Annotated in this window: 433 protein-coding genes, 3 tRNA genes and 2 pseudogenes (1 of these 438 cut by a window edge); 275 read left to right on the plus strand and 163 right to left on the minus strand. The window is 71.2% G+C overall.

The genetic code is table 11. The features are described 5' to 3' along the window. The 4 genes in view from H4696_RS47470 to H4696_RS47485 are tightly spaced (at most 10 nt apart) and all read right to left on the minus strand, a layout consistent with a single transcriptional unit that may run on beyond the window. Positions 1–429, minus strand: partial view of a TIGR03842 family LLM class F420-dependent oxidoreductase gene (locus H4696_RS47470; RefSeq protein ID WP_086863954.1) — the beginning only. The gene continues 570 nt to the left of window position 1, outside the view; only the first 429 of its 999 coding nucleotides appear in the window; its start codon is at positions 427–429; its stop codon lies off the left edge, out of view. Positions 430–436: 7 nt separating this feature from the next. After that, on the minus strand, positions 437–1,819 hold the full coding sequence (hydA, locus tag H4696_RS47475; protein ID WP_086863953.1) for a dihydropyrimidinase: 1,383 nt from the start codon (positions 1,817–1,819) through the stop codon (positions 437–439). Next, positions 1,819–2,601: a nitrilase-related carbon-nitrogen hydrolase gene (locus tag H4696_RS47480; protein WP_249027179.1), complete on the minus strand. Its 783-nt coding sequence runs from the start codon at positions 2,599–2,601 to the stop codon at positions 1,819–1,821. Before H4696_RS47480 ends, hydA begins: the two co-directional genes overlap by 1 nt. A gap of 10 nt (positions 2,602–2,611) precedes the next feature. Continuing rightward, positions 2,612–4,168: an NCS1 family nucleobase:cation symporter-1 gene (locus H4696_RS47485; RefSeq protein ID WP_086863951.1), complete on the minus strand. Its 1,557-nt coding sequence runs from the start codon at positions 4,166–4,168 to the stop codon at positions 2,612–2,614. A gap of 241 nt (positions 4,169–4,409) precedes the next feature. On the opposite strand from H4696_RS47485, the gene H4696_RS47490 reads away from it, so the two are divergent. The 3 genes from H4696_RS47490 to H4696_RS47500 all read left to right on the plus strand — a co-directional run bounded on the left by H4696_RS47490 (position 4,410) and on the right by H4696_RS47500 (position 7,867). Beyond that, positions 4,410–5,081, plus strand: coding sequence for a response regulator (locus H4696_RS47490; RefSeq protein ID WP_338064952.1), 672 nt, complete (start codon positions 4,410–4,412; stop codon positions 5,079–5,081). Continuing rightward, positions 5,078–6,058 (plus strand): ATP-binding protein, encoded by a 981-nt coding sequence (locus H4696_RS47495; RefSeq protein ID WP_192782932.1) that lies wholly within the window; start codon positions 5,078–5,080, stop codon positions 6,056–6,058. Before H4696_RS47490 ends, H4696_RS47495 begins: the two co-directional genes overlap by 4 nt. 462 nt (positions 6,059–6,520) lie before the next feature. After that, positions 6,521–7,867 carry a DUF4153 domain-containing protein gene (locus H4696_RS47500; protein ID WP_338078731.1) on the plus strand — a complete coding sequence of 449 codons (1,347 nt, stop codon included), beginning with the start codon at positions 6,521–6,523 and terminating at the stop codon, positions 7,865–7,867. Positions 7,868–7,959: 92 nt separating this feature from the next. Here H4696_RS47500 and H4696_RS47505 read toward each other — a convergent pair whose 3' ends face one another. Both H4696_RS47505 and H4696_RS47510 read right to left on the minus strand, forming a co-directional pair. Further along, complete coding sequence (locus tag H4696_RS47505) at positions 7,960–8,292, minus strand: SSI family serine proteinase inhibitor (protein ID WP_169735235.1); 333 nt, start codon at positions 8,290–8,292, stop codon at positions 7,960–7,962. Between the two features lie 58 nt (positions 8,293–8,350). After that, positions 8,351–9,985 (minus strand): PucR family transcriptional regulator, encoded by a 1,635-nt coding sequence (locus tag H4696_RS47510; RefSeq protein WP_192782934.1) that lies wholly within the window; start codon positions 9,983–9,985, stop codon positions 8,351–8,353. A 237-nt stretch (positions 9,986–10,222) separates the two neighbouring features. On the opposite strand from H4696_RS47510, the gene H4696_RS47515 reads away from it, so the two are divergent. Further along, entirely contained in the window at positions 10,223–11,713 is a 1,491-nt protein-coding gene (locus tag H4696_RS47515; protein WP_192782935.1) for a CoA-acylating methylmalonate-semialdehyde dehydrogenase, read from the plus strand. A gap of 1 nt (position 11,714) precedes the next feature. Here the strand turns inward: H4696_RS47515 and H4696_RS47520 are convergent, their stop codons facing one another. Next, positions 11,715–12,533, minus strand: coding sequence for a helix-turn-helix transcriptional regulator (locus tag H4696_RS47520; RefSeq protein WP_086864525.1), 819 nt, complete (start codon positions 12,531–12,533; stop codon positions 11,715–11,717). Between the two features lie 117 nt (positions 12,534–12,650). Between H4696_RS47520 and H4696_RS47525 the strand changes: the two genes are divergently transcribed. Then, on the plus strand, positions 12,651–13,709 hold the full coding sequence (locus H4696_RS47525) for an aldo/keto reductase (protein WP_086864526.1): 1,059 nt from the start codon (positions 12,651–12,653) through the stop codon (positions 13,707–13,709). On the opposite strand, the gene H4696_RS47530 is transcribed toward H4696_RS47525, so the two are convergent. The 4 genes from H4696_RS47530 to H4696_RS50590 are packed head-to-tail and all read right to left on the minus strand — an operon-like array spanning position 13,690 to position 16,437. Continuing rightward, positions 13,690–14,220, minus strand: coding sequence for a hypothetical protein (locus H4696_RS47530; RefSeq protein WP_086864527.1), 531 nt, complete (start codon positions 14,218–14,220; stop codon positions 13,690–13,692). The genes H4696_RS47525 and H4696_RS47530 overlap by 20 nt on opposite strands. Further along, positions 14,217–15,425: a hypothetical protein gene (locus H4696_RS47535; RefSeq protein ID WP_086864528.1), complete on the minus strand. Its 1,209-nt coding sequence runs from the start codon at positions 15,423–15,425 to the stop codon at positions 14,217–14,219. Before H4696_RS47535 ends, H4696_RS47530 begins: the two co-directional genes overlap by 4 nt. Further along, positions 15,422–15,739 carry a type VII secretion target gene (locus tag H4696_RS47540; protein ID WP_086864529.1) on the minus strand — a complete coding sequence of 106 codons (318 nt, stop codon included), beginning with the start codon at positions 15,737–15,739 and terminating at the stop codon, positions 15,422–15,424. The genes H4696_RS47535 and H4696_RS47540 overlap by 4 nt, the downstream gene beginning before the upstream one ends. Beyond that, positions 15,739–16,437, minus strand: coding sequence for a YbaB/EbfC family nucleoid-associated protein (locus H4696_RS50590; protein WP_225956017.1), 699 nt, complete (start codon positions 16,435–16,437; stop codon positions 15,739–15,741). The genes H4696_RS47540 and H4696_RS50590 overlap by 1 nt, the downstream gene beginning before the upstream one ends. 163 nt (positions 16,438–16,600) lie before the next feature. Between H4696_RS50590 and hrcA the strand changes: the two genes are divergently transcribed. The 22 genes from hrcA (at position 16,601) to H4696_RS47655 (ending at position 34,132) form a co-directional block, all read left to right on the plus strand. After that, positions 16,601–17,623 (plus strand): heat-inducible transcriptional repressor HrcA, encoded by a 1,023-nt coding sequence (hrcA, locus tag H4696_RS47550; protein WP_086865523.1) that lies wholly within the window; start codon positions 16,601–16,603, stop codon positions 17,621–17,623. Between the two features lie 31 nt (positions 17,624–17,654). After that, positions 17,655–18,821: a molecular chaperone DnaJ gene (gene dnaJ / locus H4696_RS47555; protein WP_086865524.1), complete on the plus strand. Its 1,167-nt coding sequence runs from the start codon at positions 17,655–17,657 to the stop codon at positions 18,819–18,821. A gap of 2 nt (positions 18,822–18,823) precedes the next feature. Beyond that, positions 18,824–19,576, plus strand: a complete 753-nt coding sequence (locus H4696_RS47560; protein WP_086865525.1) for a 16S rRNA (uracil(1498)-N(3))-methyltransferase — start codon at positions 18,824–18,826, stop codon at positions 19,574–19,576. A 234-nt stretch (positions 19,577–19,810) separates the two neighbouring features. Beyond that, positions 19,811–20,167 (plus strand): histidine triad nucleotide-binding protein, encoded by a 357-nt coding sequence (locus tag H4696_RS47565; RefSeq protein ID WP_086865526.1) that lies wholly within the window; start codon positions 19,811–19,813, stop codon positions 20,165–20,167. Between the two features lie 83 nt (positions 20,168–20,250). Beyond that, entirely contained in the window at positions 20,251–21,324 is a 1,074-nt protein-coding gene (locus H4696_RS47570; protein WP_125314690.1) for a PhoH family protein, read from the plus strand. Next, positions 21,321–21,878 (plus strand): rRNA maturation RNase YbeY, encoded by a 558-nt coding sequence (gene ybeY / locus H4696_RS47575; protein WP_086858931.1) that lies wholly within the window; start codon positions 21,321–21,323, stop codon positions 21,876–21,878. The genes H4696_RS47570 and ybeY overlap by 4 nt, the downstream gene beginning before the upstream one ends. Before the next feature lie 62 nt (positions 21,879–21,940). Then, entirely contained in the window at positions 21,941–23,287 is a 1,347-nt protein-coding gene (locus tag H4696_RS47580) for a hemolysin family protein (RefSeq protein ID WP_086858932.1), read from the plus strand. Continuing rightward, a complete protein-coding gene (locus tag H4696_RS47585; protein ID WP_086858933.1) occupies positions 23,280–23,618 on the plus strand; it encodes a cytidine deaminase in 339 nt (112 codons plus the stop codon). The genes H4696_RS47580 and H4696_RS47585 overlap by 8 nt, the downstream gene beginning before the upstream one ends. Beyond that, positions 23,615–24,511, plus strand: coding sequence for a GTPase Era (era, locus tag H4696_RS47590; protein ID WP_086858934.1), 897 nt, complete (start codon positions 23,615–23,617; stop codon positions 24,509–24,511). The genes H4696_RS47585 and era overlap by 4 nt, the downstream gene beginning before the upstream one ends. A gap of 153 nt (positions 24,512–24,664) precedes the next feature. Continuing rightward, positions 24,665–25,024: a CD225/dispanin family protein gene (locus H4696_RS47595; RefSeq protein ID WP_086858935.1), complete on the plus strand. Its 360-nt coding sequence runs from the start codon at positions 24,665–24,667 to the stop codon at positions 25,022–25,024. 26 nt (positions 25,025–25,050) lie between these two features. Next, a complete protein-coding gene (locus H4696_RS47600) occupies positions 25,051–25,407 on the plus strand; it encodes a CD225/dispanin family protein (RefSeq protein WP_086858936.1) in 357 nt (118 codons plus the stop codon). Then, positions 25,404–25,859, plus strand: coding sequence for a DUF2752 domain-containing protein (locus H4696_RS47605; RefSeq protein ID WP_086858937.1), 456 nt, complete (start codon positions 25,404–25,406; stop codon positions 25,857–25,859). The genes H4696_RS47600 and H4696_RS47605 overlap by 4 nt, the downstream gene beginning before the upstream one ends. Before the next feature lie 181 nt (positions 25,860–26,040). Continuing rightward, positions 26,041–27,222 (plus strand): RDD family protein, encoded by a 1,182-nt coding sequence (locus H4696_RS47610; RefSeq protein ID WP_086858938.1) that lies wholly within the window; start codon positions 26,041–26,043, stop codon positions 27,220–27,222. Between the two features lie 63 nt (positions 27,223–27,285). Next, a complete protein-coding gene (locus tag H4696_RS47615; protein ID WP_086858939.1) occupies positions 27,286–27,753 on the plus strand; it encodes a CD225/dispanin family protein in 468 nt (155 codons plus the stop codon). A 52-nt stretch (positions 27,754–27,805) separates the two neighbouring features. Next, positions 27,806–28,603 (plus strand): DNA repair protein RecO, encoded by a 798-nt coding sequence (gene recO, locus H4696_RS47620; RefSeq protein ID WP_086858940.1) that lies wholly within the window; start codon positions 27,806–27,808, stop codon positions 28,601–28,603. A 41-nt stretch (positions 28,604–28,644) separates the two neighbouring features. Further along, positions 28,645–29,460, plus strand: coding sequence for an isoprenyl transferase (locus H4696_RS47625; RefSeq protein ID WP_086858941.1), 816 nt, complete (start codon positions 28,645–28,647; stop codon positions 29,458–29,460). Continuing rightward, on the plus strand, positions 29,457–29,873 hold the full coding sequence (locus tag H4696_RS47630; RefSeq protein WP_086858942.1) for a YbjN domain-containing protein: 417 nt from the start codon (positions 29,457–29,459) through the stop codon (positions 29,871–29,873). The genes H4696_RS47625 and H4696_RS47630 overlap by 4 nt, the downstream gene beginning before the upstream one ends. Positions 29,874–30,021: 148 nt before the next feature. Then, the gene (locus H4696_RS47635) at positions 30,022–31,029 is read left to right on the plus strand and encodes a permease (protein WP_169734948.1); all 1,008 of its coding nucleotides are present in this window, start codon (positions 30,022–30,024) and stop codon (positions 31,027–31,029) included. After that, positions 31,026–31,787, plus strand: coding sequence for a TIGR03943 family putative permease subunit (locus H4696_RS47640; protein WP_086858944.1), 762 nt, complete (start codon positions 31,026–31,028; stop codon positions 31,785–31,787). The genes H4696_RS47635 and H4696_RS47640 overlap by 4 nt, the downstream gene beginning before the upstream one ends. Before the next feature lie 45 nt (positions 31,788–31,832). Continuing rightward, positions 31,833–32,633, plus strand: coding sequence for an alpha/beta fold hydrolase (locus H4696_RS47645; protein ID WP_225956018.1), 801 nt, complete (start codon positions 31,833–31,835; stop codon positions 32,631–32,633). 107 nt (positions 32,634–32,740) lie between these two features. After that, positions 32,741–33,262: a hypothetical protein gene (locus H4696_RS47650; protein ID WP_249026966.1), complete on the plus strand. Its 522-nt coding sequence runs from the start codon at positions 32,741–32,743 to the stop codon at positions 33,260–33,262. Positions 33,263–33,298: 36 nt separating this feature from the next. Further along, positions 33,299–34,132, plus strand: coding sequence for a helix-turn-helix domain-containing protein (locus H4696_RS47655; protein WP_249026967.1), 834 nt, complete (start codon positions 33,299–33,301; stop codon positions 34,130–34,132). 10 nt (positions 34,133–34,142) lie between these two features. Here H4696_RS47655 and H4696_RS47660 read toward each other — a convergent pair whose 3' ends face one another. Beyond that, positions 34,143–34,556 (minus strand): Fur family transcriptional regulator, encoded by a 414-nt coding sequence (locus tag H4696_RS47660; protein WP_086858947.1) that lies wholly within the window; start codon positions 34,554–34,556, stop codon positions 34,143–34,145. Continuing rightward, positions 34,556–34,921: an ArsR/SmtB family transcription factor gene (locus H4696_RS47665; protein ID WP_086858953.1), complete on the minus strand. Its 366-nt coding sequence runs from the start codon at positions 34,919–34,921 to the stop codon at positions 34,556–34,558. The genes H4696_RS47660 and H4696_RS47665 overlap by 1 nt, the downstream gene beginning before the upstream one ends. Positions 34,922–35,188: 267 nt before the next feature. Here H4696_RS47665 and H4696_RS47670 point away from each other — a divergent pair, with 267 nt between their 5' ends. The 13 genes from H4696_RS47670 (at position 35,189) to H4696_RS47730 (ending at position 48,446) form a co-directional block, all read left to right on the plus strand. Next, positions 35,189–36,277 carry a hypothetical protein gene (locus tag H4696_RS47670; protein WP_086858948.1) on the plus strand — a complete coding sequence of 363 codons (1,089 nt, stop codon included), beginning with the start codon at positions 35,189–35,191 and terminating at the stop codon, positions 36,275–36,277. Beyond that, entirely contained in the window at positions 36,278–36,916 is a 639-nt protein-coding gene (locus H4696_RS47675) for a class F sortase (protein ID WP_086858949.1), read from the plus strand. It begins immediately after the preceding gene. Positions 36,917–37,150: 234 nt separating this feature from the next. Then, complete coding sequence (locus H4696_RS47680) at positions 37,151–37,789, plus strand: class F sortase (RefSeq protein ID WP_086858950.1); 639 nt, start codon at positions 37,151–37,153, stop codon at positions 37,787–37,789. 83 nt (positions 37,790–37,872) lie between these two features. Continuing rightward, positions 37,873–39,261: a glycine--tRNA ligase gene (locus H4696_RS47685; protein ID WP_086858951.1), complete on the plus strand. Its 1,389-nt coding sequence runs from the start codon at positions 37,873–37,875 to the stop codon at positions 39,259–39,261. 94 nt (positions 39,262–39,355) lie between these two features. After that, complete coding sequence (locus H4696_RS47690) at positions 39,356–40,288, plus strand: ABC transporter ATP-binding protein (protein ID WP_192782936.1); 933 nt, start codon at positions 39,356–39,358, stop codon at positions 40,286–40,288. Further along, complete coding sequence (locus H4696_RS47695) at positions 40,285–41,025, plus strand: ABC transporter permease (RefSeq protein ID WP_086864639.1); 741 nt, start codon at positions 40,285–40,287, stop codon at positions 41,023–41,025. The genes H4696_RS47690 and H4696_RS47695 overlap by 4 nt, the downstream gene beginning before the upstream one ends. Positions 41,026–41,049: 24 nt before the next feature. Next, complete coding sequence (locus tag H4696_RS47700) at positions 41,050–42,246, plus strand: sensor histidine kinase (protein ID WP_086864638.1); 1,197 nt, start codon at positions 41,050–41,052, stop codon at positions 42,244–42,246. After that, entirely contained in the window at positions 42,243–42,848 is a 606-nt protein-coding gene (locus tag H4696_RS47705) for a response regulator transcription factor (RefSeq protein WP_086864637.1), read from the plus strand. The genes H4696_RS47700 and H4696_RS47705 overlap by 4 nt, the downstream gene beginning before the upstream one ends. A 32-nt stretch (positions 42,849–42,880) precedes the next feature. Next, positions 42,881–43,534: a YdcF family protein gene (locus H4696_RS47710; protein ID WP_086864636.1), complete on the plus strand. Its 654-nt coding sequence runs from the start codon at positions 42,881–42,883 to the stop codon at positions 43,532–43,534. 34 nt (positions 43,535–43,568) lie between these two features. After that, complete coding sequence (locus H4696_RS47715) at positions 43,569–44,843, plus strand: deoxyguanosinetriphosphate triphosphohydrolase (protein WP_086864635.1); 1,275 nt, start codon at positions 43,569–43,571, stop codon at positions 44,841–44,843. 174 nt (positions 44,844–45,017) lie between these two features. Beyond that, positions 45,018–46,097, plus strand: coding sequence for a serpin family protein (locus H4696_RS47720; RefSeq protein ID WP_192782937.1), 1,080 nt, complete (start codon positions 45,018–45,020; stop codon positions 46,095–46,097). Further along, positions 46,094–47,905, plus strand: coding sequence for a glycosyl transferase (locus H4696_RS47725; protein ID WP_338078732.1), 1,812 nt, complete (start codon positions 46,094–46,096; stop codon positions 47,903–47,905). The genes H4696_RS47720 and H4696_RS47725 overlap by 4 nt, the downstream gene beginning before the upstream one ends. A gap of 10 nt (positions 47,906–47,915) precedes the next feature. Then, on the plus strand, positions 47,916–48,446 hold the full coding sequence (locus H4696_RS47730; RefSeq protein ID WP_249027136.1) for a DinB family protein: 531 nt from the start codon (positions 47,916–47,918) through the stop codon (positions 48,444–48,446). 107 nt (positions 48,447–48,553) lie between these two features. On the opposite strand, the gene H4696_RS47735 is transcribed toward H4696_RS47730, so the two are convergent. Beyond that, positions 48,554–49,003 (minus strand): MarR family winged helix-turn-helix transcriptional regulator, encoded by a 450-nt coding sequence (locus tag H4696_RS47735; RefSeq protein WP_086863171.1) that lies wholly within the window; start codon positions 49,001–49,003, stop codon positions 48,554–48,556. Positions 49,004–49,027: 24 nt separating this feature from the next. On the opposite strand from H4696_RS47735, the gene H4696_RS47740 reads away from it, so the two are divergent. The 3 genes from H4696_RS47740 (at position 49,028) to H4696_RS47750 (ending at position 51,809) form a co-directional block, all read left to right on the plus strand. Next, positions 49,028–50,386, plus strand: a complete 1,359-nt coding sequence (locus H4696_RS47740) for an MFS transporter (RefSeq protein WP_086863172.1) — start codon at positions 49,028–49,030, stop codon at positions 50,384–50,386. Positions 50,387–50,408: 22 nt separating this feature from the next. Then, a complete protein-coding gene (locus tag H4696_RS47745; RefSeq protein ID WP_086863173.1) occupies positions 50,409–50,975 on the plus strand; it encodes a carboxymuconolactone decarboxylase family protein in 567 nt (188 codons plus the stop codon). 63 nt (positions 50,976–51,038) lie between these two features. Then, entirely contained in the window at positions 51,039–51,809 is a 771-nt protein-coding gene (locus H4696_RS47750) for a hypothetical protein (RefSeq protein WP_086863174.1), read from the plus strand. Here H4696_RS47750 and H4696_RS47755 read toward each other — a convergent pair. Beyond that, complete coding sequence (locus H4696_RS47755) at positions 51,781–52,734, minus strand: sigma-70 family RNA polymerase sigma factor (RefSeq protein WP_086863175.1); 954 nt, start codon at positions 52,732–52,734, stop codon at positions 51,781–51,783. The two genes, H4696_RS47750 and H4696_RS47755, sit on opposite strands and share 29 nt — an antisense overlap. A gap of 32 nt (positions 52,735–52,766) precedes the next feature. On the opposite strand from H4696_RS47755, the gene dnaG reads away from it, so the two are divergent. The 3 genes from dnaG to H4696_RS47770 are packed head-to-tail and all read left to right on the plus strand — an operon-like array spanning position 52,767 to position 56,033. Continuing rightward, a complete protein-coding gene (gene dnaG / locus H4696_RS47760; protein ID WP_086863176.1) occupies positions 52,767–54,683 on the plus strand; it encodes a DNA primase in 1,917 nt (638 codons plus the stop codon). A 1-nt stretch (position 54,684) separates the two neighbouring features. Beyond that, complete coding sequence (locus H4696_RS47765) at positions 54,685–55,206, plus strand: hypothetical protein (protein ID WP_169735096.1); 522 nt, start codon at positions 54,685–54,687, stop codon at positions 55,204–55,206. Between the two features lie 47 nt (positions 55,207–55,253). Beyond that, positions 55,254–56,033 carry a trans-aconitate 2-methyltransferase gene (locus tag H4696_RS47770; RefSeq protein ID WP_086863178.1) on the plus strand — a complete coding sequence of 260 codons (780 nt, stop codon included), beginning with the start codon at positions 55,254–55,256 and terminating at the stop codon, positions 56,031–56,033. Here the strand turns inward: H4696_RS47770 and H4696_RS47775 are convergent. Beyond that, positions 56,011–56,181 (minus strand): hypothetical protein, encoded by a 171-nt coding sequence (locus H4696_RS47775; RefSeq protein WP_166641722.1) that lies wholly within the window; start codon positions 56,179–56,181, stop codon positions 56,011–56,013. The genes H4696_RS47770 and H4696_RS47775 overlap by 23 nt on opposite strands. Positions 56,182–56,349: 168 nt before the next feature. On the opposite strand from H4696_RS47775, the gene H4696_RS47780 reads away from it, so the two are divergent. Next, a tRNA-Asn gene (locus H4696_RS47780) sits at positions 56,350–56,422 on the plus strand. Between the two features lie 143 nt (positions 56,423–56,565). On the opposite strand, the gene H4696_RS47785 is transcribed toward H4696_RS47780, so the two are convergent. Then, entirely contained in the window at positions 56,566–57,516 is a 951-nt protein-coding gene (locus H4696_RS47785; protein WP_086863179.1) for a GlxA family transcriptional regulator, read from the minus strand. A 71-nt stretch (positions 57,517–57,587) separates the two neighbouring features. Between H4696_RS47785 and H4696_RS47790 the strand changes: the two genes are divergently transcribed. Further along, positions 57,588–58,175 carry an HD domain-containing protein gene (locus H4696_RS47790; protein ID WP_086863180.1) on the plus strand — a complete coding sequence of 196 codons (588 nt, stop codon included), beginning with the start codon at positions 57,588–57,590 and terminating at the stop codon, positions 58,173–58,175. A 151-nt stretch (positions 58,176–58,326) separates the two neighbouring features. Here H4696_RS47790 and H4696_RS47795 read toward each other — a convergent pair whose 3' ends face one another. Continuing rightward, positions 58,327–58,797, minus strand: a complete 471-nt coding sequence (locus H4696_RS47795; RefSeq protein ID WP_086863182.1) for a MarR family winged helix-turn-helix transcriptional regulator — start codon at positions 58,795–58,797, stop codon at positions 58,327–58,329. Positions 58,798–58,876: 79 nt separating this feature from the next. On the opposite strand from H4696_RS47795, the gene H4696_RS47800 reads away from it, so the two are divergent. Both H4696_RS47800 and H4696_RS47805 read left to right on the plus strand, forming a co-directional pair. Further along, on the plus strand, positions 58,877–59,428 hold the full coding sequence (locus H4696_RS47800) for an NADPH-dependent FMN reductase (protein ID WP_086863181.1): 552 nt from the start codon (positions 58,877–58,879) through the stop codon (positions 59,426–59,428). Continuing rightward, a complete protein-coding gene (locus tag H4696_RS47805; RefSeq protein WP_192782938.1) occupies positions 59,425–60,405 on the plus strand; it encodes an amidohydrolase family protein in 981 nt (326 codons plus the stop codon). The genes H4696_RS47800 and H4696_RS47805 overlap by 4 nt, the downstream gene beginning before the upstream one ends. Positions 60,406–60,415: 10 nt before the next feature. Here the strand turns inward: H4696_RS47805 and H4696_RS47810 are convergent, their stop codons facing one another. Next, complete coding sequence (locus H4696_RS47810) at positions 60,416–61,303, minus strand: hypothetical protein (protein ID WP_143265520.1); 888 nt, start codon at positions 61,301–61,303, stop codon at positions 60,416–60,418. Between the two features lie 726 nt (positions 61,304–62,029). Between H4696_RS47810 and H4696_RS47815 the strand changes: the two genes are divergently transcribed. Next, a complete protein-coding gene (locus tag H4696_RS47815) occupies positions 62,030–64,864 on the plus strand; it encodes a type 1 periplasmic-binding domain-containing protein (protein ID WP_192782939.1) in 2,835 nt (944 codons plus the stop codon). 81 nt (positions 64,865–64,945) lie between these two features. Here H4696_RS47815 and H4696_RS47820 read toward each other — a convergent pair whose 3' ends face one another. Further along, positions 64,946–65,623, minus strand: a complete 678-nt coding sequence (locus H4696_RS47820) for a TetR/AcrR family transcriptional regulator (protein ID WP_086865324.1) — start codon at positions 65,621–65,623, stop codon at positions 64,946–64,948. 113 nt (positions 65,624–65,736) lie between these two features. On the opposite strand from H4696_RS47820, the gene H4696_RS47825 reads away from it, so the two are divergent. From H4696_RS47825 to H4696_RS47855, 7 genes are all read left to right on the plus strand, one after another. Further along, complete coding sequence (locus H4696_RS47825; RefSeq protein ID WP_086865323.1) at positions 65,737–66,867, plus strand: FAD-dependent oxidoreductase; 1,131 nt, start codon at positions 65,737–65,739, stop codon at positions 66,865–66,867. Between the two features lie 28 nt (positions 66,868–66,895). Beyond that, positions 66,896–67,432, plus strand: coding sequence for an alpha/beta hydrolase family protein (locus tag H4696_RS51590; RefSeq protein ID WP_143265479.1), 537 nt, complete (start codon positions 66,896–66,898; stop codon positions 67,430–67,432). Further along, a complete protein-coding gene (locus H4696_RS47835; RefSeq protein WP_086865322.1) occupies positions 67,338–67,793 on the plus strand; it encodes an alpha/beta hydrolase family protein in 456 nt (151 codons plus the stop codon). The genes H4696_RS51590 and H4696_RS47835 overlap by 95 nt, the downstream gene beginning before the upstream one ends. 194 nt (positions 67,794–67,987) lie before the next feature. After that, a complete protein-coding gene (locus H4696_RS47840) occupies positions 67,988–69,574 on the plus strand; it encodes a molybdopterin-dependent oxidoreductase (protein WP_225956021.1) in 1,587 nt (528 codons plus the stop codon). A 112-nt stretch (positions 69,575–69,686) separates the two neighbouring features. Then, complete coding sequence (locus H4696_RS47845; RefSeq protein WP_086861828.1) at positions 69,687–70,358, plus strand: fasciclin domain-containing protein; 672 nt, start codon at positions 69,687–69,689, stop codon at positions 70,356–70,358. A gap of 362 nt (positions 70,359–70,720) precedes the next feature. Beyond that, complete coding sequence (locus H4696_RS47850) at positions 70,721–71,089, plus strand: DoxX family protein (protein WP_086861823.1); 369 nt, start codon at positions 70,721–70,723, stop codon at positions 71,087–71,089. Between the two features lie 25 nt (positions 71,090–71,114). Next, positions 71,115–71,993 (plus strand): RNA polymerase sigma-70 factor, encoded by an 879-nt coding sequence (locus H4696_RS47855; protein ID WP_086861824.1) that lies wholly within the window; start codon positions 71,115–71,117, stop codon positions 71,991–71,993. Here H4696_RS47855 and H4696_RS47860 read toward each other — a convergent pair. Then, the gene (locus tag H4696_RS47860; RefSeq protein WP_143265156.1) at positions 71,990–72,961 is read right to left on the minus strand and encodes a tetratricopeptide repeat protein; all 972 of its coding nucleotides are present in this window, start codon (positions 72,959–72,961) and stop codon (positions 71,990–71,992) included. The two genes, H4696_RS47855 and H4696_RS47860, sit on opposite strands and share 4 nt — an antisense overlap. Positions 72,962–73,171: 210 nt before the next feature. On the opposite strand from H4696_RS47860, the gene H4696_RS47865 reads away from it, so the two are divergent. The 3 genes from H4696_RS47865 to H4696_RS47875 all read left to right on the plus strand — a co-directional run bounded on the left by H4696_RS47865 (position 73,172) and on the right by H4696_RS47875 (position 77,913). After that, a complete protein-coding gene (locus H4696_RS47865) occupies positions 73,172–73,633 on the plus strand; it encodes a hypothetical protein (RefSeq protein WP_225440284.1) in 462 nt (153 codons plus the stop codon). A gap of 142 nt (positions 73,634–73,775) precedes the next feature. Then, positions 73,776–76,058: an ATP-binding protein gene (locus tag H4696_RS47870; RefSeq protein ID WP_211299727.1), complete on the plus strand. Its 2,283-nt coding sequence runs from the start codon at positions 73,776–73,778 to the stop codon at positions 76,056–76,058. Positions 76,059–76,230: 172 nt separating this feature from the next. Then, complete coding sequence (locus H4696_RS47875) at positions 76,231–77,913, plus strand: post-COAP-1 domain-containing protein (RefSeq protein WP_158104343.1); 1,683 nt, start codon at positions 76,231–76,233, stop codon at positions 77,911–77,913. Positions 77,914–77,964: 51 nt separating this feature from the next. On the opposite strand, the gene H4696_RS47880 is transcribed toward H4696_RS47875, so the two are convergent. The 7 genes from H4696_RS47880 to H4696_RS47910 all read right to left on the minus strand — a co-directional run bounded on the left by H4696_RS47880 (position 77,965) and on the right by H4696_RS47910 (position 84,535). After that, positions 77,965–78,780, minus strand: a complete 816-nt coding sequence (locus H4696_RS47880) for a hypothetical protein (RefSeq protein ID WP_192782940.1) — start codon at positions 78,778–78,780, stop codon at positions 77,965–77,967. Further along, positions 78,777–79,406 carry a hypothetical protein gene (locus H4696_RS47885; RefSeq protein ID WP_086861076.1) on the minus strand — a complete coding sequence of 210 codons (630 nt, stop codon included), beginning with the start codon at positions 79,404–79,406 and terminating at the stop codon, positions 78,777–78,779. The genes H4696_RS47880 and H4696_RS47885 overlap by 4 nt, the downstream gene beginning before the upstream one ends. Positions 79,407–79,454: 48 nt before the next feature. Next, entirely contained in the window at positions 79,455–80,417 is a 963-nt protein-coding gene (locus tag H4696_RS47890; RefSeq protein WP_249027024.1) for a hypothetical protein, read from the minus strand. A gap of 285 nt (positions 80,418–80,702) precedes the next feature. Then, positions 80,703–81,293: a GTP-binding protein gene (locus H4696_RS47895; protein WP_192782941.1), complete on the minus strand. Its 591-nt coding sequence runs from the start codon at positions 81,291–81,293 to the stop codon at positions 80,703–80,705. After that, complete coding sequence (locus H4696_RS47900) at positions 81,274–81,645, minus strand: DUF742 domain-containing protein (protein ID WP_086861078.1); 372 nt, start codon at positions 81,643–81,645, stop codon at positions 81,274–81,276. Before H4696_RS47900 ends, H4696_RS47895 begins: the two co-directional genes overlap by 20 nt. Beyond that, on the minus strand, positions 81,642–82,067 hold the full coding sequence (locus H4696_RS47905; RefSeq protein WP_086861080.1) for a roadblock/LC7 domain-containing protein: 426 nt from the start codon (positions 82,065–82,067) through the stop codon (positions 81,642–81,644). Before H4696_RS47905 ends, H4696_RS47900 begins: the two co-directional genes overlap by 4 nt. Before the next feature lie 53 nt (positions 82,068–82,120). Next, positions 82,121–84,535, minus strand: coding sequence for a sensor histidine kinase (locus H4696_RS47910; protein WP_086861082.1), 2,415 nt, complete (start codon positions 84,533–84,535; stop codon positions 82,121–82,123). Positions 84,536–85,209: 674 nt separating this feature from the next. Here H4696_RS47910 and H4696_RS47915 point away from each other — a divergent pair. The 4 genes from H4696_RS47915 to H4696_RS47930 are packed head-to-tail and all read left to right on the plus strand — an operon-like array spanning position 85,210 to position 88,577. Next, complete coding sequence (locus tag H4696_RS47915; protein WP_086861083.1) at positions 85,210–86,613, plus strand: fatty acid desaturase; 1,404 nt, start codon at positions 85,210–85,212, stop codon at positions 86,611–86,613. After that, positions 86,613–86,801, plus strand: coding sequence for a ferredoxin (locus tag H4696_RS47920; protein ID WP_086861085.1), 189 nt, complete (start codon positions 86,613–86,615; stop codon positions 86,799–86,801). Before H4696_RS47915 ends, H4696_RS47920 begins: the two co-directional genes overlap by 1 nt. Beyond that, complete coding sequence (locus H4696_RS47925) at positions 86,798–87,949, plus strand: NAD(P)/FAD-dependent oxidoreductase (protein WP_086861087.1); 1,152 nt, start codon at positions 86,798–86,800, stop codon at positions 87,947–87,949. The genes H4696_RS47920 and H4696_RS47925 overlap by 4 nt, the downstream gene beginning before the upstream one ends. 1 nt (position 87,950) lies before the next feature. After that, a complete protein-coding gene (locus tag H4696_RS47930) occupies positions 87,951–88,577 on the plus strand; it encodes a TetR/AcrR family transcriptional regulator (RefSeq protein WP_086861090.1) in 627 nt (208 codons plus the stop codon). 4 nt (positions 88,578–88,581) lie between these two features. Here H4696_RS47930 and H4696_RS47935 read toward each other — a convergent pair whose 3' ends face one another. The 4 genes from H4696_RS47935 to H4696_RS47950 all read right to left on the minus strand — a co-directional run bounded on the left by H4696_RS47935 (position 88,582) and on the right by H4696_RS47950 (position 91,672). Then, positions 88,582–89,418: a haloalkane dehalogenase gene (locus tag H4696_RS47935; protein WP_086861092.1), complete on the minus strand. Its 837-nt coding sequence runs from the start codon at positions 89,416–89,418 to the stop codon at positions 88,582–88,584. A gap of 1 nt (position 89,419) precedes the next feature. Next, the gene (locus tag H4696_RS47940) at positions 89,420–89,857 is read right to left on the minus strand and encodes a MarR family winged helix-turn-helix transcriptional regulator (RefSeq protein WP_086861093.1); all 438 of its coding nucleotides are present in this window, start codon (positions 89,855–89,857) and stop codon (positions 89,420–89,422) included. A 241-nt stretch (positions 89,858–90,098) separates the two neighbouring features. Further along, complete coding sequence (locus H4696_RS47945) at positions 90,099–91,304, minus strand: kynureninase (protein WP_086861110.1); 1,206 nt, start codon at positions 91,302–91,304, stop codon at positions 90,099–90,101. Then, positions 91,301–91,672 carry a DUF5997 family protein gene (locus tag H4696_RS47950; protein ID WP_086861094.1) on the minus strand — a complete coding sequence of 124 codons (372 nt, stop codon included), beginning with the start codon at positions 91,670–91,672 and terminating at the stop codon, positions 91,301–91,303. The genes H4696_RS47945 and H4696_RS47950 overlap by 4 nt, the downstream gene beginning before the upstream one ends. 42 nt (positions 91,673–91,714) lie before the next feature. On the opposite strand from H4696_RS47950, the gene H4696_RS47955 reads away from it, so the two are divergent. After that, positions 91,715–92,410: a LysR substrate-binding domain-containing protein gene (locus H4696_RS47955; RefSeq protein ID WP_086861096.1), complete on the plus strand. Its 696-nt coding sequence runs from the start codon at positions 91,715–91,717 to the stop codon at positions 92,408–92,410. An 18-nt stretch (positions 92,411–92,428) separates the two neighbouring features. On the opposite strand, the gene H4696_RS47960 is transcribed toward H4696_RS47955, so the two are convergent. Beyond that, a complete protein-coding gene (locus H4696_RS47960) occupies positions 92,429–92,710 on the minus strand; it encodes an early set domain-containing protein (RefSeq protein ID WP_086861098.1) in 282 nt (93 codons plus the stop codon). A 207-nt stretch (positions 92,711–92,917) separates the two neighbouring features. On the opposite strand from H4696_RS47960, the gene H4696_RS47965 reads away from it, so the two are divergent. Together H4696_RS47965 and H4696_RS47970 are read left to right on the plus strand one after the other, a co-directional pair. Beyond that, positions 92,918–93,433 carry a hypothetical protein gene (locus H4696_RS47965; RefSeq protein WP_086861100.1) on the plus strand — a complete coding sequence of 172 codons (516 nt, stop codon included), beginning with the start codon at positions 92,918–92,920 and terminating at the stop codon, positions 93,431–93,433. 66 nt (positions 93,434–93,499) lie between these two features. Further along, positions 93,500–93,700 (plus strand): hypothetical protein, encoded by a 201-nt coding sequence (locus tag H4696_RS47970; protein WP_086861102.1) that lies wholly within the window; start codon positions 93,500–93,502, stop codon positions 93,698–93,700. Between the two features lie 234 nt (positions 93,701–93,934). Here H4696_RS47970 and H4696_RS47975 read toward each other — a convergent pair whose 3' ends face one another. Continuing rightward, positions 93,935–94,897, minus strand: coding sequence for a hypothetical protein (locus H4696_RS47975; protein ID WP_086861104.1), 963 nt, complete (start codon positions 94,895–94,897; stop codon positions 93,935–93,937). A 177-nt stretch (positions 94,898–95,074) separates the two neighbouring features. On the opposite strand from H4696_RS47975, the gene H4696_RS47980 reads away from it, so the two are divergent. From H4696_RS47980 to H4696_RS47990, 3 genes are read left to right on the plus strand one after another with little or no spacing between them, the layout of a single operon-like run. Continuing rightward, positions 95,075–96,034 (plus strand): hypothetical protein, encoded by a 960-nt coding sequence (locus H4696_RS47980; protein WP_192782942.1) that lies wholly within the window; start codon positions 95,075–95,077, stop codon positions 96,032–96,034. 46 nt (positions 96,035–96,080) lie between these two features. Beyond that, entirely contained in the window at positions 96,081–96,869 is a 789-nt protein-coding gene (locus H4696_RS47985) for a metalloregulator ArsR/SmtB family transcription factor (RefSeq protein WP_086865652.1), read from the plus strand. A gap of 4 nt (positions 96,870–96,873) precedes the next feature. Further along, entirely contained in the window at positions 96,874–97,464 is a 591-nt protein-coding gene (locus tag H4696_RS47990; protein WP_192782943.1) for a dihydrofolate reductase family protein, read from the plus strand. 60 nt (positions 97,465–97,524) lie between these two features. On the opposite strand, the gene H4696_RS47995 is transcribed toward H4696_RS47990, so the two are convergent. Further along, positions 97,525–97,598 (minus strand) — tRNA-Ile (locus H4696_RS47995). Positions 97,599–97,772: 174 nt separating this feature from the next. On the opposite strand from H4696_RS47995, the gene H4696_RS48000 reads away from it, so the two are divergent. Continuing rightward, positions 97,773–98,042, plus strand: coding sequence for a hypothetical protein (locus tag H4696_RS48000; RefSeq protein ID WP_192782944.1), 270 nt, complete (start codon positions 97,773–97,775; stop codon positions 98,040–98,042). Positions 98,043–98,083: 41 nt separating this feature from the next. Here H4696_RS48000 and H4696_RS48005 read toward each other — a convergent pair whose 3' ends face one another. From H4696_RS48005 to H4696_RS48015, 3 genes are all read right to left on the minus strand, one after another. Then, positions 98,084–98,554, minus strand: coding sequence for a hypothetical protein (locus tag H4696_RS48005; RefSeq protein WP_192782945.1), 471 nt, complete (start codon positions 98,552–98,554; stop codon positions 98,084–98,086). 82 nt (positions 98,555–98,636) lie between these two features. Then, positions 98,637–99,164, minus strand: coding sequence for a dihydrofolate reductase family protein (locus H4696_RS48010; RefSeq protein WP_086865021.1), 528 nt, complete (start codon positions 99,162–99,164; stop codon positions 98,637–98,639). A 63-nt stretch (positions 99,165–99,227) separates the two neighbouring features. Further along, complete coding sequence (locus H4696_RS48015) at positions 99,228–100,205, minus strand: bile acid:sodium symporter family protein (protein ID WP_086865022.1); 978 nt, start codon at positions 100,203–100,205, stop codon at positions 99,228–99,230. A gap of 96 nt (positions 100,206–100,301) precedes the next feature. On the opposite strand from H4696_RS48015, the gene H4696_RS48020 reads away from it, so the two are divergent. Next, the gene (locus tag H4696_RS48020; protein ID WP_086865023.1) at positions 100,302–101,135 is read left to right on the plus strand and encodes a LysR family transcriptional regulator; all 834 of its coding nucleotides are present in this window, start codon (positions 100,302–100,304) and stop codon (positions 101,133–101,135) included. Position 101,136: 1 nt separating this feature from the next. On the opposite strand, the gene shbA is transcribed toward H4696_RS48020, so the two are convergent. Both shbA and H4696_RS48030 read right to left on the minus strand, forming a co-directional pair. Further along, on the minus strand, positions 101,137–101,730 hold the full coding sequence (gene shbA, locus H4696_RS48025) for an RNA polymerase sigma factor ShbA (protein WP_169735202.1): 594 nt from the start codon (positions 101,728–101,730) through the stop codon (positions 101,137–101,139). Positions 101,731–101,876: 146 nt separating this feature from the next. Further along, positions 101,877–102,365 (minus strand): RNA polymerase sigma factor, encoded by a 489-nt coding sequence (locus tag H4696_RS48030; RefSeq protein ID WP_086865025.1) that lies wholly within the window; start codon positions 102,363–102,365, stop codon positions 101,877–101,879. 638 nt (positions 102,366–103,003) lie between these two features. Here H4696_RS48030 and H4696_RS48035 point away from each other — a divergent pair. Beyond that, positions 103,004–103,267, plus strand: coding sequence for a WhiB family transcriptional regulator (locus H4696_RS48035; RefSeq protein ID WP_086865026.1), 264 nt, complete (start codon positions 103,004–103,006; stop codon positions 103,265–103,267). A gap of 171 nt (positions 103,268–103,438) precedes the next feature. Here the strand turns inward: H4696_RS48035 and H4696_RS48040 are convergent, their stop codons facing one another. Beyond that, positions 103,439–104,437, minus strand: a complete 999-nt coding sequence (locus H4696_RS48040) for an RNA polymerase subunit sigma-70 (RefSeq protein WP_086865027.1) — start codon at positions 104,435–104,437, stop codon at positions 103,439–103,441. A gap of 39 nt (positions 104,438–104,476) precedes the next feature. Here H4696_RS48040 and H4696_RS48045 point away from each other — a divergent pair, with 39 nt between their 5' ends. Both H4696_RS48045 and H4696_RS48050 read left to right on the plus strand, forming a co-directional pair. Next, the gene (locus H4696_RS48045; RefSeq protein WP_086865028.1) at positions 104,477–105,220 is read left to right on the plus strand and encodes a decaprenylphospho-beta-D-erythro-pentofuranosid-2-ulose 2-reductase; all 744 of its coding nucleotides are present in this window, start codon (positions 104,477–104,479) and stop codon (positions 105,218–105,220) included. Between the two features lie 345 nt (positions 105,221–105,565). Then, positions 105,566–106,762, plus strand: a complete 1,197-nt coding sequence (locus tag H4696_RS48050) for an LCP family protein (protein ID WP_086865029.1) — start codon at positions 105,566–105,568, stop codon at positions 106,760–106,762. A gap of 4 nt (positions 106,763–106,766) precedes the next feature. On the opposite strand, the gene H4696_RS48055 is transcribed toward H4696_RS48050, so the two are convergent. The 7 genes from H4696_RS48055 to H4696_RS48085 all read right to left on the minus strand — a co-directional run bounded on the left by H4696_RS48055 (position 106,767) and on the right by H4696_RS48085 (position 113,156). After that, positions 106,767–107,957 carry an acyl-CoA dehydrogenase family protein gene (locus H4696_RS48055; RefSeq protein ID WP_086865030.1) on the minus strand — a complete coding sequence of 397 codons (1,191 nt, stop codon included), beginning with the start codon at positions 107,955–107,957 and terminating at the stop codon, positions 106,767–106,769. Position 107,958: 1 nt separating this feature from the next. Beyond that, the gene (locus H4696_RS48060; protein WP_086865031.1) at positions 107,959–108,864 is read right to left on the minus strand and encodes a 3-hydroxyacyl-CoA dehydrogenase NAD-binding domain-containing protein; all 906 of its coding nucleotides are present in this window, start codon (positions 108,862–108,864) and stop codon (positions 107,959–107,961) included. Further along, positions 108,861–109,607 (minus strand): acetoacetate decarboxylase, encoded by a 747-nt coding sequence (locus tag H4696_RS48065; RefSeq protein WP_086865032.1) that lies wholly within the window; start codon positions 109,605–109,607, stop codon positions 108,861–108,863. Before H4696_RS48065 ends, H4696_RS48060 begins: the two co-directional genes overlap by 4 nt. Before the next feature lie 2 nt (positions 109,608–109,609). Further along, a complete protein-coding gene (locus tag H4696_RS48070; RefSeq protein WP_192782946.1) occupies positions 109,610–110,353 on the minus strand; it encodes a crotonase/enoyl-CoA hydratase family protein in 744 nt (247 codons plus the stop codon). Positions 110,354–110,401: 48 nt separating this feature from the next. Beyond that, entirely contained in the window at positions 110,402–111,544 is a 1,143-nt protein-coding gene (locus tag H4696_RS48075) for a CaiB/BaiF CoA transferase family protein (protein WP_086865436.1), read from the minus strand. A 117-nt stretch (positions 111,545–111,661) separates the two neighbouring features. Then, positions 111,662–112,567, minus strand: a complete 906-nt coding sequence (locus H4696_RS48080) for a LysR family transcriptional regulator (RefSeq protein ID WP_192782947.1) — start codon at positions 112,565–112,567, stop codon at positions 111,662–111,664. A gap of 46 nt (positions 112,568–112,613) precedes the next feature. Next, complete coding sequence (locus H4696_RS48085) at positions 112,614–113,156, minus strand: TetR/AcrR family transcriptional regulator (protein ID WP_086856599.1); 543 nt, start codon at positions 113,154–113,156, stop codon at positions 112,614–112,616. A gap of 80 nt (positions 113,157–113,236) precedes the next feature. On the opposite strand from H4696_RS48085, the gene H4696_RS48090 reads away from it, so the two are divergent. Continuing rightward, positions 113,237–113,650 (plus strand): ester cyclase, encoded by a 414-nt coding sequence (locus H4696_RS48090; RefSeq protein ID WP_086856598.1) that lies wholly within the window; start codon positions 113,237–113,239, stop codon positions 113,648–113,650. On the opposite strand, the gene H4696_RS48095 is transcribed toward H4696_RS48090, so the two are convergent. The 6 genes from H4696_RS48095 to H4696_RS48120 all read right to left on the minus strand — a co-directional run bounded on the left by H4696_RS48095 (position 113,604) and on the right by H4696_RS48120 (position 118,593). Continuing rightward, entirely contained in the window at positions 113,604–114,977 is a 1,374-nt protein-coding gene (locus H4696_RS48095; RefSeq protein WP_086856597.1) for a HAMP domain-containing sensor histidine kinase, read from the minus strand. The two genes, H4696_RS48090 and H4696_RS48095, sit on opposite strands and share 47 nt — an antisense overlap. Next, positions 114,974–115,660, minus strand: coding sequence for a response regulator transcription factor (locus H4696_RS48100; RefSeq protein WP_086856596.1), 687 nt, complete (start codon positions 115,658–115,660; stop codon positions 114,974–114,976). The genes H4696_RS48095 and H4696_RS48100 overlap by 4 nt, the downstream gene beginning before the upstream one ends. Positions 115,661–115,705: 45 nt before the next feature. Beyond that, entirely contained in the window at positions 115,706–115,894 is a 189-nt protein-coding gene (locus H4696_RS48105; RefSeq protein WP_086856595.1) for a hypothetical protein, read from the minus strand. Beyond that, the gene (locus H4696_RS48110; RefSeq protein ID WP_086856594.1) at positions 115,891–116,295 is read right to left on the minus strand and encodes a hypothetical protein; all 405 of its coding nucleotides are present in this window, start codon (positions 116,293–116,295) and stop codon (positions 115,891–115,893) included. The genes H4696_RS48105 and H4696_RS48110 overlap by 4 nt, the downstream gene beginning before the upstream one ends. A gap of 62 nt (positions 116,296–116,357) precedes the next feature. Then, positions 116,358–118,049 carry a CocE/NonD family hydrolase gene (locus tag H4696_RS48115; protein ID WP_192782948.1) on the minus strand — a complete coding sequence of 564 codons (1,692 nt, stop codon included), beginning with the start codon at positions 118,047–118,049 and terminating at the stop codon, positions 116,358–116,360. A 10-nt stretch (positions 118,050–118,059) separates the two neighbouring features. After that, on the minus strand, positions 118,060–118,593 hold the full coding sequence (locus H4696_RS48120) for a TetR/AcrR family transcriptional regulator (protein WP_086862945.1): 534 nt from the start codon (positions 118,591–118,593) through the stop codon (positions 118,060–118,062). 23 nt (positions 118,594–118,616) lie between these two features. Between H4696_RS48120 and H4696_RS48125 the strand changes: the two genes are divergently transcribed. From H4696_RS48125 to H4696_RS48145, 5 genes are all read left to right on the plus strand, one after another. After that, positions 118,617–119,051, plus strand: coding sequence for an SRPBCC family protein (locus H4696_RS48125; RefSeq protein ID WP_086862946.1), 435 nt, complete (start codon positions 118,617–118,619; stop codon positions 119,049–119,051). A 66-nt stretch (positions 119,052–119,117) separates the two neighbouring features. Then, on the plus strand, positions 119,118–119,693 hold the full coding sequence (locus H4696_RS48130; RefSeq protein ID WP_086862947.1) for a TetR family transcriptional regulator: 576 nt from the start codon (positions 119,118–119,120) through the stop codon (positions 119,691–119,693). A 40-nt stretch (positions 119,694–119,733) separates the two neighbouring features. Further along, positions 119,734–120,108, plus strand: coding sequence for a winged helix-turn-helix transcriptional regulator (locus tag H4696_RS48135; RefSeq protein WP_086862948.1), 375 nt, complete (start codon positions 119,734–119,736; stop codon positions 120,106–120,108). Positions 120,109–120,203: 95 nt separating this feature from the next. Further along, complete coding sequence (locus H4696_RS48140; protein ID WP_225956024.1) at positions 120,204–120,920, plus strand: M50 family metallopeptidase; 717 nt, start codon at positions 120,204–120,206, stop codon at positions 120,918–120,920. Positions 120,921–120,990: 70 nt separating this feature from the next. Next, complete coding sequence (locus tag H4696_RS48145) at positions 120,991–122,190, plus strand: HNH endonuclease signature motif containing protein (protein ID WP_086862949.1); 1,200 nt, start codon at positions 120,991–120,993, stop codon at positions 122,188–122,190. Here the strand turns inward: H4696_RS48145 and H4696_RS51595 are convergent. The 4 genes from H4696_RS51595 to H4696_RS48160 are packed head-to-tail and all read right to left on the minus strand — an operon-like array spanning position 122,166 to position 125,074. Continuing rightward, complete coding sequence (locus H4696_RS51595) at positions 122,166–122,729, minus strand: transposase (RefSeq protein WP_420831549.1); 564 nt, start codon at positions 122,727–122,729, stop codon at positions 122,166–122,168. The genes H4696_RS48145 and H4696_RS51595 overlap by 25 nt on opposite strands. Before the next feature lie 40 nt (positions 122,730–122,769). Beyond that, positions 122,770–123,177 (minus strand): transposase, encoded by a 408-nt coding sequence (locus H4696_RS50595; RefSeq protein ID WP_211299760.1) that lies wholly within the window; start codon positions 123,175–123,177, stop codon positions 122,770–122,772. Between the two features lie 33 nt (positions 123,178–123,210). Beyond that, complete coding sequence (locus tag H4696_RS48155) at positions 123,211–123,861, minus strand: response regulator (protein ID WP_086862950.1); 651 nt, start codon at positions 123,859–123,861, stop codon at positions 123,211–123,213. Beyond that, positions 123,836–125,074: a sensor histidine kinase gene (locus tag H4696_RS48160; RefSeq protein ID WP_086862951.1), complete on the minus strand. Its 1,239-nt coding sequence runs from the start codon at positions 125,072–125,074 to the stop codon at positions 123,836–123,838. Before H4696_RS48160 ends, H4696_RS48155 begins: the two co-directional genes overlap by 26 nt. A gap of 167 nt (positions 125,075–125,241) precedes the next feature. On the opposite strand from H4696_RS48160, the gene H4696_RS48165 reads away from it, so the two are divergent. Next, positions 125,242–126,684: an ArnT family glycosyltransferase gene (locus tag H4696_RS48165; RefSeq protein ID WP_086862952.1), complete on the plus strand. Its 1,443-nt coding sequence runs from the start codon at positions 125,242–125,244 to the stop codon at positions 126,682–126,684. Positions 126,685–126,695: 11 nt separating this feature from the next. Continuing rightward, positions 126,696–127,349 carry a GOLPH3/VPS74 family protein gene (locus H4696_RS48170; protein WP_086862953.1) on the plus strand — a complete coding sequence of 218 codons (654 nt, stop codon included), beginning with the start codon at positions 126,696–126,698 and terminating at the stop codon, positions 127,347–127,349. 139 nt (positions 127,350–127,488) lie between these two features. On the opposite strand, the gene H4696_RS48175 is transcribed toward H4696_RS48170, so the two are convergent. Then, complete coding sequence (locus tag H4696_RS48175) at positions 127,489–128,085, minus strand: TetR/AcrR family transcriptional regulator (RefSeq protein WP_249027123.1); 597 nt, start codon at positions 128,083–128,085, stop codon at positions 127,489–127,491. A gap of 91 nt (positions 128,086–128,176) precedes the next feature. Here H4696_RS48175 and H4696_RS48180 point away from each other — a divergent pair, with 91 nt between their 5' ends. The 5 genes from H4696_RS48180 to H4696_RS48200 all read left to right on the plus strand — a co-directional run bounded on the left by H4696_RS48180 (position 128,177) and on the right by H4696_RS48200 (position 132,647). Further along, on the plus strand, positions 128,177–128,674 hold the full coding sequence (locus H4696_RS48180) for a PH domain-containing protein (protein ID WP_086862955.1): 498 nt from the start codon (positions 128,177–128,179) through the stop codon (positions 128,672–128,674). Further along, positions 128,671–130,119: a PH domain-containing protein gene (locus tag H4696_RS48185; RefSeq protein WP_086862956.1), complete on the plus strand. Its 1,449-nt coding sequence runs from the start codon at positions 128,671–128,673 to the stop codon at positions 130,117–130,119. Before H4696_RS48180 ends, H4696_RS48185 begins: the two co-directional genes overlap by 4 nt. A gap of 9 nt (positions 130,120–130,128) precedes the next feature. Next, a complete protein-coding gene (locus H4696_RS48190; RefSeq protein ID WP_086862957.1) occupies positions 130,129–130,893 on the plus strand; it encodes an isocitrate lyase/PEP mutase family protein in 765 nt (254 codons plus the stop codon). Between the two features lie 31 nt (positions 130,894–130,924). Next, entirely contained in the window at positions 130,925–131,938 is a 1,014-nt protein-coding gene (locus H4696_RS48195) for an aminotransferase class V-fold PLP-dependent enzyme (protein ID WP_086862958.1), read from the plus strand. Positions 131,939–132,026: 88 nt separating this feature from the next. Then, entirely contained in the window at positions 132,027–132,647 is a 621-nt protein-coding gene (locus H4696_RS48200) for a hypothetical protein (protein ID WP_086862959.1), read from the plus strand. A gap of 62 nt (positions 132,648–132,709) precedes the next feature. On the opposite strand, the gene H4696_RS48205 is transcribed toward H4696_RS48200, so the two are convergent. Continuing rightward, a complete protein-coding gene (locus H4696_RS48205; RefSeq protein WP_086862960.1) occupies positions 132,710–133,639 on the minus strand; it encodes a ferritin-like domain-containing protein in 930 nt (309 codons plus the stop codon). Positions 133,640–133,748: 109 nt separating this feature from the next. Between H4696_RS48205 and rimP the strand changes: the two genes are divergently transcribed. From rimP to H4696_RS48240, 7 genes are all read left to right on the plus strand, one after another. After that, entirely contained in the window at positions 133,749–134,282 is a 534-nt protein-coding gene (rimP, locus tag H4696_RS48210) for a ribosome maturation factor RimP (protein ID WP_086865676.1), read from the plus strand. Beyond that, the gene (nusA, locus tag H4696_RS48215; RefSeq protein ID WP_086865675.1) at positions 134,279–135,325 is read left to right on the plus strand and encodes a transcription termination factor NusA; all 1,047 of its coding nucleotides are present in this window, start codon (positions 134,279–134,281) and stop codon (positions 135,323–135,325) included. The genes rimP and nusA overlap by 4 nt, the downstream gene beginning before the upstream one ends. A 77-nt stretch (positions 135,326–135,402) precedes the next feature. Further along, entirely contained in the window at positions 135,403–135,720 is a 318-nt protein-coding gene (locus tag H4696_RS48220; RefSeq protein WP_125314588.1) for a YlxR family protein, read from the plus strand. A 78-nt stretch (positions 135,721–135,798) separates the two neighbouring features. Beyond that, complete coding sequence (infB, locus tag H4696_RS48225; RefSeq protein ID WP_192782949.1) at positions 135,799–138,792, plus strand: translation initiation factor IF-2; 2,994 nt, start codon at positions 135,799–135,801, stop codon at positions 138,790–138,792. Between the two features lie 75 nt (positions 138,793–138,867). After that, positions 138,868–139,161: a DUF503 domain-containing protein gene (locus tag H4696_RS48230; RefSeq protein WP_086865713.1), complete on the plus strand. Its 294-nt coding sequence runs from the start codon at positions 138,868–138,870 to the stop codon at positions 139,159–139,161. A gap of 20 nt (positions 139,162–139,181) precedes the next feature. After that, positions 139,182–139,661: a 30S ribosome-binding factor RbfA gene (gene rbfA, locus H4696_RS48235; protein WP_086865712.1), complete on the plus strand. Its 480-nt coding sequence runs from the start codon at positions 139,182–139,184 to the stop codon at positions 139,659–139,661. A 3-nt stretch (positions 139,662–139,664) separates the two neighbouring features. Then, positions 139,665–140,480: an alpha/beta hydrolase-fold protein gene (locus H4696_RS48240; RefSeq protein WP_192782950.1), complete on the plus strand. Its 816-nt coding sequence runs from the start codon at positions 139,665–139,667 to the stop codon at positions 140,478–140,480. Here H4696_RS48240 and H4696_RS48245 read toward each other — a convergent pair. Both H4696_RS48245 and H4696_RS48250 read right to left on the minus strand, forming a co-directional pair. Further along, entirely contained in the window at positions 140,477–141,094 is a 618-nt protein-coding gene (locus H4696_RS48245; RefSeq protein WP_086864175.1) for a class I SAM-dependent DNA methyltransferase, read from the minus strand. The genes H4696_RS48240 and H4696_RS48245 overlap by 4 nt on opposite strands. Then, on the minus strand, positions 141,091–141,633 hold the full coding sequence (locus H4696_RS48250; RefSeq protein WP_086864174.1) for a TetR/AcrR family transcriptional regulator: 543 nt from the start codon (positions 141,631–141,633) through the stop codon (positions 141,091–141,093). Before H4696_RS48250 ends, H4696_RS48245 begins: the two co-directional genes overlap by 4 nt. A 134-nt stretch (positions 141,634–141,767) precedes the next feature. Here H4696_RS48250 and H4696_RS48255 point away from each other — a divergent pair, with 134 nt between their 5' ends. Together H4696_RS48255 and H4696_RS48260 are read left to right on the plus strand one after the other, a co-directional pair. After that, complete coding sequence (locus tag H4696_RS48255) at positions 141,768–141,995, plus strand: hypothetical protein (RefSeq protein ID WP_086864173.1); 228 nt, start codon at positions 141,768–141,770, stop codon at positions 141,993–141,995. A gap of 19 nt (positions 141,996–142,014) precedes the next feature. Further along, complete coding sequence (locus H4696_RS48260) at positions 142,015–143,157, plus strand: SPFH domain-containing protein (RefSeq protein ID WP_086864172.1); 1,143 nt, start codon at positions 142,015–142,017, stop codon at positions 143,155–143,157. Positions 143,158–143,169: 12 nt separating this feature from the next. On the opposite strand, the gene H4696_RS48265 is transcribed toward H4696_RS48260, so the two are convergent. Continuing rightward, the gene (locus H4696_RS48265; RefSeq protein ID WP_192782951.1) at positions 143,170–144,201 is read right to left on the minus strand and encodes a TRM11 family SAM-dependent methyltransferase; all 1,032 of its coding nucleotides are present in this window, start codon (positions 144,199–144,201) and stop codon (positions 143,170–143,172) included. A 25-nt stretch (positions 144,202–144,226) separates the two neighbouring features. Between H4696_RS48265 and H4696_RS48270 the strand changes: the two genes are divergently transcribed. From H4696_RS48270 to H4696_RS48325, 12 genes are all read left to right on the plus strand, one after another. Further along, on the plus strand, positions 144,227–145,216 hold the full coding sequence (locus H4696_RS48270; RefSeq protein WP_086865260.1) for a DHH family phosphoesterase: 990 nt from the start codon (positions 144,227–144,229) through the stop codon (positions 145,214–145,216). Positions 145,217–145,300: 84 nt separating this feature from the next. Next, the gene (locus H4696_RS48275; protein ID WP_192783144.1) at positions 145,301–146,620 is read left to right on the plus strand and encodes an MATE family efflux transporter; all 1,320 of its coding nucleotides are present in this window, start codon (positions 145,301–145,303) and stop codon (positions 146,618–146,620) included. Between the two features lie 141 nt (positions 146,621–146,761). Further along, entirely contained in the window at positions 146,762–148,087 is a 1,326-nt protein-coding gene (locus H4696_RS48280) for an MFS transporter (protein ID WP_192782952.1), read from the plus strand. A 44-nt stretch (positions 148,088–148,131) separates the two neighbouring features. Next, positions 148,132–149,037 (plus strand): tRNA pseudouridine(55) synthase TruB, encoded by a 906-nt coding sequence (truB, locus tag H4696_RS48285; protein WP_192782953.1) that lies wholly within the window; start codon positions 148,132–148,134, stop codon positions 149,035–149,037. 29 nt (positions 149,038–149,066) lie between these two features. Then, on the plus strand, positions 149,067–150,050 hold the full coding sequence (locus H4696_RS48290) for a bifunctional riboflavin kinase/FAD synthetase (protein WP_192782954.1): 984 nt from the start codon (positions 149,067–149,069) through the stop codon (positions 150,048–150,050). 97 nt (positions 150,051–150,147) lie between these two features. After that, the gene (locus H4696_RS48295) at positions 150,148–150,621 is read left to right on the plus strand and encodes a helix-turn-helix domain-containing protein (protein WP_086861159.1); all 474 of its coding nucleotides are present in this window, start codon (positions 150,148–150,150) and stop codon (positions 150,619–150,621) included. Beyond that, positions 150,621–151,124 (plus strand): RNA 2',3'-cyclic phosphodiesterase, encoded by a 504-nt coding sequence (gene thpR / locus H4696_RS48300; protein ID WP_086861161.1) that lies wholly within the window; start codon positions 150,621–150,623, stop codon positions 151,122–151,124. Before H4696_RS48295 ends, thpR begins: the two co-directional genes overlap by 1 nt. A gap of 130 nt (positions 151,125–151,254) precedes the next feature. Next, a complete protein-coding gene (rpsO, locus tag H4696_RS48305; protein WP_003084034.1) occupies positions 151,255–151,524 on the plus strand; it encodes a 30S ribosomal protein S15 in 270 nt (89 codons plus the stop codon). Positions 151,525–151,753: 229 nt separating this feature from the next. Then, positions 151,754–153,985, plus strand: a complete 2,232-nt coding sequence (locus tag H4696_RS48310; protein ID WP_086861163.1) for a polyribonucleotide nucleotidyltransferase — start codon at positions 151,754–151,756, stop codon at positions 153,983–153,985. An 84-nt stretch (positions 153,986–154,069) separates the two neighbouring features. Then, on the plus strand, positions 154,070–155,434 hold the full coding sequence (locus tag H4696_RS48315; protein WP_086861165.1) for a M16 family metallopeptidase: 1,365 nt from the start codon (positions 154,070–154,072) through the stop codon (positions 155,432–155,434). Beyond that, complete coding sequence (dapB, locus tag H4696_RS48320; RefSeq protein ID WP_086861167.1) at positions 155,431–156,171, plus strand: 4-hydroxy-tetrahydrodipicolinate reductase; 741 nt, start codon at positions 155,431–155,433, stop codon at positions 156,169–156,171. Before H4696_RS48315 ends, dapB begins: the two co-directional genes overlap by 4 nt. After that, positions 156,168–156,626, plus strand: a complete 459-nt coding sequence (locus tag H4696_RS48325; RefSeq protein WP_169735008.1) for a hypothetical protein — start codon at positions 156,168–156,170, stop codon at positions 156,624–156,626. Before dapB ends, H4696_RS48325 begins: the two co-directional genes overlap by 4 nt. Here the strand turns inward: H4696_RS48325 and H4696_RS48330 are convergent. Further along, positions 156,612–157,577 carry a substrate-binding domain-containing protein gene (locus H4696_RS48330; protein WP_225956028.1) on the minus strand — a complete coding sequence of 322 codons (966 nt, stop codon included), beginning with the start codon at positions 157,575–157,577 and terminating at the stop codon, positions 156,612–156,614. The two genes, H4696_RS48325 and H4696_RS48330, sit on opposite strands and share 15 nt — an antisense overlap. Positions 157,578–157,647: 70 nt before the next feature. Between H4696_RS48330 and H4696_RS48335 the strand changes: the two genes are divergently transcribed. Continuing rightward, positions 157,648–158,508, plus strand: coding sequence for a LysR family transcriptional regulator (locus tag H4696_RS48335; RefSeq protein ID WP_086861173.1), 861 nt, complete (start codon positions 157,648–157,650; stop codon positions 158,506–158,508). Then, the gene (locus tag H4696_RS48340) at positions 158,505–159,317 is read left to right on the plus strand and encodes a hypothetical protein (RefSeq protein WP_225956029.1); all 813 of its coding nucleotides are present in this window, start codon (positions 158,505–158,507) and stop codon (positions 159,315–159,317) included. The genes H4696_RS48335 and H4696_RS48340 overlap by 4 nt, the downstream gene beginning before the upstream one ends. 66 nt (positions 159,318–159,383) lie before the next feature. On the opposite strand, the gene H4696_RS48345 is transcribed toward H4696_RS48340, so the two are convergent. Next, positions 159,384–159,902: a YqaA family protein gene (locus H4696_RS48345; RefSeq protein WP_086861174.1), complete on the minus strand. Its 519-nt coding sequence runs from the start codon at positions 159,900–159,902 to the stop codon at positions 159,384–159,386. A 152-nt stretch (positions 159,903–160,054) separates the two neighbouring features. Between H4696_RS48345 and H4696_RS51430 the strand changes: the two are divergent. Continuing rightward, positions 160,055–160,450, plus strand: a pseudogene (locus H4696_RS51430) (GtrA family protein); the annotation flags it as partial. Between the two features lie 66 nt (positions 160,451–160,516). On the opposite strand, the gene H4696_RS48355 reads toward H4696_RS51430, so the two are convergent. Then, positions 160,517–161,074 (minus strand): GNAT family N-acetyltransferase, encoded by a 558-nt coding sequence (locus H4696_RS48355; RefSeq protein WP_086861176.1) that lies wholly within the window; start codon positions 161,072–161,074, stop codon positions 160,517–160,519. Positions 161,075–161,133: 59 nt separating this feature from the next. On the opposite strand from H4696_RS48355, the gene H4696_RS48360 reads away from it, so the two are divergent. Continuing rightward, complete coding sequence (locus tag H4696_RS48360; protein WP_086861178.1) at positions 161,134–162,348, plus strand: winged helix-turn-helix domain-containing protein; 1,215 nt, start codon at positions 161,134–161,136, stop codon at positions 162,346–162,348. Between the two features lie 20 nt (positions 162,349–162,368). Then, positions 162,369–163,667 (plus strand): hypothetical protein, encoded by a 1,299-nt coding sequence (locus H4696_RS48365; protein WP_086861180.1) that lies wholly within the window; start codon positions 162,369–162,371, stop codon positions 163,665–163,667. On the opposite strand, the gene H4696_RS48370 is transcribed toward H4696_RS48365, so the two are convergent. Continuing rightward, entirely contained in the window at positions 163,656–164,330 is a 675-nt protein-coding gene (locus tag H4696_RS48370; protein WP_086861182.1) for a TetR/AcrR family transcriptional regulator, read from the minus strand. The two genes, H4696_RS48365 and H4696_RS48370, sit on opposite strands and share 12 nt — an antisense overlap. Before the next feature lie 67 nt (positions 164,331–164,397). On the opposite strand from H4696_RS48370, the gene H4696_RS48375 reads away from it, so the two are divergent. Further along, complete coding sequence (locus H4696_RS48375) at positions 164,398–165,516, plus strand: FAD-dependent oxidoreductase (protein ID WP_086861184.1); 1,119 nt, start codon at positions 164,398–164,400, stop codon at positions 165,514–165,516. A gap of 294 nt (positions 165,517–165,810) precedes the next feature. On the opposite strand, the gene H4696_RS48380 is transcribed toward H4696_RS48375, so the two are convergent. Continuing rightward, positions 165,811–166,722, minus strand: coding sequence for a DUF4097 family beta strand repeat-containing protein (locus tag H4696_RS48380; RefSeq protein WP_086861185.1), 912 nt, complete (start codon positions 166,720–166,722; stop codon positions 165,811–165,813). A gap of 11 nt (positions 166,723–166,733) precedes the next feature. Continuing rightward, positions 166,734–167,237: a toxin-antitoxin system HicB family antitoxin gene (locus H4696_RS48385; RefSeq protein WP_086861187.1), complete on the minus strand. Its 504-nt coding sequence runs from the start codon at positions 167,235–167,237 to the stop codon at positions 166,734–166,736. Between the two features lie 81 nt (positions 167,238–167,318). On the opposite strand from H4696_RS48385, the gene thyX reads away from it, so the two are divergent. The 9 genes from thyX (at position 167,319) to H4696_RS48430 (ending at position 177,424) form a co-directional block, all read left to right on the plus strand. Further along, positions 167,319–168,071, plus strand: coding sequence for an FAD-dependent thymidylate synthase (gene thyX, locus H4696_RS48390; protein ID WP_086861189.1), 753 nt, complete (start codon positions 167,319–167,321; stop codon positions 168,069–168,071). After that, complete coding sequence (locus H4696_RS48395; RefSeq protein WP_086861191.1) at positions 168,071–168,466, plus strand: ACT domain-containing protein; 396 nt, start codon at positions 168,071–168,073, stop codon at positions 168,464–168,466. Before thyX ends, H4696_RS48395 begins: the two co-directional genes overlap by 1 nt. 130 nt (positions 168,467–168,596) lie before the next feature. Beyond that, positions 168,597–169,838, plus strand: coding sequence for an Nramp family divalent metal transporter (locus H4696_RS48400; RefSeq protein WP_169735009.1), 1,242 nt, complete (start codon positions 168,597–168,599; stop codon positions 169,836–169,838). Between the two features lie 2 nt (positions 169,839–169,840). Continuing rightward, positions 169,841–170,290 (plus strand): hypothetical protein, encoded by a 450-nt coding sequence (locus H4696_RS48405; RefSeq protein ID WP_086861195.1) that lies wholly within the window; start codon positions 169,841–169,843, stop codon positions 170,288–170,290. 31 nt (positions 170,291–170,321) lie between these two features. Next, positions 170,322–171,812, plus strand: a complete 1,491-nt coding sequence (locus tag H4696_RS48410) for a serine/threonine-protein kinase (protein WP_086861197.1) — start codon at positions 170,322–170,324, stop codon at positions 171,810–171,812. Between the two features lie 101 nt (positions 171,813–171,913). Then, positions 171,914–172,927, plus strand: coding sequence for a 4-hydroxy-tetrahydrodipicolinate synthase (dapA, locus tag H4696_RS48415; RefSeq protein WP_086861199.1), 1,014 nt, complete (start codon positions 171,914–171,916; stop codon positions 172,925–172,927). After that, positions 172,924–174,621 (plus strand): ribonuclease J, encoded by a 1,698-nt coding sequence (locus H4696_RS48420; RefSeq protein WP_169735010.1) that lies wholly within the window; start codon positions 172,924–172,926, stop codon positions 174,619–174,621. Before dapA ends, H4696_RS48420 begins: the two co-directional genes overlap by 4 nt. 144 nt (positions 174,622–174,765) lie before the next feature. Further along, positions 174,766–175,509, plus strand: a complete 744-nt coding sequence (locus H4696_RS48425; protein ID WP_086861202.1) for a hypothetical protein — start codon at positions 174,766–174,768, stop codon at positions 175,507–175,509. A 271-nt stretch (positions 175,510–175,780) separates the two neighbouring features. After that, positions 175,781–177,424 (plus strand): substrate-binding domain-containing protein, encoded by a 1,644-nt coding sequence (locus H4696_RS48430; protein ID WP_086861204.1) that lies wholly within the window; start codon positions 175,781–175,783, stop codon positions 177,422–177,424. Here the strand turns inward: H4696_RS48430 and H4696_RS48435 are convergent. From H4696_RS48435 to H4696_RS48450, 4 genes are read right to left on the minus strand one after another with little or no spacing between them, the layout of a single operon-like run. Then, positions 177,378–178,751 carry an amino acid permease gene (locus tag H4696_RS48435; RefSeq protein WP_086861206.1) on the minus strand — a complete coding sequence of 458 codons (1,374 nt, stop codon included), beginning with the start codon at positions 178,749–178,751 and terminating at the stop codon, positions 177,378–177,380. The two genes, H4696_RS48430 and H4696_RS48435, sit on opposite strands and share 47 nt — an antisense overlap. A 51-nt stretch (positions 178,752–178,802) precedes the next feature. Continuing rightward, entirely contained in the window at positions 178,803–179,750 is a 948-nt protein-coding gene (locus tag H4696_RS48440) for an EamA family transporter (RefSeq protein WP_086861208.1), read from the minus strand. A gap of 49 nt (positions 179,751–179,799) precedes the next feature. Further along, complete coding sequence (wrbA, locus tag H4696_RS48445; protein ID WP_086861210.1) at positions 179,800–180,414, minus strand: NAD(P)H:quinone oxidoreductase; 615 nt, start codon at positions 180,412–180,414, stop codon at positions 179,800–179,802. A 34-nt stretch (positions 180,415–180,448) separates the two neighbouring features. Continuing rightward, positions 180,449–181,276: a lysophospholipid acyltransferase family protein gene (locus tag H4696_RS48450; RefSeq protein WP_086861212.1), complete on the minus strand. Its 828-nt coding sequence runs from the start codon at positions 181,274–181,276 to the stop codon at positions 180,449–180,451. A gap of 128 nt (positions 181,277–181,404) precedes the next feature. Here H4696_RS48450 and H4696_RS48455 point away from each other — a divergent pair, with 128 nt between their 5' ends. The 4 genes from H4696_RS48455 (at position 181,405) to H4696_RS48470 (ending at position 186,240) form a co-directional block, all read left to right on the plus strand. Continuing rightward, complete coding sequence (locus H4696_RS48455; protein WP_086861214.1) at positions 181,405–183,897, plus strand: DNA translocase FtsK; 2,493 nt, start codon at positions 181,405–181,407, stop codon at positions 183,895–183,897. An 83-nt stretch (positions 183,898–183,980) separates the two neighbouring features. Continuing rightward, positions 183,981–185,204 carry an AAA family ATPase gene (locus H4696_RS48460; protein ID WP_192782955.1) on the plus strand — a complete coding sequence of 408 codons (1,224 nt, stop codon included), beginning with the start codon at positions 183,981–183,983 and terminating at the stop codon, positions 185,202–185,204. Further along, positions 185,201–185,764, plus strand: coding sequence for an RloB family protein (locus tag H4696_RS48465; protein WP_249026975.1), 564 nt, complete (start codon positions 185,201–185,203; stop codon positions 185,762–185,764). Before H4696_RS48460 ends, H4696_RS48465 begins: the two co-directional genes overlap by 4 nt. 41 nt (positions 185,765–185,805) lie before the next feature. Further along, positions 185,806–186,240, plus strand: coding sequence for a hypothetical protein (locus H4696_RS48470; protein ID WP_249026976.1), 435 nt, complete (start codon positions 185,806–185,808; stop codon positions 186,238–186,240). On the opposite strand, the gene H4696_RS48475 is transcribed toward H4696_RS48470, so the two are convergent. The 3 genes from H4696_RS48475 to H4696_RS48485 all read right to left on the minus strand — a co-directional run bounded on the left by H4696_RS48475 (position 186,233) and on the right by H4696_RS48485 (position 188,214). Continuing rightward, positions 186,233–186,841 carry a nitroreductase family protein gene (locus H4696_RS48475; protein WP_086859284.1) on the minus strand — a complete coding sequence of 203 codons (609 nt, stop codon included), beginning with the start codon at positions 186,839–186,841 and terminating at the stop codon, positions 186,233–186,235. The genes H4696_RS48470 and H4696_RS48475 overlap by 8 nt on opposite strands. A 52-nt stretch (positions 186,842–186,893) precedes the next feature. Further along, entirely contained in the window at positions 186,894–187,328 is a 435-nt protein-coding gene (locus H4696_RS48480; RefSeq protein WP_086859286.1) for a phospholipase, read from the minus strand. A gap of 367 nt (positions 187,329–187,695) precedes the next feature. Continuing rightward, positions 187,696–188,214: an amino-acid N-acetyltransferase gene (locus H4696_RS48485; protein WP_225956030.1), complete on the minus strand. Its 519-nt coding sequence runs from the start codon at positions 188,212–188,214 to the stop codon at positions 187,696–187,698. 87 nt (positions 188,215–188,301) lie between these two features. Between H4696_RS48485 and rimO the strand changes: the two genes are divergently transcribed. From rimO to H4696_RS48520, 7 genes are all read left to right on the plus strand, one after another. Continuing rightward, positions 188,302–189,738 (plus strand): 30S ribosomal protein S12 methylthiotransferase RimO, encoded by a 1,437-nt coding sequence (gene rimO / locus H4696_RS48490; RefSeq protein WP_192782956.1) that lies wholly within the window; start codon positions 188,302–188,304, stop codon positions 189,736–189,738. Beyond that, positions 189,735–190,376, plus strand: coding sequence for a CDP-diacylglycerol--glycerol-3-phosphate 3-phosphatidyltransferase (gene pgsA, locus H4696_RS48495; RefSeq protein WP_086859288.1), 642 nt, complete (start codon positions 189,735–189,737; stop codon positions 190,374–190,376). Before rimO ends, pgsA begins: the two co-directional genes overlap by 4 nt. A gap of 4 nt (positions 190,377–190,380) precedes the next feature. Beyond that, the gene (locus tag H4696_RS48500) at positions 190,381–190,842 is read left to right on the plus strand and encodes a CinA family protein (RefSeq protein ID WP_086859290.1); all 462 of its coding nucleotides are present in this window, start codon (positions 190,381–190,383) and stop codon (positions 190,840–190,842) included. A 99-nt stretch (positions 190,843–190,941) separates the two neighbouring features. Continuing rightward, positions 190,942–191,400 (plus strand): helix-turn-helix domain-containing protein, encoded by a 459-nt coding sequence (locus H4696_RS48505; protein ID WP_043785204.1) that lies wholly within the window; start codon positions 190,942–190,944, stop codon positions 191,398–191,400. 332 nt (positions 191,401–191,732) lie between these two features. Further along, the gene (locus tag H4696_RS48510; protein WP_086859291.1) at positions 191,733–192,575 is read left to right on the plus strand and encodes a PspA/IM30 family protein; all 843 of its coding nucleotides are present in this window, start codon (positions 191,733–191,735) and stop codon (positions 192,573–192,575) included. Positions 192,576–192,602: 27 nt separating this feature from the next. Further along, the gene (gene pspM, locus H4696_RS48515; protein WP_086859293.1) at positions 192,603–193,583 is read left to right on the plus strand and encodes a phage shock envelope stress response protein PspM; all 981 of its coding nucleotides are present in this window, start codon (positions 192,603–192,605) and stop codon (positions 193,581–193,583) included. 364 nt (positions 193,584–193,947) lie between these two features. After that, complete coding sequence (locus tag H4696_RS48520; RefSeq protein ID WP_086859295.1) at positions 193,948–195,354, plus strand: allophanate hydrolase-related protein; 1,407 nt, start codon at positions 193,948–193,950, stop codon at positions 195,352–195,354. Here the strand turns inward: H4696_RS48520 and H4696_RS48525 are convergent. The 5 genes from H4696_RS48525 to H4696_RS48545 form a co-directional block, all read right to left on the minus strand. Next, the gene (locus tag H4696_RS48525; protein WP_086859297.1) at positions 195,326–196,363 is read right to left on the minus strand and encodes a quinone-dependent dihydroorotate dehydrogenase; all 1,038 of its coding nucleotides are present in this window, start codon (positions 196,361–196,363) and stop codon (positions 195,326–195,328) included. The two genes, H4696_RS48520 and H4696_RS48525, sit on opposite strands and share 29 nt — an antisense overlap. Positions 196,364–196,428: 65 nt before the next feature. Further along, complete coding sequence (locus tag H4696_RS48530) at positions 196,429–197,001, minus strand: GNAT family N-acetyltransferase (RefSeq protein WP_086859299.1); 573 nt, start codon at positions 196,999–197,001, stop codon at positions 196,429–196,431. Positions 197,002–197,368: 367 nt separating this feature from the next. Next, positions 197,369–198,415: an adenosine deaminase gene (gene add / locus H4696_RS48535; protein ID WP_086859301.1), complete on the minus strand. Its 1,047-nt coding sequence runs from the start codon at positions 198,413–198,415 to the stop codon at positions 197,369–197,371. 123 nt (positions 198,416–198,538) lie between these two features. Next, a complete protein-coding gene (locus tag H4696_RS48540; RefSeq protein ID WP_086859303.1) occupies positions 198,539–199,348 on the minus strand; it encodes a DNA-formamidopyrimidine glycosylase family protein in 810 nt (269 codons plus the stop codon). Positions 199,349–199,351: 3 nt separating this feature from the next. Further along, on the minus strand, positions 199,352–200,245 hold the full coding sequence (locus tag H4696_RS48545) for a ParA family protein (RefSeq protein ID WP_086859305.1): 894 nt from the start codon (positions 200,243–200,245) through the stop codon (positions 199,352–199,354). Positions 200,246–200,351: 106 nt separating this feature from the next. Here H4696_RS48545 and H4696_RS48550 point away from each other — a divergent pair, with 106 nt between their 5' ends. The 3 genes from H4696_RS48550 to H4696_RS48560 all read left to right on the plus strand — a co-directional run bounded on the left by H4696_RS48550 (position 200,352) and on the right by H4696_RS48560 (position 203,292). Beyond that, on the plus strand, positions 200,352–201,080 hold the full coding sequence (locus tag H4696_RS48550) for a methyltransferase domain-containing protein (protein WP_086859307.1): 729 nt from the start codon (positions 200,352–200,354) through the stop codon (positions 201,078–201,080). A 78-nt stretch (positions 201,081–201,158) separates the two neighbouring features. After that, positions 201,159–202,373 carry a DNA polymerase IV gene (gene dinB / locus H4696_RS48555; protein WP_192783145.1) on the plus strand — a complete coding sequence of 405 codons (1,215 nt, stop codon included), beginning with the start codon at positions 201,159–201,161 and terminating at the stop codon, positions 202,371–202,373. A 514-nt stretch (positions 202,374–202,887) separates the two neighbouring features. Continuing rightward, positions 202,888–203,292: a DUF3040 domain-containing protein gene (locus tag H4696_RS48560; protein ID WP_086863787.1), complete on the plus strand. Its 405-nt coding sequence runs from the start codon at positions 202,888–202,890 to the stop codon at positions 203,290–203,292. 323 nt (positions 203,293–203,615) lie between these two features. Here H4696_RS48560 and H4696_RS48565 read toward each other — a convergent pair whose 3' ends face one another. The 3 genes from H4696_RS48565 to H4696_RS48575 all read right to left on the minus strand — a co-directional run bounded on the left by H4696_RS48565 (position 203,616) and on the right by H4696_RS48575 (position 208,424). Then, a complete protein-coding gene (locus H4696_RS48565; protein WP_086863788.1) occupies positions 203,616–206,111 on the minus strand; it encodes a transglutaminase TgpA family protein in 2,496 nt (831 codons plus the stop codon). After that, positions 206,108–207,382: a DUF58 domain-containing protein gene (locus tag H4696_RS48570; protein ID WP_086863789.1), complete on the minus strand. Its 1,275-nt coding sequence runs from the start codon at positions 207,380–207,382 to the stop codon at positions 206,108–206,110. Before H4696_RS48570 ends, H4696_RS48565 begins: the two co-directional genes overlap by 4 nt. A gap of 88 nt (positions 207,383–207,470) precedes the next feature. Then, positions 207,471–208,424 (minus strand): AAA family ATPase, encoded by a 954-nt coding sequence (locus tag H4696_RS48575; RefSeq protein ID WP_086863790.1) that lies wholly within the window; start codon positions 208,422–208,424, stop codon positions 207,471–207,473. Between the two features lie 418 nt (positions 208,425–208,842). On the opposite strand from H4696_RS48575, the gene H4696_RS48580 reads away from it, so the two are divergent. The 4 genes from H4696_RS48580 (at position 208,843) to H4696_RS48595 (ending at position 211,063) form a co-directional block, all read left to right on the plus strand. Further along, the gene (locus tag H4696_RS48580) at positions 208,843–209,193 is read left to right on the plus strand and encodes a hypothetical protein (RefSeq protein WP_086863791.1); all 351 of its coding nucleotides are present in this window, start codon (positions 208,843–208,845) and stop codon (positions 209,191–209,193) included. Continuing rightward, a complete protein-coding gene (locus tag H4696_RS48585) occupies positions 209,186–209,731 on the plus strand; it encodes a DUF3558 family protein (protein WP_192782958.1) in 546 nt (181 codons plus the stop codon). Before H4696_RS48580 ends, H4696_RS48585 begins: the two co-directional genes overlap by 8 nt. 76 nt (positions 209,732–209,807) lie before the next feature. Beyond that, a complete protein-coding gene (locus H4696_RS48590) occupies positions 209,808–210,311 on the plus strand; it encodes a PPE domain-containing protein (RefSeq protein ID WP_086863912.1) in 504 nt (167 codons plus the stop codon). Then, complete coding sequence (locus H4696_RS48595) at positions 210,308–211,063, plus strand: ESX secretion-associated protein EspG (RefSeq protein WP_192782959.1); 756 nt, start codon at positions 210,308–210,310, stop codon at positions 211,061–211,063. The genes H4696_RS48590 and H4696_RS48595 overlap by 4 nt, the downstream gene beginning before the upstream one ends. 51 nt (positions 211,064–211,114) lie before the next feature. Here the strand turns inward: H4696_RS48595 and H4696_RS48600 are convergent, their stop codons facing one another. Then, complete coding sequence (locus H4696_RS48600; RefSeq protein WP_086865691.1) at positions 211,115–212,071, minus strand: hypothetical protein; 957 nt, start codon at positions 212,069–212,071, stop codon at positions 211,115–211,117. Between the two features lie 564 nt (positions 212,072–212,635). Here H4696_RS48600 and mraZ point away from each other — a divergent pair. From mraZ to H4696_RS48660, 12 genes are all read left to right on the plus strand, one after another. Further along, positions 212,636–213,067 (plus strand): division/cell wall cluster transcriptional repressor MraZ, encoded by a 432-nt coding sequence (mraZ, locus tag H4696_RS48605; RefSeq protein WP_125314530.1) that lies wholly within the window; start codon positions 212,636–212,638, stop codon positions 213,065–213,067. Between the two features lie 217 nt (positions 213,068–213,284). Beyond that, the gene (gene rsmH, locus H4696_RS48610) at positions 213,285–214,238 is read left to right on the plus strand and encodes a 16S rRNA (cytosine(1402)-N(4))-methyltransferase RsmH (RefSeq protein WP_192782960.1); all 954 of its coding nucleotides are present in this window, start codon (positions 213,285–213,287) and stop codon (positions 214,236–214,238) included. Beyond that, a complete protein-coding gene (ftsL, locus tag H4696_RS48615) occupies positions 214,235–214,957 on the plus strand; it encodes a cell division protein FtsL (RefSeq protein WP_086863916.1) in 723 nt (240 codons plus the stop codon). The genes rsmH and ftsL overlap by 4 nt, the downstream gene beginning before the upstream one ends. Further along, positions 214,957–216,879, plus strand: a complete 1,923-nt coding sequence (locus H4696_RS48620; protein WP_169735136.1) for a peptidoglycan D,D-transpeptidase FtsI family protein — start codon at positions 214,957–214,959, stop codon at positions 216,877–216,879. Before ftsL ends, H4696_RS48620 begins: the two co-directional genes overlap by 1 nt. A 286-nt stretch (positions 216,880–217,165) precedes the next feature. Then, entirely contained in the window at positions 217,166–218,710 is a 1,545-nt protein-coding gene (locus H4696_RS48625; RefSeq protein ID WP_086863914.1) for a UDP-N-acetylmuramoyl-L-alanyl-D-glutamate--2,6-diaminopimelate ligase, read from the plus strand. Continuing rightward, positions 218,707–220,209, plus strand: a complete 1,503-nt coding sequence (locus H4696_RS48630) for a UDP-N-acetylmuramoyl-tripeptide--D-alanyl-D-alanine ligase (protein WP_192782961.1) — start codon at positions 218,707–218,709, stop codon at positions 220,207–220,209. The genes H4696_RS48625 and H4696_RS48630 overlap by 4 nt, the downstream gene beginning before the upstream one ends. After that, positions 220,206–221,288, plus strand: coding sequence for a phospho-N-acetylmuramoyl-pentapeptide-transferase (gene mraY, locus H4696_RS48635; protein WP_086864219.1), 1,083 nt, complete (start codon positions 220,206–220,208; stop codon positions 221,286–221,288). Before H4696_RS48630 ends, mraY begins: the two co-directional genes overlap by 4 nt. 2 nt (positions 221,289–221,290) lie before the next feature. Then, on the plus strand, positions 221,291–222,697 hold the full coding sequence (gene murD, locus H4696_RS48640; RefSeq protein WP_225956031.1) for a UDP-N-acetylmuramoyl-L-alanine--D-glutamate ligase: 1,407 nt from the start codon (positions 221,291–221,293) through the stop codon (positions 222,695–222,697). Continuing rightward, on the plus strand, positions 222,651–224,204 hold the full coding sequence (gene ftsW, locus H4696_RS48645) for a putative lipid II flippase FtsW (protein WP_086864218.1): 1,554 nt from the start codon (positions 222,651–222,653) through the stop codon (positions 224,202–224,204). The genes murD and ftsW overlap by 47 nt, the downstream gene beginning before the upstream one ends. Further along, complete coding sequence (gene murG, locus H4696_RS48650; RefSeq protein ID WP_086864217.1) at positions 224,201–225,325, plus strand: undecaprenyldiphospho-muramoylpentapeptide beta-N-acetylglucosaminyltransferase; 1,125 nt, start codon at positions 224,201–224,203, stop codon at positions 225,323–225,325. Before ftsW ends, murG begins: the two co-directional genes overlap by 4 nt. Beyond that, positions 225,318–226,715 carry a UDP-N-acetylmuramate--L-alanine ligase gene (murC, locus tag H4696_RS48655; RefSeq protein WP_086864216.1) on the plus strand — a complete coding sequence of 466 codons (1,398 nt, stop codon included), beginning with the start codon at positions 225,318–225,320 and terminating at the stop codon, positions 226,713–226,715. The genes murG and murC overlap by 8 nt, the downstream gene beginning before the upstream one ends. Positions 226,716–226,719: 4 nt before the next feature. Beyond that, a complete protein-coding gene (locus H4696_RS48660) occupies positions 226,720–227,553 on the plus strand; it encodes a cell division protein FtsQ/DivIB (protein ID WP_086864215.1) in 834 nt (277 codons plus the stop codon). On the opposite strand, the gene H4696_RS48665 is transcribed toward H4696_RS48660, so the two are convergent. Further along, on the minus strand, positions 227,543–228,007 hold the full coding sequence (locus tag H4696_RS48665) for a M15 family metallopeptidase (RefSeq protein ID WP_086864214.1): 465 nt from the start codon (positions 228,005–228,007) through the stop codon (positions 227,543–227,545). The genes H4696_RS48660 and H4696_RS48665 overlap by 11 nt on opposite strands. A gap of 87 nt (positions 228,008–228,094) precedes the next feature. Between H4696_RS48665 and H4696_RS48670 the strand changes: the two genes are divergently transcribed. Both H4696_RS48670 and H4696_RS48675 read left to right on the plus strand, forming a co-directional pair. Further along, a complete protein-coding gene (locus H4696_RS48670) occupies positions 228,095–228,763 on the plus strand; it encodes a response regulator (RefSeq protein ID WP_192782962.1) in 669 nt (222 codons plus the stop codon). Then, positions 228,756–229,871 carry an ATP-binding protein gene (locus H4696_RS48675; protein ID WP_192782963.1) on the plus strand — a complete coding sequence of 372 codons (1,116 nt, stop codon included), beginning with the start codon at positions 228,756–228,758 and terminating at the stop codon, positions 229,869–229,871. Before H4696_RS48670 ends, H4696_RS48675 begins: the two co-directional genes overlap by 8 nt. Here H4696_RS48675 and vanX read toward each other — a convergent pair. The 4 genes from vanX to H4696_RS48695 form a co-directional block, all read right to left on the minus strand. Then, entirely contained in the window at positions 229,835–230,443 is a 609-nt protein-coding gene (vanX, locus tag H4696_RS48680; protein WP_086864830.1) for a D-Ala-D-Ala dipeptidase VanX, read from the minus strand. The genes H4696_RS48675 and vanX overlap by 37 nt on opposite strands. Further along, positions 230,440–231,444: a D-alanine--D-alanine ligase family protein gene (locus H4696_RS48685; protein ID WP_086864829.1), complete on the minus strand. Its 1,005-nt coding sequence runs from the start codon at positions 231,442–231,444 to the stop codon at positions 230,440–230,442. Before H4696_RS48685 ends, vanX begins: the two co-directional genes overlap by 4 nt. Further along, a complete protein-coding gene (locus H4696_RS48690; RefSeq protein ID WP_086864828.1) occupies positions 231,437–232,444 on the minus strand; it encodes a D-isomer specific 2-hydroxyacid dehydrogenase family protein in 1,008 nt (335 codons plus the stop codon). The genes H4696_RS48685 and H4696_RS48690 overlap by 8 nt, the downstream gene beginning before the upstream one ends. 137 nt (positions 232,445–232,581) lie before the next feature. Further along, positions 232,582–233,475, minus strand: a complete 894-nt coding sequence (locus H4696_RS48695) for an SDR family oxidoreductase (RefSeq protein WP_086864827.1) — start codon at positions 233,473–233,475, stop codon at positions 232,582–232,584. A gap of 104 nt (positions 233,476–233,579) precedes the next feature. Here H4696_RS48695 and H4696_RS48700 point away from each other — a divergent pair, with 104 nt between their 5' ends. Next, positions 233,580–234,158: a TetR/AcrR family transcriptional regulator gene (locus H4696_RS48700; protein ID WP_086864826.1), complete on the plus strand. Its 579-nt coding sequence runs from the start codon at positions 233,580–233,582 to the stop codon at positions 234,156–234,158. A gap of 43 nt (positions 234,159–234,201) precedes the next feature. On the opposite strand, the gene H4696_RS48705 is transcribed toward H4696_RS48700, so the two are convergent. After that, positions 234,202–234,861: a DUF4190 domain-containing protein gene (locus tag H4696_RS48705; RefSeq protein ID WP_158104428.1), complete on the minus strand. Its 660-nt coding sequence runs from the start codon at positions 234,859–234,861 to the stop codon at positions 234,202–234,204. A 124-nt stretch (positions 234,862–234,985) separates the two neighbouring features. Between H4696_RS48705 and H4696_RS48710 the strand changes: the two genes are divergently transcribed. The 5 genes from H4696_RS48710 to H4696_RS48730 are packed head-to-tail and all read left to right on the plus strand — an operon-like array spanning position 234,986 to position 242,455. Further along, a complete protein-coding gene (locus H4696_RS48710; RefSeq protein ID WP_143265420.1) occupies positions 234,986–236,899 on the plus strand; it encodes a hypothetical protein in 1,914 nt (637 codons plus the stop codon). 8 nt (positions 236,900–236,907) lie between these two features. Further along, positions 236,908–239,742 (plus strand): ATP-binding protein, encoded by a 2,835-nt coding sequence (locus H4696_RS48715; RefSeq protein ID WP_086864823.1) that lies wholly within the window; start codon positions 236,908–236,910, stop codon positions 239,740–239,742. Continuing rightward, entirely contained in the window at positions 239,739–240,470 is a 732-nt protein-coding gene (locus H4696_RS48720; protein WP_192782964.1) for a toxin glutamine deamidase domain-containing protein, read from the plus strand. The genes H4696_RS48715 and H4696_RS48720 overlap by 4 nt, the downstream gene beginning before the upstream one ends. Continuing rightward, positions 240,470–240,697, plus strand: coding sequence for a hypothetical protein (locus H4696_RS48725; protein ID WP_086865738.1), 228 nt, complete (start codon positions 240,470–240,472; stop codon positions 240,695–240,697). Before H4696_RS48720 ends, H4696_RS48725 begins: the two co-directional genes overlap by 1 nt. A 3-nt stretch (positions 240,698–240,700) precedes the next feature. Then, on the plus strand, positions 240,701–242,455 hold the full coding sequence (locus H4696_RS48730; protein WP_192782965.1) for a putative sodium/potassium/calcium exchanger: 1,755 nt from the start codon (positions 240,701–240,703) through the stop codon (positions 242,453–242,455). Between the two features lie 21 nt (positions 242,456–242,476). On the opposite strand, the gene H4696_RS51435 is transcribed toward H4696_RS48730, so the two are convergent. Both H4696_RS51435 and H4696_RS48740 read right to left on the minus strand, forming a co-directional pair. After that, on the minus strand, positions 242,477–243,073 hold the full coding sequence (locus H4696_RS51435; RefSeq protein WP_249026812.1) for an HAD family hydrolase: 597 nt from the start codon (positions 243,071–243,073) through the stop codon (positions 242,477–242,479). 23 nt (positions 243,074–243,096) lie between these two features. After that, on the minus strand, positions 243,097–243,456 hold the full coding sequence (locus tag H4696_RS48740) for a hypothetical protein (protein ID WP_086855972.1): 360 nt from the start codon (positions 243,454–243,456) through the stop codon (positions 243,097–243,099). Positions 243,457–243,660: 204 nt separating this feature from the next. Between H4696_RS48740 and H4696_RS51025 the strand changes: the two genes are divergently transcribed. The 4 genes from H4696_RS51025 to H4696_RS48755 all read left to right on the plus strand — a co-directional run bounded on the left by H4696_RS51025 (position 243,661) and on the right by H4696_RS48755 (position 246,946). Next, positions 243,661–243,786: a hypothetical protein gene (locus H4696_RS51025; RefSeq protein ID WP_264086343.1), complete on the plus strand. Its 126-nt coding sequence runs from the start codon at positions 243,661–243,663 to the stop codon at positions 243,784–243,786. An 84-nt stretch (positions 243,787–243,870) separates the two neighbouring features. After that, a complete protein-coding gene (locus H4696_RS48745; protein WP_211299587.1) occupies positions 243,871–244,692 on the plus strand; it encodes a helix-turn-helix domain-containing protein in 822 nt (273 codons plus the stop codon). Between the two features lie 65 nt (positions 244,693–244,757). Further along, positions 244,758–245,339, plus strand: a complete 582-nt coding sequence (locus H4696_RS48750) for a dihydrofolate reductase family protein (protein WP_086855974.1) — start codon at positions 244,758–244,760, stop codon at positions 245,337–245,339. 569 nt (positions 245,340–245,908) lie between these two features. After that, a complete protein-coding gene (locus tag H4696_RS48755) occupies positions 245,909–246,946 on the plus strand; it encodes a hypothetical protein (RefSeq protein WP_143264904.1) in 1,038 nt (345 codons plus the stop codon). Positions 246,947–246,960: 14 nt separating this feature from the next. Here H4696_RS48755 and H4696_RS48760 read toward each other — a convergent pair whose 3' ends face one another. From H4696_RS48760 to H4696_RS48770, 3 genes are all read right to left on the minus strand, one after another. After that, positions 246,961–247,407, minus strand: a complete 447-nt coding sequence (locus H4696_RS48760; RefSeq protein WP_086855976.1) for a hypothetical protein — start codon at positions 247,405–247,407, stop codon at positions 246,961–246,963. Between the two features lie 197 nt (positions 247,408–247,604). Next, a complete protein-coding gene (locus H4696_RS48765) occupies positions 247,605–248,213 on the minus strand; it encodes a hypothetical protein (RefSeq protein ID WP_086855977.1) in 609 nt (202 codons plus the stop codon). Next, positions 248,210–248,476: a hypothetical protein gene (locus H4696_RS48770; RefSeq protein ID WP_086855978.1), complete on the minus strand. Its 267-nt coding sequence runs from the start codon at positions 248,474–248,476 to the stop codon at positions 248,210–248,212. The genes H4696_RS48765 and H4696_RS48770 overlap by 4 nt, the downstream gene beginning before the upstream one ends. Before the next feature lie 538 nt (positions 248,477–249,014). On the opposite strand from H4696_RS48770, the gene H4696_RS48775 reads away from it, so the two are divergent. After that, positions 249,015–249,323, plus strand: coding sequence for a cytochrome P450 family protein (locus H4696_RS48775; RefSeq protein ID WP_192782966.1), 309 nt, complete (start codon positions 249,015–249,017; stop codon positions 249,321–249,323). Between the two features lie 136 nt (positions 249,324–249,459). On the opposite strand, the gene H4696_RS48780 is transcribed toward H4696_RS48775, so the two are convergent. After that, positions 249,460–249,990 carry a hypothetical protein gene (locus tag H4696_RS48780; protein WP_158104257.1) on the minus strand — a complete coding sequence of 177 codons (531 nt, stop codon included), beginning with the start codon at positions 249,988–249,990 and terminating at the stop codon, positions 249,460–249,462. Between H4696_RS48780 and H4696_RS48785 the strand changes: the two genes are divergently transcribed. Next, on the plus strand, positions 249,962–250,681 hold the full coding sequence (locus H4696_RS48785; protein WP_086855980.1) for a pentapeptide repeat-containing protein: 720 nt from the start codon (positions 249,962–249,964) through the stop codon (positions 250,679–250,681). The two genes, H4696_RS48780 and H4696_RS48785, sit on opposite strands and share 29 nt — an antisense overlap. Here H4696_RS48785 and H4696_RS48790 read toward each other — a convergent pair. After that, the gene (locus H4696_RS48790; RefSeq protein WP_249026813.1) at positions 250,662–251,180 is read right to left on the minus strand and encodes a MarR family winged helix-turn-helix transcriptional regulator; all 519 of its coding nucleotides are present in this window, start codon (positions 251,178–251,180) and stop codon (positions 250,662–250,664) included. The two genes, H4696_RS48785 and H4696_RS48790, sit on opposite strands and share 20 nt — an antisense overlap. Before the next feature lie 46 nt (positions 251,181–251,226). Between H4696_RS48790 and H4696_RS48795 the strand changes: the two genes are divergently transcribed. The 3 genes from H4696_RS48795 (at position 251,227) to H4696_RS48800 (ending at position 252,727) form a co-directional block, all read left to right on the plus strand. Then, positions 251,227–251,646 carry a DUF6069 family protein gene (locus H4696_RS48795; protein WP_086855981.1) on the plus strand — a complete coding sequence of 140 codons (420 nt, stop codon included), beginning with the start codon at positions 251,227–251,229 and terminating at the stop codon, positions 251,644–251,646. Positions 251,647–252,168: 522 nt separating this feature from the next. Beyond that, positions 252,169–252,297 carry a hypothetical protein gene (locus H4696_RS51030; protein WP_264086344.1) on the plus strand — a complete coding sequence of 43 codons (129 nt, stop codon included), beginning with the start codon at positions 252,169–252,171 and terminating at the stop codon, positions 252,295–252,297. Positions 252,298–252,352: 55 nt separating this feature from the next. After that, positions 252,353–252,727, plus strand: coding sequence for an integrase (locus tag H4696_RS48800; RefSeq protein WP_086855982.1), 375 nt, complete (start codon positions 252,353–252,355; stop codon positions 252,725–252,727). Positions 252,728–253,168: 441 nt separating this feature from the next. Here the strand turns inward: H4696_RS48800 and H4696_RS48805 are convergent, their stop codons facing one another. Beyond that, the gene (locus tag H4696_RS48805; RefSeq protein ID WP_192782967.1) at positions 253,169–255,235 is read right to left on the minus strand and encodes a sel1 repeat family protein; all 2,067 of its coding nucleotides are present in this window, start codon (positions 255,233–255,235) and stop codon (positions 253,169–253,171) included. Between the two features lie 632 nt (positions 255,236–255,867). On the opposite strand from H4696_RS48805, the gene H4696_RS48810 reads away from it, so the two are divergent. The 3 genes from H4696_RS48810 (at position 255,868) to H4696_RS48820 (ending at position 259,557) form a co-directional block, all read left to right on the plus strand. Next, on the plus strand, positions 255,868–257,277 hold the full coding sequence (locus H4696_RS48810) for an AAA family ATPase (RefSeq protein WP_086855984.1): 1,410 nt from the start codon (positions 255,868–255,870) through the stop codon (positions 257,275–257,277). A 704-nt stretch (positions 257,278–257,981) separates the two neighbouring features. After that, positions 257,982–258,611: a GNAT family N-acetyltransferase gene (locus H4696_RS48815; protein ID WP_249026814.1), complete on the plus strand. Its 630-nt coding sequence runs from the start codon at positions 257,982–257,984 to the stop codon at positions 258,609–258,611. Positions 258,612–258,666: 55 nt separating this feature from the next. Then, a complete protein-coding gene (locus H4696_RS48820) occupies positions 258,667–259,557 on the plus strand; it encodes an aminoglycoside phosphotransferase family protein (RefSeq protein WP_249026815.1) in 891 nt (296 codons plus the stop codon). On the opposite strand, the gene H4696_RS48825 is transcribed toward H4696_RS48820, so the two are convergent. Beyond that, complete coding sequence (locus H4696_RS48825; protein ID WP_249026816.1) at positions 259,517–260,932, minus strand: NsdA family TPR-like regulatory protein; 1,416 nt, start codon at positions 260,930–260,932, stop codon at positions 259,517–259,519. The two genes, H4696_RS48820 and H4696_RS48825, sit on opposite strands and share 41 nt — an antisense overlap. A 137-nt stretch (positions 260,933–261,069) precedes the next feature. On the opposite strand from H4696_RS48825, the gene H4696_RS48830 reads away from it, so the two are divergent. Further along, entirely contained in the window at positions 261,070–261,264 is a 195-nt protein-coding gene (locus H4696_RS48830; RefSeq protein ID WP_086855985.1) for a hypothetical protein, read from the plus strand. Here the strand turns inward: H4696_RS48830 and H4696_RS48835 are convergent. Next, complete coding sequence (locus tag H4696_RS48835; RefSeq protein ID WP_086855986.1) at positions 261,261–261,587, minus strand: GntR family transcriptional regulator; 327 nt, start codon at positions 261,585–261,587, stop codon at positions 261,261–261,263. The genes H4696_RS48830 and H4696_RS48835 overlap by 4 nt on opposite strands. Before the next feature lie 114 nt (positions 261,588–261,701). Between H4696_RS48835 and H4696_RS48840 the strand changes: the two genes are divergently transcribed. The 22 genes from H4696_RS48840 to H4696_RS48945 all read left to right on the plus strand — a co-directional run bounded on the left by H4696_RS48840 (position 261,702) and on the right by H4696_RS48945 (position 273,393). After that, positions 261,702–261,965 carry a hypothetical protein gene (locus tag H4696_RS48840; RefSeq protein ID WP_086855987.1) on the plus strand — a complete coding sequence of 88 codons (264 nt, stop codon included), beginning with the start codon at positions 261,702–261,704 and terminating at the stop codon, positions 261,963–261,965. A gap of 1 nt (position 261,966) precedes the next feature. Next, positions 261,967–262,464 (plus strand): hypothetical protein, encoded by a 498-nt coding sequence (locus H4696_RS48845; RefSeq protein ID WP_086855988.1) that lies wholly within the window; start codon positions 261,967–261,969, stop codon positions 262,462–262,464. Beyond that, positions 262,461–262,697: a hypothetical protein gene (locus H4696_RS48850; RefSeq protein WP_086855989.1), complete on the plus strand. Its 237-nt coding sequence runs from the start codon at positions 262,461–262,463 to the stop codon at positions 262,695–262,697. Before H4696_RS48845 ends, H4696_RS48850 begins: the two co-directional genes overlap by 4 nt. 118 nt (positions 262,698–262,815) lie before the next feature. Then, complete coding sequence (locus H4696_RS48855) at positions 262,816–263,502, plus strand: hypothetical protein (protein ID WP_086855990.1); 687 nt, start codon at positions 262,816–262,818, stop codon at positions 263,500–263,502. 57 nt (positions 263,503–263,559) lie between these two features. Further along, positions 263,560–263,715, plus strand: a complete 156-nt coding sequence (locus H4696_RS48860; protein ID WP_158104258.1) for a hypothetical protein — start codon at positions 263,560–263,562, stop codon at positions 263,713–263,715. A 40-nt stretch (positions 263,716–263,755) separates the two neighbouring features. Beyond that, complete coding sequence (locus tag H4696_RS48865) at positions 263,756–264,265, plus strand: NUDIX domain-containing protein (protein ID WP_086855991.1); 510 nt, start codon at positions 263,756–263,758, stop codon at positions 264,263–264,265. A gap of 51 nt (positions 264,266–264,316) precedes the next feature. Further along, the gene (locus H4696_RS48870) at positions 264,317–264,526 is read left to right on the plus strand and encodes a hypothetical protein (RefSeq protein ID WP_086855992.1); all 210 of its coding nucleotides are present in this window, start codon (positions 264,317–264,319) and stop codon (positions 264,524–264,526) included. Between the two features lie 113 nt (positions 264,527–264,639). Next, on the plus strand, positions 264,640–264,852 hold the full coding sequence (locus tag H4696_RS48875; RefSeq protein WP_086855993.1) for a hypothetical protein: 213 nt from the start codon (positions 264,640–264,642) through the stop codon (positions 264,850–264,852). A 119-nt stretch (positions 264,853–264,971) separates the two neighbouring features. Further along, complete coding sequence (locus H4696_RS48880) at positions 264,972–265,376, plus strand: SsgA family sporulation/cell division regulator (RefSeq protein WP_086855994.1); 405 nt, start codon at positions 264,972–264,974, stop codon at positions 265,374–265,376. Continuing rightward, positions 265,373–265,573, plus strand: coding sequence for a hypothetical protein (locus H4696_RS48885; RefSeq protein ID WP_086855995.1), 201 nt, complete (start codon positions 265,373–265,375; stop codon positions 265,571–265,573). Before H4696_RS48880 ends, H4696_RS48885 begins: the two co-directional genes overlap by 4 nt. A 31-nt stretch (positions 265,574–265,604) precedes the next feature. Next, positions 265,605–265,826: a hypothetical protein gene (locus H4696_RS48890; RefSeq protein WP_225958357.1), complete on the plus strand. Its 222-nt coding sequence runs from the start codon at positions 265,605–265,607 to the stop codon at positions 265,824–265,826. Positions 265,827–265,828: 2 nt separating this feature from the next. Continuing rightward, a complete protein-coding gene (locus tag H4696_RS48895) occupies positions 265,829–266,059 on the plus strand; it encodes a hypothetical protein (RefSeq protein ID WP_169734788.1) in 231 nt (76 codons plus the stop codon). Then, entirely contained in the window at positions 266,059–266,373 is a 315-nt protein-coding gene (locus H4696_RS48900) for a hypothetical protein (RefSeq protein ID WP_086855996.1), read from the plus strand. The genes H4696_RS48895 and H4696_RS48900 overlap by 1 nt, the downstream gene beginning before the upstream one ends. Further along, positions 266,366–266,686, plus strand: coding sequence for a hypothetical protein (locus tag H4696_RS48905; RefSeq protein ID WP_192782968.1), 321 nt, complete (start codon positions 266,366–266,368; stop codon positions 266,684–266,686). The genes H4696_RS48900 and H4696_RS48905 overlap by 8 nt, the downstream gene beginning before the upstream one ends. Next, a complete protein-coding gene (locus H4696_RS48910; RefSeq protein WP_192782969.1) occupies positions 266,683–266,994 on the plus strand; it encodes a conjugal transfer protein TraH in 312 nt (103 codons plus the stop codon). Before H4696_RS48905 ends, H4696_RS48910 begins: the two co-directional genes overlap by 4 nt. Next, complete coding sequence (locus H4696_RS48915) at positions 266,991–268,286, plus strand: sulfite exporter TauE/SafE family protein (protein ID WP_086865258.1); 1,296 nt, start codon at positions 266,991–266,993, stop codon at positions 268,284–268,286. Before H4696_RS48910 ends, H4696_RS48915 begins: the two co-directional genes overlap by 4 nt. Before the next feature lie 109 nt (positions 268,287–268,395). Beyond that, positions 268,396–270,639: an FtsK/SpoIIIE domain-containing protein gene (locus H4696_RS48920; RefSeq protein WP_086865257.1), complete on the plus strand. Its 2,244-nt coding sequence runs from the start codon at positions 268,396–268,398 to the stop codon at positions 270,637–270,639. Between the two features lie 343 nt (positions 270,640–270,982). After that, a complete protein-coding gene (locus tag H4696_RS48925; protein ID WP_086865256.1) occupies positions 270,983–271,183 on the plus strand; it encodes a hypothetical protein in 201 nt (66 codons plus the stop codon). 71 nt (positions 271,184–271,254) lie between these two features. Continuing rightward, the gene (locus H4696_RS48930) at positions 271,255–271,485 is read left to right on the plus strand and encodes a hypothetical protein (RefSeq protein ID WP_086865255.1); all 231 of its coding nucleotides are present in this window, start codon (positions 271,255–271,257) and stop codon (positions 271,483–271,485) included. 117 nt (positions 271,486–271,602) lie between these two features. Continuing rightward, on the plus strand, positions 271,603–272,028 hold the full coding sequence (locus H4696_RS48935) for a hypothetical protein (protein WP_086865254.1): 426 nt from the start codon (positions 271,603–271,605) through the stop codon (positions 272,026–272,028). A gap of 180 nt (positions 272,029–272,208) precedes the next feature. Then, a complete protein-coding gene (locus H4696_RS48940) occupies positions 272,209–272,595 on the plus strand; it encodes a hypothetical protein (protein WP_192782970.1) in 387 nt (128 codons plus the stop codon). Between the two features lie 144 nt (positions 272,596–272,739). Continuing rightward, the gene (locus H4696_RS48945) at positions 272,740–273,393 is read left to right on the plus strand and encodes an HNH endonuclease family protein (protein WP_192782971.1); all 654 of its coding nucleotides are present in this window, start codon (positions 272,740–272,742) and stop codon (positions 273,391–273,393) included. A gap of 168 nt (positions 273,394–273,561) precedes the next feature. On the opposite strand, the gene fxsT is transcribed toward H4696_RS48945, so the two are convergent. Both fxsT and H4696_RS48955 read right to left on the minus strand, forming a co-directional pair. Further along, the gene (gene fxsT / locus H4696_RS48950; protein WP_192782972.1) at positions 273,562–276,408 is read right to left on the minus strand and encodes an FxSxx-COOH system tetratricopeptide repeat protein; all 2,847 of its coding nucleotides are present in this window, start codon (positions 276,406–276,408) and stop codon (positions 273,562–273,564) included. A 403-nt stretch (positions 276,409–276,811) separates the two neighbouring features. Further along, positions 276,812–276,985: a hypothetical protein gene (locus H4696_RS48955; RefSeq protein ID WP_158104422.1), complete on the minus strand. Its 174-nt coding sequence runs from the start codon at positions 276,983–276,985 to the stop codon at positions 276,812–276,814. 123 nt (positions 276,986–277,108) lie between these two features. On the opposite strand from H4696_RS48955, the gene H4696_RS48960 reads away from it, so the two are divergent. From H4696_RS48960 to H4696_RS48995, 9 genes and pseudogenes are all read left to right on the plus strand, one after another. Continuing rightward, a complete protein-coding gene (locus H4696_RS48960; RefSeq protein WP_086864770.1) occupies positions 277,109–277,510 on the plus strand; it encodes a hypothetical protein in 402 nt (133 codons plus the stop codon). 44 nt (positions 277,511–277,554) lie between these two features. After that, on the plus strand, positions 277,555–278,175 hold the full coding sequence (locus H4696_RS48965) for a hypothetical protein (RefSeq protein WP_143265406.1): 621 nt from the start codon (positions 277,555–277,557) through the stop codon (positions 278,173–278,175). Between the two features lie 19 nt (positions 278,176–278,194). Further along, complete coding sequence (locus H4696_RS48970; RefSeq protein ID WP_086864772.1) at positions 278,195–278,494, plus strand: hypothetical protein; 300 nt, start codon at positions 278,195–278,197, stop codon at positions 278,492–278,494. Beyond that, positions 278,491–279,411: a bifunctional DNA primase/polymerase gene (locus tag H4696_RS48975; RefSeq protein WP_086864773.1), complete on the plus strand. Its 921-nt coding sequence runs from the start codon at positions 278,491–278,493 to the stop codon at positions 279,409–279,411. Before H4696_RS48970 ends, H4696_RS48975 begins: the two co-directional genes overlap by 4 nt. Beyond that, the gene (locus H4696_RS48980; RefSeq protein WP_158104423.1) at positions 279,408–279,941 is read left to right on the plus strand and encodes an AAA family ATPase; all 534 of its coding nucleotides are present in this window, start codon (positions 279,408–279,410) and stop codon (positions 279,939–279,941) included. The genes H4696_RS48975 and H4696_RS48980 overlap by 4 nt, the downstream gene beginning before the upstream one ends. Continuing rightward, positions 279,941–280,234 carry a hypothetical protein gene (locus H4696_RS48985; RefSeq protein WP_086864775.1) on the plus strand — a complete coding sequence of 98 codons (294 nt, stop codon included), beginning with the start codon at positions 279,941–279,943 and terminating at the stop codon, positions 280,232–280,234. The genes H4696_RS48980 and H4696_RS48985 overlap by 1 nt, the downstream gene beginning before the upstream one ends. Before the next feature lie 217 nt (positions 280,235–280,451). Then, positions 280,452–280,841, plus strand: a complete 390-nt coding sequence (locus H4696_RS48990; RefSeq protein WP_086864776.1) for a hypothetical protein — start codon at positions 280,452–280,454, stop codon at positions 280,839–280,841. Then, a pseudogene (locus tag H4696_RS50605) lies at positions 280,841–281,176 on the plus strand (DNA cytosine methyltransferase); the annotation flags it as partial. The gene H4696_RS48990 and the pseudogene H4696_RS50605, both read left to right, overlap by 1 nt. 106 nt (positions 281,177–281,282) lie before the next feature. Then, a complete protein-coding gene (locus H4696_RS48995; RefSeq protein WP_225958358.1) occupies positions 281,283–282,500 on the plus strand; it encodes a DNA cytosine methyltransferase in 1,218 nt (405 codons plus the stop codon). Between the two features lie 10 nt (positions 282,501–282,510). Here the strand turns inward: H4696_RS48995 and H4696_RS49000 are convergent, their stop codons facing one another. Continuing rightward, the gene (locus H4696_RS49000) at positions 282,511–283,176 is read right to left on the minus strand and encodes a hypothetical protein (protein WP_143265408.1); all 666 of its coding nucleotides are present in this window, start codon (positions 283,174–283,176) and stop codon (positions 282,511–282,513) included. 126 nt (positions 283,177–283,302) lie between these two features. Here H4696_RS49000 and H4696_RS49005 point away from each other — a divergent pair, with 126 nt between their 5' ends. From H4696_RS49005 to H4696_RS49020, 4 genes are all read left to right on the plus strand, one after another. Beyond that, positions 283,303–283,521, plus strand: a complete 219-nt coding sequence (locus H4696_RS49005; protein ID WP_086864777.1) for a hypothetical protein — start codon at positions 283,303–283,305, stop codon at positions 283,519–283,521. A 43-nt stretch (positions 283,522–283,564) separates the two neighbouring features. Then, positions 283,565–285,154, plus strand: a complete 1,590-nt coding sequence (locus H4696_RS49010; RefSeq protein ID WP_086864778.1) for a hypothetical protein — start codon at positions 283,565–283,567, stop codon at positions 285,152–285,154. Positions 285,155–285,536: 382 nt separating this feature from the next. Beyond that, positions 285,537–285,722, plus strand: a complete 186-nt coding sequence (locus H4696_RS49015) for a helix-turn-helix transcriptional regulator (RefSeq protein WP_086864779.1) — start codon at positions 285,537–285,539, stop codon at positions 285,720–285,722. Beyond that, the gene (locus tag H4696_RS49020; RefSeq protein ID WP_086864780.1) at positions 285,719–287,119 is read left to right on the plus strand and encodes a tyrosine-type recombinase/integrase; all 1,401 of its coding nucleotides are present in this window, start codon (positions 285,719–285,721) and stop codon (positions 287,117–287,119) included. Before H4696_RS49015 ends, H4696_RS49020 begins: the two co-directional genes overlap by 4 nt. A 158-nt stretch (positions 287,120–287,277) precedes the next feature. Here the strand turns inward: H4696_RS49020 and H4696_RS49025 are convergent. Next, positions 287,278–287,351, minus strand: a tRNA-Leu gene (locus H4696_RS49025). Between the two features lie 176 nt (positions 287,352–287,527). Between H4696_RS49025 and H4696_RS49030 the strand changes: the two genes are divergently transcribed. From H4696_RS49030 to H4696_RS49060, 7 genes are all read left to right on the plus strand, one after another. After that, complete coding sequence (locus tag H4696_RS49030; RefSeq protein WP_020646628.1) at positions 287,528–288,142, plus strand: ANTAR domain-containing response regulator; 615 nt, start codon at positions 287,528–287,530, stop codon at positions 288,140–288,142. Positions 288,143–288,568: 426 nt separating this feature from the next. Beyond that, positions 288,569–289,750 carry an ABC transporter substrate-binding protein gene (locus H4696_RS49035; protein ID WP_192783146.1) on the plus strand — a complete coding sequence of 394 codons (1,182 nt, stop codon included), beginning with the start codon at positions 288,569–288,571 and terminating at the stop codon, positions 289,748–289,750. Positions 289,751–289,856: 106 nt separating this feature from the next. Next, on the plus strand, positions 289,857–290,855 hold the full coding sequence (locus tag H4696_RS49040) for a branched-chain amino acid ABC transporter permease (RefSeq protein WP_211299661.1): 999 nt from the start codon (positions 289,857–289,859) through the stop codon (positions 290,853–290,855). Then, positions 290,852–291,997, plus strand: coding sequence for a branched-chain amino acid ABC transporter permease (locus H4696_RS49045; protein ID WP_086858837.1), 1,146 nt, complete (start codon positions 290,852–290,854; stop codon positions 291,995–291,997). Before H4696_RS49040 ends, H4696_RS49045 begins: the two co-directional genes overlap by 4 nt. Then, a complete protein-coding gene (locus H4696_RS49050; RefSeq protein ID WP_086858836.1) occupies positions 291,994–292,920 on the plus strand; it encodes an ABC transporter ATP-binding protein in 927 nt (308 codons plus the stop codon). The genes H4696_RS49045 and H4696_RS49050 overlap by 4 nt, the downstream gene beginning before the upstream one ends. Continuing rightward, positions 292,907–293,620 carry an ABC transporter ATP-binding protein gene (locus H4696_RS49055; RefSeq protein ID WP_086858835.1) on the plus strand — a complete coding sequence of 238 codons (714 nt, stop codon included), beginning with the start codon at positions 292,907–292,909 and terminating at the stop codon, positions 293,618–293,620. The genes H4696_RS49050 and H4696_RS49055 overlap by 14 nt, the downstream gene beginning before the upstream one ends. A 170-nt stretch (positions 293,621–293,790) precedes the next feature. Further along, positions 293,791–294,552 carry an alpha/beta hydrolase family protein gene (locus H4696_RS49060; protein ID WP_086858834.1) on the plus strand — a complete coding sequence of 254 codons (762 nt, stop codon included), beginning with the start codon at positions 293,791–293,793 and terminating at the stop codon, positions 294,550–294,552. Here H4696_RS49060 and H4696_RS49065 read toward each other — a convergent pair. Next, entirely contained in the window at positions 294,518–295,489 is a 972-nt protein-coding gene (locus H4696_RS49065; protein ID WP_086858833.1) for a LysR family transcriptional regulator, read from the minus strand. The two genes, H4696_RS49060 and H4696_RS49065, sit on opposite strands and share 35 nt — an antisense overlap. Positions 295,490–295,494: 5 nt before the next feature. Beyond that, complete coding sequence (locus H4696_RS49070; RefSeq protein WP_086858832.1) at positions 295,495–295,935, minus strand: PaaI family thioesterase; 441 nt, start codon at positions 295,933–295,935, stop codon at positions 295,495–295,497. A 62-nt stretch (positions 295,936–295,997) separates the two neighbouring features. Between H4696_RS49070 and polA the strand changes: the two genes are divergently transcribed. The 3 genes from polA to H4696_RS49085 all read left to right on the plus strand — a co-directional run bounded on the left by polA (position 295,998) and on the right by H4696_RS49085 (position 301,133). Then, positions 295,998–298,739 carry a DNA polymerase I gene (polA, locus tag H4696_RS49075; protein WP_086858831.1) on the plus strand — a complete coding sequence of 914 codons (2,742 nt, stop codon included), beginning with the start codon at positions 295,998–296,000 and terminating at the stop codon, positions 298,737–298,739. 97 nt (positions 298,740–298,836) lie between these two features. Continuing rightward, the gene (locus H4696_RS49080) at positions 298,837–299,310 is read left to right on the plus strand and encodes an EF-hand domain-containing protein (protein ID WP_169734938.1); all 474 of its coding nucleotides are present in this window, start codon (positions 298,837–298,839) and stop codon (positions 299,308–299,310) included. A gap of 221 nt (positions 299,311–299,531) precedes the next feature. Next, positions 299,532–301,133: a trypsin-like peptidase domain-containing protein gene (locus H4696_RS49085; RefSeq protein WP_086858830.1), complete on the plus strand. Its 1,602-nt coding sequence runs from the start codon at positions 299,532–299,534 to the stop codon at positions 301,131–301,133. 73 nt (positions 301,134–301,206) lie between these two features. On the opposite strand, the gene H4696_RS49090 is transcribed toward H4696_RS49085, so the two are convergent. The 6 genes from H4696_RS49090 to H4696_RS49115 form a co-directional block, all read right to left on the minus strand. Continuing rightward, on the minus strand, positions 301,207–301,779 hold the full coding sequence (locus tag H4696_RS49090; RefSeq protein WP_086858829.1) for a TetR/AcrR family transcriptional regulator: 573 nt from the start codon (positions 301,777–301,779) through the stop codon (positions 301,207–301,209). Beyond that, positions 301,776–303,671, minus strand: a complete 1,896-nt coding sequence (locus H4696_RS49095; RefSeq protein ID WP_086858828.1) for a YhgE/Pip domain-containing protein — start codon at positions 303,669–303,671, stop codon at positions 301,776–301,778. Before H4696_RS49095 ends, H4696_RS49090 begins: the two co-directional genes overlap by 4 nt. Then, a complete protein-coding gene (locus H4696_RS49100) occupies positions 303,668–304,351 on the minus strand; it encodes an ABC transporter ATP-binding protein (RefSeq protein ID WP_086858827.1) in 684 nt (227 codons plus the stop codon). Before H4696_RS49100 ends, H4696_RS49095 begins: the two co-directional genes overlap by 4 nt. A 108-nt stretch (positions 304,352–304,459) precedes the next feature. Further along, positions 304,460–305,380 (minus strand): GNAT family N-acetyltransferase, encoded by a 921-nt coding sequence (locus H4696_RS49105; RefSeq protein ID WP_086858826.1) that lies wholly within the window; start codon positions 305,378–305,380, stop codon positions 304,460–304,462. An 11-nt stretch (positions 305,381–305,391) separates the two neighbouring features. Beyond that, complete coding sequence (locus H4696_RS49110; protein ID WP_086858825.1) at positions 305,392–306,303, minus strand: GNAT family N-acetyltransferase; 912 nt, start codon at positions 306,301–306,303, stop codon at positions 305,392–305,394. Then, positions 306,300–307,151: a class I SAM-dependent methyltransferase gene (locus H4696_RS49115; protein WP_192782973.1), complete on the minus strand. Its 852-nt coding sequence runs from the start codon at positions 307,149–307,151 to the stop codon at positions 306,300–306,302. Before H4696_RS49115 ends, H4696_RS49110 begins: the two co-directional genes overlap by 4 nt. Before the next feature lie 282 nt (positions 307,152–307,433). Here H4696_RS49115 and rpsA point away from each other — a divergent pair, with 282 nt between their 5' ends. Then, positions 307,434–308,933 (plus strand): 30S ribosomal protein S1, encoded by a 1,500-nt coding sequence (rpsA, locus tag H4696_RS49120; RefSeq protein WP_086860859.1) that lies wholly within the window; start codon positions 307,434–307,436, stop codon positions 308,931–308,933. A gap of 79 nt (positions 308,934–309,012) precedes the next feature. Here the strand turns inward: rpsA and H4696_RS49125 are convergent, their stop codons facing one another. Then, positions 309,013–309,642, minus strand: coding sequence for a TetR/AcrR family transcriptional regulator (locus H4696_RS49125; protein WP_225956036.1), 630 nt, complete (start codon positions 309,640–309,642; stop codon positions 309,013–309,015). A 159-nt stretch (positions 309,643–309,801) separates the two neighbouring features. On the opposite strand from H4696_RS49125, the gene H4696_RS49130 reads away from it, so the two are divergent. After that, entirely contained in the window at positions 309,802–310,248 is a 447-nt protein-coding gene (locus tag H4696_RS49130) for an OsmC family protein (protein ID WP_086860857.1), read from the plus strand. Positions 310,249–310,487: 239 nt separating this feature from the next. On the opposite strand, the gene H4696_RS49135 is transcribed toward H4696_RS49130, so the two are convergent. Next, a complete protein-coding gene (locus tag H4696_RS49135; protein WP_086860855.1) occupies positions 310,488–310,736 on the minus strand; it encodes a hypothetical protein in 249 nt (82 codons plus the stop codon). Positions 310,737–310,931: 195 nt separating this feature from the next. Between H4696_RS49135 and coaE the strand changes: the two genes are divergently transcribed. Continuing rightward, the gene (gene coaE, locus H4696_RS49140) at positions 310,932–312,116 is read left to right on the plus strand and encodes a dephospho-CoA kinase (RefSeq protein ID WP_086860865.1); all 1,185 of its coding nucleotides are present in this window, start codon (positions 310,932–310,934) and stop codon (positions 312,114–312,116) included. On the opposite strand, the gene H4696_RS49145 is transcribed toward coaE, so the two are convergent. The 7 genes from H4696_RS49145 to H4696_RS49175 all read right to left on the minus strand — a co-directional run bounded on the left by H4696_RS49145 (position 312,113) and on the right by H4696_RS49175 (position 319,344). Next, entirely contained in the window at positions 312,113–312,736 is a 624-nt protein-coding gene (locus H4696_RS49145; protein ID WP_086860854.1) for a response regulator, read from the minus strand. The genes coaE and H4696_RS49145 overlap by 4 nt on opposite strands. Further along, on the minus strand, positions 312,733–314,004 hold the full coding sequence (locus H4696_RS49150; RefSeq protein WP_249027013.1) for a sensor histidine kinase: 1,272 nt from the start codon (positions 314,002–314,004) through the stop codon (positions 312,733–312,735). The genes H4696_RS49145 and H4696_RS49150 overlap by 4 nt, the downstream gene beginning before the upstream one ends. Next, a complete protein-coding gene (locus H4696_RS49155) occupies positions 314,001–315,509 on the minus strand; it encodes an ArnT family glycosyltransferase (protein WP_086860852.1) in 1,509 nt (502 codons plus the stop codon). Before H4696_RS49155 ends, H4696_RS49150 begins: the two co-directional genes overlap by 4 nt. 51 nt (positions 315,510–315,560) lie before the next feature. Further along, positions 315,561–317,057, minus strand: coding sequence for a glycosyltransferase family 39 protein (locus H4696_RS49160; protein ID WP_192782974.1), 1,497 nt, complete (start codon positions 317,055–317,057; stop codon positions 315,561–315,563). Beyond that, positions 317,048–317,791: an ABC transporter permease gene (locus tag H4696_RS49165; RefSeq protein WP_086861683.1), complete on the minus strand. Its 744-nt coding sequence runs from the start codon at positions 317,789–317,791 to the stop codon at positions 317,048–317,050. Before H4696_RS49165 ends, H4696_RS49160 begins: the two co-directional genes overlap by 10 nt. 11 nt (positions 317,792–317,802) lie before the next feature. Then, complete coding sequence (locus tag H4696_RS49170; RefSeq protein WP_086861684.1) at positions 317,803–318,708, minus strand: ABC transporter ATP-binding protein; 906 nt, start codon at positions 318,706–318,708, stop codon at positions 317,803–317,805. 117 nt (positions 318,709–318,825) lie between these two features. Beyond that, entirely contained in the window at positions 318,826–319,344 is a 519-nt protein-coding gene (locus tag H4696_RS49175; RefSeq protein WP_086861685.1) for a ribonuclease FAU-1 family protein, read from the minus strand. 100 nt (positions 319,345–319,444) lie between these two features. Here H4696_RS49175 and H4696_RS49180 point away from each other — a divergent pair, with 100 nt between their 5' ends. From H4696_RS49180 to H4696_RS49205, 6 genes are read left to right on the plus strand one after another with little or no spacing between them, the layout of a single operon-like run. Continuing rightward, positions 319,445–320,872: a DUF5685 family protein gene (locus H4696_RS49180; RefSeq protein WP_086861686.1), complete on the plus strand. Its 1,428-nt coding sequence runs from the start codon at positions 319,445–319,447 to the stop codon at positions 320,870–320,872. Positions 320,873–320,884: 12 nt separating this feature from the next. Further along, positions 320,885–321,490, plus strand: coding sequence for a carboxymuconolactone decarboxylase family protein (locus tag H4696_RS49185; RefSeq protein ID WP_086861687.1), 606 nt, complete (start codon positions 320,885–320,887; stop codon positions 321,488–321,490). Positions 321,491–321,536: 46 nt separating this feature from the next. Beyond that, positions 321,537–323,693, plus strand: coding sequence for an excinuclease ABC subunit UvrB (gene uvrB / locus H4696_RS49190; RefSeq protein ID WP_169735029.1), 2,157 nt, complete (start codon positions 321,537–321,539; stop codon positions 323,691–323,693). Positions 323,694–323,753: 60 nt separating this feature from the next. Continuing rightward, positions 323,754–324,026: a type II toxin-antitoxin system VapB family antitoxin gene (locus H4696_RS49195; RefSeq protein WP_086861689.1), complete on the plus strand. Its 273-nt coding sequence runs from the start codon at positions 323,754–323,756 to the stop codon at positions 324,024–324,026. Then, complete coding sequence (locus H4696_RS49200) at positions 324,023–324,421, plus strand: type II toxin-antitoxin system VapC family toxin (RefSeq protein ID WP_086861690.1); 399 nt, start codon at positions 324,023–324,025, stop codon at positions 324,419–324,421. Before H4696_RS49195 ends, H4696_RS49200 begins: the two co-directional genes overlap by 4 nt. Next, positions 324,418–324,765 (plus strand): MmcQ/YjbR family DNA-binding protein, encoded by a 348-nt coding sequence (locus tag H4696_RS49205; protein ID WP_086861691.1) that lies wholly within the window; start codon positions 324,418–324,420, stop codon positions 324,763–324,765. Before H4696_RS49200 ends, H4696_RS49205 begins: the two co-directional genes overlap by 4 nt. On the opposite strand, the gene H4696_RS49210 is transcribed toward H4696_RS49205, so the two are convergent. Together H4696_RS49210 and H4696_RS49215 are read right to left on the minus strand one after the other, a co-directional pair. Further along, positions 324,762–325,148, minus strand: a complete 387-nt coding sequence (locus tag H4696_RS49210) for a VOC family protein (RefSeq protein ID WP_086861692.1) — start codon at positions 325,146–325,148, stop codon at positions 324,762–324,764. The genes H4696_RS49205 and H4696_RS49210 overlap by 4 nt on opposite strands. A gap of 58 nt (positions 325,149–325,206) precedes the next feature. After that, the gene (locus H4696_RS49215) at positions 325,207–326,598 is read right to left on the minus strand and encodes a S28 family serine protease (protein ID WP_086861693.1); all 1,392 of its coding nucleotides are present in this window, start codon (positions 326,596–326,598) and stop codon (positions 325,207–325,209) included. A 236-nt stretch (positions 326,599–326,834) separates the two neighbouring features. On the opposite strand from H4696_RS49215, the gene H4696_RS49220 reads away from it, so the two are divergent. Further along, entirely contained in the window at positions 326,835–327,335 is a 501-nt protein-coding gene (locus H4696_RS49220; protein ID WP_086861694.1) for an SRPBCC family protein, read from the plus strand. Here H4696_RS49220 and H4696_RS49225 read toward each other — a convergent pair. The 3 genes from H4696_RS49225 to H4696_RS49235 are packed head-to-tail and all read right to left on the minus strand — an operon-like array spanning position 327,332 to position 331,873. After that, entirely contained in the window at positions 327,332–328,072 is a 741-nt protein-coding gene (locus tag H4696_RS49225) for an enoyl-CoA hydratase/isomerase family protein (RefSeq protein WP_086861695.1), read from the minus strand. The two genes, H4696_RS49220 and H4696_RS49225, sit on opposite strands and share 4 nt — an antisense overlap. 19 nt (positions 328,073–328,091) lie before the next feature. Further along, positions 328,092–329,015 (minus strand): ABC transporter permease, encoded by a 924-nt coding sequence (locus tag H4696_RS49230; RefSeq protein WP_169735030.1) that lies wholly within the window; start codon positions 329,013–329,015, stop codon positions 328,092–328,094. Continuing rightward, positions 329,012–331,873: an alpha/beta fold hydrolase gene (locus H4696_RS49235; protein WP_086861696.1), complete on the minus strand. Its 2,862-nt coding sequence runs from the start codon at positions 331,871–331,873 to the stop codon at positions 329,012–329,014. The genes H4696_RS49230 and H4696_RS49235 overlap by 4 nt, the downstream gene beginning before the upstream one ends. Positions 331,874–332,178: 305 nt before the next feature. Here H4696_RS49235 and H4696_RS49240 point away from each other — a divergent pair, with 305 nt between their 5' ends. Continuing rightward, positions 332,179–333,141, plus strand: a complete 963-nt coding sequence (locus tag H4696_RS49240; RefSeq protein WP_086861697.1) for a TerC family protein — start codon at positions 332,179–332,181, stop codon at positions 333,139–333,141. A 40-nt stretch (positions 333,142–333,181) separates the two neighbouring features. Next, a complete protein-coding gene (locus H4696_RS49245) occupies positions 333,182–335,122 on the plus strand; it encodes a S9 family peptidase (RefSeq protein WP_086861698.1) in 1,941 nt (646 codons plus the stop codon). Positions 335,123–335,125: 3 nt separating this feature from the next. Here H4696_RS49245 and H4696_RS49250 read toward each other — a convergent pair whose 3' ends face one another. The 4 genes from H4696_RS49250 to H4696_RS49265 form a co-directional block, all read right to left on the minus strand. Then, complete coding sequence (locus tag H4696_RS49250) at positions 335,126–335,680, minus strand: ATP/GTP-binding protein (RefSeq protein WP_158104333.1); 555 nt, start codon at positions 335,678–335,680, stop codon at positions 335,126–335,128. Positions 335,681–335,684: 4 nt separating this feature from the next. After that, positions 335,685–336,332 (minus strand): class I SAM-dependent methyltransferase, encoded by a 648-nt coding sequence (locus H4696_RS49255; protein ID WP_158104334.1) that lies wholly within the window; start codon positions 336,330–336,332, stop codon positions 335,685–335,687. A gap of 187 nt (positions 336,333–336,519) precedes the next feature. Beyond that, positions 336,520–337,164, minus strand: a complete 645-nt coding sequence (locus H4696_RS49260; RefSeq protein WP_086861701.1) for a thymidylate synthase — start codon at positions 337,162–337,164, stop codon at positions 336,520–336,522. Positions 337,165–337,179: 15 nt separating this feature from the next. Further along, positions 337,180–338,907 (minus strand): hypothetical protein, encoded by a 1,728-nt coding sequence (locus H4696_RS49265; RefSeq protein WP_143265140.1) that lies wholly within the window; start codon positions 338,905–338,907, stop codon positions 337,180–337,182. Positions 338,908–339,705: 798 nt separating this feature from the next. On the opposite strand from H4696_RS49265, the gene H4696_RS49270 reads away from it, so the two are divergent. Then, positions 339,706–339,972: a hypothetical protein gene (locus H4696_RS49270; protein WP_143265141.1), complete on the plus strand. Its 267-nt coding sequence runs from the start codon at positions 339,706–339,708 to the stop codon at positions 339,970–339,972. Here the strand turns inward: H4696_RS49270 and H4696_RS49275 are convergent. From H4696_RS49275 to H4696_RS49290, 4 genes are all read right to left on the minus strand, one after another. Beyond that, positions 339,969–340,625 (minus strand): RES family NAD+ phosphorylase, encoded by a 657-nt coding sequence (locus H4696_RS49275; RefSeq protein ID WP_086861703.1) that lies wholly within the window; start codon positions 340,623–340,625, stop codon positions 339,969–339,971. The genes H4696_RS49270 and H4696_RS49275 overlap by 4 nt on opposite strands. 51 nt (positions 340,626–340,676) lie before the next feature. Continuing rightward, positions 340,677–341,258: a MerR family transcriptional regulator gene (locus tag H4696_RS49280; RefSeq protein WP_192782975.1), complete on the minus strand. Its 582-nt coding sequence runs from the start codon at positions 341,256–341,258 to the stop codon at positions 340,677–340,679. Positions 341,259–341,596: 338 nt separating this feature from the next. Continuing rightward, entirely contained in the window at positions 341,597–342,574 is a 978-nt protein-coding gene (locus tag H4696_RS49285; protein WP_192782976.1) for a substrate-binding domain-containing protein, read from the minus strand. A gap of 106 nt (positions 342,575–342,680) precedes the next feature. Beyond that, entirely contained in the window at positions 342,681–343,544 is an 864-nt protein-coding gene (locus H4696_RS49290) for a helix-turn-helix domain-containing protein (RefSeq protein ID WP_249026996.1), read from the minus strand. A gap of 157 nt (positions 343,545–343,701) precedes the next feature. Between H4696_RS49290 and H4696_RS49295 the strand changes: the two genes are divergently transcribed. Further along, positions 343,702–344,160 carry an MmpS family transport accessory protein gene (locus H4696_RS49295; protein ID WP_086860232.1) on the plus strand — a complete coding sequence of 153 codons (459 nt, stop codon included), beginning with the start codon at positions 343,702–343,704 and terminating at the stop codon, positions 344,158–344,160. 17 nt (positions 344,161–344,177) lie between these two features. Beyond that, complete coding sequence (locus tag H4696_RS49300; RefSeq protein ID WP_086860230.1) at positions 344,178–344,924, plus strand: ABC transporter permease; 747 nt, start codon at positions 344,178–344,180, stop codon at positions 344,922–344,924. Here the strand turns inward: H4696_RS49300 and H4696_RS49305 are convergent. The 3 genes from H4696_RS49305 to H4696_RS49315 are packed head-to-tail and all read right to left on the minus strand — an operon-like array spanning position 344,908 to position 347,929. After that, positions 344,908–345,594, minus strand: a complete 687-nt coding sequence (locus H4696_RS49305) for a histidine phosphatase family protein (RefSeq protein WP_086860229.1) — start codon at positions 345,592–345,594, stop codon at positions 344,908–344,910. The two genes, H4696_RS49300 and H4696_RS49305, sit on opposite strands and share 17 nt — an antisense overlap. Positions 345,595–345,604: 10 nt before the next feature. Next, positions 345,605–347,488, minus strand: a complete 1,884-nt coding sequence (locus H4696_RS49310; RefSeq protein ID WP_249026995.1) for a Na+/H+ antiporter — start codon at positions 347,486–347,488, stop codon at positions 345,605–345,607. Between the two features lie 33 nt (positions 347,489–347,521). Further along, a complete protein-coding gene (locus H4696_RS49315) occupies positions 347,522–347,929 on the minus strand; it encodes a nuclear transport factor 2 family protein (protein WP_086860225.1) in 408 nt (135 codons plus the stop codon). A 56-nt stretch (positions 347,930–347,985) separates the two neighbouring features. Between H4696_RS49315 and H4696_RS49320 the strand changes: the two genes are divergently transcribed. Further along, positions 347,986–349,374 carry a carboxylesterase/lipase family protein gene (locus H4696_RS49320; protein WP_086860223.1) on the plus strand — a complete coding sequence of 463 codons (1,389 nt, stop codon included), beginning with the start codon at positions 347,986–347,988 and terminating at the stop codon, positions 349,372–349,374. A 45-nt stretch (positions 349,375–349,419) separates the two neighbouring features. On the opposite strand, the gene H4696_RS49325 is transcribed toward H4696_RS49320, so the two are convergent. From H4696_RS49325 to rnhA, 5 genes are all read right to left on the minus strand, one after another. Beyond that, positions 349,420–352,494, minus strand: coding sequence for a glycosyl hydrolase 2 galactose-binding domain-containing protein (locus H4696_RS49325; protein ID WP_169734984.1), 3,075 nt, complete (start codon positions 352,492–352,494; stop codon positions 349,420–349,422). Between the two features lie 115 nt (positions 352,495–352,609). Continuing rightward, positions 352,610–353,842: a hypothetical protein gene (locus H4696_RS49330; RefSeq protein WP_086860219.1), complete on the minus strand. Its 1,233-nt coding sequence runs from the start codon at positions 353,840–353,842 to the stop codon at positions 352,610–352,612. A 44-nt stretch (positions 353,843–353,886) separates the two neighbouring features. Next, complete coding sequence (locus tag H4696_RS49335; protein ID WP_086860217.1) at positions 353,887–354,267, minus strand: YchJ family protein; 381 nt, start codon at positions 354,265–354,267, stop codon at positions 353,887–353,889. A 130-nt stretch (positions 354,268–354,397) separates the two neighbouring features. Then, positions 354,398–354,772, minus strand: coding sequence for a hypothetical protein (locus H4696_RS49340; protein WP_086860215.1), 375 nt, complete (start codon positions 354,770–354,772; stop codon positions 354,398–354,400). A 107-nt stretch (positions 354,773–354,879) separates the two neighbouring features. Next, positions 354,880–355,341: a ribonuclease HI gene (gene rnhA, locus H4696_RS49345; protein WP_086860213.1), complete on the minus strand. Its 462-nt coding sequence runs from the start codon at positions 355,339–355,341 to the stop codon at positions 354,880–354,882. A gap of 87 nt (positions 355,342–355,428) precedes the next feature. Between rnhA and H4696_RS49350 the strand changes: the two genes are divergently transcribed. The 5 genes from H4696_RS49350 to H4696_RS49370 all read left to right on the plus strand — a co-directional run bounded on the left by H4696_RS49350 (position 355,429) and on the right by H4696_RS49370 (position 359,102). Next, positions 355,429–356,136 carry a Crp/Fnr family transcriptional regulator gene (locus H4696_RS49350; RefSeq protein WP_086860211.1) on the plus strand — a complete coding sequence of 236 codons (708 nt, stop codon included), beginning with the start codon at positions 355,429–355,431 and terminating at the stop codon, positions 356,134–356,136. A gap of 197 nt (positions 356,137–356,333) precedes the next feature. Further along, a complete protein-coding gene (locus H4696_RS49355) occupies positions 356,334–356,510 on the plus strand; it encodes a hypothetical protein (RefSeq protein WP_158104306.1) in 177 nt (58 codons plus the stop codon). 210 nt (positions 356,511–356,720) lie between these two features. Then, entirely contained in the window at positions 356,721–357,686 is a 966-nt protein-coding gene (locus H4696_RS49360; RefSeq protein ID WP_225956037.1) for a hypothetical protein, read from the plus strand. 7 nt (positions 357,687–357,693) lie between these two features. After that, a complete protein-coding gene (locus H4696_RS49365; RefSeq protein WP_192782977.1) occupies positions 357,694–358,299 on the plus strand; it encodes a hypothetical protein in 606 nt (201 codons plus the stop codon). Between the two features lie 20 nt (positions 358,300–358,319). Further along, positions 358,320–359,102: a DUF1684 domain-containing protein gene (locus tag H4696_RS49370; protein ID WP_086863885.1), complete on the plus strand. Its 783-nt coding sequence runs from the start codon at positions 358,320–358,322 to the stop codon at positions 359,100–359,102. Here the strand turns inward: H4696_RS49370 and H4696_RS49375 are convergent. The 4 genes from H4696_RS49375 to H4696_RS49390 all read right to left on the minus strand — a co-directional run bounded on the left by H4696_RS49375 (position 359,099) and on the right by H4696_RS49390 (position 362,147). Continuing rightward, positions 359,099–359,587 (minus strand): AMIN-like domain-containing (lipo)protein, encoded by a 489-nt coding sequence (locus tag H4696_RS49375; protein WP_086863884.1) that lies wholly within the window; start codon positions 359,585–359,587, stop codon positions 359,099–359,101. The genes H4696_RS49370 and H4696_RS49375 overlap by 4 nt on opposite strands. A gap of 118 nt (positions 359,588–359,705) precedes the next feature. After that, on the minus strand, positions 359,706–360,626 hold the full coding sequence (locus H4696_RS49380; RefSeq protein ID WP_086863883.1) for a hypothetical protein: 921 nt from the start codon (positions 360,624–360,626) through the stop codon (positions 359,706–359,708). Next, positions 360,623–361,465 (minus strand): restriction endonuclease, encoded by an 843-nt coding sequence (locus H4696_RS49385; RefSeq protein ID WP_086863882.1) that lies wholly within the window; start codon positions 361,463–361,465, stop codon positions 360,623–360,625. Before H4696_RS49385 ends, H4696_RS49380 begins: the two co-directional genes overlap by 4 nt. A gap of 4 nt (positions 361,466–361,469) precedes the next feature. Then, the gene (locus H4696_RS49390) at positions 361,470–362,147 is read right to left on the minus strand and encodes an MBL fold metallo-hydrolase (protein WP_086863886.1); all 678 of its coding nucleotides are present in this window, start codon (positions 362,145–362,147) and stop codon (positions 361,470–361,472) included. A gap of 110 nt (positions 362,148–362,257) precedes the next feature. Here H4696_RS49390 and H4696_RS49395 point away from each other — a divergent pair, with 110 nt between their 5' ends. Together H4696_RS49395 and uvrA are read left to right on the plus strand one after the other, a co-directional pair. Then, positions 362,258–363,463, plus strand: a complete 1,206-nt coding sequence (locus H4696_RS49395) for an acyltransferase family protein (protein ID WP_086863881.1) — start codon at positions 362,258–362,260, stop codon at positions 363,461–363,463. Positions 363,464–363,539: 76 nt separating this feature from the next. Next, positions 363,540–366,401 carry an excinuclease ABC subunit UvrA gene (gene uvrA, locus H4696_RS49400; protein ID WP_086863880.1) on the plus strand — a complete coding sequence of 954 codons (2,862 nt, stop codon included), beginning with the start codon at positions 363,540–363,542 and terminating at the stop codon, positions 366,399–366,401. Between the two features lie 4 nt (positions 366,402–366,405). Here uvrA and H4696_RS49405 read toward each other — a convergent pair whose 3' ends face one another. Next, complete coding sequence (locus tag H4696_RS49405; protein WP_086863879.1) at positions 366,406–366,942, minus strand: fibronectin type III domain-containing protein; 537 nt, start codon at positions 366,940–366,942, stop codon at positions 366,406–366,408. A gap of 219 nt (positions 366,943–367,161) precedes the next feature. Here H4696_RS49405 and H4696_RS49410 point away from each other — a divergent pair, with 219 nt between their 5' ends. The 4 genes from H4696_RS49410 (at position 367,162) to H4696_RS49425 (ending at position 369,519) form a co-directional block, all read left to right on the plus strand. Next, positions 367,162–367,665, plus strand: coding sequence for a COG4315 family predicted lipoprotein (locus H4696_RS49410; RefSeq protein ID WP_192782978.1), 504 nt, complete (start codon positions 367,162–367,164; stop codon positions 367,663–367,665). 146 nt (positions 367,666–367,811) lie between these two features. Beyond that, positions 367,812–368,363, plus strand: coding sequence for a sigma-70 family RNA polymerase sigma factor (locus H4696_RS49415; RefSeq protein WP_026469270.1), 552 nt, complete (start codon positions 367,812–367,814; stop codon positions 368,361–368,363). Next, the gene (locus tag H4696_RS49420; protein ID WP_086860923.1) at positions 368,360–369,070 is read left to right on the plus strand and encodes an anti-sigma factor family protein; all 711 of its coding nucleotides are present in this window, start codon (positions 368,360–368,362) and stop codon (positions 369,068–369,070) included. The genes H4696_RS49415 and H4696_RS49420 overlap by 4 nt, the downstream gene beginning before the upstream one ends. 5 nt (positions 369,071–369,075) lie before the next feature. Further along, on the plus strand, positions 369,076–369,519 hold the full coding sequence (locus tag H4696_RS49425) for an SRPBCC family protein (protein ID WP_086860935.1): 444 nt from the start codon (positions 369,076–369,078) through the stop codon (positions 369,517–369,519). A 109-nt stretch (positions 369,520–369,628) separates the two neighbouring features. Here the strand turns inward: H4696_RS49425 and H4696_RS49430 are convergent, their stop codons facing one another. Continuing rightward, a complete protein-coding gene (locus tag H4696_RS49430) occupies positions 369,629–371,053 on the minus strand; it encodes an MFS transporter (protein ID WP_086860925.1) in 1,425 nt (474 codons plus the stop codon). Positions 371,054–371,156: 103 nt separating this feature from the next. On the opposite strand from H4696_RS49430, the gene H4696_RS49435 reads away from it, so the two are divergent. After that, positions 371,157–371,549: a winged helix-turn-helix transcriptional regulator gene (locus tag H4696_RS49435; RefSeq protein WP_086860927.1), complete on the plus strand. Its 393-nt coding sequence runs from the start codon at positions 371,157–371,159 to the stop codon at positions 371,547–371,549. Between the two features lie 96 nt (positions 371,550–371,645). Here the strand turns inward: H4696_RS49435 and H4696_RS49440 are convergent, their stop codons facing one another. Next, positions 371,646–372,986: a cation:dicarboxylate symporter family transporter gene (locus tag H4696_RS49440; RefSeq protein ID WP_086860929.1), complete on the minus strand. Its 1,341-nt coding sequence runs from the start codon at positions 372,984–372,986 to the stop codon at positions 371,646–371,648. A gap of 150 nt (positions 372,987–373,136) precedes the next feature. Between H4696_RS49440 and H4696_RS49445 the strand changes: the two genes are divergently transcribed. The 3 genes from H4696_RS49445 to H4696_RS49455 all read left to right on the plus strand — a co-directional run bounded on the left by H4696_RS49445 (position 373,137) and on the right by H4696_RS49455 (position 377,217). After that, entirely contained in the window at positions 373,137–374,711 is a 1,575-nt protein-coding gene (locus H4696_RS49445; protein ID WP_086860931.1) for a sensor histidine kinase, read from the plus strand. After that, positions 374,708–375,376, plus strand: a complete 669-nt coding sequence (locus H4696_RS49450; RefSeq protein ID WP_086860933.1) for a response regulator — start codon at positions 374,708–374,710, stop codon at positions 375,374–375,376. Before H4696_RS49445 ends, H4696_RS49450 begins: the two co-directional genes overlap by 4 nt. Positions 375,377–375,468: 92 nt before the next feature. After that, positions 375,469–377,217, plus strand: a complete 1,749-nt coding sequence (locus tag H4696_RS49455; protein ID WP_086860936.1) for a M64 family metallopeptidase — start codon at positions 375,469–375,471, stop codon at positions 377,215–377,217. Positions 377,218–377,420: 203 nt separating this feature from the next. On the opposite strand, the gene H4696_RS49460 is transcribed toward H4696_RS49455, so the two are convergent. Genes H4696_RS49460 through H4696_RS49495 form a run of 8 tightly spaced genes read right to left on the minus strand, consistent with a single transcriptional unit; the run spans position 377,421 to position 387,351 of the window. Then, positions 377,421–378,794 carry a beta-N-acetylhexosaminidase gene (locus H4696_RS49460; RefSeq protein WP_086863684.1) on the minus strand — a complete coding sequence of 458 codons (1,374 nt, stop codon included), beginning with the start codon at positions 378,792–378,794 and terminating at the stop codon, positions 377,421–377,423. 1 nt (position 378,795) lies between these two features. Next, a complete protein-coding gene (locus H4696_RS49465) occupies positions 378,796–379,650 on the minus strand; it encodes a carbohydrate ABC transporter permease (RefSeq protein ID WP_086863683.1) in 855 nt (284 codons plus the stop codon). Continuing rightward, positions 379,641–380,588, minus strand: a complete 948-nt coding sequence (locus H4696_RS49470; RefSeq protein ID WP_086863682.1) for a carbohydrate ABC transporter permease — start codon at positions 380,586–380,588, stop codon at positions 379,641–379,643. Before H4696_RS49470 ends, H4696_RS49465 begins: the two co-directional genes overlap by 10 nt. Continuing rightward, complete coding sequence (locus H4696_RS49475) at positions 380,588–381,871, minus strand: extracellular solute-binding protein (RefSeq protein ID WP_086863681.1); 1,284 nt, start codon at positions 381,869–381,871, stop codon at positions 380,588–380,590. The genes H4696_RS49470 and H4696_RS49475 overlap by 1 nt, the downstream gene beginning before the upstream one ends. 25 nt (positions 381,872–381,896) lie before the next feature. Continuing rightward, positions 381,897–383,024, minus strand: a complete 1,128-nt coding sequence (locus H4696_RS49480) for a lactonase family protein (RefSeq protein ID WP_086863680.1) — start codon at positions 383,022–383,024, stop codon at positions 381,897–381,899. A gap of 48 nt (positions 383,025–383,072) precedes the next feature. Then, positions 383,073–384,461: a GntP family permease gene (locus tag H4696_RS49485; protein WP_086863679.1), complete on the minus strand. Its 1,389-nt coding sequence runs from the start codon at positions 384,459–384,461 to the stop codon at positions 383,073–383,075. Further along, complete coding sequence (locus tag H4696_RS49490) at positions 384,458–386,053, minus strand: N-acyl-D-amino-acid deacylase family protein (RefSeq protein ID WP_086863678.1); 1,596 nt, start codon at positions 386,051–386,053, stop codon at positions 384,458–384,460. The genes H4696_RS49485 and H4696_RS49490 overlap by 4 nt, the downstream gene beginning before the upstream one ends. Then, the gene (locus H4696_RS49495) at positions 386,053–387,351 is read right to left on the minus strand and encodes an amino acid deaminase (protein ID WP_086863677.1); all 1,299 of its coding nucleotides are present in this window, start codon (positions 387,349–387,351) and stop codon (positions 386,053–386,055) included. Before H4696_RS49495 ends, H4696_RS49490 begins: the two co-directional genes overlap by 1 nt. 151 nt (positions 387,352–387,502) lie before the next feature. Between H4696_RS49495 and H4696_RS49500 the strand changes: the two genes are divergently transcribed. Genes H4696_RS49500 through H4696_RS49510 form a run of 3 tightly spaced genes read left to right on the plus strand, consistent with a single transcriptional unit; the run spans position 387,503 to position 389,576 of the window. Then, the gene (locus H4696_RS49500) at positions 387,503–388,438 is read left to right on the plus strand and encodes a sugar kinase (protein ID WP_420831580.1); all 936 of its coding nucleotides are present in this window, start codon (positions 387,503–387,505) and stop codon (positions 388,436–388,438) included. After that, positions 388,435–389,193 (plus strand): IclR family transcriptional regulator, encoded by a 759-nt coding sequence (locus tag H4696_RS49505; protein WP_086864196.1) that lies wholly within the window; start codon positions 388,435–388,437, stop codon positions 389,191–389,193. Before H4696_RS49500 ends, H4696_RS49505 begins: the two co-directional genes overlap by 4 nt. Continuing rightward, positions 389,193–389,576, plus strand: coding sequence for a RidA family protein (locus tag H4696_RS49510; protein WP_086864195.1), 384 nt, complete (start codon positions 389,193–389,195; stop codon positions 389,574–389,576). Before H4696_RS49505 ends, H4696_RS49510 begins: the two co-directional genes overlap by 1 nt. A gap of 40 nt (positions 389,577–389,616) precedes the next feature. Here H4696_RS49510 and H4696_RS49515 read toward each other — a convergent pair whose 3' ends face one another. From H4696_RS49515 to H4696_RS49525, 3 genes are all read right to left on the minus strand, one after another. Next, positions 389,617–390,615 (minus strand): 1-aminocyclopropane-1-carboxylate deaminase, encoded by a 999-nt coding sequence (locus H4696_RS49515; protein ID WP_086864194.1) that lies wholly within the window; start codon positions 390,613–390,615, stop codon positions 389,617–389,619. Next, complete coding sequence (locus H4696_RS49520; protein WP_086864197.1) at positions 390,612–391,217, minus strand: GntR family transcriptional regulator; 606 nt, start codon at positions 391,215–391,217, stop codon at positions 390,612–390,614. Before H4696_RS49520 ends, H4696_RS49515 begins: the two co-directional genes overlap by 4 nt. 87 nt (positions 391,218–391,304) lie before the next feature. After that, positions 391,305–391,568, minus strand: a complete 264-nt coding sequence (locus tag H4696_RS49525; protein WP_439386147.1) for a DUF1844 domain-containing protein — start codon at positions 391,566–391,568, stop codon at positions 391,305–391,307. A 288-nt stretch (positions 391,569–391,856) separates the two neighbouring features. Between H4696_RS49525 and infC the strand changes: the two genes are divergently transcribed. From infC to pheT, 7 genes are all read left to right on the plus strand, one after another. After that, complete coding sequence (infC, locus tag H4696_RS49530; protein WP_086856944.1) at positions 391,857–392,477, plus strand: translation initiation factor IF-3; 621 nt, start codon at positions 391,857–391,859, stop codon at positions 392,475–392,477. A gap of 68 nt (positions 392,478–392,545) precedes the next feature. Continuing rightward, positions 392,546–392,740, plus strand: coding sequence for a 50S ribosomal protein L35 (rpmI, locus tag H4696_RS49535; RefSeq protein ID WP_086672342.1), 195 nt, complete (start codon positions 392,546–392,548; stop codon positions 392,738–392,740). Between the two features lie 68 nt (positions 392,741–392,808). Further along, positions 392,809–393,183 (plus strand): 50S ribosomal protein L20, encoded by a 375-nt coding sequence (gene rplT / locus H4696_RS49540; RefSeq protein WP_086672344.1) that lies wholly within the window; start codon positions 392,809–392,811, stop codon positions 393,181–393,183. Then, positions 393,180–393,995 carry a TrmH family RNA methyltransferase gene (locus tag H4696_RS49545; protein WP_264086447.1) on the plus strand — a complete coding sequence of 272 codons (816 nt, stop codon included), beginning with the start codon at positions 393,180–393,182 and terminating at the stop codon, positions 393,993–393,995. The genes rplT and H4696_RS49545 overlap by 4 nt, the downstream gene beginning before the upstream one ends. Positions 393,996–394,028: 33 nt before the next feature. Next, positions 394,029–394,862, plus strand: a complete 834-nt coding sequence (locus tag H4696_RS49550; protein ID WP_086856943.1) for a DUF6159 family protein — start codon at positions 394,029–394,031, stop codon at positions 394,860–394,862. A 135-nt stretch (positions 394,863–394,997) separates the two neighbouring features. Further along, positions 394,998–396,059, plus strand: a complete 1,062-nt coding sequence (pheS, locus tag H4696_RS49555; RefSeq protein ID WP_086856942.1) for a phenylalanine--tRNA ligase subunit alpha — start codon at positions 394,998–395,000, stop codon at positions 396,057–396,059. After that, positions 396,059–398,620 (plus strand): phenylalanine--tRNA ligase subunit beta, encoded by a 2,562-nt coding sequence (gene pheT, locus H4696_RS49560; RefSeq protein WP_086856941.1) that lies wholly within the window; start codon positions 396,059–396,061, stop codon positions 398,618–398,620. Before pheS ends, pheT begins: the two co-directional genes overlap by 1 nt. A gap of 62 nt (positions 398,621–398,682) precedes the next feature. Here the strand turns inward: pheT and H4696_RS49565 are convergent, their stop codons facing one another. Then, positions 398,683–399,372 (minus strand): DNA alkylation repair protein, encoded by a 690-nt coding sequence (locus tag H4696_RS49565; RefSeq protein ID WP_086856940.1) that lies wholly within the window; start codon positions 399,370–399,372, stop codon positions 398,683–398,685. 193 nt (positions 399,373–399,565) lie between these two features. On the opposite strand from H4696_RS49565, the gene H4696_RS49570 reads away from it, so the two are divergent. From H4696_RS49570 to H4696_RS49580, 3 genes are all read left to right on the plus strand, one after another. Continuing rightward, the gene (locus H4696_RS49570) at positions 399,566–401,149 is read left to right on the plus strand and encodes an alpha/beta hydrolase (RefSeq protein ID WP_086856939.1); all 1,584 of its coding nucleotides are present in this window, start codon (positions 399,566–399,568) and stop codon (positions 401,147–401,149) included. 200 nt (positions 401,150–401,349) lie between these two features. Continuing rightward, positions 401,350–401,847: a helix-turn-helix domain containing protein gene (locus H4696_RS49575; protein WP_086856938.1), complete on the plus strand. Its 498-nt coding sequence runs from the start codon at positions 401,350–401,352 to the stop codon at positions 401,845–401,847. A 24-nt stretch (positions 401,848–401,871) separates the two neighbouring features. Further along, positions 401,872–402,618, plus strand: coding sequence for a hypothetical protein (locus H4696_RS49580; RefSeq protein ID WP_086856937.1), 747 nt, complete (start codon positions 401,872–401,874; stop codon positions 402,616–402,618). A 43-nt stretch (positions 402,619–402,661) separates the two neighbouring features. Here the strand turns inward: H4696_RS49580 and H4696_RS49585 are convergent, their stop codons facing one another. Beyond that, the gene (locus H4696_RS49585; protein ID WP_086856936.1) at positions 402,662–403,627 is read right to left on the minus strand and encodes a helix-turn-helix transcriptional regulator; all 966 of its coding nucleotides are present in this window, start codon (positions 403,625–403,627) and stop codon (positions 402,662–402,664) included. Positions 403,628–403,710: 83 nt separating this feature from the next. Here H4696_RS49585 and argC point away from each other — a divergent pair, with 83 nt between their 5' ends. From argC to tyrS, 10 genes are read left to right on the plus strand one after another with little or no spacing between them, the layout of a single operon-like run. Then, positions 403,711–404,739, plus strand: coding sequence for an N-acetyl-gamma-glutamyl-phosphate reductase (gene argC / locus H4696_RS49590; RefSeq protein WP_086856935.1), 1,029 nt, complete (start codon positions 403,711–403,713; stop codon positions 404,737–404,739). Then, positions 404,736–405,896 (plus strand): bifunctional glutamate N-acetyltransferase/amino-acid acetyltransferase ArgJ, encoded by a 1,161-nt coding sequence (gene argJ / locus H4696_RS49595; RefSeq protein WP_086856934.1) that lies wholly within the window; start codon positions 404,736–404,738, stop codon positions 405,894–405,896. Before argC ends, argJ begins: the two co-directional genes overlap by 4 nt. Further along, positions 405,893–406,810 carry an acetylglutamate kinase gene (argB, locus tag H4696_RS49600; protein ID WP_086856933.1) on the plus strand — a complete coding sequence of 306 codons (918 nt, stop codon included), beginning with the start codon at positions 405,893–405,895 and terminating at the stop codon, positions 406,808–406,810. Before argJ ends, argB begins: the two co-directional genes overlap by 4 nt. Then, on the plus strand, positions 406,807–408,009 hold the full coding sequence (locus tag H4696_RS49605) for an acetylornithine transaminase (protein ID WP_086856932.1): 1,203 nt from the start codon (positions 406,807–406,809) through the stop codon (positions 408,007–408,009). The genes argB and H4696_RS49605 overlap by 4 nt, the downstream gene beginning before the upstream one ends. After that, positions 408,009–408,935: an ornithine carbamoyltransferase gene (gene argF / locus H4696_RS49610; protein ID WP_086856931.1), complete on the plus strand. Its 927-nt coding sequence runs from the start codon at positions 408,009–408,011 to the stop codon at positions 408,933–408,935. The genes H4696_RS49605 and argF overlap by 1 nt, the downstream gene beginning before the upstream one ends. Further along, positions 408,932–409,444: an arginine repressor gene (locus tag H4696_RS49615; RefSeq protein WP_086856930.1), complete on the plus strand. Its 513-nt coding sequence runs from the start codon at positions 408,932–408,934 to the stop codon at positions 409,442–409,444. The genes argF and H4696_RS49615 overlap by 4 nt, the downstream gene beginning before the upstream one ends. Continuing rightward, on the plus strand, positions 409,441–409,704 hold the full coding sequence (locus tag H4696_RS49620; protein WP_225956039.1) for an argininosuccinate synthase: 264 nt from the start codon (positions 409,441–409,443) through the stop codon (positions 409,702–409,704). Before H4696_RS49615 ends, H4696_RS49620 begins: the two co-directional genes overlap by 4 nt. 30 nt (positions 409,705–409,734) lie before the next feature. After that, on the plus strand, positions 409,735–411,150 hold the full coding sequence (gene argH / locus H4696_RS49625; protein WP_086856929.1) for an argininosuccinate lyase: 1,416 nt from the start codon (positions 409,735–409,737) through the stop codon (positions 411,148–411,150). A 46-nt stretch (positions 411,151–411,196) separates the two neighbouring features. Then, entirely contained in the window at positions 411,197–411,826 is a 630-nt protein-coding gene (locus tag H4696_RS49630) for a DNA-3-methyladenine glycosylase (RefSeq protein ID WP_169734841.1), read from the plus strand. A 32-nt stretch (positions 411,827–411,858) separates the two neighbouring features. Beyond that, positions 411,859–413,133, plus strand: coding sequence for a tyrosine--tRNA ligase (gene tyrS / locus H4696_RS49635; protein ID WP_086856927.1), 1,275 nt, complete (start codon positions 411,859–411,861; stop codon positions 413,131–413,133). Positions 413,134–413,216 lie beyond the last annotated feature (83 nt).

The raw sequence follows: 413,216 nt of genomic DNA on the forward strand, positions 1-413,216 counted from the left end.
GTTGCGGATCCACGGGATCTGCACGGTCTTCTCGTTCATTTCCACCGCGCGGCCTTCGGCGAGGTCCTTGACCACGCGCATGCAGTCGCGCACGGTGGCCAAAGTGGACGGTGGCTTCCCGACGACCCGGTGCGCGGAGTCGCCGCGGCCGATGCCACAGACCGTCCGGTTGCCGTACATGTCGTTGAGGGTCGCGAACGTCGACGCCATCACCGACCAGTCGCGCGTGCCGGGGCTGGTCACCATCGGCCCGACGACCAGCGACGACGTCGCCGCGAGGATCGCCGAGTAGATGACGAACGGCTCCTGCCACAGCACGCAGGAGTCGAACGTCCAGCCGTAGCGGAACCCGGCGTCCTCGGCGTCCTTCATCAGCCGCACGACGTCCCGCGCGGGCGGGTCCGTCTGCAGCACGATTCCGAAGTCCATCGCTACCTCAGTTCAGGTACTGGTTCAGCGAACGGGACAGGAACTTCCCGTGTGACGTCGACCCGGTGAACCCGTCCGGCGACACGACAACGCGCCCGCGGGAGAGCACGGTGTGCACGCGACCGGTGATCTCGAACCCTTCGTACGCCGAGTAGTCCACGTTCATGTGGTGCGTCTCCGCGGACAACGTCTGCGTGGCGGCGGGGTCGTAGATCACGATGTCCGCGTCCGAACCCGCCGCGATGACGCCCTTGCGCGGGTACAGGCCGAACATCCGCGCCGGCGTCGCCGAGCACGTCTCGACCCAGCGCCCGAGTGTCAGCTCACCGGCGACGACGCCCTGGTGCAGCAGGTCCATCCGGTGTTCGACACCCGGCATCCCGTTCGGGATCGCGCGGAAGTCGCCGCGGCCCAGCTCCTTCTGGTCCTTGAAACAGAAGGGGCAGTGGTCGGTGGACACCACGGACAGGTCGTTCGTCCGCAGGCCCCGCCACAGGTCGGCCTGGTGCGACTTCTCCCGCAGCGGCGGGGAAGCGACGTACTTCGCGCCCTCGAAGTCCGGCTTCGCCAGGTCCTCAATGGACAAGTACAGGTACTGCGGGCACGTCTCCGCGAACACGTTCTGGCCGTCGTTGCGCGCTTCCGCGACCGCCGCCAGCGCTTGCGACGCCGACAAGTGCACGATGTACAGCGGCGAGCCGGTCACCTTCGCCAGCTGGATCGCGCGCGAGGTCGCCTCGCCCTCCAGCTCCGGCGGCCGCGTCAAGCCGTGCTGGACGGGGTCGATCTTCCCGGCCTCGAACGCCTGCGCCGCCAGCTGGTCGATCGCGATGCCGTTCTCCGCGTGCATCATGATCGTGGCGCCGATCTCGCGCGCCTTCTGCATGGCCAGCAGGATTTCGCCGTCGGTGGAGTAGAACACCCCGGGGTAGGCCATGAACATCTTGAAGCTGCCGACCCCGGCGTCGACGCAGGCTTCCATCTCCTTCAGCGACTGGTCGTTGACGTCGCTGACGATCATGTGGAAGCCGTAGTCGATCGCGCAGTTGCCGTCGGCCTTCGCGTGCCACTTGTCCAGTGTGGACAGCAGCGACGTGCCCTTGGCCTGCACGGCGAAGTCGATGATCGTCGTCGTGCCGCCCCAGGCCGCCGCCGTGGTCCCGGTCGAGAAGCTGTCGACGGAGTGGGTGCCGCCGAACGGCATCTCCATGTGCGTGTGCGCGTCGATGCCGCCGGGCAGCACGTACTTGCCGGTGGCGTCGATCGTCTCGTCGCCGGTCAGCGTCCCGGGCGCCCCGACGGCGGCGATGGTCTCGCCGTCGACGAGGACGTCCGCGAGCAGCGCGCCGGACGGCGAAACGACCTGGCCACCACTGATGAGCGTGGTCATCAGGCCTCCGTGAGGGGGCCGTAGGTGTCCGGGCGGCGGTCGCGGTAGAACGCCCACAGGTCCCGGACCTCGTCGAGCTGCGCCATGTCGAGGTCGCGCACGACGACCTCGTCTTCGGTGTCCGACGCGGCGTCGCCGATCAGCTGCCCGCGCGGGTCGGCGAAGTACGTCTGGCCGTAGAAGTCGTTGTCGCCCAGCGGTTCCTTGCCGACGCGGTTGATCGCGCCGACGAAGTACTCGTTCGCCACCGCGGCCGCCGGCTGCTCGAGCCGCCACAGGTACTGCGACAGCCCGCGGCTGGTCGCCGACGGGTTGAACACGATCTTCGCCCCGGCCAGGCCCAGCGCGCGCCAGCCCTCCGGGAAGTGCCGCTCGTAGCAGATGTAGACGCCGATGCGGCCCACGGCGGTGTCGAACACCGGGTAGCCCAGGTTCCCGGGCCGGAAGTAGAACTTCTCCCAGAAGCCCTTGACCTGCGGGATGTGGTTCTTGCGGTGCTTGCCGAGGTACGTGCCGTCGGCGTCGATCACCGCGGCGGTGTTGTAGTACACGCCCGGCTGCTCGACCTCGTACATCGGCACGACCAGCACCACGCCGTGGCGCTCGGCCACCTCCTGCATGAGCTTGGTCGTCGGGCCGTCCGGGATGCCCTCGGTGTAGGAGTAGTAGTCGGTGTCCTGCACCTGGCAGAAGTACGGCCCGTAGAACAGTTCCTGGAGGCAGACGACCTGGGCGCCCTGCGAGGCGGCGGTGGCGATGTGGTCGACCGCCGCCTTGATCATGGACTCCTTGTCACCCGTCCACCGCTGCTGGATCAATCCGGCTCGGACGACGCTCACTTGCTTCCTCCTCGTTGTTGGCGGACTTGGACAGGGCGGCGAAGACGACGAACGCGCCGACGAAGCCGACCACCCAGTTGTAGTCGTAAAGGGGCTTGAGGAACGGGATCAGGCCGGCGTCGGGGAACGGCCCGCCGTACGCGCCGCCGACCGCCAAGACGGCTCCGACCAGCGTGGCGACCAGTGCGCGCCAGTTCCAGCCGCCGCTGAACCAATACACCCCATCGGGTGTGTAGAGGTCCTTCAGCTTGAGCTTGGTGCGGGCGATCACCCAGTAGCCCGCGACGAGCACCCCGGCCACCGCGCCGAGCAGGCCGCCGTAGAAGCCGAGCCAGGCGAAGATGTAGATGTTCGGGTCGGAGTAGAGCCGCCACGGCTGGATCAGGATGCCGATGACGCCGGTGATGCCGCCGCCGACGGCGAACGTGATCTTCTTCGGGAAGGCGTTCGAGAAGTCGTAGGACGGGCTGACGACGTTGGCCGCCAGGTTCGCCGAGATCGTGGCGAGCACCAGCGCGACCAGCGCGACGACCACCACGACCGGGCTGGAGAACTTGTCGGCCAGCTGCGCCGGGTCCCAGATGTCCTCGCCGTAGAGGACGTGGCCGCCCGACGTCGTCAGGATGGCCACGATCGCGATGAACGTCATCGTGGTGGGCAGGCCGAGGATCTGGCCGCGGACCTGCTTGCGCTGGCTGCCGCCGAAGCGGGTGAAGTCCGGCATGTTGAGCGACAGCGTCGACCAGAACGCGATCATCGCCATCAGCGACGGCGCGAACACCTTCCAGAAGTCCGGGCCCCAGCCGAGCTTGCCGCCGTCGGACAGGATCGGGCCGAGCCCGCCCGCCTTGACCAGCACGTACCCGAGCATGATCAGGAAGCCGACGGACACCAGCGGCGCCGTCCAGTTCTCGAACCGGCGGACCGCCTCCATGCCGCGCCAGATGATGAGCATCTGGCCGATCCAGAAGACCACGAAGGACAGCCACAGCGTCCAGTGCTGGCCGGCGATCACCGAGGAGTCTCGCCACCACGAGCCGAGCAGGCGCCCGAGGATGACGTAGATGGCCTCGCCGCCGACCCAGGTCTGGATGCCGAACCAGCCGCACGCGATGAACGCGCGCAGCAGCGCGGCCAGGTTGGCGCCGCGCAGGCCGTAGAACGCGCGGGCGAACACCGGGAACGGGATGCCGTACTTCGTGCCGGCGTGGCTGTTGAGCAGCATCGGCACGAGCACGATCAGGTTGCCGATGGTGATCGTGATCAGCGCCTGCACCCAGTTCATGCCCAGGGCGATGAGTGAGGCGGCCAATGCGTAGCTGGGGATGTTGTGCGCCATCCCCATCCAGAGCGCGAAGTAGTTGTAGGTGGTCCAGGTCCGTTTGTCGACGGGGACGGGGGCCAGCTCTTCGTTGAAGAACCGGCTGCCTTCGAGAGACCCGACGTCGGCGGGGTCGAGCTCGACCCGTCCGTCGTCGTGCACGCGCTGGTCTGCGGGTGTCGGCGCCATTGCGGCATCCTGCGCGCCTGGTCATCGCCGGGGCAACGGCAGAGTGTTCACTCTTCCACGGCCTGGAGTGCAGTCTGTCGATTGCGCGAACCGGCGTCGGGGTGCATGACCTGCGTCACACATCCGGCCGTTACGAACCGGCAAAGCGGGTGAAACGTCTCCACAGGATCTCCACACTTCACGCGGACCGTCTCCACCGGGGGTGCATAGGGTCGTGGCCATGGAACTGGGTGGACGGCGGGTGCTCGTCGTCGAGGACGACGCCACGATCGCCGCGTCGATCGCGGCCCGGCTGCGGGCCGAGGGGTTCACCGTGGACGTCGCCCACGACGGGCCGGCGGCGGTCGAGGCGGACGCGGCTTCGGAGCCGGACCTCGTGGTGCTGGACGTGATGCTGCCGGGGTTCGACGGCCTGGAGGTCTGCCGCCGGATCCAGGGCCGCCGTCCGGTGCCGGTCCTCATGCTGACCGCGCGCGCCGACGAGACGGACCTGCTGGTCGGGCTGGGGGTCGGCGCCGATGACTACCTCACGAAGCCGTTCTCGATGCGGGTGCTGACCGCGCGCGTGCACGCGCTGCTGCGGCGGGTCGACCGTTCGGCGTCCGCCACGGGCACGCGGATCGTGCTGGGCGACCTCGAGATCGACGTGGACCAGCGGCGGGTGGCGCGGGCGGGGGTGGCGGCGCAGCTGACGCCGATCGAGTTCGACCTGCTGGTGCACTTCGCGCGGCGGCCGCGGGCGGTGCAGCCGCGGGAACGGCTGCTGTCGGAGGTGTGGGACTGGGACGTCCACGGCACGTCCGCGGGCACCCGCGCGGTCGACAGCCACATCAAGGCGCTGCGGCGGAAGCTCGGGGCGGACCTGATCCGCACGGTGCACGGCGTCGGCTACGCGTTGGAGGCGGGATCGTGAACCTCGTGCCGCGGCCGCTGGACCGCATCCGGTCGATCAAGCTGAAGCTGGCGATCCTGATGGTCGCGTCCGGCGGCGTCGCGTTCGCGTTCTTCAACTGGCAGATCGGCTGGCTGCCGCCCAAGACGACGATCACCGCGATGGTGCTGGCGCTGGTGCTGTCGCAGCTGCTGGCCCACGGGATGACGCGGCCGTTGCGGGAGATGACGGCGGCGGCCCGTGCGATGGCGAAGGGCGACTACACGCGGCGGATCCGCGCGACCACGCGGGACGAGGTGGGCTCGCTCGCGTCGGCGTTCAACCAGATGGCGGGAGACTTGGGCGACGCGGACCGGCAGCGCCGCGAGCTGATCGCGAACGTGTCCCACGAGCTGCGGACGCCGATCACGGCGTTGAACGGCGTGCTGGAGAACCTGGTCGACGGCGTCGAAGACCCGGACCCGGCCACGTTGAAGACGGCGTTGCAGCAGACCGAGCGGCTGGCGACACTGGTGGACGAGCTCCTCGACCTGTCGCGGCTGGACGCGGGGGCGATCCCGCTGCACAAGACTTCGTTCTCGCTCTCTTCGCTGCTTTCGGAGGCGGTCTCCGAGGCGGCGCTGGTGCGCGGGGTGAGTTTTTCGGTGTCGGCTCCGGACGTACTGGTGACCGCGGACCGCGGGCGGCTGTTTCAAGTGGTGGCGAACCTGCTGGAGAACGCGGTCCGCCACGGCCCGGCGGGAGGTTCGGTGCGGGTGCTGGCCGAGGTCCGGCCGGGCGAGGTGCGCATCGACGTGTGCGACGAAGGGCCGGGGATCGCGCCCGCCGATCGGGTGCGGGTGTTCGAGCGGTTCACCCGGGGCGAGCGGCCGTCCGGCGGCGGGACGGGGCTGGGGCTGGCGATCGCCCGGTGGGCGGTGGAGCTGCACGGGGGGACCATCGGGGTGGTCGATTCTTCGCCGGGCTCCCGGATCCGGGTGACTTTGCCGACCGGCTGACTTTCGCGGTGTCTTGAATGAGTCATTCAGGACGCTGGGGGTCCTGAATGACTCATTCAAGACACCGGAGTGGCGGCCGGGTGTGGGTATTTGCGAATGTGAACGTTAGGAGTGGGTGGGATGCCGAAGAGCAGTGTGGGTGGGGCCGGGAAGTCCGGTGAGGGGAAGGGGGTGCCGCGGGGCAAGCGCCAGGTGATCGCGAGCGGCGAGAAGGCGATGGGTGCGGCAGGTGCGGGTCCGGACGAGGCCGCAGGTCGAGCTGGTGCTGCGGGAGCCCGTGCGACCGCGGGAACTGCCGGTGCGTGGACGCGACCCGGCGGAAACGCCTGGGCGACCGGGATGCCAGGAGCCCCAGCACCGGGCGGCGTAGCCATAGCCGCCCCACCCGTTCTCCTCCGCGAGCTCCCGCCACCCAAGTCCGCAACCGTCCCCCTGCCCCCGGCCGTCCTCCCCGCCGCCGCCGTGGCCGGGATCGCCGGGGCCCTCGTCCTCCCCGTAGACCGCCCCGGAATCGGCTGGCTCCTCGCCGCCCTCGCCATCACGACCGCCGTGGCCGTCGCCAACCGAGGTCGCTTCACCTGGGCAAGCGCGAGCTGGGCCCTCCTGGCCCTCGCCCTCCTGAGTGTCGGCACCTTCCGCGCCTCCGGCTGGCTCTTCGCCCTCTGCGTACCCGCCGCCATCGTCGCCGGCTCCCTGGCCGTCGTCGGTCCCCGGACCGTCCACAGTGTCCTCTACGACATGCTCGCGCTCCCCCTGGAAGCCCTCCGCGCCATCCCGTGGGCCGGTCGCGGGCTCGGGCGCTTCGCCGCCCGCCGGGACGGGGTCGCGCGGCGGATCGCGCTCGCCGTGCTCGGGGCCGCCGTGCTCGTCGCCGTCTTCGTTCCGCTGCTCGCCAGTGCCGATGCCGCCTTCGCCGCCGTCGTCGCCGCCGTGATTCCCGATCTCAGTCCCGCCGTGCTCGTGCGGTGGGGCGTGGTCTTCGCCGTCGTCGCGCTGCTCGTGGCCGGGGCGTGCTACTTCCTGGCCGCACCGGCCGAAAAAGCCGAAACAGAGAGTCCGAAAAGGACAAAATACGGTCTGGAATGGACGGTCCCGCTCGTCGTCCTCATCCTGCTGTTCAGCGTCTTCGTCGCCGTCCGGCTGGTCGTGCTCTTCGGCGGCACCGAATACGTCCTGCGCACCAGCGGCCTGACGTCGGCCGAGTATGCCCGCAGCGGCTTCTGGCAGCTCTGCGCCGTCACCGTGCTCACGCTCGCCATCGTCGCCGCGGCCCTGCGCTGGGCGCCGAACGCCACGAAAGCCGACCGGCTCCGGCAGCGCGTCCTGCTCGGCGCGCTGAGCGCGTTGAGCCTCGTGCTCGTCGGCTCGGCGCTCAGCCGCATGGGGACCTACCAGGAGGCGTACGGCTTCACCGTGCTGCGGCTGCTGGTCGAGGTCTGCGAGCTGTGGTTCGGCGCCGTGTTCGTCCTCGTCCTGCTGTCGCTGGTCCGGTTGCGCCCGGCGTGGCTGCCGCGCGCCGCGATCGGGACGGCTGCCGTCGCGCTGCTCGGGCTCGCCCTGCTCGATCCGGAACGGCTCATCGCCGAGGCCAACCTCGATCGGGCGGCCGCCGGGAAGCCGCTGGATCACCGGTACCTGGCCGGGTTCTCCGCCGACGTCGTGCCGGTCGTCGAGGCGCGGCTGCCGGAGCCGCTGCGCACCTGCGTGCTGCGGCAGGTGCTGGCCGCCGGCGACACCGCGGACGGCTGGCCCGCCTGGAACCTCGCCCGCGCTTCGGCACGTGACGTACCTCTCGGGCGCTGCGGCTGAACCGGACCGGCCGGTCAGGCGTGGTTAACCACATGCGCGGAAGCCACCGGGCCGTCGTGGGGGCGGTCCGGCGGCTTCCGCGCGTCCGGGGTTCAGAAGGCGAAGACGTCGTCCGAGTCGCGGTCGGCGGCGCAGCGGTTCGGGTACGTCGCGTGGAACGACACCGGCTTGCCGCGCCAGGTGCCCACCGCCGTGACGTCCACCGGGGCGTAGATCAGCGTGCAGGCCTGGTGCCGGGCGTTGATCTTCGAGAAGTCGCCGTTCGCGCCGGCGAGCACCGCGCACGCCTTGTCGCGCTTCGGGTGCGTGCCGCCGTTGGGTTCGCACGTGAGCACGACCGAGCCGATCCGGTTCGCGGTGTCGTGGGTGGTCAGCTGCAGCGTCGACGCCGGTGGCTGCGCGGGGGCGAGGCAGCTCAGGCTCATCAAGCAGGCAGCGAAGGGGAGTAGGGCCATATCGGTGTCATCGGCAGCCCCGGGTCGATCACTGTGCTCCACGTCCGGGTGAGTCTTCTTCACTCGGCCGGGTGAGGTCCGACGCCAGCAGGGCGACGTAGAGCGAGAGCATCGACTCCGGGTCCTCCAGCCGGACGCCGAGGACCTGCTCGATCCGGGCGAGCTGCTGGTAGTACGCCGTCCGGGAGGTGTGCGCGGCCGCGGCCGCCGCCGACTTGTTGCCGCCCTGCTCGCAGTAGTGCCGCAACGCCTGGACGAGCCGGCTGCCCGTGGCGGCGTCCCGCTGCAGCAGCGGGCCCAGTTCCCGGTGCGCGAACGCCGTCACCCGCTCGTCGCCCGCCAGCAGGTGCAGCAGGCCGCGCAGGCGGACGTCGGACAGGCGGTGCAGCACGCGCTCGTCGCCCGCCCCGAGCGCGGCCGCCGCGACGTGCGCCGCCTCCTTCAACGTCCGGTGCGCTTCGGCGGGCGACGACACCGTGGTGCCGACCGCGAGCACGCCGGGCGCGCTGCCCCTGGCCTCGTGGACGTCGGTGGCGAGCCGGTGCAGCACGGCGTCGGCGTTCGCCTCCCGCGACAGCGCGAGCAGCGCCCGCACCCCGAGGTCGTCGGTGGCGACCAGCGCCGACACCTTCGCGCGGCGGGCCGCCAGCACCGTCGCCTCGGCCAGCTCGCGCAGCACCGGCGGCGTGGACAGCGCCGGGCGGGTGCCGGTCAGCCGCGGCCGGACCGCCAGCCCGACCAGCTGCCGCCCGGCCAGCGGCACGGCGAGCGCCGAGGCCCGCGCCAGCAGCTCCGAAGACGGCGCCGGCGAGGCGAGCAGCTCGGTGAGCACCGCGCGGTGGGCCTGCCGTTCGAGGCCGTCGGAGTCCTTGGCGACCAGCCGGTGCACGGCCAGCGCGGACGCCGCCCGCTCGGCGACCACCCGGTGCCGGTGCGGCGGCTGGTCGGCGCAGACGAGGACCAGCCGGCCCCAGTCGTGCCCGCGCGCGCCGACCACGGTGACCAGCCAGCCCGACCCGGGGTGGTAACCGGTCCGCTCGCCGACCTGGACCACCCGCGAGCGCGACGGCCAGCCGGTCAGCAGCTCGGCCGGGTCGGTGCCGGCCGCGTCGTAGGCGAGCAACTCGTGCGACAGCGTCTCGAGCACCACCGGCAGCTCGGTGAGCCGCGCGACTTCGCCCAGCACGACGCCGGGTTCGGCGCCCGCGACGGTCAGCGCGGTGAACGTCTCGTGCACGCGCTCGGCGGCGCGCAGCTCGGCGACCTGGGCGTCGACGATCTGGCCGTTCACCGCTTCGGTGACGCTCACGAACCGCGTCTCGCGTGAGAGCGTGACCAGCGGCAGGCCGTGCTCCTCGGCCGCCTCGACCAGCGCGGCGGGCAGCTTGTCGCTCCAGTGCCGGACCAGCTCGATCACGACGCCGGCGGCGCCGACCCCGGCCAGGTCGGCGACGTAGCGGGCCAGCGCCGGGCCGTCGTCGGGCAGGGCGACCCCGGTGGTCAGCACCAGCTCGCCGCCGCGCAGCAGGTGCGCGATGTCGGCGACCTCGGCGACGTGCGCCCAGCGCACCGGCGCGTCCAGCCCGGCCGCGCCGGCGACGACGTGCGGGCGGCCCTGGCGCAGCACCGGCAGGGCGAGCGCCTCGGCGACGGTCGGGTACATGGCTCCTCGGTGTTACCAATCTGGCCAAAAGTAGGCCGCCCGCCCCGAGCAGCACGTAACCCGAGGTACGACGTCATGCGGCCGTGACTGTGGTCGGATTGGTAACCAGAGACACAGCATCGGCAGGGACAGACTGTACGGCCGGGAGGCAACTGGCGTACACGTTGCCGATGGCGTCCGCGTGGCGCGCGCCCGGAGACTCGGGTGGACGTCCCCCGAGCGAAGGAGCGCACCGCCGTGAGCGACCGCATCAGCCACTGGATCGACGGCAAGCCGTTCACCGGGACGCCCGCGCGCAGCGGCGACGTGTTCGACCCGGCCACCGGCGAGGTCCGCGCGCAGGTCGACTTCGCCGGCGACGCCGAGATCGAAGCCGCCGTCGCCGCGGCCAAGGCGGCGCTGCCGGGCTGGCGCGGGACGTCGCTGGCGGGGCGGACGCGGGTGCTGTTCGCCTTCCGCGAGCTGCTCTCGGCCCGCAAGCACGAGCTGGCGAAGATCATCACGAGCGAGCACGGCAAGGTCGAGTCGGACGCGGCGGGGGAGATCGCCCGCGCGATCGAGAACGTCGAGTACGCCTGCGGCGCCGCCCAGCTGCTCAAGGGCGGTTTCAGCGAGAACGCCTCCACCGGCGTCGACGTCTACTCGATCGCCCAGCCGCTCGGCGTGGTCGGCGTGATCTCGCCGTTCAACTTCCCGGCCATGGTGCCGCTGTGGTTCGTCCCGAACGCGCTGGCCTGTGGGAACACCGTGGTGCTCAAGCCGAGCGAGAAGGACCCGTCGGCGGCGGTGTTCATCGCCGAGCTGTTCGCCGAAGCCGGGCTGCCCGCGGGCGCGCTCAACGTGCTGCACGGCGACAAGGCCGCGGTCGACGGCCTGCTGGAACACGCCGACGTCAAGGCGATCTCGTTCGTCGGCTCGACGCCGATCGCGCGCTACGTCTACGAAACCGGCACCCGGCACGGCAAGCGCGTCCAGGCGCTCGGCGGGGCCAAGAACCACATGGTCGTGCTGCCGGACGCCGACCTCGACCTCGCCGCGGACGCCGCGGTGTCGGCCGGGTTCGGCTCCGCGGGGGAGCGCTGCATGGCGGTGTCGGTGGTCGTCGCCGTCGACCCGGTCGGCGACGAGCTGGTCGCGAAGATCTCCGAGCGGATGGCGCGGCTGCGCGTCGGCGACGGCCGCGACCCCGAGTCCGAGATGGGCCCGCTGGTCACCAAGGCGCACCACGAGCGCGTGGCGTCCTATGTGGACGCCGGCGTCGAGTCGGGCGCGGCACTGGTCGTGGACGGCCGGGGCATCGAGGTGCCCGGCGACGGCTTCTGGCTCGGCCCGACGCTGTTCGACCACGTCCGCCCGGAGATGTCGATCTACACCGACGAGATCTTCGGCCCGGTGCTTTCGGTGGCGCGCGCGGCGTCCTACGACGACGCGCTGGCCCTGATCAACGCGAACCCGTACGGCAACGGCACGGCCATCTTCACCGGCGACGGCGCGGCCGCGCGGAAGTTCCAGAACGAGGTCGAGGTCGGCATGGTCGGCGTCAACGTGCCGATCCCGGTCCCGGTCGGCTACTACTCCTTCGGCGGCTGGAAGGACTCGCTGTTCGGCGACAGCCACGCGTACGGGCCGGAAGGCTTCCACTTCTTCACCCGGACGAAGGTCGTGACGTCGCGGTGGCCGGACCGCTCGCACGCCGGGGTGAACCTGGGCTTCCCGCGCAACTCCTGAGCTACGCGCCGCCGCGGACGGCGAGGGCCGAACGGCTTTCGTCGTCCGCGGGACGGCCGATCATCAGCCGCTGGTCGGTGTCCTGCAAGGGCAGCAGGACCTCGAAGTCCACGGCGATCACCCCGGCGCCGGGGTGGCGCAGCACCTTGCTCCCGCGGCCGTTGACCTGCACGTCCCGCTCGGCCCACAGCCGCGCGAACTCCTCGTTGCCCTCGGTGCATTCGGCGATCAGGCCGGTCAGCACCTCGTCCTCGGGGTGCGCGGCCCACGCGGTGCGCAGGTGGGCGATCCCCTCGCGCACGACGCGTTCGCGGTCGACGTAGTACTCGCGGATCTCCGGGTGCAGCAGGCACAGCCACATCGCGTTGCGCCGCGACGGCGGCAGGGTGCCGAAGTCCAGCAGCAGCCGTGCCATCCCGTCGTTCCAGGCCAGGATGTCGAAGCGGTGGTTCATCAGCATGGCCGGCAGCGGCGAGAGGTCCTCGACCAGCCGCGCGAGCGACGGCACCGCGGTGGTGGCGGGTTCCCCGGTGGCGCGGGGGCGCTGCCGGGCCAGGTCGAAGAAGTAGGCGCGCTCGGCTGCGGTCAGGCGCAACGCCCCGGACAGCGCTTCCACCACGGCCGCCGACGGCCGCAACCCGCGTGCCTGCTCCAGCCGCACGACGTAGTCGACGCTGACCCCGGCCAGCTCGGCGACCTCTTCGCGGCGCAGTCCCGGCGTCCGCCGCGACCGGCGCACGGGCAGGTCGAAGTCACGCGGGTCCAGGCGTTCCCGCCGGGTCCGCAGGAACGCGGCCAGCTCCACGGTGGCGGTGCTCATGCCGGGTCCAACCGGCAGGGTGGGAGCGCTGTTCCCAGGAAGGTCCTTCCCTTACCTCCGGCGCGTCGCGGGCAGAGGCTGGTGCCCGAAGACGATCACCGACACAGGAGGACCCCGATGGCGCTCACCCTCGACACCTACCGGCTGCTGGGCCGGTCCGGGCTGCGGGTTTCCCCGCTGGCGCTGGGCACGGCCACCTTCGGCACCGAGTGGGGCTGGGGCGCGGAGGCGGCCGAGGCACGCAAGCTGTTCGACACCTACGTCGAGCGCGGCGGCAATTTCCTCGACACGGCGCCGACGTACACCGACGGCAGCTCCGAGCGGTTGCTCGGCGAATTCGCCCGCGAGCACCGCGAAAGCCTGGTGCTGGCGACCAAGTACACGACGCTGCTGCGGCCCGGCGACCCGAACTCCGGCGGCCCGCACCGCAAGAGCCTGTTCGCGTCGGTGGAGGCCAGCCTCCGGCAGCTGGGCACGGACTACCTCGACCTGCTGCACCTGCACGTCTGGGACTTCACGACGCCGGTCGAGGAGATCCTGCGCGGCCTCGACGACCTGGTCCGCCAGGGCAAGGTCCGGTACCTGGCGATGTCCAACGTCCCGGCCTGGGAGGTCTCGCGGATGCAGGCGATCGCGGACCTGCGGGGCTGGACGCCGCTGATCGCGCTGCAGGTCGAGTACAGCCTGATCCGGCGGGACGCCGAACGCGACCTGATCCCGATGGCGCGGGAGCTGGGCCTCGGCGTGACGCCGTACTCGCCGCTGGGCGGCGGCGTGCTGTCGGGCAAGTACCGCGGTGCCGGTACCGAGAAGAGCACCCGCCGGAGCTTCAACGCCGGGCTGGGCATGGTCACCGACCGCACGCTCGCCATCGCCGACGTCGTGACCGAGGTCGCGGCCGAAGCGGGGCACACGCCCGCCCAGGTCGCGCTGGCCTGGACCCTGCGGAACCCGGCCGTGACGGCGCCGGTCGTCGGCGCCCGCACGCTCGCCCAGCTGGAGGGCAACCTGGGCGCCCTCGGCGTCGAGTTCACGCCGGAGCAGCTGGCCCGGCTCGACGAGGTGAGCGCGATCGACCTCGGCTACCCGCACGACCTGCTCGGCAGCGACCACATCCGCGCGGTCACCCGCGGCGACCTGGCGATCGAGCCGCGGCTTACGCCGGCAGGACGGTGATCAGCACCCGGGCCCGCGGGGTCAGCAGGACGGTGTTGTTCCGGTCCGGCTGGATCCGCAGGTCCGTCGTGCGGTAGAGCTGGAACTCCTTCCCGCCCGCCGTGAGGTAGTGGTGCTCGTTCATGCCCTTGCTGAGCCGCGTGGAGAGCACGATCGGGTACTCGCGGTCGGGCCGCTGCCTGCCGAAGTCGTGGGTCCAGCCGGTGATCGCGACCAGCCGCCCGTCCCGGACGTCGGCCAGCCGGCGCCCGCAGACGAACGCGAGCCACGCGGCCAGCGCGAGGAGGGGGAGCGCCGTGCCGAGGGCCGCGGCCACCGTGGCCCCGGCGAGCCGGGCGCCGAACCGGGTGTCGATCGTGGAGAGCGGGATGACCACGGCGACGACGAGCGCCGCGATCCCGACGATCGCGGCCAGCCAGAACGAGCCGTCGAGCACCTTCCCCCGCTGCGAGGGGTGGAGCCGGCCCTGCCGGTTGGCCAGCTCCACCTCCGCCTGCCCGGCCGCGGTCACTCGCCTTCACCCTCCGGGTGTTCCTTCTCGTAGGCCTCTTGGCCTTCGTGGTAGCGGTCGATCTGCTCGTTCTCCTGGCGGCGCCCTTCGGTGGCGACGCCGACGCCGTCGGCGAGGTTGAACCCCGGGACCTTGCCGCCGCCCTCGCGCCACTCCTTCTGGCTGAGGAAGCTGCGGCCGTCGTCGGAGAGCTTGTCGCCGAGCCCCTCGACCTTCTCACGGCCGGGGACGTGCTCCTTGGCGGCGTCGCTCCACCCTTTGGCCGTCTCCTCGGCGGACTTCGCCTCCTTGCCCGCCTGCTTCAGCTCGTTGGCCCGCCGCTCGATGTTCGCGGCGGTGTCGACGCTCTTGTCCACGATCTTGTCGACGCCCTTGCCGACCTTCTTGAGGGCGTTCGCCGCGCCTTCGAGCGCCGCCTTCGACTTGCCGGCACCCTTGGCCAGTCCCTCGAGCTTCTCGACGATCTTCGCGATCCGCGTGCTGATCTTCTCGGCGAGGACCCCGCCTTCGACGACCGTGTCGGCGATGAACGCCGCGATCGTGCCACCGAAGGTGCACCACGACGCCGCCAGCGCGGCCAGCGCCTTGACGATCAGCTCGCCCACGAACGACGAAATCATGTCGCGGATCAGCCCGCGCTCGGTGCCGACCAGCGCGGCGCCGACGTTCATCGCCGTCGACGCGCTGTCGGCGTGCGAAGCCGCTCCGCGCAGGACGCCGACGTAGCTCTCCGCCGTCTTCTGGTACGCCTCGGCGGACCCGCAGTCGCTGAAGGACTGCTGGACCTTCTTCGCCTGCTGCTCGTACTGCTCGGCCGTTTCGGTGAGCTGCTTCGAGATGTTCGACCAGGTCACGGCCTTGGCGGTGACGGCTTCGGGCTTGCCGGCGAGCTTGTCGAGGCCGTCCTTGAGGAAGCTGATGTGCTCGATCAGCCAGCCGACGCCGGCGCTCGCGAGCGAGCCGAGCGGGTCCATCGCCGCGCCGAGCAGGTCGAGGGCGTCGGTGCCGACGTCCATCGCGAGGTTGCCCCAGTCGCCGTTGCGGGCGTCGGTCAGCGTCGAGGCGGCGTCGCTGAAGATGCCCGCGCCGCCGGTCTGGGCGTTGACGTTGTCGAGCTCGCCTTTGGACGAGTCGCCCATGCCGCTCCAGAAGCCGCTGCTCGGCTCGCTGGTCGCGACCAGGGGGTTCTCCTGCGTCTCGGTCATGCCGGCAGCTCCTTGCCGATGCCTTCGATCAGGCACTTCGTCGTCTGTTCGTGCTCGGTGAAGGCGCCGTGGGCGGTCTTCACCCGGTCGGCGACCTCGTGCCCGGCGTCGACGGCCGAGCGGAGGAAGTCCTCGGCCTGGCTCGTCCAGATCTGGATCGGCACCGCGAACACCTGCCCGATCAGCCCGAACGCGTCGAAGTCGAGCGCTTGCGCGCTGCCGGCGGCGTCGAGGGCCTGCTGGACCTTGTCGGCGATCTCGCGGATCTCGTCCTCGTGCCCGCCGAGGACGTCGAAGTCGACCTTCAGCGCCATCAGAGCCCCCGGCGCAGGATCGGGCCGCCGAAGTCCTCGTCGTCGTCCGGCCGCGGCCGGACCGGACGCACGGGCGGTGGCGGCGGCGGTGTCGCGGGCTCGGCGGCGGTGAATTCCCAGCGCGGTGGTTTTTCCGCTTCTTCGGGCAATTCGGGCGCGGGGATCTGCTCCTGGAGGAAATGCATCGCGTCGCTGTCGGGCCCGATCACCGGCGCCATGATCGCGGTCAGCTGCTGCGCGGCGTCGACCTGAGCGCGCTTGGCGGCCGCGAGGACGGCCTGGGCGAGCCGGGCCCGCGGCAGCTCGTCGGCGCGCGGGCCGAAGGTGAGTTCCTGCAGCGCACCGCTGGTGTTGACGGTGACCGTGACGGCCCCGTCGGGACTCGAGGCGGTCGCCGAGACGTGTTCGAGCCGGGCCTTCGCCTCGGCCGCGCGCCGGGCGATTTCGGGCATTCCGGCCGAAGCCGGTTCAATTCGGTTCACGGCGACCTCGGAAGTCGGGAAGGGCATGCGGATCAGAGGCAGCAAACCGCTTTTCGGTTCCCCCATCAACCCGGGAATTCGATTCGAGAACAGCACATGGGAATTGATTTGGACACCCTTTACCCGACCGGCGCTGCCCGGGCCGAGCACGATCCGCGCGGCGGGCGTCTTGAATGACTCATTCAGGACCTCCGAAGACCTGAATGAGTCATTCAAGACCTTCGGGCGAGCCCGGCGGCGGGTGCGGCTCGATCGGCGAGACCTCCGCTCGTGCGCGACCCTGCCTCCACCACCCCGCGACGACGACCGGGGTTGAGCACGATCGGCTCAGGCTTCCGTAAACTCGGGGTCGGCAGCGAAACGAGGTAGGTGAGGACCGGTGGCCAACGCGGAGGAGCGCCGCTTCGACGTGCTGCGTGCGATCGTCGCCGACTACGTCTCCAACCAGGAGCCGGTCGGGTCGAAGGCGATCGTCGAGCGGCACAACCTGGGCGTGTCGAGCGCCACCGTGCGCAACGACATGGCCACCCTCGAAGAAGAGGGCTACATCACCCAGCCGCACACGAGCGCCGGGCGCGTGCCCACCGACAAGGGGTACCGGCTCTTCGTCGACCGGCTCTCCGAGGTCAAGCCGCTGAGCGCCGCCGAGCGCCGGGCGATCACCACCTTCCTCGACAGCGGCACCGACCTCGACGACGTCCTCCGCCGCTCGGTGCGGCTGCTCGCGCAGCTGACCCGGCAGGTCGCCGTCGTCCAGTACCCGATGCTGACCAACGCCAAGGTGCGGCACCTCGAAGTCGTGCCGCTCACCCCGGCGCGCCTGATGCTGGTGCTGATCACCGACAACGGGCGCGTCGACCAGCGGACGGTCGACCTCGGCGACGTCGTCACCGAAGACGACGTCAGCCGGCTCCGGACCGTCCTCAACGCGGCGATGGCCGGGCGGCGGCTGAACGACGCCGCGGCGCGGGTCGCCGAGCTGCCCGACAAGTCGCCCGGCGAGCTGCGCGACGCGCTCATCCGCGTCACGACGGTCCTGGTCGAATCGCTGGCCGAGCACCCCGAAGAACGCCTGGTCCTCGGCGGTACCGCCAACCTCACCCGCAACGTCGCCGACTTCCCGGGTTCGCTGCGCCAGGTCCTCGAAGCCCTCGAGGAACAGGTCGTCGTGCTCAAGCTGCTGGCCGCCGCGCGCAACCCCGGTGCGATCACGGTGCGCATCGGTGAGGAAAATGAAGACGAGCAGATGCGCAGCACCTCGGTCGTGTCGATCGGCTACGGCCAGGACATGGTGCTCGGCGGCATGGGGGTGGTCGGCCCGACCCGGATGGACTACCCCGGCACGATCGCCGCGGTGCGCGCGGTCGCCAACTACGTGGGGCAGATCCTGCACGGCCGCTGAGCCGGGCAGAGCAGAAGGAGAAGCGAAGACGGTGGCGAGGGACTACTACGGCATCCTCGGGGTGGCGAAGAACGCGAGCGATCAGGAGATCAAGCGCGCGTACCGGAAGCTGGCCAGGGAGCTGCACCCCGACGTCAACCCGTCGGAAGACGCCCAGCACAAGTTCGGCGAGGTCACCACGGCCTACGAGGTGCTGTCGGACCCGCAGAAGCGCAAGATCGTCGACCTCGGCGGCGACCCGATGGACGGCGGCGCGCGCGGCGGGGGCGGCGGCGACCCGTTCGCCGGCTTCGGCGGCCTCGGCGACATCATGGACGCCTTCTTCGGCGCGGCGGGCGGCGGTGGTGGCGGCCGCGGCCGTGGCCCGCGCAGCCGCGTCCAGCCCGGCTCCGACGCCCTCATCCGGCTCGGCCTCACCCTCGAGGAGTGCGCGACCGGCGTCGACAAGGAAATCGCCGTCGACACGGCCATCGTCTGCGACCTCTGCCGCGGCGCGGGCACGTCCGAGGGCACCTCGGTCAAGACCTGCGACACCTGCGGCGGCGCCGGCGAAGTCCAGTCCGTCCAGCGGTCCTTCCTCGGCCAGGTCGTCACGGCCCGCCCCTGCCCGGTCTGCCGCGGCTTCGGCGAGGTCATCCCCGACCCCTGCCGCCAGTGCGGCGGCGACGGCCGCGTCCGCGCCCGCCGCAACGTCACCGCCAAGATCCCGCCGGGCGTCGGCGACGGCATGCGCATCCGCCTCTCCGGCCAGGGCGAGGTCGGCCCCGGCGGCGGCCCGGCGGGCGACCTCTACGTCGAGATCGACGAGACCCCGCACGAGGTCTTCGTCCGCCAGGGCCACGACCTGCACTGCAACTTCCGCATCCCGATGACGACCGCCGCGCTCGGCGCCACCGTGCCCATCGCGACCCTCGTCGACGGCGACTACGAACTCGACATCGAACCCGGCACCCAGCCCAACGCCGAGCTCGTCCTCACCGGCAAGGGCATGCCCCGGCTGCGCTCCTCCGGCCGCGTCGACGGCCGCGGCGACCTGCACGTCCACATCGACGTCCAGGTCCCGACCAAGCTCGACGACGCCCAGCGCGAGCTGCTCGTCGAGCTGGCCCAGCAGCGCGGCGAGGAAGCCCCGACGCTGTCGTCGAACGGCAAGCACGGCGGCCTGTTCTCCAAGCTGCGCGCCAAGAACCACCGCTGACCGTGCCCGACACCACCCTGCCGGTCTTCCTCGCCGAGACCGTCCCCGCCTCCGGGCGGACGGTGCTCGACGGCGAGGAAGCCCGGCACGCGGCCACCGTCCGCCGCCTGCGCGCGGGGGAGCGGCTGGTGCTCTCCGACGGCGCCGGCGCCATGGCGCGTTGCATCGTCGAAGCCGTCCAGCCCGGGCGGGACGCGGCCCTGACCCTCACCGTCGAGGAAAGCTGGACCGAGGAACCGCCCGCCCTGCGCGTCGTCCTCGCCCAAGCCCTCGCCAAGGGCGACCGCGGCGAACTCGCCGTCGAACTCGCCACCGAAGCCGGCGTCGACGCCGTCGTACCCTGGCGCGCCGCCCGCAGCGTCGCCAAGTGGGACGACGGCGGCCGCGGCGACAAAGCCCTCGCCCGCTGGCGCGCCACCGCCCGCGCCGCCGCCAAGCAAGCCCGCCGCGCCCACGTCCCCGCCGTCACCGAGCCCGTCACCACCCGCGAGCTCGCCGACCTCATCGCCACCACCTCCCTGGCCGTCGTGCTCGAATCCGACGTCCCCGACCGCCTCACCGACTTGACCCTCCCCGACACCGGCGACCTCCTCCTCGTCGTCGGCCCCGAAGGCGGCATCACCGACGACGAGCTCACCACCCTGCGCGAAGCCGGCGCCCGAGCCGTCCGCCTCGGCACGACCGTCCTGCGCACCTCCACCGCCGCGGCGGTCGCCCTCGGCGCGCTAGGGGCCCTGACCACCCGCTGGCACTGAAAAGATCAACCCCGAAAAAACCCGCGAATTTGCGCCCAGTTATGGCGCGATCACACTCCGACCCGTTACTCTCGTTTACTAACGCGCCACCGAACGTTTCGGCGCGCCACTGGGAAGACACGAGCTCCGCCGGGCACCTCCCCCCTCGGTCCGGCGGCAGCCGCGGCGGCGGTAGATCGACCCCCAGGGTCTACCGCGCCGCGGCATCTTCCACCGCCTCGGTAGGGTGCTTGCATGAGCGAGGACGAGACTCTCTTCGAGCGGATCATTGCCGGTGAGATCCCTGCTGATGTCGTCTATGAGGATGAGACGACCTTTGCTTTTCGGGATATTCGGCCTCAGGCTCGGGTTCATGTGCTCGTGGTGCCCAAGAAGCGGTATCGGAACTTGGGGGAGCTGGCTGCCGCCGATCCGCAGTTGCTTGCCGACGTCGCGCTGACCGCACGGCGGGTTGCCGAGCTCGAGGGCGTCCTGGAGACCGGGTATCGGGTGGTCTTCAACACTGACTCTGATGCCGGGCAGACCGTCTTTCACGTGCATGCCCATGTCTTGGGTGGGGAGCCGCTCGGGTTGTTCGGGGTCGGTGCGTAAACCGGCCTGCGTCTTGTCGGGGGGTGCCAGTAGCATCGGTGGGGTCCAGTCGTCACTCACCGAGAAAGCAGGCCTGAGGCCACGTGGCCGGAACCGTACCGGGTGGTGCCGCCCGACCCGACGTCCCCGGGGACGTCGCCAAGACCGAGGATGGCGCTGTTCAGGCTGCGCAGTCGCGGTTTCCCATTCCTGATGCTGCCGCTCTGAGCCTGCTGGGGTCTCGCGATGAGAACCTTCGGGTTGCCGAAGAGCTGCTTGCCGCCGATGTGCACGTTCGGGGTAACGAGGTCACCTTGACCGGTTCGCCGGCCGATGTGGCGTTCGCGGAGCGTGTGTTTGCCGAGCTGGTGCAGCTCGCCGGCGGGGGGCAGCAGGTGGGCCCTGACACCGTGCGGCGCACCATCGGCATGTTGTCGACCGGGGACGCGTCGCCGGTCGAGGTGCTCAGTCTCAACATCGTTTCGCGGCGCGGGAAGACCATCCGGCCCAAGACGCTGAACCAGAAGCGGTACGTCGATGCCATCGACAAGCACACCGTCGTGTTCGGGATCGGGCCCGCCGGTACCGGCAAGACCTACCTGGCGATGGCGAAGGCCGTGCAGGCGCTGCAGGCCAAGCAGGTCACGCGGATCGTGCTGACCAGGCCCGCCGTCGAGGCCGGTGAGCGGCTCGGGTACCTGCCCGGCACGCTCAACGAGAAGATCGACCCCTACCTGCGGCCGCTCTACGACGCGCTGCACGACATGGTCGAGCCCGAGTCCATCCCGCGGCTCATGCAGGCCGGCACCATCGAGATCGCGCCGCTCGCCTACATGCGCGGCCGCACCCTCAACGACGCCTTCATCATCCTCGACGAAGCGCAGAACACCACGCCCGAGCAGATGAAGATGTTCCTCACCCGGCTCGGCTTCGGCTCCAAGATCGTCGTCACCGGTGACATCACGCAGGTCGACCTGCCCAGCGGGCAGCGCAGCGGCCTCCGGGTGGTCCGCGACATCCTCACCGGCGTCGACGACCTGCACTTCGCCGAGCTGACCAGCCAGGACGTCGTCCGGCACAAGCTCGTCGGCGACATCGTCGACGCCTACGAGAAGTGGCAGGCCGTGCAGGACGCGCAGGGACAGCAGGGCAACGGCTGGAAGGGCAACCGGCGTTGAGCATCGAGATCGCCAACGAGTCCGGCGTCAACGTCGACGAGACGTCCATCGTCTCCGCCGCCCGCTACGCCCTCGACAAGATGGAGGTCAGCCCGCTCGCCGAGCTGTCCATCCTCCTCGTCACCCTCGACGTCATGGAAGACCTCCACGAACGCTGGATGGACCTGCCCGGTCCCACCGACGTGATGGCCTTCCCGATGGACGAGCTCGACTCCTCCCGCCGCCCCGACGCGCCCGACGCGTCACCGGCGCTGCTCGGGGACATCGTGCTCTGCCCGGCGTTCGCCAAGGACCAGGCCAAGACCGCGGGCCACGCCCTGATCGACGAGCTGCACCTGCTCACCGTGCACGGCTGCCTGCACCTGCTCGGGTACGACCACGCCGAGCCCGCCGAGGAACGCGAGATGTTCGCCCTCCAGAAGCGGATCCTCGGCGAGTACCAGGAGGCGGTCGCCGCGCTGGACAAGCAGGACGCCCAGCGCAGCACCGACGACCGCGTCCTCGGCATCGCCGGGCTCGACGCGGCCGAGAAGCCGGCCGGGGAAACGCCGTAGTGTCCCGCCCCGCAGGTCAGCTCGGCCGCCGGACCACCGACGCGAGACCCTAGCCGCCGGTCATGGTCCAGCTCCTCTTCGCGATCGCGCTCGTCCTCCTGGCGGGCGTCTTCGCGGCGGCCGACGCCGCGATCAGCACCGTCTCGCAAGCCCGGGCCGACGGCCTCGCCCGGCTCGGGCTGCCCGGCGCCCGCCACCTCTCCGCGGTCGTCGCCGAACGACGGCGCCACATCAACCTGCTGCTCCTGCTCCGCCTCGGCTGCGAGCTCACCGCGACCGTGCTGGTCACGGTGTTCGCAGGCACCCGGCTGGCGCCGCTCGGCCTGGCCGTGTTCGTCGCCGCCGTCGTCATGGTCGTGGTCAGCTACGTCCTCATCGGCGTCGGCCCCCGCACCCTCGGCCGCCAGCACCCCTACCGCATCGGCCGCTACATCGCCGGGCCCGTCCGCGTCCTCGGCTCCGTCCTCGGCCCGCTGTCCCGGCTGCTGATCCTCATCGGTAACGCCATCACGCCCGGCCAGGGCTTCCGCGAAGGCCCGTTCACCTCCGAAGTCGAGCTGCGCGAACTCGTCGACCTCGCCCAGGAACGCGGCGTCGTCGAGGACTCCGAGCGCGAAATGATCCACTCGGTCTTCGAACTCGGCGACACCGTCGCCCGCGAAGTCATGGTGCCGCGCACCGAGATCGTCTGGATCGAGCGCACCAAGACCGTCCGGCAAGCGCTGGCGCTCGCGCTGCGCACCGGCTTCACCCGGCTCCCGGTGATCGACGAATCGGTCGACGACATCGTCGGCGTCGTCAACATCAAGGACCTGATGGCCGCGTACATGGATCCGGACGGCGCGAGCACGATCGTCAGCACGCTGATGAACGAAGCGTCCTTCGTCCCCGACTCGAAGCGCCTCGACGAGCTGCTGAAGGAAATGCAGCGCACGCACAACCACATGGCGATCGCCGTCGACGAGTACGGCGGCACCGCCGGCCTGCTCACCATCGAAGACGTCCTCGAAGAGATCGTCGGCGAGATCACCGACGAGTCCGACGCCGACGAGCGCCCCGAAGTCGAGGAGCTCGACGGCGGCGCCGTCCGCGTGTCGTCCCGGATGAGCGTCGACGACCTGGGCGAACTGTTCGGCATCGACCTCGAAGACCACGACGTCGAGACCGTGGGCGGGCTGCTCGCGGAACGACTCGGTAGGGTCCCGCTGCCGGGGGCCGAAGCCGAGGTCGCCGGCCTTCGGCTGTTCGCCGAAGGGGGCAAGGACCGGCGCGGCCGCATGCGGATCACCTCCGTCGTGGTGCACCCGGCCGACGCCGACGCGATGACGGACCCGGCCGACCGGACCACCCGCCGCCGCACCCGTGTACCCCACCCCGACGAACGCGACAGGAGCGTCGAACATGCCTGACCTCGAGGCGGATGACCAGAAGCTGGTCGTGCTGGCCCGGTCCTCGCGCGCCCGCATCCAGGCCCCCGAGGGCGCCGCGGTCCGCGACACCGACGGCCGCACCTACGCCGCGGGCACGGTCGACCAGCCGTCCTTCAAGCTCACCGCGCTCCAGGCCGCGGTCGCCGCCGCGCTGTCCAGCGGCGCCGAGGGTATCGAAGCCGCCGCCGTCGTCAGCGAAGAAGGCCTGCTCAAGGGTGCGTCCGTGCACGCGGTCCGCGACATCGCGAAGCACGCGCCGATCATCCTGGCCGCCCCGGACGGCACGGTGCTCGAGGTGCTCGAGCGATGACGGAACACCGCTCCGGCTTCGCCTGCTTCGTCGGCCGCCCCAACGCGGGGAAGTCGACGCTGACCAACGCCCTCGTCGGCACCAAGGTCGCGATCACCTCCAGCAAGCCCCAGACCACCCGGCACGCCATCCGCGGCATCGTCCACCGCGAGGACGCCCAGCTCGTCCTCATCGACACGCCCGGCCTGCACCGCCCCCGCACCCTGCTCGGCGAGCGGCTCAACGACATCGTGCACACGACGTGGTCCGAAGTGGACGTCGTCGGGTTCTGCGTGCCGGCGAACGAGAAGATCGGCCCCGGCGACAAGTTCATCGCCGCGGAGCTGACGAAGATCGCCAAGCGAACGCCGGTGATCGGCATCGTCACCAAGACCGACCTCGTCCAGCCGCAGCAGGTCGCCGAACAGTTGCTTGCCCTGCAGCAAGTGATGGAGTTCGCCGAGCTGGTCCCGGTGTCCGCAGTGGACGGCTTCCAGGTCGACACGCTGGCGAAGCTGCTCGTCGAACGGCTTCCCGAAGGCCCGCAGCTCTACCCGGGCGGCGAGCTCACCGACGAGCCCGAGCAGACCCTGGTCGCCGAGCTGATCCGCGAGGCGGCGCTGGAAGGCGTCCGCGACGAGCTGCCGCACTCGATCGCCGTCACCGTCGAGGAGATGCTGCCCCGCGAAGGCCGCGACGACCTCATCGACGTGCACGCGTTCCTGTACGTGGAGCGGCCCAGCCAGAAGGGCATCATCCTGGGGCACAAGGGCGAGCGGCTGCGCGAGGTCGGCGCCACCGCGCGCAAGCACATCGAACGGCTCCTCGGCTCCAAGGTCTACCTGGACCTGCACATCAAGGTGGCCAAGGACTGGCAGCGCGACCCCCGTCAGCTGCGGCGCCTCGGCTTCTGAATTCCTGGTCTCATTTCGGTCGCGACGGGAGCAATCCCCGCACGCGGGCGGATCGGTACCCCTACAGTTCGCACCTCGACCACACCGCGGCCGATCGGGGCGGCGGCGAACCGGTGGTCGTCCATGGAGCACGACGAAGGGGAACGACCGAAAATGACCGACAGCCAGGGCATGCCCAACTACCCCGGCGACCAGCCCGGCGGGCAGCCGAACTACCCCGGCGGCCAGCCGGGCGGGTACCAGCCGGGCCCGCCCCCGAGCAACAACCTGGTGTGGGCCATCCTCACCACCATCCTCTGCTGCCTCCCGTTCGGCGTCGTGTCGATCGTGCAGGCCGCGAAGGTGAACGGGCTCTGGGCGCAGGGCCAGACCGCCGCCGCGCAGGAAGCCGCCGACTCCGCCAAGAAGTGGGCGATCATCTCGGCGGTCGTCGGTGTCGCGTGGCTCGTGCTGTGGATCATCCTGATGATCGCGGGTGTCTTCACGTTCGGCACGGGCACGACGTCATACTGACGTAGCCGAACAGCAGGAGGATCCCGGTGACCGACCAGTACCCGCCGCCGTACCCGCCCCCGGGCGGGCCGCCACCCGGCTACGGCTACGGCTATCCGCCGCCGAACTACGGGCCGCCGCCGGACAACAACATGGTGTGGGCGATCCTGAGCACGGTGCTCTGCTGCCTGCCGCTGGGCATCGTCTCGATCGTGAAGTCCAGCCAGGTCAGTTCGCTGTGGTTCCAGGGACTCCACGCCGAAGCCCGGAAGGCCGCCGACGACGCTCGCAAGTGGGCGATGTGGTCGGCGATCACGACCGGGATCCTCCTGGTGCTCTACGTCATCTTCATCGTGGTGATGATCGTGGTCGTCGGCGCCAACGCGGACCGGTTCGCGCCGTGACCGCGACGACCGTCTACACGGGAATCCCGGCGCGGGGCACGAAGGCCAAGCTGCGCGCGCTCGCGCCGCCGCTGGCCCTCGTGGCCGGGCTCGGCGTGTGCTGCGCGGTCGTCTGGGTCGGCGATCCGACCACCCCGGGCGGGTTCCTGCCCGTCTGCCCGACGAAGGCGCTGTTCGGCATCGACTGCCCCGGCTGCGGCGGCATGCGGATGGCGTACAGCCTGATGCACGGCGACATCCCGGCGGCCCTGCACTACAACGCCGTGTCGTTCGTGGTCGTGCTGCTGTTCGTGTGGAGCACGGCCACGTGGACCCTCGGGCGCCTGCGCGGCCGCGCGATGGACAGCTGGCTGCACTGGCGCTGGACACCGCTGACGTTTTCCATCGTGTTCGTCGTCTGGTTCGTCATCCGCAACCTGCCGTTCGCGCCGTTCACGGCGTTGCGCGTCTGAACCGGCACGCGGCGGAACCGGGCGCGGACCGGGCCCGTCGAACCGGCGAGCGGGGTCACCCGGGCAGCCGACGCCTGGGAGGCGCGGTCGTGACCCGACCGAGTACGCTCCCGCGGACCGGACCGATGAGGGCGGATCCGTTTCCGCGCGTCGGGGAAGTGACCAGCGAGGGGAAGACCCAATGACCGATCCCTACGGTCAGCAGCCGTTCGGGCAGCAGCCCGGCGGCCAGCAGCCGTTCGGACAGCCGCAGCCGGGCCAGGCGCCACCGCCGTACGGCCAGCCGGCGCCGTTCGGGCAGGCGGCCCCCTTCGGCCAGCAAGGCACTCCGTTCGGCGCCCCGCGGAACTACGCGCAATGGGGGCAGCGCGCCCTCGGCTGGCTCGTCGACTTCGGACCCGTCGTCCTGCTGTACCTGATCGTCATCCCCGCGTCGTTCGCCGGCGGGGACGCCGGTTCGCTCCTGGCCGTGATCGGCGGGCTCGCCTGGCTCGGCTGGACCGTCTACAACCGGTGGATCCAGCAGGGCGGCACCGGGCAGTCGCTGGGCAAGCGGGTCGCGAAGATCAAGCTGGTCCGCGAGGACACCGGGCAGCCGGTCGGCGCGGGCTTGGCCTTCGTGCGCGACCTGGCCCACTTCGTCGACAACGTCATCTGCTACGTCGGCTGGCTGTGGCCGCTGTGGGACGACAAGTCCCAGACACTGGCCGACAAGATCATGGGAACCGTGGTCGTCCAGGCCGACGCCGCCCCGGGCGCGCCCTTCGGTGCGCCGCAGCAGGCCGCCGGCGGCTACCCGCCGGCCGGCCAGTTCGGCCAGCCCGCGCCGGGCGGTTACCCGCAGCAGTCCGCTTCCGGTGGCTTCGAGCAGCAGTCCGCCCCGGGTGGTTTCGGCCAGCCGCAGCCGGGCGGTTTCGGCCAGCAGCCGGCTTCCGGTGGTTTCGAGCAGCAGTCGGCGCCGGGTGGTTTTCCGCAGCAGCCGGCTTCCGGTGGCTTCGAGCAGCAGTCCGCGCCGGGTGGTTTCGGCCAGCCGCAGCCGGGCGGCTTCGGCCAGCAGCCGCAGCCCGGCGGGTTCGACCAGCCGCAGTCCGGCGGGTTCCCGCCGCAGCCCGCGCCGGGCGGGTTCGGCCAGCCGCAGCCGCCCTCCGGCGGTTTCCCGCAGCCGGGTCAGCCGCTCGCCCCGCCGCCGGGCGGGTCCGCGTTCGACGAGCAGGCCGAGCGCACGCAGATGCTGCGCCCGGGCGCCGGCGGCGCGTCCGCCTTCGACGAGCAGGCCGAACGCACCCAGATGCTGCGTCCCGAAAACCAGGACGAGGCCGAGCAGACCCGCAAGATCGACCCGGGCCAGTTCGGCCAGCACTAGCACTTCCTGCAGCACCGCCGGGGTGACCCGGCGGGAAATCACGAGTAGTTGGGGTAGAAGTTCATGACCAATCCCTACGGCCAGCAGCAGCCCTACGGCCAGCAGCCGCAGCAGCCGGGCTACGGCCCGCCGTCCGGCGGCACGCCCGCGCCCTACGGCCAGCCGGCGCCGTACGGCCAGCCCGCTCCGTACGGCCAGCCGCCCACCGGTGGGTTCGGCGCCCCCGGCTACGGCATGCCCGGTGGTGGTGGCGACATCAACCAGATCAAGGACTACAAGGGCTGGGCGATCGGCTGCATCTTCCTCTTCTGGATCCTCGCGATCTTCGCGATCATGAAGTCCAACGAGGTCCAGACGTACAAGATGCAGGGCAACTACGCGATGGCGGAGCAGGCGTCGAAGACGACCAAGACGCTCTGCCTGATCGCGACCATCATCGGTGGCCTCAGCTGCGTGACCGTGATCATCGTCTGGATCGTGGCGCTCGCCGCGGCCTCCAGTGTGAGCTACTGCTCGGGCTACTACTGCTGATTCCCGCGGGGCGCACCACCCCGGCATCACCCACGAGTGGGACGATGTCGGGGTGGTGAACCTCTACCGCGACACCGGGGTGGTGTTGCGCACGCACAAGCTGGGTGAAGCCGACCGGATCGTCACCCTGCTGACCCGGCGGCACGGCAAGGTGCGGGCCGTCGCGAAGGGCGTGCGGCGGACGTCGTCCCGCTTCGGGGCCCGGCTGGAGCCGTTCGGCCACGTCGACGTGCAGTTCTACACCGGGCGCACGCTCGACGTCATCACCCAGGTCGAGACCGTCGACGCGTTCCAGCTGCCGCTGGTCGCCGACTACCAGCGCTACACCGCGGCCAGCGCGATCGCCGAAACCGCGGACCGGCTCTCGGCCGAAGAGGGCGAACCGGTGCTCAAGCTCTACCTCCTCGTCTGCGGCGCCTTGCGGTCCCTCGCCGCCGGGGAGCGCGACGCGTCCCTCGTGCTCGACGCGTTCTTCCTCCGCGCGATGTCCTACGCCGGCTGGGCGCCCGCGCTCACCGAGTGCGCCCGCTGCGGCCTGCCGGGCCCGCACGTCGCGTTCAGCGTCGCCGCGGGCGGATCGATGTGCCAGGACTGCCGGGTTCCCGGCTGCGTGCACCCCGCGCCCGAGGTCCTCGACCTGCTCACCGCACTCCTGCACGGCGAATGGCCGATGGCCGAGTCGACCCTGCCCGGCACCCGCCGCGACGCGAGCGGCCTGGTCGCGGCGCACCTGCAGTGGCATCTGGAGCGCCAGCTCCGGTCGCTGCCCCTGGTCGAGCGACGTGCCCGGGAGGCCGCGGTGCCATCGGGGCTTCGGACCCCCGAAGGACAGGCGGTACCCGGGCAGTAGGGTCGGGCTGATCGGTTTCACCCCATCCAGGGAGGCTCGCAGTGCTGCGCAGGGGACGCGAGAACAAGGCGTCGCGGTATGAGCTGCGGGCCCCGGATCCGCACCCGTCGGGCGCGAAGCCGCCGGAAATCCCCCGTGAGCTGGTGCCGAAGCACGTCGCGCTGGTCATGGACGGCAACGGCCGCTGGGCCAACCAGCGCGGCCTGCCGCGGATCGAGGGCCACAAGCGCGGCGAAGCGGTGATGATCGACGTCGCCGCCGGCGCGGTCGAAATCGGCGTCAAGTGGCTCTCGGTGTACGCGTTCTCGACGGAGAACTGGAAGCGCAGCCCCGAAGAGGTGCGGTTCCTGATGGGCTTCAACCGCGACACCATCCGCCGCCAGGTCGACTACCTCGGCTCGATCGGCGTGCGCATCCGGTGGGCGGGCCGCCGTCCCAAGCTGTGGGCGTCGGTGATCAAGGAACTGCAGGCGGCCGAGGAGAAGACCAAGCACAACACGGCGCTGAACATGACGATGTGCGTCAACTACGGCGGCCGCGCCGAGCTGGGCGACGCGATGCAGCGGATCGCCCGCGACGTCGCCGACGGGAAGCTGGACCCGGGCAAGGTCACCGAGAAGACCATCGGCAAGTACCTGTACCAGCCGGAGATGCCCGACGTGGACCTGTTCCTGCGGCCGTCGGGGGAGCAGCGGACGTCGAACTTCCTGCTGTGGCAGTCCGCTTACGCCGAGATGGTCTACCAGGACACGCTGTTCCCGGACTTCGACCGGACGCACCTGTGGCGGGCGTGCCTGGAGTTCGCGAAGCGGGATCGCCGCTTCGGCGGCGCGGTCGACCAGGCGGCTTCCTCGTGAGCGCGACCGAAGCGGCCGAGACCGCGGAACTGCTGACGCAGGCGAAGGAAGCGCTCGAGCGCTACCTCGAGGTGCGCGTCGACGACGACGGCGCGCTGACGTTCTCCCACGGCGACGTCCCGTGCGTCATCCAGGCGACCCGGCTCGGCGAGGGGCTCACCGTGCTCTCGCTGACCTGCGTGGTCGCCTGGGACCTGGCGGACGGGCCGGAGCTGTCGGTCGCGGTCGCCGAGCGGGCGGGGCAGGGGCTGTTCGGGACGCTCGGCGTCGGGCACACCGAGTCCGGGCTCGACGTCACGCTGCGGTACGCGTTCCCGGCCGCCGGCCTGGACCCGTCGGCTTTGGGGACGTTGCTGATGCTGGTCGTGTCGACGGCCTCGCAGCTGCGGACCGACCTGCCCGGGATCGCCTGACCGGTTCGCGGCTTCTGTGTAACCCACCCGGGGTGGAGATTCCGCCGCGAACGGCGGATTCCGGTCGGAAACGGACCGTATCCGACCGTTCGCGACCCGTGCGGGTCACTTCCTGTCGGTGGGCACTGGCATCATCGTCGTCGTGAACATCGTTTCCACTTCCGACACCGAGCCCGGCCGGCGCACCCGCCGCTTCCGGATCAGCTCGGTCGAGGTGCTGTGCGCGATCCTGCTGATCGCGATCCTCGGCCAGGGCTGGCTGCAGCAGCTGTTCGACGTGCCGGCGCTGCGCACGGGGTCGACCGTGTTCGTCGCCGTCTGCGTCCAGGCGCTGCCGTTCCTGGTGCTGGGCGTGCTGATCAGCGGGGCCATCGCGGCGTTCGTGCCCGCCCGGGTGCTGGAGAAGGTGCTGCCGCGCCGGTCCGGTCCGGCGGTCGGCGTGGCCGGGCTGGCCGGGGTCGCGCTGCCGGGCTGCGAGTGCGCGTCGGTGCCCGTGGCGCGCCGGCTGATGGGGCAGGGCGTGGCGCCGGCCGCGGCGCTGACGTTCCTGCTGGCGGCGCCGGCGGTGAACCCGGTGGTGCTGGTGGCCACCGCGGTCGCGTTCCCGGGCAAGCCGGAGATGGTGCTGGCCCGCTTCGCCGGCTCGCTGGCGACGGCGATGGCGATGGGCTGGCTGTGGGCCCGCTGGGGCAAGCTCGAGTGGATCACTTCGCGCGCCCTGCGCCGGCTTCCGGAGGTGGCGCCCGGGCAGCGGTGGCGGGTGTTCGCCGAGACGGCCCGCACGGACCTGGTGGAGGCCGGCGGCTTCCTGGTGCTGGGCGCGCTGATCTCCTCGGCGCTGAACGTGCTGGTGCCGGCGAAGTGGTTCGGCGTGCTGGGCGACCAGCTGGTGCTCGGCGTGCTGGTGATGGCGGTGCTCGCGGTGGTGCTGGCGCTCTGCAGCGAGGCGGACGCGTTCGTGGCGGCGTCGCTGACGGCGTTGCCGCTGCTGCCGAAGCTGGTGTTCCTGGTCGTCGGCCCGGCGGTCGACGTCAAGCTGTTCGCGTTGCAGGCAGGCACGTTCGGCCGCTCGTTCGCGGTCCGCTTCGCCCCGGCGACGTTCGTGGTGGCCGTGGCCTGCGCGGTCGTGGCCGGGCTTCTGGTGGGGGTGGCGTGAAACGCGAGACGCAGAACATCCTGCTGCTCCTGCTGGGCGGCGCGTTGATCAAGATCGCGGTGAACGGCGACTACCTGAGGTACGTGAAGCCGGCCCAGCAACCCTGGATCATCATCGGCGGCGCGGTGATGGTGGCGCTGGGGGCGCTGGCGATCGTCCGCGACCTGCTGGCGGCCCGCGCCGACGGCCACGCGCACCCGGCTGCCGGCGGTGCGGATTCCGCGGTGGCCGCCGATGACGGTCACGGCCACGCCCACTCGGCCCGCCCCGCGTGGCTGCTGCTGGTCCCGGTCCTCGCGGTGTTCCTGGTGGCACCCCCGGCCCTGGGCGCCGACTCGGTGATCCGCACCGAGGCGCGGGTCCCGGCGAGCGCGGCCGCGGCCAACGCCGCCTCGTTCCCGCCGCTGCCGGCCGGCGACCCGGTCCCACTGGCGGTGAACGAGTTCGTCAGCCGGGCGGGCTGGGACGCGGCGGGCACCTTGAACGGCCGCACGGTCTCCCTGACCGGGTTCGTGGTCCACACCGAGGGCAGCACCCTGCTGGCCCGCCTGGTGATCAGCTGCTGCGCGGCCGACGCCTTCCCGGTGACGGTCCGCCTCCGCGGCGGCGAAGCGGACCACCTCGCGAGCGACGCCTGGATCCGGGTGACGGGCCAGGTGGTCCCCGGTACGGCGACGCGAGCGAACAGTTACACACCGGACTTCACCCCGACCTCGCTGGCGACGGTCCCGACCCCGAAGGATCCTTACGAGTACTGACATTCGTCCAAGACGGACGATCCGGCGCGGCCTACCGTCCGGCACATGGTTGTTCACGGGATGCACGTCGTCCACGACGGTCCGGGGCAGGCGCCACCCCTGCTGCTGATCCACGGATCGGGCGCTTCGGGCGCCTCCTGGGGTCCGGTGGCCGGGATCCTCGCCACCCGCCACCACGTCATCCGGGTCGACCTGCCGGGGTGCGGCCAGTCGCCGCCCGCGCCGTCGTACGCGGTGCCCGGGCAGGCCGCCCGCGTGGCCGCGCTGCTCGACGGCCTCGGGCTGCGGCAGGTCACGGTTGCCGGGCACTCCAGCGGCGGCTACGTCGCTGCGTCGCTGGCGGAACAGCGTCCCGACCTGGTGCGGTCGCTGGCGCTGATCAGCACCGGTCCGAGCCTCGATGCGCTGCTGCCACAGCCGTGGATCGTCCGGGCGCTGCTGGCTCCGCCGTTCGGCCCGCTCCTGTGGCCGCGGCGCTCGGATGCGTTGATCCGCAAGGGAATCCGCGCGACGACCGCCCGTCCGGTGGAAATCCCGGACGACGCCGTCGCCGACCTGAAGACCATCACCTACCGCACGTTCCGGAGAATCCTGCGCGGCAACTCCGCGTACATCGCCGAGCGGAGCGTCCCCGAACGCCTCGCCGGACTGGGAAAGCCCGTGCTGGTGGTGTTCGGCGCGGCCGATCCCCGCTGGGACCCGCGCTCGGCGCACCGGTACGACGCGGTGCCGGGTGCGCGCGTCGAACTGCTCCCCGGCATCGGGCACATCCCCCTGCTCGAAGCGCCCGAGCCGACGAGCGAACTGCTGCTGCACTTCGCGACGGCGGACGCTTCACCGGCTTGATACCGCAACGGCAGTCAGGCGGCGACGGCGGCGCACTGCCGACAGCGTCTTCGGCTACCCTCCGAGTCGTGCCCGAACAGACTTGGTCACCCAATCCTGGGACGCCCGTGATCGAGTACCGGGCCGGTCGGTGGATGTTCATCGGCGGCCTGGCCATGTTCGTTTTCTTCGGGTTGGTCGCCCTCTTCCCGGACGTCGGGAACCCGTCGGCATCGTCGAGAGCAGCCCATCTTCCTCCGGCCGCCGCGTCGTTCCTCTTCGGCGCGCTCGCGCTGGGCGGCCTGCTGGTCATGGTCGGCTTCGTCCCCCGCACGCATCGCTTCGTCGTCGATGAACGCGGACTGTGGTGGCGAGCCGGCCGCAAATCCGACCTGATCGCCTGGGAGGAGTTGCGTGCCGTGCGCGGCCGGGAATCGCGCCCACCGGTCAAGGGCGACCCGAACTCGAAGGCCACGCGGTCGGCCCTGGTGTTCACTCCCGTGGACCAGCGCTTCGCCACCCGCCACGCGGCGCTGGTGAAAGGCCCGCCCAACGCCGGTCCGGAAGTGGAACTGAAACTGCCGAACAGCGCCACGGTCCGGAAGCTGGCCGAGGAGATAGCCAGAGTCCGGCCGGGCCTGCTCGACTAGCGTCGTGCGCCCGCATTGCGGTACTAAGCTGCGTACGTGCTGCCGACCGGTTGGAAGTGGGCGGACGTGGAGGTCGCCGTCCCGCGCCCGGCCACGCGGCTCCCGGGCGTCACGATGGCCGGGTTCCGCCAGCGGATCCCCGGGGACGTCGGGATCGCGATGATCGCGCACCCGTCGGTCACGCTGTTCCTCGACCTGAGCGAGACGGGCGGCATCGTCCGCGAAACCGGCGGGACACGCCGTCGCGGCAGCTTCGTCGCCGGGCTCCTCCCCGGCCACCTCCGGACCGGCGGCCGCGAGGGCACGTGCCTCCAGATCCGGTTGTCCCCGGTGGTCGCGGCCGCGCTGCTGGACGTCTCGACCGAGCTGACCGGCACCGTGGCCACCCTCGAAGAGGTCTGGGGGCGCAACGCCGCCCGCCTCGAGGAGAGGCTGCGCGCCGCCTCGACCTGGGACGAACGGTTCGCCCTCGCGACGGACGTCCTCACCCGCCGGATGGCCGCCCGCTCCCGCGTCGAACCCGAGGTCGTCCGGGTCTGGCGCCGGATGCTCGCCGTCCAGGGCCGGGTCCGGGTCGACGGCCTGGCCGAGGAAGTCGGCTGGAGCCGCCAGCGCTTGTGGTCCCGGTTCGGATCCCAGCTCGGGCTGACCCCCAAGAGAGCGGCCCAGCTGGTGCGCTTCGACCACGCGGCCCACCTGCTGGCCGCCGGCCACGCGGTGGCGACGGCGGCCGCGCGAAGCGGCTACGCGGACCAATCCCACCTGCACCGCGAGGCCAAGGCGATCGCGGGGCTCACTCCCACCGAGCTGGCCGCGGCCCCTTGGCTCGCCATCGACGACGTGGCCTGGCCCACCGCTCCGCGAACGTGAACCGGCTCGCTCAGTGCTCCGCGCAGGTGCCGGTGATCTCGACCGTGTGCGAGATTTCCGAAAACCCGTGCTCCGCCGCGATCTTCTCGGCCCAGCGCTCGACCGCCGGTCCTTCGACCTCCACCGTCCGGCCGCACAGGCGGCACACGAGGTGATGGTGGTGGTGCGCGGAACACCGCCGGTAGATCGCTTCGCCGGAGTCGGTGCGCAGGACGTCGATCTCGCCGGCCTCCGACAAGGACTGCAGGGTGCGGTACACCGTCGTCAGGCCGATGCCGTCGCCGCGTTTGCGCAGCTCGTCATGCAGTTCCTGGGCGGAGCGGAAGTCGTCGACGGTGCTCAGCAGCTCGACGACCGCGGCTCGCTGCCGGGTCGATCGGCGCCCGGGCACCGGGGCCTGGCTGCGCGGCGCGGCGGGGTTCATCACTTTCCTTCCTGCACGTGGGCTACGGCGTCGACCACGATGTGCGCCAGGTGGTCGTCGGCGAGCCGGTAGACGACCTCGCGGCCGCGGCGTTCGCCCTGCACCACCCCGGCGGTCTTCAGCACCCGCAGGTGCTGGCTGATCAGCGGCTGCGCGACGTCGAGGGCGTCCACCAGCTCGTGCACGCACCGGTCGGCGGCCCGCAGCTGCAGCACGATCGCGATCCGGACCGGCGCGGCCAGCGCGCGCAGCAGGTCGCCCGCGTCCGTCAGTACCGACGGTGACGGGTGGACCGGCGCCGAGGCCGAGGCCGGCGCGCACTCCGCGAGACCCGGCTGGGCGCCACTCCCGGTCACCATCGCCATGCCCGCCTCCACCCGGCCCGTCCGGACCATGAATTCCGTAGTCATTGCCGATAACGGCCCCGCCCATCCTAGTGTTCCCCCGGACGGGAGCCCCGCCCCGGCGCCGAGCTGCGGGGTACGGCAGGTTGTATTACCCCGTTCGGGTGAGTTCGTGGGATATTGGCTCTTCGGCTTCGCATGTCGTGGCCGACGGTGCAAGGTTGTCGCGGAGCGTTTCGTCGCTTCTCGCACGCCGGCGCCGCGCCCGAGCAAAACCAGTGGGGAGACATGACCCGTTTCGCACCGAAAGCAGCCGCGCTGACGACTGTCGTGTTCTCGCTGGTCGGAGTGGGTGTGGCCGGGGCGCAGACGCAGGCCGTCGACGAAAAGACCGGACCGGTGTCGTTCGCGAACATCGCGTCGGTCCGGATCGGCGGGGACGGTCAGCGCGGCGGCGCCCTCATCACCGAAACGCAGCGCTCGCCGCTGCTGCCGGGGCAGTCGAAGCTCGGCACGGACCGCGTCACCGTCCCCAAGGACGACGGCGAGCGCGCGACCTTCGGCGGGCACTACCAGATCGACCTCGGCCGCTACAGCCCGTCGCAGAACCCGTACCCGCCGGGCGTCGCGAGCCGCGACCACAACGTCGTCGCCGCGTTGCAGGCGACGACCGTGCCCACCGCGGTGGCGGAGACGAACTACGCGCTCCGCGACGTCTGGCAGGGGGCGGCGAAGCCGGTCGACAACACCGTGCTCGTGCTCGAAGGCGCGAAGTCGGCGGTGGACTGCACCGGTCCCGCCAAGCTCACCGCGGCCACTTCGGTGGCCCGGCTGTGGGTGCGCCAGGCCGACGGGACGCTCGGCATCGTCCCGGTGCCCGGCGGCACCGCCGGCCTCCAGCTGACCAACCTGCGGCTCGGCCCGCCCGGCGACATCACGAACGCCGACAAGGCCACCACGGTCTCCGACCTCAAGCTGATCCGCGTCGGCACGTTCGACCAGCTGATCCGGCAGGACGGCTGGCGCGGCGGCGACTTCACCGCGGTCGCCGGCTGGCGCGTCGAGATCACCACCCACGTCAAGGACGCGCAGGGCGCCGCGCTGCAGGACGTGCGGACCAACATCGTGCTCGGCGGGGTCAGCTGCTCGGTCCCGAAGGGGTTCGTGGCGAAGGCGGGCAACCAGGCGGGCGGCACGAACGCGTCGCAGCCGGCGGTCCCGACGCAGGTCCCGGCCGGCTACCTCGGTGCGGCGGCCCCCGCGACCGACGGCGACGGCTCCCGCGTCCCGCTCGGCGTCGGCCTGCTCTTCGGCGGCGTGTTCTTCGCGGCGGTCGCGTTGCTGCTCGGCCGGCGGCGCAAGACCGGGACGGACTAGGTGCTCCGCACCGCGCTGGCCGCCGTCGCGGCGGCGCTGGCGGTCGCCGCTTTCGCGGCCGGGATCGTCGTGCTGACCTGGTTGCCCCCGACGTCGGCCCCGATCGCGGCGCCACCACCGGGCACGCTGCCGGGCGAGAACGCGGCCCCGGCGGTGCTGCCCGCGGACAGCGAATCGGCGGCCCAGCAGCGCCCGGGCACGGTCCGCCTCCCCGACGGCTCGACCGCGCGGCTGGTCCGCACGGAACTGACCGACACGGGCGTCCTCCCGATCCCCCGCGGCCTGGCGGACGCGGCCTGGTGGGGCGCGAAGCTGGGCGCGGACCGCGGCGCGGCGCTGCTGTCGGGCCACGTGAACTGGGAAGGGCAGCGCGGCCCGTTCGACGAGCTGTGGCGCACCCGCCCGGGCGACGAGGTGAGCATCGTCGACGCCCGCGGCGGCCGCTGGGTCTACCGCGTCGAAGAGGTGGTGACGCTGCCGAAGGAGGCCCTCCCGCAACAGGCCCGGCGCTGGTTCGGCCAGGACGGCCCCCACCGCCTGGTCCTGGTCACCTGCGGCGGCGACTACGTGGGCGGCACCGAGGGCTACGACGAGAACCGCCTGGTCACGGCGAAGCTGGTGACCCGCCCGACCGGCTGAGCACGCCCTCGGCCCCGGCCCGCTGTGGACCTCGCCCGAGCTGAGTCGCCGGCGCACGCAGCTGCTCCCCAAAGGTCTTGAATGACTCATTCAGGGCATCCGGCGACCTGAATGAGTCATTCAAGACGCCGACCAGCCGGAGGCCGCCCGAGCCGCGCGATCCCGGTGCAACCTCCTGCACCCGCCGCCGCATGTGTTCCTTCGCCGAGTCACCGAGCGAAGGAGCCCGACCCCATGCAGGAGCAGAACCCGGCGGAGCGGAAGAACGGCTCCGGCCGCTGGTGGATCGTCGGCGTCGCCGGCGCGTTCGTCGTCGCCGCGCTCGTCGCCACCCTGCTCATCTTCACCGGAAAGGATGAACCCGCGGTCGCGAACGCGCCCGCGGCGAACCAGACCACCAGTCAACCCACTGAGCAGAAAACCGCCCGCGACCCCGCGAACCTGAGCCTCCCCGGCGGCGGCACCGCGAAGCTCGTCCAGGAAGACCTCGACGCCGACGGCGCCCTCAAGATCCCCGAAGGCCTCGACGAAGCCGCCTGGTGGGGCGCCAAGCTCGGCGCTGACCACGGCGTCGCCCTGCTCTCCGGGCACGTGAACTGGAAGGGCAAGAAGGGCCCCTTCATGGAACTCTGGCAGGTCAAGCCGGGCCAGGAGGTCAAGCTGACCGACGCCGCGGGCGGCGCCTGGGTCTACCGCGTCGACGCCGCCGAGACCGTCCACAAGACCGACCTCGCCGGCCGCTCCGAGCAGCTGTTCGACCCCGATGGCCCGCACAAGCTGCTGCTGGTCACCTGCGGGGGCGAATACGTCGGCGGGACCGAGGGCTACGAGGACAACCGCGTCGTGACGGCGTCGCTGGTGTCGCGGCCGTAGCCTGCGCGATAACCGCTGGGCCCCGGCGGATACCCTGGACGTTCTAGTCCGATAACCGTCCCCGCATGCTTCCGGAGCGTGGAGTGCCCACGAACACCATCGATACCGTAGTCAGCCTGTGCAAGCGCCGTGGTTTCGTCTTCCCCAGCGGGGAGATCTACGGCGGTACCCGCTCGGCGTGGGACTACGGACCGCTCGGGGTCGAGCTCAAGGACAACATCAAGCGCCAATGGTGGAAGACCGTCGTCCAGGGCCGGGACGACGTCGTCGGCCTCGACTCCTCGGTGATCCTGCCGCGGCAGGTGTGGGTGGCCTCCGGGCACGTCAACGTCTTCACCGACCCGCTGATCGAGTGCCTCTCGTGCCACAAGCGGTTCCGCGCCGACCAGCTCGCCGAGGAGTACACCGCGCGCAGCGGCAAGGAGACCACCGAGGACGACCTGTCCGACGTGCCCTGCCCGAACTGCGGCACGCGCGGCAAGTACACCGAGCCGCGTGACTTCAACATGATGCTGAAGACCTACCTCGGCCCGGTCGAGTCCGAAGAGGGCCTGCACTACCTCCGCCCGGAGACCGCGCAGGGCATCTTCGTGAACTTCTCCAACGTCCAGACGACGTCGCGGAAGAAGCCGCCGTTCGGCATCGGCCAGATCGGCAAGTCCTTCCGCAACGAGATCACGCCGGGCAACTTCATCTTCCGGACCCGCGAGTTCGAGCAGATGGAGATGGAGTTCTTCGTCGAGCCGGGCGAGGACGAGCGCTGGCACCAGTACTGGATCGACGAGCGCACGAACTGGTACAAGGACCTCGGCATCAAGGCCGAGAACCTGCGCCACTTCGAGCACCCGAAGGAAAAGCTTTCGCACTACGCGAAGCGCACCGTCGACATCGAGTACCGCTTCGCGTTCAACGCGGGCCAGGAATGGGGCGAGCTCGAGGGCATCGCCAACCGCACCGACTTCGACCTGACCACGCACTCGAACCACTCGGGTCAGGACCTGTCGTTCTTCGACCAGGCGTCGGGGCAGCGCTACCGGCCGTTCGTCATCGAGCCGGCGGCGGGTGTCGGCCGGTCGATGATGGCGTTCCTGGTCGATGCCTACCACGAGGAAGAGGTGCCCAACGCCAAGGGCGGCACCGACACCCGCGTGGTGCTCAAGCTCGACCCGCGGCTTTCGCCGTTCAAGGTCGCGGTGCTGCCGCTGTCGCGCAACGCCGACCTGACCCCGAAGGCGAAGGAGGTCGCCGCGACCCTGCGCAAGCACTGGAACGTCGACTTCGACGACGCGCAGGCGATCGGCCGCCGCTACCGGCGCCAGGACGAGATCGGCACGCCGTACTGCGTCACGGTCGACTTCGACTCGCTCGAGGACCAGGCCGTGACCGTGCGCGAGCGCGACTCGATGTCGCAGGAGCGCATCGCGATCGACAAGCTCGAGGCCTACCTGGCGGCTCGCCTCATCGGCTGCTGACCCCGTCCGGGCCCGGACACCCCTGACACCTGTCACGGCCAGGTCGTGACGCACGGTCTGGGGTCCCGGGCCCGCCGGGCGGCAGCCTGGGGGCATGCGAGAAACAGACATCCAGGCGGTGGCGGCGGGGGCCGCGATCCACCTCACCGGCCTGCGGAAGCACTACGGCGACGTCCACGCGGTCGACGGCCTCGACCTGACGATCGCCCCGGGCGAGGTGGTCGCCCTGCTCGGCCCGAACGGCGCCGGCAAGTCCACCACCGTCGACATGATCCTCGGCCTGACCAGCCCCGGCGCCGGTGAAGTGCGCGTGTTCGGGCGCAAGCCGATCGACGCCGTCCGCGCCGGGCTGATCGGCGCGATGCTCCAGGGCGGCGCCCTGATGGACGACCTCACCGTCGCCGAGACCGTCGGCATGGTCGCGGCGCTGCACCGCCGGCCGATGCCGGTGGCCGAAGCCCTGCGCGCCGCCGGAGTCGAAGAGCTGGCCGGTCGCCGCGCGAACAAGCTGTCCGGCGGGCAGAAGCAGCGCGTGCGCTTCGCCATCGCCCTGGTCAGCAACCCCGACCTGCTGATCCTCGACGAGCCGACGGCGGCGATGGACGTCGGGACGCGGCGCGAGTTCTGGCAGTCGATGTACGCGTTCACCGAGTCCGGCCGCACGGTCGTGTTCGCCACGCACTACCTCGAAGAAGCCGAAGAGTTCGCCGACCGGGTGGTGCTGATGCGCCGCGGCCGGATCGTCGCCGACGGGAGCGTCGCCGAGGTCCGCGCGCTGGCCGGCGGCCGCACCCTGCGCGCCGCCGTCCCGGGCGCCACCGAGGCGCTGATCGCCGCGCTGCCCGGCGTCAAGGAGTTCGAGCTGCGCGGCGACCGCGTCGCGATCTCCAGTGCCGACTCCGACGAGACGCTCTGGGCGCTCAAGGCCGCCGTCCCGGCCGTGCACGACGTCGAAATCAGCGCCGTCGGCCTCGAAGGCGCCTTCCTTTCCCTGACCGCCGACGAGACCGCGGAGCCCGTCCGATGAACGCCACCTACCTGGTCACCGAGATCCGCCGCAACTTCCGGGCGCCGCGGTTCCTGATCTTCGTCGTCGCCTTCCCGGTGCTGATGTTCCTGTTGCAGGCCAACGTCTTCACGAAGGCGGACGCGCCGGACCACGCCGCGATCGCCGCCGTGATCATGATCAACATGATGACGTTCGGGACGTTCGCCGCCGCGACGAACAGCGGAGCCCGGCTCGCGCTCGAACGCGCCGTCGGCTGGCAGCGCCAGCTGCGCCTGACCCCGCTGACCGGCACCGGTTACCTGGCGGGCAAGGGCATCTCCGGGATGCTCGTGGGGCTGCCCGCGCTGATCCTGGTGCCGCTGCTGGCCGTGACGGCCGAGGGCGTGCACCTCGACGCCGCGGGCTGGGTCCGGATCTTCGCCGGCGTCTGGCTCGGCACGATCCCGCTGGTGTTGCTCGGGCTGCTGCTCGGCCAGTTCGGCACGCCCGATTCGATGCAGCCGGTCAACATGATCGTCACCCTCGGCATGGGTTTCCTCGGCGGCCTCTGGATCCCGATCGAGTCGATGCCGGGCTGGATGCACGACGTCGCCCAGATCATGCCGACGTACTGGGTGCTGCAGGTGGCGCGGCCCGCCGTCACCACCGACATGGTGGTGTCGCTGCCGACCGCGGCCGGCGTGCTGGGAGCGTGGACGGTCGTGCTCGGAGCGCTCGTGATCAGGCGTTACCGTAAGGACAGCGCCCGCGTCTGAGGGCCGGAAGAACGAGGAACGGCGATGGCGAAGCGCAGGTTCGGGCTGAACAGCAAGGAATCGTGGTGGGAGGACCCGCTGCCCGATGCCGGGCGCCGCGGCGGCCCGAAGGGCCTGCGGTGGTCGGTCATGTCGGTGGTGTTCCTGCTGCCGTTCCTCGTGCCGGTCACGCGGTCGCTGCTGGCCGAGCCCGGCGTCTCGGTCCAAGCCGTGCTCACCGGGCTGCTGATCTACTCGTACGCGCTGTGCTACGCGGTTCTCCCGTTCTTCTTCCAGCGGGAGCGGCCGGTGAAGCTGGCCTTCGGGATCACGATGAACGTCCTGGGGGTCGCGACGCTGGCGACGACCAGCGCGAGCGCTTTCGTCCTGCTCTACGGCACGGCGGTGCTGGTGTTCCTGCTCCCGGCCGCCTGGTCGGTGCTCCTGGACGTCGGCGCGCTGGCCGCCGGCGCCGTCGTGCTCCTGCTCGAGAGCCGGTTCCTGGCCGACTACGGCGACCTCATCACGGTCGGCTCGGTGACGCTGGCGATGTTCTTCATGGCCAACCTCGTCCGCGCGGTGCGGCGGCTGGAGCGGGCCAACGAGGAGATCGCCACGCTCGCGGTGGCGAACGAGCGCCAGCGCGTCGCCCGCGACCTGCACGACCTGCTCGGGCACAGCCTCACCACGATCACCGTCAAGGCGGGGCTGGCCCGGCGGGTGCTGGAGAGCTCCGGGGACATCCCGCGCACGGTCGAAGAGATCCGCGAGATCGAAAGCCTGACCCGCAGTGCGCTCTCCGACGTCCGCGCGACGGTTTCGGAATACCGCGAAGTGTCGCTCTCGGCGGAGCTCGTCGGCGCGCGGGCGGCGCTGCGGGCCGCGGAGATCGACGCCGACCTGCCGCACGCCGTCGACAACGTCCGGCCGGAGCTGCAGAACACCTTCGGGTACGTGCTGCGCGAAGCCGTCACGAACGTGCTGCGGCATTCCGGTGCCAAGCACGTGAAGGTGCGGCTGGGCGACACCTGGCTGGAGATCGAGGACGACGGGCGGGCCACTGACGTCGTCGCGGGCAACGGCCTGCGCGGGCTTTCCGAACGGCTCGCCGCCGTGGGGGGCGCGTTGCGGACGTCCGTCCGGCCCGGGGGAGGATTGCTGGTGCGGGCGGAAGTCCCGCAGCCCGAACCGCGCGCGGCCGCCCCGGCCGTGCGCGCCGAACCCGCGGGAGGACTCGCTTGATCCGGGTGCTGCTGGCCGACGACCAGGCCATGGTGCGCGGGGCGCTGGCCACCGTGCTCGGGCTCGAAAGCGACATCGAGGTGGTCGGGCAGGTCGGCTCGGGCGACGAGGTCGTCGCCGCCGCGCGCGAAGCGAAGCCCGACGTCGCACTGCTGGATGTCCAGATGCCGGGCAAGGACGGCCTCGAAGCGGCGGCCGACCTGCGGGCCGCGCTGCCGTCGTGCCGGGTGATCATCTGCACGACGTTCGGCAGGCCCGGCTACCTGGCCCGGGCGATGGCGGCCGGCGCGGCCGGCTTCGTCGTCAAGGACGCCCCGCCCGAGCAGCTCGTCGAAGCCGTCCGTCGAGTCCACAGTGGACTCCGGGTGGTGGACCCGGCGCTGGCCGCGGAATCCCTCGCCACCGGCGCCAGCCCGCTCACCGGGCGGGAGCTGGACGTGCTGCGGGAGGCCAAGGACGGCGCCACGGTGGCCGACGTGGCGCGCGCCCTGCACCTGTCGGAGGGCACCGTGCGCAACCACCTGTCCGCCGCGATCGGCAAGACCGGCGCCCGGACCCGGGCCGAGGCCGTCCGCGTCGCCGAGGAGCGCGGCTGGCTCTGAGCGGGCCGCGGCGTTCTGACAAGATGGGGCGGGTGGGTACCGCTGAACGCACCAAACCGTCGCTCGCGAACTGGGCGCGCCGGATCGCGCTGGGCGTGGTCCTCGTGGTGGTGGCGCTCGTCGGCGGTACGGCGTTCCGGGTGTGGCAGGTCGCCCGCCAAAACGACCGGACGCCCGCCGACGTCATCGTGGTGCTGGGCGCGGCGCAGTACAACGGCAGGCCGTCGGACATCTACGCGGCCCGGCTGGTCAAGGCCAAGCAGCTCTACGACGCGGGCGTCGCGAAGACGATCGTCACCGCGGGCGGCAAGAAGGCCGAGGACAACTTCACCGAGGCGCGGGCCGGCCAGCTGTGGCTGACCCGGCACGGCGTCCCGGCGTCGGCGACCCTGGCCGTCGGCGAGGGCAGTGACACGCTGCGGAGCCTGCGCGCGGTCGCCCAGCAGGTCGAAGCCCGCGACTGGCACACGGCGGTGCTCGTCAGCGACCCGTGGCACTCCTTCCGCGCCCGGACGATGGCCGGCGACCTGGGCCTGGACGCCTGGACCGCGCCGACGCACAGCGGGCCGATCGTGCAGGAGCGCGTCACCCAGGTGCGCTACATCGTCCGCGAAACCGGTGCGCTGCTGTACTACCGGCTGACCAAGACCCCGGCCGACGACCTGTTCGCCACCTTCCTGGGCTGAGCTTTTTGTCGGTGCTCCCGCCTAAGCTGACCGGGTGGGTTACACCGAACACGACACCGCGCGCCTGCTCCCGGAGCCGGCGAAGGCCGCGGCGCTGCCCGGCGCACGGGCGGACGGGCGCAGCGCGTTCTCCCGCGACCGGGCGCGAGTGCTGCATTCGGCCGCGCTGCGGCGGCTCGCCGGCAAGACCCAGGTGGTCGGGCCGGGGGAGGGCGCCGAGGTCACCGGCGTCCCGCGCACGCGGCTGACGCACTCCCTGGAAGTCGCGCAGATCGGCCGCGGCATCGCCGAGGAGCTGGGCGCGGACCCGGACCTGGTGGACACCGCGGGGCTGGCGCACGACATCGGCCACCCGCCGTTCGGCCACAACGGCGAGCGCGCGCTCGACCAGGTCGCGGCGGCGTGCGGCGGCTTCGAGGGCAACGCGCAGACGATCCGCATCCTCACCCGCCTGGAGCCCAAGCTCCTCGGCCCCGACGGCGCCCCGGCGGGCCTCAACCTGACCCGCGCGTGCCTGGACGCGACGACGAAGTACCCGTGGCCCCGCAAGCCCGGCACGGCGAAGTACGGCGTGTACCCGGACGACACCGCGGTGTTCGCGTGGTTCCGCGAGGGCGCGCCCGAGGAGCGCACCTGCCTGGAGGCCCAGATCATGGACTGGGCGGACGACGTGGCGTACTCGGTCCACGACGTCGAGGACGGCGTGCTGGCCGGCCGCATCAAGCTGCGCGTGCTGGCCCACCCGGACGAGCGCGCGGCGGTCGCCGAGGCCGCCGCCAAGCACTTCTCGTCGCAGTCGGTGTCCACATTGGAGAACGCGGCGACGGAGCTGCTGGCGTTGCCCGCGGTGGCCGCGCTGGCCGAGGCGGAACCGGACGGCTCGCCGGGCGCCCAGGTCGCGCTGAAGCGCCTGACGAGCGAACTGGTCGGCCGCTTCACGACAGCGGCGGTCACGGGCACCCGCGCGGCGTTCGGCACGAGCCCCCTGAGCCGCTACCGCGCCCGCCTGGCGGTCCCGGAACAGGTGGCGGCGGAGGTGGCGCTGCTGAAGGCACTGGCCCTGCGCTACGTGATGAGCGACCGCCGCCGGCTGGCGATGCAGGAGGGCCAGCGCGAGCTGCTGGCGGAGCTGGTGCACGCGCTGGCCCGCCGGGCACCGGAGTCGCTGGACCCGCTGTTCGTCCCTGCTTGGAACGCGGCGAAGGACGACGCCGGGTTGCTGAGGGTGGTGATCGACCAGGTCGCTTCGCTGACGGACGCGCAGGCTCACGTGTGGTACTCGTGGCACGTGACCCGCTTGCACCGGTGATCGAGGGTCGCCGGGCGCTCAGGCGGTTCCGCCTGTCGCACCACCAGCGGCCGGGCATTCGGGCGAGCGGCACTAGCACCCGTCTCCGCGTCGGCCGGTGGGGGATTTGTCACCCGTGGGCGGAGTTCCGCGTGGCCGCCCGGGGGGGTGAGACGTTCCGGTAGTCTCGCCCGCATGGCCACGGACAGCCACCTCCGGTTCGCCCTCGCCGCTCACGAGGCCCTCGGTGCCGAGGGCGGGAACAGCTGTTTCTCGCCGTATTCGGTGGCCAGTGCGCTGACCCTCGCCGCGCTCGCCGCGCGCGGGCGGACCCGGGATGAGCTGGTCGCCCTGCTGGGGGACCAGACCGCCCTCCTCAAGGAAGCCGCTCAGCTCGTCGAGGAGCGGGGTGAGCAGCCCGAACTGGCCGTCGCCAACACCCTGTGGGCCGACGACCGGCTCCCGCTCGAGGACTCCTTCAAGAGCGAGCTCGCCGGGTGGCCCGGGGCGGCCGTCGCCAGTGCGCCCTTCGAGAAGGAACCCGAAGCCGCGCGGGCGCTGATCAACGACGATGTCGGGCGCACCACGCGGGGGCTGATCCCGCAGCTGCTGCCGCCCGGGTCGATCGACCGGGACGTCGCCGCCGTGCTGGTCAACGCGCTGTACCTGAAGGCCGCCTGGAAGCTGCCGTTCCGCGAGGCCAACACCTCCGACGCGCCCTTCCACGCGCCGTCGGGCACCCGGGACGTGCCGACCATGTGGCTCAGCGAGAGCGTCGGCTACGCGCACGCGGACGGCTGGCAGGCCGTGCAGCTGGCGGCGGGCGGCGGGCTGCAGGCCGTCGTGCTGCTGCCCGACGGCGACCTCGCCGACGCCGAAGCCGCGCTCGACCAGGCGAAGCTGGCGGGCCTGCTCGGCGAGATCCGCTTCAAGCCGGTGGAGCTCGCGCTCCCGAAAGTTTCACTCGACGTGCCCAGCTCGCTGACCGCCGTGCTGCGCGGCCTGGGCGTGCGCACCATGTTCGGCGACGAAGCCGACCTCTCCGGGCTTTCTCCGGACCCGCGGCTGACCGTCTCCGAAGTGCTTCACCAAGCCGTGCTGCGCGTCGACGAACAAGGGTTCGAGGGGGCCGCGGCGACCGCGCTGACGATGCGGCTCACCTCGATGATCATCGACGAACCGGTCGCCGTGGCGGTGGACCGGCCGTTCCTGCTGCTGGTCCGGCACGCCGCCACGGGTGCCCTCTACTTCTTCGCCAGGGTGGTCGAACCGTGAGCTTGAAGTCCGAAGCCGTCCCCGAGCTCGTCCCGCCCGCCCCCGAAGCACCCACCGGCCCGAAACGCTGGGCGTGGCAGGACACCGCCATCGGCGGCGGCTACCTGCTCTTCACGATCCTGCTCTACAACGGGCTCTGGTTCGACCTCAAGCGCGGCTACCTCTGGAACGGCGCGTCCGACCAGAGCCAGTGGGAGTGGTACTCCACGGTCGTCGCGAAGTCCGTGCTGCACTTCCAGAACCCGTTCACCACGGACCTGCAGAACTACCCGGACGGCGTGAACATGGCGGCGAACGCCGCGATGTTCGGCCTGAACATCCCGCTCGCGCCGATCACGCTGACCTTCGGCGCGACGCTCACCTGGGCCATCGTGCTGACCGCGGGCCTCGCCGGCACCGCGTTCGGCTGGTACTGGGTGTTTTCGCGCCACCTGGTGCCGAACCGGACCGCGGCCGCGATCGGCGGTGCCTTCTGCGGCTTCGCCCCGCCGATGATCTCGCACGGCAACGCGCACCCGAACTTCGTCGTGCTGTTCGTGCTGCCGTTCATCGCCCTCAAGACCATCCAGATCGCGCACGGCGAACGCCCGGTGCGCAACGGGATCGTGCTCGGCGTCCTCGTCGCGTGGCAGATCCTGCTCGGTGAGGAACCGCTGGCGATCTTCGCGCTCACCTTCCTCGTCTTCGTGGTCTCCTACCTCATCCCGCGCCGCGCGGAAATCCGCGGCATGCTGGCGCCGCTGGGCAAGGGCGTCGGCATCGGCGCGGTGGTCGCGCTGCTGATCGCCGGATTCCCGTTGTACTGGCAGTTCTTCGGCCCGTACAGCTTCCACTCCCTCCTGCACGGTTCGGCGGGCAACGACACCGCGGCCCTCACGCGCTTCGCGACGCAGTCGATCGCCGGCAGCCCGGAAGCCGCCGCGGACGTCTCGATGAACCGCACCGAGGAGAACGCGTTCTTCGGCTGGCCGCTGATCGTGCTCATGGTCGTGCTCACGATCTGGCTGTGGCGCGACGTCGTCGCGCGAGCGCTCGCGATCACGATGTACGTGATGGCCTTCCTGTCGCTGGGGGTCGAAATCACGGTGGCGCACGAGGACACCGGCGTCCCCGGGCTGTGGAAGTGGCTGGGCCAGCTGCCGCTGCTGGACTCGCTGATCGAGTCGCGGCTCGCGATGGGCTGCATCCCCGTGGTCGGTGGGCTCCTGGCGATCGCGACGCACCGCGTCTGGACGGCGGCGGCCGAGCTGCCGCAACCGCTCGACGATAAACCGCGCTTCCCGCTGAAGATGCTCTGGGTCGGCGCCGTCGTCGCCGTGCTGCTGCCGATCGCGCCGACGGAGCTGGTGACGCACCAGCGCCCGCTTTCGCCGCCGTTCTTCGCCGACGGTATCTGGCGCCAGTACATCGCTCCCGGTGGCTCGCTGGTGCCCGTCCCGCTGCCGAGCACCGGCGAGGCCGAGCCGCTGCACTGGCAGGTCGACGCCGGTCTCGGCTACCCGATGCCGGAGGGCTACTTCGTCGGCCCGACGTCGGCGGACGACCGCCGCGGCCGGTACGGCGCCGTCCCGCGGCCGACGTCGGACCTGTTCGCGGAGGTCGAGCGCACCGGCCAGGCCGCGAACATCACCGAAGCGGACCGCACCCTGGCACTGGCCGACCTGCGGTACTGGAAGGCCGACGTCCTCGTGGTCGGGCCGCGGCAGAACCAGGAAGCCCTCAAGTCCACAGTGGAACTGCTGCTGCGCAAGCCCGCGGAGTTCGTCGGCGGGGTGTGGATCTGGGACGTCCGCGCGCTGACGCCGTAAGCTGATCTCCGTGGACGAACAGGGGCGGCCCGAACCGCCGTTCGACGGCGGCGAAGCCGAGACCCTCCTCGGTTTCCTCGACTTCCACCGCGCGACCCTGGCCTGGAAGTGCGCCGGCCTGGACGCGGCGGGCCTGCGCGCGACGGTGCCGCCGGCCACGATGACCCTCGGGGGACTGCTCAAGCACCTGGCCTACGTGGAGGACAACTGGTTCTCCTTCGTGTGGTCCGGTCACGACCGGATGCCGCCGTTCGACGCGGTCGACTGGGCCGCGACCCCGGACTGGGACTGGGAGTCCGCCGCGGACGACACCGCGGAGCAGCTTCACAACCTATGGCAGAGCGCGGTGGACCGGTCGCGAGCCGCGGTGCGGGAAGCCCTGGCGGACGGCGACCTGACGCGGCGGGCCCGGCGTTCGCTGCGGGACGGCAACACGCCGACCCTGCGCTGGATCCTCGTCCACCTGGTCGAGGAGTACTCGCGCCACAACGGCCACGCCGACTTCATCCGCGAGTCGATCGACGGCAGCACCGGGGAGTAGTCACTCTCGGCGCCCAGCGCCCCAATGTGGCCTTCGGTGCGTCCCACGCACCGAAGGCCACATTGGGTGCGTCTGACGCAACCAAGGCCACATTGGGGCGCTTGGAGCTAACCGAGGACTTCGCCCGCGAGCCGGCTCAGGTAGCCCGCGAACCGTTCGCGGTCTTCGGCGGGCCAGTGCCCCACCAGGGCGTCGAACGCCTGGCGCTGGTGGGCCTGCGAAGCCGCGAGGAACTCCCTGGCCTGGTCGGTGAGTGTCAGCACGGCCCGGCGCGCGTCGCGGGTCGACGTCGAGCGCGTCACGAAGCCGTCGCGGGCCGCTTCGGTCGTCATCCGGCTGGCCACCGAGCGGTCGATGCCCAGCTGGCGGGCCACGTCCGCGACGGTGACCTCGTCGGCCGCGGCGCCGTCGATCGCCTGGATGACGAAGAGGTTCGGCACCGTCCACGTCGGCGGCGCGTCGGCGGCGAAGCGCTCGACGACGTCCGGGGCCCACTGGCGGGCCCAGTGGCGGACCAGGCGGAAGAGGGCGGGGCCGCCGTCGCTTGATGTGTGCACAACGCACGGTATAACGTGTGCTTTATGCACGCATCTCGGAACCTCGCGTTCGCCGGGCTTTTGCTCGGCATGGCGATGGCCCAGCTCGACGGCCTGATCGTCACCGCGGCCCTGCCCTCGATCGGCGCCGACCTGCACGCCCGCACCGGCCTGGTCGCAGTGACCGCCGCCGGGCTGCTGACCCTGACCGTCGCGACCCCGCTGCACGGCAGGCTCGGCGACCTCCACGGCCGGCGCGCGTCCTTCGCCGCGTCGGTCCTCGTGTTCGCCGCCGCCTCCGCGTGGTGCGCCGCCGCGCCCGACGTCGGGTCGCTGATCGCCGCCCGCGCACTGCAGGGGCTGGGCGGGAGCGGCCTGGTCGTCACGGCGATGAGTGGGCTCGGCGAGTTGTTCGAGCGCGACGAATTGCTGCGCCGCCAGGGCTGGCAGACCGCCGTCTTCGCGGCCGCGACCCTCGGCGGCCCGCCGCTGGGCGGGCTGCTCGCGGCCGGTCCCGGCTGGCGGTGGATCTTCCTGGTCAACCTGCCGCTGTGCGTGCCCGCCCTCGTGCTCGGGTGGTGCGGGCTGCCCGCGAAACCCCGCGGCACCAAGGAGAAGCTCGACGTGCCGGGCGGCGCGCTGCTGGCCGTCGCGGGCGCCGCGGTGGTCGCGCTGGGCACCTTCGAGCGGCTCGCCCGGAGTCCACTGTGGACGCCGCTGCTGGTCGCGACCGCCGTCGTGACCGGGTTCCTGTTCGTCCGAAGGCAGCGCCGCACGGCGAGCCCGCTGATCTCGCCGAAGGTCTTCGCGGACGCCGTCCTCAAGCGCGCGGTGGTGGTCAACGGCCTCGCGGGCGCCGCGCTCTACGGCACCTTCACCTACGTCGCGCTGGTCGCCGCGCTCGGCTCCGGCGCCGCGGGCACCGGGCTGCTGCTCGTCGCGATGACCGCCGGGCAGCTCGCGCTTTCCGCGTCCTTCGCCGCGCTGGCCCGACGGCACCCGGATATGACGGCGTGGGGCCGCGCCGGCTGCCTGCTCGGCACGGCGGGGCTCGCCGCGATCGCCGCCGCGGCCGCGCTGGACGGCGCACCGTGGCTGCTCGCCCCGGGGCTGTTCGCGATCGGCGCCGCGTTCGCCGTCTGCACGTCCGCCTACACCGTGCTGGGCCAGACGCGGGCGGACCGCGCGCTGCTGGGCGTCACGCTGGGGTCGTTGACCTTCGCCAGGCAGGCGGGCGGGCTTGCGGGGGCCGCGGTGTTCGGCTGGCTGGCGCTGGCCGCGACCGGCGGGCTGGCCGCGCCGGGCCTGACCGTCGTGTTCGCGGGCGCGGCCGCGGTCCTGCTGGCGGCCTGGCTCACTGCGCCCGCTGTCACGTCTCCGGAGGCCGTCTCGTCCTCCTCGTGACCGAGACGAAGGAGAACGGACAATGCCGCGCATCCCCGCGAAGAAGAGCACCGAAGCCGGACCGATCCTCAAGCTGTGCTACCGGATCGCTGGCCGCCGCTACGGCGCCGTGCCCGAGCCGATGGCCGTCGTCGCGCACCACCCCGGCCTGCTGCGCGCGAACCTCGCGCACGAACTGCTGGTGGAGCGCGCCTCCAAGCGGCTGCCGGTCAGCGTCCGGGAGCTCGCCGTCTACCGGGTCGCGACCCGCATCGGCTGCTCGTGGTGCGTCGACTTCGGCACCATGCTGCAGAAGCACGACGGCCTGGACATCGACCGGCTGAAGCAGATCGACGACTACGCGACCTCGCCCGCGTTCAGCCGCCAGGAACGGCTCGCGATCGCCTACGCCGACGCGATTTCCGGCGAGCGGGTCACGGTCACCGACGAGCAGGTCGCCGAGCTCGAGCGCGAGTTCGGCCGCGAAGGCGTCGTCGAGCTGACCTACCAGATCGCGCTCGAGAACTCCCGCGCCCGGATGAACAGCGCGCTCGGCATCGTCGACCAGGGCTTCACCTCGGGCGACGCCTGCCGCGTCCCGCTCCCGTAGGACACCGGGGATCGGACCCCGGGTGGACGCGCCACCGGGGTCCGCCGCGGGACCGTTCTCCGCATGCACCTCGTCGCCAGTGAACGGATCAAGCTCTTCAGCATCGCCACGCCCTGGGTGTGCGGTCTTTTCGCGCTCGTCGCGCTGGCCTTCCCGGCCGCGCTCACGGCGCTCACCGCCACCGAGTCCCGGCTGCCGCCCACCGTCGCGAGCACCCAGTTCGGCTACCAGCTCGCGCTGGTCGCGGTGCTGCTGCTGGGAGCGCTCGCGGTGACGAGCGAGTACCACTCCGGCACGATCCACGGCACCTTCCAAGCCGTGCCGAGCCGGACGCCGGTGCTGCTGGCCAAGGCCGCGCTCGTCGCCGGCTACGCGTTCGGGATCGGTGAGGTGGCGGCGTTCGCGGCCTGGCTGGTCGCGCGGGTGCTCGCCCCGGACGCCGACCTGGCCCTGGACAGCGCCGCGGACTGGACGATCGTCGCCGGCACCGGCCCGGTGTTCGCGCTGGCCGCCGTCTGCGGGGTCGGCGTCGGCCTGGTCGTGCGCCACACCGCCGGGGCGGTCGCGGTGCTGGTCGCCTACCCGCTGATGGCGGAGAACGTCGTCCAGCTGATCCCGCGGGCCGGGCACGCGATCCACCGGTGGCTGCCGCTGAACGCCGTCACGAAGTTCCTCAGCGGCACCGGTGAGGCGAACGCGGGCCGCGACGGCGGCAACGCGACGGTGCTGTCCGACTCGCCGCTGCCGCCGGGCTGGGCGCTGGCCTACTTCGGTGCCTTCGCCGCGCTGCTGCTGGCGGGCGGGATCACGCAGGCGCGTCGCCGGGACGCGTGATCCGGGCCAGCTTGTCCGGGTTGACGACGTCGTAGATCGCCACGATCTTCCCGTCGCGGATGGTGACCGACTGCACGTGCTCGTCGAGCGGGAGGAAGCCGTCGCGGCCCGGCTGCGGGGCGAGGTACATGCCCAGGTCGCCGTTGACGAGCACCGGCGCGCCGTCGAGCAGCGTCCCTGGCGCGTACTTGCGGGTGAGGCCGACGAAGAACCGGGCGATCTTGTCCGGGCCCAGGATGAGCTGGCGGGCGGTGCGGCCCTTGCCGTTCGAGTCGCCGATGAGCACGACGTCCGGGGCCAGCAGCTCCGTCATCGCCTGGATGTCGCCGGCCTGCAGCGCGATGACGAACTTCTCGAGGATCTTCGCCTGGTCGTCCAGCGGCACCCGCGGCGCCGGGTCGGCGTCGGCGAGGGCCTTGCGGCCGCGGGACGCGTGCTGGCGCGCGGCCTCGACCGACACGCCGAGCGCGTCCGCGATCTCCGAGAACGGCACCGAGAAGGCGTCGTGCAGCACGAACGCGACGCGCTGCTCCGGGGTCAGCTTGTCGAGCACGACCAGTGCGGCCATCCGCAGCCCGTCGTCACGCACGGCGACTTCCAGGGGGTCTTCGCTCACCGGGCGCCCGAACGGGGTGACGACCGGCTCGGGCAGCCAGTTGCCGACGTACTTCTCGCGCTGGGCCGCGGCCGACTTCAGCCGGTCGAGGCAGATCCGGCCGACGACCGTGGTGAGCCAGCCCCGCAGGTCGCGGATGGCCGCGCGGCCGGCGTCGTCGAGCCCGGCCAGCCGCAGCCAGGACTCCTGGACCGCGTCCTCGGCGTCGGCGCGGGTGCCGGTCAGCCGGTAGGCGACCCCGATCAGGTGAGACCGGTGGGCGGCGAACTCCTCGGCGAGGGTGTCCTGGGCGGTGGGCGTGGTGGCCATGCCCCGAGTGTGCCGCAAACGGCGAGACTAGAGTGGGTGGCGTGGCAGGACGGATTCGGGAGAGCGACATCGCGGAGGTGCGCGAGCGGAACCGGATCGACGAGGTCGTCGGGGAGTACGTGGCACTGCGCCGCGCCGGTGGGGGCAGCCTGAAGGGCCTCTGCCCGTTCCACAACGAGAAGACCCCGTCGTTCAACGTCCGCCCGACGCACGGCACTTTCCACTGCTTCGGCTGTGGCGAGGGCGGTGACGTGATCAAGTTCATCCAGAAGATCGACCTGATCTCGTTCGTGGAGGCCGTCGAGCGGCTGGCCGACCGGGTCGGCATCCGGCTCACCTACGAGGGCGGCGGCGCGACGATCCAGCGCGACCGCGGCAGCCGCACCCGGCTGGTCGAGGCGCACCGCGTCGCGCAGGAGTTCTACGCCGAGCAGCTGAACACCGACGAAGCGCGCGCGGCGCGGGACTTCCTGTCCGAGCGCGGCTTCGACGCCGCCGCGGCGAAGACCTTCGGCTGCGGCTACGCGCCCGGCGGGTGGGACAAGCTGACGAAGTACCTGCTGACCCGCGGCTTCGAGGTCAAGGAGCTGCTCACCGCGGGGCTGTCCAAGGAGGGCCAGCGCGGCCCGATGGACCGCTTCCACCGGCGGCTGGTCTGGCCGATCCGGGACGTCGGCAACGACGTCGTCGGCTTCGGCGCGCGGCGGCTGTTCGACGACGACCGGATCTCGGCGAAGTACCTCAACACCGCCGAGTCGCCGATCTACAAGAAGTCGCAGGTCATGTTCGGCCTCGACCTGGCCAAGCGCGAGATCGCGAAGCGGCACCAGGTCGTCGTGGTCGAGGGCTACACCGACGTGATGGCGATGCACGCGGCGGGGGTGCCGACGGCGGTCGCGTCGTCCGGCACGGCGTTCGGCGAGGACCACATGAAGGTGCTGCGCCGGCTAATGATGGACGACGACGCCTTCCGCGGCGAAGTCATCTTCACCTTCGACGGTGACGAAGCGGGGCAGAAGGCCGCGCTCAAGGCGTTCGAGGGCGACCAGACGTTCGCCGGCCAGACGTACATCGCGGTCGCGCCGGACGGCATGGACCCCTGCGAGCTGCGCCTGGCCAAGGGCGACAGCGCGGTGAAGGACCTGGTCGCGCGGCGCACCCCGCTGTTCGAGTTCGTCATCCGCAGCACGCTCAAGAACTACGACCTCGACTCGGTCGACGGCCAGGTCGCGGCGCTGCAGAAGACCGTGCCGATGGTGGCGTCGATCAAGGACCGCGCGGCCCGCGACGGCTACGCGTCGAAGCTCGCCTGGTGGGTGGGCTGGCAGGACGTCGCGCAGGTGGTCAACCGGGTCCGCGGCAGCGCGGGCGCGACCGACAAGCGCGGCGGGGCGCCGTTGCGCCAGCCCGCGCGCGGCCAGCAGGCCGCCCCGGCGGCGCCGACCCAGGACGTGGCCCGGCCGGCCCCGAAGGACCCGCGGTTCGCGGTGCAGCGCGAGGCGCTGAAGGCCGCGCTGCAGCAGCCCGCGATCGCTGGGCCGGAGTACGACGCGCTGCCGCTGGAGGCGTTCACGCATCCGGTGTACGTGGCGGTCCACGAGGCGGTGCTGAAGGCGGGCGGCGCGGGTTCGGGCCTGACCGGCCCGGCGCTGCTGGACGCGGCGGCCCCGCACTGTCCGGAAGGGACGGTCCGGCGGGTGCTGTCGGAACTGGCCGTGGAACCGTTGCAGGCCAAGGACGAAGTCGACTCGCGGTACATCTCGTCGATCCTCGCGCGGCTGCAGGAGAGCCTCGTCGGGCGGCAGATCGCGGAGATCAAGGGCAAGCTGCAGCGGCTGTCGCCGGTCGAAGCGCCGGACGACTACCGCGCGCTGTTCGGCGACCTCGTCGCGCTGGAGCAGTACAAGAAGTCGCTGGGCGAGCAGGCGGCCGCCGGCGCGTGGGGCTGAGATGAGTTTTTTGCGCCGGTTGCTGGGCGACCGCACACCCGAGGACTTCGCGGGTGCGCTGGACCCGGGCGAGGACGTCGTCGTCAGCGCCCCGGTCGAAGGCGGTGGCCACCTGGTCGTGACGGCCCTGGGCCTGTGGGTCCCGGACGGCGAGGGCGCGCGGCGCGTCGGCTGGCACCTGATCGGCAAGGCGGCGTGGTCCGACGGCGTGTTCACGCTGACCGAGTCGGCCGAGGTCGGCACCGCGGGCGCGGCCGTCGTACTGGCCGACCGGCCGCCGGTCCGCTTCCGGCTGCCGGCGCCGGGCAAGGTGCCGCGCGAGACCTACCAGCGTGTCGAGGGCTCGATCCGCTCGCGGCACCGGCAGGAGATCGGGTCCGGGGGAGCGTGGTTCGTCCAGCGCAAGGTCCCCGGCCGCGACGGCACGGTCCTGCAGGTCCGCCCGGACCCCGGCACCGACGCCGACCTGGTCGCGGCCATCGCCGAGCAGGCCGCCGCGAAGCTGGTCAAGCCCGCCGAGTAGCAGTACGCTCGTACTCAGTACAGGCGTACTGTTTACTGGAGGCGACCGTGTGGGATCCCGGGAAGTACCTCGACTACGCCGACCTGCGGGCCCGGCCGTTCCACGACCTGGTCTCGCGCATCGGGGCAGTCGAGCCCCGGCGCGTGGTGGACCTCGGCTGCGGCCCCGGCAACCTGACGGTGTCTCTCCGGGAGCGCTGGCCCTCGGCGGTCCTGGAGTGCGGCGATAGTTCACCCGAAATGGTGACCGCGGCTCGCTCCCGCGGCCTCGACGCCCAGGTGCTCGACGTCCGCGACTGGACCCCGGCGCCGGACACCGACGTCGTGGTGTCGAATGCCGTCCTGCAGTGGGTCCCGGACCACGCGTCGCTGCTTCGCCGATGGTCGGCTTCGCTGCCTTCGGGCGCTTACCTGGCGATCCAGGTGCCCGGCAACTTCGCCGCGCCCTCGCACGCGCTGACGCGGGAACTGGCGGCGTCCCCGGCCTGGTCGTCCCGCCTGGCGGAGGTCGTCCTGCGCGAAGACGACGCGGTGTCCAGTCCCCTCGAGTACGCGAACCTCCTGACCGACGCGGGCTGCGTCGTCGACGCCTGGGAGACGACGTACGCGCAGCCGCTGCAGGGGGAGAACCCGGTGCTGGAGTGGATCACCGGAACGGCGTTGCGCCCGATCCGCGCCGCACTGGCCGACGCCGAGTGGGACCGGTTCCGCGCGGAACTGGCCCCGCTCCTGGCATCGGCGTACCCCACCAGGGCCGGCGGCATCACGTGGTTCGAGTTCCGCCGGGTGTTCTTCGTGGCCCAGGTCAGCGCCGCACCTTCTCGCTGATCTTGGCCCGAGCCACCCCGGCGGCCCCTTGCACCATGGGGTGGTCGACGACCCGGCGGTAGGTGCGCACGAGCTGCTCGTACCGCCCCCGGCCTGCCTTGGCGCCCAGTACGTACCCCAGGCCTGCCCCCAGCAGGAACTTCTTCATCCGCGTCCACGCCTTCCTGTCGCTAGGTCGTCCGACTGTCCATTGTCCAGGAAAACCGGGACTCCGGTGGCGGTTGCGCCAAGTGGGGGGTGGTGTGAGGCGGGTTCGGGGCATGGGCTAAGGTTTCTCTTGTCGGTCGGAGAGACCGGCACCGGAAGTGAGCGACATTCCCCTGTAGCTCAACTGGCAGAGCATTCGGCTGTTAACCGGAGGGTTCTTGGTTCGAGTCCAAGCGGGGGAGCAAAGCCCAGGTCAACGACCTGGGCTTTTTTGCTGCCCTGAGTAGGGGCGACTTAGTGTCTATCTTGACGCGTGACGTGAGCGGACGCTGGAGTTCGCGGCCTGAGCGGTGTCAGCCGGGTCGGTCACCGGATGCAGGTGCCGTCACGGGTTCGTGATCGTGGTGCTGTGGCGGAAAAGCGCCCGGTACTCCTGGGGTGAGGTGCCGATGTGCCGGTGGAACGCCGCTCGCACCGAGGAGGGCGCGCCGAGTCCGGTGAGGCGGCCGATTCGTTCCACGGGCATGGTGGTCGTCTCCAGCAGTTCGCGTGCGCGGTCGATGCGGGCGTCGGCCAGCCAGGCCATCGGCGAGGTGCCGGCCTCCTCCCGGAACCGGCGGATGAGGGTCCGCCGGGACATGTGGGCGCGTTTCGCGAGGGCGTCGATGGTCAGTTCGTCGGCGAGGTGGTCGAGCATCCAGTCCCTCAGCGGGGCGAGCTGGTCGCCGGTCGCGTCGGGGCGGAGCCGTTCGATGTACCGCGCCTGGCCGCCGGTGCGCCGCGGCGGGGCGACGAGGGCGCGTGCCCGGGTGTTGGCCGCGGCGGGGCCCTGGTCGCGGCGGACCAGGTGCAGGCAGAGGTCGAGCCCCGCGGTCACGCCGGCGGAGCTGAGGATGTCGCCGTCGTCGACGTACATCCGGTCCAGCACGACCTCGATCTTCGGGTACTGCCGGCGGAGTTGACTGACGTACTGCCAATGCGTGGTCGCGGGGCGCCCGTCGAGCAGGCCGGCCGCGGCGAGGGCGAACGCGCCGACGCAGATGGAGACCAGCCGGGCGCCGCCGTCGTGGGCCGCGCGCAGCGCGTCCAGGACCTCGGACGGCGGCGGCGTGGCGATGTCCTGGTAGCCGGGCACGAGCACGGTGCCGGCACCGGCCAGCGTGTCGAGGCCGGCCGTGGCGGTGACGGTGAACCCGGCGCCGGGCACCGGTCCGGGGCGCCCGGCCGTGCAGACGACCATCTCGTAGTACGGATCGGCCGCGAAGATCTGTGTCGCGATCCCGAATTCCAGCGCCGGCACGCCGGGCAGGACGAGGACCGCGATCCGGTGCGTCATGGCCCGATGATAGCGGTGAATGGCACTCGGGCCACTGTTCGGTCCGCCGGCCGGCTCCTACGGTTCGGTGCATGACCAACGCACTTGCGCTGCCCGGCGGCCCACTGGCCGATGCGAGCCTCGCCCTGGCGCGGCAGACGGAGAGCCTGCCGATCGTCGAGCACAGCATCCGCAGCTTCCTGTTCGCCCGCTTGGTGGCCGAGCAGGAAGGCTCCGTGCACGACGCCGCCTACGACGAGGATCTGCTGTTCGCTGCCTGCGTCCTGCACGACCTGGGCCTGGGCACCCTCGCGGCGGGCGAGGCCCGGTTCGAGGTGGAGGGCGCGGACCTGGCCGCCTCCGTGCTGACCGAGCACGGCGTCCCGGCCGCGGACGTCGACCGGGTGTGGGAGGCGATCGCGTTGCACTCCTGCCTGGGCGTGGCCGACCGGCGGGGCGTCCTGACCTACCTGACGCACAAGGGTGTGTTCATCGACGCCGGTCGCTTCGGCGATATCGACGCCGCCGGGCTGCGGCCGGTCTACGCCGCTTATCCGCGGCCTGCCGATCACCGCTTCCTGGAGGACGCGATCGTCGAGCACGCTGCCCGCTCGGAGGCGGCGGCGCCCCCTTACTCGATCGCCGCCGAGTTGCTTCGCCGACGCCGAGCCGAGGTATGACGTCGTTGGGCGCGATCTGGCGATTGCCCCAGCTTTCCCGGCCGTCGAAGTACTGCCGGTTGCGTTCGATGAACTGAGCGGCTCCACGCCGGTCAGTGCGCCGACGATGTCGTTGGTACCGGCGAAGATCGCGAGGTGCCGCCGGCTTCCGTTATCCGGCGTGGTCGTCGATGCGGGCCAGCACCTTGTCCGCGATCCGCCGCAGCGTACGCAGCTCCGCCGGGGTCAGGGCGTCGGCGAACAGGTCCCGCACCCGCTCGACGTGTCCGGGCGCGACCGACTCCAGGTGCGCGAAGCCCGCGTTCGTCAGGATCGCCTGCGTGTACCGGCCGTTGTCCGGGTCCGTTTCCCGGCAGGCGAAGCCGCGTTTCTCCAGGCGGCTGATCAGGTGGGACAGCCGCGACAGCTCCGTGTTCGCCAAAGCCGCCAGGTCGCTCATCCGCGCCCGGCGCCCGGGCTGCTCCGACAGGTGCGCGAGCACGTAGTACTCGAGGAAACTCAGCTGCGCGTCCCGCTGGAGCTGCGCCTCCAGGGACGCCGGCAAGCGCTGGGTCAGCCGCATGAACGCGCGCCACGCCGACAGCTCGTCGGTCGTCAGCCAGCGCTGCCGGGATTCCGTCATCACCACAGTCTAGCTGACTTGAAAATTCACGTCAGCGTGCTAGTGTCTAACTTGAAAATTCAAGTGAGAGGAAGCCTCTGTGAAGATCGCGATCATCCTCGGCAGCACCCGTCCCGGCCGGAAGGGCGAAGCCGTGGCGAGGTGGGTGCTGGCCAAGGCCAAGGAACGCCCGGGCGCCGACTACGAGCTGATCGACCTGCTCGACCACCCGCTGCCACACCTCGACGAAGCGGTGTCCGCCAGCCGCGGCGTCTACGCCAACGACCACACGAAGGCCTGGTCCGCCAAGATCGCCGAGTTCGACGGGTTCGTCTTAGTCACCCCGGAGTACAACCATTCCACCTCGGGTGTCCTGAAGAACGCCATCGACTACCTCTACGCCGAGTGGAACAACAAGGCCGCCGCCTTCGTCTCCTACGGCGCGCTCGGCGGCGCCCGCGCCATCGAGCACCTGCGGGCGATCTGCAGTGAGCTGCAGCTGGCCCACGTGCGCCAGCAGCTGTCGTTCTCGCTCTTCACCGACTTCGAGAACTTCGCCGAGTTCACCCCGGCCCCGATGCACGACGACGCCGCGTCGGTGCTGTTCGACCAGCTCGAATCCTGGGCCGGCGCGCTCAAGACCGTCCGGTGAGGCTCTACGGTCTCGAAGAGCACTTCGCCACGGCCGACGTGGTCGCGGCGTGGCGGCGGCACGACCCCGCGCTCGCCGCGCCGATGATGAGCCGGGCCGTCGCCAGTGCCGCGTTGCTCGACCTCGGCGAAGGCCGTGTCGCCGCGATGGACGACGCCGGGATCGACACCGCCGTGCTGTCGCTCACGACGCCCGGCTTGCAGGACCTCGACCCCGCCGAAGCCGTCGCCCTGCAGCGTCCCACCAACGACGTCCTCGCCGACGCCATCGGCCGGTTTCCCGGGCGGTTCCGGGGGTTCGCGGCCCTCGCGACGTCCACGTCCTCGGCGGCGGCCGACGAGCTGCGGCGGGCCGTCGCGGACCTCGGGTTCGACGGGGCGTTGCTGAACGCGAACTCCCGCGGCCAGGCCCTCGACGAGTCCCGCTTCTGGGACATCTTCGAGGCCGCCGACGACCTGCGCGCCCCGGTGTACCTGCACCCGAGCGTGCCGGTCCCGGCGGTCACCGAGGCCTACTACCGGCGCTTCGGCGGCCCGGTGGACGAGCTGCTGGCCACCGGGACCTTCGGCTGGCACTACGAGGCCGGGCTGACCGCGCTCCGCCTGATCGTCGCCGGGGTCTTCGACCGGTTCCCGGGACTGCGGCTGATCCTGGGGCACTGGGGCGAGGTCGTGCTGTTCTACCTCGACCGCGTGGCGGCATTGGACGCGGTGATCAAGCTGGAGCGCCCGATCGCGGAGTACTTCCGCACGAACGTCTTCATCACCCCGGGCGGCATCGCCAGCCATCGGTATCTCCGGTGGAGCCTGGAGACCGTGGGTGCGGACCGGATCATGTACGCCTCGGATTACCCGTTCAACCGCGAGCACGGCGGTTCCGCCCGCCGGTTCATGGCGACTGCGCCGGTCAGCGACGCCGACCGGGCGCGGATCGCCTATGAGAACTGGGAAAACCTGCTCGCGGGCATTCGACGCTGAACGGCATTGCTCACCGTGCGATCGCGTCAATCCGCACATCGCTGCTGATCGGGATCACGTACACGGCGTCGCGTCCGTGTCTCCATTGCTGCGAGATCAGCAAATACTTGTCCGAAGTGTGGATCAACGAGACGAGACCGGTGTAGCAGAACTTGTACTTCGAGTCTTTTTGGCTGATCTCGACGGTCGAGATGCCGGGGCCGGACACGGCGAGTCGTCCAACACTGTAGAGCGCGATCGCCGGGCGTGAATTCAAGTGGCCGGCGATGTCACGGGCCGACTGCTCTCCATTGGTGCGTGCATACGAGGAGGCGGACCACAGTGCGCCGATCACGGCCAAAGCGGCGAGTACGGACGGCCGGACCGATGATTTCTCGCGCGGGTGGCGGCTGGTCATTCGAATCTGCAGGGATCGCAGATGGTCCAGGTAGGCGATCAGGCCGGTGGCCGTCAGCAACATGAAGGAGAGAGCGATGGTGGGGGCCCAGTTTACACTCGCCGGTATCAGGAAGCCGATCCCGATCGTCGCAAGCGTCAGGCCGGCCGCGGCGTAGCAGGCGATGATCGCCCGGTCGGCAAGCTTTCGCCGCGAGGTCGACCGTGCTGCGGTGGCCGCCGGGAGAAGCACTGTTCGGTGAAGCGCCACCAAGAACAAAGCCAGGATGCCGCAGCCGATCAAGGGAAGAATGGTCGAGTTGATGCTCCTCAAGGCGTAATCCGGCGTCGAGAACCCCAACAGGCTGGTGTCTATCCCGAAGTACTCCCATACGGCCTGGGTGCGAACCCAGCCGAAGTAGTACAAGAGGGCTGACAGGAGGACTGTTTGCGACAGCAACGTCGAGATTCGGGCCCACGGACCGCTTTGATCAGCTTGCGTTTTCCTCGTCGGGTTCGTCACGGTGCCGACGCGGTAGCGGCGGTGGACGGCTCGACGGCGGACGGAGACGGCGAGACGCTGGTCGCCGGTGGTTGCGTGATCGTGAGTCCGGTGGCTTCGGGCCTGTCCTCGGAAGGTGAAGGCCCTGCCAAAGGGCTTGTGGTCACGGAATCACCACCGATATCGGGTGTACCGCCGGGAGCGGCCGGCGTTCCGGTGCTCTGCTGGACCGAGGTGTCCGGGTGGGATTCGGTGTTGTCTTCGCAGCTTTCCGCGGTCAACCAGGGAAGGACGATCACGGCCACGAGAGCACTGGCGGCTCGACGGTGGATCGGTGTCATGTTCGCCTCTGTCTCGTTGTCCGAGAGATTTCGCCAATCGTGACTCGCTGTGATCATGGAAAATGTGACGCCGGAGGATCGGTGTTCCACCGAATGGACCAGCGGCTTTGCATCCGGCCCGGCGAGTTCCGCCGGCGGGCGCGTTCGGGGCGCGGGAGCGCGGCGGGGATCTCGAAGTCGGAGGCCGACCGGCCGGCTTCTCGTTGCGTCTGCCACCTTGTGGATGACGATCCGCACAGTGCGGTTGACGCTGTGTATGCGGTTCTCTGGTGAACAGCGGAATCTGTCCGCTCGGCTGTTTTCCGCACCACTCGTTCGGCCCAATGGCGCAAGCTACCCGAGTGATTGCCTGGCGGGACGGCAAAAATGCGGCACTCCTCCCTCGGCCCCCGTGTGACCATGGGTCATGGCACAGACCACCACCGCCACCCAAGAGCACCAGCGGGATCCGCTCGCCTTCCCCGGGAGCGAGAAGCTGGTGAAGCTCATCGGCGCGCTCTACCAGCGGCCGCGGATCGGGGATCTGCCTCGGTCGCTGCACCAGGCGAACGTCGAGTGGGAGCCCGGGTACCAGGATCGGCAGGAACGCGCCGGGCGTCGCGGGCTGCCGATGGTCTGTCTCGTTCGGTCGGACTACTGCGAGGGCGTCCTCGAAGAATTCAGCTCACGGCTTCGCGGCGCCCGGCCCAGTGGCAGTGTGCGTTACGCCTACCTCCCGCTCGGCGAGCGCGAAGCGACCGACACCGAGGGAGTCGCGACCGTCGCCAGCGTCAAGGCCGTCCGGGACATCCTCTGGAAGGCGCGCACCGAACTGCTCCGCAGCCCGCGCTCCCGCGGTACCGGCCTGCGCTTCGGGCTGTTCACCCTTGCCGTGCAGCTGATGGGGGAGCAGTTGTCCGGGCACGACTCCGCGCCGGAGCGGACGTTGATGCGGCGGTTGCAGGAGAACGGCCTGATGGTGCGGTTCCGCTCGGCGATCGAGAACGTCGGTCAGGAGCTGGTGCCGCAGAACGTCGCGTGGCGGATCCCGTTGCTGCTGCTGCGGCTGCTGACCATGGTCACGTTCCGGATCGCCGTCACCGGGCGCGTGCCGGGGCTGTCCGGCCGGTACCGCTGGTTTCTGCGCCAGCCGCACCTCGCGCCGGAGATGTCGGGCAGCTTCGTGCGGTTCGCGCTGCGCCTGACCGACGGTGAGTGGCAGCGGGAGTCGCCGGAGTTCGTCGCGCGGCTGCTGGTGAACGCGTTCCTCGAAGACCTCCGCCGCGGGTACCGGCTGCGCCCGGCCGGGTTCTGGCGCCGACGGCGGATGACCTACCCCGTGCTCCTGCTGGACCACGTGAGCACCGTCAACGGCGGATACCGGCTGCTGAAGCTGATCAACGACGTGCGGAACCAGACCGGCCTGTTCGACCCGTTGCTCGTGGTCAGCACGAGCGACGCGCCGCCGCCGGACGCGACGGTGAGTGAAGAGCGGCCCAACCACACCGCGACCGAAGCCGGTGGCGCCTACCGTGCCTGGCAGCACGAGCTGCTCAAGGACCGGCGCGCCCGCGACGCCGCCGCGTGGTACCTGCCGATCCGGCTGTCCGCCGACGGTTCCCCCGACCAGCGGCGCGGGACGCGCAAGGAGCTGCGGTCCCTCGGCGATACCTACGTGTTGCGCCGCCGCCAGTCCAGCCCGCCGTGGTGGGCCACGCGATGGATGCGGATGGGTGTTCCCCTGGTGGTCCTGGGCCTTGTCGCGAGCGTCGTCCTCCTGCGGTACGAGGACTTCCGTGCGAGCCACTGCGGCACCTCCAGCGAGCTGCTCACCTGGACCGGCAGCGAGTGCGTCGGGATCTCCGACGGCTCGTTCACGCTGTTCGACCCGGCCGACGGCACCATCCGCCAGGTCGAACAGGTGATCGCCGACCAGAACCGGCGCGCCGAAAAGCTGCACGAAGAGCACGGCGAACGGCCTTACATCACGCTGGTCGACTTCGAGGCGCTGACCTCGTCCAACGACACCGCCGAGGGGCTGACCGCCGAGCGGGAGTCGCTGGAGGGGTTCGCCGTCGCGCAGCTGCGGCAGCTCAACGCGACTGCGACGTCCGAGCCGATCGTGCGGATGCTGATCGCGAACGGCGGCCGTGGGATGCGCGAGGGCGTGCGCGTCGCCGGGCAGCTGAAGCAGCTGGCGGAGCTGGACAAGAGCGTCGTCGGTGTGGTCGGGCTCGACATGAGCAGCCAGCCGACGCGGGAGACCATCCGCGCGCTGGGCAACGCCGGCATCCCGGTGGTCGCCTCCACGCTGTCCGCCGACGACCTCGCCGACCAGAACCCCATCTACTTCCAGGTGGCGCCGCAGAACCGGCGCGAGGCGGCCGTCGCCGCGGCGTTCGCGCACCAGCAGCCGGGCCCGCGCACGTTGCGCGTCTACTACTCCGACGACGACGCGGACAGTTACAGCACCAACCTGCGCGATGACGTGGTGAAGTCGTTCAAGGACCAGGGTTTCTCGGTCGAAGCTCGCGCGTTCGCGCCGGACGGCGGGCAGGTCGCGCCGCAGTCGCACGAGCGCTACGGCGACCGGTTGGTGGGCAACGCCGCGTCGGCGGGCCGGGACACCTGCTCGTACGACGGCTTCGTCTTCTTCGCCGGCCGCGGGGTCCCGGACTTCGGTGACTTCGCCGGCGGCGCCGCGCAGTGCGGCAGCAGGGCGACGGTCATCGGCGACGACGACGTCAGCCGCTACGTCGCCGACCAAGTCGCGCGGGAGCAGAACCGGGCGCTGCCGTACTACTACCTGTCGTTCGCGAACGAGCCGGCGACCGACCCGCAGGGCTTGGCGCGGGACTTCTACACCACGCTGAACAAGACGTTGTTCCCGTTCGAGCAGACCGAGCGCGGCCGTTCCTTCGACGGCCACGCCGGGCTGTCCTACGACGCCGCGCTGGTGATGATCACAGCCACCGCGTACCTGCGCGAGACGTCGGCGAACATCCCAGTGACGCCGGGCGCGGTCTGGCGCGAGATCACCGCCATCCACACGTCGCGCCCGGACGCGCAACAGACGAACAAGTACATCGAGGGCGTCACCGGGACCATCGACTACGGCGGGGACATCGGCCGGAACGTGCCGGAGGACAAGCCGGTCGCCGTCCTGCGCGTCGAGGGCGGCGAGGTGAGCCGGACACCGAAGGCCTTCTGCGGGCTTGCGGTCGGCCACAGCTCGGACCCGTGGTGCCCGACGGATCGCTGAGCCTGGCGGATTTCGTCCGTGAGGTCCTTGGCTCGAGTCCGAGTGGGGGAGCAGCGGCCCAGGTCGTCCTGATCGGCCGGCTCAGGGACGCGCGCGCGAGAGGATGCCGCGGATGAGGACGTCGATCGACCACGCGAACCTCTCCTCGCCGGTGCCGGACATGATCTCGTTCCGTGCCGCGTGGACGCGGGGGTATTCGTTCGCCGGAGCGCGGTTGATCGCCTGGGCGACGGGGCCGTCCGGGGCTCCCGGGTGCGAGCCGTTCGCGTGTTCGGCCGCTACCGCGGTGGCGAACATGGTGAGCATGTCGATGGCCCAGGCGGCGTTCGCCTGGTCGACATCGGCTTCGGCGAGGAGTCCGAGGAGGGCTTCGGCGATGCGCAGCGCGTTGGGTCCCACCGCCGTGGTCCGGACGGCCATCAGGGCGACCGCCGGGCTGCTCATCAGGACTTCGGTGTAGGAACGGAGAAGTTCCTCGAGCCGGCGGCGCCACGGGCCTTCTGTCCCGTCGACCTTGACCGCTTCCAGCGCGCGGTCGAGGACGAGCGCCTGGAGTTCGCTCATGTCGTCGACGTGGGCGTAGAGCGAGGCCGGGCCCGTGTCGAGCGCCTTCGCGATCTTGCGGAGGCTCATGACCCCGTCGTCCGACGTGATCTGGCGCAACGCCTCTTCGATGATCGCGTCGCGGCTCAGCAGTGGTTTCGCCGCTCTGCGACGGCTTTCGACCTCGGCGGCGCCGAAGGGATCACGCTGGGACACCCCCGGACCGTAGCCCTCGCGAACTGTGTTCGTCAAGTTGACGAACACAGTTCGTTAAGCCTACCGTGGCGGCGAACACCACTCCTTTTCCCCTTCAGAAAGGGCGAACCAGCATGCCTGCTCGCAAGATCGCCATCGTGGGCGCCGGCCTGAGCGGCCTCGTCTGCGCGCGGATCCTCCAGCGGAACGGAATGCCCGTCACCGTCTACGAAGCGGACGCCACACCGGACGCCCGTCAGCAGGGTGGCTCGCTCGACATCCACGAGGACACCGGGCAGATCGCCCTCAAGGAAGCCGGCCTTTACGACGAGTTCAGCGCTCGCACGCACGTCGGCGGCGAGGACTTGCGCCTGCTCGACAAGACCGGGCGGGTGCACGTCGACCGGCGCGAACCCGACGGCGGCGACGGCCGGCCGGAAATCGACCGGACGGAACTGCGGCAGCTGCTCGTCGAGTCGCTGGAACCGGGCACGATCGTTTGGGGGCGCAAGGTCCTTGGCGCGCGGCCCGTCACGGCGGGACACGAACTGCAGCTCGCGGACGGCTCCGTGGTCCGTGCCGATCTCGTCGTCGGCGCGGACGGCGCGTGGTCGCGGATCCGCCCGCTGCTGACCCCGGCGAAGCCCCGTTACACCGGGATCACCGTGGTCGAGCTGCGCCTGACCGACGCGGTGGCCAAGCACCCGGAGGCGCTCGCGCTCACCGGGCGAGGGAGCTTTTTCGCGCTGTCGGACGACAAGTACATCGGCGGGCACGGCGGGAACACCATCGCGTACGGCTGTGGCTTGCGTGTCCCCGAGAACTGGGTCACCGACAGCGGAATCGATTGGCACGAACCGGAATCCGCTCGTGCGGGACTGCTGCGCGAGTACCCCGGCTGGGCCCCGTCCCTGACCGGCCTGATCCGCGAGTGCGACGACGACGCCATCTGGCCGCGCCCGATCCACGCGCTGCCGATCGGCCTGCGCTGGGAGCGCGTTCCCGGGGTGACCCTGGCCGGCGACGCCGCGCACGTGATGTCGCCGTTCGCGGGTGAAGGCGCCAACATCGCGCTGATCGACGGCGCCGACCTGGCGCGGGAGATCCTCGGTGGCGCCGACGTCGAAACCGCGCTCACGCGCTACGAGAACACGATGTTCCCGCGCGCCGCCGAAGCCGCGGCGGCATCGCAGCAAGGCCTCGACATGATGTTCGTCGACGGCCCCCCGACGGAGATGATCGCGTTCTTCACGGACGAGAAATGACAGAGCATCGCATCCGGATACTGGGTTGATGGTGAGCGATGAACGCGTCCACGATGTGATTTTCCGCAGCGCCGATGTGGAGCTGGCGGGAACGCTTGCGGTTCCCGATCGCCGTGACCCGGCTCCCCGGGTGGTCATGGTCGGCGGGTCCGGACCGTCGGACCGGACCAACGACAATTTCTTTCCGCCGATCGTCCGGCACCTGGTGGAATCCGGAATCGCTGTGCTGTCCTACGACAAGCGCGGTGTCGGCGCGTCCTCCGGCGACTGGCTCTCGGGAACGATCGACGACTTCGCAGCCGACGCCGTCGCGGCGCTGAACTTCCTCCGCTCCCAACCCCGGTGTCCAGGCCGAGGACACCGGCCTGTTCGGGCACAGCGAGGGCGGCTGGGTCGTCCTGCGCGCCGCGGCCACCGCTCTCCAGTCGATCGCCGGTATCACGCCCCACGACGCCGAGACCGCGCTGGCCGTGTACGACCGTCTCGTCGAAGCCGGTCGGCGTGGAGCCGACTTCGCCGAAGCGACGCGATTGGTCCGGTCTTTCGCGATCCCCGCCTCCGTTGAGGAGTTGTTCGGCGAATACTGGTCCGAAATGAACGAGAGCCTCTGGGAGTTCACCAAGCGCAAGCAAGACCACGATCCGATCCCGGACGTACTGCGTTTGCGGTGTCCGCACCTGGCGACCTTCGGCGGCGCCGACGAACTGGTTCCGGTCGCGGACAGCATCGGCCTGTTCGCCGGAGCTGCCTGCCATGCGGAACGTCATCCGCGAGCAACCCTGACCGTCGAGGTGTTTCCCCACGCTGGCCACCGTGTTCACATACCCGGTGGGACCGCTCTGGTGCCCGGCTACGCCGAAACCTTGGTCCGGTGGATCGCCGGGCGGCACGACACCGGTTCGCGGAGCTCCGTTCGACGTCGGTGACCGCGTCCAAGGCGTACGCGCCGGTGAGGGTGTGGACGTCGGCGCGGCGCCCGTGGGCGAGCTGTCGTCGATGATTCGTCGGCCGGAGCGGGCCGGATTGGTCCGGGTGGCCGGCCGTCACCTGTTCGGGCGGTCCGCGGGGGCGAGGTGAGGACCGGACCCATACGCGGCGGCCACAGGACCGAACGCCGGGTATGGCCGCAACCGAAGTGAAGCTCCCGACCGACCGCCCCGACCCGCCGCGGCGAACCCGGCTGCGGTTCTTCGCTGCCGCGTTCACCGGTGTCCTCGCGCTCGCCGCCGCGCTGGCGGCCGGTCACCTCGTGGCCGGCTTCATCAGCATCAACGCCTCGCCGTACCTGGCGGTCGGCAACGGTGCCATCGACCTCACCCCGGTGGAACTGAAGGACTTCGCCGTCCGCACGTTCGGCACCTACGACAAGCTGGTGCTGCTGGGCAGCATGGCCGTGGTCATGGTGGGCGTCGCCGCCCTCGCGGGTGTCCTTTCGCGACGGTCCCCGGTCCCCGGGGTGGTGATCGTGGCGCTGTTCGGCCTGGTCGGCGCGTTCGCGGTCTTCGAGCGACCCGACCTGAGCGCGGTGGCGCTGCTGGCGCCGCTCGCCAGCCTGGTCGTGGGCATCGCGGTCTTCCTCCTGCTGCACCGGGCCGCGCCGCGCGTCTGGCGGGAACCGGACTCGGACGAGAAGACCGGCACGTCGCGGCGGGCGTTCCTGCTCGGCGGCGCCGGCGTGGTCGTCGGGGCCGGTGCGGCCGGCCTCGGCGGGCAGCTGATCAGCTCGTCGCGCGATGCCACGGCGTCCCGGGAAGCGGTCGGCAAGCTGGTACCGGCGCGGACCGCGCCGACGATCCCGGCCGACGCGGATTTCGCGAAGCTGGGCACCCCGCCCTTCCTGACGCCGAACGACAAGTTCTACCGGGTGGACACCGCGTTGTCGGTGCCGCAGCTGCGGGCCGAGGACTGGAGCCTGCGGCTGCACGGCATGGTCGACCGCGAGATCCGGTTCGGCTACAACGACATCCGCAACCGGCCGCTGGTCGAGCGCACCGTGACGATGACGTGTGTGTCCAATGAGGTCGGTGGCGATTATGTGTCCACATCGAACTTCATCGGCGTCGACCTGGCCGACCTGCTCGCCGAAGCCGGGGTGCGATCCGGTGCCGAGCAGCTGTTCTGCACCAGTGTCGACGGCTGGACCTCCGGCACGCCGGTCGCGGCGGCGCAGGACCGGGCCCGGGGGGCGATGCTGGCGATCGGGATGAACGGCGAGCCGTTGCCCCTGGAGCACGGGTTCCCGGCCCGGCTGGTCACCCCCGGGCTGTACGGGTACGTGTCGGCGACGAAGTGGGTGGTGGACATCGAAGTCACCACCTGGGCCGCGCGGCAAGCCTACTGGCTCAAACGCAGCTGGGCCCGGGAGGCGCCGATCAAGACCGAGTCGCGGATCGATTCCCACCGCGGGTTCGCGAACGTCCAAAAGGGAAAGGTGCGGGTCGCGGGCGTGGCGTGGGCGCAGCACACCGGCATCGGCAAGGTCGAGGTCCGCGTCGACCAGGGGCCGTGGCAGGAAGCCACGCTGTCGCAAGAGGTCAACCTGAACACGTGGCGGATGTGGTGGACCGAGGTCGACATCCCGTCCGGGGTGCACCAGGTGTTCTGCCGTGCCACCGACAAGTCCGGCTACACCCAGACCGACCAGCGCGCCGGCACGGTCCCCGACGGCGCGACCGGCTGGCACAACGTCACCTTCACCGCCGCCTGAGAAGTTTTTCCCGATCCACCAATCCGTTCCGGGACAGGCCCCGAATCACCAGTAGTCAGAGAGTTTCCCGCAAGGAATCAGCCGCTTTCATTCACCTCATGGAGTGATTTTCGTGCGTAACCTTCGTATTGCCGGTATCGGTCTGACCGCGGCCGCCGCGCTGACCCTGACCGCGTGTGGCAGCAGTGACACCGCCTCGTCGGGCAGCTCCAGCGCCCCGGCCCCGTCGTCGTCGATGGCCGCGCCGTCCTCCAGCATGGCCTCCGGTTCGGGTGACGGTGTGACGACCAACGCGGACGTGTTCGGTCCGGCGTGTTCCCAGCTGCCGCAGGGTTCCGCGCCCGGTTCGCTGGACTCGATGGGCCCGCAGCCGGTCGCGTCGGCCGCGTCGACGAACCCGTTGCTGACCAAGCTGGTGGCGGCGGTCAAGGCCACCAACCTGGTCGACACGCTCAACAGTGCTCCGGCGATCACGGTGTTCGCGCCGGCCGACCCGGCGTTCGCCGCGCTGGGTGACGCGAAGTTCAACGAGCTGGCGGGCAAGCCGGCCGAGCTGTCGCCGATCCTGCAGTACCACGTCGTGGGCAAGCGTTACGACGCCAAGGGTCTTGCGTCCGCGGGTTCGCTGGATTCGCTCAACGCCGCCGGCGGCCCGCTGAAGATCGAGGGCTCGGGCGAGAACATGACCGTCAACGGCGCGAAGATCCTGTGCGGCAACATCCCCACGAAGAACGCCACGGTCTTCGTGATCGACAAGGTGCTGACCCCGGGCACCAACAAGTAACACCGGTTTTCCGGGCCGCCGACAAATGGCCCCGCATCGGACGGCCGCTCCGGCTCCAACCTACCTCCTGGAGCCGGAGCGGCCGTTCTCTGTTGCTCGCACGGGAAGTGGGCGACGTCCCGGTCTGCCGGCGGGTCACCTGAGGTCCGCCGGCGGGGGACGCCACAAGCGGCGGCGTCCCGCCGGTCGCCGCCACGGCTTGGGTCACTCCAGGGCCGTGGCGGCGTCCGGACCCCGCGCGGATGAACCACCCGCGCTGACTCCCCGCGAACGCGGACTGACGAGTGATCCACGTCATGCGATGTCACAGCCGTCCACCCTGCGGTGTCTTGAGGCCGAACCAGCCGAGAGAAGGGACCGCCGTGAACGTCGCACTGTGGATCGCCGCCGGAACGCTCGCCCTCGTCGCGCTCGCCGGGGGTGTCAGCAAGGCCTTCCTGCCCCAGGCGAAGCTGGCCGCCGCGCGGGGCGGGGAGTGGACCGCCGAGGCGGCGCCCGGGTTCGTCAAGGGGCTCGGGGTGCTCGAACTGCTCGCCGCCGCCGGGCTGGTGCTGCCCCCGCTGACCGGGGTCGCGCCCGTGCTCGTGCCGGTGACCGCCGTCTGCTGGGTGCTGCTCATGATCGGTGCGATGATCACCCACGTCCGGCACGGCAGCGCGCGGCTCGCCTTCCTGAACCTCGCCTACCTCGCCGTGGCCGTGTTCGTCGCTTGGGGGCGGTTCGCGGTCTGACCGCGACCGGGAAAAGGAGCCGACCATGAACGCCACCGACACCTTCGTCGCCCACCGGAACCTGCTGTTCACCGTCGCCTACGAGATGCTCGGGTCCGCGGCCGACGCCGAGGACGTGCTGCAGGAAACCTGGCTGCGGTGGGCGGACGTCGACCCGGCCGAGGTGCGCGACGAGCGCGCCTACCTGGTCCGGATCACGACGCGCCTGGCGCTCAACCGGCTGCGCACCATGAAGCGCCGCAAGGAGGCCTACGTCGGCCCCTGGCTCCCGGAACCGCTGCTCACCACCCCGGACGTCGCCGAGAACGTCGAGCTCGCCGAGAGCGTGTCCATGGCGCTCATGCTCGTCCTCGAAACGCTCGCGCCGACCGAACGCGCCGTCTTCGTGCTGCGCGAGGTCTTCGAGTTCGGGTACGACGAAATCGCGGCCGCCGTCGGCAAGACCCCCGCGGCCGTCCGGCAGATCGCGCACCGCGCGCGGCGGCACGTCGACGCGCGGCGCCCGCGCGAGACCGTCTCCGCGCGCGAGACCCGGGCGGTGCTGGAGTCGTTCCAGCGCGCCCTGGAGAGCCGGGACCTGCAGGGACTCCTCGACGTCCTCGCCCCGGACGTCGTCCTGATGAGCGACGGCGGCGGCGTCAAGCAGGCCGTGCCGCGGCCGGTCACCGGGGCCGACCGGCTCGCGCGCCTGGTGCTCGGCGGCATCGCCAAGAACGACGCCGCGCTCACCACCGAAGCCAGCGTCGTCAACGGGAACCCGGCCCTCACCCTGCGCCTCGACGGCGAGCTCGACGGCGTCATGGCCGTGCGGGTCGAGGACGGGCGCATCACCGGCCTCTACTACGTGCGCAACCCGGAGAAGCTCACCCGCGTCGAGTCCGAAACGCCGCTGACCCTGCGCTAGACGTGCGTCGAGCTCACCGCGAACGCCGTGATGTGCTCGGCCAGCGCGCGGACGTCGGTGTGGTCGCGGTGCTTCTCCGCCTCCAGCTTGAGCGGCCGCAGGCGGTCCTTGGTGCGGACGGACTTGAGCGTCTCGGCCGTGTCGACCGCCTCGGTGCCGATCTCCGCGCCGCGCTCCAGCTCACCCTCGATCAGGTGGCCGGTGGCCAGCATGGCCAGGCAGAAGGAGCGGCTGCGGGCCATGTCCTGGCCGTAGCGCGCGACCGCGGCGGTCAGCGCGGCGATCGCGGCCCGGGCGCGGCGGGGGCGGATGCGCACGGCGAGCTCGGTGTGCACCGTGCCGACCATCGCGGAGACGTCGGTCTCGGTGAAGAACCGCGCCCAGTCCGGCGGTTCGCCGGGGCCCGCCGCCTCGAACTCCTCGCCGGCCCGGCCGAGCAGGCCGAGCGCGAGCTGCTCGTCGCCCTTTTCGGCGTACGCCCAGGCCTGGTTCGCGCTGAGGATGCTTGCCGCCAGCGCCGAGCCGGATCGGCGCGCCGCCAGCCTGCCGTGCTGGAACTGGGCCAGCGCCTCGTCGGCGGCGCCGTGGTGCAGGTGGATCCGGCCGCGCCGGTAGCGGATGTTGGCGGCCAGGTCGTCCTGCCCGCAGTGCTCGGCCAGGCTCAGCGCCAGGTCGAGGTGGTGGTGCGCGGCGCCGACGTGCCCGCTGTCGAAGCTCGCCCACGCGGCCAGGTTGTGCAGGTCGGCCACCGCCGCGTACAGCCGCGTCCGCAGCGGCTCCGCCACGGACGCGCGGAGCAGCTCGTGCCCGAGGTGGATCCGGACGAGCACCGCGTCGCGGCACATGCCGCCGCCGCTGCGGTAGTCGACCGCCCGCAACGCTCTGGTCTGCGCTTCCAGCTGCTCGATGTCCCGCGGACCGGGCCGGTCGGGGATCGCCCGGCGAAAGTCGAACTCGGAGTTGGTCATGACGTCGGCTCCCGGCACCACCACTGAGTGGGCTCCAAAGCCTACTCGCCGCGCGCCGCGGTGGCGACCGCCGCGACTGCGGGAAGTAGCCCGGCGGGTGCGTTCGGTGATCCGGACAGGTATGGAGTCGGGTACTTGTACGGGTGTGGTGCGTGGTGCGTCCGGAGCAGTCTCGACGTGCCGCAGAAGTCCGCAGGAGGTTCGGAACCCATGGTGCACGGCCGGCCGCGTCCCCTCCTCCGGGTCGTCACCCCCTCGGACGTCCCGGAGGCGCGGCCGGCCCCCTCTCCCGGCCGCGGCCGGGACCGCTACGCCGACCTCCCCGACCGGCGGCTGGCCGCGATCCTGGCCGCCGAGGACACCGCCGAGGAGCACGGCCTCAGCCCGCACACCCGCAGCACCTGCTACGTGCACCGGTGCTGGACCCACCAGTGCGTCGGCGACCCGCTGCACGTCCTGATCGCCACCGGGCACCGGTGGTGCCGCCGCTGCGAATGCCCGGTCGACGTGGCCGTCGACGAAACCCCGCCCGGCGCGGTGCACCTGTTCTGCCCGCGCTGCGGTCAGGCAGGCTCGGCGGCGAACCGCGACGTCCGCCAGGCCTGCCGGACGAGCCTGGCCGCGATGCACGGCGGCGACGCGCCGACGTTGTACGGAATCCCCGACGCCTGACGCCCGTGCCGCGTTGCAACCTCCGAGGGACGCCCGCGTGTTCGCATTGACCGGTGCGTGGCGTCCTCCTTACGGTTCACGGGTGGGCAAGGCCGGCACGGGGTGCGAGAGGGGCAACCTGCCTGCGGACACCACGAGTTTCGTGGGACGCAAGGCCGACGTCGCCGAGGTCAAGCAGCTGCTGACGCGGGCGCGGCTGGTCACGCTGACCGGCGTGGGCGGGGTCGGCAAGACCCGGCTCGCCGTGCAGACCGCCGCCGGGCTGTCCCGCGCGTTCCCCGACGGCGTCTGGCTGGTCGAACTCGCCGGGCTGCAGGACCCGGCCCTCGTGGCGCACACCGTGCTCGAGGCGCTGGGCGTGCACGACGAAACCGGCCGGAACCCGGCGAACGTGCTCGCCGAGCACCTGCGGGAGCGCCGGACGCTGGTGGTGCTGGACAACTGCGAGCACCTCCTCGACGCCTGCGCCGTGCTGGCCCACGACCTGCTGCGGGCCGCGCCCGGGCTCCGGCTGCTCGCGACCAGCCGGGAACGGCTCGCGCTGGTGGGGGAGCACCTGTGGCCGGTCTCGCCGCTGCCGGTGCCGGAACCGGGCCGCCCGCTGGCCGGCGGGGCGTGGCTGCGCTACCCGGCGCTGACGCTGTTCGCCGAACGCGCGGCCGCGGTCGACCCGGCGTTCGCGGTCACGGCGGAGAACCAGGACCGCGTCGGCTCGATCTGCCGCCTGCTCGCCGGGATCCCGCTGGCGATCGAGCTGGCCGCGGTCCGGCTGCGGGTGCTGACGCTGGCGGAGCTGGAAGCCGGGCTGGACGACTGCTTCGGGCTGCCGCGCACGGTGAAGCGCGGCGGTGAGCCGCGGCACCAGACGCTGCGCGCCGCCGTCGAATGGAGCTTCGCGCTGTGCTCCCCGGCCGAACGGCACCTGTGGGCGCGGGCGTCGGTGTTCCCAGGCGGCTTCGACCTGGCGGCCGCCGAGCGCGTCTGCGCCGGCGACGGGCTGCCCGCCGCCGAACTGCGGCACCGGCTCGCCGGGCTCGTGGAGAAGTCGGTGCTCATCCGCGAGGCCGACGGCGACCGGCAGCGGTTCCGGCTGCTGGAACCGCTGCGGCAGTTCGGCCGCGAAAAGCTGACCGGGTCCGGCGAGACGGCGCCGGTGCTGCGCCGGATGCGGGACTACTACCTCGACGTCGCCGAGCGGAGCGAACGGGCGTGGTTCGGTCCGGAGCAGGCGGACATCTTCCGGCGGACCCGCCTCGAGCACGCGAACCTGCGGGCCGCACTGGACTACAGCCTGACGGAGCCGGGCGAACTCCGGACCGGTCTCCGGCTGGCCTCGACGCTCTGGTTCTACTGGGCGGGCTGCGGGGTGTTCGGCGAAGGCCGCCACTGGCTCGACCGCGCGCTCACCCTCGCCGCCGAGCCGGACGAGGAACGGGCGAAGGCGTTGTGCGTCAACGGGTACATCGCGACGCTGCAGGGTGACAACGCCGCCGCGGTCGCGATGCTGGAGGAGTGCCGCGCCTACGCGAGGCGGACCGGCGACGAGGTCGCGCTGGCTTACGCGACGCACCGGCTCGGCTGCAACCTGCTGGTCGGCGACGACGTCGGCGACGCGAAGACGCTGTTCGAAGAGGCGCAGGCCCGCTACCGGCAGCTCGGCGAGCTCAACAGCAACGTGATGCTGGCCGGCATCGAGCTGGCGATCGCCTCGGTGTTCCTGGGCGACCTCGACCGCGCGGGCCGGCTGTGCGAAGAGGCGTGCGCGACCGGCGCCGAGCACGGCGAGCAGTGGGCGCACGCGTACGCGATCTACGCGCAGGCCCTGGTCGCGCTGGGCCGCGGCGACTTCGACCGGGCGGCCGAACACGGGCGGGACTGCCTGCGCGTGAAGAGCACGTTCCACGACCTGCTCGGGATCGTGCTGGCGATCGAGGCGCTGGCGTGGACCGAGGCCGCCCGCGAACGCTGGGAGCCGGCCGCGGTCATGCTGGGGTCGGCGCAGCCGATCTGGCAGACGGTCGGCTTCCCGATGTTCGGCTCGCGGTATTTCGGTGCCCCGCACGGCGAATGCGAAACGCGCACCAGGCGCGCGCTGGGCGACGGACCGTTCGAAGCGGCGGTGCGGCGCGGCCGCGAGTTCGGCCTGCGAGAGGCGATCGCCTACGCACTCGGGGACACGGGCCCGTCCCGCTCCGAGACGACGGACCCGGCGCGGCCGACGCCGTTGACGGACCGGGAAGGCGAAGTCGCGTTCCTGATCGCGGACGGCCGTTCGAACCAGGAGATCGCGGACCGGCTCGTCATTTCGCGGCGTACGGCGGAAGGCCACGTGAACCGGATCCTGCGGAAGCTGGGTTTCGATTCGCGAGCGCAGGTGGCCGCTTGGGCGGCCCGGAATCCGCAGGTGCCGACGCCGCAGTCGTGAGGGGGAAAGAATCCCGGTTCCCGTAACAAGGAACCGAGTGCGCGCGACCCTGCCTTGGCGCCGCGAAAACGCGGTGACGATCGGCAGCGCGACGGCTCGTCCCCGGCCTTCGACAGATCGGAAATCCTGGCGTGCCAGGGGAAGGGCTGTCATGGTACGGAAATTATCCGCGATGATCCGCGGTCCGGTGGTGGTTTTCTGCGTCGCCGCAGTGGCCGTTTTCGGGCTCGCGCCGGTGGCGTCGGCGACGGTGCTCTGGCCCGACGAACAAGCGATGATCACCACGAGCACCTACCGATCCACCTACGTCTACGACGTCGGTGCCGGCAATTCGATTTCCCACGAGCAATTCGCGCAGCCCGCGGTCACCGAGTTCTACGGCGCGCAGGCGGGCTTCGACCGGAACTTCATGCTCTGGGCGCCGATCGTCGCGATCGACCGGCCGCACGAAAACTGGAAGGCGTGCACCGGGAACACCGGGGGTCTCTGCCCAGCCGTCCGCGACGGCAACCAGCAGATCTACGACGAGATCGGCGCCGGCCAGATCCACGTCAAGTACTGGAACGGCGCGTTCATCGGGGTCGCCTGCGGCAACTGGAACCACGGCGGTGCCGGTCCGGTCCCGGTGCTCAGCGGGACGAAGTACGAGGACGTCAACGGCGACGGCGTCCGGCAAGCGGGCGAACCCGGGCTCGCCGGCTGGACGATCGACCTCTCCTACCACGGGGCGGTGGTCGCCACGACCGTCACGGAGGCCGGCGGCGCGTACTCCTTCTCCTTGGACGCCCAACGGTTCCCGATCGGTGCCGGGACCTACACCGTGGCCGAACGGTCGCAGCCCGGGTGGGTGCAGTCGCACGCGCCGGATCCCGTCACCGTCGGCTACGGGGTCGGGGAAGCGCACTTCGGCGGCAACGACTTCGGGAACTACCGGCCGGCGGCGATCGAAGGGCGGAAGTTCGACGACCACGGTGCCGACGGCAGCGGTGCCGGTGATCCCGGGCTGGCGAACTGGACCTTCGACCTCGACGGCGGGCCGAGCGCGGTGAGCGGGAGCGACGGGAAGTTCGGCTTCGCCGGGTTGCGGCCGGGTACCTACACCGTCCGCGAGCGGCAGCAGCCGGGGTGGCGGCGGACGACGCCGTCCTCGGGGAGCACGACCGTGACCGTGACCAGCGGGCAGGTCGCCGGCGGGGTCGACTTCGGCAACGTCTGCCTCGGTGCCATCGCGGTCACCGCGCCGGACGGGGTCGCGATCCGCGTCGACGAAGTGGACGTTCCGGGTGTGCTCGCGAACGATCCGCCGGCCCCGCGGACCGCGTCGGGGACCGCGACCGTGCCCGGGCTACTGCCCGGCACCTACCGGGTCACGCTGACCTTGCCCGACGGCGTCTTCACCACCGACCCGGACCTCACCTCGCTCGACGGGAAGTTCGCGGTCGTCAAGACGATCACGGTCGCCGAGTGCGGGACGAGCGCCGTAGCCCCGGCCTTCGTCACCTCGCAGCCGGGTAAGATCACCGGTGGTGTCCGGATCGCGGTGCCCGGTGGGTTCGCGACCGCCGGGTTCGAGTTCATGCAGCGCAAGGAAGGGCCGCGCGGGACGCTCGAGTTCAACGACCACGATCGCGGGATCGACATCCACACCTCGGACATCACCGGCATTTCGGTGTCCGGTCCGGACGCGTACGTGTTCGGCCACGCCGTCGTCGCCGGTGTGCCGTACGGGTTCCGGCTGCACCTCGTCGACGCGGGCGAACCGGGCACCGGTGACCGCTTCGAGCTGCTCCTGGCCAACGGCTACTCGGCCGGGACCGGCGGGACGATCGACGGCGGGAACGTCCAGATCCACTGACCGGCACCGGTGCCGTGCTGTCCGGTGTGGACGGCACGGCACCGGCTGTCGTCAGGCCAGGCGGTCGCCCCAGTTTTCGAACGCCGTCACCAGTTCGGCGGGCGCGCCGGTGTCGCGCAGGCGCTTCGTCTCCGCCTCGATGTAGTGGCGGTACAACGGAACCAGGCCCGCTAGCAGCTCCGGGCGGGCCTCCTCCGCTTCCAGCGGGTGGCCGGCCCGGACCCGCTCCGCCAGCTTCACCAGCGACGCCGACGGAGTGTCCGGCTGGGACAGGAACCACTCGATCGCTTCGTCGTTGTTCGCCGCGCGGCCGGTCGGAAGTGTTGCCGAATAAAGGAACCTGACCGGGAACAGCACCGCCTTCGTGAACCACACCTTGTCGGCCAGCAGGCGGCGGGGCTCGCGGAACTCGGCCGCCACCTCGTCGGTCGCCAGTACCGCGATCGCGAAAGCCGCGCTCTCCGACAACATCTCCGAAGCGGCCGGCCGGGCTACTTCGGCGAGGACGTCTTCGCCGACCAGGAGCACGCCGTGGTCGGCGAGCTGCAAGCGGTCCAGTGCCGGGAAGCGGCCGTCGTCGCGGCCTTCGCGCAGAGCCGGGAGGGAAGCCCAGAACACCGACAGCTTGCGGTGCACCGGGCTCCGCTCCTGCAGCTCGGCCGTCACCGGTGCGACCTGGTCGCCCTCGGAGACGTCGGTGAGGACGAGGGCCAGGTCGATGTCGCTGGCCGCCGCGGAATAGCCGCCGTAGGACAGGCTGCCGAGCAGGTACGCGCCGATCAGGCGCTCTCCCAACGCTTCCCGGTAGGCCTCGGCGGCTTCGGCGGCGATCGCGCGGGCCGCGTCGGCGGGATCAGGTGTGGTCATGCCGCCACCGTATCGCGGCGGGCGCATTCGGCGATGCGGTCGGAAACCACGCCGATCACCTGCCACGCCCGGTCGAGGACCGCGATCACCGCGTCGTCCGTCCAGTCCCCGCGCCGCCGCAGGAGTTCGTACCCCATCTCGAGGTGCTCGACGTCGGCTTCGTCGTGCAGCTCGAAGTATTCGTCCTCGGGGAACGCTTTCGTGCCCGCCTGGCTGAACACCAGGCTGCCGGCCTCGAGCGCCAGGTGCGCCAGTACCGCGCGCTGCACGCCGGGCAGGATCGCGAACTGGTCGACGAACCACGAGGCGCCCATTTCGATGACCGGGTCCCAGACCTGCTGCCGGTCCTCCGCGCGGCTGCGGGCGAGGATCTTGTCGTGCCCGACCTCTTCCTGCTGGTGCTCCAAGGCGAGCGCCCGCAGTTCCGGGTCGCTCTCGAAGCTGACCCGAGCGCTGATCATCCGCTGGAAGGCGTTCGACCACGGCTGCAGGTACGTGAGCACCGCTTTCCGGGTTTCCGGCGGCGTCGTCTCGTCGGACAGCAGGCGGATCAGGTCCGAGGACTCGTATTCCCGTTGCCGCTGCTCGTTGTGCCGGGCGACGCGCTCGACGTCCTGCTGGGTCACGATCGGCTCCTTACCTCGGTGCTGCGGGAGATCATCCTTCCGGGACCGCTAACCAAGATCAACAGGCGCGAGCGCCCGATCGTAGACGGGGAACCGGAAGTACGTGGTCACGTCGCCGCGGCGGCCCGCTGTGCGGTAGCTCACCAGCTCCAGCACGCGCGTACCGGGCAGCGGTCCCGGTGCCAGTGCGGCGGTGAGGAGGCGGAAGCGACCGGGGTCGACGCCTTCGCGGTGCAGCAGTTCCGCCGTGCGCTCAACGGCTTCTTCGTCACTGGACGTGAGATCGGGCAGCCGCAGGTACGTCGTCGCTTCCGCGGCCCGGTCCACCCCGGACCGGAACGCGAGGCAGCTCAGGGCGGCTTCACCGGCGTCGGGCCGGTCGCCGGCCAGCGTGCGGTACGCGGCCGCCGCGGCGGTGGCGTCGTGGCTCAGCGCCACCGAAGCGACGTCGTTGACCTCGGCGAGACCGGCGCCGTGGTTGCGGTAGTAGACCTTGACCCTGGCTTCGGCTTCGTCGGCCAGGTCGACCGCGAAGAACTCGATTTCCCTTTCCCCGCCGACGGTTTCGACGCGGCGGCGGGTGTCGTCCCAGGCCACGCCCATGCCGAGCCGGTCCATTGCCTCCGCGACAGCGGCTTCGCGGTGCGCGTGCGGCCACTCGTAGAGCCCGAAGTAGGTCTTGTGGACGATCCTCGACGGCGGGCGCCAGGCGATCGAATGCCACACCGGCGCGGGAGCCGGGCGGCCCGCCCGCGGGGTGAACGTCTCGTGGACGCGGTCCAGCCGGCGGGTGACGAGCCCGCCGTCCCCCGGCCAGACGACGTCGTGGCCGAGGCTGTCGAACAGAATGCGCAGTTCGGGGTCGCCGCCGGACCAGTTCACCGACATCTCGGCCGGGAACCCGTCGTCCGCTACATAGGACGGGTGCGCGGGCACGAGCCCGATCCGATCGTGCGCCCAGCGGGGGAGCGCGGCGCGCAGCGCCCTGGTCGTCCGGACGGACTGTTCCACCGGCACCCCGAGCGCTTCACCGGCGGTAGCCCAGAGCCCGCACAGAAAGTCACCGAAGAGACGGCCCCGTGCTGGATAGTTTTCCCTTATATATTCAGGAAAGTCCGGCACTCGACTGATCACGAACGGATGCTATCAGTTGGATGCTTGCTCAACTAAAAAGCTGCACCCGGGTGGTGCAACCAATTGCGCCATGTGGGTACGCCGGTGTCCGCCGCGGACACGGAGGGACACATCGGACACCGGCGAGTCCGCACTGGACACCGAACGGACAACGCGCAGGTCTCAGACCCGCGCGGGCACAACGGTCATCGCGTGCTTCACCAACCGGATCAACGCGAGCTTGCTGGAATCCCTGTCACGCGCATCACACATGACGATCGGCACGCGGTCCGGGACCACGAGGGCCTCGCGGACCTCGTCGGCGGTGTAGCGCGGCGCGTTGTCGAAGCAGTTCACCGCGACGACGAACGGGATCTTCCGGCGCTCGAAGAAGTCGATGGCGGCGAAGCTGGTCTCCAGCCGCCGGGTGTCGACCAGCACGACCGTCCCGATCGCCCCGCGCGCCAGGTCGTCCCACATGAACCAGAAGCGCGCCTGCCCCGGCGTCCCGAACAGGTACAGCACGTGCCGCGGCGAGATCGTGATCCGGCCGAAGTCGAGCGCGACCGTCGTGGTGGTCTTGCGTTCCACACCGGACAGGTCGTCGATCCCGGCGCTCGCCTCGGTGAGCACCTCTTCGGTCGTCAGCGGCGGGATCTCGCTGACCGAACCGACCATCGTGGTCTTCCCGGCGCCGAACCCGCCGGCGACGATGATCTTGACCGGCGTCGGGACCAGGTCGGCCCCGGTGCCGTCAGTACTTGATGAGGCCATCGAGAACCGCCTGGAGTGTTTCGAGGTCCGGCGACTGCGCCGGGTGGTGGGTGGGGGAGCGCGTGATCACGAGACCGCGTTCGATCAGGTCGCCGACGAGCACGCGCACGACCCCCAGCGGGATCTTCACGTACACCGCGATCTCGGCGACCGAAACCGGGTGGCGGCACAGCTGCACGATCGCCACGTGCTCCGGGCCCAGCCCGACCGGCTCCTGCTCCGAGCGCAGCGTCATCACCTGCGTCGACAGGTCCAGCCGCGCGGAGTCGGCCGGCGTCCGGCCGCTCGTGATCGTGTACGGCCGGACCAGCGGCCCGGCGGCCTCGTCGTACCAGCCGTCGTCCGAGCTCACGTGGCCTCCCGCAGGACGTGCGCCGCTTCGCGCGGCGCGGACGCCATGTAGTCGCCGACCCGTTTCACCAGGCGGCTCATCTCGTACGCGATCATCTCGACGTCGACGTTGTCCGCGGCCAGCACGGCGAGGCAGGCACCCTGGCCCGCCGCCGAGACGAACAGGTAGCCGCGCTCCATCTCGATCATGTTCTGCAGCACCGGGCCGCGGTTGAACTGCTTGCTCACCCCCTTGGCGAGGCTCTGCAAGCTGGAGGCGATGGCCGAGAGCTGGTCCGAGTCGTCCTTGCTCATGCCCGCCGACTTGCCGATGAGCAGCCCGTCGGCGGACAGCACGATCGCGTTCTGCGCGCCGACCACGCGGCTCACCACGTCGTCGAGCAGCCAGTTGAGATCGGGTTTGGGGTTCCCGTACTCGTTCATTCGACGTCAGACCCTGACTTTCCTGTGTGGACTTTCCGTTGTGTGGTCGGGAACTACGCTTCGTCCGGCCCGCGGCCGCGGCGAGTGCCCTTGTGGAACGCCGCCAGCGTGCGCGCGGTGCCTTCGCCGGGCGCCACGACGTCGTCGTCGCTGTCGTCCGGTTCGGCCTCGAGCTGGGCGACGAGGTTCTGCTGGGGCTCACGCCGGGGCAGCCGGGGCCGGTCGTCGGCCGGGCGCGGCGCGGCGGCGGCGGTCTCAGCGGCGGGCGCCGGCTGCGGCTCCGGCTCCGGCACCGCGGCCGGCACCGAGGGCAGGGCTTCGGGCGGGGTGAGCGCCCGCGCCGGGTACGGCCTCGGCTTGGTCTCTCGCTTCATCGGGATCTGGCCGGTGAACGAGCTGGGTGAGTCCATGGAACCGAGCGAGCTTTCTGCGGCCCGCCCGGCGGGGGCGCCCACCGGGGCGAGGACCGCGGTCGTTTCCGCCGGGGAGCTGCCGGGCTCGCCGGTCCCGGCGGTGTCCTCACCCGCCAGGTGCTGGCCCGGGATGAGCACGGTGGCGCGGAGGCCGCCGTAGCGGGACGGGTCGAAGGTGACGGTGATGCCGAGCCGGGCCGCCAGCCGCGCGACCACGAACAGGCCCAGGCTGGAGTCGGCCCGCAGCGCCATCGCGTCGAACTCGGGCGCCTCCGCCATCATCGAGTTCGCCCACTCGCGGACGCCGTCCTTCATCCCGAGGCCCTGGTCCGACACGTCGACGACGACGCCGCGCGCGACCATGCGGCTGGTCACCTCGACCGGCGAGCCGGGCGGCGAGAACGACGTCGCGTTGTCGACCAGCTCGGCGATCAGGTGGATGGTGTCGGCCACCGCGGCGCCGACGATGGCGACGTCGGCGACCTGCTCCACCTGGACCCGCGCGTACTGCTCGGTCTCCGAGACGGCCGCGCGCAGGACCTCCATCAGCGCGACCGGCTTGCGCCAGCGGCGGCCGGGCTGCTTGCCGCCCAGGATGATCAGGTTCTCGGTGGTCCGGCGGGCGCGGGCGGCGAGGTGGTCGAGCTGGAACAGCGACGCCAGCTGCGTCGAGTCGTCTTCCCGCGCTTCCATCTCGTCGAGGATCTGCAGCTGCTGGTGCACCAGGACCTGGTTCCGGTGCGCGATGCCGAGGAACACGTTGTGCACGCCGCTGCGGGCCTTCGCCTCGCTCGCCGCGGCGTTGACGGCGGTCAGCTGGGCGGTGTTGAACGCCTCCGCCACCTGCCCGATCTCGTCGCGGCCGTGGTCGAGCTGCGGCAGCTCTTCTTTGAGGTCGACGGACTCGCCGTTCTTCAGCCGCTCCACGATGTTCGGCAGCCGGTTGCGGGCGAGGTCGAGCGAGTCGTTGCGCAGCCGCGCGAGGCGCGTCATCAGCGCGCGGTCGACGAGCGAGCGCGACACCCGCACGGCGACGATGATCGCCGCCAGCGACGCGAGCAGGGCCAGGATGCTGCCGATGATGACGTTGCGCAGCTGGGCGTCACCGGAGTCGATCGCGGCCGCGGAAACCTTGTCCGCCTGGGTGATGGCCAGGTCGTTGAGGCCCTGGGCGACCTGGGTGGTCGCGTTCAGCCAGTCCGTTTCGGACACCGGCACCGTGTTCTGCTCGCTGGGCGACCACGGTCCGTGCTTGACGATCGCCTGCTCGGCGGTGGCCAGCTGCTGCCAGGCGGTGCTCTTGGCCAGCGCCCGGTACCGGTCGCGGACGGTGTCGTCGAGGAACGGCTCGATCTGCGCCAGCCGCGCGCGGTAGGTCCCGGACAGCTGCGCGAACTGGACGAAGTCGTCGGGGGCGAAGGTGCCGGCCGAGAAGGCCGTCGACACGAGCGACGTCTCGCGCGACATCGCGTCACCGGCGCGGAAGACCGAGGTCGCGGTGATGCCGCCGGTCGCGGCTTCGGCGTCCGGCACGATGCGGGCCTGGGTGTCGAACAGGTTCGACGCCGTGTCCATCACGCCGTTGTAGTAGTTGTTGACCTGCGCGCGGTCGATGCTGCGGAAGCTGATCTGCGAGCGCAGCACGGGCAGCTGGTCGAACTGGGACTTCAGCGCGTTGACCTTGGACGCGATCTCGTCCGGCGCGGTGGAGATCGTCGCGGCGAACGCGTTCTGCAGGGTGCCGAGCTTCTCGTCGGTGACCTTCTGCTGCGCCTGCAGCCGGCCGGGGCCCAGCGCGGGGTCGTCGAGGTACTGCAGCGCGCTCTGGCGTTCCTTCTGGAACTCGGCCAGCGCGGTGGCCGCGGGGATGGACACCTCACGGACCGAAGCGGCGACCAGCCGGACGTAAACGCCGTTGAAGAGGAAGTACGAAGAGACCGCGATCCACAGCACCAGCAGTGTGACGCTGGGAATGAGAACGGTCCTGGTCAGCCTTTTGCGGATCGACTTGTCGTACGGCTTGTCCGACTCGTCGTTGGCGTCTTTGTTCAGCACGGCGGTTCACGAACTCCTGAGTGACGGTCGGCGAGGAAAGGGGACCCGGACGAGGAAGCGGACACGACGATGGGACACAGGGGCCGCCGTCACCCGTCTTCGCCTCACCCTCCGTGTTGCCGCGGAATCGATCAGGGTCCGTTTTTTACCACGAACCAGGGAAGCTCGGTGGTGCTGACCCGGCTGGCGGACGGTTGTCCGGCGGGGCGCGAACGGTGTTTACCGAGTGCGTCGGCGCGGTTACCCGCGTTTCCTCTGGTAACGGCTTCGCGGCGGTATTCGCCGTCTTGCACACTGGGCCGAACGGGTGAATGTGGATTCGGCCGATCCGGCGGACGGGTTGTTCGTGTTGCCGGAAAGAAGGGGCAGCGGTATTGCCTCCGCGCACCCCGGTGCGGCCGCGGTCCGGGCTTGATGATCTTGGCCACAGGAGGCCGTCACGGCGTGTCGCGAGCGCCGGGTCAGGGGTCGCCGGGTTCCGCGCGGAGTTCGGGAAGCGGCCGCCAGGGTCCCGCCGCCGGCCACCCGCACGGTCGCCGTGCCCCACTGGTCCAGCCGGGTCCTTGCGGCGTCAAGTCCGCGTCGTGGCCCGCCAGCTTGCTTGACAAACAAGCCGCTCTTGTCAAACCAGCTTTACATCACCTATGGTTTCGTAAATCACTCGAGGAGGCGTGATGAGCGAAGTGACCGGAACCGTCCCCGCCGGGTCGACCGAACTGTGGCGTGACCGCAAGCGGTACCTGTGGCTGATCGGCCTCGTCGTGCCGTCCCTGGCGTTCCTCGCCATCGGGCTGCACGCGGCCACCGGCTGGGGCGGCTGGTTCTGGATCGGCCCGGTCGTGATCCTGGTGATCGTGCCGCTGATCGACCTGGCCGCCGGGCTGGACCGGAGCAACCCGCCCGACGACGTCATCGAGCGGCTGGAGAACGACCGGTACTACCGCTGGATCACCTTCGCCTTCCTGCCCGTCCAGTACCTCGGCTTCGCCGCCGCGTTCTGGCTCATCGCCCGCGGGGACCTCACCGTCGCGGACAAGATCGGCCTGGCCGTCTCCATCGGCTGCATCGGCGGGATCGGCATCAACACCGCGCACGAGCTGGGGCACAAGAAGGAGAGCCACGAGCGCTGGCTGTCGAAGATCGCGCTGGCGCAAAGCTTCTACGGGCACTTCTACATCGAGCACAACCGCGGCCACCACGTCCGCGTGGCGACGCCGGAGGACCCGGCGAGCAGCCGCCTCGGCGAGAGCTTCTACCGCTTCTGGCCGCGCACGGTCTTCGGTTCGCTGAAGTCGGCGTGGCGCCTGGAGCGCAAGCGCTACGCCCGCCGGGACAAGCACCCGTTCCGCCTCGGCAACGACGTCCTCAACGCGTGGCTGATGTCCGCGGTGCTGTGGGCGGCGATGATCGCGTGGCTGGGCGTGGAAATCCTGCCGTACCTGGTGATACAGGCCGTCATCGGCTTTTCACTGCTGGAGGTCGTCAACTACATGGAGCACTACGGGATGCTGCGGCAGCGGGTCGGCACGGCCGGGAAGCGGCGCTACGAGCGCGTGGATCCCAGTCACAGCTGGAACTCCAACAACATCGCCACCAACGTCCTGCTCTACCACCTGCAGCGGCACAGCGACCACCACGCGAACCCGACGCGGCGCTACCAGACCCTGCGCGACTTCGCGGAATCGCCGGTGCTGCCCACCGGGTACGCCGGGATGATCGTGCTGGCGCTCGTGCCGCCGGTGTGGCGGCGGGTGATGGACCCGCGGGTGCTCGCCCACTTCGACGGCGACGTCTCCCGCGCCAACATCCAGCCGTCGAAGCGCGAGAAGATCCTTGCCCGGTACGGAACCCGCGTCACGGCGGCCGGTCCCGCACCGGCGGCGGACACCTACGGCGACGCGACCGAGGGCGGGATGTGCCCGGGCTGCGGGTACGTCTACGACGAGAAGCTCGGCGACCCGCGTGAGGGCTTCCCGGCCGGCACGCCGTGGTCGGCGATCCCGGACTCCTGGTGCTGCCCCGACTGCGGCGTCCGCGAGAAGGTCGACTTCGTCGCGCCGGGCCGGGTGGGTGCGTGATGCGGATCGAAGCGGATCGTGGCAAGTGCGACGGCCTCGGCATGTGCGAAGCGATGGCGCCCGACTTCTTCGAGGTCGGCGAGGACGGCACCGTCGTCGTGCTCGACGAACGGCCCGGCGAGGAGCACCGGCAGGACCTCGCCGCCGCCGTGGACGCCTGCCCCGTGTCGGCGTTGAGGCTGACATGACGCTCGTCGTCGTGGGCGCGTCGCTCGCCGGGCTGCGGGCCGTGGAAGCCGCCCGCCGCACCGGGTACCGCGGCCGGATCGTGCTGATCGGGGCCGAGGAGCACCTGCCCTACGACCGGCCGCCGCTGTCCAAGGCGTTCCTCGCCGACGGCGGTCCGCGGACGGTCGAGCCGTTCCACACCGAGGAGGTGCTGCGCGAAGTCCTCGGCGTCGAACTGCTGCTGGGCGCGCCGGCCGACGGGCTCGACATCGGTTCGCGCGAAGTGACCGTCGCGGGCACGGCCGTGCGCTACGACGCGCTGGTGATCGCCACCGGCGCGACCGCCCGGACCCTGCCCGGCGCCCGCGCGCTGCGCACCGCCGAAGACGCGGTCGCCGTGCGCGACGCGCTCGACCGGGGTGCGCGGACCGTCGTGATCGGCGCCGGGTTCATCGGCTCGGAGGTCGCGTCCGCGGCCCGCGCCCGCGGCCTGCCGGTGACGATCGTGGAAGCCGCCGTCGTCCCGCTCGCCCGCGCGGTCGGGGAGACCGCCGGGGCGGCGCTGGCCGGGCTGCACCACGAAGCCGGCACCGAGCTGCGGCTCGGCACCGAGGTCACCGGCGTCACCGCCGACGGCGTGCACCTGGCCGGGGGCGAAGTCCTGCCCGCGGACCTCGTGGTCGCCGGCATCGGCGCCGTCCCGGCCACCGGCTGGCTCGAAGGCAGCGGGCTGGTCCTGCACGAACGGGACCGCGGCGTGGTCTGCGACGCGACGCTGTCCTCCGGGGCGCCGGGCGTCTACGCGGCGGGCGACGTCGCGCACGTGGCGAGCTCGCTGTTCGGCGGCCTCCTGCGGCTCGAGCACTGGACGAACGCGGCCGAGCAGGGTGCGGCCGCCGCTCGCCACGCGCTCGACCCGGCGGCCGCGCGCCCGCTGGAAACCGTGCCGTACTTCTGGTCCGACTGGTACGGCCACCGGATCCAGTTCGTCGGCACACCGGACGCCGACGAAGTCGTCACCGCTGGCGACACCACGCTCTACCGCCGCGGCGACCGGCTCGTCGGCGCGCTCACCGTCGACCGCCCGCGCGAGATCATGAAGCACCGCAGGCGGATCGCCGACCGAGCGCACTGGGCGGATGCGCTGGCCTTCGCGGGGACCACCTAGGATGACGGTCATGAGCGGGGCACTTCCGGCGCCGCCCGGAGGTGGTCAGCACCGGCGGCCGATCATCGCGGCGGCGATCGAGCTGACCGCGCGGTCGGGCTGGCCGTCGGTCACCATGGCCCGGCTGGCCGAGCTGGTCGGCGTCAGCCGCCAGACCGTGTACAACGAGATCGGCTCCAAGTCCGCGCTGGCCGAGGCGATGGTCGCGCACGAACTGGACCGGTTCCTCACGGTCGTCGACGCCGCCTTCGAACACCACCCGGACGACCTCATCGAGGCGTTCTACGAGGCCGTCCGCTCGGTGCTCGAACTCGCCGAGGACAACGTCCTGCTGCGGGCGATCGTCTCGGCGTCGCACGGTGCCGCCCCCGAGCTCCTCCCGCTGCTGACCACCGACGCGGGCGCGCTGCTCGCCCGCGCGAAGGTCGTGCTCGCCGAGCGCGTGCGGCCCTACCGGCTGCCGCTCGCCGATGACCAGGTCGACGTGGTGATCGACCTGGTGGTGCGCGCGGTCCTCAGCCACGTCATGCAGCCGTCGGACACCCCGGCCCGCACGGCGGATTCCCTGGCGTGGGTGGCGACCCGCATCCTCGGCTTGGCGGCCGTGCCGCCGCTGCGGCACACCTGACGCGTCAGCGGAGCTGGTGCCGGTCCAGCCACGCCGACAGCTCGGCGGCGATCTCCTTGGGCCGGTCTTCCTGGGCGTGGTGCCCGGCTTCCCCGCACGCGACGACGTCCAGCGCGGCGATGTTTTCGGTGCACCACTTCGTCATTTCCTCGCGGATGAGCAGGGTGGGGGAGCCCTCGAACGTCAGGAGCAGCTTCGGCGTGCCGTCGCTGCCGGCCAGCCACCGGTCATAGGCCTCGACGCGCTCGACGAGCTCGGCCGGCTCCCCGCCGAGCGGCAGCTGGCGGGCCCAGGCGAGGACCGGGCGGCGGCTCTCCGGCGTCGGGAACGGGGCGAGGTAGGCGGCCAGGTCGTCGTCGGCGACCGGCGTGCGGACGCCGCCGGTGAACGCCTGGCGGATGAACAGGTCCTGCGTCAGCACCATTTCCTCGCCGACGCCCGGCGTGCGGATCTTGCGGGAGCGCTCGGCCGCCTGCGGGGACAGGTCGTCCCAGGCCATCGGCTTCACGATGGTTTCGAAGAACGCGATGCCGCGGACCCGGCCGGGGTGACGGGTGGCGTGGTCGAAGGCGAGGGCGCCACCCCAGTCGTGGCCGACGAGGACGACGTCGTCGAGACCGAGCTCGTCGAACCAGGCGTCGAGGTAGCGGGCGTGGTCGGCGAAGGTGTAGGCGATGGCGGGTTTGGGTGAGCGGCCCATGCCGATGAGGTCGGGCGCCAGCAGCCGTCCGGCGCCGACGTGGGGGAGGACGTGGCGCCAGCCGTGCGACGAGCCGGGGTTGCCGTGCAGGAACACGATCGGGGTGCCGCTGCCGGTTTCTTCGTGGTGGAGGACGGGCATTTCAGGCTCCTTCGAGCGGGGTGTCGAGCAGCAGGGTGAGCTCCCGGGTCAGTGCCTCGGTGCGGTCATCGCGGCGGCCACCGAGCGGCGCCAGCAACTGGTCGAGCAACGCGCCGACGGTGGCGATCGCGGGCTCGACGACCTCGCGCCCGCGGTCGGTGAGCGCCAGCCGGATGGTCCGGGTGTCGGCGGGGTCGCGGGTGCGCTCGATCAGGCCATCGGCGTCGAGGGTGCGGGCGAGCTTGGAGACGTAGAGGGCCTCGAGACCGGTGTGGTCGGCGAGTTCCCGCTGGCTCGGTGGCTTTTCACGCTGGAGGTCGAGCAAGGAGGCGAGGAAGACGTACTGGGCGTGGGTCAGGCCGGCCGGGGCCAGGGCGCGGTCGACGGCCACGCGCCACTTCATGGAGAGGCGCCAAACGAGGTGCCCGGGAGTGCTCATGGCAGATAATGTACATGGCTACTGTAGCCATGGCTACTATTTGGCAGGCCTCCGGCAAAGTCGGATCGGTGCGGTCCGCAGCGGTGCGCCGGCGTCTTGAATGAGTCATTCAGGACGTCCGAAGACCTGAATGAGTCATTCAGGACGTGGGCGAGCGGGTCGCCGGCGGCGGAGTGGCCTGGCCGCGCGACTTTTGCCGGAGCCCCTGAAGTCGTCGGATGACATGAACGAGTCGTTCACGTCACCCGGCGAGCTCCCGGATCCGCTCCATCGCCGCCCGGACCTCGGTGAAGCTCGTGGTCAGCGGGCTCAGTCCCACGCGGATGCCGTCGGGACGGCGGAAGTCGATCAGCACGCCGTGGTCGATCAGCACGCGCGAAAGCCGCTCGGCGTCGGGGTGGCGGAGGGTGACGTGGCCGCCGCGGCGGTCGTCGTCGCGGGGTGAGGCGACCTCGAACCCGAGCGGGACCAGCCACTCGTCGGCGAGGGCGAGCACCCACCGGCCCAGCGCCACGGCCTTGGCGCGCACGCGGTCGATCCCCGCTTCGGCCAGCAGCGCGACGCCTTCCTGGACGCCCACCATGCCGAGCACCGGCGGCGTGCCGGACAGCGCCCGCCGGATCCCGGGCGCGGGGACGTACTCGGCCGCCATGCCGAAGGTGTCGGCCGCGCCCATCCAGCCGGTGATCGGCTGGCCGAACGCCGCGTGGTGGCGGGCGTTGACGTAGAGGAAGGCGGGCGCGCCGGGGCCGGCGTTGAGGAACTTGTACGTGCAGCCGACCGCGAAGTCGGCGCCCGCCGCGTCGAGCGCGACCGGGATCGAGCCGACGCTGTGGCAGAGGTCCCAGACGGTGAGGCCGCCGCGTTCGTGCACCAGCCGCGTGATGGCGGCCAGGTCGGCGATCGCGGCCGAGCGGTAGTCCACATGGGACAGCACGACCGCCGCGGTGCGCGGCCCGGTCACCGCCTCGACGTCTTCGGGGCGGGCGTCGGCGGCCTCGATCCACCGGACCGTGAGCCCGAGTTCGGCGGCGACGCTTTCGACGAGGAACCGGTCGGTGGGGAAGTTCGCGGTGTCCGTGACGATCTCGTCGCGCCCCGGCCGCAGCGCGACGGCCGCGCGAAGCGTCTTGTAGAGGCACACGGACGTCGAGTCGGCGACGATCGTCTGGCCGGGCGCGGCGCCGAGCGCGACGCGGCCGAGCTCGTCCCCGATCGCTTCGGGCAGCGCGAGCCAGCGTTCTTCCCACGACCGGATCAGCCGGCCGCCCCACTCTTCGGCGACGAGCTGCTGCAGCCGTTCCGCGGTGGCGCGCAACGGGCGGCCGAGCGAATTGCCGTCCAGGTAGGCGACGACACCGGGATCGCCGATCGGGACGAACCGCTCGCGGAAGGGAGCCAGCTCGTCCTCCGCGTCGAGGCGCCCGGCCTCCGCCAGGGTGGTCAGCGGTTCTTCTCCTTCACGCGCACGGTTTCCTTGCGCACCTCGGCCTGCGTGGCGCGCTCGCGCACCAGCCAGTCGGGGCTTTCCGCCTTCAGCGCGTCGATCTGCTCGGTGGTCAGCGCCTCGGTGATGCCGCCGCGCGTGAGGCCGCCGATGGAGACGCCCAGCTTCGCCGCGACGACCGGCCGCGGGTGCGGACCGTTCCGGCGCAGCTCCTGCAGCCACTCGGGCGGGTCGGCCTGCAGCGCGTTCAGTTCGTCGCGGGAGACGACACCCTCCTGGAACTCCGCGGGGGTGGCTTCGAGGTACACGCCCAGTTTCTTCGCCGCCGTCGCGGGCTTCATGGTCTGGGCGGTCTTGTGCGACGTCATGCCGTCCAGGGTAGCCAGCCGGGTGCCCGGTAACCTGACCCGGTGACCTCGTTCCGCCTCGCCTATGTTCCCGGAGCGACCCCCGCCAAGTGGGTGCGGACCTGGGGCGAGCGGGTGCCGGAGGTGCCGCTGACCCTGGTCCCGGTGGCCGCGGCGGACGCGGCGGGCCTGCTGCGCGCGAAAGAAGCGGACGCGGCGCTGCTGCGCTCGCCGATCGACCGCGACGGCCTGCACGCGATCCCGCTCTACACCGAGACGACCGTGGTCGTGGTGGCCAAGGACCACCTGATCGCGGCGGCCGACGAAGTGTCCACGGTGGACCTGGCGGACGAAGTCGTGCTGCACCCGCTGGACGACACCCTGGAGTGGCCGTCCCGGCCGGGCCGCCCGGCGGTTTCGCGCCCGGAGACGACGGCGGACGCGATCGAGCTCGTGGCGGCCGGCGTCGGGGTGCTCGTCGTCCCACAGTCGCTGGCCCGCCTGCACCACCGCCGCGACCTGACCTACCGGCCGATCGAGGACGCACCGCAGTCGAGCGTCGCGCTGTCGTGGCTGGAGGACGAGACGACGGACCTGATGGAGCAGTTCATCGGCATCGTCCGCGGCCGCACGGTCAACAGCACGCGCGGTCGCCAGCAGGCCCCGGCCGAGCGCAAGCGTCCCGTGCGGAAGCCGGTGCCGCCGAAGCCGGCCCGGCGCACCGGCGGCGGCGCGGGAAAGCGGCGCCGCCGGTCCTGAGCCGGTGGCCGCCCGGGGTCAGTCGGTCGTGCAGACGCAGTTGCCGTCGGCGCGGTCGGCCAGGTCGGGATCGTCGAACCAGTGGCCGTTCTCCCCGAGGTAGCGGAAGTGCAGCACCGTGCCGGGTGCGACGTCGACCGACGCCGAACGCCGGCCGTTGGAGCGCGGGGTGAGGTGGTGGCGGCCGGGCGTCCAGTCGTTGAACGAACCCACGACGCTCACCCGTCCGGGCGGTGCGGCGAGCGGCAGGCTGAAGGTGACGCGCTGGGTGCCGGCCCGGCTCTTGCTGATCTTGATCACTCGGTGGCGGCCTTTCGCGGAGGACGGTCGGGAGGACGTGCTCGGCACTGAGCGCCGACATGGTCGCACAGGCGTGACCGAACGGTCACCAGGAGTGCCCGAAGGAGGGACGGCGCCGCTCAACGGTTCGCCACCGACCGGGTGGTCCTCGGGTGAACCATGATCATCTCGGGTTCACCGCGGTGTTCCGGTGGGAAACTGGCTGCCGTGACCGTCGTCGTCGATCGTCAAGTCAAGGACCCTTGTGCCTGGCTCAGCGCCGTCACCCACGAGCTCGCCGTCACGCCTCCGGCGGACCGGCGATCGGTGCTCCTGACGGTGTGGGACGGGCTGGCCGCCGCCCGGCTGGCCGGCCTGCACGCGGCCGCGGCTTCGCCCCGCTGGCGAACCCGGCAGCGGCACGCCGAATCCGTGGAATTCGACCTGGCCCTGCTGCTGGCGCGCGAATGCACCATCGCCACCGGCCTCGCCATCCCGGCCCGGCTGCCCCGAGCCGCCGTCGCCTGGCCCGAGGAGAGAGCCGGCGCGGCGGTCGCGTCGATCGTGTCGTTCTGCGGCACGGCCGAAGCGGTCCTGCGCCGGGCGGGGGAGCTGACGCCGGTGTGGGAGGACAGCCTGCTCGGGCCGGTCGCGCTGACGAGCTGGCTCGCGGACTGCTGGACGGGCCGCCACTCGGGCTGCCCGCTGCGCCTCCCGACCCCGCCGCCGCCGTGGTGGCGCTGACGTTGTCCGTCAGGTGAAGTCTGGGCCACGCCGGCGGTGTGCCGGTGCGGTGGAGAGGAGGCCGGGGTGACCGAAGCGGCCCCGCTCAGAAGAATCCCGGACGCGGCACGCGCGGCGATCCGGGCGGTGCTCCTGGCCGAGCTGACTGCCGCCCGCCGGCGCCGGCAGGCGGCGGGCTGCCCGCCGGACGTGCTGGCGCGGGTGTTCGAGGCGCGCCGGAGCTGGCTGTCCGAAGACGGCCGGACGGCCCCGCCCAAGTCGGCGTAGGTGGTGCCCGCGCGGCCTGGTCCCGGTGTCTTGAATGAGTCATTCAGGACGGTGGGGGACTTGAATGAGTCATTCAGGACGTTTGCCGCCCGGTCGAGCGGGCCGGAGCCGCCCCGCCCAAGTCGGCGTAGGTGGTGCCCGCGCGGCCTGGTCTTGGTGTCTTGAATGAGTCATTCAAGACGTTTGCCGCGCGGGGGCCGTCGAGCCCGCCATCCACCCAGCCGCGTCGAGTGCTCAGCGGCCCAGGATGGTCAGCACCGTCGCCACGATCCCGTCGAGCCGCTCCCGGTCGGCGAGTGCGGCCGCCAGCCACTCATCGCGGGCGGAGTCGCCGGATCCCGCCGCGCCGAACAGCGCCCGGATCACGATCGCGACCACCTCCTCCGGCGGATCGCCGCGCGCCACCCGGATCTCGATCGCCGCCAGTGCCTCCTCGGCCAGCTCCACCAGCTGCGCGTCCTCGATCTCGTCGCGCCCGACCAGCTCCAGGGCCGGCGGTTCGGCCGCGTTGTCCGCCGGCATCGGGGCCACCGGCGCCCGCTTGTGGCCCAGCGGCCGCTCGACGTGCTCGCCGTACCACTTCGGGCGGGACCGCATCGCCGTCAGCACCTTCCGCACCTCGCGGTCGATCGTGTCGCGGTCGGCCACCGGCTCGCCGGTCAGCTCGGCGCGCCGCGCGGCCCAGGCGTCGAGGGGCCACAGCTCGGCGCCCGCCGTCGTCGGGACGCCGGCCCAGGTCAGGATCTGCACCGCGAGGTCGCACAACCAGGCGTCGCCGAAGAGGGCGTCGCCGAGCCAGGACGGGAGGCGAGGCCGTTGCAGGGCCCCGATTTCGCCGCGACGGCGCCGGTGGGCGTCGACCGTCGCCGGGCTCAGGCGGGTGGTCAGCCAGCCCTCGAGGTTGTCGATCGGGTCGGTCGCGCGGCGCAGCGCGTGCTCGACCACCGCCTCGACGTCGTCGTGGAAGCGGTCGAGGCAGTCGGGGCGCAGCCACTCGAGGCCGCGGGCGCAGTCGGGGTGGCGTCGCCGTCGTTCCAGCGGCTTGGTGATCCGCGTGAACACCAGCGGCCACGCCACGCTGTAGACCGCACCACGCAGCCGGGCGCGGACGCCGGGCGTCGCCGCCGCGGCCGAGCCGGCGAGCAGGCCGTCGCGGGCCAACCGGCGGACCCCCGCGACGTCGGTGCTGTCGAGCAACCCGTCCTCCCGATGTCGTCGACGGGAAAATGGTGGGACAGCCGGAGATCCGGAAATGGCCGCCGCCGGGCCGAATCACGGCGGAAATGGCCAGACACTGGCCAACCGGGAATCACCTGATCGGCGCACCGGCTACGCCCGATCGCCCGGAAGTCCGCGTGTCACAATCGAATTCCCATGGCACACGAGGACGGTCTGCTCCGGGAACTCACCACATTGCGGCGCGGCTGGGGATTGGAAGCCGAGCGGCTGCGGAGCCGGGTCGGGCCGCTCGTCTCGGGCTGGTGCGAAATGCACCGGACGACGAGCGACCGCGACGCGCGGCGAGTTCTGCGTGCCGCCATTTCGGCCGCGATCGCGGATTTCCCGGCCGACGACCGGCTGGCGGTGAACGTCGCGTTCGGCATCGCCGCCGGCACGCAGCACGCCCGGCTCCGCGACCGGATCGGGATCCTCGCCGACCGCCTCCAGGTCTCCGAACGCACGGCGCGGCGCCGCGTCGACCGGGCGTTCGCCCGGCTCGCCGCGGAGATCCAGGCCGGTTCGCAGCCGGGCGAAGGCGAGCCGGACCCGGACCGCGGCTGGTTCGTCAAGCGGCTCAAGGCGCTCGTGCGGCTGGACACCGCCGAACCGGAGCTGATCGAGGAACGCGTGATCGTGGCGACCCAGGACGGCCTCCGCCGGATCTCCGCGCAGTTCACCGTTCCCCGCACGGAAGACGGCCTGGACGGCGAGCGCCAGGTGGCCGCCGACGCCCAGCACGGCGTCCGGATCACCGACCGGACCCGGGAGGGCCAGCGGCACTTCCGCTGGCTGCTCGACCTGCCGCGGCCCCTGTCCCGCGGCGACAGCCACACGTTCTCGCTGGTCCTGCGGGTCCGCGACGGGCAGCCGATCCGGCCGTCGTACACGTTCGTGCCGCTGGTGACGTGCGAGTCGTTCACGGTGCGGGTCCGCTTCGACCCGGACCGGCCGCCGCGGTCGGTGTGGCGCCTGGACCGGGTGGCGCCGTCGGTGCTCACCGATCCGCCGCAGCCGGGCGCGCCGCTGGACCTCGACGGCGCCGGCGAGGTGGCGCAGAACTTCACCGCACCGCAGCTCGGGTACGCCTACGGGCTGCGCTGGCTGCCCGGGTAAAAATATTCCTTGACACGAATATTCTGCTGTGTGAATACTTAGCGCCATGGACGGGATCGCAGCAGCACTCGGGGACGCGGCACGGTGGCGCATCGTCGAACTCCTGGCCGAGCGACCCCGCTCGGTCGGCGAGCTCGCCGAGCTGACCGGGCTGCGGCAACCGCAGACCACCAAGCACCTGCAGACCCTCGCCCGGGTCGGCCTCGTCGCCGTTTTCCCCCTGGGGCAGCGCCGTGTCTACGCCCTCGAGGCGGAGCCGCTCGCCGCCTTCGCGAGCCGGCTGCGGGAGCTGGCCGAGGCCACGACGGGCCACGCGGGCGACCGGGACGTCGTCGCGCGCTACCGGGCGGCGATCGAGGCGGATTCCGCGGTCGCGGACCGGGACCGGTGGGCGGACGGGCGCGAGTTCGCGTTCGACCGGCTGCTGGCCGTGCCGCGCGAGACCGTCTGGCGGCACTGGACCGACCCGGACCTGCTGGGGTCCTGGTGGGTCCCGCCGTCGCTGACGATCACCGACTGCGTCCTCGAGCCGCGGCCGGGCGGGCGGGCCGTGGTCGCCTACCGCGACGCGGAGGGCGAATACCGCTCCGAAGGGCACGTCCACGCCGCCGAGGAACCCGGGCACCTCGTGTTCGACCTCGCGGTGGCCGGCCCGGCCTCGTTCACCGGCCACTACGACCTGGCGCTCACCGAAGAGCCCGGGGGCACCCGGCTCCGGCTCGGGCTGCGCATCACCGCGACGACCCCCGAGGCTGTCCCCGCCATCGCCGGCATCGAAACCGGCTGGGGCCAGGTCCTCGACAACCTCACCGCTGTACTCACGAAGAAGGGCTGAACCCATGACCGACCGCAAGGTGACCGCGAACCTGAGCCTGACCCTCGACGGCCGCTACCACGGCCCCGCCGGCCCCGCCGACATGGGCGCGATCGTCACGTACGCGATGACCGACGTCGCGCGCCGCCACCTGACCCGTATCTGGGAAGGGGCGACGACGGCGGTGCTCGGCCGCCGCAACGCCGAGGGCTTCCTCGGGTTCTGGCCGACGGTGGCCGCGGACGAGAACGCCGACCCGCGCGACCGCGGCTACGCGAAGTGGCTGGTGGACGTGGAGAAGGTGGTCTTCTCGACCACGCTGACCGAGTCCCCGTGGGAGCGCACCCGCCTGGTGAACGCCCCGGCGGCGGACGTTGTGGCCGAGCTCAAGGCGACGGGCTCGGGCGAGATCCTGGTCAACAGCAGCGCGAGCGTCATCAAGGCACTGCTGGCGGCGGACGCGCTCGACCGCCTGTACCTGATGATCTGCCCCGAAATCGCGGGCGGCGGGCCCCGCCTGTTCGACGACGGCCTCCCCGCGTCGAAGTGGCGCCTGATCCACCACGAGACGGGCGAGCTGGGGGAGACGGCGGTGGTCTACGACCGGGTGCGCTGACAGTCCTGAGTGGACGGTCGGAAAGCGCAGTTCGGGAGCGTGGCGCGAGTGGGAAGTGGGTGGGGCGGGCGGGGCTCGAACCCGCGGCCAAGGGATTATGAGTCCCCTGCTCTAACCAACTGAGCTACCGCCCCCTGACCCCGGCACGCGGATTTGCATCCGCACAGAAGTCTCAGTTCTTTTCAAGCTATCACAGGGGCCATCCGGGGAGATCCGGTAGGCCAAACAGGTTCAAGTGACTGCCGACCGGGGCGGGCTCGTCTAAGTTGCAAGGGCGTCACCGCTGAACGGACCGGCGGGAGGGACCGATGGCCGGCGCCACCCCGCCCTGCCGCCAGGCGCTGCGGCTGGCGCTGCTGGACGTGTTCACGGCGGGGGCGGGCCTGGGCTTCCTCGCCCACCAGTACCGGGAGGAGCTCGTGGCGAACCCCGCGGTCATCGGCCTCGCGCTGCTCTTCTTGTTCGCACTCGGCTTTCTGATCCGCGCCGCCGCGCGAGCCCTCTTCCGGGCGGGCTCGCGCGTCGACGCGATCTTGGCGGAGGAACTGCGGGACAAGCCTTCGCCCCACCCGCGGTGACGGAAGTCGTTGCGGAGCAAGGCGAAGACCGCGGATTCCGCTCAGCCGCCGGCGGGGGTCGTCGTGGTCGGCGGTGTTGTGGAGGTGGGGGTGGCCGGCGTCGTCGTGGCCGGCGGGGACGTGACCGTGGTGGTCGGCGGAGCCGTCGCCGCGCCGTAAGCCGCGTACGTGAACCAGATCTGGCCGAACGTCTTCGGCGCGGTCTGCGTGAACATCGCCCGCACCTGGAACGTGGTCGCCGTGTACGAGCCCTGCACCGTGTTGAGCATGAACGCGTTGAACGGCCCGGGCGTGTTCGCCGACACCACGACCGCCTCCGGCACCTTGCCGAGGCCGTGGGTGACGGTGCAGAACCCGTTGCCGTCGGTCACGCAGGTGGCTTGCGCCGCCTGGACGAGCGGAGCCGGTGACGGGCCGACGGCGGCGGACGCGCCCGCGAAGGCCACCGCCCCCGCGGTGACCACGAGGGCGCCGCCCAACGCGGCGAGCGTGGTCCGAACCTGAAGTGCCATGGTGGATCCTCCCCTGGATGACGACGCCACCGAGATCGTTCCGCCGCGCGCCGCCGTTACGCCCGACCATCCACAGTGGACTTCACGCCACCCGGTACCGGAGGTTGCCGAGCCCTCCCGCCGTGCCCAGCTCCACCGGCTCCAGCCGGACCAGCGTGCCGCCGGGGTGGTCGAAGAGCCGGACGCCGTCGCCGAGCAGGACCGGGGCCACGTGCACCAGGACCTCGTCGAGCAGGCCCGCTTCCAGGCAGCGGCGGGCCGTCGCCGGGCCCAGCACCGCGACGCAACCGTCGCCCGCTGCCGCCGACGCCGAAGCGACCGCCTTGCGGAGGTCCGCCTCGAAGGTGAAGCCCGGCTCGGCCGACGCCGGGTCGTCGCGGGTGACCACGAAGATCGGGACCCGGACGCGGCCGCCGTAGACCTCGCCCTCCGCCGCGGTCGCCGGGGCGTACGTCCGGTGGCCCATCAGCACCGCGCCGATCTCGCCCAGCAGCCGCTCGACGACCGGGTTCGGGCCGGTGGCCAAGCCGCGCAACCAGGTCATGTCGTCGGCGGGGCCGGCGACGAAGCCGTCGAGGGACATCGTGATGTGGTAGAGGATCTTGGCCATGGAGCCGCCTTTCGGTACGGGTGACACCGGTACCGACTGGCCGGGCCGCGGAAACTCATCGCCTCAGGCGGGTACGAGTTCCCGGTCCTCCGAAGCGGCGGCGTAGCGCCGGGCGAGCGTCGCGCAGACGATCAGCTGGATCTGGTGGAACAGCATCAGCGGCAGCACGATCAGCCCCACCTGCGCGTGCCCGAACAGCACCGTCGCCATCGGCAGGCCGCTGGCCAGGCTCTTCTTCGACCCGCAGAACACGATGGTGATCCGGTCGGCGCGGGCGAAGCCGAGCAGGCGGGCGCCCCAGCCGGTCGCGGCCAGCACGACCGCCAGCAGCACGCAGCACACCGCCACGAGCACCAGCAGGTGACCGAGGTCGAGCCGGTGCCAGATGCCTTCGGTCATGCCCGCGCTGAACGCCGTGTAGACGACCAGCAGGATCGAACCGCGGTCGACCAGCTTCAACGGCGCCGCGTGCGCGGAGATCCAGCCGCCGATCCAGCGCCGCGCCAGCTGGCCCGCCACGAACGGTGCGAGCAGCTGCAGCACGATCCCCAGCACGGCCGAACCGTCGACGCCGGCGCCGTCGCCCGCGAGCAGCAGCGCCACCAGCAGCGGGGTCAGGACGATCCCGGCCAGGTTGGACAGCGACGCGCTGCAGATCGCCGCCGCGACGTTGCCGCGCGCGATCGAGGTGAACGCGATCGACGACTGCACGGTCGAGGGCAGCACGGCGAGGAACAGCACCCCGGCGGCCAGCTGGGCCGGCAGCACCGACGACGGCAGCGCGAAGAGGGCCAGGCCGAGCAGCGGGAAGAGCACGAACGTCGCGGCGAGCACGACCGCGTGGAGCCGCCAGTGCCGCAGCCCGTCGAGGGCCTCCTGCGTCGACAGCCGGGCGCCGTACAGGAAGAACAGCAGGCCGACGGCGATCGTGGTGGCGGTGCCGAAGCCGACGGCCACCGCGCCCGAAGCGGGCAGCAGGGTGGCGACGCCGACGGTGGCGAGGATGGCGAGGACGAACGGGTCGAGACGCAACCGGGACATGGATCTCCTTCCACAGCCATTGTCGGCGCCGCCGCGTTCATTGTGAACCCCGATGACCGGACTGACTGTCATCGTGAATCGCGATAAAGTGCTCCCGTGCTGGACCCCCGCCTGTGCCGTTCCTTCCTCGCCGTCGCCGAGACGCGCAGCTTCACCGCGGCCGCGCGACGCCTCGGCGTCGGCCAGCCGACCGTCAGCCAGCACGTGCGGCGGCTCGAACGCGACTCGGGCGGGCTGCTGTTCGCCCGCGACACCCACACCGTCGAGCTCACCGCGCGCGGGCAGGCGATGCTGGGGTTCGCGCAGACAGTCGTCGACACTGAAGAACGCGCGGAGCGGCACTTCCGCGGCGCCGAGCTGCGCGGCCGCGTCCGGTTCGGCGTGTCCGAGGACTTCGCGCTCGGCGAGCTGCCGGAGATCCTGCACCGGCTGCGCCGCAGTCACCCGCTGGTGGACGTCGAGCTGACCGTCGAGCTCTCGGACGTCCTGGCGCAGCGGCTGCGGGCCGGGCAGCTGGACCTGGTGCTGGGCAAGCGCCGCCCGGGCGCGCACCACGGGCGGCTGCTCTGGCGGGAGCCCCTGGTCTGGATCGGCTCGGCGGCCACCGTGCTGGAGCCCGGCGAGCCGGTGCCGCTGGTGCAGTACCCGATGCCGTCGATCACGCGGCAGCTGGCGGTTGAGTGCCTCGAGCGCGCCGGCCTCGAGTGGCGCGCGGCGTGCCAGACGTCGAGCCTGACCGGCCTGCGCGCCGCGGCGGCGGCCGGTCTCGGCGTCACGCTGCACGCGCGCAGCCTGGTCCCGGCCGACCTGATCGAGCTCGACGGCCTGCCCGAACCCGGCGACATCGAGTTCATGCTGCTGGCGAGGGAGTCGATGGCGGGCCCGGCGGCGGCGCTGGCGGAGTTCGTCCTCGAGCGGGTGCGGCGCTGAGTCAGTCCTCGTCGCCCAGGAGTCTTCGGAGGCGCCCGAGCGCGCGGTGCTGGGCCACGCGCACGGCGCCGGGGGTGGAGCCGACCGCGGCGGCCGTCTCCTCCGCCGACAGCCCGACCACGATGCGCAGCACGACGATTTCGCGCTGCTTCGCCGGGAGCACGTCCAGCAGCCGGGCCAGCCGCTCGTTCAGCTCGAACCGCAGCGCGTGCTGCTCGGGGCCGGCGGCTTCGCTGACGCCGTCCGGGATCTCGGGCACCGGGTCGGTGCGGTTGCGCGCCGCGGCGCGGTGGGCGTCCGCCACCTTGTGCTGGGCGATGCCGTAGACGAACGCGAGGAACGGCCGGCCCTGGTCGCGGTAGGACGGCAGCGCGGTGAGCACGGCGAGGCAGACCTCCTGCGCGACGTCGTCGGCCGAGGCGAACGAGCGCTCGTGGCGGCCGACGCGGGCCCGGCAGTAGCGCACCACCAGCGGGCGGATGGTGGCGAGCAGCCGGGCGGTCGCGGCGTCGTCGCCGGCGATGGCGTCCGCGACCGGCTCGTCGTGCCGGCGCCAGTGCGCGGGGAACGCGTCGGCGGGCTGCGCCGCGGCGATCTCCCGGACCAGCACCCGGCTGCGCACCCGCAGCAGGGTTCCCTCCACGTCGAGGCCGGCCCGCAGCGAGTCGTGCAGCGCGGTGTTGGACTCCCGCAGCAGCTCGGTGATCGCGCGGTCCCCGTATTCGGTTGCCGGCATGGTGCTCACCTTTCCCTGTCCCGCTGGTCACCGGGCCGAACGGCCCGGAGTCGCCGGAGGCGTTCCCGCACGTGGCGGAGGGTGGAGCGGACGGTCGCGGGCGCGATGCGCAGCGCGTCCGCGATCTGCGCCGGGGTGAACCCGTCGAGGGACCACGCCAGGACCATCCGTTGCCGGCCGGGCAGGGACGCGAGCAGGTCGATGAGCCCGGCGTGCTGGTCGACCAGCGCCGCGAGCTCGTCGTCGTCCCGCGGATCACCCGCCAGCGTCCAGTCCGCGCGCGCGTCGCCCGCGCCGTCGAGCAGCCGCCCGGCGACCCGGCGGACCCATGCCCGCGGGTCGTCGAGGGCCGGCCACGCCTCCAGCGCGTGGACCATCGCCTCGGCGGCCGCGTCCCGCGCGGTCTCGACCTCGAACCCGGCCTTGCAGAGGAACGCCACCAGCGGTGCGAAGTCGGCGCGGAAGAACGCGTCGAAATCGTCGTGACCGCCCACCGACCCCTCACCACCCCTCGCCTCCACAAGGACAGGTGCGGCGAGGTGACCGCTACGTGTAACGATTCGATCAAGACTGCCCGGTAGGAGTAATGCGGCGCTTCTCCTTGGTGACGCGACGTGACGAATGACCGCGGACATGTCGGGTACCCGGGCTCGATGATCACTGGGACACGGCCCGGCGACGGGCAGACGCGGGAGCGGAGCCGCGAACGGCGGATTCCGGACGCCGGCGGGGTGCCGCGGCCCGGACCCCGGCGGCGGACACGGCCGCCGCGAAGATCGGGCTGGGCGCCCGGGGTTTCGGCCGCGTCCGGCCGGGAAAGCCTTGCCGGACAGGGAAAGGCTCGTCGGCGCCGCCAGGGCCGAGCCGGCCGGCGGAGCACGCTCGGGCGCCGGTCGCAAGGGACGCGCCGGAGGGTGTCGTCGCCGATCGGGTGACGTGATCGACATCGAGATCCCGGGAAGAAGGGCGTACTCTCACGTGTTGCAGTCTTGGTTGCCCGGAGGGTGAGCCGGGGACCGAAGCCAAAACCCCTTGACTAACGCGGATACGCTCGCGCGCGCCCGCCCCGGTCAAGTCGGTTGACGCGCGCTGACAATGGGAAACAGAAGAACAAGGGAGGTGAACGAAGGAAATGGAAGCCACGATGACGGGCTGGGCGGAACTCGCGGCCTGCAAGGACGAGGACCCGGAACTGTTCTTCCCGATCTCCGCCGTAGGCCCCGGTGCCCGGCAGACAGCGCAGGCCAAGGCCGTGTGCGCCCGCTGCCCGGTGCGCGCCGAATGCCTCGGCTACGCGCTCGACAACGGGCTCGACCACGGTGTTTTCGGCGGGACCACCGCCGAGGACCGACGCCGGCTGGCGCGTCCCGCGCCGCAGCGGCACCGAGTGGCCTGACCGCCGCCCGGTGACCTCTTCCCGGCGGCCTCGAGCTAATGACACCGAATCCGGAAGATAATCGGATCGGGGAGTACGCGTGCCCGGGCGGGTGATTTTTTGCGAATCACCCGCCCGGGCATTTTCACGCGCACGGACGGCGTGCAATTTACTTGGCGCCGGGGATTGCGGTCAGCGCAACCCGTGCTCATCGTGCTCACCTGGCCACGCTTCGGGCAGTCCCCAGGCGGCGGCCGGCACCGACTCGAACGCGGCCATCGCCGTGATCAGCCCGGCTTCGACCGTCAGCACGGTCACCCCGAACCACCGGAACCCGGCTTCGCCCGGCCGTCGCAGGTAAGTGGCCACGGCGGGCCGGCCGTTGGCGCGGACCGGCCGCATCCGGAACCGCCCGACGCAGTGCGGTGACGCCGGGTCCATCGACAGCGACAGCGCCCGGATGATCGAGGCGCGACTGGCGAACCACAGGGTGTACGGCGGCATGACCGCCTGGGCGTCCTCGCGCAGCAGCCGCGCGACCGCGGCGGGGTCACCGTTCTCGTACGCGGCGATGAACCGCTTGAGCAGCGCCGCTTCCTCGGCCGTCGGGTCGCCGGCCGTCCACTCGGCACGGCGCGGGGGCAGTCGCTCACGCAGCGTCGTCCGTGCCCGCTGGAGCGCGCTGTTCGCCGACGCCACACTCGTCTCCAGCGCCGCCGCGGTCTCTTTCGCCGGCCAGCCGAGCACGTCGCGCAGGACGAGCGCGGCCCGCTGCCGGGGCGGCAGGTGCTGGAGTGCGGCGAGGTAGGCGAGCTCGATGGTCTCCCGGTCGACCACGGCGTCGGCCGGCCCGGCCCCGTCGAGCAGCCGGTCCGGGTACGGCTCGAGCCACGGCAGGTCGGCCGCCGCGATCGGCCCGTCCGGCTCCCCGGCGGGGCCGAGCTGGTCGGGCAGCACCCGCCGGGGACGGCGGGCGAGGACGTCGAGGCACGCGTTCGTCGCGATCCGGTAGAGCCAGGTGCGCGCGCTCGCCCGGCCTTCGAAGCCGTCGCGGGCCTTCCACGCCCGCAGGAACGTCTCCTGCGCCAGGTCTTCGGCCTCGCTCAGCGAGCCCAGCATCCGGTAGCAGTGCACCTGGATCTCCCGGCGGTGCCGTTCGACGAGCGTCTCGAAGTCCGGAGTGCGACCCACCCGGGCACGCTAGCGCACCCGGGCTGGAAGACTGCGGCGATGAGCGGAACGGTGCTGGTGCTCGGCGGACGCAGTGAGATCGGACTGGCCCTGGCGAAACGCCTGGTCAGCGGCGACACCCGGCGGTTCGTGCTGGCCGCGCGCCCGGGCGCGGACCTGACCGCGGAGGTCGCCGCGCTGCGGGCGGCGGGCGCGGAAAGCGTCGAGACCGCGGACTTCGACGCCGACGACCTCGCCGCGCACGGCCCGTTCCTGGAGAAGGTGGCCGCGGAGCACGGCCCCTTGGAGACGGTGGTGCTCGCCTTCGGCATCCTCGGCGACCAAGCGCGCGCGGAGACGGACGCGGCCCACGCCGCGGCGGTCGTGCACACCGACTACGTCGCCCAGGTCGGCGTGCTGACCCACGCCGCGAACCTGCTGCGCACCCAGGGCCACGGCACCCTGGTGGTGTTTTCGTCGGTGGCCGGGATCCGCGTACGCCGCGCGAACTACGTCTACGGCTCGGCGAAGGCCGGTCTCGACGGCTTCGCGAGCGGCCTCGCCGACGCGCTGCACGGCTCGGGTGTCCGCCTGCTGCTGGTCCGCCCCGGCTTCGTGATCGGGCGGATGACCGAAGGCATGACGCCGGCGCCGTTCTCGAGCACCCCGGACCAGGTGGCGGAGGCGACGGCGGCCGCGTTGCGCCGGGGCCGTGGGGTTGTTTGGGTGCCTGGGGTGCTTCGCCCGGTGTTCTTCGCGATGCGCCTGCTGCCGCGCGCGATCTGGCGCCGGATGCCCCGCTGACACGATCGCCGCTGTGCCCGCCGGAAGGTCTTGAATGAGTCATTCAGGACCTCCGAAGACCTGAATGACTCATTCAAGACCTCTCGCGTGGTCGTCGAACCGGCGCGCACCCGCGGGCCGCGCGAGGCCGGGCCGGGCGCGGCGGCAGCCGCTGTGGCCAGTGCCACAGCACTTTCCCGTGCCCGCTCCGGCACGGTCCGTCGCGAAAATCGGCCGATCGGCTCGAACCGGCTCGGCCGATCGGGCAGCGTCACGACCTTCCTACAATTTTCTCAGCTGATTCCCAGCTAACCCGGTGATCCTCAGAGGAGGGGTTCAAACCAGAGGGAAGCAAGGGGAAGTGCCGTGCTGTTGTCGTCCCGGGGGCGCCGCGTCGGTGGGCGCGTGGCCATCGGCGTCGTGTCGACGCTGGTGCTCGCCGTCACCGGGTACGCGTGGACGCAGCTGAGCAAACTGGACGCCGGCATCGTCACCGCGGACGTCATCCCGCCCTCGGCGCAGATCGACGGCGAAGACGCGATTCCCGGCGAACCGCTCAAAGTGGCCCAGAACATCCTGCTCGTCGGGATCGACGCCCGCACCGACACCTACGGCAACCCGTTGCCGCAGAACGTGCTCGACGCCTTGCACGCCGGGAGCGGGGACGACGGCGGGGACACCACCGACACGATGATCGTCGTGCACATCCCGGCGGGCGGCGCCGCGGCCACCGCGATCTCCATCCCGCGCGATTCCTATGTGGATATCGCGGGCGGGTACGGCAAGCACAAGATCAACTCGGCCTACAGCCGCGGCAAGAACGCTTCGATGGCCGGGTTGCGCGCCCAGGGGCTGAGCGGCCCGCAGCTGGAGGTCGCGGCGAACGCGGCGGGCGCGAAGACGGCGATCCAGACCGTCGAGAAGTTCACCGGGCTGACGATCAACCACTACGCGGCCATCAACCTCGCCGGCTTCGACGCGCTGTCGCAGGCGGTCGGCGGCGTCGAGGTCTGCCTCAAGGAGCCGGTGCACGACAGCTACTCTGGCGCGGACTTCGCGGCCGGGCCGCAGACGCTGTCCGGCGCGCAGGCCCTGGCCTTCGTCCGGCAGCGCCACGGCCTCCAGAACGGCGACCTCGACCGGATCGCGCGGCAGCAGGCGTTCCTGTCCGGGATGGCCAAGAAAGTACTGAACACGGGCACGTTCACCGACGTCTCGAAGCTGAACTCGCTGGTCAGCGCGGTGCAAGGAGCCGTGGTCCTGGACAAGGGCTGGGACGTCCTGAGCTTCGCGCAGCAGCTGCGGGGGATGACGTCGGGCGCGATCGCGTTCGCCACCATCCCGGTGCAGAGCCTGTCGCTGCAGACGCCGTCCGACGGCGACGCGGTGAAGGTCGACCCGGCGCAGGTCCAGCAGTTCGTGCGCACGGCGATCAGCACGCCCGCGGTGCAGGCCTCGGGCGACGACACGACCGGCGGCGTCAAGCCGGTCGCGGCGACCACCACCCGGACGCCGGACAGCAAGCAGCCGGCGACCAGTACGGCCGCCGGCTGCGTGAACTAGCCCGTCACACGAACGCGGACTGTCCCGTGATCGCCTTGCCGACGATCAGGGTGTTCATCTCGCGCGTGCCCTCGAACGAGTAGATCGCTTCGGCGTCGGCGAAGAACCGCGCGACGTCGTATTCGAGCACGATCCCGTTGCCGCCGAAGATCTCCCGGCTCCAGGCGACGACCTCACGCATCCGCGAGGTGACGAACGCCTTGGCCAGCGACGACTGCTCGTCCTTGAAGATCCCGGCGTCCTGCAGGCGGGCCAGCTGCACGAGCATGCCCCACGACGCGGTGATGTTGCCGAGGCTCTTCACGAGCAGGTCCTGCACCAGCTGGAAGCGCGCGATCGGGCGGCCGAACTGCTTGCGCTCCTGCGAGTAGGCCAGCGCGGCCTCGTAGGCGCCGATCATCACGCCGAGGGCCTGCCAGGCGACGCCGCCGCGGGTGGCGCGCAGGATCTCGGCGACGTCGCGGAAGCCGTTGATGCCCTGCAGCCGGTTGGCCTCCGGCACGCGGACGTCGGTCAGGGTGATCTCGGCGTTCTCGACGATCCGGAACGCGGTCTTGCCCTGGATCTTCTCCGGCACGAAGCCCGGCGTGCCCTTCTCCACGACGAACCCCTTGACGTGGTTGTCGTCCAGGTCGCGGGCCCACACGACGACGTAGTCGGCGAAGGTCGCGTTGCCGATCCACTTCTTGGCGCCGTTGAGGATCCAGGTGTCACCCTGTCGCTGGGCGGTGGTGCGCATGCCACCGGCCACATCGGACCCGCCGAGCGGCTCGGTCATCGCGAACGCGCCGATCTTGTCCATCGCGGCCATCTCCGGCAGCCAGCGGTCGCGCTGCTCCTGGCTCCCGCCACTGTAGATGGAGTACATCGCGAGTCCGTTGTGGACACCGAAGAACGTCGCCACGGACGCGTCGGTGCGGCTCATCTCCATCGCCATCATGCCGGTGAGCAGGTGGCTGACCGCGGGCTTGTGCTCGCCATAGCCCTCGTAGGGCAGGCCGGCGAGACCGCTCTCGCGGAACATCCCGATCAGTTCCTTCGGGAAGGTGCCGGCTTCCCAGTTTTCGTTCACCAGCGGCTTGACGTCGTTCGTCATGAACTCGCGCGCCTTGACGAGCAGCTTGCGCTCGTCGTCGGGGAGCAGCGCCTCGAAGTCGTAGAAGTCGGCGGTCAGCTTGTCCTTGAGCGGTTCCATGTCAGTTCTCCTCCACTGCGTGCAGAACGGCGAGCTGCTTGCGGTCGCGCGTCTCGGCCAGGTCCGAGTACGTGGAGGAGCCGTAAGCGGTTTCGACGGCTTCGATCAGCCGCTCCTGCTCTTCGGGGCTCTGGCTGGGATTGCCCAGCCCGGCCCACATCTTCTTCATCGACTTGCCGATGTGCTCGGCCATGTGCCGGTAGCCACCGGGGCCACCGCCGAGGTGCGAGCCGAGGAACGGCCCGACCGTGGCCCAGCGGATGCCGAGCGAGTTCGTGATGACCTTGTCGAGTTCTTCCGGCGTCACGACACCCTGTTCGACGAGGTAGATCGCCTCGCGGCTGAGCGCGTTCTGCAGCCGGTTGCCGACGAAGCCGGGCATTTCCTTGCGCTCCACGACCGGCGTCCGGCCGAGGGAGGTGTAGAACGCGACGGCCCGCTCGACCGACTCGTCGCTGGTGCGCTCGCCGGGGACGACCTCGACCAGCGGGATCAGGTGCGGCGGGTTGAACGGGTGTCCGATGAGGACCCGGCTGCCGTCGATCTCGCCGGTGAACGCCGTCGAGGGGATGGCGCTCGACGAGCTCAGCAGCAGCGCGTGTTCCGGAGCTTCTTCGACGAGCTGCTTGAACAGGCCCTTCTTGAACTCGACGTTCTCCGGCCCGTTCTCCTGCACGACGTCCGCCGCTTTCACTGATTCAGTGACGCTTTCGGCGATGCTCACCCGGCTCGCCAGTTCGGCGGCGGTGGTACCCAGGTGCGGCGCGAACGTCTTCAGCGCTTCGGCGACGGCGTCGGCGAGATCCGGGCGGGGGTCGGTGACCCGGACGGTCAGGCCGTGGTGGGCGAACAGAGCCGTCCAGGACAGGCCGATGGTGCCGGCGCCGATGACTGCGGCGTTCTTCATGACTGCGCTCCCTTCAGGTAGTCGAAGACCGGCTTGACCGGGGCGAGCGTCAGGTCGGTGCGGATGTGGCTCGCGGAGACGACCTCCAGCACCGGCAGGTCTGCCAGCGGGGCCAGGACGTGCTGGAACAGCTGCAGCCGCGCGGGGCCGGTGTAGGCCTCCTTGACCACGACGTCGGTGATCTCGGTGCGGACCAGTTCCTGCACCCGCGGCGCGCCGTCGTAGCCCGGGATCGTCTTGAGCATGAACGTCGGGACGGTGATCTGCCGTTCGGCTTCGCGGGCGTCCAGTTCGTGGTGCTTGTAGCCCATGGTCGCGGTGGCCACCCGGAGCGTCCCGTAGTCCAAAGTGCCCACCAGGACACCGTTGTCGACATAGAGGTTCGGGCTGCCGACCGTCTTCGGGTACGCGCTGACCTCGCGCCCGGACGCCGTCGCGGGGAAGTTGTCGAGGTACATCGCGTGCAGGTACTCGCCGCGCTCGCCGTCGAGGCTGACCTCGATCGCCTGGCCGGACTCGGTGTACGGGCCGTAGCCGGAGACGTCGCCCATCTTCATGACTTCGAAGCGCACCAACGGTTCTTCGACCTTCAGCGGCTCCGGGACGACCGCGCGCAGGGCGTCGGCGTCGGTCCGGTAGACGATGTTCAGGTACTCGCGGTCGGTGAACCTCGGGACCACGGGCGCGAACGCCGGGGCGGTCAGGGGAGTGGTCACGTGCCTGCGGACTTCGTCGATCTTCATGGTTATTCGCCTGTCCACTTCGGAGCGCGGCGCTCGGCGAAGGCGGTCATGCCCTCGCGGACGTCGGCGGACTGCATCAGCTTCTTGATTTCCTCGCGCTGCACGGCTCGGGGATCCGCGGCCCGCACGATCTTCTTGACGGCGGCGAGCGCGAGCGGCGCGTTCTCCGCGAGCTTCTCGGCCAGCTGCAGCGCGACGGCGGCGGCGTCACCGCTCGGCGTCACGCGGTTGACCAGGCCCAGCTCCCCGGCGCGGCGGCCGGTGACCGGCTCGCCGGTGAGGAGGAACTCCATCGCGAGGTGGTGCGGGATCCGCTTCGGCAGCCGGAGCACGCCGCCGCCCGCGGCGATCAGGCCGCGCTTGACCTCGGGGAGGCCGAACTTCGCATCTTCGGCGGCGACGATCAGGTCGCAGCCCAGCGCCAGTTCGAACCCGCCGCCCATCGCGAACCCTTCGACGGCGGCGATCAGGGGCTTGCTCAGCTCGGCTTCGGTCAGGCCTCCGAACCCGCGTCCCGGGATCTCCGGGGACTCGCCCTTGAGCGCGGCCTTGAGGTCCATGCCGGCGCTGAAGGTGTTCTCGGCGCCGGTCAGGACACCGGCCCGCAGCGCGGGGTCGGCTTCCAGTTCGTCGAGGGCCGCGGCCAGCCCGGCCGCGACGGCGGCGTTCACCGCGTTGCGGGCCTGGGGCCGGTCGATCGTGATCAGCAGGGTGCCGCCGATCCGTTCGGTGCGTACTTCACTCATGACTTCACACTTCCTTGACGCCACTTTCGTCGGGAAAGATGCGTTGGTCTAGACCAGCTCGGCGAGGACTTCGGCGGTGTCCTGGCCGGCCAGCGGGGCCAGGCGGCGGATCGAGCCGGGCGTCGCGGAGAACTTCACCGGGATGCCGACCGTGCGGATGGTGCCCTCGCTCGGGTGCTCGACGGTGTCGAGCAGGTGGCCGTCGCGGACGTAGGGGTCCTCGTGCGCGCGGTCCAGTTCGAGCACCGGCGCCATCGGGATGCTGTGCTTCGCGCAGACTTCGGCCCACTCCGCGGTGGTCAGCGCCGGTGCGCAGGCGGCGATCTGCTCGGTCAGCCACTCGTTGTCGGCGCGGTCGATGGCTTCGCCGTTGACGCGCGGGTCTTCGGCGAGGTCGGGGCGTCCGGCGGCGGCGAAGAAGTCGCGGAAGTTCTTCGGGTTGTAGGGGATGACGCAGGCGAGGCCGTCCTTCGTGTGGACCGCGGCGTGCCCCTTCGTCATCGACAGCCCGAACCCGGTGGGGCCCTCGGCCGGCTCGTAGGTGTGCCCGGCGAGGTGCTCGACCAGGTTGAACGCGAGCAGCGTGTCGGTCATCGGGATCTCGATCTGCTGGCCCTCGCCGGTCTTGTCGCGGTGGACCAGCGCGGCGAGCACGCTGTAGGCGATGGTCAGCGACGAGACCTTGTCGCCGATGATCGTCGGCAGGTAGACGGGCTGGCCCAGCGCGCGGTTGGCCACGTCGACCAGGCCGGAGGAGGCCTGCACGGTCTCGTCGTAGGCGGCGTTGCCGGCCTGCGGGGAGTCGCCGCGGAAGCCCTGCGCGTGGGCGTAGACCAGCCGCGGGTTGCGCTCGGCGACGTCGGCGTAGTTCAGGCCGAGGCGGCTCAGCGCGCCGGGGCGCATGTTGGTGATCAGCACGTCGGCGGTGTCGATCAGCTTGAGGGCCTGCTCGCGTTCGGCGTCGTCCTTGAGGTTGAGGGCCACGCTGCGCTTGTTGCGGTTCACGTTCAGGTTCAGCGCGGTCATGCCCGGCGTGGTGCGGTACTGCCCGACGCGGACGGTGTCCGCGGGGGACTCGATCTTGATCACGTCGGCGCCCAGGTCGCCCAGGATCTGGGCCGCGTACGGGCCCATCACCACGGTCGAGAGGTCGATCACGCGCACGCCGTCCAGGGGGCCGGTGCTGTTCATCGTTCGTCCTTTCGCGCCTTGCTGTTTCGCTCTACTTACGAAGCTAATAGCGTGGGCGGCGAAAGGGAATGATCATGATGCGAACAATGGTATGACTCTGGCGGTCATACCATTGTTCTAGCTGGTGAGGGGTTCGGCGAAGATCTCTTTCGCGGCGTCGACGAGCTTCCGCAGGTCGCCGTCGGTGCGATCGCGCCGCCAGAGCAGGCCGGTGTCCAGCTGGGGGCGGAAGTCGCTGAAGGGCAGCACGATGACGTTGTCGAGCCGGTAGCCGTGCATGGGCGACTTCTCGTCGAGCATGGAAATGGAAAACGCCTCACCACTGGAAATGATTTCGGACGTCCCGCCGTACCCGGTGTTGGTCAACCGGATGCGTTTCTTGACGCCGAGCTCGCTCAATTGGTGGTCCAGCTGGTCGAAATAGGCCGGGACGATTTCCTCCGGCGAGGCGACGTACGGGAAGTCGGCCAGCTCGGCCAGGCTGACGGAGTCCCGCCCGGCGAACAGCTCGGCGGGCACGACGGCCCCGAGCCGTTCGGTCATGACGGGCAGCTGCTCCAGCGCCGGATCGGTGACCGGCAGCCGTGCCAGCGCGAGGGCGAGCTTGCCCTCGTGCACGCCCTGCACGAGATCGGCGGTGGTCCCGGGCCAGCGTTTGAGCTCGTATTCGTCCCGGACCCGCTCGGCGAGCGCCTTGACGCGTTCCCGCAGATCGGGGTGCACCCCGGCCGGCATCCCGAGGAAAACGGTCCGCCGCTGCGGCTTGGTCGCCTCGGCGAGCTTCCACGGGATGGCACCGACCTGTTCGAGCACGTCTCGCGCGAGGGGCAGCAGCGCGGTCCCGGCGTCGGTGAGGGTGACGTGGTGGGTGCTGCGGTCGAACAGCCGCTGCCCGAGCTCGTGCTCGAGGTCCTTGATCCGCTGCGACAGCGGCGACGCGGCCATGTGCAGCTTCCGCGCGGCGGCGGAGAAGTTCAGCTCCTCGGCGACCGCGACGAAGTAGCGCAGGTGCAGCATCTCCATGCCCCGACCCTACGGCCCGCCCGCGTCGTCCACCCGGGACGCGTGATCAACTGGCCGACACGCCTCGGCGGACCAGGTCCAGGAGGTGGCCGGCGCGGTCCGAAGCGCCGGAGAGCGCGATGCCGGTGGCGAGCAGGACGAGGTCGAGGGCCTGGGTGTCGGCAGTGACGGCTCCGGCCGCCTTCGCGCGGTCCACCAGGGCCGCGGCCGTCTCGTTCACCGTCGCGTGCCACTGGGCGAACAGCGTTTCGTGGTCGCCGGCCGGCGTGGTCAGCGACAGGGCGAGATCGCGCTTGTCCCGGACGTGCTCGACGAACGCCGCCAGCCACGCGAACAGCTCCGCGCCGGGGTCGGCCGAGTCGAGACGCGCGTTCCCCGTCAGCGCGGCGACTTCGCTCGCGTACACGGCGATGACCAGCTCGCGACGGCTGGGGAAGTGCCGGTACATCGTCGCGTTGCCGATGCCCGCGCGCCGGGCGACGCGGTCGAGCGGCGCGTCCGGGCCGTCCTCGGCGAACACCTCCTTCGCCGCGGCCAGGAGTAGCGCGTGGTTGTCGCGGGCGTCGGATCGACGGGCTCGTGGGGGCATCGCGCTCCTTGCCAACCGGGGAGTTCCCCGGTTAGCGTAGTCGCACTCTAACCGGGGAACTCCCCACTTAAGGAGCGAGCATGGATGCCGCCGAAGTCCACCGCCGGCTGGTCGCGCTGACGCCGTTCACGGCCGAGAGCGTCGCGGAAGGCCTGCGCTACATCGACCCGGACGTCGTCGACCACCGCGGCGGCGCCGGTGGCGACCACCACGGCATCGACGCCTGGCGGGCGAAGTGGGAAGCCATGCTGGACGGCGGGATCTTCGCCGGTTTCCGCGACATCGGCGTGCGGGTCGAGCAGAACGTCGCCGACGGCGAGTTCTCGGTGAACCGCTACACGAGCACGAGAACGGAGATCGCGAGCGGCCGCCGCTACGCCGTGACCAGCATGGACATGATCCGCATCCGCGACGGCCGGGTGGTCGAGCACTGGGCCCTGATGGACGTCACCGCCCGGGCGGCCCAGCTGGCACCAGGGGGAACGTCATCGTGAACGCCGCGCCGCCCTCCGGGGCCGGACCCGCGGTCAACGTCCCGCCCATCCGGGTCACCAAGCCGTGGACCAGTGCCAGCCCGATTCCCGACCCCACCGGCCGCCGGTCGCGGTAGCGCGCGTTCAGCACTCCCCGCTCGAACGCCACCGGGTAGTCCTCCGGAGCCAGCCCCGGCCCGCCGTCGCGCACCGAAAGGGAAGCGCCGGAGGCGGACACCGAGAGCGCGAACACCATCGGCGCCCCCGCCGGCGTCACCCGCAGCGCGTTCTCCGCCAGCCCGTCGACCACCTGACGCAGGCGCCGCGCGTCCGCCACCACCAGCACCGGAGGAGCCGGCGCCGAAATCGACAGCCGCACGTCTTCCCGGGCGCACCGCAGCTGCCACACCTCCGCACAATCACGAACCAGCGCGGCGAGGTCCACCGAAGCCAGGTCCAGCCGGAACTCGTCCGCGCCCAGCCGGGCCAGTTCCAGCAGGTCCGTCACCAGCCGCTCGAGGCGGGCGGCCTCACGCTGGATCGTCTGGCCCGCGCGCACCGCGTCGTCACCGGCGGCGACGCCGTCCGCGATCGCCTCCGCGAAGCCCGTCACCGCCGTCAGCGGGGTGCGCAGCTCGTGGGACACCGACAGCAGGAACTCCCGCTGCCGCGCCTCGCTCACCGCCAGCGCGTCGGCCAGCGAATTCAACGAGCCCGCCACTTCCGCCACCTCGCGCGGTCCCTGCACCGGCACCCGCACGTCCCGCCGGCCCGCCCGCAGCGAACCCGCGGCGAGCGCGGCCCGCCGCAGGGGACGGCCCAGCAGCCGCCCCGACGCGAACCCGGCGACGGCCGCCACCAGCAGGCCGATCCCGAGTGCCAAAGCGATGTTGCGCACCAGCGCGCGTTGCGTCGCGTCGGCGTTGCGGGCGGGCAAGACCAGCGCGAACGCCGCCCCGCGCGTGCCGACCACCCGCGTCTCGACCAGGTACTGCGCGCCGCCGGCCGTGACGCGCCCCGAGTGGTTCGCGCCGAGGCCGAGCTTGGTCGCGGCCTGCACCGCGGTCGCTTCGCCGAGCGCCTGCGCGCCGCCCGCGCGGCGGACCACCACCGAGATGCCCTGGCCGCGCACGACGTCGGCCACCTTGCCGACGCCCAGCCGGTTGCCGATGCCGGTCTCGTCGAGCTGCGTGGCGACGACGTCGGCCTGCGCGGACAGCGACGACTGCAGCACGTTGTCCGCCGTCGTCCGGATCAGCCGCGCCGCGACCAGCCCGGCGACGATCACCGCGATCCCCGCTACCGCCAGGCACACCAGGGTGATCCGGCCGGCCAGCGTGCCCCTCACGCCGGGTCCGCCGCGTAGCCGATGCCGCGCACCGTCCGGATCGGACTCGACGCGCCGAGTTTCGCCCGCAGCTGCGCCACGTGGACGTCGACCGTGCGGGTTCCCGCCGCCGCGGCGTACCCCCAGACCGCGCTCAGCAGCTGGTCGCGCGAAAGCACCTGCCCCGGGTGCCGGAGCAGGTGCGTGAGCAGGTCGAACTCGGTCGACGTCAGGGAGATTTCGACGTCGCCCGCCCAAGCCCGCCGGGAAAGGACGTCGACCCGGGCGCCGCCGACGCTGAACGTCTCCGCGGCCGGCGTCGCCCCCGACGCGCGCCGCAGCACCGTGCGGACCCGGGCGGCCAGCTCGCGCGGGCTGAACGGCTTGGTCAGGTAGTCGTCCGCGCCGATCTCCAGGCCCAGCAGCCGGTCGAGCTCGTCGTCGCGGGCGGTGACGAACAGTACCGGCGTCCAGTCCCCGGCCGCGCGCAGCGCCTTGCAGATCTCGATACCGTCCATTCCGGACAGTCCGATGTCGAGCACGATCGCCACCGGCTTCAGCCGCCGCACGGCGTCGAGCGCCCGCCCGCCGTCGGTCTCGACGTGCACTCCGAAGCCGTCGCGCTTGAGGTACAGCGCCGCCAGCTCGGCGATCGCGGCCTCGTCCTCGACCACGAGGACGAGGCCGCGCCCCGGTGACCCCATGCCTACTCCCGTCTCCACCGCCGTGTGCGGGGAGACGCTAGCCGGTCAGGGCGTGCCATCGCTGTTCATGTCGGATTCGATGCCGTTCAGCGTCGACTCGACGCCGCTCAGCTCGGACGACGCGGGCGCGCTGCCGGAGTCCGGCGAGCCCATCAGGTTGTCGCGGCAGCCGGTGCAGCCGAGCGCGATGAGCGCGGCGGCCCCGACCGCTGCCGCGATCCTCGCGCCCCTCACTTGGCCGGCTTGCAGTGCGCGGACGCGAAGGCGTCCAGCTTCTGCTTGGCCGCGTCCAGCTCGCCGATCCGGCCCTGGCGCTTGGTCGCGCGCTGGTCGAGCTGGTCGGCGCGCTGGGTGTGGCCCTTGGCGCGCTGGTCGGCGGCCCGCGCCTTGAGGTTGGCGACCGAGCCGCTGATCTCGGCGCCGCCGGTGATCCGCTGCTTCAGGTTGTCGGCCTTCTTCTGCAGCTTCGGCACCCAGTCCGAACAGACCTGCTGCGACTCTTCGGGGCTGAGCGTGATCGGCGCGACCGGCGCCGGCGACGTCGTCTGGGCCGAGGCCAGCGGCGCCGCCACCAGCAGGCAGGCCGCGCTCCCGCAGCCCGCCAGTGCCAGCCGCGTCCAGGTGGTTCCTCGCATCGTTTCTCCTCGTCTCGGGTACGAGGAGAACTTTCGCGCGGCGGTGTTCGGGCGGCGTCCGCCTAGTGTTCGGGCTTTGTAAGGCCGAGGGTGACCGACGTCCGGGCGAGGTCGAACGTCAGCGTGTCGCCGAGCACCGGCAGGGCCGGGTCGAACAGCTGCCCGTCGGTGCCGCCGAGGAGCAGGCCGAGCCGGTGCCCGGCCGGGACCACGTGGTCGAGCGCGCTGAGGGTGAACGTCATCGAGTACGCCCGGCCGGGGACGAGCGGCTCGCCATGCCGCAGCGACGCGTGGTGCCCGAGGTCCGCCCAGCCCGCGGCGACGATCCGGTGGTCGACGCCCACCACGTCCGCGGCAGTGTCGAGGAAGCAGGCCGAATCGCCGGGCCGGCTCTCGCCCCAGCACGACGTCGTCGTCAGGTTCTTGGTCCCGCTGCCGTAGTTCGCGGTGTTGCGCACGTCGGCCGGGCCGTAGTCGACGAGCGCGACACCGAGCCGCGCGGCGGGCTTGTCGGACGACACGGTGACCGTCACCGAAGGCGACCCGGCGATCCGCACTGCGGCGGGCAGGGGAGCGCCGGTGAACCGCGCGGCCGACACCCCGGCCGCCCAGTCCTCGCGGCCCGCGGCGGGGTCGTCGACGACCGTGGCCGTGCCCGAGCCGCGGAGCGTCACCGGCGCGGTCGCGGGCGGCCAGCTCCGGACGTCGGTCCAGCGGTCGGGCGCGGTCTCGAGGTGAACGGCGGGCTCGTCTTCGACGCCGTTGCGGACGCCCTTCAGCCAGCGGTCGAACCAGCGGCCCAGCGTCGCCACCCATTCGGAACGCTGCAGGTCGAACGGGTCGACGTGCCCGGCCTGGCTCAGCCACGCCTTGCGCGGCGTGCCGGTCCGGCCGAGCGCGGCCCAGTAGGCGGCGAACTGGTTCGGCGCCACGACGCTGTCCCCGAACCCCTGCGCGATGAGCACGCTCGCCCGCACCGGCTTCGGCACGTAGTTCACGCTGCGCCAGTAGGCGTTGTAGTCGCCGTTCGTGCCCATGCGTTCCTTGAGGTCCGCTTCGAACGGCTGACACAGCCCGGCCGCGCGCTCGTTGTAGGTGAACGCCGAGCCGGTGTGCTCCGGCGTGGCCAGCGGCGCGCCGTTGGCGACGAGCTGGGCGTAGTTGTCGGCGACCCCTTCGATCGGCACGATCGTCTTCAGCCCGCGGATCCCGGACACGGCCATGCCGATCGCGGTGGCGCCGTCCTGGGACTTGCCGATCGCGCCGACGTCCCCGGTGGCCCATTCCGCCCGCACCGGACGGCCGCCCTCGGGTGCGTCGAAGGCCTTCGCCCGGCCGTTGAGCCAGTCCACGACGGCGTTGCCGCTTCCGACGTCGTCGAAGCAGCCCGACGAGCGGTTCGTCCCGCCGACGTCGGCGAGCACCACCGCGTACCCGCGCGGCACGAAGTAGTTGTCGTAGAAGAGCGGGAACTGCCGCGGGGTGCCGTCCGGGTCGTAGGTCTTCTTCTGCGCCTCGTTGCCCCGGCCGCAGCAGGCGTAGTACGGGCTGACGTCGAGGATCACCGGGACCCGCCCGCCGGTCGCCGGCCGGGCGATGTCCGCGGCGACGCGGTCGATCTTCCCGTCGTGGTCGTGGTCGGTGCCGGTTTCGACCCACGCCGTTTCGCGGACGGGCGGGCTTTCGGCCGCCGCCGCGGGCGTGAGCCCGGTCGTCACGAGCAGTGCGGCCGACATCCCCAGTAGCAGGCGCATCGCGCCAGTATCACGCGAGCTGTTCGTACCTCGCCAGGAATTGCGCCATCGCCGCGTCGACGGCTTCGCGGTCGCCGGTCGTGACGAGGTCGAGCAGCAGCCCGCGCGCGACGGCGAGGCCGAGCCGGGCGTGGGCGGCGCGGTCGGCTTCGGGGACGCCGTACTGCGCGAGCAGCGCCTCGATCGGGCCCAGCCAGTCGTCGATGACGCCGTCGAGCAGGCCGGTCGTGCCGGGCGTGCCGCCGAGGGCCTGGCCGTAGAGCTGGAAGAAGAGCCGTTCGTTGGCGCGCAGGTCGTCGTCGGTGAGCCGCCGCCAGAACTCCGCCGGGTCGAGGCCGGCGAGCGCCGCGCGCTGCCGGGCTTCGACCTCGCGCGCCACCGCTGTGAGCAGGCCTTCCTTCGAGCCGAAGTGGTAGATCAGCATGCGGTGGCTGGTGCCGAGGTCCGCCGCGAGCGCCCGCAGGCTCTTCTCCGTCCCGCCGTGGTGGGCGATGTGGTCGATCGCCGCGGCCAGGAGCCGGTCGCGCGGGCTTGTCTCGATCATGTACCAGATGGTACACGTACCAAATGGTACAAAGCATTTCCGTGCGCGGCCGGACGTCCGCGCCGCCCGACGCCGTGTACGCGCTCCTCCGCGACGGCGCGAGCTGGCCGGGGTGGTCGCCGCTGGGCTCGTTCGAGCTGGTCCGCGAAGGCGAGGGGGAGCCGGAAGGCCTCGGCGCGGTCCGGCTGTTCCGGACCGGCGGCGTCAAGTCGTACGAGAAGATCGTCGCGCTGGAGCCGGGCCGCCGGTTCGGCTACGCGCTGGACCACGGCCTGCCGCTGCGGGACTACGTCGCCTACGTGGATCTTTCGCCGCGCGACGGCGGCACCGAGATCCACTGGCACTCGACGTTCACGGCCAAGATCCCGGGCACGGGCTGGTTCTACCGCCGGTTCCTCGAGCGCTTCATCGGGCGGGTCGTGGCGGGGCTGGTCGAGGCGGCGCCGGTGGCCCCATAAGGTGGGCGCATGTCAGCGCCACGACGGGGATCGACCGGCCGCACGCAGGAAGAGCGCAGCGCGGCGATGCGCGTCCGGCTGCTCGACGCGACGATCGACTGCCTCGTCGAGTACGGCTACGCGGGCACGACGACCACCCGCGTGGCCGACCGCGCCGGCGTCACCCGCGGCGCGCAGGTGCACCACTTCCCGACCAAGGCCGACCTGGTGACGTCGGCGATCCGGCACCTGGCGGCCAAGCGCACCGAGGTCGCGATGGCCGAGCTCGACCGGCTCCGCGCGTCCAGCGACCCGGTCGGCGACGCGCTGCAGCTGATGTGGGAGATGCACCAGGGCCCGGTGTTCTCGGCGACGGTGGAGCTGTGGGTGGCCTCGCGCACGGACCCCGAGCTGCGCGGCCAGATGGCCGTGGTCGAGCCGATCGCGACGTCCAGCCTTGTCGAGTTCGGCAAGGCTCTGCTGCCGGAGCACGCCGAGCACCACGAGTTCCTGCACGCGGTGTACACGGCGATGGACGTCGTGCGCGGCATCCTCATCGCCAGCTGGGCCACGAAGGACCAGGAAGAGCTGGAGGCCCGCTGGGTCCGCGCGCGCCACCACCTGCGCATCCTGTTCACTGCGCTGATGGCCCCCACCGGCTGAAACGCGTGTTACTCTCTCCGGGAGAGTGAGGAGACGCGCCGTGTGGCAGCCCGACCCGTACGACCGCAACTGCCCGACCCGCCAGCTGCTCGACCGCATCGGCGACCAGTGGACCGTGCTCATCGTGGGCGCGCTGAAGGACGGCCCGCTCCGGTTCACCGAGATCGGCCGCCGCGTGGACGGGATCTCGCAGAAGGTCCTCACCCAGACGCTGCGCAGCCTGGTCCGCGACGGCATCCTCACCCGCACGGCGTACGCGACGATCCCGCCGAAGGTGGAGTACGAGCTGACTGCGCTGGGGCGCAACCTGTCGGAGCCGCTGGAGATGCTGGACCGGTGGGCGCGGGTGCACATGTCTTCGGTGCAGGACGCACGTGACGCGTACGACGCGGAGCACACGCCCGCGTCGGCGTAGGGAACCGGACAGCTCCTGGACAATCGCCGGAGGCCCTCCCCTCCGGCCCCGGATTCGGCGAAACTGGGCGGAAAACGGCTCCGGGGAGGGATTCCATGGCGTCCGCCTTCGCCGTGCTCAACGAGACCGTGCCCGCGCCCGGCTGGGCACTCGTGGGCACGACCGCGGTGTTCGCCGGCGCGGTGTCGGCGACGTCGTTCGCGCTCATGACCACCGGAACGCGGCTGCTCTTGAACCGCGTGAACGTGCTCGGCACCCTCTTCCACGAGGGCGGCCACGCGCTCGTGAGCATCCTGACCGGCGGCGGGGTCTTCCGCATCGAAATCACCGGCGCGGAGTCAGGCATCACCCGGCACTGGAACCCGTCGCCGTTCGCGGGTGTCCTCGCCACCGCCGCTGGCTACGCGATGCCGCCACTGGCCGGCCTCGGCGCGGCGGCGTTGCTGCACTGCGGCCTCGTACCGGCGGTGCTGGCCCTGACCGCGGTCGCGATGCTGTTCATCCTGCTGTTCACCCGCGACGTGATCACCGGCGTGGCGGTCGTCGCGGTGGGCGCGATCGTGTTCTGCGCGCTGCGCTGGGCACCGGACTGGTTGAAGAACGGCATCGCGTACGCGGAAGCGTGGCTGCTGCTGACCAGCGAGCTCGGCGGGTTGGGAGCACTGGTCGCGAACCGGTTTCACGGTGTGGCGGGTGACGACGCTTCCTCGCTCGCTGAACGGACCGGGATTCCCGGCTTCGTCTGGATCATCGCCTGGTTCGCCCTCATCGGCTGGGCGGTCTGGCACGCCGTCCCGATGCTGTGGCCTTAAAGGGTCCACCTGATCGTGTGATGAACACATGTTCGTATGCCGGTAATCTTGTTGTGTGGACAGAGAAGCGATGTGGCAAGCGGACGCGGAGGCCTTGGCCGACCGCATCGTTTCGCTGCTCACCGCGGTGCGGTCCGCCGAAGCGGAAATCGGTGCTCTGCTGGTGGAAATCGAATCCCGAGGTGTCCAGGAGTTATTCGGATACCGATCTGCCGCGCGTCTTTACGAACACCTCGCCGACGTCCCGCACGCCGCTGCTACGCGCACCGTTGCACGCGCTCAGGCTCTGCACCCCAGCCACGCTCTCGACGCCGTCCCGGCCGTCGCTCCGGCCACCGGTGTCGTCGCGCTGTCCGGTCGGTTGAGTACCTCGATGATCGACACCATCATCGAGGCCGTCTCCCGCATCCCCGTCGAGCACCGCGACTCGGCCGAGGCGGACCTGCTGGCCTTCGCCGCCGGCGGCGACCACAAACAAGTCGCCGCGCTCGGCGCCCGGATCCTGGCCCACCTCGACCCCGACGGCGCCGAACCCGAGGACACCGAACCCGCCGCTCCTGTCCGGGAACTCTCGTTGCGCCGGAAGCGCACGGGTATTTGGGAGTTGTCGGGCCGCTTCGACGACGAAACCGGTACCCGCGCCAGCGCCCTGCTCGACGCGTTCGCCGAACGCCGCGGCGCCGACGACCTTCGCTCTCCACAAGAACGTTACGGCGACGCCTTCTCCGACGCAGTCGACCTCGCGTTGAACTCGCCAGAGCTACCGACGCAGGCCGGTGAACGCGCCCACGTCCTGGTCGCGGTCTCGCTGGCGGACCTGCGATCCGGTCTCGGCCACGCAACTCTCGGCGACACCGGGCTGATCTCGGCCGCCGAGGCCCGCGTCCACGCGTGCGACTGCAAGCTGATCCCTGCTGTCCTCGGCTCCGCCAGTGAACCCCTCGACTTGGGCCGAGCCCGCCGCCTGATCTCGCCGGGCCTGCGCCGCGCCCTGTTCCTGCGCGACCGCGGCTGCGCGTTCCCCGGCTGCCACCGCCCACCCCGCCACTGCCAGGGCCACCACATCCACCACTGGTCCGAGGGCGGCCTCACCGACCTGGCCAACCTGGTCCTGCTCTGCGGCCACCACCACCGACTCCTGCACCGCTCCGGCTGGCAAGTCCGCATCGCCACCGACGGCCACCCGGAGTTCCTACCGCCACGGTTCCTGGACAAACGCCGAAAACCCAGGCGCAACAACCTGCATCAGCCGCTGCCATTCGCAGCCTGAACACGGGATAGGCCCGCAGCCACTGGCTCCGGGCCTATACCCACGTACTCACCTGCGTGGGCAACCAAAGCCGCCGTCCCAGGGCGTGTCTGACAATGCTTTAGTCCAGGTGACCACGGCATGCAGGACGACCGCCGACCTGTAGACGATGGCGAGCTTGTCGTTGCGAGTTGCCAGGCCGCGCCATTGTTTGCGCAGGTTGAACCGGTGTTCGACGACGTTGCGCCCACGTGGTCCACCGCGTCGAAGGCAGGTGGGCGACCGCCGCGGGAACCGCGGCGTTTGCGATGCCCCGCCTGATCGGCTGGCTCGGGGATCACCGCAGCGATGCCGCGCGTCCGCAAAAGTCGGCGGATCGCCCTCGAAGAATAGGCCTTGTCGCCGCGGACGCGGACGGGCCGGGTGCGGGCCCGACCGCGCCCCGTTCGGCGGATCCGCAAGTGCCGCATCAAGTGAGGAATTATCGGTGCGTCCCCGGCCTGGCCGGGCCCGACCAGAGTGACCAGTGGCCGGCCGTTGCCGTCGACGAGATGGTGCACCTTGATGCCCCAGTCGCCGCGGGAGCGGCCGATCGCGTGATCAGGTGGCTCGGTCAGCAGATCCGTGTAGTTCGACCCAGCCCCCCTGTGGGACGAGTGATGTCGTGGCGTACTGATGCGCCCGGGCGATCGTGGAATCAACCGACACCGACCAGTCCACCAGGCCTGCGGCGTCTGCTTCAGTGAGCAGGCGTTGCAGCACGGTGTCCCAGGTGCCGTCGCCGGCTATGCGGCGATGCCAGGTCCAGATCGTCTGCCACGGACCGAACACCGAGGGCACGTCCCGCCACGCGATCCCGCACCGATACCGGTAGATGGTCCCCTCGACCATCGCGCGTGCATTCGAGAAGGGCCTGACTCGCTTACCGGTGCGGATCGGCAGCAGGTCCTCGATCGATGCCCATTGATCGTCTGAGAGCAGCTCAAACCGCGACACGACCAGCAGCATCCCAGCGACCAACCGGAACTTTGGACATCACACCTAGCGGGCCACCAGCCCCGCCTCGTGGGCCAGCAACCCCGCCTGTGTCCGGTTCGCGCACTCCAGCTTCACGAGCATCCGCGACACATAGCTCTTCACCGTCGCCTCGGCCAGGTGCAGCCGGCCCGCGATGTCCGCATTGGATAGTCCTTCACCCAAGCACGCCAAGACATCCCGCTCCCGCTCGGTGAGCCCCGCGGTCCGGCGCCGCGCGTCCTCCCCGCGTTCGCGACCATCCGAAGACAGCGCCACCAACCGCCGTGCCGCGGACGGCGAGAGCACCGTGTGGCCGTCGGCCGCCACGCGGACCAAGCCGATCAGGTCCTCCGGCGGGGTCGACTTGACCAGGAAGCCCGCCGCTCCGGCGCGCAGGGCGCGGATGACGTAGGTGTCCGCGTCGAACGTCGTCAGCGCGACCACCGCCGGCGGGTCCGGCATGGCCGTGATCCGGGCGATCGCCGTCAGGCCGTCCACGCCCGGCATGCGCAGGTCCATCAGGACCACGCGCGGGCGGTGCCGGACCACGGCCTCGACCGCTTCGGCGCCGTCGGCCGCCTGGGCGACGACGTCGATGTCGCCCGCCGAGCCCAGGATCGTGCGCAGGTGTGCGCACACCATCGGCTCGTCATCGACCACGAGCACCGGGATCACAGTGCGTGCCTTCCGCCGTCGGTACGTAAGCGGGCAGTATCGCACCGACCCGGAACCCGCCGCCGGGTGCCGGACCCGCGTCGAAGCGGCCGCCGACCAGCTCGACGCGCTGGCGCAGGCCCGCCAGCCCGGCGCCGGAGCCGCTGCCGGCCAGCGCCGGGTCGGGCGGGCCCGCCGCGGCCGTGTTGCCGACCGAGACGTCCAGCCCGTCGTCGCGGTAGCGCAGGGAAACCGTCGCCGACGCGCCCGGCGCGTGCTTGCGCACGTTCGTCAGCGCCTCCTGGACCAGCCGGTACGCCGTGCGCGCGACGGTCGGGGACACCCGCGCCGGGTCGCCGTCCACCACCAGCTCCGTCGCCACCCCGACCGACCGGGACTCCTCGACCAGCCGCGCCGGGTCGCCGGGCTCGGTCGGGCTGAGCGTCCGCGCGGCCCCGACCTCGGTGCCGTTGCGCAGCACGCCGACCAGGTCGCGCAGCTCGTCGAGCGCTTGGGCGCCCTCACGGCGGATGTCCTCGGCCGCCGTCCGCACGGCAGGCTCGGCCGACGTCACGCCGAGCGCGCCGGCGTGCAGCACCATCAGGCTGAGCCGGTGCGTGACGACGTCGTGCATCTCGCCCGCGAGCCGCCGCCGTTCCTCCGCGCGGGCCTGCTCGGCGAGCAGGTGCTGTTCCCGCTCGGCCCGTTCCGCGCGGTCGCGCAACGACTGCAGCAGCTGGCGCCGCGCCTCGAAGTACAGCGAAACCAGCGCGGGCAGCGCCGTGCTGAGCAGCCCGAACGGCGTGACCGCCCAGCTCGGCGTCCACGGCCGTGCGGCCACGACGGCCAGGATCCCGGTGACCCACAGCACGGTCCGCCGGTCCAGCACGCGCGCCGCCTGCGAAAGGATCACCGGCGTGATCGTCGGGACGGTCAGCAGCGCGAGCGGCTGGAGCGGCACGAGCAGGCCGGGCGCGAAGACGTCGGACGCGAGCATCGCGAACGCGGCCGCGGTGACGAAGGCGCACACCTGGACCGGGAACCGGAACAGCAGCACCAGGGTGAAGTCGCAGACCACCTGCAGCACCAGGCCGGCCGCCGGGCCGAGCGAGCCCGTCGTCCGGTCACCAAGCGTGAAGAAGAGCGCGTTCATGCCGGCGAACGCGAACGCGGCGACGAACAGCCAGCAGGCGTCGGAGCGGCTCGGCCACAGCGGCCGCCGGGCGGTGGTCACGCGGTCACGGTAATCGGCGGGCGTGCTCGCCGCGCCCGGATCGCAACCAAAGTTGCACCCCACGCCGGGTGCCCGCAACGTTCGTCGCCGCGATCACCACCCTCGTCCGGTTTCGCCGGGGCCCGCCGAACCGGTGGACTGGGCTCACCGAAGCGAGGGGGAGAAAGGTGACTGTCCTGACACGACCGAAGACGGCGTTCGCCACCGGCCCGGTGCTCGCCGTCGCCGGCCTGGCCGGGCTCGCGCTGCTGCTGACCAGCGGGCGCTACGCCGGCGGGTTCGACGAGCTGTACTTCCTGGTGGCCGGTCGAGATCACCTGGACTGGGGGTATTTCGACCAGCCACCGCTCATCCCGGCGCTGGCGGCGGCGATCGACTGGCTCGCGCCGGGGTCGCTCGTCGCGCTGCGGGTGCCGATGACGTTGGCCGCGGCCGCCGGGGTGGTCGTCACGGCGCTGATCGCGCGGGAGTTCGGCGGCGGCCGCGGCGCCCAGGTGCTGGCGGCGGGCTGTTACGCGACCTCCGGCATCGTCGTCGCGAGCCACTGGCTGGCCACGTACGTGCTCGACCCGTTCCTCTGGACGGTCGTCACCTGGCTGCTGGTCCGCTGGACCCGCACGCGCCGCGACGGCCTGCTCGTGTGGGCCGGGGTCGTGACGGCGGTGTCGCTGGAGACGAAGTTCCTGATCCCCGCGTTGTGGGCGGCGGTGCTGCTCGCCGCGCTGTGGCTGGGACCGCGGGAGCTGCTCACCCGGCCGAAGCTGTGGCTGGGGGCGGCGATCGCCGTCGTGGCCACGCTGCCGACGCTGGTCTGGCAGGCCGCGCACGGCTGGCCGTACACCCACATGAGTGACGTCGTCGCGGCGGAATTCCCCGGCTACGGCGGCTTCGCGCGAGACGCGCTCCTCGGCGCGGGGGTCGGCGTGGGCGTGCTCGCGCTGCTGTACGGGATGTGGCGGCTGCTGCGGTCGCCGGAGCTGCGGCCGTACCGGTACCTCGGTGTCGCGGCGCTCGTGGTGGCGGCGGCCGTGCTGGTGCTGCACGGGCGGGCGAACTACGTCATGGGGCTGTACGCGGTGCCGTTCGCGGCCGCGGCGACCGAGCTGACCCGGCGGAACCTGGTCCGCTGGTGGAAAGCCGTGGTGTGGCCGGTGTTCGTGCTGTCGGCCGTCGTCACGCTCGCCGCGCTGCCGGTGTGGCCGGCGACGGCGCGGACGTCGTACGGGCCGTTCCTGCTCGGCAGCACGTTCGCGCAGGGGGAGCTGCCGCAGCAGGAGCTGGCGAAGGCGATCGGGCAGGCGTACGCGGCGCTGCCGGCCGACGTCCGGGCGCGGACGGCGGTGTACTCCGAGATCTACCCGTTCGCGGCGGTGACGGAGTTCTACGGGCCGCCGTACGGCATCCGGCGTGTCTACAGTGGACACCGCGGGTACTGGTACTTCGGCCCGCCGCCGGAGTCGGCGGACGCGGTGCTGTTCGCGGGCTTCGACCCCGGGCTGCTGCGGCCGTACTTCGCGCACGAAACGACGGTGGTCGACGGGCTGCTGTGGCACTACGACGGCCGGACGGCGCCGTGGCGGGACATCTGGCCCGCGCTGAAGCGGCAGTGAGGAGAACGACGATGCTTTCCCTGCCCGCACGGGCGTACCTGCTCGCCTGCGACACCCGGCGCGACCGGCTGCCGGACCGCGAGCGCGTGGCGCTGCTGGTCCGCGCGGCGGCGCTGACCGACCTGGTGCTGCGCGGCCTGGTCACCGACGCCGACGGCCGCCCGGTCGTCACCGGCGCCGGCGGCACCGGGCACCTGGTGCTCGACGACCTGCTGGCCGAGCTGGCGGCGGACCCGCACCGCAAGTGGCGCGCGAGGGTCCGCCGCGGCGCCCGCGGCACGCTCGAATCGCTGGAAGCCCAGCTCGGCGCGGCGGGCACGATCTCGCTGCGGACGACTCGTGTGCTGGGGCTGTTCCCGCGCCGCCGCCCGGTGGTCCGCGACCGCGCCGAGGCGGCCGCGCTCCACGACGAGGTGGCGTCGGCGCTGCGGAGTACCGACCGGGTACCGCCGGGCATCGCGGCGCTGACGGCCCTGGCCGCGGCGGCGGAGCTGGGTGCGGTCCTCCCGCGCGCGGACCGGCGGCGGTACAAGGCCCGGATCACGCAGCTGGAGGACCAGGCGGGCGCGGCGGTTCCGGCGCTGCGCAAGGTGATCCGGGAGGTGAACGCGGCCCGCACGGCCGCGATCTCGGCAGCGTCAGGCGGCGGTGGGGGTGGTGGCTGAGAGGGGTGCCGCGGCGGTTTCGGTGCTGTGCATGGTTGTCCGCCGTGCCGCCACACCAAAGACGGCGGAGCGGGCGTCCTCCACGGCGCTTCCGCTCCGCGGTCCCGGTGAGCCGGGGAGCCGAGGGGGCTCGCCGGTCTCAGCCGGTGAACAGCCGGCCGAGGTAGTAGTCCACTGTGGCCACTGCCTCGGCCGGTGTCCGGTGCCCCATCAGGATTTCCGAGCCCTGCGAATCCGCGAGCGCCCACAGGATCGCCGCCTCGGCCGCCGGGTCGGCCGAGGCCGGGACGGTGCCCGCTTCCTGGGCCTGGCGGATCTGGTCGGCGAAGAACGCCAGCAGTTCCGGCATGCCCTCGCCGAACACCTTCGCCATCGCGGGGTCGGCGACGGCCCGGATGAAGTACGCGACGCCGATCAGGAAGTCGCCTTCGCTGTCGGGGTCGCGCGGCAGGATCTCGACCAGGCACGCGCGCAGGATCGACCGCGGGGTCGGCGGTCCCTCGGCGAGCACCTTCGCCGTGATCCGCTCGCTGCGCAGCTTGTGCCGGTGCTCCAGGGCGAACCGCAGCATTTCGTCCTTGGTCTTGAAGTAGTGCTGCACCGACCCCATGGACATGCCCGCTTCGGCGGCGACGTGCCGCAGGCTGACGCCTTCCAGCCCGGCTCTCGTGGTCAGCCGCTGCAGTGCTTCGGCGATCTGCACCCGGCGCTGCTCGTGGTCCACCTGCTTCGGCACGTCCGCTCCCGTTGTCATGCGATCGCATTGCGAAGACCCCGCCTTCGCCGTTACGATGCGATCGCATTGTAAAACAACTTCGGGGGGAACCATGCCAGACGGTGTCGTGCGGCTGAGGCCGCCGCGCAACGCGCTCGATCGCCGGGCGATCGCCTGGTGGCGCACGCAGGGGGCACTCGTGTTCGGCCCGGCCGTGCTCGTCCTCGCGGCGCTCGCCGCACTGATCCCGCCGGCCGCGTTCTGGCTGCTGGTCCCGGCCGCCGTGGTCGCGGTGCTCGGCGTGGCCTGGTGCGCCGTCCTGCCGGTGTGGTGGTTCGGCCTGCACCGCTGGGAGGTCACCGGCACCGCGGTCTACGTGCGCTCGGGCTTTCTCTGGCAGGAGTGGCGGGTGGCGCCGCTCTCGCGCGTCCAGACCGTCGACACGCTGCGCGGGCCGTTGCAACAACGCTTCGGGCTCGCCACGGTCACCGTCACGACGGCGTCGGCGCGCGGCGCGGTCAAGCTCCGCGGCCTCGACGCCGGAGTCGCGGCGGACGTCGCCGAGCGGCTGACCGAGCGCACCGAGGCCACGCCCGGGGACGCGACGTGACCGGCTGGCACCGGCTCGACCGGCGCACCCTCGTCGTCACCGCGCTCGTCGCGGCCGGGATCGCGGTCTCGGCGGGAGTTCCGATCGCGATCGGGACGCGATCACTGTGGCTCGTCCCGGCGGCGGTCCTGTTCGTCGGCGCCGGCGTGCTCGCCGACTTCGTCCGCTGGCGGGCCACCCGGTACCGCCTCACGGCCGAGCGCCTGGAGCTCGAGTTCCGGTTCCTCGCCCACACGCGCAAGTCCTTGCCGCGCGAGCGGATCCGCACCGTCGACCTGACGGCCAACCCGCTGCACCGCGCGTTCGGCGTCGCGGTGCTGACCATCGGCACCGGGCAGCAGGAGGAAATCGCGCTCGCCCCGCTGGCCCGGGCGGACGCCGAAGCCCTGCGCACCGAACTGCTGCACCGCGTCCCGCCCGCCGAGCGCACCGACGGTCCGCTCGCGAGCCTCGACAAGCGCTGGATCCGGTACGCGCCGGTGTCGTTCGTCGCGCCCGCGCTCGGCCTGTCCGCGTTCGGCGGGCTGTACAAGGTCGCGGACTGGTTCGGTGCCGGTGGCGGACTGCTGAAGTGGCTGCTCGACCGCTTCGGCGACGTCCCGCTGGTCGCGAGCATCCTGCTTCTGCTGGTCCTCGCGATCGTGCTCGGCGTGGCCGGGGCCGCCGGCCTGTTCGTCGAAATGTGGTGGCACTACCGGCTGGACCGCGAACCCGGCGGCACCCTGCGCGTCCGCCGCGGCCTGCTGACGACCCGGTCGATCACGATCGAGGAGCGGCGCCTGCGCGGGGTCGAGCTCGTCGAGCCGCTCGGGGCCCGGCTCGCCGGCGCCGCCCGCGTCGACGCCATCGCCACCGGCATGAAGCGCGACGACGGCAAGACCGAAGCCAAGACGCTGCTGCCCGCGGCGCCGCGCGTGGTGGCCGTGGACGTGGCCGCGCAGGTGGTGGGGGAGCCCGTCGCGGACGTCGAACTGGTGCCGCACCCGCCGGCCGCCCGGGGACGGCGGCTGCGCTGGGCCCTGCTGACCGCGCTGGCGCCGGTCGTGGTCCTGCTGGTGCTCGGCGTGCTGCTCACCGACGTCCTGCTCGTGCTGGGCGCGGCCCTCGCCGTCGTCGCGCTGCCGGTGGCGGTCCTGCTGGCCCGGGACGCCTACCGCGGCCTCGGGCACGGCGTGCGCGGCCGCTACCTGGTCGTGCGCGCGGGCACGGTCCGGCGCGGCACGGCCGTCCTGGCGCGGGACGGGGTGATCGGCTGGACGGTGAAGCAGTCGGTGTTCCAGCGCCGCCGCGGGCTCGCGACCTTCACCGCGACCACGGCGGCGGGCACCGGCGCCTACTCGATCCTGGACGCCGACGCCGTCGAAGGGCTCGAGTTCGCTTCGGCGGCCGTGCCCGGCATCCTGGCGCCGTTCGCTTCGGCGCCCGCCGAAGCGTCGCGGACCTAGGTTCGGGGCATGGACGAATTCCGTGCCCTGCACGTCCCCGGGGCCCCGCTGCTGCTGCCGAACGCGTGGGAGTTCGGCGTCGGCGCCTTCCTCGCCGCGCAGGGCTTCCGCGCGCTCGGCACGACGAGCCTCGGCGTGTCCGCGGCGGTGGGGGAGCCGGACGGCGCGCCGTCGTCGCGGGCCGCGACCGTCGCGCTGGCCGCCCGCCTCACCCGGCTGGACGCGCTGGTCAGCGTCGACATCGCCGACGGGTTCAGCGCGGACCCGGCCGCGGTCGCCGACCTCGTCGAGGAACTGGCCGGATCCGGCGTCGCCGGCGTCAACCTCGAAGACGGCCGCGCCGACGGCTCGCTGGCCGCGGTCGACGTCCAGTGCGCGCTGGTCACGGCCGTCAAGGAGCGGGTGCCGGGGCTGTTCGTCAACGCGCGGACCGACACGCACTGGGCCGGCGACCGCTCGATCGCCGAAGCCGAACGGCGGGTGCGGGCGTACGCGGCGGCGGGCGCGGACGGCGTATTCGTGCCCGGCCTCGCCGAGCCCGCGGACGTCGAGCGGATCGTCGCCGCGGGCCTCCCGCTCAACCTGCTCTTCCTGCCGGGGAAGGTCACCGTGGCAGGTCTGGCGGAGCTGGGCGTGGCGCGGATCAGCCTCGGCTCGCTGCCGTATCGGATGGCCCTCGCGGCCGCCGCCGAAACCGCGCTGGCCGTGCGCGACGGCCGTGACCTGCCGCTGAGCCCGCCCTCCTACGCCGACGTCGTCGCCTTCCTGCCCTAAACGGCTTGCCCCGGTCTGCTTGAGTCGGGGTATGCGCGCCTTCGGAACCGACTTCGCCGTCCCCGCCGGATACCTGAACACGCCCAGCGTGGGCATTCCGCCCGCGCCGGTGGCCGAAGCCGTGGCGGAGTCGGTCGAACGGTGGCGGACCGGCGCGACCCGGCCGGGCGAGTTCGACCCGTACGTCGCCCGCTCGCGGGCCGGGTTCGCGCGGCTGCTCGGCGTCGACCCCGGGCGGGTCGCGATCGGCGCGTCGGCCTCGCAGCTCGTCGCCAACGTCGCCGCGGCGCTGCCCGCGGGTACCCGCGTCCTGGCCGCCGAGGGCGACTTCACCAGCGTCACGTTCCCCTTCGCGGCGAACCCGGGCGTCACGGTGACGGAAGTGCCGCTGGAGCTGCTCCCGGAGCGCGTCGAAGGGCACGACGTCGTCGCGGTGAGCGTCGTCCAGTCCGCCGACGGCCGGATCGTGGACCTGCCGGCCCTGCGCGCGGCCGCCGAAGCCGCCGGTGCGGCGGTGCTGCTGGACGCCACCCAGGCGGCGGGCTGGCTGCCGCTGGACATCGCCTGGGCCGGCTGGGTGGTCGCGGCGGGCTACAAGTGGCTGCTCTCGCCGCGCGGCTGCGCGTGGCTGTACGTCCACCCGGACGTGCACGAGCGCACCCGGCCGGTCGCGGCGAACTGGTACGCGGGGGAGGACCCGTGGGCGACCGTCTACGGCCTCCCGCTGCGCGTGGCCGGTGACGCGCGGGCGTTCGACCTCTCGCCGGTGTGGCTCGCCCACGTCGGCGCCGCGGCGGCGCTGGAGTACCTCGATCGGGTGGACTTGGCCCAGGTGCGCGCGCACAACACCGGGCTGGCCGACGCGCTGCTGGAGAAGCTGGGGCTGCCCCCGCGCGGCACCGCGATCGTGGCGCTCGACGCCGATCCCCAGCGAGTGGCGGCGGCCGGCATCGCGTCGAGCGTCCGCGGCGGCCGGGTGCGGGTCGGCTTCCACCTCTACAACACCGCTGACGACGTCGAACGCGTTTTACGCGCATTCGAGTGAACGCCGCCACGGCGGTGAACTACCGTATGTCCCCGTGGTTGGTGCTCGTTTCACCCCAGGCCCGTCCGACACGGCCCCGCTGGGCGCGGTGCCCCCGCAGCCCCGCCCGCCCGCGCCGGGCCCACCGGCGCGCGACACCCGGTCCCTGCTGCTCAAGGGCGCCGGGCTGGTCGCGATCGCCGTCGTCGCCGGGCTGCTGTGGTTCCTGATCCGGCACGACTCGACCCCGGACCAGCCGGTCGCGCAGCCGCCGTCGCAGAGTTCGGGGGCCTACCAGTTCACCAAGGTCGCCGGCCCGGCGCGCGCGGACGACTGCCCGGCGAACTCCTACGGCAAGACCAAGGAGTTCTTCGCGGACAACCCGTGCCAGTCACTGGTCCGCGCGCTGTACACGACCGAGACCGGCGGGCAGAAGGCCTTGGTGTCGGTGGTCGTGGTGGGGATGCCGGACTCGTCGAAGGCGAAGGCGCTCAAGGCGCTCACCGACCAGGACAACACCGGCAACGTGACGGACCTGGTCCGCGACAAGACGTTCGCCGGTACCGGCACCCCGAGCCTGACCGGCAAGAACTCCGCGTACGCCTCGAAGGTCGACGGCACGGACACGACGATCGTGCTCGCCGACTTCTACGAGAAGCACACGGACAAGGCCCTGATCGAGAAGATCGCCGACGACGCCCTGCGCCTGTCGGCGGACCTCCACTCCTGACCGAAGTCCGTGAAGGCCTCCTTAACGGGCACAAACGCCGGTAAGGAGGCCTTCACGGCGTTTCAGCCGGCCTGGCCCGGCATCGCGATCGCCGTCGGCTTCTCGCCCGCCTCGGCGCGCCAGGGGGTGCCGCGGCGGGACGCGGCGACCAGCGCGTGCAGCGCCGTCGTCCGCAGGCCCGCGTCGTCGGTGTGGTTCACCACCGCCAGCCACGCCGACGCGCAGTCGGCCTCGGCCGTCGCGACGACCAGGGAAGCCGACTTCGCGTCCGTCACCGGGTTCTTCGGCACGTACGCGGCTTCGGGCGCGACGGGCGTCGCCCCCGACGCCGCCAGCGTCGTCTGCAGGAAGTCCCGGCGCAGGGCGTGTTCCGCGGCGCCGCTCTTCTCGCCTTCGCCGAAGTCGGCCGGCAGGAACGCGCCGACCAGCCCGTACACCCAGACGGCGGCGTGCTCGGCGGCCAGCGCGGTCTGCAGCGGGTCCACCGCCTCCGCGGGCACGGCGCCCCCGGGTGCGGCGCCCACCTTCGGCGCGTCCTCGCCCGGGCCCAGCGCGGGGTCGATGCGCTGCAGCGCGGCGCAGCCCGCCGCCACCGCCGCGACCAGCCCGGCGCGGTAGCGCGGCAGCCCGCCGACGAGGTCTTCGGCCTGCTTGCGCGCGGCCGCCAGCCGGTCCTTGAGATCGCCCAGCGCCGCCGGGGCCGGCGGGGCGGGCGACGACGAAGGTTTCGGCCGGTTCAAGCGGTCCACTTCGGACTTGAGCGCGGCCGCGTGCGCCGCGCGGGCGGCCGCGAGCTGACTCGCGGCGTCCTCGCCCTTGGCGAGCGCCCGCGCGGCGGAGGCGTCCGCGTCGGCGGCGGCCAGCAGCGGCTGCAGCGGGTCGGGGCTTTCGTCGTAGCCGGGCCCGCAGGCGGCGAGCGGGACGGCCAGCGCGGCCAGCGCCCCCGCGCGGAGGGCGGCACGACGGGTCAGGTCGGTCGGTCTTCCGGTCACGTCGGCCCATCCTGCCAGGCCCCCGGCCGCCCCCGCCGCTCGCGCGGCCCGAGCGGGCGACCGGATAAGCTGGTCCACCACCGACCCGCGTAACCAAGGAGAGCCCCACGTGCCAGGAGAACTCGCCAGCCGGCTCCAGCCGATAGTGGCCGAAGCCGTCACCGCCGCGGGTTTCGACCTCGACTCGTTCGAGGTGCAACAGGCCGGCCGGCGGCAGCTGGTCAAGGTCGTCGTCGACGCCGACGACGGGGTCGGGCTGGACGAGGTGGCCGAGGTCAGCCGCAAGGTCTCGGCGGCGCTCGACGAGAACGACCACGTGCTCGCGAGTGCCTACACGCTGGAGGTCACCTCGCCGGGTCTCGACCGTCCACTCACCCAGGCCCGCCACTGGCGGCGCGCGCGGTACCGGCTGGTGAAGGTCACCCCGGCCGACGGCACGGCCTTCATCGGCCGGGTCGGTCACGCGGGCGAGGACGCCGCCCGCGTCCTCGAAGGCGGCAAGCTCCGCGACGTCCGCTACGCCGACGTGGCGAAGGCGGTCGTGGAGATCGAGTTCAAGCAGCCGCCCGCCGAGGACCTGAAACTGCTCGAAGACGACGCGTCCGGCATCATCGCGGCCGAGACGGAGAAGGGGTCGAAGTGAACGTCGACATCGCCGCGCTGCGGGCGATCGAACGGGACAAGGACATCCCCTTCGAAACGGTGATCGAGGCCATCGAGACGGCCTTGCTCACCGCGTACAAGCACACCGAGGGCCACCAGCCGCACGCCCGCATCGACATCGACCGCAAGACGGGACTGGTGCGCGTGCTCGCGCACACGCTGACCCACGACGGCCAGGTCGACGAAGAGTGGGACGACACCCCCGAGGGCTTCGGCCGGATCGCCGCCACCACCGCGCGCCAGGTCATCCTGCAGCGGCTGCGCGACGCCGAGCACGAGAAGACGTTCGGCGAGTTCTCCACCAAGGAGGGCGAGATCATCGCCGGGGTGATCCAGCGCGACGCCCGCGCCAACGCCCGCGGCATGGTCGTGGTCCAGGTGGGTGACACCGAGGGCGTGCTGCCCTCCGGCGAGCAGGTCGCCGGGGAGTCCTACGAGCACGGCAGCCGGATCAAGGCGTACGTGCTCACCGTGTCGCGCAGCAACCGCGGCCCGCAGATCACGCTCTCGCGTTCGCACCCCAACCTGGTGCGCAAGCTGTTCGCGCTCGAGGTGCCGGAGATCGCCGACGGGACCGTCGAGATCGCCGCCGTCGCGCGCGAACCGGGGCACCGCACCAAGATCGCGGTCAAGTCCACCGTGCCGGGCGTCAACGCCAAGGGCGCCTGCATCGGCCCGGTCGGCGCGCGCGTGCGCAACGTGATGAGCGAGCTGGCCGGCGAGAAGATCGACATCATCGACTTCTCCGACGACCCGGCCCGCTTCGTCGGGAATGCGCTGTCGCCGGCCAAGGTTGTTTCGGTACGAGTCGTGGACGAGCGGGCGAAGACCGCCCGCGTCGTGGTGCCGGACTTCCAGCTGTCGCTGGCGATCGGCAAGGAGGGCCAGAACGCCCGCCTCGCCGCCCGCCTGACCGGCTGGCGGATCGACATCCGCAGCGACGCCGCACCGGCCGACGACGAGGGTGATCAAGACCACGCCGGTCCGACGCGGCCCGCCGCGACAACCGGTTCGGCTGAGTGAAGGTCGAAGCGCTAGACTCAGGAGTGGTTCAAAGCCCGCGGCGGGTAGCCGAGCACCAGCCCCACCGGAATTTCCCGGTGCGGACTTGTGTCGGCTGCAAGCGGCGGGCATTGATCGGTGAGCTGCTGCGCGTGGTCGCGGTGGCCGGGCGGGTGGTCGTCGACGGACGTCGGCGGCTGCCGGGCCGGGGGGCTTGGCTGCACCCCGACCCGGACTGCCTGGCCAAGGCCGAACGGCGGCGGGCCTTCCCCAGAGCCCTGCGGGCGACGGGGGCGCTCGACGCCCGCGAGGTCCGCGAGCACGTCGGGCTCACCACGACGCACCACGAACCCGGGACGTCCCCGGGGTCGCGAGGAACCAAGGAAGCAGGTCGACCCGTCATGAGTCAGCCGTGAAGCTGAAGCCATGAGCGTCAGACAATAAGGACGAGGTCAGCGGGTTTTCCGCCTGGCCTCCCCTAGATGAGGAGAGTTGTGCCAGGCAAGGCCCGCGTACACGAGCTCGCGAAAGAGCTCGGCATCACCAGCAAGGACGTTCTCGCGAAGTTGAAGGAACAGGGCGAGTTCGTCAAGTCCGCGTCATCCACGGTCGAGGCGCCCGTCGCCCGCCGTCTCCGCGACGCGTACGCCCCCAAGGGCGCCAAGAAGCCCACCCCCGGCCCGTCGGCTCGCCCCGGCCCGCCGGCCGCCAAGCCCGGTGCGCCCGCCGCCCCGAAGCCCCCCGCGCCTGCCCAGCAGGCTCCGGCGGCCAAGGCGGCACCCGCTCCGGCCGCGCCGGCTCCGGCCGCGCCCCAGCAGCAGGCGCCCGCCGCCTCGAAGCCGGCCACCCCGGGGCAGCGCCCCGGCCCGCGGCCCGGCCCCCGGCCGGCGACGCCCGCACCCCAGCAGCAGGTCCCGGCCGCGAAAGCCGAAGCTCCTGCCGCGCCCAAGCAGGACACCCCGGCCGCGCCCGCACAGGGCGGCACCGGCTCGGTCGTCCCGCCGAAGCCGCAGGGCCCCAAGCCCGGCGGTCCCAAGCCCGGCCCGCGCACCCCGCGCGTCGGCAACAACCCGTTCGGCGTCGGTTCCGGCGCCCCGGCTCCGCGTCCGCAGGCCCCGCGCCCCGGTGGCGGGCAGGGTGGCGACAACCGCCCGCCGCGTCCCGGTGGCGGCCAGGGCGGCGGTGACCGTCCGGCCCCGCGGCCCGGCGGCGGCGCCGGTGGCAACCGGCCGAGCCCGGGCAACATGCCCCCGCGGCCGAACCCCGGCATGATGCCGGGCCGCACGCAGCGTCCCGCCGGTCCCGGTGGCGGCGCCCGCGGTGGCCCCGGCGGCGGTGCCCGTGGCGGCCCCGGTGGCGGCGGCGGTCGTCCCGGTGGCGGCGGCGGCGGTTTCCGCGGTGGTCCCGGTGGCGGTGGCGGTGGCGGTGGCTTCCGCGGTGGTCCCGGTGGCGGCGGCGGTGGCGGCGGTTTCCGTCCCGGCGGCGGCACGGGTGCCCCGGCCGGCGGTGGCGGTGGCTTCCGCGGTGGCGGCGGCGGTCGTGGCGGCCCCGGTGGCCGTGGCGGTACCGCGGGTGCCTTCGGGCGTCCCGGTGGTCCCTCGCGCAAGGGCCGCAAGTCGAAGCGGCAGAAGCGCCAGGAGTACATGGACAACATGCAGGCGCCCAGCGTCGGCGGCGTCCGCCTGCCCAAGGGGCAGGGCGAGACGATCCGGCTGCCGCGGGGTGCTTCGCTGACCGACTTCGCCGAGAAGATCGACGCCAACCCGGCTTCGCTGGTGCAGGTGCTCTTCCACCTCGGCGAGATGGTCACCGCGACGCAGTCCGTGTCGGACGACATCCTCGAGCTGCTCGGCGGCGAAATGAACTACACGGTTCAGGTCGTCAGCCCCGAGGAAGAAGACCGCGAGCTGCTGGAGACCTTCGACATCACCTACGGCGACGACGCCGGTGGCGAAGAGGATCTGCAGGTCAGGCCGCCGGTCGTGACCATCATGGGTCACGTCGACCACGGTAAGACCCGCCTGCTCGACACGATCCGGAAGACGAAGGTCCGCGAGAGCGAGGCCGGCGGCATCACGCAGCACATCGGTGCGTACCAGATCGAGACCGAGCTCGAGGGCAACCCGCGTCTGATCACCTTCATCGACACCCCGGGTCACGAGGCGTTCACCGCCATGCGTGCCCGTGGTGCCAACTCGACCGACATCGCGGTGATCGTGGTGGCGGCCGACGACGGTGTGATGCCGCAGACGGTCGAGGCGATCAACCACGCGCAGGCCGCCAAGGCCCCGATCGTGGTCGCGATCAACAAGATCGACAAGGAAGGCGCGAACCCGGACAAGATCCGGCAGCAGCTGACCGAGTACGGCCTGGTCGCCGAGGAGTACGGCGGCGACACGATGTTCGTCGAGATCTCCGCGCGGCAGAACATCAACATCGACGGCCTGCTCGAGGCGATCCTGCTGACCGCCGACGCCGCTCTGGACCTCCGGGCCAACCCGGACATGGAGGCCCAGGGTGTCGCGATCGAGGCGCACCTCGACCGCGGCCGCGGCCCGGTGGCCACCGTCCTGGTCCAGCGCGGCACGCTGCGCGTCGGTGACTCGGTCGTGGCGGGTGACGCCTACGGCCGCGTCCGCCGGATGGTCGACGAGCACAACGTCGACGTCACCGAGGCGCTGCCGTCGCGGCCCGTCCAGGTCATCGGGTTCACCTCGGTGCCGGGTGCGGGTGACACCTTCCTGGTGGTCGACGAGGACCGCGTCGCCCGGCAGATCGCCGAGCGCCGTGCCGCCCGTACGCGCAACGCGCTCAACGCGTCGCGCCGCAAGCGGGTCAGCCTCGAGGACCTCGACTCCGCCTTGAAGGAGACGAACAGCCTCAACCTGATCATCAAGGGTGACAACTCGGGTACCGTCGAGGCCCTCGAAGCCTCGCTGCTCCAGCTGGACGTCGGCGACGAGGTCGAGCTGAATGTGGTCCACCGCGGTGTCGGTGGCGTGACCGAGTCGGACATCGACCTGGCGACCGCGTCCGACGCGATCGTCCTCGGGTTCAACGTCCGCGCCCAGGGCAAGGCGACCGAGCGGGCCACCCGCGAGGGCGTCGACGTCCGGTACTACACGGTCATCTACCAGGCGATCGACGAGATCGAGCAGGCCCTCAAGGGCATGCTCAAGCCGGAGTACGAAGAGGTCGAGCTGGGCCGCGCGGAGGTTCGCGAGGTCTTCAAGTCCTCCAAGATCGGCACGATCGCGGGTTGCCTGGTCATGTCCGGCGAGATCCGGCGCAACGCCCGGGCCCGTCTGCTCCGCGACGGCACCGTCGTGGCGGAGAACCTGCCGATCAGCTCGCTGCGGCGGTTCAAGGACGACGTGGTCGAGGTCCGCGAGGGCTACGAGTGCGGTCTGACCCTCGGTTCGTACGGCGACCTCAAGGTCGGCGACCAGATCGAGACCTACGAGCAGCGCGAGAAGCCGCGGGCGTAATCGCTCGGGGGCCGGGTGCGTGCGGGAAGTCCCGCACGCACCCGGCCCGTCCCTACTACACCACCAAAACTGCCTATGTTCGTCGGAGCTCTTGAGCTCGACATCCTGCTCGGCGACGTCCATTCGCTGAAGCAGAAGCGGTCTGTGGTCCGTCCGGTGCTGGCCGAGGTGCGCAAGCGCTTCGCCGTGTCGGTGGCCGAGGCCGGACACAGCGATCTGCACCGCCGGACCCTCATCGGGGTGGCCGTGGTCGCCGAAGGTGGCGAGCACGTCCGGGACGTGCTCGACTCGTGTGAGCGGTACGTGGCGAGCAGGCCGGAGTTCGAACTCCTGTCCGCGCGCCGCCGGCTGCTCGGTCCAGACGATTGAACCTTTTCTAGGAGAACGACATGGCTGATCCGGCTCGAGCTCGCAAGCTCGCGAAGCGGATCTCGCAGATCGTGGCGTCCGCGATCGAGCACGAGGTCAAGGACCCCCGGCTGGACTACGTGACCATCACGGACACGAAGGTCACCGGCGACCTGCACGACGCCACGGTGTACTACACGGTGCTGGGCGAGAAGCTGGACTCCGTCCCGGACTTCGCCGGTGCGGCGGCCGCGCTCGAATCCGCGCGCGGCGTGCTGCGCACGAAGGTCGGCCAGGGCACCGGGGTCCGCTACACGCCGACACTGACGTTCGTCGCGGACACCATCCCCGAGGAGTCGAAGCGGATCGAGGACCTCCTCGCGAAGGCCCGCGAGGCCGACGCGGAGGTCGCGCGCCGCGCGACCGGCGCCCAGCACGCGGGCGACGTCGACCCGTACAAGGCACCGCGCGAAGACAACGAAGACGACGACGAGTTCGCGGAGGAGGAGAGCCGGGGCTGACCCGTGCTCTCCCGCCGCGCCCTGCTCGCCGGCAGCGCCCTCACGCTGCTGGCGGGCTGCTCGCCGTCCGAACCCCCGCCCGGCCCGCCCGCGGTGCCGGCGCCGACACGGCCTTCGGTGCCGCCCGACCCGGTGACGGTCCAGCGCATGCGGTCCGAAGCCCGCGGCACCGACGTCGACCTGGTCCTGATCACCCCGGCCGGAGTCCCGGCGGCGGGGCTGCCGGTGTGCCTGGCCCTGCACGGCCGTGGCGCGCGGGCGCGGACGTTCCTCGAGCTGGGTGTCCCTTCGGCGTTGACGCAGGCCGTGCACGCGGGTGTCCCGCCGTTCGCGGTCGCGGCGATCGACGGCGACAACTACTGGGTCGACGTCGGTTCCGGCGACGATCCGCAGCGGATGCTCACCGAGGAGGTCCCGGCCTGGCTGGCGGACCGCGGCCTGCGCCCGCCATCGGCCGTGTTCGGCATTTCGATGGGCGGCTTCGGCGCGCTGCGGTACGCCCGCGCCCACCCGGACCTCAAGGCGGTGGCGACGGTGAGCGCGGCCTTGTTCGCGGACTGGCCCGACGCCCGCAGCCGCAAGGTGTTCTCCGGCGAGGAAAACTGGCGCGCGGAAGAACCGTTGCTGCACACGGGAGAACTGCGCCCGGCCGCCCTCGGCGTCTGGTGCGGCGAGTCGGATCCGTTCCTGGGCGCGGATCGCAAGCTGGTGAAGGCGGTTTCGCCCGCGGTGTCGCGGTTTTCCCCGGGTGGGCACAAGGACCAGTACTGGCGCGGGATCCTGCCGGACGTCCTGAAGTTCGTGGGGGAGCGGATCTAGCTCTTCGCGAACAGGAACCCTTGCGGCACTTCGGCTTCGGGGTCGAGCAACCACTCGGCCTCGACGGTGAACCCGGCCTTCCGCACCCGCTCGGCCAGCCACCACGGCTGCCGCAGGTGGACGCGCACCCGCATCGGGTGCCCGCCGTACCCCTCGGTCTTCAGCCGGCTGCCGGCACCGACGTGGTAGCCGATCACGAGCAGGCCACCGGGCCGCAGCACCCGCCGGAAGTGCGCCAGCGCCACGGGAACTTCGTCGTCCGGGACGTGGATGAGCGACCAGAACGAGAGCACCCCGGCCACCGACGCGTCGGGCAGGTCCAGGTCGGTCATCGAGCCGACGTCGAACCGCAGCCCGGGGTGGCTCCGCCGTGCGAGCTCGACCATGTTCGGCGAAAGGTCGATCCCGGCGGCGTCGACGCCCAGCGTGTGCAGGTGCGCGGTGACGTGCCCGGGCCCGCACCCCACGTCCACCAGTGGCCCGTCGACCCGCGCGGCCACCACGTCGAGCGCGGCCCGCACGTACGGCCGCGTGGCGACGGCGTCCCGCATGAATTCGGCGTAGCTCTCGGCGACGGTGTCGTAGGAGTCGCGGGTGTCCGCGAGCCAGGTCATCGCGCCCGCAGCCCGTCGAGGACCATGCCGAGCGCGCGCCGCCAGTCCGGGGTCGCGGTCGCCGCGGCGAACACGATCGCCAGGTCCTGCGCGCGGAAGTCCTTCCGCAATGCACCGGCCTCCTGGGCGCGCGAGATGATCCGGTTCATCCGGGACCCGTTGGCCTGCTTGGCTTTCTCCAGTCCCGACGCGGGGTCGAACGCCCGCGAGCACACTTCGGTGAAACCCCGGTCGCTGACCTGCATCAGCACCGACCGTTCGAGGAAGAGCACGAAACCGTCCCAGGGGTCGTCGCACGCGAGGGCTTCTTCGGTGACGGCCCGCGCTTCTTCCAGCGTCGGCAGGAACGCGGCCTCGACCAGGTCGGCCCGGGTCGGGAACCGGTTGTAGAGCGTCCCGATCGCGACTTCGGCGCGGCGCGCGATCTCGTCGAGCGGGGCGTCGACCCCCTTGGCGCCGAACACCTCCCGCGCGGCCGCCACCAGCGCTTCCCGGTTGCGCCGGGCGTCCGCGCGCAGGGGGCGTTGCTCGACGGTCACGCTCCGCAGTATAGCCGCGCGGGTTGCCTCCTGATCGGAACCTCACAGTGCCCACGGGCCGCGCCCGCCGGGAGCACAATGGGGTCAGCGGGGGCCATCCCCGCGTCGAGGCGGCCACCGAGGGAGGTCGGCACGTGCACTCCGATCTCTCCCCGGCCGGGCGCACCGGAGTCCTCCTGGTCGGCACCCGCGGGCAGCGGGGCCCCGGGGAGGTGCTGATCAGGATCAGGGGCGGCCTGGAAACCTTCCTTGCCTGGTCCGACACGGAGCTGCCGAAGGGCACGACCGTCCTGGTCGTGGAAACCCGGGGCCGGCGCACGGTCGACGTCGTGGCGTGGGACGCCTCGGCACCCACTTCCTAGTGTGCGAAGAAGGACAGCCATGTTCGGGTACCGCGTTCCCGCGCCCAACGAGGCGATGCTGATCTCCGGGGGCAAGCACAGCCAGGGCGACTCGCCGTTCCGGGTCGTCACCGGTCACGGCGCGTTCGTCATGCCGGTCTTCCGGAAGGTCCGGTTCCTCACGCTTTCCATGTGCGAGGCCGAAGTGACCGAAGTGTGCGTCACGAAACAGGCCATCGCCCTGACCGTGCGGGCGGTGATCGCGTTCAAGGTCGGCAACGACACCGAGAGCATCGTCAACGCCGGCCAGCGGTTCCTCTCCGACCAGGACCAGATGTCCGTGCTGACCGGGCGGATCTTCGCCGGCCACCTGCGCTCGATCATCGGGTCCATGACGGTCGAGGAGATCATCACCGAGCGGCAGAAGCTCGCCACCGAGGTGCTGGACGGCTCGGCGGTGGAGATGGCGAAGATCGGGCTCACCGTCGACGCGCTGCAGATCCAGTCGATCGACGACATGAAGCTCGGCTACATCGCGGCGATGGCCGCGCCGCACAACGCCGCCATCCAGCGGGACGCCCAGATCGCCCAGGCGGTGGCGAACCAGACGGCGGCGGAAGCCGAGCAGAAGTCCCAGCGGACGCAGGCGGAGTACGCCCGGCAGACGTCGATCGTGCAGGCGCAGTACCGCGCCGAGGTCGAGGCGGCGCAGGCCGAAGCCGCTCAGGCCGGGCCGCTCGCGCAGGCCAAGGCCCAGCAGGAGGTCATCGACGCGCGCACCGAGCTGGCGCAGCGCGAGGCCGAACTGCGGCAGCAGCAACTGGTCGCCGAGGTGATCAAGCCGGCCGACGCGGAGGCCGAGCGGATCCGCATCCTGGCGCTGGCCGACGCGGAGAAGATGCGCGTGCAGGCCGAGGCGGCCGCGTCGAACAACCGGGTCGCCCTCGACCGGATGCTCATCGACCAGCTGCCGCAGATCGTCAAAGAGGCGGGGCGCGGCCTGTCCGGCGCGAACGTCAACATCCTCAACGGCGCGGACGGCCTCGGTGAGATGGCCGCCGGGCTCGTCGGCCAGGGACTGTCCATCTTGGACTCGGTGAAGCGCGGCCTGAGCACCCCGCCGGCCCCCGCCGCGGCGCCGGAGGAGAACGGGCAGGTGACCAAGCCCGAGCTCACGCAGTAGCGCTTTGTCGACTCAAGACGTGGGCTTCACCGCGACGACCAGGTCACGCAGGATGGCCTGGTCGACCCGGTGCGCGAACTCCTCCCACGGCCCGCCTTCGCGGACGTCGAGCTCGGCCTTGCGCAGCACCGCGACGAGTTCTTCGCGCGGGAGCACGGTGGTGTTCCACGAGATCCCCAACGCCCCACCGGGACGCAGCACGCGCGTCCACACCGGCACCGCTGCCGCCAGGAGATCACGCGGGCTCCGCTGCAACCCCGCCTCGCGGTGGCTCCCGTGCTGGACGCCGTACGGCGCGTCGGTCACGATCACGTCGCACGAGTTCGCCCGCAGCACCTCGTCCGTGGTCAGCGTGTCGGCCTGGAAGTAGGTGAGCTTGCGGGTGTCGCCCGCTTTGTACGCTTCCTTGTCCAGCGCGTACTCGATGTCGAGGCGCCGCCCGAGGCGGACCTTGTTGCGCCGCAGCTGGCCCGAGTCGGCGGTGTGCTTGACGCGCTTGTTCCGCAGCCAGGTCTTGATGAACGCCTCGTAGGCTTCGAAGTCCTTGCCGTCGACGTCCAGGCCGGTGGCGTGCAGGCCGTACATCATCGCCTGGTTCAGCGTGGTGCCGCGGCCGCACAGCGGGTCGAGCAGGTACTTCGGCCGGTCGGAGAACGGGTCCGCGGTCGCCAGCAGCGTGACGTTCAGCAGCAGCTTCGTGAACGACTCGTTCGTCTTGCCCGGGTACTTCTGGATGGTCAGCAGGTCCGAGTCGGCCTTCGCCAGCGGCGTCACGGTGACCGGGCGCAGGACGCCGTCACCCAGCTCGAACAGCGCGTACAGCGACGAAAGGTTCGACAGCAGCGCGAGGTCGCGCTCGCCGAGGGGCACCGAGCTGGTGAAGCGCACGTACCCCACGCCGCCGAGCTCGACCTCCTCGATCCCGGACAGCTCGGCCGGCAGCACCGCGCCGAACACCGCCAGCTCGGCGCGCAGCAGCGCGGGGGAGGAGGCGGCGTAGACCCGGTTGGCGGACGGGTGGACCAGGATCACGTACTCAGGCATCCCGCAGAGCGTAGCGTGACGCACCGTGACCCCTACTTCGGCGCAGGACATCCGGGACGCGGCCGCGCTGCTCGCCTCGGCCACCGACGTGACGATCCTCGGCCACATCCGCCCGGACGCGGACGCGCTGGGCAGCGCGCTCGCCCTCGGCCGGGCCCTCCTCCAGCGTGGGGCGAAGGTGCGCGTCTCCTTCGGCGAACCCGACGAGGCGCCCGAGACGCTGCGGTGGCTCGACGAGGACGGGCTGCTCACCCACCCGGACGACCTTCCCGCCAGCGAGCCCCTGCTGATCTGCGTCGACACGCCGACGCCGAAGCGGCTGGGCCGGCTCGCCGGGCGCGTCGAGGCCGCCGGCGCCGTGCTGGTCGTCGACCACCACGCCACCAACACCTTCTACGGCACCTGCCACGTCGTCGACGAGACGGCCGAGGCCAGCGCGATCCTGGTGTTCCGGCTCCTGGACGCACTGGGCGCCGAACTGGACGAGCCGATCGCGCGCGGGATCTACGCCGGGATCGTCACCGACACCAGCGGGTTCCGGCGGGCGAGCCCCGAGACGCACCGGATGGCGGCGCGGCTCATCGAAGCCGGCGTCGACGCCGAAGCGGTCGTGCGGCGGATCACCGACGAGCGCCCCTTCGCCTGGCTGCCGATGCTGTCGTCGGTGCTGAGCGGAGCCCGGCTGGAACCGGAAGCCGCGCAGGGCAAGGGTTTCGTGCACGCCGTGGTCCGCGTCGACGCGGCCGAGACGGTGCGCGCCGAGGAGGTCGAGTCGGTCGTCGACGTCGTCCGCTCGGTGCGCGAGGCCGCCGTCGCCGCGGTGCTCAAACAGGACCTCGCGAACCCGGCGCAGTGGCAGATCTCGTTGCGCTCCATCGGGCTCGACGTCTCGGCCGTGGCCACCGAATTCGGCGGCGGCGGGCACCGGCAGGCCGCGGGCTGCACGATCCCGGGCACCGCCGAGGAGGTCCTGGCGGGACTGCGCGCGGCGCTGGAACGGGCACCGCTGCTGTAGCCGGCGTCGGCCGGCGGGTCCGGAAAGTTCCCGGCTTCCCGCCGGTCAGAACTGTCGGTGGGGCCGGTTAGAGTCCGGATCGTGGTGAACGTGGAGGAGACCGAGCGGGTTCCGGCGAAGCGCGTGCTCGGCCTGGCCGTGCCCGCGCTCGGGGTGCTGGCCGCCGAGCCGCTGTACGTGCTGGTCGACACCGCCGTGGTCGGGCACCTCGACGCGCTGTCGCTGGCCGGGCTCGCGCTCGGCGGGGTCGTGCTGGCGCAGGTGTCGAGCCAGCTGACGTTCCTGTCCTACGGCACGACGTCGCGCACCGCGCGTCTGCACGGCGCCGGCCGCCGGGCGGACGCGGTCCGCGAAGGCGTGCAGGCGACGTGGCTGGCGCTGTTCGTCGGGTTCTTCGTGCTCGGCGCCGGGCAGCTGCTGGCCTGGCCGATCGCCCGCGCGCTCTCGGGCAGCGACGAGATCGCGTCCGCGGCCGTGTCGTGGCTGCGGATCGCGCTGTTCGGGGCGCCGCTGATCCTCGTCACCATGGCGGGCAACGGCTGGATGCGCGGGGTCCAGGACGCCGCGAAACCGCTGCGGTACGTGCTGGCGGGCAACGGGATCTCGGCCGTGCTGTGCCCGGTGCTCGTCTACGGGGCCGGGCTCGGCCTGGAGGGCTCGGCGATCGCGAACGTCGTCGCGCAGGTGATCTCGGCGGCGCTGTTCTTCGCCGCGCTGGTGAAGGAGAAGGCCGGGCTGCGCCCGGACTTCAAGGTGATGCGCGCCCAGCTCGGCCTCGGCCGCGACCTGGTCCTGCGCAGCCTGGCGTTCCAGGCGTGCTTCGTCTCGGCGGCGGCCGTCGCGGCCCGGACGTCGACCGAGGCGGTGGGCGCGCACCAGGTGGTGCTGCAGCTGTGGACGTTCCTCGCGCTGGTGCTGGACTCGGTGGCGATCGCGGCGCAGTCGCTGGTCGGCGCGGCGCTGGGGGCGAATTCGGCCCGGCAGGCGCGCGGGGTGGCCAACCAGATCACCGGGTACGGGCTGCTGCTGGGATGCTTCCTGTGCGTGCTGTTCGCGGCGCTGTCGTGGGTGCTGCCGCACGCGTTCACGTCCGACCCGGGCGTGCTGGCGGAGATCCCGCACGCGTGGTGGTTCTTCGTGGCCCTGCAGCCGATCGCCGGGGTGGTGTTCGCCTTGGACGGCGTCCTGCTGGGCGCGGGCGACGCGGCCTTCCTCCGCAACGCGACGCTCGGCAGCGCGGCGTTGGGCTTCCTGCCGCTGATCTGGGCCTCGCTCGGCTTCGGCTGGGGCTTGACGGGGATCTGGACCGGGCTGTCGCTGTTCATGGTGATCCGGCTGGCGTTCGTGGTGGCGCGCTGGCGGTCCGGCCACTGGGCGGTGACGGGCGCGATCCGACCGGCCTGACCACGTGTGATGCCCCCGACCCTGTGGCGAAAACCACCCGGATAACGGCTATGTTTCGCCGTTGCTTAGGCGATACAAGTAGTAGGGACGGCAGCGTGGGCGTTCCACGCCCCGAACACCGCCGACTCCCTGGAGGTCCTTGTGCCGCCCGCCACCGGCCGCGCCACCGCCCGGTCCTGGCTCATCTGGCTCGCCGCCGTCACCGTCTACCTCCTCGCGGTCTTCCACCGCACCTCCTTCGGCGTCGCCGGGCTGCAGGCGGCCGAACGCTTCGGTGTCGGCGCCGCCGCGCTCGGCACCTTCACCGTCCTGCAGGTCGGCGTCTACGCCGCCATGCAGATCCCGACCGGCGTCCTGGTCGACCGCTACGGTCCCCGCCGCGTCCTCGTCGTCGCCGTGCTGATCCTCGGCACCGGGCAGCTCCTGCTCGGCATCGCGCACTCCTACGGCCTCGGCCTGCTCGCCCGCGGCGTGCTCGGGCTCGGCGACGCGCTCACCTTCGTCAGCGTGCTGCGCCTGGTCGCGGCCCACTTCCCGGGCCGCCAGTACGCGCTGCTGACGTCGTTCACCGCCGCCGTCGGCTACATCGGCAACCTCGCCGCGACCGTCCCGCTGGCGCTGCTGCTCGACGTTTCCGGCTGGACCCCCACCTTCCTCGCCGTCGGCGCCCTCACCGTGCTCTACACGCTGGTCGTGGCGCTGCGGGTCCGGGACGTCCCGGACGGCGAAGCGCAGCCCGTCCGCGAACAGGTCCGCCCGCGCCAGCTCGCCCATCAGGTCGCCGAAGCCTGGCGGACGCCGGGGACGCGCCTGGGCTTCTGGGTCCACTTCAGCACGATGTTCGCCCCCAACGCCCTGACGCTGCTGTGGGGCGTCCCGTGGCTGGTACAGGGCCAGGGGCAGTCGAAGGCCGCCGCGAGCGCGCTGCTCACCGTGTTCGTCTTCGGGTCGATGGCCGGCGGGCCGCTGCTCGGCGGCGTGATCGGCAGGCGCCCGTCGCTGCGGATGCCGCTGGTCGGCGGGTACATCGGCGGCGCCGCGCTGCTCTGGGCGGTGCTGCTGAGCTGGCCCGGCACCGTGCCGGTGGCCGTCCTGGTGCCCGCGTTCGCCTTCCTCGCCCTCGGCGGCCCGGCGTCGATGATCGGCTTCGCGCTCGCCCGCGACTACAACCCGCTGTCCCGCGTGGGCACGGCCACCGGCGTGGTCAACGTCGGCGGGTTCGTCGCGACGACGATCGCCGCGCTCGCCGTCGGCGTGCTCCTGCAGTGGACCGGCGGGAACTTCCGGCTGTCGCTGCTGGCGATCGTCGCGATCCTCGCGCTCGGCACGGTCCGGCTGCTCGTGTGGTGGCGCCGCACCCGCGCCCACCTGTTCCTGGCCGAGGCCCGCGGCGAGGAACTGCCGGTGCGGATCACCCGCCGCCGCTGGGACGCCGCACTACCGGAGACGCCGATCGTCGCCGCCTGAACGGCCTGATCGGCCCACGACAAGCGGCAGCTAGGGTTTCCCGCGTGTCGAGCCCCAAACCGCCCCGCCGCCCCGCCCCGCCGCCCGGTCTCCTGATCGTCGACAAGCCCGCCGGCATGACGTCCCACGACGTCGTCGCCCGCGCCCGCCGCATCATGGGCACCCGCAAGGTCGGGCACGCCGGCACGCTCGACCCGATGGCGACCGGCGTGCTGGTGCTCGGCATCGAGCGCGCCACCAAGCTGCTCGGCCACCTGGCGCTGGACCGCAAGACCTACCTGGCCACCCTGAGCCTCGGCAGCAGCACCACGACCGACGACGCCGAGGGCGAAGTCCTCACCGAGGGCGCGACGGACCACGTCACCGACGAAGACATCGCGAACGGCGTCGAGAAGCTGACCGGCGACATCCAGCAGGTCCCGAGCGCGGTCAGCGCCGTCAAGATCGACGGCAAGCGCGCCTACGCCCGCGTCCGCGCCGGCGAGGACGTCGTGATCCCCGCGCGCCCGGTCACCGTCTACCGCTTCGACGTCCTGGCCGTCCGGCACGAAGCGGACCACGTCGAGGTCGACGCCGTCGTCGAGTGCTCGTCCGGCACCTACGTCCGCGCGCTGGCCCGCGACCTCGGCGCGGATCTCGGCTGCGGCGGGCACCTGAAGGCGTTGCGGCGCACCACGGTCGGCCCCTTCACACTGGCCCGGGCGCGCACCCTCGACCAGCTCGAGGAGAAGCCAGAGCTGAGCCTGGACCTCGACGCCGCCGTCGCCGCCGCCTTCCCGAGGCGCGACCTCGACGCGGCCACGGCGAAGGCGGTCCGGCACGGGCAGCGCATCCCGGCGGCCGGGCTCGAAGGCACCTACGGGCTCTTCGGGCCCGACGGCCGGGTGCTCGCGCTGGCCGCCGACGAACAAGGCGTGTCCCGCGCGGTGGTGGTGTTGCTGCCCGCCTAGGGTGGGCCTTACAGAGACGGGAGTGCGACGTGCTGCGGTGGCGTGGGCTGGGGGACCTCCCCGGCGGCTGGGGCCGGTGCGTGGTCACCATCGGCGTGTTCGACGGGGTGCATCGCGGGCACCAGGAGCTGATCAGCCGGACCGTGGCCGCGGCGGCCGAACGGGGGCTGCCGAGCGTCATGCTGACGTTCGACCCGCACCCGTCGGAGGTGCTGCGCCCGGGCAGCCACCCGGCGCAGCTGACCACGTTGCGGCGCAAGGCGGAAATCGTCGAGAGCCTCGGCGTCGACGTCTTCTGCGTGCTGCCGTTCACCTTGGAGCTGTCCCGGCTGGCGCCGGAGGAGTTCGTGCACGAGGTGCTCGTCGACCGCCTGCACGCGGCCGCGGTGATCGTCGGCGACAACTTCACCTTCGGCGCCAAGGCCGCCGGTGACGTCGCGATGCTGCGCACCCTCGGCCGCCGGTTCGGGTTCGCCGCCTACGGCGCGGAACTGCAGGGCAAGGAACTGTCCGAAGAGGACCAATCGGCGATCACCTTCTCCAGCACGTACGTCCGGTCGTGCATCGACGCGGGTGACGTCGTGGCGGCGGCCGAGGCGCTCGGCCGCCCGCACCGCCTGGAGGGCATCGTCGTCCGCGGCGACGGCCGCGGCCACGAGCTCGGCTACCCGACGGCGAACCTGTCGACGCCGCGCTTCGCCGCCGTCCCGGCCGACGGCGTGTACAGCGCCTGGTTCACCCGCTCGGCGGACCCGTCGCGCCGGCTGCGCGCCGCGGTCTCGGTGGGCACGAACCCGACGTTTTCCGGGCGCGAGCGCACCGTCGAGGCGTTCGTCCTCGACGTCGACGAGGACTTCTACGGCCAGCACGTCGCGATCGACTTCGTGACACGGCTGCGCGACCAAGTGCGCTTCGCCGACTCGGCCGGGCTCGTCACGCAGATCGACGACGACGTGATCGAGACGAGAAAGGCACTGGAGCTGCCCCCGGACGCCCCGACCGGGGGCGAATAGGGGATTTCGCGTTCACGCACGTCGGGGCGATGGCAAGATGCTCACGGACGGTGCGCGCAGGGCATCCGGGCGAAGCGGGTTTAGGGGAGCGGAACTGGTGGAGGACCACAAGATCGTCCAGCGGAACATCGCGTTGCAGCGCGAGTGGTACGGGGAGCCGCTCGGCGACCGCGTCCGCCGGCTCGTCGTCGCGTTCGACGTTTCGCAGGCGTTCTTGGCCGAAGTCCTCGGGATCAGCGCCCCCATGCTCAGCCAGGTGATGAGCGGACGGCGGGCGAAGATCGGCAACCCGGTCGTGCTGGCCAGGATGATCATGCTCGAGCGCAAGATCCTCGTACCCGAGGTCGCCGCCGGCAACCGCGACGCGATGCTGGCCGCGATGGAGGACGTCCGCGACTCGCGCCCCACCGTCGGCCGCGACAACATCCCGGTGGTCAACGAAGACGCGAAGGTCCTCGCCTACCTGCGCGACCTGGCCGAGGACGAAGACCTGGGCGAGGCCGCCAAGCGCCTCGACGACGAGTTCCCGGCCATCGCCGACCTGCTCCGCCGGGCGGGCAACGGCTCCTGATGCCGGTCCTGTTCAGCGCGCTGCTCCCGCCGGACGACGTCGTCGAGCAGGTCGCCGCGGCCCTCGGCGACCCCGACGACGGCCTGCGCTGGGAGCCGCCGGAGCGCTGGCACGTCACGCTCGCCTACTACGGGCCGGACGACGTCGGGACGCGGGCGGCCTGGCTGGGGGAGCGCCTGGCCGGGCGGGCGCCCGTCGACGTCCGGCTGGAAAAGGCCGCGACGTTCCCCGGCGTGCTGTGGTTGACTGTCGCCGGAACGGAGCTGACGCCGCTCGCGCACGCCGCGGGCGCCGACGCCGAGGCGAGGCCGTACCGGGCCCACCTGACGCTCGCGCGGTTCCCCCGGGAAGAACCGGGGCTCGCCGCGCGTTGGACAGGGAAGCTCGCCGGCTTCACGAGCCGGCGCTGGCAGGCCACCGAGGTGGCGCTGATGACCAGCGAGCGCGAGCCGGGCGGCCCCCGCTACCGGGTGGCGCGCGTCTTCGAGCTGGACGGCGCCTGAAGACGCTGTTCAGCGGGCTGGTAACCTCACGAGCGGGTCCGGCTGCAGTCCGTGGCGGCCGTGACCGTCTTCCCGGCGTGCATTCACGCCCGGGGCCGCACGGCACTGATTATTTCGAGGAGCAACACAAGTGGCGCTGTCCACCGAAGAGAAGAAGTCGATCCTTGCCGAGTACGGCGTGCACGACTCGGACACCGGATCCCCCGAGGCCCAGGTCGCGCTGCTGACCAAGCGCATCGTCGGCCTCACCGAGCACCTCAAGGCTCACAAGCACGACCACCACTCGCGTCGCGGGCTCCTGCTGCTGGTCGGCCGTCGCCGCCGGCTGCTGAACTACGTGATGAAGGTGGACATCGAGCGTTACCGTGCGCTGATCCAGCGCCTCGGCCTGCGCCGATAGCTTCAACCCGAGGGGGAGTGGCCGCCGGCCGCTCCCCCTCGGTGCAGAAAGACAGGAACGGCGCGAGCGCGCACGAGGGTCCGTCCGCCGGTCCTCGGTAGTGGTTCCCGGGAAGAGTCCCGGGGGCTTCGATCGAAGACCGGCCTCATTCCTCGAGCGTCCTCAGGCGAAACGGGTCCCAGGGTGGGAGACTCGCGCCGTACAGAGGAACCAAAGAGGAGAACAATCTATGACCGACTCCACCGGAGTCACCGTGCACGAGACCGAAGCCGTCATCGACAACGGCAAGTTCGGCACTCGCACCGTCCGCTTCGAGACGGGCCGCCTGGCCAAGCAGGCCGCCGGCGCCGTCGTCGCGTACCTCGACGAAGAGACCATGCTGCTCTCGGCGACGACCGCGTCGAAGCACCCGAAGGAGCACTTCGACTTCTTCCCGCTGACCGTGGACGTCGAAGAGCGCATGTACGCCGCTGGCCGCATCCCCGGCGCGTTCTTCCGCCGCGAGGGCCGCCCGTCGACCGACGCGATCCTGACCTGCCGCCTGATCGACCGGCCGCTGCGCCCGTCGTTCGCCGACGGTCTCCGCAACGAGATCCAGGTCGTCATCACCGTCCAGAGCCTCAACCCGGACGACCCGTACGACGTGCTGGCCATCAACGCCGCTTCGGCGTCGACCCAGATCGCCGGCCTCCCGTTCTCCGGCCCGGTCGGCGGCGTGCGCGTCGCGCTGATCGAAGGCCAGTGGGTCGCGTTCCCGACCTGGTCGCAGCTGGAGAAGGCGACCTTCAACATGGTCGTCGCGGGCCGCATCGTCGGTGACGACGTCGCGATCATGATGGTCGAGGCCGAGGGCACCGAGCACACGCTCGAACTGATCGCCGACGGCGGCAAGGCGCCGGACGAGGTCGCGGTCGCCGAGGGCCTCGAGGCCGCGAAGCCGTTCATCAAGGTCCTCTGCGAGGCGCAGCAGCGCCTCGCCGACGCCGCCGCGAAGCCGACCGGCGAGTTCCCGGTCTACCCGGCCTACCAGCAGGACGTCTACGAGGCCGTCGCCGCGATCGCGACCGACGACCTGGCGAACGCCCTCCAGATCGCCGGCAAGCAGGACCGCGACGCCGCGACCGACCAGGTCAAGGCCGCCGTGCTGGAGAAGGTCGGCCTCGGCGAGGGCGAAGCCTTCGAGGGCCGCGACAAGGAGATCGGCGGGGCGTTCAAGGCCCTGACGAAGAAGATCATGCGCCAGCGCGTCCTGACGGAGAAGATCCGCATGGACGGCCGTGGCCTCACCGACATCCGGTCGCTCGCGGCCGAGGTCGCCGTGATCCCGCGGGCGCACGGCTCGGCGCTGTTCGAGCGCGGCGAAACCCAGATCCTGGGCGTCACCACGCTGAACATGCTTCGCCTGGAGCAGCAGATCGACTCGCTGTCCCCGGAGACGCACAAGCGCTACATGCACCACTACAACTTCCCGCCCTTCTCCACCGGTGAGACCGGCCGTGTCGGTTCGCCGAAGCGCCGCGAAATCGGCCACGGCATGCTCGCCGAGCGCGCCCTGGTGCCGGTGCTGCCGAAGCGGGACGAGTTCCCGTACGCGATCCGCCAGGTCTCCGAGGCGCTGGGCTCCAACGGCTCGACCTCGATGGGCTCGGTCTGCGCGTCCACGATGAGCCTGTACAACGCCGGCGTGCCGCTGAAGGCGCCGGTCGCGGGCATCGCGATGGGCCTGGTCTCCGACGAGGTCGACGGCGAGACCCGCTACGTGGCGCTCACCGACATCCTCGGTGCGGAGGACGCCCTGGGCGACATGGACTTCAAGGTCGCCGGCACCAAGGACATCATCACCGCGCTGCAGCTGGACACGAAGCTCGACGGCATCCCGTCGGAGGTCCTCGCGGCCGCGCTGAAGCAGGCGAAGGACGCGCGCATCACCATCCTGGAGGTCATCGCCGAGGCGATCGACAGCCCGGACGAGATGAGCCCGTACTCGCCGCGCGTCACCAGCGTGAAGATCCCGGTGGACAAGATCGGCGAGGTCATCGGCCCGAAGGGCAAGATGATCAACTCGATCACCGAGCAGACCGGTGCCGACATTTCCATCGAGGACGACGGCACGATCTACGTCGGCGCTTCGGACGGCCCGTCGGCGGAGGCGGCGATCGACCTGATCAACGCCATCGCCAACCCGCAGCTGCCCAAGGTCGGCGAGCGCTTCCTCGGCACCGTGGTGAAGACGGCCGCGTTCGGCGCGTTCGTCTCGCTGCTGCCGGGCAAGGACGGCCTGGTGCACATCTCCAAGCTGGGCAACGGCAAGCGGATCGCCAAGGTCGAGGACGTCGTCAACGTGGGCGACAAGCTCCGCGTCGAGATCGCCGACATCGACAACCGCGGCAAGATCAGCCTGATCGTGGTCAAGGAGGACGAGGCGCCCGCCGCCGACGCCGAGAAGGCCGACGCCAAGTAAGACACTCGTTTGGTCCGTGAAGGCCTCCTTACCGGCGTTTGTGACCGGTAAGGAGGCCTTCACGGCATGTGAGGTAAGGAACCCATGGCACGGCAGGTTTCCGGGCACGAACAGCCCGTCGGCACCACCCGCACGCTCGAGTCCACCCCGGACGGTGCGGTCGTCAAGCGCAGCGTGCTGCCCGGCGGCCTGCGGGTGATCACCGAGTACGTCCCGGCGTCCCGCTCGGCCACGGTCGGGCTGTGGGTCGGCATCGGCTCCCGCGACGAGCCGGTGGCCGTCGCCGGCGCCGCGCACTACCTCGAGCACCTGCTGTTCAAGGGCACGAAGAACCGCGACGCCACGCAGATCGCCGAGGAGATCGACGCGGTCGGCGGCGAGTTCAACGCCTTCACGGCGAAGGAGCACACCTGCTACTACGCGCAGGTGCTCGACGCCGACCTCCCGCTGGCCGTGGACCTGGTCACCGACGTCGTGTTCGAGGCGCTGTGCACCGACCGCGACATGGACATGGAGCGCAGTGTCGTCCTCGAAGAGATTTCGATGCGCGACGACGACCCCGAAGACCTGCTGCACGAGACGTTCGTCAGCGCGATCCTCGGCGACCACGCGCTCGGCCGCCCGGTGCTCGGCACCGAGAAGTCGATCATCGGGATGTCGCCGTCCGCGCTGCGGAACTTCTACAAGCGCCGGTACACGCTGCCGCGGATGGTGCTGGCCGTGGCCGGGAACGTCGACCACAACCAGGTGCTGCGCCTGGTGCGCAAGGCGCTGAAGGACCGGCTGAACGGGACCGCGACGCCGGTCCCGCCGCGCGAAGGCCGGGCCCGGATCAAGACCCCGCCGAAGCTGGCGCTGCACACCGACGACACCGAGCAGGCGCACGTCATGCTGGGCCTGCGGTCGCTGTCGCGCCACGACGACCGGCGCTTCGCCCTGTCGGTGCTCAACGCGGCGCTCGGCGGCGGCATGAGCTCGCGGCTGTTCCAGGAGATCCGGGAGCAGCGCGGGCTGGCCTACCAGGTGTACTCGTCGGTGGCGAGCTACGCCGACACCGGGCACATGGCCGTGTACGCGGGCTGCCAGCCGGAAAAGCTCGGCGACGTCGCCGGTGTCATCCGCGAACTGCTCGACAAGGTCGGCGTCGACGGCCTGACCGACGCCGAGGTGGCCCGCGCCAAGGGCCAGCTGCGCGGCGGGCTGGTGCTGGGGCTGGAGGACACGTCGTCGCGGATGTCGCGGATCGGCAAGACCGAGCTCAACTACGGCCGCTACCTGGGCGTCGACGCCACGATCGCGCGCATCGACGCGGTGACCACCGAGGACGTGTGTGCGCTCGCTCGCAGTTTGTTCGCGCGCCCGGGCGGGGTCTCGGCGGCGGCGGTCGTCGGGCCGTACGCTCACGCCGACGACCTTCCTGACGACCTGCACGAGGTGATCGCTTCATGACCATCAACGTCGGTGTGCTCGGTGCCCGGGGCCGCATGGGTGCGACGGTGGTGAAGGCGGTCGAAAGCGCGGGCGACATGAAGGTCGTCGCGGCGCTGGACGCCGGTGACGACTTCTCGGCGCTCGCCGACGCGCAGGTGGTCGTGGACTTCACCCACCCCGACACCGTCATGGGCAACCTGGAGTACCTGGTCGAGCACGACATCCACGCGGTCGTCGGCACCACGGGCTTCAGCGAGGAGCGGCTGGCTTCGCTGCGTTCCCTCCTGGAGCCGAAGCCCTCGCTCGGCGTGCTGATCGCGCCGAACTTCGCGCTCGGCGCGGTCCTGGCGATGCGGTTCGCGGCCCAGGCGGCCAAGTTCTACGCGTCGGCGGAGATCATCGAGCTGCACCACAACCGCAAGGCCGACGCGCCTTCGGGCACCGCCGCGCACACCGCCCGGATGATCGCCGCCGCGCGGGCCGAGGCGGGCGTGACGCCGGGCCCGGACGCGACGACGTCCGAACTGGACGGTGCCCGCGGCGCTTCGGTCGAGGAGGTCCGCGTCCACTCGGTCCGTCTGCCGGGGCTGGTCGCGCACGAGGAGATCCTGTTCGGCGGCGAGGGCGAGACCTTGACCATCCGCCACGACTCCCTCGACCGGACGTCGTTCATGCCGGGTGTGCTGCTCGGCGTCCGCACGGTGCTGACGCGCCCCGGCCTGACGGTCGGCCTGGAAAACGTCCTCGACCTGTGAGGGCCCGCAATGTGGCGCTGCTGCTGACGGCGGCGCTGGTCGTCTACCTGTTCCTGCTGGCGGATCGCGCGTTCGCGCTGTTCGCCTCGGGTACGGGCCTGGGCATCGCGCTCGGGATCGGCGTCCTGCTCCTGCCGGTCCTCGGCGTCTGGGTCGTCGTCGTGACCTGGCGCAACGGCCTGCAGATCCAGCGCCTTTCGCGCCGCCTGGACGCCGAGGGCGCGCTCCCGGACGTCTCCGACCTGCCGCGGCGGCCTTCGGGCCGGGTGGACCGCGACGCGGCCGACGCGTGGTTCGCCGAGCGCCGCGCCGAGGTCGAGGCGGACCAGGAGAACTGGCGGGCCTGGTACAAGCTCGCGTACGCCTACGACATCGCCGGTGACCGGCGCCGGGCGCGGGAGACGATGAAGACGGCCGTGGAGCTGGAAGCCGCCGAGCGCTCAGGTACCGAGTAGTTCCGGCGCGAAGATCTCTTCGATCCGCCAGAGCCGGGACGACAGACCCTGTTCGTGGTGGTACCTGAGATAGGTTTCCAGCGTCGCGCGGTTGGCGGAAATCCCGTAGGGCCACCAGTCTTCGCCGAATTCGGCGAGGGTTTCGTCGACCAGCGCGTTCGCCCAGAGGACCATGGTCTGCACCTGGTAGAGCCGCCGGTTCCGGCGGTAGCGCGCCGCGGCGGCGTCTTTCGCGGCTTCGAACTCGCCGTAGACGCGGCGGGCCAGGCCGGGGTCGTCCCGCAGGAGCTCCCGCCGGACGACGACGGTGTGCATGATCGGGAAGATCCCGGTGCGGCGGTGGTAGTCGCGTTCCCGCGCCGCGAAGTCCGGGAACAGGCGGGCGACGTGGGGGGAGCCGTCGAGCACGCACTGCGGGACGTTGGCGGAGAACAGCGCGTCGATCTCACCGGCGTCGAGCATGGTGCTCAGCGTTTTCCCTTCCCCCGCCGTGGCTATTTCGAGCGCGGGTGGGTGCGGGTGCGGGATGAAGCCGAAGGGCGCCGACGGGCGTTCGAGCCCGCCGATCACCCAGCGGTTCGCCTCGGGCTCGAAGCCGTATTCGTCCATCAGGATGCCTTTGGCCCAGACGCCCGAGTCCTGGCCGTAGGTCCCGAATTCGCCGATGGTCCGCCCGGTGAGCCCGTCCGGCCCGGTGATGCCCGCGTGGGTGTTGACGAAGACGCAGGAGTGCCGGAACACCCGGTTGGGGAAGATCGGCAGCGCCACGAAGGGCGTGTCTTCTTCGAGCAGGCGCAGGTAGAACGTGAGGCCGAGCTCGGCGACGTCGAATTCGTTCCCGCGGATGAGCCGCTCGAAGATCTCCGGCAGCGTATCGGCGGTTTCGACGGTGGTGGTTTCGAACAGCTGCGCGGTGGTGTCGTAGCGGAAGCACCCGATCCTGAGGTCCATGCCCTCGATCATCGGTTCGCGCGGCGGCGGGTGTCCAAGACCGGCTGCGTCCACTCGATACCCTGGGAGTATGGACCTGCGCGTGCTCCGGTACTTCGTCGCGGTGGCCGACGAGCGGCACATCGGCCGCGCGGCGGGGCGGCTGCACATGGCGCAGCCGCCGCTGAGCCGTGCGGTGCGCGGGCTGGAGGACGAGCTGGGCGCGACGCTGTTCGAGCGCACGCCGAAGGGCGTCACGCTCACCGCGGCGGGCACGGTGCTGTACGACGAGGCGGTCGCGCTGCTGGCGCGGGCGGGCCGAATCCCCGACCGCGTCACGGCAGCGGCGGGCACGGCGACCCTGACGGTCGGCACCCTGGCGGACACCGCCGAGCATGCCGGCGCCCGCCTGGTCCCGCTCTTCCGCGAACGCCACCCGCACGTCGACGTCCGGGTCCACGAGACGGATCTCGCCGACCCGACGGCGGGGCTGCGCACGGGCCTGGTCGACGTGGCACTGACCCGGACTCCCTTCGAGGCCAAGGGAATCAGCGTCCACGCGCTGCGCCCGGTCCGCACCGGCGTGGTCCTGCGCGCTGACGACCCCCTGTCCGCCCGGCCGTCGGTGACCACGGCGGACCTGGCCGGCCGCCGCTGGATCCGCCTCCCGGACGGCACCGACCCGACGTGGGCGGCGTACTGGACGAGCGGCGCGGCGGACGGTCCGGTGGTGCGGACGATCCAGGAGTGCCTGCAGGCGGTGCTGTGGAACGGGATTTCGGCGTTCGCCCCGCTCGGCCAGCCGTTGCCGGAGGGGCTGAGCGTCGTCCCGGTGGCGGACCGCCCGCCGAGTGAGCTGGTGGTGGCGTGGCCGAAGACCGGGGGAGGCCCGCTCGTCCGGGGGTTCGTGCGGGTGGCGGCTTCGCTGGGTCCGGCAGACTGGACCCAGTGACGCTGGTTTTTGAAGCTCGTCTTGGCCCCGTTGCTGGTGGTGGGTTCGTCCTTGGCCGGGCGCCGGTGGGGGCCGGGGGTGACCGGGCTGCTGGTGGCCATGCCGGTGGTGGCGGGACCGATTTTGCTGATCACGTACGTCGACCACGGGCCGCTTCGGCGTCGTTGCTGGGCCTGGTGTCGCTGGCGGCGTTCGCGGTGGTGTTCGCGCGGGTCGCGCGGGCTCGTGGGTGGCTGGGGACGGTGGTGGTCGGGTGGCTGGTGTGTCTTGCGCTGGATCTGGCGCTGTCGTTCGCCCCGGTGCCGGTGTGGCTCGCGCTGGGTGCGGCCCTCGTGGCGGCTTGGGCGGGCACACGGCTTGTGCGGGCCGCCCCGGTGAGGCTGTTCGCGTCGGCCGAGGCAGGGTCGCTGGGCTTGCCCGGCCAAGGCGAAACGGCGCCGTCAAGCCGGGGTACGTCCGGCTCGCTGAACCTGCCCTGGTGGGACCTCCCCGCCCGAGCGCTGGCGACAGCCGGACTCGTCCTGGCACTCACCGCGACCGCAGGCCGCCTCGGCCCGGACCTGACGGGCGTGCTGGCCCCGTTCCCGACGGGAACGAGCGTGGTGGCGGCCTTCGCCCTGGCGCAAGGCGGCCCGGCAGCGGCGGTAGCGACCATGCGAGGCGTACTACGCGGCCTCCGCGGCTTCGCAGCGTTCTGCTTCCTGGCAGCGGTACTGGCCGAACCGATCGGCGGCTGGGCGTTCGCCATCGCGGTCGCGGTCGCCGTCGCAGTGGCGGTGCAATGGGCCAGCCGCAGCACACAAAGCTAAAGCGACAAAGAACTCGAACCGACTCAAAACCTGAAGCGACTCAACTTACGCAACCACAAAACTTCCTCAGTGATGCAACCACCCAGCGAACACCGCAGGTGAAGCCGCTATCAAACTGAACCGAATCCACCTTCCGGCCAGCCCGGTGGTCAAGAACGTCGCCAACCGCATCCGCACCAACCCGGCCAGCACACTGGTCGCCATGAACGGCGGCAACCCCACGAGCGAACTGACCCCGTACGTCCCAGCCATCCAGTGCGGATGCCGATGGCACCGCTCCCGCAACCCCTCGACCCACCCCCGCAGCCGCTTCGTCCGCAACTGCCACCGCACCCGCCGCGGAGTCATCGGCCGCTCCCGGTGCAACCGGTCGTGCAGCGGCTTCGGCAGCTTGATCGTCCCCCGCGCGGCGAGGTAGTACAGCGTCTTCCCGGCGATCTGCCCGACCGCGACCGCCGCCCCGAGCCACAGCCAGTGCAGGCCCGGCTGGCTCGCGCACAGCCCGATCAAGAACACTTCGGCGTTGATCAGCGGCACGATGGCCGAACCGAACGCCACGCCCAGCGTCAGCAGGATCCAGCTCATCGTGTCACCTCCCGAAAATCGCTCGCGTTCTTCACGTTATCAGTTCGAAACCTGAAAACACGGGGGTTAGCCCCCGTCTTCGCCCGGTGGCCCGCACCAGAAGATCACCTGCCGGACGGCTCCCGGTCACCTCCCGCTGGAACGCTGACGGGGTGGCCGCCGAGCAACCCCGTACGCCCGCTGACCGCTTCGGCGCCCTCTGCCGGGCCATCGTCCGGATACTCCCGCTGGGTCTGTCGCGGATCGTCGCCCCGACGTTTCTCGGCTTCTGCCTCATCAACGGTCTGACGTTCGGCGTCGACCTCGGGTTGCTGACCGTTTTCCGAAGCTTGCTCGGCTGGCCCGTGTGGCTGGCGATCACGGTCGCGTACGGCTGCGCGTTCGGGCTCAGCTTCGTGCTGAACCGGACGTTCAACTTCCATTCCCACGCGGCCGTCGGAATCCAGCTCGTCTTGTACGTCGTCGCGATCGTCGTCAATTACGCCGCGTTTTTGCTGGGTGTCGGCGCCGGCCTGACGGCGCTGGGCGTCGAATACCACGTCTCGCGGCTGCTCGCGGGCGCCTGCGAAGGCGTGTTCATGTACGCCGTGATGCGCTGGGTGATCTTCCGCGACTCAGGTGAGCGACAGCTCGAGCGTGCCGGTGAGCCGGACCTCGCGGAGCAGGCGCTCGCCGGTGTCGAGGGTGCGGACCGTGCCGTCGGGGTTCCAGCCGGCCCGGCGGTAGAAGCCCAGGCTGGCGTGGTCGCCCTGGGCGACCCAGGCGATGCCGCGGCCGGCGCCGTCGGCCCGCAGGCCGGCGGCGGCCGTCGCGAGTAGCCGGCCGGCGTGGCCGCGCCGTCCCCACCGCGGCTCGACGAGCAGGGTGGCGATCAAGCCGGTGGAGCCCGCGTCTTCGGGCAGGCTGCCGTCGGCGCCGGCGATCTCGCCCTCGGGCGCGCGGCCGGCGACGCAGAACCCGACGGTGTACTCGCCTTCGGTGGCGACGTAGACCAGGCTCCCGGGGTACTCGATGGTCTCGGTCCAGGTACCGGCGAGGTCGGCGGCGTCCAGTTCGGCGAGCGCCTGCTTGCCCAGCAGGTCTTCGTAGGCGGCGTGCCAGGTTTCGCGCTGGATGCGGGCGATCTCCGCGGCGTCGGACAGGTCGGCGGGGCGGACGGCGGCGTCGCTCATGGGCCGAATCTATCGGGTCGCCGAAAACTGTCGGTGGTGGCTGGCACCATGACCTCACCATGCAAACGATCAGCGTCTCGACGGCCCGGAAGACCTTCCTGGCCGCACAGGGCTTCACCGACCCGCGTCCCTCCGGCGAGCCGTCCCGGCGGCACCTGAAACGCGTGCTTTCGCGCGTCCAGCTGCTGCAGCTGGACTCCGTGAACGTCGCGGTCCGGGCGCACTACATGCCGGTGTTTTCCCGCCTGGGCGCGTACGAGCCCGCGCTGCTGGACGCGGCGGCGTGGGCGCACTCGGCGCGCCAGCCGCGCCTCCTGGTGGAGACGTGGGCGCACGAGGCGAGCCTGCTGCCGATCGAGGACTGGCCGCTGATCCGCTCGGGCGCGAAGCGGGACGGCTGGTGGAAGCACTACGGCCCGTTGATCGAGAAGTCGCCGGGGCTGGTCGACGAGATCCTTTCGGTGGTCAAGGAACTCGGCCCGATCGGTGCGGGCGGCATCGAGCGCGAGGTCGAGGCGGACGCGCAACGCCGCGGCCCCGGCTCGTGGTGGGAGCGTTCGGAAGTCAAGCGCGTCTGCGAGTACCTGTTCGGCATCGGCCAGCTGACTACAGGCACGCGCCGGTCGTTCGAGCGGCTGTACGACCTGACCGAACGGGTGGTGCCGCCGGACATCCTGGCGCGCACTGTCTCGGCGGAGGAGGGCGCGCGCGGGCTGATCGAGCGCTCGGCGCGCGCACTGGGCGTCGCGACGGAGACGGACCTGCGCGACTACTACCGCCTCGGCCCGGCGCCGGCCCGCCAGGCGGTGGCGGAGCTGGTCGAATCCGGTGTCCTGGAGCCGGTTTCGGTCCGCGGCTGGAAGCCGGTGGCGTACCGGCACGCCGAGGCCCGCACGCCGCGTTCGGTCACCGGGCGGGCGCTGCTGTGCCCGTTCGACCCGCTGATCTGGGAACGCGCCCGCACCGAGCGGCTCTTCGGGTTCCATTACCGGATCGAGATCTACGTCCCGGAGCCGAAGCGCGTCTACGGCTACTACGTGTTCCCGTTCCTGCTGGACGGCGAACTGGTCGCGCGGGTGGACCTGAAGTCCGATCGCGCGGTGGGCGTCCTACGGGTGCACGGCGCCTTCGCGGAAGAAGGCGCGGACGTGGCACGCGTGCTCCCGGAACTGGCGGGGGAGCTGGGGCACATGGCGGAATGGCTCGGCCTGTCCGGCGTGGCGGTGGGCACCCGCGGCGACCTGGCCAAACCCCTGGCGAAACTGGTGCGCTGACGATGCCCGGGGGGTGGTGAATGGAGCCGTTGACGGCGATCTCGGTGATCGCGGCGAAGTACGGCGTGTCGCAGCTGGTCGGTGCCCTTTCCGGGGACGACGACCTCGGCGGGCTGGCCGCGGAGCTGCTCGGCGCGGTGACGGCGAGCGAAGACCGGCTGAGCACCCAGCTGGCCGGGCTCGGCCGGCAGCTGGACGAGCTGCTGGACCAGCGGTACACGACCGCGCTCGCCGCCGGTCAGCGCACCCTGCGCGACCTCGTGTCGGCGCCGTCCGAGGCACGCCAAGCGGAATGGACGCGGGCGCGGGACCTCTTCCGCGAAGCCTCGGCGACGGCCCGGTCACCGCTGCAGGAGGCGGTGGCCGAGCGGTATGTCGCCCTGTGCTTCGTGGCTCTCGGCTGGCCGGACGCGGCCCGCACGGCGTGGGGAGAGGTGAACCGCGCCGCGTTCGAGGCGCTGATGGACGCCTTGCCGCTCGTCGGCCCCGCGGCGTACGACCGTGCCCGCGAGCAGGCCGGGCTCTCGAGCCGGGGCCGCCGCTCGGCGCGTCGCGAACGCGAGGTCGACGAGAAGAGCCGCGAGATCATCGCCGCGGCGGGCGAGGCGGTGCCGCTCGCCCTCAGCCTGCTCGCCGAACCGGCAGCGCTCTCGGACGACGCGGGGCCCCACGTCGAGCTGATCCGGCCCGAGGGGTTCGGCACGGAGCAGCGGTTGACGCGTCCCGCGCAGGTCTGGATCACCCCCGGCGGGCCCGACCAGGGCCAGTTCCGCGTGCGGCCCGAGGACCGGCTTTCGCCCCTCGGGCTGCGACAGGTCTTCGGCCCGCTTTCGGTGGAGTGGACGCTCGAGGGACATTCCGACGACTTGCCCCGCGCGGGTGCGATGGCCAAAGACCTCGACGAGGTGCGGGCCGTCGTGAAGCAGGTCGCTCCCGCGGCCGTGGCCGAGCTGGGCGAGAAGCTGCTGGGCACCCTGTGGCTCCACATGTCGTCGATCGCGAAGCCGGACAACGACTTCGCCGTGGTGGTTCGTGCGGATCCGGGACTGCGCCGGCCACTGGACCTGTTCCTGGCCAACCGCGTGGAAGTGCCCTACCTGCCGACCCTCTTCTGGGGCTGGCCACGGACGCGCGTCTTGGAGCCGGGGGAGGCGGAGATCCGGCTGCGCGAGGCCGCCTACGGGGGCGACTTCAAGGGCTTCGACGGCAGCCTCTTCCTGAACGGTGTCCTGGCGTTCCACAACACCGACCGCACGATCGTCCGCGAACCGCGGTGGGAGGAGATCCGCTGGGACAACCGGCACCGGCTAGGGCAATGAGTGCACCGCGCCGATCCCGGTCAGGATGAGGTCGACACCTGCCAGGAACTGCTCGCGGTCGTCGTGGTCGCGCACTTCGGCGGCGACCTCTCGCATGAACGGGTATTCCTCGGCGTCGAGTCCCGCCCAAGCGGTCGACACAGCGTCGAGGAACTCGCTGCGATCCTTGCCGTTCGTCACGACGCGCGCGTTCGCGGCGTTCTGGCCGGCGGCGCCGAGGACGTAGTGCACCAGCGCCGAGGTCGCCGTGAACCAGCTGCCCTTCGGCACGCCCAGGTCGCGGACGTGCCGTCCGATGCTCTCGAAGATCTTCGGCGTTATCAGGCCCGAGGGGCCGCGCGACAGCTGCGCCGAAAGCTGCGGCGCGAGCCACGGGTGGCCCTCGATCGCGTCGAAGAGGCCGAGCGCGACGGCGCGGACCTCGTCCCGGGGTGATCCCGCGGCACGCTCGGCGGCCAGGGCGCCCGCGACCACCGCGTAGGTCGCGGCGTCGAGCAGTTCGCCCTTGTTCGCCACGTGCCAGTAGATCGCCCCGGGTCCGGTGGCGAGGCGCTCGGTCAGCGCCCGGAACGTCAAACCGCTCTCGCCGTCGGCGTCGAGGAGCTCGACCGCCGTCTCGATGATGCGCGCCCGCGAGAGGGCTACCGCGCGCCGTTGTGCCATGCCTCATCTTGACACGTCTGGAATGACGTTCCAAGATTGGAACAACATTCCAAAGAGAGGAGTCGCCATGTCCGACCCCGTAGTGATCGTCGGCGCCGGGCTCGGCGGGCTCACGCTCGCGCGCGTCCTGCACGTCCACGGCGTCCCGGCCACGGTCTACGAAGCGGAGAGCTCGCCTTCGGCGCGTACGCAGGGCGGGATGCTCGACATCCACGAGCGCAACGGCCAGGCGGCGCTCGAGGCCGCGGGCCTGACCGACGGCTTCCGCGCCCTGATCCTCGAAGGCCGTGAAGCGACGCGCGTGCTGGACCGGACGGGCAAGGTCCTGCTCGACGAGCCGGACGACGGCACCGGCACCCGCCCCGAGGTCCAGCGCGGCGAGCTGCGCCGGCTCCTCCTGGACTCGCTGCCCGCGGACACGGTCCGCTGGGGCCGCAAGGTCACCGGCGCCCGCGCCCTCGGCGACGGCCGCCACGAGCTGACGTTCGCCGACGGCACGACAACGGTCACCGGCCTGCTGGTCGGCGCGGACGGCGCGTGGTCCCGCGTCCGCCCGCTGGTGTCGGCCGCGGTCCCGGAGTACGTCGGCACGTCGTTCATCGAGACGTTCCTGTTTGACGCCGACGCCCGCCACCCGGCGACCGCGAAGGCGGCCGGCGGAGGAGCGCTGCTGGTGCCGGAGCCGGGCAAGGGCATCCAAGCGCACCGCGAAGCCGGCGACACGCTCCACACGTACGTGATGCTGTCCAAGCCGCAGGACTGGTTCCCCGACTTCACCGACGAGGCGGCGGCCAGGGCGCAGGTCGCGGCCGAGTTCGAGGGCTGGGCCCCGGAACTGACGGCCTTGATCACCGACGGCGAGACCCCACCGGTGCTGCGCCCGATCCACACCCTGCCGCCCGGCCACCGCTGGCCCCGCACCCCGGGAGTGACCCTCCTGGGCGACGCGGCCCACCTGTCGGTCCCGAACGGCGAAGGAGCCAACCTCGCCATGCAGGACGGCGCCGAACTGGGCCGCGCGATCGCCGCCCACCCGGACGATGTGGAGGCCGCGCTGGCGGAGTACGAGGAGGCGCTGTTCCCGCGCAGTGCGGAGGAGGCGGCGGAGGCCACTCGGGACTTCGAGTTGTGCTTCGGCGCGGAGACGCCGCACAGCCTCATCGCCTTGCTGACCGGGCAGGGTTGAGGTTCTGCGGCTGTCCACAGTGGACTCGATGGCGGTGGTGGCGTCGGGACGTTTTTCCTGGGTGCGCAGGACTGCCGGGGCGGGGATCGCGCATCGTTCGCCGCCGCCGCCGCTGGCGCGGCAACCCCAAGCGCAGCCGAGGCCGCTCCGCAACCGCCGCAACCGCAGTCGTTGCCAGCGGCCGCCGCACCATCGCAGCCGCAGCCGCGGCAAAGCTGCAGCCGCCGCGACCCCCGCGCACAAAGACGGGCCGCTCCCGGCACCCCCACCGGGAACGGCCCGTCTCCCCCTTACTCAGCCGGCCGCGCGCGTCACCACGGCGTTGCCGGAGCCCGTCCGGGCTCGCACCCGCAACTTCACTTCCCCCTCGGGCGCCGCCTCCAGCACGTCCAGCTCACTCGAAACCCGGCCCCCGCTGGAAGTCAGGTCGATCTCTGCCGCGGTCCCGCCGCGGATGCCGATCCGCACCTCGCCCGACCCCGTGATCAAGTCCAGCGATCCCGAAGCCGCGTCCGCCACCGACAGGTCGCCGCTGCCGGTGCGGGCCATCACCTCGCCCGACACCGCGCCCAGCCAGACGTTGCCCGTTCCCGTCGCGAGCGTCGCCGAGCCCGCCAGTGACGATGCCTCGACGCTGCCGCTGCCGCTGCGGAGCTGGAGCCCCGCCAAGGTCGGGCCGAGGGTGATGCCGCCGCTGCCGGTGCGGATCGTGGCCGAGCCGTCCGCGCGGTCGAGCTTGACCTCGCCCGAGCCCGTCAGCAGGTCGACGCGGCCGGCCGAACCGGTCACCGTCACGTCCGCCGCGCCCGCGCGCACCTCCACGTGCGAGCCGGCCGGGGCGTGGACCTTCACCGCCAGTGCGACGTTCCGCAGCTGCCACGCCTTCGGCGCCTGGACGACCAGGCGGTTGCCGAGCTTCTCGATCCGGCTCTGCCGCACCGCTTCGGCGGGGGAGGCCGCCGGGTCGACGCCCAGCTGGTCGCCGAAGCGCTCGCCGACCCACGACAGCAGGTTGTTCACCCCCGCCACCCACGGCTGCTGCTCGCCCTGGTCGTGCCGCAGCTCCACCCGCGCGCCGGAATCCCCGTCGAGGACGATCTCGACGCGGCCGATCGTCACGCTGACGTCGAGCTCCAGCGGGACCTCGGTCTCGAAGTCGTCGATCCGCACCAGCTCGTCGGCCGGCGTCGTCTGCTCTTCACTCATTTTCGGCCCCCTCAGCCTTGGACCCAGCCGTGCAGGCGCGACCCGGAGCGGTCGTCCTTGCCGTGGTGCTGCTTGTGGGCGCCGCCGAGCGCGCCCTGCACCGCCTGGGACACGAACGTGTTCAGTGAGACGCCCTGCGCCGCCGCCGCGCGCTCGGCCTGGCCCTTGATCTGCTCGACCAGGCGCAGCGTGATGCGGGTGATGTCGCCGCCGTCGATCGGTGGTGGTGGCGGCGTGGTGTCACGTGGTGTCGCGCGTGACGCCGGCTCTTCGGCGGCGCCGGAGACGACCACGCGGACGTCGCGCCCGTCGAGCCGCACGTCCACGACCTGGCCCGGCAGAGCGGCCGTGACCTCGGCGGCGAGGTCGGCGAGGGCGTTCATCAGCGTCAGTCGGACGGCGGGTTCGAGCGCGGAGGACAGCAGCGCGGCCGCTCGCCGGGTCTGCTCGTCCCCGGCGGCAGCCGTGTTCGCGAGGTCCTCGCGAAGGTTGGCGATGTACGGCGTCAGGTCCATGACACCACTATGACGTCATCGGTGGTGTCAGTCAAGGAAGCGGATAGGCTGCCGGGGGAGTCGTGGAGAAGGAGTGCTGACGTGACCGAAACCGTGTCACCCCGGGTGCAGCTGATCGCGAAAACGGAGTTCTTCCCACCCGAGGACGTCCCGTGGTCGACCGACGCCGACGGCGGCGAGGCGCTGGCCGAGTTCGCCGGCCGGGCCTGCTACCAGTCGTGGAAGAAGCCGAACCCCGCCACCGCGACCAACGCCGGCTACCTCGAGCACATCATCGACGTCGGGCACCTTTCGGTGCTGGAGCACGGCACGGTCACCTTCTATATCACCGGCATCTCGCGGTCGCTGACGCACGAGCTGATCCGCCACCGCCACTTCTCCTACTCCCAGCTCTCGCAGCGCTACGTCCCGGAGCGCACCGCCGCCGTCGTCGAACCGGACGTGATCGCGAACGACCCGGTCCTGCACGAGAAGTTCCTCGCCGCGACGCAGGCGAGCGTCGACGCCTACAACGAGCTCCTCGCCGGCCTGGAGGAGAAGTTCGCCGACGTCCCGAGCGCGACGCTGCGCCGCAAGCAGGCCCGCCAGGCCGCGCGGGCCGTGCTGCCGAACGCGACCGAGACGCGGATCGTCGTCACCGGCAACTACCGGGCCTGGCGCCACTTCGTCGCGATGCGCGCGACCGAGCACGCCGACGTCGAGATCCGGGAACTCGCCGTCGAATGCCTGCGCCAGCTGCAGAAAGCCGCCGCGAACGTGTTCGCGGACTTCACGATCTCGACGCTGCCCGACGGCACCGAGATCGCCACTAGCCCGAAGGTGTTCGAAGGCTGATGAAACGACTCGCGATCGACGTCCGGCCCGGTGAGTACGCCGTCGTCCGGCTGCCCGCGGACGCCCCGGTGCCCGCCGAGCTCTTCGAGCCGGGCGAGGCCTTCGTCTCGGTCACGCGCACCCCCGAGGAGCTGTCGGTGATCTGCCCGGCCGGCCGCGAGCCGGGCGGCAGCACGGCGGCGGAGGACGGCTGGCGGCTCCTGTCGGTCCGCGGCCCGCTGGAGTTCACCCTGACCGGCATCATCGCCGCGCTGGCTTCGGAGCTGGCCGCGGCCGGCGTCGCGCTGTTCTCGATGTCGACGTTCGACACCGACCACATCCTGGTCCGCGGCGCCGACCTCGAGCACGCGGTGAAGGCGCTGCGCGAGTCCGGCCACGAGGTCGCGCTGCCCTGACGCCCGTTCGGAGGGGCGGTCACCGGGTACTCCGGGCGGGACGGTGGGAACCGTCACCCTTGTGATCGAAAGTTCGGCACGCCTAAACTTCGATTTGGGGTCCCCGACATCCGGTTGAGAGGCAGGCGCCATGGCAGTGACCGAGGCCGTGCGGCCGAGACTGACGTCCCGCCTGCGCACGGGATCGGCCCTGCTCGGGCCGGCGTTCGTCGCCGCGATCGCCTACGTCGACCCCGGGAACGTCGCCTCCAACATCAGCGCCGGCGCGCGCTACGGCTACCTGCTGGTCTGGGTGATCGTCGCGGCGAACCTGATGGCCGTGCTGGTGCAGTACCTGTCGGCGAAGCTGGGGCTGGTCAGCGGGATGTCGCTGCCGGAGGCCCTGCGCGCCCGGCTGCCCCGGTCGGCGCGGCTGGCGTACTGGGCGCAGGCCGAGGTCGTCGCCATCGCCACCGACCTGGCCGAAGTGGTGGGCGGCGCGATCGCCCTCAACCTGCTGTTCGACCTGCCGCTCGTCGTCGGCGGCCTGATCACCGGCGCGGTTTCGCTGACCCTGCTGGCGGTCCAGGACCGCGGCGGCCAGCGGACGTTCGAACGGGTCGTCACCGGCCTGCTGCTGGTCATCGCCGTCGGCTTCCTGGCGAGCCTGTTCGTCGAACCACCGTCGGCCGCGGAAACCCTCGGTGGCCTGGTCCCGAAGTTCGACGGCGCGGGCAGCGTCCTGATCGCGGCGGCGATGCTCGGCGCCACGGTCATGCCGCACGCGGTCTACCTGCACTCCGGCCTGGTCCGCGACCGCCACGGCCGCCCGGACGGCGTCCGGCGCCGCCGGCTGCTGCGCGCGACCCGCGCCGACGTCGGCCTGGCGATGCTCCTGGCCGGCGCGGTGAACCTCGGCATGCTCCTGCTGGCCGCGACGAACCTGCAGGGCCAGGTGGGTGTGGACAGCATCGAGGGCGCGCACACCGCGGTCGCCGGCGCGCTCGGCCCCGGCGTCGCGCTGCTGTTCGCGATCGGCCTGCTGGCCTCCGGCCTGGCCTCGACGTCGGTCGGCGCGTACGCGGGCGCGATGATCATGCAAGGCTTGCTGCACAAGCGGATCCCGCTGGTCCTGCGCCGCCTGGTCACGCTGACCCCGGCGATCGTGGTGCTGGCGCTGGGCGCCGATCCGAGCGCCGCGCTGGTCGTGTCCCAGGTGGTGCTGTCGTTCGGGATCCCGTTCGCCCTGGTGCCGCTGATCCGCCTGACGGCCGACCGCACGCTCATGGGCGAGGACGCGAACCACCGCTTGACGACGGTGGCCGCGTGCGCGATCGCGGCGATCATCATCGCGCTGAACCTGGTCCTGATCTACCTCACCTTCGCGGGCTGATCGTGGCCGGCGAATACGGCTTGAACGCCGAATGCGGAGAACGCGAGAACCACGCCAGGGACCTCGCCCGGCACTTCGACGCCTGGCCCACGAGGGTCTTCTCCGACGGCGCCGGCTGGTGGTGCGGGGTGGCCCCCGAAGCGGTGCCCGCCGACCCGGTGGCCATGACCGCGGCCGGGCGCCGGCTCTACTGGCTGCTGCGGACCGCGCCGCAGGTCTACCGCTACGCCCTCGTCGGCGTCGGCACCGGCGGGTTCCGCACCTACACCCAGCTGATGGCCGAGCGCGACATCACGGTGTTCCCCGGGCTCGTGGTCAGCGAGGACATCTGGGCCGCCACCGGACGGCGCGCCGAGTTCAGCGGCTTCGCGCCCGGCTACCGCTGGCTGCCCTATCCGGGCGAGCCGCGTGAATTGCCCGGAACCCCGCACGCTCCGAAGCGGTCGGACTAGCATCTGCGCGACCGCCGCCAAAAGGAGCACCGTGACCGACGAACAGACCCGGCCGTACCCACCCCAGGCGCCCGTCACGCCTGGTCAGCGGGTCGTCGCCGGCCGCTACCTCCTCCTCGGCGAGCTCGGCCGCGGCGGCATGGGTGTCGTGTGGCGGGCCCAGGACCAGGTCATCGGGCGGCCGGTCGCCGTCAAGGAGCTGCGGCTGCCCGACGCCGAGTCCGCCGCCGTGTTCTCCGAGCGCGCGCTGCGCGAGGTGCGCACCGGCGGGCGGCTCAACGACCCGGCGGTCGTCACGGTCTACGACGTCGTCACCGACGGCGGCACCACCTTCATCGTGATGGAGCTCGTCGAAGCGCCGAGCCTGGCCGACCTGGTGCGGCAGCGGGGCCCGATGCCCGCCGCGCAGGCCGCGCAGGTGGGGGAGCGGGTGCTCGCCGCGTTGCAGGCCGCGCACGCCGCCGGCATCGTGCACCGCGACGTGAAGCCGGCCAACATCCTGGTCGCGCCGGACGGCCGCGTGAAGCTGACCGACTTCGGCATCGCCCACGCCATCGACGACCCGCGGCTGACCACCAGCGGCATGATCGTCGGCTCGCCCGCGTTCATGGCGCCCGAGCGCGTCGAAGGCCGCGAAGCGCTGCCCGCGTCCGACCTGTGGTCCCTCGGCGCGACGCTGTTCTTCGCCGTCGAAGGCTCGATCCCGTTCGAGCGCGCGACCACCGCCGCGACGCTGCACGCGATCATGACCGAGATCCCGTACCTGACCCGCGGCCGGGGCCCGATCGCGGCGGCCATCCTCGGCCTGCTCGTCGCCAACCCCGACGCGCGGCTCTCCGCCGCCCAGGCGCAGAACCTCCTGACCACGGCGCAGGGCGTGCGCCCGACCCCGCCGAACGGCACCGCGATGCTGGGTGCCCCGGCGACCCGGACGGCCCCGCAGCCGCCGAAGAAGAACCTCCGCGCGCTGTGGCTCTCGCTCGCCGCGGTGGCCGTCATCGGCGCGCTGATCGGCGGGTTCTTCGCGGGCAAGGCCTACCAGACGCCCGCGGCCGACCAGCAGAAGCAGCCGACGATGACCTTCGGCCTCGGCGGGCAGCTCCGCACGGCCATCGGCGGCTACTACCGGTGCTTCAACACCCCGGTGCAGGACGGCTCGATCATCAGCGACGACGACAACAAGACCGACTGCGACAAGAGCCACACGCTGGAGGTCTACGAGATCGGCGGCCTGCTGTCGGTCGAGAACTGGAACTCCGACGACGCCCAGGTGGCCGCCTACCCGGGGCAGGCCGCGGTGACCGCGAGCGCCGAGGCGGCGTGCGCGACCGCGTTCCGGTCGTCGATCGTGCCCGAGACCAAGCGGCAGGACCTCACCTACCGCGCGCTCGTGCCGACCCAGGCGCAGTGGCAGAGCGCGCCGTCGAAGAGCGGCGAGGAACCCACCCGCGAGTTCTACTGCCTGCTCACCCGGTCCGACGGCGGGCCGATCACCGCGCCGATCGTGACCAAGGTCAAGTAGAAGTTCCGCGACGAGCGGCCACCCCCGGGAAATCCTCCGCACTTCGCCCGGGAGGCCAGGTCGGCGCGGTTTTCGCCGGGGGGACGGGGTACCGTCTGGGCATGTCCAACCCACCTACCGCAGCGCCCGGACGGCCGTTCGGGCGCGTGCTCACCGCGATGGCCACGCCCTTCGACGCCGACGGGGCGCTGGACCTGAAGCGGGCGCAGGAGCTGGCCGAGCACCTCGTGGAGCTGGGGAACGACGGCCTCGTCGTCAACGGCACGACCGGCGAGAGCCCGACCACGACCGACGACGAGAAGCAGCAGCTGATCCGCGCCGTGATCGAGGCCGTCGGCGACCGCGCGACCGTCGTGGCCGGCGCGGGCACCAACAACACGGCGCACAGCATCGAGCAGGCGAAGCAGGCCGAGGCGGCCGGCGCGCACGGCCTCCTCGTCGTCACGCCGTACTACTCGCGGCCGAGCCAGGCCGGGCTGTACGCGCACTTCACCACGGTCGCCGACAGCACTGGGCTGCCGGTGATGCTCTACGACATCCCGCCGCGCTCGGTCGTCCCGATCGAGGTCGACACGCTGCTGCGGCTGGCCGAGCACCCGCGGATCGTCGCGGTCAAGGACGCCAAGGGCGACCTCATCGCCGGCTCCGAGGTCATCGCGAACACCCACCTCGCCTACTACTCCGGCGACGACGGCCTGAACCTGCCGTGGATCTCCGTCGGCGGCACCGGCGTGGTGAGTGTGATCGGTCACGTCGTCGCGGGCCGGATCCGCGCCATGATCGACGCCTACGAGAACGGCGACACCTCCACCGCGCGCACGAACCACCGCGGGATGCTGCCGGTGCTGCGCGCGATGTCGCGGGTCGGCGGGGTCGCGTTCAGCAAGGCGGCGCTGCGGCTGCGCGGCTTCGACATCGGCCACCCGCGGCTCCCGATCGCCCCCGCCACCGAGGAGCAGGTGGCCGCGATCGCCGCCGATCTGGCCCAGGGCGGCGTGCCGCTGGGCGACACGGCGGCCCAGGACTGGCATGGTGAGCGGGTGGCACAAGCAGACTCGAGGGCCGCCTACGTGGCGCCGACCTCGCACACCAGCGTTGGGACCCTGCCTCGGTGAGCTCACTTCCCCAAGGTCCAGGCCCCACCAACGCCCCGCCCGCACTCCCCGAGGGAGCCCTGCGCGTCGTCGCGCTGGGCGGCATCGGCGAGGTCGGGCGCAACATGACCGTCTTCGAATTCGGCGGGCGGCTGCTCATCGTCGACTGCGGGGTGCTCTTCCCCGAGGACGACCAGCCCGGCGTCGACTTGATCCTGCCCGACTTCCGCGCGATCGAGGACCGCCTCGACGACATCGACGGCCTGGTGCTCACCCACGGGCACGAGGACCACATCGGTGCCGTCCCGTTCCTCCTGCGCCTGCGGCCGGACCTGCCGATCTACGGCTCGAAGTTCACGAACGCCCTGCTCGCGGCGAAGGCCAAGGAGCACCGGCAGCGGCCGAACCTGATCCAGGTCCGCGAGGGCGAGCGCCGCGACGTCGGCGTGTTCAACCTCGAGTTCTTCGCGGTGAACCACTCCATCCCGGACGCGCTGGCCGTGGCCATCCGCACCCCGGCGGGCGTGGTGCTGCACACCGGCGACATCAAGCTCGACCAGCTCCCGCTGGACGGGCGCCTCACCGACCTGGCCGGGTTCTCCCGGCTCGGCGACGAGGGCGTCGACCTGTTCTGCGTCGACTCGACCAACGCCGAGGTGCCCGGGTTCGTCATGCCCGAGCGCGACATCGGCCCGGTGCTCGACGACGTCATCCGCCGCGTGGACCAGCGCGTGATCGTGGCCTGCTTCGCCAGCCACGTGCACCGCGTCCAGCAGGTCCTGGACGCCGCGCACCGGCACGGCCGGCGGATCGCGTTCGTCGGCCGCTCGATGGTCCGGAACATGGGGATCGCCGCCGACCTCGGCCTGCTCAACGTCCCCGAGGGCCTGCTGGTCGACCTCGACCAGGCGAGCACCCTGCCGGAGAGCAAGGTCCTGTTCGTCTCGACGGGTTCGCAGGGCGAGCCGCTCTCGGCGCTGTCGCGGATGGCGCGCGGGGAGCACCGCCAGATCTCGATCCGCGCGGGCGACACGGTCGTGCTGGCCAGCTCGATGATCCCGGGCAACGAGACCGCGGTGTTCGGCGTGGTCAACGGCCTGACGCGGCTCGGCGCGAACGTCGTGCACCAGGGCAACGCGAAGGTGCACGTCTCCGGCCACGCGTCGGCGGGCGAGCTGCTCTACCTGTACAACGCGGTGCGCCCGAGCAACGTGATGCCGGTCCACGGCGAGTGGAAGCACCTGCGCGCGAACGGCGAGCTGGCCATCCGCACCGGCGTGGCCGCGGAGAACGTGGTCATCGCCGAGGACGGCGTGGTCGTCGACCTGGTCGACGGCAAGGCGACCCGCACCGGCCGCGTCGAGGTGGGCCACGTGTACGTGGACGGCCTGTCGGTCGGCGACGTCGGCGAGTCGACCCTGTCGGATCGGCTGGTCCTCGGCGAGGGCGGGTTCATCGCGATCAACGTCGCGGTCGACTCGAACACGGGCCGCGCGGTCAGCAGCCCGACGGTCGCCGGCCGCGGGTTCTCCGACGACCCGAAGGCGCTCGACGCCGTCGTGCCGCTGGTGGAGATGGAGCTGGCGCGCACCGAGGCCGAAGGCATCACCGACACCCACCGGATCGCGCAGGCGGTCCGGCGCGTGGTGGGCCGCTGGGTGGCGGACACCTACCGCCGCCGCCCGATGATCGTCCCGACGGTCATCCCGGTCTGAGTTCGTTCACACGGGACGCCTTCGCCTCCAGCCGGAGTGCGGAGGCGTTCCGCGTTTCGGCACGCCGGTTCCGCTTGGGTAACGGTGGTGAAGATTGCTTCCTGCTCCACCTACCCTTGAAGACTCGCCTGGACGGGGGTCGGTGTGTTTTCGAGGATCTGGGACTCGATTCGGCGAGGCCGCCATGTCGAGCTGTACCTCGTCCTTGTCGTCAGCACCGTGGCCGTGGTTCTCGCGATTCTGGACGTCGGATCCCAGCGGCTTGTTTCGACGCTCACGGTCACGGCACTGGGGTTGACCGGGTTCGCCCTCATCGAGCAGCGGATCGCTGTTGAAGCCAGCTTGGACAGGCTGGCTGATATCGGCGCGAGAGCGAAGTTCCAGGCCGAGCCCCTTCTGGATCTTCCGTCGGCGTTGAAGAACTCGAGCCTGGTGATGCTTGCCGGAGTGGACCTTTCGCGGACATTCGGCCGCTATGAGGCGGAACTGAAAGACTACGTGCAGGCGGGCAAGCGACTTCGAGTCATGCTGTACGACCCCGAGGGAACGGCTCTCGACCACGCAGTCGTGCGATCGAGGCGGCACTTTTCACGTGACCGCGAAGTCGCGTTGATCGAGAACTCCTGTTATGACTTCTTGACGCTGCGTGCTCTGTCGTCAGCCGATGGCGTTGACGTGAGGCTCTCGCAGTTTCCATTTCCGTACGGTGTCATCGCTGCCGATTACCACTCCGAAAATGGATCCATCTGCCTCAAGCACTACACGTTCAAGGGTGAGTCGTACGACAAACCGTGGATCTGCCTCGCTTTCGCAGACGGACGCTGGTACGCACAGTTCGCCGGTGAGATCGACTCCTACTGGGATGAGGCGCGGCCGGCTGTTGCTTAGCGTCCCAGCTTGATGACCAGCAGCGCGAGGGCCACGACGACGCTCTGGCGGAGGAGCGCGCGGCGAGCCCGGCGCTGTTCGGCACGTGTCGGCTTCATGAGCACCAGTGTTTCGGCTGCCACGGGCGGGGACATCCCGCTGCGGGACGGGCCGGGTCCGACTCAGGGATGAGGCTGCCCCTAGGGGCTGTTACGCCGTCTGGACCACGAGATGCCGCTTTGCCGCGGGATAACCTTGATCCCCACTCGCCTCGCGCAGAGAGGCCGCGCCGATGGGACGTCACTCGCCGGATGGCCGACGCCGGTTGCTCGTTCCCGTGCTCGCGACCGGGCTCGTGCTCGTCCTCGGCGCCGCCGCCTGGGTGACCGTCACGGCCGTGCGCTCGCGGTCGTCGTGCGAGCAGCCCGTGAACGTCCTCGTGACGGCGTCCGCGGACATCGCGCCCGCGTTGACGATCGTCGCGCGGGGGCTCGACCTCCCGTGCGGGGGCGTCCAGGTCCAGACCAGGGAGGCGACGCAGGCCGCCGAGCGGCTCGCGATGTCCGACGGCAGTCCGCGCCCGCAGGTGTGGGTGCCCGATTCCACGCTCGCCCTGCGCCGCGCGCACCAGCTCGGTGCCGCCGACGTGCCCGAAAGCGGGGCGTCGGTCGCCAGCTCGCCCGTGGTGCTCGGCGTCGCCGCGGACGTCGCCAAGGGCCTCGGCTGGCCCGAGCGCACGCCCACGTGGGCGGACGTCCTGGCCGCGCCCGGCGTCGTCCCGGGGATGCCCGACCCGGCGCGCGACCCGGTCGGCGCGCTGGCGCTGCTCGGCCTGCGCGACAGCGTCAAGGCGGCGCCCGAGGCTTCGGCCGCGTACGTCGCGCTGCTGAGGCGGCTCTCGGTCAACACGCTCGGCGCCGAGTCGGACCTGATCGCGCGGCTGCCGGGCTCGAGCGACGGCAGCGGCACGGCCGCGGTCACAGCGTTCCCCACCTCCGAGAACTCCTTGCTGCGCCACAACATCGAGGACACGTCGTCGCCGCTCGTCGCCGTCTACTCGACCGCGGTGCCCACTTTGGACTACCCGTTCGCCGAGCTGAGCGGCGTCACCCCGCAGCAGCGCCCGATCGTCGACGCGCTGCGGGAGGCCCTGCTCGGCGGCCCCGGCTCCGACGCGATCGCGAAGACTGGCCTGCGTGCCGCCGGCGGCCAGGCACTGCGCGACCACACCGACGACCCGCGCGTGTCGCCGACGGGCATCCAAGTCGTGAACCTGCCGCAGGCCGGCGTCGTCGACGAACTGCTCAACCAGTGGGCGGGCGTCAACCTGAGCGCGCGCGTGCAGGTGCTGATCGACGTGTCGGGCTCGATGAACGCGCAAGTGCCGGGCACGGCGCTGAACCGGATGCAGCTGACGGTCGAGGCGACGCAGAAGGCGTTGCACCTGTTCAAACCGGCGACGCAGCTGCGCATGCTGGCGTTCTCCACCAAGCTCGACGGCGACAAGGACTACCGCGAGATCCTGCCGATGGCCCCGGTCGCCCAGCACCTGGCCAGTGGCGCGCTGGACCGGCTCGGGCAGCTCAAGGCGACCGCCGACGGTGGAACCGGGCTCTACGACAGCGTGCTGGACACCTACCGCACCGCCCGCCGCGAGTGGGAGCCCGGCCGGCTCAACCTGGTGATCGTGATGACGGACGGCCGCAACGAGGACCCGCACAGCATCAGCCGCCCGGACCTGCTGGCCGAGCTGGCGAAACTCCAGGACCCGCGGCGCCCCATCCCGCTGATCGGCGTGGGCGTCGGCCCGGACGCGGACAAACCGGAACTCGACCAGATCACCGCGGCGACCGGCGGCCAGGCGTTCCTGGCCCCGGACCCGGCGAAGATCACGGACGTGTTTTTCGGGGCGCTGAGCCGGATCGCCGGCGGATGAGGGCGTAGACGCCCAGGATCACCGCCAGGCTGATGAGGCTCAGGTACAGCTGCGAGCGCGCGTCCGCGTCCACGAACAGCATCGACGCCACCACCGCCAGCGTCAGTGCCAACGTCACCCAGCTCAGCCACGGGTAGCCCCACATCCGCAGCTTCAGCTTCTCCGGTGACGACGCCTCGAGGGCCCGCCGCATCCGCAGCTGCGAGCCGCAGATGATCGCGTACACGAACAGCGCCACCGCGCCCGCCGAATTGATGATGAAGTAGAAGATCTTGTCCGGGGACACGTAGCTCATCACCACGGCCACGTAACCGACCGAAGTGGACACCAGGATCGCCTTCCACGGCACCCCGCGCGCGTTCGTGTCCGAGATCCACGACGGGGCCCAGCCGTGGCGCCGCAGCGCGAACAGCATCCGGGAGGCCGTGTACAGCCCCGAATTCAGCACCGACAGGGCCGCCGTCAGGACGACCGCGCTCACGATCGTCGACGCCGCCGGGACACCGAAGCGGCCGAACGCCGCCGCGAACGGGCTTGTCTCGCTGGGGATTTCGCGCCACGGCGTGATCATCACCAGCAGGGTCACCGAACCCACGTAGAACACGATCACGCGCCAGACGATCGTCGACGTCGCCTTGCGGACCGCCGTCTCCGGCTGGTCGGACTCCGCGGCCGCGATCGTCACGATTTCCGCGCCGAAGTACGAAAAAATCACGATCACGACGCCGTGGACGACCGAAAAACCGCCGTGGGGCACGAAACCGTCCAGGCCGATGTTGCCGACCGACAAGTGGGCGCCCGGCCAGAGCCCGAGCACGAACAGCAGGCCCAGCACCAGGAACACCACGATGGTCGCGACCTTGATCGACGCCAGCCAGAACTCCGTCTCGCCGAACGACCGCGCCGACGCCAGGTTCGTCGCCGTCAGCAGCAGCATCAGCGCCAGCGAGAACACCCACTGCGGCACGCCGGGGATCCAGCCCTGCAGGATCTTCGCGCCGGCGACCGCCTCGAACGCGACCACGCCGACCCAGAAGTACCAGTACAGCCAGCCGATCGTGAAGCCCGCCCAGCCGCCGAGCGAGTCGCGCGCGTACTCCATGAACGAGCCCAGCGACGGTGCCGCCGTCGCCATTTCGCCGAGCATCCGCATCACGAGCACGACGAGCAGGCCGCCCAGCGCGTACGAGAGCACGGCCGCCGGGCCGACGGTGTGGATCACCGCACCGCTGCCGATGAACAGGCTGGCTCCGATGATGCCGCCGAGGGCGATCATCCGGACGTGCCGCTGGCGCAGATCGGGCCGCAGCCCGGGCTTCGTCGTCACGGTGCGGGATTCTCGCACCCGGATGTTACGCCGTGAAGAATTTGCGCAAGCTCAGCTCGTGAGGACCTCGGACTTCCGCTGCACCAGGTACGCCCCGCCGAGCAGGATCGCCGAGCCGAGCAGCTGGAGCCAGGTGAGCTCCTCGCCGAGCAGCGCCCACGCCGTGACCGTGACGATCACCGGCTCGACCAAGCCCAGCACGCTCGCCACCGACGCCGGCAGGTGCCGCAGCGACGAGATGCCGAAGACGTAGGCCAGCACGGTCGCCACCAGCACCAGCAGGGTGAGCAGCAGCCACACCGGCGGGTGCCACGCGCCGAACCCGACGTCGGTGCCGAGCAGCCCGACCGGCCACGTCCACGGCGGCGCGGCGAAGCTGATCGCGACCGCGCCGATCGCCATGCCCCAGGTGACCAGGCCGAGCGGGTCGATGTCGGCCACCGCGCGCTCGCCGAGCAGGAAGTACCCGGCCGAGCACAGCGCGGCGCCGAAGCCGGCGAGCAGGCCGACGCCGTCGAGCGTCACGCCCTGCCAGACCTGCGCGACGAGCGACAGCCCGACCATCGCCAGCGCGATGCCGCCCCACACCGACCGCGGCAGCCGGTGCCGCCGGACGAACCGGACCCACAGCGCGATGAGCACGGGGGAGACGAACTCCAGCAGGATCGCGATACCGACCGGGATCCGGCCCGCGGCGACGAAGTAGAGCAGCTGCACGCCGGCGACGCCGAGCAGGCCGTAGCCGGCCAGCACCGGGAGCTCGGCCCGGCGCACCCGCAGCTTGCGCGGCGCCACCAGTGCCACGCCCGCCAGCAGCACCAGCCCCGCCAGCGCGATGCGCATCGCGGCCACCTGCTCCGGGCTGATCCCGGCGGCCATCGCGGACTTGCCCAGCGTGCCCGACGTGCTGAAGAACAGCGCGGCGAGCAGGACGAGGGTGGTACCGCGGCCGCGGTGGGCGACCCGGGGCGGGGCGAGGACGGGCAGCTCGGTGGTCACCGACGCGACTCTAAGCGCGGCCGCGTGACTGCCAAAAGGGTTTTTCCGGTTACTCGGCCCGCTTGAGGCCGGTCGCGACGTGCGTCGTGATGGTGGCCAGCCGCCGCCCCTGGACGCGCAGCGCGCCGAGGGCGAGTTCGTCGGGCGCCGCCGACTTGCGGGACACGAACGAGCCGCCGTACGGGTTGCCGGACTCCATCAGGTGCGGGTCGGTGTAGCCGAGCGGGACGACGATCGCGCCCCAGTGGTAGAAGACGTTGTTGATCGCCAGCAGCGTCGATTCCAGGCCGCCGTGCGCGGTGGACGCCGTCGTGAACGACGTCGCGACCTTGTCCGCGAGCTTCCCCTTCGCCCACAGCCCGCCCGTGCTGTCCAGGAAGGACTTGAGCTGCGCGGCCGGGCCGCCGAACCGGGTCGGGCTGCCCACCGCGAGGCCGTCGGCCCATTCGAGGTCCGCCAGCTCGGCCAGCGCGTGGTGCGGGCCGGCGTCGATCCACGCCTGCCAGCGCGGGTTCTGCGCGACGGCCTGCTCGGGCGCGGTCTCCCGCACGGTCCGCACCCGCACGTCGGCGCCGGTTTCGCGGGCCCCGGCGGCGAGGGACTCGGCGAGGGCCGCCGTGTTGCCGGTCGAGCTGTAGTAGACGACGAGGATCCGTGTGCTCACGTCCGCCGACTCTAGGCGGGCCGGGCCGGGTGTCTCAGGATCCGGACTTCGGCTTCCACGGGCTGACGGTGTCGGTCGGCCGCGTCGGGTCGTGGAAGCGCGGGCGGTCCAGCTCGCCGCGGCGCAGCGGGACCAGGCCGTCGGTGATGGCCTGCATGATCTTCGCGTGCGCGCGCACCCCGGCGCCCGGCCGCTCGGGCTCGACGTCGGACAGGTCGACGGGGTCCCCGAAGTGCACCTGGAACCGCGGCCGGCGCAGCGGCGCGCTGAGCCCGGAGCGGGCGAGCGGGACGAGGTCGGCCGGGCCGTTGACGGTCTCGGTGCCCCAGTAGACGGCCTCGTGCGCGCCCCACTGGCTGATCGGGATCACCGGCACGCCCGAGGCGAGCGCCAGGCGCGCCGCGCCGGTCTTGCCGCGCTCCGGCCACAGGCCAGGGTCGTGGCTGATCCGGCCCTCCGGGTAGACGATGATCGGCTCGCGCGTGGTCTTCATCGCCTCGACGGCCTCGGCGAACTGCCCGACCGCGGTTCCGGCGTGCTTGCGGTCGACCCGCAGGTGCCCGCTGACCCGCAGCGCGGGCCCGATCACGGGCGCGTCCAGGATGCCGCCCGCGAGCATGAACCGCGGGTTGATGCCGATCCGCTTGCACGCCGCCATCAGCACGAACGCGTCGAACACGCCGATGTGGTTCGCGGTCATGAGCAGCGGCTTGCCCCGCAGCTGCGCGGGGATCCGGCCGGTGACGGTGAGCCGCCCGACCAGGTTCACCAGACCGCGGTCGATGTTCAGCATGGTCCGCCAGATGGCGGGGGCACGGCGGGGCGGTTCGGCGGTGCGCAGCGCGAGCATGGGGCAGAGCATGGCAGACGCCGGTTTCACCCGAATGCGCACGGGCGGTGTGCACCCGGATGGCCGCTGTGAGGCAGAAGTTCACCCTGAGCCGAGAGTGGCGCACGGGACGATCGGCCACGGGCGGTTACCGTTGACGCATGGCTGGGTCGGCGACGAGGAAGAGAAGCACGGGAAGCGGCGCGAAGGGAGCGGCGGCGCGGAAGCCGCGTACACCCGCGAAGCCACGTCCACGTTCGTCGCCCGCCCGCAAGCCTGCCCCGCGCCGCAAGACGCCCGGGATCTTCGGCAAGGGCGTCCGCGGCACCTGGAACCTGCTGGCCAAGGGCACCGGCACGCTGGCCCGCACGGTCGGCCGCACCCGTGAGCTCGAGCCCGAGCACCGCCGTGACGGCCTCGCGCTGGGCCTGATCGCGCTGGCCATCATCGCCGCCGTCGGGGTCTGGTGGCGGGCCGCCGGGCCGATCGGCGCCGGCGTCGAGATCGCCACCCGGACCGTGCTCGGTGCCGGGGCGGTGACGCTTCCGCTGGTGCTGGTCGTGGTCGCCGTCGCGCTGATGCGGTCCGAGCCGCACCCCGAGACCCGGCCGCGGATGGTCATCGGCACGATCATGGTCGTCCTGTCGGTGCTCGGGATGCTGCACATCTTCACCGCGCTCCCGGCCACCAACGACGGCCGGATGTACGCCGGCGGCATCATCGGCGCCTTCTCCGGCGGCCTGCTGACCATGGGCGTCACCACCTGGGTCGCCGTGCCGCTGCTGATCCTCGCGCTCGTCTTCGGCATCCTCGTCTTCACCGGCACGCCGGTCCGCGAGATCCCGCAGCGGCTGCGCAACTGGGGCCTCGACGAGGAGGAGATCGCCGAGGCCGAGGCGCTGCGCTCCGGGTTCGCCACCGACGAGGACGCCGTCACCGAGGCCGACCCGAAGTCCGCGCGGCTGCGCAAGCCGTCCCGCCGCCGTCAGGCCAGCGACGCCGAACCCGAGCAGCTCGACATCGACGCGATGCTGGCCGAGCCGCCGACGCCGATCAAGCCGCCCAAGGCCGTGCCCAAGCCGGTCGAGGTGCCCGAGAAGAAGCCGAAGAAGCCCGCGGAGCCGCCGCTCGCCGTCACGCGGACCGTCGAAGGCGACTACCAGCTCCCGCCGCCCGACCTGCTGAAGCTCGGCGACGCGCCGAAGTCCCGCAGCAAGGCCAACGACGCCATGATCGAGGCGATCACCGGCGTGCTGGAGCAGTTCAACGTCGACGCGCAGGTCACCGGCTTCACCCGCGGGCCCACGGTCACCCGCTACGAGGTCGAGCTCGGCCCGGGCGTGAAGGTCGAGAAGATCACCGCGCTGACCAAGAACATCGCCTACGCGGTGGCCACCGACAACGTCCGGCTGCTGGCCCCGATCCCCGGCAAGTCGGCGGTCGGCATCGAGGTGCCGAACTCCGACCGCGAGATGGTCCGCCTGGGTGACGTCCTGCGCGCGCCGTCCACGGTCAAGGACAACCACCCGATGGTGATCGGCCTCGGCAAGGACATCGAGGGCCACTTCGTCACCGCGAACCTGACGAAGATGCCCCACCTGCTGGTCGCCGGTTCCACCGGTTCCGGTAAGTCGAGCTTCGTCAACTCGATGCTGGTGTCGCTGCTCGCGCGCTCGACGCCGGACGAGTGCCGGATGATCCTGATCGACCCGAAGATGGTCGAGCTGACGCCGTACGAGGGCATCCCGCACCTGATCACGCCCATCATCACCCAGCCGAAGAAGGCCGCCGCCGCGCTGGCCTGGCTGGTGGAGGAGATGGAGCAGCGCTACCAGGACATGCAGGTCAACAAGGTCCGGCACATCGACGACTACAACAAGAAGGTGAAGTCCGGCGAGATCACCGCGCCGCCGGGGTCCGAGCGCGAGTACCGGCCCTACCCGTACATCATGGCGATCGTCGACGAGCTCGCCGACCTGATGATGACCGCCCCGCGCGACGTCGAGGACGCGATCGTCCGGATCACCCAGAAGGCGCGTGCCGCGGGGATCCACCTGGTCCTGGCGACGCAGCGGCCGTCGGTCGACGTCGTCACCGGCCTGATCAAGACGAACGTGCCTTCGCGGCTGGCGTTCGCGACGTCGTCGCTGACCGACTCGCGGGTCATCCTCGACCAGCCGGGCGCGGAGAAGCTGATCGGCATGGGCGACGCGCTCTACCTGCCGATGGGCGCCGGGAAACCGGTCCGCATCCAGGGCGCGTTCGTCGGCGACGAGGAGATCGCCGCGGTCGTCAACTACGCCAAGGAGCAGGCGCAGCCGGACTACCAGGACGGCGTCACGGCGCAGAAGGCCGGCGAGAAGAAGGAGATCGACCCGGACATCGGGGACGACCTGGACGTCCTGCTGCAGGCGGCCGAGCTGATCGTGACGTCGCAGTTCGGCTCGACGTCGATGCTGCAGCGCAAGCTGCGGGTCGGCTTCGCCAAGGCCGGCCGGCTGATGGACCTGCTGGAAAGCCGCGGCGTGGTCGGCCCGTCGGAGGGCTCGAAGGCCCGCGACGTGCTGATCAAGCCGGAGGAGCTGGAAGGCGTCCTGTACATGATCCGCGGCGGCGGCCCGGTGGACGCGGACGCCGGCGGCGACGAGGAATAGCCGGCCCCTGGTTGGTGCTTCAGGCTGTTCTGTGCGGTTTACTGGTGCGAAACGGCACGAAGCGCTGCGGAGGAGGTGTTCAGGTGCTGCGGAGTTTCCGGCTGGGCAACCACCGCTCGTTCCGCGATGAGCAGGAGCTGCTGCTGATGCCCGCCCGGCCGGGCGACACCCGCCCGGCCGTCCCGGTCGCGGCGATCTACGGAGCGAATGCCTCCGGTAAGTCGAACTTGCTGAACGGTTTCTGGTTCATGCAGACGGCTGTGCTCGAAACTGTCGGCGGCATCGGTGCGGGAGACGGCTTCCGGCTCGACGACGGCGACGAGGAAAAGTCTTCGTCCTACGTGGTCGAGCTCGTCGTGGACGGGAACCGCTACACCTACGGGTTCGTCGTTCGAGGCGACATCGTCGAACAAGAGTGGTTGTACTCGTACCCGGAGAAGCGCCGGAGGGTGCTCCTCGAGCGAACCGGAGAACACCTCAAGTTCGGCAGCACCGTCCCGGACCTCAAGACCAAGCTGACCGTCTTGGACGGGCTCATCCGGCCGGATGCGCTTGTACTCGGTATCTGCAAGCGCCTCTCGCTGGAGCCGTTGATGCCGGTGTACGAGTGGTTCGAAGCTGGGATGCGCATCCACTACCGATATTCGGAGGACGGCGTGCGTCCGCTCGTCGAGCGGGTCGCCGCCCACCTTCGACGGGGTCCTGAACACCGACGGCGGCTGCTGAGTCTGTTGGTGGCTGCCGATGTCGGCATTACCGATATCTCGGTCGAGGACATCGGCGAGCCCGACCGTCAGCCGCATGGCCTCATGACGCTGCAGCGGGCGCGGCGGCCTGGCCCGGGGCAATCGCGGCTGAAGTTCAGACACGGCACTTCGGACGTTCCCTTCGACTTGGTCGACGAGTCCGCCGGCACCTTGAACTGGCTTGATCTCCTGCCGTCGGTGCTCGACGTGCTTGACTCCGGTCAGCTGTTCGTGGTCGACGAGATCGACGGCAGCCTCCACCCGAGGTTGACCGCGAAACTGATCGAGCTGTTCCAGTCAGCGGAAACGAATCCGCACCGCGCACAGTTGGTCTTCACGACGCACGACACGAGCCTGCTGGGGACCATGCTGGGCGGAGACCTGCTGGACCGTGATCAGGTGTGGTTCGTGGAGAAGGGAACGGACGGCGCCAGCGAGCTGTACCCGCTCACCGACTTCAAACCGCGCAAGGATCAGAACACCGAGCGACGGTATCTCGCCGGTAGCTACGGCGCTGTTCCGATCCTCGGTGATTTCCCGGAAGCGATCGCCGAACGGTGACCAGACGGGAAAACAGCGATCGGCGGCGTCCCGCGTCCCGGGAGCCGAGGCTCTCCCTGTTGGTGGTCTGCGGCGCCAAGGCAACGGAGCCGGCGTACCTCGAAGGGCTGAAACGTGCTCGCCGAAATCCTGCTGTCACAGTGAAGGTTCAGGTCAAAGCGGCAGATCCCGAAGCGGTCGTCAGGTACGCCGCGGGTCTGGACGATCAGACGAGCGGTGCATATGACGAGGTGTGGTGTGTCGTCGACGTCGACGAATTCGACCTTGAGCGGGCTGTCGTGCTCGCTCGCCGTCTTCGGGTGAACCTCGCGGTCTCGAACCCTTGCTTCGAATACTGGCTGCTGCTTCATTTCGAAGCTTGCGCAGCGCCTATGACGTGCTACAGCGAGGTGGAAAAGCGGTTGCTCCGGCACGTGCCCGGCTACCGTAAGTCCGCTTTGCGATTCGCTCACTACGAACACGGCGTCGATGCCGCGGTGCGGCGTTCGCGCCACCCCGATGCCGGGCACGCTCGCAATCCGTCAACACAGGTAGGCCTGCTTGTCGAGAGGATGAGCTGAGCCCGTGCAACCCGCCGCCGGGTCCGTTCCGTCCTGAGCACGTGGACCTACAGCGATTCGTAGCCGGACTGTTCGCCTTCGCCGTCGTCACGGTGGGCGCCGGGAGCTCGGTCGCCACCGGGCAGCCCGCCGCCCCCGGGCCCGCCGCGCCACCGTCCCCGACGGTGAGCGCCCCGGCGGGCCACGACGTCACCCTGCGGCTCGGGCAGGAGGCCGCCGTGCAGGGCAAGGACCTGACTGTGCGCTACACCCGGGTCGTCTCGGACTCGCGGTGCCGCCCGAACATGACCTGCATCTGGCAGGGGGAGGCCACGCTGGCGTTCCTGCTGAAGGAGCCCGGCCGCGGCGAGAGCACCACGGCCGAGCTGCACAGCGGCCCGCGCACCGGCCCGCAGGCGACGTCGTTCGCCGCCAGCCGGGTCGAGCTGGTGTCGGTCAGCGAGGACGGCGGGGAGGCCACGGTCCGGATCAGCTGAGCGGCGTGCCCCAGTGGTCCTGGTAGGCCACTTCGGACAGCGGGTTCCGCGGCGCGGGCTTGAAGTCCGGCACGGTCGTGTAAGCCACCGGCAGCAGGCCGGCCTGCGTGTGGCCGTCCGGGATGCCGAGGATCTCGGCCGCCTCGGCCTCGCGGGAGAGGTGGTACGTCGTGAGCGTCGAGCCCAGGCCGCGCGAGCGCAGGGCCAGCTGGAAGTTCCACACCGCCGGGAAGATGCCGCCGTAGAACGCCGCGTCGGCCGCGTTGTCGCCGGTGGGGCGCCCGCGCAGGACCGGGATCACGAACACCGGGACGCGCTCGATCACGTCGATCAGGTGCCGCCCGGACGCGAGCGCCCGCGGGTCGGCGTCGGCCTTGTCTGCCAGGTAGGCCTCGCCGACCTCGCGGAACAGCACCCCGAGCCGGTTCTTGACCTCCTGGTCGCGCACCACGAGCCAGCGCCAGGCCTGGACGTTCCCGGGCGTCGGCGCCTGCAACGCGAGGTTCAGGCACTCCTCGAGGACGCCGGGTTCGACCGGCCGCTCGAGGTCGAGCTTGCGGCGCACCGCGCGGGTTGTGCTGAGCAGGTGATCGATCTCCATGCCCCCATCCTGGCCCAGGCGCGCCCGAGCGCACCCGGGCCGGGGGAGTGGCTCAGCCGCCGAACTTGCGGACGGCCTGGTAGTACGTCCAGGCGGCGCCCTTGCAGGCCAGGTTGGACCCGCACACGCTCTTGAGATCGCTGTAGAGGTTGTCGTCGATCTTCAGCCGGTTCGCCTCGGTGAAGCGGCCCTGCTTCTTGTAGTTGCGGTAGCCGAAGTCGTGCCGGTGGCAGCCGGGCAGGAACTGCCAGCCGAACGGCGTGTCCGGCGACCACGAGCAGCCGTCCGACGACCAGTCGAGCTGGCCGGAGTAGGGCGCCTGGTTCCGGATCGACTCGAACCCGGACAGGGACGTGGAGAAGAGGTACTGGTCGGTGACCGCCGGGATGTCGACGGCCGCCGCGGTGCCGGCGCCCGCGAGGACGCCTCCGCCGACAGTCACGGCCACCGCCACGGTGGCCCCCAGGTTCCGCAGTGTCGTGCGCATCGTTGCTTCCTTGCCGATCGAGTGACTTGGTGCCCGATCAGCTTCGGGCAGCACAGTGGTGCAGGTCACCGCCCGAAAGGAGGTTGTCGGGAAAATTTCCCCCTGACTTCGGCCCCTAGGTGGGAATTGGCCAGATGACTTAGGGGTTGCGCGCCCAGCCGGTCCCGATGTCATGAGCGGGTCGTTCATCGCGGAGGAACGTCAGGGCTCCGGCAAAGTCGCGTTGGTGCAGCCCGCAGCGTTGCACCAGCGTCTTGAATGACTCATTCAGGACCTCCGAAGACCTGAATGAGTCATTCAAGACGTGGGGCGAGCGGGTCACCGACGGCGACGCCCGCTCGGCGCGACGAGGACCAGCTCGGGCGCCTCAGAGCTGCAGCAGCATCCGCGAATTGCCCAGCGTGTTCGGCTTCACGTACGGCAGGTCCAGGAACTCGGCCACACCCGTGTCGTGCGACCGCCGCATCTCCTCGTACACCTCGTGCGAAACCGGCGTCCCGTCGATCTCCACGAACCCGTGGCCGGCGAAGAACTTCGTCTCGAAGGTCAGCACGAACAGCCGGCGGAGACCGAGCTCACGGGCCTCCTCGACCAGGCGGGCCACCAGCACCCGCCCGACGCCCTGGCCGCGCACCGCCTTGTCGACCACCACCGTGCGCAGCTCGGCGATGTCCTCCCAGAGCACGTGCAGCGCGGCCGCGCCGACCAGTTCGTCACCCAGCTCGGCGACCCAGAACTCCTGGACCGCCTCGTACAGCGTGACCAGGTCCTTCTCCAGCAGGACGCGCCCGGCGTCCGAGTCGACGAGGGTCTTGATCTTGCGGACGTCGGCGATCCGCGCGCGGCGGACGGTCGGGCGGGGGGTGTCGGACGGCACGATCGTCAAGCCTGCCACATCGTCCGGTGCGGGCGGCGACACGACCGGGCTACGCCGTCGTCGGGCCGCGCGGGACCGGCGGCTACCCTGAACGTCGTGCCTTCCCCTGCCACGGACCCAGCCGCCACCCGACGCGTCTCCCTGCTGACCCTGGGCTGCGCCCGCAACGAGGTCGACTCGGAGGAGCTCGCGGGCCGGCTCGCGGCCGGCGGCTGGGAGCTGGCGGCCGATCCCGAAGAGTCCGACGTCGTGGTGGTCAACACCTGCGGCTTCGTCGAATCGGCCAAAAAGGACTCGGTCGACACGCTGCTGGCGGCGTCGGACACCGGCAAGAAGGTCGTCGCCGTCGGCTGCATGGCCGAGCGCTACGGCCACGAGCTCGCCGACAGCCTCCCCGAAGCCGACGCCGTGCTGGGCTTCGACCACTACGCCGACCTCTCGGCCCGGCTCGACGACGTCGTCGCCGGCCGCAAGATCGCCTCGCACACCCCCGGCGACCGCCGCAAGCTGCTGCCGATCAGCCCGGTCCAGCGGCCTGCCGCCGCCGAGACCGTCGAGGTCCCGGGGCACGCGCAGCACGGCTGGGGTCCCCGGGTGCTGCGCACGCGCCTCGACGACTCGCCGGTAGCCGCGCTGAAGATCGCCTCCGGCTGCGACCGGCGCTGCTCGTTCTGCGCGATCCCGTCGTTCCGCGGCTCCTTCGTCTCGCGGCAGCCCGACGAGATCGTCGCCGAGGCGATGTGGCTGGCCGAACACGGCGTCAAGGAGCTGTTCCTGGTCAGCGAGAACTCGACGTCCTACGGCAAGGACTTCGGCCGTGACGGCGCCACCGCCCTGGAGCGGCTGCTGCCGCGCCTGGCGGAGATCGACGGCATCGAGCGCGTCCGCGTCTCCTACCTGCAGCCGGCCGAGACGCGCCCGCAGCTGGTCAAGGCCATCGCCACCACGCCGGGCGTCGCCGAGTACTTCGACCTGTCGTTCCAGCACTCCAGCGAGCAGGTGCTGCGCCGGATGCGCCGGTTCGGCTCGACCGACTCGTTCCTGGCGCTGACCGAGCAGATCCGCGAGTACGCGCCCGAGGCGGGCATCCGCACCAACGTCATCGTCGGCTTCCCCGGCGAGACCGAGCACGACCTGAGCGAGCTGGAACGCTTCCTGACCGGCGCGCGCCTCGACGCGGTCGGCGTCTTCGGCTACTCCGACGAAGACGGCACCGAGGCCGAGGGCTTCGACGGCAAGCTGGACGCCGACGAGGTCGCGAAGCGCGTCACGCGGATCTCGGCGCTGGTCGAGGAGCTGACCGCGCAGCGCGCCGAGGACCGGATCGGCACCTTCGTCGACGTCCTCGTCGAGCTGGACGACGACGGCGAGCTCACCGGCCGCGCCGCGCACCAGGCCCCCGAGGTCGACGGCGAGTGCGTCATCCTCGACGCGCCGGAGAAGACGGAGGTCGGTGACTTCCTGCGCTGCGAGGTCGTCGACTCCGCGGGCGTGGACCTGATCGTCCGCGCGGTGCCGGACGCCGACCGGTGAGTGCGCTCCCCAGCGACGCCGCCGACGAGGGCCTGACTCACGAAGCCCCCGCCCAGGTCCCCGAGCCGACCCCGGTCCCCACGCTCAACGTCGCGAACCTGCTGACGCTCTCGCGGCTGGTCCTGGTGCCGCTGTTCGTGGTCGCGCTGTTCGTCGGCGACGGCCACGACACGACCTGGCGCGCGCTCGCGACCGGCCTGTTCGCCATCGCCTCGGCCACCGACCAGCTGGACGGCTGGGTGGCCCGCAAGTACGGCCTGATCACCGACTTCGGCAAGATCGCCGACCCGATCGCGGACAAGGCGCTGACCGGCGCCGCGCTGGTCGGGCTGAGCGTCCTGGGCGAGCTCGGCTGGTGGGTCACGATCGTCATCGCGGTCCGTGAGATCGGCGTCACGCTGCTGCGCTTCTGGGTGATCCGCCACGGCGTGATCCCGGCGAGCCGGGGCGGCAAGGCGAAGACGATGGCCCAGATCGCGGCCATCGTGGCGTATCTGCTGCCGCTGCCGGCCGGCGCGGACCCGGTCCGGTGGTCGCTGATGGGCCTGGCCCTGGTGCTGACCGTGGTCACCGGCGTCGACTACCTGGTCCGGGCCGTGCGGCTGCGCGCGGCCGGGCGCCGGGTCACCGGGAGCTGACGGCGTGGAGGCGCGGGAGCTGGTCGCGGCCCTGACCGCGCGCGGCGAGACCGTGGCCGCGGCCGAGTCGCTGACCGCGGGGCTGGTCTGCGCGACCCTCGCGACGGTGCCGGGAGCGAGCGCCGTCCTGCGCGGTGGTCTCGTGGTCTACGCCACCGAGCTGAAGACCGCCCTGGCCGGGGTGGCCGCGGACCTGCTGGCCGAGCACGGCGCCGTCCACCCGGAGGTCGCCGCCCAGCTGGCCGAAGGCGCCCGCGACCGGTGCGGATCGACCTGGGGCCTCGGGCTCACCGGCGTGGCGGGTCCATCGGCACAGGACGGGGTCGAGCCCGGCACCGTGCACGTCGGGCTGGCCGGGCCGGGAACACGCACAGTCCGTACGCTGGGCTTGAGCGGGGATCGCGACTTGATCAGGACCCGATCGGTCCAAGCCGCGTTTGCCCTGCTCGGGGAACATCTGACGTGAATCGGGCGTTCGCCCTTGGCGTACTGGCACACCAACTCCTGCGCCCAGGGCACCGCTCTGGGTAACGTAGGGGGTACTTGTACGGAAGGGAGGCGCGTGATGACCGTGCTGTTGCGTGAGGCGATCGGTGATCGGCTCCGTCATGCCCGCACCAACCAGCGTCGTACGCTGCGCGACATCTCCCGCGCCGCCAGGGTCAGCCTCGGCTACCTCTCGGAGGTGGAACGGGGCCAGAAGGAGGCGTCGAGCGAACTGCTCGCGTCCATCTGCCAGGCCCTGGACCTTCCGCTCGGCGAACTGCTGCACAACGTGGCGGCGGACGTTTCGGCCCTCGACAACGTCGAGGTCGCACCGGTCGACGAGCGGATCGTGGAAGGCGCGCCCCGGGAAAAGCGGGGTGCCGAGGCCTCGGCGGCCGGGATCGAAGGCGGCCGCCTGATGTCCGAGCTGATCGGGAACGACCTCGCCGACCTGCGGGTTTCCCCGGCACCGAGGATGAACACGACATTGCGGACGACGATCGGCCAGCCCAAGCTGGCCTCGACGATCGCCGCCTGAGCTCGGGGGTGGGCCCGGTGTGCTCGCGGAACGCGCTCGCCGAGGCCCGCTCGCTGTGCCCTCTGGGGCCGAGCCCCAGACCCCGCCGGGGGCAAGCCCCCGAACCCCCGAAAAATTGTCGACGGCCCCGGGCAACCCGCCCGGGGCCGTTCGCGTTGCCTACTCGGGGTGATCAGGGCGATCCCTGAATTCGGCCGGGTCGCCTGGAACGGACGTGGCCGACCTGACACGATGGAACCCAACGCCGGGGTCGGTGCGTTGCAGAAGCAGGGGAGCGACGCCCCACCCCGAGTACTCAAGGCCCGTGGGACGCAAGAAGGCAGGCGGAGGAGATGGCCAACCCGTTCGTGAAGTTCTGGAAGTACATGATGGCGGCGTTCTCGTCGAAGATCGACGAACACGCCGACCCGAAGGTACAGATCCAGCAGGCCATCGAGGAGGCGCAGCGCAACCACCAGGCGCTGACGCAGCAGGCCGCCTCCGTGATCGGCAACCAGCGGCAGCTGGAGATGAAGCTCAACCGGCAGCTCGGCGACGTCGAAAAGCTGCAGGCGTCCACCCGGCAGGCGCTGGTCCTCGCGGACGAGGCCCGCAGCAAGGGTGACGAGCAGAAGGCCGTCGAGTTCGAGAACGCCGCGGAGAGCTTCGCGACGCAGCTCGTCACGGCCGAGCAGAACATCGAGGACCTGAAGACGCTGCACGACCAGTCGCTGCAGGCGGCGGCCCAGGCCAAGAAGGCCGTGGAGCGCAACTCGCAGATGCTGCAGCAGAAGCTGGCCGAGCGCACGAAGCTGCTCTCGCAGCTGGAGCAGGCGAAGATGCAGGAGCAGGTCTCCGCTTCGCTGAACCAGATGAGCCAGCTGGCCGCGCCGGGCAACACGCCGTCGCTGGAAGAGGTCCGCGACAAGATCGAGAAGCGCTACACCACGGCGCTGGGCTCGGCGGAGCTGGCGCAGAACTCGGTCCAGGGGCGCATGATGGAGGTCCAGGCCTCCACCACGCAGCTGGCCGGCCAGTCGCGGCTGCAGCAGATCCGCGCGTCGATGCACGGTGACTCGGTCGCGCAGGTGACCGACGGCGGCGCGGCGGCCCAGAAGCCGGCGAGCAGCTCGGCCGACATCCAGCGCGAGATCCAGGCGCGCGTCCAGGCCGAACAGGGCAAGAACCCGGCCTGACGCGGCCGGCAGGGCTAAGGGGCGAGCATGGGGCAGCAGGGCAGGCGGCGCGACTTCGGCGAACTGAGCGCCAAGCTGGAGAAGCACATCGAGAAGCTGCCCGACTACGCCGTGCGCGCCCAGGAGAAGCTCCAGAAGGTGCAGAAGTACTTCCCGCCGGCCGAGCAGGCCGGCGGGAAGTCCCCGCGCCCCAACCCGCTGCAACGGCCACCCGTGCGGCGGCCGGACATGACGGCCTCGCTCTCGTCGATGGCCAGCCAGGTCCCGGCGTTCGCCGAGGCCAGGGCCAAGTGGGACCGCTGGAACCACCCGGCCGCGAAGCTCGAACGCCGCAAGCGCCGGACGGCGAAAGCCCTGACGCTGTGGATCCTCCTCACGATCCTGTGCGGCGTCGTCACCGTGGCGGCCGCCGTGGGCTGGATCAGCCCCACCGGTGCCGCGATGATGCCGCAGGCGATCACGGCGTTCGCCGGGGTCGTCATCTTCGGTACGTTCAGCGTCCGGTCCGGCCTCAAGCTGCGTGAGCTGAAGCGCACGCCGATCCCGGCGGCGCCGGCCGGACCGCCGCCGCTGCCACCCGCCCGCTCGGCGGCTCGCGAACCCATGGAACGGCTCGCCGAGTGCGAGGCGTCGCTGGGCGAGCTGCTGCGCCAGCTTTCGGTGCCGTCCCCGGTGGGCACGGTCCCGGTGGCCGAGGTGTCGGTCGCGGACGCCCGGCAGACAGCGAGCGACGCGGCCGCGGCACTGCGCGGCCTGGCCGCCCGCATCCAGGCGATCGAGCGCGGCCGCGACTCCGCGCCGGCGCGCGAGAAGGCCGCGCTGGACGCCGCGGTCGGCAAGCTCCGCGAACAGCTCGACGACGGCATCGAGGGCTACCGCGGCCTGGTCGCCGCGGCGGGCCACACGGTCGCCGCGTCCAGCGACGGCTTGGTGACGTCGAAGCAGGACCTCACCGACGCGACGGACCGCCTGGCGGGGCTGGCGATGGCGCTGCGCGAGCTGTCCTGACCGTCCGATTCCGTCGTGCCGCGGGTCGAGTCCCGCGATTTCCGCTCCCTCACGCGAAATCCGGCTTCGTTGCGCCATCCGGGTACCCGGCTCGGCCATCCGAGGGCCGCGATCCCGCCATCCGGCCCCGTTGTCACCCCGCGTGCGTGATCGTGCGTTTCACCCCGGCGTCGCCCCCTGTTCACCTCTTGGTGCCGAAACAAGCGCGTAATCGGAAACTGATCGCGACGGAAACGTCCGCGATCTAACGTTTCTGTCATGCATGCAGAGGTGTCACTCGCCGGGAGGCCCGCCGTGGACTGAGGTTCGCCGGCGCCGACCGTACACAGTGGACTTTCTCGACCCGCCGAGGAAAGGACGCCCCGTGAACACGCTCCCGCCGGACCCGGACCCCGTCCCGGTCACCCCGCCCACCGCATCGCACCGCGTCATCGCCGCCTTCGAGCGCATCTCCGAAGCCGGCCGCCCCGAGATCTGGACCACCCTCCGGGCCGTCGAAGACGTCCTCGTCGACGCCAAGGCCGTCGACGAGCGGGTCAAAGCCGGGGAAACCCTGCCGCTGGCGGGCACCGTCCTCGCCGTGCCGGACCTGATCGACGTCGCCGGGCAGCCGTCCGGGCACGGCGTCCCGGAAACCAGCGCAGCGGTCGTCGCCCGGCTCACCGCAGCGGGTTCCATCGTGCTCGGCAAGACCGGGGCCGCCATGGTTTCCGGCGCCTGGGACCGCACCAAGGCCGGCGGGAACGGCGCGGCCGTCGCCGTCGCGCTGGGCATCGTCGACCTGGCACTGAGCACCGGGGGAGCCGTCCCCGCGGCGCTGAACGCCGTCGCCGCCGTGAAGCCGACGCGCGGCCTGCTGCCCGCCGCCGACGGTATCTCCGTGTACTCCAACGGCCTGGTCGCCGCCCACCGCGCCCTCACCCTGATGACCGGTGGCGAGCGGTCCTGGCCCGCCGACGTCCGCCTCGGGGCCGGCGAGCACCCGCGGCTCGGCTACCCGGCCGACCTGCCCCTCGGCGAAGCGGCGGGCCTGGCGCTCGAGACCGTCGTCGCCCGGCTGACGGCGGCGGGGGCCGTGCTCACCCCGGTCTCCGCGCGGGAGCCCGGGTTCGACGGGTTCGACGCCCTCGTCGTGCCCACCGTGCCGGAGCACCCCGGGATCGCCGAAGCGCTGGCCGACCCGGCCGGCGTGGGCCACCGCCTGGCCGCCTGCACGGCGTTCGCGAACCTCCTCGACGTGGCCTCGGTGTCCGTCCCGGTGCTGCCGGGCGACCGCCGCCCCTTCGGCGTCACCTTCCTGACGCGGGCGTTCGAGGACCAGATCGCCCTCGACCTGGCGACCGTCTGCACGGACGAGCCGATGACGCCGTACCCCGAGCCGGGCGAGGACATCGTCGTGTTCGGCGCGCACCTGCGCGGGCAGCCGCTCAACGCGGAGCTGACCGCGCTGGGCGCCCGGTTCGGCGGACCGGTCCGGACCATCGAGGGCTACCGGATGGTGCTCCTGCCCACCGAGCCGCCGCAGCCCGGCGTGCTGGCGGGCGGCGCCGTGCTCGACGGCGAACGCTGGCGGCTGTCCCCGGCCGCCTTCGAACGGTTCGCCGCCGCCCTCAAGGAACCCTTCGTGCTCGACCGCGTCGAGCTGGACGACGGCACCGCCCCGCTCGCCGTCCGCTGCCTGGCCGCCGACGGGCCCCGGCTGGACCGCTACGAGTCCTGGCGCGGGTACGTCCGGTTCGCCTCTACCGCCGGTTTGCGAGCCCCCGGCTGACGCGGCGCACCAGGCCCGGCCCGTGCAGCGCGAACCCCGTGTAGAGCTGCACGAGCGACGCACCGGCGTCCACCAGCCGGATCGCGTCGTCCGGGCCCAGGACGCCGCCGACGCCGATGATCGGCAGGTTCCCGCCGGTGTGCTCGTGCACGAACCGCACGACCTCGGCCGCGCGGGCGGTCAGTGGCCGGCCGGACAGCCCTCCCGCCTGTCCGGCCAGGCCGCTCTCCGCGGCCGCGATGCCGTCGCGGGACAGCGTCGTGTTCGTCGCGATGATCCCGGCGACGCCGTGCTCGACCGCGACCTCCAGGAGTTCGCCCAGCGCGTCGTCGGTCAGGTCGGGCGCGACCTTCACCAGCAGCGGCGTCGGCGTGCCCGCACCGGCCAGCTCCGCGGACGTCGACCGCAGCTCGCCGAGCAGCTCGGCGAGCGCGGCGCGGTCCTGCAGCTGCCGCAGCCCCGGCGTGTTCGGGGAGCTGACGTTGATCGCGAAGTAGTCCGCGTACGGGTACAGCGCCCGCAGCGAGAACCGGTAGTCCTCGACGGCGTCTTCGAGCGGCGTGACCTTCGACTTGCCGATGCTGATCCCCAGCGGGACACCGGGTTTGCCGTCGCGGGCCAGCTTGGCCGCGAGTGCTTCGGCGCCGTCGTTGTTGAAGCCCATGCGGTTGATCACCGCGTCGCTCGCGGGGAGGCTGAACAGCCGCGGCTTCGGGTTGCCCGGCTGCGCCAGCCGCGTCACCGTGCCGACCTCGACGAACCCGAAACCCAGCGCGGCCCACGCGGGCAGCGCGCGGCCGTTCTTGTCCATCCCGGCGGCCAGGCCGACGCGGTTGGGGAAGCGCAGGCCCAGCACCGTCACCGGGTCGTCGACGCGCAGGGCGCCGCCGAGCGCGGGCGCGACCTTGCCGAGCCGCGCGAGGACGCCGATCGTGCGCTCGTGCACCAGCTCGGGGTCGTGGTAGGACAGCCGGTACAGCGCCGGGCGCACGATCTTGTCGAAGAACACGCCCCCATGCTGCCAAACCGCCGGCGGCCCGCGACCGGAGCGCCACTTTCACGTGAAAGCGGCCACTACGCGCCGGCGGCCCGGAGGTCCTTCCACTCGTCTTCGAGCATCGCGTAGATCAGCTCGTCGGTCCACTCGCCCTTGACGATCTCGTTTTCCTTCAGGTGCGCTTCCCGGCGCATCCCGAGGCGTTCCATCAGCGCGGCGGAGGCGGTGTTGCGGCCGTCGCACCGGCCGATCACGCGGTGCAGCCCCAGGTCTTCGAAGCCCAGCCGGAGCAGTTCCGTGGTGGCTTCCGCGGCCAGGCCCTTGCCGTGGTGGTCCGGGTGGAAGACGAACCCGATCTCGCCCTGGCGGTGCTCGCTGCTGAGCCACTCGAGGTTCAGGTCGCCGATCAGCTGCCCGGTCGCGGCCAGTTCGACCGCCACGGCCAGGAATTGCCCTTCTTTCGTCAGCGTCGAGCTGTGGACGCGCTTCGCCAGCGCGGCGGCCGATTCGGCGCGGCTGCGCGGGCCCCAGTAGAGGTAACGGGCGACGTCGGCGCGGGACTGGAAGGAGTTCAGCGCGTCGAGGTCGCCGGGCGTGAACGGGCGCAGGAGCAGCCGATCCGTGGTGATCGGGTAGTCGGGCCTGAGCATGCGTCCAGGCTAGCGACCTTCAGCCGTCCGGGGGACAGAACGGCGAAACGCTGATCGCCGGACGGTCGTCCTGCGACGCCGGGTGGCATGACCTGCACAGATGAGCAATGTAAGGAACCCCCGGGGTGTCTCTCAAGCGCCGTCAAACGCTTGAGCCCGAGCCGGACTGGTGCTCGGGAACCCCGGGGGCACGGTGACTGCCTGGTATTCGCTATCAGGCATCACGTGGAGCAGGCGATGAGCCAGAAGGTGGCTCAGCTGTAGCGCTGCTCAAAGTCCTCCACGTGCCATCCGCTAGCGGACAGCCACCTCACGAGTCCTGTTGGAATACAACTTTGGACCACCTCCTCTCTCGTGTACTGCCACGCTAGGCGAAGTTCCCGGGGTCCGGCAATGTCATTTTCGCGATCTCACTCCGCAGACCGGCTTTGCGCCGCTCGTCGAGGAAGGACGCGGCCACGGCGTTCTCCGCGAGCCGGGCCAGTTCGGCCGCGGTGAGCCCGAGCGCTTCGGCGACGGCGACGTACTCGCCGGTCAGCGTGGCGCCGAACATCGGTGGGTCGTCGGTGTTGAGCGTGACGACGACGCCGTGGTCGAGCATGCGCCGCACCGGGTGCGCGGCGACACTGCCGACCTGCCCGGTCCGCACGTTCGACGTCGGGCACACCTCGAGCGGGATCCGGTGCGCCGCAAGGTGTTCCAGCAGCGCCGGGTCGGCCACGCAGCTGGTGCCGTGGCCGATCCGCTCGGCGCCGAGGTCGTGCAGCGCGGACCAGATCGTGGCCGGGCCGGTGGTTTCGCCCGCGTGCGGGACGCTGTGCAGCCCGGCTTCCCGCGCCCGCGTGAAGAACGGCTCGAACTGTGCGCGGCCCACCCCGAGTTCGGGGCCGCCGAGCCCGAAGGACACCAAGCCTTCGGGGCGTTCGCGCAGCGCGAACACGAGCGTCTCCCGTCCGGCGCGCACGCCCTTTTCGCCCGGAATGTCGAAGCACCAGGCCAGTTCCACGCCCAGTTCGGCGGCGCGGGCCCGGCCGGTCTCCAGCCCGGCCAGGAGTTCGTCGCCGGGCACGCCGTCGAGCACGTGGTTGTACGGCGTCACGGTGACCTCGGCGTAGCGGCAGTTCTGCGCGGCGAGGTCGGCGGCCAGCCCGGTCACCAGCGTGCGGACGTCGTGGCGGTCGCGCACCAGCGACGTGACCGCGAGGTAGACGGTGAGGAAGTGGGCGAAGTCGCGGAAGGTGAAGAACTCCGCGAGCTCGCGCTCGTCGGTGGGGACGCCGGCGGCCGGGCGCCGCCGGGCCAGTTCGAGGACGGTCGGCAGGCTCGCCGAGCCGACCAGGTGGACGTGCAGTTCGACCTTGGGCAGCGCGTGCGCGAAGGCGCGCAACGCCGGCCCGGTCAGGATTTCGGGCATGACGAAGCTCCCTGAGCGGGTGGGGTGGGTGACGGAGTGCCGGGCGCGGCTCAGGGAGCGAGGTCGCCGCGTTCGGTGTCGGTCCCGTAGAGCGGGAGCTTGAACGTCGTCACGGGCCCGAGTCTACTGCGGCGGGTACGGCCCGGCCTGGTCCTTCGGGCAGAACCAGGTCGGGCGCCGCTGGACGTCGTGGCCCTGCTGGCGGACCAGGAGCCGTCCGCCGCAGCGGAAGCAGCCCTGGCGGGTGCGCTCGTAGACCCAGTTCTTCCGGTTGCGGTCGAGGTGGCCGGTGGTGCTCTGGTCGAAGCGGCCGGAGCGGGCGTTGGCCAGCAACAGCTTGCGCGCCAGCGCGACCGTCGTCGTGGCGTCCACTTCGGACACCGGAACCCACGGCGTGACGCCGAGCAGGAAGGCGATCTCGCACTTGTAGAGGTTCCCGACGCCGGCCATGATCCGCTGGTCGAGCAGCGCGAGCCCGAGTTCGCGGTCCGGATCGGCGGTCAGGTTCGCGACCGCGCGCTCCGCGTGCCCGGCCGACCACTGTGGATCGAGCAGGTCCGGGCCGAGGTGGGCGACGAGGTCGTGTTCCTTCGGCGTGGCAACGAGTTTGAGGTCGTGCACGCGGAAGCCGATCACCTGGACGTCGGCGGCGGTGAGCAGCACGCGGGCGTGGTGCCCGGGGCGCCGCCACTTCCCGCCGGCCGGGTAGACGTCCCACATGCCGTCCATCATCAGGTGCGAGTGGAGCGTCAGATCACCGGAGAAGCGCGTGAAGAGGTGCTTGCCGACCGTGCCGACGCCGAGCACCTCGCGTCCGGCGAGGTCCACAGTGGCCAGCTGGGGCACGCGGAACTCCCCGCGCAGCAACGTCTTCCCGGCCAGGGCCCGGTCGAAGCGCTTCCCGACGAGGTAGACGGTGTCACCTTCGGGCACGGCTCACCCCGCCGATTCGGACACCTCGGCCGGTGCCTCGGGCGTCTCCGGTGCCGGGCCTTCGGGCCAGTCCGGCCCCTCGGGCTCCTCGCCGGCGACGCGGTGCCGGCCCGCCCGGTTCGAGCGCAGGATCTTCGCCAACACCATGTTGAACGTCAGCGCGATCTCCTGGGCACCGGGGGAGTGCCATTCGTGGATCGGGCTGCACGCGCCCTGGGCCTGCTGCACCGCGAGGCGGTCGGTGATCGCCGTCGGCATCACCAGCGAACCGAAGTTCTCGCGCAGCTCGGCGATCCGGTACTGGTGCTCGTAGGACCGCACGCGCAGCTTGTTCACCAGCACGCCGATCGGGCGCAGCCGGGGGTTGAGGTCCTTGCTGATCTTCTCGATCGCCTCCAGCGCCCGGTGCGCGCCGGCGACGGCGTACATCGTGGGCTCGGTCACGATGAGCGCGCTGTCCGCGGCGACCAGCGCCGATTTCGTCAGCCGGCCCAGCGACGGCGGGCAGTCCAGGATCACCAGCTCGTAGGGCAGCTCGCCCAGCGGCTCGCGGTGCAGCTCGTCGAGCGCGCGGGAGAAGTTCGCGAGCCGCTCGCTGTCGGCCTCGGGGTCGTTGAGCAGCTCCAGGTCTTCGGAGCCGACGAGGACGTCGACGTCCTCGCTCCAGACGCTGGGCGCGATCGCGCGTTCGAGCATCTCCCGGGTCGGGGTCTCGAGCACGTCCGCGAGGGTCGCGTCGGTGAACGGCGGGTCGAGCGAGGTGGTGGCGTTGCCCTGCGGGTCGAGGTCGACCACCAGCGTCCGCGTGCCCCTACGCAAGGCGGCGGACGCGATACCGAGAGCGACCGTCGTCTTGCCGACGCCTCCCTTGAGGCTGAGTACGGCGACCGTGTGCACGACGACCAGCCTACGGGTGCGGGCGAGGCGCGCCGTCGGGCAAGGGCCGTTCACTCGAAGGGAGGAGCCGGGGAGGCGGGCGGGGGCGGGCACTACCCTGTGCGGCATGAAGACGGAGACCGTGGCCGCCCGGGGTTCGGGCGCCGTCCGCCGGGTGCTCGAGGCCGAGCTGAAGGCCGCCCGCGCCCGGGGCGTCGAGCACCCCCGCGTCGTCGACGTGGGCGGCGGCAGCGGCGGCTGGGCGGTGCCGTTCGCGGCGGCGGGCTGCCGGGTGACGGTCGTCGAGCCGAGCCCGAACGCGCTGGCCACGCTGCAGCGGCGCGCCGAGGAAGAGGGCGTCTCCGACCTGATCACGGTGATCGCGGACGACTCCGACGCGCTGGGCAGGCACGTCGAGGCCGGCTCGGCCGACCTGGTGCTGGCGCACGGCCTGCTGGAGATCGTCGACGACCCGGCGGCGGTGCTGGCGGCGCTGGCCACGGCGGTCGCGCCGGGCGGCGCGGTGTCGGTGCTGGTGGCCAACCGCCACGCGGCGGTCCTGCACCGGGCGCTGGCCGGCCGCGTCGGCGAGGCCCGGCAGCTGCTCGAGAGCGCGGACGGGGTCGTCGCGGGTGACACGGTGCTGCGCCGGTTCTCCGCGGACGGCCTGCGCGCCGGGCTCGAGGCGGCCGGCCTGGACGTGACGCTGCTGCAGGGCGACCGGGTGATCTCGGACCTGGTGCCCGGCGACGTTCGCGAGGAGGAACTGGCGGACTTCGAGCGCGCGGCGGCGGCCACCCCGGCGCTGCGCGAGATCGCGGGCCGCCTGCACGCCGTGGCGCGGCCCCCGGCCTGACCGGCGGGTTCCCGGAATTGTCGGTGGTGGCCGGTAGCGTCGGCCGGCGTGGGGCGAAATGCTGAACTGCCGGGCGGGATGGCCCGGTTCCGCGTCCGGCCGGGAGAGCCGGTGCCGGACGACGCCGGCTGCGGGCTGCTGCACGTCGACATGGACGCGTTCTTCGTGTCGGTCGAGCTGCGCACCCGCCCCGAGCTGGCGGACAAACCGGTCGTGGTCTCGGGCGGCGGCCCCCGCGCGGTCGTGGCGGCGGCGAACTACCCGGCGCGCAAGTTCGGCGTCCGGTCGGCGATGCCGTTCTCGACCGCCAAGCGGCTCTGCCCGCACCTGATCAACATCCCGCCGACCTCGGGCCTCTACGGCGAGGTCTCGCGCGGGGTGATGGGGATCTTCCGCGAGCTGACACCGCTGGTCGAGCCGCTGAGCCTGGACGAGGCGTTCCTGGACGTCAGCGGGGCGCTGCGCCGCCTGGGCGCTACGCCGGCTTCGCTGGGCGCGCAGATCCGCGCGCGGGTCGCGGCCGAGCACGGGATCACCTGCTCGGTCGGGGTGGCGAAGGTCAAGTTCGTGGCGAAGCTCGCTTCGGGCATGGCGAAGCCGGACGGCATGGTCGTCGTCCCCGCGGCGGAGACCCTGGACTTCCTGCACCCGCTGCCGGTCTCGGCCTTGTGGGGCGTCGGCGCCCGGACCGAAGAACACCTGAGGCGTCTCGGCCTCGACACGATCGCGGACGTGGCGGCGTTTCCCCCGGAGCGCTTGAAGAAGTCCTTGGGAACGGCGGTCGGCGAGCACCTGTACCGGCTGGCGCACGGCGTCGACGAGCGCTCGGTGGTGGTCGACTCCCCGGAAAAGTCGATCGGCGCCGAGCACACCTTCGACGTCGACCGCCACGACCGCGCCGAGCTGGGCCTGGAGCTGCTGCGCTTGGCGTCCCGGGTGGGGGCGACGCTGCGGGCGCGGGGCGTCCGCGGGCGGACGGTCTCGATCAAGGTGCGGTTCGCGGATTTCCGGACGATCACGCGCGCCCGCACGCTGATGTCGGCGACGGATGTGGCGCGGGAGATCCACGCGGTGGCGGTGGCGCTGCTGGCGGAGCACGCGCCGACGGGCGCGGTCCGGCTGATCGGGGTCCGGGTGGAGGGGCTGGACACGGGGGAGGTGGGGGAGCAGCTGGTGTTCGACTCACCGGCCCCACGCTGGCGCGACGCGGAGGTGGCGGCGGACGTGGCGAGGTCGAAGTTCGGGTCGGCGGCCGTGCGGCCGGCGTCGCTGCTGGCGCCGCGGGATCGGTGAGGGTGCTGGTGGAGGAGTCACGCGGGTGACCGAGTGCGGTTGGCTGTCCGCTGGTCGGCCGGCGGTCTTGGCATCGCGAAGCACGAGGGCCCCGGGCAGCCTGTTCGCTGACGTCCTGCGGCGGTTGCGCCCGCCCACTTGTCGGCCGTTGATCCGCACCCGGCGTGCGCAGTGCGGCGACTCCCGTCACCCGGTGGCGACCGCATCCCACCCGCCGCGAGACGGCCCACCGGACCCCCTCTACCGGGTGTGTACGGAAGGTGATCTTCCGCTCGTCCATCGTCCCCCACATCGCCGCGCAGGCCGTCAACCGGTCACAATGGGCCACGGTGACCGTCCGCAACGCCCGCCGGGCGGGATTTAGCCCAATTCGATCCCTTCTGGATGCGGGATCGGGTAGTCGTGCGGGCGCGGGCCTCGTATCCTGGACAGTGCCACCCCGCCTGGGGTTGGCTGTTGGGTCCAGGACGTTGCGCGGCCCGGCGCCCGCGACAGCTGTGCCGGAGGAGGAAAGATGCCACTCTCCGAGCATGAGCAGCGGCTGCTCGATCAAATCGAGCGCGAGCTCTATGCCGAGGACCCCAAGTTCGCATCCACGGTGCGTGGCACCCGGTTGCGTCGCCCCGCTCGCCGACGGCGTATTCAGGGCATCGCCCTGTTCGTAGTGGGCGTGGCCCTGCTGGTGCTGGGCGTGGTGGTGCCGCAGTTCCGGGTGGCCGACATCCCGCTGATCAGCGTGCTCGGGTTCCTCGTGATGTTCTTCGGGGTCATGTTGGCCGTCACATCGATTCGGCACGCCGCCGACGGAGACGGCAAGGGCGGTGGATCGGGCTCCCGGGGTGGCAAGCAACCAGGGCGTCGCAGTTCCTTCACCCAGCGGATGGAAGAGCGCTTCCGCCAGCGCTTCGAAGAGCAGTAGCGCCGCAAGACCACGAGATCCGCGTCCCGCCACCAGGCAGGACGCGGATCTTCTTGTGTGCTCTCCGACCTTGCTCGGCGGGTCACCCGCAGCTGTGACAGCGGGTGACCCCCGATCGGGTGAGCTGGCAACCGCGCCGGGGCCCGGCAAAGTCGCGTGGCCAGGCCACCCCGCCGCCGGTGACCCGCTCGCCCCACGTCTTGAATGACTCATTCAGGTCTTCGGAGGTCCTGAATGAGTCATTCAAGACGCCGGCGCAGCGGTGCGGGGACCGTACCGACCCGACTTTGCCGGGACCCTGACACTTCAGGTAGCCGGGTCCCTCAGTCCCGGTTGCGGAACAGGGACTTCGGGAAGAGCCGTCCCTTCCAGGACAGCGGCGCGTTGCGGTGCAGGCTCCGCCGCAGGTGGTCGAACGCCGCCGGCAGCCGCGGGTCGCCTTCGCCCTCGCCGCCGTACCAGGACCGCTCCACCACGCCGATGACCGTGCGGAGGCCTTCGCGCCCCTCGTCGTCCAAGTGGTGCTTCGCGGCCAGCTTCTGGCCGGCCACGCGGACCGTGTCGCTCGGGGGGATAGGGAGCCCGCGGTCGGCGCATTCGGCGCGCAGCTCGGACCAGGCCGCGTCCGCCGCGCCCGGGCGGTGGCCGACGATCTCCTGCAGCCGCCGCCGCCGGCCGACGTCGCGCGCCGCCGAGGGGCCGAGCAGGCCCGCCAGCAGTAGCACGACCACCAGGCTGAACCACCAGGCCACCAGCCACGACAGCACACCGAGCACCGCCACCCACAGCGCGGTGGTGATGAGCGGCATCCAGTTCTTCAGCACCGCGCGGAACCCGGTCAGCGCCGGCACGGTCTCCGGCTCGGCTTCCGGTCGTCTCCGGTAGAGCAGGCCCGCGAGGATCACCTGCATCGTCGTCAGCACCGCCAGCGTGAGCAGCACCGCCACCAGCACCCAGGCCCAGCCCGGCGTGCCCGAGTCGGTCTGCTCCGGGCCCTGCGTCGGCAGGTTCTGCCCGGTGTCGCGCGGGACGCCGGTCGGCGCCGCGCTCGACTGGACCGTGCTCGGCGCCACCTGGGTGTCGTCGGGCTGGTTGCCGCCCTGCGGGCCGGCCTGCAGGTACGGCGGTGTGATGCCGCGGCCGTCGGACAGCGGGGTCGGGTCGAACGTCACCCAGCCCTTGTCGCCGAAGTACGCCTCCACCCACGCGTGCGCGTCCTGCGTGCTGATCGACAGGTAGTCGTTGACCTGGACGCCGGGGGTGAAGCCGATCGCCACCCGCGACGGGATGCCCGCCACCCGCAGCATCACGGCCATCGCCGACGCGAACTGCTCGCAGAAGCCGCGCTTGCCGTTGAGGATGAAGTCCGCCAGCGCGTCCGCGTCGTTGGCCGGCGCGGTCTTCGTGTCGTAGACGAAGCCGTTCTGCGCCGTGAAGTACCGCCAGATCGCCGACGCGCGGTCGAAGTCGTTCGACGCCCCGGCGATCAGCTGCTCGGTCTTCGCCCGGACGCGGTCGTCGACCCGGTCGAGTTCGGTGTAGCGCGGGGGCAGGTCGTCGACGCGCGGGGTCACGCGCAGCTCGGCCGCCGTCGGTTCCTTCAGCGACGCGTATTCGGTGTACGACGGCGGAGTCTCGCTGCGCGTGGTGAACACCGTGCCGCTGACCTGGTCGTAGAGGTAGCCGTTGCCCGAGCCGTCGATCACCCGCGGCGCGCCGTACACCGGCAGCCAGTTGTCCCGCCAGCTCGCCGGCTCGACGTCGATCTTCCGCGCGGCGCCGCTGCCGTCGTCGCCCGGCGCGGGCGGCAGCTGCGGCCCGACCGGGACGCCCTGCTGCGAACGGCCTTCGTCGTGCAGGCCCCAGCCCTTGTTGGGGTAGAAGGTGTCGAGCGTCATCGCCCGCAGCAGCCGCCGGTCGGTGCCGAGGCCGCGGACCTTGAACAGCTCGCGGTTGGACCCCTGGTCGAGCATCCCGCGCAGCTCGGTGAACGGCTGGATGCCGAACCCGCCCGAGCCCGCGCCGGCACCGTTCCCGCTGGCCCCGAACGGGATGCGCCCGACCGTGCCGACCCACGTGATCGCGCCGCCGAACAGGCCGAGCACGATCGCCGCGCTGACGACCGCGACCGGCGCGGAGAGCACGCCCTGCTTGCCACTGCGGCCCGGCGCTTCCCGGGTCCGCCAGCGCCGGTGCCGGTGGTTGCCGTCGACCGCCAGCAGGCCGGCGAACGCCGCCCCGCCGAGCAGGAACGTCCACCAGGGCAGCATTTCCTCGCTCAACGCGGCCGGCACCGCGTAGACGCAGAGCAGCACGAGCCCGGTCGCGGCCGGCGCCGCGGCGGCCACCGTCAGCGTGTCGACCAGGACGGCGACCAGGCCGATCAGGATCGTCACCAGGCACAGGATCGGCTGGCTGCCCTCGACCGGCGGCAGCCCGGTCCGGATCTGTTCGGCGGCCGCCGAAAGCGTCGTGCCGATCTCTTCGAACGCGTCCGGGCCGGGGATCACCTGCAGGATCCCGTTCGTGGTGAACGCGCCGGTGATCAGGAACAGCAGCACCAGCAGCTGGCCGAGGCCGACCAGGACGGTCGGCACCTGCAGCGAGCGCAGCGCCAGCCCGGTCGCGCCGATCAGCAGGACCGCGACGAACAGGTAGCCGAACCACGCCAGGCCGGCCACGACGCTCGTCACCGACGTCGCCGCGCAGAGCGTCGCGATGCCGGCCGCGGCCGGGGCGAGCAGGCTGCTCCGCCAGGCCGACAGCGGGTGCTGGGACGGCGGGCGGTGCGCCGGGCGCGGGGGTGCGGAAGTGCTCATCGCTGACCGCCGATCAGGGTGTGGCCGCGGGCGCCGCTGCGGCTGAGCTCGGCCCACACCTGCGGCATCGGCGAGCCCGGCCCGGCGACCACGACGCCCCAGCCCGACGCGCGCAGCAGCGCGGCCGAGTCCTCGGTGGCGGCCGCGCGCTGCTCGGGCGCGGTCACGCCGGCCGACCACGTGGGGGTGTCGAGCAGGACGGCGAGGCTGCGGATGCCGCGCGGGCGGTACTGGGTCAGCTGGTGGACGGCTTCGGTGCTGACCGTGCCGAGCACGGCGATCAGCTCCTGGCCTTCGCCGGGGTCGCCGGCCAGCGTGATGTCCCGCTGGTGGGCGGGCTGCAGCGCGGCCAGCGCGTCGAGCAGGACGTTGTCGTAGTGGTCGCCGCCTTCGCCCGGGGTGTCGGCGAGGGTGATCCCGTGCTCGCTGACCAGCCGGACGCGGTGCCCGGACCGGCGCAGGTGCAGCGCGGCCGACGCGGTGAACGACACCGCCCACTCCAGGCTGGCGGCCGGGCCGCTGCCGTGGTGCGCGGCGGCGCGGTGGTCGAGCAGCACGGTGGTGCCGCCGCGCCACGGCCGTTCTTCGACGCGCACCATGATCTCGTCGCGGCGCGCGGTCGAGCGCCAGTGCACCTTCCGCAGGTCGTCGCCCTGCCGGTACTGGCGGACGATCACGTCGGCCTCGCCCTGCCCGGCGTGCAGCCGGACGGTGCCGTCGTCGCCGACGCCGATCCCGGCGCCGCTGGGCAGGCCCCACAGCGGAACCACTCGCGGCACGACGACCAGCCGCGAGTGCCCGATCAGCTCGCGCTCGAACTCGCACAGCCCGAAGGGGTCGGTGATGGTCGCGCGCAGCGGCCCGACCTGCTGGATCCCGCGCAGCACCGGCTGCAGCGGGTAGCGCAGCGAAACCCGGCGGTCGTGCGGGAGCCGCTCGACGACGAACCGCGGCCGCGAACCCAGCGCGTACGGCACGCCGTCCTCGAGGAGGATCTCGCCGGCCGGCAGCCGTCCGCTGCGCCACAGCTCCAGCTGCACCTCGCCGTTGCCGCCGACCGCGACCCGCTGCGGGTGCAGCGCGCGGGTGGCGCCGATGCGCAGCCGCGTCGCCGAGATGAACGCGGCGACCAGCAGCGGCAGCGCCACCACGAACACCGCCACGCGCAGCAGGTCGCGCTCGTTGAGCACGAACGAGCACACCGCGGCCGCGATCCCCGCGGCCAGGAGGCAGCGGCCGCGGGTGGTCAGGCCGGACAGGGCACGCAGCATGCCGTTCTCTTCCCCTTCGCGCCGGACAATTTTTCGGGGGTTCGGGTGGCGGAGCCCCCGACCTGGGGCGGAGCCCCAGATGTCACAGCTAGGGCCGGGAGCCCTGCGGCACCGGCACCCGGTGCAGCACCGCGCGCACGACGTCGGTCGCCGACCGCCGCGCCGCGTGGGCCTCGGTGGTCAGCACCAGGCGGTGCGCCAGGACGGGGACCGCGACCGTGTGCAGGTCGTCCGGCACGACGTAGTCGCGGCCCGACAGCGCCGCCTGCGCCCGCGCCGCGCGGACGAGGTGCAGCGTCGCCCGCGGGGACGCACCGAGCCGGATCTCCGGGACCTGCCGGGTGGCCGCGACGACGTCGACGGCGTACCGGCGGACCTCCGGCGCCATGTGCACGTGGCGGACCGTCTCGATCAGGCGGTGCACGGTCTCGCCGTCGGACACCGGCTGCAGCTCTTCGAGGGGGTTGTGGCCGGCGTGCTCGTCGACCATCGCGAGCTCGGCCTGCTGGTCGGGGTAGCCGATGGAGACGCGCGCGGTGAACCGGTCGCGCTGGGCCTCGGGGAGGGCGTAGGTGCCTTCCATCTCGATCGGGTTCTGGGTGGCGATCACCATGAACGGCTGCTCGAGGTGGTAGGTCGAGGTGTCGACGGTGACCTGGTGCTCTTCCATGCACTCCAGCAGCGCCGACTGCGTCTTCGGCGAGGCGCGGTTGATCTCGTCGCCCACCACGATGTTCGCGAACACCGGGCCGGGGCGGAAGTCGAACTCGCCGGACTGGCGGTTGTAGATGGAGACGCCGGTGACGTCGCTGGGCAGCAGGTCCGGGGTGAACTGGATGCGGCTGACCGTGCAGTCGATCGACCGGGCGAGCGCCTTGGCCAGCGACGTCTTCCCGACGCCGGGCACGTCTTCGACCAGGAGGTGGCCCTCGGCTAGCAGGGTGACCAGCGCGATCCGGATGACGTCGGGCTTGCCGACCAGCACGCGTTCCACGTTCGCGGCGATCCGCCGGGCGGTTTCGTGGAGCTCGTCCAGTGACACTCTGCCGGGGCGGCCGGCGGGGCGGCCGTTGCCCGTGGACTCCGCCGGATAAGGCGGCCGTCCGGATGCCTGCTCGCCCGATCCGGGCGCCGCAGACTGGATTCTCGACGTCACTCGACCTCCTGGTGGCGCGTGGCCGCGCGCACTGTGCGCACCGCCGGGCCGAAGCCCCCATCGCTGCTGTCCGCGCGCAGCGACCAGCCTTCCACCCAGTGTGTCAAACCCGGGCGAACCAGGGGCCGGAACCCCGCGAACCCGGGGAAAGCACGCCCGGTACTGCGGTTGATGACACTGCGCAAGCAGGGACGATACCCCGATCGGGTGTGTTGTCACCCGATTCTGGGTGCTCCCGCTGACGCCCCGCTCTGTCGTATGCTGCGTTTCGAGGTCGCCCGGCTACCGAGAGGCGTATCCGCTTATGAGCGAGGTGCGAGCGCAACCGCCGTTCGACTTGCGTGGCTTCGCGGTCGCGCCCGAGCTGGCCGCGGACGCCTACGCGAAGCTCGGCCAGCTGCAGGATGTCGTCGGCGAGATGGTCCGCGAAGCCAAGGTGCTCGGGCGGACGGTCCCGCTCGGCGGCGGGTACGCGGGTGAGCTCGGCAAGTTCATGGCCGAATACGGCATCGGCGGCCAGGGCTCGGCCGTGCAGCAGCTGACGGCGTTCGGCAAGGAGCTCGACACGCTCAAGCACCGGATCTCGCAGGCGCTGGCGAAGTACCAGCACGCCGACGAGCAGGCAGCGGACGGGGTGGACTGCACGGGTGGCTGACCGGATCCGACCGCTGGGGGCCGTGGCCCTCCTCGTCCTGGCCGCCGGGTGCGGGCAGCCACCGGCCGCCGAGCCGGGCGCCGGGCACGCCACGGCGCACGCCACCGCCCCGGCCGCGCCGCCGCCCGTCGCGTGGACCGGCCTGGCCGCGATGGACCCCTGCACGCTGCTCACTCCCCAGGACCGCTCGGCCGCCGGGGTGAGCGTGCCCGGCAAGCCCAAGGAGATCGCGGGCGCCCGCGCGTGCGACTGGACCGTGCCCGGCACCTTCGGCGTCACCGTGACCCTCAGCGAGACCGACGGCCTGGCCGACCTCGAAGTCGCGAAGAAGACGGCGACCAAGACGACGGTCGGCAGCCACCCCGCGCTGAAGGTGATGGACAAGAAGGCCGCCGACGGCACCTGCGCCGTGCTGCTCGGGGTCGGCGACGCGGCCAGCGTCCAGATCGACGTCAGCAACACCGGCTTTTCGGACACCCCGCTCGCGTGCCGCCGCGCGGGCACGGTGGCCGGGCTGGTCGAACCGAAACTGCCCTGACCACGAGAGGTGCGCCGTGCCCGACGCCGAACCGCCCGTCCCCACCGCGCGGTACGAGTCCTACAGCCACGAGGCCATGGCCGCGGAGGTCGAGGCGGGCAACGACCCGGTCGCCGCGGGCGAGGTGGGCGCGCGCTGGGACGGGCTGGCGAAACGGCTGCAGGAATCGACGGCCGAGCTGGCCGGGCTGATCACGTCTTCGCAGGAGCAATGGCAGGGAGGCGGGGGCGACGCAGCGCGGGCCGCGCTCGGCCGGGCCGCGGGGTGGCTTTCGCACTCCGCCGCCGTCTCGGCGTCGGTCGGCCGGGCGGTCGGCGCGCAGGCGGACGCGGCGGCGCGGGCCCGCGCCGACATGCCGCCGCCGGTGGACTACGACCCGGCGTCGATGATCCGGGACGCGGCGTCGTCCGGGAACCTGCTCGCCATGGCGGGGCTGTCCGACGAGCTGGCGGCCCGCCGCGCCGAGGCGGAGGCTGCCCGCCAGAAGGCGATCGACGTCCTCCGCACCCGCGACGCGGCCCTGCGCGGCCACGTCCCGGCCGAGACGTTCCCCGCCGCGCCGCCGCTGGGGCAGGCTTGATCCGCGTCTCGGCCTCGGCGTTCGACATCCTCTGGACCGACCTCGGCCACGACCGCCCGCCGGAGCCGCTGAGCGTGCGCAGCGTGGGGAGCACGGAGGAGGAACGCGCCGAGGTCCGCAAGGCGGTGTACGACAACCTGGCCGAACGCGGGCTGTACGACGGCTCCGCGCTGGAGCCCGCCCTGGCGGAGCGCCTCTCGCTGCTCGCCTCGGCGGAGGTGTTCGTCGCGTGCGAGGCGATGGTGGACATGACGGCTTCCGCCCCGTTCCGCGCGGTGACGGGGGTGCGTGGCCGCCGCGGCGTGCTGGCGACCCAGCCGGAGCAGACGATCGCACTGGCGGCCATCCGCGACGCCGAGCTCTGCACGGCGATCATCGACGTCCTGCCGGAGCTGACGGCGGGGCCGGGGTATGGGGTCAGCCTGCCGGCGTCGGCGCTGGCTGGCTCGGTGGAGGACCCAGTGTTCTCGTCCCGTGGAGCTGCTTCGGCGGCTTCGTCGGCTCAGCTGCGGGAGGTGCTGGCGATCCAGGCGCGCCCGGTGTACTCGGCGGGGTCGTTCAGCGTGAGCCGCCGGGCGCCGTCGGGGCGGGTTTCGCGGGTGGGCGGGTTGTCGTGGTTCGACACGGATGTGGGGGCGTACTGCGCGACGAAGACCGCGGGGCGGGGTGGGCAGGACTGGGTGAACGTGACCCCGGTGGACAGCGCCCGCCTGGCGACCCGCGTGGCGTCCCTCCTCACTCCGGAGGACTGACCCGCGTCTTGAATGAGTCATTCAGGACCTCCGAAGACCTGAATGAGTCATTCAAGACGCCAGCCGGACCGGGGGACGGGGCCGGATCGCCGCGGCACGATAGGCGGCGACCAACTCGGCGATGACCGCGTCGGGGTCGGCGCGGAGTTTGCTCGGCACCGTCTGCACTACTGAGACACCGGCTGCGGCGTAGCGGTTGTTGCGAGCGAGTGTCGCGGCGTACCCGGGCTGTTCGAAGTGGAACTCGTACGAGTCGATCTCCCAGGCCAGGGCCACGTCGTCCCACCACGCGTCCGGGGTGGCGACGTACCGGCCCCGCTCATCGCGGAGTTCGAAGTTCCACACCGGCTCGGGCAAGCCGGCGCGGCGCGGCAGGGCCAAGGCGTCGGCTTCGGCGGCCGACCGTGCGCCGCGAGTGATTTCCCGCAGCGCCGAGCGTGGCAGAGCGCTACCCCTGGTGCTGCCGTTCTCCAGCTCGGTCGAGAGATCGACCGGGTCGATCTTCAGCTGCTGCACGGCCTCGGCCAGCAAGGCCCGGACCGCCCCGCGGTCGGTCAACCGGCGGCATTCGTCGAGCACCGACCGGACCACGGGGACCAGAGGCAGGCCGTCGACCGGGATCGCGGCGGGCATCCGTGTCGTCCGTTCGACAAGGACGTACCCGCTGCTGGTGGTCTTCAGATGGGCAGGCAGGAGGAGGTGGACCGGTTCGCCCGGCCGAGCCGGGCGCCGCAGCCCTTGGCGCCGGCAGGACTCCAAGCCTGTGATCAGCGCCTGCTCGCCGCAATAGAGGAGCGCGCCTTCGAGCAGCTGCCGGCGTGTCGGCTCGCCGGTGCGCAGCAGGACCACGCCGGGGAGGAGCCTCTGCCACGGCCGCCCGGGAAGGCACCGCCGATAACTCGTCCGCTGGGGTACGCCGAGGGACTCCAGGTGCGCCACGGTGATGACGCCCAGTTTGCTCGCCGCGAAGAGTGCCTCCGCGTCTCGTGCCCAGGTTTGTCTGCTCACCCGGAGATCGTCGCGCTGACCCGGGTCGACCGACAGTGCATTCCGCAATCTGTGGACTACTGGCCGTCACTGGAGGTACCTGTGGACAACTCGCTTGCCCGGCCAAAGGTCTTGAATGACTCATTCAGGTCTTCGGAGGTCCTGAATGACTCATTCAAGACCTTTGGGCAGCGGGCGGTGCTTTGCGGGCTGGCCCCACCGGACCCCACCAGCCTCCCCACGAGGACCCACCCGGGGTCCCCACCGGACCCCACTCGGGGCCCCCACGGCGCCCCACCCGAGGCCCCCAGGGTTCCTTCGCGGCCGTTATGCGGACGCATGGGGAACAGCTGAGGTTGCTCCGGCCCCCGCCGAGGGGGATCTTGGCCACCGCCCCCCACTACGGCCCCCACCTGCCCCCACCTCGTTGACCTGCGCAAACGGACCACACGACGGAGTGAGCCGCCGGTTTCTCGCGTTGACTGTGGTGAAAAGTGGGGTACGGTGGTGGCCAGTGGGGCGGAAGGGAAGCCCTGGAGCCGTAGACGGTGGTTCGCCACCGGGTGCGGTAGGGAGGTGGAGGCCGTGTTCCTCGGCACCCACACCCCGAAGCTGGACGACAAGGGGCGGCTCGCGCTGCCCGCGAAGTTCCGCGACGCCTTGGCCGGCGGGCTGATGCTCACCAAGGGGCAGGACCACTGCCTCTTCGTCTTCCCCCGCGCCGAGTTCGAGCAGATGGCGCGCAAGGTCGCCGAAGCCCCGTTCACGAACGAGGCGGTTCGGGCCTACCAGCGCTACCTGTTCGCCGGGACGGACGAGCAACGGCCGGACGGCCAGGGGCGCATCACGATCGCGTCCGAGCTCCGCCGCTACGCGGGGCTCAGCAAGGAGTGCGTGGTGATCGGGGCGATCACCAGGCTGGAGATCTGGGACGCCCAAGCGTGGCAGGGCTACCTGGAGGAACACGAAGACAGCTACGCGAAGGCTCGAGAGGAAGTACTGCCGGGCGTCTTCTAGGCGTGCGGTCGCGGTGCACCTTCGTCGTCGGGGGACGAAGAGGTTCGCCGCCCGCGCGTCGAGGGGGAAGCCCACCCGGATGCCGTGAGGCCTCTGTCCGCTCAACAGCCCTGGTGCACCTTCCCCGGTACCAGGTCCGCAGCGGGCGGACAGGGACCTGACGGCATCCGCCATATTTCCCCCGGGCCGCCCAGGCGAGAAAGGGGGAGGGAACACCATGACGGCACCCGAGCACGTCCCGGTACTGCTGGGCCGGATCGTCGAGCTGTTCACCCCCGTGTTCGCCGACCGCGACGCCGTCCTCGTGGACGCGACCGTCGGCCTCGGCGGGCACTCCGACGCCCTCCTCGAAGCGTTCCCGCGACTCCACCTGGTCGCGCTGGACCGCGATCCGGCCGCGCTCGAGAAGTCCGCGGAGCGCCTCGCCCGGCACGGTGACCGCGTCGACTTCGTGCACACCGTCTACGACGGGCTTCCCGAGGCGCTCGAAGGGCTGAAACTCAGCAAGGCCGACGGCATCCTGTTCGATCTCGGCGTCTCCTCGATGCAGCTGGACCGGGCCGAGCGCGGGTTCGCCTACTCGAAGGACTCCCCGCTGGACATGCGGATGGACCCGACCACCGGGTTCACCGCCGCCGACGTGCTGAACACCTACGCGCCCGGCGAGCTGATCCGGATCCTGCGGGACTACGGCGAGGAGCGCTTCGCGCAGCGGATCGTCAAGAGCGTCGTCAAGGCCCGCGAACAGGAACCGTTCACCACCAGCGGGCGCCTGGTCGAACTGCTCTACGACGCCGTCCCGGCCGCCACCCGCCGCACCGGCGGGCACCCGGCCAAGCGCACCTTCCAGGCGTTGCGGATCGAGGTCAACGGCGAGCTCGAGGTGCTCCGCCGCGCCATGCCGGCCGCGCTGGGCGCGCTGCCGGTCGGCGGGCGGATCGTCGTCGAGTCCTACCAGTCGCTGGAGGACCGGCTCGTCAAGCAGGCATTGGCCGAGCTCGCGAAGTCCCGCACCCCGGAAGGACTTCCGGTGGAGCTGCCGGGACACGGGCCGGAGCTGAAGCTCCTGACCCGGGGCGCCGAGAAGGCCGGCGAAGAGGAGATCGAACGGAACCCGCGCGCCGCCTCGGTGCGGTTGCGGGCCGCAGAGAGGATCGGAGAGCCGCGATGACCGCTCCCACGAAGTCCCGCCGCCGGGCCGCGCCGGCGACGCGGGGCCGCAGCGAGGCCGCCCGCACCTCGACCACCGTCGAGCCGGACCCGCAGACCACCCAGCCGGGCAAGGCCGCGCCCCGGCGTGGTTCGCGCGGCCGCACGTCCGCGGCCGAGCGTGCCTACGCGCGCCGCGCCCAGCGGGCCGACCTGCTCAAGGAGCGCGAGCCGCGCCCGGAGCCCAAGGCCGCGCCGGGGACGCCGGCGCCGAAGCTCAAGCTGAGGCTGCGGCTGCCGAAGTCGCGGGCCTCGTTCGTGCTGATGATGATGGCGCTGCTGGCCGTCGGCGTGGCCACCACGCTGTGGCTGTCCACGCAGGCGATCGCCGACTCCTACCGGCTCGAGCAGCTGCGCAGCACCAATGCGAGCCTGGCCGAGACGAAGGAACAGCTCCAGCGCGACGTCGCCAAGGCCGAGTCGCCCGCTTCGCTGGCCCCCGCGGCCCAGCAGCTGGGCATGGTGCCCGGTGGCGACCCGGCGCGGATCGTCGTCGGCCCGGACGGCAAGACCTCGCTCGTCGGCGAGCCCAAGAAGGCCAAGGCGGACACCCCGGCGGTGCCGGTCGCGCCGCCGGCCGCGCCCGCCGCGGGCACGCAGTCGCAGCAGGGCGCGCCGATCGAGGGTGACCAGCCCGCCGTGCCCGCGGAGGAGCAGCAGCAGCCGGCGGCCGGCCAGTGATGGCTTCGAGCCGGGGGCAGGTCCGCGCGCGCTCCGCGGGGAGCGCGCGCCGGACCTACGCCGCCGGGACGCGCAGCGCCGCCGCGCGCCGGGGCAACGGCGGCAACCGCACCCGGTTCTCCGCCGTGCGCCTGCTGCTGGTCGCCGTGCTCCTCGTCGCGGGCGGGAAACTGGTGCAGGTGCAGTGGTTCGAGGCCGGCGCGCTGTCCGCCGCGGCCGAGCGGCAGCGCACCCAGACCATCGACATCCCCGCCCAGCGCGGGTCCATTGTGGACCGCAACGGCGCCAAGCTGGCGTTCAGCGTCGAGGTGCGCACGCTTTCGGTGAACCTCAAGGCGCTGCACAAGAACATGGACGACTTCGCCGCGAAGAACCCCGGCACCGAGCGGACTTTCGACTCCGAGACCGCGGCCGCGGCGAAGTACATCGCGGGCAAGCTGCCGAACGTGATCGGCGAGCAGCAGCTGCTCGACCTGTTCCACAAGCAGGCGTCCTTCACCTACCTGGTGAACAACGTCGAGCCGTCGATCGCCGCCGACATCGTCAAGCACTTCGCCTGGATCAGCGTGGAAAAGCGGGCGCTGCGCGAGTACCCGGGCGGCAGCCTGGCCTCGAACATCGTCGGCGCCGCGAACTGGCGCTCCGACGACCCGGACGTCTCCAAGCACAACCTGCACGGCCTGGTCGGGCTGGAGCTGCTGCGCGACAACGATCTGGCGGGCACGCCGGGCCGGATGATGGTCAACACCAAGAACGGCAGCGACAACGTCGTCATCCCGGGCACCGAGCACGACCTGCAGGCCGCGGTCCCCGGCTCGGACCTCGAGCTGACGGTCGACTCCGACCTGCAGTACGAGGTGCAGCGCCAGCTGTCGGACTACGTCCAGCAGTCGCACGCCAAGGGCGGGCAGGTGGTCGTGCTGGACGCCAAGACCAGCGAGGTCTACGCGCTGGCCAACGACAAGACGTTCGACCCCAACGACCAGTCGACCTGGACCAACGAGGACCTGGCCAACCCCGCGGTCACCACGCCGTTCGAGCCGGGCTCGGTGAACAAGGTCGTCACCGCCACCGGGGCGATCGACGGCGGCATCGCGACGCCGGAGTCGACGATCCAGGTGCCCGGCGCGCTGCAGGTGGCCGACAAGACGGTGCACGACGCCTGGACCCACGGCACGCAGACGTTCACCACCGCCGGCATCTTCGCCAAGTCGTCGAACATCGGGACGCTGCTGCTCGCCCAGAAGATCGGCGAGGAGCACTACTCGGAGCTGCTCAAGCGGTTCGGTCTCGGCCAGCGCACCGGCGTCGGCCTCCCCGGCGAGAGCCCGGGCGTCGTGCCGGCGCGCAGCCAGTGGTCGGCGACGACGTTCGGCAACCTGCCGATCGGGCAGGGCCTGTCGATGACCGTGCTGCAGATGGCCGGGATGTACCAGGCGATCGCGAACGACGGCCTGCGCGTCGAACCGCGGATCGTCAAGGCCAAGGTCAACCCGGACGGCACGACGGTGCCCGAGCCGGCGCCGAAGAGCGTCCAGGTGGTCAACCCGCAGACGGCGAAGACGGTGCGCGACATGATGCGCGCGGTCGCCCAGAACGGCAAGGGCCTGCAGAAGGGCACCGCGCCGACGGCGGCGGTCGAGGGCTACCAGATCTCCGGCAAGACGGGCACCGGCCAGCAGGTCGACCCGCGGACGAAGGCCTACAGCGACCACCTGTACAACATCACCTTCGCCGGCATCCTGCCCGCCGACCACCCGCGGTTCGTGGTGGGCATCCGGCTGGACGCGCCGGACACGACGCTGCCGGTGGGCCACTCCGCCGCGCCGCTGTTCCACAGCATCGCTTCGTACCTGACGCAGCGGTACCAGATCCCGCTGTCGGACGGCCCTTCGCCGGAAGTCCCGCTCATCGTCCAGTAAGCACGATCCGTGAAGGGCCCCTTACCGGCTTTTAGTTCCGTGAAGGCCTCCTTACCGGCATCAGATGCCGGTAAGGAGGCCTTCACGGTTTTTCCGCGGGCATTGTCCACTTCGGCTGGTCGCGGGTGGGAAAGTGTTGTGTGCCAAGGGGGAGCAGTGGGTCGTCTAGCACATGTGCTGATTCGGCGCGCAATCGCCGTACCGCGTGCGGGGGCCCGGAGCGGCCGCCGGTAGCCTCTTGGCCGTGTCCGTGTCCTCGTCCAGTTCCCAGGTGCCGGAAAGCCCGGTGAAAGCGGTCCCCGCGCCGCCCCGCCCGGCGCGCATCGACCCGGTCCCGCTGGCGACGCTGCTCGCCAGGGCGGACGCCCGCCTGATCGCCGACTCGCCCGACGCCGCCGACCTCACCGTCACCGGTACCACGCTGCGGGCCCAGCACGTGCTGCCGGGCGACCTCTTCGCCGCGCTCCCGGGCGCCCGCGCCCACGGCGCCGACTTCAGCGACCAGGCGGTCGCCGCCGGTGCCGTCGCGGTGCTCACCGACGCCGCGGGCGCCGAACGGCCCGCCCTGCGTGACGCCGGGGTCCCGATCCTGGTCCACGCCGACCCGCGCGCCGCCCTCGGCGAGATCGCCGCCTGGATCTACGGCGAGCCCTCCCTGCGGCTGGCCGTCCTCGGCGTCACCGGCACCTCCGGCAAGACCACGACGTCCTACCTGGTCGACGCCGGGCTGCAGGCCGCGGGCCTGACCACCGGCCTGATCGGCACGGTCGAGACCCGGATCGCGGGCGAACGCCTGGTCAGCGGCTTCACCACGCCCGAGGCGCCGGACCTGCAGGCGCTGCTCGCGGTGATGCTCGAGCGCGGCGTCACGCACGTGCCGATGGAGGTCTCCAGCCACGCGCTCGCGCTGGGCCGTGCCAACGGCACCCGGTTCGCGGTCGGCGCGTTCACCAACCTCTCCCAGGACCACCTGGACTTCCACAAGGACATGCAGGAGTACTTCGCCGCGAAGTCCCTGCTGTTCGACGGCCGCTCGACCAGCGAGGTCGTCGTGGTCGACAGCGCGTGGGGCCAGGCCCTGCTCACGCCGCAGACGATCACCGTGACCACGGACCCGGGCACCGAGGCCGCCTGGAAGGCCACCGACCTGGAGGCCACCCCGCACGGCGAGCAGACGTTCACCCTGCACGGCCCGGACGGCCAGAGCGCCGCGGCGAAGATCCCGCTGCCCGGCGAGTTCAACGTCGCCAACGCCGTGCTCGCCGCCGCGATCCTGAGCACCGCGGGCGTGAGCCTGGAGCACATCGTCACCGGGCTCGCGCAGGTGCAGGTGCCGGGCCGGATGGAGCGGGTCTACGTCGGCCAGGAGTTCACCGCCGTCGTCGACTACGCCCACAAGCCCGCCGCGGTCGCCCAGGGCCTGGACGCCCTGCGGGCCCGCACCGAGGGCCGGATCATCACCGTGCTCGGCTGCGGCGGCGACCGGGACACCGCCAAGCGCCCGATGATGGGCGAGGCGGCGGCCCGCCGCAGCGAAGTCCTGATCGTCACCGACGACAACCCGCGTTCCGAGAACCCCGCTGCGATCCGCGCGGCGATGCTGGCCGGCGCCCGCGCGGTCGGGCCCGCCGAGGGCGGCGAGGTGATCGAGATCGGCGACCGCCGCGAAGCCATCGCGCACGCCGTCGCGCTCGCCGAACCCGGCGACATCGTCTTCCTCGCCGGCAAGGGGCACGAGTCCGGCCAGGAGGCCGGCGGTGTCGTGCACCCGTTCTCCGACCGCGACGAGCTGGCCGCGGCCATCAGAAACAAACTCGAGGTGAATGTGTGATCGTGCTCAGCCTGGCCGAGATCGCCGACGTCGTCGGCGGCCGGCTGCACCGCGCCGAACCGGGCGTGCGGGTCACCGGCAGCGTGGAGTTCGACACGCGCAAGCTCACCCCCGGCGGCCTGTTCGTCGCCCTGCCGGGGGAGAAGGTCGACGGCCACGACTTCGCCGCGCAGGCCGCCGAGGCCGGCGCCGTGGCCGTGCTGGCCGCCCGCGAGGTCGACGCGCCCGCGATCGTCGTCCCGCCGATCGGCGCAGGCGAGGCCCACGCGCGGTCGGTCGCGCTGACCGGCGACAAGGACGGCTCCGGCGCCGCGGTGCTGGCCGCGCTGGCCAAGCTCGCCCGCTTCGTCGTGCAGCGCCTGGCCGAGGGGAACCTGACGGTCGTGGGGGTCACCGGCTCGTCCGGCAAGACCTCGACCAAGGACCTGATCGCGCAGCTGCTCGAGCCGCTGGGCCCGACGGTCGCGCCGCCCGGGTCGTTCAACAACGAGCTTGGCCACCCCTGGACGGCGTTGCGAGCCGACGCGGAGACCCGCCACCTGGTGCTGGAGCTGTCCGCGCGCGGGCCCGGGCACATCGCCCACCTCGCCGAGATCGCCCCGCCGCGGATCGGTGCGGTGCTCAACGTCGGCAGCGCGCACGTCGGCGAGTTCGGCTCGCGCGAAGGCATCGCGAAGACCAAGGGCGAGCTCGTCGAGGCCCTGCCCGAGGACGGCCTCGCGGTGCTCAACGCCGACGACCCGCTGGTCAGCGCCATGGCGAGCCGCACCAAGGCCCGCGTGGTGTACTTCGGCGAAAGCGCCTCGGCGCAGGTCCGGGCCACCGGCATCACCCTCGACGAGCAGGCCCGCGCGTCCTTCCGGCTGGTCACCCCGGCCGGCGAGGCCGACGTCCAGCTGCCGCTGCACGGCGAGCACCACGTGAGCAACGCGCTCGCCGCCGCCGCGATCGCCCTGGAGCTGGGCTCGTCGCCGGAAGAGATCGCCGCGCGCCTGTCGGCCGTGGAGCGGCGGTCCGCGCGGCGCATGGAGGTCGTCACGCGCGAAGACGGCGTCACGATCCTCAACGACTCGTTCAACGCCAACCCCGAGTCGATGCGGGCCGGCCTCAAGGCCCTCGCGGCGATGACGCGGGAGTCCGGCCGCCGGTCCTGGGCCGTGCTCGGCGTGATGGGCGAGCTCGGCGCGGACGCGATCACCGCCCACGACGAGATCGGCCGCCTGGTCGTCCGGCTCAACATCGCCAAGCTCGTCGTGATCGGCCCCGAAGCGGCGGCCATGCACCAGGGCGCGTTCCAGGAAGGTTCCTGGGGCGAGGAATCGACCCTGGTACCCGACGTCGGGGCCGCGATCGCCCTGCTGCATGATCAGCTCCGCCCCGGGGACGTGGTGCTGGTGAAGGCCTCCAAGGCGGCCGGCCTCTGGCGGGTCGCCGAAGCACTGCTCGAACCCCGGGAAACCGACAACTCCGAGAATCGCTCGAACGGTGGTGACGCGTGATCAGCATCCTGATCGCGGCCGCGGCGGGCCTGCTGGTCTCCATCATGCTGACGCCCTACCTGATCCGGGTCTTCTCCCGGCAGGGCTTCGGCCAGGAGATCCGCGAGGAAGGCCCCCAGGGACACAAGTCCAAGCGCGGTACCCCGACCATGGGCGGTGTCGCGATCATCATCGCGATGGTCGTCGGGTACTTCGCCGCGCACCTGATCAACTGGATGTTCAACTCCCGCAGCGGCGCGCCGACGGCCTCCGGGCTGCTCGTGCTGATGCTGGCGGTGGGCCTGGGGGTCGTCGGGTTCCTCGACGACTTCATCAAGATCCGCAAGCAGCGCAACCTGGGGCTGAACAAGACCGCGAAGCTGGTCGGCCAGCTGGTGGTCACGGTCGCGTTCGCGGTGCTCGCGCTGAACTTCGCCGACGAGCGCGGCATCACGCCGGCGTCGTCCAGCCTCTCCTACGTCCGCGACCTCGCGCTGATCACCTTCCCCGCGGTGTTCTTCGTGATCTTCTGCTACATCGTGATCTCCGGCTGGTCGAACGCGGTGAACTTCACCGACGGCCTCGACGGCCTGGCCGGCGGCTCGGCGGCGATGGTGCTGGCCACCTACGTCGTCATCTCGTTCTGGCAGGAGCGCCTCAACTGCGCGAACGGCCCCGCGCCCGCCTGCTACGACGTCCGCGACCCACTGGACCTGGCGGTCGTGGCCGCCGCGGCGACCGGCGCCTGCGTCGGGTTCCTCTGGTGGAACGCGGCCCCGGCGAAGATCTTCATGGGCGACACCGGCTCGCTGGCCCTCGGCGGCCTGGTCGCCGGCCTGTCCATGACCACCCGCACCGAACTGCTCGCCATCGTCATCGGCGGCCTGTTCATGGTCGAGATGATCTCGGTGGTCGCGCAGATCGCGGTGTTCCGGACGACCCGGCGAAGGCTCTTCCGGATGGCCCCGTTCCACCACCACTTCGAACTCGCCGGGTGGGCGGAAACCACGGTCATCATCCGGTTCTGGCTGCTCTCGGCGATCTGCTGCATGTTCGGTCTGGGCCTGTTCTACAGCGAACAGCTCGGCTTCGGAGGCTGACGTTGGACATCGCCGGTCGTCACGTTCTGGTCGCCGGTGCGGGGGTCACCGGGAAGTCGATCGTGCCCGTGTTGCTCGACCTTGGGGCGCGGGTCACCGTCACCGACGGCAACGCCGAGCGCCTGGCCGAGCTGGACGGCCTGGGCGCCGAGCTGGTCCCGGGCCTGACCGAACCGCCGGAAGACGTCGTCCTCGTCGTCACCAGCCCCGGCTGGCGCCCGACGTCGCCGCTGCTGGTCGCCGCCGCCGGAGCCGGTGTCGAGGTGATCGGCGACGTCGAGCTGGCCTGGCGGGTCGGGCAGCTGCGCGAGCACCCGCCGTCCTGGCTCGTGGTGACCGGCACCAACGGCAAGACGACCACCGTGGGCATGCTGGAGTCGATCCTCAAGTCGGCCGGCGCCAACGCCGTGGCCTGCGGGAACATCGGCTACGCGGCGCTCGACGCGGTCCGCGCGGGCTACGACGTGCTGGCCGTCGAGCTGTCGAGCTTCCAGCTGCACTGGTCCTCGACACTGGCGCCGGACGCCGCCGTCGTGCTGAACCTGGCCGAGGACCACATCGACTGGCACGGCTCGATGGACGAGTACGCGGCCGCCAAGGGGCGCGTCTACACCCGGGCCAAGGTCGCCGTGCACAACGCCGACGACGAGTGGTCCACCCGGATCGCCGAGGAGCACGCGCCGGAGAGTGCCCGCCGCGTCGGCTTCCAGCTCGACACCCCGCGGGCCGGCGAGCTGGGGATCGTCGAAGACCTGCTGGTCGACCGCGCTTTCGTCGCCGACCCGGCGACCAGCGCGGAGGAGCTGGCCACGCTCGCCGACGTCCGCCCGGCGGGCCCGCACAACGTCTCCAACGCCCTTGCGGCGGCCGCGCTGGCCCGCGCGCACGGCGTCTCCCCGGAGGCCGTGCTGAAGGGCCTGCGCGAGTACCAGCCCGCGCCGCACCGGGCCGTCGAGGTGGCCGAGGTGGCCGGCGTCCGGTACGTCAACGACTCGAAGGCGACCAACCCGCACGCGGCCGCCGGGTCGCTGCGGTCGCACGAGTCGATCGTGTGGATCGCCGGGGGCCAGCTCAAGGGCGCTTCGGTCGACGAACTCGTGAGCAGCATCGCTGGCCGCCTCCGCGGAGTTGTGCTACTCGGTGTCGATTCACCCGTGATCGCCGCCGCGGTCGCGCGACACGCGCCGGATGTCCCGGTGAACAGCCTCCGTCCGGGTGACCATGAACCCATGACTGCGGCGGTGAGTGCGGCCAGCGCGATGGCCCGGCCAGGTGACGTGGTGCTGCTGGCACCCGCCGCGGCGTCGTTGGACATGTTCCCGAACTACGGCGCGCGCGGTGACGCGTTCGCCGCGGCGGTGCATGTCCTCCGCGACGACGCAGCGGGGGAGCCGAGTGACGGTCACTGAGCCCAAGACACCCAAGCCGCGGGAAGCGCCGAAGCGGCCGCGCCGCGAGCGCAAGGAGAGCGGCTTCGTCGCCTTCCGGACCGCGCTGACCGCGTGGCTCTCGCGCCCGCTCGCGTCCTTCCACCTCGTGCTCGCCCTCACCGGCGTGCTCACCGTGATCGGCGCCGTCATGGTGCTGTCGGCGTCGTCGGTCGCGTCCTACAACCCGAAGACCGGCAGCGGGGTGTACTCGCTGTTCATCAAGCACCTGGTGTTCGTCGCGATCGGCGCGGTCGTGTTCTGGGTCGGCCTGCGGATCAAGCTGGAACGGATCCGCGCGATGTCGGCCACCGCCACGGTGGTCTGCCTCGGCCTGCTGGTCCTCGTGCTCACCCCGCTCGGGTCGACGGTCAACGGCTCGCAGGGCTGGTTCAAGCTCGGCGACTTCACCTTCCAGCCGGTCGAGGCCGCGAAGGTCGCGCTGGCGTTCTGGGGCGCGCACATCCTGGTGATCAAGTACAACGTGATCCACCAGTGGCGGCACCTGCTGGTGCCGGTGGTGCCGATCGCACTGCTGATGTTCGCCCTGGTCATGCTGCAGCCGGACCTCGGCGGCACGGTCACCCTCGCCGTCGTCCTGCTGGCGCTGCTGTGGTTCGCCGGCGCCCCGAAACGGCTGTTCGGCGTGATCCTCGCCGGCGGCCTGGCAGGCGTGCTCGTGCTCGCCGTCATCGCGCCCTACCGGCTCGACCGGGTCATGTCGTTCCTCTCGCCGGACGCCGACACGACCGCCGAGGGCTTCCAGGCCAACCAGGCCAAGCTGGCACTGGCAGACGGCGGGTTCTTCGGCAAGGGGCTCGGCCAGGGCGCGTCCAACTGGGGCTACCTGCCGAACGTGCAGAACGACTTCATCTTCGCCCTGATCGGCGAGGAGCTCGGCCTGATCGGCTGCGTCGTCGTGCTGGCCCTCTTCGCCGGGGTCGCGATCGTCGGCCTGCGGATCGCCACCCGCAACATCGACCCGTGGATCCGGATCGTCGCCGGCACGCTGACGGTGTTCCTGGTGGCGCAGGCCGGCATCAACATCGGTTACGTCGTCGGCCTGCTGCCGGTCACCGGTGTGACGCTGCCGCTGATCTCCTACGGCGGCACGTCGCTGGTGATCACCATGCTCATCATGGGGGTGCTCGCGAACGCCGCCCGGCACGAACCGGAGGCGGTGGCCGCGCTGCGCACACAGGGGCCGGGTAAATTCGGACGCCTGCTGCGGCTGCCCGCGCCCGATCCGTACCGCCCGCCCGCCACCCGCAAGGGTGCGGCGCGCTCCGGGGCGAAGGCGGCCAGGCCTGCGCCCCGTGCGGCGCGGGCCGCCCCGGCACAGGAACGGCGCAGGTCGGTCCGCGAGCCGGTGCGCCGCAGCGCGGCACGGACGAGCACGACCCGCACGAGCACCGCTCGCGGCGGGGCCGCGCGGACAACAGCGAGCCGTGGTACCCGGAGTACCGCGAACCGGAGAGGTCATTGGTGAGTAAGCCCGTCAAGGGAACCGAGCGAGCCGCCGCGGGCAGAGGGCCTGTGGTCGTGGTCGCCGGAGGTGGCACCGCAGGACACATCGAACCGGCTCTCGCCCTGGCCGACGCCGTCATGCGGCTGCGCCCGGACGCGACCGTGATCGCCCTCGGGACCGAGCGCGGCCTGGAGAACAAGCTCGTCCCGGCCCGCGGTTACGAGCTGGAGCTGATCCCGCCGGTGCCGCTGCCGCGCAAGCCGACGCCGGAGCTGCTGCGGCTGCCGCTGAAGGTCCGCGACTCGGTGCGCAAGACCCGTGAGGTGCTGGACCGGGTCGGCGCGGACGTCGTCGTCGGCTTCGGCGGCTACGTCGCCCTGCCGGCCTACCTGGCCGCACGCGGGCGCGTCCCGATCGTCGTGCACGAGGCCAACAAGTCCGCCGGCCTGGCCAACAAGGTCGGCGCGCGGTTCGCCAAGCGCGTCGCCGTCGCCGTCCCCGGGACGACGTTGCCGAACGCCGAGGTGGTCGGGATCCCGCTGCGGCGGTCGATCACGTCGCTGGACCGCGCCGCGCTGCGCGCCGAGGCCCGCGCGCACTTCGGGCTGGACCCGGACGCGCCGACGCTGCTGGTGTTCGGCGGCTCGCAGGGAGCGCAGTCGATCAACGCCGCGGTGTCCGGCGCGGCGAAGGACCTGGCCGACGCCGGGGTCGGCGTGCTGCACGCGCACGGCCCGAAGAACACGCTGGTCGTGCAGGAGTTCCCGGGCAAGCCGGCGTACGTGCCGGTGCCGTACCTGGAGCGGATGGACCTGGCCTACGCGGCCGCCGACGTCGCGATCTGCCGCTCGGGCGCGATGACGGTCGCCGAGGTGACCTCGGTCGGGCTGCCCGCGGTGTTCGTCCCGCTGCCGATCGGCAACGGCGAGCAGGCCTCCAACGGCCGCCCCGCCGTCGACGCCGGGGCCGCGCTGATGGTCGAAGACGCCGAGCTGAGCCCGGCCAAGGTCGCCGAGCTGGTCGTCCCGCTGGTCACCGACGCCGACCGCGTCGCGAAGATGAGCGCGGCCGCGGCCGGCATGGGCCACCGCGAGGCCGACGAGACCCTCGCCCGCATCGTCCTGGAGGCCGCTGGTGCCTGAGTTGCCTGAAGAGCTGCGCCGGGCGCACCTGATCGGGATCGGCGGGGCCGGTATGTCCGGCATCGCGCGGATCCTGCTGGCCAGGGGCGCTTTCGTGTCGGGCTCGGACGCCAAGGAGTCGCGCGCGCTGCTGTCGCTGCGAGCCCAGGGCGCCGAGCTGTTCGTCGGCCAGGCCGCGGCGAACCTCGACGCGCTGGCCGAGCCGCCGTCCGCGGTGGTCGTCTCGACGGCCATCAAGGAGACCAACCCCGAGCTGGTCGCGGCCCGTGCGGCGGGCATCCCCGTGCTGCACCGGGCGCAGGCGCTGGCCGGGCTGATGGCGGGCCACCGCGTCGCCTGCATCGCGGGCACGCACGGCAAGACGTCGACGACGTCGATGCTCACCGTGGCGCTGCAGCACTGTCGGCTCGACCCGTCGTTCGCCATCGGCGGCGACCTCAACGAGTCCGGGGCCAACGCCCACCACGGCGAGGGCGGCGTCTTCGTCGCCGAGGCCGACGAGAGCGACGGCTCGTTCCTGACCTACTCGCCGTCGGTCGCGGTCGTCACGAACGTCGAGCCCGACCACCTGGACCACCACGGCACGGCCGAGGCCTACACGAAGGTCTTCACGGACTTCGTGGGCCGGATCGTGCCGGGCGGCCTGCTGATCGTCTGCGGTGACGACGCCGCGGCCGACGAGCTGGGCGACCAGGCCGAGAAGCAGGGCGTGCGCGTGCGCCGCTACGGCCGCACGGTCACCGGCGAGGGCGACGCCCGCGTGCTGGAGTACACCCCGGCGCCGGACGGCGGCGTCGTCCGGCTGGCGCTGGACGGCTCCGAGCTTTCGATCCGGGTCGCCGTGCCGGGTGAGCACATGGCGCTCAACGCGGTGGCCGCGCTGCTGGCCGGCCTCGAGCTGGGCGCGCCGGCCGCCGAACTGGCCGAGGGACTCGCCGCGTTCGGCGGTGTCCGGCGCCGCTTCGAGTTCAAGGGCCGCGCCGGCGACGTCCGCGTCTACGACGACTACGCCCACCACCCGACCGAGGTCGACGCGCAGCTGCGCGCGGTCCGCACCGCGGCCGGGTCCGGCCGGGTCGTCGTCGTGTTCCAGCCGCACCTGTACTCGCGCACCAAGCTGTTCGCGAAGGAGTTCGCCGCGGCGCTGTCGCTGGCCGACGAGGTCGTCGTGCTGGACGTCTACGGTGCCCGCGAGGAGCCCGAGCCGGGCGTCACCGGTGCGCTGATCGCCGACGGCGTGACCGTGCCGGTGCACTACGAGCCCGCGTTCGACGTCGCACCCGGCCTGGTGGCCGGGCTCGTGCGCGGCGGCGACCTCGTCGTCACCATGGGCGCCGGGGACGTGACGCAGCTGGGCCCGGAGATCCTCGCCGAGCTGGACAAGCGCTGACACCATGAGTCCGACCAGGGAACGCCGCCGTCCGTCCGAAGAGGACGAACGGGATCGCGCCGCCCTGGCGCGGGAACGGCGCGGGCGGCGCTCCGAAGAGGAGCGCCGCCGCACCCGCGCCGCGCGCGTGAAGACGGGCCCGCGCGCCCGGCCCAACCGGCAGGTGGAGATCCGCCGCCGGTGGGTCGCGCTGCTCACCGTGCTGACCGTCATCGCAGGCGTGTACCTGCTGTTCTTCAGCTCGATGCTGGGCGTGAAGGACGTCGCGGTGTCGGGCGCGCGCACAGTGCCGGCCGACCAGATCCGCGCGGTGGCGGCGGTCCCGGCCGACAAGCCGTTGCTGCGCCTGGACGCCGACGAGATCCGCGACCGGGTGGCGGGGATGCCGGGCATCGCGACGGTCGAGGTGTCGCGCTCCTGGCCCAACACGGTCGAGATCACCGTGACCGAGCGGACGGCCATCGCGTTCTTCGACAGCGGCCCCGGCGGCGACGGCGTCCACCTGGTCGACGGCGGCGGCGTGGTGTTCAAGACGGTCCCGGCCCGCCCGGCGGGCCTGCCGGAGCTGAAGCTCCCCAAGGTGTCCGCCGACGACCCGGTGACCCGCGCGGTGACGGCGGTCCTCGGGGTGATCCCGGAGCAGCTCCTCAAGCAGGTCACGACGGCGACGGCCAAGACGCCGGCGAGCGTCGAGTTCACGTTGTCGAGCGGCAAGGTCGTCCGCTGGGGGACCGCGGAGCAGACGGACCGCAAGGCCAAGGTCCTGGCGGCGCTGCTCACCCAGGACGGCAAGGTCTACGACGTCGCGGCGCCGGAACTGCCGACCATCACGTCCTGAGCCGCGTCCGCGGGTCGTGGCTGGGGTCGGGGTACATCGGCGGGCAGCCGTGTTCGACGGCCTCGGGGCGTAGCTCGTAGTGCCACGGCTCGTTGCGGTAGATCTGGCACAGCCCGTACCCGGCGCCGTGCTCGGCCAGCCAGTGCCGGGCCGCTGCGGGGCCGATGTCGACGGCGTTGCCCGACACGTGCGCCGAGGTGCCGGGCGTGGCCACCCACCGGCGGGCTTCCCGTTCCGAGCCGTACTCGGCGACCGCCCGGCGGAACAGCTCTTCCTGGTACTCGGGGGACCGCCAGCCGCCGTTGACGAGGATGGGGATCCCGGCGTCGGCCGCGGCCCGGCGCAGGGCGGCGAGCAGGTCCGGGTCGAGGTTGACGACGGCCGGCGTCTCGTCGTCGAAGACGGACACCGGGCGGGGGACGGCACCGCGGACGACCAGTTCGCGTGGAGTCATGCGCCCAGTCAAGGAAACGCCGCGATGCGGGCCCGTATCCGGTTTTCGATACGCCGCCGATAGGAGCCGGCTCGTACGATCGGGGGCGTGCGTGTGCTGGTCGTCGAGGACGAACCCTATCTGGCCGAAGGCATCCGGGACGGGCTGCGCCTGGCGGCGATCGCGGCCGACATCGCCGGCGACGGGGACACGGCCCTGGAACTGCTGAGCGTCAACACCTACGACATCGCCGTGCTCGACCGCGACATCCCCGGCCCGTCCGGCGACGAGATCGCCCGGCACATCGTCGCCTCCGGCAGCGGCACCCCGATCCTCATGCTCACCGCCGCCGACCGGATCGACGACAAGGCCACCGGGTTCGAGCTCGGCGCCGACGACTACCTCACCAAGCCGTTCGCGCTGCGGGAGCTCGTGCTGCGGCTCCGGGCCCTCGACCGGCGGCGCGCGCACAGCCGGCCGCCGGTGCGGGAGATCGCCGGGCTGCGGCTGGACCCGTTCCGCCGCGAGGTCTTCCGCGACGGCCGCTACGTCGCGCTGACCCGGAAGCAGTTCGCGGTGCTGGAGGTCCTCGTCGCCGCCGAGGGCGGTGTCGTCAGCGCCGAGGACCTCTTGGCGCGGGCCTGGGACGAGAACGCCGATCCGTTCACCAACGCCGTGCGCATCACGGTGTCGTCGCTGCGCAAACGGCTGGGCGAACCCGGGATCATCGCCACCGTGCCCGGGGTCGGCTACCGCATCGAGGCCGAGCGTGGATAGGGCACCCGGGCTGAGCGTCCGCCTCAAGCTGACGCTGAGCTACGCCGGCGTCGTCATGGTCACCGGCACCCTGCTGCTCGCTGCGGTGGGCCTGTTCCTGCTGAACTACCAGCAGCTGAGCCGGGAACTCATGCCGGTGGTGATGTCCCCGCCCGGCCGCGCCCTCATCCGCGCCTTCGCGCCGTCCGCGGCGGCCTGCCTGCTCTTCCTGCTGGTGTTCGGGCTCGCGAGCGGGTGGGTGATCGCCGGCCGGATGCTCGCCCCGCTGACCCGCATCGCCGACGCCACCCGCACCGCCGCGGAGGGCTCGCTCTCGCACCGGATCCGGCTGCCGGGCCGCCGCGACGAGTTCCGCGAGCTGGCCGACGCGTTCGACACCATGCTCGCCCGGCTCGAAGCGCACGTCGCCGAACAGCGGCGGTTCGCCGCCAACGCGTCGCACGAGCTGCGCACGCCGCTGGCGATCACGCGGACGCTCCTCGACGTCGCCCGCCACGACGGCGACCGCGACGTCGACGAGCTCGTCGACCGCCTCGACGCCGTCACCACCCGGGCGATCGACCTCGCCGAGGCGCTCCTGCTGCTCAGCCGCGCCGACCAGCGGTCGTTCACCCCGGAACCGGTCGACCTGTCCCTGATCGCGGAGGAAGCCGCCGAAACGCTCCTCGCTTTCGCGGAGGAACGCGGCGTCGCCCTCTCGGTGTCCGGCGAGCCGGCCGCGGCCACCGGCTCGGCCGCGCTGCTGCTGCAGCTGACGACCAACCTCGTGCACAACGCGATCGTCCACAACCGGCCCGAAGCGGGCATCGTGTGGGTCGAGACCAGCGTCCACGGCGGGAGCGTCGAGCTCACCGTCGAGAACACCGGCGAGGAGCTGCCGCCGGACCTGGTGGCGACGCTGGCCGACCCGTTCCAGCGCGGGACCGAACGCGTGAAGAGCGACGACGCGGGAGTCGGCCTCGGGCTGGCGATCGTCGCCAGCATCGCCCGCGCGCACGACGGCACCCTCACGCTGACCCCGCGCCTCGACGGCGGCCTCCGCGTCACCGTGCGGGTGCCGGGTCACGACCGTCACGCGACGGGGAAGTCGAAGTACGTGTCCGGGTAGGGTTCGCGGTTCAGCGTGTAGTGCCACCATTCGCTTTCGTACCCGTGGAATCCGCAGGACTCCATGATGGTGCGGAGGTGCTGCCGGTGCTCCGTCGCGGCCGCCGTGATCCCGGCCGCGCCGTGGTGCGAGACGGCGTCCATCAGGTCGTGGCCGCCACCCATCGCGGCGAGTTCGCCGGTGGCGAGGTGGTAGAGCGTCAGGTCGACGGTGCTGCCCCGGCTGTGTCCCGATTTCGCCGCCACATAACCCTTTTCGAACATCTCGCCCCGCGTGATGTTCGGGTAGTGCCGCGTCTTGGTCCGGCCGTCCTCGGGTTCCCGCGACCACCGCAGGAAGCGGTCGACGGCCCGCTGCGGCCGGTAGCCGTCCCACAGGAGCAGCCCGAACCCGAGGGTCTCGGCCTTTTCGTGGGCTCGTTCCAAGGCCGCGCACAAGGCCTTCGTGCCGACGACCCGGTTGGCGAGGTAGCCGTCCACCGGTTTGCCGGTGAAGTTGTCCCAGGTGGCGTACTTGGCGTCCCAGCGGATCCCGGGCGCGAACTCGTCCACGAAGACGAAGTCGTCGATCACCGCGTTTTCCCCTTCAGGGCAAGCGAAAGCAGCCGGTCGAGCACTTCTCCGAGCGGCAGCCCGGCGGCGGCCATCATCCGCGGGTAGCGGCTGTAGGAGGTCAGGCCGGGCAGGGTGTTGACTTCGTTGAGCACGACAGTCCCGTCGTCCTTCAGGAACATGTCGACCCGGGCCAGTCCCCGGCACCCCAAAGCGCGGTAGACGGCCTTCGCCGTTTCCAGGACGAGCGATCGCGCCTCGTCCGGGATGTCCGCGGGCACGATGAACGCGGAGTTCTCGGAACCGCTTTCCGGGTTCTCCTCCTGGTGGATCTTGAAGAACCCGTGGCTGAGCGCGACCCGGTCCAGCTCGCCGGTGATCAGGTCGGAACCGTTTCCCAGCAAGGAACAGCCGATTTCGCTGCCGTCGACGGCTTCCTCGATCAGCACCCGCTCGTCGTACTCCCGCGCGGCTTCGATCGCTTCCGGCAGGTCTTCCGCGCGCAGCACTTTGCTGACCCCGAAGGAGGATCCCGACCGCGCGGGCTTGACGAAGGCGGGATAGGAGAGCGTGCCGGGGACTTCGTCCGCCTCCCAGTGGTTCGGCACGGCGATGCCCGCGCTCGCGGTGACGAGGTAGGTCAGCGCTTTGTCCATGCACAGCGCGGATCCGGTGACGTCACAGCCGGCGTAGGGGACGCCGGCCAGTTCGAGTAAACCCTGCACCGCGCCGTCCTCCCCGTACCGGCCGTGCAGCACCGGGAGAACGACGTCCAGCCGGAGCACTTCGTACTTCCCGTCGGAGAGGACGAGCAACCCGTCCGGCGACAGCACGACGGGGGTGCCGTGCTCCGAACCGGGGCCGTCGCAGAGTTCCCAGGCGCCGTCCTTGGTGATCCGGATCCAGACGGGCTCGTACTTTTCGGGGTCGAGGTGCTTGGCGACCTCGTGCGCGGACTTGACGGAGACGGGGTGTTCCTCGGAGGGGCCCCCGAAAAGGATCCCGACTTTCAGTTCAGCCATGGTGGTTCCCGCTTTCGAAGCTCAGGCAGTTGACGAGACTGTTTTCGACGGTGTCGCTCAGGGCGTGGTCGGTGTAGTAGGCGGTGTGCGGGCTGATCACGACGTTCGGCAGCTTTTGCAGCCGCACCAACGCTTCCGCGTTCACGGGCCGCCCCCGGTGGTCGGCGTAGAAGATGCCTTCCTCGCCTTCGAGGACGTCGAGCGCGGCGCCGCCCAGTCGCCCGCTCTCCAGGCCGCGGACGAGGGCCTCGGTGTCGAGGAGCGGCCCGCGCCCGGTGTTGACGACGATCGCGCCGCGCTTCAGCCGCGCGATCCGCCGCCGGTCGAGCAGGTGGTGCGTTTCGGCGGTCAACGGCGTGTGGAGCGTGACGATGTCGCTCACCTGCAGGAGTTCGTCGAGCGGAACGTAATCGGCGGAATTCCGCGGCACGCTGTCGTGCGCGACGATGTGACAACCGAACCCGCGCAACCGATCCATGACGGCGACGCCGATGCGCCCGGTGCCGACGACCCCGACGGTCAGATCACGCAGCTCTTTCCCGCGAACGGCGTCCAGCCGGTAGTCGTGCACCTGCGCGCGGTGCAGCATCGGCTTCGCCCCGCGGATCACCATGAGCATGAGCATCAAGGTGTAATCGGCCACGCTGTCGGGCGAGTAGGCGACGTTCTCCACGGTGATCCCGACGGACTTCGCGTAGTCGACGTCGATGTGGTTGTAGCCGACGCTGCGGGTGGAGACGTACTCGACGCCGACGCGGCTCAGCGCCCGCAAAGCCGAGTCGGCGACCCGGGTCTTGTGCCCGATGCTGACGCACCGGTTCCCGGCGGCCAGCCCGGCGTTGTGGTCGGCCACCGGGTCTTCGGTGATGGTGGGCGTGACTCCACAGTGGAGCGCCAGCTCCCGGAAGAGCGCGGCTTCATCCGGCGCGCACCCGTAGACAGTGACCCCGATCCTCACCGGCGCCCGAGAGCGGGCCGGTGCTTGCTGGCTGTCGGTCATACGCGCCAGTCAAGAGGGGTCGGGGTTGCGAGCCCGTATGCGTTTTTCGATATATCCGCGATAGGGATCCGCGCCCGGGCACGGTCGCGGCGGCTGCTGCCCGCTCGCGACCGATGCCCGGCGAACCGCGGTCCCGGTCAGCCCCGGTACGCGCCGCCGTCGAGGTCCTCGATCAGTGTGCGCCCGGTCGGTGTCCACCCCAGCAGCTCCTGCGTGGCGGTGCTCGTCGCCGCCAGGTCCATCGCGAAGAACCGGCCGATCCAGCCGAAGTGGCCCGGGACGTCGGCCGCGTCGATCGAGGCCACCGGCAGGTCGAACGCGCGCCCGATCGCCTCGGCGATCTCCTTCGTCGGCACGCCTTCCTCGGCGACCGCGTGCAGGCGGCTGCCCGCGGGTGCCTTCTCCAGACCGAGGACGACCATGCGCGCGGCGTCGCCGACGTGCACCGCGGCCCAGCGGTTGGTGCCGTCGCCGGGGTAGCCGGCCACGCCCTTCTCGCGGGCGATCGCCGACAGGTGGGCGATGAACCCGTGGTCGCCGGTCCCGTGCACCGTCGGGGAGAACCGCAGGCTGACGGGGTGCAGGCCGCGATCGGTGAACCCGAGCGCGAGGTTTTCGGTGCCGCCGCGCGGGGAGTCCGGACCGTGGAACGGGGACGCGTCGGCCTCGGTGGCCGGGCGGCCCCCCACCAGGCCCGCGACTCCCGACGCCAGCAGGAACGGGCGGCCGGTGCCCTCGAGCGCGTCGCCGATCGTCTCGACGGCGGCCCGCTCGGCCGCGTTCGACGCGGCCTGGTCGGCGAAGTCGTGTTTGTTGGCCAGGTGGATGACGGCGTCGGCCGCTTCGGCGCCGGCACGGAGGCCGGCCAGGTCGTCGAGGTCGCCGCGCCGGACCTGGACGCCCTTCGCCTCGAGCTTCGCGGCGGACGCGGCCGAGCGGGCCAGCCCGGTGACCTCGTGGCCGGCGGCGAGCAGTTCGCCGACGACGGCGGTGCCGATCCAGCCGGAGGCACCGGTGACGAAAACGCGCATGGCGTGAACTCCTTCGCAGAGGTGATGTCAGTGACCGACGTCAGTCGCTGACATCGACACTGTACGCCTTTATGTCAGCCGCTGTCATCACTACACTCGGCGGCATGGTGCGCTGGGAACCCGGGACCGCGGAGCGGCTGCAGCAGGCCGCGCTGGAGCTGTTCGCCACCCGCGGGTACGAGCAGACGACCGCCGCGGAGATCGCGCAGGCCGTCGGCCTGACCGAGCGCACCTTCTTCCGGCACTTCAGCGACAAGCGCGAGGTGCTCTTCCACGGGCAGGAACTGCTGGTCCAGGCGTTCCTCGACGGCATCGCGGCCGCCCCGCCGGAGTCGTCACCGCTCGAGGTCGTCGCCGCGGCGCTGCGGTCGGCGTCGGCCTTCTTCCCGGACGAGCGCCGCCCGCACTCCCGCACGCGGCAGTCGGTGATCGACCGCAACCCGGCACTGCGGGAACGGGAACGCCACAAGCTGACGACCCTGGCCACGGCGGTCGCCGAGGCCCTGCGCGCCCGCGGCGTCGGCGAGCCCGCGGCCACCCTCGCGGCGGAATCGGGGGCGACGGTGTTCGGAATCGCGTTCACCCGGTGGCTGCACGAGGAGCGGTCGCTGGCCGACCTCGCGGCCGAGGTGCTGGACGAGCTGCTGGCGCTGGCCGGCGAAGCCGCTCAGGCCAGTCGGTGAACAGCCGGGTCCCGGGACCCGGACTGTCCACTGTGGAGTAGCGCTAGCGGGCCAGCGGGGCCGTGAACTGCTGGTCCGAGGTGACCTGCAGGGTGCACACGGCGGTGAACTTCCGCGCTTTCCACGCCGCCGAGTCCGGGTAGAACACCCCGAGCTCCGCCTCGACCGGCAGGGGCCGGCCGGCGCCGAACTTCGCCGCGTGCTTGGCCTCGCACCCGCTCTTCGCCTGCGATTCGAGGTAGTCCTCGCCCGGATACTCGCCTTCGAGGTAGCCCTTCAGCGGCACCGTGTCGAAGACCTCGCCGTCGTGCGGGCCCGTGCAGGGGACCTTCGTCGCGTCCGCGCCGAAGCCCGGCGGCGTGTTGTAGCACTCGCCGACCTTGAGTCCCACGATCGTGGGAGTCGTGCCCAGCGTCTTGGCCTTGCCGGCGATGTAGACGACGCCGACGACCAGCCCGCCCGCCCACAGCAGGCTGAGCACGATGCCGGCGATGGCCATGCCGCGCCCCGGCTGGCCGGTCCGGTTGATCTGGACCAGTGCGGCGATCCCCAGGATCAGGCCGAGGATCAGCGAGAAGCCGCAGATGCCGAGGATGCCGAGGATCAGCGAGGCGATCGCCAGCCCGTTCCGGCCCGTCGGCCGCGGCGGGCCCTGCGCGACGGCCATCCACTGCGGCGGGTTCGGCGGGTACTGATTGGACATGGATCCCCCTGCGTAGCTGCGTCGAGCGGTCGCCATTATGGACACGTCCGGGGAACGTGTCACATCGGACTGGGCCATACGGCATACTGGGTCACCATTGCGGCGGGCGAGGACCGGAGGGGCCGTGACGGGGCAGAACGTGGTCGTAGCCGGGCGGACGACCGACATGTGGGAGCGGCTTTTCCAGCCGGCGGAGCGGTGGGGCTGGGAGTTCGTCAAGCCTGTGCCGGCGACGGTCAGCCCGGAGGCGGCCAACCCGCCGATGGCGGAACAGGTGTACGCGCCGCACGACTACCAGCTGCGCGAGAAGCGGGCCAAGCGGGCGTGGATCGGGCTGATCGGCTACCTCGTGCTGGCCTTCGTGATCGCCGTGATGGTCGCCGGGATGGTGGAGGCGGCCGTCAAGGAAGTCCCGATGGCCGTGGAACTGGCGGGCGACATCGTCCTGGGACTCGGGGTCCTGCTGGCGATCTGGAACCTCGTCCGCACGCGGCGCCGGTTCACCGTGATGAAGCGCGACTACACCACCCGGTACAACGCCGCCGTCGAGCGCTACAACGCGGCCTACACGTCGTGGCAGCAGCGCGTCGCCGAGCACGACCAGCGTGAGGCGCAGCGGGTGGCCGCGGCGATGCGCTGGTACCCGGTGCAGCTCACCACGCGCCCGGCCCGGGTCGACGTCTTCGGTGGCACCGAAGACGGCTGGGCGAGCCTGCTCGTGACCATGGGGTCGCCGCTGCTCGCCGCCGGCTCGTCGGTCTTCCTGCTCGACTTCACCGACCTCGCGGTGGGCGACAACCTCGTCGTCGCGGCCAGGGCCAAGGGGCACAACGTCGCCGTCCGGGAACTGCCGCGCGACCTCGCCGAGCTCGGCATCATCGCCGACCTCGACGCGACGGAGATGGCCGAGATGGTCGCCGAGACCATGCACACGATGAACCGCACGCAGTTCGGCGCCGACCTGCGCGGCCTGCACACCGACCTGCTCACCGCCGTCGGCGAGCGGCTGAGCGGCCCGTTCACCTTCGCCAAGGTCGTCGCCGGGCTGCAGGTGTTCCGCCGGGTCTACGACGCGGGCTCGGACGACACCCTCTCCCCGGACGAGGTGCGCAAGCTCAACTCCTACGTGGACACCGTCGGCGGCACCGACCAGACGCAGAACGAGCTCCAGGCGCTCGAAGGCGAGCTGCGCGGGCTGGCCAGGGCGGAACGCGCGGCGGAGGAGCAGGCGACGGCCGGGTTCCGCGCGTCGTGGCCCGTCCGCGGGTACTCCGTCATCGCGACCAGGGCCAAGACCGGCCGGCACCGCCGGTTCGTCGAGCACATCGTCTTCCACCGCACGCTGCAGGAGCTGCACACCCGCGAGGCGACCGGCCGCGAGACGCTGATCGTCGCGGGGGCCGACCAGATCGGGCTGGAGTCGCTCGAGGCCATGGCGCGGCAGGCGCGCCGGGCGGGCGTCCGGCTGGTCTTCCTCGTCCAGCACCTGCGCGACGACATGCAGAAGCTGCTCGGCGCCGCGGGCACCGTCACGCTGCTGATGCAGCTCGGCAACGGCGACGAGGCCGCGAACGCGGCGGAGTTCATCGGCCGCGGGTACAAGTTCGAGCTGTCGCAGCTCACCCTCCAGGTCGGGCGGACGCTGACCCACGGCACGGCGTCGACCGAGGGCGGGTCCTCGAGCGTGCAGCGGTCCCGCGGCTACACCTACGGCGGGACGTCGGGGAGCTCGACGGGGCCGAACGGCGGGAGTTCCAGCTCGGGCAGCTCGTGGAGCACCACGAACACCACGACCCACAGCCGCGAACAGAACTGGTCGCAAACGCTTTCCCAGTCCGAGGCCGACTCCCAGAACCGCGGGGTGACCGCGTCCCGGGTGTACGAGTTCGAGGTCGAGCCGACCGCCCTGCAGGGGCTCGCGCCGACGGCGTTCGTGCTGGTCGAAAACGGCGTCTCGGGCCGCCGGGTGCTGATCGGCGACTGCAACCCGGGAACCGTGCTGCTCGACCGGGTCGCCGACCGCCCCCGCATCGGCTGAGCACCGCCGTGCTGGACGGGTTCGCGTTCCACGACCTGCTCGCCATCCCGCGCGGCGACGACCTCGCGGCGGGGCTGGACCGGCCCGACGAAACCGGCGGGCGCTCGCCGGCGCAGTTGTTCGCCGCGCTCACCGCCGCCCACGCCGACCTGCGGTTCCGTGGCCCGGACGCGGCCTTCGCCGTGGCCTGGGAGCGCCCGGCGGGCAGCCGCGCGCTGCGAGTACTGGTCGGTGGCCGCCCGCACTCCCCGGTCGCGCGGCCGGGGACGGCCGGGGTGGTCCCGGTGCTGTACCCGCCGGGCGGGCTCGGCCGCGCGGCGGACACCGCGGAGCTCGCGGCCCGGTGGGCGGCGCTGCCGTCCTGGACGCGCTGCACGGGCGGCTCCGATCCACTGTGGACACCGCAGTCCGGCGCGGAAGCCCCGGGGCGCGGCGGGTTCGACGACTACGTCGCCCACATGCCCGGCGCGTTCGCCTGGCTGGTCGTGGCCGAACCCGTGGCCGGCGACGCGATCGAGCGCGAGCTGCTGGGACTGGAAACCACGATGCCCCGGCTGCGGCAGCGGGAGAACTCCGAGCCGGACCGGATCGCGTTGCAGCGCGCGGAAGGCCGGTACCGGGAGCTGTCGCGCGCGCAACCCGCCGGCCTGTGGGCCGTGCACGTGCTGGTCGGCGGCCCGGACGAAGCGGCGACGCGCGCGGCGGCGGCGTTGCTGTGCAGCGCGAGCGATCTCGACGCGCTCCCGTACGTGCTGACGCCGGGCACCGAGTGCGCCGGGCTCGAGCAGATCTGGGGCAAGTCGATCGAAGACGGCGCCTTGAGCTCGCCGTTCCGGGCGACCGGCGAGCTCGTCGCGGCGGTCGCGCGGCCGCCCCGCCGGGAGCTGCCCGGGATCCGGATGACCGAGCCGCCGCTGTTCGACGTCACGCCCGAATTCGACGGCGACGTCCCGCTGGGCACGGTGCTCGACGACGCCGACCAGCCCGTCGGCGAGTTCGCCGTCGCGCTGGACACCCTCAACCGGCACACGTTCGTCGCCGGGGCGACCGGTTCGGGCAAGTCCCAGACCGTGCGGCACCTGCTGGAGGGGCTGCACCGCGCCGGGGTGCCGTGGCTGGTGATCGAGCCGGCGAAGGCCGAGTACGCGGCCATGGCCGGGCGGCTCGGCCCCGATGGCGCCGTGACCGTGATCCGGCCGGGTGATCCCACGGCTTACCCCGCCGGGCTGAACCCGCTGGAGCCCGCCGCGGGTTTCCCGTTGCAGACGCACCTGGATCTCGTCCGCGCGCTGTTCCTGGCCGCGTTCGACGCCGACGAGCCGTTCCCCCAGGTGCTGTCGCAGGCGCTGACCCGCTGCTACGCCCGGCAGGGCTGGGACACGGTGACCGGGCGGGTGCGCGGGCGGGTCGAGCCGGTGAAGTACCCCGGCCTCGGTGACCTGCAGGCGACCGCGATCGAGGTGGTCGACGGTATCGGGTATGGCAAGGAGGTCGCCGACAACGTCCGCGGCTTCGTCGACGTCCGGATCGGCTCCCTGCGGCTCGGCACGCCCGGCCGGTTCTTCGAGGGCGGCCACCCGCTGGACGTCGCGGCGCTGCTGCGCGGCAACGTCGTGCTGGAGATCGAAGACCTCGGGTCCGACGCCGACAAGGCGTTCTTCATCGGGGCGGTGCTGATCCGGCTGTTCGAGCACCTGCGCGTCCACCACCAGCCGGGCGCGCGCGGGTTGAAGCACGTGCTGGTGCTGGAGGAGGCGCACCGGCTCCTGAAGCGCGCCGAGCCGGGGAGCCCGGCCGAGCACGCGGTGGAGCTGTTCACGTCGATGCTGGCGGAGATCCGCGCGTACGGCGAGGGGATCATCGTCGCCGAACAGATCCCCGGCAAGATCGTCCCGGACGTCGTCAAGAACACCGCGTGCAAGATCCTGCACCGGCTGCCCGCCGAGGACGACCGGCTCGCCGTCGGCGCCACGATGAACCTGAGCGAGGCGCAGTCGCGGCACGTCGTGACGCTGCCGCCGGGCCGGGCCGCGGTGTTCACCGACGGCATGGACCGGCCGCTGCGGCTGCTGATGCCGCTGAACGAGCGTGCCGAGGACGCTGCCGCGGTTTCCAAGGCCCCGGCCGTGGTGGCCCGGCGGAGTGTCGCTTGTGGACCGTTGTGCGGTGCGTCGCCGTGCACGCTGGGACGCCTGAGCGAGGCCGTCCACCGCGCCGACGACGACCCGCGGCTGGTGCTGTGGCTGGAACTGCTGACGGTCGCCCACATCACGGGCCGCCGCGCGCCCGATCCGGACCCGGCCTGGATCGAGCAGCTGCACGGGTCCTTCGCCGAGCAGACGTTGGAATGCGCGGTGGCGCACCGGATCCAGGCCGCCGTCGACGCGCGGTACGCGGGCATCGCGGAGTACAACTCGCCCGGGGACTTCATCGCGCACCTGGCCGAGAGCGCGCGGCGGACGCTCCGGGGCGAGCCGCACGGGTGCGACGTCCCGGAGGTCCGGTGGCAGGCGGGCACCTACCGCTGGTTCGACGTCCGGCGCGCGTTGAAGGCCGCGGGCGACGGACCGCATCCCGACACGGCTTCGTGGGCTGCCCGCGGCCTGGTCCTGTCCGGGCGGACACGGGCCGAGCAGCTGGCCGCCCTGGCCGACCGGCCGGACAGCTGGCGCAACGACAACGCGACGGTGATCGGCACGGTGAAGCCGACGCTGATCGAGGTCGCCGCGGGAAAGCTCAGCAGGGAAAAGGATCCGAAGAGCCGGCTGCTGAGCGCCGCGGGATTCCTGAACCTGCCCAACAGCTGGCCGGCGGCGGTCCTGCGGCTGGGCGGCGGCACGTGAGCGCGGACGCGCCCACCGAGAGCGGTCCGGGCGTTCCACCGGAGTCCGGAAAGGACACCGTCTGGGGTACCGATGGCCCGCAGGAGGCCGACGACGAGGAACGGGCCGAATCCGGGCCCTTGACCGGCCGGCCGCGGCCGGAGGTCGAGCCCGGGCGATATCTCGTCCACCCGGAGGACACCGAAGCGCTCGCCGAGCGGCTCGAGGAGGTCGGCCGGGAAAACGCGGACGAATGGGTCGACGAGGTGAACCCCCGGTACGAGTCGGGCGGGGAGCCGTATCGGAACAACTGCGCGGAATGCAGCCGCGCTTACGCGACAACGGCGCAGACGGACGTCCCGACCGCGGCGGCGGGCGATCCGGAACTCGGCGAACTGCGGGAAATGTGGGAGTGGACCGGCGTCGAGCCTACGAACACGGTGCGCGAAACGGACCCGGCCGAACTCGACGATTTCCAGGCGACCGCGTGGGGCCGGGTGGCGGACCAGCTCGCCGGGCAGCCGGTCGGCACGGTGGCGATCGTCGGCGTCGACTGGGAGGAAGTCAAAGTGGGGGACCAGGTGTTCGGCGGTGGGCACTGGTTCAACGCGCACGTCACGGACGACGGTCTCAAGTGGATCGACGCGCAGGACGGGACTCACCGGGATTGGCCTCCCGCCTACCCGGACCGGGTGATGGCGATCGAGTCCGTTTACCGCAGGCCGGATGAGACTGAGTGGAGAACATGATGACCGAGCTCGAGGCATTCGAGACGCTGCGGCAGTGGGCGCGAACCCAAGGCATGAACGCCGAATCGATCACCGGCGACGGCTGGACGGTGGCTGCCCACGGGAATTCGTGGGTGCTGGCCCCTCGCGGACGGTCCAGCGCGGTCTACATCGTGAACTCGGCGGGGGTCCGGCCGGTCAACCGAAGCGTGGAGTCGCTGGCCGACGTACTCGCCGGGTTGGAGTGAGGAATGAGCGAGACGAGCGACGGACCCTCGGAGTCCGACGAGCCGGAAACCCCGCCCGACGAACGAGAACCCTCGGGCGGCGATGGCCCCCAGGAAGCTGACGACGAGAGCGACTCCCCGGACGAGGGCGACTCCCCGGAGGAGAACGACGATCGCCCGGAGCCCGCCCAGCAGGAGTCCGGCGACGGCCCCCAGGAGGCAGCCGACGAGGACGACGGCGAGGCTGAGGACGACGACCGCCAGGAGACCGACCAGCGATCGGAAGACGTGTCGTCGGACGACGGCCCGCAGGAGGCCGACGACGAGCTGGACGACCCCGACGACCAGCCCGAGGCGGATGACGCCGGGGACGATGCCGGCGAGGACGTTCCGGCCGAGGACGACGGTGCGGACGACGCCGACCGTGCGGCCGAGGACGACGACCGGTCGGGTACCGAGGCGGATGATGCTGAGGATCGTGCGGAGGAGGACGAGTCTGCGGATACCGAGGCGGATGATGCTGAGGATCGTGCGGAGGAGGACGAGTCTGCGGATACCGAGGCGGATGATGCTGAGGATCGTGCGGAGGAGGACGAGTCTGCGGATACCGAGGCGGATGATGCTGAGGATCGTGCGGAGGAGGACGAGTCTGCGGATACCGAGGCGGATGATGCTGAGGATCGTGCGGAGGAGGACGAGTCTGCGGACACCGAAGCCGATGACGCTGAGGATCGTGCCGAGGAGGATGACGCTGCTCGGGAGGAGGCCGAGGGCGATGACGCGCAGGATGACGCCGACCGCCGGGCCGATCAGGACGACGCCGACGATCGAGCCGGCCAAGACGCGGCCGAGGACGACGCCGACAACCCGCCGCCCCCGGACGACGCGGAGGACCCGGGGAATCCGCCCGATGACGAGGGGCTTGAGCGGGAGCTGAAGCCGCAGGGCCGGATGTGGGAGGGCTCCTGGAACTCCACGACGGAGTCGCAGCCCCGCACCGAGCAACTCGCCGTGCCGCAGGAGAGCGTGGTGGTCGCCGAGCCGGGTGAGGAAGGGACGCAGCCGGCCGAGCAGCAGCGCGCCGGCGCCGAACGGGCCGAGTCGCCGGATCAGCAGCGCGCCGGGACCGAGGGAACGGCACCAGCCGAGCGGCAGCAGCCCGAAGGGACCACCGAGAACGGGCGGGACGGCGAGGCCGTCGAACGGGCCGAAGGAAACGAGCACCGCACCGACCCGCCCAACCCGTACACCGGGGACTTCAACCCCAAGACCGGGGAACTCAACCTCGACCGGGACGCCCGGAACGAACCCAGGGAACCCCAACGCGAACACGACGACCGCGACGTGGCCGAAGGGCCGTGGAACACCGATCTGGACGAATACCAGGACTACGCCAAGAACGAGGACGGTGACTGGAAACCCGCCCGGCCGGAGACCGACTTGGAGCGCGAGAAGCGCAACGAAGAGATGGCCGAGAAGTTCAAGGGCGAAGAAACCGTCGGGGAGACGCTCGCCAAGGACGGTCAGGACCTCGTCGAAGCGGGCATGAAGCACGTCGACGCCGCGGAAGCCAGGGCCGAAGCGAAGCACGAACAGGCGCACCCGAAGGAGGAGTCGAAGACCAGCCAGGAGCAGCCACGCTACGAGCCGGCCGACTCGCAGCTGCCATCCACTCCGGAAATGATCGGCTCCGTGGCCATGACAGTGGTGGCAATGGCCGCTCTGTTCAAGCAGTGGCTCGCCGACCGGCGTGGTGGCTCCGGTCCCGAGGAGGGCTGACGACGACCTGAGCCGCGGCATTCAACGCTTTCGCCGCAGCGCCGTCTCTATCTCAGCGATCGCCTGAGCGTTGTCCCGGTAAAGGATTGCGTGGATCCCGGCCTCGCGAGCACTGGCGATGTTGGATTCGACATCGTCGACGAAGACCATCTCTTCCGAGACAACGCCAAGGCGTGCGCAGGTGAGCTCGTAGATCCGCGGATCGGGCTTGCTCATCCCCACTTCATGCGAGTACACGATCTCGTCGACCAGCTCTTCGAATCGGTACTTTTCCTGTTCCCGTTCGCGCGCGCCCACGAAACTGTTGCTCAGGATGCCGGTCCGGTAGCGCGGGCGCAGTTGTCGGACGTACTCGATCAACTCGTTGTTCCCGACACCGAGATAGCGCACCCACATCTCGGCCATCATCGCCTCGACCTGCGCACCGGTGAAGCCGAGACGATCGCGGATCGCCTGATGAACCATCCGCTCGGTGACCGTGCCGACGGCTCCGCCGGCCCAGACATCGGCAAGTCGTCGACCGATCTCCCCGGCCGGAAGACCGAGCCGATCCTCCCACCGCCGGCCGACGTCCATTTCCCGCGTGATTTCCAGTACGCCACCGACGTCGAACACCACCGCGCGAATCGTCATACCGAGGCTCACCGGAACTCGTGCACGACCTCGATCGGACCGACCAGGTGCGCGTTGAACTCGTCGAGTTCCCCAGCCGGAACCCACAACTCCAGGATGGTCTCGCCGCCGGCTTGCTGGACGGGATAACGCCGAAGGAACTCCGACTCGACCCGAAAGCGGGTGACGTAGCCGACTCCGTGGTGCGGCACGTTCCAGTCCCGGGCGATCTTGATCGCGTAGTCCTCGTTGAGCACGGGATAGAAGATCGGTTGCTCCGGGAGCCGGGGCGGCCAAGCGTGCCAGCCGGACTGCCGGATGAGCTCCAGCTCCTCCGGACCGGTCGGCCGCCACAGCACAGTGGTCGGCGCTGCCTCCTGCTGAACCACCGTGCACCCCTCCCTGCTCAGTCGAGTCGATCGTTCTGCCGGAGCCTACTGATCAGCTTGGCCTCCCTGCCAGCCGATTTCAGCTATTCCGCAACGGCAACGCGGCGGGGCAGCAACGGGCGAAGGAGGCACGCGAGCAGGAAAACCGGCGCCTGGTACCACAGGAGGGTGTCCGCGGTGGAATCGGCGAAGTACCTTCGCACCGTGACCGCCGCGGAGCTGGAATGGGTGCGCACGTTCGCCGACGACGTCCGGACCGGGAAGGTCACCTGGAGTGAACAGTGGCTTCGCGAGCTTCTAGCGGCCACGGAGGATGAACCGGCGCCCTGAGCCGGTCAGCGGGGGTGGACCATCCCGGCGCGCGATGCCGGTGCGACGTCGGCGATGCTGGTGGGCGTGGAGTACGTGTCCAGAGTGCCGCAACCGCCGCTGGACGGGCTGATCGACGACCTCTACTACCTGGACGGCGCGTCGCCTTACGCCCGGCTGGTGCTGCCGCCGGCGCCGGCGGCGCTGCTCGTCGTCAACCTCGGGGCGCCGTTCCGCATCCGCGGCGGCACCGACGTCGAGGCGGGCGAGTACGTCGATGGCTGCGTGGTCACCATGCGGACCCGCGCCTTGGAGTTCGGCTACCCGCTCCGGACCCGGTCCGTCGGCGTGCACTTCAAGCCGTGGGGGCCGGCGGCGTTCCTGACGATGCCCGCGGCCGAGCTGCTCGACCGGCCCGTAACCCTGGAGCAGGTTTGGGGCCGGCCCGCCGTCGCCGAGCTGCGGGACCGCCTGGCCGGCGCGGACGGCCCGCACGAGATGCTGACGCTGCTCGAGGAGGAGCTGAGGCAACGGCTGTGCGAGACGGCCGGTCTGGGACTGGTCCGTCACACCAGCGGCGTCATCGCGGCCACGAGCGGGGCGGTGACGATCGGCGACCTGAGCGTGGACGCCGGTGTCAGCAGCACTCACCTGGCCCAGCGGTTCAAGGAACTCGTCGGTGTCACGCCGAAGCGGCTGGCCCGCACCTACCGCTTCGCCGCCACCGTGTTCGCGATCGATCCCGCCGGACCGGTCGACTGGGGCAGCCTCGCCGGCGGCGCGGGCTACTTCGACCAGGCCCACTTCGGCCACGAGTTCCGGGCGTTCACCGGGCTCACCCCCACCCAGTACGTCGAAGTCCGGCGACGCTTCCTGCGCGAACACCCGGGCCACGTGCTGGACGGCTGGTCGCTGCCCGCCGATTGATTTCTTACAAGAGCGACCGCTCAAGAGACGCTAATTTGGGCCATCCCCAAGCAGAGGAGAACCCGGTGGGCAAGGTCGTCATGTACAGCTCGGTGTCGGTGGACGGCTTCGTCGCGGACGAGAACGACCAGCCCGGCCCCCTCTTCGACTGGTTGACCGGCGGTGGCATCCCGTTGGACGACAGCGGCGTCTTGAAGGTGTCGCAGAAGTCCTACGACTACACGCGGCCGTACTGGGATCGGATCGGGGTGTCCGTCGTCGGCCGCCACGTGTTCGACCTGACGGACGGCTGGGACGGGAAGCCGCCGAGCGGGGTCGACCACGTCGTCGTCGTGACGCACCGCCCGGCCCCCGAGGGCTGGGACACCGAGGCGCCGTTCCACTTCGCCGACGGCGTCGAGGCAGCCGTGGCCAAGGCACAGGAGCTCGCGGGCGACCGCATGGTCGAGATCGCCGCCGGCGACGTCGGCGGCCAGGTACTCGGCGCGGGTCTGGTCGACGAGGTGCGCATGGACGTCGTCCCCGTCGTGTTCGGCTCCGGCAAGCGTTATTTCGGGTCGGTCCACGGGCAGCACCTCTTGGAAGATCCTGAGGAGGTGATTCAGGGCAACCGGGTGCTGCACTTGCGTTATCTGGTGCGCCGTTGACCGATCTGCGCGGGTACGCAAATAGGTCACTTCATTTGCGGCAGGGCCGCGGGTAGTCGCCGTGTGTCAGCACCAGAGGTGCGGTGGTGATGGCGGAAGATGTGCGCGGCCGGCCCGAAGAGCCGGGCTCGGTATCCCCGGCGGTCGAAGACGGTGTTGAGATTGGCGGCAAACGTCGGTGTCGGAGGTGTGAATACGGGCCTGTGTCTGTCGCCGCTCGAACGGCTGCTCGATTTGAGGATTCCCGCCGAAGAATGCGAAGATCAACGCGGGGTATCCGTGGGTTCTGCCGGCACGGCGGGGGCGGCCGTGCCGATCGAGGGGAGCTTCGAATGCGTCGCTCGTGCTTTGGGCGCCCGTACGCAAAGCCGGCGGTTGCCTTGGCGGCTGTGGTCACGCTGGCGATCGCCGGGTGCAGCACCGAGGTGTCCGGCACCGCTGTCCCTGTTGCGGCCGACGGCCGTCCGGCCGCATCCGGAGCGTCGTCGCCCGGAGTGCTGCTGCTTCAGCGCCCGGGAACTGGGACGGCCAAAGCTTTCGGCGGCACCCAAGTGTACGACGCGTGCGCGGTGCTCTCGCTTGATGTCGTCCAGTCCGGCGGACTCGAGTTCGACACCTCGCTGGCCTCCGGACCGGTCATGAAGGTCAGCCACGTGACCGCCGACGCGCCGGACGACCCGAACTCCCGCAGTGACGGTTCGGACATCGGGGTATCCACCTGCGAGTACCCCGGCGTACAGGATGAACTGCTGGACCTGACCATCTACCAGGCGCCGTTCGACGCGCCCCGTGGCCGCGACCAGGCCGAGAGATCACTGCGGCAGGAGGGCGGCCGCGATGGTCAGGTGGCCGGGTTCCGCACCTTGTCGACGACGGACACCAACCTGCACACCTGGACGACCGCGATCTTCGCCGACACCTTCTACGCCGTGGTTCACCTGATGGCCCCGCGAAACCACGATCCCGAGGATCCGCGGATGACGGCGGTGGTCGGCCAAGTCGCCGAGCGCCTGCAGCGCCCGCCGAGCGCCCCGGCCGGTTACGCCTACGACGGCGAGTTCGCCCACGTCCTGCCCCCGTGCGAGGCCTTCACCAGCGATGACTTCCAGCAGGCGGTCGGGTTCGCCACCGACGGCCGCCCGCGCGAGGAATACGACCTGGCCAAGCGCCACACCGTGCCCGACGCGACGTCCGGCACGATCGGGCAGGACGAACACTTCTTCGTCAGCACGGCCTGCACCCAGGAGAACCAGGCCGCCGCCAACGCCGGTGTCGGCACGACCCCGGCCCAGGGCGTCACGGTCAAGATCGAGAACTACCCGACCGCCGAGATGGCCACCCAGGCCAACGACTACGACTGCGCGCAAGGCAAGGGTTACCGCCACCCGGGTGGCGACCCCAAGCCGGTGCCGTTCAGCGTGGGGGACGGGCTGAGCTGCCTCGTCAGCGTAGGCGGCGGGCTGCAGTCACCGCTGGCGTTCAAGGCCGGCCGCAGCACGGTCGAGATCAGCGTGTTCTCGGTGAAGAACCTCAAGGACAACGACACCGCGATCCGCCTCTACACCACCGTCGCGAACGCCGTGGCCGCCCGGCTTACGCAGCGGTAGCCGCTGAAGTGGCCTCAGCTCGGCTTCAGCTGCAGGATGCGGACGCACGGCTGGTGGTCCTGCCACGGCTGGAGCCGGACGTAGCCGGTGACGGTGCGCTGGTGTGTCGTGCCGGTGACGTCCACCTCGATCACCGGGTCGTGGAAACGCACTTCGCCGTCGGCCGGAATCTCCAGCTGCGTCGGAGCTTCGACCGCCAGCAGGATCGTGCCGCCGAGCAGTGACTCCGAACCGGGGCAGGCCATGGCTTTCGCGCCGTCCGGCCCCTCGATGAGGTCGGCGTTGAGCCGCCGCAGGAATTCTTCGGCTACCGTCCGAGCGGCCTCGAGCTGGCTGTCGCTATTGCGGGAGAACGACGACGGTGCGGACGTTTCGGCCGGGGGCTGCGCCGCCGGGGCCGGCTCCCGGTCACGGGGGAGAAAGAATCCCGGCGCCGCGAACCCGGTCACCAGCACCGCCACGATGACCAGCCCCAGCGCGGCGAGTGAGACCCAGAGGCCGGTACGTCGCCGTGGCGGCGGTACCGGACTGCCGCCCGGAAAAGGCTGATGGCCGTAGGGCGGAACCGGTGCGCCGGGCCAGCCCGGTGGGCGTCCCGTGGGTCCCGTCGGCGCGCCGTACTGTGGGTGCCTCGGCCCGTTTTGTGGCTGCATCGGCGTCACCGGGTCTGGATCGCGTCGTAGAGGCCCCGGGCGATGGCTGTCGCCCGGTCTTCGCACGTCCGAGTATCGCTGCGGGCGGCGTTGGGGTTGCCGACGCCGACTTTGAACTGGGCGTTGCTGTCCAGGACGACGAGTTCGCACATCTGCCCGCTCGGTGCGAGTCCCCACGCCGCTTTCTCGCCCAGCTGCAGCGTCGGGTCGAGCTCGTACGCGCCCGTGGAGGCGACGGTGTCGAACGCGGTGTGCTGCCGCGCGACGGTGCTGATCTCCAGGTCGAGGTGCACCGACGTACCGGCCGCCGCGTCGGTGAAGGTGCACAGCCAGCCGGCGCTTCCCTCGAGTTTCGTGTCGGAACTCTTCGGCGGCAGGTCTCCCGCCCGGCTGGCGACGTCGTCACAGGTCGGCAGCGGCTCCGCCGCGTACTTGCCGTCGACGTCGCCTTGGCTGCCGCCGCTACCGAACAGGGCGAACGCACCCACGGCGATGCCGGCCACGACGAGCACGCCGATGACGACGATCGCGATGATCGGGCCGGTGCCGAGTCCGCGTTTCGGTGGCTGGGGCGGCACGCCGTAGGGCGGGTGGCCGGGAGTTTCGGTCGTCACAGGTTGACCGCCTGCGGCCACTGCCCGCCGGGCAGTCGTGAGCCGACCGCCAGGCTCTTGGCGTCGCGGATGTTGCCGAGGGTGTCCATGACCAGTCCGGTCATGGAGTTGACGTTGAGCTTGGCGATGATTTCCACCGATTCAGCTGCCGGTTCGACTCGCTCGCCGCCGGGCTGTAAAAGGTCGTCCAGCTGCGCGTTCACAGCCGATTCGCTCGGCATGTCGAGTTCTGCGAGCACGACATCGTCGCGATTGAACCCCAACGGTCCTCCCCTTGTGCCCACTCCGGCCACACCGTCGCGACGATAGTACAGATGACCCAATACTTGGCGCGATTCCACCGTCGGAGTGACTCAGCTGACGTGCTCAAACCAACTGAACTGTGGACGGCGGTGCGGTGATCGCGGCATCGCGGGCAATCTCATCTTGCCGAGCGTCGAGATCACGCTCGAAACTCCTTGCCCGGTCCACGTCGCGCTTACCGACCGGCAACGGCTCCAGTCCGCGGCCCGCGTCGGTCTGGCGAACTTCCGGACCGAGAAACCCTGGCGGCCGCCGAGCCTGCTGCTGGAGGCCGACCCGCCCCGCCACCGCGCGTCCTGGCCGCCGACGCGAGAGTGCTGGTCGACCAAGTCCTGGCCGGGGGTTCGCGGTTCGACGCCTTCGGCCCGGACAACGACCTCGTGGCCAGGGGGCTGTCGGACTGGGTAGGCCGCCAATGCCGACGGGAAGTCCTTGCGCCTCAGGGATTCGGCGCCGACGTCCGGGCCGCCGCGACCGCGGGGACATCACCCCGAGCAGGTGCTGCTGATCGTGCGGTCCCTGCTGATTGCGGGCGTCGACACCACCGTGCACGCGCTTTCCGCCGTGCTGCAAGCCTTTGCCACGCAGCCCGGACAGTGGCAGCGCCTGCGGGAGGACCCGGGTTCGGCCCGGGTGGCCTCCGACGAGGCCGTCCGCCGGGAGCCGCCGGTTCCTGGCCGCGGCGAACCGGGACCCCGTCGCTGGGACGACCCGGACACGTTCGATCTCGCGCGCGAACCGTCGCGACGTCACCACAACAACACCCTCCGAGCGTGGGGTTCATTGCCTGTGCGGGTCGTGCTTTGACACCAGGAAGCAGCGGCTGTACGGGTCTCGCCGGATGGCTGAATACGGTACTGCGCCGAGGATGCGGGATCGCAGGCGTCGTATCGCCGCCGCGTCGGGTGGTCGGGGACGAGGTCCTGATAGCTTGCGGGTCATGTCAGCGTCCAACGCATCGGAGCACGTCGATGACGCAGATCGGCCGCGCCGCACCGCTGCGCGCGTCGTCGGCGGAATCGTGCCGGTTATTCCCGCGATAGTCCTGCTGTAGGCTGCGCGCCGAGTGGGGAGTCGCCGAGCTGCAGGATTGGCTCGCTGATCGGCTGGCGCGGTACCAGGTGCCCGCTGTCGTCCAGATCGTGAACGAACTGCCGCGCACCCCGTCGATGAAGGTCAGCAGTCCGGAAGTGCGCGCCTTGTTCGACGCAGCCGAGGACGACCAGGTTTTGAGAAGCTGGCCGGCGCCGGGTTCCCGCAGTTCATGCGGCATAATCGTCGGCCATGTCCGCGACAAACAAACGACGGAACAAGAATCGTCGTCGCGCCGCGCGTAGGTCGAGCGTTCGGGGAAGGAATGGTTCTTCCGTGCCGCGGAAGCGGCACCGGACAACGAACGCGCAGGAAGGCGGGATCGGTGGAGTCTCGTCATCAGCTTCCTGTCCGTGATCGTCGCGGCGGCCGCGGTGGCCATCAGCTGGCGCTCCGCCGAGGCGAGTGACAGGTCGGCTCAAGCCAGCCAGGAGCAGGTGGAAGATCTCATGCAGGACTCGCCACCGTATCGTCCCAAGATCCTGAAGTACCTGGCGTCGTTCGTTCGCGAGCACGCGCCGGTCTCCGGTTGCACCGAAGGGAAACGCGTACCCGAAGACGTTCGGGCCGCTGTGGGGGTGATTGGCCACAACGCCATCAGGCCCGACACGAGGGCTTACGAATACTCGGTAGACCTGGGTTTCACCTGCCTCTCCGGGATTGACCTCGTGGGTATGGATTTCGTACGAGCGTACTTCGCCGGCTCCGATTTGAGTGGCTCGGAACTGACCGGTGCCGATTTTACGGGCGCCTACCTCTTGAGCGCCAATCTTGGCCGCGTGAGTGCCATTCAGTCGAATTTCACTTGTGCGGTGCTCGCCAACACCGATCTCCGAGAAGCCTTCCTGACCGCAGCCCGATTCGTCGGCAGTGATCTCAAGTACGCGAACCTGCTCGGGGCGCAGCTCTCGGGTGTCGACTGGAAGGACTCGGGCATCAGCGATGCGCTGGTCGACCCGAAGCAGCTGGACAACCCGAACATCCTGAAAATCCCGCCGCAACCCTTTTGCCTGACTGAAGGGCAGTACCCCGGGATCACGCGAGGCCAGCCGGTCAGCCTTGGGGGCGTTTGAAGACCTCGGTCGGCAGCCCCAGGTTTTCGACAATCCGCTCGGCGGCGTCCCCGAGCCGGGCGAAGTCGGCGCCCAGTGGCTCGATCACGAGGCGCCGGATGTTCGCCACGTGCGCCGGCGACGCCGTCGCCAGGCGGGCGCGTCCCGCGTCGGTCAGGGTCGCCGTCGTGAAGCGGCGGCCCTGGCCGGTGCACACCTTCCGGGTCACCCACCCGCGGTCCTCCAGTCGGGCGACCGCGTGGGAGATCCGCGGCAGCGAGCCGTTGGCCATCTCCGCGATCTCGCTCATCCGCAGGCTTTCGCCCGGCACCACCGACAGCCGCGCCAGGATCATGTAGCCCAGCAGCGTCAGGTCGGCGTCCCGCAGCAATTGGCTTTCCAGCGCTCCTGGCAGCGTGAGCAGCACCTTCGCCACGTTGACCCACGCGCGCCGCTCGTCGTCGTCGAGCCGGTCGAACGGCTCGACTATTCCCTGCTCGTGCACGCTTGACTTTAACACGCAACTCAACCTAGCTTGGGTTTAACACGCAACCCAAGGAGGAGCGATGTCGACCACCGCCGCCCTGTCCCCGGCCACGGCTCTCCGCCTGGGGATCGCCGTCGTGGCGGCTGCTGCCGTCAACACTGTCATCGCTCTCGCGGCGTCCGCCCTCGACGACGGTGGTATCGGGATGGGCCTCAACCCCGAGGCCTACCTGCCCGCGACGGTCCTCGGGCTGCTCGTAGGCGCCGCCGGCTGGGGCCTGATCGCCCGCCGCCACCCTAAGGTGCTGCGGATCGTGGTGCCCCTCGTCCTCGTCTTGACGTGGATCCCGGACGTGCTCCTGCTGACCGCGGGCGCGACCGCCGCCAACGTAGCCGGGCTGATGCTGATGCACCTGACCGTCACCGGCGCGGTCGTCCTCGCCCTCCGCCCGACTCTGCGTGCGCCGGACGCGACGTCGCCGGCACCCCACGCGGGCTGAGCGCTCGGCCGCGAAACAGGCGCACGCTGTTGCGAGTCGTCAGCGTTCGCCGGGTCGTGCCCGTCTCCTGTGCCGACGCCCGGCAGCTGTGCGTCGACCGTCGCCGGCGGCGCGCCGGCTCCGTCCACGTAGATCGAACGCCGGGCGACTTCGCGCAGCTGCGGGGACACCCCAATGTCGTGCCGTAGCTGAAGAAGTTCAGCTGTAGGTGATGTGGGGCGCACCGGGGGATGGTGTTGTAGGTGATGCCGCCGTACTGGACGACGGTGGGCGCCGCTTGAATGGCACCGACGGCTGGACGGTCCAGGTCGACCCGTCCCTATTCGCCGGCGTGACTGCGGCAATCGGTCCATAACGGACAGTTGAGTGGGCCTCGCTGGCGAACCCGGCTCCGCCACCCACGCCCCCGCGCAAACGCGCATTGTGGTCCTCACGTTCACGGCGGTCCGGCAACGGCGGATGTGAGCGAGTGCTATCAGCCGATCCGATGGAGGTGACCGCCGTGCACGGCGAGAACGACGAGTGGCCCGCTGGTCGGGCCCGCGCGGCTCGACTGGGTACGGCGAGCAGTTCGAGTTGCGCTGGCTGGCCGACGAGGCAGCGGCAAAGGTCCGCCTCGAGGTGTTCCACGGCGGGGCGGAGTCCGCTTAGGACAGTCCCTCAGTTGTGTGACCCGCGGCGGCGGGGAAAGGGAGAAGTCCGCACGGTGTCGTCCCCGCCGCCGTTGACGGCGATCGTGCACACGCACCTGACCACGCTCGGCACGGCGGCCGACGGGCGGCTATTCCGGAATCTGACCGGGGGAGACCTGGCCGAATCCACGATCGGCCGGGTGTGGGACAAGGTCCGGAAGGGCGCGCTCTCAGGGGACGAGTACGCCTCGCCGTTGGCGAAGCGTCCCTACGACCTTCGGCACGCCTGTGTGTCGACCCGGCTGGCCGCCGGGGTGCCGTCTACGCAGTGCGCGGAGTGGACCGGTCACTCGGTCGCCGTGCTGCACGAGATCTGCGCCAAGGTCATCGCCGGCCTGGAGTCGGTGGCTCACGACCGCATCGAGCGGGCTCTCGGCTGGCAGGGCTGACGGTCGGTAGCTGGGGGCGCATGGGGGGTGGAGGGCCGTACACGGCCGGACAGCCCCGGACGCAACTGGACCAGACAAGTGCGGCCCCCGCCCAGGTTCTGCCTGGTCAGGGGCCGTTCTCCACAGGTGCTCGCGAGTGCCCCCGGTGAGATTCGAACTCACACTGGACGGGTTTTGAACGGATCGTGAAACTGCTCTTTGACCTGCATAGCGGCCCTGCTCTGTCTGGTCTTGGGGGTGTATTGGGGGGCGGAGGCCTCTTATCACTCCGGCGCATCCCCGCTGTGTTCCAGGGCCCGGAGGTCGGAGGCGGGGTTGTCGGAGGTGATGCGGGCGCCAGGGTGGTTGTCGCCGAGGAGGCGTTTGGACTCAGCCGACGGCCGGCGCCTGGGCAGACGCGCCGACCGTCGGGGGCTTTCGAAGGGCCGAATTGCGTGCTGCCTATTCGGCTTCGCGCCCGTCTTGCTCGTCGAGCAGGGCTTCGGCTTCGCGCCCCGGCTGCCTGCTGAGCAATATTCTCAGGTTGAACAGTGCTCCGGTGTTGCCCGCGGCGGCGGCGTCGCGGAAGGCCTGTTCGGCTTCGGCTTCGCGCCCCGGCTGCTTGCTGAGTAGTACCCCCAGGTTGAGCAGTGCGCTGGTGTTGCCCGCGGTGATGGCGTCGCGGTAGGCCTGTTCGGCCTCGGCTTCGCGCCCCGGCTGTTCGTCGAGCAGTACCCCCAGGTTGAACAGCGCGTTGGCGTCGCCTGCGGTGTCGGCGTCGCGGTAGGCCTGTTCGGCTTCGGCTTCGCGCCCCGGCTGCTTGCTGAGTAGTACCCCCAGGTTGAGCAGTGCGCTGGTGTTGCCCGCGGTGATGGCGTCGCGGTAGGCCTGTTCGGCCTCGGCTTCGCGCCCCGGCTGTTTGCCGAGCAGATTGCCCAGGTTGAACAGTGCTCCGGTGTTGCCTGCGGTGTCGGCGTCGCGGTAGGCCTGTTCGGCTTCGGCTTCGCGCCCCGGCTGTTCGTCGAGCAGATTGCCCAGGTTGAGCAGTGCTCCGGTGTTGCCCGCGGCGGCGGCGTCGCGGTAGGCCTGTTCGGCTTCGGCTTCGCGCCCCGGCTGCTTGCTGAGCAATACCCCCAGGTTGAACAGGGCACCGGTGTTACCCGCGGTGATGGCGTCGCGGAAGGCCTGTTCGGCTTCGGCTTCGCGCCCTGGCTGTCTACTGAGCACTACCCCCAGGTTGAGCAGTGCGTTGGTGTTGCCCGCAGCGGCGGCACCGCGGAAGGCCTGTCCGGCCTCGGCTTCGCGCCCCGGCCGTTCGCCGAGCACTACCCCTAGGTTGAACTGCGCGTCGGCGTCGCCTGCAGCGGCGGCGGAAATGAATGCCCGTTCGGCGACGTCGCGGCGGCCGGCGACATAAGCGGTAATGCCGACGCGGAAGTTTTGCATTGGGGTGAGCGCGGTGGTGACGATGGTCCAGGTGGTGTCACTGACGGGGCCGGTGAGCGGCGCAGCTGAGTCGATATGGGTTTGTTGGGTGCGGTCGAGCAGGTAGTCGGAGGCGAGGTAATGCTGGTCGGAGGCAGGTTGCAGGCAGGAGCTGGCGCCGAGGACCCGCCGGGTGGCCCAGCGCAACCCAATGTCGAGTGAGGGCAGGTCGGCGCGATTCCGCCAGGCGGGCGGCAAAAACTGGGTGTGCAGGTCAGCTAGCAGCGCGCTTGGGACGGGATCGTGGTGTCCAGCGCGGCGGCAGTCGACCGCCGCGCTGATGAGGGCCTGGCCGCGGATGAACTCGGGCGTCTCGCCGGTGCTCCAGCGGTCCATCATCGCCACACCAGCCGCTAGGTACTCGGCGAATCCTTCCTGAGCGGCGACCGCATGTCGGACCCGGGCGTCGCGTTCACCAACCTCGGCAGCGCGGGACCGCTCGCTTTCGCTGAGCGCCGCAGCAACCGCGATTCGGCGGCGACCACGGACCCTGGCGAGAACCTCTACCGCCGCTTGGTCGATACCCGTCCCGGCGTCAGTGCTCGGGTGAGCAGCGGCGTCAACGTGAAGGGCGAGTTGCTCATCGCGCATCGTCGCAACCACTGCGACCCCAGAACTCCCAGGCGGGCACAGCCGCTGCAACAGCCCGACGTCGAGGCCGGCGGCACTGAGGTAGCGTTCGAGGTCGTCGAGCCAGAGCACCGTATCTGCCAGATCCACACCGGCGTCAACGATCGCCCGCAGCGCCGGGCCACTGTCTGGGACGAGTAGCTTGTGGTCGGGGCGTAGCCGGCGCAGTGCCTCGGCTGCCGCCCGAGACTTGCCGACCGCTGCTGGGCCGTGTAGCAGCACCATCCCTCCAGCATGGATGGCCCACTCCAGGTCTTCATCGATGTCTCGAGCGACGTAGGGAGGAAGATCGGAGCCGTCCTCGGCGTGGGTATCGATCGCCGGTTTCACCCGCAGGTCGAGCAACCCTACTTCCGACACCACGGGCAGCTCACCATCGATCAGGTGCAGCGCTCGCCCGACCAGCAGATTCATCGAGCGTTCCGACTCCGCCGGTGGCACGACCGGTCGGCCGTGCATCCACCGCCATAACCCGGGAACGCCCAGAGCCAGAGCAGCTACGATCCCCGCGGGCCAACTGAGCCCCTCTAACACGTTGCGCACAGGATGCTGATCGGTCAGCAGCCAGCCCGGAAGACCGAAGGTTCCCACCGCCCACACCAACGCGGCCACCGCACCGACTACCACCGCGATTCTCGGCCACCGGCGAGACTCCACTGCATTGCCTCCCACCTCGCCCGCACCTCCGCGCGGTCATCTACCGCTCTTACTGTCGCACCTGACCCCCGTCGTGCTACGCGACCACAGCGAAGCCGAGCGCCTCAGCTCCGATCAGTAGGGCATGCGATGTTCGGCAGCCGGTCCGACATGGGCTGGATCATCGACTGAACGCACCGCCCGGGCCGAGTGCGGCATGTTCCGACTGAACGCCGCTTCGCGGGCCTGAGCGGGCTGCTGCCGGTCGTTCGCGGTGCGTGGGGCACCATCAAGCCCACTAGCGGCACCAGACCGCCACCGTGACGGTGAGGGGTTAAAGCTGGTTAGCGCTCGCATCTGAGGTCGACTACGTTAGCGTACGGCAGACGCAAGCAACCCAAAGAGGCAAAATGAAGGTGACGCTCCGGAACCTTGGCCCAGTCAACACCGCCGAGGTGCATATCAAGCCTTTGACTATCTTTGTTGGGCCGAATAATTCTGGCAAGTCTTTTACTGCATCAATGCTTTATGCAAGCCTGAGTCCGGCCAACCTCTCGACTTCGCTGCCGCCGCAGATTATCGCACGCCAGTTGCTGAGAATACTTGGCGAAGAAATGGTCACTTCGGCGGTCGCTTTTCTGGCGGATCATCGCGTATCTGAGATGGTTTCCGAGGACTGGCCAGCGGAGTTTCGCGAAGTCTTCGAGCGTGCAGCCTTGTTTGTGCTTAGTGACTACGCCTTCTCGGTAGCTACAGATTTGGAGAGGATATTCGGCACCGAAGCTGCGGACTTGCGCCGAATGAGTTTCAGGCAGCATGTTGCGGGTTCTCTAACTATTGCAAGCGATACTCCGAAGTGGGACATTAGGATCGACTTTAGAGCCGCCGGTCCGAGCGTTCATATTAACTCGCCTAGAATCGATGATGTGCTGCCGCTCGTGGCGAGCAGAAGGTGGCCTAAGAGGGCTCGGGCAAACCCGGAGCTTGCGAATATTACCGGTTACTTGCGAGATTTTGTTGGTGCCGTCAAGGCGGCGATATTCGCGAACGTCCCGAACCATACTAAATACCTACCTGCTGCCAGGTCGGGGTTGATGCATTCACATAAAGTTATTTCTGGGTCACTGATTAGGCAATCCTCGCGCGCGGGCTTGCAAGACATGCGGATACCCGCAATGAGTGGTGTTGTGACCGACTTCCTTAGTGAACTTATCGAGATTGATGCTCACTATACTGGCCCCTTTTTCCCTATGGCTCGCCGTCTTGAGGATGAGGTCCTGCACGGGACCGTACAACTGGAGGATGTGCCCAGTAGCTCGACCGAGATTATGTTTCATACGGTCACCGGATCTTATCCTTTGACTCGCACATCTTCGATGGTGTCCGAGTTGGCTCCGGTTGTGGTGTATCTCAAGAGTGTATTGCGAGAACGTGACCTTCTAATAATCGAAGAGCCTGAGGCCCATCTTCATCCCGAGACTCAGGTGACGCTTGCTGAGATCCTTGTGCGCCTTGTGAATGCTGGCCTGAAAGTCTTGATCACAACGCACAGCGAATTCTTCCTGCAGCAGCTCAATAACTCAATAGTGGCTGGTAGTGTGCAGCACCATAAGACGCCAGACCTTGTGGACGAGAAGACTGCTATTAGCGCTTCGGATGTTGGTGTCTACTTGTTCGCACCTACCGACCGCGGGACCCTCGCTGTGGAGCAAGCTCTCGATGAACGGGAGGGCGTTCCGGACGTCGGCTTTGACCTTGTCTCGGAGAGGCTTTATAACAGGAACGTCGAGCTCGATGGGTGGCTCGATGCGGAAGAGTAAGCTGCCGAGTCTCGCGATTGCGCATCGTAGTTGCTGTGCTGTAACAAAGTTTTCAGAAGGGAAATGTTCTGTCTCCCTGCCTAAGCGTGAAGACAAATGGATATGTATATCGGGATCAAAGTATCAAGATAACCACTCCCTAAAAGGGAAGCTAAGTGATCTCTCCCTGCTATGGCTTCGAGATCAAGACCTTTCCTGCATTGCGCTTGAACTCAAAGGGGGTGGCGCAAGTGTAGATCACGTTCAAGAGCAACTGCAAGGCGGCGCTGACTTGCTGATGATGTTGTCGGCGGACTGTAAGGAGGTGAATTTCTCCCCTGTTCTTGTGCATAATCACGTGTCAACGATGCAAACTCGACGACTGGCGAAATTGTCGGTTAAATTCCGAGGTAGAAAATATCCAATTAGACTTTTGCGATGTGGCTACAGTGTGATGTCACTGGCCTAGCACCAGCACGCCCCCGCCGAGTGCCCACGGCACCCACGGCCAGTCGGCCAGCACCCCGAGCACCAGCTCGGCCACGGCCGTGTCCGCCAGCAGTGGCCACCGGGCGGCCCGCTCGATCGCCGCCTACCGTGCACGCCGTGCCTGATCGCGCTGCATCGCCCGGCGGCCGGCTTCCTCCCACTTGTCGAAGATCGTTCCCTCACCCGTGCCGCCAGGATGCACGCTGAGCTGCAACGATGCCACTATTATCGAACACGTGAGCGAGCGAAAGTGGCTGAATGCGACACCGGACACGATCGAGCCCGACGACCTGCCGGTCCGCTCGCAGCGCGCCCACGTCTGGTGTCTCAACCGCAAGCACCGGATGACGCTCGCCAATGGCGGGAGCGGCTACCACCACGGACTCCGGCTGTCCAAGCAGCTGTGCGTCCGCTGCTGGGCACGTCATCAGCCGCGAGCCCGGTGGCTGGTCGTCGACCACGCCACGCCGATACCTGTGGAGCAGGCCGACCAGGCCGATGACCGCGGGGCGAGAATCCTGGTGGTCTCCCGCCGGCCAGCTGTCCGTGCCGGGGTCGGACGGCTTGAGGTGCGGGTACGCGGCGACGTTGTCGCGGTCGCCGACGTCCAGCTGTGCGGCGTCGACCACCGCGGGGTCGTCCGTCATATCCAGGTGGACCCTGCCCACCGGCGGCGCGGGTTCGGCACGCTGCTGCTGGACGCTGCACAGGCCCGCGGCCCCGGTTTCCACTGGTCGACCATCCGGCTTGACCAGTCCGAAGACGCGCAGGATTTCTGGGCCTACCAGGATCCCGAGGAACCTCTGCACCTGGGAGAACCGCACTACTGCACCCACATGCGAGAAGCCAACGGCGAATGGGGCTGACGGGCAGGGGTACCTACTACTGTTGAGATCGCCGGAGCACGAGGAGGGGACGAGAGTGAGTCAGACCGAGGGTTTGACCAAACAGGCCGCGCACGAGGCGATGGAAATCGCCTGCGGGAAAGTCGATATCGACGCGACCAGCGCCGAACTGATCAGACTGGGTTCCAATGCAGTGTTTCGGCTGAACGGCAAGGTGATCGTTCGAATCGCACGGGACAAGGGCAGGTTCACTGATGCCCAGCGGCAAGTGGATGTTGCCCGGTGGCTGGCTGCGGAGGACTACCCGGCAAACAGGGCTCTCGATGTGCAACAGCCAGTGGACGCGGTCGGCTACCCGGCGACTTTCTGGGTGTCAGTCTCCGAGAAGGAGGAATACGCAACGGTTGCGCAAGTCGCATCAATCATCCGGGACCTCCACGAGCTTCAACTGCCCCAATCGTTAAAGCTTGAACATTACCGCCCGTTCGCCGAAATGGCGGAACGGTTGGCTGGCGCACGCTCCCTCTCGAATGACGACAGCGCATTTATACGGGAACGTATCGAAGAATTGTCCAACCAATACGATAAGTTGCGCTTTCCTTTGCCGGAAGGGCAGATTCACGGCGACGCGAATATTGGAAACGTCATCCTTTCGCGGGATGGACACCCTTGCCTTATCGATTTAGACAACTTCAGCATTGGGCCGCGGGAGTGGGACTTGGTGCAGACTGCACTCTTCTACGAGAGGTTCGGTTGGCACACTGCTGACGAATACCGCGATTTTGTCAATGTCTACGGATTCGATATTATGGCCTGGACTGGATACGAAACGCTTGCAAGCTATCGCGAGATTGCGATGACGCTTTGGCTTGCTGCAAATGACTCGGAAGAGGCGGCGGCCGAGGTTCACAAGCGCGTTAATGCGATCAAGACAGGCGGAGACCGCCGCGACTGGTCTGCCTTCTAGTGTCCCGGGTCGTCCAAAGACGAGTTTCCGACACCTTCTCCAGAAAGTCCGACGATTCCACAGAATGTCCTAGACGAGTGAGGCGCGCTCGGAATTCATCGACATATATGCCACATCGAGCAGATTTCAAAGATTCACCTATCTTGATGGCTCTAAGTGCGACGTCGCACGCCTGTGTCAAATCACCGTTGTCTAGGTGTGAGTCGGCGAGCACCATAGTGGCGAAGAAGTCGCTTCGTACGTAGCCGCTGACTGTCGGGCCGAGCGACTGTGCGGCGTATGTGACGCCATCGCTGGCGCGACCTAAATCCCGATTGCAGTGACCGAGTTCGGCGGCCAGTTCGGCCTCATTGAAGTAAGAGAACCAGTCGGCGGGGTCATTTTCTGGGTCGCGCTTCTCAAATTCGCTTACCGCTGCCGACATGGCCTTGTCGCACCCGGAAGCGTCACCGAGACGTGCTAGTGCTCGTGCCTCCATTGCGAAAAAGTGGGCTGCCGCGCTGTGTGACCCCGACAGCGTAGTGCCCATTCGAGCCGATCTCGCAAGATTCGCAGCCTCTTTGTATCGGCCGAGAAAGTTTGCTTGATGGCTCATTGCGTCAAGAATGCTCGCGCCCAGCAGGCGGTCGCCGGCACTTTCTGAGATCCCCAAGGCCTGGATAAAGTATCGCTGCCCGAGCCCGTGCAAACCGGCGTCATAAGACATCCAAGCACCGAGCAGTGTCGCTTGGGCTGCGGCCCTGTAGAGATCTCGCCTCAGCTCGACATTCGTCGTTGAACCACCCAGGAGCCCAACGAGGTCAGTGCGCAGAAACTCGATCAACGCACTGCGCGCGTGCGCTCCCCCATGTCTGCCGTCAAGTTCGTCGAACATCGCAGTGGTGTCCTGAATGCCCTTAATATCGGCTTCACCGACCTTGCGCTTGCCCGTATCGCTCAACACGTCGTCCCGCGTTGACACGAGCCAGGACAAGGCGGCTTCATTCCACGCCGCGGCGTTCACCGGTGCGTCAACGAGCACGGACATACCGTCGAGGTCGGCCTGCCACAGTCGCGATGCGGCGAGAACGCCATCGGCCAAGCGATCCGGGTAGTCAAGTCCAAGGTCGGCTCGGACCTTCTGCGCCTTGCCGAAGCCGACCTCATCTAGCTCGATCCGCCGGCCAAGGCGCTGAGCGAGCGCGGCTGTGATCGCCGTCCGCGTCTTCGCGTCTCGCGGCACCATCCCGTCAAGCCAACGGCGCACGTAGGTGTGCGTGTACGTCTTCCCTGCCTGCTGACCGACCGCCCGAGCGAAGACCTTCAGGCCGACCGACCCGTCTTCGCGGAGGTAGCCCGCCTCCAGCATCAGGGCCTCTAGCTGATTGTTAGCCACTCCTCGCCTCCCCGACTGAGTGCGCCCCCAGTGTACGAGTGTGCCCCCCAGTGTGCCCTGTTCGCGCAGCTCAGGGGCCTGTTTCATGGAGTCACCAACATCAACCAGCCGAACCGGCCCGGCACTCAGGAGTCGCAATGTCCAAGAACCCGTTCAACATCAAGTCCAGTGGCGGTTCCCTGAAGAAGCTGATCATCCTCGGCCTGGCGCTCGGCCTGCTGACCTTCGTGATCAAGGCTCCCGTCGAGGCGGCTGGAGCTGTCGACAGTGCCGCCAGCCGCGGAAGCGGTGTCCTCGACAGCGTGATCCAGTTCTTCCGGGCACTCGGTTAGGGCCGACTCGGACGGTGCTCCAACGCTTCAACGCGCTCACGTAGGGCCGCCAGCTCGGCCGCCAGCCGTGCAAGTGTCAGCGGCTCAGCCTGCTTGGCGGCCTCGGTGACAAATACCCCGATCGACTGCCGCGCGACCAGCCGCCCCTCGTCTTGCAACACCTTCAGCGCCCGCTGGATCGTGGCGACTGCGACTTCGTACTTGCTAGCCAGGTCGCGGTGCGTGGGCAGCTTGTCGCCAGCCTTCAGCCGCCCTTCCAGCATGTCTTTCCGGATCGTGGCCGCCACTACCTCGAAGGGCGCTTGCCCTGCGGAGCTGTCCATGGCACCAGCGTAGTCCGCTTAAACCAGCTTGGGCTAGTTCACCCCATCGGCGTATCGCGGTATTGAACTAGCTTGAACTAGTTTGAATGAGTCAACGACGAAAGGATCCACGCAATGAGCACCACCCGCCCCAGCCGCCGCCAGATCGAGATGCACGCGGCCGACCTGGACTTCGACTACTTCGCCGACACCACCGGCCTGGCCGGTGACAGCGTCCTCGCGCAGAACTTCGACAGCTTCGGTGCCTTCACCGACCTGGTCGGCCTCTACGCGGAGATCGCGGAGATCGAGGAGGAACTGGCCTTCCTCGACGCGCCGGTCGCCCCGGTGATCGCGCTGCCGATCGCGGCAGCGCGCGAGCTGGGGGAGGTGGCCTGAAATGACCACGTCGACCGTTCGAGGGCTGGCGCTGTTCGCTGTGTTGCAGGCGACGTTCGCCGACATCCACCCGATGTGTGACCAGTGGCTGCAGTCCAGCGAGGACGCAGCGGGCAAGGGCAAGCCGGGCCGCGAGGGTGCCCAGCACTGCGCCCGCCACGTGGCCAGCTACACCGCCGGGCAGGTCGCCGCCGCGGTCGCGGTGACCCGGGTGCTCGGGTTCCGGGTGCCGCTGCGGGCCCTGGCCGCCGGGACCCTGCTCAACGCGGCCACGCACTACGTGATCGACCGCCGCGAACCGCTCAAGGCGATGGCGCGGCTGGCCGGGAAACAGGGCTACGTCGAGCACGCGACGGTCCAGCGCCGCGACGGCGTCATCGACACCGCGGGGCCGGGGACCGCGCTGACCGAGCTGGACCAGGCCGCGCACCGCGCCATCGGGGTGGCCGCCTCGCTGGTCACCACCTGGATCGCCCTGCGCCACGGGAGGAAGTCATGACCGACCGCCTGTTCATCCCGGCCCCGTTCTTCGAGCTGCTGGCCACGATGCCGCCCGCCACGGCCATCCGCGAAGACCGCGCGCACTGGCTGGACGTCGCCTACCACACCGCTGTCGGCGCGCTCTCCGGTCCGCACGGGCTGACCGCGATGCGTCTGGCCCGCGTCTTCAAGACCGCCCTTCGAGCCACCTACGACGAGAGCGCAGCCGGACCCTCGGCCCTCGAGGCCTGATCCCCAGCACCACCCCGTTTCCGCGCCTTTTCCGCGCACCAAGTCAGCACTTCCGCTTTCGCCCCAGGGCAGCGCCATGCCTGCTCCCGGCCCGGGGCCCAGCTCGAAAGGACCGCTCATGAACGCCACGCCCACCACCGCGCTCGCGGCCCGGTTCACCGCCCTGGCCGACACGCTCACCCGCAACGCCGACCTCCTCGCCACCTCCGGTCTCCCGGAATCCGTGACGAACGTCCGGGTCACGGTCTACGGCGACGTCGCAGCCCAGCTGCGGGTGCTGGCCGCCGACGAGCAGGCCCGCGCGGCGGGCAACCCGCTGGTCCTGGTCACCGAGGACACCGCGGCGAGCGTGGCGCGACGGTTCGAGCTGCTGGCAGGGCTGCTGGCCGCCAACGCCGCCGTTCTGACCCGCTACACCCGCGACGTGGTGATGCACCAGCGGGCCGGGGTCTACCGCGACGTCGCCGCCCACGTCCGGTTGCTGGCCGCCGCCGAACGGGAGGCCGCGGTTCGCTCGCGCACCAGCCGGCCGCCGCTGTCGAACACCGCGCCGCTGACCCCGGTCGTGGCGAAGGCCGCCGCCCGGGCGCCGCGGGTGCGGGCGGAGTTCCTGGAGGCCCTGGTGACCGCGGTCGCCAAGCGCCGCGGTCAGGGCTGGTCGGTGGCGCGGCTGGCGCTGTGGCTGCGCACGAGCCTGCGCGACCCGCAGACCGAGGCCGTGCACCCGTGCGCGCAGCGGTCGTTCGTCTCCTACCTCACCGCGCTGCTGGACACCGCCCCCGGCCGCCAGCCGGCCGCCGCCTGAAACGCCGCTCGCCCTGAGTTTTTGTCCGTCCACTGTGGAGATCGGAGTTGGAAAGTCATGGCCAAGAAGGATCACATGGTCGAGATCTGGACCGCCAGCAAGAAGAAGCCCGACGTCGTGTGGGTGACCGAGGACGAGGCCCGCACCTACGACGAGCTGCCCTTCACCAACCCGCAGGTGACCGCTATCCGTGTCACCCCGCCCCAGCGCTGAACCCCGCCCTGTTCCACCCGCCAGGAAAGGAGTTCCGCCAATGTCATGGATCGGCTCGCTCGCGGCGAAGATCGCGGCACGGTTCGACGACCGGAGCCCGGTGTTCTACGCCGCGGACATGGCCGCGTTCACCCACCGGCGCGGGGAGTGGCACGTGCTGCTGATCCGGCGCCGCTGGCGACCGCACCGGGGCAAGCTCGCGCTGCCCGGCGGCCACGTCGAAGCCCGCGAGAACTCTGTGGACGCCGCGGTGCGGGAGCTGTGGGAGGAAACCGGGATCGTCGTCCCGGCCGACGTGGTGGTCCGCCTGGTCGGGGTGTTCGACGAGCCCGGCCGCGACTCCCGCGGGCACTACGTCTCCGCCGCCTACGGGGTGATCCTGCCCGGTGCCGACGACCCGGTCGCCGCCGACGACGCCACCGAAGCCGACTGGATCCCGGTCCGGGTGGCGCTGCGGGCGGCCGCGCGGGACGGGCTCGCGTTCGACCACGACGGCATCCTCGCCGGCGCGATCACCGCACTGGACCTGTACGGCCCGCGGCACCGCTGACACTCCCGCCGCGGTTCATCCCTCATTCCGTTCCAGTAAAGGAGTTCTGTCATGGGTTTCCTGAAGAAGGCCATCGCCGCGTTCGACGCCTCGGCCGAGTGGGCCGCCAACCGAGACAACACGTACGTGGTCGCGAGCACGAAGGGAGTCAACACCACCGCCAAGAGGACGTGCGTCGGGTGCAGCAAGAAGGCCAAGCCGGGGTTGCTGCACTGCGGTGCCAATCGCTGCGCGCTGGCCTCGGCCAAAGTCCAGTTCTGAGTGTGCCCCGGCCCGGCGGCCCCAGCCGCCAAGCAAGTTCCGCCGGGTCGGGCCCGCTTCCTCGTCCACCCCGTCACACCGCTGGTGTGGCGCGCGAGCACAGGGAGATTCCAGTGCGTGCCACGTACACGTTCACGGTGCCCAAGGTCGATCTCGCGGACTTCAACCCAGGTCACGGCACCAACACGGTCAGGCAGGAAGCCGGCTGGCTGCGCCAGACCTACGGGGTGTCGGTGCGCACCCGCGTCATCGGCAACGACGTCGAGTTCTTCGTCAGCGGCAAGGCCCGCGCGATCGACGACATCTGGAACCTGATGAATACCTAGCGGGGCCCCGGCCCGGCGGCCCCAGCCGCCAAGCAAGTTCCGCCGGGCCGGGCCCGCTTCCCCACAACCCAGCCCGCCACACCGCTGGTGTGGCGCGCCTTCACGGGAAAGGAGTCCCGATGCTACCCGCACCACGTGGCGAGCGACGCCCGATCTACACCGTCAGCACCCACGTCATCATCGAGGGCCGAGAGAAGCCCGCCGACCTCGATTTCTACCCCGAAGACCCCTACGCCGTCGTGCTGGTCACCTGTTTCCGGCGGTGGGTGTTCGCCCGCGAGCTGCTGGCCGGCGGGCTGCTCGAACCCACCGGCGACGGCGACGTGCACATCAGCCCCGACACCGGCGGCGACCCGGCCCTGATCGTCATCCGGCTGTCCTCCCCGGACGGCACCGCGGAGCTGCGGATGCCCCGCGGCGCCGCCGAACGCGCCCTCGACGAGTTCGACGGCATCGTCCCGGCCGGGACCGAAACGATCGACTGGGAGACCGAGTTCGCCCGGCTGGCCGGGGAGGACGCATGAGCCGCACCGTGGCCGACCTCAGCCCGATCGTGGCGCCCGGGGACACCGTCTACGTCGCGCTGCTCAACGCCGACGGGACCCCGACCCGTACCGGCTACTCCGCGGTCGTCGGCCCGGACGGCGACTACACCGGCCGCGCCAAGGTGACCGCCGGCCGCGCCCGGGTCGAGACGGTCAACCGCCCCGGCCGCCGCTGAGGCCGTCACTGTCCGGAAAGGACATAGCGCCGTGACCGAACCCCGCAAGTACCCGATCCCCGCACCGGAGGACGACAGCCGGTTCACCTTCGGCCTGATCCTCGACGTCGCCGACGTCCTGCACCGCCACGGCTACCCGAAGATCACCTCCGGCGACGACTACGTCGCGCTGCAACAGGCGGTGTTCCGGTTCCTCTACACCATCCCGCCCACCGACCCGGCCGGGCTCGACCCGGCCACCGAGGAGTGCTGACCATGACCGGACCCGAGCACTACAAGATCGCCGCGAAGCTGCTCGCCGGATCCAACCAGAAGGTGACGCCCTGGGGCGACACGGATTGGGTCGCGCCAACGCCGGAGGCAGTAGCGCGTGCCCAAGTGCACGCGACGCTCGCGCTGGCCGCCGCCACCGCCGACGCCGGAGTCATGCACATGACCGCCGACGCCCGCACGACGTGGCACGAGGCCGCGGGGGTGAAGCGGTGATGTCCACACCGGACCCCCTGCCGCCGAACCCGACCGCCGCGCTGCTGGGCAGGCTGCTGGAACGCAACGGGACATGGGCGCTGCTGCGCATCTTCGCGGCCCTGGCGCTGTTCCTGGTCCTGCACCTGATCCGCATCCCGCTCGTGCTGCTGGCGCGGATCCTCGCGGGGGTGATGGCCCGCCTCGACGGCTACGCCACCACCCACGTCACCCGCGAGCCGGCCGGGCCGATCAACCACTACTTCGACCCGCACACCACCCACCCCCACCCCGCACCGGCGGGGCGAATGCACTGGGAGGCCGCACATGCCTGAGCACAACGACCCCGCCCCGGCCGCCCCGTTCGTGGCCGAGACGGTCGCGGCGGCGGCGATCCGCTCCGCGCGCCGCGCGGACATCCGCGACGCCCTCGGCGACATCTTCTCCGGGCTGATGTTCATCGGCCTGGTGTGGCTGTTCAACCGGGCCGCGTTCGGCACCTGGGTGCCGCTGTGGCCGCTGGCGATGCTGGCCGGGGTGGTGCTGCCGGAGATCGGCCGCGCCGCGCTCGACCTGGCCGCCATCGCCACCGGCCGCGCCGTCTACACCGCCGAGCCCGCCGACACCGAGCCCTGGGAGGCGCCATGACCGACCGCTGCCGCACCCGCCAGGAGACCGCGGTCGCGTGGACGACCGCGCACGCGGCCGAGCTGGCCGGCGTCGGGCTCCCGCTGATCGGCGGTCTGGTGTTCACGCCGTGGCTGGACCTGGTCTCGCTGGTCGCCGCGGCGCTGTGGGCGGCGAACGAGTTCCGGCTGCGCCGCACCACCGCCACCGCCCGCCAGGCCGCGGTCACCGCCGCCCCGGCCCGGCCCGCACTGGCCACCACCACCGACCACACCGGCAGCGAGCCGTCGCCGGGTGAGGCCGGTTCGCGCAGGGAGGTGACCCGATGAGCTGGATGAGCGAGCGGGCCGAGCAGGCCCGCGCCGACCGCGCCGCCACCGCGGAGCAGGACCGCGAGAACAGGAAGCTGGAGTTCGAGCAGCGGCTGCGCCTGACCGAGCTGCAGATGTCCAAGACCCGCGAGGACAAAGCCGAGAACCGCGCGCAGCGGGAGAAGGCCCGCGCCGACCGCGCCGCTCGAGTAGCGGCGGTGCGGGCGTGGGCGGGCCGGCACGTGGTGGATCTGCTGATCTACCCGCTGATGCTGGTCTCCGCGGCCATCGCGGTCCCGCTGGCGGCGCAGTGGGGCGCGGCGACGCTGGGGCACGCCGGTGCGCTGCTGCCGGTGCTCTCGGAGTGGGGCATGGTCGCCTTCTCCATCGCCGTGCACGTCTCCCGCGTCCGCACCCCCGACCGGCCGGTGTGGGCGCTGCAAACCGGCACGTGGGTGTTCGCCGCGGTCGGGTTCGCCATCGCCGTGATCCGCGGCATGACCGACCCCCGTGGCGGCGGCTTCAACCTCGGAGTCGTCATGGGGCTGGTGTCGGTGGCCGGGGTCGCGGCGCACCAGCTGGTGTCCGCGGCGCCGCGCCGGTCGCCGGCCGAGCGGGCCGCGCGCAAGGTGGCCCGCCAGGAGCTGGCCGAGTCCCGCGCCGCGCTGGCCACCCGCAAGGTCGCCGCCGCGCGGGTGGACAAGGCCCGGCGGGCGGCGATCGCGGCCGCGGTGGCCGAGGTCGACACCGACGGCACCGCCCGCCTGGTCTTCGCCCCCGGCCGCTACACCCTCCGCCGCGGGAAGCTGCTCCCGGCCGCGGTGCCCGGCCTGCCCGTCGACCCGCCCGGCGAGGACGAGATCGGGACGGCGGTGGCCGAGGAAGCCGCCGCCTACCTGGCCGGGCTGCACTTCCGGCGGATCAACGAGCACCCGGGGCAGGAGACGACCCCGCCGGGCAAGGGGGAGGGGCCCGGCGGGGTCGCCACTCTCGACGGTAAGCGCCCGCCGGCCGCCCCGCCGATCCCCGAGCAGGACGCCACCCGCCCGGAGGAGCCCGGCACGCCGAAACGGGACCGCGAGGTCCCGGCCGCCCGCAAGCCCGCCCCGCGGCGGACCGCGCGGGCTCGGGTCGCCGAACCCAAGCGCCGCACGATCGAGCAGCTGCGCGAGGAGTTCCAGACGGCGCTGGCCGACCGGCCGGCGGGGTTCGACCCGGACAACGGCGAATCGATCCGCCGCACCCTGCGGTGCGGCAAGAAGTTCTCGGTGCAGTTGCGCGACGACTACCGCGCGGGCCGCATCGGCTGACCCCCTTCCCGCACACCGCCGGGCAGGGCCACCCACCCCGCACCCGGCGGCGGTGATCCGGCCCTGCCCGCGGTCTGCGCGCCCCTCTCGACCGCAAGGAGCACCGGCCATGAACCCCACCGACCACGACGACGAGAACACCACCACCGACACCACGCCCACCGTGAGCGCGGCGCCGGCCGGGGAGCTGGCCACCGTGCACCACCTGCCCGCCCGCCCCGAGGGCGGCCCGGCGATCGAGGGCGAGATCGTCACCGAGGAAGAGTGGCGGCTGCTCAACGACCAGAAGGCGCAGCGGGACTGGCGCTATGCCGAGTACCGCCGCCAGGGCGCCGCGGTGGTCAAGGCCACCCGCACCGCGGTCACCCACGACAAGACCATCGCGTCGGCGAAGTTCGCCGGACGGCACGCCGCCTACGTCCTCGGCGGCGCCGGGATCGTGGCCAAGCGCGCGTGGGAGGCGTCCACGAACTCCCGCTACGAGCGGCTGATCCGCGCCGCCGAAGCCCGCGGCGACGGCGAGGAGCTCAAGCACTGGGAGGAGCGGGCCGAGCTGGCCAAGGAGAAGCGGCACCGCCGCGCGATGGACTGGCTGGACGCCCCGGTCAAGATCGGTAAAGCGCTGCTGCTCGGGGCGCTGGTGGCGATCGTGGTCCTGTTCGGCATCGGCTGCCTGCTGGCCGTCTCGTTCAAGGACGCCGCGATGATCGGGGCGCCGTTCGGCGCGGTCGCCGACCTGGTCCGCTGGGTCACCATCGCCATCTCCGTGGCGTGGGGCCCGCTGCTGCTCGCCGCCCCGTGGCTGGGACTCGCGGGGCTGCACCACATCGGCCGGCGCGCGGAGGCCACCCCCGGCTGGCTGGCGCGGCGCGACGGCGGTACGACCGGGCAGTCCACGCTCGTCACCGCGGACGGGATCGTCGCGGCGCTGCGCCACCTGGGCATCCCGGCGATGAACAAGGCGATCAAGGACGGGTGGACTCCGCGGTTCGAGCTGAACCCGACCCGGGAGGGCTCGGGGGCGTTCAAGGGCTACCGGGCGATCGTGGACCTGCCCATGGGTGTCGCGCCCACGATGGTCGCCGACCGCCGCGAGGTCCTGGCCAAGAACCTCAACCGCAACGCGGTCGAGGTGTGGGCCTCGGACTATGGACGCGAGAAGGGCGGCAAGGCCGGGTACCTGAACCTCTACGTCGCGGACTCCGGCGTGATGGACAAGCCGACTCCCGAGTACCCCCTGCTGCACGACGGGTCCACCGACGTCTTCGCCGGAGTCCCGATCGGGATCACCCAGCGCGGGGACGTGGTGTCCATCCCGATCAACGGGTCCAACGCGGTGTTCGGCGGGCAGCCTGGCCAGGGAAAGTCCAACGCGGTCCGGGTCATGGTCCTGGGGGTCGCGCTGGACCCGCTGGCCGAAATCCGGGTCCACGTCTTCGCCATGAACGGCGACTTCGACGCCTACGAACCCCGCCTGTCCAGCTACGAGAAGGGGGCGACCACCGAGCACGTCGAGTCCGCGCTGGCGCACCTGGAACAGCTCTACGCCGAAGTCGGACGCCGCGAGGGTCGGCTGGCCGAACTCGGGGCCAAGAAGCTCACCCGGGCGATCTCCGAGCAGCACGACGACATGCGCCCGCTGTTCGTCGGGTTCTCCGAGTGCCACGAGCTGTTCGGCCACGGCGAGTACGGCAAGCAGGCTGCCGAGCTGGCGGTCAACATCGTCAAGCGGGGCCGCAAGACCGGCGTCTCGACCGTGTACGACACGCAGTCGTCGCGGGCGGACGCGATCCCGTCGCAGCTGGTGGAGAACGTCGGGGCGAACGGCTGCTTCGCGGTCAAGACCTGGCGCTCCAACGACGGGTTCCTCGGCGACGGGTCGTTCGCGGCCGGGATCCGGGCCACGGAGCTGCGGTTCAACGTCGACCGCGGCACCATGATCGCCACCGGCATGACCGACGAGCTGTTCGAGATCGTGCGGACGTTCTTCGTCGAGGTCGACGACGACCGCGGCTGGGACGCCGCCGCCGACGTCATCGCCCGCGCCATGGCCCAGCTCAAGCCGGGAACCCCGGTCGCCGGCTCCCAGCCGGTCCGGGAGCTGGAAAGTGGTCGTGACCTGCTGGAAGACGTCGCCGAAGCCCTCGGCGAGGAGGAGAAGGCCAAGGCGACCGACGTCGTGGCCTGGCTGCGCCAGCTGGCCCCGGAGTACCGGCCGTACCAGGCGCTGAACGCGGACAAGCTGGCCGCGCAGCTCGGGGAGCTGGGGGTCAAGGTGACCAAGGTCGGGGTCCTCACGGTGTACACGGAGCGTGTTCGTAAGGCGCTCGCTGAGCGGCCCGCCGACGTGTAGGGAGGGAATCCGCCCGCACTCCCCGCAACCCCGCTCTCGCGGGGTGCCGGGCGGGCGGATTCCCTCCGTTCCCTCGTTCCCTCCGGCCGCATCGCTGCTGATCAGCCGTAGGGAACGCGCTGATCAGGGCGATCAGGGAATTTTCCCTAGCCGAGCCCGGATTCCCTAGCTCGCTCCCTTGCCGATCCGCGCTCCCGCACATCTGCACATTGTCACTTTAAGTCACATTTCGGGGAGGATTCGCCGCCCCGTTGCCCGCCGCCGGACCGACGAGCTGCTGCGCCATCGGCCCGGCGGTTTCCACCTGCCCGAAAGACCGTTCACCAGCAAAGGAGTTCACCCGATGAAGACCGTCCAGTTGCCCATCCAGGAGATCACCAAGGGCTGCGTCGTCCAGGCCGCCGACGGCGACTGGTGGCGCGTGACCGCCACCGACGTCGACCTCGACACCGGCACCGTCGTGCTCACCACCCGGCACACCGGCGACGGCCGGAAGGGCTGGATCCAGGGCGCCGTCGGCGACCAGCGCACCGTCCGCAGGTAACCCGCGCCCGCGTCTCGCCGCGACACCCCTTCCACCTGCCCTAACCCGTTTACCGGCAAGGAGAACACGCTATGTCCGACGTTCGCTTCACCGTCACCAGCGACAGCTACCGCGAGTCCGGGAACCGCGGGGACGCGGTCCAGGCCTGGCAGACCGCCCGCGAGTCCGCGATCAAGAAGTGCTTCGACCACCACCCCACGGAGCCGGTCACGATCACGGTCGGGAAGAGGGAAATCACCGCGATGAACCGCGCGAACCTCATCTACGAGGTTGACCGGCAGATCCGCGACGCGAAGCGCTGACCCCCGCCGGGCTCGTGCGGCGGGGCCTTCACCACGCGTCCATGGCCGCCCGATCCGCGCGGCCCACGTCCCCGCGTGACCAAAGGAGCTTCGCCCGCTGAATCTGGGAGGTTCGCCATGGGCTTGTTCAGCAGCAGCAGCGCCGCCACCCGCGAACACAAGGCCGAACGCGAGCGGCAGGAGACCGAGGAGTTGCTGGCGCTGGCCGCGCACGAGATCGGGCACACGATCGGCTGCGCCGCCGCCGGGATCGAAGTCCGGGACGTGCGGCTGTGCAAGGACCGCGGCAAGGTCACCTGCGCCGACATCGACCTGACCGACCAGGCCAAGGTCGACGGCGGGCTGGTGATGACGCTGGCCGGCTGGGCCGCCGCAGCGGAGTGGGCGCACCGCCACCACGGCAAGTCCCGCTCGGCCGCGCTGTCGTGGGCGCGCGGCGGCGCCCGCGGGGACTGGTCGGATTTCCGCCGCATGAAGCACCACGGCTCGCACGGGTCCGGCTGGTACGAGCAGGCCGCGCAGAAGCTGGTGCGCGCCAACTGATCCCGCATCGAGCGCGACACCCACGAGCTGATGCGCACCGGCCGCCTCCCGGGCAGCCACTTCAACTAGCGCCTCGCCCGTCCCGGTCCCGGCCGGGCCGCACGGCAGGCCACCTGAGCCCCGTGCGGCCCGGCCGCACCACACCCGTTCTCGACGTCTGGAAAGGACGGTCACACCGTCATGCCCGAATTCCTGCCCGCTCCCGATCCCGCCGCCACCGACCTCTACGCGTGCCTGCGGGTGCACGGCCCCACCGTGCTGACCGACGACACCGGCGACGTCCTCGCCGTGGGCGTCACCCGCCCGGCGCTGGCCGCGCAGATGATCCGGACCGCCGCGCCCACGCTCGACATCCCCGTCCCCGACCGGACCGACGCGCAGACGTTCCGGCTGCGCTGGTTCGCCTACACCCACCCCGCCCGCCCCGGTGACCCCGTGACCCGGCCGGCGTCCCCGGGCGAGGACGGCGCGTTCCCCGCGGTGATCTGGCGCGCCGCCGACCAGGCCCGCGCCCGCACCACCCGCGACGCCGCCCACGCCGCGACGGTGCTGGGGGTGGCGGCATGAGCAAGCCCCCGACCCGCCCCAAGGCCGTAACCGCGGCAACGCCGACATGGCCCGCCCCGGCGGCACCCACGACGCCATCCAACGCGGACAGGAAGCCGTCAACGACGCCTGGGCCGCCCACCGCCGTGCGGAAAGGAACCGCCGATGAACCGCGCCCTGACCGCCCTCGCGGTGGCCGCGACCGTGGCAGCCGCCCCGGCCGGCTGCCACCACACCACGCCCACCGCGCCGGATCCCGTGGCCGCCGACGTCGGCGGCCACCCGGGGACCGCCCGCACCGACGTCGCCGCGGTGCGGGTGCAGCTGGCCGGGCTGACGGTGTCGGCCGAGGACACGGGCAACCACTACCGCCGCGCCGACTGGCCGCACTGGGACCAGACCGGCGGCGGCTGCGACGCACGCGAGAACGCGCTGCGCACCCAGGGCCGCGCCGTCACCACCGGCCCGGGCTGCCGGATCACCGGCGGCACCTGGGTGTCCCCCTACGACGAGGTCACCGTCACCAACCCCGCCGGGCTGGACATCGACCACATGGTGCCGCTGGCCGAAGCCGCCCGCTCCGGCACCCGCGGCTGGTCGCTCGCGCAGCGGGAGCACTACGCCAACGACCCGGCCGTGCTGGTCGCGGTGACCGCGAAGTCCAACCGCGCCAAGGGCGACCAGGACCCAGCGCGCTGGCTGCCCGACCTCGACCGGTGCGGCTACGTCGCCCGCTGGACCACGGTCAAGCACGCCTATCGGATGATCGTCGACCGGGCCGAACGCGCCGCCATCACCGCCGTGCTCAATCGCTGCTGACCAACCACGACACCAGAAAACTGAGTCCCTCCTCGAATCGCCGACGCCGCGCAGTCCCTGCATCAGGAACGGATCGTCGTGGCCGACCTCGACCAGGAGCGCACTTACGCCCTCGCCCGCCGCTGAGCAGCCCTCGGCCACGACTGAGCAGAATCAGTACCTCCGGACCTACGAGGGGGTGTTGGGGTGGTCGTCGCCGAGGATGCGGCGGCGGCGGGCGAGGGCGTCCTCGTCCAGCTCGCGGGCCCTTTCGTGCTCACCCAAGTTCCTGAGGTCGATGGCGAGGTTGTGGACGGAGGTGAGGGTGTCGGGGTGGTCGTCGCCGAGGATGCGGCGGCGGCGGGCGAGGGCGTCCTCGTCCAGCTCGCGGGCCCTTTCGTGCTCACCCAAGTTCCTGAGGTCGACGGCGAAGTTGTGGACGGAGGTGAGGGTGTCGGGGTGGTCGTCGCCGAGGATGCGGCGGCGGCGGGCGAGGGTGTCCTCGTCCAGCTCGCGGGCCCTTTCGTGCTCACCCAAGTTCCTGAGGTCGACGGCGAAGTTGCTGGTGGAGAAGAGGGTGTCGGGGTGATCCTCGCCGAGGATGCGGCGGCGGCGGGCGAGGGTGTCCTCGTCCAGCTCGCGGGCCCTTTCGTGCTCACCCAAGTTCCTGAGGTCGACGGCGAGGTTGTGGACGGAGAGGAGGGTGTTGGGGTGGTCGTCGCCGAGGATGCGGCGGCGGCGGGCGAGGGTGTCCTCGTCCAGCTCACGAGCCCGCTGGTGCTCGCCCAACCTCCTGAAGTCCGCGGCGAGGTTGCTGGCGAAGACGAAGGTGTCGGGGTGATCCTCGCCGAGGACGCGTTTGGAGCGGGCGAGGGCGTCCTCGTCCAGCTCACGAGCCCGCTCGTACTCGCCCAACTCCCTCAGGTCGATGGCGAGGTTGCAGGCGGAGAGGAGCGTGTCGGGGTGGTCGTCGCCGAGGATGCGGCGGCGGCGGGCGAGGGCGTCCTCGTTCAGCTCACGAGCCCGCTCGTACTCGCCCAACTCCCTCAGGTCGATGGCGAGGTTGTGGGCGGAGAGGAGCGTGTCGGGGTGGTCGTCGCCGAGGATGCGGCGGCGGCGGGCGAGGGCGTCCTCGTTCAGCTCACGAGCCCGCTCGTACTCGCCCAACCTCCTGAGGATCATGGCGAAGTTGTTGGCGGAGAGGAGCGTGTCGGGGTGGTCGTCGCCGTGTGCTTCTTTGACGAGTGTGTACGCGCGTTCCTGCAAGGGCAGCGCAGCACGGAAGGTGCCTCGAGCCTGGAGGTAAATACCGGCGTGGTCGAGCAGGTGAACAACCTCTGTCGTCAGATTTAGAGGAGCGCGCTCAGAGGCGCAAACAGCGAGCACATGGGGCAGGAGTGCTTGCCAGCGGGGCCAGATCGCCGGGTTGTTCCACGGGTGGTCGGGGAGCCCGGCGTACAGCAGGCGGACCGCGATGGCGGGCCAAGTGGCGTCCTCGTCGTCCTTGGCCGTGACGTCGTGGCGGGTGCGGTCTCGCAGCAGAGCGGCGGGAACACGGTGGAGCTGGATCGTGGTCGTGGTGACCTCGGCCATCCCGCGGCTGCGCAGGGCTGCCGTGACCTCGGCAAAGGCCAGCGGGTCCCGTGCGGCGGTTCCAGCCTCGCCGACCTGGTGGGTGAGCAGAGTGAGCGGCACCGGTTCGGGACCCAACCAGGCCACCAGAGTCAAGGTGTTTAGCGCGGCGGGATTCTCGCGGCCGAGCTGGCCGAACGACACCGTCCACGCCGCGGCCACCGAGACGGGGTAGCCGCTGCCCTTCTCGCGGCGGGCCATGAGTTCATTGGTGCGCTCGGCGTGCAGATCAAGGTAGGTGTCGGCGCTCCAGCCGGTCGTCGCCAGCAGGCGGGCGGCTTGGTCGACGGCCAGGGGCAGGTCACCGAGGGCGTCGGCGATGCGATCAGCGTCGGGTTCGGTGAGCCGGCTACACCGGGATCGCAGCAGGTTGACCGACTCAGAGCGGATGAACTCCCGCACCGGCAGCGCGGCGCCGACATCGTCCCAGTCGGGGGTGCGGGAGGTGATGATCACGTGCCCGCCTCCGGCCGGCAGCAGCGGTCGGAGGGCGTCGGGGTCTTCGGCGTTGTCGAACACCACCAGCCACCGCCCACGTGACCGCAACGCCCCGGACAGCAGAGCCAGCGCACCTGCGGTCGAGTCCTTCTCGGTGGCGACATTCAAGGTCCGGGCAAGGTCGGCGAGGTGCCCGGGAACCAGGGACGGGTCCTCCGACGGGACCCACCAGGCCACGTCGTAGTCCTCGACGTGACGGTGGGCGTACTCGATCGCCGTGGTGGTCTTGCCGACCCCGCCCATCCCGTTGAGCGCCTGCACCACCGCCGGCTGCCCGGAACACAACGCCGCCCGCAGCCCGGTCAGCAGCTCGTCGCGGCCGGTGAAGGTGACCGTGCGGGCGGGGATGTTCCAGATCCGGCCCGCGGGCATCGACTCCTGCTGGGGTCGGGCGAGCTGGGTCAGCGCCTGGAAGAGCTTGATTTCCAGCTGGGCGGGTGAGGACACCGCGGTGACGGTGAGGCCGCTGTCGTGCAGCCGCTGCCGGAACGCCTCCTGCTCGCGGCCGTAGTCCAGGTCCCGCGTCAACGCTGGCGGGCCTTCGGTGTCCTCGGAGAGCACGAAGACCAGCCGTTGCATGCCCGTGTCGGTGGCGGTCTGGAATTCCTGCTCGGTGTAGGACACCTCTGGCCGGTCCCGGACCGGCATCCCGTACCGGAAACCCGCGATCAGGACATAGATGTCGGCCTCGGCCAGCATCTCCCGATCCAGCTGCTCCGGGGCCGCGTCGCGGGCGGTGAAGTCCTCCATGTCCACCACCGCGTCGCCGGCCTTGGCCACCGCCGCCTTCGCCGCCGTGACGAACGACCGTTCCTTCGGCCACTCGTCCAGCTCTTTGGTGTGGCTGAGGAACACCCGCCGCGCCGGCGGCTGCTGCCCGTGCCCCTCGGCAGATTCGACCGCCAACACCTGCTCCCTACGCCGCCATCACTGAGAAAAGAGTCTCCGCGTTTCAACCGAGTGTTACGGCATCGGGGTCGCTTCGGCGCCCCCGATCGCGCTGACCTGCATCAACCCGGGCGACTTCGGCGACACCACGCTCGACTGCCTGAGAGCGAGGCCCGCGTGATCGCGGGCGCCGAAGCGAGCATCCCAAGCCGTGCGCCCCGGCTCGGGGAGACATGGGCGACTTCGCGAGCAGTTGCGCCGGAGACCGGCTGGTCGTGATCACCGCAGCTCTCGCCCTTGCTGATCACCGGCTACGGCCGGTGCCGCCGACGCGCGCCGCCCGGTCATCCGCCGCTGACCCACGACTCCCCACAGGACAGCCCGATTCCCGGAAGGAAAGCATCGTCATGGCCAAGAACGTTCACTGGCTCGTCGCAGGCGCCACCTTCTCCAGCGACGGCGTGCGCGCCACCGCTGCCGACGCCTGGAAGTCCGCGCGCTGCGTGGCCGAAGCCGCAGCGGCACCGACATCTCCGTCACCGAAGCGGACTACGTCGCCGCCATCGAACGCCAGCGCGCCCGCTACTGCTGACATTCCCAGCACCGCCACAACCGAACACCGCGCACCCACCCCGGTGCGAACGCATCCCGTCCCGGCCCCTGCTGGCCGGGGCGCGTTCGTGCCCAGCAACCGATCACGGAAGCGAGGAACGCCACGATGTCGACCGCACACGACAACCTCACCGCCATCGCTGCCCTGCTTGACCACGCCGGACTCGGTCCGGTCGAGGTCTACGCCACCCCGGCCACCGGGATTCCCGACGGCGTGGTGACCGCGGAACTGCCGCCCGGCCCCGACGTCGCCCGGCGCCTGCTGCGCTGGCTGGAATTCCTCGACGTCATCGACGCGATCGCCGGGAAGTACCACGAGCGCGACACCGTCCTCCGGCTCACCGTCCGCGGCCTGACCCCGAGCGGAGCGCCGATCTTCGTCGTCGGCGGGTTCGACGAGACCACCGACCCGGCTGCGGTCGCGCTGATCCTCGACCAGATCGAACGCCAGGACATCGCGCGGCTACTGGCCTCCCTGGCCGAGCGCGAGCGCGGCATCGCCAGCTGACCCGCCCGCATCCCGACCCGAAGGGACCTTCCACTATGGACGCTTTGACTCCGTACCGTGCCACCGCACGTGCTCCCGGCGTGTGGGCGCACCAGCTGCTCAACACGGCGCCGTCCGCCCCGCTCGCCGACGTCGTCGGCGAGATCGCGGCCATGTCCGTGGCCACCGGAGAGCCAATCACCGCCTACGCCCGCACCATCGGCGGCTTCATCCCGTCAGTCCTGCTGGCACGTGACCCCAGCGTCACCCACGGCGTCCCGGACGTGTCCGACTGCGAACGCGTCGCCGCCGCACTCGCCGCCGGCGACCGCTGGCACAGCGCCGGGCAGGTGGTGCATTCGGTGGCTCTGGTCGCGATCGGGCTGCGGGAGGGCTACGACCCGGCCGCCCGGGTGCACACGCTGGCGGAGTTCCGGGAACGGCTGCTGCGCGACACCGGAAGGTGGAGCGGCTGGCCGGCCGAGCTGATCTCGGCCCGCCCGCAGCCCGACGGCACCGCGCAGGTCTACCACGAGCCGGGCGTGCTGACCTTCGCCGACGACGGCCAGCTACTCGCGCTGGCCGCGATCGCCTGCGACTTCGGGCAGGAGCGGTTCGTCGCCCACGACTGGAACACCTACCGCACCACCGCCTACTGCCGCGCCGCCGGGCCGGACAACACCTAGGCCGCGGGGGTGAGCGGCCGTGGCGGAGGCGGAGAAGTACCGCGCGGCTGACCTCGCCGCGTGGCTGACCGAGCACGAGAACGCCGGCACCGGCCCGGCCCGCCGCGCGGGCCGGGCGGTGGCCGGGGCCTGGAACCGCCGCGAGTTCTACGCCTCGGCCACCGTTCCCGAGCTGGCGCGGCTGCTGCGCGCGGCCAAGCAGCCGGTGTCCGATGTGGACCGGCTGGCCGGTGCGCTGGCTCGGGCGTTTCGGGTGCACCTGCACGACGTCGCGGCCTGGGATCCCCGGCCCGACTGGCGAAAGGAGATCGGCGCATGAGCGAAGCCGCCCGCGCCGCGCTGGAGGCGGTCGCCTTGGAGATGGCTGGCAGAGGGTGGGCGGTGTTCCCGATCCAGCCGCACCGCAAGTGGCCGCCCGCCTGGCACCGCAACGACACCTGCCCCGGCCGCGGGCCCTGCGCCGCCGGGCACGTGACGCCGGAGTCGCTGGCCACCACCGACCCGGAGACGATCACGCGGGTATGGGCGCGGGCCCCGTACAACGTCGCGGTGTTCCCGGGCAAGTCCGGGTGGCACGTCATTGACTGCGACATGCGCAAGCCCGACGAACCGCCCGGCCCCGACGGCTGGGAGGAATTGCAGGCGCTCGCCGCGCGCGTCGGCGGCCCGCTGCCCGACACCTGGACCACCTCGACCCCCAGCGGCGGACGCCAGCTGTGGTACCCGGTGCCGCCCGGGGTGCGGCTGGGCTCGACCGTCCAGCACATCGCGGCGCACGTGGACACCCGCGGCTGGGGCGGCTACGCGCTCGCCCCGGGCAGCGTCCGCCCGGACGGCGCCTACGAGCTGCTCGACGACACCGAGGGCCCGCAGCTGCCGGGGTGGTTGATCCAGGCCAGCGTCAAACACCCGCCCACGGCCAGCACAGCGCGCAGCCAGAAGCCCGTGGCCGTCCCGAGCGCGTACGCGGCGAAAGCCGTGCGGGACGAGTGCGCCCGCGTCGCAGCGGCCCCGCCAGGGCAGCGGAACAAGACGCTCTCGACCGCCGCCTACGCCCTCGGCCAGCTGGTCGGGGCGCGGCTGCTGGACGAGGACTACGCCCGCGCCGAGCTGCGGGCCGCGGTCGCGACCTGGAACACCCCCGACTCCGCCGTCAAGGACGACGGGGTGATCGAGACGTCGCTGGCGGCCGGGGGCCGCAACAAGCGCCGCGTCAACCGCAAGGAGGCCGCGTGAGATCCACCCTGATCGCCACCATCGGCCCGGCCGGCGCCGGGAAAACCACTCGTCGCCACCGGCATGTCCCGCCGATGGCCAGGGTGATCTCCCTCGACGAACGCCGGGCCGCGCTCTCGCCGTGCGGATGCTCCGGCGACCCGTCGGTCAACGCCGACGCCGTCGCGGCCGCCACCGCCGACACCCGCGCGGTCCTCGCCTCGCACGGGACGGTCGTGTGGGACACCACCGCCTACCTCCCGCAGTTCCGCGCGCACCTGCTCGACCTCGCCGCGGAGTTCGACGCCCGCACGGTCGGGCTGGTGATCCTGCCGCCGCTGCTGACCGTGCTGGCCCAGAACCGCCGCCGCGACGGCCGGGTCTGCGCGGTATGCGGGACGGCGCGACGAGTCCCCGACCCCGTCGTGTGGGCCATGCACGCCGCGATCACCGAGGCACTCCCGATCCTGCACCGCGAAGGCTGGCACAGCCTGCACTTCCTGTCCCTGCCGCCATACCTGCACCACCGACACCACGGGAGGAACACCTGATGGCCGCCATCGTCCACCGCTGCGCCTGCGGGCACCTCGACAGCTTCCACAGCCCGACATCCAAGGGCGACAGCGAGCCCTGCCGCATGGCCCGCTGCGACTGCGCCGACGTCGACCCCGGCCCGCCGGAGGTCATCCCGACCTGGCGCGCGGTCACCCCGTTCGCCACGGCCGAGCCCGACCCGGTCGTGATCGAGCCCGGCACGGTCGACGGCCCGGGGCTGGGGCGGCTGTGCGACTGCGAGGACTGCCAGCGCCTCTACGACAGCGAAACCGCCGCGCAAGTGGCGTGACCTCCCCGGTGGCACGACCCCACTCCCGGGGAAAGGAGGTGACCGGCCGTGAACTGCATCATCTGCGATGAGGACGACCAGGAGAACTGCGCGAAGAGGAACCCCGACAAGTGGCGGGAGATCCTGACGAACGACTGACCACATCGGACACCACAAGGGGCCGGGCACCACGCGTGCCCGGCCCTTCCCATGCCCGCCTGCCGAGAGTGAGCTACCCATGACCGCCGCCCATTCCGTTGCCGCGCAGCCGACCGTGGCCGTGCTGGCCGAGGTTTCCGCCGAACGCACCCGCCAGGACGAACTGTGGGGCGAGCAGAACCACCCCGACGGCACCGGCAGCCGCACCGTCGCCGGTCGTCTCCGCCACGCAGCGCGCGTCTGGTGGGAACGGCGCCGGCTGTGCCGGGCCGACAACGCCGACCGGATGACGTGGCGCCACGTGCTACGCGAGGAAGTGGCCGAGGCACTGGCCGAACACGACCCCGCCCTCCTGCGGGCCGAGCTGGTCCAGGTCGCCGCGACCGCCGTGTGCTGGATCGAAGCCATCGACCGCCGTACCCACTTCGACGGCGCGCCGGAAGCGCCCGCCACCCAGGAGGTCTGCTGATGTACACCGTGACCGACTTGTTCTGCGGGGCCGGAGGCTCCGGGCTCGGGGCCACCGCCGTGCCCGGGGTGCAGCTGGTGATGGCCGCCAACCACAGCCCGCAGGCCATCGAGACCCACCAGGCCAACTTCCCCGGCTGTGACCACGACTGCGCCGACATCTCCCAGGTCGAACCGCGCCGCTACCGCCGCACCGACATCCTGTGGGCCTCCCCGGAGTGCACCAACCACTCCATCGCCAAAGGCCGCGCCCGCGCCAAGAACCGCGACCAGGGCGTGCTGTTCGGCGAGGAGCCGGTGCCCGACCACGTGGCCGAGCGGTCGCGGGCGACGATGTGGGACGTGCCGCGGTTCGTCGAGGCGCACCGCCACGACGTCGTGATCGTGGAGAACGTGGTGGACGCGGCGAAGTGGGGAGCCGTTCCGGGCGTGGCTGGCCGCGATGGACTGCCTCGGCTACGACCACCGGGTCATCTCGCTCAACTCGATGCACGCCCCGGCCATCGCCGTGCCGCGGGCACCGCAGAGCCGGGACCGGATGTACGTGGTGTTCTGGCGCAAGGGCAACCCGGCCCCGGACCTCGACATCCGCCCGCCGGCGTGGTGCCCGGTGTGCGAGGCCGAGGTGGCGGCGGTGCAGTGGTTCAAGCCCGGCCGCGACGTCGGCCGGTACCGGCAGCAGTACCTCTACCGCTGCCCGAACACCACGTGCCGCAACACGGTCGTCGAACCGTACGTGGCGCCCGCCGCGTCGGTGATCGACTGGGCCGACCTCGGCGAACGGATCGGCGACCGCGACACCCCGCTCTCGGAGAAGACGATGGAGCGCATCCGGGCCGGGCTGGAGCGCTACGCGCGGCCGATGACGTTCGAGGCCACCGGCAACACCTTCGTCCGGCCCGGCTCCGGCTACGCCCGCGGCTGGCCCGTCGACTGGCCGACCGCGACGCTGACGACGTCGCAGACCCGGGCGTTGCTGGTGCCCTCCGGCGGCACCCGTAACGAGGACGCCCGCCCGGTCGGCGACCCGTTCCGGACCCGCACCACCAGCGAGTGGGAAGGGCTGCTGGTGCCGCTGGAGGGCCGCGAGGGCAAGCACGCCGCCAGCACCGCCGACCCGATGCGCACGCAGACCGCGCGGCACGAGACCGCGCTGGTGGTCCCGTACTACGGCACCGGTGTGGCCCGCCCGGCCGGGCGGCCGTTGCCGACGATGACCACCGTGGACACCGCCGGGCTGGCGTTCATCGCCGAACTGCGCGGCGGCGGCTCGGACGCCCGGCACGTTGCGGAGCCGCTGGCGACGGTGTGCGCGTCGGGCAACCACCACATGCTGGTGCGGCACAACACCGCCCGCGGCAATCCCGGCCAGATGTGCACGCCGGCGACCGAGCCCGCCCGCACGCTGACCACCGCCGGGCACCAGTCGCTGGTGGGCTGGCCGGACACCGCCCCCGCGGCCGAGGACTGCACCTTCCGGATGCTGTCGGTTGGTGAGGTGCAGGCGGCGATGGCGTTCACCCCGGACTACGTCATCACCGGGTCCAGCAAACGCGTCAAGGTCCGTCAGCTCGGCAACGGCGTCACCCCGCCCGCCGCCGAATGGCTCGTGGGCGCCGCGGTCGCCTCGCTCGAATCCACCCGGCGGCGTGCCGCTTGATCGCAGGTCGCTACGGTTTCGGCTGGTTTCCGGGTGCCGGGCTCTGAGCTGGACCGGCGGCCAGTTCTGACACATCGGCGTTTTCAACTCGGTTGATCAGCTTGTCGGAGACTTCGATGTATGCGAGAGCGCGGTCCAGGTCGACCACGTCCCGTCCTTCACCGTGACTGAGCGCGTCGCGCAGGGTGGCAAGCTCAAACAGCGACCGTAACTCTGCATCGGTCAGTATCCCGAGGTCTAATGCAGCAACGGCGATTTTTCGTACAGGAGCCAAGTTCCGCGGCTCACCGATAATTGGTTCTAGCCTGTCGCGCAGCGTCTTCTCCAAGCGGCCAAAGGATTCGAGGATTGCCGCTGCCGGAGCCAGCGCTGCGAGCTGGCGCATGTCCCCAGCCGCTGCCTCGGCCCCGATGTGAGGGGTGGGCTTATCCGGGTGGCCGAATGTCTTAATAAGTGTTCGCCCGTCCTTCGGCTTGTCTGCTGGTATGCCCGCGTTGATTTGCGCGTCAGTCAGCGTGCGGTCGAACTCAAGCTCGAACCCGCTGGGGCCAGCCTTTAGTGCCTTCAGTGGCCCGGACGCCAACATCTTGGTCAGTGCCCGCCGCAAGGCCAGGACGATCAACAACACACACGCGGGCCAGGCGAGCGAACCAATAACGGAACTCGTGAATTCCATCCAGCCCACTGTGTGCCCCCTCATTCAGTCACAGACCTGTGAGTAAACCACGCCCCGTCCGTCGCCCGAGCCAGGGCGCTCCGGCTAGCTGGGCATCGCAACCCAACCGAAGGAGGTGAAACGCTGATGACGACCCGGGAAACGTGGCCGTGCGCCGACTGCGGGCACTGCCACTACGCCAGCCAGGAATGCGCCGACCACCCGTGGACCGACTGGTGCCCGTACGAGGGCCTCGACTGCCCGCCTGACGTCAAGCAGCGGCGGGCCGCCGCGGAGGCGGAGTTGCTCGAACGCTACGGGCCGAACCCGACGCTCGACGAGCTTCTGCCGCCCGCTGAGGACTGATCACGGCCTTTGCTCTACCCGCACGACCAAAAAGGGGAACGCCATGGCGTCCACACCTGACAGCGCGCCGAACCGGTCACGTCCGCTGTGGCCGATCGGTGCCGGGGGCCGCCCGATCCTGAGGGTCGGTGAGGACCCCGAAACCATCCGAGTCCTGACCGCGGCCCTCAACGACCGCATCGTGCCCGACACCTACGTCAGCGACGGCGCCCCGGTCGTCGTGGAAGAGATCTCCGGCGCGGCCGGCCCCGCCACCGGGGACGACGACGTGGCGCTCCCGATCACCGCGTCGGTGCTCAAACCGCCGCTGCTGGCCGGGCTTCTGGCCGAGCACACCCAGATCATCCAGACGAAAACCAAGGGAGGCGACGAGGAGGTGACTCCGGCCGGGCACGTGCTCGGTGCGGTGCTGGCCCGCCAGCACTGGCCCGGCCTGCCCGTGCTGCGCCGGATCATCTCCACCCCGGTGATCCGCCCGGACGGCACTTTGCTGCAAACGCCGGGCTACGACCCGGCGACCGGGTTCTACCTCGCGGCCAACGACGACCTCGCGCCGATCCCGGACCACCCCAGCCCGGACGAAGTCGCCGCGGCGCGGGAATTCCTGCTGGAACGGTTCCTGCGGGACTTCCCGTGGCGCACGCCGGCGGACCGGGCGAACTACCTGGCGCTGCTGGTCACCCCGCTGATCCGCCCGTATACCCGGGCATTGTCGCCGTTCGGGATGATCGAGGCGTCCATGCCCGGCTCCGGCAAAACCATCCTGACCGGGTGCGTCGGGCTGCTGGTGGGGCAGAAGGTGCACACCTGGAACGACTCGGAGGACGAACTCCGCAAGACCATCACCACCGTGCTGGCGGACTCGGCCGGGGTGGTGGTGTTCGACAACCTGCCGGAGGGGTCGGTGGTGAAGTCGGCGGTGCTGGCGCGGCTGATGACCGAGCGGACGTGGTCGGATCGCCGGCTGGGCACCAACGCCGCGGCGACGTACCCGAATGACCGGCTGTGGCTGGCCACCGGGAACAACCTGCACACCGGCGCGGACATGGCCTCCCGCACGGTGTGGGTGCGCCTGGATCCGAACTGCCCGCGGCCGGAGGCCCGGACGGGGTTCACGATCCCGAACCTCGACTCCTGGATCCTCGACCCGGTCAATCGGGCCACTGTGCTCCGGCACGTGCTGATCATGGTTCTCGACTGGACGAACCACGGCGCACCGACCGCCAGCTCGGTCCCGCAGATGCGGCAGTTCACCGCGTGGGCCCGTCAGCTCGGCGGGTTCCTGGAGCATCACGGGATCGGCGGGTTCCTGGCCAACGCGGCGGCCAACCGGGACCTCGACGACGACAACGCCGAATGGCGCTCGTTCTTGCTGACCTGGCACGAGATCTACGGGGACCGGGCGCTGACGGCGAAGGAGCTGACCATCAGCGGTCAGGACAGCCTGGTCGGTACCGACGTGTGGAACGGGACGTTCCCGACCAACGCGGCCGGGCGTCCGTTGACGACGAAGTCGCTCGGGAGATTGCTGGCAGGGCATGTGGACCGCTGGCACGGCGACGTCGTGTTACGCAGCGTGCTCGACAGCCACAAGAACGTCCTGACCTACACCGTCGCCAAGCAAGATCCCTAGAGACACGAGCTGGAAGAAACCCGCAAACCCGCAAAAGATCTTGTTCTAGCTTCCTGACCAGGGGAAACAGGTTCATGATCGTTTGCGGGTTTGTCGCGGGTGACGAAGCTGCAAACCCGCAAACCCGCCGATCTGCGGGTTCAAACCCGCAAACCCGCAGAGAAACCCGCCAGCAAACTCCCAGGTCAGAGGCCATGTTGCGGGTTTGCGGGTTTGCGGGTTTCTCTCTGCCCCGCCGCACAGCAGTACCCAAACCCGCCGTGCCCTCCCTGCCAGCCTGCCCGGCCAGGCAGGCACCCAACGTAACCGCTCAGCCGTTCACGCCGCGCTCCGTAGCCGCCACTCGGCCGCGGGGCGCGGCCCGCATCTGGAGGTTCATGACATGCCCACGCCAGACGAAAAACTCACCATCCCGCAGGTCTGTGACGAGCTTCAGATCGCGCGCTCGACGTTCTACGACTGGCGCGCGAAGAACCTCGGCCCGAAGTGCATCCGCCTGCCGAATCGCAAGGTGCGCGTGCGCCGCTCCGACCTCAACCACTGGCTCGAATCCCAGGAGGCTGCATGAGTGACCTCACCTACGACGTCAAGATCTGGAACATCGAAACGCGAAGCGGGAAAAGGAAGACGTCGTATCGCGTGACCTGGTTCGTGGCAGGGGAGCGCTTCGATGAGACGGCCAACCACTATGCGCTGGCTGAAAGCTTCCGATCGGATCTGGTTGCGGCAGCTCGACGAGGCGAGGCCTTCGATCGCATCCGAGGGCTGCCGATCTCCAAGTTGCGAAGTGAGTCGGACATGCCGTTTTTCGCTTTCGCCTGCAAGTACGTCGACATGAAGTGGCCGCGCGCTGCCGGGAAGTCGCGAGCTGGCAACGCCGACGCGCTGGCGTCGGCGTTGCCAGCGATGTTGTCGACCACCCGCGGCAGGCCCGAAGACGGGGTCCTTCGTCGTGCGTTGACCGGATGGGCCTTCAACAAGAAGAGGCGAGACAACGCCAAGCCGGCTGAGATTGAGCGTGCCTTGAAATGGCTTCAGGCGAACACCCTTCCCGTGTCACGGATGGACGACACGGCCAAGCTTAGGGAGGTCCTGGACCAGATCTCGCTCAAGCTTGACGGGACACAGGCCGCCGCGAAAACCGTCAACCGCAAGCGTGCGGTGATCTACAACGCACTGGAGTATGCCCATGAGCTGAAACTCATCAGGGCCAATCGTCTGTCCGAAGTGAAGTGGACCGCACCGAAATCCGTGCGGGCGATCGACAAGCGCGTTGTCATCAACCCCGCGCAGGGCAAAAGGCTGCTGGCGGCCGTCGCGGCACAGAAGGTCGACACAGCGCCGCGACGCTCGTCCGGGCCGATGCTCAAGGCGTACTTCGCGGTGATGTATTACGCCGCTCTGCGCCCGGAAGAGGCCGCCATGCTGTGTAAGCGGGACTTGCAGCTGCCGGAGAGCGGATGGGGCGAGCTGCTGCTCTCCGAGACAGCCCCGGTGACGGGCGCGGCGTGGACAGACTCGGGGGAGCGACGCGATCGTCGCCAGCTCAAGCAGCGCGGCAAAGGGGAGGTGCGGCCGGTGCCGTCCCCGCCGCCGCTGACGGCGATATTGCACGAGCACCTGAGCAACATCGGGACGGCCGCGGACGGCCGGCTGTTCCGGAACCTCACCGGCGGAGATATCGCGGAGTCGACCGTCGCACGGGTGTGGAACAACGCGCGCCGCGCGGCGCTGACCGAAGAGGAGTACGCCTCCCCGCTCGCAAAGCGGCCCTACGACCTTCGGCACGCGTGCGTGTCGACCTGGCTGGCGGCCGGCGTGCCGTCCACACAGTGCGCGGAATGGGCGGGGCACTCCGTCGCGGTGCTGCACCAGATCTACGCCAAGGTCATCGCCGGCCTGGAGTCCGCGGCGCACCAGCGGATCGAGCAGGCGCTCGACTGGCGCGACCAGTCCGACGAGTAGGCCGCGAGAGTCCTCCCGGCTAGAGCAGAACTCGGGGGCGTATTGGGGGTGAACGCCCGTTCATAACCAGATCTGGCCGGATACAGCCGGACAACATGCGACCGGCCCCGCACCTGTTTTGCCTGGTTGCGGGGCCGGTTTCGGCTGGTCATGAGGCGTGCCCCCGGTGAGATTCGAACTCACACTGGACGGGTTTTGAATCCGTTGCCTCTGCCAGTTGGGCTACGGGGGCGCGACGCAGTAACCCTACGGGATCACCGCCTCCCGCTGACCTTCGGGGGCGGGAGTGTCGTTCGCGCCACTTCGTGGTGAACGCCATCTCGGGAACTGGATCGTTCCCGGTAGGCTTCAGGTTCGCGGGAAGCCGCGAAAACCGACCCGTCCCGCCGAGTCTTCAGGAGGACCCCGGTGACCGATCAGGCTACCGAGGCCAACGGTGCCGCCACCGTGCCGCAGCGACGGGTGCTCGTCGCGGAGGACGAGGCGCTCATCCGGCTGGACCTCGTCGAAATGCTGCGCGAAGAGGGCTACGAAGTCGTCGGGGAAGCCGGCGACGGGGAGCAGGCCATCGCGCTGGCCACCGACCTCAAGCCCGATCTCGTGATCCTCGACGTCAAGATGCCCAAGCTGGACGGCATCGAGGCCGCTTCGAAGATCACCGGGGACCGGATCGCGCCGGTCGTCATCCTCACCGCTTTCAGCCAGCGTGATCTCGTCGAACGCGCGAGGGACGCCGGGACCATGGCGTACCTGGTCAAGCCGTTCGCGAAGCGGGACCTCGTGCCCGCCATCGAACTCGCCGTCAGCCGGTTCTCCGAGCTGCAGGCGCTCGAGGCCGAGGTCGCCGGGCTCACCGATCGGCTCGAGACGCGCAAGGTAATCGACCGGGCCAAGGGGCTGCTCATGAGCCGCCAGGGGCTCACCGAGCCCGACGCCTTCCGGTGGATCCAGCGGACCGCCATGGACCGCCGGACCACCATGAAGGCCGTGGCCGAGGCCGTCGTGGAGAGCATCGGGAGCTGAACGCTCCGGAAAGGGGTGTGCCCGGGAAACCGGGCGCACCCCTTTTTTCGTGACGCTCCGGGTGCCCGAAAGGGCGCTGTTGGTACCTTTGCGAACCTTCCCGGCGTGGCCGGGCGCGGTGATCGACTCGTGGTCCGTAGACTCTGCACACCTTGAACCGGGCGTCAAGGGGCAGTCTGCGGGCTGTTGAGCACCGAGAGTTACCACCCGCTGGTCGGATTACGACGAGCGGGTGTAAATCATACGTTAATACTCGTGACGACCGTCACGATGTGGCTACAAGACCACGTGTGACTCTGTGCAACGGCTCCCGGGGCGGCTACTTTCAGCGGCCAGTCAGGTCCCACATGGGGACAGCCGTCCTACCGGGCGGTCAGGTGGCATTTGGAGGAACGAGTGCAGAAAGCACGACTTGCGCGGTTCATCGTGCTGGCCGCTGCCGGGGCCATTTCGCTCAGCGCGTGTTCGGCACGGACCGACAGCGGCTCGGGTGACAGCAGCGCGAGCTCGCAGTCCCAGGCCGCGGCGCCGTCCGCCGCCGCCGACGCGGCCGACCCGGCCGGTGACGGCAAGGCCCAGTGTGCCCCGACCTCCATCGCGTACGCGGGCACCATCAACGGCGCCAACGCCGCGCTGGGCGTCAACATCCTCAACGGCGCGAAGCTCGCCGTGGACCAGCACAACAAGGCCAACCCGGGCTGCCAGGTCAAGCTGGAGCAGTTCGACACCGAGGGCACGCCCGACAAGGCGCCCGGCATCGTGACGCAGATCGTCAACACGCCGGCCATCATCGGCGTCGTCGGCCTGCCGTTCTCCGGTGAGTCCAAGGCCGCGGGCAACATCTTCAACGGCGCGGGCCTGGTCACGGTCACCCCGTCGGCGACCAACCCGACCCTGAGCCAGAACGGCTGGAAGACCTTCTTCCGCGGTCTGGGCAACGACAACACCCAGGGCCCGGCCGCCGCGAAGTTCATGACCGGTGAGCTCAAGGCCGCCAAGGTGTGCGTCATCAAGGACGACTCCGACTACGGCACCGGCCTGGCCGCTTCGACCATCCAGGCGCTCGGCGACAAGGGCACCTGCCAGGACAGCGTCAAGACGAAGCAGACCGACTTCTCGGCCGTGGTCAACAAGATCAAGAGCGAGAAGCCGGACGCGGTGTTCTACTCCGGGTACTACCAGGAAGCCGCTCCGTTCGCGCAGCAGCTGAGCGACGCCGGCGTCGAGGCCAAGTTCGTCGGCCCGGACGGCGTCAAGGACGACGAGTTCGTCAAGGGCGCCGGCGAGGCGGCCTCGAAGGCGTACTTCACCTGCCCGTGCGTCCCGGCGGACCAGTTCACCAAGTTCACCGACGCCTACAAGGCCGCGGTCGGCAAGGACCCGGGCACCTACTCGCCCGAGGCCTACGACCTGGCGACGATCCTGCTCAAGGGCATCGACGCGGGCAAGAAGGACCGCGCCGGCCTGCTGGACTTCGTCAAGTCCTACGACGGCCAGGGCATCACGAAGCACTTCAAGTGGGACGACAAGGGCGAGCTGTCCAGCACGACCGTGTGGACCTACAAGGTCGAGGGCGGGAAGATCGTCCGCAACACCGAGATCAAGTAGCGCAACGCTTCCGTTCTGATTCCCGGGGTGCTCGCCCGGCGGCTGGATCCCGCCGGGCGAGCACCCCGGTCCCACATGGAGAACTAGTGTGTCATTGACTCATCACTTGGCCTCGGTCGTTCTGGCGCAGAGCGACAGCTGGATCACGTTCGACGTGAACGCGTTCCTCGACCAGTTCTGGAACAACACGTTCGACGGTCTCGCCTACGGCAGCATCTACGCGCTCGTGGCGCTGGGCTACACGCTCGTCTACGGCGTCCTGAAGCTCATCAACTTCGCCCACTCCGAGGTCTTCATCTACGGCGTCTACGCGACGTGGTTCACCTTCTACGGCCTCGGGTTCCGCCCCGGTAACACGCCCACGCTCACCGTGATCGAGCTGATCGGCTTCCTGCTCCTTGCGTTGCTGGCGTCGATGGCGATCTCCGGCGGCACGGCGGTGGTCCTCGAACGGGTCGCCTACCGGCCGCTGAGAAAACGGGGGGCACCCAAGCTGGTCTTCCTGATCACCGCGATCGGCGCGTCCTTCGTGCTGCAGCAGCTCATCTTCATCTGGCGCGGCGGCAACCCCGAACTGGGCATCCGCCTGATGCGCAACCAGGAAGTCTTCACGCTCTTCGGCGGCAGCATCACCAACGTCACGATCATCACGGTCGTCGCGTCGATCCTGCTGATGCTGGGCGCCAACTACTTCGTCAACAAGACGAAGTTCGGGCGCGGCATCCGCGCCGTGGCGCAGGACCCGGACACCGCGACGCTGATGGGCGTCAACAAGGAACGCGTCATCATGCTGACCTTCCTCATCGGCGGTCTGCTCGCCGGTGCGGCGGCGCTGTTCTACATGATGAAGATCCCGCAGGGCGCGTGGTACCAGGGTGGCTTCCTGCTCGGCATCAAGGCGTTCACCGCGGCGGTGCTCGGCGGTATCGGCAACCTGCGCGGCGCGCTGCTGGGCGGCCTGCTGCTCGGCGTCGCGGAGAACTACGGCCAGTCGCTGTTCGGCGGCGGGTGGCGCGACATCGTCGCGTTCGTGCTGCTGGTGCTGGTCCTGATGATCCGGCCCACCGGCATCCTCGGTGAGTCGCTCGGAAAGGCCCGGGTATGACGACGACCTCGACCCAGCCGGCGGTGGCGAGCCCCGGCAAGCACTCGCTGCGCGAGCGCTGGAACAACCTGAGCCGCGTCCAGCAGTGGGTCATCCTGATCCCGCTGGTGGTGCTGATCTACTTCCTGCCGGTGCTGAACCCGCCGATCCTGACCACCCAGCCGGGCTACGACTTCCCGATCGCGATGTTCGAGGTAGCCCGCTACGCGCTGGTCGCCATCGGCCTCAATGTCGTGGTCGGCCAGGCGGGCCTGCTGGACCTCGGGTACGTCGGGTTCTTCGCCATCGGCGCGTACGTGATGGCGCTGTTCACCAGCCCCGACTCGTCGCTGTCGCACCTGCCGTTCCTCGTCGTGCTGCCGATCGCCATGGTCGTGACGATGGTGTTCGGCGTGATCCTCGGGACACCGACGCTGCGGTTGCGCGGTGACTACCTGGCGATCGTGACGCTCGGGTTCGGCGAGATCGTCCGCCTGCTCGCGGACAACGTCGGCCCGCTGCGCGGTAACTCCGGCTTCAAGGAGGTCGGGCACCCGCCGGGCACCAACGCCGACGGCTCGGCGCTGTTCAACAACTCGAACGGCACGCCGTGGTACTGGCTGTGCGTCACGCTGATCATCGCCGTCCTGTTCCTGGTCGGGAACCTGGAGCGCAGCCGCGTCGGCCGCGCGTGGGTGGCCATCCGGGACGACGAGGACGCGGCCGAGATCATGGGCGTGCCGACGTTCAAGTTCAAGATCTGGGCGTTCATCAGCGGCGCGGCGATCGGCGGCCTCTCCGGCGCGCTCTACGCCGGCCAGCTCGGCTTCGTGAACAACCAGAAGTTCGACGTCGTCACGTCGATGCTGTTCCTGGCCGCGGTGATCCTCGGCGGTTCGGGCAACAAGGTCGGCGTCCTCCTCGGTGCCTGCGTGGTCGCCTACGTGCCGCTGCGCTTCCAGGCGATCGCCGAGTACAAGTACCTGATCTTCGGCCTGGCGCTGATCATCCTGATGATCTTCCGGCCGCAGGGCCTGCTCGGTGCGCGCCAGCGGCTGCTCGCCTACGGCAGGCAGGCGTACCAGCGCCTGCTGGGCCGAGGTGAGCAGATCAGCAGCGACGGCGCGCTGCAGACCGAACCGACCCCGGGGAGCAAGCCATGACCGAGCCCCAGAACGGCGGGCCCGAGGTCGTCGCGGAGGGCGGCCTCGTCGCCGAGCTGCAGCAGATGACGGCGGAGGAGCGGGCCGAGCACGACGCCGAGGTCGCCGAGGTCGTCGCGCCGGACCGCGACATCGAGGTCGAGGTCGGCGAGACGCTGCTCGAGGTCGACGACGTGACGATGCGCTTCGGCGGCCTCGTCGCGCTCGACCAGATCTCCTTCGGCATCCGCCGCGGCGAGATCCTCGGCCTGATCGGGCCGAACGGCGCGGGCAAGACGACGTGCTTCAACGCGATGACCGGCGTCTACCGGCCGACCTCGGGCGAGGTCCGGCTGGAGGGCAGGGCGCTGGGCAAGACGTCCCGGCACGGCATCACCCAGCTGGGCATCGCGCGGACGTTCCAGAACATCCGGCTCTTCAGCGAGATGACCGCGCTGGAGAACGTCGTCGTCGGCACCGACGCGCGGCACAAGACCAGCCTGCTCGGCGCGCTGGTCCGCTCCCCGCGGCACCACCGCGAGGAGAAGGCCGCCGTCGAGAAGGCGATGGCCCTGCTGGAGTTCGTCGGCATCGCCGACCGCGCGGCCGACCGGGCGAAGAACCTGCCCTACGGCTACCAGCGGCGCCTGGAGATCGCACGGGCGCTGGCCACCGAGCCGAAGCTGCTCTGCCTGGACGAGCCCGCGGCGGGCTTCAACCCGGCGGAGAAGGAAGACCTGATGGGCCTGATCCGGACCATCCGCGACGACGGCTACACCGTGCTGCTCATCGAACACGACATGAAGCTCGTCATGGGCGTGACCGACCGGATCGTGGTGCTGGAGTTCGGCAAGAAGATCGCCGAAGGACTGCCCGCCGAGATCCGCGAGAACCCCGCGGTGATCGCGGCCTACCTGGGGGTGCCTGACGATGACGTTGCTTGAGTTGTCGGACGTGTCCGTCCACTACGGACGGATCCAGGCGGTCTCCGGGCTGTCCATCTCGGTCCAGGAAGGCGAGATCGTCACGCTGATCGGGGCCAACGGCGCCGGCAAGTCGACGACGATGCGGGCCATCTCGGGCATCCGGCCGATCTCGTCGGGCAAGATCACGTTCGCCGGCGAGGACATCTCCAAGCTGCGCGGCGACCTCCGGGTGGTCCGCGGCATTTCGCAGGCACCGGAAGGCCGCGGGATCTTCCCCGGCATGACGGTCATGGAGAACCTCGACATGGGCGCCTACGCCCGCAAGGACCGCAAGGACCTGGCCGAGGACCTGGAACGGGTCTTCGAGCTGTTCCCGCGGCTGGCGGAGCGCAAGACGCAGATGGGCGGCACGATGTCCGGCGGCGAGCAGCAGATGCTCGCCATCGGGCGCGCGCTGATGGCGAAGCCGAAGCTGCTGCTGCTGGACGAGCCGTCGATGGGGCTCGCCCCGCAGTTCATCCAGCAGATCTTCCGGATCATCACGGAGATCAACAAGCAGGGCACCACGGTGCTGCTGGTGGAGCAGAACGCGCAGCAGGCGCTGTCCCGCGCCCACCGCGCGTACGTGCTCGAGACCGGCCGGATCACCAAGTCCGGCTCGGGCAAGGAGCTGCTCGCGGACAACAGCATCAAGGAGGCCTACCTGGGCGTCGGCTGACGTCCCGGGGAAGCCCGTGAAGGCCTCCTTACCGGTCGAAAACGCCGGTAAGGAGGCCTTCACGGCTTTGCACAACAACCACTGGTTGTCGTCGCGGCCCGAAAGGCTGTTGGACCCCGCCGCTCGTCTCGCGGTTTCCTTGGGGCACAACGAAACCGAGGGAGCGCGAAATGATCGAGGGTATCGCGGCCGGGGTGCCGTTCGTGGCGGCGCCGCCGGCGGATCCGGACGCGCCGGCGGCGCTGGTCGCGGGCTGGCACCTGATGGACCCCCCGGCGAGCGAGCAGGCGATGGCCGACGCCGTGCCGATGGCGGGCCTGCAGGCGTGGCGGGTGTACTTCGGCCTGCCGCTGACGGGGGCGCGGCTGCCCGAGGGCGGCTACGACGAGGTCTTCCGGCGCGCGAGCGAGGACGCCGTGCTGAACGTCTTCGAGCCGGTCACCGAGCAGGCGGCGGGCGAGTTCCCGGCGGCGCTGGCCGAGCTGCGCGAGCGGCTGCCGGGCGCGAGCGGGCCGCTCGGGGTGTTCGGCGGCTCGGCCGGGGCGCTCGTCGCGCTGGAGGTGCTGGCGCGCGGGGACGCCGAGATCGCGGCGGCCGCGGTGGCCAGTCCGGTCGTCCAGCTCGCGCCGATGATCGCCGCCAACGAGCGGCGGTTCGGGGTGACCTACGCGTGGACCGAGCGGTCGCGGGCGGTCGCGGCGCGCTACGACTACGTGAACCGGGCCGGCGAGCTGTCCGCGCCGCTGCTGCTGGTCGCCGGGGCGGCCGACGACATCGCCGTGCGCGAGCCGGCCGCGGCCCTGCACGAGAAGCTGGGCGCCGAGCTCGTGACGGTCGAGGGCATGGCGCACGAATTCCCGCCGGGGACGCCGGAAGCGGCCCGCGTCGACGCCGCGTTCACGGAGTGGTTCGGGCGGAAGCTGCGAGGATGACGTCGTCGTCCGGCACCCAGGCGTGCGCCGGGTCGTAAGCGCACCAGTCCTCCTCGCGGCTGGTGCGCCCGGCCAGCGCTGTCAGCCGCTTCAGGGCCGGGTGCGCCTTGCCGCGCCGCCAGACCAGCGACCACGGGAACAGCGGCGACGGCTCGAACGGCAGCACTTTCAGGTTCAGGTCGGGCGCGAGCTCCATGTCCGCGCCGGCCAGCGTGACGCGCCGCTTGCCGTAGCGCGTCTGCTCCAGGGTGTGCCGCAGGTCGTAGCTGACGCCGGAGTCGTCGACCGGCACGCCGAAGCGGGTGCACAGCTCGTGCACGTAGGACAGCCATTCGGCGGGGCCGCTGTGGCCCGGCAGCCAGATCCCGTCGGCGCGCAGGTCGGTCAGCGGGAGCGCGTCCTGCACGGCGAGCGGGTGTTCCGGGGCGAGCAGGGCGACCAGCGGTTCGAGCCGGACGACCCGGTGCTCCAGCTCGTCCGGTAGCGGCCGCCCGAAGCCGTTGACCCGCCCGAAAGCGGCGTCGAGCTCGCCGGACAGCAGCTTCTCGACGGCGTTGGCGAACCCGCCGCCGGCGACCTTGTCCACCCGCAGCGCCGGCTCCCGCTCGGCGAGCCGGCGCAGCAGGAACATCGGGGACAGGCGGTAGTCCAGCAGGTCGAGGCGCAGCGGCCGGTCGTCGGCGCCCATCGCGGCCACCGCCGCGTCGGCCACCCGCACCAGCTCGCGCGCGTGCGGGAGGAACCGCTCGCCCTCGGCGGTCAGCTCGACCGACCGGTTGGTGCGCACGAACAACGGCGTCGCGAGGGCGTCCTCCAGCTTGCGGATGCGCTTCGACAGCGCTTGCTGGGTGAGGAACAACCCCGCGGCGGCCCGCCCGAAGTGGCGCTGCTCCGCCGTCACCACGAACGCCCGCACCTGGGCGAGGTCGAGGTCCACGGGGCTCAGGCGCCCGGCGGGCGGTCCCGGACGACGCAAGTGAGCCGCGCGGTGCAGGTGCGGCGGCCCTCGTCGTCGGTCAGCACGATCTCCGCGGTGATCGTGCCGCGGCCGACGTGCAGCGGCGTCGCGACGCCGGTGACCGTGCCCGCGCGCACCGCCCGGTGGTGGGTGCAGGACAGCTCGAGCCCCATCGCCGCGCGGCCCGGGCCCGCGTTGAGCGCCGCGACCGTCGAGCCCAGCGCCTCGGCGAGCACCGCGTTCGCGCCGCCGTGCAGCAGGCCGTACGGCTGGAGGTTGCCCTCGACCGGGATCGTGCCGACCACGCGTTCGGCCGTCGCTTCGAGCAGCTTCATCCCGATCTTGTCGTTCAGCTGCTGGTCCGCCGCCGCCGGGTCGATGCCCGACAGCCGCTCCACGTCGATGGGGGCGGCACTGTCCGTCACACAAAGCTCCTGTTCCTATGCGACACGTAAGAGTGTCGGACCCTCAGCCTAGACTCGGCCCCGTGAGCCCGAGTGAGAAGACGACCGTTGCCAACGCCACAGGAACGACCAGCATCGCCGAGCGCCCGAAGCTCCTGCTGATCGACGGCCATTCGATGGCCTACCGCGCCTTCTTCGCGCTGCCCGCGGAGAACTTCAAGACCAAGACCGGCCAGGTCACGAACGCGGTCTTCGGCTTCACCTCGATGCTCATCAACCTGCTGCGCGACGAAGCGCCGACCCACCTGGCGGTCGCGTTCGACCTCTCGCGCAAGACCTTCCGCTCGGAGACGTTCGCCGACTACAAGGCGAACCGCAGCTCGACGCCGGACGAGTTCCGCGGCCAGGTCGACCTGGTCAAGGAGGTCCTCGACGTGCTCGGGATCCCGTCGCTGACGAAGGAGAACTTCGAGGCCGACGACATCATCGCCACGCTCACGACGCAGGCGACGGCGCAGGACTTCGACGTCCTGATCTGTACCGGCGACCGCGACGCGCTGCAGCTGGTCACCGAGCAGGTGACGGTGCTGTACCCGAAGCGCGGCGTCTCGGAGATGACCCGGTTCACGCCGGACGCCGTCGAGGAGAAGTACGGGCTCACCCCGCGGCAGTACCCGGACTTCGCGGCGCTGCGCGGCGACCCCTCGGACAACCTGCCGAACATCCCGGGCGTCGGCGAGAAGACCGCCGCCAAGTGGATCAAGCAGTTCGGCTCGCTCGACGACCTGATCGACCGCGTCGACGAAGTAAAAGGGAAAGCGGGGGAGGCCCTCCGGGCGCACCTGAGCTCGGTCCAGCTGAACCGGCAGCTCACCGAGCTGATCCGGGACGTCGAGCTGGAGATCGGCCCGGACGGGCTGGAGCTGCGCCCGTGGGACCGCGAAGCCGTGCACGCGCTGTTCGACGAGCTGGAGTTCCGCGTGCTGCGGGACAGGCTGTTCGCGACGCTGCAGAGCGCCGAGCCGGAGGCCGACGAGGGCTTCGAGGTCTCGGGTGCCGCGCTCGCGCCCGGCGCGCTGGGCGCGTGGCTGACGGCGCACGCGGGCAAGGGGCAGCCGGTGGCGCTGGCGTTCCGCACGGTCGGCGCGTCCGTCCGCTCCGACCTGCGCGCGGTCGCTTTCGCGGCGGCGGACGGCGAAGGCGCGTACGTCGACGTCACGGCGATGGACCAGGCGGACGACGCCGCGCTCGCCGCGTGGCTCGCCGACCCGGAGATCCGCAAGACCGGCCACGACCTCAAGGTCCCGCTGCACGCGATCCGCGCCCGCGGCTGGGCGCTGGCCGGGCTGGCCATGGACACCGCGCTGGCCGCGTACCTGGTGCGCCCGGGGCAGCGCACGTTCGAGCTGGACGACCTCGCGCTGCGGTACCTGCACCGCGAGCTGCGTTCGGAGACCGACGGCGGCGACGGGCAGCTGTCGCTGCTCGACGGCGGCGCGGAAGGCCTGGAGCAGAAGGAAATCCAGGAAGAGCTCGTCAAGGCCCGCGCCATCTTCGAGCTGGCCGGCGCGCTCGAGAAGGAGCTGGAGCAGATCGGCGGCGCGAAGCTGCTCGCCGAGCTGGAGCTGCCGCTGCTGGAGGTGATCACCGAGCTGGAGATCGCCGGGGTCGCCGTCGACCTGGAGCAGCTGACCGCGCTCGAAGCGCACTACCTGTCGCGGGTCACGCAGGCCGCCGAAGAGGCGTACGCGGTGATCGGCAAGCAGATCAACCTCGGCTCGCCGAAGCAGCTGCAGGTCGTGCTGTTCGACGAGCTCGGCATGCCGAAGACCAAGCGCACCAAGACCGGCTACACGACCGACGCCGAGGCGCTGCAGGGCCTGTTCGAGAAGACGGAACACCCGTTCCTGCAGCACATGCTGGAGCACCGGGACGCGACGAAGCTGCGCACGACGGTCGAAGGGCTGATCAAGGCCGTCGCCGACGACGGCCGCATCCACACCACGCTGCTGCAGACCATCGCGGCCACCGGGCGGCTGTCCTCGACCGAGCCGAACCTGCAGAACATCCCGGTCCGCACCGAGGAAGGCCGCCGCATCCGCGACGCCTTCGTCGTCGGCGAGGGCTTCACCGAGCTGATGACCGCGGACTACAGCCAGATCGAAATGCGGATCATGGCGCACCTCTCGCAGGACGAAGGCCTGATCGAGGCGTTCAACTCCGGCGAGGACCTGCACACGTTCGTCGCGTCGCGCGCGTTCTCGATGCCGCCGGAGGAGATCACGCCGGAGCTGCGCTACCGCGTCAAGGCGATGTCGTACGGCCTCGCGTACGGGCTGTCGGCGTACGGGCTTTCGCAGCAGCTGCGGATTTCCACCGAAGAAGCCAAGGAGCAGATGGAGGCGTACTTCACCCGCTTCGGCGGGATCAGCGACTACCTCCACTCGGTCGTCGGCGTCGCGGCGAAGAACGGGTACACCGAAACGGTCTTCGGCCGCCGCCGCTACCTGCCGGACCTCAACAGCGACAACCGCCAGCGCCGCGAGATGGCCGAGCGGATGGCGCTGAACGCCCCGATCCAGGGCAGCGCGGCGGACATCATCAAGGTCGCGATGCTCAACGTCCACCGCGAACTCGTCAAGGCGAAGCTGAAGAGCCGGATCCTCCTGCAGGTCCACGACGAACTCGTGCTGGAGGTCGCCGAAGGGGAGCGGGAGCAGCTGGAAGAGCTGGTGCGCCACGGCATGGGCTCGGCGTACGAACTCGCGGTGCCCCTGGAGGTCTCGGTCGGCTACGGGCGGTCCTGGAACGAAGCGGCGCACTAGTTTCACGCAGCGTCACGACCCGGATCACCGGGTCGTGACGCTGGTGTACTCGGGCGGCCGTCGTCGCGCGCCGGTCGCCGCGGCGATGCTGGCCTCCATGGCCAGTGACTTCCAGCGACGCAAGATCTCCGTCGTCTTCGGCGCGATGGACGCCGACGAAGACGGGTACCTGACGGAGTCCGACTTCCGGGCGCTCACGGCGAGGTGGCTCGACGTGAGCGGCACCGACGGCGGCACGCCCGAGGGCGGGAAGCTCGCCGCGATCATGATGGGCTGGTGGGCGACCCTGCGCGACGCCTCCGACCGCGACCGCGACGGTAAGGTCTCCCTCGACGAGGTCCTCGGCGTCGTCGATGAACTCCCGCGGATGCCCGGCGCGGTCACCGGAACGGCGTCGGCGATGTTCGAACTCCTCGACACCGACACCGACACCGACACCGACACCGACACCGACACCGATGGCGACGGCGACGGGCGCCTGTCTCACGACGAGTTCACCGCCCACTGGTACGAGTTCTGGGCCGGCGACGACCCGGCCGCGCCGGGCAGCTGGGTGTTCGGGCGGGTCTGAGGAGCCCGGGCGCGGCGGTGCAGAACCGGGTGATCTTTCGGGCAAACCGCCGAACGAGCCACCGGTCCCGCTGAGCGGTTCCCCGGCTGCCTCGCACACTCACTCGCGGACGAAAACCGTTGGCATTGCGACGAACGGAGGACTCCGTTCGGGTGAGCCATTACCGCTGGGTAGGGAGGTCGGCGCCCGGCTCGCGGCGATCACGGCGTAGGGTCCGCCGAATGGGGTTCGAGCGTGAGCGACGACGCTGGCGGGTCCGGCTGCACGACGAACTCGGCCGGGTGTGCGGGGCGGGCACGGTACTGGACGAGTACCACGTGCTCACGAGCGCGCACGTCGTCGAGACCGCCGGCGGACCGAAGTCCGCGCTGACCGTCGACTTCGTCGGGCTGGCCGAGGCGCTGCCCGGCGCCGCGACCGTCGTCGAGGGCTGCTGGGTGCCTTCCGACGGCGGCGGCCACGGCGATCTCGCCCTGTTGCGCCTGGAACGCCCCGAATCGCGCGTTTTCCGCGCCCCGCTGCACCGCATGCCGCTGGGCGAACACCAGCTGGTGCGCGCCTTCGGGTTCCCGCCCGGCTCGGTCGGCCGGTGGACGCACGCCCGGCTCGGCGCCCCGGAACCGACCGGCGGCGAGTGGGTCCGCCTGTTCCGCACCACCGAAGCCGAACCGCTGGGCCCCGGGTTCGGCGGCACCGCGGTGCTCGACGAGGCGACCGGCCACGTCGTCGGCGTGGTCGTCGGCAAGGACAGCGGGACGTGGATGGTCCCCGTCGAGACGATGCTCGGGCACCTGCCGCAGCTGAGCATCTGGACGTCCGGCAGCCCGGCCGTCGACGCCAGCTTCTCGCGCCCGGTCGGCGAAGCCGTCGACGTCTCGTTCGTGCGGCAGGTCGCGGACTGGTTCGCGAAGGCCGAGCCCGGCACCGTCTGGGTGGTCGACACCGGCGAGGCGGGCTCGCCCGTCGCGGCGGCCCTGCGGTTCGGCATCGTCCTCGCCGACCGCGAACGCTCGCTCGGGGTGGCGGGCCTGCCGCCCGCGTTCGGGCCGATGCCGCCGGCGGGCAGCGTCGACCTGGCCGTCGACGCCACCGGACGTACCGCCGACGCCGTCCGCCACCGCATCGCCGACCGGCTGACGAACGGCGTCGCGGGCCGCACCCTGGTCGTCGACGCGATCGACGACTCCGCCGAACCCGACCGGCTCGTCGGCGAGGTGCTCGCGCCGCTGGCCGGCCGCGCCGCCGAACTCGGCCTCCGCCTGCTGCTCGGCTTCCGCGAGGAGTCGTCGCCGGGGGTGGCGGCGGTGCGCGCGGGCACGGCCGCGGCCCGCCCGGCCCCGGACGACCTCGCCGGCCGGCTCGAGGTGCTGACGCAGGCCGTGGCGGAGCTGGCGGAGATCGAGGCGTACCAGCTGCGCGTCGCGACGCGCTTCACGGGCGTGGCGATGCTCCCGGCCCGCGCCCATCGTCTGCGCGGCGCCCTCAAGCAGCTGCGTTCGGCCGAGGTCGACGGCGACGCGGAGTGGGTGGAGCGCCACATCGACAGCCACGAGCACGCGGTCGCCCCGGCGGTCGAGGACGGCCGCCGCCAGCGCGCGGTCCTCGACGGACTGATGGCCCGCCGCGAGGAGTTGCGCGCCCGCCTGGCGGGCGACCACGAGCTGGCCCGGGAGCACGGCTTGGCCGCCGATCCGGAACTGGAGCAGGCGTACGCCCCGGCGAAGCGCCTGCTGATCGACGGCCCCTGCGAGCTGACGGCAGCGGCCACGGCGGTCGACACCTACGCGGCCGCGGTCCGGGCCCGCCTGGAAGACCGCCCCTGACCTCAAAGCCGTGAATGCCACATTGAGAGACCTAACGTCCCTCAATGTGGCATTCACGGCTTTCGGCGGAGGATCAGCGGCGGCCCAGGCCACGGATCAGGACCATCACCGCGTCCCGGACCTCCGCCCTCGTCCGCTGCGGCCCGAACACCTGCCAGTCCAGCGCCACCACCAGCATCGTCCCGAACAGCCCGGCCGCCGCCGTCGGGATCTCCACGCCCTCCGGCAGCCGCTCCTGCGCGTCCAGCCGCGACAGCTGCTGCTTCACGATCGAGATGATCTCTTCGCGCAGCAGCGAAAGCGTCCCGTGCCACTGGCCCGGCGTCCGCCACAGCTCGCTCACCAGGATCTGCGAGAACCCCGGGTACTGGGCGATGAACTCCAGCGTCGTGTCGACCTGCGCCTCGATCACGTCCAGCGGATCCGCGTCCGAAACCGCCGAGCGCAGCCGGAGCGCGAGCATGTCGACGCCGTACCGCAGCAGGGCGTCGACCAGCCCGTCCTTCGAGCCGAAGTTGTAGTACACCGTCCCCTTCGCGACCCCCGCCGCGGCGGCGATGTCGTCGACGGTCAGGCCCACGAGGCCCCGGCTCTTGGAGAGCTCCAGCGTGGCCTCGAAGAGCTTCTGCTTCGTCCCGCCGCTCACAGGCTCAGCTCGGGCTTGAGCGCGGACACCGTCCAAACGCGACGCTTGCGCGCGGCCAGCGTCGACACCAGGATCCCGCCGACCAGGTACGCGAGCAGCACGCCGATGTCACCCAGGATCTGCACGGTGGCCCCGCTGTAGAACAGGTGGCGGAAGCCGTCGATCGCGTAGCCCATCGGCAGCACCACGTGCAGCGGGTAGAGCGCGTCCGGGATGGTCTGCCAGGGGAACGTGCCGCCCGCGCTGACCAGCTGCAGCACCAGCAGCACCAGGCCGAGGAACTTGCCGACCGCGCCGAAGAACGCGTTGAGCGCGTGCACCACCGACGTGAACGTCAGCGACACCAGCACCGCGAACCCGATCGCGCCCAGCGGGTGTGCGATGTGGATGCCGACCAGCCAGGTCACCGCGCCGAACAGGACGATCACCTGCGCGACGCCCAGCAGCGCCGAGGACAGCCAGCCGCCCACCGCGACGCGGAACGGGGCCGCGCCCGCGGTCAGTGCGCGCGTCGAGAGCGGGCGCAGGATGAGGAACAGCACGAACGCGCCGATCCAGGTGGCCAGCGAGATGAAGAACGGGGCCAGCCCCGCGCCGTACGTCCCCGCCGACGCCTCGCCGTTGGCGTTCACCGCCACCGGGTCCGCGATCGTGTTGGCCGTCGCGTTGCGGGTCGGGTCGTCCGGGTTCGGGATCTGCTGGAGACCGGCGGCCAGCCCGTCGCGCAGCTTCACGGCGCCGTCCGAGAGCTGGTTCGTCCCGTTCACCGCCGTCTTCTCTCCGTCGCTGAGCTGCGAAGCGCCGTCACGGAGCTGGTTCGCGCCGTCGGACGCCTGCGCGATGCCGCTCGCCAGCTGCGGGGAGGCCGCCGCGAGCTTGGCCGCGCCGTCGGACACCTGGCGGGCGCCGTCGGCCAGCTTCGCGAGGTCGCCGTTGGCCTGCTGGATCTTGCCGTTGGCCTGGTCGACGGGGGAGCGCAGCTGGTCGGCCTTCGCGAGGATCGCCTGCACCTGCGCTTCCGGCACGCCGGCGTCGCGCAGGTCGGTCTGGAGCTGGCTGCGGTAGGAGTCGAGCTTGCCCTGGATGTCGGACGACGCCGTCGCGGCGATCGACGCCGCGTCCGCGACCTTCTGGTCCCCGGCGGCCACCTGCGAAGCGCCGTTCGCGAGCTGCTGGGTCTGTGAGGGCAGGGAAGCGGTGCCGCTCTTGAGCGTGCCGAGGCCGGTCGCCAGGGTCGACGAGCCGTCCGCGAGCTTCGCGGCGCCGTCGGCCAGCTGCTGCTGCCCCGACTTGAGCTGCGTCGCGCCGTCGGCGAGCTGGGACGCGCCGGTCGAGGCCTCCTGGATCTTGGCGTAGATGGTGGAGAAGCCGACCAGGAACCGGTCCGCGGCCTCGCTGCCGACCTTCTCCGCGATCGTCTTGCGCACCTGCTCGGCGACCTGCTTCGCGATGGTGCCGGAGAGGTAGTTGTTGGCGTCGTTGGTGGTCAGCGTGATCGTCGCCTGCTGCGGCTGGAAGTTGCCGACCGACAGCAGCGCGGCCGAGAAGCCGCTCGGGATGCCGATGGCGAACGAGTACTTGTCGTCGCGGACGCCGTCGCGGGCCTCCTGCTCGGACACCTCGTGCCACTGGAAGGTGCCGGACTTGACCAGCTCGTCGGTCACCTCGCGGCCGACGTTGCGCTGCTGGCCGCTCGAGTCCTTCGCGCCGGTGTCGCTGGTGAAGACCGCGGCGGGCAGCTTGTCGAGACGGCCGTAGGGGTCGTAGTTCGCGTAGAGGTAGAAGGACGCGTAGAGCAGCGGCACCAGCACGAGCGCGACCAGCGCGAGCTTGGGCATCGTGCCGGTGGACAGGCGGCGCAGTTCGTTGCGCGCGATCCGGAAGGCGTTCATGCGGGGTCTCCGTCAGTGCTCTCGGGGAGCTCTTCGGTGGGTTCGGGGGAGAAGTGCCGCGGCTCCGGCTGCTCGGCGGCGCCGACGCGCGCGGGCGGGAAGGGGAGCGCGGCCGGCGGGGTGGTCGCGGTCAGCACGACGACGGCGAGGCCGCGCCCGGCCAGCTCGCCCGCCAGCCCGGCCCAGCTCTCGACGTCGCTGGTGTGCCGGTCCGGGGTGTCGAGCACGAGCACGCGCACGCCCTTGCGCTCCGCGGCCAGCTCGGTGAGCAGCCGCGTGCGCAGGGTGGGGGCGAGGTTCTCGAAACGCGTGCCCGCGTACGGCGCGGCGTCGTGCTTGGCGAGCCACTTCGCGACGTCTTCCTTGCCCGCCGGGCGGTGCGCCAGCGCGAGCTCCTCGCCGACGACCACGCGCAGGGACAGGGCGTCGTCCGGCTCGCTGACGCCCGGCGCGTCGACGACCGCGACGAGCTCGGTCAGGGCCGCGTCGACGCCCTCGGCGTGCACCGTGCCGGTGGTCGGCTTGAGCCGCCCGGCCAGCGCGAGGCCGAACGCCGTGACGCCGACGCCGGGGTCGCCGTGCACGATCGCCAGGTCGCCCTCGCCGAAGGTCAGCGAGGTGGGCGGTAACAAGGTGCCGTGGTGCCCTTCGAGGGACACGCGATCGGCTCGGACCTGCACGGTTTCTCCCGCTTCGAGAACTTTTGAACTGACCGGTCAGTTCAAAAACGTAGTCCCGACGGGCCGTGGCGGCAAGATCACCGGACGCACGTCACACGAGTGGGTGGTTCACCGGAGCGCCGCCGCCGGGCGCACTTCCCAGCTCGTCCACAGTGGACGATAACCCTGCCGGTGCCAGAACACCGAGGCCAGCGGGTTGGTCGGGTTGTAGTAGAGGTACGTGCGGGTGGCGCCGCCCCGGTGGAGCTCCCGGTGCACGTGGGCCATCAGCGCCCGGCCGAAACCGTTCCCGCGCTCGCCGGGCGCGGTCACGACGTTGTTCACGTAGCCCCAGCGGCCGGTGGGGAGCAGCTCGCCCGCCTCGCTCCCCGGCGTCGAGTCCACCCACGCGCAGTGCGCGAGCGCGCGGATCTCGCCGTCCTCTTCGGCCAGCCAGACGGGCGGCTCGGCCTCGTCGAGCGCGGCCCGCAGACCGGGCGCCAGCAGCTCCGCGGTGTTGGCCCGGCGGGGCGCGGCGACGAGGCCGGTGTAGTCGAAGGTCGCCTCGGCGAGCGCCACCGCGGCGGCGTGGTCGGCGGGCCCGGCGCGGCGGACGGTGACCGCGGGGTCGACCTCGCCCGGCGGAGCGGTCCGCACGCCGATCGCCGACAGCGGGACCAGGCCGTGGTCGAGGAAGGCGCGGATCGCCTCGGCGTCCCGGCTGGGCCAGAGGACGACGCACGCCGAGTCGTCGCCGGTCGCCTCGGTGTCCAGGCGGCCCCGCAGCGCGCGCAGCAGCACGTCGACGCCCTCGGTGCCGGTGTCGCCGAAGTACGGGAAGAGCTGCCAGGTGTCGGCGGCCGACCACAGCATCGGGGCGTCGCCGGCGCCGAACCGGTGCCGCTGGAGCACACCGGTGACCTGCGTGCCGGCCGCGGTGGCCGCGTCCAGCCGTTCGCCTTCGGCGGGTGGCGCGGCGGGCGGGAGCAGCGCGTCGACCGCCGCGAACCGCGCCTGGTGCGCCGCGAGCAGCGGTTCGGCGATGTCCATCGGTTCCCCTCTCAGGACCAGGCGGGGCGCCGGATCCACATGGTCCACAGTGGACGATAACCCTGCCGGTGCCAGAACACCGGCGAGAGCGGGTTCGCCGGGTGGTAGAAGAGGAACGTCCCCAGCGCGTCCGGCCGGAGCAGCTCCCGGTGCGCCACCGCCATCAGCGCCCGGCCCACGCCGCCGCCGCGGGCCGCGGGCGCGACCGACAGCGTGTCGACGTACCCCCAGCGGCCCGGCCGCAGCCGCCCGTGGATGCTGTCGCCCGGCGCCGGGGCCGCCAGCGAGCACGCGGCCAGCCCGGCCGGCACGCCGTCGTCCTCCGCGAGCCAGACCAGGCCGCTGAAGCGCAGCGAACGGACGACCTCCGTGCGCAGCAGCGCCCGCGCGCCCGGCCGCGGCACCGCGGTGCCGACCAGCGACGTGTACCGCCACTCGGCCAGCCGCAGGTCGGTCAGCGCTTCGACGTCGCCGTCCCCGGCGCGGCGGACGGTCACCCGCGCCGGCCCGGGGGCCGCGGGCGGGTCCGGCGGCCGCACCGCCAGGCACGTCGACGGCGCGAACCCGTGCGCCAGCAGCACCGCCGCCGCCTCGGTGTCACGGCTCGGCCAGGCCAGCGTGCAGCCCGAGTCCGGGCTCGGCCGGGTCCCGCGCAGCCGCTCGCGCCACGCGTCCAGCAGCGCGGCCAGGCCCGCCGCGCCGCTGTCGCCCGGCACCGCGGTCAGGTCCCAGATCTCCGACGGCCCCCACAGCGCCGGCCACGAGTCCACCGCGTGCACGTGGTGCGCCAGCAGGCCGCCCGCCTTGAGGCCGCCGGTGGTCACCATCAGCGGCTCGCTCACCGCGGGCGGGGCCGCGATCGGCGGCAGCAGCGGGTCGAGCGCGGCGAACCGCGCGTTCTGCTGCTCCTCGAGGGAGCTCACGAGCGGTGCGTGCGGAAGATCGCCGTGCCGGGGAAGAGCTTCCCGCGCAGGGGGCTCCACTGGCCCCACACCCGCGTGTGCCCGGCCGGCCACTCCGGCTCGATCAGGTCGTCCAGCGCGAAACCGGCCGCGGCCAGCGCCCGCACGTAGTCGCCGAGGGTGTGGTGGTACTCGACGTAGGTGGCGGTGCCCTCGTCGTCGACCTCGACGTACGGGGTCCGGTCGAAGTACGGCTGGGTGACGGTGAGCCCCAGCGGGCCCGGGTCGTCGGGGAAGATCCACCGCATCGGGTGAGTCACCGAGAAGACCCAGGGCGCGCCCGGCCGCAGCACCCGGTGCACCTCGGCGAAGACCGCGTCCACCGAAGCGACGAAGGGGATCGCGCCGAAGGCCGAGCAGGCCGCGTCGAAGCTGCCGGACGCCAGCGGCAGGTACTCGGCGTTGGCCTGCACGAGCGGCACGGCGAGGCCGGTGCGCGCGTTGCCTTCGCGGGCGTGGCGCAGCATGCCGGCGGAGAGGTCGGTCGCCACGGCGTGCGCGCCCTGCTCCGTGAGCCAGCGCGAGCACGCGGCCTGCCCGCAGCCGACCTCCAGGACGCGCTTGCCGCGGACGTCGCCGAGCAGCCGCGCCTCCGCTTCCCGCACGCCCTCCGGGCACCAGACGAAGTCGGCGTCGCCGAGGAAGCCGCCGTGCTCGGCCTGGTAGTCGTCGGCGTCGGCGTCCCACCAGGCGAGGTTCGCCGCCGCGGCCTCCGGGCCGCCGACCTCGCGGTAGGCGACGGCGGCGGTGCCCAGCCGGTGCTCGGCCGCGTCGTGGCGCCCCGGCGCGGGCGGCTCCTCCGGTGGCATGATGGTGGTCTCCGGTCCCTGGGGGTTTGCTTCCGCGAGGACCTTAGCGAGCGGCGGGGACCCTGATTGTGCCGCCCGGCGACCGCCGCGTAGGATAAGTGTTAGCGCAGTGGGTTCGCGCTGCCTTCCGCTCAGCTTCTGGTTGGGACTCGGGTCGCGCACCGTATGCGGGTCATGCCGCGGTCGTTCACTGGTGGACGTTTGCTCGCAGGGTCGACGCATGCACCCATTCGCGCCGACAACTGCCAACCCTCGATTCCATCCACCGGAGCAACCCGCCTAATGACCACCGACACCGCCACCGCCCCGACCGCCCCCACCGGGCCCCAGCAGGTCGCCATCAACGACATCGGGTCGGAGGAAGACTTCCTCGCGGCGATCGACAAGACGATCAAGTACTTCAACGATGGCGACATCGTCGAAGGCACGATCGTCAAGGTCGACCGCGACGAGGTCCTGCTCGACATCGGCTACAAGACCGAGGGTGTCATCCCCTCGCGTGAGCTCTCCATCAAGCACGATGTCGACCCGGCTGAGGTTGTCACCGTCGGCGATGAGGTCGAAGCCCTGGTCCTCCAGAAGGAGGACAAGGAAGGCCGTCTGATCCTGTCCAAGAAGCGCGCGCAGTACGAGCGCGCCTGGGGCACGATCGAGGAGCTCAAGGAGAAGGACGAGCCCGTCAAGGGCACCGTCATCGAGGTCGTCAAGGGCGGCCTCATCCTGGACATCGGCCTGCGCGGCTTCCTCCCCGCGTCCCTGGTCGAGATGCGCCGCGTGCGCGACCTGCAGCCGTACGTCGGCCGCGAGCTCGAGGCGAAGATCATCGAGCTGGACAAGAACCGCAACAACGTGGTCCTGTCCCGCCGCGCCTACCTCGAGCAGACCCAGTCCGAGGTGCGCAGCGAGTTCCTCAACGCGCTCGCCAAGGGCCAGGTCCGCAAGGGCGTCGTGTCGTCCATCGTCAACTTCGGTGCCTTCGTGGACCTGGGTGGCGTCGACGGCCTGGTGCACGTCTCCGAGCTGTCCTGGAAGCACATCGACCACCCGTCCGAGGTCGTCGAGGTCGGCCAGGAGGTCACGGTCGAGGTCCTGGACGTCGACATGGACCGCGAGCGCGTCTCGCTGTCGCTGAAGGCGACCCAGGAAGACCCGTGGCGCCAGTTCGCCCGCACCCACGCGATCGGCCAGATCGTGCCGGGCAAGGTCACCAAGCTGGTTCCGTTCGGTGCGTTCGTGCGCGTCGAAGAGGGCATCGAGGGCCTGGTCCACATCTCCGAGCTGGCCGAGCGCCACGTGGAGATCCCGGAGCAGGTCGTCCAGGTCAACGGCGACGTCATGGTCAAGGTCATCGACATCGACCTCGAGCGCCGTCGCATCTCGCTGTCGCTGAAGCAGGCGAACGAGGGTGTCACGCCGGACACCGAGTTCGACCCGACCCAGTACGGCATGGCCGCCGAGTACGACGCCGAGGGCAACTACATCTACCCCGAAGGCTTCGACCCGGACACCCAGGAGTGGCAGGAAGGCTTCGACAAGCAGCGTGAGGAGTGGGAGCGCCAGTACGCCGAGGCGCACACTCGTTACGAGGCCCACATGAAGCAGGTCCAGAAGGCCGTCGAGGCCGACGCCGAGGCCGCCGCGGACGCCGCGACCGGCATCGAGGGTGGCGCGGAAAGCTACACCTCGGGTTCGGCCCCGGCCGACACGAAGAGCAGCGGTGGCACCCTCGCCTCCGACGAGCAGCTCGCGGCGCTCCGCGAGAAGCTCTCCGGCGGTGCGTGAGCACTAGCTCTCTGAGCTGAACCACGGAACCCCCGGTCCACTTCGGACCGGGGGTTCCGTCGTATCGGAGGTCGGGGACTCAGCGCAGGCCGAGGCCGCGCATCATCGCGGCGACGCCCTGCCGGTACATCGCCTCGTTCGCCTCTTCGGTCGGCGGGATGAACCAGTCCGCCAGCGGGGTCCGCGAGGCCAGCATCAGCTCCGAGCCCACCAGCCCGTGCATCGCCGTCCACAGCTGGTACGCCGCGGCTTGGGCGTCCGCACCCGGCGGGCACACCCGCTGGACGCGCTCGATGAACATCCGGAACGTCGTCCGCAGCACGGCCGAGCGCAGCGCCGGGTCCGGGTCGAAGCCGGGGACCGGCCGCTCGAACATCAGCGCGTAGCGGGCAGGGCTCTCGAGGGCGAAGTGCCGGTACTCGAGGGCCAGGTGCAGCACGTCGGCGAGGCCGTCCGCACTCGACGGCGGCAGGCCTTCGAGCATCTCGCGCAGCGAGTCGAACGTGCGCTCGTAGAGGGCGTCGAGCAGGCCCGCGCGGCCGCCGAAGCGGGCGTACACCGAAATCGTCGACGCGCCGGCCGCCTCGGCGACGCCGCGGACGGTCAGGCCGGGGACGCCCCGGTTCACCAGCACGGAAAGCGCGGCGTCGAGAAAGCGCTCGCGGCTGCCCTGGTCGGCAGGGCGCATCGACAAGTGCCTGGTGGCCATCGGCGCACCCCCTTCGCGGCGGCCCGGCGCAGACGGCGTCCGGGCGAACCACCCGCAGCAGAAGATACGATATCCGGCGCGTCTTGGGAATGAGCCGCAGGTCCGAGCACCGTGCCGATGTGGCCACGATCGAAGAACCACCCTGGGAGGACTGACCGCATGGAGCACCCCGAGCCCGGCACGGTGATCGTCACCGCGACCGGCGACGGCACGTACACGCAGCAGGTGACGACGGCGACGCACGAGCTGCTCGTCGACGAGCCGGCCGCGGTCGGGGGCGCCGACGCGGGCCCGAACCCGTACGAGCTGCTGCTGGCCTCACTGGGTTCGTGCACGGCGATCACGCTGCGCATGTACGCGAACCGCAAGGGCATCCCCCTGACCCGCGCGACGATCCGCCTGCGCCACGACCGCATCCACGCGGAGGACTGCGAGAAGTGCGAGACGGAGCGCGGCATGCTGAGCCGGATCACGCGGGAGATCTCGCTCGAGGGGGAGCTGGACGACGACCAGCGCGCGAAGCTGATGGCGATCGCGGACAAGTGCCCGGTGCACCGGACGTTGTCGTCGGAGATCGCGATCGAGACCCACGAGACGGCCCACTGACCGGCGGTCACTCAGATCGATACGGCGCCGGCTGAGTCACGCCACGTCCGTGGTTAGTGCCAGGGGCGACCCAGGTCGGAGCGGCAGTTGTCACGCGGCGCCGGTGGTCGGTAGCGGGCCAGCCGGCTCGGTGCGGCTGCTGTTCGGCGGTGCCCAGGTCGTCCGGCAGCGCCCGTGGTTGGTGGCGGGGCCAGCCGGATCGGCGCCCCGGTCGTCAGGCCACCCGCGTCCGGCGGTGGCTACGCGGCGCGGGCAGTCGCCGGTCGCACGGTTGCCGTGCCCACCGCCGGGACCCAGATGCGCTCGAGGGCTGCCGCGCGGGCCTTGCGGCGCAGGCCCGCGAAGCTGTGCTTCGCCGGCACCAGGAGGGCGCTCAGCCAGGTCCGGCGGTAATCCGCCAGCGCGTCGGCCACGGGGCGGTGAAGAACGCAGTGCACCAGCCCCGGCGTGCCGAGCCGGTGCCTCCCGACGTGCTTGCTGTCCGCCATCGTTCCTCCGTGTGGGCGACCCTGTCGCGCGGACGGTACGCAATTGGGCCGGAAGAGGTGGGTAAGCAACGCGGCGTGTCCGGATATCGGTTGAGTCACGCGTCACGTTCGCCTTGCGGCTCACCCGTTCGTGTGCGTCGGGCTGGGCCGGATGCGACGCCGCGCCGTCCGGGGCGCTTGACTAGGGTGATCGGCATGTTGCGTGTGGGGTTGACCGGTGGCATCGGGGCAGGCAAGTCGACCGTGGCGAACCGGCTCGCCGAACACGGCGCCGTGCTGATCGACTCCGATCGGATCGCTCGCGAGGTGGTCGCGCCCGGGACCGAGGGGCTGGCCCGGCTCGTCGCGGAGTTCGGCGAGGACATCCTGGCCGCCGACGGCTCGCTCGACCGGCCAGCCCTCGCCGCCAAGGCCTTCGCCGACGACGAGTCGCGCCGCCGGCTGAACGCGATCGTGCACCCGCTGGTCGGCGCCCGCACCGGGGAGCTGATGGCCGCCGCCGCGCCGGACGCCGTCATCGTCCACGACATCCCGCTGCTCGTCGAGAACGGCCTGGCGACGGCGTACCACCTGGTCGTGGTCGTCGACGCGCCGGTCGAGGTGCGGGTCCGCCGGCTGGTGACCGCACGCGGCATGGCCGAGGACGACGCGCGGGCGCGCATCCGGGCGCAGGCGAGCGACGAGCAGCGCCGCGCCGTCGCCGACGTCTGGCTGGACAACGGCGGTCCCGAAGACGTCGTGCTGCTCGACGTCGACGCGCTGTGGGCCGACCGGCTCGTGCCCTTCGAAGCGAACGTCCGGCTGCGCAAGCCGCGCCCGCCGGTGTCCCCGAAGATCGCCGAGTACGACCTCACCTGGCCCGCGCAGGCCGAGCGGGTGCTCGCCCGGGTCCGCGCCGCGGCGGGGGAGCTCGCGCGCCGCGCCGACCACATCGGCTCGACCGCCGTGCCCGGCCTGCCCGCCAAGGACGTCCTCGACCTGCAGCTCACGGTGTCCACTTTGGACGACGCGGACACACTGCGGGAACTGCTGTCCGACGCGGGGTTCCCGCGGCTGGAAGGCGACTGGTACGACGACGCCCTGGACGGCACCGGCACGTGGCCGAAGCGCCTGCACGTCGGCGCCGACCCGAAGCGCGCGGTGAACCTGCACGTCCGGTCCGAGGAGACGCCGGCGTGGCGGCTCGCGCTGCTCTTCCGCGACTACCTGCGCGCGAACGCGAACGAGCGCGACGACTACCGCGACGTCAAGCTGCGGCTGGCCGACGCGCACGCCGGCGACGGCAACGTCGCGGCCTACGCGGAGGAGAAGCAGGAGTTCGTCAACGGCGTGTTCGCCCGCGCGGAGAAGTGGGCCGCGGCCACCGGCTGGACGCCCTAGGAACCCAGCAGCCCGCGTTCGAAGGCGACCGCGACCGCGGCCGCGCGGTCGTTGACGCCGAGCTTCGCGTAGACGTGGATCAGGTGCGTCTTGACCGTCGCCTCGCTGATGAACAGCTTCTTCGCCGCTTCCTTGTTCGTCGAGCCGCGGGCGACCAGGGTGAGCACCTCGAGTTCGCGCTGGGACAGCGGTTCCCGCGCCGGCTCGCGCATCCGCCCCAGCAGCCGGCTCGCGACGGCGGGGGAGATCACCGCCTCGCCGCGGGCGGCGGCCTCGACCGCGCGGAACAGGTCCTCCCGCGGGGCGTCCTTCAGCAGGTAGCCCGTCGCGCCCGCCTCGACCGCGGGCAGGACGTCGGAGTCCGTGTCGTACGTCGTGAGCACCAGGACCCGCGCCGGGTTGCCCAGCCGGGCCAGCTCGGTGATCGCCGCGACGCCGTCGGTGCCCGGCATCCGCAGGTCCATCAGCACGACGTCGGGGCGCAGCCGCTCGGCCAGCACGACGGCTTCGGCGCCGTTCGCGGCCTCCCCGACGACCTCGAAGCCGCGGCCGGTGCAGATGCCGCGCAGGCCGTCGCGGACGACGGGGTGGTCGTCGGCGATGAGCACGGTGATCGTCATGCGGAAGCCTCCGGCGGGGCGGGGACGGCGGGCAGGACGGCCGAAATCGCGGTGCCGCCGCCGGGTTCGGACTCGACGTGCAGCGTACCGGCGAGCCGCTGGACGCGGCGGCGCATGCCCGGCAGCCCGAAGCCGGGACCGGGCTCGGGGACGAAGCCCACGCCGTCGTCGCGGACGTCGAGGGTCGCTTCGTCGTCCATGTAGGACAGGGTGACGCCGACCCGGCCCGCCGCGGCGTGCTTGTCCACATTGGACAGAGCTTCCTGGGTGACGCGCAGGACGGTCGCCTCGATCTCCGGGTGCAGCGGCCGCGGGACGCCGGTGGTGGTGACCGCGGCGGGCACGCCGGTCCGCGCGCTCCACCGCGCCGCGACTCCGGCGAGCGCCTCGGGCAGTGTCGCGGAGTCCAGGTGCTCGGGGTGCAGCGCACGCACCGAACGCCGTGCGGCGGTGAGGTTTTCCCGCGCCAGCGCGGTCGCGGAGTCCAGGTGCCGCTGCCACTCCGCCGGCTCGTCCTTGGCCAGCGCGGCGGCTTCGAGCTGCGTGATGATGCCCGTGAAGCCCTGCGCCAGGGTGTCGTGGATCTCCTGCGCCAGCCGCTGCCGCTCGTCGAGCACCCCGGCTTCGCGGGCCTGGCTGAGCAGCTGCCGTTGCAGGCCTTCGTTCTCCGCCTGGGCCGCGGCCAGCTCGTCGAGCATGCGCCGGCGTTCCTCGTTCTGGCGGGCCACCGCCGCCGACAGCAGCCCGCCGCCCCCGATGGTCGCGGTCTGCACGACGATGACCGTGATCCAGATGCCCGGCCGCTCCCGCAGGGCGTGCACGGGACCGCCGTTGCCGAGGGTGTTGATCAGCAGCGAGGTCACCGCCAGCGCGGTGAAGGCGAGCCACGTCGGCCGCAGCCGCATGGCGGCCAGGAACGCGTAGATCATGAAGATGACGAAGGTGACGTCCCGGGCCTCCAGCACGCTGCCCAGCCCGACGATGCCGGCGAACGTGAGCAGGGCGAAGGCGGGCCGTTCGCGCAGCCGCGCCGGCGCGAAGATCACCGTACCGAGCACCCAGAGCGCGGTCACGGCGGCCAAGGTGCCGGTGATGGCCCACCAGCGGTCGTCGCGACCGCCGGCGCCGAGGCTGACGGCGGTCGAGACGACCAGGAGCAGGGCGGGAAGGACGCGCTCGATCCGGTACAGCCACGGCTGCCACCCGTCGGGGCTCCGCGCCGATTCCGGCGGCCACATCGGCCGGCTCCAGTCGGCCCCGAGGCTCACGCTCTCATGTCCTTGAGCCGCGGCCAGATCTCGGCCCAGTCCGCGGTCCGGCCGGTGAGCTGCCAGACGGGCATGTGCTCGCTCGCGTTGCGGACGCCGAGCCGGTTGCCGACCTGGCCGACGATGCGCGTGTTCCCGAAGTACTTCGCCAGCTTCGACGGGTCGTAGCCGACGAAGAGCACGGTATTGGCGTCGTCGGCCGGGCGGCCGAAGTACCAGAAGCCGCGACTCGGGCTGTACGCCTCGGGCAGGCCCCGCTCGGGCCCGTACCGGCCGAGCGCGCCCGCCTGCCAGTAGCCGCCGGTCACGACGGCCGTGCCCGGCGGTGCGGTCCGGTACAGCTTGGCGACGTCGTCGGCGAGGTCCGGCCAGCCGATCTCTTCGGCCGCGTACGCGGGCCGCGGCGCGGCCGGGTGGTCGACCAGCCAGTGCGCCGGCCAGACCGGCAACGTGAACGGGAGGCTGAACAGCGCCGACAGCACGAACACCGGCCAGGTCGGCACCCATCGCCACCAGCGGGACGGTTCGAGCGCTTCGAAGTGCACGGCGGCCGCGGCCCACAGCACACCGAACATCCCGGCGGCGTAGTAGTACCGCCCGTTGGCGACCAGGAAGACCGCGACGACGCCCAGCGCCGTCCAGCCGAGGAACCGGTACGGCCGCAGCTGCTTGCTCCCGAGCAGCACCGCGACGCCGTAGAGGACGCCGAGCGCGCCGATCACCCAACCGGCCCCGGCCAGCAGCTGCGGGACGAAACTCCCGCGGCCGCCCGCCGCGTCGACCTCGGCGCCGACCGCGTCGCCCATCCCGAGCTGCGGCCAGCCGTTCGCGCGCTGCCACAGCAGCGTCGGCACCAGTGAGACGGCGGCGATCAGCGCGCCCAGCCAGAGCTTCGGCCGCCGCAGCAGCTCCCGGGGGCCGAACGCGAGCACCGCGAGCCCGGCCACCACCCAGAACGCGCCGATGAGCAGCTTGCCGTTGAGCGCCACCGCCGTCACGGCACCGAGCCACACCAGCAGCGAATCGTCGCGGGTGCGGACCCAGCGCACCAGCAGCCACAGCACGAGCGTCCACAGCAGCGGGTCGATCGTCGACGTCGCCAGGTAGTGGCCGCTGCCCACGAACTGCCCGCAGATCGCGTACGCCGCGGCGGCCCGCGCCTGCGCCTTGCGCCGGCCGCCCAGCTCGCGGGCGATCAGCGCGGTCACGACGACCCCGGCCGCGGTCGCGGCGATCGCCGGCAGCCGGAAGACGACGAGCGAACCGGGTGCCAGGCGGTCCATCGCCCACGCCAGGAACGGGACGAGCGGCGGCTGGTCGGCGTAGCCCCAGGCCAGGTGCTTCCCGGCGGCGAGGAAGTACAGCTCGTCGCCGAAGTAGCCGTAACGCCCGGCCGTCAGCAGCAACGCGGTGGCCGTGCCCAGCGCGAGCAGCGCGACCGGCAGCCGGGCGAAGGGGGCGAGGTCGGCTTTCGCCTGGTCGGGGGCCGTGGCTACGGCGTCCATCGTGCTCCTTGTCCGTGGTCGGCGCCGGTCCTTCCCGCACCCTACGTGTGCTCACGTGTGCGTGTTCACCAGCTTCGGCCACAGCTGTGACCAGGGTTCGGCGCGGCCGCTCGCCAGCCACAGCGGCACGCCGTCGAAGTAGCTCGGCTTCGCCGCACCGGTGTCCACCGTCCCGATTTGCCGCAGGCCGGTGAAGTGCCCGAGCAGCGGCCGCGGATCCTTGCCGACGAACAGGACGTCGGTGGTGTTTTCGGGCGGTACTGCCAGTGTCGCGTAGCCGCGGTTCCCGCTGGCCGGCTCGGGGAGGCCGAGGTCACGGCCGTAGCGGTCGAGCGCGCTCGCTTCCCAGTACGTCTCGGTCACCACCGCGGTCCGGTCCCGCTCGGGCAGCCGCGCGAACGCGCCGGCCACCGAGCGGGTGCCGTCCGGCCAGCCGATCTCGGCGAAGGCGAACACCGGGGCCGGCAGCGAGGGGTGCTCGGTCAGCCACGTCTGGGGCCAGACCGGCAGTGCGATGGGCACGACGAGCAGTGCGGCCAGCGCGTAGCACGGCCAGGTCGCGACCCAGCGCCACCAGCGCGCCGGTTCGCGGCGTTCGAGCGCGACGGCGGCCATCGCCCAGCACACCGGGTACATCCCGGCGACGTAATAGAACCGGCCGTTCACCGCCAGGAAGGCGAGGGTCAGCAGCACGGTCGTCCAGCCGAGGAAGCGGAGTTCGCGGCCGCGCAGGAGCCGCCACAGGCCGTAGCCCAGCAGGACCGCGCCGACCGGCAGCCCGGCGGCGGCCACCGCGGTCGGCAGGAACGCCAGCCTGCCGCCCCAGGTGCCGCCGACTTCCGCCGAGATCGCCGCGCCCATGCCGAGCTGCGGCCAGCCGTGCGTGGCCTGCCAGAGCAGCGTCGGCACCAGTGCCGCCGCGGCGATCGCCGCGCCGAGCCACAACGCGGGACGGCGCAGCAGTTCCCGTGGCCCGCAGACGAGGATCGCGACCCCCGCGGCGAGCCAGAAGCCGCCGATGAGGAACTTCGTGTACAGCGCCGCCGCCGTCGCCACGCCGGCCCAGACGAGGAGAGCGTCGGCGCGGGTGCGCAGCCAGCGGACCAGCAGCCACAGCACCAGCGTCCAGAGGAATGGGTCCACTGTGGACGTCGCCAGGTAGTGCCCGCCCGCCAGGGACTCCACCGAGACGGCGGCAGTGGCGGCGGCGAGCGTCTGGGCCTTCGCGCCGCCGCCCAGCTCACGCGCGATCATGGCGGTGAGCACGACCCCGGCGAGCACGGCCAGCATCGCCGGGATGCGCAGCACGAACGGCGAGTGCCCGAGCGCGTCCATCGCCTTGGCCAGCAGGGGAAGCAGCGGAGGCTGGTCGACGTACCCCCACGCGAGGTGCCGTCCGGCGGCCAGGAAGTACAGCTCGTCGCCGAAGTAGCCGTAGCGGTTCGCCGTCAGCAGCAACGGGATCGCCGTCAGCACGGTCACGATCGCCACCGGCTTCACGGCGACCGGCCGGAGGACGGCCGGGGCGGGCGCGGTCGTCACTCCCATCGGAACACCCGCGCCGCGATCGTCGTGCAGCCGACGGCGAAGGCCGCCATCGCGCCGAGCTGCAGCAGTTCGGGAGCGTCGCCGGCCCAGGTGGCACGCAGCGCGTTGAGCGTCGACCCGAGCGGCAGGACGTCGGCGACGTGCTGCAGCACCACCGGCAGCCGCTCCTTCGGCACCCAGACCCCGCCCAGCGCCAGCATCGGGAAGAAAACGGCGCTCCCGATGCCGCTCGCCGCGCGGCCGGTCGGAGCCAAGGCGGCCACCAGCAGGCCGACGGAGAACAGCGCCAGCGCCCCGAGGACGATCGAGAGCAGGAAGCCGCCCGGGTTGCCCGGCAAGGGAATGCCGAGCGCGAGCCCGCCGACCCCGGCGATGAGCAGCACCACGACCACGGCGGCGGCCAGATTCACCAGCAGCTGCGCGGCGAGCAACCGGCTCGGCGAAACCGGGCTGGCGGAAAGCCGCTTCAGCAGGCCCTTTTCGCGGTAGGTGCCCATCACGTTCGGGAAGTGCGTCAACGCGAGCATGGCCAGCAGGATCGTGACGGCCATCGGTGCGATCACCGTGGCCAGCGGGCTGTGACCGCCGTATTTCGGGTCCGGCTCGTTCGCGCCGGGCATCAGCCCGAACACCAGCAGCAACGCGAGCGGGATGCCGACGACGACGGCCGGCGCGCCCGGATCGCGCAGGAACACCTTGGCTTCGGCGGCGGTCAGCTTGGTCAGGACGGTCATGGTTTCCCCCTTCACTCCGGCCGGTGGCCGGTGAGCGCGACGAAGGCGTCGTCGAGGCCGGCCTGCTCGACGCGCAGGTCACCGGCGAGCACGCCGAGCCGCGCGAGCAGCGACGTCACCGCGTGGAGCACGTTCCCGTCGCCGCGGACGACGAGGCGCTCGCCGTGCCGCTCGGCCGCGCGGACCTCGGGCAGCGCCCCGAGCACGCCGGGGTCCAGCGGCGCCGACGGCCGGAACCGCACGACCTGCTCGTCGGTGACCCGGGCGACCAGCCCGGCTGGCGAGTCGACGGCGACGACGCGGCCGGCGTCGATCACCGCGATCCGGTCGCAGAGCCGTTCGGCTTCCGCCATGAAGTGCGTGACCAGCAGGATCGTCACGCCCTGGGCGCGCACGGTCTCGATGAGGTCCCACGTGTCGCGGCGGGCCTGCGGGTCGAGGCCGGTGGTGAGCTCGTCGAGCACCGCCAGCTCCGGGCTCCCGACGAGGGCCAGCGCGATGGACAGCCGTTGCTGCTGGCCGCCGGAAAGCTTCTTGTACGCGGTGTTCCGGTGTTCGGTCAGGCCGAGCGTGGCCAGCAGCTCGGCCGGGTCCGCGGGAGTCCGGTAGAACGCGGCGTAGAGGTCGAGCAGCTCGCCGACCCGCAGCTTGTCCTGCAGCCGGCCCTCCTGGAGTTGGACGCCGACGCGCTGGCGCAGCTCGGCCCGGTCACGGCGCGGGTCGAGGCCCAGCACCGAAAGCTCGCCGCCGTCGGGCTTCCGCAAGCCCTCCAAGCACTCGACGGTCGTGGTCTTGCCTGCGCCGTTCGGGCCCAGGATCCCGAAGATTTCGCCGCGCTCGACGGTGAACGAGACGTCGTCGACCGCGACTTTGTCCCCGTACCGCTTGTGGAGGTGCTCGACCTCGATGACCGGCATGCCGCCGTCCCCCTGCTCGATCCGTATCCGACAGATCGAGAATCCCGCGGCGGACCGGTGCGGCGCGTCATCAGAACGACCCACCCCGCATCCATCGTTCGGAGGATGCGGCGGCCCCTAGGGGTGGCGGCGCCAGGTGAGCGCGATGTCCTTCGTGGCCAGCCAGGCGGTGAGGTCGTAGCCGTGCGCGGCCAGCCCTTCGACCGCCGCGTAGGTGGTTTCCAGTGCGTACCGCGCGTCTTCGGCGGTGACCAGGCCGGCGGCGTTGGCGTCGAGGAGCTCGTCGGTGTCGATCACCCGCAGCGAGAGCTTGTCCTTGAGCACGATGTCGACGTAGAGGTCGGTGGCGACCCAGCGCGGGCCGTCGCGGCGGACGCGGACGACGTCGAGGTAGAAGTCCTGGTCGCGTTCGTGGCCGGGGGAGAACCAGAAGTCGGTGAACCGCAGGCCCAGCCCGGGCACCAGCCACGACTCGAGGTAGTGGAACTGGGCGCGGCCCGGCGTCGGGCGGGCGAGGTACAGGCCGAAGGGTTCTTCGCGGTACTCCTCGACCTCCCGCAGGATGCCCTTCGGGTCGATGTTCGCGCGCGCGGCGGGGTCGAAGACCTCGACCTTCGGGGGGTGCAGTGCGGCCATGGCGCTCATCCTGCCGGGCGGGTCACGAATCACGCAGACTCGCCGCGCGCGCCACACGTTCGGGCTAAGGTGCGCCGACTGTGAGTGAGGGGAACCGGGGATGTTCGGGATCATCAGGCCGTGTCGGCACCGGCTGTCCGAAGGACTGCACGCGGACTGGCTGGCGCACCTGTGCGGGCTGTGCCTGACGCTGCGTGACGAGCACGGGCAGCTGGCCCGCGTGGTCACGAACTACGACGGGCTGATCATCTCGGTGCTGCTCGAGGCGCAGACCCGGCGCGGCGACCTGCGCCGCGACGCGGGCCCGTGCCCGCTGCGGGGCATGCGGACGGCGTCGGTGGCGCGCGGCGAAGGAGCCCAGCTCGCGGCGGCGGTGTCCTTGGTGCTGGCGGCGGCGAAGGTCGGCGACCACGTCGAGGACGGCGACGGCGCGTTCGGCCGTCGTCCGGTGGCTCTGGCCGCGCGCCGGGTCGCGGCCCGGTGGGCGTCGCAGGGGAGCAGCACCGGTGGCCGGGTGGGGTTCGACACTTCGGTGCTGACCGAGGCCGTTTCGCGCCAGGGTGAGGTGGAGCGGTCGGTCCGGTCGGGGGACTCGGCGTTGCTGGCGACCGAGCCCGCGGAACTGGCCACGTCGGCGGCGTTCGCGCGGACGGCGGAGCTGGCCGGGCGGCCGGGGAACGTGGCTCCGCTGGCGGAGGCCGGACGGCTGTTCGGGCGGGTGGCGCACCTGCTGGACGCGGTCGAGGACTACGCGGTGGACGCTGCGGCCGGGGCGTGGAACCCGTTGCGGGTGACCGGGACTTCGTGGGCCGAGGCGCGGCGGTTGTGCGATGACGCGGTGCTGGGGGTGGAGCTGGCGCTGCGGGAGGCCGAGTTCGCCGAGCCGGGGCTGGTGCACGCGTTGCTGGTGCACGAGTTGCGTCAGTCGGTGCGGCGGGCTTTCGGGCATGGGGCGGCGCACGGGCACGGTTCGGACTTCGGGCAGCAGCCGCCGCCCGGGTGGATCGGGCCGGGGCCGACGCCGCAGCAGCATCCGCACCAGCAGCCGCCGCCGGGGTGGATCGGGCCCGGTCCGACGCCGCAGCAAGTCCCGCCGGGGTGGGGTTCTCAGCGGCCGCAAGGGTTTCCGCCGCCGGGGCCGGTTCCGCCGCCCGGTGCTCCCGGTCCGGGCGGACCCGGCGGTCGGGGCCCGGGCGGGCCGGGTGGCCGTGGTCCGGGTGGGCCTGGAGGTCCGGGTGGGCCTGGCGGACCTGGTGGCCCGGGCGGACCCGGCGATTCCTCCGGTCCCGAGCCTCTCGACGGCAAAGGCGGCGGCCTCTGGTACCCGAAGTTCGCCGTCCCGCCGAAGAAGCGCAACTTCTTCCTCGGCTGCGCGCTCACGCCGTACATGTGCTGCACGTGCCAGTTCTGCTGCCGCGATCCCTATCCTGGGCCGTGGAGCGGGAAACCGCAGACGTGCGGCGGCTGCGACTGTGGCGGCTGTGACGGCTGTTGCGACTGCTGCTCCTGTTGTGACTGCAGCTGCTGAAGGGGGAGCGGGATGACCATGGACGACCTGCACGACCGGGGCCGTGAGAACTTCGCCGAGCTGGTCGACGACGGCGCGAAACGGCTCGACGCGCTGTTCGCCACGGTCCCCGCGCTGGGCGAGCTGGCCGTCGGCACCGTCTACGGCCACCTGCACGAACGTCCCGCGCTCGACAGCCGGACCCGCGAAGCCGCCACGCTGGCCGCGATCGTCGCGGCGGGGATGGTGGGGCCGCCGCTGAGCGTCCACCTCCGCACCGGTCTCGCCTCGGGGCTCTCGCCCGCCGAGATCTGCGAAGTGGTCGTCCAGACGGCCGCGTTCGCCGGCTTCCCGCGCGCCGTTTCGGCGGCCGACCAGCTGAACCGCCTCTTCGAAGGCCACGGCCTGCCCATCCCGCCGCCGCCGGCCCCGCGCGAGGTGGTGCTGGCCTACCTCGGGGCGCCTGCGGCCGAGGTCGCCGGGGTGCTGGCGGAGTTCCCGCGCACCGAGGTCCAGGCGACCGGGCCGGACCGGGTGCTGGTCTCGTGCTTCGGGGACGAGCCGGTGCCCGGCGCCGTCCTGCACTGCGCTGTTACCGGCGGCGAAGTGACGTCCGTGACGGTGTTCCGACCCTCCTGACCAGGGCCGACGGAAATTGTCGGTGGTGGGTCGTACTCTGGTCGACGTGGCTTTCGCAACCGAACACCCCGTGCTCGCCCAGTCCGACTTCCGGCCCGTCTCGGAGATCCCGCGGACCGGCGGCCGCTTCGAGGTGGTCAGTGACTACCAGCCCGCCGGTGACCAGCCGGCGGCCATCGACGAGCTCGAACGCCGGGTCAAAGCGGGCGAAAAGGACATCGTCCTGCTGGGCGCCACCGGTACCGGTAAGTCGGCGACCACGGCGTGGCTGATCGAGCGCGTCCAGCGGCCGACACTGGTGATGGCGCCGAACAAGACCCTCGCCGCGCAGCTGGCGAACGAGCTGCGCGAACTGTTCCCGCACAACGCGGTCGAGTACTTCGTCAGCTACTACGACTACTACCAGCCCGAGGCGTACATCGCGCAGACGGACACCTACATCGAGAAGGACTCCTCGATCAACGACGACGTCGAGCGGCTGCGGCACTCGGCGACGATGAACCTGCTGTCGCGGCGGGACGTCATCGTGGTCGCCAGTGTCTCGTGCATCTACGGTCTGGGCACGCCGCAGTCGTACCTCGACCGGTCGTCCAAGCTCGAGATCGGCATGCAGCTGGACCGGGACGTCTTCCTCCGCGCGCTGGTGGACGTGCAATACACGCGCAACGACATCGCGTTCGCGCGCGGCACGTTCCGCGCGCGGGGCGACACGGTCGAGATCATCCCGGCGTACGAGGAGCTGGCGATCCGCGTCGAGTTCTTCGGCGACGAGGTCGAGAAGCTCTACTACCTGCACCCGCTGACCGGTGACATCGTCAAGGAGGTCGACGAGGTCCGGATCTTCCCCGCGACGCACTACGTGGCGGGTCCGGAGCGGATGGAAAAGGCGATCCAGGGCATCGAGAAGGAGCTCGAAGAACGTCTGGCGGAGCTGGAGAAGCAGGGCAAGCTGCTGGAAGCGCAGCGGCTGCGGATGCGCACGGCCTACGACATCGAGATGATGCGCCAGGTCGGGTTCTGCTCCGGCATCGAGAACTACTCGCGCCACATCGACGGCCGCGGCGCCGGGTCGGCGCCGGCGACGCTGATCGACTACTTCCCGGACGACTTCCTGCTGGTGATCGACGAGTCGCACCAGACGGTCCCGCAGATCGGCGGCATGTACGAAGGCGACATGTCCCGGAAGCGGAACCTGGTGGAGTACGGCTTCCGCCTGCCGAGCGCGGTCGACAACCGGCCGCTGACCTGGGAGGAGTTCTCCGACCGGATCGGCCAGACGGTGTACCTGTCGGCGACGCCGGGGCCGTACGAGATGGGCCAGGCCGGCGGCGAGTTCGTCGAGCAGGTCATCCGGCCGACGGGCCTGGTCGACCCGAAGGTGGTCGTCAAGCCGACCGAGGGCCAGATCGACGACCTGGTGCACGAGATCCGCGAGCGGGCGGAGAAGGACGAGCGCGTCCTGGTCACCACGCTGACGAAGAAGATGGCCGAGGACCTGACGGACTACCTGCTGGAGCTGGGCATCCGGGTGCGCTACCTGCACTCGGAGGTCGACACGCTGCGGCGCGTCGAGCTGCTGCGGCAGCTGCGGGCGGGCGACTTCGACGTCCTGGTCGGCATCAACCTGCTGCGCGAGGGGCTCGACCTGCCCGAGGTGTCGCTGGTGGCGATCCTCGACGCGGACAAGGAAGGCTTCCTCCGCAGCGGGACGTCGCTGATCCAGACGATCGGGCGCGCGGCACGAAACGTCTCGGGCGAAGTCCACATGTACGCGGACAAGATCACCGACTCGATGCAGCACGCGATCGAGGAGACGGACCGCCGCCGCGAGAAGCAGGTCGCGTACAACAAGGAGCGCGGGGTCGACCCGCAGCCGCTGCGGAAGAAGATCGCGGACATCCTCGACCGCGTGTACAGCGAGGCCGAGGACAGCGAGCAGGTCTCGGTGGGCGGCTCGGGCCGCAACTCTTCGCGCGGCAAGAAGCCCGAGCAGGGCGACCGGGTGCGCAGCTCGGGGATGCTGGTGGACAAGGACGTCTCGGCGATGCCGCGCGCCCAGCTCGCGGACCTGATCCAGCAGATGACCGACCAGATGATGCAGGCGGCCCGCGACCTCCAGTTCGAGCTGGCGGCCCGGCTGCGCGACGAGATCTCCGACCTGAAGAAGGAGCTGAGGGGCATGGACGCGGCCGGCATCAAGTAGGCCCGGCTACGGCGGGGGGCGGAAATGGAACTCTTACACCATCATCGGTACCATTACACCATGGCGATGAACATCAAGGACGCGGAGGCTGAGCGTCTGGCGGCGGAAGTCGCGGAGTTGACGGGGGACACCAAGACCGGTGCCGTCCGGGAGGCTCTGCGGTTGCGGCGTGACGAGCTGGTGGCGCGGCGGAGTTCCGATCGTGACGGTGCGGCGTTCGTCCGGTTCCTGGAGGAGGAGATCTGGCCTCAGGTCTCCGCCGAGAACCGTGGAAAGCCGATCGGCAAAGCGGAGCGCGAAGAAATTCTCGGATACGGACCGGGTGGCGTGTGATCCTCGACAGCTCCGCCGTCATCGCGACGATCATGGGTGAGCCGATGGCGCGGGCGCTGGGAAACGCGATCGGCGCCGCGCCGGCGTGCCGCATCGGCGCGCCCACCCTCGTCGAGACCACCTTGGTCTTGGTGCACAAGGAAGGCCCGCACGGGAAGGCGTTGCTGGCCGACTTCCTGCAGCAGCGGCGGTTCGACGTGATCTCTTTCGGCGATGCGCACTGGCGCGCGGCGCAGATGGCGTTCGTGCGCTTCGGCAAAGGACGGCACCCGGCCGGGCTGAACTTCGGCGACTGCCTCACCTACGCCACCGCGTTCGTCGCGGGTGAACCGCTGCTGTGCGTCGGCGACGACTTCCCCCAGACCGACCTCGAGCTGGTGAAGCTGGAGCTGTGAACATCCAAGCCGTCGTCGCGTACTGCCTCGCGAAGCCGGGCGCGCAGGAGACCTACCCCTTCGGCGATCACGTGCTCGTCGCCAAGGTCGGCGGCAAGGGCTTCGCGTTCATCGGGCAGGACGAACCCGGCAGCGTCGGCGTGAAATGTGGTGCCACGAAAGAAGAAGCGGCCGAGCTGCGCGCCCGCCACCCGGATGCGGTGACGGTGATGGACTACCTCGGCCGCTACGGCTGGAACCGTGTTCAACTCGGCGCCGGGGTTCCGGAAGCCGAGCTGGAAGAGCTGATCGACGCGTCCTACGACTCCGTCGTCACGCGGCTGCCGAAGGCGAAACGGCCCTAGGGCGCCGGGGCGTTCTCGTCCGGTTGGAGCAGGCCGAAGACGTTGCCCTCGGTGTCCGTGCAGTACGCCAGCCAGCCGACGCCCGGAACCGGGTTCTTCGGCAGGGCCAGCGTCCCGCCCGCGTCGGTGACCGCATCGAGCGACGCGTCGAGGTCGGTCACCGCGATCGTGTTGACGAACCCGTGGACCGGCGCCGACGCCTCGGGTGCCGGGCCTTGCCGGGGCAGGAGCCCGCCGTCGATTCCATTTCCCTCGCCGGTCGAGATCACCCAGTACGGGGCTTCGCCCCAGCGTTCGAACTTCCAGCCGAACACGCTCGTGTAGAAGGCCACCGCGCGCTCGGGGTCGCCCGCGTGGATCTCGAAGTGGACGGGGCGAGGCATGCCGCCTCCTCGGGCCGGGCCGTCAGGTGCCGTGAGACTACGCCCGGCCCGCCCAAAGTCACAGCGGTGGCCGCTCCGTCAGGGTGAGGTCCGCGTCGAACTCGGGGAACCCGGCCGGTGCGCTGCGTGCCGTCAAGGCCGATGCCGCCGGAAGTCCCGCCCACCGGCGGATCGTCGCGGTCGCCGCCGCGGCTTCGGACGCGGGCAGCTGCGCGATCTTCGACCCGTGGTTGCCGCCCTGCACGTAGTACCGGTACGAGTCGCGGCTGCCGAAGCCCAGTTCGAAGGGCTCCGCGCCCCACGGGTCGTTCGAGCCGTACACGAACAGCAGCCGCGTGCCGCGGGATTTCACCCAGAAGTCGATGTCCGGCATGGCCGTGTAGTCGAAGCGGGGCAGGCGGATCGACGACGGCACGAACGTCTTCGGCTGGTCGGCGCCCGGGTAGCGGAGCAGGTCGCGGAGGTAGCTGTCGTACGCCTCGGGCGAGCCCAGCTGGACCGCCGCCTGGTAGTAGTACGGGATGTAGGGCGCCAGGTCCTGGTCGGAGTACGTGTTGAGGCTCTCCACCTTCTCGTACCAGGCGTAGACCTCCGCCGCGGGCGCGCCCGCCGCCGGGACCGTCGCGCAGTCCGCCTGTGTCTGGTACTGCCAGAAGGCGAAGTACGAGTCGATCACCGAGATCTCGAGGGACTTGTCCGCCGAGCCGACGATCGAGAACGTCAGCCCCCGCTGAGCCGCGTCGGCAGCGGCGATCGCGCCCAGCTCGTCACGCCGCTTGAGCGCGTCCCGCTGGATCGCCTTCAACGCGTCGCGGCACGCCGGGTCGTTGCCGACCCGGGACAGGAACCGGTTGTAGACGTCGACCGGGTCGATGACGTCGTTGGGGGCGACGTACGGGATCGTCGCGTCGACGTCGTCGGGGAAGAAGCGGCGGAAGTACGTCGCCGTCATGCCGCCCTTGCTGCCGCCGGTCGCCAGCCACTTGCCCGGGTAGATCGCCTTGAACGCTTGCACCGCGCGGTGCTCGTCCGCGGCGGCCTGCCAGATCGTCAGCTGCTTCGCCCAGTTTTCCGGCTCTGGCCGCGAAGGCGTGAAGTAGCGGTACTCCATCGACAGCTGGTTGCCGTTGACGATCTGGGTCGGCTCGGACCGGTTGGGGGAGCCGCTGACGTTGTAGCCGCTGGTGTAGGCGACCGTCGGGGCGGCGAAGTCGCGGTGGAGCAGGGTGAACCGCTGCTGGAACGTGCCCGCGCCGGGGTGGCGGTGGTCGGCGGGCTGGGTGTAGGTGAGCTTGAAGAACCGGTAGCCCGCCGGTGCCGGGTCCTCCGACGTGATCGTCAGGCCCGGGATCTTCTGCAGCTCGGCCTTGATGTCGGGGGCCGCCGCGGCCGCCGGGGCCAGGCCCGCCATCGCCAGCAGGACCGCGCCTGCGGTGAACAGTCTGCGCATCGAGCACCCTCCCCGGCTCACGAACTCTCCGTGGGACCCTCACAGAACCGGGCGGGGTCGGCAATCGGCTGTCCGGGCGCAGATCCGGGCAGAACCCGACTTTCGGCGGGTACGGCCGGCGGCGGGTCGGCGTCCTCGACCGTGCGCGGTCGCGGGCACCGTGCGAGTTGTCCGCGTGATCGGCCCCGCGTTACCGTCCGAAGCCGTAGGCACCGGCATCGAGCGAGGGGTCCGCCATGAAGGTTTCCGACTGTCCTACGACGCAGGTCGAAGTCCGCATCGAAGCCGGCCCGGACGAGGTCTGGTCCTGGCTGCTCGACGTCGACCTGCCGGCCCGGTTTTCGAACGAGTTCCAGGGCGGCGGCTGGGTCGAGGGCTCCGAGCCCGGCCTGGGCGCCCGGTTCCGCGGCCGCAACTCCCACCCGGTCGCCGGGGAGTGGGAGACCGTCTCGACGGTGACCGGCTACGAGCCGGGGCGGCTGTTCGCGTGGGCCGTGATGGACGTGACGAACCCCGCCGCGTCGTGGAAGTTCGAGCTCGTCCCGGACGGCGACGGCACGGTCCTGCGCCAGTGGGCCCAGATCGGCCCCGGCCCGTCCAACCTGACGACCATCATCGGCTCGATGCCCGAGCACGAGGACGAGATCGTCGCGATGCGCCTCGGCGAGCTGCAGGCCAACATGCAGAAGACCGTCGAAGGCATCAAGGCGCTCGCCGAAAGCGGTGTGCGCGCCTAACGCAGCACCCGGTCCACATAGGACTTGACGGCGGCCAGCGCCGCGGGCGAGCGCCACAGCCGCTCGACCTCGGGGTCGTCGGAGTGGCGGTACTCGGCGATCCGCTCGTGGAAGGGCTGCCGGATCTGGGCCTTGGTGTGCGCGAACGCCTCGGCCGGCAGCTCGCCGAGCCGGTCCGCGACGGCCAGCGCCCGGTCGAGCACCTGGTCCGGCGGGGCCAGCTCGTCGACCAGGCCCGCGGCCAGCGCGTCCTCGCCGCTGCGGGTTTCACCCGAGTAGGTGAGCGACGGCAGCGGCGCCGTGCCGTAGGCGCAGCGCAGGATCTCCAGCGCGGCCAGCGGGAACGGCACCCCGACCAGCAGCTCGGTCACGCCGATGGTGCCGCTGCCGAGCACGCGGTGGTCGCACGCGGCGGCGAGCACCGCACCACCGGCGACGGCGTGCCCGTTCAGCGCGGCGACGACCGGGCGCGGGCAGCCGAACACGGCCAGCAGAGCGTCCGACAGCAGCGGGAGGAACTGCGACACGTAGGCGGCGCCGCCCTCGTCGACCCGCTTGAGGTCGACGCCCGCGGAGAAGACCCGCCCGGTGCCGGTGAGCACCACCGCGCGGGCCTGTTCGACCTCCTCCAGCCGCAGCACGAGCTCGCGGCACGAGTCCGTGTCGAGGGTGTTGCCGCCGCCGTGGTCGATCCGCAGCACGGCGATGTCCTGGTGGCTCTCCAGCGTGATCGGCACGGGCCCGACCGTACCGGCTTCAGCTCGTGATGTCCTTCCGCGCGAACCGCCGCCCGGCGTACAGGAAGAACACGGTCCCGTAGATGACCGCCGACAGCATGCCGCTGGCCAGGTTCGTCCAGTCGACGTCGGTGGAGATCAGGTCCATCCACGAGAACGCGTAGTGCGTCGGCAGGTAGTTCCGGAGCCCCTCCAGCGCGGTGATCTGGTCGAGGATCTGCGACAGGATCGCCACCAGCACCGCGCCGCCGACCGCGCCGAGCGGGGCATCGGTCGACACGCTCAGCGCGAGCGCCAGGCCGGCCACCCAGGCCAGCTGCAGGATGATGTACACAGTGGACAGTGCGATGGCCAGCAGGCTGTCGCCGAAGGACACCGCGTCACCCGTCGGGCTGATCGCGTCGCCCGCGCCGTACCAGAGGATGCCGACGCCGAGGGACACCAGCGGCAGCAGCACCAGCGCGAACGCCGAGAGCAGCCCGGACACGATCGCCTTCTGCCGCAGCACCCGCTGCCGCGGCACCGGCACGGCCAGCAGGTACTTCAGGCTCGACCACGACGCCTCGCTCGCGATCGTGTCGCCGAAGAACAGCGCCACGATCATCGGCAGCAGGAACGTCCCGGACACGAACAGCGCCAGCACGACGAAGTTCGGCGCCGAAGCCGTGGCCAGGTCGACGAACCCGCCGCTGCGCCGGTTCGGGTTCGACTGCCCCAGCTCGAACGCGATCACCAGGATGAACGGCAGGATCGCGACGAACCCGAGCAGGAACTGCGTGCGCCGCCGCTTGAGCTGGCGCCGCAGCTCGACGCCGAGCCGCAGCGTCCGCCGGGCGCTGTAGCCCTCGACGGCGCCGTCCGCGCCGACGCCGGCGTGTTCGGCCGAAGCGACGTCGCTCAGTTCGTCGAGCGCGTGCGGATCGGTGTGCACACCCTCGCTCATGATTCCTCTCCGACCAGTTGCAGGAACGCGTCTTCCAGCCGGCGCCGGGGCCCGGCCTGCTCCACCGCGACGCCGGCGCGGACCAGCACGGCCACGGCTTCGGCGCGGGGCAGCCCGTCGAGATCGGCGTGCACGAGGTCGCCCTCGACGTCGACCGAGGTGACCCCGCCGTCCGCTTTGAGGGCCGCGGCGGCCGCCACCGGGTCGTCGACCCGGAACGTCGCCTCGCCGCCGGCCGCGGCCAGCTCGCCGACCTCGCCCGAGGCCACCAGCGAACCGCGGTGCATCACCACGACGTGCGTGCAGGTCTGCTCGACCTCGGCCAGCAGGTGGCTGGAGACCACCACGGTGCGGCCGGTCGCGGCGTACCGCTTCAGCACCTCGCGCATCTGGTGGATCTGGGGCGGGTCGAGCCCGTTGGTCGGTTCGTCGAGCACCATCAGCTCCGGCAGGCCGAGCATCGCCTGCGCGATCGCCAGCCGCTGCCGCATGCCCTGGCTGTAGGTCCGCACCCGGCGTTCGACGGCCGAGCCGAGCCCGGCGATCTCCAGCGCCTCCGCGAAGTGCGCCTTCTCGGCCGGCCGCCCGGTCGCGGCCCAGTACAGCTCGAGGTTCGCCCGGCCGGACAGGTGCGGCAGGAACCCGGACCCCTCGACGAACGAGCCGATCCGCGACAGCACCGGCGCGCCCGGGGCGATCTTGTGCCCGAACACGCGGATGCTGCCTTCGGTCGGCGTGATCAGGCCCATCAGCATCCGCAGCGTGGTCGTCTTGCCCGCGCCGTTCGGCCCGAGCAGGCCGAGCACCTGGCCCGGCTCGACGCGGAACGAGAGGTCCTTCACCGCGACGAACCCGCCCGCGTACTGCTTGCGCAGCCCTTCGATGACCAGCGGGGTCGTGGCCAGCTCGGGATCGACGTCGGTGGCCCGGCGGCGCCGCAGCGCCGCGAAGAGCACCACGGCCAGGCCGATCGCCAGCGTCACGCCGATGCCGACCAGCTGCCCGACCGGGGCCGGCGAGCCGACCGACGTGCCGGGCACGACCGGCACGGCCAGCGCGGTCCCGCTCGCCAGCGCGATCCGGAAGACCGCGGGCGAGGCCGGCGCGGCGAACGCCTGGTCGGTGGTGCCGACGACGAGCCGCAGCGAGTGGCCGCCTTCGATCGGGCGGACGATGCCGGGCAGCGTCACGGTGACGTCGACCGGTGTGCCGTCGGCGGGCAGCCCGCTCACCCGGAACGGCGCGATCGCGTTCGCCGGCAGCACGCGGGAGCCGTCCTGGCCGACGTCGTAGAGCTTCGCGAACAGCACCGCGTCCGGTTGCGGGTGCGCCGGGTCCGCGGCGACCCGCAGCCGCACGGTCGACGAGCCGCTGATCACGACCTGGCCGTCGAAGGCGGCGGTGGTGAACTGCGCGGCCTGGCCCGGCGGGTCGTTGCTGAACAGCGCGCCCAGCCGCGACGAGCTGCTCGCGACGCCGTTGAGGCCGGGGATCCCGCTCACCGCGGCCGGGTTCGCGCCGGCCGGGCGCACCACCGGCTGGGCGGGACCGGACATGGGCAGCAGCCGCCGCTCGGTCGCGGGGCCGGTCAGGCCGGGGTAGGTGTCGGCGGTGACCGTGCGGACCGACGGCGTCCCGTTGGCGCGCAACGTGCCCTGGACGTCGTAGCTGAAGCCGCTGCCCGGGTCGCCGCCGTTCACCGCGGTCCACAGGAAGTCGCCGATCTTGGCGCGCAGCTGCGGGCCCGGCTTGCCGCCGTCGTGGCCGCCGGTGTACCAGATCGTCTTGACCTTGCCGCCCGCCGCGGTGATCTGCCGGGCGCTGGCGTCGGACTGGTCGAGGCCGAACAGCGTGTCGCTTTCGCCCTGCACCAGCAGGGTCGGCACGGTGATCTTGCCCGTCACGGAGGCGGGGGACACGCGGCGCAGCAGGTCGACGCTCGCCTGGCTCGCCTGCCCGGTGGTGCCCAGCTCGGTGTAGGCGCGGCAGACGGCGGCGGTGAAGCGGCCGCACGGATCGGCCGGCCCGTTCTGGCGCCCGCCGCCCGCACCCTGGGGCACGGCGGGGGCCGCGGCCGCGGTGCCGGCCGCTCCGGTGGTGCCCGTGTCGGTCTCCTGCCCCGCTTCCGGGGCTTCGGCCGACGGCGACCCGCTCGCCGCGGCGCCGGAGCCCGCCGAGAAGAAGATCCCGGCCCAGCTCTTCTTGAACACGCCGTCGGTCGCGAACGCGCCGGCCGCGGGGGTGCCCGACGCCGTGAGGGCGGGCGTGGCCGCGTTCGGGACCAGGCCCTGCGCGAGGTCGTTGTAGGTGATCACCGGGGCGATCGCGTCGACGCGCTTGTCCGTGCCGGCCAGCAGCAGCGAGAGCGCGCCGCCGTAGGACGCACCGGTGACGGCGACCTTCGGGTCACCGTTCGGATCCGTCGTCACCTGATGTTGCGCGACGAGTCGGTCGATCAAGTGGCTCGCGTCGGCGACCTCGCCGTCCGGGTCGTTGAGCCCGATCTTGCCGGTGCTCTTGCCGAACCCGCGCGCGGACCACGTCATCACGACGAAGCCCTTCCGCGCGAGCTCGCGGGCGTCGTCGGCGACGCTGTTCTTGTCCCCGCCGAAGCCGTGCGCGAGCAGCACCGCGGGCGCGGGCACGGTGGCGGGCAGGTAGGTCGTCGTGTCGATCTTGACCTGCTCCGCCGAGCCGGGGGCGGCGGGCAGGTCGATCAGCGCGTCCTGCGTGGGCACCGGCGCGGGCGCGGCGGGCCGCGTGATCCAGAAGACCGCGCCGGCGGCCAGGACCACGACGACCGCGGCGAGCGCGGTGAGGCGGGCTCCGCGGGTGCGCGGGAGCGGGAATCGGGGCACGAGGAGAAACCTATTTGAGGTTTGCTGAGAGTGCTCCGCGCGGCTCACAGCGATCACACGCGCGAGACCACCTGGTGGACCGAAGTGACCGAAATTACAGGACCAACCCGGTGACGTGCGGCGTTCCGGCTGGCGTTCGGGTGGGGGTAACCGGCAGACTGGAACGGCTGTGAGGGGAGTATTCCTTCGCGGCGGTGTCGTCAGCACGGTGGCCCTAGCGCCCCCGGCACCGTCGGCCGGTGTTCCACCGGCGGGAGAGACCTCCGGTTAGTTGCTCATGCGCACTATCCGGAGGTTCTGGTTTCATGACTGTCCCCCTGTGGCTGTGGATCGCCACGATCGGCGGCCTGCTCGCGCTCATCGCGCTCGACCTGGTCATCGTCGATCGCAAGCCGCATGAAGTGACCACGGGGGAAGCCGCTCGCTGGGTGATCTTCTACGTCTCGTGCGCGGTGCTCTTCGGGGCAGGCGTGTGGATCTTCGCCGGGCACGACCCGGGCGTCGAGTTCTTCACCGGCTACATCACCGAGTACTCGCTGAGCGTCGACAACCTGTTCATCTTCATGATCATCATGGCGTCGTTCAAGGTGCCCGCCATCCACCAGCACCGCGTGCTGCTGGTCGGCATCCTCCTCGCGCTGGCCATGCGCAGCGTCTTCATCGCGATCGGCGCCGCGCTCATCGCGCAGTTCGTCTGGGTGTTCTTCCTCTTCGGCGCGATCCTGATCTGGACGGCGATCAGCATGCTGCGCGGCAAGGGCGAGGACGAGGAGTACCACGAGAACGCCGTCACCCGTCAGGTCCGCAGGTTCGCGCCGGTCACCGACGACTACCACGGGCACAAGTACACGGTGAAGCTGAACGGCAAGCGGATGATCACGCCGATGCTGCTGGTGATCGTGGCCATCGGCTCCGCGGACCTGCTGTTCGCGGTCGACTCGATCCCGGCGATCTTCGGCATCACCCAGGAGGCGTTCCTCGTCTTCACCGCCAACGCGTTCGCGCTGATGGGCCTGCGGCAGCTGTACTTCCTGCTCGGCGGGCTGGTGACGAAGCTGGTCTACCTCACCTACGGCCTCGCGGTGATCCTCGCCTTCATCGGCGCGAAGCTGTTCCTGCACGCGCTGCACGAGTACCACGTCGTGCCGGACTGGCTGGACATCAACAACTGGGTGTCCCTCGGGGTCATCATCGTGGTGCTGTCCGTGACCACGGTGGCCAGCCTGGCGAAGGCCCGGCGCGACGAGCGCAAAGAGGTCGCCGCGTAAGTCGTTCGCAGCGCTAAAGATTTCCGGTACGGTCGGGGGCGTGCGTCCTGCCGACATCGAAGACCTCGTCGTCCCCGGCCGTCCCGCCCTGCGCGGAAACCTGCTGCTCACCGCGCTGAGCAAACCCGATCTGAAGGCGGATGCCGCCCGCAGCGCGCTGCGCCGGGTGTCGCTCGACGGCGGCGAATCCGCGTGGACGCACGGTCCGCGCGACTCCGCCCCGTCGATCTCGCCCGACGGGCGCTGGGTGGCGTTCCTCCGCGCGGGGGAGGGCAAGGGCGCCGACGGCAGCCCGCAGCTGCACGTGATGCCGTCCGACGGCGGCGAGGCGCGGCGGCTGACGTCGCTGCACCTCGGGGCCGGCGAGCCGGTGTGGGCGCCGGACTCGCGGCGGATCGCGTTCACCGCCCGGGTGCCCGAGGCCGGGCGCTACGGGACCGAGGACGCCGACGGCGAGACCCCGGAGCCGGCCGCCGAGGCCCCGCGCCGGATCACCCGCATGGATTACCGGCTCGACGACGTCGGCTTCGTGCGCGACCGCGTGCAGCGGCTGTTCGTCGTCGACGCGGCCGAGCCCGCCGAGGCGCCCGAGCCGCTGACCGGCGCCGGGTTCGACGCGAGCCACCCGGTCTGGACGCCCGACGGCACGCGCGTCGTCTTCGTCGCGCCGCCGGAGTGGGGCGCGGCCGAGAGCGACTTCCGCGACGTCTGCGCGATCTCCGCCGAGGGTGGCGAGCCTGAAGTTCTCGTGCGCGGCGAAGGGTTCTGCGAGCGTCCGGCGTTCGGCGCGGACGGTACGTTGTTCTACTTCGGACAGTCCTTTGCGGAGCACCGCGAAGCCGCGATGACCGGCCTGTACGCGGCGACGCCCGAGTTCGGCGCCGGCCCGGTCAAGGCCCGCCGGCTGACCGACATCGAAACGGTGGACTGCGAAGCCTCGGCGGGCGCCCCGGCCCCGCGCGGCGCCGACGTGCTCGTGGCCGTCCGCAACCGCGGCGCGGTGGAGCTGCGCGCGGTCTCCGTCGACGCCGCGGACGCGCCACTGGCCGACCTGGCGGTGGTCTACGCCGACCGCACGGCGCTGCGGTCGTTCTCGTACGACGGCTCGGTGCTGGCGGCGGTGATCGCGACGCCGTCGACCGCCGGGGAGGTCGTGCTCCTGGGCGACGGCGAGCCGCGCGTGCTGACCGACTACTCGAAGCCGTTGCGGGACAAGGGCATCCGGCCGATGATCGAGCTGGAGACGACCGCGCCGGACGGCTACCCGGTGCACGGCTGGCTGGTGCTGCCCGAGGGCGAAGGCCCGCACCCGGTGCTGCGCGTGATCCACGGCGGCCCGTTCACCCAGCAGGAGTGGGCGGTGTTCGACGAGGCCCAGGTGTACGCGGCGGCGGGCTACGCGGTGGTCGTCGGCAACCCCCGCGGTTCGGCGGGCTACGGCCAGACGCACGGCCACGCGATCACGCACGGCTTCGGCACGGTCGACGTCGACGACGTCCTGGCCCTGCTCGACAAGGCGTTGGAGCGCCCGGACCTGGACGCCTCCCGCGTCGGCGTCATGGGTGGTTCGTACGGCGGCTTCATGACGAGCTGGCTGGCCGCCCACCACGGCGGCCGCTTCAAGGCGGCGTGGAGCGAGCGCGCGGTCAACGCGTGGGACTCGATGGTCGGCAGCTCGGACATCGGCTACTTCTTCGTCGACGCGTACATCGGGTCCGACCCCGAGGTGCAGCGCGACCGGTCGCCGCTTTCGTACGCCGACCGCATCGAGATCCCGTTCGCGGTGGTGCATTCGGAGCAGGACTGGCGCTGCCCGCTGGAGCAGGCGGAGCGGATGTTCGTGGCGCTGCGGCGGGCGGGCGCGCCGGCGGAGATGCTGCTGTTCCCGGGCGAGGGCCACGAGCTGACCCGGTCGGGCCGGCCGCGGCACCGGGTGCAGCGCTTCGAGGCGGTCCTGGAGTGGTGGGCCCGGCACCTGTGAGTGTTATGGCATGACGCCGAGTTGTTTGAGGATCACGGCGACGCGGTCGGTACCCCGATGAGGAAGCTGGTGCGAGGTCACGCTCAGCGTATCGAAGGCCGCAGGCAGAGCAGTGTCGATCCGTTGCCGGTACCCTTCGTCGACAACTCGCACGTCGTCGGCAGCGATGGGCTGAGCGATGTCCGGCCTCGCCCAGAAGACGAAGTCATAGGTCGGTTGCCAGCTACGCGCCAAGCCGAGCAAGGTGGCTTCCGGGTCCGGATGCCCCGGGGTGTGCACGAGTATGTCGGGCGGCCCGCCGTCGCAGAGGACGACCCGGAGGCCCGGCCGCGACACCAGCTCGCTTTCCTCCCTGATCAGGTCGCCCATCAACCACCGAGCTGTATCGACGTCCTGGTGCAGGTCCAGGGACAGGGGACAGTGGCGAGCTGGTTCGAGCCTGACGACCGACGGGACACCGCGGTGTTCCAGCGCTTCGTGCAGCAGGCTCAACGTGGATGTCTTGCCGGTTGAGAAGCTCCCGCTGAGGAGCACCTTGGTCACGCCGTCGATCTTCATCGGCTCAGGTCGCTGCGAGTTGGCAGCGGCCGAGGAGGAACCGGGGAAACTCCCATGCCACTGGGTAGACGCCTTCCACCCCTGCATCGGGCATGGGTTCACTGAGCTCACTGATGTCCAGCCCGGCGCGGATCAGACCGTTGATGTAGGCGTTCAGCGGGCGGTGGGCGTGCGTGGTCCTGAGTTCCGAGTCGCGGGACAGCGAGGTCTGGAACGGCGCTTCGATCCACACTTCGTTTTCGTACCGGAACCAGCTCTCTTTGTCGTAGCGCCAGTATCGCGACCAGAAGCACGGATGTGGTACCGCGAAGACGAACTTGCCCCCAGGAGCGAGCAGTTTTGCGCACGCCGCGACCACGTCGTCGAACGAAGCTACGTTCTGTAGCAGCATGTTGGCGATGATCACGTCGAAGAGCTGGTCTCGTGAAGAGTCGGCAAGCAACTCTTCCACGGCCATTGCGCGGAACTCCACGTTTGGCAGCGGATCTCGCCGTCCTCTTGCGATCCTGACACTGGTGACGCTGGGATCAATGCCTACAAAAGCGGTTTCCGGATGTTCTGCGGCGAGCTGGGCAACGAAGGTGCCGGTGCCACAACCGGCATCGAGGACGCGGTGGCCGCCCTTGAGAGCGTCCCCGAGCAGGCTTGTCAACGACGGGAGAAGGATGTACCGGTAACTGAGGTCGCGTCCGCTCGCTATCAGTTCTTCGCGATGAGGCGCCAACTCGTCCCACTCGGCCGCCAGTCGGGCGCTGGCCTGAGCGCTTACCCTTTTCGCGCGATGTTGTCTCACTGGCACCGGTCCTGACTCCGATCGGCTGGTGATCCTGTTCCGGCGGCTACCTGCATTGGTGCTCCAAGATCCTCGTTACGTCTGTGAAGTCACGGTGATAGATATGCGCCGAAAGAATGTGGATGGTGATGGGGCCGACTTGGGCATCGACACGAGCTGCGATGTCACGGTGAAATGACGACAAGGCGACAATATTGCCGGGCTGGCTTGCGAAAACGTTCTGGCTGCGGTAGACGACGTTTGTGTGCAGAACTTCATTGCGGATCTTTGCGTCGTAAAGAGAGATGCAACTGAGCTCCTTGCTGCCGGGTGCGTGGAAGCCAATGGTAGCGGACTTTGTTTCGCGTTTCCAACGTAACCTGTCCACCAGCCAGGCGACTTGATTAATCCCTTCGTGATGGCTGAAGAGTGCCCCATAGCTCATCGTGTAGGGCGGAACGGTGGTGTCCGAGTGGTACTTGCGCATCATGAGGTCGATGCGTGCGGGTGAGGCTCCTGCGGCAATGAAGTCCTCGGCGGCACTCAGGCTTCCTGAAATGGTGACATTCAGTAACTCGCGGATTCCTATGCCGTCGTCGGTGATGTCCTGTCCGTGATTCATTACAGTGCTCAGGCAGTCGAGCCATGCGTCACACAGTTGGACGAACGGGTTGAGTCCGATTTGTGTTATGCGCACCTGATCGGGCAACATCGTCCGTTTTCCTCCTCAGATCCAATGGCTACGAACGATCGACCTGATTGGTTCGAATTCTGGCTTGCGTCGTGACCAGCGGTAGGAGTTGCCGAGGTCCACGGCGCGTTCGCCGGCGACCTGCCGGTGTATCGCGTCGGCAACGAGCCGCAGGTGGTGGGATGCGAAGTGCCACCAACCAGGCAGTGCTCTCAGTTCGAGGACCAGCTTGCTGCCGAACGTTTTCGGCAATGGGGCCTCTGCGAGGAGGCTGAGGTGATCCAGGAGGTGGTGGTAGTAGTACGGGCTGAGCCGGTCGCGCCGGTGGGTGACCTCCGTGTGGGTGAGTGGTCCTATCGTGCCGATGAGGTGCACCAGGCTCACCCGTTCTTCGAACACCTCGTCCAGCGGGTGGTTGTGGCTCAGTCCGGTGCCGTGGCGGAGCGCTTCCATCAGGATTTGGCGTGAGAAGGAGAAGTGCCCGGCCAAGCGCTCCACGTCGGCCTGCAAAGCGCCGACGGCCTCTTCGTGGGCTACGGTGCGACTCAAGCTGCCATCGTGTCCCAAATGGGTGAGGTCCAGTAATTGGCGAAGTGTCAGGCTAAGCCTGCTGACCGCGCTGCTGTTGTAGTGCTCGCGAATGGTGATCGACTCGCCCGGTTGGAGGTCGTCCCGTGCTGCACGAATAAAGCCGTCTGCTCCGGAGAAGCCTCGGATGAGTGCGAAGGGGCTTCGATTTATCAAAGCTTCGGTCCGCTCGGTCGCGTCTCCGTCGACCTCGGTCAACGACTTCACATCTCGGCTACCGTAGCGAGATTTTCCGTACTGATCGATCTTGTAATCCAGGTAGCCGCGAAAGTGACTTGTCGGATCTTCGACGTTCTCGCCGAGAAGGAAAAGAAGGTCGCCCGCTTCGACGCAGGGTAGGAGCTCCGTTATTGTGTCGGCCACCGTCTTGGATCGGTACGGATCGGCGCAATGTACAACGATTTTGTTGGCCAGGAGCAAAGCGGCCTCGATGTGTTGTCGCACCGGAGCTTCCGGCAGGCCTCGTCCGTAGAGACGCGCGTTGTGGATGTCGGAGATGGCAACGTAGAGACTCGTCGGCGGGAGGTCGCTGATCGTCAGGACCTGCTTGCGCGTTCGCTCGCCCAAGGTCGACGTCGCCGGATCGGCCTTGGGCAGGCTTGGCGGCGGTGCGAATTCCTGGTCCAGTGGCTGGGTGGCTCGCTTGATCCAGACGACGGTGGAGGTCTCTTTGTTTTCGACACGGATTGGCGCGAACTCGGCAGGGTCGATGGAGCCGTACCCAGGGCGGATGATCTTGTCGTAGAAGTCACTGGAGAAGACCGGCACGCTGCTTGTTGATGAGGCGCGGAGCGCCTGTCGAGCGGCTCCGTTGTCGATGATCCGGAACGCGTGGTTGAGGGCTTCTCCCGAGTAGCCGGCGTCGTCCTTGATCAACTCCCCGTGGTGGACGCCGATCCGGAGCCTGATGGTGGCCGCGCTGCTCGCGGTGGAATTGTGGTGGCGGAGGCGTGTCTCGAGACCGGGCAGGAGTGTCATGATCAGTTCAGTTTTCGGCACATTTGGACTAAAAAGCATCCATTTTCCGTCGCCGGTGTCACCGTTTGCCACCAACGGTTCATCCGTGTGGAGCAAGCTTGTAGCGGATTCGACGATTGCTTCGAGTGTGCGCCGGAGGCCTGCGCGGATTGGATCTGTGCGCGTCTTGGAGCCGAAACCCTCGATATCCAAAGTCATGATCGAATAGTGCTTCGGGGCCCACTCGGCGTTCGACACATCTCAGGTTAACATTGGCTTTCCGGCTGCTGGAACATGTCCAGGAAATGACCATTGTTCGCAAAGTGGGCGCTGGGCCTCCCGGGGCGCTGTTGTTCGAAGTCTGGTTGTGATGTCGGGTGACGTGGTCCTGAGTTGCGGTGACCGGTGGCGGCCTGCCCTACAGACAGGTGAAGGCCTCAGGTTGGGAAGTTCAGTTGTCTGCGAACCGGTTTACCCGCCGGAGGCCTTCGTGCCCACCCTGACCCCACGCGCCTGGCTGCGACCGGCCCGTCTGATCGTCGAACAGGACTGGACCTCCACCCCGGTAGCGAAGATGTTCATGGTCGCTACCAGACCGCCCGAAGTGGGCTCGGCACTACCGCGCTGGAGGCGCGGCCGGAATGGCTGACTGCGGCGCACGCCCGCCCCGCATCCCGAGTACCTGCTGCGGGCGATCGTCCGGCCGCGATGGCCGCGCCGGCTGGGCCCGGTTCAGACGGCCAGCCAGCCTGGCATCCCGGCCTCGATCGTGCACGCGGTGCCAGTACGTTGCCGGATCAATCGGCTCACCGACTTCGACCGGGGTCACCGGCGAGGCGCTGCGTCGCCACGACACGACCACCCGGGGCTCGCTCATCCACGTCGATGTCACCAAGTTCGGCAACGTCCCGAGGGCAGCGGACACTGGTTCCTCGCCGTGCCCGAGGCCGAAGAAACCGCACGCGACACCCGGTACACCGCGCAACGCCTACCGCAGCCCAAGCTCGGAACGCGTTCGTGTACAGCGCGCTCGACCACCATTCCAGCATCGCCCACGACGCGATCCACACCGACGAAACCGCCGCCACCGGTCGTCCTGCGCTGGGCGGTGGCCAGTTCGCCGCCCGCGGCATAAGCGTCGAACGCCTGCTGTCGGATAACGCGTCTGCCTGCCGATCTGATGGCCGGCGCGGCACCTGCTCAGGGCTCGGAGTCATCCCGAATCTGTCGGAGGCCGGTCAATCATCACCCGGCTGGTCCAACCTCCTCGGAGGCCACAACTAGTTCAGCAGCGTGTAGTTCAGCTCTTCGCAGACCCGGCCCAGCGGGACGTCCAGTCCCGGGTGGTCCAGCGGGAGCAGCACGTCCGGCGCGATCGGCAGGGCCGCGCCCGCCGGCGGGTCCCACAGGCAGATCGCCGGGTCGCCGGAGTCCATCGAGGAGCGGTACCAGAGGCCGTCGAGGTCGCTGAACGCGCCGCGGATCGCGCGGGCCCACGCCTGCGTCAGCTTCTTCGGGCCGCTCGAGATCTCCTGGGACGCGCCGACCCGCGTCGGCCAGAGGCCGGTCAGGTCGAGCAGGCGCAGCGTGCGCGTCGGGCGGACGACGACCAGGCGGGGGCCGCGCGTGCGGCGGTCCACCGTCGAGCTGGTCTGGAAGACCTCGGCGATCGACGTGCGGACCGTGAGGCCGAAGTAGAGGACCCCGTTCGCGGGATCGGTGACCGGCGCGCCGCCGCGGCCGGGCGGCTGCTGGTCGAACCGGCCGTGCGGGAGCGGGCCGGTGTAGCGGAACGAATTCCACTGCTGGGGGTGGTTGCCGTGCGCCGTGAAAATCCGCACCAGCCTGGTCGCGGGCTGGACCGTCACCACGTCGTCGGCGCGGTTCAGCTGCCGGACCAGGACGGATCGGGCGGGCGGCAGCGGTAGCCGGGCCATGGGTCGGGGGTGGTCCGTCCTTGTCGGTGATCTTGCTCGGGGAGGTCCAGCCTAGAGTGGCGAGCCGAGCGTGGCGATGAGGCGGGCGACGTGGTCCGGATCACCCCCGGACAAGAGCCACTGGCGAGGGGTCGCCGCGTGGTCGTTGATCACCAGGTCCGGTTGCGGTGTGCTCATGAAGGCGGCGACGACGAGCGCGGGCTGGTCTTCGGGCAGCGCCTTCAGCACGACCTCGAGGCCGGGGAGCACGCCCGAGCCGGCGAACTGCCAGGCGGGGAGCTTCCAGCCGCCGTCCTTCCAGCCGGTCAGCCTGCCTTCCTTGAGGCGGTGCCGGATGCGGCTGTCGTCGACCCCGAGGGCTTTCGCGGCCTCGTTGACGCTCATCGCGCCCTCGGCGAGCACGGCGTGGGCGGCGACGGTGCGCGCCCGGAAGTCCGGTTCGTCCTCCCGCCGCGGCGAAAGGTCGAGGCCGACGTCGGTCAGCGCGGCGCGCTGGTCGGCCGAGAAGTAGTGCGAGGGATCCGGATTCGGTGGGGACAGTCTGCGCGCCGCGTCTTCGACGAGCGTGAGGAACTCGTTCGCGTCGACCTTCAGGCCCGCCTTGGCGAGGATGTTCTCCAGCGCTACAGACATGGGACTCAGGTTAACCCGAAACAGCGCGCGTGTGCGGGTTCGTGCGGTTTCTTGCCCTGTCTGTGGGTGAATTCACCAAAGATCGACACTTACCGCACATCACAAAACACGTTGAGTAGGCAACTGTCGGTCAGTCTGACCGCATCGGGCGAGCTTGTCCAGACCCGCGGTGCCTTGACACTCCGGGCTCGCGGTCCTACGTTCCGTGTGAGTAAACGATTTCCGCTCCGTGCTCACGGGATCCGGCGGTTTCCGCGCCGGTCATGGGGGACACAGGGGGTGGGGCGTGCCTGGGGGGCCCGGCACGAGCCGGCTCCCCGGGCACGTCGCTCCCTTGGTCAGCGCCGGGAGCTCTTCCGTTCGATCAGTCGCGCTTCGAGCGTCGTCGTGGTCGCGTCGCGGCTGCTGTCGGCGATCCGGGCCAGCAGGAGCTGCGCGGCCACCCGCCCGACCTCGTACGCCGGCTGCGCGACCACCGTGAGCGGCGGATCGATCAGCGTCGTCCAGGGTGCGTCGTCGAACGAGACGATGCCGACGTCCCGCCCGGGGCGCAGGCCGCGCGACGCCAGCGCTTCGAGCACGCCGATCGCCATGGTGCTGTTCGCGACGAGCAGCGCGTCCGGCGGGGCCGGCTCGTCGAGCAGTTCGAGCGCGGCCAGCCGCGCGCCCTCGGCGCGGTACTCCGCCCGCCGGGACAGGACGTTCGCCTCGCCGACGACGTCGCCGTACCCGGCGAGGCGGTCGTCGGCGGTGCGGACCCCGGCGGGCCCGGTCAGGCACCCGACGCGCCGGTACCCGCCGGCGAGCAGGTGCCGCGTGGCTTCGGCGGCGGCGTGCCGCGTGTCGACGAGCACCTGGTCGCCCGCGGCGGCGGGCAACGGCCGGTCCACCGCCACCAGCGGGGTCCCCTGGCGGCGCAGGCCTTCGACGTTGGTCGACCGCCCGGTCGGGGACAGCACCACGCCGGCGACGCGCTCCTGTAGCGCGACCTCGATGTAGCGCCGTTCCTTGTCTTCGTTCTCGTCGGAGTTGCAGAGCACGACCGAGTAGCCGGACCGCTGCGCGAGGTCCTCGACGCCGCGCGCGATGGCGGTGAAGAAGGGGTTCTCGACGTCGGAGATGATCAGCGCGAGCACGGCGGTCTCCTGCCGCCGCAGGTTCCGCGCCAGCCCGTTCGGGTGGTACCCGAGCTCGGCGGCCGCCTCCTGCACCCGCGCGGCCAGCGTGGGGTCCACAGTGGACTTCCCGTTGAGCGCGCGCGACACGGTCGCCGTGGAGACGCCGGCCCGCGCGGCGACGTCGCTGATGGTGGCCACACGCCCTCCCTGATCACTCGTCGAAGGGAGGATAGCGCTCCCGGTAGTGGTTTACCGTCCGCTTACCTTGCGGGGTGAACGTCCCACTTCCGGTTGTCCGCGCGGGTTACGCCGAATGGCGCCGATCACGCGTGGTGGTGTCCACAGTGGAGGTGGGGTGGAAGTAGGCGCGCGGGGTGAGCCCGGTGAGCGCCCGGCAATCCCGGCTGAGGTGCGCTTGGTCGGCGTACCCGGCGGAGGCGGCGAGGGCGGCGAGGTTCGGGGCGTGCGGGGCGAGGGCGATGGCGCGCTGGAAGCGGCTGACGCGGAGGTAGGTGGCGGGACCGTAGCCGACGGCTTGGACGAATCGGTGGCGCAGCCGTCGTTCGCCGATGGAGGAGGAGCCGGGGGCGAGATCCGGTGACGTCGCTGCAGTCGCCGGGTTGGTCGCTTGCCGGGCGGGAACAGGGGGTGCCTGGCCGCGATCCGTTGGCTGCGTGAAAGTTGCAGCGCCGGTCCCCACCCGTTCCCCGAGCAGCGCCACTGCGTCGGCGACCCGGGCCACGCCTGCCTCCAGCCGGGCCACCAGCTCCGCCACCGCTGGGTCCGGCGGCGGCACCGCCGGCAGCCAGGACGCCACCGCCTCCGCCGGGGTCACCTCGCCCGTCAGCAACCGCTCCGCCAGCAGCTCACCCTCGCGGCCCCACAGCTCGGCCAGCGGGACCCTGCTGTCCCGCAGCTCGTCCGCCGCTACGCCGAGGACCGCGCCCGCCCGGCCGGGCACGAAGCGCAGGCCCTGCAGTTCCGCGCCCGGGCCGGTCACCGAGGACCACGCCGCCGTGTCCGGGCCCGCGACGAACACCTCGCCGTCGCCCACCACCAGGTCCAGGCAGCCGTCCGGGACGATCCGCTTCGGGCCCGCCGGAGCCGATCGCCACACGCAGCGCGCCACGCCCGCCAGCCGTGCGGGTGGCGCCGCCTCTTCGTACACACCCCGATCATGCACCCGGGGTCCGACAAAATCCGAGCCGCACCCGTTTGGGTGAAAGTTGGACTTCTCGGCACGGGTGGCTAACGCGGAGTTAGGTCACGGCGAGATATAGGCGACGCACTCGACGGAAGTGCGCGCGACGAGAGAAGACCTCTCCATGGGTGTTCCCACCGCGACCCGCGAGCACCGCGCCCGGACGGCCGGGAGCGTGGTAGTGGTCCTGGGTGTGCTCGCCGCGGCTTTCGCGGTGACGTCGTTCATCGTGCCGCGGTCCGCGCGCGGGCCCGCCGCGAAAGAGCCGGTGGCCGCGCCGGTCGCGCCGGCCGCCGTGCGGACCGTCAGCCGCACCGTCGTCTACGAACTGCTCGGGCCGGACGGCGCCCGCAACGTCACCTACGCCGCCGCCGGCTCGGCGCTCGCGCAGCAGGCCCGGGTCGCCACGCCGTGGTCGGTGACCTTCACCCGGACCGGCCCCGCCGACCGCACCGAGTTCTACAGCATCGCCGCGCAGAACCCCGGGCCCGGCGAGCTGCGCTGCCGGATCCTCGTCGACGGCGTCGTGGTCGCCGAGAAAGCCGTCGCCGAGGCAGGGCGCCTCTTCAGCTGCGCCGTCTGAGAGGCAGGATCTGCGGCGTGAACGACGCCGCGATCACCTTCGGGCCCGCCCTGGTGGCGGTGCTGGTCCTGCTCGCCGTCGCGGGCGCCGCCGTGGTCCGGCTGGGCGGTCTCGGGCGCGGCCGCGACGTGCTGATCGCCGCCGCCCGCGCGATCGCCCAGCTCGCCGCCGTCTCGCTGGTGATCACCGCGGTCCTGCGCTCGTTCCCGCTCACCGGCCTGTTCGTGCTGCTCATGTTCGGCATCGCCGCGGTGACGTCGGCCCGCCGCGCCGGCACCTGGGCGAACCTGCCGTGGACGGCGCTGGCCATCGCGGCCGGGGTCGCGCCCGTGCTGGCGCTGGTCCTCGGCGCCGGCGTCGTCCCCTTGAAGCCGATCTCGGTCGTGCCCATCGCCGGCATCGTGATCGGCGGCGCGATGACCGCGACGTCGCAGGCCGCGCGCCGCGCCCTCGACGAGCTGAAGGCCCGGCACGGCGAGTACGAAGCCGCCCTCGCCCTCGGGTTCCTGCCGCGCCCGGCCGCCCTCGAAATCTGCCGCCCGAGCGCCGGGCACGCGCTCATCCCCGCCCTCGACCAGACCCGCACGGTCGGCCTGGTGACGCTCCCGGGCGCCTACGTCGGCGTCCTGCTGGGCGGCGCGGGCCCGATCGAAGCCGGGCTGACGCAGGTGCTGGTGCTGATCGGGCTGCTCGCCGCCGAAGCCGTCTCGATCCTGGTGACCGTGCAGTTCGTCGCGGCCGGGAAGCTCAGCCGAGCGGCGTAGCCAGGTGTGCGGTGTCGTTGAAGCGCCGCACGATCCAGGTGTCGCCGTGCAGCACCAGGTGCGAGATCGAGCCGTTGTCCGCGCCGAGGAACGCGAACCGCTCGACCGAGCGGCTGGCCTGCGCGAACACCTCGCCGATCACGCCGCCGTGGGTGAACACGGCGACGCGCTGGTCCGGGTGCGCGGCCGCGATCCGCGTCAGCGCGCCGCGCAGGCGGGCGCCGAAGGTCTCGTCGGACTCCGCGCCCGGGATGACGTCCCAGCGCTGCTCGCTCCACAGCCGTTCGACGATCGGGTGGCCTTCGGCGGTGTACTTGCGGAAGAGGCCGTTCTCCCAGTCGCCGAGGTGGATCTCGCGCAGGTCCGGCTCGACGACGGGCGTGATCCCGAGCTTCTCGGCCAGCGGGGCCGCGGTCTCCACCGTGCGGCGCAGCGTCGTCACGTAGATCGCGTCGATCCGCTCGCCGGCCAGCCGGTCGCCGACGCGCCGGGCGTGGTCGCGGCCGTCGGACGCCAGCTCCGGGTCGGCCTGGCCGTCGACCAGCTCGAACGGGTCGTCGCCGCGGGCGGGAGCCGACTCGCCGTGCCGCACCAGGAAGATCTCCGTCGCGCCCGGGGGCGGGCTGAAGCGGTGCTGGCGGTACTCGATCTCCTGCTCCGGGGTGCTCATGGCCCCGACATTAGCCGAGCTGCTTGTCCACGAAACACCACCGCCAGGTCTCACCCGGCTCGAAGCTGCGCATGACCGGATGGCGGGATTCGTGGAAGTGCTGGGTGGCGTGGCGGCGCGGCGAGGAGTCGCAGCAGGCGACGTTGCCGCACTTGAGGCACATCCGCAGGTGCACCCAGGTCGTGCCCTCTTCGAGGCAGGCGGCGCACGCGTCCGGCGAGCTGGGCTCGCGCTCGACCCACTCGTGCGCCAGGTGCTTGCACGAACCGGCGGTCGCGGCCGGCGTGCGCAGCTCGCGGCCTTCCACCTCGGGCTCTTCTTCGTCGCGGTCCAGCATGGACTCTTCGATGTCGAGCCGTTCCAGGACGCGCCGCAGGACGTCGTCGTCGGCGCTGCCGGCGTCACGGGCCTTGAGGAACTGCTCGCGTTCCACCTCGAGGAGCTGGATCCGCAGCCGGCGGTAGGCGTCGCTCGGCGTCTCGGCGAGCACGCTCTGCCGGCCCAGCTGCTCCCACGCGGAGTCGGAGCGGTTCTGCAGCCGATCGCGGAGGCGCTGGATGATCTCCGGCGGGTCGTCCGGCTGCCGGATCTCCTCGAGCTTCGCCAGCGCCGCGGTGGTCATGTCGTGCAGCACGGACGCTTCCTGCAGCGCGTCCTCCGCCGGGTCGGGCCGCGGCAGGCGCAGCCGCCGGATCAGCGGCGGCAGCGTCATGCCCTGCACGGCGAGCGTGCCGGCCACGACGACGAACGCGGCGAGCACCAGCACGGCCCGCTGCGGGGTGTCCGCCGGCAGCACGAAGGCCGCGGCGAGCGTGACGACCCCGCGCATGCCCGCCCAGGAGATCACCGCCGAGTAGCGCCACGGCCAGATCTTCGCCCGGTTCTTGCGCGGCAGGAACCGCCGTTCCAGCCGCTTCACGGTGCCGATCCCGACGAGCCACACCATCCGCGTGACGATCGTCGCGACGAGCACCGCCACGCAGATCCAGGTCAGCATGGCCAGCGACAGCCCGGATTCGCCCACTTCGGACAGGATTCGCCGCAGCTGCAGGCCGATCAGCAGGAAGACCATGTTCTCCAGCAGGAACGCGATGGTCTGCCAGTTCAGCCTGCTGGCCAGCCGGGCCGAGCCGGAGAGGATCTTCGGTGCCTTGTGGCCCAGGATGAGCCCGGCGACGACGACGGCGAGCACGCCGGAGCCGTGGATCGCCTCGGTCGGGATGTAGGCGATGAACGGCACCGCGAACGACAGCGCGGTGTCGAGCACCGGCTCGTTCAGCCGGGCGCGGATGAACGCGGCCACGAACCCGACGACCAGCCCGACCACGATCCCGCCGATGGCCGCGCGCAGGAAGTCGGCGCCGACCTGCCAGAAGCTGACCGAGCCCGCCAGCGCGGCGATGGCCGTGCGCAGGGCGACCAGCGCGGCCGCGTCGTTGAAGAGGCTCTCGCCCTCGAGCAGCCGGATCAGCTTGCGGGGCATGCCGACCCGGCGGGCGACGACGCTGGCCGCGACCGCGTCCGGCGGGGCCACGATCGCCCCCAGCGCGATGCCGCCGGCCAGCGGGAGGCCGGGGATCACGGCCCAGGCGACGAGCCCGACGCCGAGCGCGGTGAACACGACCAGCCCGACCGACATCAGCCCGATCGCCCCGCGGTTCTTCCGGAAGTCCACCAGCGACGTCTGGATGGCCGCCGAGTACAGCAGCGGGGGCAGCAGGCCGAGCAGCACGACCTCGGGGTCGAGGTGGTATTCCGGGACGCCGGGGACGTAGGACGCGGCGACGCCGACGACGATCAGGCACAGCGGGGCGGACCAGTCGAGCCGCCGCGCCACCGCGCTGACGACGAGGACCGTCACGACCAGCGCCACTATCTCTGCCGCGATGTGCACGGGGTAATCATTACCCGCCCGCCGCGGCGGGCGTCACCTGGCCGGGTCGGTGAGCACTTCGGCGACCAGCTCGGTGTCCATGTACTCGGTGATCTCGCGGATCCGGTCGTCTTCGAGCCGGAAGACGAAGCAGTACCGGTTGTCGTACCGCGCGCCGGTCTTCGTGGCGACGCTGCCCTGCGCCTCGACCACGACGACGTCGTCTTCGGCGACGAAGCGGCTCGCGGTGCTGGTGTAGGTGCCGTCGAACTGCTCGCCGAGCGGACCCAGCAGGTCGCGGCGGACCGAGTCCTTGCCGACGAAGCTGCCGGACCAGCTGTTGTGCCCGCTGACGGTCCACGTGACGTCGTCGGCCATGGCGGCGATCAGCGGGCGGATGTCGCCGGTGGCCCAGGCGTCGAAGGCGGTTCTCAGCAACTGCTTGTTTTCGGCTGCGCTCATGACCCGTAGTCAACACGCTGGAGCGCGCTTCGGGGCGAGTTCGTAGGCTGGGCCGCGTGACGAAGGTGGAGATCGCGGCCGGGACACTGCGCGGGACCGGGCACGACGGGGTCCGGACGTTCCTCGGCGTCCCCTACGCCGAGCCGCCGGTGGGGGAGCTGCGCTTCCGCGCGCCCCGGCCGGTGCCGCACTGGTCCGGGGAACGCGACGCGACGAGGTGGGCCGCGCGGGCGCCGCAGCCGGAGCTGACCGGCCGCGGCTTCACCGGCGACGAGGACTGCCTCTACCTGAACGTCTACGCGCCCGAGGCACCCGGCTCGTACCCGGTGCTGGTGTGGATCCACGGTGGCGGCGGTGTGATGGGCGCGCCGCACCAGTTCGACGCGTCCGCGTACGCCCGCGCCGGCGTGGTCGTCGTGACCGTCGCCTACCGGCTCGGCGTGCTCGGCCTGCTGCACCTGCCCGGCATCGCCGACTCGAACCTGTCCTTGCGCGACCAGGTCGCCGCGCTGGAGTGGGTGCGCGACAACGTCGGCGCGTTCGGCGGCGACCCGGGCCGCGTGACGCTCGCCGGGCAGTCCAACGGCGGCCGCACCGTCGGGACGCTGCTCGCCGTGCCCGCCACGCGCGGGCTCGTCCACCAGGCGATCGTGCAGAGCGGCACCGGCGTCGGCTCGGTCGTGCACACCCCGGCCGAGGGCGCCGCGATCGCTTCGGCGGTCCTGGCCGAGCTGGATGCCGCTCCGGGTGACCTCGCCACCCTGCCTGTGACGCGGATTCTCGAAGCGCAGCAACGGGTTTCGGCGGTTTCCGGCACCAAGGTGACGTACCGCGTGGTCGTCGGCGACGAGCTGCTGCCTTCGCGCCCTCTCGAGTCGGTCCGCGACGTCCCGCTGCTCATCGGGACGACGGCCGACGAGGAAGACCTGTTCAGCTGGCTGCAGTCGGGCGGCGCGAAGCTCCTGGGCGTCGGCTCGACGATGCTGGACGCCGTCGAGGTCGAGAAGGCCGTCGCGGCGTACGCCTCGGTTCTCCCCGATTGGCCGGCGGACCAGGTCCGCAACCGCGCGCTCACGGCGGGGGACTGGTGGATCCCGGCGATCCGCTTCGCCGAGCAGCAGCCGGACGCCTGGATGTACCGCCTCGACTGGCGGATCGCCCCGCGCGGCCGCGGCCTCGGCGCACCGCACGGGCTGGACCTGCCGCTGGTGTTCGACGACATCCGCAACCGCAACTGGCGGTTCCTCTTCGCCGGGCGGACGTTCCCGGCCGAGCGGATGCAGGCGATGGCGACGGAGATGTTCGGCGCCTGGGTCCGGTTCATCGCGACCGGCGACCCGGGCTGGCCGCGCTACACGACGCCCGACCGCGTCACGCGCCTGTTCGACGACGTCTCCACGACGGTCTCGGACCCGGACCGCGCCCAGCGCCTCCTCTGGGAATGACCGAGGGCGGCACTTTCACGTGAAAGTGCCGCCCTCGGCCCGGGGTCAGACGGTGATCTTGTCGAGGTTCGGGCCGCCGTTGGCGGTCGTCGCCGTCGCCTTGATCTTGGAAGTGCCCGCGGGGAGGGTGACCGGGACCGTGACGGTCTGCCACGTGTCCCAGTTCCCGGTGCCGCCGAACGCCACCCCGGACGCCACCTTCGTGCCGTTGACCGAGATGTCCATCGGCCGGTTCGCCGTGGTGCCGTTGGCGAACCGCAGGACGACGTTCGCGCTGCCCGCCGCGGCCGCCGTCACCGAGAACTCGACCGCGCTGCCGGTCGCGTTGTCGTAGTTGACGAACCCGCTGCCGGTGTAGCCGAGGTGGTTGGACTCCGCGACGCCGTTCGTGATGGTCGCGTCCTCGGCTTGGTAGTCGGCCGGGTTGCCCGGGGTGACCGTGCCGTCCGCCGGGATCGTCTTCGTCCCGGTGTTCCAGCCCGCGACCCGCACGGACGGCTTGGCGCCCTTGAGGTCCGCGGTCCGGTACGTCGCCGTCAGCGTCGTCGACTCGCCGGGCCACAGGCTGACCTGGTTGTCGGTCCACCGCACCGGCAGCACCGGCGCGCCCGCCGCGCCGACCACGTGCGCGTCGACGAAGAACGCCGGCACCTTGCCGGACGCCGGGTTCGTCAGCGTCACCTTGGTCGTCGTGGTGCCGTCGCCGTTGGTGGTCGTGGTGGCGGTCGACCCCAGCGAAACCTGGGCCAGGCCGTTGAGCCCGGACAGGTCGGCGTACGTCGTCTGCGGCGTGTAGTACCAGTCGCTGTTGCCCCAGTCGAGCGTGTCGGCCTTGGTGGACAGCCAGTACACGTTCCGGCTGACCTCCTTGCCCGAGGAGTCGGTGAGGACCAGCTTCGCCAGGTACGTCGTCGACAGCCCGCTCACCGAGCCGATGGTCAGCGCGGTCGTCTTCGCGCCGTCACCGCCCACGGACACGGCCTTGGACTGGTTGAATTTCTCTGTCCCGTCCAGGTTGTAGAGCTTCACGGACGCGGTGAGGCCCGACGCCGCGTCGTGGTTGTGGTTGACCACCACGACGGACTTGGTGTCGTAGGAGTACTGGATGTGCAGCGGCTCGTTCGCCTTCTTGGCCCCGAAGTAGGAGCCGTTCTGGTCGAGGTAGGCGTCGAACAGCTGCCAGTGCAGCGACGTCCAGCCGCTGTTGAGCATCCAGTAGATGATGCCGGTGGCCGGGTTCGAGCTGTCGCTGAAGTTGCGCGAGTGCGACTCGAACTCGGCACGGACGTTCTCGTACTGCGCCAGCTGCGCCTTGCGGACGAAGTCGTCGAGGCTCGCCGGCTTGCCGTAACGACCGGTCAGCGCGTCGCCGAAGAGCTTCAGGTTGGCGAACGTCGAGGACGACGACCGGTGGTACTGCGGGCTCGACGGGCTCTTCCACATCGTGTCGAGCTCGCCCGCGGACATCATCCGCTTCAGCGTGTCCATGGTCGGGATGTCCGGCCCGGCACTGGTTTCGGAGTTGAAGCTCCACGCGCCGCCGAGGTCGGTGTGCGCCTTGTCGTACCAGTAGTTCGGCGGCACGTAGTCGTACGGCCCGTTCATCTTCATGCCGGACGAGCCGAGCTGCGGCGACGACTTCGCCGACGCGGCCGGGACGATCGGCGTGGGCCAGTCCGCGGCGCTCAGCGCGTCGAGGTAGTTCTTCTCGATGGTCGCGTCGGGCGCGAAGTCACTGCCGATGAGGAAGGAGATGACGCTCGGGTGGTCGCGCAGGCGCTCGGCCTCCGCGGTCATCGACGCCTTGGCGACCGGGTAGTCCGCGGCCGTCCACGGGTCACCCTTCTCCTCGCCGTTGACCTGGCCCTCCCACTTGTCACAGCACTCCCAGCCGGGCAGCGTCAGCACGCCCATCCGGTCGGCGAGGTCGAAGAACTCGTCCGGCTCGATGTGCCCTTCCAGGCGCACGGTGTTGAGCCCGAGGTCCTTGACGTAGGCGAGCTTGTCGGCCGCGTACTGCTCGTTCCAGCGCAAGAACAGGTCCGGCGAGTAGCCGCCGCCCTTGATCAGCAGCGGGCGCCCGTTGATCGTGTACGCCCGGCCGCCGCTCGAGTTCTTGTTGGCCGTGACCTGGCGGACGCCGAAGCTCGAGTGCGAGGTGTCCGACGCCGTCCCGCCGACGGCCGCGGTCAGGTCGAGGTCGTAGAGCGGCTGCCCGCCCATCCCGGCCGGCCACCAGACCTGCGGGTTGTCGATCCCGATCGCCGGGAAGGTGACGGTCTTCTTCTCCTTCGCCGCCAGGCTCACCGTCTGGCTGATCGGTTTGCCGGCGACCGTGCCGGAGACGGTCGTGGACACGGCGGCCGCGGAGTCGTTGCGGACGTCGGCCTTAACCGTCAGGTCGGCGTGGCTCAGCCCGGTCAGCTTCGTGACGACGTGGCCGCCGCGCAGCGCCACCGGGCCACTGCGCCGGACGAGGACGTCCCGCACGATGCCCATGTTCTGGTCCGGCGGGGTCTGGGCCCAGTCGATCCAGCCCATCGACAGGTCCTTGTTCGGGTCGTTCGGGTAGACCTTGAACGCGACGCTGTTCGTGCCCGCCTTGACCAGCGCGGTGATGTCCAGGTCGTGGCGGGTGTAGGCGCCGGTGACCTGCGTCTTGTCGGCGACGCGCGTCCCGTTGACCCAGACGTCGGCCTTGGACAGCACGCCGCTGAAGTCGAGGTAGGTCCGCTGGGTGGTGTCGGCGACGGTGAGGTCGGTGCGGTACCACCACGGGACTCCGAAGTCCGCCGTGGGCACGTTCTTCATGTTCGTCGAGTAGAACGGGTCGGCGTACTTGCCGTTGGCCAGCAGGCCGGCGTAGACGGTCGAGCGCGGGCCGACGGGGTACCAGCCGGCGGTGCTGTACCCCGGCTTGGAGACCGCCGAGTCGTCGCTGACCTGCGCCGACGTCTGGATCAGGAAGCCGGGGACCGCGGTCGCCGGCCCCGCGGCCGCGACCACCGCCTTCGCCGGTTCCTGCCCGGTGGCGGCCGGGGCGGCCGCCCCGCTCACCGCGACGGCCAACGCGACCGCCGACAGCAGTGTCGTCCGTGTTCTTCTCTGCCGATGACTCACTAGCGCGCCTCCTAGGCACCGCGGCGGCGAGGGACGGGGTTTTCGTTAGTAAAGTTCCCTAACAATTGCGGACGATCGTAGCGGGCCGATCACGCGGAGAACAGGGGCGTTCCGGTCAGACCCGGGCGGCCTGCCAGGCCGCGGCGGCGCGCAGGGCCAGCAGGAGCGGCAGGGAACCGTCTTCCCAGAGACGTTGAGGAAGTGCTTCGCTGAGCGGGACACCGGCAGCCAGCGCGGCGCCGATCGCGGGGAGGTCGACGTCGAAGAGCGTCAGGCCGGCGCTGTAGAGCCGTTCGCCGCTGACCGGACGGCGCCGGGCGACCTCCGCGCTGCCGACGGCCAGCTCGGTCAGCCCGAAGAACTCGGGCTTGGCGCCGCGGTCCATCCAGCGGGCGAACCCGACGACCTTCGTCTCGCGGACGTCGGCGGGGGTGAGGCCGCTTTCTTCGCACAGCTCGCGCTCCATCCCGGCGCGGATCGCGGTGTGCAGGAACCGCCGCGTGCCGCCGTCCGGCGTGCGCAGGTCGCGGGGTTCGAGCGAGCCGCTGCCCGACGGCGCGAGCAGCAGCCCGCTCACGGCGTTGAGCGCCGACTGCCGGACGGTGAGCAGCTTGCCGTCGGTGGTGAAGGCGACCGTGGAGACCCCGACGTGGTCGGCCAGCGAGCTGCCGCTCAGCTCGCGCAGCGCGCCGGCGGAGTCGGTGAGCTCGGCCTTGCGCAGGTCGTACTCCTCGCCGGTGTCGGTGCGCGTGATGCGGAGCGTGCCGAGCTCGTTCGAGCAGACGGCGTCGAAGAACCGGGCGCGGTGCAGCCGGATCGGCGCGGGCCGTGCCCCGGCGGCGGGCAGCGGGTCGCCGCGCATGCCGATGACGGGGCCGTTGAACAGCAGCCGGCCGCGGGCCCGCAGCGGGAGGACGTGCGGCGCGGTCGCCTTGAGGGAGGGAGGCAACCGGTAGGGCTCTTCGGCGACCTCGACGGTGTGCCGCTCGGTCCAGAGCTCGCGGTCGATCGCGGCACTGACCAGCGCGGTTCCCCGGGCGGGCACGGCGAGGTACTCGGCTTCCGGGTAGGCGGCGGGCGGCGGCAGCTCCGCGGCCGGGAAGGGCGCGGCGATGGCGGTGAACTCGAACCCGGCCCACCGGCGGCGCAGCAGCCGCACGTCCCGGGTGAAGGTGGCGACGCCGAGGGCGAGCGCGACGACCGAGAGCACCACGCCGATGGCGCTCGGCAGGATGGTGACGACCCCGAGCAGCACCCCGAGACCCGACGCGGCGAGCGGCCATTCCCGGGCGCCGAGGAAGCCGAGGTAGTCCGCTTTGGCGCGGGCGCGGCGCGTCAGTTTTCCCATCGCCGCACTGTTTAGCACGACGGCGGTGGTGCGCGGGGCGGGTTTCAGGCTTCGGCGTCGAGGTAGACCCAGTGGCCGTCGTCACGCCGGAAGCGGCTGTTCTCTTCCAGGAAGCCGTCGCGGCCGCGGTGACGGTAGTGCGCCCGGAACTCGACGGTGCCTTCGGTGTGCAGCAGGCCCCCACCGGTGCGGCCGAGGATCTCCAGCCGCGTCCACTCCTGCCCGGGATCGAAGTCGAGCCGCCGCGGCCGGGTGTCCGGGTGCCAGGTCCGCAGCAGGTACGCGGTGTCGCCGACGGCGAAGGCGCTGAACCGGGACCGCATCAGCAGTTCGGCCGTCGGCGCGGCGAGCGCACCGCCGTGGAACCGGCCGCAGCAGGCGGCGTAGGACTCGGCGAGACCGCACGGGCAGGAGGCGGGAGGCACCGGTGAATTGTGCCACGACCGTCCACTGGGGACTAACGGCGTCACGGCGCCGGGAACTCCACCGCGTCTTGGAGCACGACCGGGTCCGGGCGGCCGCCGCTCGTCGCCTCGGGGGTCCCGTCGCGATCGGTCAGCTTCCGCAAGTCACGGGCTTCAGCGGCCTTCGGCATGCGGACCCAGGCGATCGTACGACCACGGTGTTCCGGCCCCCTGCAGCGTCCGCGAGAGCGCCTTCGCGTTCGGCCAGTTTCTTGATCGTCTTGAGGCCGAGGCGCTTCATCGCGTCCTCGTGCCGGCCCTTGCGGGCCGATTCCTTGCTCGAACTGCGGGCCTTGAGGGACGATCCGCCGCCGGACCCGACCGAGGCCGTGCCGCCGCCCGCGCTCAGCGCGGTACCGCCCGCGGCAGCGGCACCGACGACCGCGGCGACGAGCAGGGCGGCCCGCCCTTTCTTCGGTTTGTCGTCCCCGAACGGCCGCGGCTTGCCGCCGACCATGCGCACCATCGTGAGATCCCGTTCCCTCCCCGGTCCGGAAGGGTCCGAGTCTGCGACGGAACCACGACGGGTGGAACACCGATCGCCCGAACGGCGCAGCGATCATCCACTCCGGACTAACCGGCGTTGACCGGCTTCCCCGACTCCCGCGCCTCCTGCGCCCCGCGCACCGCGAGCCGGTCGGCGCGTTCGTTCTCCGGGTGGCCCGCGTGGCCCTTGACCCACAGCCATTCGACCTGGTGCTCGCCGATCGCCGCGTCGAGGCGCTGCCAGAGGTCCGCGTTCTTGACCGGTTCGCGGGCCGCCGTCTGCCAGCCGTTGTTCTTCCAGCGGGGCAGCCACTGCGTGATGCCGTTGCGCACGTACGTGCTGTCGGTGAACACGCGCACCTGCGACGGCCGAGTCAGGGTCTCCAGTGCCCGGATCGGCGCGGTCAGCTCCATCCGGTTGTTCGTCGTCGGCGTGGCTTCGCCGCCGTACAGCTCGCGCTCGTGCTTGCCGTAGCGCAGCACCGCGCCCCAGCCGCCCGGTCCGGGGTTCCCGCTGCACGCGCCGTCGGTGTAGATCTCCACGTCCACGCCGGGGACCCTATCGGTTCCGGCTCTCGCCCAACGCCGCCACGCCGGGTTACGGTGGGCATCCGGAGCGGAGCGGGGATTCTGGCGATGAACGGGCACGACGACACGGCGGACGGGGCGCTGCTGGCCTACCTCGCCGACACCGATCGCGAGTACCTGCTCGCCAGGGGCACCCGGCGGCGGTTCCGCGCGAACGACGTCGTGCTCATGGAAGGCGACCCCTCCGACCACGTCCACGTGCTGGTTTCCGGCTGGGTGCGGGTTTCCGCGATCGTCGAGGACGGCCGCGAGGTGCTCTTCGGGCTCCGCGGCCCCGGCGAGGTGCTCGGCGACCTCGCGGCCGTGACCGGCCGGCCGCGCACGGCGTCGGTCCGCGCGATCGAACCCTGCACCGTCTTCCAGCTGACCGGGGCGCAGTTCATCGACGTCCTGCACGCCCGCCCCGAGATCGCCATCGCGACGATCAAGACCGTCGCGGCCCGGCTCCGCAACGCCGAGTCCGCCCGCGTCGATTCAGCGGCCCTCGACGTCACCCGCCGGGTCGCGGTGCACCTGCTCCGGCTGGCCGAAGAGCACGGGCGGTCCGTCCCGGAGGGCGTGGTCATCGAGGCCGCGCTCTCGCAGACCGACATCGCCGCCCAGGTCGGCGCCGCCCGGCGGACCGTCGCCCGCGCGCTGCGCGTGCTGCGCGAGCGCGGCATCGTCGAGACCGGACGGCGCCGGATCCTCATCCGCAAGCTGCGCGTCCTGCAGGCCTTCGCCCGTTCTGAGCCAAACGGCACACAAGGGCAGTGACAGCGGGCATCTGACGACCGCCGCGACCCGGCGATGCTGGAACCCGGCCGGGAAAAGAAATGCGATGCCACCGGCCGGATTTCAGTGAGACTTATTCAGCCGTCGCCCGCCGCATGACAATCGTGCTGGCCAGCGGTCCGTACGGGGGACGCGGCGGGCTAACCAGAATAAGCCTCATTCTCGAGCGAGGTCGGGGAGTGCTCGTCGTGAACGTCCATTGCAAGATTTCGACCCTGGTGAAATCGGTCTTCGCCGCGTTCGTGGCCGGTGCCGTCGCGGGATTCGCCGTGGCTGCCGGAAACGCGGTGGGGCCCGCCACTCCGGCGTTCCACGACTCCGCGTCACTGTCCGCCTCGGCCTGGGTGCTGCGATGAGGGAGGTGTGTGTGATGGAAAGCCACTCGATCTGGGCCCTGATCTTCGGGGCCCGCTGACCCCGCGGTGGGAACCCGGCCGGCCGGCACGCGGGGGGCCGGCCGGCCGGGCATTCCGCGAATCCCGTGTCCGGGATTTGTCACGTCACTCCCGCCCGTGGCCGCTGGTAATGTGAAAGCTCTTTCCACCGGCGGCGCGGAGGGGGGTGGGATGACGTCGGAGAACTCGTTCCCGTTCGTGCGCGAACTGAACGAACTGCGCCGCGGCCGCGGGCTCGACGCGGCCGACCTGCACCAGCGGATCGGCCCCTGCCTGCGAGCGGCCTGCGAGATCGCCGACGACGACCCGCCCGCCGCCGCGCGGCACAAGGTCGTGCTGCGGCTGACCGAGCTGTGCGGCCGGCTGCCCGGTGACCTGCGGCTGGCCGCGCTGGCTGCCCTCGGCCTGCACGAAGAGGCTGCCGGCGAGTTCCTCGACCGCCGGATCTCGTGGCTGGCCAGCGTCCTCGACCGCGACCCGCGCACCGCGCGCCGCCGGATCGACCTCGCGTTCCGCCGGCTCGACGAGCTGCTCGGCGCGCCCCAGCGCGAGCGTGACCTGCACCCGCTGGCCGGCTGGTACGTCGAGTCGATGAAGGCGATGCTCCGGCTCGACCGCGACCCGCCGGACCTGCAGGAGGAACGCCGGATCGTCGCGGAGGTCGACGAGCTCGACGAGCTGGTGCTCTCGTTCAGTGCCCCCGCCGACCCGGGTCTCGACCCGGTCCCCGCCATCACCGCGGACGTCCTGTTCGGCGGCGAAATCGTCGAAGCGCGCCAGGTTTCGGCGAGCCACGCCCAGTTCATCATGCGGTTGCCGAGCCCGTTGCGGCTCGGGCAGCGGCACGAATACGGCATCCGCTTCGCGCCGCAGCGCTCTTCGCTGCGGCCGTACTACGTCATGACCCCCTTGCGCCGCTGCGAAAAGTTCTCGGTGCGGGTGCGGTTCGACCGCGACGGGCCACCGGCGCGGGTGTGGCGGCTCAACGGCGTACCCGGCCGCGTGATCGACGACGGCACCGACTCCGGCGACGCGCTGACGGTCAACAGCCTCGGCGAGGTCGGGCTCGAGTTCCACGACCTGCACCAGGGGCTCAGCTACGGGCTGCAGTGGTCGTCCGATCCCGGCGCGGGCTGAGCCGGCCGTGCGCACCGACCCGGTGACCGCGACCGTCGTCCGGCTCGGGATCGTCGCGCCGAGCCGGGGCCGGACGGCTCGCGCGGTCCACCTCGGCGTCACCCTCGACGCGGTGCTGGACGAGGTGTTCGAGCGCGTCCCGGTGCCCTACCGCACCCCGACGTGGTTCCGCCGGGCCGAGGGCGACGCCACGACGTTGATCATCCCGCCGACTGTGCCGCGCGGCTGGATCGCGGCGGACCTCGTCGCGCTGCTGGCCGGGGCGCTGCGGCGCCGCAACCGCCACCTCAACGAGTTCGGCAAGCTCCGGCTGCGGGTGGCCGCCGACCACGGCGACGTCGTGCTGCGCCCGCCCCACTTCGGCGGCGCGGCGGTGGCGCTGGCGACCTGGCTGTGCGCGGCCGAAGAGCTGAAGGCGGCGATCGCGGCGGCGCCGGAGCTGGACCTGCTGCTGATCGTCTCCGACCGCTTCCACGCCGCCATCGCCGACGACCCGGGCTACCGGCGGATCGTCGTCCCGGCCGGCGGCGAGCGCGAAATCGCGTGGCTGGGCCCGGGTCCGGATACTGGGACGCGGAATACCGGCGCCGGCGGCGGGTTGGCACCGTCGTAGCCGACGGGAAGGGGTCCGCGATGAGCACGTTCACGCAGGAGTGGCAGGACTGGAAGACCCAGCGGGAGGCGGACCTGGCGGCCCCGCACGGCTGGCTGGCGCTGGTGTCGCTGGACTGGCTGACCGAGTCCCCGCGCGAATACCCCGGCATCCCGGGCCGCTGGTGGCAGGACGCGGACGCGGCGTACGTCGACCCGGCCGGCGCTTCGCTGACGCACGAGGGCGCGCCGATCACGGAGGTCCGCCGGTTCGAGCTGTTCAACAGCGGCGCGGGCACCCGGGTGCTGGCGGGCGACGTCGAGATCGAGGTGGCCCGCCGGTCCGGGTACCTGATCCGCGTGCACGACCCGAAGGCCGAGGTGCTGCGGGAGTTCCACGGCATCCCGGCGTACGAGCCGTCGGAGTCGTGGGTCCTTTCGGGGCGCTTCGAGCCGTTCGACGAGCCGCGCCCGACCACGGTGGGTGCGGTGGTGGAGGGCCTGAGCCACGTCTATACGGCGCCGGGCGTGGTCCGGTTTTCCCGGGACGGGGAATCGCACACGCTGACGGCGTTCAACGGCAAGGACGGCGGCTTGAGCATCCTGTTCACCGACGAAACCAGCGGCGTGACGACGTACGCGGCGAACCGCTCGCTGCCGGTCGGCGCGCCGGCAGCGGACGGTTCGGTGACGCTGGACTTCAACCGCGCGGTGAACCTCCCGTGCGCCTTCACGGACTTCGCCACGTGCCCCCTCCCGCCGGCCGGCAACAACCTGCCGTTCGCGGTGGAGGCGGGGGAGAAGATCCCGTACGAGCGCGGCTAGGAGGCCACGTCGATCACGACGCGGTTGGGCGCGGTGAGCGTGAAGACGTTCACCGCGGTCCGGGTCCGCACCCCGAGCCCGACGGAGAGGTGCGCCTCGAAGTCCCCGGTGACGGCGACGGCCATGACGTTCCGCAGATTCCGCGTCCGGAACTTCTGCGGCCCGGTGTAGGTCGGGTTCCCGGCGGCATCGTGCGCGGCGGCCGGCGTGGCGGTGACGTTGACGAAGTATTCGCCGGTGAGCCAGACGATTTCCCCGCTCGGGTCGGCGGTCAGCTCGTCGAGGAGCTGGCAGCTGACGGTGGGCGCGGGGCCGGAGCTGAGGTCGAGCACGATCCGGTCGAAGCCGGTGTTGAGGCCAGTGCGGATGTTCGTCATGGCCGGGATGACGGGATCGGCGGCTTGGGCCGGCCCCGCGGCGGCCGCGAGGCTGCCGGCGATGAGGATGGTGAGGGCGGCGAGCGCGCGCCGTGTGGGTCTGGACATGTGGGCCTCCTGGCGGAGAGAACCGGTGGAAGTCCCAGCGCTGGGTCTGCTGGGGACGTCCGGTTCGCCGGGGAGTTGCCCTGACGTCCGTTATCGTTACCCGGCTGCTCCGACCGGGTCAGCCGCGGAGATCCCGGGGCTTGAACCACTTCGGGCGGTGACCGGCTTTCGCGCAGGCGGCGAGAAGACGGGTGAAGGCCGCCGCGACGGGGGTGAAGTCGAGGTCTTGCCGGACGACCGGCCGCCCGGCCGCCACGTCGACGAAGGCCTGGGAGAGCGCGAGGGCGTCCCGGCGCAAGGCGAGCACGAGGCTGCTCAGGCTGGGGGTCGCGCTGCCGATGACGTCGTCGGCAGCCCCCGACCCCCCGATGCCGGCGAGGTCCACCAGCCGGCGGGCCATCGTGACCGCTTCGATGTTCACCTTCCCGGCGCTTCGCATCGCCCTCGCGTACGTCGGGTAGAACTTCTTCCCGTACTCGTCCACCTGCCGGTACAGGACGCGGTCGGCGGCCTCGCGGGACATCGTCGCGCCCGACGACGACGGCAGATCGTCGAGACTGAACCAAGCGGGCGTGTGCCCGCCGTCCAGGCCGGCGATGACCAGGTCGAAATAGGCGTTGACCACTTCCGTACCGGCCGCGTTGCAGTCGGTCATCGGCCGGGACCGGTCCTTGACGAATTCGGCGAGCAGGAGAACGTACCGGGAAGCGGCGTCGATCAGCGCGTCGGCTTTTTCCCGGAGCGGGTGCGCCAAGCCGGTGATCAGGCCACGGTCCTGTTCTTCCCCGTCGCTGCCCAGCTTGGTGAGTTCGAGGACCTGCGAGACGAGTTCCGCGAAATCGATCTCGAGGTGGCCGTCGTTCGCCATGAAGCGGACGAAGGTGGGGTAGAACGGTTTCCCCTTCCGCGCGAAGTCGTCCCACAGCGCGCGATCGGGCGGCGTCGTGTCCCGCCCGGGGTGGATGTGGATGTCCCCGGCGACGTGACCGGCCTGGACAACGGTGCCGGAAACGAGGCCGGTCACTTCGTTGTGGTTCACGGAGCCGCCGTCCGGTCGTGCCGGTGTCCGGCCGCTCCCACCGGCTCCCGCGTCAGGTGCTCGAGCCGCAGCGGCCAGTCCCAGCCGAACCGCTCGTCCAGCAACCCCACCAGCCGTGCCCCGTCGACCAGCTCGATCCGCCCGGTCTTCGCCGCCAGTTCCACGGCCGCCCGCGTGAACGTGCTCGCCGTGACCACGACGCCCTCGCCCAGTGACCGGACCACGTCCACCCCCACCGGCTTCTCCCGCCGGGAGACGGCCAGCACTTCCGCGCCGGTGCACACCGACCCGGCCAACCGAGAGAACTCCCGCGGACCAAGCTCGCCGAGCAGCTCTCGCCGCGCATCCACGGACGAAGGAAGCCCGATGTACCGCGCCCGGATCAGCGCCTCCGCATCATCGGTCGCGTGCGCCACCGCCGTCGGCATCGACCGCGCGTGCGCCACCAGGTACGCCTCCGTCGCCTGCAACGCCGAGTGCGGGTGGTCCGGCAGGAGATCCAGCACCCACCGGATCCCGGCCCACGGCGGCTGGTCGGTGCGGTTCGCGTAGTACGCCTCGATCCGCCGGAAGTGGGGATCGCCGTCCGTGGCGCCGGTGGCCCGGGCCGAGGCCAGCCGCGAATGGTCGTCAGGCGTGGTGCAGGCGGGCATCAGCAGGTGGCGAAGCACCAGGTCGAACTCCGCGTCCGGCCGGTCCGCCGCCGTCGCGACGAACTCGTCGCGGGTCTCGTCGTCCGGGAAGCTCCAGACCCGCTTCAGCACCGTGCTGGCCGTGCTGTCCGCGTACGCGCGCAGCTCGGCCAGCCAGGTCTCCAGGCTCGGCGAATCAGCTCTCATCGGGTCACCAGCCGCGCTCGCGCCACTCCTTCAGCTTCGCCCGCTCGGCGCCCAGCGTCGAGTCGTCGCCGTGGCCCGGGTAGAACCACGTCTCGTCCGGCAGCTCGCCGAAGATCCGCGTCTCGACGTCGTCCAGCAGCGACGCGAAGTCCTCCGGTGACGTCGTCCGCCCCACGCCGCCCGGGAAGAGGGAGTCGCCGGTGAACAGGTGGGGGTGGCCGGCCGGGTCGCGGTAGAGCAGCGCGATCGAGCCCGGGGTGTGGCCGCGCAGGTGGATCACCGACAGGGTGACCTGGCCCACCGACAGCGTGTCGCCGTGCTCGACCAGGAAGTCCGGCGGCACCGGCAGCGGCGAAGCGTCCAGCGGGTGGGCCGCCGTGTTCGCGCCGTTCGCCCCCGCGACCGCGCCCAGCGCCTGCCAGTGGTCCTGGTGCTGGTGGGTGGTGACGACCGTCTTCAGCGCCGGCCGGTCCGGGCCGTGGCCGATCAGGTCGGAGATCCGCTCCGGGTCGTTCGCCGCGTCGATGAGCAGGGCTTCGTTGTCCGCCCGGCACACCAGCAGGTACGTGTTGTTGTCCATCGGGCCGACGGACAGCTTGGTGATGGTCAGCTCGTCCAACGTGCGCCGGGTGGCGTCGCCGCCCGGGTCGACGTGCCCGGTGTAGGTGTCCACGATGTTCACCGTGCACACGGTAGTCGTTTCGCTCCAAGCGGTTCCACCCGCACGAGCGCACGGCCGCCGCGGCACGTAGGCTCACGGCGACCCCCAGCCAGCCCGACCTCAGGACGACCGTGCCCACCTCCCCGACGCCGCGCCGGATCAGCTGGGACCTCCTCCGCGTCGTCGCCGTCCTCGCGGTCATCCTCGGGCACGTCACCCACCAGGGCGCCCTGCTGCACCCCGAACTCACGGGGTACCCCTTCCGGGTGACAGCGCAGTTCGGCGCCGCGATCCTGCTGGTGATCTCCGCCTTCTTCGTTTGCGCCAGCCTCCGCAAGGGCAATCCGCGCCGGTGGCTGTGGAACCGCGTCGCGCGCCTCGTACCCGCGTACCTGGCCGCCGTCCTCGTGACCTACGTCGTGACGCGGTGGGCGGCCATCTCCTTCAGCGGCCTGCCCTACCCGCCCGGGATCACCGGGTTCCTCTTCGGGGTGCCGCAGGGGCCGCCGACGAACCCGTCGCCGTGGTACATCCCGACCTGGCTGGACCTCCTCGCCAACCTCGGCATGGTGCAGGAGTGGGGCATCCGGTCGGAGACGTTCTACTACCTCGACGGCTCCTACTGGACGCTGCCCGTCCAGCTCATGGCCTTCACCGGCGCCGCCCTGCTGTGGCCGCGGTCGTGGCGCACCCACCGGCTGACCGTCGCCCTGCTGTGGGCGCTGATCCTGGTGCCGCTCGCGCTGCGCTTCGTGGTCTTCCCGCCGGGGACGGCGAGCCCGGTCGTCGAGACGTTCTACTACGGCCTCGGCCTGCACCGGCTGCACGTCTTCGCGATCGGCGTCGCGATCTGGCTGTGGGCGCAGCACCGGCTGAAGACGTGGCACGCCGCGCTGTTCGTCTTCGCCGCGGTCGCCGCGCAGGACCTGCAGGTCTTCCCGTTCCACGTCGCGCTGGCGCAGGACGCGCTGCGCTGGCCGTCCACGATCGGGTTCGCCGTGCTCCTGCTGCTGGTCTGCCTGGCCGCCCGCGGCCCGGACTGGCGGTTCCCCGGGCTGGCGCGGATCGCCCCGGCCGTCACCTGGCTCGCGGGCATCTCGTATGGTCTTTATCTGGTGCACCAGGAACTGGGTTACATCCTGGCCCGCGCTCTGCTCGACCTCGGCCTGCCCGGCTGGCTGCGGCTGCCCGCGGTCGTCGGCGCCGCCGTGCTGGCCGGCTGGGCGGTCACCGCGGGGGTCGAACGACCGGCCCACCGGTGGCTCACCAGACGTCGAAAGCCCGAAGAACCGCAGGTCAAGGACGCGGAACCCGTTTTTGTCGGTGGTGGCTCGTAGCATGGATCGCGGCCACCCGTGCACCCTGAAACCGGGTCGGCGACCGCACTGAAGAAGACATTGAGAGGACCCTGGCGTGGCTGATCGCCTCGTTGTTCGCGGTGCCCGCGAGCACAACCTCCGCGGCGTGGATCTCGACCTGCCCCGCGACAGCCTGATCGTGTTCACCGGCCTGTCCGGGTCCGGGAAGTCGAGCCTCGCCTTCGACACCATCTTCGCCGAGGGGCAGCGGCGCTACGTCGAGTCGCTCTCGGCGTACGCCCGGCAGTTCCTCGGGCAGATGGACAAGCCGGACGTCGACTTCATCGAGGGCCTCTCGCCCGCGGTGTCGATCGACCAGAAGTCCACTTCGCGCAACCCGCGTTCGACCGTCGGCACGATCACCGAGGTCTACGACTACCTGCGTCTGCTCTACGCCCGCGCCGGCAAGGCGCACTGCCCCAAGTGCGGCGAGGCGATCAGCAAGCAGACCCCGCAGCAGATCGTCGACCAGGTGCTGGAGATGGACGAAGGCGTCCGCTTCCAGGTGCTCGCGCCGGTGGTGCGCGGGCGCAAGGGCGAGTACGTCGACCTGTTCGAGAACCTGCAGCAGCAGGGGTACGCGCGCGTGGTCGTGGACGGCACGGTCCACTCGCTGACCGACCCGCCGAAGCTGAAGAAGCAGGAAAAGCACCAGATCGGCGTGGTGATCGACCGGCTGAGCGTCAAGTCGAGCTCGCGCCAGCGCCTCACCGACTCGGTCGAGACGGCGCTGCGGCTGGCCGACGGGCTGATCGAGCTCGAGTTCGTCGACCTGCCGGAGAACGACCCGCACCGCATCCGCGGCTTCTCCGAGAACCTCGCCTGCCCCAACGGCCACCCGCTGGCGATCGAGGACCTCGAGCCCCGCTCGTTCTCCTTCAACTCGCCCTACGGCGCCTGCCCCGAGTGCACCGGCATCGGCATCCGCAAGGAGGTCGACCCGGAGCTGGTGGTCCCGGACGACGAGCTTTCGCTGGCCGAGGGCGCGATCGCGCCGTGGTCGGGCGGCCAGAGCGCGGACTACTTCATCCGCCTGCTCGAGTCGCTGTCGGAGACCATCGGCTTCCGGATGGACACGCCGTGGCGGCGCCTGCCGGCCCGCGCCCAGAAGGCCGTCTTGCACGGCGTCGACGAGCAGGTCCACGTCCGCTACAAGAACCGTTACGGGCGCCAGCGCTCGTACTACGCGGCCTTCGAGGGCGTCATCCCGTTCCTAGAGCGGCGGCAGGAGCAGACCGAGTCCGAGTACATGCGCGAGCGGTACGAGGGCTACATGCGCGAGGTGCCGTGCCCGGCCTGCCAGGGCACCCGGCTCAAGCCGGAGATCCTCGCCGTGACGCTGGCGCACAAGACCCGCGGCGACATGTCGATCGCCGAGGTCTGCGCGCTGTCCATCGCGGAGGCGTCGCAGTTCCTCGACGAGCTGGAGCTGGGGCAGCGCGAGTCGATGATCGCCGGCGCGGTGCTCAAGGAGATCCAGGCGCGGCTGCGCTTCCTGCTCGACGTCGGCCTGACGTACCTCTCGCTCGACCGCGCGTCGGCCACCCTTTCGGGTGGCGAAGCGCAGCGGATCCGGCTGGCCACGCAGATCGGCTCGGGCCTGGTCGGCGTGCTGTACGTGCTCGACGAGCCGTCGATCGGCCTGCACCAGCGCGACAACCACCGCCTGATCGAGACGCTGACCCGGCTGCGGAACCTGGGCAACACGCTGATCGTCGTCGAGCACGACGAGGACACGATCCGCTCGAGCGACTGGGTGGTCGACATCGGCCCGGGCGCGGGCGAGCACGGCGGCCACATCGTCCACAGTGGACCGTACAAGAAGCTGCTGAAGAGCAAGGAATCGCTGACCGGGCAGTACCTGTCCGGCCGCCGGAAGATCGACATCCCGGCGATCCGGCGCCCGGTCGACAAGAAGCGGCAGCTGACGGTCGTCGGCGCGCGCGAGCACAACCTGCGCGGGCTGGATGTCTCCTTCCCCCTGGGCTGCCTGGTCTCGGTGACTGGCGTCTCGGGCTCGGGCAAGTCGACGCTGGTGAACGACATCCTCGCGACGGTGCTGGCGAACAAGCTCAACGGCGCTCGCCAGGTGCCCGGCCGCCACACCCGCGTGAACGGCCTGAACAACGTCGACAAGCTGGTGCGCGTCGACCAGTCGCCGATCGGGCGGACCCCGCGGTCCAACCCGGCCACCTACACCGGCGTCTGGGACCACGTCCGCAAGCTGTTCGCGGCGACCACCGAAGCGAAGGTGCGCGGCTACCAGCAGGGCCGGTTCTCGTTCAACGTCAAGGGCGGGCGCTGCGAGGCGTGCGCCGGCGACGGCACGATCAAGATCGAGATGAACTTCCTGCCGGACGTCTACGTCCCCTGCGAGGTCTGCAAGGGCGCGCGGTACAACCGGGAAACCCTCGAGGTGCACTACAAGGGCAAGACCGTCTCGGACGTGCTCGACATGCCCATCGAGGAGGCCGCGGAGTTCTTCGAGCCGATCAAGGCCATCCACCGCCACCTGCAGACGCTGGTGGACGTCGGCCTCGGCTACGTCCGGCTCGGGCAGCCCGCGCCGACGCTGTCGGGCGGCGAGGCGCAGCGCGTCAAGCTCGCCAGCGAGCTGCAGAAGCGCTCGACCGGCAAGACGGTGTACATCCTCGACGAGCCGACCACCGGCCTGCACTTCGAGGACATCAACAAGCTGATCGGCGTGATCAACGGCCTGGTCGACAAGGGCAACTCGGTGATCGTGATCGAGCACAACCTCGACGTGATCAAGACGTCCGACTGGATCATCGACATGGGCCCCGAAGGCGGCTCAGGCGGCGGCACGGTGATCGCCGAGGGCACGCCGGAGCACGTCGCCGGCGTCGAAGGCAGCTACACGGGCGAGTTCCTGCGGACGGTCCTCACGGCCGACTGACGGCTCACCGCTCCTTCCCGGTGGTCTGGTGGACCACCGGGGAGAGCGGGCCGTAGTGCAGCGCCCGGAGCCGGAAGGCCGAGTTCTCCTCGCCGGGCAGCAGCGAGAGCGTGCACGTCGTCACGTCCGGGTCGGTCACCTCGACCGGGTCGAAGTCCGGCGCGCCCGGACGGCGGATCTCCACGAGGAACCCGGCCTCGTCCGGTGAGCGGTCGGCCCACGTGAACGTCACCGTGCCGCCCGAAGTCTCGGCGTGCAGCTCCGTCGAGACCGGGCCGGTGAACGGCTGCTCCCGGTAGTAGAACGGCGTCTCCGGGATGAGGTCCGGGTGGTGGTAGCTCGTCGTGTGCGGCGGGAGGAACCGCAGCGTCGTCCACGGGCCGGCCGGGTCGTTCGCGTACTCGACGCGGTGCCCGGCGCCGTCGTCCGGCCAGCTGAGCACCACGTCCGTCGGCGAGGTCAGGGCCGCCGTGAACGACGGCGGGGCGGCGGCACAGCCCGCGGCCAGCAATGCCACCAGCACAAGGGGTTTCACGGACACGGCGGCTCCCGGGAACGGCGGGGGCGGCGTGCGTCCAGCTTAGGAACCGGGCCCGCCCGGCGACAAGATCGTGCCGATCACCGGGACGCACCAATCCACCCTCGCGCCTGCGCCGAATCGCGCGCGATCCCGGCTGAACCGTTCCCGGCGACCGTCCGTGTTACCCGATGTCGAGGTCCGCCGGACGGCGGTGCCGCCCTCACCGAGGAGAGAAACGTCATGAACCGTTCCCGGCCGGTCGTCGCCAGCGCGGTCGCGCTCGTCGCCGTCGCCACGTTGTCCGCCTGCGGTGAGATGGCCGACGGCGCCCAAGGGCCGCAACACGGTGAGCCGGGGCACAAGATGCTCGCGGTCGCGACGATCAACGGGGTCGGGGCCGTGGTCACCGACGCCGACGGCAAGACGCTCTACCGGTTCGACAAGGACCTCTCGCAGCCGCCGACGTCCACCTGCGAGGGCGAGTGCGCGACCGCGTGGCCGCCGCTGCTCGCGGGGGTGGCCACCCCGATGCTGAAGGGCATCCAGGAGACCCAGGTCGGCACGACGACCCGCAAGGACGGCAGCAAGCAGATCACGCTCAACGGCTGGCCGCTGTACGGGTTCTCGGGCGACAAGGCGGCGGGCGAGCTGAACGGCCAGGGTGCCAACGGCACCTGGTTCGCGGTCGCCCCGGACGGCAGCAAGGTGACCGCGGGCGGCAAGGCCGGCGGCTCCGGGTACTGACCACCGACGGATTTCCGGGCAGAACGAGGAAGGACGGGCAGCCGATGAACACCATGGTCGCGCTGCGCTCGGCGCACGCACCGCCGGTGGCCCTGCGGGTTGCAGTACTGTCCTCGCCGACTCAGAACACCGTCGGGAGGACGAGGGTGGCCATAGGAGGCAGGCGGCCTAAGAAGGCCAAGGGCGAGGACTTGATTCGGCAGCTGTACGCCGAACACGGGCGGAGCCTGCTGGCCTACGCGACGAGGCTGACCGGTGATCGGGCGGCGGCCGAGGACGTGGTCCAGGAGACGCTCGTCCGAGCGTGGAAGCACGCGGACGACTTGCAGAACGACGGGAAGGGCTCGGTGCGCGGCTGGTTGCTGACCGTCGCGCGCAACCTGGTCACCGACCGGGCCCGCGCCCGGGCGGCGCGGCCCCAAGAGGTGGCCGAACCGGCCGAAGGCGTGCCGACGCCGGCCGTCGAGCGCGACCACGCCCAGGGCGTGGTCGACTCGATGACGGTGCTCGGCGCGATGGACGGCCTTTCGAACGAGCACCGAGAGGTCCTGGTGGAGATCTACTACCGGGGACGGACGGTGGCCGAAGCGGCGAGAACACTGGGCGTCGCACCGGGTACCGTGAAATCAAGGTCGTACTACGCACTGAGAGCACTGAGAGCAGCGATGATTTCGAGCGGAACGGAGGTGGCGCGATGAACTCGGTCGACGAGAGTCACACGCAGCTCGGCGCGTACGCCCTCGGCGCGCTCGACCCGGCGGAGGCGGCCGACTTCGAGCGGCGGCACCTGCAGACCTGCGCGCAGTGCCGGTTCGACCTGAACGAGCTCGTGGCGTTGCGCGAGTCGCTCGACGAGGTACCGCCCGAGGCGTTCCTCGACGGGCCGCCCGAAGGCGGGGACCTGCTGCTGCAGAAGACCCTGCGCCGGGTGCGCGACGAAGAACAGGCGGCACCCGCCACCCGGTCGACGTCGAGGCGGGGCCTGGCCCTCGTCGCGGCGGCGGTGCTGGTGGTGGCCGCGCTCGGCGGCGGTGTCCTGGTCGGACGGCAGACGGCGTCCAGCGACGTCGCGGTGCCGAGCCAGCCGACGGTGGTACCGGGGACGAAGGACGTCCGGGCGACGGACGCCTCGACCGGCGTGCAGCTGGCCGCTTCGGTGAGCCCGTTCCAGGGCTGGGTCCGGGTGAACGTCGCGGTGAAGGGCGTCCAAGCCGGGGAGAAGTGCCTGCTGCAGGTCACCACGAAGGGCGGCCAGTCGGTGACCGCCGGCAGCTGGCAGGTGTCGGAGAAGTGGGAGAGCCAGGGCTTCTCGCTCGACGGGTCCGCGCTGGTCGCGCCCGACGACGTCAAGTCGGTCGACATCGTCACGGTGGACGGCCGGAAGCTGGTCTCGGCTCAGGTGTGACGGGCTTGGCGGGCGCGAGCTACCGGTTCCGCAGCACGTGGCTGCTGCCGGGAACCGTGCCCGAGCGGGTGTTCGGCGTGGTCACCGACCTCGCCGGCTACCCGCGGTGGTGGTCGGACGTCCGCGCGGTGCGCCGCGTGGACGACGACACCGCCGAACTGGTCTGCCGGTCCCGGCTGCCGTTCCGGCTCGTCGTCCGGATGCACCGGGACCACCAGGACGAGCGCACGGGCCTGATGCGGGTCAGGCTCAGCGGCGACCTCGACGGGGTACTGGCCGGTGCGGTCCGCGCGGCGGGCGCGGGCACACTGCTGGAGATCACCCAGGAAGTCCAGGCTCGCAAGGAGTTGCTGCGGCGCCTCGACGCGGTGGCCCGGCCGCTGTTCCGCGCGAACCACGCGCTGATGATGCGGCGGGGCCACCGCGGCCTTTCTGCCTACCTCGCCTGATCACCCGGCCCCGAGCGCCCCAATGTGGCGTTGGTTGCGTCCAGCGCACCCAATGTGGCGTTCGGTGCGTCAGACGCACCGAACGCCACATTGGGGCGCTTGAGGCGGGTCAGGCGCGACCGGCGGTGCAGACCGCAGGCTCTGCGGCGGGAGCCGGAGCGGGGGCCCGGCGGGTGCGGCGCGCCAGCACCAGTGCCCCCAGCGCCACCGCGGCCACCAGGAAGCCCGCGCTGACGCCGTACGCCAGCCGGAACCCCGCCGCCAGTGCCTCCCGGTGATCGCCGCCCAGGCTCGCCGTGCGGGACGCGGCCACCGAAGCCAGAACCGCCGTGCCGATCGCCGCGCCGACCTGCTGGGTCGTGTTGATCAGGCCCGACGCCACCCCCGCGTCCGACGCCGGGACGTCGGCCATCGCCAAGCCCATCAGCGCCGGGAGCGCCGCACCCGCGCCCAGGCCCATCACCAGCAACGGCGGCAGCACGCCGGTGAAGTAGGAATCCGACACCTGCGTCAGCAGCACCAGGCCGACGATCACCAGGCCGAGCCCGGACAGCAGCACCGCCCGCGGCCCGAAGCGCGCGGTGAGCTTGTCCGCGAAGCCGAGCGAGGCCACCGCGATCACCAGCGGCACCGGCAGGAACGCGACGCCGGTGCGCAGCGCGTCGAGGCCCAGCACCTGCTGCAGGTACAACGCCGTGACGAACTGGAAGCCGAGCATGCCGGCGACCATCAGCACCATCACCAGGTTCGCGCCGGTCACCGCGCGGATCCGGAACAGCCGCAGCGGCAGCAGCGGGGTGCGCGCCTTCGCCTGCCGCAGCACGAACGCGGCCAGCAGGACGACCGCCACGGCCAGCGCGCTCCACACCGCGGACGAAATCGCGTAGACGCCGAGCATCACGGCGCCGGTGACGAGCACCGCGCCGAGCACGTCCAAGCCCGCCCGCAGGCCCGTCCCTGGCTCCGGCGAAACGACCCGGACGGCCAGCAGCAGCGCGGCCACGCCGATCGGCAGGTTGACGTAGAACGTCCAGTGCCAGCTCAGCGCCTGCGTCAGCGCGCCGCCCGCGATCAGCCCGATCGACGCGCCCGCCGCCTGCGTGAAACTGTAGACGCCGATCGCCTTCGCCCGGGCCCGCGGCTCCGGGTACATCGTGACGATCATCCCCAGCACCACGGCCGACGCGAGCGCCCCGCCGACGCCCTGGGCGAACCGCGACACGACCAGCACACCGGCGTCCGACGCGAGGCCCGCGACCAGCGAAGCCAGCGTGAACAGCGTCAGCCCGCCGAGGAAGACGCGGCGGCGGCCGAGCAGGTCGCCGAGCCGGCCGGAGATCAGGAGCAGGCCGCCGAACGCGACCAGGTAGGCGGTGACCACCCAGGCGAGCCCGGCGGGGGTGAACCCGAGGTCGGCCTGGATGGCGGGCAGCGCCACCGCGACGATGCTGCTGTCGAGCACTACCATCAGCGAGGCGGCGCACAGCACCGCCAACGCGAGGCCGCGGGAGCGGGTGGGGTGGTTCTCGGCCATGTGAGGCCCCTCCAGTCGAGTTCCCCCTGGTCGTCGCCAGGGCACTTCTTGTAACAGTGCCCATCATGTGTGACCATGGGGGCCCGCGTAAGGAGGCACTTCCATGTCCCAGGGGAACATCGGTGTACCTGTCCAGGTCACGGAGATCGACCCGGAAAAACTCGATGTCTGCACCGTGCTGGAGGTCATCAACCGCATCAGCGGGAAGTGGGCGATCGGCATCCTGCTGGAAGCCATCCGCGGGCCCGTGCGGTTCACCGAGCTGGAACGCGCGGTCAACGGGATCAGTCGCCGGATGCTGACGCTGACCCTGCGCAACCTCGAGCGCGACGGCCTGCTGCAGCGCACGATCTACCCCACGGTCCCGCCGCGGGTGGAGTACGAAGCCACGCCGATGGCCAAGGAGCTGTACCAGTCGCTGAACGGCCTGCTCGGCTGGGCGGAACGGCACCGCGACGACATCGCCGCGGCGCGCGTCGCCTACGACGTGGCCTGAAACGTGGAACGGGCCGCGGTGCGAGGTCGGGGAGACTCGCACCGCGGCCCGCGGTGGCTCGTGCTCAGCGGGGGCATGAGCACGAACGTCGAAGGGTTACTTCGCGACGGCTTCCGCCGGTTCCCGCTCTTCGTCGACCATCGTCGATTCGTCGAACGGCGCCTGCCCGGCGAACACGCGCTGCGCCTGTTCGCGGTCGAACTCCTTGGTCCAGTTTCCGATGAGGACGGTCGCGACGGCGTTGCCGGCGAAGTTCGTCAGCGCGCGGGCCTCCGACATGAACCGGTCGATGCCGAGGATGAAGCCGACGCCGTTGACCAGTTCCGGCCGGTGCGACTGCAGGCCGCTGGCCAGGGTCGCGATGCCGGAGCCGGACACGCCCGCGGCGCCCTTCGACGCGATGATCATGAAGACCAGCAGGCCGATCTGCGCGCCGATCGACAGTGGCTCGTCCTGCGCCGCGGCGATGAACAGCGTCGCCATGGTCAGGTAGATCGCGGTGCCGTCGAGGTTGAACGAGTACCCGGTGGGCACGGTGATGCCGACGACGGACTTGTCGACGCCGAGGTGCTCCATCTTCGCGATCAGCCGCGGCAGCGCCGACTCCGACGACGACGTCGACAGGATCAGCAGGAACTCGCGGCCGAGGTAGCGCAGCAGCTTCAGGATGCTGACGCGGGCGCCGAACCAGAGCACCAGCCCGAGGACCACGAACACGAACACCAGGCAGGTCGCGTAGAACCCGATCATGATCACGGCCAAGCTCTTCAACGCGGCCCAGCCGGTCGCGCCGACCACCGCGGCGATGGCGCCGAACGCGCCGATCGGGGCGGCCCACATGATCATCGCCAGGATCCGGAAGACCAGCTTCTGCAGGTGCTCGACACCGCGCAGGATCGGGGCGCCCTTCGGGCCCAGCTTCTGCAGCGCGAACCCGACGAGCAGCGCGACCAGCAGCGTCTGCAGCACTTCGCCTTCGGTGAAGGCGGAGACGAGCGTCTTCGGGATGATGCCGAGCAGGAAGTCGACCGGGCCTTCGGCGCCGGAGGCGGACTTCTGGACGCTCTTCACGTCGGCCGGGTTCAGGTGCAGCCCGGTGCCCGGGTGCAGCAGGTTGCCGACGACCAGGCCGATGGCGAGCGCGAAGGTCGACATCACGATGAAGTAGACCAGTGCCATCACACCGACCTTGCCGACCTTCGCCGCCTTCGCGACCGAGCCGACGCCGATGACGATCGTGCAGAAGATGATGGGCGAGATCATCATCTTGATCAGGTTGACGAAGCCGTCGCCGAGGGGCTTGAGGCCCTTGGCGAAGCCCGGGAAGAGGAAGCCCACCAGGATCCCGAGCAGGACCGCGACGATCACGGCCAGGTACAGGTAGTGGGTCTTGTCCCGCTTGCGCGGGGTCTCCTCGGTGGTCGGTGGGGTCGGCACCGTTGCCTCCAGCTCAGGGGTGTTCCAGGTTGCGGCACACTGTAGGCGCACTTCGGTGACCCGGCTCACTTGTGTTCATTGAGTTCGCGCGACCGTCCCGTTCGGACACCGGGGGAGCGCGTGTGCTGGTATGAGGAGGTGCCCCCGACGATGCGGTCCCGCTGGAGCCTGGCCCGCCAGCTGCTCGTGCTGCAGCTGGTCGTGCTCTGCGTGCTGGCCGGCGCCGGCAGCACGTTCGCCTACCTCGACGCGTCCCGTGCGGTGAACGAGAACGCGCGTGACCAGGTCCGCGCGGTGGCCTCGGCGGTGGCCGACGCCCCGACCGTCGCCGCCGCGGTGGCCACATCGGACCCGAGCGCGACGCTGCAGCCGTTCGCCCTGCGCGTGCAGGCCGACACCCACGTCGACTTCATCACGATCATGAGCCCGGACGGGATCCGCTACACCCACCCGACTCCGGCGCTGATCGGCCAGCACTACATCGGGACCATCACGCAGGCGCAACGGGGTCAGCCCTACACCGAGACCTACACCGGCTCGCTCGGCCCGTCGGTGCGCACGGTCGTGCCGGTGTTCGGGCCGGGGCAGCGGGTGGTGGCGCTGGTCGCCGTCGGGATCACCGTCGCGGCGATCTCGGCCGAGCTGCGCGAACGGCTCTGGCCGCTGTTCGGCGTCGCCGGGGCGGTCCTGCTCGTCGGGGCGCTGGGCGGCTGGCTGATCAGCGCCCGGCTGCGGCGCCAGACCCGCGGGATCGCGCCGGACGAGCTGAGCAACCTCTTCGAGTACCACGAAGCCGTGCTGCACTCGGTCCGGGAGGGCGTGCTGCTCGTCGGCCGGGACGGGCGCATCCGCCTGTGCAACGACGGCGCGCGTGCCCTGCTCGGTCTCGACGCCGACCCGGTCGGGCGCGAGCTGGCCTCCCTCGGACTGCCGGACGAGCTGGCGCGGGCGTTCACGTCGGCGGAGAACCGCGCCGAGGAACTGCACCTGACCGACGCCCGGGTGCTGCTGGTCAGCACGACCGCCGTCCGCTCGGGCGGCCGCGCGCAGGGCACCGTCGTCGTCCTGCGCGACCACACGGAACTGCAGACGCTGACCGGGGAACTGACCACCGCGCGCGGCCTCGCGGAGGCGTTGCGGTCGCAGGCGCACGAGGCGGCGAACCGGCTGCACACGGTCGTTTCCCTGGTGGAGATCGGAAAACCCGAGCAGGCGGTGGAGTTCGCGACCGCCGAGCTCGCGCTGGCGCAGGAGCTGACCGACCGGGTCGTCGGCGCCGTCGCCGAGCCGGTGCTGGCCGCGCTGCTGCTGGGCAAGGCCGCCGAGGCGAGCGAGCGCGGGGTCGAGCTGACCGTCACGCCGGACACCGTGATCGACGACGGTTCGCACGGGGTCGCGGCACGCGACCTGGTGACCATCCTCGGCAACCTGATCGACAACGGCCTCGACGCGGCGGTGCGCGGCAGCGGGCACCCGAAGGTCGTCGTCACGGCCCGCTCCGACGACGACGGCCTGCTGCTGCGCGTGGCCGACACCGGGCCCGGCGTCCCCGAAGACGCCGATGTGTTCCGACGCGGCTGGTCGACGAAAGCGGAGGACGGCCACGGGCTCGGGCTGGCGCTGGTCGGGCAGGCGGTGCGCCGCTACGGCGGCACGGTGGACGTCGGCCGGGACGGCGGCGCGGTGTTCACCGTCCGGCTGCCGCGGCAGGAGGCGAACCGGTGATCCGCGTGCTGGTGGTGGAGGACGAGCCGGTCGCGGCCGAGGCGCACCGCGTGTACGTCGAGCGGCTCCCCGGCTTTTCGGTCGCCGGCGTCGTCCATTCCGGCGGCGAAGCCCTGCGGTTCTGCGAACGCGAGCCGGTCGACCTCGTGCTGCTGGACTTCTACCTCCCCGACACGCACGGCCTGGCGGTGTGCCGTTCCCTGCGCGCAGCCGGGCTCCCGATCGACGTCATCGCCGTGACGTCGGCGCGGGACCTCGGGCTGGTGAAGGCGGCGGTGTCGGTCGGAGTGGTGCAGTACCTGCTCAAGCCGTTCACGTTCGCGACCCTGCGCGAGAAGCTGGAGCGCTACGCGGAGTTCCGCGACGCGTCCGGCGAGGTGACCGGCCAGGCCGAGATCGACCGCGCGCTCGGCGCGTTGCGCACGACCGAGCAGCCGCCGCTGCCCAAGGGGATGAGCGTCCAGACCCTGGAAGCCATCCAGGACGCGCTTTCCGGAGCGGCGGAAGGCCTGTCGGCGGGAGCGGCGGCTTCGGCGATCGGTGCTTCGCGGGTGACGGCCCGCAGGTACCTGGAGTACTTGGCGGACAACGGGATGGCCCACCGCGAACCCCACTACGGCCAGGTCGGCCGGCCGGAGGTCTGGTACCGGCTGACTCGCGTATAACGACCTATACGGCGAGCCTCCGACTTCCGGCGGTTCCGGCGGCGCGGCCCGTGCGGTACACCGGGAAGATCACCGACCAGGGGAGTGCCGCCATGCGGAAGTGGGCCGGGATCTTCGCCGCACTGCTGATCGCCGCCGGAGCCGCCACGCCGGCGCAAGCCGAAGAACCCGCCGGCACCGTCACCGACGTCCAGGTGACCGGGCCGGTCTCGCAGCGGTTCAACCTCGTCGTCCTCGGGGACGGCTACACCGCGGCCGAACAGCCCAAGTTCTTCGCCGACGTCCAGCGGCACGTCAGCACGCTCTGGTCGCTCGAGCCGTTCAAGTCCTACCGCAGTTATTTCAACGTCTTCGCGGTGTCGATCGCCTCGCCCGAGTCCGGTGTGGACTGTGACCCCTCACTCGACGCGCCGAAGAAGAACACCCCGCTGGACATGGGTTTCTGGGGCGGCTGCAACGCACAGAGCGTGCAGCGCCTGCTCACCGTCGACGACGCCGCGGCGCAGCGGTACGCCGACCTCGTGCCCGGCACCACCCCGGCGAACCGGCAGATCCTGGCGCTCGGCAACAGCAGCACCTACGGCGGCGCGGGCGGTTCGTACGCGACGGCGTCGGGCGGGAACGCGTTGTCCGCGCTCATCTCGCCGCACGAACTCGGGCACTCGCTCGGCGGCCTCGACGACGAATACGACTACTACGCGCGCGCGGTTCCCGGTGGCGCCTACGAAGGCGGCGAGCCGTCCTCGATCCACCACACCCTGCTGACCGAAAAGGAGATGCGCGACCAGCACGCGAAGTGGTGGCGCTGGCTCGGCGAGCCGAGCGAGGCCGGCGGCTCGATCGGCCGCTTCGAAGGCGGCCTGTACACGCAGACCGGCGTGTGGCGGCCGAGCGCGCACTCGATGATGAAGACCCTCGGCTACGCCTTCGACCAGGTCGGCCGCGAGCGGATGACGCAGCGGATCTCGGCGAAGGTCCCGCTCGTCAGCGGCGGCACGCCGGCCGGGACGATCGGCGCCGACCGGGTCGTGTGGCTGCGGACGATGCACCCGGTGAGCCACCGCCTGGACGTCCGCTGGACCCTCGACGGCCGTCCGCTGCGTGGTTCCGAGGCCCTCGACCTGCGGCAGGCACACGTGAAGCCGGGCAAGCACACCCTGACGGCGACGGTGACCGACCCGACGCCGTTCGTCCGCGACCCGGCGGTCCGGCCGTCGGCCACGCGCACCTGGACGGTGGACACCTCGGTGGTGACGCCGCCCGCGAGCGGCCCGTCCGTCGTGGCGTCGACCCCGACCGCGCAGCCGGTGGGCGGGCACGACGTCGTCTACGTCGAGACGGGGGAGCCGACGGGGTCGATCCCGCCGGTCCGCTGGAGCCTCGACGGAAAGCCGGCCGGGAGCGGTGCAGACTTCGCCCTCGCGGAGACGCGCGGCGCGCACACGTTGACGGCGACGACCGGCGGCACGACGCTGACCTGGACGGTGGACGCGACGGGCCCGGCCACGACGGCCGAGGCACCGGCGGGCGAGGTGGTCCACGGCTCGTTCACGATGCGCCTGACGCCGTCGGACGGGATGGCGGAGTTCCGCGTGGACGGCGACGGCTGGCACAAGTACTACGGCTGGCCGACGGACCCCAACGCGCCGTACCTGTTCACCCCGCGCGGCACCGACATCGACGGCCTGGCGTACGGCAACCTCGGCTCCGGCGGCCTGACGGTGTCCCCGTTCGCGACGCGGACGCCGGGGTACGGCCGGCACCGCATCGAGTACCGGTCCATCGACGCGGCGGGCAACACCGGCCCGACGCGCTCGTTCGAGGTGACGCTGCTGCCCTGAGCCATCGACAGCCGGTGGGCGCGTGGGACGTCATGAACGGGTCGTTCATGACGTCTGGCGACGGGGTCCCGGCAAAGTCACGCGGCCGGGCCACTCTGCCGCCGGTGACCCGCTCGCCCCACGTCTTGAATGACTCATTCAGGTCTTCGGAGGTCCTGAATGAGTCATTCAAGACGCCGGCGCACCGCTGCGGAACCGCTGAATCAGCGTGGCCGGCCCGGTACGCCCGGCCGGGTCTGCCACGGGTGCGGTCCCGCCAGCGGCCGGTACTCGACGCCGAGCGCGTCCAGTCGCGGGAGGTGGTGGTCGCGCAACCGCGGCAGGAACTCCGCGTAGTCCCGCGCGCCACTGCTCCACGCGACCTCCGCGAACGCCGACAGCCGCGGGAACGCCATGTAGTCGACGCGCCGGACGCTGTCGAGGTGTTCGCTCCACACCTGCGCCTGTACGCCGCGCAGCCGCGGGCCGGTGAGCGCCGGCTCGTACGCGTAGACGTCCGCCAGCGTGTGCACCATGCCGACCGGGATCGGCTCGTCCGGGTGCTCGGCCTGGCGGTGGTCGAGGTAGACGTGCTGCTCCGGGCACATGACGACGTCGTGGCCGGCCTCGGCCGCCCGCAGGCCGGCGGCCTCGTTCCGCCACGAGCCGATCACCATCGGGGGGAGGCCGCCGATGTCGAGGACCTCGTCCCAGCCCATCGGCGTCCGGCCGCGCGCCGCCAGGTGCTCGGCCAGCAGGCGGACGAACGCGCGGTGCTCGTCGGTCGCGCCCGGCGTCTCGTCGCCGCCCAGCGCGATCACCGGCGACGGGAAGATCTCCAGCAGGTGGTCGAACACCGTGCGGAAGAAGTCCAAAGTGGACTCGGATGGCGAGAGCAGCGAAGTGCTGATGCCCCAAGACGTCCAGATTTCGTACGAAGACTCGGTGCCCAGCGCGGGATAAGCGGCCAGGGCCGCCCGCGCGTGGCCCGGGATGTCGATCTCCGGCACCACCGTGATGGCCCGCGCGGCCGCGTAGGCGACGATCTCCCGCAGGTCGTCGCCGGTGTAGAAACCACCGTGCGGGCGGCCGTCCTGCGCGCCCCCGCTGCCCGTCATCGACGACGGCCGCCAGCCGCCCACCGACGTCAGCTTCGGGTACTCCGGGACGTCGAAGCGCCAGCCCTGGTCGTCGGTGAGGTGCAGGTTCAGCACGTTCAGCTTGTGCGCGGCCAGCAGGTCGACGAACCGGAGGACCTCGGCCTTGGTCCGGAAGTGCCGGGCGACGTCGAGCAGGCAGCCGCGCCAGCCGAACCGCGGGTGGTCTTCCACCACGCCGCACGGCAGGGAAAGCCCGGTTTCGAGCGAAGCGGCCCGGAACGCGTCCGGGCCCGCGAGCTGGCGCAACGTCTGCCGCCCGTAGAACTCCCCGGCCGCGTCGGCGCAGGACAGCACCACGCCGGACGGCGAGATCTCCAGCCGGTACCCCTCCGGCGGCAGCGAAGCGGAACGAACGTCCACAGGGGACGGCCAGGGGCACGACCCCTCGGCGGGCGTCACCGAAACCGGCCGGGGGAGCAGGGTGTCGAACGAAGACATGTCAGCCCTTCACGGCGCCGGCCATGCCGGACACCAGCCGTCGCTGGACGAGGACGAAGAACACGAGCACCGGGATGGTCATCAACGTCGAGGACGCCATCACCGCGCCCCAGTCGGTGTCCTCCGGCTTGAAGAACACCAGGATCGCCTGCGGCAGCGTCTGGTTCTCGGTCTTGGAGATGATGAACGTCTTGGCGAACAGGAAGTCGTTCCAGGCGTGGATGAACGCGAGCACGCTCACCGCGACCAGTCCGGGCGCCACCAAGGGGAACAGGATCTGCCAGGTGAACCGCATCCGCGACGCGCCGTCGAGCTTCGCCGCTTCTTCCAGTTCCACCGGTACCGCGGCGACGAACCCGCGCAGCATCCAGATCGCGAACGGCAGGCTGAACGCCAGGTGCACCAGCACCAGCGAGCCCAGCTCGTTGAGCCCGAACGCCGGCACCGCGCCGCCGATCTGGCGCATCAGGAAGAACAGCGGGATGGTCAGCGCCTCCACCGGCACCATCTGCGCGACCAGCGTCATCACCAGCAGCACGGTCCGGCCCTTGAACGAGAACCGCGTCAGCGCGACCGCCGAAAGGAACGACAGCAGCAGCGACAGCGCCACGACGACCAGGGCCACCAGCAGGCTGTTGAGGAAGAAGCGCCCGAAGCCGGAAACCGTGAGCACGCGCGAAAAGCTGTCGAACGACGGGCTGAACGTCCACGGCTTGGGGGTCGCCGACTGGATCTCACCCGGCGGCTTCACCGCCGAGAGCAGCATCCAGTACAGCGGGAAGGCGACCAGCCCGGCGATGACGATCGTGACGGCCTCGGCGATCAGCCGGCCGGGGCGGCGAACGGCTAGAGCCATGCCGCGCTCCGGCGCTGCGACCGGACGTACAGCCCGGTGATCGACAGCAGCAACAGCGTCATCACGACTCCGATCGCCGAGCCGAGGCCGTATTCCTGCCCGGCGAAAGCCTGTTGGTAGGCGTAGACGTTGAGCACGAGGTTGCGCCCGGCCACGCCGCCGCCGTTGGTCATCACGTAGATCTGGGTGAACACCTTGAAGTCCCAGATGATCGACTGGACGGTCGCGATCATGAGCAGCGGCCGCACCATCGGCAGCACGATCGACCAGCTCGTGCGCCACACCGACGCGCCGTCGAGCGACGCGGCCTCGAGGACCTCGTCCGGCACGCCCTTGATCCCCGCGTACATCGTGACCAGCACGAACGGGAACGAGCACCAGACGACCTCGGCGGCGACCAGGCCGAACGCGCCGAGCGTGCCGAACGTCCACGAGTGGTGCTCGAACGGCAGCCCGAGCCCGGTCAGCACCTCGTTGACCAGGCCGAAGTCGGTGTCGAAGAGGAACAGCCAGACGTAGGAGCCCGCGATCGCCGGGGTCGACCACGCGCCGAGTGCGGCCAGGAACAGCAGCGACCGGGGCAGCGAGCGCACCCGCGAAGCCAGCACCGCGAGCCCGGTGCCGACGATGAGCGAGCCGGCGACGCAGGCCGCGGCGAACCCGACCGTCTTGCCGAGCACGGTCCAGAACTGCGCCTGGGACAACAGGTCGGCGTAGTTCGCGAAACCGAGGAACACCAGTGGCGCGTTGCCCGCGGCCTGCGGCTGGCCGTAGTCGTAGAACGAGATCAGGACCAGCTGGTAGATCGGGTAGGCCAGCATCGCGGCGAGCAGGATGCCCGCCGGGGCGAGGTAGAGCGCCGCGGCCCGCCCGTCCCCCCGCCGCCTCGGCCGCCTCGCGGGGGCCGTGACGGAGGGGGCTTCTTGGACGGTCACCACTAGCCGAAGGCCTTGTCCATGGCGGCCGCGGCGTCGGCGAGCGCCGCCGCCGGGTCCTTGCCGCCGGTCGCGATCTGCTGCACGGCGGTCGGGAGGACGTTCTGGCTGTCGATCTTCGACCACGCCGGCGTCGCCGGGACGAACTTCGTGCCGGACTTCAGCGTGTCGACGAACGGCTTGAGGAACGGGTCGTTCGCGGCGAGCTTCTGCTGCACGCTGCTCAACGTCGGCAGGTTCCCCATCGCGGTGTACATCTTCTCCTGGTACTTCGCGCCGCCGAGCAGCTCGATGAACTCCAGCGCCAGGCTGCGGTGCTTGCTCGCGTTGAAGACGCCCAGCAGGTTGCCGCCGGCGAACGCGGGGGCGATCTTGCCCGGGGTAGCGCCCGGCAGCGGGACGACCGCGTACTTGACCTTCGCCGCGCCCTGCTCGACGGCCTTGCGGTTGAAGTCGCCGCCGATCGTCATCCCGGCCTTGCCGCCGGCGAACGCCGTGACGCTCTGCGTGCCGGTGAGGTTCGCGCACTGCGCGGGCGGGCAGACGTCGTCCTTGAGCAGCGACGCGTACTGCGTGACGCCGGCCTTGGCCTGCTCGCCGGCGACGGCCGACTTCCACGTGCCGCCGTTGTCCTTCGCCAGCTCGCCGCCGTTGGCCCAGAGGAAGGGCAGCATCGCGTAGGTGTACTTGCCGCCGACGGCGATGCCGTAGAGGTCCGGCTTGGCGGCGCGGATCCGGCGGGCGGTGTCGGCCAGTTCGGACAGCGTCGCGGGCGGCTTCAGGCCCAGCTCGGTGAAGACGTCCGTGCGGTAGTACAACGCGCGGATGCCGGTGTACCAGGGCAGGCCGTAGGTCTTGCCGCCCGACTTCGCGGTGTCGAGCACGGTCGGGATGAGGTCCTTGCCCTCGCTCCACGACGCCAGGTCGCCGCTGAGGTCGGCCAGCGCGCCGGTGGCGGCGTAGCTGGAGACGTCGGTGTTGCCGAACTCCGCGGCGTCCGGGGCGTTGTTCGGGTCGTTGAAGGCGCCGGAGAACTTGTCGGCGCGGCCTTCGACCGGCACCCACTGGACGTCGATCTCGACGCCTTGGTGCGCGGCCTTGAACTCGGTGATGGCCTCCTTGACCGCGGCCTCCTTCGGCGCGCGGTTGGCCTCGTCGAACAGCCAGACGCGGACGGTGCCGGTCTTGTCGTCCCCGCCACTGCCCGCGGGCGCGGACTGGGTGGGCGCGCAGCCGGCCAGCAGGGCCAGCCCGGCAAAAAAGGGCAGGGTGCGGCGCAGTCTCATGGTGTGCTCCAGTGGGGACCGGGGATCAGGCGAAGTAAACGGAGTTGACGCTGCCGACGGCGAGCGAGCCGGCGGGGGCGCCGGGCAGGCCGGTGGCCGGGTCGCGGGGCAGCCAGGTGACGGTGCCGGAACGCTGGTTCGAGACGTAGAACCAGTTTTCCGCGGGGTCGAGGACCACGTGCCGCGGCCAGTTGCCGCCGGTCGGCACGGTGGACACCAGCTTCAGCGAGGCACCGTTCACGGCGAACGTCGCGAGGGTGTTGGGGCCGCGGACGGTGGCGTAGGCGAACTTCCCGTCCTTCGACAGGGCGATCTCACCGGGGTAGAGCTCGCCGGTGCTGCCCGGCGGCACGGCCGGGACGACGGAGAGCGCCTTCAGCGTGCCGGTGGCCGCGTCCCAGCTCGCCACCGTCACCTCCGGCCGCAGCTCCTGCAGGATGTAGGCGAACGCGCCGGTCTTGTCGAACGCGAGGTGCCGCGGTCCGGCGCCGGCGGGCAGTTTCAGTTGCTGGTGCAGGGAAAGCTTCCCGGTGGCGACGTCGAGGGCGTAGACGTACACCGAGTCGGCGCCGAGGTCGACCGACAGCACCCAGCGGCCGGTCGGGTCGTTGACGACCTGGTGCGCGTGCGCCTGCCCGGAATCGGCTTGGTGCGTCACGAGATCCGTGGCCGCGCCGAGCTTTCCGCCGGCCAGGATCGGCAGCACGACGACGCTGCCCGAGCTGTAGTTCGCGGCCAGCACGTACTTCTGGCTCGAATGCACGCTCAGGTGCGTCGGCGCACCGCCCTTCGACGAAACCTTGTTGAGCAGCTTCGGGTGCGCGGCGTCGGCGACGTTCAGCGCCGAGACGTACCCGGCGGGATCGCCTTCGTTGGTGACGTACAGCGTCTTGCCGTCGGAGCTACGGTCGAACCACGACGTGTCGGTGATCCCGGGGATCGTCCGGACGGGCCCGAGCGTGGCGCCCGTCCGGCTCGAGACGTCGAGGCCGTGCCCGGTGGCCCCGCTGGTGTAACTGCCGATGTACGCGGTTCCCCCGACGATGCAGCCCTTCGAAGTGGTGGCCGCGGAAGCGAACTGCGCGCCGAGAACGGTCGCGGCACTCGCTCCCGCGGCGGCGCCGAGGAACGTACGACGGGAAAGTCCGGTCATCGTCTTTGTCTCCCAACGGTTCGGGCGGCGGCTTCCCTCCAGTATGGTCTAGACCACGGCCATGAGCAATGCCGAAGCGCCGAATCCGGAAAGGGAAAGCACCGTTTCCAGCGCCGTCCAGGACTTCAGCGTCTGCGGCACCGTCAGGTTGAAGTACCGCGAAACGATCCAGAAGCCGCCGTCGTTGACGTGCGAAGCGATGATCGAGCCGGCCGAGATCGCCATGACGAGCAGCGCCAGCTGGATCTGCGAATACCCCAGCTGTGCCACGGTCGGCGCGATGATCCCGCTGGTGGTCACGATGGCGACCGTCGCCGAACCCTGCGCGATCCGCATGCCGCAGCTGATCACGTACGCCGCGAGCAGCACCGGGAGCCCGGCGTCGTGCAGTGAATCGGCCACGGCCTTGCCGATCCCGGTGGCCGAGAGCACCGCGCCGAAGAACGCGCCGGCGCCGACGACCAGCAGGATCATCGCGACCGGCCGCAGCGACTTCGCGGCCAGCTCGTTGAGGTCCTTGCCGGTGAACCCGCGCCGCAGCCCGAGCAGCCAGGACGCGAGCAGCACCGCGACGGTCAGCGCGACCGCGGGCGTGCCGATGAACGCGGCGACCCCGGCGAGGGCGGAGCCCTTCGGCAGCCAGATGCTGCCGAACGTGCCGGCCAGGATCAGCACCAGCGGCACCGCGATGATCGCGGCGACCAGGCCCAGCGACGGCGGGTTCTGCTCCTTCTCGCCTTCTTCCTCGGCGAAGACCATGTCCTCGGGGACGTCGACGACGATCCGCTTGCCGATCCACGTCGAGTACAGCACGCCGCCGATCAGGAACGCGGGGATGCCGCAGGCCAGGCCCATCAGGATGATCCAGCCGAGCTCGACGTGCAGCAGGCCGGCCGCGGCCACCGGACCGGGGTGCGGCGGCAGGAAGGCGTGCGTGATCGACAGGCCGGCCAGCAGCGGCATCGCGTACAGCACCAGCGACTTGCCGCCCTGCTTCGCGGCGACGTAGACGAGCGGCGCCAGCACGAAGATGCCGATGTCGAAGAACACCGGGATGCCGAAGACGAACCCGGCGACGCCCATCGCCAGCGGCGCCCGCTTCTCGCCGAACGACCGCAGCAGCGCGCCGGTGAGCACCTTCGCGCCACCCGAGCGTTCCAGGATCGACCCGAGGATCGTGCCGAGCCCGATGATCGCCGTGATGTGCCCGAGGATGCTGCCGAACCCCTTCTCCAGCAAGGAATCCGACGCCTTCTGGGCGGAGCCGACGATCGTCCCGACCGGCAGGCCCGCGGCCAGCGCCGTCAGCAGGCCGACCACGATCAGCGCGATGAACGGCTCCAGCTTCAGCTTGATGATCAGCACCAGCAGGACGGCGATCGAGACGGCGGCGAGCGTCAGCAGCCCGCCCGTGGTGTGTTGCAGCCAGTGGATCATCGGGCTCTCCGGGGGTTGCGCAGGGAGTGGCCGGCAAGGGCGCCGGTGGGGGTTCCGTCGTCGAGGGCGGCGACGCCGTTGACGAAGACGTGGGTGATCCCGGCGGCGGCCTGCCGGGGATCGTCGAAGGTGGCGGTGTCGGTGACCGTTTCGGGGTCGAAGAGCACCAGGTCGGCGGCGTACCCGGCGCGGACCAGCCCGCGGTCGGCCAGCCGCAGCCGCCGCGCGGCCCGCCCGGTCAGGTGGGCGACGCACTCGGCGAGGTCGAGCACGCCCAGCTCGCGGACGTACCGGGCGAGGTAGCGGGGGAACGTGCCCCACGCGCGCGGGTGCGGCCGGGCGCCGACGAGCAGGCCGTCGCTGCCGCCGGTGTGCGTGCGGTGCCGCATGATCGCCTGGACGTTCTCCTCGTGCCCGACGTGCATCAGGCACGACGTCCCGAGCTTCTCGTCCAGCAGGGTGTCGAAGTACAGCTTCGCCGGTTCGGTGCCGGCCGTGCGCGCGGACTCGGCGACGCTGTGACCGACCAGGTGCGCGTTGTGCTCGTTGCGGACGCCGTTGATTTCGATGGCGTCCCAGTCGATCGGGACGCCGTGCGCACCGTCCGAACCGGACTCCTCGATCTCGGCGCGGATCCGCTCGCGTTCGTCCACATCGGACAAGCGAGCCAGCGTCGGTTCGAGGCCGCCTTCGGTGGCCCAGCTCGGCAGCAGCGCGCTCAGGTAGGTCGCGCCCGGTAGGTACGGGTAGGTGTCGAGGGAGATGTCGCAGCCGTCGTCGAGCGCGTCGTCGAGGAGCTTCAGCAGGTCGGGTGCCTTGCCCTTGTTGACCGAGAAGTTCATCGTCGCGTGCGCCAGGTGCAGCGGGCAGCCGGACTGCCTGCTGACGTCGATCATCTCGGCGAACGCTTCCAGCGCGCCCTTGCCGTAGCTGCGGTGGTGCGGGCTGTAGAACCCACCGCCTTCGCCGACGACGCGGCACAGCTCGACCAGTTCGCTCGTCTCCGCGTACATCCCCGGGGTGTAGGTGAGCCCGGACGACATCCCCATCGCGCCTTCGGCGAGCCCGGTCGCGACGAGTTCCTTCATGCGGTTCAGCTCCGCGTCGGTCGCGGGCCGGTCGTCGAAGCCGACGGCGAGCATCCGGACCGTGCCCTGCGGCACGAGGTAGGCCGCGTTGACGGCGATGCCCCGGTCGAGCCGGTCGAGGTACTCGCCGACCGAGCGCCAGTTCCAGTCGAACCCGGCCGGGTCGTCGTTCCACCCGGCGAGCTGCTGCCGGAGCGCTTCGAGCACGGCGTCGTCGACGGGGGCGTAGGACAGCCCGTCCTGGCCGAGTACCTCGGTCGTGACGCCCTGGGTGATCTTCGCCGGGTGGTCCGGGTTGGCCAGCAGCTGCAGGTCGGAGTGCGAGTGCATGTCGATGAACCCGGGCGCGAGCACGAGCCCGTCGGCGTCGATGGTCCGGCGCCCGGCGAGGGAGCCCGCCTCGGCGACGCTCGCGATCTTCCCGCCGGTGACGCCGACGTCGTGGCGGGTGAGCGGGTCGCCGGTGCCGTCGGCGACCAGCGCGTTCTTGAAGACGACGTCCATCAGAACCACGTCCGGACGAGGTCGACGACGGTTTCGCCGTCGGCCGCCGTCACCGGGAGCAGCGGCCACTTGTCGAACACCGTGCACGGGTGCGAGAGGCCGAGCCCGATCCAGTCGCCGACCTCGACCGGGGACCCCGGCGGCAGCGTGAGGAACGCGTGCTGGTCGTTCATCTTCGCGACGACGTGGCCTTCGAGCGGCTCGGCGGGCCCGCCCGGCGTGCGGCGCAGCTGCGGCTCGGGCATGCCTTCGTCGAAGGACGCGTCGCGCTTGCCGATGGTCAGCAGCGCGAGGGTGTCCGACGGCTTCGACGTCACCTGCGCCCAGGCCCGCAGTGCCGGCCGGAACGACTCGACGCCGTCGATGCGCGGGTGGTCGCCGAGCGGGGAGATCTCGCGGTAGAAGCCGTCGTCGTGGGTGAGGTAGGCGCCGCTGCGCAGCACCGGCAGCACGTCGAGGCCGGCCGGCCACGGCTTGGTCAGCTCGTTCGCCACCTGGTCGAAGTACGCGCTGCCGCCGGCGGTGACGATGATCTGCCCGTCGAGGAGTCCCTTGTCCGCGAAGGCGATCGCGAGGTCGCGCAGACCGTCCACATAGGAGCTGATCTTCGCGAGCGCGGCTTCGTCGGTGTCGTGGGAGAGCGCGCCTTCGTAACCACCGGTGCCGCGCAGCCGCAGCGCCGGGCTGGCGTCCACCGCTTCGGCGACGGCCCAGGCGGTCGCGGTGTCGCGGACGCCCGTGCGGCCGCCGTCGGCACCGAGTTCGAGCAGGACGTCGACCGGCCGCTCGCTGCCGGCGAGGGCTTCGGTCATCAGCTCGACGCCGCGGACGGAGTCGACCCAGCAGACGAACTCGAAGCCCGGGTCCGCCGCCAGCTCGGCGGCCAGCCAGCGCAGGCCGGCCGGGTCGAGCAGCTGGTTGGCCAGCAGGATCCGCGAGACGCCGAACGCGCGGTAGATCCGGAGGTGACCGGCGTTCGCGCAGGTCACGCCCCACGCGCCGTGCTCGATCTGGCGCGCGAACAGCTGCGGTGCCATGGTCGTCTTGCCGTGCGGGGCGAGCACGACACCGCGCGCGGCGCACCACGCGGCCATCGTCCGCAGGTTGTGCTCGAGCGCTTCGTCGTCGAGCACGACGAACGGCCCGAAGAACCCGTCGGCGAAGAGGTTGAGCCTGCGTTCCGCGGCTTCTTCCAGGGTCAGCCCGGTCAGGGCGGGGGCGGCGGAGCGGAAGCGCCAGTCGACGCGCTCCTGGCGGAGGGCGTCGAGCGCGGCGGTGTCCATGGTGCAGGCGTTCATCGGCGGCGACCTCTGTTGCGTATGTTGCAACGACTGTTGCGCATTTTGAGTGCCATAGGTGTAGCATCCGGGTCGCCACAGGTCAACGGGGTGAAGGGCAGGGAGACGGACAGTGACGAGCGGGCCCGAGGTGCTGTGTGTCGGCGAGTCGATGGCGATGTTCGTGCCCGCCGAAGCCGGCCCGCCGGACGAGGTGAAGCGGTGGCTGCGCACGATCGGCGGCGCCGAATCGAACGTGGCCTGCAACCTGCCGGCGCTGGGGGTTTCGAGCGGCTGGGTGAGCGCGGTCGGTGACGACCCGTTCGGCCGCGCGATGGTCCGCGAAATCGCCGCGAAGGGCGTCGACGTCAGCGCGTGCTCGGTCGACCCGCTCCGCCCGACCGGGCTCTACATCAAGGAAAGCGGAGCGGGCGGCAGCCCGGTGCGCTACTACCGGACCGGCTCGGCCGCGTCCGCGATGGGCCCCGAGGTCCTCGACCGGCTCGACCTCGACGGCGTCCGCGTGCTCCACCTGTCCGGCATCACGCCGGCGTTGTCCGACAGCTGCCTCGCGCTGGTCCGCGCGCTTTTGGACCTGCCCCGCGGCGACCGGCTGATCTCGTTCGACGTCAACTTCCGCCCCGCGCTCTGGACCGGGCGCGACCCGGGTCTGCTCGCGGAACTGGCCGGGCAGGCCGACATCGTGCTGACCGGCGACGACGAAGCCCAGCGCGTGTGGGGGACCGGCGACCCGGCGGACCTGCGCGCCCTCCTGCCGGGCCCGCGCACGCTCGTCGTCAAGCACGGCGAGCGCGGCGCGACCCTGGTCGAAGGCGAACCGCTGTTCTCGCCGGCGCTGCGGGTCGACGTCGTCGAGCCGGTCGGCGCCGGGGACGCGTTCGCCGCCGGCTTTCTCGCCGCGACCCTGCGCGGCGCCGAGCCGTTGGCCCGCTTGCGCCAGGGTCACCTGCAGGCCGCCGTCACCCTGCTCACCCACGACGACGTCGGGGTCCCCTTGCCGCGCCCGGTGGTGGATAGCCTGCTCCAGGCGGATCCGGACGAGTGGCGTTCGGCCCGGCTGACCGGAGAGGGGCTGGTGCGGACGTGAGCCAGAGCCTGGATCGCGCGTTGACCCTGCTGGACTCGATCGCGAAGGACGCGCGCACCCTCGACGACCTCGCCGACGAGATCGGCGTGCACAAGTCGACCGTGCTGCGGCTGCTGCGCACCCTCGAGCAGCACCACTTCGTCCGCCGGGAAGGCACCCGCCACTACCGGCTCGGCAGTGCCATGTTCGACCTGGCCAACCAGGCGCTCGACTCGATCGACGTCCGGCGCAGCGCTCAGCCCGCGCTGGCCGCGCTCAACGCGCGCACCGGTCACACCGTGCACCTGGCCAGCTACGACGACGGCGAAGTCGTCTACATCGACAAGTACGAGGGCCGCCACTCGGTGCGGATGTACTCGCGCGTCGGCAAGCGCGCGCCGCTGCACTGCACGGCGGTGGGGAAGGTGCTGGTCGCGGCGATGCCCGAGGCCCGGCGCGAGGAGATCGCGCGGTCGATCGAATACCGGGTGCTGACGCCGAACACGATCACCACGCCGTCGGACTTCCTGGCGGAGCTGGAGCGGGTCGCGCACCTGGGGTACGCCGTCGACAACGCCGAGCACGAGGACTTCATCCACTGCATCGCGGCGCCCGTCCGCGGCGCCGACGGCGAGGTGCTCGCCGCGGCGTCGATGTCGGTGCCGAAGGTGCTGCTCGACTACGAAGGCCTGCTCGCCCTGGTCCCGGACCTGCGGGCGGCGACGCACGAAGCTTCCGTCCACAGTGGATGGACGGGGAACGGAAAGGGGCACTGATGAGCAAGACGGCAGTTTCCACCGAGAACGCGCCGAAGCCGCCGGCGAAGTTCTCGCAGGCCGTCCGCAAGGGGAACCTGCTGCAGGTCGCCGGCCAGGTCGCGTTCGACCCCGCGACGGGCGCGATCGTCGGCGACGACGTCGTGGGCCAGACCCGGCAGACGTTCAAGAACATCGAGGCCGTGCTGGCGGAGGCGGGCTCGAGCCTGGCCGACGCGATCATGGTCCGGGTGTACCTGACCGACACGGCGCACTTCGCGCCGTTCAACGAGGTCTACAACGAGCTGATCGGCGACGCCCCGCACGCCGCCCGCACGACGGTGTACGTCGGCCTCCCGGGCGAGCTGCTCGTCGAGATCGACGTGCTCTGCGTGCTGGACTGAGGTTCCGCCGGGGCCGGGTTCGTGCCCGGCCCCGGCGCGCTCAGCCCAGGATGCTCGTGTAGCCGTTGAGCGCGGGCTGCCCGCCGAGGTGGGCGTAGAGGACCTTCGAGTCTTTGTCGATTTCCCCGCGGCCGACCAGGTCGATGAGGCCCGCCATGGACTTGCCCTCGTACACCGGGTCCGTGATCATCCCCTCCAGCCGGGCGCACGTCTCGATCGCGTCCACAGTGGACTTGTCGGGGATGCCGTAGATCCCCGCGTGGTACCGGTCGTCCAGCTCGACGTCGGCGATCTCGCCGGCGCCGATCAGCTCCGCGGTGTTGCGCGCGATCCGCGTGATCTGCTCGCGCGTCTCGGCCGGCTTCGCGGAGCCGTCGATGCCGAGGATGCGCCGCGGCTTGCCGCTCAGCGCCGTCCCCGCGACCATGCCGCCCTGCGTGCTGCCGGTGACCGAGCAGACGATCACCGTGTCGAAGAAGACGCCGAGCTCTTCTTCCTGCTTTTCCAGCTCGACGATCCAGTTCGCGAAGCCCAGCCCGCCCAGCCGGTGGTCCGACGCGCCCGCCGGGATGGCGTAGGGCTTGCCGCCGCCGGCCTCGATCTCGGCGACCGCGTCTTCCCAGGCCTGCTTGAAGCCGATGCCGAAGCCGGCCCGGACGAGCCGGACGTCCGCGCCGAGGATGCGCGAGAGCTGGATGTTGCCGACCTTGTCGTAGAGCGGGTCGTGCCAGTCGACCCAGCTTTCCTGCACCAGTACGGCCTTGAGCCCGGCCCGCGCCGCGGCGGCCGCGACCTGCCGGGTGTGGTTGGACTGGACGCCGCCGATCGAGACGAGCGTGTCCGCGCCCCGGGCGAGCGCGTCGGCGACCAGGTACTCGAGCTTGCGGGTCTTGTTGCCGCCGTAGGCGAGCCCGGAGTTGACGTCCTCGCGCTTGGCCCACACCTTCGCGCCGCCGAGGTGCTCGGTCAGGCGCTCGAGGGGGTGCACCGGCGACGGGCCGAACAGCAGCGGGTAGCGGGGGAAGTCGGCGAGGGTCATCGGTCCTCCAGGAGGTCGGTCCAGATGGTGGAGATCACGGAGACGGCGGTGGCGGTGTCGCGGGCTTCGAGGGCGTCGATGAGCTTCGTGTGGCGCAGGACCGAGTTCCAGGCCTGTGCCGAGCTGAACCGGGCGTGCTCCAGCCGGCGCAGCAGGGGCGTGTAGCGGTCGAGGGTCGCGGCCACGGCGGCGTTGCCGGCCAGGCGGACGGGGATGTCGTGCAGTTCGTCGTCCGCCTTCACGGCGGCGGCGATGTCGCCGGCTTCGATGGCCTTCGCGAACCGGTCGTTGGCCGCGCGCATCTCGGCGACGTCGGCCGGACGGCACCTCGTGGCGGCCTCCCGGACGGCGAACTCGTGCAGCACGCGCACGATCTGGCGGGCGTCGATGACGTCGCGGGACATGACGTCGGAGACGCGGGTGTAGCTCTGCGGCTTGGAGTCGACGAGCCCGTCGTCGGCCAGCCGCCGGAGTGCTTCCCGGACGGGTGCTTTCGAGAGGCCGAGCTGCTCGGCGAGGTCGCCGTCGCGCAGGGGGGTGCCGGGCGGCAGGGTGCCGTCGACGATGGCCTGGCGGATGCGGTCGTACGCCTCGTCTCGCAGCAGCGGGCGACTGACCTTCGAGAGACTCACATCTAACATGTTAGATGTCGGCAAGCCCGTCCGGCAAGGAGCCAGGCGGGTGGGAGGTCAGTAAACGGGGCCGGTGTACTTTTCCCCAGGACCCTGGCCCGGGGGATCGGGCACGACCGAAGCCTCGCGGAAGGCCTTCTGGAGCGACTGGAGACCGTCGCGCAACGGGCCGGCGTGCAGGCCCAGGTACTCGGCGGACGCGGTCACCAGCCCGGCGAGCGCGGTGATCAGCCGGCGGGCCTCGTCGAGGTCGCGGTGCGGGGAGGTCTCCGGGTCGGCGTCGGCGAGACCGAGCCGCTCGGCGCCGGCCGACAGCAGCATCACGGCCGCGCGGCTGATCACCTCCACGCTCGGGATCTCCTCGAGCTGCCGGGTGGAATAGGGGGGCTGTTCGGGGGGTTGTTCTGACACGTCTGGTACCCTTCCACGAGCGACCAGCCCTCGAGCGATCGGGGGCGGCAAGTGGAGCCCCGCTCCCACCCGCGTCACCGTACAGGTGGCCGGGTCCGGTCTCGCCCGGACGTCAAGTCCAGGGTGAAGAAGTGTCCTCCGGGGCACGATCGGAAACAGAGTGGGCCCCGCGCACCGACAGGTGACGGGGCCTTCGCTATGTGGGCACCAGGTCGAAACGAGAACAGGAAACATTCCTCGGACCAAGGAGGCCCCATCAGCTCCGAGACACGCATCAACGACCGAATCCGGGTGCCGGAGGTCCGACTCGTCGGGCCCGCCGGTGAACAGGTCGGCATCGTCCGGATCGAGGATGCGCTGCGCCTGGCGCAGGAGAACGATCTCGACCTCGTCGAGGTCGCGCCGCAGGCCCGCCCGCCGGTGTGCAAGCTCATGGACTTCGGCAAGTTCAAGTACGAGAGCGCGCAGAAGGCCCGCGAATCGCGGCGCAACCAGCAGCTGACCGTCATCAAGGAACAGAAGCTGCGCCCCAAGATCGACCAGCACGACTACGAGACCAAGAAGGGTCACGTGTCGCGCTTCCTGGCGGCGGGCAACAAGGTCAAGGTCACGATCATGTTCCGCGGTCGCGAGCAGTCCCGGCCGGAGCTCGGCTACCGGCTGCTGCAGAAGCTCGCCGAAGACGTCACGGAGCTCGGCTTCGTCGAGTCGTCGGCCAAGCAGGACGGTCGCAACATGATCATGGTGCTGGCCCCGCACAAGAACGTGAAGCCGAAGGCGAAGGCGGAGGCGGCCCCCGAGCCGACCCCCGACGCGTAGGCGCCGACCAGCACGAGTCAGCGGCTCACCGGAATCTCCGGTGAGCCGCCGCACGAAAGAGGACTGAAATGCCGAAGATGAAGACCCACAGCGGGACGTCCAAGCGGATCCGCGTCACGGGCACCGGCAAGCTGCGCCGCCAGAAGGCCGGCCGCCGCCACCTGATGGAGAAGAAGTCGAACCGCCTCACCCGCCGTCTCGAGGGCACGACCGAGCTGGCGAAGACCGAGGCCGGCCGCGTCAAGCGCCTGCTCGGCATCTGATCCCGCAGAACTTGCTGTAACCACCCGGGGCGTCCCCCTTCGCCCCCTGAGATCGACAGGATGGACCCGTGGCACGCGTCAAGCGGGCGGTCAACGCCCAGAAGAAGCGTCGCGCAACTCTCGAACTGGCCAGCGGCTACCGCGGCCAGCGTTCGCGGCTGTACCGCAAGGCCAAGGAGCAGACGCTTCACTCGCTCAACTACGCCTACCGGGACCGCCGTGCCCGCAAGGGTGACTTCCGCCAGCTGTGGATCACCCGCATCAACGCGGCCGCCCGCGCCAACGGCGTGACCTACAACCGGTTCATCCAGGGCATCAAGGCCGCGGGTGTCGAGGTCGACCGCAAGATCCTCGCGGACCTCGCCGTCAACGACGCCGCCGCCTTCACCGCGCTGGCCGAGCTCGCCAAGGCCAACGTGAACACCGAAGCGAAGTCGGCCTGACCGGCAGCTTTCCCCGGCCCGGGGCGGATCCGTTCACCGAACGGACCCCCCGGGTCGTTGCTGCGCGCAAGCTGACGCGGCGCGCGGAACGCGACAAGACCGGCCGGTTCCTGGCCGAAGGCGCCAACGCCGTCGAGGCCGCGCTGGCCGGCGGCACGGTGCACGAGCTGTTCGTCACCGCCCGCGCCGCGGAGCAGCACGCGAACCTGGTCGACGCCGCCCGCGCGGCCGGCGTTCCGGTCTCGCCGATCACCGACCGCGCCGCCGACGGGCTGTCGGAAACCGTGACGCCCCAAGGCATCGTGGCCGTCTGCGCGCTGCTCGACCGCCCGCTCGAAGCGGCCGTGACACCGGGCGCCCGGCTCGTCGTGGTGCTCGTCGACGTCGCCGACCCCGGCAACGCGGGCACGGTGATCCGCGTCGCCGACGCCGCGGGCGCCGACGCCGTGGTCCTGGCCGGCGACACCGTCGACCCGCACAACGGCAAGTGCGTCCGCGCCGCCGCCGGCAGCCTCTTCCACCTGCCGATCACGCGGGTCCGGGACGTCCCCGCCGCGCTGGCGGCCTGCTCGGCCGCGGGCCTGCGGACGTTCGCCGCCCACGGCTACGCCGACGCCGAACTCGATCGGGTGGATCTCACCGCCCCGACCGCGTGGGTCTTCGGGAACGAGGCCCACGGCCTGCCCGCCGACGTCCTCGACCGGACGGACCTCGCGGTCCGGATCCCGCTGTACGGCAAGGCGGAAAGTCTCAACCTCGCCACCGCCGCGGCGGTCTGCGTCTACACGAGTGCGCTGGCGGCCCACCGCTAGGCTCTCCCGGACCAGAACTTCCCGGGGGGATCCATGGGCAAGCTCGCCCGTTCGTACGCCTTGTTCACCGCTTCGCTGCGGGTGCTGCGCGCCCACAAGGGGCTGGCCTGGTTCACGGTGCTGGCCGGCGTCGCCGGGCTGTTCGTCGCCGGGGTGTTCCTGACCCCGGCGTTCTTCCTGTCCCACGTCGAGATCACCGACGGCGGCCGCCCCACGGCCGGGTCGTGGGTGCTGCTCGCCGCCTTCTACGTCGCTTCGGCGTTCGTCGCGATCTTCTTCAACGCGGCGCTGATCTCCCAGGCCGACGTCGCGCTCCGCGGCGGCGTCCCGGCGGTCGGCGCGGGCCTGGCCGCGGCCGCACGCCGGTGGCCGGCACTGCTCGGCTGGGCCGCCGTCTCCGCGACGGTCAGCCTGGTCCTGCGGGCGATCGAGGAGCGGCTCGGCTTCCTCGGCCAGTTCATCGCGGGGCTGATCGGCCTGGCCTGGCGGCTCACGACGTTCCTCGTGCTGCCCGTCGTCGTGCTCGAAGGCGCGGGCGTGAAGGCGGGCGTCCGGCGGTCGGTGGAGCTGTTCCGCCGGACCTGGGGCGAGAACGCCGCCGGCGGCATCGGGATCGGCCTGATCGGCTTCGTGCTCAGTCTGGCCGGCTACGCCGTGCTGGTGCTCGCCGGCTTCCTGCTCGGCGGCGGCGCGGCCACCCTGTTCGTCTGCCTCGGCCTCGCACTCGCCTGGTCGTTGCTGGTGGCCGTCTTCACCGCGACTTTGTCCGGCATCTACCAGACCGCGCTGTACCGCTACGCCGCCGAGGGCGTGGTGGCCGGCGAGTTCGCGGAGGCCGGCTTCGCCGGGGTTTTCCACGCGCGTTGAGCGCGGACCCGCACGGCCCCGGGGCGACCGGGGACGCGCGGACCCGATCCCATAGACTTTTCCCACCTTTGACCTCTCGTGCGCCGCGTGTCCGGCGGCGCCCGAACGACCAGTCCCAGCGGACGCCGAGGAGTTATGTCCGGAGCCAAGGAAAAGGAAGCCCAGGGCGCGGTACTGGCCCCCGAGACGCTGCAGGAGGCGGTCAAGGCCGCCGAAGCGGCGTTCGCCGCCGCGACCGGGCTCGAGGCGCTGGCCGAGGTCAAGCCGGCGCACCTCGGTGACCAGGCCCCGGTGGGCCTGGCCCGCCGCGAGATCGGCGCACTGCCCAAGCAGGAGAAGGCCGAGGCGGGCAAGCGCGTCAACGAGGCTCGCCAAGCCGTCCAGGCGGCCTTCGACGCCCGCCGCGCCGAGCTCCAGGTGGAGCGCGACGAGCGTGTCCTGCGCGAAGAGGCCGTCGACGTGACCCTGCCGTGGGACCGCGTCCCGCGCGGCGCCCGCCACCCGATCAGCACCATCTCCGAGCGCGTCGCGGACGCGTTCGTCGCGATGGGCTACGAGGTCGCCGAGGGCCCGGAGCTCGAAGCCGAGTGGTTCAACTTCGACGCCCTGAACTTCGGCAAGGACCACCCGGCCCGCCAGCTGCAGGACACGTTCTACGTCGGCGAAGAGGACTCCGGCCTGGTGCTGCGCACGCACACCTCGCCGGTGCAGGCCCGCACGCTGCTGCACCGCGATCTGCCGGTGTACGTCGTGTGCCCGGGCCGGACGTACCGGACCGACGAGCTCGACTCGACGCACACCCCGGTGTTCACCCAGGTCGAAGGCCTCGCGGTGGACAAGGGCATCACCATGGCGCACCTCAAGGGCACCCTGGACGCCTTCGCCCGCGCGATGTTCGGCGAGAGCTCCAAGACCCGCCTGCGCCCGCACTTCTTCCCGTTCACCGAGCCGTCCGCCGAGGTCGACGTCTGGTTCGAGGAGAAGAAGGGCGGCCCCGGCTGGGTCGAGTGGGGTGGCTGCGGCATGGTCAACCCGAACGTGCTGCGCGCCTGCGGCGTCGACCCCGACGTGTACTCGGGCTTCGCCTTCGGCATGGGCATCGAGCGCACCCTGCAGTTCCGCAACGGGATCCCGGACATGCGCGACATGGTGGAGGGCGACGTCCGCTTCACCCTTCCCTTCGGAACGGAGGCGTAGTGCGAGTCCCAGTCAGCTGGCTGACCGAACACCTCGATCTCGCTGAGGAGGTCACCCCGCAGGACCTGGCCGACGCCTTCGTGCGCATCGGGGTCGAGGTCGACGACCTGAGCGAGCTCGGGCCCGTCACCGGACCGCTGGTCGTCGGCCGGGTGGCCGAGATCGAAGAGCTCACCGAGTTCAAGAAGCCGGTCCGGTTCTGCCGCGTCGACGTCGGCGAGCCCGCCGACGAAGCCGAAGAGCTGGACGACGAGGACGAAGACGAGGACGACGAAGCCGGCGAGTTCGACGAGGGCCCGCACGGCATCAAGACCCGCGGCATCATCTGCGGCGCGCGCAACTTCACCGAGGGCGACCTGGTCGTCGTCGCGCTGCCCGGCGCCGTCCTGCCCGGCGACTTCGAAATCGCCTCCCGCAAGACCTACGGCCGCATCAGCGACGGCATGATCTGCTCGGCCCGCGAGCTCGGCCTCGGCGACGACCACACCGGCATCCTCGTGCTGCCCTCGGGAACGGCGAGCCCGGGCGACGACGCCCAGGAGCTCCTCGGCCTGAACGACACGGTCATCGAGCTGGCCCCGACCCCGGACCGCGGCTACGCGCTGTCGATCCGCGGCCTGGCGCGCGAGCTGTCGAACGCGCTGGACGTCCCCTTCGGCGACCCGGCACTGCTCGAGGTCCCGGCGGCCGAGGGCGACGCCTGGCCGGTCCACGTCGAGGACCCGGAAGGCTGCCCGCGGTTCGTGCTGCGCCGCGTCACCGGCCTCGACGCGACCGCGCCGACCCCGTGGTGGATGCGCCGGCGGCTGATGCTGGCCGGCATCCGCTCCATTTCGCTGGCCGTCGACGTCACGAACTACGTGATGCTCGAGCTCGGCCACCCGCTGCACGCGTTCGCCACCAAGGCCATCCAGGGCGACCTGGTGGTCCGGCGCGCCAAGGCGGGCGAGAAGCTGACCACGCTGGACGACGTCGAGCGCGCGCTGGACCCGGACGACATCGTCATCGCCGACGACAGCGGTGTCATCTCGCTGGCGGGCACGATGGGCGGCGCGAGCACCGAGATCACGACGGAGAGCACCGACGTCCTGCTCGAAGCGGCGCACTGGAACCCGGCCGCGATCAGCCGCACCGCGCGTAGGCACAAGCTGTTCTCCGAGGCCGCCAAGCGCTTCGAGCGGTTCACCGACCCGCAGCTGTGCCCGGCCGCCGTCGAGCTGGCTGCCCGCCTGCTGCGCCAGTACGGCGACGCCTCGATCCGCCCCGGCCGCACCGACGAGGGCTCGATCGAGCCGAACCCGCCGGTCGTCATGCCGATCAACCTGCCCGACAAGGTCGCGGGCGTGAACTACCAGCGCGGCGTCACGGTTCGCAGGCTCACCCAGATCGGCTGCAAGGTCTCGGTGAGCACGGGCGACGACGGCACCGGCCTGGTCACGGCGATCCCCCCGAGCTGGCGCGGCGACCTGCGCCAGCCCGCCGACCTCGTCGAAGAGGTGCTGCGGCTGGAGGGCTACGACAGCATCCCGTCGACGCTGCCTGCCGCTCCCGCGGGCCGCGGCCTGACCGACGCCCAGCGTCGCGTCCGGGGCGTTTCCCGTGCCCTGGCCGAGGCGGGGTACATCGAGGTGCGTCCGTTCCCGTTCGTCAGCGACACGGTGTGGGACGCCTTCGGCCTGCCGGCGGACGACGTCCGCCGCAACGCCGTCGTGGTCCGCAACCCGCTGGAGGCCGACCGCAACCGGCTGGCCACCACGCTGCTGCCCGGCCTGCTGGACACGCTGCAGCGCAACGTGTCCCGCGGGATGAAGGACGTCTCGCTGTACCACATCGGCCAGGTCGTGCTGCCCGCGCCGAACCCGCTGAAGGTCCCGGCCCTCGGCGTCGACCAGCGCCCGTCCGACGAGGAGCTGGCGCTCCTCGAAGCGGCGGTCCCGCAGCAGCCCCTGCACGTGGCGGTCGTCCTGTCGGGCAACCGCCGCCGCGCGGGCTGGTGGGGCGGCGGCGAGCCGGCGAACTGGGCCGACGCGGTCCAGGCCGCCCGCACGATCGCGGAGGCCGCCGGCGTCGAACTCACGGTGCAGGCGACGGACCTGCCGCCGTGGCACCCGGGCCGCTGCGCTCAGCTCCGCGTCGGCGACTGGCCGGTCGGCCACGCCGGCGAGCTGCACCCCAAGGTGGTCGAGGCCCTCGGCCTGCCGCCGCGGACGGTCGCGATGGAGCTGGACCTGGACGCGATCCCGCTGCCGGACTCCCGTCCCGCCCCGAGCGTGTCGGGTTACCCGCCGGTGCTGCTCGACGTCGCACTGGTGGCGTCGGCCGAGGTTCCGTCGGCCGACCTCGCGGCGGTGCTGCGCGAGGGAGCGGGCGAGCTGCTCGAGGACATCACGCTGTTCGACGTGTACGCGGGCGAGCAGGTGGGCGAGGGCAAGCGTTCCCTGGCCTACAAGCTCCGCTTCCGGGCGGCCGACCGCACCCTGACGGTCGACGAGGCCACCAAGGCCCGCGACGCGGCGGTGGCCGCGGCAGGCGAGCGCTTCGAGGCGGCCCTGCGCGCCTGACGGAACGCAGGACGCTGAAGGAGAAGGGCCGGGCGACCGGCCCTTCTTCGCGTTCCGGCCCGTCAGCCGATGTGCTTGAGCGCCTCCCTCCGCGACAGCCCGGACAACCCCGGGTGATCGTCCACGAAGGACCGCACCCAGTCCGGCGCCGTCTTCGCGTACTCCCGCAGGGCCCAGCCGATTCCTTTGCGCAGGAAGAACTCCGGCTCGGCGATCGCCGGTTCGATCGCGCGGGTGAGCAGGTCCGGGTCGGTGTCCTCCTTGGCGCCGACCTGGCAGATGATCGCCGTCCGCCGGCGCCACAGGTCGGCGTCGGCCGCCCAGCTCAGCATCACCGGTGTCACCCGGGCGCGGTCGGCGCGGAGGATCGGCCCGACCCGCCGGATCGCGAGCTCGTCCACGTAATCCCACCAGGCCCCGCTCACGATCATTTCCTCGTACATCGGGAGCAGCTCCGCGTCCTGCCACCCGCGGTACACCCGATAGCCGGAAAGATCGATGGCCGCGTAGCGCTCTTCGCGGAATTCGGCGGTCCGCCACAACTCCAGGACGGTCGCTGAATATGTCACCCGATCGGGCAATATGTGGTCGGCCAGTACCCGCTTGAGCAGCACGCTGCGCTGTGGTTTCGCCACTCCGCGGAACGGCATCGCCGACTTCATGTACGCCTGCATCGCCGGCGCTTTCGCCGGGTCGGCCAGCTCCGCCAGCCCGGTGCGGATCGCCTTGACCAGCCGATCGTCCACGTTCATCCGTCCTCCCCCCACCCTCCGGCGACCCGCAGCGTACTTCCGGGCACCGACAGTTCCGTGGCTCGACGGCGGCCGCAGGTACCGACGAAAGGCGGATGGCGGAAGTCGCGCCGGTCGGCGAGATTGTCCAGGGTTGCCGGTAGTTTCGTCGAAATACGGCGAACTCTGTCGAATGCGGACGAAAAGGACGACTGTGAAAAGAATCGTTGCCGCCGTCGCCGCCGCGGGGCTCGCGGCCGGGCTGATGGCCGCCGCGCCCGCCGCCTCGGCGGATCCCGGGGTGCAGTTCACCCCCGCGCCGATCGCCTGGGGGCCCTGCGCGTCGGCGGGTCTCAAGGCCAACGGCGCCGAGTGCGGCTTCCTCGAGGTGCCGATGGACTACGCGAAGCCGGGCGGGGCGAAGGTCTCCGTCGCGGTGTCGCGGATCAAGCACAAGACCGCGCAGTCCCAGGGCATCATGCTGGTGAACCCGGGCGGCCCGGGCGGCTCCGGCCTCGGTCTCTCGGTGCTTGGCAAGTACGTGCCGAACCACGCGGGTGACAACTACGACTGGATCGGCTTCGACCCGCGGGGCGTCGGGTCCAGCAAGCCGTCGATCAGCTGCGACGGGAACTACTTCAGCTACAACCGGCCGGCGTACGTGCCGACCACGCCGCAGCTGGAGAAGACGTGGCTCGCCCGCTCGAAGGGGTACGCCGACGCGTGCCGCAAGAACGGCGAGATCCTCGACCACATCAAGACGACCGACGTCGCGCAGGACATGGACAGCCTGCGCAAGGCGCTGGGCGAGAAGCAGATCAACTACTACGGCTTCTCCTACGGCACCTACCTCGGTCAGGTCTACAGCACGCTGTACCCGAAGAACGTCCGCCGGATGGTGCTCGACGGCAACGTCGACCCGCGGAAGGTCTGGTACGAGGCCAACCTCGACCAGGACGTCGCCTTCGACAAGAACATCAAGATCTACTTCGACTGGCTGGCGTCCTACGACAACGTCTACCACCTCGGCAAGACCGGTGGCGCGGTCGAGAAGCTGTGGTACGACACCCAGCGCAAGCTCGCCAAGAACCCGGCGGGCGGGGTCATCGGCGGCGACGAGTGGACCGACGTCTTCCTGCAGGCCGGCTACTACGTCTTCGGCTGGGTCGACATGGCCAAGGCCTTCGACGGCTACGTGCACAAGGGTGACTGGCAGACGCTCAAGGCGCTCTACGACGACTCGAACCCGCCGGGCGACGACAACGGGTTCGCCGTCTACCTCGGCGTGCAGTGCACCGACGTGCAGTGGCCGACCAACTGGAACAAGTGGCGCGCCGACAACTGGATCACCTACTTCAAGGCCCCGTTCGAGACCTGGGGCAACGCCTGGTTCAACGCGCCCTGCGTGTACTGGCCGGCGAAGGCGGGCAAGCCGGTGAACATCGACGGCCGCAACGTGGCCGGTGCGCTGCTCATCAGCGAAGAGCTCGACGCCGCCACGCCGTACACCGGCAGCCTCGAGGTCCGCAAGCGGTTCCCGAACTCGAGCCTGATCAGCGCGCCGGGCGGCACCACGCACGCCGGTTCGCTGTCCGGGGTGTCCTGTGTGGACGACAAGATCGCCGACTACCTGGCCACCGGCGCCCTGCCGAAGCGCCAGCCCGGCAACCACTCGGACGTCCAGTGCAGCCCGGTGCCACCGCCGGTGCCCGACGGCGCCGCGGCGCAGAAGTCGGACGAGTCCGCGAAGGCCGCCCAGGAGAAGCAGAGCACGCTGGCCCAGCTGCTGCACTTCTGAGCGCAGGTTCCACCCGGTGCCCCGGTCCGGCTCGTCCGGACCGGGGCACCGTCTTGTCCGCCGGTGTCTCATCGTCGCCTCCTCGTGACGCGGTGTGGTCGTCGGGGACGTTAGGGGAGGGGTCCGACAATTTCGGAGCGAAGTCGGCCGTGAGCAGCGCGTGGCCGAAAATTGTCGGGGGTGCGCGCTAGCTTCGGGGCATGTCGATCACCGAAGAGCGCCGGACCGAGATCCGGGCACAGGAAACCACCTACCACATCGTGGTCGCGACCAGGACGGACCTCGACCGCGCCGAACCGACCCCCAAGGTCATGATCACGCTCGAAGCCGGCGGCCCCGGCGGCGAGCCGATCGCCGAGGGCAGCCTCGACCTGGACGTCGCGGTGGCGGCCACGGTCGCCGACCTGGTCGCGGACGAATTGCTCTCCGCGACCGGGGCGGCCCGGCCGACCCGGCGAAGATCCGCCGGCCGCCCCGCCCAGCAAGGCCGCCCGTGGAACGACGAGATGGACGCGGAGCTGGAGAGCCGCTGGATCGCGGGCGAGAGCGTCGCCGAAATCGCGGCATCGTTCGAGCGCACCCCCGGCGGCATCCGCGCCCGCCTGCCCCGCGTCGGCTGCGACCCGGAGAACCCGGGCTGCTACCTCCCCGTGCCGCCGAGCAGGCGCACGGACCTGGGCGGAGGTGAGCCGAGCTGACCAGCGGCGGCCGGCCGGTCCACCGTGGGCCGACCGGCCGCGCCCGGTGCCCGGATCTTCCTCACGAACGGAGTCGTCCCGATGAGCTTTGACCTCGCCGTGTGGCCCGAACCCACGGTTATCACGGTGGCGGAAGCCGCACGCAAGCACGAGGAACTCTGCGAACTCCAACCCGGCGCGGTGCCGGAGGGAACGAGAGCCTTCGCGTTCCACCACGAACTGACCGCGCGCTATCCGAGCCTGCGCGACGTGCCCGTGGAAGAGCTCGAAAACAGTCCGTGGAACGGAGACCCGGTCGTCCTCGGCGAGGCGGTACTCATCACGATGAGCTGGTCCGCCGGCGACGGGGCCATCGCCTTCATCCGGGAGCTCGCCGAGCACCATGAGCTGGTTCTCTTCGACCCCCAGGGCCCCGCGGTGTACTCCCCGCCCAGCCTGCGCCGGACCTCGATGTCCGTGCTGACGGCCTGCGACGGAACGCGGGTCGAAAATCCGGACGCGGCGCGGATCGAAGCAGTGCTGGAGCGGCTGTCGGAAAAGAACTGGTTCGCGGTGCTCGAGCGAGGAGACCACTACATCCAGGTCGGAATGGGTGAACGGGCGGGCACCCGGTCACCCTGGCTCGCGATGGAACACCGCGAAGGGCTGCCAGACCGGCACTTCCGCGTGCAGGTCGCGGATCGGGCGCGGGTGGTCCGGGCCTTCACCGGCTTCGCCGCGGACGAGGGCGGCTGGCGGGAGGGGTTCGACTGGCGGCGTGTGGAGTACTGACGAGTCGCCGGCGAAACCACAGCAGGGAGGAAGTGTGCCCCGGTCAACTCCGTGCGCCGGAAGCGGCCGCGCTGGCGCGGTCTGCGAGCACCCTCAGGTGCGCCACCAGTTCCGGTGGCTCCTCGACGGTGAACGCACAACTGAGCCCCAGCAACCGGAACGCGAGCCAATCCAACGTGTCCGCGTGACTCCGCCACCGGCACCGGCCGTCCCCGAGGTCGGTCAGCTCGCCGGCCGCCACCCCGAGCCGCCCGGCGATCCGCGTCGCCGGTTCGGCGAGAACGGCCACCGCGCGGTACGTCGGCGCGAGGTCGTAGAGCCGGTCGAGGACGTAGGCCGCCAGGTCCGCCGCGGGTGGCCGGCGCGGGGTGACGCGGCCGCCGGTCGCCTGGGCGTCGCGGACGCGGTCGGCGCGGAAGACGCGCCAGTCCGCCCGGTCGAGGTCGTAGGCGACCAGGTACCACCGGCGCCCCGCGGCGACCAGTCGGAGCGGCTCGGCCCGGCGCCGGGTCTCCGCGCCGTCGTTCGCCCGGTACCGGAAGCGGACGGTCTCGTGGTTGGTGATCGCGCTGGCGAACACCGTCAGCTGCGCCGGGTCGACGACCGGCCCGGTGGCCGCCACGGCGACCGTCGCCGTGCCGATCGTGGCCACCCGGCGGCGCAGCCGCGCGGGCAGCACCTGCTCCAGCTTCGCCAGTGCCCGCACCGACGCTTCCTCGATCCCGGAAACGGACTGCCCCGCGGCGGTCCGCAGTCCCACGGCGATCGCGACGGCTTCGTCGTCGTCGAGCACCAGTGGCGGCATCGCGGTGCCGGCGACCAGCCGGTACCCGCCCGTCACGCCGCGGCTGGCCTCGACCGGGTAACCCAGTTCGCGCAGCCGGTCGATGTCGCGGCGGATGGTGCGCGGGCTGACCCCGAGCCGGTCGGCCAGTTCGCTGCCCGGCCACTCGCGCGGCGTCTGGAGCAGCGAAAGCAGGCCGAGCAGCCGGGCCGGGGTGTCCGTCATGCGCTCAGCATCCCAAGGTGGCGGGCACCACTTCCCGGTAAACCTGTTTGTTTAGCCTTGCAAGGGCGTGCATAATCATGCGTATGACGGTGAACATCGCGGTGGCCGGAGCCAGCGGGTACGCGGGCGGCGAACTGCTGCGCCTGCTGCTGACCCATCCCGAGGTCGAGATCGGCGCGCTCACGGCCGCCAGCAGCGCCGGCACCAGACTCGGCGTCCACCAGCCCCACCTCGTCCCCTTGGCTGACCGCCTCCTCGCCGAAACGACGCCGGAAAACCTCGCCGGTCACGACGTCGTCTTCCTGGCGCTGCCCCACGGGCACTCCGCCGAGATCGCGGCGCAGCTCGGCCCGGACGTCCTGGTCGTCGACCTCGGTGCCGACCACCGCCTGGCCGACCCGGCCGACTGGCAGCGCTGGTACGGCGGCGAGCACGCCGGCCAGTGGCCGTACGGCCTGCCGGAACTGCCCGGCGCCCGCGAGCGGCTCACCGGCACCAAGCGCGTCGCCGTGCCCGGCTGCTTCCCGACCGGCGGGTCGCTGGCCCTCGCGCCCGCGTTGACCGCCGGGCTGATCGAGCCGGACGTCACGGTCGTCGCGGTCACCGGCACCTCCGGCGCGGGCAAGAGCCTCAAGCCGAACCTGCTCGGCTCCGAGGTGATGGGCTCGGCGAGCGCGTATGGCGTCGGCGGCGCCCACCGCCACACCCCGGAGTTCGCGCAGAACCTCTCGGCCGTCGCGGGGGAGCGGGTCACCGTGTCCTTCACCCCGGTCCTCGCGCCGATGCCCCGGGGCATCCTCACCACGGCGAGCGCGCCGCTGAAGGGTGACGTCGACGAAGCGGCCGTCCGCGAGGCCTACGAGAAGGCCTACGACGCCGAGCCGTTCGTCCAGCTGCTGCCCGCCGGCGCCTGGCCGACGACCGCGTCGACGCTGGGCTCGAACAACGTCCAGCTGCAGGTCACGGTCGACACCGGCGCCCGGCGCCTGGTCGTCGTCGCCGCGATCGACAACCTGACCAAGGGCACCGCCGGCGGTGCCGTCCAGTCGATGAACCTGGCCCTCGGCCTCCCGGAAACCACCGGGCTTCCCACCGTAGGAGTGGCACCGTGACCGTCACCGGCCCCCAGGGCTTCCGCGCCGCCGGCGTCGCCGCCGGGATCAAGGCTTCCGGCGCGCTCGACCTCACGCTGGTCGTCAACGACGGCCCGCTGGACGTCGCGGCCGGCGTGTTCACCCGCAACGTCATCAAGGCCGCGCCGGTGCTGTGGTCGCAGGAGGTGCTCAAGCAGCAGCGGCTCAAGGCCGTCGTCCTCAACTCGGGGGGAGCCAACGCGGCCACCGGCCCCGGCGGCTTCCAGGACACCCACGCCACCGCCGAAAAGGTCGCCGAAGTCCTGCAGGCGGGGGCCATCGAGGTCGCCGTCTGCTCCACCGGCCTGATCGGCGAACGGCTGCCGATGCCCGCGGTCCTCTCCGGCGTGGAGTCCGCCTTCAAGGCACTCGACGCGAGTGCCGAGGCGAGCCTGAACGCGGCCACCGGTGTGATGACCACCGACACGAAACCGAAGCAGGCCTTCGCGAAGCACGACGGCGGCTGGAGTGTCGGCGGCTTCGCCAAGGGCGCGGGCATGCTCGCGCCGAACCTCGCCACCATGCTCTCGGTCCTGACCACCGACGCCGTGGTGGACAAGGAAACCCTCGACCGGGCGCTGCGCGCGGCGACCCGCGTGACCTTCGACCGGCTCGACGTCGACGGCGGCACGTCCACCAACGACACCGTGCTGGTCCTGGCCTCCGGCGCGAGCGGCGTCGAGCCCACCGAACTGGAACTCACCGAGCTGCTCACCAAGGTCAGCCTCGACCTCGTGCTGCAGCTGCGCGCGGATTCCGAAGGTGCCACGAAGGACGTCAACATCACCGTCCAGGGTGCCGACTCCGAGACCGACGCGATCGCGGTCGCCCGCACGATCGCCGAGGACAACCTGGTCAAGACCGCGCTCTTCGGCTCCGACCCCAACTGGGGCCGGATCGCCATGGCGCTCGGCCGGGTCCCGGCCCGGATCGACCCGGAAACGGTGTCGATCACGATCAACGGCGTCACCCTGTTCGCCCAGGGCATGCCGGCCGCCGACCGGACCGCGGCGGACCTCACCGCGCGGGAGATCGAAATCGTCGTCGACCTCGGGGTCGGCACCGAAGCGGCCACCGTCTACACCACGGATCTTTCCCACGGTTACGTCGAAGAGAACAGCGCGTACTCCTCATGAACCAGGAGGCTCTGATTTCCGCGGACGAAAGACTCGCGACGGCGGCCGAAAAGGCCGGGGTCCTCATCGAAGCACTGCCCTGGCTGCAGCGCTTCCACGGCGCCACCGTGGTGGTGAAGTACGGCGGCAACGCCATGATCGACGACGAGCTGAAGGCGGCGTTCGCCGAGGACATGGTGTTCCTCCGGCTGGCCGGCCTGCGCCCGGTGGTCGTGCACGGCGGCGGCCCGCAGATCACCGCGATGCTCAAGCGCCTCGGCGTCGAAGGCGAGTTCAAGGGCGGCCTGCGGGTCACCACCCCGGAAACGATGGACATCGTCCGGATGGTGCTCACCGGCCAGGTCAGCCGCGAGCTCGTCGGCCTGATCAACGCGCACGGGCCGTACGCGGTCGGCATCTCCGGCGAAGACGCGCGGCTGTTCACCGCCGAGCGCAAACAGGCCACTGTGGACGGTGAGCAGGTCGACATCGGGCTCGTCGGCGAGGTCGCCGAGGTCAACCCGGACGCGGTGCTCGACATCGTCAACGCCGGGCGCATCCCGGTCGTCTCCACCGTCGCCCCGGACGTCGAGGGCGTCGTGCACAACGTCAACGCCGACACCGCGGCGGGCGCGCTCGCGGCGGCGCTGGGCGCCGAGAAGCTCGTCGTGCTCACCGACGTCGAAGGCTTGTACGCGAACTGGCCCGACCGGTCGTCGCTGATCGACCGCATCCGCGCCGACCACCTCGAGACCATGCTGCCCGGCCTGGCCAGCGGCATGATCCCGAAGATGGAGGCGTGCGTGCGCGCCATCCGCGGCGGCGTGCGCCGGGCGCACGTGATCGACGGCCGCCTCGCCCATTCGGTGCTGCTGGAGGTTTTCACCTCCCGCGGCATCGGCACCATGGTCTTCCCCGAAACGGAGCTCCCGTGACCGACCTCAAGTCCAATGTGGAGGGCCGGCAGCACTGGCAGTCCGCCCTGATGGACAACTACGGCACCCCGGCGCTGACGCTCGTCCGCGGCCAAGGCGCGAAGGTGTGGGACGCCGACGGCAAGGAGTACGTCGACCTGCTCGGCGGCATCGCCGTCAACGCACTGGGCCACGCCCACCCGGCGGTCGTCGAAGCCGTCACCGCGCAGATCAAGCAGCTCGGCCACACGTCGAACCTGTACGTCAACCCGGTCACCGTCGAACTCGCCGAGGCGCTGCTCGACGTCGCAGGCCTCGCCGGCAACGGCCGGGTGCTGTTCGTCAACTCCGGCGCCGAGGCCAACGAAGCCGCGCTGAAGATCAGCCGGCTGACCGGGCGCACCAAGGTGATCGCGGCCGAGGGCGCGTTCCACGGCCGGACCATGGGCGCGCTGACGCTCACCGGCCAGCCCGGCAAGCGCGACCCCTTCAAGCCGCTGGTGCCCGGGGTGGAGCACGTGCCGTACGGGGACGTCGCGGCGCTCAAGGCGGCGGTGGACACCGACACCGCGGCGGTCTTCCTGGAGCCGGTGCTGGGCGAGGCCGGGGTCATCCCGGCGCCCGACGGCTACCTGCAGGCCGCCCGTGAGATCACCAAGGCCACCGGCACGCTGCTGGTGCTCGACGAGGTGCAGACCGGCATCGGCCGGCTCGGCACCTGGTTCGGCTACCAGCAGGCGGGCATCGTCCCGGACGTGATCACCCTGGCCAAGGGGCTCGGCGGCGGGCTGCCGCTGGGCGCGGTCATCGGCGTCGGCGCGGCGGGCGACCTGCTCAAGCCGGGCCACCACGGCACGACTTTCGGCGGCAACCCGGTGTGCTGCGCGGCCGGCCTGGCCGTGCTGAAGACCATCGCCGCGGACGGCCTCCTCGACCACGTCTCCGCGCTGGGCAAGGACATCGCCGCTGGTGTCGAGGCACTGGGCCACCCGCTGGTCGCCGGGGTGCGCGGGGCCGGCCTGCTGCTCGGCATCGCGCTGAAGCAGCCCGTTTCGGCGGCGGTCGCGAAGGCCGTCCAGGACGCCGGTTACCTCGTCAACCCGATCGCCCCGGAGACCATCCGGCTCGCGCCGCCGCTCGTGCTCGACGGCGAGCAGGTCGAAGGCTTCCTCGCCGCACTCCCGAACGCGCTCGACTCCACCACGAAGGACTCCGACTGATGCTCCGCCACTTCCTCCGCGACGACGACGTCAGTCCCGCCGAGCAGAAGGCCATCCTCGACCTCGCCGACGCGCTGAAGGCCGACCCGCTGGGGAACAAGATCCTGGCCGGCAAGTCGATCACGGCGATCTTCGAGAAGAACTCGACCCGCACCCGGTTCTCGTTCGAGGTCGGCATCAGCCAGCTCGGCGGGCACCCGGTGATCGTCGACGGCCGCTCGATGCAGCTCGGCCGCGAAGAGACCATCGAAGACACCTCGCGCGTGCTGTCCCGCTACGTCGACGGGATCGTGTGGCGGACCTTCGCCCAGAAGCGCATCGAGGCGATGGCGTCGGCGGCGTCGATCCCGGTGGTCAACGCGCTCACCGACGAGTTCCACCCGTGCCAGGCGCTCACCGACCTGATGACCATCCGGGAGCGCAAGGGGAAGCTCGCCGGGCTGACCCTCGTCTACCTCGGTGACGGTGCCAACAACATGGCGCACTCACTGCTGCTCGCCGGCGTCACCGCCGGGATGCACGTCCGCGTGGTGTCGCCGCTCGGCTTCCAGCCCGACCAGCAGGTCATGCTCGACGCCAAGAAGCGCGGCGAGGAGACCGGCGGCACGGCCACCGTCTTCACCGACCCGTACGAGGCGGTCGGCGGCGCGGACGTGCTCGTCACCGACACGTGGACGTCGATGGGGCAGGAGAACGACGGCCTCGACCGGGTGGGCCCGTTCCGCGCGCTCCAGGTCAACGCCGAGCTGCTGAAGAAGGCGGCGGACGACGCGATCGTGCTGCACTGCCTGCCCGCGCACCGCGGCTGGGAGATCACCGACGAGGTGATCGACGGCCCGGCCAGCGCGGTGTGGGACGAGGCCGAGAACCGCCTGCACGCCCAGAAGGCCCTGCTGGTCTGGCTCTTCGAAGAGAGCCGACGATGACCAGCAGCCGGGTGGGGCGGCAGGCGCGGATCACCGAACTGGTGTCGACCATGACCATCCGCAGCCAGACCGAGCTGGCCAAGCTGCTGGCCGCCGAAGGCATCGAGGTCACGCAGGCGACGCTGTCGCGCGATCTCGACGAGCTCGGCGCGGTCAAGCTGCGCGGTCCGGATTCGGGGGCGCCGGTCTACGTGATCCCCGAGGACGGCAGCCCGGTCCGCGGGGTGCAGGGCGGGACGTCGCGGCTCTCCCGGCTGCTGGCCGAGCTGATGGTCTCGGCGGACTCGTCCGGCAACCTGATGGTGCTGCGGACGCCGCCGGGCGCGGCGCAGTTCCTCGCCAGCGCGATCGACCGGGCGGCCCTGGAAGAGGTCGTCGGCTCGATCGCGGGTGACGACACCGTCGCCGTGATCGCCCGGGAACCCCTGACCGGAAAGGGACTGGCGGAGCGCTTCGCCGCCCTCGCCCAGCGATCGGCACACGACCACGGAGACGAAGGACCACCATGAGCACGATCGGCGACATCTTCCCGGCCGAGGGCGAGTTCCTCGCGCCGGACGAGGTCGTCGTCACCTTCGACCGCGGGGTCCCGGTGGCGATCGACGGCGAGACCGTTTCGGTCGCCGAAGCGCGCCGGATGCTGAGTGCGCGCGGCGAAGCGCAGAGAATCGGGCGCGGCGAAGCGTGCGCCGCACTCGAACGGCGGACCGGCCGCGGATATGCCAGTGTCCGCCTGGTCCTGTACGACGGCCGGATCACGGTCGCCTGAACACACGAACACCGAGGAGAAACGAGAACAGTGAGCGGGAACGAGCAGCCGGTCCAGCTGTGGGGCGGCCGGTTCGCCAGCGGTCCGGCGGAGGCCATGGCCGCGCTGAGCGCGTCGACGCACTTCGACTGGCGGCTGGCGCCCTACGACATCGCCGGCTCCCGCGCGCACGCCCGCGTGCTGCGCAAGGCGGGCCTGCTCACCGACGACGAGCTGACGGGCATGCTGACCGCGCTGGACGCGCTGGCCAAGGACGTCGCGTCGGGTGCGTTCACCCCGACGATCGCGGACGAGGACGTGCACACGGCCCTCGAACGCGGCCTGCTCGAGCGGGCGGGCACCGAGCTCGGCGGCAAGCTGCGGGCCGGCCGGTCGCGCAACGACCAGGTGGCCACGCTCTTCCGGATGTGGCTGCGCGACGCCGCCCGCCGGGTCGTCGCGGGCACCCTGGAAGTCATCGACGCGTTGGTGTCGCAGGCGAAGCGGCACCCGGACGCGATCCTGCCCGGCCGCACGCACCTGCAGCACGCCCAGCCGGTGCTGCTCGCGCACCACCTCATGGCCCACGGCCAGGCCCTGCTCCGCGACGTCTCACGGCTGCAGGACTGGGACGCCCGCACGGCCGAGTCGCCGTACGGCTCGGGTGCCCTCGCTGGCTCGTCGCTGGGTCTCGACCCGGAGGCCGTCGCCGCGGAGCTGGGCTTCGCGACCAGCGTCGAGAACTCGATCGACGGCACCGCTTCGCGGGACTTCGTCGCCGAATTCGCCTTCGCCGTCGCCATGCTCTCGGTGAACCTGTCCCGGATCGCCGAAGAGGTGATCATCTGGAACACGGCCGAGTTCGGCTACGTCACGTTGGACGACGCCTGGGCCACCGGCAGCTCGATCATGCCGCAGAAGAAGAACCCGGACGTCGCCGAGCTGACCCGCGGCAAGGCGGGCCGGCTGATCGGCAACCTCACCGGCCTGCTGGCCACGCTGAAGGCGCAGCCGCTGGCCTACAACCGCGACCTGCAGGAGGACAAGGAGCCGGTGTTCGACTCGGTCGAGCAGCTCGAACTCCTGTTCCCGGCGATCGCGGGCATGCTCGCCACCCTGACGTTCCACACCGACCGGCTCGCCGAGCTCGCTCCAGCAGGGTTCACGCTGGCCACCGACATCGCCGAGTGGCTGGTGCGCCAGGGCGTGCCCTTTCGCGTCGCGCACGAAGCGGCGGGCGAAAGCGTTCGCGTCGCCGAGTCCCGCGGCGTCGGCTTGGCCGAGCTGACCGACGAGGAGTTCGAGAAGATCAACCCGGCGCTCACCCCCGAGGTGCGCGCGGTCCTCACCGTCGAAGGCTCGGTGAAGTCCCGCAACGCCCGGGGCGGCACGGCGCCGGAACGCGTGGCCGAGCAGCGTGCCCGGCTGGAGGAACGCGTCACCGCGGCCCGTCAGTGGCTCGGCTGACCCGCTGGTTAGGCTCGGCCGGGTCACCGGGACGAGGGGAGTGGTGTTGAGCGACCGGCTGTTCACGCGCGAGGAGCTGGCACTCGACCCGGTCGACCTGGCCCGGCTGCTGCTCGGCTCGGTCCTGGAAGCCGACGGTCCCGATGGCACCGTCGGCGTCCGGCTGGTCGAGGTCGAGGCCTACCGCGGCGAGGACGACCCGGCGTCGCACTGCTACCGCGGCCGGACCCCGCGCAACGCCGTGATGTGGGGTCCCGCGGGTCACCTGTACGTGTACTTCGTCTACGGGATGCACTTCTGCGCGAACATCGTCGGTTCCCACGACGGCGTGGCGGGCGCGGTGCTGCTGCGGGCCGGCGAGGTCGTCACCGGCCTCGACGTGGTCCGCAAGCGGCGCCCGGCCGCGCGGGGGACCGGCGAACTGGCCAAGGGCCCGGCCATCCTGACGTCGGTGCTTCGCGTCGACCGCGAGCAGAACGGCGCCGACCTGACCGATCCGGCGTCGCCGGTCCGGCTGTACGCGGGCGAGCGGGTGCCGGACGAGCTGATCCGTACCGGTCCCCGCGTCGGCGTCGCGATGGCGATGGAGACGCCGTGGCGGTTCTGGGTCGACGGCTCGCCCGCCGTGTCGACCTACCGCCGCGGCGGGAAGCGCCGGGTCCGACCCGCCAGTTAGTCGGTTGACCAGGTGCGGGAGGATCTACAGGCGTGAGCGAACACATCCTCGACGAGCTGTCCTGGCGCGGCCTGATCGCGCAGTCCACCGACATCGACGCCCTCCGGCGCGAGCTCGACCAGGGTCCCGTCACGCTCTATTGCGGCTTCGACCCGACCGCGCCCAGCCTGCACGCCGGCAACCTGGTCCCGCTGCTCATGCTCAAGCGCTTCCAGCGCGCGGGGCACCGGCCCATCGTGCTGGCCGGCGGCGCGACCGGGATGATCGGCGACCCGCGCGACACCGGTGAGCGCACGCTGAACACCCTCGACGTCGTCGCCGAGTGGGCCGGGCGCATCCGCGGCCAGCTCGAGCGGTTCGTCGACTTCGACGACTCGCCGACCGGCGCGATCGTCGAAAACAACCTGAACTGGACCGGGCAGCAGAGCGCACTGGAGTTCCTGCGCGACGTCGGGAAGCACTTCTCGATCAACGTCATGCTCAACCGGGAGACGGTGAAGCGGCGGCTCGAGGGCGACGGCATGTCGTACACCGAGTTCAGCTACCTGCTCCTGCAGTCGCAGGACTACCTGCAGCTGCACCGCCAGTACGGTTGCAAGCTGCAGGTCGGCGGGTCCGACCAGTGGGGCAACCTCGTCGGCGGGGTCGACCTGATCCGCCGGACCGACGGGGCGAGCGCGCACGCGCTGACCGCGCCGCTGGTCACCGACGCCGAGGGCCGCAAGTTCGGCAAGTCCACCGGCGGCGGGAACCTCTGGCTCGACCCGGAGATGACCTCGCCGTACGCCTGGTACCAGTACTTCGTCAACGTGGGTGACGCCGACGTCATCCGCTACCTGCGGATGTTCACCTTCCTCGACCGGGAGGAGATCGCCGCGCTGGCCGAGGACACCGAACAGCGCCCCCACCTGCGCGCCGCGCAGAAGCGGCTGGCGGAGGAGTTCACCGTCCTCGTGCACGGCGAGGAACAGACCCGGCAGGTCATCAACGCCAGCCAGGCCCTGTTCGGCCGCGGCGAGCTCGGTGACCTGGACGTCCGCACCCTCGACGCCGCGATGGCCGAGGTGCCGAACGGCAAGGTCGACCCGTCGGGTGAGCCGACGATCGTCGACCTGCTGCTCGCCGGCGGCCTGGTCGACAGCAAGGGTGCCGCGCGCCGCACGGTCAAGGAGGGCGGCGCGTACGTCAACAACGAGAAGATCGCGGACGAGGAGTGGAAGCCGTCGGCGGCCGACGCCCTCCACGGCAAGTGGCTCGTGGTCCGCAAGGGCCGGCGCAACGTCGCCGGCGTCGCCCTTGGCGGCTGATCGGCCTCCGGTGGCCCGAAACAGGGCCCTGAACTGCGGGAACGCGGTTAAGGTACCCCCCTGTTTCGGGCCCCTGGAGGGGG

The organism is Amycolatopsis lexingtonensis (assembly GCF_014873755.1).
Taxonomy (GTDB): Bacteria; Actinomycetota; Actinomycetes; order Mycobacteriales; family Pseudonocardiaceae; genus Amycolatopsis; species Amycolatopsis lexingtonensis.

Excerpts from the sequence above, each read along its gene's own strand:
- H4696_RS48015 (WP_086865022.1), bottom strand. The coding sequence starts at position 100,205 with ATGTCCCGGTTGCGTCTCGACCCGTTCGTCCTCGCCATCCTCGCCACC.
- H4696_RS47700 (WP_086864638.1), top strand. The coding sequence starts at position 41,050 with ATGGCGAAGCGCAGGTTCGGGCTGAACAGCAAGGAATCGTGGTGGGAG.
- thpR (WP_086861161.1), top strand. The coding sequence starts at position 150,621 with ATGCCGGTCCTGTTCAGCGCGCTGCTCCCGCCGGACGACGTCGTCGAG.
- H4696_RS48190 (WP_086862957.1), top strand. The coding sequence starts at position 130,129 with ATGGACGAATTCCGTGCCCTGCACGTCCCCGGGGCCCCGCTGCTGCTG.
- H4696_RS48480 (WP_086859286.1), bottom strand. The coding sequence starts at position 187,328 with ATGCGCACGACACTGCGGAACCTGGGGGCCACCGTGGCGGTGGCCGTG.
- H4696_RS48230 (WP_086865713.1), top strand. The coding sequence starts at position 138,868 with ATGTTCGTCGGAGCTCTTGAGCTCGACATCCTGCTCGGCGACGTCCAT.
- rbfA (WP_086865712.1), top strand. The coding sequence starts at position 139,182 with ATGGCTGATCCGGCTCGAGCTCGCAAGCTCGCGAAGCGGATCTCGCAG.
- H4696_RS49060 (WP_086858834.1), top strand. The coding sequence starts at position 293,791 with ATGATCGAGGGTATCGCGGCCGGGGTGCCGTTCGTGGCGGCGCCGCCG.
- H4696_RS48990 (WP_086864776.1), top strand. The coding sequence starts at position 280,452 with ATGACCGCCGCCCATTCCGTTGCCGCGCAGCCGACCGTGGCCGTGCTG.
- H4696_RS48920 (WP_086865257.1), top strand. The coding sequence starts at position 268,396 with ATGAACCCCACCGACCACGACGACGAGAACACCACCACCGACACCACG.
- H4696_RS48510 (WP_086859291.1), top strand. The coding sequence starts at position 191,733 with ATGGCCAACCCGTTCGTGAAGTTCTGGAAGTACATGATGGCGGCGTTC.
- H4696_RS47520 (WP_086864525.1), bottom strand. The coding sequence starts at position 12,533 with ATGAGCACCGCCACCGTGGAGCTGGCCGCGTTCCTGCGGACCCGGCGG.
- H4696_RS48660 (WP_086864215.1), top strand. The coding sequence starts at position 226,720 with ATGAGTCCGACCAGGGAACGCCGCCGTCCGTCCGAAGAGGACGAACGG.
- H4696_RS49015 (WP_086864779.1), top strand. The coding sequence starts at position 285,537 with ATGCCCACGCCAGACGAAAAACTCACCATCCCGCAGGTCTGTGACGAG.
- ftsW (WP_086864218.1), top strand. The coding sequence starts at position 222,651 with ATGTCCTCCGCGACGACGCAGCGGGGGAGCCGAGTGACGGTCACTGAG.
- H4696_RS48725 (WP_086865738.1), top strand. The coding sequence starts at position 240,470 with ATGACCGAGCTCGAGGCATTCGAGACGCTGCGGCAGTGGGCGCGAACC.
- H4696_RS49000 (WP_143265408.1), bottom strand. The coding sequence starts at position 283,176 with ATGGAATTCACGAGTTCCGTTATTGGTTCGCTCGCCTGGCCCGCGTGT.
- H4696_RS49175 (WP_086861685.1), bottom strand. The coding sequence starts at position 319,344 with ATGGCCGCACTGCACCCCCCGAAGGTCGAGGTCTTCGACCCCGCCGCG.
- H4696_RS48070 (WP_192782946.1), bottom strand. The coding sequence starts at position 110,353 with ATGAGTGAAGTACGCACCGAACGGATCGGCGGCACCCTGCTGATCACG.
- H4696_RS48120 (WP_086862945.1), bottom strand. The coding sequence starts at position 118,593 with ATGATCGAGACAAGCCCGCGCGACCGGCTCCTGGCCGCGGCGATCGAC.
- H4696_RS49250 (WP_158104333.1), bottom strand. The coding sequence starts at position 335,680 with ATGAAGATCGACGGCGTGACCAAGGTGCTCCTCAGCGGGAGCTTCTCA.
- H4696_RS49585 (WP_086856936.1), bottom strand. The coding sequence starts at position 403,627 with ATGACGGACACCCCGGCCCGGCTGCTCGGCCTGCTTTCGCTGCTCCAG.
- H4696_RS47935 (WP_086861092.1), bottom strand. The coding sequence starts at position 89,418 with ATGCCCGTCCTCCACCACGAAGAAACCGGCAGCGGCACCCCGATCGTG.
- H4696_RS47840 (WP_225956021.1), top strand. The coding sequence starts at position 67,988 with ATGGCCGCAACCGAAGTGAAGCTCCCGACCGACCGCCCCGACCCGCCG.
- H4696_RS49230 (WP_169735030.1), bottom strand. The coding sequence starts at position 329,015 with ATGAGCGAGGGTGTGCACACCGATCCGCACGCGCTCGACGAACTGAGC.
- H4696_RS48170 (WP_086862953.1), top strand. The coding sequence starts at position 126,696 with ATGCTTTCCCTGCCCGCACGGGCGTACCTGCTCGCCTGCGACACCCGG.
- H4696_RS49465 (WP_086863683.1), bottom strand. The coding sequence starts at position 379,650 with ATGGCTCTAGCCGTTCGCCGCCCCGGCCGGCTGATCGCCGAGGCCGTC.
- H4696_RS49430 (WP_086860925.1), bottom strand. The coding sequence starts at position 371,053 with ATGGCCGAGAACCACCCCACCCGCTCCCGCGGCCTCGCGTTGGCGGTG.
- H4696_RS47720 (WP_192782937.1), top strand. The coding sequence starts at position 45,018 with ATGGCCACGGACAGCCACCTCCGGTTCGCCCTCGCCGCTCACGAGGCC.
- H4696_RS49445 (WP_086860931.1), top strand. The coding sequence starts at position 373,137 with ATGCGGTCCCGCTGGAGCCTGGCCCGCCAGCTGCTCGTGCTGCAGCTG.
- H4696_RS49265 (WP_143265140.1), bottom strand. The coding sequence starts at position 338,907 with ATGACTTTGGATATCGAGGGTTTCGGCTCCAAGACGCGCACAGATCCA.
- H4696_RS48925 (WP_086865256.1), top strand. The coding sequence starts at position 270,983 with ATGAAGACCGTCCAGTTGCCCATCCAGGAGATCACCAAGGGCTGCGTC.
- H4696_RS48330 (WP_225956028.1), bottom strand. The coding sequence starts at position 157,577 with ATGGACCTCAGGATCGGGTGCTTCCGCTACGACACCACCGCGCAGCTG.
- H4696_RS48795 (WP_086855981.1), top strand. The coding sequence starts at position 251,227 with ATGTCGACCACCGCCGCCCTGTCCCCGGCCACGGCTCTCCGCCTGGGG.
- H4696_RS48075 (WP_086865436.1), bottom strand. The coding sequence starts at position 111,544 with ATGAACAGCACCGGCCCCCTGGACGGCGTGCGCGTGATCGACCTCTCG.
- rpsA (WP_086860859.1), top strand. The coding sequence starts at position 307,434 with ATGACCACCGACACCGCCACCGCCCCGACCGCCCCCACCGGGCCCCAG.
- H4696_RS47915 (WP_086861083.1), top strand. The coding sequence starts at position 85,210 with ATGAGCGAAGTGACCGGAACCGTCCCCGCCGGGTCGACCGAACTGTGG.
- H4696_RS48690 (WP_086864828.1), bottom strand. The coding sequence starts at position 232,444 with ATGACCGACAGCCAGCAAGCACCGGCCCGCTCTCGGGCGCCGGTGAGG.
- H4696_RS47815 (WP_192782939.1), top strand. The coding sequence starts at position 62,030 with ATGGCACAGACCACCACCGCCACCCAAGAGCACCAGCGGGATCCGCTC.
- H4696_RS49330 (WP_086860219.1), bottom strand. The coding sequence starts at position 353,842 with ATGGGAAAACTGACGCGCCGCGCCCGCGCCAAAGCGGACTACCTCGGC.
- H4696_RS48260 (WP_086864172.1), top strand. The coding sequence starts at position 142,015 with ATGTTCGGGTACCGCGTTCCCGCGCCCAACGAGGCGATGCTGATCTCC.
- H4696_RS49500 (WP_420831580.1), top strand. The coding sequence starts at position 387,503 with ATGGCGATGTTCGTGCCCGCCGAAGCCGGCCCGCCGGACGAGGTGAAG.
- H4696_RS49095 (WP_086858828.1), bottom strand. The coding sequence starts at position 303,671 with ATGAACGCCTTCCGGATCGCGCGCAACGAACTGCGCCGCCTGTCCACC.
- H4696_RS49480 (WP_086863680.1), bottom strand. The coding sequence starts at position 383,024 with ATGACCGGACTTTCCCGTCGTACGTTCCTCGGCGCCGCCGCGGGAGCG.
- H4696_RS48400 (WP_169735009.1), top strand. The coding sequence starts at position 168,597 with ATGGCAGTGACCGAGGCCGTGCGGCCGAGACTGACGTCCCGCCTGCGC.
- H4696_RS48560 (WP_086863787.1), top strand. The coding sequence starts at position 202,888 with ATGCCACTCTCCGAGCATGAGCAGCGGCTGCTCGATCAAATCGAGCGC.
- H4696_RS48375 (WP_086861184.1), top strand. The coding sequence starts at position 164,398 with ATGTCCGACCCCGTAGTGATCGTCGGCGCCGGGCTCGGCGGGCTCACG.
- argF (WP_086856931.1), top strand. The coding sequence starts at position 408,009 with ATGCTCCGCCACTTCCTCCGCGACGACGACGTCAGTCCCGCCGAGCAG.
- H4696_RS48570 (WP_086863789.1), bottom strand. The coding sequence starts at position 207,382 with ATGCTGCGTGCCCTGTCCGGCCTGACCACCCGCGGCCGCTGCCTCCTG.
- H4696_RS48550 (WP_086859307.1), top strand. The coding sequence starts at position 200,352 with ATGAAGACGGAGACCGTGGCCGCCCGGGGTTCGGGCGCCGTCCGCCGG.
- H4696_RS47695 (WP_086864639.1), top strand. The coding sequence starts at position 40,285 with ATGAACGCCACCTACCTGGTCACCGAGATCCGCCGCAACTTCCGGGCG.
- rsmH (WP_192782960.1), top strand. The coding sequence starts at position 213,285 with ATGACGGCACCCGAGCACGTCCCGGTACTGCTGGGCCGGATCGTCGAG.
- H4696_RS48685 (WP_086864829.1), bottom strand. The coding sequence starts at position 231,444 with ATGGCTGAACTGAAAGTCGGGATCCTTTTCGGGGGCCCCTCCGAGGAA.
- H4696_RS47950 (WP_086861094.1), bottom strand. The coding sequence starts at position 91,672 with ATGACGTCGCACAAGACCGCCCAGACCATGAAGCCCGCGACGGCGGCG.
- H4696_RS49460 (WP_086863684.1), bottom strand. The coding sequence starts at position 378,794 with ATGTCTTCGTTCGACACCCTGCTCCCCCGGCCGGTTTCGGTGACGCCC.
- H4696_RS49210 (WP_086861692.1), bottom strand. The coding sequence starts at position 325,148 with ATGCCTCGCCCCGTCCACTTCGAGATCCACGCGGGCGACCCCGAGCGC.
- H4696_RS48035 (WP_086865026.1), top strand. The coding sequence starts at position 103,004 with ATGGAAGCCACGATGACGGGCTGGGCGGAACTCGCGGCCTGCAAGGAC.
- H4696_RS48180 (WP_086862955.1), top strand. The coding sequence starts at position 128,177 with ATGCCAGACGGTGTCGTGCGGCTGAGGCCGCCGCGCAACGCGCTCGAT.
- hydA (WP_086863953.1), bottom strand. The coding sequence starts at position 1,819 with ATGACCACGCTCATCAGTGGTGGCCAGGTCGTTTCGCCGTCCGGCGCG.
- H4696_RS47645 (WP_225956018.1), top strand. The coding sequence starts at position 31,833 with ATGGTTGTTCACGGGATGCACGTCGTCCACGACGGTCCGGGGCAGGCG.
- H4696_RS50595 (WP_211299760.1), bottom strand. The coding sequence starts at position 123,177 with ATGCTGCTGGTCGTGTCGCGGTTTGAGCTGCTCTCAGACGATCAATGG.
- H4696_RS48125 (WP_086862946.1), top strand. The coding sequence starts at position 118,617 with ATGGTACAAAGCATTTCCGTGCGCGGCCGGACGTCCGCGCCGCCCGAC.
- H4696_RS49145 (WP_086860854.1), bottom strand. The coding sequence starts at position 312,736 with ATGACGATCACCGTGCTCATCGCCGACGACCACCCCGTCGTCCGCGAC.
- H4696_RS48380 (WP_086861185.1), bottom strand. The coding sequence starts at position 166,722 with ATGAGTGAAGAGCAGACGACGCCGGCCGACGAGCTGGTGCGGATCGAC.
- H4696_RS47765 (WP_169735096.1), top strand. The coding sequence starts at position 54,685 with ATGAGTTTTTTGCGCCGGTTGCTGGGCGACCGCACACCCGAGGACTTC.
- H4696_RS47535 (WP_086864528.1), bottom strand. The coding sequence starts at position 15,425 with ATGACCGAGACGCAGGAGAACCCCCTGGTCGCGACCAGCGAGCCGAGC.
- H4696_RS48455 (WP_086861214.1), top strand. The coding sequence starts at position 181,405 with ATGGCTGGGTCGGCGACGAGGAAGAGAAGCACGGGAAGCGGCGCGAAG.
- H4696_RS48700 (WP_086864826.1), top strand. The coding sequence starts at position 233,580 with ATGGTGCGCTGGGAACCCGGGACCGCGGAGCGGCTGCAGCAGGCCGCG.
- H4696_RS47990 (WP_192782943.1), top strand. The coding sequence starts at position 96,874 with ATGACCGACCGCAAGGTGACCGCGAACCTGAGCCTGACCCTCGACGGC.
- H4696_RS47865 (WP_225440284.1), top strand. The coding sequence starts at position 73,172 with ATGGTGCACGGCCGGCCGCGTCCCCTCCTCCGGGTCGTCACCCCCTCG.
- H4696_RS48620 (WP_169735136.1), top strand. The coding sequence starts at position 214,957 with ATGGCTTCGAGCCGGGGGCAGGTCCGCGCGCGCTCCGCGGGGAGCGCG.
- H4696_RS48115 (WP_192782948.1), bottom strand. The coding sequence starts at position 118,049 with ATGCGCCTGCTACTGGGGATGTCGGCCGCACTGCTCGTGACGACCGGG.
- H4696_RS49220 (WP_086861694.1), top strand. The coding sequence starts at position 326,835 with ATGAAGGTTTCCGACTGTCCTACGACGCAGGTCGAAGTCCGCATCGAA.
- H4696_RS48085 (WP_086856599.1), bottom strand. The coding sequence starts at position 113,156 with ATGCCCCCACGAGCCCGTCGATCCGACGCCCGCGACAACCACGCGCTA.
- H4696_RS48060 (WP_086865031.1), bottom strand. The coding sequence starts at position 108,864 with ATGAAGAACGCCGCAGTCATCGGCGCCGGCACCATCGGCCTGTCCTGG.
- H4696_RS48365 (WP_086861180.1), top strand. The coding sequence starts at position 162,369 with ATGGAGCCGTTGACGGCGATCTCGGTGATCGCGGCGAAGTACGGCGTG.
- H4696_RS47860 (WP_143265156.1), bottom strand. The coding sequence starts at position 72,961 with ATGACCAACTCCGAGTTCGACTTTCGCCGGGCGATCCCCGACCGGCCC.
- add (WP_086859301.1), bottom strand. The coding sequence starts at position 198,415 with ATGCCCGAAATCCTGACCGGGCCGGCGTTGCGCGCCTTCGCGCACGCG.
- H4696_RS49155 (WP_086860852.1), bottom strand. The coding sequence starts at position 315,509 with ATGGACGCCGTAGCCACGGCCCCCGACCAGGCGAAAGCCGACCTCGCC.
- H4696_RS48870 (WP_086855992.1), top strand. The coding sequence starts at position 264,317 with ATGGGTTTCCTGAAGAAGGCCATCGCCGCGTTCGACGCCTCGGCCGAG.
- H4696_RS49295 (WP_086860232.1), top strand. The coding sequence starts at position 343,702 with ATGGGTGTTCCCACCGCGACCCGCGAGCACCGCGCCCGGACGGCCGGG.
- H4696_RS47750 (WP_086863174.1), top strand. The coding sequence starts at position 51,039 with ATGCACCTCGTCGCCAGTGAACGGATCAAGCTCTTCAGCATCGCCACG.
- H4696_RS48960 (WP_086864770.1), top strand. The coding sequence starts at position 277,109 with ATGTCGACCGCACACGACAACCTCACCGCCATCGCTGCCCTGCTTGAC.
- H4696_RS49375 (WP_086863884.1), bottom strand. The coding sequence starts at position 359,587 with ATGTCCAGACCCACACGGCGCGCGCTCGCCGCCCTCACCATCCTCATC.
- H4696_RS48955 (WP_158104422.1), bottom strand. The coding sequence starts at position 276,985 with ATGTCAGCAGTAGCGGGCGCGCTGGCGTTCGATGGCGGCGACGTAGTC.
- H4696_RS47485 (WP_086863951.1), bottom strand. The coding sequence starts at position 4,168 with ATGGCGCCGACACCCGCAGACCAGCGCGTGCACGACGACGGACGGGTC.
- infC (WP_086856944.1), top strand. The coding sequence starts at position 391,857 with ATGTGGGCACCAGGTCGAAACGAGAACAGGAAACATTCCTCGGACCAA.
- H4696_RS48860 (WP_158104258.1), top strand. The coding sequence starts at position 263,560 with ATGGCCAAGAAGGATCACATGGTCGAGATCTGGACCGCCAGCAAGAAG.
- H4696_RS49125 (WP_225956036.1), bottom strand. The coding sequence starts at position 309,642 with ATGGCCACCAGGCACTTGTCGATGCGCCCTGCCGACCAGGGCAGCCGC.
- H4696_RS48395 (WP_086861191.1), top strand. The coding sequence starts at position 168,071 with ATGAAACGACTCGCGATCGACGTCCGGCCCGGTGAGTACGCCGTCGTC.
- H4696_RS48145 (WP_086862949.1), top strand. The coding sequence starts at position 120,991 with ATGTGGCAAGCGGACGCGGAGGCCTTGGCCGACCGCATCGTTTCGCTG.
- H4696_RS48100 (WP_086856596.1), bottom strand. The coding sequence starts at position 115,660 with ATGGGGTCACCGGGGCGCGGCCTCGTCCTCGTGGTCGAGGACGAGGCC.
- H4696_RS49550 (WP_086856943.1), top strand. The coding sequence starts at position 394,029 with ATGGGCAAGCTCGCCCGTTCGTACGCCTTGTTCACCGCTTCGCTGCGG.
- H4696_RS49475 (WP_086863681.1), bottom strand. The coding sequence starts at position 381,871 with ATGAGACTGCGCCGCACCCTGCCCTTTTTTGCCGGGCTGGCCCTGCTG.
- H4696_RS47785 (WP_086863179.1), bottom strand. The coding sequence starts at position 57,516 with ATGACGCACCGGATCGCGGTCCTCGTCCTGCCCGGCGTGCCGGCGCTG.
- H4696_RS48930 (WP_086865255.1), top strand. The coding sequence starts at position 271,255 with ATGTCCGACGTTCGCTTCACCGTCACCAGCGACAGCTACCGCGAGTCC.
- H4696_RS48880 (WP_086855994.1), top strand. The coding sequence starts at position 264,972 with ATGCTACCCGCACCACGTGGCGAGCGACGCCCGATCTACACCGTCAGC.
- H4696_RS48865 (WP_086855991.1), top strand. The coding sequence starts at position 263,756 with ATGTCATGGATCGGCTCGCTCGCGGCGAAGATCGCGGCACGGTTCGAC.
- H4696_RS47505 (WP_169735235.1), bottom strand. The coding sequence starts at position 8,292 with ATGAGCCTGAGCTGCCTCGCCCCCGCGCAGCCACCGGCGTCGACGCTG.
- dapB (WP_086861167.1), top strand. The coding sequence starts at position 155,431 with ATGACCATCAACGTCGGTGTGCTCGGTGCCCGGGGCCGCATGGGTGCG.
- pheS (WP_086856942.1), top strand. The coding sequence starts at position 394,998 with ATGTCCGGAGCCAAGGAAAAGGAAGCCCAGGGCGCGGTACTGGCCCCC.
- H4696_RS49050 (WP_086858836.1), top strand. The coding sequence starts at position 291,994 with ATGACCGAGCCCCAGAACGGCGGGCCCGAGGTCGTCGCGGAGGGCGGC.
- H4696_RS47480 (WP_249027179.1), bottom strand. The coding sequence starts at position 2,601 with ATGATCAAGGCGGCGGTCGACCACATCGCCACCGCCGCCTCGCAGGGC.
- H4696_RS48080 (WP_192782947.1), bottom strand. The coding sequence starts at position 112,567 with ATGGAGATGCTGCACCTGCGCTACTTCGTCGCGGTCGCCGAGGAGCTG.
- H4696_RS48840 (WP_086855987.1), top strand. The coding sequence starts at position 261,702 with ATGAGCACCACCCGCCCCAGCCGCCGCCAGATCGAGATGCACGCGGCC.
- H4696_RS49260 (WP_086861701.1), bottom strand. The coding sequence starts at position 337,164 with ATGTTGCCCGATCAGGTGCGCATAACACAAATCGGACTCAACCCGTTC.
- H4696_RS48000 (WP_192782944.1), top strand. The coding sequence starts at position 97,773 with ATGGCCGGCGCCACCCCGCCCTGCCGCCAGGCGCTGCGGCTGGCGCTG.
- H4696_RS49385 (WP_086863882.1), bottom strand. The coding sequence starts at position 361,465 with ATGAGAGCTGATTCGCCGAGCCTGGAGACCTGGCTGGCCGAGCTGCGC.
- H4696_RS48590 (WP_086863912.1), top strand. The coding sequence starts at position 209,808 with ATGGCCGCGGAGGTCGAGGCGGGCAACGACCCGGTCGCCGCGGGCGAG.
- H4696_RS49410 (WP_192782978.1), top strand. The coding sequence starts at position 367,162 with ATGAACCGTTCCCGGCCGGTCGTCGCCAGCGCGGTCGCGCTCGTCGCC.
- H4696_RS49135 (WP_086860855.1), bottom strand. The coding sequence starts at position 310,736 with ATGGCGGACAGCAAGCACGTCGGGAGGCACCGGCTCGGCACGCCGGGG.
- ftsL (WP_086863916.1), top strand. The coding sequence starts at position 214,235 with ATGACCGCTCCCACGAAGTCCCGCCGCCGGGCCGCGCCGGCGACGCGG.
- H4696_RS47670 (WP_086858948.1), top strand. The coding sequence starts at position 35,189 with ATGACCCGTTTCGCACCGAAAGCAGCCGCGCTGACGACTGTCGTGTTC.
- H4696_RS49195 (WP_086861689.1), top strand. The coding sequence starts at position 323,754 with ATGGCGATGAACATCAAGGACGCGGAGGCTGAGCGTCTGGCGGCGGAA.
- H4696_RS47580 (WP_086858932.1), top strand. The coding sequence starts at position 21,941 with ATGGTCCAGCTCCTCTTCGCGATCGCGCTCGTCCTCCTGGCGGGCGTC.
- H4696_RS47925 (WP_086861087.1), top strand. The coding sequence starts at position 86,798 with ATGACGCTCGTCGTCGTGGGCGCGTCGCTCGCCGGGCTGCGGGCCGTG.
- H4696_RS48580 (WP_086863791.1), top strand. The coding sequence starts at position 208,843 with ATGAGCGAGGTGCGAGCGCAACCGCCGTTCGACTTGCGTGGCTTCGCG.
- H4696_RS48565 (WP_086863788.1), bottom strand. The coding sequence starts at position 206,111 with ATGAGCACTTCCGCACCCCCGCGCCCGGCGCACCGCCCGCCGTCCCAG.
- dapA (WP_086861199.1), top strand. The coding sequence starts at position 171,914 with ATGTCCAACCCACCTACCGCAGCGCCCGGACGGCCGTTCGGGCGCGTG.
- H4696_RS48780 (WP_158104257.1), bottom strand. The coding sequence starts at position 249,990 with ATGGCCACCGCGGCCGCCGCGACGATCACGGACAGGAAGCTGATGACG.
- H4696_RS48695 (WP_086864827.1), bottom strand. The coding sequence starts at position 233,475 with ATGCGCGTTTTCGTCACCGGTGCCTCCGGCTGGATCGGCACCGCCGTC.
- H4696_RS47740 (WP_086863172.1), top strand. The coding sequence starts at position 49,028 with ATGCACGCATCTCGGAACCTCGCGTTCGCCGGGCTTTTGCTCGGCATG.
- H4696_RS48005 (WP_192782945.1), bottom strand. The coding sequence starts at position 98,554 with ATGGCACTTCAGGTTCGGACCACGCTCGCCGCGTTGGGCGGCGCCCTC.
- H4696_RS49575 (WP_086856938.1), top strand. The coding sequence starts at position 401,350 with ATGTCGATCACCGAAGAGCGCCGGACCGAGATCCGGGCACAGGAAACC.
- H4696_RS47920 (WP_086861085.1), top strand. The coding sequence starts at position 86,613 with ATGCGGATCGAAGCGGATCGTGGCAAGTGCGACGGCCTCGGCATGTGC.
- H4696_RS49495 (WP_086863677.1), bottom strand. The coding sequence starts at position 387,351 with ATGAACGCCTGCACCATGGACACCGCCGCGCTCGACGCCCTCCGCCAG.
- H4696_RS47855 (WP_086861824.1), top strand. The coding sequence starts at position 71,115 with ATGAACGCCACCGACACCTTCGTCGCCCACCGGAACCTGCTGTTCACC.
- H4696_RS48385 (WP_086861187.1), bottom strand. The coding sequence starts at position 167,237 with ATGGACCTGACGCCGTACATCGCCAACCTTCGCGAGGACCTCGCGAAC.
- H4696_RS48130 (WP_086862947.1), top strand. The coding sequence starts at position 119,118 with ATGCGCGTCCGGCTGCTCGACGCGACGATCGACTGCCTCGTCGAGTAC.
- H4696_RS47565 (WP_086865526.1), top strand. The coding sequence starts at position 19,811 with ATGAGCGAGGACGAGACTCTCTTCGAGCGGATCATTGCCGGTGAGATC.
- H4696_RS48055 (WP_086865030.1), bottom strand. The coding sequence starts at position 107,957 with ATGGAACCGCTCAAGGACAAGCTGACCGCCGACTTCTACGACTTCGAG.
- H4696_RS49215 (WP_086861693.1), bottom strand. The coding sequence starts at position 326,598 with ATGCGCAGACTGTTCACCGCAGGCGCGGTCCTGCTGGCGATGGCGGGC.
- H4696_RS48900 (WP_086855996.1), top strand. The coding sequence starts at position 266,059 with ATGTCCACACCGGACCCCCTGCCGCCGAACCCGACCGCCGCGCTGCTG.
- H4696_RS49055 (WP_086858835.1), top strand. The coding sequence starts at position 292,907 with ATGACGTTGCTTGAGTTGTCGGACGTGTCCGTCCACTACGGACGGATC.
- H4696_RS49525 (WP_439386147.1), bottom strand. The coding sequence starts at position 391,568 with ATGCTGCTGTCGGCCGGCGCCGAGCGGCTCGGTCTCGCCGACGCCGAC.
- H4696_RS48730 (WP_192782965.1), top strand. The coding sequence starts at position 240,701 with ATGAGCGAGACGAGCGACGGACCCTCGGAGTCCGACGAGCCGGAAACC.
- H4696_RS47745 (WP_086863173.1), top strand. The coding sequence starts at position 50,409 with ATGCCGCGCATCCCCGCGAAGAAGAGCACCGAAGCCGGACCGATCCTC.
- H4696_RS47660 (WP_086858947.1), bottom strand. The coding sequence starts at position 34,556 with ATGAACCCCGCCGCGCCGCGCAGCCAGGCCCCGGTGCCCGGGCGCCGA.
- H4696_RS47895 (WP_192782941.1), bottom strand. The coding sequence starts at position 81,293 with ATGGCCTCATCAAGTACTGACGGCACCGGGGCCGACCTGGTCCCGACG.
- pspM (WP_086859293.1), top strand. The coding sequence starts at position 192,603 with ATGGGGCAGCAGGGCAGGCGGCGCGACTTCGGCGAACTGAGCGCCAAG.
- H4696_RS48370 (WP_086861182.1), bottom strand. The coding sequence starts at position 164,330 with ATGGCACAACGGCGCGCGGTAGCCCTCTCGCGGGCGCGCATCATCGAG.
- H4696_RS48995 (WP_225958358.1), top strand. The coding sequence starts at position 281,283 with ATGGACTGCCTCGGCTACGACCACCGGGTCATCTCGCTCAACTCGATG.
- H4696_RS48855 (WP_086855990.1), top strand. The coding sequence starts at position 262,816 with ATGAACGCCACGCCCACCACCGCGCTCGCGGCCCGGTTCACCGCCCTG.
- H4696_RS49565 (WP_086856940.1), bottom strand. The coding sequence starts at position 399,372 with ATGAACGTGGACGATCGGCTGGTCAAGGCGATCCGCACCGGGCTGGCG.
- H4696_RS47680 (WP_086858950.1), top strand. The coding sequence starts at position 37,151 with ATGCAGGAGCAGAACCCGGCGGAGCGGAAGAACGGCTCCGGCCGCTGG.
- H4696_RS47610 (WP_086858938.1), top strand. The coding sequence starts at position 26,041 with ATGACCGATCCCTACGGTCAGCAGCCGTTCGGGCAGCAGCCCGGCGGC.
- H4696_RS47940 (WP_086861093.1), bottom strand. The coding sequence starts at position 89,857 with ATGAGCACTCCCGGGCACCTCGTTTGGCGCCTCTCCATGAAGTGGCGC.
- H4696_RS48475 (WP_086859284.1), bottom strand. The coding sequence starts at position 186,841 with ATGGAGATCGATCACCTGCTCAGCACAACCCGCGCGGTGCGCCGCAAG.
- H4696_RS48045 (WP_086865028.1), top strand. The coding sequence starts at position 104,477 with ATGAGCGGAACGGTGCTGGTGCTCGGCGGACGCAGTGAGATCGGACTG.
- H4696_RS48110 (WP_086856594.1), bottom strand. The coding sequence starts at position 116,295 with ATGCGAGGAACCACCTGGACGCGGCTGGCACTGGCGGGCTGCGGGAGC.
- H4696_RS48910 (WP_192782969.1), top strand. The coding sequence starts at position 266,683 with ATGACCGACCGCTGCCGCACCCGCCAGGAGACCGCGGTCGCGTGGACG.
- H4696_RS48315 (WP_086861165.1), top strand. The coding sequence starts at position 154,070 with ATGGCACGGCAGGTTTCCGGGCACGAACAGCCCGTCGGCACCACCCGC.
- H4696_RS47985 (WP_086865652.1), top strand. The coding sequence starts at position 96,081 with ATGGACGGGATCGCAGCAGCACTCGGGGACGCGGCACGGTGGCGCATC.
- H4696_RS48090 (WP_086856598.1), top strand. The coding sequence starts at position 113,237 with ATGGATGCCGCCGAAGTCCACCGCCGGCTGGTCGCGCTGACGCCGTTC.
- H4696_RS48915 (WP_086865258.1), top strand. The coding sequence starts at position 266,991 with ATGAGCTGGATGAGCGAGCGGGCCGAGCAGGCCCGCGCCGACCGCGCC.
- H4696_RS49350 (WP_086860211.1), top strand. The coding sequence starts at position 355,429 with ATGAACGGGCACGACGACACGGCGGACGGGGCGCTGCTGGCCTACCTC.
- H4696_RS49170 (WP_086861684.1), bottom strand. The coding sequence starts at position 318,708 with ATGCCGGTCATCGAGGTCGAGCACCTCCACAAGCGGTACGGGGACAAA.
- H4696_RS49010 (WP_086864778.1), top strand. The coding sequence starts at position 283,565 with ATGGCGTCCACACCTGACAGCGCGCCGAACCGGTCACGTCCGCTGTGG.
- H4696_RS48065 (WP_086865032.1), bottom strand. The coding sequence starts at position 109,607 with ATGAAGATCGACGAAGTCCGCAGGCACGTGACCACTCCCCTGACCGCC.
- H4696_RS49485 (WP_086863679.1), bottom strand. The coding sequence starts at position 384,461 with ATGATCCACTGGCTGCAACACACCACGGGCGGGCTGCTGACGCTCGCC.
- H4696_RS47525 (WP_086864526.1), top strand. The coding sequence starts at position 12,651 with ATGGCGCTCACCCTCGACACCTACCGGCTGCTGGGCCGGTCCGGGCTG.
- H4696_RS49020 (WP_086864780.1), top strand. The coding sequence starts at position 285,719 with ATGAGTGACCTCACCTACGACGTCAAGATCTGGAACATCGAAACGCGA.
- H4696_RS48705 (WP_158104428.1), bottom strand. The coding sequence starts at position 234,861 with ATGTCCAATCAGTACCCGCCGAACCCGCCGCAGTGGATGGCCGTCGCG.
- H4696_RS47755 (WP_086863175.1), bottom strand. The coding sequence starts at position 52,734 with ATGGCCACCACGCCCACCGCCCAGGACACCCTCGCCGAGGAGTTCGCC.
- H4696_RS47510 (WP_192782934.1), bottom strand. The coding sequence starts at position 9,985 with ATGTACCCGACCGTCGCCGAGGCGCTCGCCCTGCCGGTGCTGCGCCAG.
- H4696_RS47825 (WP_086865323.1), top strand. The coding sequence starts at position 65,737 with ATGCCTGCTCGCAAGATCGCCATCGTGGGCGCCGGCCTGAGCGGCCTC.
- H4696_RS49455 (WP_086860936.1), top strand. The coding sequence starts at position 375,469 with ATGCGGAAGTGGGCCGGGATCTTCGCCGCACTGCTGATCGCCGCCGGA.
- H4696_RS49240 (WP_086861697.1), top strand. The coding sequence starts at position 332,179 with ATGACTGTCCCCCTGTGGCTGTGGATCGCCACGATCGGCGGCCTGCTC.
- H4696_RS49340 (WP_086860215.1), bottom strand. The coding sequence starts at position 354,772 with ATGGTGCGCATGGTCGGCGGCAAGCCGCGGCCGTTCGGGGACGACAAA.
- H4696_RS48530 (WP_086859299.1), bottom strand. The coding sequence starts at position 197,001 with ATGCTCAGGCCCGACTACCCGATCACCACGGATCGGCTGCTCCTGCGC.
- H4696_RS49130 (WP_086860857.1), top strand. The coding sequence starts at position 309,802 with ATGGAGCACCCCGAGCCCGGCACGGTGATCGTCACCGCGACCGGCGAC.
- H4696_RS48805 (WP_192782967.1), bottom strand. The coding sequence starts at position 255,235 with ATGAATCTGCTGGTCGGGCGAGCGCTGCACCTGATCGATGGTGAGCTG.
- H4696_RS47775 (WP_166641722.1), bottom strand. The coding sequence starts at position 56,181 with ATGAAGAAGTTCCTGCTGGGGGCAGGCCTGGGGTACGTACTGGGCGCC.
- H4696_RS49080 (WP_169734938.1), top strand. The coding sequence starts at position 298,837 with ATGGCCAGTGACTTCCAGCGACGCAAGATCTCCGTCGTCTTCGGCGCG.
- H4696_RS49435 (WP_086860927.1), top strand. The coding sequence starts at position 371,157 with ATGTCCCAGGGGAACATCGGTGTACCTGTCCAGGTCACGGAGATCGAC.
- H4696_RS48905 (WP_192782968.1), top strand. The coding sequence starts at position 266,366 with ATGCCTGAGCACAACGACCCCGCCCCGGCCGCCCCGTTCGTGGCCGAG.
- H4696_RS48975 (WP_086864773.1), top strand. The coding sequence starts at position 278,491 with ATGAGCGAAGCCGCCCGCGCCGCGCTGGAGGCGGTCGCCTTGGAGATG.
- H4696_RS47880 (WP_192782940.1), bottom strand. The coding sequence starts at position 78,780 with ATGACCACACCTGATCCCGCCGACGCGGCCCGCGCGATCGCCGCCGAA.
- H4696_RS47795 (WP_086863182.1), bottom strand. The coding sequence starts at position 58,797 with ATGACGGAATCCCGGCAGCGCTGGCTGACGACCGACGAGCTGTCGGCG.
- H4696_RS49515 (WP_086864194.1), bottom strand. The coding sequence starts at position 390,615 with ATGACCCTCGCCGACTTCCCCCGCTACCCGCTGCTGTTCGGCCCGTCG.
- H4696_RS49275 (WP_086861703.1), bottom strand. The coding sequence starts at position 340,625 with ATGGCCCGGCTACCGCTGCCGCCCGCCCGATCCGTCCTGGTCCGGCAG.
- H4696_RS49160 (WP_192782974.1), bottom strand. The coding sequence starts at position 317,057 with ATGGGAGTGACGACCGCGCCCGCCCCGGCCGTCCTCCGGCCGGTCGCC.
- H4696_RS49360 (WP_225956037.1), top strand. The coding sequence starts at position 356,721 with ATGACGTCGGAGAACTCGTTCCCGTTCGTGCGCGAACTGAACGAACTG.
- H4696_RS47690 (WP_192782936.1), top strand. The coding sequence starts at position 39,356 with ATGCGAGAAACAGACATCCAGGCGGTGGCGGCGGGGGCCGCGATCCAC.
- H4696_RS49510 (WP_086864195.1), top strand. The coding sequence starts at position 389,193 with ATGAGCAAGACGGCAGTTTCCACCGAGAACGCGCCGAAGCCGCCGGCG.
- H4696_RS48830 (WP_086855985.1), top strand. The coding sequence starts at position 261,070 with ATGTCCAAGAACCCGTTCAACATCAAGTCCAGTGGCGGTTCCCTGAAG.
- H4696_RS49305 (WP_086860229.1), bottom strand. The coding sequence starts at position 345,594 with ATGAGCACCCCGGAGCAGGAGATCGAGTACCGCCAGCACCGCTTCAGC.
- H4696_RS48665 (WP_086864214.1), bottom strand. The coding sequence starts at position 228,007 with ATGACTCCACGCGAACTGGTCGTCCGCGGTGCCGTCCCCCGCCCGGTG.
- H4696_RS47875 (WP_158104343.1), top strand. The coding sequence starts at position 76,231 with ATGATCCGCGGTCCGGTGGTGGTTTTCTGCGTCGCCGCAGTGGCCGTT.
- H4696_RS49490 (WP_086863678.1), bottom strand. The coding sequence starts at position 386,053 with ATGGACGTCGTCTTCAAGAACGCGCTGGTCGCCGACGGCACCGGCGAC.
- H4696_RS48245 (WP_086864175.1), bottom strand. The coding sequence starts at position 141,094 with ATGACCTGGCTCGCGGACACCCGCGACTCCTACGACACCGTCGCCGAG.
- H4696_RS49180 (WP_086861686.1), top strand. The coding sequence starts at position 319,445 with ATGTTCGGGATCATCAGGCCGTGTCGGCACCGGCTGTCCGAAGGACTG.
- H4696_RS49185 (WP_086861687.1), top strand. The coding sequence starts at position 320,885 with ATGACCATGGACGACCTGCACGACCGGGGCCGTGAGAACTTCGCCGAG.
- H4696_RS47790 (WP_086863180.1), top strand. The coding sequence starts at position 57,588 with ATGACCAACGCACTTGCGCTGCCCGGCGGCCCACTGGCCGATGCGAGC.
- H4696_RS48355 (WP_086861176.1), bottom strand. The coding sequence starts at position 161,074 with ATGAGCGACGCCGCCGTCCGCCCCGCCGACCTGTCCGACGCCGCGGAG.
- coaE (WP_086860865.1), top strand. The coding sequence starts at position 310,932 with ATGTTGCGTGTGGGGTTGACCGGTGGCATCGGGGCAGGCAAGTCGACC.
- H4696_RS48935 (WP_086865254.1), top strand. The coding sequence starts at position 271,603 with ATGGGCTTGTTCAGCAGCAGCAGCGCCGCCACCCGCGAACACAAGGCC.
- H4696_RS49370 (WP_086863885.1), top strand. The coding sequence starts at position 358,320 with ATGAGCACGTTCACGCAGGAGTGGCAGGACTGGAAGACCCAGCGGGAG.
- H4696_RS47595 (WP_086858935.1), top strand. The coding sequence starts at position 24,665 with ATGACCGACAGCCAGGGCATGCCCAACTACCCCGGCGACCAGCCCGGC.
- H4696_RS51590 (WP_143265479.1), top strand. The coding sequence starts at position 66,896 with ATGGTGAGCGATGAACGCGTCCACGATGTGATTTTCCGCAGCGCCGAT.
- H4696_RS48265 (WP_192782951.1), bottom strand. The coding sequence starts at position 144,201 with ATGCCTGAGTACGTGATCCTGGTCCACCCGTCCGCCAACCGGGTCTAC.
- H4696_RS48505 (WP_043785204.1), top strand. The coding sequence starts at position 190,942 with ATGACCGTGCTGTTGCGTGAGGCGATCGGTGATCGGCTCCGTCATGCC.
- H4696_RS48885 (WP_086855995.1), top strand. The coding sequence starts at position 265,373 with ATGAGCCGCACCGTGGCCGACCTCAGCCCGATCGTGGCGCCCGGGGAC.
- H4696_RS48850 (WP_086855989.1), top strand. The coding sequence starts at position 262,461 with ATGACCGACCGCCTGTTCATCCCGGCCCCGTTCTTCGAGCTGCTGGCC.
- H4696_RS49280 (WP_192782975.1), bottom strand. The coding sequence starts at position 341,258 with ATGTCTGTAGCGCTGGAGAACATCCTCGCCAAGGCGGGCCTGAAGGTC.
- H4696_RS47665 (WP_086858953.1), bottom strand. The coding sequence starts at position 34,921 with ATGGCGATGGTGACCGGGAGTGGCGCCCAGCCGGGTCTCGCGGAGTGC.
- H4696_RS49005 (WP_086864777.1), top strand. The coding sequence starts at position 283,303 with ATGACGACCCGGGAAACGTGGCCGTGCGCCGACTGCGGGCACTGCCAC.
- H4696_RS49045 (WP_086858837.1), top strand. The coding sequence starts at position 290,852 with ATGACGACGACCTCGACCCAGCCGGCGGTGGCGAGCCCCGGCAAGCAC.
- H4696_RS48345 (WP_086861174.1), bottom strand. The coding sequence starts at position 159,902 with ATGAGCTGGATCCTGCTGACGCTGGGCGTGGCGTTCGGTTCGGCCATC.
- H4696_RS47540 (WP_086864529.1), bottom strand. The coding sequence starts at position 15,739 with ATGGCGCTGAAGGTCGACTTCGACGTCCTCGGCGGGCACGAGGACGAG.
- H4696_RS48195 (WP_086862958.1), top strand. The coding sequence starts at position 130,925 with ATGCGCGCCTTCGGAACCGACTTCGCCGTCCCCGCCGGATACCTGAAC.
- H4696_RS49165 (WP_086861683.1), bottom strand. The coding sequence starts at position 317,791 with ATGACCGTCCTGACCAAGCTGACCGCCGCCGAAGCCAAGGTGTTCCTG.
- H4696_RS49615 (WP_086856930.1), top strand. The coding sequence starts at position 408,932 with ATGACCAGCAGCCGGGTGGGGCGGCAGGCGCGGATCACCGAACTGGTG.
- H4696_RS49115 (WP_192782973.1), bottom strand. The coding sequence starts at position 307,151 with ATGCCACCGGAGGAGCCGCCCGCGCCGGGGCGCCACGACGCGGCCGAG.
- H4696_RS49620 (WP_225956039.1), top strand. The coding sequence starts at position 409,441 with ATGAGCACGATCGGCGACATCTTCCCGGCCGAGGGCGAGTTCCTCGCG.
- H4696_RS48140 (WP_225956024.1), top strand. The coding sequence starts at position 120,204 with ATGGCGTCCGCCTTCGCCGTGCTCAACGAGACCGTGCCCGCGCCCGGC.
- H4696_RS47585 (WP_086858933.1), top strand. The coding sequence starts at position 23,280 with ATGCCTGACCTCGAGGCGGATGACCAGAAGCTGGTCGTGCTGGCCCGG.
- H4696_RS49315 (WP_086860225.1), bottom strand. The coding sequence starts at position 347,929 with ATGAGCGCAGCCGAAAACAAGCAGTTGCTGAGAACCGCCTTCGACGCC.
- H4696_RS48985 (WP_086864775.1), top strand. The coding sequence starts at position 279,941 with ATGGCCGCCATCGTCCACCGCTGCGCCTGCGGGCACCTCGACAGCTTC.
- H4696_RS48810 (WP_086855984.1), top strand. The coding sequence starts at position 255,868 with ATGAAGGTGACGCTCCGGAACCTTGGCCCAGTCAACACCGCCGAGGTG.
- H4696_RS48895 (WP_169734788.1), top strand. The coding sequence starts at position 265,829 with ATGACCGGACCCGAGCACTACAAGATCGCCGCGAAGCTGCTCGCCGGA.
- H4696_RS49085 (WP_086858830.1), top strand. The coding sequence starts at position 299,532 with ATGGGGTTCGAGCGTGAGCGACGACGCTGGCGGGTCCGGCTGCACGAC.
- H4696_RS48310 (WP_086861163.1), top strand. The coding sequence starts at position 151,754 with ATGACCGACTCCACCGGAGTCACCGTGCACGAGACCGAAGCCGTCATC.
- H4696_RS48010 (WP_086865021.1), bottom strand. The coding sequence starts at position 99,164 with ATGGCCAAGATCCTCTACCACATCACGATGTCCCTCGACGGCTTCGTC.
- H4696_RS47930 (WP_086861090.1), top strand. The coding sequence starts at position 87,951 with ATGACGGTCATGAGCGGGGCACTTCCGGCGCCGCCCGGAGGTGGTCAG.
- H4696_RS48835 (WP_086855986.1), bottom strand. The coding sequence starts at position 261,587 with ATGGACAGCTCCGCAGGGCAAGCGCCCTTCGAGGTAGTGGCGGCCACG.
- H4696_RS48360 (WP_086861178.1), top strand. The coding sequence starts at position 161,134 with ATGCAAACGATCAGCGTCTCGACGGCCCGGAAGACCTTCCTGGCCGCA.
- H4696_RS47980 (WP_192782942.1), top strand. The coding sequence starts at position 95,075 with ATGGCACACGAGGACGGTCTGCTCCGGGAACTCACCACATTGCGGCGC.
- argC (WP_086856935.1), top strand. The coding sequence starts at position 403,711 with ATGACGGTGAACATCGCGGTGGCCGGAGCCAGCGGGTACGCGGGCGGC.
- H4696_RS47905 (WP_086861080.1), bottom strand. The coding sequence starts at position 82,067 with ATGAACGAGTACGGGAACCCCAAACCCGATCTCAACTGGCTGCTCGAC.
- H4696_RS48940 (WP_192782970.1), top strand. The coding sequence starts at position 272,209 with ATGCCCGAATTCCTGCCCGCTCCCGATCCCGCCGCCACCGACCTCTAC.
- rpmI (WP_086672342.1), top strand. The coding sequence starts at position 392,546 with ATGCCGAAGATGAAGACCCACAGCGGGACGTCCAAGCGGATCCGCGTC.
- H4696_RS48430 (WP_086861204.1), top strand. The coding sequence starts at position 175,781 with ATGGGACGTCACTCGCCGGATGGCCGACGCCGGTTGCTCGTTCCCGTG.
- era (WP_086858934.1), top strand. The coding sequence starts at position 23,615 with ATGACGGAACACCGCTCCGGCTTCGCCTGCTTCGTCGGCCGCCCCAAC.
- dinB (WP_192783145.1), top strand. The coding sequence starts at position 201,159 with ATGGCCCGGTTCCGCGTCCGGCCGGGAGAGCCGGTGCCGGACGACGCC.
- H4696_RS48945 (WP_192782971.1), top strand. The coding sequence starts at position 272,740 with ATGAACCGCGCCCTGACCGCCCTCGCGGTGGCCGCGACCGTGGCAGCC.
- H4696_RS49105 (WP_086858826.1), bottom strand. The coding sequence starts at position 305,380 with ATGGACATCGCCGAACCGCTGCTCGCGGCGCACCAGGCGCGGTTCGCG.
- H4696_RS48450 (WP_086861212.1), bottom strand. The coding sequence starts at position 181,276 with ATGCTCTGCCCCATGCTCGCGCTGCGCACCGCCGAACCGCCCCGCCGT.
- H4696_RS48845 (WP_086855988.1), top strand. The coding sequence starts at position 261,967 with ATGACCACGTCGACCGTTCGAGGGCTGGCGCTGTTCGCTGTGTTGCAG.
- H4696_RS48335 (WP_086861173.1), top strand. The coding sequence starts at position 157,648 with ATGGACCTGCGCGTGCTCCGGTACTTCGTCGCGGTGGCCGACGAGCGG.
- H4696_RS47615 (WP_086858939.1), top strand. The coding sequence starts at position 27,286 with ATGACCAATCCCTACGGCCAGCAGCAGCCCTACGGCCAGCAGCCGCAG.
- argB (WP_086856933.1), top strand. The coding sequence starts at position 405,893 with ATGAACCAGGAGGCTCTGATTTCCGCGGACGAAAGACTCGCGACGGCG.
- H4696_RS49420 (WP_086860923.1), top strand. The coding sequence starts at position 368,360 with ATGAACTCGGTCGACGAGAGTCACACGCAGCTCGGCGCGTACGCCCTC.